Origin of the sequence: Methanocaldococcus lauensis (assembly GCF_902827225.1) — an archaeon.
GTDB lineage: Archaea > AGJL01 > Methanococci > Methanococcales > Methanocaldococcaceae > Methanocaldococcus > Methanocaldococcus lauensis.
The window spans coordinates 686,967-1,148,339 of sequence record NZ_LR792632.1 but is presented as its reverse complement, the minus strand read 5'-3'; the positions used below and the strand labels follow the sequence as shown (position 1 = coordinate 1,148,339).

Genomic DNA, 461,373 nt, shown 5'->3' with positions numbered 1-461,373 from the left:
CACAAAAATATAGGCAATATACAAAGAAAAAGATATCTTTTGGGATTATATTATTAATAATTCTATTTTTAAGTGCAATTTATGCTTTATGTGTTGGGGATTATAGATTAACTGTTTATCAGGTTGTAGATGCTTTAATAGGTAATGGAACAAAGGATGTAAATTTAGTTATTTGGAACATAAGGTTACCAAGAATTTTTGCCGCAATAATTGCTGGAGCATCTTTATCTGTTGCTGGTGCAGTTATGCAGTGCATTTTAAGAAATCCGTTAGCAAGTCCATTTACAATGGGAATTTCACATGGAGCAATGTTTGGAGCGGCATTAGCAATATATTTACTTGGTTTTGGAGGAGCAGAAAGCTCTGGAAAGATATTTGTTAATAATCCATATTCAATAACAGTTTTTGCATTCTTAGGAGCTTTAATTGGGGTTGTTATAATATTATTACTTGCAAAGTTAAGGGGATTAACGCCTGAAGCAATGATTTTGGCAGGAGTGGCAATGAGTTCATTATTTACAGCTGGAACAACATTAATACAATACTTTGCAGATGAATTACAGTTAGCGGCAATGGTTTATTGGACTTTTGGTGATTTAGGCAGACCTCTATGGACAGAGATTTATATTATGGCTGCAATTATGATACCTTCTTTGATTTATTTCATCTATAAGAGATGGGACTATAACGCATTGGAAAGTGGAGAAGAAACGGCAAAATCATTAGGAGTTAATACAGAAAGAACAAGATTAATTGGGATGCTAATTGCCTCACTATTAACATCTGTAAATGTTGCATTTTTGGGAATAATAGGATTTGTTGGTTTAATCTGTCCACATATAGTAAGAATTTGCATTGGTGGGGATTATAGGTTTTTAATTCCAATCTCTGCTTTATTCGGAGCGGTTTTGTTGTTAATTGCAGATACAATTGCGAGGACAATAATTGCTCCAATTGTATTGCCAGTTGGAATATTAACTTCATTCCTTGGAGCTCCGATGTTTCTCTATTTGTTGCTGAGAATGTATAAGAAATAAAAATATGGTGATTTAATGATTCTCTCTATTGATGGAGTTGAATTTTCATATAAAAGTAGAAAAATCCTGAATAATATAAAATTTGAGGTTGAAAGGGGGGAAGTAGTTTCTATCTTAGGAGTTAATGGTGCTGGAAAATCAACACTCTTAAAATGTATAAATAAAATTTTAAAACCAAAAAGAGGGACAATATTAATTGACAATTTTGATATTAATAAATTAGATAACCATGAATTAGCAAAAAAAGTTGGTTATGTTCCTCAAAAGGCAGAAGGTAACTATATGACAGTATTTGATGCTGTTTTGTTAGGTAGGAAACCGCATATAAAATGGGAAATTACAGATAGAGATATAGAAATAACATATAAGGTTTTAAAACTTTTAAATTTAGAGGATTATGCCTTAAGATATACAAATGAACTAAGTGGTGGAGAGTTACAGAAAGTTATAATAGCACGGGCATTGGTGCAAGAGCCACAGATTCTTTTATTGGATGAGCCAACTAATAATTTAGATTTAAAAAATCAATTAGAGGTTATGAAGATTATAAGAGATATATCAAAATCCCAAAACATTGCATCAATTGTTGTTATGCATGATTTAAATCTTGCCTTGAGATATTCTGATAAATTTATTATGCTAAAAGATGGAAAGATTTTTGCTGAGGGAGATAGAAGTATAATAAATCCAGAGAATATTAAGGCTGTTTATGGCGTTAATGCATTTGTTGAAAATATAAGAGGAATTCCAGTAGTAATTCCAGTCGATGTTTAAAATAAAAATTGAGAGGGCTCCTTATGAAGTTAAAATTAAAAGTCCCTCAATGGCACTATTCACTAATAACTGATTATGAGAGATTGTCTATTTTTAAAAAAGCAATAGAAAAGGCAGTTGATTCAGATGATGTAGTTTTTGACTTGGGGACAGGTAGCGGAATACTGGCAATGATAGCGGCAAGAAGGGCTCGGAAGGTTTATGCTATTGAACTCGACCCCTTTACTTATGATTATGCAAGAGAGAATATATATGTTAATAAATTTGAAAATATAGATATTATTGAGGGAGATGCTATAACATACAACTTTAAAGAAAAGGCGGATGTAGTTATTGCAGAACTTTTAGACACTGCCTTAATCACTGAACCGCAGGTTAAGGTTATAAACTCAATTATTGAGAGAGATTTATTAAAAAAAGATGGGAGAATAATTCCTAATGGGGTTATCAATACTATACAACTTGTAGAGGCTAAAATGACTCACATTTATTATGATGAAGAAATTGAATCAGAAGAAGTTTCTAAAGAAGTTGTTTATGAGGAAGTAGATTTTTATAAAATAAATCCTATAAAAGTAAATTACACTTTAAAATTAAATTTAGAGAAAAACTGTAAAAATTTGGGAATAAAATTAAGAACCTATACTGTATTAGATACTGAAAATATAGGAGGACAGACACCAATGTTAAATCCTCCATTAGTAATTCCACTAAATAAAAATGCAAATAAAGGAATTATAAAAATAAATTTATCGTATAAAAGAGGAGGAGACTTAGAGAGTATAAAAGTAAGATTACTGTGATGTTTATGATATATGAAGTAGTAATTGCCACAAAAAAAGATGATAGAGATAATAAAGCCCCTATTGGAGTTTATTTTAAAGATAATAAAATTATTATGCATCTTTTTTATGGTTCTCATACATATTATAATCTTTTAACTGAGGATTATTTTTCAGTTAATGTTGTTCATCCTATTGAGTTAGTTAAGGCAGTTTTAGAAGATGAAGATGACTATTTATATTATAATAAAATCAAAAGTAAAATTCCTTATCTGAAAAATTCATACTATGTAATTTTTTGTAAAGTGATTGGTAGAAAGTTTATTGAAAAAAATGATATTTTTGGTAAAAGTAAGATGATGATAGTAGAGGGAGAGGAGATAGATAGAATTTATTTAAAGAATCTTCCAAAACCTTACAATAGGGCTGATGGTTTATTAGTAGAGATGGCTGTTATATACTCAAGATTAACAAATAAAAATGTAAAATTAAACGAGAAAGATAAAAAAGAATTTATAAGTGAGTTAAATAAATATTTTTCAATAATTAAAAAAGTTGGTAGTTTAGAACATAAAAAATTGGCTGAGGTAATGTTAAAAGAAATTTATAATTTAAAATAAAATTTGAGATTATTTTAAATCCATTAACTCCCAAATCTTTTTTAAGGTGAAAACATCTATTTGTCCAGGTGCTGAACTTTTACCCTTATAGGATGCAAAAGTGAGTATTGAACCAAAATAAACCCCTAATATTCTCGTTATCTTTCCTTTTTCTCCCATTCCAATACCTATAACTCTCCCAGAATATCTATTTATAACCTCTAAAATATTCAAAATTTCCTCTTTGTTATTTACCATTGTTGCAAACTTCGCTATATCTCCAATGCTTAAAGATTCCTCTACAATATTGATTAATCTATCTTTGGAGGGAGTTTTATCAAAATCGTGATATGAAACAATTATTTTCGTTTTTGAATTTATTTCATCTCTAAAATTTACAATTTCTTTATTTTTTTGCTCTCTCAATTCAATATCAACATATTTAGCATTGCATTCTATCGCTTTTTTTATCAGTTTTAATCTTTTTTCATTATCTTCTTTCCAGTATCCTCCCTCCCAGTCTGGTCTAACTGTTATTATGCAAGGATATTTAGCGAGTTTCTTTATATCTTCTTCATTAACATTTTCCATAAAATCTATTCTAAACTCCACTAAATCAGCAATTTTTAGATATTCCTCTGCTCTTTTTATAGCATCAGTTATATTGTTTTCAACAACTGGAAGGCATATCATAACTACCAACTCAATACATTACATTAATAAATTTAAATGATGAAAAAATAAATTTAACAAAAATTTAGTTATAAAAAGTTATTCTTCCTCAGGGTTCATAAATTTATAGAAGTCACCATACTCAATCTGGCTATCTTTACTCATTAACTTATCTATTGATTTCTTCATAATCATAGCATATAAATCAATTAAATCTCTATATTTAACTTCTGGTAATCCAGTATAAACAAATAAAACTTTTTTAAATCCTCCCTTTGTAGCGTTATCTACTAAGTATATAGATAAAGCCTCTACTAATGGCTCAACTGGTGGGTATCCTTTACCTAATGGCACTCTCTTCTTGTAAAATCTTTTTCCATATTTAAGTCCAATTATCTGTGAAAATCTAAAGTGCATTATATAGTCTGAGATTTTATCCATTCTTTTGAAAATTTTTAGCCACCAATTAACATCTGCCTTTTCACTTGCCTCATCTAAATCGTCTGTTTCATAAACATTCAATTCATTTAAGAATATATTTTCTAACTGTAATGATGGAATAATTTTTATATCCTCTTCTTTAGCCATTTTTACAAGTTCTTCGATTTCATCTAATGTTCCAAACTCTTCAATATTTGTCGCTGGTTCTGGAGAATATATCATATCACTATTAACTTCATTAAATTTTTTCAAAACTTCTAAGTGATAATTTAATGCGTCATCTACCCTTTTTCCTAAGTGATAGTTGTATATCTCAGCTCCACATAGGGTAGCTTTTTCTATAGCTGAAAGATGAGCCTTTAAACCTTTTTCAGATGCTAAATTATAATAAGGGCCGTGAGCCAATATCACTGTAAAGTATTCCTTACCTAAGTTTTTGTAGCTTTCATAATAACCACTTGGTAACCTTCTGGATAAAACTGCTGGAGGTATTTCTGTAATCCTCGTTCCTAATAATGCCGCCTGTTTTAATGTTGATAAAGCATTATAAGTCCCCCACTCAAATAGTATCATTCTTTCACCTTATTATCTTTTATTTTTATTCTATAATCATTATTTATATTGGGGATTAGCTATATATAAACTTTGTTAAAATTTAATCAAAATTTTGGTGATAGGTTATGATAATAAAAAAAATTAAAGAATTAACTAAAGAGGAGGAAGAAAAAATAATCAATAGGAATAAAGCAAACTTTGAAGAAATTTTACCAAAGGTTATGGAGATTTTAAAAGATGTTAGGGAGAAAGGGGATGAGGCTGTAAGATACTACACAAAAATGTTTGATGGTGTTGATATAGAAAATTTTAAAGTTAGTGAAGAAGAGATTGAAGAGGCATACAATTTACTAAATTATAAAGTTATTGAGGCAATTGAAAAAGCGAAGGAAAATATTTACTTTTTCCATAAAAAACAGATGGAGCATATAAAAGATTTAAAAGTTGAAAATAATGGAATAATATTAGGGCAGTTTGTTAGAGCAATAGAAAAAGTAGGTTGCTATGTTCCTGGAGGTAGGGCATTATATCCTTCAACAGTTTTAATGACTACAATCCCTGCAAAAGTTGCTGGATGTAAGGAAATATATATAACTTCACCTCCAACAAGAGAAGGAAAAGGTAATCCTGCTACATTGGTAGCTGGAGACATAGTTGGAGTTTCTGCTATATACAAAGTTGGAGGAGTGCAGGCAATAGGAGCATTGGCTTATGGAACAGAAACTATTCCAAAAGTTGATATTATCGTAGGACCAGGAAATATTTATGTAACTGTCGCTAAAAAAATGGTTTATGGTGATGTCGCAATAGATTTCTTAGCAGGACCCTCTGAAGTTTTAATAATTGCTGATGAAACAGCAAATCCTCAATATGTTGCCTTGGACTTTATTGCTCAGGCTGAACACGACCCTAATGCTTCCTGCATAATAGTAACTACATCAGAAGATAAAGCAAAAGAGTTTAAAGAGAGAATATTTAAGGAGATTGAAAGATCTAAAAGGAAGGATATTATTTTAAAAGCACTACAAAACTCGGCTATATTAATTGGAGATTTAGATGAATGTATAGAGTTCTCAAATAAATATGCTCCTGAACATCTTGAAATATTAACAAAAAACCCTGAGGAAATATTAGATAAAATAAATAATGCAGGTAGTGTATTCTTAGGAGAATATAGCCCAGTTCCAGTTGGAGACTATGCCTCAGGAACTAACCATGTTTTGCCAACATCAGGATTTGCAAGAATGTGTTCTGGGTTAAATGTAGAGACATTTTTAAAGAAAATAACCTATCAAAAACTAAATAAAGATAGTTTAAAAAATATTGCTGATACTGTTATTACATTGGCTGAAATTGAAGGATTATATGGGCATGCAGAAGCTGTTAAAAGAAGATTAAATAAATAAAAATATAAATTAAATAAATAGAATATTTGAATAAATTATAAAACCTAATAAATTTTAAAATTTTTAACTTAATTTTATTTTGGAAATAGTATGAATTAATGTGAGATTATGGAAATTGGAATAAGCATAGAGGCTGAAAATAAAGTAGGAGTTTTACACAAACTTACTGGAATTCTTTCTGAATTAGGGGGTAATATAACTTATACTCAACAATTTATTAAAGATGATGGCAAAATTGGATTTATTTATATGGAAGTTGAAGGAATTAAAAATATTGATGAATTAAAAAAAAGAATAGAAAATTGTGAGTATGTAAAAAACTTTGAAATTCACAGTTCTTTAAAAAAGATTTATGGAAAGAGAGTTATTATTATTGGTGGAGGTGCTCAAGTAGCAGAAGTTGCAAGAGGAGCAATAAGTGAGGCGGATAGACATAACATAAGAGGAGAAAGGATTAGCGTTGATACTTTACCCATTGTTGGTGAAGAAAATTTATATGAAGCTGTAAAGGCTGTTGCAACACTACCACGAGTAGGAATATTAGTTTTAGCAGGTTCTTTAATGGGTGGAAAAATTACTGAAGCAGTAAAAGAATTGAAAGAAAAAACAAATATTCCTGTAATTAGTTTAAAAATGTTTGGTTCTGTTCCAAAAGTAGCTGATTTAGTCGTTGGAGATCCTTTACAGGCTGGTGTATTGGCTGTTATGGCAATAGCTGAAACTGCTAAATTTGATATAAATAAGGTTAAGGGTAGAGTTTTATAATAACCGTTAGTTAATAATAAATAAAAAAGGCATGCAATAAGGTTAAAGGGAGAATCTTATGATAGTTTTTAAAAATGTTAATATTGTAGATGTATATACGGGAGAGATTATTAATGGAAATGTTGCTTATGAAAAGGACAAAATTTATTTTGTAGATTTAAATAATGAAATTGATAAAATAATTGAAAATAAAAAAAATGTAAAAATTTATGATTTAAAAGGAAAGTATTTGTCTCCAACTTTTATAGATGGGCATATTCATATAGAATCATCCCATTTAATTCCCTCTGAGTTTGAGAAGTTTGCTTTAAAAAGTGGAGTAACGAAAGTTGTTATAGACCCTCACGAAATAGCAAACATATCTGGGAAAGAAGGAATATTATTTATGTTAAACGATGCTAAAATTTTAGATGTTTATGTAATGCTTCCTTCTTGTGTGCCTGCTACAAACTTAGAAACTAATGGATCTAAAATAACAGAAAAAGATATTGAAGAATTAATCAATTTAAACAATGTCTTGGGATTAGGAGAGGTTATGAATTATGTTGGAGTGATAAATGAAGATGAAGAGTTATTAAAGAAGATAGAAGTTGCTAAAAAATATAAAAAATTGATTGATGGACACTGTCCAAAGTTAAGAGGTTTGGATTTAAATAAATATATCTTTTATGGAATTATGAGCGACCACGAATGTGTTGATGAAGAAGAGGCTTTAGAAAAACTTAGATTGGGAATAAAACTAATGATTAGAGAAGGAACTGCTTCAAAAAACATTTATTTACTAAATATATGCAAAAAAATAAAAGATTTAAGAAACATTATGTTAGTTAGTGATGATGTTTGTCTTAAAGATTTAGATGGATATATGTTGAATATTTTAAGAAAAGCTACTAAATATGTCTCTCCAATAGAGGCTATTCAAATGGTTACAATAAATCCATCAAATTATTTTGGTTTTGATGTAGGAATTAAACCGGGTAATGAGGCAAGTTTTATAATTTTTGATGATTTAGAGAATTTTAAAGTTTATGATATAGTTATAAAAGGAAAATTCTTAGATGATGTCTTAAAAGAATTAAATGAAAATAAAGATAAAAAAATTCCAAAAAATCTTATGAATACTTTAAGATACTCAAAAAAGGATAAAGATGATTTTTTAATTGAAGGTATTGACTACAATGAAAAATCTGGGCTTGTTAGGGTAATAAAACCATTAAAAGATAGTTTAATTACTGAAGAATTAATATTTGATTCTGAAGAGGTAAAATTATTATTAAAAGAAAATGTAATAAACAAAATTTTCGTTATAGAGAGACATAAAAACACTGGAAATATTGGGAGGGGATTAATATACAATTTTTTAAATGAGGGAGTTATAGCCTCTTCATATTCTCATGATTCTCATAATGTAGTTGCAATAGGAAATAATGAAAAAGATTTAGCTTTGGCAGTAAATAAATTAAAAGAAATTGGTGGAGGTTTTGTATGTGCTAAAAATGGAGAAATTGAATATTTATCTCTACCAATAGGAGGAATAATGAGCGATAATGGAAAATACTTATTTGAAAAAATTAACACTCTCTATAAAAAAATAGAAAATTGGAGTTCCTTTGACAATCCATTTTTAAGTATGAGCTTTTTTACACTACCAGTAATCCCAGAACTAAAAATAACTGATAAAGGTTTAGTGAAAAATATGAAGTTGGTTGAGATATTTATTAGCTAAGCGGTAATTAAAACTGTCGGTGATTATAATGGTTACTTTAGAAAAAATAGAATTAAAAAACTTTAAATCATTTAAAAAATTATCATTAGACATTCCAAAAGGATTTACAGCCATTGTAGGGCCAAATGGTAGTGGAAAATCCAACATAGTTGATGCTATACTTTTTGTTTTAGGAAAAACCTCTGCTAAAAAGTTGAGAGCAAACAGGTTTAAAGAATTAATAACTTATCACAACGGAAAGAGAGAAGAGTATTCAGAGGTTTGTTTATATTTTTCAAATGATAATAATATATTTAATGTTAACGCCGATAGCGTAGGAATATTGAGAAGAATTAAGAAAAGTGGAGAAACTGACTATTTTTTAGTTTGGAAGGAGAATGACAAAGAAAAAAGAAAAAAGTTATCTAAGTATGAAATTATTGACTTATTTAGAAAGTTAGGTTTGTTAGGGGATACGGTAATATCGCAAGGAGATTTATTAAAAATTATAAATATTTCTCCAATTGAAAGAAGAAAAATTATTGACGAAATTAGTGGAATTGCAGAATTTGACGAAAAGAAGAAAAAGGCAGAGGAAGAATTGAAAAAGGCAAGGGAATTAATTGAAATGATTGACATAAGGATTAGTGAAGTAGAAAATAATTTAAAAAAACTTAAAAAAGAAAAGGAAGACGCTGAAAAATATATAAAGTTAAATGAGGAGTTAAAATCAGCAAAATATCTTTTAATTTTAAAAAGAGTTAATTATCTAAATATCATTTTAGAGAATCTCCAAAACGACATTAAAAGTTTAGAAAGTCTCAAAGATGAATTTATGGGAAAAATTAAAGAGATAAATGCTAAAATTGAAAATTTAAAGTTAAAATTAAATGATATAATAAACGAACTAAATGAAAAAGGCAATGAGGAAGTTTTAGAACTACATAAGTCAATAAAAGAATTGGAGTTAGATATTGAAAATGATAAAAAAGTTTTGGACAATAGTATAAATGAACTAAATAAAATTGAAAGTGAAATTAAAACTAAAAAGAATGAAATTGAAAATACCCAAAAAAAGATAATTGAATATAGAAATAAAATAATTGAAAAAGAAAATAAGATTAAAGAGATTGAAAATAAGATTAACGATTTAAATTATGAAAAAGAAAGACTAATGGATGTAATTTCTGAAAGTGAAAATATTATTAAAAATTTAAAGAAATTAGAAATAGATTTAACTGATGAAATAGAAAAAAATCAGAACGAACTTTATAAATTAAAAAAAGAATTAAATGATTTAGAAAATACAATAAATAAAAGATATTTTGAAATTGAAAAAAATAACGAAATTATTATAAAATTAAAGGAAGAACTTGAAAATTTTGAAGTTATTGATACTAAGCCCCTATATTTAGAACTCGAAAACTTAAAAGTAGAGATAGAATTTTCAAAAAAGAAAATTAAAGAACTTGAAGAAAAAAAGAAGGATTTACAGATAAAACTGGATGAATTGCATTCTCAATATGTTAAAGAAAATGCAAGAATTAGGGCATTAAAAGAAATGGAAGAGTTTTGTTTAGATAGAGCTATTAAAGAAATATTAAATGCCAATTTACCGGGCGTTATTGATATAGTAGGAAATTTAGGAAAAACCAAGGTTGAATATAAGACAGCCATTGAAGTGGCGGCTGGAAATAGGTTAAATTACATAGTTGTTAAAAGAATAGATGACGCTGTAAGAGCTATAAAGTATTTAAAAGAGAGAAAACTTGGAAGAGCCACATTTTTACCGTTGGATAGAATTGAAGGTAGAGAGGCAGATTATATAGTTGAAGATGGTGTCATAGGAAGGGCAATTGATTTAGTAGAGTTTGATGAAAAATATAGAAAAATTTTCGAGTATGTGTTTGGAAACACTGTAATAGTTGAAAATATTGATGTTGCCAAAGTTTTATCTGAGAAGTATAGAAAAGTTAGATTTGTAACATTGGATGGGGAGGTTATAGAGCCCAGTGGTGTGTTAAGAGGGGGAACATTCAAAAGTGGAGCAAAAATTAAAGTAGATATTGATTTGAGTAAGTTAAATGAAATAGCCAATAATATCAAGGTTGTTGAGAGTGAATTGAGAAATATAAAAGGTGAAATTGAAAGATTAAATGAGATAATAAAAAATAGTTCTGCTAAAAAAATGGAAATTGAAAACAAGTTAGAAATAATTAAGAAAAATGAAATGAGAAGGAGAGAAATTATAGAAAAAAACAATTTAAAAATAAAGGAGTTGGAATTAAAAAATAAGGAAATTTTAGAAGAAATTGGTAATTTAAAACTTAAAAAAGAAGAAATATCAAGTAAAATTGAAGAGTTAGAGAATAAGATAAATGAATTAATTGAAAAAAGAAAAAAAGTTATTAGTGAATTAAAAGAATATGAAAATAACGAATATCTAAAAAGATTAAGAGAGATTGACGAAGAATTAAAAATCTTAGAAAAAGAAAAAGATAAGTTAAAAAATGAGATTGACAAAGAACTTAGTTTAGTAAAAGAGATATTAATTCCAAAAATTGAAGAGTTAAATAACAAAATTTCAGAACTAACAAATAAAAAAGAAATGCTAAAGAAAAATATACAATTGTATAAAGACAGCATTGAAAAAAACTCATCTATATTAGAAGAAAAGAAAAAAAGATATGAAGAAATAGCTAAAAATATAAAATCACTTTCTGAAAAAAGAGAACATATAGAAAAAGAGATAGAAAACTTAGAAAAGTGTAAAAAAGATTTGATAAATAAAGTTAGAGATATTGAAAATAGAATAAATGAGCTTATAGTTGAAAAGGCAAAATATGAGAGTAAATTGGAAGAAGAAGAGAAAAAATTGTATCTATGCGAAAAAACAGATATAAATGAGGAATTAGATAATAAAAGCATTGAAGAGCTTGAAATATACATAGGAGAAATAGAAAATGAAATAAAAAAATTAGAGCCAGTAAATATGAGAGCTATTGAAGATTATAACTATATTTTAAACAGATATAATGAGCTTATAGAAAAAAGGAAAGAATATGAGAGAGATGAAAAAAAGTATTTACAATTAATGGAAGAACTTGAAAATAAAAAGAAAGATGTATTTATGGAAGTATTTAAGAAAGTGGCTAAAAATTTTGAGGAAGTTTATAAAGAAATTGGAGGTATAGGGAAATTAAGTTTAGAAAATGAAGAAAATCCATTTGAAGGAGGTATTTTAATCGATGCCTCACCAAGGGGTAAAAAATTATTAAGTTTAGATGCCATGAGTGGAGGAGAAAAGAGTTTAACTGCCTTAGCATTTTTATTTGCTATTCAAAGATTGAATCCTTCACCATTTTATATACTGGATGAGATTGATGCCGCCTTAGATGTAAAAAACGTCTCTTTAATTGCAGATATGATTAAAAACGCCTCTAAAAAAAGTCAGTTTATAGTTATAAGCCATAGGGAACAGATGGTTAGTAAAGCAGATGTAGTTTATGGAGTTTATATGAAAAACGGTTTGAGTAAGGTAGTTGGAATAAAATTGTAATAAATCAAAATAAATAAAAATATTGGAGAGATAAGGATGATAAGAGAAATTTTTAGTTCAATAATGGGAGAAGGAAAGTATATTGGAAGAAGATTTATATTTGTAAGATTTGCTGGATGTCCTTTAAAATGTATTTATTGCGATGAAAATCATAAAAAATACTTAAATAGAGTTGAAAAAGCTCCAGGAAGTGGGGAATTTGAGACACTAAAAAATATGGATATTGAGGATATAGTTAATATAATAGATAGGTTAAAAACTCCAGATTTGTTTGCAGTGTCTTTTACTGGTGGAGAGCCACTACTTTATTTTAAAGAATTGAAAGAAATTGTTGAAATTTTAAAAGATAAAGGGTATAAGACATTCTTAGAAAGTAATGGAATGTTTCCAGACAGAGTTTTTTATTTTGATATTGCCTCAATAGACATAAAGTTGAGAGAACATTTTAATAATATAAAAGAGGATGAATATAAAAAATTATATAGAAATGAAATAAAGACTATAAAAAATCTTTATAATTTGAATTCTGATGTTTATGCTAAAATTGTTATTATGGAAAATACCAATATAAATACTGTAAAAGAAATAGCAAAAGATTTAAGCGATATTGGTGATATAACTTTGTGTATTCAACCAGTAACGCCCTATGGAAATATAAAATCTCCTTCTAAGAGAAAATTATTTGAAATTATGGAGGCGTGTGGGGAATATTTAAAGGACAATGTTATGCTAACAATACAAATGCATAAGTATTTGGGTGTATTATAGCTGTATTTCAAAGAACAGTTATCAAAAAACGATTTTATAAACGACTAATAAGATATTCAACAATTTAAGAAAACTTATAAAAAATAAAAAATTAAAAATATTAATGGTGGATACCGAGGTGGCAATATGAATATATTAAAATTAAAGGGTAATAAAAAACAGAATTATAAATTATATTGGCATATTTGGTATATATTATTTGGGATTCTCCTTATCTTAATGTTTAATTTAAAACCTCCATATAAAACATTAATTATTGGGACATTACTTATTATGATTTTATTTAAAATATCGTTATTTTTTATTAGAATTTTAAAAACTACCAATGGTAAAACTAATAACTTAATTTAATCCTGTTAAACTATAAAAACTTACCAAGTAATACTAACTATTATAAATAAAAATGATGAGGGAGATTTATGAACAAACAACTATTAAAAAAGGTTATTGAACTGAAAAATAATGGTTTAACTATTGGTGAAATTGCAGAAGAGTTAAATGTATCAATGGATACTGCAAGATATTTGGTTTTAAATGCTGAAAAATTATTGGAAAATGAGGAAAAATCTCTGAGTTTAAAAAATGTAGATATATTCATTGATTGGAAAAATATTGGAAGTACGGCAAATAGATTAAAATATATTAGTTCAATAATCGTTGATGTAATAAAAAGTAGGAATATTGAATTTGACACAGTTGTAGGAATTTCAACGAGTGGAGTACCTATTGCTACGTTGGTGGCAACTGAGTTAGGTAAAGAATTAACTGTATATATACCAAAGAAACATATATCTGAAGAAGGTAAAAAAATATCTGGTTCAATTTCTCACAACTTTTCTCCTGTAAATTATAAAAGAGCAGTAATTATAGATGATGTTGTAACCAGTGGAAGCACTTTAAAAGAATGTATAAAACAGTTAAAAGAAATTTGTAGTCCAAAATTAATAATTGTTTTAATTGATAAAAGTGGATTGGATGAAATTGAGGAAGTGCCATTAATTCCACTAATTAGAGTGGGAGTAGTAAATGTAGAAGAAAATATAAAATAAATATAAAATAATAAGGAGGTATTTTGATGTTACCAAAAACTACAATAAAGAGAATAATGAAGCAATACACTGACTTTAATATATCCTCCGAGGCTGTTGATGAATTAAGCAATTTATTAATGGAAATAATAAAAATAACTACAGAAGTTGCTGAGCAAAATGCAAAAAAAGATGGTAGGAAGACAATTAAAGCGAAAGATATTAGAAATTGTGATGACGAAAGATTGAAGAGAAAGATTATAGAACTCAGTGAAAGAACTGACAAGATGCCGATATTAATTAAAGAGATGTTAAATGTAATTACTTCCGAATTAGAATAAATAAAAAATAAATCCTAAATTAACGGGAGAGAGTATGAAGATTGCAGTAACTAAATTCTTAGGGACAAATTGTGAGTTGGATGTTTGTCATGCTATAAAATTAGCCGGCGGAGAGCCAGAACTTGTTTTTTTTACTAAGGATAACTTAGATGAATATAAAGGGGCGGTAATTCCCGGTGGCTTCTCATACGGAGATTATTTAAGGGCAGGAGCAATAAGTGCAAGAACTCCAATAATCAAAGGATTAAAAAAGATGGTTGAAGAAGGAAAGCCAGTATTAGGAATATGTAATGGAGCTCAAATTGGTTTAGAGGCGGGTTTTTCAAAAGGAACATTAACAAACAATATAAATGCAAGATTTATCTGCAAATGGGTATATATAAGGGTTGAAAACAACAAAACACCATTTACTCAGTATTATAAAAAAGGAGACGTTTTAAAGATACCAATAGCACACGCAGAGGGTAGATTTTACGCTGACGATAAAACTCTTGACTATATGTATAAAAATAATATGGTAGTGTTTAAATACTGTGATGAAACTGGTGAAGTGACAGAAAAGGCAAATCCAAATGGCTCTATTGACAATATAGCGGGAGTTTGTAACGAAAACCAAAATTGTGTTCTACTAATGCCACATCCTGAAAGAGCCAGTGAAAAAATATTAGGCTCAGATGATGGATTAAAAATGTTCAAAGGAATGATAGATTACGCTAAAAAGATTTAAATATTTTACATTTTTTATTTTAAAATAGAGTATGCATACTTTTAAAGAAAGGTAGGGAGAGATTTCTATTTTATTAATATGCCTAAATTATTTATAAAAAACAGTAAATTTTTTAATACCTTATTATTTAATTAGATTAACAAAACAAAGTAAGAATGGTGAATAATTATGGAAATGCCTAAAAATTACAATATAGAAATTGAAAAACAAATACAGAAGAAATGGGAAGAAAGCAAAATTTACAAATTTGATGAAAATAGCAAAAAACCACCATACATTATTGACACTCCTCCACCATACCCTACCGGTAGATTACACTTAGGACACGCTCTAAATTGGACATATATGGATATAATTGCAAGATTTAAAAGAATGAAAGGATTTAATGTTTTATTCCCACAAGGTTGGGATTGTCATGGATTGCCTACAGAGGTTAAAGTTGAAGAGATGTATGGAATAACAAAATCTGACATTGATAGGCAGAAATTTAGAGAGTTATGTATAAAATTAACTGAAGAAAACATTGAAAAAATGAGAAAACAGATAAAATCTCTTGGAATATCAATTGATTGGGATAGGGAGTATATAACTATGACTCCTGAATATATTAGAAAGTCACAAACAGCCTTTGTTAGAATGTATAAAGATGGTTTAATTTATAGAGGTAAGTTTCCAGTAAATTGGTGTCCAAGATGTCAAACTGCAATAGCATTTGCTGAAGTTGAATACATTGAAAGGGAGAGTAAATTAAATTACATAAAATTCCCCAGTGCTGATGGAGATGGGTATATAATGATAGCAACTACAAGACCTGAGCTTATGGCTGCCTGTGTTGCTATATTAGTTCATCCAGAGGATGAGAGATATAAAGATTTAATTGGAAAAGAGTTTATAGTTCCACTGTTTGGACATAAGGTTAAACTGTTAGCAGATAATGATGTTGAAAAAGAGTTTGGTACAGGGGCGGTAATGGTATGTACTTTTGGGGATAAAACAGATGTTCTGTGGGTAAATAGGCACAAATTAGAAATTAAAAAAGCAATTGATGAGAAAGGAACTTTAACTGAAATTGCTGGTAAATATAAAGGATTAAAAACAGAAGAAGCCAGAAAATTGATTATAGAAGATTTAAAGAAAGAAGGATATTTAATTAAGCAAGAGACAATAAAGCAAAATGTTGGAGTTTGTTGGAGATGTAAAACTCCTATTGAAATTATAGTTACTGAACAGTGGTTCGTTAATGTTAAAAAATTAATTCCAAAAGTTAAAGAAGTTGCTAATGAGATTAAATGGGTTCCTGAACATATGAAAATTAGGCTGTTAAATTGGATTGAAGACATGGATTGGGATTGGGTTATAAGTAGGCAAAGAATCTTTGCTACACCAATACCAGTTTGGTATTGTCCGAAATGTGGAAATGTAGTAGTTGCTAAAGAAGAGGATTTACCAATAGACCCAACTAAAACAGGCTATGTTTGTGATAAGTGCGGTAATAAAGATTTAATTCCAGAAACTGACGTTTTAGATACATGGATGGACTCATCTATAACTCCGATGGTTATAACTAAGTGGTTAGATGATAATGAATTCTTTGGAAAGCATTATCCTGTTCAACTAAGACCTCAAGGACATGATATTATTAGAACTTGGGCTTTCTATACAATAGTTAAGTCTGTTGCCTTAACTGGCAAAAAGCCATGGGATGAGATAGTTATAAATGGTATGGTGTTTGGAGAGGATGGACATAAGATGAGTAAAAGTAGGGGTAATGTTGTAGAGCCAGATGAAATTATTGCAAAGTATGGAGCAGACGCTTTAAGATTGTGGGCAAGTAATAGCGTTATTGGAGATGATGTCCAATTTTTATGGAAAGAAGTTGATTACGGTTATAGATTTTTAAGAAAGTTTTGGAATGCTTGTAGATTTGCTAAGATGCATATAAATGATGAGATTATTGAAGAGTTAAAAAAACCATTAGATGTAAAGAATCCAATAGATTTGTGGATTTTAAGTAAATTACAGAAGTTAATTGATAGAGTTAATAGAGATTTAGAGAATTATAGATTTAATACAATAGTAGAAATTTACAAGTTCGTATGGCATGAGTTTTGCGACAATTATATAGAGATGGTTAAATATAGATTGTATGGTAATAATGAGGATGATAAAAAGGAGGCAAGATGGACTCTCTACTATGTAATAGACAAGTTAATAAGATTACTCTGTCCATTTGCTCCACACTTTGCAGATTATATAGGTGAGATTTATAAAATTGAGAATCTACACTTTTCATTCCCAGAAGTAGATGAGAAATTTTTAAATGAGAGTATAGAAAAAATTGGAGAAATAGCCAAAAATACTGTAATATCTATTAGAAGATTTAAATCCAATAAAGGAATGCCTTTAAATGCTCCATTAAAGTATGTTGAAATATATACAGAGGATGAAGAGACATACAATGCATTAATAAAAACAGCAAATGACATTAAAGGTACTTTAAAAATTGAAAACCTTGAAATAATAAAAGGTAAGCCAGATTTAGAGTATAGAATAGTTGAAATAATTCCTGATAAATCTAAGATAGGCCCAGAATTTAAAAAGAATGCTAAGTATGTTATGGACTTAATTAAAAATGCTGATGAGGAAACATTGGATAAGATAATAAATGAGGGATTAAATACTGAGTATGGAGTTATTAGAAAGGAACATATTAAGGATGTTAAAAGGGCTTTATTCTGCGAAGGTGAGGAAGTAGATTCAATAGATATTGAAAATGTATTGGCAGTGGCAGTTATTAGAAAGTAATAAAAAATTTTAAACAAAAATTTTTAAATTTTTAAAATTGAATCAAAAACAAGAATTAATAGCAAAAATTCATTATAATCTTTTATTCCATTCTGGTTCTCCGCTACAAATGGAACAATTGAGACAAATTGTAGCGAAGAACCTTATAGCCTCCAGATGTCATTGGTTGGCAATCGGGGTTTAAAAGCCGTCTAATTCGGGATTGTAGCAGTTTCTAAATATCAGTGGGACAATATTATCATATAACCGATGAGAGGGCTCTGCTTTCGAGGTTAATATAAATGCTTATAAATTTCATTTGAGGGCTGTCTCCGTTCTACCCAAGTCAATGAACCCATGGCAGAGAGAATGGTATTCTCGATGAATCTATGAGTTGAGGATAACCCATTTCCATAGCTATCGGTTTGTATAATATATTGTTAAATACTACGAAATATGCTATGGAAATGAGAAACGGTTTGGTTTCCCACAATTTAATTTTATTTTTTATTTTTTTATTATTTTTTAATATTTTAGTTCTATTACTTTTTATTATTTTTTAATTATATTTTATTCCTAAGATAATAAAAAAACTATTTTGTAACATATCTAAAAAACTAAAAGCATACATTGGTATTTTTAAAGAGATATAGGCATATATAAGTTTATATAGAAAAAATTAATGGGTAAATTTGTTGAACCTTATCTTTATTTTTATCGTTTATCATTATGGAGGTGAATTTTGTGGCTAACAGAATAGAAATATCTCCTACAACGAGACATGAAGGACACGCAAAACTGATTTTAGAAGTTAATGATGAGGGAATAGTAAATAAAGCATATTATTTAAATACAACTCCTGTTAGGGGATTCGAAACAATGTTAAGGGGCAGACCTGCAGAATTTGCTCCTATCGCAGTTATGAGAATCTGTGGAATTTGTCAAACCACTCACGGAATTGCATCCTGTGAAGCTATAGAGAATGCAATAGACTGTGAAGTTCCTGATGATGGTTTATTGTTAAGGGAATTAGTAGGACTTGGAAATAGATTACATTCTCATCCGTTACACCACTTATTAACAATTGATGACTTTTTAAAGCCAGATGAAACCAATTTAAGAATTGAATTAATAAAATTAATTCAAAGAATGAGAAAAGTTGGACAGTTAGTAGTTGATATTGTAGGTGGAGAAGGGATTCATCCTCCAAACATTGTAATTGGGGGTATGAGAACAAACATAACTGAAAGATCTAAGTCAAAGTTATACTATGCATTAAGACAGTATGAAAAAGATGCCTATGAATTGTATGAAAAATACACTGAATTAATTGAAAGATACTTAGAAGAAATAGGAATTCCTGATTTAGGGGCTCATGAATATCCATACATTGCTTCCCACACTACATATGGAGATAGATATGCTATAAACTGGGATAGTGTCGTAGAAATTCCTCCTCAAAGATACTATGATGATGAAGAGGCAATACATACTACAACAGTTCAAATTCCATTATATGAGGGGGTTCCTGCTGAAGGAGGACCAAGAGCAAGATTGGTTAAATTTGGAAACTTTAGAGCAGGAGGTAGTGCTTTAGACATCAACATAGCAAGAGCTCAAGAAAACCTTGGAGCTGTTTATAGAGCCTTAGAAATTTTAGATGAAGTTAATATATATGGAAAAACAAGAGCTGAAGTTGAATACAAAGATGGTTTTGGAATTGGAGTTCATGAAGCTCCAAGAGCAACAAATACACACATGGCAGAAGTTGGAAAAGATGGAAAAATAAAGAGCTATAGAATCATAGCGGCATCAACTTGGAACTTCCCAATAGTTGAAAAGGCAATTGAGGGTTACCCACATCAGTATGCTGAAGTGATAATGAGAGCCTATGACATATGAGCATCATGTGCTACTCATATAATAGTTAAAGATGAAGAGTCAAAAGAAACCATAGAAGTTAGAAAAATGTTGTAAGCCTCAAGGGGAACCCGAAAGGGACCCGAGAGGCATCTTCTCTTAAAGAGTTTAAAATTAAAATCTTAAAAAAATAAAAATGAATGAAACTATGAAAGCTGAAATAAAAGATTATGATGATGAATTGTTTGATTTAACGCCATCCTATCTAAAAAAAGAAGTTATGGTGTTAGCCTGTGGGAATATATTATTTGCTGATGACGGTTTTAGCGTTCATGTCATTGAAAAATTGAATAAAATCTTAACTGAAAAAGAAAAAGAAAAAATAGCTTTAGTAGATGCTGGAACAGGGGCTCCTCAGCAAGTTTTAACATTGATAGATGAAAATTCAAAGACAAAAAAAATAATTGTCGTTGATGTAATAGACTGGGGATTAAAACCGGGAGAAATAAAAATAATTGAAAAAGATGAGCTACCAAATCCAAAATATGATAGATTAGATTCTCACAATTGGCCTTTATCTTCTTTATTAAAAGAGGTCGCTGAAAAATATAATATAGAGGTTAAAGTTATTGGATGTCAGGCAAAATATATTTCTGAACCAGATGTTTATATTGGGTTGAGTGAGGAAGTTGAAAAGGCACTTGATAAGGCAGTAAATATTATCCTTAGAGAATTGAGGGGTGATTAATGTGGTTAAAGTCGCTCATGTTCAACTGTGTAGTTGTTGTGGATGCTTAGTTTCTTTGGCAGACACTTATGAGAAGTTATTAGATGTTTTAAATTCAATTGAGTTAGTTTATTGTCAAACATTGGCAGATGTTAGAGAGATTCCAGAATGTGATATTGCATTAGTTGAAGGTTCTGTGTGTTTAGATGACCACCATAGTTTAGAGATTGCTAAAGAGGTAAGAGAAAAAGCAAAGATTGTTGTTGCCTTAGGAGCTTGTGCTGCTACAGGCGGAGTTACAAGATACAGTAAAGGAAATCAGTTATCTAAACCAGTTCACAGCTCATTCTCTCCATTAACTGAAGTTATTAAAGTAGATTTAGCTATTCCAGGATGTCCTCCATCACCAGAGGCTATTGTTTCAGTAATAAATGCGGCATTAAATGGAGATATGGAATATTTAGCCCCATATGCTGAATTAGCAGAAAAAGGAAGTGAAGCATGTGGATGTGATTTACTAACTAAGGTGGTTAATAAATCTCTCTGTATGGGTTGTGGAACTTGTGCCTCAGCATGTCCAACAAGAGCAATAGAAATGATTGATGGAAGACCAAATGTTACTCAGTATTTGTGTATTAAATGTGGAGTTTGTTCAGTACAGTGTCCAAGAATTAGATTTCCAGAGTTAATTGAAAAAATAGAGTAATCATTTCAATCAGTATAAATTTTATAAATAATTTTTGAGGTGGAATAGATGGATCCTTTTGGAACTTATAAGAAAGTAGTTTCAGCAAGAAGTACATTAAAAGAAGTTTTAAAGACATGTCAAGATGGGGGTATAGTTTCAACAGCTTTTATTTATGGTTTAGAGAATAATTTATTAGATGGAGTTATTGTAGCAGATAATGCTGGAGAATTTAAAGCAATCCCTAAAGTGGCTACAACGCCAGAGGAAGTTTTAGAGGCGGCAGGAACAAAATATACTGTCTGCCCTAATGTATCAGTATTAAAGAGTGCTGTTAGAGAATATGGTTGTGAAAAAATTGGAGTTGTAGGAACTCCATGCCAAGTTAGGGCTGTAAGGAAGTTAATGAAATATCCTGTAGGTTTTAGACACATTCCTGATAAAATATCATTAATTATAGGAATTTTCTGTATGGAAAACTTCCCATACAATGGATTAAAGTTAATTGTAGAAGAACACTGTGGAGTTAAGATGGAAGATGTTGTTAAATTAGATATTGGTAAAGGTAAGTTTTGGGTCTATACAAAATGGGGAGAAACAAAAGCAATTAAATTAAAAGAAACCCATCCTTATGAGCAAGTGGCTTGTCACGTATGCACTGACTACACTGCAGAGTTAGCAGATATTTCAACAGGTTCCGTTGGAAGCCCAGATGGGTGGAGCACTGTCTTCATAAGAACTGCAAAAGGGGAAGAGATATTTAACAAAATGGTTGAAGATGGATACTTAGAAGTTAAACCAATAGAAGAGGTTAAACCTGGTTTAGATTTAGTTAAAAAATTAGCTCTAACTAAAAAAGAGAAAAATCTAAAAGAGATTGAACATAGAAAAGAACTTGGTTTGCCTGTTCCTTATTAAAAAACATTACTCATATTTTGCTGTTAAAACTTTCCTAATTTTCTTAGCCCTCTCTTCTCCTACTCCTTCAACTTTCATTAATTCATCTTCTTTTGCTGTAAATACTCTTTCAACAGTTTTAAAATGTTTTAATAATCTATCAGCTAATGCACCACCAACATCAGGCAAACTTTCAACAATAAACCTTTGTTGTTCTTTTAAACTCATTGTAGTTTTTCCATATCTTATTGTAATCGGTCTTTTTTCTTTCAATTGCTCTTTTTCAGCAATTTTTATTAATAAATCAACGGTTTCATCAACATTTTTTGTAAATAATATTGGTATTCCAAAGTCAAAAATAACTGATAAAATCGCCCCTTTTAAGGCATTTTCATGTATTCTGCTAAAGTTTTCTCCTTCTATAATAAGTAACGGTTTTTCAACTTTTTTAAGATTTTTTAACTGTGAAAATAACCTCTTATCAATTATTGAATTTACAAAATCCTCAGAAGTTTTCCTCTCAACAACAACTCTATCACTTAAAACATAATCTCCAACTTCTAAAGTTTTTAGTTCAACATCAGCATATTTATGTAATAACTTGGCAATATTTTTTTCTCTGACATCCACAATAATCTTAATGGGTTTTTCAATTTTGTCTTCGTCAGTTTCTTCAACCTTACTTTTAGATTTTTCTTCAAACTGCTTAATAAAGTCCAATATTGTTAAAGTCTTTTTTTCTTTCTCTTTGTTCTCTTCTTTACTTTCTATCTCTACTACTTTTTTAGTATCTATTGTTGTTATATCTTTTTCTATTATAGTTTCTTTTTTAGGCTCTTCTATTCTTTTATTCTCCATCTCTAATTTTTTCTGTAATCTTTTGTTCAACAAATAACATATATTTTTTAAGAGTCTTTTCATCTCTTTTTCTTTATACAAAGCACTTCTATAATATGCTTCATCAGATGTCCCTTTAGCTATTAATATATATGCTTTTCCACCTTCTCCTCTCATCGCTCTACCTCTTCTCTGGATTAACCTAATTTCTGATGGCACAGGCTCGTAAAAGATAACATAATTTACCGCTGGAATATCTATCCCTTCCTCAGATACGCTTGTAGAAACTAAAACATTTCCTTCTTTTTTAAACTTCTCTATTGCTTCTATTTGCTGTTTTTGAGTCATTCCTTTTCCTTCTTTACTTGCTTGACCAATAAACTTTATCGCCTTAATTCCATTTTGGTGTAAGATATTAACTAATTTCTCAACAGTGTCTCTATACTGCGTGAATATTATAATTCTTTCATCTTCATTTTTTTTCAAAATACTTTTAACCATTTCAACAACTTTATTCAGTTTTGGATGTTCTACATCTGTCTTTAATAATATATTTACTGCCTTTCTAATTCTTTCGTCATTTACTATTGATTTAGCAGATTTAGTTCTTTGTGAAGACAATTTATTTATATAGTTTAAAAATACACTTTTTCCTTGACTCTCTAATAAATCCTTGGCGTGCATTAACTTTAAAGCCTCTGAGCACACCCTTATAAGTTCATACTTAACTTCTTCATCGTAGGCGAATAACTTAGAATTTAGTTCAATGAGTTCAGTTTTTGTTATATTGATAGAGTCAATAACTCCAAAATCTTTTAAAAATTTTAATCTATCTTTTAATGCTTCATTTATTAATTTTAACGCTTTTTTAAATTCATCTGGTAAATCTAATCTTATTGGAATTAATTTAACTTTGGCAATGTATGGCTTTACATCTTCATCATCCTCAGTTCTAACTTCAACATGCTCTATTCCTAAGTTTTCACAGATTTCCATTAATCTATCAATATCAGCCCCGGGAGAGGCAGTTAATCCTAAAATATGACATTTATCTTTAAATGCCTTAGATACAAATGCATATGAATGGTCTCCAACTGTGTGATGTGCCTCATCCGCAATTAACAATACAAAGTCCTCAATATTAATTCTTTTAGCAATAATGTCATTCTCAATAACTTGAGGAGTGGCAACAAATATTTTACCTTTTTTATATAGTTCAACTCTTTTTTTTGGAGGAATTTTTCCAGTTAATGCAATTATTTTATCTTCTTCAATATTTAAAATTTCTTTTAATCTTCTACAATGTTGCTCTACTAATGGTCTCGAAGGGGCTAAAATTAAAACTTTACCATCTTTTTTTGTTAAAATACCCACTATAACCAATATAGCAATTGCAGTTTTTCCTAAACCAGTCGGTAAAACGCACAATGTCTTTTTCTTTAAAGCATTTGCCGCTATAATCTGTTGATACAACCTTGCCTCTAATGTTCTTGGTTTTATTAAAGGATGCTCTATGTACATATCCATCCTACTCTTAGTTTTAAATTTAATATATTATTTTAGTTTATCTAAATTATTTACCCATCTCATAAAAATTTCTCTTGCTCTTTTGAGTTTGGAATTACTATAATCTAATAAAAACTTTAAGTAGTTGTTATCTACAAATATCTTTCCATCTTCTCCTATTGGAGTATCTACTTTATAGGTAGTTAAAATTTCAACGATTATCCTTTTCTTAGATATAGATTTTATTGAAGAACTTTTTAAACCAGAATGTATTGCTAATTCAAGCATTTTTTTTGCAGAGTCAATATCTTTTGATGCTATATGTAATATAGGAGAGTTCATAACAAAGATAATATAATTTTTCCCATTGGAAATATTTTTTAGAGCGTTAAACATCTCTTCGTATGTAGCATAGTGGTGCCATTTACCCAACCACTTTGAATATAATTTTGGATTTTTATCTTTTGGTATTTCCATTATTCCTACTCTACCTATGCAAGAACTCGTAGTGTAATAATTTTCCAAACTATTTATTTTTTCAAGTATTGGAATTATATCTTTATCTACTAAGTTCTCTCTAATTGCTAATTCTAAATTTATCAATGTTCTTTTTTTGTCATCTTCAAATCCCATACTCTCACTCAAAGCAAAAAGTTTTTAAACCAATTTTGTTGAAATCAAAAATAAATAAAAAATAATTTATTAATAATTTTGGTGTTTATTATGATACCTATGATATTTAAAGAAATGTGCCCTAACTGTAATGGAGAGATTTATAGCGAAAGATTTGAAGTAGGAGTATGTGAAAAATGCTTAAAGGATGAATATGTTAAAGATAACTTAGAATTATGTAAAAAACTTAGAGAAGAAAAAACTTTAAAAAATTTAAGAGATTATTGCAGAATATTAAATGAGTTTAAAGAATTTGAGGAATTTGTAAAAAGTTTAGGCTATGAGTTGTTGAGTATTCAAAGAATGTGGGCTAAGAGAGTTTTAAAAAATAAAAGTTTTTCAATTGTTGCCCCAACTGGTGTGGGGAAGAGTTTCTTTGGAGTATTGATGAGTTTATTCTTAGCAAAAAAAGAAAAAAAATGTTATATAATCTTACCTACAACTTTATTGGTAAAACAAACCTATGAAAGAATTATCTCTTTGATAGATAAAAATAATTTAAAAATAAATGTTGTTGCCTATCATTCAGAATTATCTACAAAAGAAAAGAAGGAAGTTAAAGAGAAAATAGATAACAATGATTTTGATATATTGATAACAACTTCAAACTATTTGGCAAAAAATCCTCCAAACACAAAATTTGACTTTATATTTGTGGATGATGTTGATGCATTATTAAAGGCATCTAAAAATGTTGATAGAACTTTAAAATTGTTGGGATTTGACGATGAAATAATTAATGAAGCATATAAAATAATATACCTAATAAAAATTGGAAAGATAGAAGATGCATTAAAAAAGAGAGAAATTTTAAAGAAGAAATTGTCAAAAATAAAATATGGATGTTTAATAATTGCCTCAGCCACTGGAAAGAGTTATGGAGATAGAGTAAAACTTTATAGGGAATTGTTGAATTTTGAAGTTGGCTATGGAATGAACAAACTTAGAGATGTTGAAGATATATATGATGAAGAACTCAGTTTAAATAAAGTATTGGAATACATAAAAATATTTGGTAGTGGAGGACTTGTATTTGTCTCAATAGATTATGGAGTTGAAAAAGCAAAAGAGATTGAAGAATTTTTAATTAAAAATGGTATAAAGGCAAAGTTAATACATTCAAAAGATAAAAAAGGATTTGATGACTTTAGAGAAGGAAAATTAGATGTTTTAATTGGTGTAGCCTCTTACTACGGAGTTTTAGTTAGAGGTTTAGATATGCCCGAAAGGGTTAGGTATGCCATATTCTATGGAGTTCCTAAGTTTAAAATCAAGTTAAAAGAATATATTGAGAAATTAAAAGAAAAAGGTGAATTAAAAGAAGATATAGATATTGAAGGGAAAACCTTAGAGGAGATTAAAGAAATAGTTTCTGAAAAATTGAAGATAAAGAATTTCTCTATAAGAGTAGAGGATAATGAGTATCTATTGTTAATTCCAGATGTAAAAACATATATTCAAGCATCTGGAAGAACATCAAGAATGACAGAATTTGGTTTAACCAAAGGAGCAAGTATAGTGTTGGTTGATGAAAAAGAGATTTTTGAGTATCTCAAAAAATACATACTGTTTATGTATGAAAGTGAATTTAAAAAGATAGATGAAACTAACTTAGAGGAGTTAATTAAAAAAATTGACGAAGATAGAGAAAAAATTAAAAAAGGAAGAATTACTGGAAAAATTCCTGATTTACTAAAATCTGTTTTAATGGTTGTAGAAAGTCCAAACAAGGCAAGAACTATTGCAAGTTTCTTTGGAAAACCTTCAGTTAGGAAGATAAACAATAGGAATGTTTATGAAGTTTGTATAGGAGACATAAATTTAATTATAACTGCAAGTGGAGGACATGTATTTGATTTAGTTACAAAAGAAGGATTTTATGGAGTAAAGATAGAAGATAATCTTTACATTCCAATATATACATCAATTAAGAAAGTTAATGGGGAACAATTTACAGACCAGAAGAATATAGAGGAGTTGTTAAAACAACTATCAAAAAGTGGAGAAAAAGTCAATTTTATGGATTCTAAGGAAAATATAGAGATTATTAGAGAAATAGCCGATGAAGTAGATGCTATATTTATAGCAACAGATATTGATACTGAGGGAGAAAAGATAGGCTATGATATAGCACTTAACAGTCTTCCATTTAACAAAAACATATATAGAGTTGGCTTTAACGAAATTACAAAGAGGGCTATTTTAAAGGCTGTTGAATCATTTAAAAGAGGAGAGGAGTTAAAGTTAGATGAAAATAAAGTTAAGGGGCAAGTTGTTAGAAGAATAGAAGATAGGTGGATTGGATTTAGGTTAAGTCAAAAGTTGTGGGAGGTATTTAATAACAACTATCTATCTGCTGGTAGAGTTCAAACTCCTGTCTTAGGATGGATTATAGAGAGATACAACGAACATAAAATAAAAGTTCCTTACTTATCATTAAAATTGGAAAATGACATTTACATAGGAAAGGTTTGGGAAAAAGAATTTGATAAGGATGAGGTAGAAGTTGATGTCAAAATATATGAGAAAGAAATTCATCCTTTGCCTCCATTTACGACAGATACTTTATTGGAAGAATCTACAAAGAGATTTAATTTAAGTGCAGATGAAGTAATGGCTATTGCTCAAGAACTGTTTGAATTGGGATTGTGTTTAACACCAGACACTTATGTTGTATTGGGAGATGGTAGAATTGAAACAATTGAAGATATTGTTAATACTCAAGAAGGAAATATTTTATCGTTAGATTTAGATGATTTATCAATAAAGAAAGACATTGCCACAAAATTCTGGAAATTGAGATACACTGGAAATCTAAGAAAAATTGTATTATCAAATAATTATGAGATAAAAGCAACTCCCGACCACCACTTATTGGTTTTAAGAGATAATCAATTGAGATGGATATCTGCAAAAGATATTAAAGAAAATGATTACATTGCAATGCCTTTTAACTACAAAGTTGATAGAAAACCAATATCATTATTGAATCTTTTGAAATATTTAGACATTACTGATGTTTTAATAGAGTTTGACGAGAATTCAAGAATATTTGAAAAAATAGAAGAATTTATTAGGAAAAATATCAAAACTAGTACAAAATATAAATATCTTAGAAATAAAAGAGTTCCATTAAAGTATTTGATAGAATGGAACTTTAATTTAGATGAGGTTGAAAAGGAAGCAAAATATATATACAAAAGTGTTGCAGGCACTAAAAAAATTCCATTATTTAAATTAGATGAAAGGTTTTGGTATTTTGTAGGATTAGTTTTAGGTGATGGGTCCATTCAAAATAGCAAAATTAAGATTGCACAAACTCCACTAAAAGATGTTAAAACTATATTGGATGAAACATTTCCATTCTTACATAATTGGATTTCTGGAAATCAAGTAAATATTTCAAATCCAATCATTGCAGAAATTTTAAGAAAATTAGGAACAAGAGAAGGAAAATTAAATGGAATAATATTCTCTCTTCCAGAAAACTATGTTAATGCACTAATTGCTGGTTATTTTGATACTGATGGATGTTTCTCATTACTGTATGACAAAAATGTTAAAAAACATAATTTAAGAATGTTTTTAACCTCAAAAAGAAGAGAAGTTTTAGAAAAGATAGGAATTTACTTAAACTCAATTGGAATCTTAAACAGATTGCATAAAGATAAAAATGGAATTTACTCCTTAATAATAAGCAATAAATCATTAGAAACCTTTAAGGAGAAAATTGCCAAATATCTAAGAATTAGAAAAGAAGCATTTGAGAGAGGTTATAAAACATATAGGGAAGAACATGGGGAAGGATTTGGATGTGATTTATTACCAGTAAAAGAAATATTTGAAAAATTAACATTCAAAAAAGGAAGAAAGTATATACTAAAAGATAGTAAGATATACATTGAAAATTGGTATAAAGAAAAGACAAACAATATTCCAAGAAAAAAATTAAAGACAGTTTTAAAATATGTAAATAACTCAGAATATAAAGAGTTTTTAGAAAAAATTGTTAATGGGGACATATCATTTGTTAGGGTTAAAAATGTAGAAGATATTTTCTATGATGGATATGTTTATGACCTAACCATTAAAAATAACCAAAACTTTATATCAAATGGGGTTATTTCACATAACTGCACATATCACAGAACCTCTTCAACGAGAGTTTCGTTAGATGGAATGAGAGTTGCAAAGGAATATTTAAAACTAAATAATTTAGAGGATTATTTAAAAAATAGAGAGTATTTTATGGAAGGGGCTCATGAATGTATAAGACCTACAAAGCCTATGGACACAGAAGAACTTATTGAGTTTTTAAAAGAGAATAATATAAAATTAACAAAAAACCACATAAAGGTTTATGATTTAATATTTAGAAGATTTATTGCCTCTCAAATGAAAGAGGCGATTGTTGAATATGAAGAGATATATATAAAAGATTTAGATGAAAAAATTGAAGGATACATAGATATAAAGTTTGATGGATGGAGTAGAATTTATAATTTAAAGTTAAAAAAGCTTCCAAGAATAGAGAAAAATTCCTTAAAAGTGTTGGAAAAGAGTATTAAAAAAGTTCCAAAAGTTCCATTGTATGATGAAGGAGAAGTTATTAAACTAATGAAAGAGAGGGGTATTGGAAGACCTTCAACCTACGCCCAAATTATTAAAAAGTTATTAGATAGAAGATATGTAATTAAAAGTAAAGGTAAAAATAAATTAATTCCTACAAAATTAGGAATTGAAGTTTATAATTATCTAATAAATAATTATCCTCATCTAATATCAGAGGAGAGAACAAGAGAGTTAGAGGAAATTATGGATAAAATTGAAAATGGCGAAGTAGATTATTTGGAAGTTTTAAAATCTCTATATGAAGAAATTTTGAGTATAAAATAATAACACTTTATATTTTATAGATACTTCATAGAGGTGAACTGTATGTTATCCCCTAAAGAAGTTTTAAAAAATCTTACAGAAGAAAATAATCTGCTATATGAAAAGGTTGAGATTAAAATATCAGATACTAAGTTAGATACAACAAGAATTAAAGATTATCCATTAATGAGTGGTAAAGAAATTTTATTGAGAGCTAATTTTAAAGGTTGTTATGGGGATGCCTTCACAGATAAACCTGTAGAATTTAAAGGAACTATTAAAGAACTTTTAGATAAAGGAAATAGAGCTGAAATAATAGCAACATTAAATGCTGTTATGAGATACCTTGGATTAGTTGATAGAACTGTTCATTGCACTGGAGATGAACCAGAAAAATGTGCAAAAGAATTTGTTAAATACCTAAAGGAATTGAAACCAAAAAAAATTGGTATTATTGGGTTTCAACCAGCATTTGTTAAAGAGATTGTTAATGCATTTGGCTCTGAAAATGTTATAGTTAGTGATTTAAATCCAGAAAATGTTGGAAAAATAAAATATGGAGCTAAAATTATTCATGGGAAATATAATGAGGATTTAATAAAAAATTCAGATGTTGTTTTAGCTACCGGTTCAACTATTGCAAATGGAACATTTAAGGATATTTGGGAATTAGCTAAAAAATACAATAAAAGAATTATTTTTTATGGAACTACAATTGCTGGAATGGCTAAAATATTAGGAGTTGAGAGATTTTGTAAATTAGGAAAATAACATAATTCATCCTGGTGAAATAAATATGATATTGTTTTTTGAATATGCAATTGCCTCTGGGTTTGAAGATGAAGGAATTTTAAAAGAAGGAAAAATGATGTTTGACACATTATTAAAGCAGTTTTTAGAAATTGACAATGTTGTATCTTTAATTTATAAGGATTTTGTTGATTACTACAAAAATTTTAAAAATCTTGAAATAATAGAGGTTGAGGATGAAAATGAAGTTGAAGAAAAATTAGACAACATTTTAAAAAATAAAAAAATTGACTATGCATTAACAATAGCTCCAGAAGAAGATAATATATTATACAATTTAACAAAAATCATCGAAAAATATCCAGTAAAAAATTTAGGTAGTTTTTCAGAAGGTATAAAAATTGCTGGAAATAAATATTTAACATACTTAGCAATTAAAGATTTTGTAAAAGTTCCTAAAACATTTCCTCCAAAGAAGTATGTAGTAAAAAAGATAGATGGATGTGGTGGAAAATTTGAAATTTTAGATGATAATTACATAATTCAGGAATTTATTGATGGAGAAAATTTGTCAGTGTCTTTAATTGTTGGAAAAAATAAGATTTATCCTCTATCTTTAAACAAACAGTATATTGATGATAGAGGTTTTATTGGGGCAGATGTGAATATTGAGCACAAATTAAAAGATATAATTTTTAACGAGGTGATTAAAGGTATTAAATATATAAATGGGTTAAATGGTTATGTAGGAGTTGATGTCATAGTTAATAATGATGAAATTTTTATTATTGAAATAAATCCAAGAATAACAACAACTGTCTATGGATTAAAAACAAAACCAAGTTTAGGAGAATTATTAATAAAAAATGCAAAGAATGAAGAACTAAAATTTAAAGTTAGAGGAGAAAACTTTACAATTGACAAATAAATTAAAAATAATTAATTTTTTGGTGAAAATATGGAAAAAAATCCAAAAGATATTGTGCTTAAAGAAAGTGTAGATATAAAAGGAATTGAAATTGAAGGTCCTTGGTTAGATGATAATATTAGCTTAGAAGAAGTTATCAAAAAATACTACTTAAAGATTGGTTTTCAGGCATCTCATATAGGAAAAGCAATAAATATTTGGAAAGAAATTGAAGATAAAAGGAAAAGGGGAAAGGAGATAACTGTATTTTTTGGATACACTTCAAATATTGTATCTTCTGGACTAAGGGAGATTATAGCATACCTTGTAAAGCATAAAAAGGTTGATGTTATTGTTACGACTGCTGGTGGAGTAGAGGAGGATTTTATAAAATGCTTGAAGCCCTTTATATTGGGAGATTGGGATGTAAGTGGGAAAATTTTAAGAGAAAAGGGAATAAATAGGATTGGGAATATTTTTGTCCCTAATGACAGATACATAGCATTTGAGGAATATATGATGGAGTTTTTTGAAGAAATCCTAAACTTAGAAAAAGAAAGTGGTAAGATTATTACAGCAAGTGAATTTACATACAAATTAGGGGAATTTATAGACAAAAAATTAAAGGATAAAGAGAAAGAAAAGTCAATATTGTATTGGGCATATAAAAACAACATCCCTATATTTTGTCCAGCTATAACTGACGGTTCTATTGGAGATATGCTATATTTTTTTAAAAAATATAAAAAAGACACTGATTTGATGATAGATATAGCAAATGATATTGTAAAATTAAATGATATAGCCATAAATTCTAAAAAAACTGCGTGCATAGTTTTAGGAGGCTCACTACCTAAGCATAGTATTATAAATGCAAACCTATTTAGGGAAGGAACTGACTATGCTATATACATAACTACGGCATTACCTTGGGACGGTTCTTTAAGTGGAGCTCCTCCAGAAGAAGGAGTTTCATGGGGAAAGATTGGAAGTAAAGCAGATTATGTGGAAATTTGGGGAGATGCTACAATAATATTTCCATTATTGGTTTATTGTGTGATGAAAGAATAAAGGTTGAAAATATGCTATATGTTGTTGGTATTGGTAGTGGTAGTAAATTACATATAACTAAGGAGGCAGAAGAAGTTTTAAAAAATGTAGATTTAATAGTGTGCTATAAAAATTACAAAAAATATGTTGAAAGGTTTAACAAACCAATATATACAACTGGAATGACGAAAGAGATTGACAGAGTAGAGTATGCTTTAAAAGAGGCTAAATATAAAGATGTTGCTTTAGTTTCGAGTGGAGACCCTACAATTTATGGATTAGCTTCATTAGCATACGAGATAAATTCAATTAAAAACTACAATGTAGAAATAAGGGTAATTCCTGGAATTACTGCCGCTTCATTGGCTTCATCAGTTTTAGGAAGTCCGTTAAATCATGATTTTGTTGTTATAAGTTTTAGTGATTTATTAACTCCACTAAGTACTATATTAAAAAGATTTGAATACGCTTTAAAAGGGGATTTTGTTATCTGCATATACAACCCACTAAGTAAGAAAAGAAAAGAGCCATTTTTGAAAGCTATAGATATATTAAAAGATTTTGTAAAAGATGTAAATTACATTATTGGGATAGTAAAAAATGCTGGAAGAGATAATGAAGAATATTTAATTACAAACTTTGAAGAATTTTATAAAAATTTAGAAAAATACTTAGAATTTATAGATATGAACACAATAATAATTATTGGTAATTCCTCAACAAAAATTATAAACAATAAGATGGTAACTCCAAGAGGATATCTCAATAAATATAAAATTTTATAAAAATTATTTTATAAAAATTTAGGTGGAATGTATGCTTGAAAAGATAAGAGAAGAGTTAAATAGTTATTTTTTAGAAAGAAGAGAGGAAATAGATATAGCTTTAACTTCTATATTGGCTAATGAACATACTGTATTTTTAGGAAATCCTGGAACTGCTAAGTCACAATTAATTAGAGCTATTGCCTCTCATCTAAATGCCAACTACTTTGAAAAACTTGTAACAAGATTTACTACAGAGGATGAACTTTTTGGACCATTAAGCATTAAAGAATTAAAAGATAATGATAAATTTGTTAGGAAAACTAATGGCTATTTACCTACGGCTGAAATTGCTTTTTTAGATGAAGTTTTTAAAGCAAATAGTAGTATATTAAATGCATTACTATCCATTATAAATGAAAGAATCTATCACAATGGAGACAAAATAGAGAAAGTTCCTTTAATAAGTTTGTTTGGAGCGTCCAACGAGTTGCCAGAGGAAAATGAACTATTGGCATTTTACGATAGGTTTTTATTTAGGAAAGTTGTGAGAGGTATAAAATGTTATGAAAATCTTTCAAAACTTATTGATTTGGAAGAAGAATATAAGCCAAAAACTGTTATAGACATTGATGAACTTAAAAAGTTGCAAAAAGAGGCTTTGAAAGTAGATATTTCTGACATAAAAGAAAGTTTGATTAGAATAAAAATAGCATTGGAAAGTGAAGGTATAAAAATTTCAGATAGAAGATTTAAAAAGTCTGCTAAGGCTGTTAAATGTTTTGCATACTTAAATGGAAAAGAAAAGGCAGATGTAAATGATTTAGACATTTTAAGGCATATATATTGGAACGAGCCAGATGAATTCTTTAAGGTTTCAGTTGAAATTTTTAAAGTATCAAACCATTACGCTGGTTTTGCATTAGAGCAGAGAGAAATATTAGATAATCTTATAAATGAAATAAAAAAAATTGATAAAGATAAAATACAGTTAGGTGGAATAGAGTATAGAAAATGCCTTGAAATTTTAGGTAAGTTGAATAGTATGGTTATAACATTAAAAGATGTTAAAAATAAGGCAATTGAAAAAAATAAACCTTATGAACTTGTTGATGATGTTTTAAAAGAGGTTGAAGGTGTAAAAAAGTATGTTGAAGAGTTGTTAAAGGGTTAGATTATGAAAAATGTTATAAAACATGATGCATACGATAAAAAAAGTTTTGAGAGGTTTTTAAAGAACAGCAAATACTTACAAAAACTTCTTAACTATTATTCACAATATCATCCAATTCACGAAAAGTTGGCGGAGGATACATTTTACGCATTCTTTAAATATGTTGTTGAATTCAACGAGCATATTGAAGAAAAATTTAAAATAAATAAGGCAATTTTAGAGGGTGCAATGAAAAATATTGAGTATGAGAAAAGCAAACTTTTAACTGAGTTGGATGAAGTTAATGCAGGAACCGCTACAATAATGTTCTGTGAAAAATTTTTCGAAAATTTAAAACTTAAGAAATTAAATAAAGAGTTAAAGAAATATATTTCTGGAGGAAAAAGTAAAGATTTAGAGGAGAAATTAAAAGAAACTGCAAAGGAAACTATGAAAGAAATCTCAAATGAAATTTTTGATGTTTTTGAAGGATATAAATCAATTAAAAATTTTGGTAAAGGAAAAGGAGATAAAAAAATACTGTCAGTTGAAGATAAAATAAAGTTAGCAGATAAAATTTTACAAAATAAAAAAATTAAAGAAATAATAAAAAAATTAGGGAAGTTAAGATTAATTGCAATAAACGAATATAAATCAAAAATTAGACACTATTCAGGAGATGTTTATTCAATAAAAATTGGTAGGGACTTAAAAAAGTTATTACCTAAAGAAATAGTTAATTTTTCTGATGAAATATTATACTACGATTTTTTGAGGAGATATATGGATAAAAAACTTTTAATTTATGATATATACAACAAATTGGAAAGACAAAAAGGGCCTATTATAGTTTTGTTAGATCACAGTGGTTCAATGTATGGAGAAAGGGAGATATGGGGAAAGGCTGTTGCAATATCCTTAATAGAAATTGCTAAAAGAGAAAATAGAAACCTTTATTATATTGCCTTTGATGACGGCGTTAGATTTGAAAAAAAGATAAACCCTAAAGATGTAAGTATAGATGAAATAATTGAAATTGCCTCAATATACTTTGGAGGAGGAACAAACTTTGAAGAGCCATTATATAGGGCGGTAAATATAATAAAAGAAAATAAAACCTTTAAAAACGCAGACATTTTATTTATAACTGACGGTTATGCAGAAGTGAGTAATAAATTTTTAAAAGAATTTAATATGTTTAAAAATGAAAATAACGTTAAATTAATTTCTGTGTTTGTAGAAACCTTCCCAACTGAAACCTTAAAAATGATTTCTGATGAGGTTATAAAAGTTTATGACTTGGCAGATGAAGAAACAAAAAAGATTTATAAAAGTTTAGTTTAAATTAACTTTTTCTCAACGACCTCTCCTCTTGGCTCAACTTCTTCAAATATCTGTGCCTCAAATCTATAAATTTTTGCATTTTCATCTAACCACATATCTGGGGGCAATCCAGCCTTTAAACATAAATGAGCCAAATATTCCTCTACATCCCACCCAAATTCAACAGGTACTTGAGGTAATAAAAGTCCAGAGTGCATTCCATATTTTATAATCAATCCATCTCTACCAATTTTTATTTTTTCTAAATACTCTCTTGGATGTCTAACTTTTATAAGTTCTGGAGGAGTTAATATACTTACCTCTATAATAATATAATCCATTTCTTCTAATGTTACAGGAGGAAATCTTGGGTCTTTTGTAGCCGCACTTATTGCCGCTTCTTCTAATGCCTTGATTAATGGTAATATTGGTTCAGGAATTCCAATACATCCTCTTAGTTCTCTCTCAGGATATGTGTGAAGAGTGCAAAAACATCCTCTTTTTTCATTAAATACATCTGGATAATTTTCTACAATAACGTCTTTTCCAGATAGGTAATTTTCTATAACAGCTCTTGCAAATTTTACGGCAAAGGTTCCCTCTTCTAATGTTAATAATCTCATATTTTTCACCGTTTCTCATTTTCATAGTATATAATAGCATTTAGCAACATACGGCTATGGAAAAGGGTTGTCCTCAGCCCACAGCTTCATCGAGATTACCATTCTCTCTGCTATAGATTCATTGGACTTTGGGCTGAACGGAAACTGCCCATAAAAGGAAGGTAAATCCCTCTCATCGGATAATTTATATATATTAAGATAATCTATTTCTACAGTTAGGGCATAATATAGAGGTGTAGGAAGGATTTACCTCAACAACTTTAACACCGAATTCTAAACACTTATTTTTAAGGATTTCTAAAATTTTTTAGCTGAAATAAATATTATAATTTATGTTTTAATTTTAGAAATTTTTGTACTATTTTTTAATCCAAAATATAAGGCAATAGATAAAATTTCTTATCTTCTATAATTTTTATTTTCCTCTTAGTCAATAGTTTTTAATAGTTTAATTATCTTAGCCATCTTCTTTTACTAAATAGTTTTTTCGTTTGTTTTATTAGTTTTATTAGTTTTTTGTTATATTTACAATTTTCGGAAAAGCTATTATAGGTAGTATCTATATACAACAATATAGTACAAAAACTAAGAAACTGTTTCGAACCCTATTAGATTCTTGGAAGAAATATTTGTATCATCTTTGGAAAGACTCCAATAAGTGATAATGATAAAATAAAGAATGGAGATATTTTTCCAAATTTACTTTTTAAGATATTATCTTTTCAGGAATTTGTATAATTTGTATATTAAGACGTCAGAAAGGTTGATAACAATGATTATAGCAGGAACTATGCCAATAAAAGGTTTAGAATTAATAGAAGGAAAACCTATGTTAAAAGGAGATAAAATAATAATTAACAACAAAGAGTTTCCAGTATCTATGGGGACTGGTGCTTTGATAGGAGCAGTTTTAAAAACGTTAGAATATTTTGATAATGATGATATTAGAGTAATAACTGCAGGAGATATTGGAGAAGGTGAGGGAAGTTTTAAGATTTATGAAAGATTAAAAGATGTTGATGATGATTTATTAGTTATTCATTACATAAAACCAAAGATATCAAAAATTAAAGAGATTGATTTTTCTCCAAAGATTATTGCAGATGCTGGAGGAATGTATGCGGCAAAAGCAGCAAATATTGGAGATAGGTTTTATCTCTTTCTGCCAGATGTTGGTGAGTTAGCATTTTTGGCAGATGAGAAAGCTACACATCCTGCATATGTTAGGGGATTTATATCTGAGATTGACGATAAAGAAGTTCCTAAATTAATAGAAAAAGCTTACAAATTGAAAATGCCTAAGTATATGGTTGTTAAAGGAGAAACTGATTATGTTGTCAATGAAGGAAAAATAATTGATACAATAAAAGAGCCAAAAATAGAGGCAATGGAATGTATAGGGGGAACGGGAGATACCTTAACAGGGATAATATCATCCTTAATAAGTGTTGGATTTAAGACAGAAGATGCTATGAGATTAGGGTGTAAAATAAATAGAAAACTTGGAGAACTCGTCAATGCCAAGCCAAATACACAAATTATAGGGATAATTAATGTTATTCATAAGGTTATAGGGGAATATATAAAATAGAAATCTTTTTTGACATATTCAAAAGTGTAATGTTATTTAAACCATGCATCTAAAGTTTTCTGCTTAGTTTTACTTTCAATTAAACTATATAATTTATCAACATGCTTTTTAACTCTTTCATAATTAAAATCATTCTCATCAACTAAAAATTTAATAATTCCCTCTTTATCTGGTAATCTCAAATTTAATGAGTAGTTGTCAGTAACCCTTGGATTTTTAAATATATTTTTAATTTCTTCATAATTTTCTACTTCTTTTTTCAAAACATCTCTCGCCAATCCACTTCTAACAATTTCATAAGCCCTCTTAAATCCAATTCCTCTAACTCCTCCCGGATTGTAGTCAGTTCCCATAAATATGGCTATATCTATTAAGTCATCTAACGATATTTTTAAACTTTCTAAAACCTCATTTAGTTCAATAAGTTCTGGCATCTCCTTTGTTGTTGTTAAATTTCTAATAACTCTTGGAGCTCCATATAACAAGGAATCGTAATCTTGACTTACAACAGCCCAAACATCTCCTTTTTTTGCCATATAACTTGCCTGTGCTTCACCTTCTGAAGGAGCTTCAACATAAGGAATTCCCATTAACTTTAATAAATATTTGCAATTCTCTACTATTTTAGGAGTTAGATAACAAACTCTTTTTGCATATTTATAAACTTCTTCAACATCTTCTTTTTTTACAGCCTCTTTCAATTTTAGTTCAGCCTTTTCTTTCATTTCTTTTCTTATCTTTCTTGTTTTCTCTTTTAATTTTGGTGGCTCACCATCAAAAACCCAAATAGGAATTATATCATTTTCTAATAAATGGATAGTTTTGTAAAAAACACCATTATATGCAGAAGTTATTTCCCCTTTTCTATTTTTCAAGGGGGAGCCATCTTTTAATCTTATAGAACTTAAAAATTGATATATTGCATTCATTCCATCAATTGCTACTTTTTTACCTCTTAAATCCTCTAATGTTATATTTTTTTTAGGAATGTATTCACCAATTTGCACTCCCATGTTATCCCTTTACCTTTTAATATATATTTTACTTTGTTTTTATTTTTCAAAGATGATATTCTCTAAGATTCTCTTTAAAGTTACAACTATTGGAATAGGATTGTGGAATGCTCTAACAAAGTAAGTTTCCACATTATTCTCTTTTAATGTATTTACTAAGTCCTCTCTCATTTTTTTACCAAATACTATGCCAATGGTTTTCGCTTTATACTTATGCATGTAAGTTATTGTATAACTAACTCCAGCATCGTTGTGAACAAAACTAATAATATAATCTACCTCAAACACTTCCTTTAAACCTTCATCAATCTCCTGAAAACCAACATTTTTTATATACAACTTTTCTGGATCAGCTGTTTCAACTAACTTCAATGCCGCAGGATTTGCTGATACAAAAACTTTACAATCTTTCTTTTTTAACATATTTGTTAAATAAATAAATGAGGGAATCAACACTGGCGGCTCTGGACATCCAAGTAATATTAAAACTCTCATATTTTCACCAGAATTTTAATTTTGATAATATTCCTTTTTTATCTTTTTTATTTTCATTTTCTTTATCATTTTTACTTTCTTTATTATTTTCTTCTTCAATTTTAACTTTCAAAACAAAAGTTCCGTAGCATGGTTTTGTGTATGGTACTATTATATAGCCCTCTTCATAACCTACTGGAATTGGTGGAATTCCTATAAGCATGATTCCCTTAATAACTTCTTCTCCTGGATTAACTTCTTTCACATTTTTGCAATTTTCTCTTATGAATTTTGCACACTCCTTAAAAGATCCTTTAAACAGAATTTCATAGTTGTATTTATCTATGCAAGACATAATTTCACCAAATAATTGAATATATTGAAATTTTAATACACCATTAAATTCTTAATAATAATGAAAATATATATTATAACTTAACACATATAACTATTGTAATTAAGGAAAATTTTTAACTTTACAATTAATGTAAATCTTTTAATAAAAATTAAATGGTGATACTACGAACTCTAATAACTTTAATGAAAAAGAAAATAAAAAAGTGGGGGAGGGAAAAATAGAAAAGAAAAATATTGAAGAGATTTTAAAATCATTTAATGCTTCATTAGAGTATGGTTTGTCTTCTGAAGAAGCAGAAAAACGACTAAAAATATATGGATACAATGAAATTGAAGAAAAGAAGGTAAATCCAATTATAAAATTTTTATCCTACTTTTGGGGACCTATTCCTTGGATGATTGAAATAGCAGCTATTCTATCAGCATTAGTTAAAGATTGGGCTGACTTTTTTATAATTTTATCCTTACTTATAGTTAATGGTGTTGTTGGATTTTGGGAAGAACATAAGGCAGAGAATGTTGTTGAAACATTAAAGCAGAAAATGGCTTTAAAGGCAAAGGTTTTAAGAGATGGGGTTTGGAAAACAATACTTGCAAAATTCCTTGTTCCAGGAGATATAGTTAGAGTGAAAATTGGAGATATTGTTCCTGCTGATATGATTATAGTTAAAGGAGATTATGTTACAGTAGATGAGTCAGCATTAACTGGAGAATCTCTACCAGTTACTAAGTATGTTGGAGATGAGTTATATTCTGGCTCTATAGTAAAAAAAGGAGAGGCAATTGGTGTTGTAAAGGCTACTGGAATAAATACATACTTTGGAAAAACTGTTAAATTAGTAGAGAGTGCTAAAACTGTAAGTTCTTTCCAAAAAATGATAATCAGTGTAGGAAATTATCTAATTGTAGTGGCAATAATTTTAATTGCTATAATTTTTGTTGTTTCAGTATATAGACATGAGAGTTTATTGGAAACTTTAAGATTTGCATTAGTGCTTGCCGTTGCCTCTATCCCAGCTGCAATGCCAGCAGTACTCTCTATTACTATGGCAATTGGTGCTTTAAATCTCGCTAAAAAACAGGCTGTTGTTACAAAGTTAGTTTCCATAGAGGAACTTGCGAGTGTAGATGTATTATGCTCTGATAAAACAGGGACTTTGACTAAAAATCAATTAGTTTGTGGAGATGTCATTCCATTCAACAATTTCAAAAAAGAGGATGTAATATTTTACGCCGCATTGGCATCAAACTTTGAAGATGCCGATGCCATAGATAATGCAATACTAAATGAGGCAAAAAAATTAGGATTACTTGAAAAATTAAAAAAATTCAAATTATTAAAATTTATTCCCTTTGATCCAGTTATAAAAAGAACAGAGGCTACAGTATCAATTGATGGAAAAGAAATAAAAGTTTCAAAAGGGGCTCCACAGGTTATAGTTGAATTATGTAATCTTGCTGGTAAAATAAAAGAGGAAATATTAAAAATAATTGAAAAATTGGCTGAGCAGGGATATAGATCTTTGGGAGTATCTGTTGATAGAGGTAAAGGTTGGGAATTCGTGGGAATTATTCCACTATACGACCCTCCAAGAGAGGATGCTCCTGAAGCCATATCTCGTATTAAAAAATTGGGAGTAATAGTTAAAATGATTACAGGGGATCATATAGCAATAGCAAGAAATATAGCTAAAATGCTTGGAATTGGAGATAAAATAGTTTCAATGACAGAACTTTTGAAAAAGAAAAAAGAATCTGAAATAGAAAAATTAGTTGAAGAGGCAGATGGATTTTCTGAAGTTTATCCAGAGCATAAATATAAAATAGTAGAAATTTTACAAAAGAAGGGGCATTTTGTTGGGATGACTGGAGACGGAGTTAATGATGCTCCTGCTTTAAAGAAGGCAAATTGCGGAATTGCAGTAGCAGGAGCAACAGATGCCGCAAGAGCTGCTGCTGATATTGTTTTATTAGCTCCTGGAATTTCAGTAATTGCAGATGCCATAACTGAGGCAAGAAGAATCTTTCAAAGGATGGAATCTTATGTTATATATAGAATATGTGAAACTATAAGAATTCTGTTCTTTATGACTTTATCTATATTAGTATTTAACTTCTATCCTATAACTGCATTGATGGTTGTTTTATTAGCATTATTAAATGACATTCCTATATTGGCAATAGCCTACGATAATGTAATTGAGCAAAAAAAACCTGTTAGATGGGAGATGAAAAAGATACTTCCAATATCAACAATCCTTGGATTAACAGGGGTAGTTAGTTCGTTCTTAATATACTACATTGCAGAAATGTTATATCCAGGAGAGTATGGATTCATTCAAACATTTATCTTTTTGAAATTAATAATTGCAGGGCATTCAACAATATTTGTTACAAGAACAAAAGACTGGCTTTGGAAAAAACCCTATCCAAGTCCATTATTATTCTGGGGAGTTATGATAACAAATATAATTGGAACTTTAATTGCAGTTTATGGTATATTAGTAACACCAATAGGATGGGGTTGGGCAATATTTATATGGATATATGCAACAATTTGGATGTTTATAAATGATGTCGTTAAAAAGATACTGGTAAAAAAACTAAATATGTGAGTTTATTGGATATGTAGTTTGATTTTTCATAGATAAACATTATATCATAATACATTTATAGATTTCATTACTAAAAGATTTATATGTTATCTATACATAAATATATAAAATTATAAAATTATGTAGATAAGAAATAGAGATTAACAATTGCTCCCATATATGTGAGAGTAAAATGGAGTCTTAAGATGGGAGTTCCCCCCGATTGCCAGCCGATGAACTTAGGAGGCTGGAAGGTTCTTCGCTACAATTTCTTCCAGTAGCGGAGAACCAGAACGGCAGGTTGTTATCTGCTCTAATTGTAAAAACTCTTTTAATCAACAGTTAGTTGGTTGCTTTAATATCTTTAAAAGATGTTTAGGTAACATTAAAGATATTATGGGTGGCTTGGGGATTATCTCGGAGTGAAGCGACGAGAACTTAAAAACCATAAGGTTTTTATGTCCATGACAGGGGCAGAGGTTTTTCTTCAGAAACTGATGACGCCCAATCCCGATGTGGAAGCGAAGCTTCCAGTAAGGGAATCGAACTGAAGGTTCGAGCTACAAAATCCGAAGGATTTTGTTCAAATCGCAGATTTCCCTCTGATGGTCTATAAAGTCGATTATAACGGAAAATATCTAACTAAAATTTCCTAATTGTCTATACTCGTCTATGAATGACTACATTGGGAGAACCCTCTTAGATAGGTGGAAATAATGTATATTCTAAAAATTGCCTATGATGGAAGATATAGTTTTCAGCAACAACCTCATAAAGAAACGGTTTGTGATATTTTATTAGATACTTTAGAAGAAACTGGTTTTTTATATAAAAGGAAGATAATTTATAGCGGAGGTAGGACTGATAAGGGAGTTTCTGCCTTAGGGAATTTTGTTGTTGTAGAATTAAAAAAAGAGCCAATACTCTCATATATAAATGCAAAGTTGAAAAATAGGGGGATATGGGTTTTAGGTTATAGAGAAATTAATGAAATTCCAAAAGTTAAATATAGACATTACCGCTATATTCTTCCAAATATTGATTATGATGTTGATTTAATTATAGAAGGATCTAAAAAATTAATTGGAACTCATAGCTTTCACAATCTGTCAAAAAGAGATAGAACAAAAGAAAAAAGTCCTATAAGGACAATTTATGATATAAAAATCTCTGAGAATGATTTTTATTTAACAATAGATATTATTGGAGAAAGTTTTTTGTGGAACATGGTTAGAAAGATCATTGGAGCATTAGATTTAATAGGTAGAGGAAAAAAACCAGTTGAATGGATTGATAAATTGTTAGATGAAAATTATAGAGAAGGAGTTCCAACATTTCCACCGGATGGGTTGATATTAGTTGAGGCAAAGGTTGATATTGACTATATTTATGATAATTATTCAATAAAAAAGTTTAAAGAGTATTGGAAAGAATTCTTTAAATTGTATGTTATGAAAATGGGTATATCTAAAACAATATTAGATTTTTAAATTAAGTGTGCCCCGGGGGAGCAAAGGAGAATCATCGCTTGCCGGGCTGTTGCTCATCTCCCGCGGTTTCCCGGGGCATAAATAATATAGCTTCCATACTTTATATAATTTAACTAACCAACCAAAATCATCATATATGCTTTCATAATTTTATCCTGAAAGGTGAAATTGTGAAATTTTTTAACAGAGAAAAAGAAATTAATGAAATACTATCGATCTTAGAAGGAGAGCCAAATTTTATTTACTTTGTATATGGTCCTATAAACAGTGGGAAATCAACTCTGATAAGGGAGATTATATCCAATAAATTAGACAAATCCAAATACATTCCATTTTTTATTGATTTTAGAGCGAGGAATATTGTAAATGTGGATAACTTTATTGAATGCCTATTTGAAGTTGATGAAAAATCTAATATTGATGATTTTAGAGAGTATGCTAAATCGTTGGCTGATTTATTAATTAAAGGTTCAGAGGAATTAACTAACTACTATTTAGGCATGCCGATAAAAATTCCAAAACCATTTTTTGATAAAATTTTTAATAAAAAGGATAAGTCAGGAGATGTTTATCAGTATATCGAATATTTATTTGCTAAATTAAATGAAAAGGGAAAAAAGCCAATACTAATATTCGATGAATTGCAGATGATTAAAGAAATAACATTAAATGGGAATAGATTGTTATTGTGGAGTTTGTTCCAATTCTTAGTTACCTTAACTAAAGTCCAACATCTATGCCATGTCTTCTGTATCTCTTCCGATAGTTTGTTTATCGAGTATGTATATAATGCTGGTGAGTTGGAAGATAGAGCAGATTATATATTAGTAGATGATTTTGATAAAGAAACTGCTTTAAAGTTTATGGACTTCTTAGCTAAAGAAATATTAAATAAAAATCTCACTAATGAAGAGAAAGAAAAGATATATTCTTATGTTGGTGGGAAGCCAGTTTTAATCTATAAAGTTATCGATAAAATGAGATACAAAGATTTAGAAGATATATTAAACACAATGATTAGGGATGAAATTTCAAAATTAGAAATGTTTTTAGAAAAATTAGATTATATAACTCCAAAAGTAGAAATTGAAAATGAAATTATAGAACTAAAAAAGGAAGATATTGTTGAAGCACTAAAAATCTTTAAAGATAAATACATAATCCATAAAAGAGAAATTTCTACACCTGTCTATATATATTTAGTAAAGAAAAACATCCTTTTCTTAAATCCAATTGATGGAAATTTAAAACCTCAAAGTTATTTAGTCTGGAACGCTATAAAGAGAGTTTTATAAACATGAAAAAATCATATAAAAAATTAGGATGATAATATGAAAAAATATATTGTTAGTATTGGAGTAGATATATCTAACAATGATGTAAGAACAAATCCTAAAGTTAATGAGTTAGTTAATAGAGAGGTTAAAGAAAGATTGTCTAAATTGGGAATAAAGGCGTGTATTTCAAATATAACCGGAGATGATATAGTTATAACATCGTTCGTTCCAGAGAATTTAATTGAGGAAAATAATAGAATAATTTTTGAAATTTTAAATAAATATGCCGAGGGCTTTGATGACTTAAATGGGATCTCAAAAGATAAAGATAAGGCTGGGGAAGGTTTATCTTATGCTATCGCTGAATCTATATCTGAGTATGGAGATGCTATAATAGTATCTTTTGACACTTATGGAGGAGAGAGTTTTGTAGATGAGATGGCTCTATTTGTAAGGGAGATTGGGGAGAAGTTTGGATATGATGTTGGCTGTTCTGTCTCTAATGAACCAGTGGAAATTCCTGGAATTGGCTATACTGGCTCAGAGAGTGATGACCCAGTTGTTGTAATAACAGTTAATGAACTTAAAGAGATAAGTAAAATATCTGGATTAATATATGGGGGTTTATTAAGTTTTGATAAATTATACTTTGTAAAAAATGGGGAGGGTGTTGATATTCTACCCCCTGGCGTTATCTATACGATGAGTGCATTTTTAAATGGAAATATAATTGACTTATACGAGGGGATTAAAAAAAGAATTAAGTTTTAATGTGAGAGTATGGATATACAATATTTTATATTAGCATTCACATCAATATTTTCAATTTTAAACCCATTTGGTGCTGTTCCAGTTTTTATAGCATTGACAGAATCATATCCAAAAAAAGAAAGAAATTTAATAGCAAAGAAAACAGTTATTTACACTTTAATAATATTGTTAATTTTTACACTTTTTGGAAATTGGATATTAAAATTTTTTGGCATATCCTTAGATGCCTTTAAAATTGCTGGAGGTTTGTTATTACTTTTAATATCTTTAGACATGGTTAGAGGTAAGCAGGAGGCAAAATTGCATAAAAAAGAGATTGAAGATGCTTATGAAATTGATGAAATTGCCTTAATGCCATTGGCTACTCCTCTATTAGCTGGACCGGGGTCAATAACTGCCTGTATGGTGGCAATGGCAGAGGCTCCAACTTTTGGGGATAAATTTTTAGTAATATTAGCAATACTTGTATCTATTTTAATAACTTATGTAACATTACTCTCATCTGAAAAAATATTAGATAGAATTGGAAAATTAGGGATTAAGATACTAACAAGAATGATGGGTTTCATATTGACAGCAATAGCCGTTCAAATGGCAGTTAATGGAATTAAAGGGGCCTTATTATAATAATTATAATACTTTAAATAGTAATTTTTAACACTAACTTTTGAGGTGGTTAATTTGAACATTGATATTAACTTAGATAAATACAAAAATTTAAGGAGAAATTTAAGTAGAGAGTTAATAAATCTAAATCCCATACAGAGAGGAGGAATATTACCAAAAGAATCTAAAAAAACAGTTTATGAGTATTGGGATGGTTATAGTGTTTGTGACTTTTGCTATGGAAGATTGGATGAGATAACAAGCCCTCCAATAAAGGAGTTTTTAGAAGATTTATCTAAATTTTTAAATATGGATTATACAAGGCCAACACATGGAGCAAGGGAAGGGAAGTTTATAGTTATGCACGCAATATGTAAGGAAGGGGACTATGTAGTTTTAGATAAAAATGCTCACTATACAAGTTATGTCTCTGCTGAAAGAGCAAGGTTGAATGTTGCAGAAGTAGGATATGAAGAGGAGTATCCTACATATAAGATAAACTTAGAAGGGTATAAAGAGGTTATAGACAACTTAGAAGATAAAGGAAAAAATGTTGGATTAATATTATTAACTCATGTTGATGGAGAGTATGGAAACCTAAACGATGCTAAAAAAGTTGGTAAAATTGCCAAAGACAAAGGAATACCTTTCTTACTAAATTGTGCATACACAGTAGGAAGAATGCCAGTTAATGGAAAAGAGGTTAAGGCTGACTTTATTGTAGCCTCTGGACATAAGAGTATGGCAGCCTCTGGACCTTGTGGAGTTTTAGCATTTAATGAGGAATTTGCAGATAAAATTACTAAAACATCTGAAAGATATCCTCTCAAAGAAATTGAAATGCTCGGATGTACAAGTAGAGGATTGCCAATATTAACTTTAATGTCAAGTTTTCCTTATGTCGTAGAGAGAGTTAAGAAATGGAATGAAGAGATTAAAAAAACGAGGTATGTTGTAGATGAATTAGAAAAAGTAGGTTTTAAGCAATTAGGAATAAAACCAAAGGAACACGATTTAATTAAATTTGAGACACCAATATTGGATGAAATTGCAAAAAAAGACAAAAGAAGAGGATTTTTCTTTTACGATGAATTAAAGAAGAGAGGTATTGGTGGAATAAGGGCTGGAGTTACAAAGGAGATAAAGATGAGTGTCTATGGCTTAGAATGGGAGCAAGTAGAATATGTAGTAAATTCAATAAAAGAGATTGTTGAGAAATATAATAAATAATATTTAATTTAAATTAAATTTTAAACTCTCCATTTTCAATTTTCTTTTTTAGTTCTTTTGCTAATTTTAAGGCTCTTTTTCTATCTGACTGCCTGCAAGTTATAGGAATTCCACATATAGAGCCAAGTTTTGTTTTAAATACTCCATAAGGACAAATATTACAAATACCACATCCAAAACAATCTTCACTTATCTTTATCTTTCCATTCTCTCTTTTTATTGCAAAGGTAGGACAATACTTTTCAGCTAAACATTCTTTACACTCTTTACATCTATCTGGGTATATTTTTGGTCTTAAATCTACATTTTCCCAAACTTCTGCATAGTTTCCAACATCTATAATTTCTCTACCAAATATATTAACTAATGGTAAAGCTATATCTTTATCTAACTTTTTTAAACTCTCTTTATGTTCATCAACTTTAATTGGAATAGCTATTGTATTATATATTTCAATTCCAGAAGAAGTTAAGAAACCTCCTAAATAGTAAGGATCCATTTCTTTCATATTGGCTGATAACATTAAATTAGGTTTTTTTATTGAACTTCTTGTTCCAAAACCTAATATTATACTCTCAGCACCATTTAATAGTGCCTTTTTACCAATAATATCTTTTTCGTCTTTAATAATCATATTTTCCAATGGGTTATACATACCACATCCAGAAAATGAAGATTCTCCTTTTTTTAATGGTAATCTATGGAATATAGTATTAACTTCTTCATCAGACAAATTTGTTATTGCAGTGTAATTTTTAAATGCCATTCTCGTTCCAATCATTTTTGCTGTTGGTAAATCTTCAATAGTTACCTCATTTTTATAAGTTTTATTACCACATACTGCCTTTGCCTCTACAACCTTACCTTTAACCAAATCTTTAAATAAAAATCCAACTTCTCCATAAAATATTGCATCAACTTTTCCTAAGTATTCGTTAGGGCAAACGCCTACAACGCCTTTAATATCATTTAAATATATTTCATCTGCTTTTTTAAAAACTTCGTTAAATGGTATGTGAAAAACTCCCATAGTTCCTGACATTATTCCGCAAGTTGCTGTAGTAACTATATCAACCTCATCTATTTTATCTTCCTCATTATTTCTAATGTATTTTTTTAATTCATCTACAGTTATAACCCTTAAATCATTACTCAAACTGCCACCTTTTTTTATTTCTTAATATTTTCAACAAAAATTTATCAAAGTTTATTAATATTTGTGCAGTTTTTTACTCAATTCTATCAATCTTCTGATTCTCTCCTCAGTTGGAGGGTGAGTTGAGAACAGTTTCATTATAAAATCTGATTTAAATGGATTTACAATAAATAAGTGTGAAGTTGCTGGATTTCCCCTTTCTAATGGATACATCTGAACTCCTTCTTCCAACTTAGATAATGCATTAGCCAACCATAAAGGATGAGTCAATTTTGCCCCCTCTTCATCAGCGTAAAACTCTCTCTGTCTCGAAATTGCAAACTGTATCAATGTTGCCGCAATTGGTGCTAATATCAACAATAAAATTAGTCCAATAAATTCTAATGGATTGGTATCTTCACTCTCTGATGCGAAGAATAAACCACCCCAGTATAGCATCCACTCTGCAATATATACGATAGCCCCAGCTAATGTAGCCACTATGGTAGATATTAAAATATCTCTATGTTTAATATGTGCTATTTCGTGTCCAATAACACCTTCCAGTTCTTCTGGAGACAATAGTTGTAAAATTCCTTCAGTAACAGCAACAACTGCATTTTTTGGATCTCTTCCAGTGGCAAATGCATTAGGAGTCATTGTAGGAACAATAGCAACTTTTGGTTTAGGTAATCCTGCCTTTCTCGCCACTCTTTCAACCATCTGATGTAGCCAAGGCATCTCGTGCTCATCTAAAATTCTCGCATTGTAACTCATTAACACGAACTTATCACTATAATAATATGCAATAATGTTAGGAATCAAAGCGATGAGTATAGCAAATATTGGATGTATATGTAACATAAGACATATTGTGTAAATTAAACCTACGAGAAGTGCCATCAATAAATATGTTTTTATCTCATTCATCATAGTAATCCCTTTTTATTTTCTTTATTAATTTTAATAATTTAGTATTATAATAATATCCTTAGATATTTTAAATAACTTACGATAAGGACAAAATTTTTAAAATTTAGCTTTAAGTTTAAAATTTGGTGATATAAATGGATGATAAATTTGCCTCTAAGTTTGAGATAGACATTTTAAACAAACTATTGAATAAAAATTTTAACTATGATTTAGCAATAATACTTAAAAAAATTGGAGGTTTAGATTATAGAAAAAAAGTTTTTATTGGTGGAGAGTGTATAGGTATTTTAGAGTTTGATTTAATTGATTTGGATTGGAAGTTCCACCCTTATGCATCTTATTATCTAATAGAAGAGCCAAAGATTAAACTAAAATCTACAAAAAGAAAATTGAAAGGTAAAAAAGTTCCTTTAAATTTGATTGAAAATCCAGAAGAACTTAAAGATATTAACGAGAATGAGTATGTTGGCGTAGAAATAGGAAACTATGTTGGTGTTGGAATTAAAAAAGGAGAAACTATAAAGATTAAAGATTTAACTTTAAAAAGAGAGATTAAATTTGAAAAGATTGAGGAATATTTGAGGAAGAATTATGACAGAATTAAGAAATTGGAGAATAAATCTCTAAATATAATAGAGAAATATTACAAAAAATGTAAAGATAGAGGATATGTAATAAATGCTTCATTTAGTGGAGGAAAAGATTCATCTGTTTCTACATTATTGGCAAATAAAGTTATAGACGATTTAGAAGTGATATTTATAGATACTGGTTTAGAATTTAAAGAAACTATTAAATTTGTTAAAAAATTTGCTAAAGAATATGATATAAATTTAGTTATTTTAAAAGGTAAAGATTTTTGGGAATACTTAGGAAAATTTGGTATTCCAACGAAAGATTATAGATGGTGTAACAGTATTTGTAAGTTAGAGCCATTGAAGGAATATTTAAAAAAGTATAAAAAAGTATATACAATTGACGGCTCGAGGAAGTATGAGAGTTTTACAAGGAGTAAATTAGATTATGAAAGAAAAAGTAGTTTTATAGAGAATCAGATAAATATCTTCCCAATATTAGACTGGAAAGGAACCGATGTGTGGAGTTGGATATATTTAAATGATGTTATATATAATGAACTCTATGACAAAGGTTTTGAAAGAATTGGCTGTTTTATGTGTCCATCTGCTTTAAATAGTGAGTTTTTGAGAGTAAAAGAGTTGTATCCTGAATTGTTCAATAAATGGGTAGATGTTTTAAAAAGATTTGGATACAGTGAAGATGAAATATTAAGAGGTTTTTGGAGATGGAAAACACTTCCTCCAAAAATGAAGGAATTAAAAAAATTATTACAATAATTATTTTTATTCATAATAAATAATTAAAGTTTTACAAACTTTTAATTTTATTATAAACTTTTTAATATTTTCATTATTTTGTAACAATTTTTTGAGGATTTCCCAAGGTTCGTTATTACTTTTAAAGTTTGTAAATATATAAATTTAAGAATCCAAAAATGGTGTTACAGAAATTAAGAAACTGTTTCAAACCCTATCTATCTACAATTTCTTTTATTGATAGTGCTTTAACTATTGCACATACAGTTTTTGGAGCAAAGATTTTCATAGAATTCCGCCACATTTATTGAAAATACTATAGAACCATTAATATTTTTATTAGTATTTTTTTAGCCATTCTTTGACACTTAAATACCACTCATCCAAAAGTTTTTCCATCTTTTCTTTAACTTCTTTAAATTCAACTGGTCTATATACATATTTAAATCCACTCTTTTCTGTTATTTTTTCCCTCTCAACTAATCCACAATTCATTAAACTTCTCAATGCTTTTTGAACTGTTGTTCTATCTCTATCTACTCTTTCAGCAATTTCCATTACTGTAGCTTCTTTCATATCCAAGAGTTCAAAATAAATTCTAATTTCAATTTCCTGTAATCCTAAAATACATCTCATTAAATCCTCAACAGTAAATTTCTGCATCCTTGCTACTATGAGATTATCCAATTTATCACCTAATTAAAATCTCATCTTTTAATCTTTTTTTAATTTTTTCAATTCCTAAATTTTTAACAAAATCATACATTCTACCTTTTCCATACTTTGAATATAGTCCAATTATAAAGTCAATAACTTCTATAACATCATCCTCTGTTTTAACATTTATTAAGAATTTTCCTTTTTTTGGAAACTTTCCTCCTTTTCCACCAATGAATATTGATATAACTCTATCTTTAATATATATAGCATTGCAGAGTTTGAGACATTCTCCCATTCCAATGCAATTTTCTTTTATAACCTTATTTACCCAATCTATTGCATCTATTTCACAAAAACCTCTGCATTTTCCACATTCTTTGCATTCTTTTTTATTAATTTCTAAAATATATCTAAAACAAATGCCAATATCACAAAATTGGTAATGAGTACAGTCATTTGGGCATCCACTGACATTTATCTTCAACTTTTTTGGAACCCAAATTCCTTCAAACTCATCATGAATAATTCTTGCCAATTTTATAGAGTCTCCAATAGAATTTGGGCATTCAGCTCCAATACATGCAACTATCTGCCTAATTCTTCTACCAGTTGAACCTAACTTTATTCCAACTTTATTTAATATTCTTTCAGCATCTTCTAAGTATTCAAACTTTATCTTTAACTCAATACCTTGTCTTGTCGTGATATGAATTTTATTTTCACCAAAATTTTTTGCAATATAACTTATAGCATCTAATTGTTCAGATGTTAAATAACCTGGCTTTAAAGATAATCTTATTGTGTATCCATCCTTTTTGGGAATAACCCCAAATTTGTAATTTTGACTGCAAAACATTACATATCACCACTATATTGATAGTAAGTTTTATATATGCAGATGTATCTAAAATTAAAGTGTGAATAAATTATTCACATATTACAAAAGGTGAGATTAATGTATGAATGGAAGTTAAATGAGATAGTTGATAGTGGTATCTGTGCAAGGTGTGGAACTTGTGAAGTTGTATGTCCAAACAATATAATAAAATTTGATGAAAAACCATATATTGAGGAGGAATGTTTAAGAAAAGGTCATGGAATGTGTTATGATGTTTGTCCAAGAGTTTCATCAGGAAAATACCAAATAAAAATCAGAGAGAAGTTTAAGGAAGAATATTACTATGGAAAAAGTGATATTGAAGGCCAAGATGGAGGAGTTGTAACCGCTTTCCTAAAATACTTATTAGAAAATGGAAAAATTGATGGAGCAATAGTTGTTGGAGATGAGTGCTGGAAGCCAGTTTCATTAGTCGTTCAAACTGCAGAAGATTTATTAAAAACTGCAAAATCAAAGTATGCGATATCAACCTTAGATGCATTAAGAAAGGCTGGAGAAATGGGATTAAAAAGAGTAGCAGTCGTTGGATTACCTTGCCAAATTAATGGTTTAAGAAAATTACAATACTTCCCTTACTTAGCCAAATATGACGGAGAACTTGGAAGAAATGGAAAACCTGTAAAATTACCAAAAATTGAATATCTCATAGGATTATTCTGTACTGAGAAATTTGAATATAACAAGATGAAAGAAGTCCTATCAAAGCATAATATTGAGATTGAGAAAGTTGAAAAATTTGACATTAAAAAAGGAAAATTATTTATTTATATAGATGGAGAGAAGAAAGACATTGACTTAAAAGAGTTTGAAATATGTCCTGGCTGTAAAATATGTAGAGATTTTGATGCTGAACTGGCAGATGTTTCAGTTGGTTGTGTAGGAAGTCCAGATGGTTATTCAACAGTTATAATAAGGACTAAGAAAGGGGAGGAAATTAAAAATGCAGTTGAATTAAAAGAAGGGGTTAACTTAGAAGAAATTGAAAAATTAAGAAAGTTAAAATTAAAGAGATTTAAAAAAGAAGTTGAAAGAAGGAGAGAGAATAATGAATATATCTCATTCTACTGGACATCTGATTATGGTGGAATTGGAAAGAGAGCAGATGGAACTTACTTTATAAGAATTAGGGCTAAGCCGGGAGGATGGTATTCTATTGATGAAATAAAAGAAATCTTAGATATTGCTGAAAAATACAATGCTAAAATAAAGATTACTGATAGAAGTGCTTATGAACTCCATGGCATTAGTGGATTTGATGTTGAAGAAGCTGTTTTAGATCTAACAAATAAAGGATTTATAACTGGTTCAGAAGGACCATTAGTTAGAGCTACATTGGCATGTCCGGGAGGAGGAAACTGTAGTAGTGGTTTAGTAGATACATTTGAACTATGTAAAATCATTGAAGATAAATTTAAAGAAAGACCCGCTCCATACAAATTTAAGATTGCAATTAGTGGCTGTCCAAATGGATGTGTAAGACCACAAGTACATGATATTGGTATAGCAGGAGTTAAATTCCCATCTGTTGATGAGAAAAAATGTAACGGTTGTGGAAGATGCTTTGAAGTTTGTAAAGTTGAAGCAATTTATATAAGAGGAGAAACTTCCTATACTAACTACAATGTATGTATTGGTTGTGGAAAGTGTATAAAAGCATGTCCAAATGAGGCAAGAGATGTTAAAGAAGAGGGCTTTATGGTTTATATTGGAGGAAAAACGGGAAGAGAAGTTGTTAAAGGAATTAGTATGAAAATAAACAGTGTTGATGAAATTATTAATCTAATAGATAAGGTATTAGTTGTTTATAATAAGTATGCCATAAAACCACAGAGAGAAAGATTAGCTGCAGTCATGAAAAGAGTTGGTCAAGAAACATTCTTAAAGGAGGTTATGAAATTAATGAAAAAAGAATCTGCCTACTAAGATAAACTTTTTTTACTATATTATTTTTTATTTTATTTTTGTAGCAGTTTCTTAGTTATAATATATATTATTATAAATGCTTATAAATTCCTTTTATAGGGCTGTCTCCGTTAAGCCCGAAGTCCAATGAACCTATGGCAGAAAGATTGGTATTCCCTATGAATCTGTGGGTTGATGACAATCCATTTCCATAGCTATCGGATTTTATATAAATTAAAGTTGTTAAACGCTATGATATGCTATGGAAATGGGAAATGGCCATATTAGAGTTGAATTTATAATAACTGCCCCTCTTAGGACTCCATTTCACTCCCGCATCTGAGTCAAGTATAATCTCTATTTCTTATACATACTTATATCTAAATCTTTCGATAATGAAAATCTATAAATGTCTATATTTGTCCTATGAAAAATTAAACAGTTTCAAACGGTATATTCATCACTATAACATCACTCTTTTCACATCTTGTAACTACTGATGCAACTATATTTTTAGAAAATAATATTGCATTGGTAGGTTTTATAAAAGTAAAAACTCCCTTAAAGCCCTCTTCTATTAAACCAACATTTTCTAATTTTAAGATTTTTGCATTGTTAATTGTAGCCATTTTTAAAATCTCTTTTGGCTCTATATGATATAATTTATATATAAATTCCATCTCTCTAAAAATTGATGGAGAGTTTGCCATAAAATTGTCACTCCCTATCCCTATAAATAAACCATTATCTATGAGTTTATTTAATTGAGGATAACCTACATTAAAAGAAAGATTTGCCCTTACACATACAACAACTGGAATATTATTTTCTTTTAATATATCAATCTCATTGTCTGTAAGATATGTCCCATGAACTATAAAATTAGGATATACCTTTAAATTTATCAACCTTTCTACTTCTGTCTGCCCATATTTTTTTAAACTATACTCTACAGAACCTCTATGCTCACACGCGTGGATAGCAAATAATTTATCCTTAAAATCTTTATAAACTTTATATATTGCCTTTAAATCATAATCTTCAAATTCATTAGCCCCACTTAAACCTAAACCATCAGAAATCCTTAAAATCTCTTTAACTTCATTTTTATCAACTTTGTTAATCTTTGTAGGTCTTCCTAAGATTTTTGCCTTTGGATAATTATAATCCTTTAAAGAGGTTTTTAGTATTTTTACTCCTTCAATTCCATTCTCTCTAAAATCGCAGAAATATCTTATACCATTATTTTTTAAATCATCTAAACCAAGTTTTATACTTTCTATTAAAATCTCTCTACTAACTTTTGATAGATATCTATGTTTTAAACCATTAGGTGGCTTTACCAACTCATCCAAAGTTTTATTAATTCCTATGTCCTTTATACAATTATCAGCAATGTGTGTATGAGCATTTATAAGAGGAGGAATAACTAAACCATTAAAATTTATAACATCTTTACTATGCTCATTTGTAAAACCTTTTATTATTCCATCTTCAACTACTAAAATTCCTTTTTTTAATTTAAAGTCTTCTCCATATAAAAATTGAGATTTAATTAACATAATAAACCACCAATGAGGTATGTTTTATGAATATAGACAGTAGAGTAAAGTTGGGGATAAAAATTGTATTATTAGTTATATTACTACACAGTTTAATTTCAATTTTTAATCTAAATGCATACTTAAATCTTCTACTACAATATAAAAATCAGATAATTATAGCAGTTATAATTATACTCTCTGGGTTAATTATTATTGATATTTCCTCGGAGTTGTTTAAAAAATATGCTCAAAAAAATGTGGAAAAGGCTGGGGAGTATTTAACTCTAAATTACATATTTAAATATTTTGTTTATTTTTGTATAATTTTAATGTTATTTAGCGTTGTTTATCAAAATGTCTCATCCTTAGTAGTTTCAGTTGGTTTAATTGGAGCAGCTATTACTTACGCTCTACAAAAGCCAATTTTAAACTTTGCCGGATGGTTGGTTATATTATATACGAGAACTATAAAAATAGGAGATAGAATTTATATAAAAAATGTTGGCATTGGAGATGTGTTTGATTTTGACACTCAACATATGTATTTAAGTGAATTAAACTCTGAAACTCATGACCCAACAGGTAAAGTATTAATAGTTCCAAATTCTTATATATTTACATCATCAATAGAAAATCTTACAAGGGGAACGCCATATATATGGGATACAATTACTATTCACTTCACTTATGACAGTAATGTAGAAAAGGCAGAAAATATTGTTTTTGAATCTACAAATGAAGTTGTTGGAGATTTGATGAAAAAACTCTATGAAAAGTGGTCTAAAAGGAAATATTTAACCTCTGGATATCTATCAGATAAACCTATAATAAGAATAGGAATTACAAGAAGCTCCTTTTATGTAAAAGCAATATATTTAGTAAATATTTATGAAAAAGCAGAGGCAAAAACTAAAATTCTCAAAAAAATTTTAGAGAAGGTTAATAGAGAAAATGATGTAAAATTCTCATATCCTCATATTAAGGCAGTTATTGAATCAGAAAACAACCTTAAAAACACGTGATTATTATGCTCTTAGAATATTTAGAGGAATTTAAAGATATTGATTTTTTAGAATCTATAAAGAAATATAGAAATATAATACTATCAAAGTTAAGATACATCTATGAGAAAAATGAAGAATACAAAAAGGATTTAAAGCTATATTTAGTATTGGATAACATAGACAAAAAAAAGTTAGAAGCCTTAATTGACTATCTTCTAATTATTCTTTTATCTCACACTAATTATTTTAACTCGTTCATAAAGGAATATTCTGAAATAAAAAAATATGATTTAATAAAAAAACTCCCTAATAAAATATCTGTTTGGGAATTTATAAAAACTGCTTCAAAGTCGAGAAATAACGATTTACACTTAGAAAGGTTGGATTTAGAAAATGGATATGTTGATATAACTGAAATTAAAGAAATCTACGCAAGAGAATTTATTAGAGTTGAATTAAAGCATCTCGGAGAGTTGGCAAAAAATGTTAAACTTCCTGATGATGAAATTGTAAAAGATTTATTGAAAGAAATAAATGATTATTTAAAAGATAAGGTTAAATATGAATATACAGAAGAGATTAAAGTAAATAACAATATTTTATGTGAAAATATTCCATTGGAATGGCATCCTCCATGTATAAGAGGAATTTTACATGACATTTTAAGTGGTGGCTCCCCCTCTCATTATGCAAGGAGGAGTTTCGTTGTTTATTGGTTTTGTGCAAAGTTTAATCCAAATTTAAGACCCTTAGATAAGGAGGGCAATTTAATAAATATTTCAGCCACTGATATAACCTCTGAGGAAAATATTGAAAAATTTATTGATGAAGTTATTGAAATATTTAAAAATGTAGAAGATTTCGATGAAAATAAGACGAGATATTATATTATGCATAACATTGGCTATAAAGTAGGGCATGGAAGATTTACTCATTGCGAATACTGTAAAAATTGGAAATCTGATGATGGTAAAGGATTGAGTTATTACTGCAAACCAGACGATATTTGTAAAAAAAGAAATATTATTCATCCCTTAGATTATCTATGCTATAATATAAATAGGCATTTAAAGTTAAAAAAGATAAAAAAGAGTAAAAGTTTAATAAAAAAGGAGGATAAAAATGGAAATAATAAATAAATTTTTGGATTTAGAATTACTACTATCTCCAACAGTGTATGAAAAGTTGAAAAATTTTAGCGAAAATGAGATTAACAAATTAATTGAAAAAATTAGAGAATTTAAAAAGTATAACGACTCTTTTATTTTGTTAGATGACAATTTTTTCAATATATTTTTATGTGAAGATTTAAATGAAATAATAAAAAAGTATAAGGATTTTAACTTCATATTTTACTATACTGGAGAGGAAGAAAAAGTAGATGAAAAAGTAAAAGAAAAAGAAAGTAAAAAAGATGAGAAAGAAGAAAAAGAGAAATTTATAGAGAAGGAAGAGGTTGTTGAAAGTAAGTTAAAAGAACTTAAACATAAAGAGGAAGAAAAGAAAGAGATAGATATTGAAAGAATTAAAAGATTTGAAACTATAAGTAAAATAAGAGAAAGTGTAAATAGCAGAATAAAATGGATAGCCAAAGATATAGAGGCAAAAGTTGAAATTTATGAAGATACTGATGTTTCTGGAAAATCTACCTGCACAGGAACCATTGATGACTTTGTTAAATACTTTAGAGATAGATATGAAAGATTAAAATCCTTCATAGAAAGAAAGGCTCAAAGAAAGGGTTATCCTCTAAAGGATATTGCTAAGATGAAGGGAGAAAAGGATGTTTTTGTTGTAGGTATCGTTAGCGATGTAGATACATCAAAAAATGGTGATTTAATAGTTAGAATTGAAGATACTGAAGATGAGCTAACTTTAATCTTACCAAAAGAAAAAATAGAAAATGGAAGATTACCTAATGATATTCTCTTAGATGAGGTTATTGGAGCTATTGGTGTGGTTAGTAGAACAGGAAGAGTTATGTATGTTGATGAAATTATTCGCCCAGCAATACCTCCAAAACCAAAACCAAAAAGGATTGATGAAGAGATATATATGGCATTTTTGTCAGATATTCACATAGGTAGTAAAGAATTTTTACATAAAGAATTTGAAAAGTTTATTAGATTTTTAAATGGAGATGTTGATAATGAATTAGAGGAGAGAGTTGTTAGTAGATTAAAATATATCTGCATAGCGGGAGATTTAGTTGATGGAGTTGGCGTTTATCCAGGACAAGAGGATGATTTGTATGAGGTAGATATAATAAACCAATACAAAGAGATAGCGATGTATTTAGAGCAAATTCCAGAGCATATAACTTTAATAATCTCGCCCGGCAACCACGATGCTGTTAGGCCTGCAGAGCCACAACCAAGATTGCCAGATAAAATAACAAAATTATTTAACAGAGATAACATTTACTTCGTTGGAAATCCATGCACTTTAAATATACATGGCTTTGACACTTTACTATATCACGGTAGAAGTTTTGACGATTTGGTGGGACAAATAAGAACTGCCACTTACGAAAATCCAGTAACAATTATGAAAGAATTAATAAAGAGAAGATTATTATGCCCAACTTATGGGGGGAGATGCCCAATAGCTCCAGAGCATAAAGATTACTTAGTTATTGATAGAGACATTGATATTTTACATACTGGACATATTCATATTAATGGTTATGGGATTTATAGAGGAATTGTTATGGTTAATAGTGGAACATTCCAAGAACAAACAGACTTCCAGAAGAGAATGGGTATTTCTCCAACACCAGCAATAGTTCCAATAGTTAATTTATCAAAAATTGGGGAGAGAGGGCATTACTTAGAGTGGGATAGAGGCATTTTAGAGGTTAGATATTAAAGTTTGGTGACAAAAATGATATTTTTTGATAGGATTGCATATATTTTTAGGTTGGAATATAATTGATGCTATTCTCCTCTTAATGCTGTTACTATTCGATAAATTTTTAAAACAACCAATGATACACTTTTTTTCTAAAGTATTTATGTTGATATTGTCGTCCATACTTATTAGACATTTGTTATTTCTTAAAACTTATAAACTGTTGAGTAATAGATTACTATCTAAGTTTATGAAGTTGTAATTATATAATTTATATATATAATTATTTCAATAAATATTTAAAACTCAACGAATACAGCGATAAAAAGCAATAATATTATTGGGAGAATAAAGATTAAAATATATACAATTGCTGAGTTTATTTCCAAATAATTTAGAAGATTAGGTATAAAATACATCCATACTAAAACAAAACCTAATAAAACCCACCATAATATGTCATTTTTAGATATTTTAGTAAAAGGTAGTTTTTTATATATGATAAATTAGATACTGTAAATTTTATGTTTAAAAGTTTAATAAAAAGTATTGATATACCTAAACTAACCAACGTTATAACAATACTCCTAATTTCAATTTCTTTAATGGTTTCATATAAATCAAACAATTCTTTAAATAGCATATTTAAAACAAGGATAAATATACACCCAAAAATTAACACTAAGATAATAAATTCTATAAAATTAATATCCACTAATCATCACCATTTTGAATTTTATTTAAATCTAAACAATTATTTTGTATTTAAATCTTTCCTGTCTAAATTAAATTGGTGAAAATATGGAGATAATCCCAGTTATTGACTTAATGAACAAAGTAGCAGTTATGGGAAAGAGTGGAAATAGAAAAGAATACAAACCATTAAAATCAGTTATTTGCAACTCATATAATCCAATAGATGTAGCAATGGCTTATAAAGAGAATGGGGCTGAAACTATTTACATTGCTGATTTAAATGCTATAATGAATAATGGAAATAATTTTGAAATCATAAAAAATATAAATTTTGTAAATAAAATTGTAGATGTTGGCTTAAAAGAAAAAAAGGACTTAGAGAATATTAAAAAATTTTTAAATAAAGATGATAAGGCAATTGTAGGAACAGAGACATTAAGGGATATTAATTTAATTAAAGAGAAAGATATAGTTGTTAGTTTAGATTTTAAAAATGGAGAACTTTTAAATTATAGCTTAGATGATATTTTACCATATATTAGGGAAAATATTCCTCTAATAGTATTGGATATCTCATCAGTGGGAACTCAAAGAGGAGTTAATATCGATTTGATAAAATATGTAATGAATAAAACAAACAATCCAGTATATGTTGGTGGAGGTATTAGAGGAATGGAAGATTTAAAAATATGTTATGATTTGGGAGTAGATGGAGTTTTAATAGCAACTGCAATACATAAAGGAATCTTAAATTTAAAAGAGATTATTCACAAGTTTAAGGATTAATTAAAAAATTGGTGATACAAATGGTAGATTATGATGAAATAATTAACAAAATGATAAAAGGAGAAATAAAACCTTATCAATTAGATAAAATGTTTAATCCAAAAATTTCAACTGAAATCAGAAGAAAGTTTTTAGAAAAAACTTTGGGAATTAAATTTGAACACATTAGTAAATATTCAATAGACGAGGAAATGGCTATAAAGAAAAATATTGAGAATATGATTGGAGCTATACAAATCCCTTTAGGTTTCGCTGGTCCTCTAAAAATAAATGGTGAATATGCAAAAGGAGAATTTTATATTCCACTGGCTACAACTGAAGGAGCTTTGGTTGCGTCAGTTAATAGAGGTTGTTCAGTAATAACAAAGTGTGGTGGAGCAACAGTTAGAGTTATTGACGATAAGATGACAAGAGCTCCGTGTTTAAAAACGAAGAGTGTTGTGGATGCTATAAAAGTTAGAGATTGGATTAAAGAAAACTTTGAAAAGATAAAGGAAGTTGCTGAATCAACAACAAGGCATGGAAAATTAATAAAGATAGAGCCAATTTTAATAGTTGGAAGAAATTTATATCCAAGATTTGTATTTAAAACAGGAGATGCTATGGGAATGAATATGGTTACAATTGCTACTGAAAAAGCTTGCAATTTTATTGAAAATGAGTTAAAAAAGGAAGGAATATTTGTTAAAACTGTTGCTGTTAGTGGGAACGCATGTGTAGATAAAAAACCAAGTGGAATGAATTTAATCAATGGTAGAGGAAAATCTATCGTGGCAGAGGTTTATTTAAAGGAAAAAGAAGTTAATAAATATTTAAAAACTACATCAGAGGCAATTGCAGAAGTTAATAGACTTAAAAATTATATAGGGTCAGCAATAAGTAACTCAATGGGTTTCAATGCACACTATGCAAATATTATTGGGGCCATATTCTTAGCAACTGGACAGGATGAAGCTCAAATAGTGGAAGGTAGTTTAGGAATTACTATGGCTGAAGTTGAAGATGATGGTTTATACTTCTCAGTTACACTTCCAGATGTTCCAATAGGAACTATTGGAGGAGGGACAAGAGTAGAGACTCAAAAAGAATGTTTAGAAATGCTTGGATGCTATGGAGATAACAAAGTTTTAAAGTTTGCTGAGATTGTAGGAGGGGCTGTATTGGCTGGAGAATTATCTTTATTAGGAGCTTTAGCCGCAGGTCATTTAGGAAAAGCACATCAAGAACTTGGTAGATAACTATGAGAGAGGCTTATTTAATGATGGTTATAATTGATTCTCTAAAAGAGATAACTGATTTAAAAGAAATTTTAAAAAGTCCCATAAGGCATAAAAAAGTAGTTTTATTTGTTACTGCAATATTTTTAATATCTTTTATAGTTTCATACTTACTTATAGATTATGTCCCATACTTTTCAGGTTTAGGAAATTTATTATTTGACAATTTTAAAAAAGAGGTAGAAGCTTATGATATTTTGAATACAGAGGATAATTTAAAGATTATTCTATTTATATGGAAACATAATTTGTCAGTGTGCATAATGGATTATGTTATTGGAATATTTTCAACATTTGTAATAATTTTTAACTCCTATATATTGTCCTATGTATTGTATAAATTCGGAATAATGGCATTTATCTATTTAATTCTTCCTCATGGAATATTTGAAATTCCCGCTTTAATACTTTCAGCATCAAGTGGAATTTTATTTAATATTGGAATAATTAACTTATTAGCAAATATAAAATTTGGAACTAACAAAGAAGTTTCATACTACATAAAAGAGTCATTAAAACTCTTAATTTTGGCTATAATTTTATTCTTAATCGCTGGAATTATTGAGGGTACAATAACCTTCCAACTATCAAAAGTAATTAGATAGTTTAATGAATTCAGATGAGATCTTTTAGATTTCATTAGATGGGAAAATTTTTGTTGTCTAAATCACAAATTGCAGAACAAGGTTTGAAGACTTGCAAGCGATTATCAAAGTTAGCAGTGAAGGAAAGGAATTATGTTAATGACTATATTCAGTTGTAAATTTAGCGAAAGAAAAGGGGTTTCAAAGGATTGTTATAGGAAATTTAACTAAAAATTTAACTAAAATTGATATTGGAGATAGAGTCAATCAGCAACTGCACAGAATTCCGTTCAGAAAACTAATACATAGAGTAACTTATAAAGCTGAAGAAGAAGGAATATCAGTGGAGTTGGTGGATGAGCATTATACATCTCAAAAATGCAGTGTTTGTGGAGTAATAAAGAAATCGAATAGGAAATACAGAGGTTTATATGTTTGTTCTGTCTGAATGTAAAATGGTTATTAATGCAGATGTTAATGGTGCGAGGAATATATTATTTAGCGTAGTCCCAAATCCCGAATGGGGATTAAACGAAATCCTTACGGATTTCGTAGCCCTCGCTTCGCTACGGTAAGGATAGTGGGCTTAGCTACCCATAGAGATGATCTTAAGCTCCCTCTCCTAAATCCTCCGCTTTAGGTGAAGAGTTGTTATAAAATAGAGTGGAAACAATGTTCAAACCAAAGAAAAAATTAGGACAGTGTTTTTTAATAGATAAAAACTTTGTAAATAAGGCAATAGAATCTGCAAATTTAACGAAAAATGATATTGTTTTAGAGATTGGTTTAGGAAAAGGAATTTTAACTGAAGAACTATCTAAAAATGCTAAAAAAGTTTATGTTATTGAAATTGACAAAAATTTAGAACCTTATGCTAAAAAATTAAAAGATACTTATGATAATGTTGAAATTATTTGGGGAGATGCTGTAAAATTTGATTTAAATAAATTGGATTTTAATAAGGTTGTTGCTAATCTTCCTTATCAAATCTCATCTCCAATAACTTTTAAACTGTTAAAGAGAGGTTTTGATTTGGCAGTTTTGATGTATCAATATGAATTTGCAAAGCGAATGGTGGCAAAAGAAGGAACAAAAGATTATGGTAGATTAACAGTTGCAGTAAAAGCAAGATCTGACCCAGAAATATTGTGTAAAGTTCCTCCAACTGCATTTAATCCAAAACCAAAGGTTTATTCTGCCTTAGTTAAAATAACTCCAAACATTGAGAAGAAGAAAAAAATAGAGAATGAAGAATTTTTTGATAATTTTTTGAGAGCAATATTTCAACATAGAAATAAATCAGTTAGGAAATCTTTAATTGACTCCTCTAAGGAATTAAATTATAGTAAAGAGGAGATGAAAAAAATTTTAGATGAATTTGTGAAAAATAATTTAGATGTAAAAGATTTAATGAATAAAAAGGTTTTTAAACTTTCTGTTGATGAAATTGTCAATCTTTCAAATAAATTTTATAGATTTTTGTCCGAAGGTTAGATAGTATGAAAGTAGTTGTAGGAGGAACATTTGATATATTACATAAGGGGCATAAGGAACTGTTAAAGTTTGCCTCTTCGTTGGGTAAATTAACCGTTGGAATAACAAGTGATAATTTTGCAAAAAAATATAAAACACATGAAATAAATGATTTAAAAACAAGAATAGAAAATTTAAAAAAATTTTTAGATAGTATAAATGCAGATTATGAGATTAAAGTTATAAATGACCCTTATGGCGATGCAATTACAGAGGATTATGATATTATTGTAGTAACTAAAGAAACTTTAAAAAATGCTGAAAAAATAAATGAAATTAGAAAAGTTAGAGGTTTAAAGCCATTAAAAATAATAGTTTTTAAACAAATTACTGCTGAAAATGGAAAACCAATATCTACGACAAGAATCAGAAAGGGAGAAATAGATGAAGAGGGTAGATTGATAAAGTAAATGTGATACTATGGATGTAGTTCTAATTATATTAACTTTAATTATGGTTGGCTATATCTCAAAAGTTTTAAATATATTAAATGAAGAACATGCAAAAATTTTGAATAGTATTGTTATCTACTTTGCAATGCCTTCAACAATATTTTTAACTATAATGAAAAATGTTTCCTCTAATCAAATATTAAATTTTTTAAAACTACCAATGGTTATTTTTATTTCTTTTATGTTAGTTGGATTATTATCTTATCTATTGGGAAAGTATATATTTAAATTGGAGGATAAAAAACTTGGTGGATTAATATTGGTCTCAATGCTTGGAAATACAGGTTTCTTAGGTTATCCAGTTATTTTAGGGATGTTTGGAGAGATTGGGTTGGCGAGGGCAATATTTTGCGACTTGGGGAGTGTTTTTGCCACTATGCTTTTAGGCACTTATGTAGGAATAAGATTTGGAAAGAGTAAAAATAAAAGTGTTTTAAAAGAGATGATAAAGTTCCCTCCCCTTTTGACTGGAATTCTCTCCATAATATTAATAATTTTTAATTTTAATTTAAACTATTTGCCTAACTTTCTATTAAAATCTTTAAATTATCTGTCTTCTGCAACTGTTCCCTTAATTATGATGTCCTTAGGTTTATCTTTATCTCCAAAATCCTTAAAGTTTGGAATCTTTTGGGGATTAATAGCATCTTTATTTAGATTTATTATTTCTCCAACATTATCTTTTACACTATCTGAGATAATCAATATAAAGGGATTAGATAGAAATGTTTTATTAGTTGAGAGCTCTATGCCCTCTGCAATGATGTCCCTTGTCTTAGGAACATTGTATGAATTAGATGTTAAATTAATTGCCTCCTCTATATTTATAACTACAACTTTATCTTTATTGGTTATAGCATTTTGGAATTGGATTCTCTGTTAATATTTTTTGTTCAATGTTCTATATTTAATTTATTATGTAGGGGATTAAAATGACAAAAAGAAAAAACTCTATAAAAAATTATCTTGTTCTTGTTGTTGATATTGATGATGACATTGGAAGAAAGGCAGGATTAAATACTCCTATATTGGGAAGAGAAGAAAATATAAAGGCATTGATAAAATTAGGTTTAGCAGACCCCGGAGATAGTGATGTTAATGCAATTTTGGGGGGTGTTAAAATTTATGATGAATTAAAAAGTTCTGGAAAAAATGTTGAAATAGTTACGATATCAGGAGATGTGAATGTTGAGTCAGAAGAATGTGCTTTAAGATTAAAGGAACAGATTGATTTTATTCTTTATTTGTATAATCCAGATTTTATTTACTTGGTTTCTGATGGTAAGGAAGATGAGTTAATTTTAAAATATTTAGAATCAAAAGATGTTTTTGTTTGGAAAAAGAGGATTATTGTTAAACAGAGTGAAACCTTAGAATCTACATACTATTTAATTCAAGAATTTATAAAAAAGACAATGGAAGAATACATTCCACTAATTTTATCGTTTGTTGGATTTTCATTGTTGCTTTATGCAATATTTGCAGACATTGGTTGGAGAATTGTTGTAGGAATATTAGGACTTTACATACTATCAGAAGGTTTAGGAGTTAGAAAGTTACTTTATGAAAAAATTAAAAAGAAAGAAGAGTTTTCAATAGGGAGAATATTTCCAATCTCTGCAACTATTTCCTTGTTTATACTAATTATAGGACTTACCTACTCTATAAGTTTAATTCATCAAATAAAAGAACTTAACCTACTCATTGGAAAATTTTTCCTACATTTTGTGAATTTTTTAACTTTATCACTAATAGTTTTAATGGTTGGAAAGTTTATAGACAGTGTTATACACTCTGATAATGAAATTTTAGAGATTTTCAAAAAGTATTTCTTCTATTTAATATGCATATTTATTGCAAGAGAATTAATTATAAGTGGTGGTAACTATCTGTTAGGTAATATTGAATTTATTACATTCGTTCTTGAAATAATAGTTTATATATCAATTATAATTATCCTTTCTGTTATCTTATTCACCAAATCAAACAATAAAAATAGGGCAAAATTATGATTACAGTAATGGGAATATCAAAGGATGGTAGTATTGTGGAAGTAAAATTTGATGATCTCAATTTAGAGAATTACAAACTTATTTGGATTGATTGTTACAATCCTAATGATGAAGAAATTTATAAACTTTCTAAAAAAATAGGTATAGAAGTATCTGAGTTGTATATAGGTTTAGATGAGCAAGAAATCCCCAGAGTTGAGGAAAATGAAGATTACTATTTAATTATCTACAAAGCTCCATTATTTGAAGAGGATATTACCACAACTTCTTTAGGTATTTTTATCAAAGATAATATATTATTGACGATACATACAAATAAAATAAAAGCTATTGGAAGATTACACAAGTTGATATTAACAAGAAAGCCGAAGGTTATATTTGAAAGAGGTATTGGTTTTTTATTATACAACATACTGAATGAAATAACGAGAAGTTTTTCGAGGATTTTGATTAGTTTAGAGGAAGAATTAGAAGAGTTGGAGGATAAAGTGTTGGTAGGGTATGATAGAGAGGTTATGGAAGATATACTTAGTTTAAGAAAAACATTAGTTTATTTTAACAAATCTTTAATTGCTAATAGAGATGTCTTAGTTATATTAAAAAGAAAGTATTTACCAATAACTACAAAAGAAGATAGAGAAAATTTTGAAGATTTATACTACGACACTTTGCAGTTAATAGATATGTCTGTAACCTATAGAGAAGTTTTAACTTCTATGATGGACATAACTTTATCGTTGGAGAATATAAAGATGAACCAAATTATGAAAATTCTGACTATGGTTACTACAATTTTTGCTGTTCCGATGTGGATTACTGGAATATATGGAATGAACTTTTCCTATTTACCATTAGCAAATAATCCAGATGGTTTTTGGATTATATTATCTTTAATGATTATTATTATTATAATATTTGTGTATATATTCAAAAGGTCAGGATGGATTTAGTAAGAGGTGATTTTGTGATTATTTGGCCATCATATATTGATAAAAACAAAAGTAGAAGAGAAGGGAGAAGAGTTCCAAAAAATTTAGCGATAGAGAATCCTTGTTTAAGAGATATTGAAAGATCTTTAAAAAAACTTGGTTTAGAGCCTAAAATTTATAGAGAGAAGAGATATCCAAGACAACATTGGGAGATTTGTGGATGTGTAGAAGTTGATTACAAAGGAAATAAATTAAAGTTATTAAAAGAAATTTGCAAAATAATAAAAAATAAGGATTATTGAGGTTTCTCCATTAATTTTTTCTTGCTTAATATTCTTCCATCTGATGCGTGTGGTTTTCTACTAACTGCATCCATAGCTTTTTCTAACTCTCTTGCCTCATCAACTAACTTAGCCGCATACCTCAACATTTCATGGGCAGATGCTACGATAGGAATATATCTCTCTGCATCTTTTATCATAAAGCATCCTTTAACATCTACATCAGCTACTTTTTCAGCGATAACGAAGGCTGCCATCGCCTTTGCCTTCGCGTAAGGATTAGTAAATTCCATTGCTTCAACTGCTTTCTCTTCATTAATAACTATTCTTGGTAATTCTACATGTTTTCCTTCTTTTATTGCAGTAATCATTTCATCAATTGCATTTTGGACAATCCTTAAAGCTCCAGTACCTCCAATGATTCTTAAAATGTCTGAATTAAACATCGCTACTTCTACAGGGTCTAAAAACTCTCTTCTAGCTCCAATCATCGCATCGCATTTTATTATTATATATCCTAATCCCTGCTGTTCCATCTCGTCCTTAACTTTCAATCCAGGAGCATCTCCAACTATTACTGATGGAATTCCACTCTTACTTAATATTTCTCTTGCTTTCTTTGGTCCAGGAGCCCCTGGATTTGGACCTACATATATAATAATGTCTGGCTTAATTTCATTAACCATCTTATTTGTAACTTCTTCAACTGATTCAGGATCCATCTTAGCCCCACTACCTAACACTCTAACGGCTATATCTTTCCTATCAGCTCTTTCATCTAACGCTAAGTCAATCATTGGACTTATACCTAAATTCCCACATTTTATTACTCCTATTTTTACTACCAAAGTTTCACCCATTAATTTTTATATTTTCTATTCTCTATATATTTTCTATGTAGCCTTTCTTATTAAAAATAATATATATTACTATTATTAATAGACAATATTAAAAATTTTAATAAATATGGGATTATTATGAGTAACATTGAAATACCTATAATTGTTGCAGTTTTGAGTTTTATTATTATGTGCCTTGGTGAGATTTTAGCATACTATTCTGTTTCACTAAAATATAAATATGAAATAGAGGCAATATCTTTTGGATTTATTTTGGGAGTTGCAACATTAGTATTAATTCCAAAGGCAGTTTTTAAAGGATTTGAAATATTTGTAGTGTTGGGAATGGGTTTAGTTTATATTATTGAAAAATATCTTTCATACTGCCCCTTATCAAAAAAATACTGCTTAGAATGTAATGAAATAGAAGAATTTAAAATTAAATTTCTATATCCTACATCTTTCTTCATACATACTTTTATAGATGGAGTAATAATTTCAATATCTTACATTAGTAATATTGGACTTCCTCTATATTTTGCTATACTAATGCATAAATTACCAGCAGGTTTTGTATTAATGACCCCATTAAAAGCTGTTTATAAAAATCCATTAATTACAGGAGTTATTGTATCCTTAGGAACAGTTATAGGAACTATTGTTGGTTTAATATTATTAAATAATCTTTCTCAAATATCTTTAAAATCACTATTGGTAGTTTCTGGAGGAGTATTTTTAGGAACATTTCTTACAATATCTCCTCATATTTATGAGCATAAAAAAGAAAAATCTTTCTTATATATACTGTTAGGATATATCTTTGTAACTCTCATCACACTTTTTAAAGTTTAAAATGTTTTTATAGTTATGAGATTCTCCCGATATAGATAATATATAGGCGATTATAGACTACTTTTTACAATTTGGACAATAAACGACCTGTCTCTTTTAGGACTCCATTTTACTCCCGCATATGGGACAGGTTATTGAAATATAGGCAGATTAACTAAAATCGTTATCGTTTTATAACTAATTTTTTGTATTATTTCATTCCAATTAGCCCTATCTAACTTTCAATTGAAATATCTATTTATATACATCTTTCGTTTATTCAATTTTTCTATCATAAACCTCTTTAATTCTGTGTAATTCGGATTAATTTATTTATTATCCATCCTTCAATTGGATGATATATATTGATAGATATTAGGTTGCTATCAATCGTTTTTAATGTTTAATACTAAAATTTGTTTCTTAAATTTCTTTTGAATTCATTTGATTTCGGTAGTTTTAGTTTGTTTTTTTAATCCATTCAATATGTATTCTATTCTTTGTCGTTATATTTTTTTCAATACATATTTAAATACTTCTCTATATTTAATTTATCAGTTTTAAAAGCTGAATGGATATCACTCTATAAAAGAATTTATAGTAATCTCGGTGGTTTTATGAACTGGATTGAAAAATATATAGATATATTCCAATGTCCTTATTGTAAGGGAGAGTTATATTTAGATAAAGATAAAAATAAGTTAGTATGTAAAAAGTGTAAGAGAGTTTATGATATAATTGAAGGGATTCCAATACTATTAAGATATTAAAGTGATAAAATGAGATTATTTATAGCGATAGATATTCCAGAAGAGTTAAAAGAAAAAATAGCCAATTTCCAAAAACAGATAAAAATGAAAGGAATAAAATTAGTTGAAAAGGAAAATTTACATATAACAGTAAAATTCTTAGGAGACGTTGATGAAAATTTACTGAATGAAATATTAGATTTGGATTTATCAATCAAACCTATAAAAATAAAATTAAATCAACTTAATGTCTTTCCAAATATGAATTATATAAGAGTTATATGGATTGGGGCTTATGGAGATAATCTTATAAAAATTTTTGAAGATGTTGATAAAAAACTGGCAAACTTGGGATTTAAAAAAGAGAGGGAATATGTTCCTCATTTAACAATAGGTAGAGTTAAATTTATTGAAAATAAGAAACAACTAAAAGATAAAATTGAGAAATTTAAAGATATTGATTTTGGTGAATTTGAGGCTAAAAAATTAAAGTTGTATAAATCAACATTAACACCAAGTGGACCAATATATGAAGTCATTAAAGAGTGGTAGTAATGAATGAAAATCAGCAAAAAATACATTATATTGTTAATTTACTGACAAATGGTGATAGGAAAAAAGGTTTAAGGCAGATAGTTTTATTAACTTTAATATATTATTTTATAAAATTAAATGTTTTTAAAGATTATGACTATGCTCCTACTCCCTTTATATGGAACGATAAAATAAAATTTATAAATATCTCCTATGAAGCGTTAAAGGACATAAATTTTCTATTAGACAATGGATATTTAAATGAAATTCTTTTATCAGTTATAGGAGTAAATGATTTTGTAGTTGGTTATAGCATTGGAAAAAAAATTGAATATAAATTTAATGTTGAAGACAAAGAGGTTATAGATAGAGCTCTCTTAGAAGATGATGGTAAAATAAAAGATATTGAGATTACTGACAATGGTATAATTATAAAATCAAAAGATGGAAATAATATTGAAATAAATATTACTAAGATTAAAAAAATTAAGTATAAATCAAGAGAATATAAGATGAAGGTATCATTATGGGATACAAAATTGTAAAGATAAAGAAACCAAAAGTGATTTTAACAGAGTGGATTCCATTTGGTAAAAACTATATGACTGAATTTATTGATAGAATTACATTAAAGGAGTATCAAAAAAAGAGAATAAAATATTTTACAACTTCAAAAAATAGAGAAGTAATAAATAAACCTATTTTTGAAACATCTGAATATCAAACAACAGTAAATATTATTGATTTCATTCCAGAAACATCTGTAAAATTTACTGCTGAAATAAGAGGAGATGCAAAAAAAGATTTTTTTGTATATGTTGATTACCTTGGAAGATGCATATATTCCTCAGAAATTTTTAAGGCAGAGGATGAAGAGGAGTTTATAAGTTTAGATTATTTATCCTTTATTTTGCCTGACTTAATATTAACATCTTCAAGAATAATGTCCCATCTAATAGCGGCATCTCAAAGGTATCTCTTAGAAACTTTATATGGAGAATTAAAGGTTTATAAACATGTTACAATTTTAACAGAGACAAAAATAAACATTACTGAGGAATCTTTACCAGAAATTAATCAAGTTGTAGGTCAAGTAAAAAATATTATTAATATAGATGATAGTTTAATAATCTTTGGGGATTTTGGTATATTAATTTCAAGTCCAAATCCAGAGAAGTTTGAGAGATTTATATGCTATTATCCATTCATAAGGAGTATTACAGGAGTTTCAAGAGATTTATTTTATAAATTAAACAGCATTGCCTCAAAGTTAGAAATTATAAGTAGAACTCTCGAATCAGGCATAAATTTGGAAGAAATTGGAGATATTAGAGGAGAGTTAAGTAGAATAGATAGAGAACTGTCAGTTATAGAAATTGTCTGTGGATATTTAAAAGAGATTATTGAATTGTTAGATAATAACTACCCTCCTAACTTTGGAGATTTTGACCTAATGCTCTTAGAAAAGGTTGAGGCAGAAAGAAAAATAAAACGACTTGTTTATAGAATCATCGAAATAGAGAATATCTTAGAAAGTAATGAAAAATTGGCTACAAGTTTAACAAGATTACTAACAACGATATCAGAAGATTTGGAGAGAAATATAGCAAACCAATTAGCTGAAAACACAAAATATCAAGTAGCTATAGGAGAGGCAATGGAAGTTCTTGAAATTGGAATCTTTGGTGTCTATGCCTTAGAGGCTACTCATGTCTTATTAATAACTTCTGGAAAAGAGGAAATCTTAGAACATTTTAAAATATTAGGATTTCCACTAAATTTTTGGATAATGGTATCTGTTATAATTCTTGGAATATACATTGGGAAAGTATGTATTGAATATAAGAAGAAGAAAGCTTTAAAACAGTAAATCAATAATCTTAAAATTTGATTCAATATTTATTCACTCTTTTTAAATTCAGTTTCTGTATTATTAGTTTCTTCTACAGTTTCTAATTCATCCTCATTAATTATAACTCCTCCTTTTGTTCTTGGAGCAATGTCTTTTATAATTTTCATAATATCTTCATTTTTATCAGCAACTATTTTTACAAAAATCCCTCCATGTGTATCTATGTCAAAATTTACCGTCCCTACATAGGCAGCTTGCTTATTTAAGTAAAATTTAGTTGAACTTTCCATAATTCCTTTTTCTAAAACCATTCTTGCGGTGTCTAAAATTGCCTGCCGTCTCAAAATTTCTTTAAATTTCTCTACATTCTTAGTAACTCCTTCCCACTTACCAAATTCATCCTCTCCTTTAACAAAATTAAGTTTTGCCTTTGGAAATATGTTTAATATTGCCTTTTTAACTTTATATTTATCTTCAGTTGGCTTTACCTTTGCTTTAATTATGACTTCCATTATTTCACCCTAAAAATTTCATTTATTTTCTATTTTTTGTTTGATAAATATAAACTTAGATAACTTATTTATGTTTATTTATCCTTAATCTTATTGTTGGTGATAAGATGAAAACTGATATTCTAATTATAGGTGGAGGAGGTTCAGCAGTTAGAGCGGCAATAGAATGTAGAAATAAAGATGTCATAATAGCAGTAAAAGGATTATTTGGAAAAAGTGGATGCACAGTAATGGCTGAAGGAGGTTATAATGCAGTATTTAATCCAAAGGACAGTTTTAAAAAGCATTTTTATGATACAGTAAAAGGTGGAGGATTTATAAATAATCCAAAGTTGGTAGAAATATTAGTAAAAAATGCTCCTAAGGAACTTTTAAACTTAGAAAAGTTTGGCTGTCTATTTGATAGGGATGAAAATGGTTTTATAGCTCAGAGACCTTTTGGAGGGCAGAGTTTTAATAGAACATGTTACTGTGGAGATAGAACTGGACATGAAATAATGAGAGGTTTGATGGAATATATATCAAAATTTGAAAGGATTAAAATCTTAGAGGATGTTATGGCAATAAAGTTAATTGTAAATAATAATAGATGCTATGGAGCTATTTTTTTAGATTTGAAAACTGGAGATATATTTCCAATATTTGCCAAGGCAACAATATTGGCAACTGGAGGAGCTGGACAACTCTATCCTGTAACATCAAATCCTATTCAAAAGGTTGGAGATGGATTTGCTATAGCATATAATGAAGGAGCTGAACTTATAGATATGGAAATGGTTCAATTTCATCCAACTGGTATAGTAGGTTCAGGAATCTTAGTTACAGAGGCGGTAAGGGGAGAAGGAGGAATACTATATAACAAAAATAAAGAAAGATTTATGGCAAGATATGACAAGGAAAGGATGGAGTTATCTACAAGGGATATAGTTGCAAGAGCTATTTATAAAGAGATTCAGGAAGGTAGAGGAGTTAATGGAGGAGTTTATTTGGATGTATCCCACTTACCTAACGAAGTTATTGAGAAAAAATTAGAGACAATGCTTAAACAATTTTTAAAGATTGGAATTGATATTAGAAAGGAGCCTATGATAGTTTCTCCAACCGCTCATCATTTTATGGGAGGTTTGAGAATTAATGAAAAATGTGAAACTAATATAGAGGGATTGTTTGCTTGTGGAGAAGTTACTGGTGGAATTCATGGGGCTAATAGATTAGGAGGAAATGCCTTGGCAGATACTCAAGTTTTTGGAGCCATAGCTGGAAAATCAGCAAAGGAATTCGTTGAAAATTGTGAATTTGAATATATTAATGTAGAGGATTTGATTACAGAAATTAAAGAAGAAGTAAATAACTTAGAAGGAAATTTAAATCTTTACAATTTAATTAAAGATTTAAAAAAAATAATGTGGGATTATGTATCTATTGTTAGATGTGAAGAAGGTTTAAAAAAAGGTCTAAAAAAAATTGAAGAAATTGAAAAAAATATAAAATATGTTAAAGTTAGTGGAATAATTGACATGCAAAAATATTTTGAACTAAAAAATATGATTACCGTTGCTAAATTAGTTACAAAGTCAGCCTTGTATAGAGAGGAAAGTAGAGGAGCACATTATAGAGAAGATTATCCAGAAACTAAAGAAGAATGGAGAGGAAATATAATTATAAAAGATAATAAAATATGGTTTGAAAAGGTAGATTATGATGTTGATGAATATTTAAAGAGAATTTAAAAAAGGTTTGGCTCAGCTGCGGGAGTAGTCATCATTATATTGAAAAATCAGATAGCGAAATTGTCATCATCGCCAATCTTTTTTATTAATTTAATTTTAAATTTTTAATACTTTCCTTCTAATATTTTTAGTGCAATTTCTTTTGCCTGTTTCCTCTTTTCATTTAAATCCTTTAAAAATTCTATAACCATTTCATAAGCCATTTTTTTACACTTTCCACATGTTAATTCTCCACTTTTACATTTTCTATAAATTTCTAAAAGTTCATTATCATCTAAAATTAAGTGATATAAGAATAACTCATAAATGACACATTCCTCTGGAATACCTCCATATTTCTTATGTTCTTCTAAAGTTTTTCTACCGCCAGTTTTAGCTGAAAATATTTTCTTTTTAACAGTTTCTTCATCATCAGTTAAAAATATTGCTGTCTCTGGCTTTGAAGAACTCATTTTTCCTCCTAATAATCCAGTCATAAATCTATGATATGTTGAGGAGGGGGGAATAAATTTAAATTCTTTGGCTCTGTTGGCTATATCCCTTGTTAATCTAATGTGTGGATCTTGATCAATCCCTACTGGAACAACAACTGGTTTTGGTTCTGGATTTAAATTTTCGTCGAGTTGAGGATGTAGTATATCTGCAACTTGAACTATTGGAGCAATTACATGTCCTATATTTGTCTCTCCTTTAAATCCATAAATTGCACTCATTTCGCTCCAATTTGTTTTTTTAGATAAAATTAAAGTCAAATCTTTAACTTTTTGATATTTTGACTGTAAATATACATTTATTTTTTCTGGTTCCAATCCAAGGGCAATATAGTTGGTTATATATTCATTTAAAGCAAGTTTTTTAGTTTTTTCAAAACTCATGTTTCTTGCCCAGTATGCCTCTAAGTCTGCTATAGGAATATTTATATTGTCAGTGTATTTTTGATAATATTTTAATAAATCAACAACCATCTTATGCCCAAAGTGCATTTTTCCAGAGGGCATCATTCCACTAACTACAGCAAACTCTTTATTATTTTTTATAGATTCCACTATTTTTTCAAAATCTCTATGTCCGAGTATAATATTTCTTCTAAAAAAATGATGTTCATCTTTTAAATCCTTTAAAATATCTTCTATTGGTTTTATTCCAAACTGTTCCATTGTTTTTCTATAATCTATAATTGTCGGTGTTTCCCATGGCGTTAATTCCATACATCTCACCTTTTATTTTCTAACTAATTAACAATTATTAGATTAAAATAAAAATAGTTTAATTAAAATAAGACTTAAAAACTTAAAATGAAATTATATACTAATAAGCAAAAAAATTTAGATGTTATTCTACTTTTTTAATAGTATATAGATATCTTCTCCATGTTTAACATTTTTTAAATACTCGGCATTTTCAACGATTCTTCCAACAATGTTGGTTTTTTCAAAACCTTCACCAGTAGGACCAAATTTATCACTGTCACTAAATCTAACTCCTATCATCCCTTTGTATCTACTAACCATATTAGTTACTCCAATGTAGTATTTTTCAACTTTTTCTTTTGGAGTATTTTCTGGCAATAAACCTTTTGCATAGTCAGGATTACCTTTAAACATAATAACATCTTTGTGTTTGAAATAAACATGTAGTTTTCCTACTCTCTTAGTAGTTAATCCAGTAGTTTTTCTGAAATACCATGAGGATATTGGAGCCTTATCTTCAAATAATTCTATAACTACTATTTTGTTCTTATTTAGCCCAGTGATTTTAACTTTTTTCTTTTTTAATACTTCCAATGTATATTCAGGCTCTTGTTCAACAACAATAGCATTTTCTAAATCTCCCTCTTTTTCTACCTCTATGTTATACTTCTTAAATAACTCCTCTGCCTCATCTATGGTTAAACCAATAGCACATAACCTTTCTGGAACTGTCTTTACTGACAAAATTCCAGAGTCTGAGAAATCTATAAGTTCAATTCCTTCTTTAACTTTTCCAACAACTGTATGAGATAGAGAGGAACTTCTACTTTCTCTATAAATATAAACCTTCCCCTCTCCTACTCCATAATTTCTTACAGTTATTACTCCTCTATCTCTATCTATTAAACTCCCCTCTTCAATTTTTAAGGTTTGTAATCTACAATCTGCGGCATAAGTGTTAGTATTTTCAGAAATTTCAAATATTCCATCTTCCATAAGTGCCAAACAGTGCTCAACTGCTGAGGGAGTTCCATCAAATTCAGCAGTAAAGTAAGTATAAATTTTCCAACCATCTTCCAATTTTGTATTTAAATCTGTTGTTACAAAGTAATCAACTGCCTCTTTTTCCTCTCTAATTGGCTCTATATCAATAATTTCATCTCCAATATTTAGTTTATCAATAACCCACTTACCTCCAACAACAATTCCAATTTTTGGTTCTTTTAAACCATAAACAGCCTCTCCTTTTCTCTTAACAAATACAATATGCCCCTCATCTTTATCCAAACCAGATATACTTAATACAACATCCCATTTTTTAAATTCTTTTGGTTCTGTAGATATGTTTAAATCAATTCTTGTAGAACCAAATGCCACATCTATTCCACTAACCCATCTAAGTTTTTTTACGAAGTTTTTATAATTATTTATGAAAAATTTGGCAGTTTCATTATTTTCAGTTATCGCAATTGTTATATTTCCCTTGGTAGTTTTAATTAAGAACTTTTTGGGAATTTTCTCTGCCTCTTTTTTAACTCCTTTTATTATAACAATATTTGTCTCTTTTTTGTAATACTCATCCTTTATAACATCTTTTAAAGTTTCTCCTACTTTTTCTTTTCCATTAACTATAACCTTAGCCATGCTTTCACCATATAGTTATTTTGTAATTATCACCGTTTTTATATTACTCATTTCTTCCATTGCATATTTAACACCTTCTCTACCTAACCCACTCTTCTTAATTCCCCCAAATGGCATATTATCCTGCCTGAATAGTGAGGAGTCATTTATAATAACTCCACCAAACTTTAAGTTTTCAGCAAAGTATAATGCCTTATTAATATCTTTAGTAAATACTGCTGAATGTAATCCATACTCTGTGCTATTGGCTATATCTATCATCTCCTCCTCCTTAGCTCTAATTATTGGAACTACTGGAGCAAATGTTTCAGTTTTACATAAAATATTATCTTTATCAACCTCTAATATTGTTGGATAAAATACTGCCTTTTCTCTTTTACCTCCTAATAATAGTTTTCCTCCCTCATTTATAGATTTTTTAACAATTTCTTCAACCCACTCTGCGTGCTCTAAACTTATTAATGGTCCTAAATCAGTTTTTTCATCTAATGGATTTCCTACATTAAGCTCTTTAGCCTTATTTACAAACATCTCTATAAATTTGTCAGATATACTTTCATCAACTATAATCATTCCTACTGAAATACAAACTTGTCCAGCGTAGATAAAACTTCCTTTTATTAATGAATTTACTGCCTTTTTTAAATCAGCATCCTTTAAAACAATATTTGGATTAACTCCTCCTAACTCTAATGCAATCTTTTTAAAACCTGCCTTTTTAGTTATTAATTCCCCAACTTTAACACTTCCAGTAAATGAAATCATATTAACCTTTTCATTAACAACTATTTCATCTCCAACAATCTCTCCATTACCAGTAAGTAAATTATAAACCCCTAAGGGAACATTATACTTTTTTAAAGCGTTTTCTATTATCTTTGCCAACTCTATACAAACGAGAGGGGCTTTTGATGATGGATGATGAACAATAACATTTCCCGTGGCAATTGCTGGAGCTATCTTATGTGCTGATAAATTTAAAGGGAAGTTAAATGGAGTTATCGCCCCTACAATTCCTACAGGTTCTCTGAGAGTAAAAATTAACTTATCATCTGAAGGAATTACTTCATTTCTAAACTCCTTAACATAAAAAGCCGCTGATTTAAAGGTTCCTATACTTCTCTCAACCTCAACTCTTGCCTGTTTTATTGGCTTTCCTGCATCAATTGCCAATATTTTAGATAATTCTTCTTTTTTTTCTTTAATTTGTTTAGCAATGTTCATTAAAATGTTGTATCTCTTAGCAATGGAAAGATTTTTCATGACATCCTTATATTTTTCAGCATTATCTATAGTTTCTTTAACTTCTTCTCTACTCAATGCAGGTATCTTTTTAATAACTTCTAAGGTGTAGGGATTTATAACTTCTAAATCCTCTCTATCTATCCACTTTCCATCTATAAACATAAATTTTCACCACTAAGGGTTTAACTAAATCTATTTATATAATAACTGATACTTAAAATTATGTGATTAATTAAAAATTGATGTGGGGGAATTGCAATGGATTATATAAACTTAGAATATGTTCCTACAGAGGATGATTTGTTATCTTGTATGATAATTAAAGGAGATAACCTAAAAAAATTAGCAAATGAAATTGCTGGAGAAAGTTCTATTGGGACTTGGACTAAAGTTCAAACAATGAAAAGCGAAATTTATGAAAAATTAAAACCAAATGTATATGAAATTAAAGAGTTAAAAGAAGAAAATGGATATAAAGTAGGATTAGTAAAAATTGCATATCCATTGTATGATTTTGAAATAAACAACATGCCTGGTGTCTTAGCAGGAATTGCTGGAAATATATTTGGAATGAAGATACTTAAAGGTTTAAGAATATTAGATTATAGATTTCCAAAGAAGTTTGTTAAAGAATATAAAGGGCCAAGGTATGGAATTGAAGGAGTTAGAGAAACTTTAAAGATTAAAGATAGACCATTATTAGGAACTATAGTTAAGCCAAAGGTTGGTTTAAAGACAGAGGAACATGCTAAAGTAGCTTATGATGCATGGATTGGGGGAGTTGATCTCGTTAAAGATGATGAAAATTTAACCTCTCAGGAATTTAATAAGTTTGAAGATAGAGTTTATAAAACCTTAGAGATGAGAGATAAGGCAGAGGAAGAGACTGGAGAAAGGAAGGCATATATGCCAAATATAACTGCTCCATATAGAGAAATGATAAAAAGAGCTGAAATATGTGAAGATGCTGGTAGTGAGTATGTTATGGTAGATGTGGTAGTTACTGGATTTTCAGCAGTTCAGTCATTTAGAGAGGAAGACTTTAACTTTATAATACACGGACATAGGGCAATGCATGCGGCAATTACAAGGAGTAAGGATTTTGGTATTTCAATGCTTGTATTGGCTAAAATATATAGATTGTTAGGAGTTGATCAACTACATATAGGAACAGTTGTTGGAAAAATGGAGGGAGGGGAAAAGGAAGTTAAGGCAATAAGAGATGAAATAATTTATAGTAAAGTTAAAAAAGATGATGAAAATATATTCTTTGATCAAGATTGGGCAAATATAAAATCAATGTTTCCAGTGTCTTCTGGTGGAGTTCATCCAAGATTGGTTCCTAAGATAGTTGAAATTTTAGGTAGAGATTTGATTATTCAGGCAGGGGGAGGGATTCACGGACATCCAGATGGAACAGTTGCAGGGGCTAAGGCTATGAGAGCGGCAATTGAGGCAGTAATGGAAAATAAACCATTGGAAGAGAAGGCTGAGGAGATTCCAGAACTAAAAAAAGCATTGGAATATTGGAAATAAATAATTTTATCCTATATTTTTTAAATTTTTTCAGTTTCTTTTTCTTTTGGTTTTATAGCTACAACTCCCAAAGCCTCTGGAACTCTTTTAACTTTTATAAAACCTACTTTTCTCAATCTATCCATTACTCCCTTTTGTAAATCTTTTCCTCTATATTTTTTTCCTGGATTGCCTACATAATGAAACAATCTACCCCCAGGTTTTAAAACTCTAAAAATTTCTTTGTAAAATTCTTCACTGTATAGATGTCCTGCTAAACTAAATCTTGGAGGGTCGTGGATAACTACATCAAACTCTTCATTATCAAAGGTCTTTATAACATCAAAGGCATCCCCTAATATTATCTTTATATCTCCTTTAAATAACTCCTCACTGTATGGATTAATTTTAGCCAACTCCAAAACATTTGGATTTTTTTCTATCGTTATAACCTTTGCTCCTCTTTTATATGCTTCAATTGCCGTATAACCCAAACCCATACAGGTGTCTAAAACCTTCTCTCCTTTTTTAACTTTTACAGAGTTGATTTTATTTAAAGTATCTTGATATGGATCAACTTCCTTAGTTCTGTGCATTCTTATTCCATTTATTTCAATTGTTGGAGGTATTGTAGGAACTAACTTATAATAGCCATTATTAGAAATTGCCGCTTTAAAGACATTTCCATCTTTTATAAAGTATATATGTCCTTCATCCTTAGCTATTTTCTTTAAAATTTCAAAATTAATATTTCCCTCAGGAAACTTAACTATTTCATTTTTTCTATCAATTATTATTTTTTCTTTTTTATCAGTTTTATTTAAGTCCAAATTTATAAAAATCTCATTAGATTTTGAGTTTAAAATTTCCTTAGCAATTTTTGATGTTAAATAATTCATAATCTTCACCAAAAAGTTGTTCTCATTATAATCATAAAATTTCAATTAAAATCAAATCGATAATTATATATTTATATAGTTTCATAATATTTATCATATATGTCAATGATTTATCATCATTTATAATCATGAAGAGTTTAGGGGATTTTTATGGAACTAACTGTTATTCAAAGAGAGATTTTACAGGAACTTATAAATCTTTATAGAGAAAAAAATAGGCCAATTAAGGGAACTGAAATAGCTCTCAGATTAAATAGAAATCCAGGAACCATTAGAAACCAAATGCAGGCGTTAAGGGCATTAGATTTAGTTGATGGTGTTCCCGGACCAAAAGGGGGATATGTCCCTACAAGTAAAGCGTATAGAGCCTTAGGTTTGGGAGATGAAGGAGAAATTATAGTTCCAATATACAAAGAAGGAAAAAAAGTTGAAGGAGTTAAAGTAATAAAAATAGAATTTGATACTGTTACTCACGAAAAATGTTGTTCCTCTAAGATACACATTGAAGGAGATACGAAATATTTCAACATTGGAGACCTTATAAGGGTTGGACCTACATATCATAATAAAATAATAATAAATGGTAGAATTATAGGAAGAGATGATATTCATAGAATTTTATTAATTGATGTATTGGGAGTTTCAAGTATTCCAAATATTAGAGTTGGAGATGTGGGAATTAAGGAGGTTTATACTGTATCTCCTGAAAATACTTTAAGAGAGACAGCCAAGTTATTTGCAGAAAAAAACATTAGTGGGGCTCCTGTTGTCGATGATGATAAATTAGTAGGAATAATCAGTTTGCACGATATTGCTGAGAATATAGACAATGTAGATAAAAAAGTAGGGGAAGTTATGAACAGAAATGTTATAACAATTCATAAAGATGAAAAGATATATGATGCACTGGTTATTATGAATAAAAACAATGTGGGTAGGTTAGTTATTGTAGATGAAAATGACAAAATCATTGGAATTATCACAAGGACAGATATATTGAAGATTATTAGCGGAAAATTTCCTGAAAATTTCGTAGTTAATAAAATATAGATTTCTCTAAGTAAAGCATAAATATTATTTCGCCCAATATTTATGTCACGATAAAACTTAATATCAATCACTTTTTAGTCTATTCAATTTATCAATTTTTGATATAAATGCCACAAATATTGTTTTCTATTCTATTTTTAAAAATGGATATAACTATAATGAGGGATAAGAATGGTTAAAATAACAGATACTACTTTTAGAGATGCACAACAATCGTTAATAGCCACAAGGATGAGAACTGAAGATATGTTGCCAATTGCCGAAAAGATGGATGAAGTTGGATTCTATTCTATGGAAGTCTGGGGAGGAGCTACTTTTGATGTCTGTATTAGATATTTAAATGAAGATCCTTGGGAGAGGTTGAGAGAGTTAAAAAAGAGGATTCAAAATACTCCACTACAGATGCTTTTAAGGGGGCAGAATTTAGTTGGTTATAGGCATTACCCTGACGATATAGTTGAAAAATTTGTAATTAAAGCATACGAAAATGGAATTGATATATTTAGAATTTTTGACGCTTTGAATGATGTAAGAAATATGATAACTGCTATAAAGACTGCTAAAAGAGTAGGGGCAGAGGTTCAAGGGGCGATATGTTACACAATAAGTCCAGTCCATACAATTGATCAGTATGTAGAATTAGCAAAAAAGTTGGAAGAATTGGGATGTGATACAATATACATTAAAGATATGGCAGGATTATTAACACCTTATGAAGGTTATGAGTTAGTTAAAAGACTTAAAGAAGAAGTTTCAGTACCTGTTGGGGTTCATAGTCACTGTACAAGTGGATTGGCTCCAATGACATACATAAAGGTTATTGAGGCAGGGGCAGATATTGTAGATTGTGCAATATCTCCATTTGCTATGGGAACTTCTCAACCTCCAACAGAGAGTATCGTGGCGGCGTTAAAAGGAACTAAATACGATACAGGATTGGACTTAAAATTATTAAATGAAATTAGAGATTACTTTATGAAGGTTAGAGAAAAATACAAAATGTTAATATCCCCAATATCCCAAATTGTAGATGCAAGAGTATTAATATACCAAGTTCCAGGGGGAATGTTGTCAAACTTAATTTCACAACTTAAAGAGCAAGGTGCCTTAGATAAACTTGAAGATGTCTTAAAAGAAATACCAAGAGTTAGAAAAGATTTAGGTTATCCACCATTGGTTACTCCTACATCTCAAATTGTTGGAACTCAGGCAGTTTTGAATGTCTTAACTGAGGAAAGATATAAAATTATCACTAATGAAGTTGTTAATTATGTAAAAGGATATTATGGAAAGCCACCAGCACCAATAAATCCAGAATTATTAAAGAGAGTTTTAGATGAAGGTGAGAGACCAATTACTTGCAGACCTGCAGACTTGTTAGAGCCAGAATGGGAGAAGGTAAAGAAAGAAGCAGAAGAAAAAGGCATTGTGAAAAAAGAAGAAGATATTTTAACATACGCACTATATCCACAAATAGCAGTTAAATTCTTAAGAGGAGAGTTAAAACCTGAACCAATACCAAAAGAGAAAGATATAGGAAAGATTTTAGAAATTCCAACAGAGTATATTGTAGAAGTTGATGGAGAAAAGTTTGAAGTTAAAATTGAGCCAAAGATAGGAACTGAATTGAAAAGAAAGAAAGAAATTATTACTGCTGAAATTGAAGGAGCAGTAACATCTCCATTTAGAGGAATTGTAACAAAAATTAAAGTTAAAGAAGGAGATAGAGTTAAAAAAGGAGATGTTATTGTAGTATTAGAGGCTATGAAGATGGAACATCCAATAGAAAGCCCTGTTGAAGGAACTGTTGAGAAGATATTAATTGACGAAGGAGATGCCGTAAATGTAGGAGATGTAATTATGATTATAAAATAACCTAAATAATTCAATTAATCTTTTTTATGTTAGGGTGAAAAGTATGTTTAACAAGGTTTTAATTGCAAATAGGGGAGAAATTGCCATTAGAATTATAAGAGCTTGTTGGGAACTTGGAATAAAAACTGTTGCTGTATATTCTAAGGCAGATAAAAAATCTTTACATGTTTCTTTGGCAGATGAAGCATACTGTATAGGGGAACCTCCAGCGGCAAAGAGTTATTTAAATATTGACGCAATCCTCAATGTTGCTGAAAAGGCAAAAGTTGATGCAATTCATCCAGGATATGGATTCTTAGCAGAAAATGCTGAATTTGCAAGGGCTGTAAAAAAGGCTGGTTTTGAGTTTATAGGACCTAATCCTGATGCTATAGAGGCTATGGGTAGTAAAATTAATGCTAAAAAAATTATGAGAAAGGCAGGAGTTCCTTTAATACCCGGAAGTGAAGGGGCTGTTGAAGATATTGATGAGGCAATAGAAATTGCGGAACAGATAGGGTTTCCTGTGGTTGTTAAGGCCTCCGCTGGCGGTGGCGGAATGGGAATGAGTGTTGCCTATAATAAAGAGGAGTTAAAAGAAGTTATTGAGTCAGCAAGAAATATTGCAAAGAGTGCATTTGGAGATCCAACGGTATTCATTGAAAAATACTTAGAGAATCCAAGACATATAGAGATACAGTTATTAGGAGATAAGCATGGAAATATTATTCATTTAGGAGATAGAGAGTGTTCAATTCAAAGAAGACATCAAAAGTTGATAGAGGAGGCTCCGTCTCCAATAATGACTGAAGAGTTAAGAGAAAGGATGGGGGAGGCTGCAATCAAAGCAGGAAAGGCAATAAATTACGATAGTGCAGGGACTGTTGAATTCTTATATGAAAATGGTAACTTTTACTTCTTAGAGATGAATACAAGGATTCAGGTTGAGCATACAGTTACAGAACAAGTTACTGGAATTGATTTAGTTAAGGCTATGATTAGAATAGCGGCAGGAGAGGAGTTAAGTATAAAGCAGGAAGATGTTAAGATAAGAGGACATGCTATTGAGTGTAGAATTAACGCGGAAGATCCTTTAAATGACTTCGTTCCATGCCCTGGAAAAATAAAACTTTATAGATCTCCTGGAGGGCCAGGAGTTAGAATAGATAGTGGAGTCTGCGGAGGGGCGGAGATTCCTCCATATTATGATCCAATGATTGCAAAATTAATAACATATGGAAATAGTAGAGAGGAGGCAATAGCAAGGATGAGAAGGGCTTTAAAAGAATATGTTATTGTTGGTGTTACTACAAACATTCCATTTCATAGAGCTGTTTTAGAGGAGGAAAACTTCTTAAAAGGGAATATATCAACACACTATGTTGAACAAAATATGCCTAAATTAAAGAAATTGATGGTCAAATATGCTTTAGAATCAAGAGATCTATATAGTGTTGTTTCAGAAAAAGTCTTTGAAAAAAACAAAAAGATTGCTGCAGCAATTGGTGGTATATCAATGCATATTAACCTTATAATAAAAGAAAATAATCAAGAATATAAAGGAGAGTAATATTTATATAACATAAAGAAATAGTTATAAAAAACCTCTTTAATGAAATTAGTTAAAGGTGATAAAATGCCAGGAACTAAGCAAGTTAATGTTGGTTCATTGAAAGTAGGACAGTATGTTATGATAGATGGAATCCCATGTGAAATTGTAGATATCAGTGTTTCAAAGCCAGGAAAACACGGAGGAGCTAAGGCAAGAGTAGTGGGAATTGGACTATTTGAAAAAGTTAAAAAAGAATTCGTTGCTCCAACATCAAGTAAAGTAGAAGTACCAATAATTGACAGAAGAAAAGGGCAAGTTTTAGCAATTATGGGAGATATGGTACAAATAATGGACTTACAAACTTATGAAACCTTAGAATTACCAATTCCAGAAGGTATTGAAGGTTTAGAACCAGGATGTGAAGTAGAGTATATAGAGGCAGTTGGTCAGTATAAAATAGCAAGAGTTCTTGGAGGAAATAAATAAATTATTTAAATTTCAAAAACACCATTTACAGTTCTTATATTGACATTATTTATATATTTCTTTGCTATTTTTCCCAATTCTCTTAGTTCTTTTTCTTTTGGAGAGGGTAGTTTTCTAAATTCTTTATCGTAAGCATCTTTTGGTTCAAATTGTTGAATAACATATAAATCACAATTTTTAACAGTTTTTGCTATTTCCTCAATATCACTTTTATCCATAACCTTTGGAACATATGTAGTTCTACATTCAACAAAGACGTTATTTTTTTTACATAAATCAATAATTTTTAATATCTTCTTTTTAATTTCTTCTCCATCCTCCTTACATTTTGTAAATTCTTTATATTTATCAAATCTACATTTTACATCAACTGCAACATAATCAATAAGATTGTGATTTATTAAATATTCAATAACTTCTGGATTAGTTCCATTAGTGTCAATTTTCACTGGAAATCCATTTTTTTTAGAATATCTTGCTATTTCAATTACTGCATCTTTTTGTAGAGTAGGTTCTCCCCCACTTATAACTATTGCCTCAGAGAAGAAAAAATCTATATTTTTAAATAACTCATCCACAGTCATTTCATTTTTATGCTCTAAGATATATTTTAAATTGTGACAGTATGGACATCTCATATTACAACCATACAAAAATATAACAGAAGAGCATTTTTTTGGATAGTCAATTGTTGATAAATCTACAATTCCAGAAACGAGAACTTTCATATTTTCACCATATCAATTTTTATTATTATCAATTTGAAAATGTTAATATAATACTAACTCATCAATTGACATATAGACAAGCATTAACCTAATCATATAGATTGTTAAAGGTAAATATTCATTATAATGATGATAAGGTTGATTTAATATAATCTCGAATATAGCTATTATAATTCCGACTATTAAAAATGTTCCATCTATTTTTAGTAATTTTTTAATTACTGGATTTCCTTCATTAAACCAATAAATCCCAATTAAGATACAGGTTGAAAATAAAAGAGTAGTAAGGACATACAACAAATAACTAATTTCATCAGTACATTTAAATTGTATGATTAGTAGATAGAAACTAACAATAACTGATAAGAATAATATTCCAAACCAAATAATACTACCAATTATAAGCCCCAATCTTTTATTTTTCAGTTTTTTATTTTGCATTTCATTTATATCCATAACTATCACTTAATTTTTGTTAAAGTTTATTTTAATCTATAAATATTTATATATTGTTATTTTGTGTAAAATATTGGAACTACTATAATCAAACCAAATAATAAATAATAAATATTTATTTTGTCTAAATAATATACAATCTTTTCAGAAATAAACCCAATCAATGGAAATCTAAACCATTTTCCACCAGAGGAATAATATGTTCCTAATAAAATTGGTGTTATAACAACTAATAGATACAATATTCCAAAAACAATCTCTAAATTATCAATCATAGGATTTTGAGTGTTTATGGATAAAATAAAAATATATTTACAAATAGATTTAAAGAATGGGATTGATAGGGATATAAATTCCAATAAAATTATGTGAATAAACATTGCCTGAATTGAATGGAATAATATAAATTTATTTTTCCTAAAAATAATAGCAAATATCAAAGGAACTAAAACTGGAAGTATTATGAAGGATATATAAGTTAAAGATGCCAAAACATACTCCATATTTATATTTTTTGTCATAAATGTCCCTCCCTAATTATGAATTATAATCTATTTTTAATTTATTTAAATATTTATAAATTATCTTTATTATTAAACCAATCAATATCCAACCATACATAGATAGAGGAATTACTACAAAAGGACTGTAATAATAACTTCCTCCCATATTTTTAGGAACAAATAATTTAACATAGATAAATAAAGGAAATGATAAAATATTATATGGAAATTTTGGAATGTCAAATTGTAAAAAAGGAATTATTAATCCAAAAACTGCTAAAAATAACAAAAATTTATCTTTTCTTAAAATATACAGTGTAGTTATAATTATACCCATAACCAAAAATAATTCTAATATGTATAAATATGGATTTATACTTAAGAATTGTAAAATTAACACTATAAAACATAATATAGACAGTATTAAGAACGACTTATCCTTTTTAACTAATATATAATATAGATGAGATGATAAATAAAACTCCATATATTAGAACGTTTAAAATACTATTCACCTTTATAATTTTATAAGAATAAATTTTCTTTCAATATATTTAAAATTTTCTATATTAGTGTATAATGAAAGTTTAGTAAAAATATTAATGTAAATAAAAAGTAAGATAATTGAAGAATAAAAAATATAAAATTAATTTAATTTTTCTTCAATAATATATAGCCAAAAATTAAAATTATTGCTATAACAATTCCAAGTAAGTAATAATTTATCAGATTATTTTTAGATTTATCAGTAATTATTTTGTTATTAGAAGACTTTTGAATATTTTCACTTAATTTATTCAAATTAGCAATTTTTTTATACGTTCCATTGTTAAAGATATATAATGATGAATCATTTCCAATTAAAATAAAGTATCTTCCATTATAACCAACATCTATTGAATTTAAATTGTCTATATCTATTTCAACAACTTTATTATTTTTTAAGTTAATTTTTTCAATTCCATAGAGGTAGGTTTTAATATCATAGGTATAATTTTTATTTTCTTCTATATTGCTTTCTAACTTTGGTAAATCTTTAATCTCTACAACCTTTTCTCCAACCTTTACTTCCTTATATTCCGTAATATAAATTTGAGGGGTCTTATTATACTCTCTATATTTCTCTATGATTTCTTTAGTAATATTATTTTTAACTTTAACCTTTTCTATTTTCCAAATTTCAATAACTGCCTTTTTTGGATAAACTAAATAAATATTATCTTTATCTATTGGAAAAATTTTGTATATACTCTTATTTACACTAATAGTTTTTATTAAATTTAAGTCATTATCTAAAAGATATAATTTATTTTCTCCTACACAAATCCAGTAATTTCCATATTTATTATAAACTATTTGACATAATGAATTATTAAAATATTTAAAATCGTAAAATGTGCCGTTGTATTTCACTAAGTATTTTAAATAATTACCTACATACTTTAAACTGGTATCATTTTTCATATAAACGACTGAAAAAATCCCATTACCATAAATAAGCCAATATTTTCCTTTTGAATTGTAATCAAAACAATAATTTATTGGCGTAAATTCATAAAAATAATAATTCTTAGAGTGATTTATATATTTAAACAAATACTTACTCAAATTTAAGTTTAAACCATAAAAATTATCTCCAATCCATATTAGGTTATTTGTAGTTGAGTTATATTTTAATTCAACCAATATTGGCTCTGCTCCCATACCTTCTTTATCATTAAAACTTCCTAAAGCATCATTATTATTACTTTTTAGATTGTAAAATTCTCCTAAATTAAAACTATATAAATATAGTGTTCTATCGTTAATATCCAATTTACCAATACTATAACCATCCCAAGCATTACATACGATAAAAGTTCGATTTCCCAAGATAAAACTATCCTTATAATATAAATATCCAAAATGTCTGTTAATCTCTTCATTAGAGTATGTTTTATGCAAATAGGCAAGGTATATATACTTTGGAGTTATATTTTTCAGAGTTTCATTGTATAAATAAATGTTATTATTATAGATTATAATCCAACTGTTCGATGTTGATTGAATAGAAATCCAAGATATATTCATTTTATTATTTTTAGTATTTTTATAAGTTTCCATTATCATTTTCATTTTTTCATATTTGCCCTCTTCCCATATCATTTTTTGATGTTCTTTACTATTAATGTAGTCTAATTCCTTTTTATATTTTGGATCTTTTAATTTTAATTCATGTCTTTTATTAAGTAGTTTTATTATTTTTTCCTTGTATTGTGATATACTATCGTCCTTTGGATTCTTATTTTCAATTTCTTTTAATTTAGCAGTTAATACCTCTAACTCTTTATTTATTAATTTTATTTTATTGCTCATATCTGAGTATTGAATATTCTGATAACTCACGTTCATAGCACTTACAGAAGCCAAAGTGGAACATATTACTAATAGCCCAAATATTAAAGCAAATATCTTCTTCATTATATTATCCCCTAATATTTATAAAGCTCAGATTCTATATAGAAGATTCATCGCCACTTTATTTTTGTAAAGTTATATTTTCCAATTTTACGATAGAATTATTTTAGTTTTTAAATATTTATACATTACTAAGTTATTTATGATTCTTCCAATAAAATACACTACCTAGCAATGTATAATAGTAAATACTTTAAAAAAGTAAATTAATATTATTATAAATATAAAAAAATAAAATCATTATTTAGCAAAGTATTTTAAAACATCCTTTTCTGTAATAATTCCCTTTATTCTCATATTTTCATCAACCACAGGCAAAGCCCCTATATCATTGGTTACCATAATTTTAGCCACATCTTTCAATTTGTCCCCTTCTTTTGCAGTTATAACATCTCTTATCATTATTTCCTCCATTCTCACATTTGTTATTTCTCTAACATTTCCAGTCTGTAAGTGATTAAATGCCCAATCACTACCTAAAAGTCTAATAAAGTCAGTTGATGTTATAATTCCAACCAATTTCTCTTCACTAACAACTGGTAATCTTCTAAACTTATTTCTAACCATAGTTCTCGCAACATCTTTTAATCTCTCCCCTGGCGTAGCAAAAATAACGTTTCTCGTTATGTAATCATCTATAACTTCATTTTCATCTATTTTATCTAACAACACTTTTATTACATCCCTTTCAGTAATCATTGATATTAGTTGATAATCATCATTGACTATTGGAACTCCACCAACGTTTTTCGTTAAGAAGGTTTCTATTGCGTCATCCAAATCAGCATTTTCTTTAAGTGTAATAACATTTTCTTCCATTATTTCTCTAACAGGCTCATTTATTGCGGCATATAAATTTCTATTATGCTTTTCTCTCGTTAAATTGTATTTTGAGCCCCCTCCCATAAAATCTACAATATCCATACTTGTTAATATTCCAACAAGTTTGTTATTTCCAGGATTTACTATTGGTAATCTTCTGTATTTATTTTCGTTCATTGTCATTAAAGCCTTTCTTATTGTAGTAGTTGGATATATGTAAATTATTTCTTTATTTTGAACAACTTTCATTACTTTCACAATCTCGCCCTCGCAAAACCTTTTTAATGCAAAAATTCAGAAATTAAATTAATATTTATAAAGTATTATTAAAGTATTATAACCAATATATATATATTTATTAAATACCTTATAAAATATTTTGCTATTTTTATCAAATACTATAAATGTGATATTCATGGAAGACAAAAACTTAGATAGAATTATTAAAGGAATAATAAGAGAATTTAAAGTATCATTTAAAAGAAAAAGATTAAAAGATTTATTAAATGAAGAGAAACCGCATATAATAATCAACGGTAAGAGGCATAGAATAAAGAGGAGAGAGCTTGAACTTCTAAGAGAGATAGGTAGTAGTGAGGATTTAAAAATTCCAATAGTTTTAGAAGTAGATCCTTCATTAGGTGGGGCTATAAAAGTTAGTGGTAAAGAAGAGGTTAAAGTAATCTCAAAAATATTAGGGAGAGATATAAATATGTTCTCAGAGGAAGATGTATTATACATATATAAACCAGAGTTGAGGATCGTTAGAAGAGAACTACCAACAACAACTCAAATTATATTTAAATTTTCTTTATACGATTAAATTAGTAAGTGATAATTATGAAAAGAAAAAAATATTATGGAAAAGATCCAATAAAAAGACTTTTATATGAAAAAAGAGAACAAATCTTTAAAGTTTTATTTATTATGAATCTATGGGTTTGGCTATCTGTATTTATTGGAGCAATTATATTTATATTTTTGATGGTAAAATATTATTTTATTTGAAATTAATTATAATGGTGATAAAATGAATTTCATAGTTTGGCTGTTTGCAATTATTGCATTAAGTTTCTCAGCATTGGTAGGTTTAAGATTAGCATTTAAAAAAGGAACAGCCAATGTTTTAATTGGTGAATCTTTATTAACAGCAGTTATTGGAACTTTACTTGTAGTAATTTCTCAAAAATACAATATTGCCTTTGCCAATAATATAGCATTGGCTATATTTATATGTGGTGTTGTTGGTGCATTTGCATTCTGCAAGGTAATAGGTGAAAATAATGGATCAAAGGCAAAACATCCAAATTAATAAAGAAGATATATTTATTGTAATTCCAGCATATAATGAAGAGAAAATGATTTCAACAACTTTAAAAAATTTGAAAAAAGAAGGATATAAAAACATAATTGTTGTTGATGATGGTTCAAAAGATAAAACTTATGAATTGGCAAAAAAAGAGGATGTTATTGTGTGTAGGCATATATTAAATAGGGGATTAGGAGGAGCATTAGGAACTGGAATTAAGTGTGCCTTATTATATAAACCAAAGGTTATTGTTACTTTTGACGCTGATGGACAACATCATCCTAAGGATGTTGAAAAAGTAGTAAAGCCAATATTTGAGGGATATGATTTTATTATAGGTAGTAGGATGATGGACAAAAATGAGTTAAAGAATATGCCATTAGTTAAAAGAATTGGAAACTTTGGATTAAATTTTATAACTTACTTGATGGGTGGTTATTTAGTAACTGACAGCCAAAGTGGTTTAAGGGCATTTTCTTATGAAGCGGCAAAAAAAATTGTTAAGGAGTTAAAGAGTGATAAATACGAAGTTTCGTCAGAATTTATAATTTTAGCAAAAAAATTTAATTTAAAAATTAAGGAAGTGCCAATAAAAACAATATATACTGAATACTCAATGTCAAGAGGAACCAATGTTAAGACAGGATTTAAGATTTTATTTAAGTTGATTATGCAGAAATTAATTTAATTAGTGAGAGTATGTTACTTAAAAACTGCAAAGTAGTTAGAGATAATAAGATTGTTGAATGTGATATTTTAATTGAAAATGGTAGAATTAAAAAAATCTCTAAGAATATAAATATAGATGATGAAAAAGTTAATTTAAAAAATTATATTGTCATTCCAGGAGTTATTGATGCTCATGTCCATTTTAGATGGGGAGAAAGTGAAAAGGAGGATTTTTTAAGTGGTAGTTTGGCAGGGATAAATGGAGGAGTGTGTTTTGCCATAGATATGCCTAACAATAAGCCTCCAATAACTACAAAAGAACTTTTTTATAAAAAACTTGAAGACTGTAAAAAAGAGAGTAAAATAAACATATTTTTAAATTTTGGCGTTACAGAAAAAAATTATCTTGAGAATATAAAGGAAGCTATGGCTTATAAAATATTTATGGTTAAATCTGTGGGGGATTTATATATTGAAGATTATTCTAAGTTGAAGGATATTTTAAATCAAAATAAGCGTTTTTGTATTCACGCGGAGCATAAAGATATAATTAATAAAAATATGAAAATTTATAAGTTAGAGAGGTGGATAGACCACTGTAAAATAAGAGATGAAAAATCAGAGGTTGAGGCTGTTAAAGAAGTTATAAAAACCCTACAATTTATTGATAAAGTTGGGAAATATAAGCCACATATTCATTTTTGTCATATATCTACAAAAAAATCATTAGAGATAATAAAAGATGCAAAACAAAGATTAAAAAATGTTAAGATAACTGTTGAAGTTACTCCCCACCACATTTATTTAAATAAAGATGTGGCTGAGGAATTAAAAGGTTTTGGAAAATTTAATCCACCCTTGAGGAGTAAGGAAGATAACATTGCGTTAATTAAAGGTATTATAAATAAAGATGTTGATATAATCGCCTCTGATCACGCTCCACATTTATTGGAAGAGAAACTTAAAGATGTTAAAAACTGTCCTTCTGGAATTCCGGGGATTGAAACTCTTGTCCCATTAACCTTAAATTTGGTTAATAAAAAATTAATAACACTATTTGACGCTGTAAGGATATTATCAGAGAATCCAGCTAAAATATTTAATATAAATAACAAAATTGAAGAGGGTAATTTGGCAAATTTAACTATTGTTGATTTGAAAAAGGAAGGAAAAATTAATACTGAATTATTCAAATCTAAGGCAAAATTTAGTCCTTTTGATAAATTTTTAGTTAAAGGATTTCCAATTTATACAGTAGTAAATGGGAAATTATATGATGCAATTGGAAAAAATATTTAAATGTGATAATAATAAAAATATAATAGTGCAATTTAGAGGTGATGCCAATGGTAAATTTTGACACAGAAAAAATGTTAAATCCTTCTATTATTGGAGGTATTGTTAATGGTGTTTTGGGGGCTATTTGTTGCTTAGGTTATATTGTTGGGGGAGCAGTTGCTGCTCATCTTTATGTAAATGCTGGTGGTAGTTTAGATTATGAAAATTGCGGTGTTGTTGGGGCAATTAGTGGTGTTATTGGAGGAATTATTGCAACAATATTAAGCTTTTTAATATTAGCCTCAATTATGCCAATGATGGAATTTAAGTCATATGCGTTTTTAGCAGGAACCTCAATAATAATTGGATTAATTAGTGGGATTATATTTGGAGCAATTCTTGGAGCTATTGGTGGAATTTTGTATGTAGTTATAAAAAATAGATAATGATATAATGAAATGGAAATTAATAAAAAATATTTATGCACTAATTACTTTTTCTTTTATAATCTTTTATATAGGAATCTTTTTAGCACCATATACTGCATACTTAGGAGAAAATTCTAAGATTTTTAGATTAATATCTATATATTTATATACTATATATTCTCCAATATGTCATCAACTACCACAAAGAAGCTATTTTATTTTTGGTTATAAGATGGCAGTATGTGCAAGATGTTTTGGTATTTATACTGGATTTTTAGCAGGAATGATAATTTATCCCTTTGTAAAAAAACTAAATGACTTTAAACTCCCACATAAAAAATATTTAATTATATCTCTAATTCCTATGGTAATTGATGGAACTACACAATTAATTGGATTGAGAGAAAGTTTTAACGAATTGAGATTTATAACTGGATTTATTGCTGGTTTTGTAGTAGTCTATTATATATTGCCAATATTTTTAAAAATACTATCAAAAAAATATTTAGAGTAAGGTAAGAGATAATGATTCTGTTTTCCATTACTATAACATATAATAGCATTTATACAACACATATTATACAAACCGATATCTATGGAAATGGGTTGTCATTAACTCATAGCTTCATCGGAAATACCAATCTCTCCCCTGTGAGTTCATTGGACTTCGGGCTGAACGGAAACAGCCCCATAAACCTTTTTATCAAAGGTATATCGACCCGAAGGCAGAGCCATCTCATCGGTTAATTGGTAATATCTACATTAAGTATTTATATATTGTGGTGTGTTACAGAAATTAAGAAACTGTTTCGAACCCTCTAACAATTGATGGGAGGAAAACTAAAACCTCGACAGGGGCAGAGACCGAACCTATAAGAGACGAGGTTGATGATGCCCAAGTCTAAATATGGGTATTTGTCTATATTTGTCCATATTGGACAGACTCTTATTTTCATACTCTATGATATGCTTATGGAAATGAGAAACTGTTTAAATCTGCCTCTTTTATTGCCTCGTATAAAGCGTTGCATAAATATTTAATCTCTTCTTCAGTAATTGATAGAGGAGGACATAAGATAATAACATTACCTATAGGTCTCATATAGATACCTTTTTCAAGCAATTTTTCAGCAACTCTATAGCCAGCTTTATAACCATAAGGATATGGCTCTTTTGTTTCTTTGTTTTTTACAAGCTCTATACCAACCATAAAGCCTTTTCCTCTAATATCTCCAACATGTTCAAGTTCTTTTAATTTTCTAAGCTCTTCGTGGAAAAGCTTTATTTTTGGTTGGATATTTTCTATTACATTCTCTTTTTCAAAAATTTCCAATGTTGCTAAAGCAGCAGAGCATAGAAGTTGATTTCCAGTATATGTGTGTCCATGATATAGTTGTTTGCTCTCTCCAAACTCTCCTAAGAATTGATTGTATATTTCATCAGTTGTTAGAGTTGCAGCTAAAGGTAGATAACCTCCAGTTATTCCTTTACCTAAGCAGAGAATATCTGGCTTTTCTAATTTTTTTAATTTCTCATTATCACAAAAGAACATCTTTCCAGTTCTTCCAAATCCAGTTGCTACTTCATCAAGAATAAAGATTATATCATTCTCCTTACACGCCTTTGCTACTTCCTCAATATATCCATCTGGAAATGGTATCATTCCAGCAGAGCCCATAACTCCTCCTTCAAGTATAACACAAAATACTTCATCAGCATGCTTTTCAATTAACTCAAGCATTTCATTTAAACATTCCATATTACAGCCTTTTTCATTTCTCTCATCAGTATCTTTAAAGTTATAGTATTTGCATCTATAACAGTATGGAGGATTTGCATGATAGCCTTTAAACAAAAGAGGTTTAAATACTCCATGGAATAATTCGCTTCCTCCAACACTCATTGCTCCAAAAGTGTCTCCATGATAACCCTCTTTAACTGAAATGAATTTAGTTCTTCCTTTATCTCCTCTTAAAACATAATATTGATATGCCATTTTAACTGCAATCTCAACAGCCTCTGCCCCATCCTCAGAATAAAACACCTTTATTAAATGCTTTGGAGTAATGTCTATTAATTTTTTTGCCAATAAAATAGAAGGGACGTTTCCACAACCTAAGAGTGTTGAGTGGCAAATCTTTTCAGCCTGATTTTTTATTGCTTCAATAATTTCTCTTCTACTATGTCCAAATAGATTGCACCATATAGATGAAACAGCATCTAAATATTTATTTCCATAAATATCAATTAAATAATTCCCTTCCCCTCTCTCTATAATTAAGTTTTTTGATTCCCTATATTCTTTCATTTGTGTATATGGATGCCAAATATACTCCTTATCCCATTTTTCAAGTAAATTTTTATCAATATCCATTTTATTCACCTGATAATATTTTTTCAAAGTCAATCTCAAAATCTTCTTTATTTTTGACGATTCCAATTATCTCAATATCTCCAACTTTTTCAATAGTTTCAAATGTTTTTTCATAATATAAGACTTTATTTAAATCAGTTATGCAGTTGATAATAACTCCTCTAACATTAATTCCTTTATTCCTCAAATGTTCAATAGTTAATAATGTATGGTTTATCGTCCCTAAATTAGGTCTTGAAACTACAACTGCATCCAAATTCAAAAACTTAATTAAATCACTCATTAAAAAGTTTTCTTTGATAGGGACACAAACTCCTCCAGCTCCTTCAACAATTAAAAAATCGTATTTGTTTTTTAAAACTTCATAAGCATTCATTATTTTCTCTTTTATCTCATCTAAAGTTAATTGAACATTTTCAACTTCAAACGCAATATTTGGAGATAGTGGATTTTTTAGATTAATAGGATTCATCAAATCCAAATTATCATCATTCTTTAATACATTTTTTAAAGTTAAAGTATCTTCCCTCCCTCCGGTCTCAACTGGCTTTAAATATCCAACATTAACTCCCATTTTTTTCAAATTCTCTGCCAAAATAGCTGAAACATAAGTTTTCCCTACACCCGTATCTGTTCCTGTGATGAATATCATGGTATCTACCCTTTGCATAATTTGCTAATATTAAAAAAAGAAGACAAATATAATAAACTAATTTTTTTATCTAATTTAGATTACTCATCTAACAATTTAAATAATTCCTCTTCTGTTCCCCAAAAATCTTTATTTTTAAGTTCTTTATAATATTTATCTATTTCTTCTTCAGAAATTTCTCCAAATCCCTCATCTTTTGGGATTTCTTCTGGCAATATCTCTATTTTTAATTTTAATAACTTCTCTTCAATTTTTGAGATTCGTTTTAATATTGTATCTAAATCCATATTTTCCCAATGCATTAATTGGATTTTCATTATTTTATACTATGCTCATATATACTTTTGTTCGTTATAAAAAAATAAGAGAATTTTAAATAATTCTTTTTTACTTTTTTGATAATGAAAATTAAAGTAATGTTTCAACCATATCGAATAATGTTTTAAATTTGTAATCTTCATTATCTTCATTTTTATTATCTTTATTCTCTTTCTTGTTGTATGTTCTATTTTCTTTTTTAATTATTTCAAAAAATTCATCGGATATTAAATATTTACAAAAATCTATAAGAATTTCGTTGTTTTTGTATTCAAATTGTTCAATATATTTTCTTATATTCGATAGAATATCTTCTTTAATTGTGTTTTTAATTTCGCTATAACTATAACTGTTATAACTGTATATATCAAGTAACCGAGAATCAGGGATTAATACGTCATTCTCTTCTATATGATATAACCCACTTTTATATTCCTTTTTTAATAATGAAGCATCCCATATAGAATAATCAATTTTGTTTTTAATTATTGGTGTAAATACATTGATTAAATTTAGCAGATGTCTGTTAAATATCCAAATATATTTGTCATAATGATCATCTTTTATTAAGCTTGATAAATTCCTATTTATATTAGTAATATTCATTAGTTTTGATGCTATCTTTTGTAAATCTTCTTTAGTTTTGCAATCCTTTAAATTATTTAATTTATCAAATAGTTCTTCATTTAATTTTTTAACATGTGTTTTTTCTAACTCTGATAATAATTCAGACATTTTTTCATTAATTTTTTCAATATCTTTCTTATTATATCCATATAATAATCTCAATAAATACTTACTTAGATTATGAAGGTCACTCTCCTCTAATTCAGACAATAATCTATCCACATCCTCAGGTTTTTCTTTTTTGATATTAATTATAGATGTCAATACTCGGCTTGCGAAATAACCGTCATCTTTAGGATATAGTAGTTTATCTGCTAAACTATCGAAATAATAACCGTTTTTTATTGCATTGACTAAATATGAATCTATTTCATTAAGTCTTATAGATTGAATTTTTTTATAATTTGATTCACGTATATCCTTTAATTTATACAATTTAGGATATAATTTTATATAGTTTTCAATATATTTTATATACACTTCATTTTCTGATAATATTTCTAATAATAAATACTTATTTAGTTCTTTAGGATTGTCAATCTTGGATAATATTTTATAGGATAAATATATTGATTGTAAGTTTAGCAAATCGTAATTTACGTAGTATCTTACCATATTTTTTTTATTTCGTATGTATTCCTCATTTTCTTCTACATCCATATAAAATTCATCATTCCATCCGATATATTTAAAATGATTTACATAATTATTTAATTTATCTTCACAATTTTTTATTTCCAAATATTTTTCAGGATAAAACTCATAGAGAATTATAAAATATAAAACAAAAATTGTGTCAAATAAGTAGTTTTTACTATTACCGCTTTTTAATATTTTTACTATATTTTTAATGAGATTTTGGTTTGGATAATATTTTTTAAGGTAGTATTCTGAAGTAGGAAGCATACATTCTAAATCAATACAAATTATGTCTGGAATTAAATTTTTTAACTTCTCACTGATTTTATCGGATGTTTTAATTTTAACTAAATAATCATATTTGTTCAAAACTTTCTTTAAATGCCTTGGATTTGTAAAATTAATTGCTTCAAAGAATTTTGCAAGTTTTTTAGCAATTTCCTCATCATTAAAAAACTCATATTGCATAATAAATTTTTCCACATTAAATTTTTTAGGCATATTAAATGAAAAGTTAAAAATTTTTTCTAAATATTCCTCTGCTTTTTCCCCATTGTTGTATTTATGTTCAAGTGCCTCTTTTACTGCGTCTTTATCTACCGCACAGATATAATTTATGTTATCCCCACTGGTAAAAAATAATTTAAGAGATGCCAAAAATTTTAAGATATTTTCTCTTTCACATCTATCTAATTCATCAATGAAAACTATAAGCCGTTTATTATTTTCGCTAAGAATTTCAGAAATTTTATTAAGTCCATTTTTTAAATTTTCTACTTCTTTATATTGTTTTTCAATATCGCACCCAAGATTTATATTGAAAATACCCATATTGATGTCAACAGATTTTAAAACTACTGCACCAGATTTTAAAAGATTATTTTTTATACTTCGAATTCCAAATTTAATATCAGCATTTTTTTCTAATTCATTAATAATGTGGCATAATAAAGCGTAAGCTATGTTTTCTTCATTTTCATATTCCCAAGCATCAAATTTAATACATATTATAGATTCATGTTTTTCTTTTGGTGGTTTTAATATATGAATAAAATCTTTAAACGATTCCCATAATCTCTTAATTTCAGTAATTTCATCAAAATTTCGAGATTCATCAAGTCTTTCAATTAATGTTCTAATTATACTACTCTTACCACTACCCCAATTTCCATATAATGCTATAATTTTATGATTCTGTAAGATTTTATTTTTAAATCCTTCTTCAATTGTAATTATTTTATTTAAAGTTCCAAAACAGTCTGTTTTAGGATTTATTTCTATATCTTCATCTTTATAATGGTTGTAATTTTCAATAACATGGTTTTTAAGTAACTTAAAGTAATATTTAGCATTATTTCTTAGTTCATTATACTCTCTTAACAGAAATTGAATAAAACAATTAAATTTTCCAAGCTCATAAATTAAATTATTCCAATAATATGCAATCCCTATAAACAAACCACCAAGATAACAAAAATGTAATAATGTATAAGATGCCGACGAATATTGAAAATATTTTATTGATACGCCTACAATCCCTATAAAAACTAAGATAGATATAATTTTAGAAATTTTAGCATATTTATAAAATTTAAATGTTTGCAAGAATATTAGAAATACCGTTGGTACTATAAAAATGAATAATAACATTATAAAATTGGAAATCGGTAAATTTATTGAACTATATATAAAATATAAAAATATTGATGACATACTAAAAATAAATAATGACTGCATATATTTATATTCTAATTTATCTAATTTATCGCTTATATTTTCAGTAGATTTTATTGTATCCATATTTTTTAGATAAGTTCTAATATTGAACATTATATTAATTGCTTTCAAGTAATAGGTTATAATTGCAATAGTTAAAAAACCAATGCCTAATCTTGATATTTCATCCCAATAATTTAATATACTTTCCACTAATTTATACATTATATTCAATACATTTAACCCATATATTGTCAATATAAATAATAAAACTCCAAATATTCCTAAAAAAATCCTAATATACCCATATCTCTCCACAATATTTTTAACATTAATTTTAACATTAAATACCATACTATCACTTTAACAGAATACTAGAATACTTTCTGTATTCTATTTTTACCTCATTATATTTAAGTTTTTAATGATATATTTTTACACGAACATATAAAAATGATAATCTCAATTATTATAATTATAATTATCATTAAGTGGTTATTATGTTCATCAACAGAGAGGAAGAACTAAAAGCACTAAATGAGAAACTTAACAGTAATAAGTTTGAATTTGTAGTTATTTATGGGAGAAGAAGGATAGGAAAAACAAAATTAGCATTAAAAAGTGTAGAAAATATAGAACATATTTATTATTTAGCAGTTGAGGGGGATAATTTAAAGCATTTTAAAAGATATGCATCAAAGGTAGTTCCAACAATAGAGTATGCCAAAGAAGATTGGGAGGCATATTTTAATTTTTTAATTTTAAATGATAAAATCATAATTATTGATGAATTTCCAAATTTAATTAAAGAAAATCCAAATATTCTATCACTATTCCAAAGAATAGTAGATGTTCATTTAAAGAATACAAAAACAAAACTTATTATTCTTGGCTCTTCACTGTCTATGATGGGAGAGAAAGTTTTAAGTTATAAATCCCCACTTTATGGAAGAAAAACAGGCGTTTTAAAAATCAGACCGTTAAAGTTTAAGCATTTAAAGGAATTTTTCCCTAACGCTACTTGGGAAGAGTTAGTTGAGATTTATGGATTTGCCGATGGTATTCCATATTATCTTGAGAAAATAGAACTTCCATTTTGGAGATATTTAAATGAGGAGATTAAGAGAGTTGATAGTTTTTTGAGATATGAGGTTGATTTTTTGATGAAGTATGAGTTTGAAGAGCCAACAACTTACAAAAAAATACTTGAGGCAATTGCATTTGGTAATCATACACTTGGAGAGATAAAGAATTATTTAGGCATTAAGCATTCAGATTTAACACCGTATTTAAAAAACTTGATTGAAGTTGAATTTGTAGAGAGAGAAATCCCTATAACTGAAAGTCCAAAAACAAAAAAAGGAAGATACTACATTAAGGATAATTTTATTACATTTTATTTTAGATACATTTTTCCAAACCTATCTGCAATTGAAGAGGGAATTTTTGAGATTGATGAAATAAAAGCTGACTATAATCAATATTTAGGCTTTCGGAGCGAAGCGGAGAGCAACGAAATGCGAAGCATTTCGTCTAATGTTTTTGAAAAAGTTGCTAAGGAATTTTTGATTGAGTTAAATAAAATGAACAAATTGCCATTTAAATTTTTAAACATTGGAAGATGGTGGAAAAAAGGAGAAGAAATTGATTTAATTGCTTTAAATAAAAATGAGAAAAAGGCATTATTTGTTGAAGTTAAATGGAAGAACTTGAATAATAAGGAAGTTAAAAAAATACTCAATAATTTAGAAAGAAAATCAGAACTCGTTGGATTGAGTGATTATGAAATATACTATGCCATCATAGGAAAAGAAATTAAAAACAAAGAAAATCTTAAAGATTATTTAGTGTTTGATTTGGAAGATTTTAATAAACTTCTTTAATCTTCTCACACAACAACTTAAAATCCTCCTTTTTATGTCCAACATTTATACTTATCCTTATCCTCTCTGAACCTTTAGGAACTGTGGGATATCTAATTCCAACACAAAAGATGTTATTTTTTATTAAATGCTCTGCTATCTCCATAGTTTTTTCTTTAAAAATGAATGGATAAATTGGAGTTAAATTATCCTTCTTAATAAATCCATTTTTCTTAAAAATCTCATTTGCTATTTTTATGTTTTTTTGAAGTTTTTTAACAACCTCTCCCCTCTCAATAATCTCAAATGCCTTAATGCAACCTTCAACAACATGAGGGGGAAGAGCGGTTGAAAAAATAAAACTCCTCGAAGTGTTTATTAAATACTCTATAACTTCCTCAATTCCACAAACAAATCCTCCCAAACCACCAATTGCCTTTGATAACGTCCCAATTTGTATAATATTATCAGAAGGTTTTAAATTAAAATGTTTTAAACTTCCTTTCCCATTTCCCAAAACTCCTGTCCCATGTGCATCATCAATAATTAAAATGGCATTAAATTCATCCGTTATCTTCTTTAAATCTTTAAGTGGGGCTATATCTCCATCCATACTAAAAACGCCGTCAGTTATGATGAATAAATTATTATATTTTTTCCAATTCTCTTCAATTAAATTGTATAAATGATTTACATCACAATGATTGTAAATCAAAACATCAGCTTTACTCAACCTACAACCATCAATGATAGATGCATGATTAAGTTTATCACTTAAAATTAAATCCTCTTTTTTGCATAATGCAGAGATAACTCCAACATTTGTAGCATATCCAGATGAATAAACCAAAGATCTCTCTGTTTCTTTAAACTCCGCTATTTTATCTTCCAATCTTTGATGGTTTATATTTCCAGATGTTAATCTTGAGCCAGTTGAACCAGCACCATATTTTAGCCCTTCTTTCACAGCTTCAATAACCTCTGGATGTTTTGATAGGCATAGATAATCATTTGAAGAAAAATCTAAAATATTATCTCCTTTTTCTCTCAAAAATCTATACAATCCATTGTTTTTTATGACTTCAATCTCTCTCTTTAATTTTTCTCTAAACATAAAAATCCCTTTTTATTTTATAATAAATGGCTTGTTTTCTAATTTATATATCAAATCATCTATATCAACATCATTTTTAACAAAAAATACTCTTCCTCCATTCTCTCCATATTCTTTTAAATTTGTAATCCTAAAATAGCCCTTTTTAGTTGCAACATAACCAGTTGTGTAACTTTTATTATCTGAGGTGCATAACTCAGCTATAACTCCCAAATGAATAACCTTAGATGCTATTGCAATGGCATCAACAGTCCTTTCTGTTCCTAAATTTTCTTTTAAAATCTTCTCTTTTAGTTCTTTAGTTGTATCAATATTTTTTACTCTAACTCCCCTTTCTTTATCTGGCTCTAACCTCTCCCCTCTTAAATTTAAAATTGCCGCCCCCCTCATTCCTCCCTTATCAATAATCTCAAATGCATAATCTATTAATTCATCTGGAATGCCCTCATTTCTTAATAACTCTCTTGCCTTTTCTCTTGCCTCTTCTTTATTTTTACATTCTATTGTTTTTATTGGCAAGTGGTTGATATAAGTTATATTTTCCTTAATCTCCTCAATTTTTAGATTTATAAAATCAGGTGTTCCATTTTCATGTGTTAAAGCTCTTCTTATTAATTCTTTTGCTACTTCTTCAATCTCTTCCTTATTTACAATTCTTTCAGCCCCAGAAATGTGTTTTCCATCTTTTGATGCCCTCATTTTTATGCTATACATATTCTCCCATTTTAGTTTAATCTCTCATTGTAGCCTTCAATCTTTTTTCCTTTAAAATTAAATCTAAACCGTTATCAATATCTTTAACAACAATGTCAGCATTTAATAGAGTTTTAGTCCAAGCCCCTTCATCTCCCAAAACACATATTCCTAAATCAGCATTTTTTAATAATAATTCATCATTAGCCCCATTTCCAAAGGCTACAATTTTTTCATTTTTATATTTTTCTCTAATCTCCTTCAAAATTTCATTTTTTGCTATTTTTTCACTTTTAAACTTTTCTTTGTCGATTTTTATTCCTTTTACTCCTAACTCTCTTTCTATATATTTCAATGTTCCAAATGTATCAGCAGATAATATAAAAATTTGATAATTTTTACATAATTCTTTTATTTTTTCTTTCGTTGAATCCTTTATAACTCCATCTGTTGCTATTGTTCCATTTAAGTCGAGTATTATAATCACATTATCACCTCCAATTCTAATTATAGTTAAACAAAGATTTAAAAAGTATTTAATTATTATATTCATATAAACTAAAATATAAATTAAAATTTATTTTTATTATTTATATTATAAATCATTCATTAATTTTTATAATTTTTATTATCTAAAATTGTAAAGAGAAAAATATTTATATACTAAAATGGAAACTCTAAAATTGTAAATAGCGTTTTAGGCGCCTATGGGATTTATGGGGTGTAAATTATGAGTAATAAAGTAATAACTGCGTTTTTTATATTATTTATAGGTGTAATAGTTGTTATGAGTGGTTGTGTAAGTGAGTCAGAAGTAAATGAACAATCTACTGAATCTGCATCATCAACCTCAGTGTCTGGGCATGAGGAGCATAACATAAAAAATATAGAGGAATCTACGAAAAATGAAATATCTTCAATATCAGACCTTGAAAATCTCTATAAAAATACTCATTTAGGGTTTATATCAAATGATTATATAAAAGGACTATATTTGTGGGTAGATAATGCCCAATGGAAATCTGATTCTGAAGATCTTCTTTATGATGTATATGATAGAGTATGGTTTTATAAAAATGGTTATTTGTATATGTATGACCGTGCTGGGGATGTGTTATATTCCTACGCTGAGGAAGATGAAAAAAATCCATATCCATGGTTTGTGTTTAGAATACCATACAATAATGTAGTAGATTTTGCTACGGGGGGAGAGTCCATAGCCATTTTAGATAGTAATAGAAATCTTCACTTAGTTCAATATGATAGTGATAATATCATGATGTGGCCTAATGAAAAAGATGAAGAAGATAAAAGTCTTTTAAATAAAAAAATCATATACTTTGGAAAAATTAAAAATGATATTTCGTGGAATGTTGGGGGAAACAACTTAGCCACAGGGACAGATTATGATGATAACTATGCATATTATGTAACATGGGATAAACACAAAGTTTGGATAATAGGGCTAAGTGCTCATGAACTAAATGAACTTTTTGAGAATAATGGAATAAAGCCAGAACCAAAAACATTTACATTTGATTCTGAAATAAAAAATGTAGTTGTTGGAGGGCATGCAATTTATGTTCTAACTGAAAATAAATTATATATTTTTGATATTACCCAAGGGTTTGAGAACATTAAGGAAACCTCAACTACAGAAATCCCTACAAATGCTCGTCTCTATGTAGATCCAGGTTATGATAAAGATACATTATCTATCTATAATGGTAAAAATGGGAAGATTCTATTTATAAAAAATGGTAAAATAGATGAGACAGGGGAATTAAATTTAAAAGGATATGATTTCGTAGGATATGACTCAAAAGAATTTAAACTCTTTGGATTTAAGGATAATAAAATTGATGTATATGATGTGTATGATGTTGATTCTATGACAACAGAATATGAAGGTAGTTTATCATTGCCTGAAAAAGTCAAAATAGGTTATGCCTTTATTGACGTAGGTACAGGTAAAGTATATACATATTTCTGGGGAGTTGATGGTAAATACTATGCATTAGTTGGGGAGATAAATGAAAATACAGAACCCGCTGTAAATGTTGAAACTACTTCAGAAATTGATGAAACCTCAAATTATGTTTATGAAACAAATGAATATGAACAAACCAATACTTATAATGAAGACAAATCTTATGAAGAATCTGAAACACAAACCTATGAAAGTGAACGTTCAGAGCAAAGTTTTGAGACAGAAACAAATTCAAAAAATGAAATTGAAAAAAATCCTATTGAAAGCGAGGTTAAAGAAGTCTTTGATAACTTTGATATAGAAAATACTCAAATTGAAGACCTTTGGGGAGTTAGAGTTCATCTTAAAAAAACTCCTGATTATAAAAATATTCACGATTGGTTACAAACAAGAACGTATGAGCCATGTGGCTTACCAGGACTTTATTTAGCATATGGAAATTGTTTAATAGGAATTAGTGAAGTTGGAGAGAGTTTAAAAGTATTGGGTGAAGATAAGGAACCAATAAATAAGTATGATGTAATAAGCAATATTTATATACTCCCAACTACTCCAAAGGATTTTACTATAGGTTTTTACTCTTCATATAATATATTTATGGCGGGCAAAGATGGAAATCTTTATCTCCTTCCATATGATTATGGGAAAAGCTGTGAATTAGAGTTAAACGATGAAAGTATATATTATACTGAATATCCTAAATATATAACTTGGAATATAGACGCAGATGGTGTAAATTGGATTAGTTCATATAGTGGAGATAACTACTATCTCGTAGCATGGAAAGGAGACAAGTTGTATATATTCACATATACTGCTGATCAACTTGGGGCAGAAAATAACGAGATTCCTAAAGTAGAGCCATCAGTTATTTCGTTACCAGAGAGTATAACTGCAGTCTATAGATTACCTTATGGTAGAATGCTCATAAGAACTGATAGCGGTCTTTATCTCTATGATACAGATGGCTATTATGATTATGGACCTGGAAAATTATATACCTTACTTAAAAATTTCCCAGGAAAAACAGTCATTGAAGAATATAATGGTGTAGATTATAATGGCAATCTTGTAATATACAATGATGATAAGTTCTACTGGATAGAGATATTTAGTAAATATGACGAAAATGACAAAAATGTTCCAATTGCTTTAGTTTATAAGTCAGACAAAACATTTCCAAATGTTGTAGCATTCTCACCAATGTATAACACTTATGATGAGCAACTTATAATAGGATATGACGGAAAAGTAGATATCTATAATGTATCTAAAGTTACATTATATGATGAGAATGGTAATGAAAAACTGTATCTTAATTTAACTTATGACATGACATTTAATGTTCCATTTACTCCAGAATTTGTATATGGAGAAGATGAATGCTATTGTCATGTCCATAAATATGAGCAGTATATATATGCTTGGGCTGGGAATGATTTCTATATTCTCTTTGGTCCAAAACATGGATGGTTTTAAGTCCTATCTTTAATCTTTTTTATATAAAGTAAAGCTTAATTATTATTTTGAAGATTCTAAATTTATATGGGTATTAGTATGAAACTAAAACTCATTAAAATAAAAGCTAAAAAATCTTTCACTCCAACCAAGATTCCAGGAGCAGATTATGTTATAAATCAATATGTTGGTTGTCAGTATAGTTGTATGTATTGCTATGCTAAATTTATGTGTAGATGGTATAAATATGGGAAATGGGGAGAGTGGATTGTTGTTAAAGAAAATCTTCCAGAACTCGTTAAGAAAGAAAATGTAAAAGGAAAAGTCTATATGAGTAGTGTTAGCGATCCATATCAACCAATTGAGAAAAAATTAGAACTTACAAGAGATATTTTAAAGAGTATGAATAAAAACATTAAATTAGGAATTTTAACAAAATCTGATTTAGTTTTAAGAGATATAGATGTTTTTAAAGAGTTTAAAGATATAGAAGTAGGTTTAACAATAAATGGATTTAATAAATATATTAAAAAGAAAATAGAACCCTTCTATCCCACAACTGAAAAAAGGATGGATGCTTTAAAAATACTTCATGAAAATGGTATTAAGAACTATGCTTTTATCTCACCAATAATTCCAAATTTAGTTGATGTTGGAGAATTAATCAAAGAAACGAAAAATTTTACAGATTTTTACTGGTTTGAGTTTTTAAACTTAAGGGCAAGCGGTAAAGAGTTTAGAAAATGGCTAAAACAAAATTATCCAGAAAGCTATGAAGTACTCTCTGATAAAGTTAAAGCTGAGAAGTATATAAAAGATGTTATTGAAATTATAAAAAGTAATAATATCAAAGTTAGAGGTGTTTGTATCAATCATCCAAAAAAATAAATAAAATAAATAACTCATTTTTTTAAGGTTTTACAACTCCACCAACTTAAAAATTAAATCTGATTTATTACAGTATTTTTTTAATCTTTCCCTAACTTCATAAGATTTTCCAAGAACAGGCCAAAGAATAGAATCTATATGTAGTGGAGGAATATTAGTTTCCTTACCAATTTTTTTCCAAAATTTTATTGGTTCTTCGTTAGTGAATTTTTTTGTATATTTTTCAATTCTGCTATCTTTTGGTATTTCTATTTCCATAGGGTATTGGATGAAGTTATTAAACGAGATCCTTGATGCGTATCCAAACATTTTAACTGTAAATACTACTGTCTTAGATTCTTTTTTTGTTTTTAACTGGTTTGCTATATGATTCCTAAAAATATTCATATTTTTGTAATATTTTTTAATATCTTCAATATTTAGATTTTCTAAGAAAGGTTTTATCTTATCAATTCTCTTCATTTTTATATTTAAAAGTCTTCTATTACTTTTACAATTTAATAAAAAATCCTTATATTCTTTAAAAATATCATCTATAATCTCTTTATTCGACCAATAATTTGAAAATTCTTTCCACCAGAGTTCTCCTGTTGACGATAGTTGATAACTAACCAATGCATTGAGAATAACCAATTTAATAAATAATTCATCATCTTTAAGATTTTTTTGGAGATTTTTTAAATACAAATACTGCAAATCAACATTTTCCTCTAATTCTCTTGCAGTATCTATCCCAAGTTCTTTTAATATTGATTTTAGTTTCTCTATTTTTTCACTGTTCATAATAAAACTCACCATTTAGGACTAATTATCAATTAAAAAATATTAATATAATTAAGCCAGATTATGTTGAAAAATCTTAATAAAGATATTTAATCTAAATTCTATATCAAACAATTGGTGATAAGATGAGGTATGATTTTCATACACATACTGTATTTAGCGATGGAGAATTAATTCCTTCTGAATTGGTTAGAAGGGCTATGGTTTTAAAGCATAAGGCAATAGCAATAACTGACCACGCTGATTTTAGCAACTATAAGGAATTAATTGAAAAAACTACTATTACAAAAGAAGAATTAAAAAAATACTGGGATATTATAGTTATTGTTGGTGTAGAGCTAACTCACATTCCTCCAAAATCTATTCCAAAGTTGGCAAAAAAAGCTAAAGATTTGGGGGCTGAGATTGTTGTTGTTCATGGAGAGACAGTAGTTGAGCCGGTTGAAGAAAAAACTAATTATTATGCATCAATATCTGAAGATGTTGATATCTTAGCTCATCCAGGATTTATTGATAAAGAAACTGCTGAAAATTTAAAAGGAAATGATATATTTGTTGAAATTACTTCAAGAAGAGGGCATAATATAACAAATGGTTTTGTTGCCAATATTGCAAGAGAATTTGGATTAAAAACTTTAATAAATACTGATGCACATTCACCAGATGATTTAATTGATGTTGAGTTTGCAAAAAAAGTTGGTTTAGGAGCAGGATTAACACATAAAGAATTGGAAAATACTTTATTACATTATCCAAAAGAGTTATTGAAGAGAATTTAATATAAGCAAAAAAATAAAAAACTCAAAATTAGGTGAAAGAATGAAAATCTCTGATATTGTTGTTGAATTGTTTAAGGAGGCTGTTATATATCTTCCAGATGATGTTAAAAAAGCTATTGAAGATGCCTATAATAAAGAAGAAGGCATATCAAAAAACATTTTAAAAGCAATCATAGAAAACAACAAAATTGCAGAGGAAAAAGAGATTCCACTATGTCAAGATACTGGTGTTCCAATAATATTTTTAAAAATTGGGAAAAACATAAATTCATCAGAAATTATGAAAATTATTGAAGAAATTAAAAAAGGAGTAGAAAGAGCAACAAAGGAAATTCCATTAAGACCTAATGTAGTTCATCCATTGACGAGAGAAAATTTTGGCACTAATGTTGGTTTAAATGCTCCATTTATAAATATTGAGTTTGATAAAAACTTAGATAGGGAGATAGAAATAACTGTTTTCCCAAAAGGTGCTGGTAGCGAAAATATGAGTGCTTTAAAGATGCTTACTCCTTCAGAGGGAATTAAAGGAATAAAGAAATTTGTCCTTGAAACTGTTGCAAATGCTGGAGGAAAGCCATGCCCTCCAATAGTTGTTGGTATAGGTATTGGAGGAACATCTGATGTAGCGTTAAAATTAGCTAAAAAAGCATTGTTAAGAAATATAGGAGAGAGACATAAAGATGAAAATATAGCAAAATTGGAAAAGGAACTTTTAGAAGATATAAATAAATTGGGTATTGGGGCTATGGGTTTGGGAGGCAAAATAACTGCCTTAGATGTATTTATTGAAATATCTGGATGTCATACTGCCTCATTACCAGTAGGAATTTGCATTCAATGCTGGGCGGATAGAAAAGCATATAAAAAAGTAAAAATAGATGAAATAACCATTTAATTAGGTATGGGAACTTATATAAATTATAGCCTCTGATAGATAGTTTTATAAATGCTAATTATCTTAATTTAAATTGTAAGTAAATAGAAAAACATTGGAAAAGACAGTCACATAAGGTGGGATAAATGTTTACAGAGCCAGTAAAGGAAATAATGACAAGAGATGTAGTTACAGTAACTCCTGAAACTCCAATATCAAAAGCAATAGGTATAATGGAAGAGAATGGCTTTCACCATTTAATTGTAGTTGATAAGAAAGATGATAAAGAGGAATACTATTTAATAAGTATAAGAGATTTGTTATTAGCATCATCAGTTCAGGAAGAAGTTAGAACATTAATGTATAAGCCACACTACATACACGAAGATACTCCTGTTTTAGACGCTGTATGTGAAATGCTTGAAAGTGGGCAAAGAGCAGCACCAATAGTAAATGATGAAGGAAAATTAGTAGGGATAATTACTGACTATGACATTATGGCAAGAGCCGCAAGATCAAAGATAATGAAAGATACTAAAATTACAAAGATAATGACGAGAAATGTAATAACAATCAATGAAAATGATTCTATTGGTAAGGCAAGAGCATTAATGAGAGATAATAACATTGGTAGGTTGGTAGTTGTTGATGATGAAGGAAATCCTGTTGGAATGGTTACTGAGGTAGATATTATCAAAAAGATTTACAAACCAAAAAGAAGAATGACTTATGGAGAAGTAAAAGGAGAAAAAGTTCCAAGAATGGGACAGCCAGTTAAGTTAATTATGAATACCCCATTAATAACTGTTGATGTAGATGCAAGTGCAGCAGATGCGGCAAGAGTTATGCAAGAGTATGATATTAGGGGAGTTCCTGTTGTAAAAGGTAAGTCTTTAAAGGGAATTGTTACAAGGTTAGACATTATAAAGTATATAGCTGATTTGAAGAAAGGGGCAATGATTGAAGTAGAAATTCATGGAATGTTAGATCCAGAAGTTAAAGATCTTGCAGAAAGAATTATTGCAACAGAAGTCAAAAAGATGGTTAAACAGGCAGGAAAAATTCACTGGATAAAGATAAATATTAAAAAAGATAGAGATAAGGGAGGAGTTCCATATTATAGAATTACAACATATGTAAAAACTCCAAATAAGTTGTATGTTGGAGAAGGTAGACCAAAAGCTTCATTACCTAATAAATTAGAAGCAGAAGGAGAAGATATCGCATATATTTCAGAGCACGAAAGATGGGAATTTATAGATATATTAAAGGAATCATTAGACTCAGTGTTAAGACAGTTGGAGGCTGATTTTGATAAATATCATCCAAAACATATAGGAAGAGAAATTAAAGAGCAACTATATGAAGAATATGTTCCCGAAGAATATACCAAAGAAAATGAAAATATAGAACAAAATGAAGAAAAATAACACCTTGGTGATCTTTTGAGTGAACTCAAAGTAAAAAAAATTAGAAATGGAACTGTAATTGATCACATAGATGCAGGAAAAGCGTTAATGGTATATAAAATTTTAAACATTCCTAATGAAACCTCTGTAATGATAGCAATAAATGTTCCTTCAAAAAAGAAGGGTAAAAAAGATATTCTAAAAATTGAAGGAATTGAATTAAAAAAGAAGGATGTTGATAAAATATCTTTAATTTCTCCTGATGTAACTATAAATATCATAAGAAATGGAAATGTTGTTAAGAAACTTAAACCACAAATACCTGACAATATAGAGGGAACACTAAAATGTACAAATCCAAACTGTATAACAAATAAAGAAAATATTAAAGGAAAATTTATAATTGAAAATAAAAATCCATTAAAAATTAGATGTTACTATTGTGAAAAAGTTTTAAATAAAATAGTTTTTGAATAAATTAGGGATTTTTATGGAATTAAAAGGTAGAAGTATATCAAAAGGAGTTGTTAAGGGAATTGCAATTGTCTCAAACAAACCCTTCTCTTTTTTGGGAGGAGTTGATAAGGAGGGAAATGTTATAGATAAAGATAGCGACATATATGGACAATCATTGAAAGGAAAAATTTTTGTATTTCCTTATGGGAAAGGAAGCACTGTTGGTTCTTATGTTATATATGGTTTGGCAAAAAGAGGAATTTTAAAAGGGATAGTTAATAAAGAATGTGAGCCTATTGTAGCCACAGGTGCTATTTTAGGAGGAATTCCATTGGTTGATAAAGTAGATATAGAAAAAATAAAAACAGGAGATATAATAATAGTTGATGGAAATAGAGGAGTTGTAAAAATTTTAAACAAAGAGTAATTTATTTTTATTAGGTTTGTTGTTTTAGTTTTTAATGATTTTGATATAATTTATATTAAATTTTTTGAATTTTTAAAATTTTAAACTAAAATGTGGTGAAATCTATGAGTAAAGAAGAAAATCCTTTTAAAAAAATGCCTACTATATTGATGCCTGATGAATTAATGGCTAAGGCATTAAGAAGGGGAGAAAAAGTAGCCAATGAAATGAGAAAAAAAGAATTACCTTGGTTGTTAAAGGCGAGATATGTAGAGGAGCATAAAGTGAGAACTATTGCGTCAGTTGTGGCAGACAATTTACAAAAAGTTATAGATAAAACTCCCCCAGTAAGAAAACTACCTAAATTTTATCAGGAAATGGTTGAAGTTTTAGTAGGAGTAGATGAATTTAAAAAGTCATTGGGTGCATTTAAGTGGGCATCTGAATTAGTTAGAAAATTAGGTAATGAGTATGCTAAAAAGATTAGAAAAGCAAGAACTCCACAACAGGCAGGAAAATTAAGAAAAGAATTCGTTGGGAGAGTAAAGTCAATATTAAATCAAATTCACCCAGAAATGGCTTTTGTGGCAGTTGCAAGAGAAAAATTGAAAAATTTACCGACATTCAAAAATCTTCCAACTGTTGTAATCGCTGGCTATCCAAATGTTGGAAAATCCACATTGTTAAAAAAATTGACAGGGGCGGATGTTGAAATAAACAACTATCCATTTACAACTAAAGGAATAAATATGGGATATATGGAAGATATTCAGATTGTAGATACTCCTGGATTGTTAGATCGTCCATTATATGAAAGAAATGATATAGAGTTGCAGGCAATATTGGCATTAAACTATTTAGCAAATTTAATTTTGTTTATTATAGATGCAAGTGAGTTTTGCGGCTATACAATTGAAGAGCAATTAAATTTATTAAAAGAGATAAAAGAATTATTTAAGGTTCCTATTGTTGTAGCAATAAATAAAATTGATTTAGTTGAGGATGAAGGAAAAATTAAAAATATAGAGGAAAAGTTAAAAGAAATAGGAGTGGAGAAAATATTTAAAATATCTGCTGATAAAGGAATTGGTTTGGAGGAGTTAAAAGAATATTTCTTTAAAAAACTTTTATTTACCAATAGAGAAAATATAAAAGAGTTGGCGAATGAGAATAACAACTAATTTTTTATTTTTTATTCATTTTCAATTTCGTTAATTAAGTTTAATGAATCTGTGTCTCCATATTTGTTAGCAATATTTTTGATTTTTTCGAGAATCTTTGGCTTTTTGTTAGTTAATTTTTTCAACTCCTTACAGTATTTTATAACATCTCTATATCCTATCTCTAACACTTTACTTTTAAATTTTGAAAGTTCATAAGCCAAAAGTCCTCTTAAAACATCATCATTTGAGAATAAAAATACAGGATGTATCCAAATTATTATTTTGTCATCATCATATTTTTCTACAAAGTTCTCTATTTTATTTATATCCATAAACACATCTACATAAACTGATATTTCTTCTTTTATGTTTATATTTTCCAATAAATCTTCAAGTATATTGTTAATTTTAGTATCAAATTCAATAATCTTTTCATCTAATTCTTCATCATTTAACTCCATCCATTTTAACATTCTCTCTTTAAGTTCTATTGTTGTGTTGTTATTTGAAGGATAAACTATTGAGTAATTATTCCCTTCAAATTTGTAGTTTTTACTAACTCTCGAAGATAAATTAATAATCATTAAACCATCGTCTAAGTTTTTTAAATTAATACTTTTTAATTTATACTTTCTCATTTCTACTTCAAAATCTTCCAAGTTTTTAAAATCTTCTAAATTTCTAATATAAACTTTCTCCCCATTTTTTCCTTTTATGTAAAATCCTTTAAATTCAATTTCAGCAAGATCTCCTCTAATTATGTCCTTTGAAAATTCATCTAAATTTTTGTAAATATCATATAAAATTTTTTGAGCTAATTCCTTAGACTTCATTAATTTCACCTAAATTAGTTATATGGTATCTATAAATTATCCTCCTTCTCTTAAATACCATCCTTTATCTTTTATATTTTTAATAATATTATTTTCTAAAAATCCTATACCTAAAACTTCTTTATTTTCATTAAAGACAACTATTCTCCCAGAGCCCTTAACCTCTATAATTGACTCTTTAAATATATCTCTTCCATATAAAAATAATGTTTCACCTCTTTTATTTACAACTGCATAGTTATTTATTATATAGGGAGATATTAATGTAAAGCCCTCTAAAGATAATCTAAATTTTCTTTTAATTTCACCAAATATATTTCCTACTGAAAATATCTCCTCAAACTTATTTAAATTTTTTATTGTTTCTTCATTGGTGTAGCAAACAGTTAACCAATATCCCTCTAAAACAACTAAATTTTCATATTTGAAATTATTAGCGTAACTTTTTTCAGTATAACTACATAACTCCTCTTTTATCAAATCAATTTCTCTTTTTTTTAATTTTCTAAATTTCATAGTTTCACATTTTGCTTAATTTTACATAATTTAATTTATAGAAATATTTATATATACCCATATTTAAAATCTTATAACTATATAATATCTACTATATCAAAAATATCAAAATATAGTCCTTTCAAAGATTCATTGAGATATTACATAAAAGGAGAGTAAAATATTGTAGGACTTAAGCAAATAATCCCAAATAAAAGAGAAAAAGCATGACGCGGGGGCCGGGATTTGAACCCGGGCTGGGCGATGCCCAACGGGATTAGCAGTCCCGCGCCGTACCAGGCTGGGCCACCCCCGCACTAAGAAAGCAAACAGTATTTGGGTATAAGACATATATATATTTTTCGTTTTGAAATCATAATGTGGAATGTAGGAAAAATAATATATAATAATATAACTCAATAGTGTCTTTAAAAATAATTTTAAAATAATTGGACTTAGGTGAAATTATGAAAAAACTACTAACATTGCTATTCTTATTTATATTATTAAATACTACTTTTGCTGTAATTATAAAGGCTCCAGCAGTTTCTTTAACTGATATGGGTCCAGAAGGGGTCCCTATAAGTATACAAATAAATGTGAGTAAAGGAAATGGACATGTTTTTATGGATACTTTACCATTAACACAGTTAGATATGCAAGGTTCAGCAAGAATTGCGGCAAAAGTTGCTGGAGAGATTACTGGAAAGGATATGAATAAATATAATGTCTATATTACTGTAAGAAGTGATGTTCCAGTAGTTGGAGGACCATCAGCAGGAGCAACAATGACTATTGGAATTATCTGTGCATTAATGAATTGGAGCATTAACCACAATGTTATGATGACTGGGACTATAAACCCAGATGGAAGTATTGGTCCAGTAGGAGGAATATTAGAAAAAATAGAAGCCGCTAAAAAGGCAAACTGTACAATTATGTTAATCCCAAAAGGGCAAAGATATGTTACTGAAAATAATATGAAAATAGACGCTGTTAAATTTGGAGAAAAGTTAGGAGTTAAAGTTATAGAGGTTGGAAGTATTTATGAAGCACTTCCATACTTTACAAATAAAAAGATTACTATGAAGAAATATCCTGAAAATCCAATTATTGAAGAAAAATATCAAAAAATAATGAAAGATTTATGTGATAAGATATTAAAAACAGCAAATGAGAAATATGATAATATCTCCAATGAATTAAATAACGAATATTTTGGTTACAATTATCAAAATAAACTATCATCTGAATTAAAAGAAGCTAAAAAATTATTAGATAAGGCAAACGATGAATATATGGATGAAAAATATTATTCTGCAACATGTTCAGCATTTAACGCACTAATTAAATTAGAAACAATCGACCATACAATAAAATATCTTACAGGAGAAGAAGATATTAAAACATATCTTAACAATGTTCAGAATCAAATAGATTATGATAAAAAAGTAGTTTATTCAAAAAATTTAACTTTAAATAACTTTGAAGAAATTTTATCTGGAAGGGTTAGAATATCTGAGGCTGAGAGTTTATTAGATAAGGCATGGAAATCTTACTACTTAGGAAACTATGAAGATGCAATAAAATATGGTAGTTTTGCAAAATTGAGAGGAGAAAGTGCAATTTGGTGGGTTACACTATGTGAAATTAATTGTAATGATAGCAACAATAAAATAATAAATGAATCCTCTCTAAAATCTTTGGCTCAGCAATATTTAGATAATGCTGAGACAATTACAACATATGTTGAGACATTATATCCAAATTTAGTAAGTGACGACGTTTTAGATGATTTAGAATCTGCTAAAAAAGCATACAATGAAGGAGATTATGTATTAACAATTGCTAAAAGTATAGATACATGTGTAGAGGCAGAGATTCCATTGGTTATATTTGAGGATAAAGATTATTTAAATTACTTAGACAGTTTTTCAAAGAATAAAATAAATATGGCTGAAACTATAGGAATAAATCCAATATCAGCCCTTGGTTATTATGAATATGCTAATAGTTTAAATGATAGTTTATTAAAGATTATGTACTATAAATATAGCTCTTACTATGCTCAAATGGATATAGATATAGTAAAAGAGTTGAATAAAGATAATAAAGGAATCAAAGAGAGTTTTGATAATGAAATTAACATAATTAATACAAATGAGAACATTGTTAATGCTGAAGAATCTACAAAAGAAAATAATAATATTGCCATTATCATATCTGCAATAGTTGGAGGATTAATAGGGTTTGTAGGAGGATATATTGCAAAAAAAGTTTCTACTTAATAAGACTCTCACAAAAATTACTATTTTTTAATTTTATAATTAAGAATATAAACTGAAAAAATTTTATTTAACTTTTTCATCATTATTTTATGGTGAGAAATGTGGAAAAACAAAATTTACAAAAGAATACTAAGGAATTATCTAAAAATGTCTATTTGTTAGGATTTACAAGCTTTTTGAATGATATGAGTAGTGAGATGATAATGCCAATTTTACCAATGCTTATTACAAGTTTAGGAGGAGGTAGTTTATCAATTGGCTTAGTTGGAGGATTGAGGGAGCTTATCTCAAATATTTTGATGGTTTTAGTTGGTTATTATTCAGATAAAATAAGAAAAAGAAAGATTTTTGTCATTTTAGGTTACTTAACATCCTCAATATTTAAACTCCTCTTAGGTTTATCAAAAAGCTGGTTAAAGGCAATTATATTTTCATCCCTTGAAAGAATGGGAAAAGGAATAAGAACTGCTCCAAGAGATGCAATAATATCTGAAAGTATGCCTAAAACTTTGGGTAAAGGTTTTGGAATACAGAGAGCTTTTGATACTGCTGGGGCAATATTAGGCTCTACTATTTCGCTATTGTTTATATTGTTTTTTCAATATAAGTTTAATCAGATAATTTTAATAGCAGCAGTTATTGGATTTTTTTCTATTATTCCTTTATATTTTGTTAAAGAAAAAAAGATTGTTTCTAATAATAACAAAATAAGATTTAGAGTTGGAATTAAAAACTTGTCAAAAGAGTTAAAGCTATTTATTCTAATCTCAGCCATATTTACTCTAAGTAATTTTAGCTATATGTTTTATATTTTGAGAGCTCAGGAATTTTTAATGATAGTGGATGAAAAGATGGCTGTTGTAATTCCTATAGCTCTTTATATTTTATATAACATCTTTTATGCCACATTTTCAATTCCATTTGGAATTTTATCAGATAAAATTGGAAGAAAAAGTGTTTTAACCTTAGGATATATACTTTATGGAATTACCTCATTAGGATTTGCTTACTTTATTTCTCAAAAAAGCTTAATATTGTTGTTTGCTTTATATGGAATTGCCTATGCCTCATTTGCTGGAAATCAGAAAGCTTATGTATCTGATTTATCGTCAGAAGATATTAGAGCCACTGCTTTAGGATTGTTTTATACTGTAGTAGGATTAACGAGCTTACCTGCAAGTTTGATAGCTGGCTATCTATGGAAAATAAATCCAGAAATAACATTTTTATATGGAAGTTTCTTAGCAATATTTTCAGGTTTGTTGTTGTTATTTTTAAAAACCTAATTTCTTATACAAAATTTCACCAGTCTTTTTGTTTCTAATCTCTAATATTCTATGTAGTGGAATGTAAGTATCTTCATATATCAAATACAAATAATTTCCTTTAATTTTAACCTCACTTAATGGAATTACTTTTTTATTATCTTTACCTCCTCTATGGATTATAACAATCTCAAAATTATCTATGTTATCCTTATAATTTGGATGCCAAAAGAGTTTATTTAATATTTCCTTGAGCATAATTCCACATCTATAAGTATTATATTAAATCTCTATCTAATAAACCAAGTTCTTCTCCATTTTCATTAACTTTTATTCTTCCAAACCTTATTTCTTTAAGATTTTTAATTTCATCTTCATTAATGGGGGATAGTATCTCTAATGTTTCATTCTCAAAATTTATATTTTTTAATATACCCAATCCAATGCAAAAGCCCTCTTCATCAATTAATCCAACTATTAAGTTGTTAAATCTTTCAGGCTCAATGTAGTATAGAATGTTTTTATCAATCTGTCTTACCATATTTGCCAAATCTCTTTTTACTATTGTATATCTTCCCTCACATTTAACTCCATAGAGTATTTTCCATTTAAAAAGAGATTCTAATAGGTATTTTTCATCCTTCAAAATCTTCTCTCCTTGAAATATCCTACTTCCACTAATAATTACATCATTAAAACCAATATTATAAATTTTTGAAGTTTTAAAGTATTCTTTCCATTTTTCTGCTCTAATTTCTTTCCTCTCTTCCCTACTAAATGATTTTGCATTTTCATAAACTTTTAAGTAAAAAATTCTAATTTTATTTTCAAAAGGCTTTAATATAGATTTAAGTTCATTTCTTTTTTGCAGAGCTATTATAATATCTGGCTTAATCATTTCTATTTTCATCCTCTTTAAATCAGCTCCAGAGCCCGTTATTAATCCAGTGGTATCAACTATAACAACATCTGCCTTATCCTCTGCATAATCACACAGCAACTTAGTTCCTACAACTATATCTCCAAAAAATTGAATTGGAGTAGTTGAACCAACAAAGTAACTTTTATAAGGTTTAAGTTCATACAAATTGCTAAAATTTGTTTTTGGAAATGATAAGCTTATAGTTGCTGGTGGTAAAATACTTTTTTGTCCAATATCACAATCAATTATAGCCACTCTATAATTTAAATTTAAAAGTTCATTAGCTAAAAAAGTAGTTAGAGTAGTTTTACCACTGTTTAATCCTCCAAGTATTAAAATTTTAATAGGCTTTTGACTATCTTTAAGATTATTTAAAACCTCAAATCTATCATCTGGAACTTCTGATGGATAAAGAGATTTATTCATCATAGTATCCACCAGATTAAACTGTAAATTATTAAAAATGTAATTACTGTAAAATCAACTGCCTTAAAAGCCATTAGAGATTTTTCAATGTCTATTTTTCCAGAACCCAATTTATAATATCCTATTTTTTCTAATGTTATATTTAAAGCATTAGCCAATGTAGCCATTGTATAGCCAGAGTTTGGAGAACTTACCTTATTAGATTCCTTTAAAAATCCATATATTGCCTTTCTTATATTTCCTTTGTAAAATGGAGCAGTTATTATTAATAATAGTCCAGATATTCTTGAAGGGATAAAATTTACTATGTCATCCAATCTCGCGGCAATTTTTCCATACCATAGATATTTTTTATTTTTATAACCTATCATAGCATCTAATGTATTTATTGCTCTATAAACAAAAGCCCCAGGCAATCCAAAAATAATTGCATAAAATAAAGCTCCAATTATACTGTCAGTTATGTTTTCAGACAAACTTTCTATAGTGGCAGAGAGAATATGCTCCTTATCTAACTTAGATGCATCCCTACTTACAATATGCTGAACAGCCTCTCTTGCTTTTTCAATGTTGCCCTCTTTAATATACAAAATTGGCTTTTTACAAAAATCGAATAAAGATTTATATCCAATAGTTGTTGATAGTAAAAAAGCATATACTATATAGTTTAAAGGAAAATATAGAGATAAAACAATTTTTTCTACATAGATTGATATAATAGCAACAACAGATATTGTTATTAAAGTAATTATAAAACCAAATAAAAAATCCTTATATCTATTTTTGCTATTTGTAGATTTAAATATTTTTTCTAAGGAATATATTAATTTACCTATCCAAACAGTTGGATGAATTTTTTCAGGAAGTTCTCCAATTATTTTATCAAAAATAACTGCTAAAATTAATATTATTGGATTTAACATTATTTCCCTATTATATTTTTTAAATCATCAAAAATTACCTCACTTTTACAAAAACTTGGCAAATAAACAGATGCCTTTCCAGAGTTTGTAGCAACAACTTTATAACCTAAATCCTCTATTGGAGAGACAACCATACAAGTATCTTTAATTATTTTTCCTCCTGCCTTTTTAATTATCTTTGTATATCCCATTCTATCTGCTATTGCTTTAATATGTAGAGAGCTACAAACCCATAAATCAGATTTTAATTTCTTATCCTTTAACATTTCAGCAATTTTTTTAATTTCCATTAGAGAGCAGTGGGGACAGCCAATACAAATTAAATCAGGCTCTTCGTTTGTTGTATTTAATTTTTCATAACTCTCTTTTATATCATCAATTCCAATAGTTATCTTTTCAACTTTGTCATCAATAACATTTTTAACTTTGCACTCTGCTGTCAAATTTTTAGCGTGATATAATGCTACTCCACCACTCGCCGCCATTGCCGCCCCTAAGGATTTTAAGTCATCATTATTGGGATTTAGTTTGTATAAATTTTCAAAATAAGGAACTCCATTTTTTACAATTTTTCCAACTAAGTAACCTAAGGCACCATAAAAACTCTCTTCTTTGTCAATATTTTTTATTAATTGAATATCTAACTCTATAACATAATTTGCTTTTCTATTTTCATCTAAGTGATAACCATAGTATGGCGTTTTTCCAATAATTGCTGATGCTAATGCTGAAGGTCCTCCTTCTCTATTTGTTCGTGCTCCAATAACTGAATTTGCAAAACTCACAGCTGAACTTTCAGCCCAACTTATATGTTCTCCAAATTTAGGTAGGTTTCCAGTTAAATAAGGAGTGCAAGTGCAACCAATTTCAACACCCATTTTTTTAAACGCCTCTATTATTCTTAACTGTTTTTTAGCAAATTCTTCACTTATGCCTAATTCTCTCCATATATCTAAATCCATTCCAGCCGGGTTTAATGTAGAATGAACCTTAACTTTAACATTTTCTTTAGAAAAATCCTCTAAAAATTCTAATCCAATGTCTCCTATTGTTTTATATGAAACCCCAGAAATTTGAGCAGATTTTATTGGAATTAATCTTTCAGCCCCATATATGTCCCCCAAAGAAACCAACAAATTCATACATTTTCTTAAAATTTCTCCATATTCTCCATCTAAAATTTTTTCCTCCTCTTTTGTAAGATACATTTATTCCACCAAAATCTTTTTTAGGTTAAAATAACCAAACTTTAGAATTAAAATAAAAATAATTTAACCAAAAAAATAAAATAATAAATTACTCCTTTATTTTATTTTTTCAAACAATCTTTCATTAGCAATTTCTAAATATTCCTTTAAAATGTCCTTACTTTTTACAGCGTCTCTTATATTTTTATTTTCAATGGTAATAATTCCATCATACTTAATTTCTTTTAATTTTTCCAATACTTCAATAAAGTTAATATTTCCTTCTCCAAGCTTTAAATGTTCATCTTCATATCCATTATTGTCATGGGCATGAATATGAATTATCCCAATTCCAATGTTTTGAAGTTTTTCAACGAATTCTGATGGATTTCCAACAGTATTTGCATGCCCTATATCAAAAGTTATTCCTAAATTTTTTGAATCAATGTCCTTAACAATTTCTAATAAAGACTCAGGAGTAGTTCCTAAGAGCCCTTTATAATTTGGCATATTTTCCAGGCCAATTTTTATTCCATAATCTTCTGCTATTTCTACGATTTCTGAGAGAGTTGAAAAGTTGTTATCTAAGATGTCATTTACATAGTTACTCCAAAGTTCTGGAATGTATCCAGGATGAACTACGACAACTTCAGAATCTAATTCAAAAGCCCCTTCAATGGCATCTCTTATACAATCAACAGTTAATCTTCTAACTCTTTCATTCATAGATGCTGGATTTAAGTCAGCAAAAGGAGCATGAACTACAATATCAACTTCATATTTGTTTTTTAACTCCATAAGATACTTTATGTTTTTTGGAGATAAATAATGAGTTCCTTCGCAAACAATCTCCCAAGCGTCAAAGTTGTGCTCAGCAATCTTTTCCAATGAGGATGTTAAACTCTCTGGTAAAAAAACCAATGATGAAACTCCAAATCTCATATTTAATCACCAAACTATTTTTTATAGCATTCCAAAAACTTCAAAGTATTTTTTCTGCCTAACCACCATAACTGGGATATTATTTTCTATCAATTTCTCTTTAAGTTCTTTATCATTCGTAGCCACGATAACATTTTTATTTTGTAGGGCATACTTTAAAATAGCTTCGTCTGCATAATTCTCAGAGTTAGTATTAACTATTTTATAATTTTTTATTTTATTAAGAGCCAATCTTATAGCTAATCTTTCTTTACCTTTTAAATTAGGGTTATTTAATAACTTTTCTAACTCTTCCTTTACTGGAGATAATATAACAATTTCAAATTTTGAGTTTATAGCCCTCTCTATTTCATAGTCAAAGTTAATCTTATGTTTAAAAACATAGATTAGAAAGTTTGTGTCTGGAACTATTTTGTATATAATTAATCACCCTCTTTTATTTTTTATTTAGAAATTATCACTCCAAAGGAGACCTACCATATTTTATGAAAACTCTCAACTCTTTATTTTTTCTCTTTAAGTAATTCATTAGGGCATCGAGTTCTATCTTAAAAGTCTGTTGTTCAATCTTTACTCCCTCATGAGCCTTCTGAAGAGGTCTTATATAACCACTATTTTCGTGCCATAGAAGTTTTCCTATTAGTTCATCGTTGATTATGTTATTAGATTGAAGTAAATATATTACTCCCCCCTTCATCGTCCTGATGTATGCTGAGGGAACTCCTTTTTCTATGAACTCCTGAACTGTTGGAAAGTAGTTTCTTAAAACCCTTGGTAAGCAGTGGGATATATTCTTTTTCTCATAATCTCTTTCTGGGTCGTAAATAACATAGTATCCCGGAATTTCTTCACCGTAAATTTTTAATAAATATGCATCAAGGAATGGAACATCAACTGTATTGATGCCAAGTTTTGAAGTAATTTTCCTACTGTAGAAGCTCTTTGCAATGTATATAAGTTCTCTTTGGAGAAGTCTTTCAAGGGAGTAGAGATATTCAAGGTAACTCAAAACTACATGGATAGTGTTTTTAGCATCTTCAATAGTTAGTGTTTTTTCTTCTCCATATTCAGAAAGATAGTGATATATAACATCTTCAATCGTCTCCCCTTTTTCAGCAGATTCCATCAGAGTTTCTAATGAAACTTTCAGTTTTTTAAGATTACTTGGAATTGGAGCGTCTCTATATGAATAACCTTCCATAGCATTATAAAATTCTGAATATTCTTCTACAACATCATCTGCCAATATTACAGAATCATATATTTCTCTTTTTTCTTCAAGATTTTTTTCAAGTTCTTCATAGTGACAATTAAGTCTATTGATAAAATCATCAATAAGTTTTTTTAAACATTTCTCACCTAAAGCATTCATTACGGTAGTTATTCCTCTAACGCTCTCTGGATAAACTGGAGGTCTCGTCAAAGAACCTGTAAGAGTTCCATCCATTAATATAGTATATTCATTATTTCCAACTATAGAGCCAAGCATATTTTCAAGTGTTTCCATCTGCAACCTAATAATTTGGTCGGAAATTCCATGATTGTATGTCATAGCGTTAGTATAAACAAAACGAGCATTTTTTCCATTACCAAAGGCATAAGATGCAACAGTATATATAATAGTTCCACTAAGCCTTGACTTTCCTTGACTACCATCAATGGCATAAACCTTACTTTCTTTCTTTTCTGGTAGAGGTTTCCAATCAATTTTTTCATTTAAAATTTTTTCTACCTCTTTAAGTTCATCGGTGAGCATTTTTAAAATTTTATCAGCGTGATTTTTTGAAATTAGACGATACATTTTTAACACACCTCAACCTCTTCCACTTTCGAGACACCATTCTCAAGTCTAATTCTAACTACTTTATCTGCGGCATCTTTTAATTCCTCATCGTGAGAAACTATTATCACTTGAGGAATTTTTTTAAGGTAGCGCTCCATTATATCAACGAGCCTTCTCCTTCTTTCATCATCAAGATATGGTGTTGGCTCGTCCATTATTAGTAATGGGATTTCTCCAGCAAGGTATAAAGATAGAGCGAGTCTAAATGCTAATCCAAGTGCTATTCTCTCTCCACAACTAAGGAAGGATAAATCTCTCTCTTTTCCATCATAAACAATTCCAAGAACAACTTTATTATCTTTAGCTTTTACAGTTACATTGGAATACTTTTCCTCTGTCAGTTCTTCAAAAATTTCACTTGCATATTCTCCAACTTTTGCCAAGGCATCTTCTTTGAGGATATTTTTAAACTTTCTAACTTTTTCCCTTAATTCTTGAACTTTTTCTTTAACTTTTTTTAAGTTTTCAAGTTCTTTTTTCTTAATTTCAACATTTTTCTTCTCATTTTTCAATTTATCTAAGTTTTTAGTAAGTTCTCCTTTCCTCTTTTCAAGATTTTTAAGTTCAGTTTCTGCCTCTCTAAGGGATTCCCTCTTTTCAATATATTCACTTCTAACTTTTTCATGTTCTTCTTTGCTATAACTATTTTCAAGATTTTCTAACTTTTCTTTTACCTCATTTAATTCATTTTCTACATCAAATTTTTTCTTTTTGAGGGAATTTAATTCATTTATTTCATTTTCAAGTAGATTTTTTTCTTTTATTAATTCTTTAACTGAATCAGAGAGTTTTATATATTTTTCATAAATTGATTTTAATCTCTCAATCTCATCTTTTAAAGTTTCTATATTTTCAAATCCAAGATTTTTAAGTTTAACATCATATTTTTGTAAATTATTTTTAATTTCATAAATTTTTCTCTCTAAATTGGTTTTTCTTTCCTCTAATATATTTTTATTCCTTAATTCATCATGAATACTCTTTAATCTACCTTCGAGTTTGTTTTTCTCAGTTGAAAGATTATTATATTTATTAAATTTTTTTTCAAGTTCTTCAAGATTATATTTAGAAAGTTTCTCTTCGTTTTCTTTTATTTGATTGAGAATCTCTTCATTGGCTATAACAATCTTCTCTTTCTTTAAAATTTTTTCAATTCTTACTTGTTCTGCTCTAAGGTTTTGTTCTCTATTATGTAGATGTTTCAATTCTTTTTCATAATTTTCTATTTCTAAATTGTATTTTTTAATTAACTCTTGTCTATGTTCCTCTGTTAGTTCAGAACCACAAACTGGACATTTACCTTTGGCTTTTCTAAGTTCAAGAATCGCTTTTCTTTTCTCTCTTATAGCATTTTCTAACTCCCCTTTTCTCTTTTCAATTTCTCTAATTTCATTAAGAATCTCTTCTTTTCTTAATTTGGCTTTTTCAATTTCAGATTTGAGTTCTTTTAGATTATCTTCATCTAAACTAAGCCGTTTTCTAAGAGATTCAATAGTATTTTTAATTCTTAAATATTCCTCATACTGTTTAACATATTCTTCCAGTTCTTTAATCTCTTTATCAATTTCTGATATTTTCTCTTGTAATTCTTTAAGTTCATTAGCCTTTCTCTCCAACTCATTAAGTCGTTCTTTAATTTGAGATATTTGTCCCTCATAACCTCTAATCTCTTTATCTGCCTTAGATTTTATTTCACTGTATTCTTTATAAAATTTTTCAAGTTCTATATACTTTTCTGCATCATCCTTAATTTTCTCAAGTTCTTTAACTTTTTCTTCAAGGTCTTTAACTTTTGACTCTCTCTCAGCTATGGAAGTAGTGAGGGATTTTATCCTTGTATCTATTCTTTCAAGTGTTTTCTCAATTTCAGATTTCTTTTCTTTTAAGTTTTCAATATCTTTGGCAATTTTATCAAGTTTTTCTAATTTTTTTCTAAGGGCATCAATTTCATTTCTAATTTTTGGAATTTGAGGGGAAATTTCTTCTATCTCTTTAATAACATTATTTAAATTATTTTTATACTCTTTAATCATATCATCTATGTTTTTCATAGCATTTAAATATTCTTCAATTCCTTTAATTTTTGATTCAATCACTTTTCTTACTTCAAGGAGATTTTTATATGCATTTTCATATTTATCAAGCCCTAACACCTTTCTCACAACTTTTTCTCTACTTTCATCACTTTCAAGAATTGCATCAATTTCTCCCTGCCTTATATAAATAGCATTGACAAAAATGTCATAAGGAATTAGTTTCTCTACCCAATTTTTAACAGAAATGTGATTTGCCTCAGTTAGATGGTGCCAAGTGCCATTATCATAGTATTTAGCAAAGGCGATATTCCTTGTTATGTTTCTATGAACTTGATACTTTACTCCATCTTTTTCGAAGAATATCGTTATTTCTGTACTCTTCCCATTAACTCGGAGGAAGTTATCTTTTTTAAGGTCTTTAGGTCTTGTGGGCCAGTATAATCCAACAAGAATAGCGTCAAGTAGAGAACTTTTTCCAGAACCATTTTGTCCAATTATAAGATTTATTCCAGATGTAAAAGTTACCTTAGTAAATTCATGGGAACGAAAGTCCCTCACAATGATTTTTTCTATTTTCATTTCTTCTCACCATATTTAAATTATTTCAACCAATCTAAAAGCGTATATTTTTTATTTGGAGTAATTTTTTTAATATTTTCCTCAGTTTTTTGAACTTTTATATTTTCTTCCAATTTTAATTCAGTTTTTTGAAGATTTTCATTTTTTTCAGTTTTTTCTTCCTCTTTTTCAATATTAATTGGTTTATTTAACTCCTCTAAAATAAGATTTATTATATCATCGAATTCTTCAAAGTCCTTCTCTCCAACTCTTTCAATTATTTTAAGTTCTATAGGAGTAAAGAACTCACTCTCAGTAGTTCCTTTTGTAGATATTGTTCTTTGTTTACCAAACTTTGTCTTTATGTGTAGATGTTTAACCTTAAAAATATCATGAAGGAAAGAGACATCAAAAGGTTTTTCCCATTCGACATTAATTCTTAAAAATGCTTCACTTGGAATATAATTTACTAACCTCTTTAATTCACTTTTAACAACATTTTCATCTGCCTTTATCTTAACATCATAGAAAGGTCTTACATTTAATTTTATAAATTTAGGCTTAAAGTCTTCAACTATAAAAAAGCCCTTATCACATCCAGATTGTTGCAGAAATCTATTTCCATCCCATCTATATCTTATCTCATAATCTCCAAAATCCCATCTTTGCAATGAACCGGGATATGCAACAATTCCATATCCTTTATTTGTTTGCCACATCTTGTGTATATGTCCCATTGCATAATAGAGAAATTCATCTGGTAAATCTTTAAGGCTTATTTCAAAGTAATCTCTCTGAGTTTCAAGATATAAATTGTCCATAATTTCCTTTATTCCTTGATGTAGCATTAATATTGCATCTCCATTTGGTTTGAAGTAATCACTTAAATTATTTCTCTCAAACCACGCGGCACTCATATATTTCATTCCGTAAATTTCAATACTATTATTACCCTTCTCAAAAATGCCTTTAACAATTAATTTTCCATTAACATTTTCTGTAATTTGATATTCATTTTCCTTTTTTTCCTCACTGAATCCTATAAGATATATTAATCCCAAAGATTCAAGGAGATGATAAACAGAAATCTTCTTCTGAGTTCTGTCGTGATTTCCTTCTATAGCAAAAACTGGAATATCATTTTCTTTAGGTATTGATAATATATCTATAGCCTCTTTAATTGTTTGAGGACTTGGATTACTCCTGTGGAATAAATCCCCAGATATTAAGATAAAATCAACTTTTTTATCAACAGCCTTTTTTATAGCCGTTTCAAAGGCATTTTTAAATTCTTCAGATCTATAAGGTAATCTATATTGCTCAAATCCAAGATGAACATCTGCAATATGAGCAAATTTAAAAGTCATAACTTATCCCCTCATCTTCATAAATTTTTTGAATTTCCTTCTCTTTTTTTTCTTCAACCTCTCTATTGAGCCATCTTGAAACAACTCCTATATCTTCACCACCGTAATCCCCACCCATAGATTTAAAGTTGTGTATTTTAACCAACGCTGGAAGAGAAATTGCTTGACCAACTATTACAGCCTCACCCTTACCAAGAGAGGCGATATCTGAGAGTAAATCAGAACTCAGTTGCTCACTCGCTTTGAGAACATAATCCTGATCTTTTGGATTTACAATTCTTAAAATTATCTTCGTGTTTGTTTGACTTAAAACATCTTCATTCAGTTTATTTGGTCTTTGTGAAACTATTCCCAATCCTACTCCAAATTTTCTACCTTCTCTTGCAATTCTACTTAAAATTCTTACAGCATCGTTATTTTCTCCTTGTGGAGCAAAGATATGTGCCTCTTCTACAATAAGAAGGATTGGCTCAGCAAGGGCTTTACTCTTACTTTTAATATCCTTCATAGTTTTTTCAAGTTCTTTTATTTCATTTTCAAGTTTTGAAGTTCTAACTACTCTACTTTCTCTCAATTCTTCTTTTATTCGTTCAAGTTTCTTTCTTGCTTTTTCATAATCTACCCTTGCCTCAAATATGGCATACAAAAGCTTACCAACAACAACCTTCATTTGGCTCTCATCTAAATGACCTAAATCAATGACATTGGCTTTACCCGGCTCAATCTGAGAGATTAAATCTTCACTTGTCAATAAAGATCCATAGTTTCTTAGAAATCTTCTAATTCTTAGAACTACGCCTCTTAAAGTTTCAACTCTCTCTGCTTTGAGTTCCTCAGTAAAGTAATTCTTCTTTCCCTCATCCCAATATTCTGCTATTTTATTCCTTATCCAATCGTTTATTTTTTCCATGAGTTTTTCAATAATCTCTCTTCCCCCAACATTTGGATTTTCATGTTTAACAGTTTCCCATGCCTTGGCTAAAAACTCTCTCTGAATTGTTGCATTTTTGGCAATTTCAATTAAATCAGCTAATTCTTCACTATCCATTTCTTCTGGTTTTATTTTGGCTTCAATTATTTTCACATATTCTTTTCCGGTATTTGGAAGTCTTAACTTAATATAATCTCCATGAGGGTCAAGAACTACAACAGTCCCTCTAAGTTTTTCAACAATTTGACTAATCATCACAGATACGGTATTAGATTTTCCAGCCCCAGTAACAGCTAAAACTGCAAAATGTCTTGAAACGAGTTCATCAGCATTTAAATAAATTGGAACACTTTCTCTCAAAAGGAGATTTCCTATTTCTATATATCCAATTCCGGGATTGAATATTGCCTTTAAAATATCATCACTTAAACGATAAACCTTTCTACCATTAGGAATAGGCACTCTATTTGGCAAAACCTCAACTCTTTCTCCATTAATTTTAATTTTTCCAAGAATTCTTACAGTAGCTATAATTTCTTCATTGGATTCAATACTATCTCCATATTGTTCTAAATCTATTTGAAGAGCATAATATGTGCTTTTTCCTCCACTGAGAAGCCAGTTTATATTTTCAAGTTTTCTAATATTGCCAATAACCCATTCATCCTCTCTATTTTGAGCTACAACAAATTCTCCAAATCGTAATTCAGCGTCTGGATGAGCAGAAAATTTAAAATTTGTAACTGTTGCCTCTCCTTTGACTATACCAACAACATCCTCAATAATATTCATAAATATCACCTTTAATATAGTTACTCTAATATATATATAAATCTTTATCAAATAATAGATGAAAAGATTATAGCAAAATCAATTATAAGGGTGAAATTATGAGAGTAATTGGAATTATTGGATATAAAAATTCTGGAAAAACTTCATTGATTGAAGATATTTTAAAACATTCCAATGAAAAAATTGGAGTTATTAAACATACTGATAAGGATGTAGAGATTGATATGATAGGTAAAGATACATATAGATTTTTCACATCTGGAGCTAAAATAGCAGTTCTATCTACTCAAAATAAGACAGTTTTTTTTACTAAAAATATGAGTTTAGAAGACATTTTATCAAAGTTAGTAGGTTATGGTTTAGATTTTGTTATTATTGAAGGTTTTAAAGAAGAGTTAAAAAGATTAAATATTCCAAAAATCGTTATGATAAAAGATAAAGAAGGTTCAGAGTTAATAGACGACCACACAGTAAAAGTTATTGAAGATTATAACTATAACATTGAGGAGATTCTAAAAATTATTAAAGAAAAATCTATTATTCCCACAATGAACTTAAACTGTGGATATTGTGGATACAACTGTAAAACATTTGTTAAAGCTCTGGCAAAAGGAGAGGCAAAGTGGGATGACTGTATATTAAGTAATGGAGTAAGAATAATAGTTGATGATAAAATAATTCCAACTGTGCCTTTTGTTTCTAAGATTATAGGTAAAACAATTAAAGCAATGGTTGAATCGTTAAAGGGTGTAGAAAACCCAAAAAATATTAAGATTATTATTGACCCCTCCAAGATAAAATAGATACCGAAATATTTAAATACTATCAATGTATTATAGTAAAGTTAGATTACAACTAAACATCGATATAAAAAAATATGAATTTGACAATATTAATAAAGATATTAATATTTCTAATTCCAAAATTACAAAAATATAATATAATTTAAAATAAAGGTGAAAAAATGGAAGAAAAATATGAAAGAGCGGCAGAAATATTTAAAGCATTTGGAGACCCAACAAGGTTAATGATTTTAAAGTTGTTGGCAGACAATGGAAGCATGTGTGTCTGCAACATAATTAATGAGTTGAAAAAGCCACAGCCAACAATCTCCCACCACTTAAATATTTTAAAGAAGGCTGGGATAGTTAAAGCAAGAAAAGAAGGGACTTGGAACTTCTACTACATAGTAAATGATAGAGTTAAAGAGATAATTAAATTGGTAGATGAATTATAAATTTCTTTTAATTTTATTTTTATCTCTTTTTTGTTAAAATCTTAAATTTAAAATACTATAATACTCAATGATTTAATGTAACTCATAAAAACTATTTATTCCAATTTTTAATTCTTTAAAAATTTGTTAGATAATTTTTTAATTAAAATTTCTATTGTTAAATATTATTAGTTAATATTTCTATTTTTTGGTGAGAGTATGGGAATTGAAGAAGAAATTAAAAGAATAGAAGAGGAGTTAAAAAGAACTCCTTATAATAAAGCGACACAAAAACACATTGGCAGATTAAAGGCAAAATTGGCAAAATTAAGGGAGATGGCTCAAAGTAGAGGGGGAGGTGGAGGAGGGAAAGGATATGCTGTAAAAAAGAGTGGTGATGCTACTGCCGCATTTGTGGGATTTCCTTCAGTTGGAAAATCCACACTATTAAATAAATTAACTAATGCTAAATCTGAAGTTGGAGCCTATGCATTTACAACATTAACTATTGTTCCGGGTGTCTTAGAGTATAAAGGGGCTAAAATTCAACTTTTAGATGCTCCTGGTATTATTGTTGGAGCCTCATCAGGAAAAGGTAGAGGGTCTGAGGTTTTATCTGCTGTTAGAAGTGCTGACTTAATATTATTGACTGTTGATATTTATACATTGGATCATCTTCCAGTTATTGAAAAAGAGCTTTACAATGTAGGGATTAGATTGGATCAAAAACCTCCAGATGTTAAAATTAAAGTTAAAGATAGAGGAGGAATTAATGTAAGTTCTACTGTTCCATTAACTCATATAGATGAAGACACTATAGAGGCAATATTAAATGAGTATAAAATACACAACGCAGATGTAGTTATAAGAGAGGATATAACATTAGAGCAGTTCATAGATGTTGTTGCAGGAAATAGAGTATATATTCCCTCATTAGTAGTTGTCAATAAGATAGATTTAGCAGATGAGGAATATTTAAAATACATAAAACAGAAATTGGAAGAGTTTGGAAAGGATTATGTTTTAGTTTCTGGAAATAAAAATATTAATTTAGATTTATTGAAAGAAAAAATTTATGAAAAGTTAGGATTTATAAAGATTTACTTAAAGCCACAAGGAAAAAAACCTGACTTTGACGAACCTTTAATTATGAGAAGAGGGGCTACTGTAAGAGATGTTTGTGAAAAACTACATAAGGATTTTGTTAGAAATTTCAGATATGCTCAAGTTTGGGGTAAGTCAGCAAAGCATCCTGGGCAGAGAGTGGGATTAGATCACAAATTAGAAGATGAAGATATTTTAACAATTGTTATAAAGAGATAATTTAAAAATTAAAGAGATGAAATTATGGAAATTGAAGGTTATGAAAAAATTATAAAAGCTGGAGAGATTGCTTCAAAAGTAAGAGATGAAGCAGTAAAATTAATAAAACCTGGCGTTAAGTTATTAGAGGTTGCAGAATTCGTTGAAAATAGAACTAAAGAATTGGGAGGAGAGCCAGCATTTCCATGTAATATATCAATTAATGATATAGCCGCACATTATACTCCAAAATTAAATGATTCTTTGGAGTTTAAAGATGAAGATGTTGTTAAGTTGGACTTAGGAGTTCATGTTGATGGATATATTGCAGATACAGCCATAACAGTAGATTTATCAAACTCATATAGAGATTTAGTAAAGGCTTCTGAAGATGCTTTATATACTGTTATTAAGGAGATAAATCCACCTATGAACATTGGAGAGATGGGAAAGATAATACAGGAAGTTATTGAGAGTTATGGATTTAAACCAATATCCAACCTATCTGGACATGTTATGTATAGATATGAATTACATACTGGAATTAGTATTCCAAATGTTTATGAAAGAACAAATAAAGTTATTGATGTTGGAGATTTAGTGGCAATAGAGCCATTTGCTACTAATGGCTTTGGTATGGTTAAAGATGGAGAGCCAGGGAATATATATAAATTTTTAGCTAAAAGACCTATTAGATTACCTCAAGCAAGGAAACTCTTAGAAGTTATAGCAAAAAACTATGCTTATTTACCATTTGCTGAAAGATGGGTTATAAAAAATGAGAGTGAAAGATTGGCGTTAAATTCATTAGTAAGATCTTCTTGCCTATATAGTTATCCAATATTAAAAGAAAGAAAAAATGGCATAGTTAGTCAAGCGGAGCATACAATATTAATAACTGAAAATGATGTAATTATAACAACAAGATAGGTTCATCTTATATATTAAAAAATTATATACTGTTCTAAATACAGGAGTAAATTGAAGTCCGAAGTGGATAGTTATTATCGAACTTTAACAAAATAAAGAATAAAAATTACTGCATATCAATAAAGTAATATTTCTTTCCATCAATTTCTATGCATTTTAAATTTTTACTATTTTTTAATGCATATAGATATTTTCCAACCTCTGAAATATGCAATCCCAAAGCGTTTGATAAATCTTCAACTGTGCATGGTCTTATTTTTAATATTGATGAAATTCTTTCGAGAATATTAGAATTCAACGATTCATTATACTTCTTTTTACTTTTTTCTCCTATTATAAATGCTTTTTCCCCGAGAATTTCTCTAATTTCTTTTAACCTCTCATACTTTACTTTTTTTGCATACTTTTCGCATGGAGGTCTTATTGGAGTGTTTATCTCAATATTGTTTGGGTTTATTTTATCAAATATCTCTTTGAGTTTGTATATTGTTTCATCATCGTCATTTATCCCTTTCAAAACCATTAACTCTATATTTAAGATAGTTTCATCTGCCTCTCTTCTAAATTTAATCAATCCTTCAATAACATCTTTAAGTTTTATCTTAGTCCTATGAATTTTTTCAAACATTTCTTGATTTGTTGATGTTAAAGTTGCAGAAACTAAATCAGCATTTTTTAAAGCCTCTATAACAGATTTATAGTTCATCAATGATGAGTTAGTTATAACACAAATTGGTATATTGAATTCTCTCAATCTTTCAATAGATTCTTTTAAATAAGGAGATAATGTTGGCTCACCACTTCCTGCAAAAGTTAAGTAATCAATATTTGGATTTTCAGAGACAATCTTTTTGACTTCTTTATATATGTCTTCATCAGTTGGAAACTTTTCTAAAACTTCCTTTGGAATTTCTTTTGGAGAACTTACTAAATATCTCGTCCTTCCAAGTTGGCAGTATATACAGTCAAATGTGCAAGTGTAATAAACTGGGTCTATTCCTAAGGATAAACCTAACCTTCTCGAAGGGATTGGACCATAGACGAACATTTTTTATCACTTAACTTTATTTATTATTTTGATTATTATGTTTATTTTCTCTTTTTGATAGAAGGAAATAAATTATTGCCCCTATGATTCCTAAAAACCAAACAACTAAAAGCCATAAAATTTTTTCAAGAGTTTTTAAATCATCTCTTTTTATAATGTCCAATACAACTATTATAAAAACAACTATTTTTATTATCCACCATATAAATCCAAAAAATGCAAAATTAAAGAATGGAAATTCATAAAAGCCATAATTATAGCCCCAAGGAGGACACATTGGAGGATACCACATTTTTATGTCACCTTATTTAATAATTATATTTTTTTCAACTTCACATTTTAATGAATTATTAATAAGACATTTTTTTGAGCCATTTAGGACTAACTCTTTTAATTCCTCTTCATTTATATTATCTTTATTATCAACATTAACAATAATATCTAAGGATATTTTTTCAATACATCCTTTTTCAAAACTCTTTTCAATAGATGATACTTTAACGGTTACATCAGCAGCATCTATATTATTTTCAGATAAAGTTCTTCCAACAGCAATGGCGATACATCCACAAAGTCCAGATAAGAATAGATCCATAGGAGATATTACATCTTTTGTAGCCCCTCTACCCCCTTTTGAATTTAATTTTAGCCCTTTAACGCTTATAGATGCATTAAAATCTCCTTTATATTTTGAATATATTTCATAGTCATTATTTTTTGAAACGATTATATCAACAATATTCTTTATAAATTCCTCTCTTTTATCCTCTGGAATTTCTAATAAGAATTTGTCTAAAGCCTTTGGCATCATTTCTGGCATCATCTTTGGAGCCATCTCTTTGCACATTTCAGAGTTCATCATTTTTTCAATCATTTCTTTCATATTACCCATCATCATTGGATTCATAATATCGTCTCAAGTTTATGTAGTTTTTTGAATTTTCAAATATTTAGTATTCTCATTAATAATTTTATTTTTTTATACTATATTAACTTAATCTTTTTAGTGTCCTTTAAACGGATATCCATGATATGTGGCTATTGCGGTTTTTATAAAGGTTATAGCCCATAAACCAAACAACAGCCAGTATAATGCAAATCCAATGTAATCTATTATACTGTATTGGAATATTCCATAAACCATATGAGATGATGCAACATATGCCCCAAGGGGGAAGATAAACGCCCACCAGGGCATACCATAAGGCAATTTTAGTTTTTTAACATAGTGTATCGTCATTATTATTGCCATCAAAGCCCACCACACACCAAAGCCCCAAAACAGCAATGAAAATATATAAAACGGCTCTTTTACTGAAATAAATGGAGAATGATTTACTAAATTAATCAATGCTATAATTCCTGCTCCGATTGGACCTAAATTAATCCAAATTGTTGGAGCTAATGCTGAAGGTAGAGGATGATGGAGGATGAATCTATATATAACTATTGCAAGTAAAGCCAAATATAAGAAAAATCCTGACCCCCAACCATAGTAATTGATAAATACTGCCAATTCATGCCATATTCCAGTTAAGTGGGGAATTATTAAACTTCCAGCAATTGGAACAACTAATAAACCTACTGGTGGAATATACCAACCCGGATTAACATGATCTAACTTTATACTGTCTGATTTAAACATATAGTAAGGAACTATTAAATTAAACAGTAGCATACCAACAGCTCCAAAAGCCCAAAAGTATTTTGCAATATCTATATTATGCCCGATGATTATAAAATCCGAAGCCAATACAAGCATTGCTACTGCAACTGTTGGATAGAAGGAACTTAAAACTGGATGTTCTAAATCTGCCAATGCATCTTTTGGGAATAGTATCCATCTCAAAGTCCAAGGAATTAAAAATGCAAAGAACATTATAATATTTAAGTAAAACAAACCAACAGCAACATATTTTAATACTGGAATATATACTGAATACATCCAACTTGATATTGCTAAAATCCCTGTTCCCATTACTGCCGCAAACCATGAAGGTATAAAATTTTTAACAATGTCCCATTTTGATTCACATGCTTCTAACATTCTCTCACGCACTATTTTTTATCTCATATGTGGTAATTTAATACTCGTTATTAATACTTGATACACTTATATTTAAACTTTTCGATATATCGATTAATTCTAATATTTTAAAAATAAATTTGATTATATAGATATAGGATAAAACATAACTAAATAAAATATAATGTAAAAAAATTTTTAAAATTAATCTTTAGTTATCATAGTTCCTATACCTTCCTCGGTAAATATTTCTAACAACAAAGCATGAGGAATTTTTCCATTTATTATATGAACACTCTTAACTCCATGATTTAAGGCATACAAAGCACTTTCTGCCTTAGGAATCATTCCACCCTTTATTCTTCCATCTTCAATCATTTCCATTAACTCTGAGGCAGTTAATATTCTATGCAATGTATTTGGATCATTTACATCATCCATTATCCCATCTACATCAGTTATTAAAATAAGTTTCTCTGCCTTTAAAGCCCCTGCTATGTCTCCAGCGACTGTATCTGCATTTAAATTATATGCCTCTCCTTTTTCATCTAAACCTATTGGAGAGATTACAGGAATGTATCCATTTCTTATTAATATCTCTAAGAGTTCAGTATTAACTTCAACTGTCTCACCAACTTTACCTAAATCAACTGCTATTTTTTCTCCTTTCTCATTTTTAATGTATTTTATTTTTTTCTTTGCAATTATAATTCTTCCTGACTTTCCTGATAATCCAACAGCCTTTCCTCCAAATTTTGATAATTTAGATACTATATCTCCATTTATTTTCCCAGCCAACACCATCTCAACAATATCTAAGGTTTCCTCATCAGTTACCCTTAAACCATGAATAAATTTTGGTTTTTTACCCATTTTTTCCATTGCTTTATTAATCTCTGGTCCTCCTCCATGAACAACTACAGGATGGATTCCAACATATTTAAGTAAAACAACATCCTGAGCAGTCCAATTTTTCGCTTTTTCATCAATCATCGCATGCCCTCCATACTTTATAACAAATGTCTTTCCATGGAACTTCTGAATATATGGTAACGCCTCCAATAAAACCTCTGCCTTTTTTACCATAACAATCCCCAAAATTTTTATTTTATTCTGTTAGATGAAATATCTCTATTTAAACTTTATCAAACGATAAGTTATAAATAATAGCAAAGTTGTATATGTAAAGTTAAAGGAAATTGATAAAAAAATATAGGGAGTGTTTTAGTTGTTGGTGAGAAACAATGCCGAATTATCATGTAACATTACAAGCGGCTTACATCGTGAGAAATGTAGATGATGTCGAAGACGCTATAAGCGTTACAATATCTCAGATAGGTAAAATGTTAAATAAAGAAGGATTAAATTATGTTGATATAGACATTGGATTGACAATATGTCCAAAGTGTGGTGAGTTAGTAGATTGTGTTTTAGTTGTAGCAAGAACAGCCTTAGTAGGCGTTTTACTCTCCATGAAGGTGTTTAATGCAGAAAGTCCTGAACATGCTATAAGAATAGCAAAGGCAACAATTGGAAAAGTTCTAAAAAATATACCATTAGAGCCAGTTGATGTTGTAGAGTTAGAAAAATAAAATGATAAATTTTAATAAATTTTCAATAAATAATGATACCAAACTTTTAATTTTTTAAATTTTTAAAATTATTTATTTTTTATTACGAATTTTTAAATTTATTTTGTATAATTTATTTTAACTTTAATATATTAACCAAAATTAAGGATGATAAGATGAGATTTGACACAAAAAAGATTTTAGAATTAGCGGAAAAAGATTTTGAAAAGGCTTGGAGAGAGACAAAGGCATTAATTAAAGACAAACATATAGATTATAGATATCCAAGAATTAAGCCAATTTATGGAAAACCACATCCAGTAATGGAAACTATTGAGAGATTAAGACAGGCATATTTAAGAATGGGATTTGAAGAAGTAATTAATCCAATTATCGTTGATGAAATTGAAATATATAAGCAGTTTGGACCAGAGGCTATGGCTGTTTTAGATAGATGTTTCTACTTAGCTGGATTGCCAAGACCTGATGTTGGTTTAGGAAATGATAAAGTTGAGATTATAGAAAATTTGGGAATAAAGTTAGATGAAAAGAAAAAAGAAAAATTGAGAGAAGTTCTCCATTCATATAAAAAAGGTAGTATAGATGGAGATGATTTAGTCTTTGAAATAGCAAAGGCTTTAAATGTAAGTAATGAAATGGGTTTAAAGGTTTTAGAAACTGCATTTCCTGAATTTAAAGATTTAAAACCAGAGGCATCTACATTAACTTTAAGAAGCCATATGACTTCAGGATGGTTTATAACTCTAAGTTATTTGATAAAAAAGAGAAAATTACCTTTAAAACTCTTCTCAATTGATAGATGCTTTAGAAGAGAGCAGAGAGAGGATAGAAGTCATTTAATGAGTTATCACTCTGCATCTTGTGTAGTAGTTGGTGAAGATGTCAGTGTTGATGACGGTAAAGTTGTTGCCGAAGGTTTATTGGAGCAGTTTGGATTTACTAAATTTAAATTTAAGCCTGATGAAAAAAAGAGTAAGTATTATACTCCAGAGACACAAACAGAGGTTTATGCTTTCCACCCAAAACTAAATGAGTGGATTGAAGTTGCCACATTTGGTGTTTATTCCCCAATAGCATTGGCTAAGTATGACATTGATGTTCCAGTGATGAATCTTGGATTGGGAGTTGAGAGATTGGCAATGATAATTTACGGATATGAAGATGTTAGATATATGGTATATCCTCAATTTTATGAATATAATTTAAGTGATAGAGAAATAGCTGAAATGATAAGAGTTGATAAACTTCCAATATTGGATGAATTATACAATTTTGCAAATGAACTTATTGATATATGTATAAAGAATAAAGATAAAGAAAGCCCTTGCTCAATTGAAGTTAAAAAAGAATTTGATTTCAATGGAGAGAAGAAAGTTGTTAAGGTAGAGATATTTGAAAATGAGGTAAATAAAAGATTGTTAGGGCCGTCAGTATTAAATGAAGTTTATGTCTATGATAGTAACATATATGGAATTCCACCAACATTTGAGAGTATTAAAGAGGAATATATTCCTATTTTAAAGAAAGCTAAGGAAGAAGGAGTTTCTACTGGAATAAGATATATAGATGGAATTATATACAAATTAGTTGCTAAGATTGAGGAATCTTTAGTATCTAATATAGATGAGTTTAAATTTAGAGTTCCAATAGTTAGAAGTTTGAGTGACATAAACTTAAAAATAGACGATTTAGCTTTAAAACAAATAATGGGTAAAAACAAAGTTATAGATGTTAGAGGGCCAGTATTCTTAAGTGCTAAAGTGGAAATAAAATGAGAAAATAAAATAACAATTTATGCAAGAGTTTCTGGTAGAGACCAAAAAAATGATTTAGAAAGGCAAGTAGAATATTTAAAAAATTACTGTAAAGAGAAAAATTATGTTATTGAAGAAATAATTACCGACATTGATAGTGGTTTAAACGAGAATAGGAAAGAATTAAGAAAATTATTCAAATTAGTAAAGAATTAGTTGATGATTTGTCTATTGCCTTATATTTTGGATTAAAAAATAGTACAAAAATTTCTAAAATTAAAACATAAATTATAATATTTATTTCAACTAAAAAATTTTAGAAATCCTTAAAAATACGTCCTTAGAATTCGGTGTTAAAGTTGTTGATGTATATCCTTCCTACACCTCTATATTATGCCCAAACTGTGGAAATAGATTATTCTCAACTATATAAATTATCCGATGAGGAGGCTCTGCCTATACATAATAGGTTAGATTTTTAATATTTTATTGCTTGTAGCTTGTAATAAGTGATAATATGAATTATGATATTAAAATTATTGAAAGAGGTAGAGAATATTATAGAAATGGGTTAGTTAAGTATTGTATAAAATTTGGAGATTTTATATATGGAGAAGTTGTGGGTAGTGATATTTATAAAGTTAAGGTTGATTTAAAGGATTATTTTGGATATTGCTCCTGTCCATATAAATACAACTGCAAACATGCTTATGCATTAATTGAAGCATATAAAAACAATAACTACATAGATGCTGAAGAAATATTTAAAAATTTAGAGAATAAAAGTAAAGAAGAACTTTTAGAAATTATAAAAAATTTAGTTGTAAAAAATTATCTTTGGGAAGAATTCCTAAATAAAGACAGTTTATTTAACAAAGGTATTGGATTACTTAAATTAATCCCCTTAGAAAGAAAAAACATTTATACATTTAAATCATTTTTAAGAAATCAGTTTGTTAAAAAAGCAAAAGATGATGAACTATTAAAAATAATTTATGAGATGATAAATGCAGATTTAGACTTTAACAATTCTGATGTAGTTGAATCTTTAAATATAATATTAGATGAAATCTTTAAAAGAAATAACAAAGATGTCATAAAAAAGATTATAAATCTATATAGAAAACATAAAAAAGATCTTTGGATTGTTGAGGATTATTTAATCACACACTATGACAACTATTTTGAATTTGAAGATTAGATTGAAGATTAGAGATATAGATGCTGTGGTACCTCTCTTCTATTACTTAAAATCTTCTTTAAAGCCCAATCTAAATCTTCCTTACTAACATAATCTCTATCCTCTAATATAGCCTTGTGCAAAGCAGGTTTTAAGAATTTCTCTTTAATATCTCTTCCGCTAAATCCTTTAGTTTTTTCTACATATTCTTTTAGGTTTGCTTTAATTGGTAGTGGCATTTTTTTAGCATATAATTCCATAATTTTTAATCTTTCCTCATCGTTAGGTAGTTTAAATTCAATTTCTTCTTCAAATCTACTTCTAATCGCTGGATCCAACATTGCTGGATTGTTTGTTGCAGCTATAGTAACTACTCCTTCATTTTCTTTAATTCCGTCTAATTCGGTTAATAGAGCATTAACTACTTCAGAAACATCACCCCTCAATGACTGATACTCTCTACTTAAACCTATGGCATCTAATTCGTCGATAAATACAATACATGGAGCATTTTCTGATGCTTTTTGATACAGTTCTCTAATCATTTTTGAAGAGTCCCCTACATGCTCACCAATAAGCTCTGGAGCTTTCACTAATATGAATGATGAATTTGTCTCTGTTGCCAATGCTCTCGCCATAAGGGTCTTACCAGTTCCTGGTGGTCCATAGAATAATATATTCTTTGGAGCCCACTCACCAAAGAGTTTTGGATTTTCTAAATATTTCATAATAATTTTACATTTCTTTTTTGCCTCTTCTTGTCCAATAATCTCACTAAATCTTGCTTTTTTAAACTGAGTCCTAATAACTTTTTTAGGAATTTGTAATTTAAATATAGTCTCGCTTGTAATCATACCTCCCTCTTTTGGATATGTTGAAATAACCTTAAAGGCATAATCAGGAAGAATTGAATTGTCAAATAAATAATCACCTTCTTTAACTATCTCGCCAATCCACTGGTCTCTCGCATAGATATTGAAGAGTTTTGGATCATCAGAAGTAATTTTAACATTCTCGCTACCAACTCTAATAGGGAATCCAGCAGGTTCTAATATGACATACTTTAATGATGGTAAAGTATCATCGTAAGTTTTAATCTTTGAAAAGGTCTTTATTTTTATTGGATTAAATCCTATTTTGCTCATAATCTCTCACCAATTTAAGTAATAATTTTACATAATTATAACAGTGAGAATATTATGGTTATAAGGTAGTATATAAAGTTAGGCCAATGTATATTTATACATAATTGGTATATTAATAATTTACCTTAACTAAAAATATTAGGGGGATGAAATGACATCTATGGACTTATTTTTCTTCTTTTTCATTTTTCTACTTTTTATTTATCCAGAGATGATGATGAAGTATAGAATAATGAGAAGGTTAAGGTGTATAAGGGAGATAGAAAAAGAGAGGAAGAGTAGAGTTATTGCTATGATACATAGGCAAGAGGCTTTAACATTTTTAGGAATCCCAATATATAAATTTATAACAATAGAGGATAGTGAAGAAATTTTAAGGGCTATAAGATTGACTCCAGAAGATATGCCAATAGATTTAATTATTCATACACCAGGTGGCTTAGCGTTGGCGAGTGAACAAATAGCTTTAGCTTTAAAAGAGCATAAAGCAAAAACTACTGTAATAATTCCGCACTATGCGATGAGTGGAGGTAGTTTAATTGCATTAGCCGCTGATGAAATAATTATGGATAAAAACGCAGTTATGGGTCCAGTAGATCCTCAAATTGGACAGTATCCTGCGGCATCTATATTGGAGGCATACTACAGAAAAGGAGAGAAGGTAGATGATGAAACATTAATATTGGTTGATATATCAAAAAAAGCTATTAAACAAATGGAAGAATTCGTTTATGAATTATTAAAGGATAAATATGGAGAGGAAAAGGCAAAAAATATTGCTAAAGAACTAACTTCGGGAAAATGGACTCACGATTATCCACTAACAGTTAATAAATTAAAGGAGTTAGGGATTGAAGTTAATACAAATGTTCCAAAAAAAGTTTATGAACTATTGGAATTATATCCTCAGCCAATGGGTGCAAAGCCATCAGTTTATTATATTCCAGTTCCATACAATAAAAAAGAGCGGGAAAAGAATGAAAAATAAAATTAAAAAAGTTAGAATAGGTAACTTAGAGTTTGATGTTGTATTAGCAGATAATTTTATTAAGAGGGCTTTTGGCTTAATGTTTAGAGATATTGGAGATAGGGCAATGCTTTTTCTATATAGAAGAAGAAAAATATCTATTCATACATTTTTTATGTTATATCCTATTGATGTTATTTTCATTGATAAAGATAGAGTTGTGGAAACAGTTAGATTAAAGCCTTGGAAAACATACAGTTGTAAAAATTATTCAACATCAATGCTTGAATTTAAATGTAGAAATATTGATTTAAATGAACTTATAGGAACAAAGGTAGAATTTATGAGATGATATTTATGGACTATCTACAAATTCTTGAAGATTTAATAAAAATAAAAACTGACAACAAAATTGGAGTTAGAAAAGCATTTAAATATTTATCAAATTTTTTTAATAACTTAGGGATAAATAATAAAGTTGTTGAGGGTTGCTTTGTAGCTTATAAAGATAATGTAGAAAACTTTGATGTAATATTAAATTCACATATAGACACTGTAAAAGTTCAATTAGATTTTAAAAAAGATGATAAATATTTTTATGGAACTGGAGTTATAGATGCTAAGGCAAATGTTATTTTAATGATTCACGCTTTTTTAAATAGCGATAAATCATTATTAGTTATCTCCCCCGACGAAGAAACAGAATCTAATGGAATTTATAATTTTTGTCAATATTTAAAAAGAAAAATTAAAAATAAAAAAATTATAGGAATTGTTAGTGAGCCAACAGACTTAAAAGTTTGTATTGGACACAAAGGGAGGTTTGAGTATGTTGTTGAAAGTTTTGGTAAATCTATGCATGCATCATCAGTTAATAATTGTATAAATCCCATAGAAATTTTAAGTAAGATTATCTTGGACTTAAAAAATATTCCTCTAAAAAAAATTAAAGTTGATAAAATATATAGTTCCACAATAACTCCTACTATGATAAAGGGAGGAATTCAAAGTAATATAGTTCCTGACTACGCCTATGTTTTATTTGATGTTAGAAGTGTAGAAGAAGATATAATAAATAAAATTTCCAATTTTTTAGATAACAAAGAATACTCAAAGTATATAAAAAATAGATTAAATTTAGGGAGACATTATGCAGATTTTTACATGCTAAAAAATAAAGAACTAATAGATAAATTATCCAAATATTATGAAATATCCTTTTTTAATGCGACTTGTGAAGCATACTACATAAATAAATTTTTAAATGCAGATGTTGTGATTTATGGAGTTGGTAAATTAGAGTATGCTCATTCTAAAAATGAGTTTTTAAATTTAAATGATTTTGATAAAGGAATAAAAAATATAGAAAAACTTGTAGAATTAATTAAAGAATAATGGGGAGCAAAAATGGATGTAAATAAAATTTACTGTATGGATTGTTTAGAGGGAATGAAAGAATTAAAAGATAAGTCTGTTGATGTAGTTGTTACCTCTCCACCCTATAATATTGGAATTAAATATAACAAATATTCTGATAATTTAAGTAGAGAAGATTATCTGAATTGGATTGAAGAGGTTGTTAAAGAGATAAAAAGAGTATTAAAGGATGATGGCTCATTCTTTATAAATATTGGTTATACTGCAAAAGACCCATGGATTGCCTTTGATGTAGCTAATGTAATAAGAAAGCACTTTAAACTACAAAATACAATACATTGGATAAAATCTATAGCAATACAAAAAGAAGATGTTGGTAATTATCCAAATATTATTGGAGACATTGTCGTTGGACACTATAAACCAATAAACAGTGATAGATATTTAAGTATAATGCATGAATATATCTTCCACTTTACAAAAAATGGTGATGTTAAGTTGGATAAATTGTCAATAGGTGTTCCTTATCAAGATAAAAGTAATATAAAGCGATTTGGAAAGAATAAGGATTTGAGGGATAGAGGAAATACATGGTTTATCCCCTATGAAACAATACAGTATAGAGATAAAGATAGACCACATCCAGCAACATTCCGTTTCCCATTTCCATAGCATATCATAGCATTTAACAACTTAATTTATACAAACCGATAGCTATGGAAATGGGTTGTCCTCAACCCACAGCTTCATCGAGATTACCAATCTCTCCCCTGTGAGTTCATTGGACTTCGGGCTGAACGGAAACAGCCCCATAAACCTTTTTATCAAAGTTATGATGACCTCGAAGGCAGAGCCCTCTCATCGGATAATTAATAATATAGCTACATTAAGTATTTATATATTGCGGTGTGTTACAGAAATTAAGAAACTGTTTCGAACTCTTCCTCATCTTTTGACGGAGAAGCATAAAAAGTTCTTTGAGTAGAGTTAATATTTTTCTCATTAAATGTTTTAATTTCAATACAATTCTTCCTTCACCTTCTTCCTTTCCTTTATACCAAAATTCAATATCAGGATAACCTGTTGATTTTTTACTTCCAGATTGAGTTTTTGGAGTATCTGCATATCCATATTTGTTTAACACATCCTTAACATAATTTTCAATATAATTACCTACTTCATTGGGTCTATTTGGTGTTTTACCCTCTTTATCTTTTATACCATTAGTCTTTTTAATTTCTTCAATAACTTCTTCACAAACTTTAATTAAATCTTCAATCAAATCTTTATCTTCTTTCTTAGATAAGTTTATGGGAATAATTTTATAACCACTAACAACCCTAACAAAGGTTGAAAATGAAATCTTTTCAATTGGCTGTAATATTTGTCTTAAGATTTGCTCTATTTCTTCATAATAATCTTTATCGTCCATATAATCACCATAAAATTTAAAATAAATAAAATTTTATATTTAAATCTCCAAATTGGTTATTCTAATTCCAGTCCCTTTTGACTTGTATTTTATATTTAATCCGATTAATAATGGAGTTATAGCCTCAATTATCCTAGACTTTTCTAAATTTCCACAATCTATTGCCCTAACACCATCAATTTGGTTTGCTAAATTAATAACTACTTTTTTAGCTTCTTCATCATTTCCACAAACTAAAATATCACAATCTACTGGATTGTCTAAATCTTCTAAAACTGCATGGCAAACATTTTGGAATGCACTAACTACTTTACTTTCTTTTAATACATTCTGAACCATTTCAGCCACAGAACCGTCTGGTGGAAACAGTAATCTTGTTGGTTTATCACCAATAGCTGTGGCTAATGGAACTCCTATAGAAACAACAATTTTCCCTTTAAGTTCTTCTTTTAATTGTTTTATTGTAGATAATGTATATTCATAAGGTATTGATAAAATAACAACATCACCCTCTTTTGCAGCATCTTTATTTTCTAATCCAACGATATCTGCCTCAATTTCTCTCTGCTTTAATATCTCTTTAGCTCTTTTAGCTGCTTCTTCTGCTTTTTCTTTTTTTCTTGAACCAATTATTATCTTATTGTTTTTAGCCAACCTCAAAGCTAAACCAAATCCTTGGTCTCCAGTTCCTCCCAATATTGATATTTTCATTTTTTCACCTCAATAAATCTTTTACATCATAACAATCTAAATCTTTGCTAATAATAATTTCAAAGTTCTCATTATACTGTTTAACATTTTTTTTATATTGGTTAAAGAATTCTTCCTTATCATACCTTGCTGAAATGTGAGTCAATATTAACGCCTTAACATTTGCCAATTTGGCAATGTTAACAGCATCTCCAACAGTAGAGTGCATATTTTCTTTAGCAGTTTCTTTTTCAGAATCATCAAATGTAGCTTCATGAATTAATACATCACATCCTATCTCTTTTAAATATATCCCAAAATCTTCTAATGGAAGTGTATCTCCACTATAAGCTAAGCAAAAACCTTTTTTTGGAGGAAGTAAAACTTCTTCAGGATATACAATTTTTCCCTCAATGTTTTTAACTGGCTCTCCATTTTTTAGTTTTTTTAAGTCAGGTCCTATTTTTATTTTAAGTTTTTTAACTTTTTCCATATTTAGGCGAGGTTTTTTAATCTCTCTAAATATATATGCATAAGAAGGGACACTATGCTTAGTAGGATAGGCAATTATCTCATAATCTTCACATTGGAGAATTTTTAATGGCTCTTTTGCTGAAATCTCATATACTTTTATTGGATATTCAATAATATGATAACCCAACTTTAAAGAACTCTCAATAACTTCTCTTAAACCTACTGGTCCATAAATATTGATTTCCTTATCTCTTCCAAAAAAACCTAAACTCTGTAATAGCCCGGGAAGTCCTAATATGTGATCTCCATGTAAATGAGTTATAAATATATGGCTAATCTTCATTGGAGAAACTTCGGTAAATAGCATCTGCCTCTGTATATTTTCCCCACAATCAAATAAAAACACTTCACTCTTAAACTTAAATGCTATGCCAATATGATTTCTATTTTTAGATGGAACTGCCGCTCCAGTTCCTAAAAATATTATCTTCATAATCTCTACCAAAAACTTATTAATTATTTCATTATCACAATGGAAACAAAAAACAAATAAAAATTAATAAAAAAGTTAAAAATTTATTATTACTCTTCAAAATACTCCTCAATCACATCTTCAAATTTTAATTCATCAATCCATTTTTCCATATTGTTACACCACTCTTTTATGGTCTTCTTTATGATTTTTTTAGCTTCTTCAAAAGGAATTGCTTCATAAATAAAATAGTAACCTCCTTCTTTTATATTCACCTGCTTTCTTTTAACTAAACCTGCATTCATTAGATTTTGAACAGCTCTCTGAACAGTACTCCTATTTCTATTAATTCTTTCAGCAATTTCATTTATCTTTGAGGGTCCGTTTTTTAAAATATCAAAATATACCTTAACATCAGAGACCTTTATTCCAAATACACATGCCATTAAATTATCAAAGGTCCAAGTTGTGCATGGAGTTTTTAATAATAACTTACCCATAATACCACCTTAATGATTGTGACATAATTATTAACTATATTATAAATTTTACTATTTATTTATTTATTTTTGTCAATTAAAATCTTTACAATTTTTTCACCACTTTTTCCATCTCCGAATGGATTTTCCCAATTTCTATTTTTATTGAGCATAATATTAACTGCGTTAATTAATTTTTCTTTATCATCTCCTACTAAAATATTTGCTCCAACACTTAAAGTTTCTGGTCTTTCAGTGTTATCTCTTAAAGTTATACATGGGGTTTTTAAGATACATGCCTCTTCTTGAATCCCTCCACTATCTGTTAAAATCAATTTAGCATTTTTCTCCAACATTAAGAATTCTAAGTATCCTACAGGCTCAATAATATTAATTTTCTCATTATTTTTTAATTTGTTTAGTAAATTAAACTCTTCCAACCTTTTTTTAGTTCTTGGATGTATAGGAAAAATTATATGTTCGTCATAAATCTTTGTTAAATATAATATACCCTCTATAATATTTTTTAATCTTTTCTTATTATCAACATTTTCAGATCTATGTAAAGTTAGTAAAAAATAATCACCATTATTCTTAAGTGTGTTAAAAAATTTTTTAACATTTTCATTTTTTTCAGCAATCTTCAAATTTTGCAAGGTAGCATCAACAATAGTATTTCCTACAACAAAAATTTTGTTTTCTTTAATACCTTCCCTCAATAAGTTATTTTTAGCTATATCAGTTGGTGCAAATAGATAATCGCTAATGTGATCAGTTAAAACTCTATTTATCTCCTCAGGCATATTTCTATCAAAACTTCTTAATCCTGCCTCAACATGAGCAATTTTTATTTTTAATTTTGAAGCAGCTAATGCTCCAGATAAAACTGTATTAGTATCTCCTTGAACTATAACAACATTAGGTTTTTCTTTTAAAAGAACTCTTTCAACTTTAATTAACATTTTCCCTGTCTGCTCTCCGTGAGTTCCTGAACCTATACCTAAATTATATTTTGGTTTTGGTAAATTTAACTCATCAAAAAATATTTTATCCATATTTTCAGAATAATGCTGATTAGTATGTATTATATTCCAATCTATGTTAGTTTTTTCTAAAACTCTAATTATTGGTGAGAGCTTTATAATCTCTGGCCTTGTCCCTAATACTATCGTGAATTTCATATTATCATCCAAATAATATAGTTTAAGTTAATTATCTACAATTTACAGAGTATATACAAACTTTCTATTTTTATTTTTTTACACATACAGATATATTTTTATTTGTTAATATATTTTAAAAAATTAACACTAAGTAATAATATTTTAAAAAAATCGTAAAATTTATATATAATTTTAAATGTAATATAAGGCATAAGTAATATAATATTTATAATAATCATATAAATTAATAATATATAAACTAATCTTTAATACCCGATGATGGTCTCCCGTAATGGGACACTCGAGGGAAAAGTAGAGGTGAGAAGATGGTAGATTGGTTGAAGAGTAAAAAAGCTATGTCTCCAATATTAGCTTTATTAATCGTGTTAGGAGTTACAATAGTTGTCGGAGCTGTATTTTACGCATGGGGTAGCGGAATGTTTGAAAGTTCTCAAGAAAAAACTAAATCGGCATTAGAAGGACAGGCAGCAACAATGTCAAATGATGTTATTCCATACTATGTTAGAGTTGGAGTCGTAGGACATGATGAAAGTCCAGCAACATTTGAGTATGTTTCAACTGGTGTTGATGCAGATAATGATAAAACAATAAAATATGGAGAACCATATAAGCCAGACAAATATACCAAATGTCTAAAAGATGAAAGAGTTATATTTGAAATTCCAATTTATATTAGGAATAATGCACAAGATAAAACATTAAAAGGAGTTACTGCAAAAGTCCTTGGACTTTCAGGGCATTTATGGTGGGCACTCCATTTGAAATATGATGAAGTAAATGACCAATATGTATTATTAAAAGGAGACGATTCAACATTCACAGGATATATTGGTTATGCATCTGCAGATGAGAATAATGCAGGATTTACTTACGTATTTACAACTAGCTCCTATGCTGTAAATATATCAAGCTCTGCAAGTGGATATAAGTGGAATGGAACTGATTTAATACCAACAACTGGAGAAGATATAGAGTATTCTACAATAAAAGCAAAGAGTTCATTTGCAGATTATACTTCAAGCCCATTAAAATTAATAAGTGCTGATGGTACTAATTACTACTTAGTTGCTATAAATTCAACTGGGGATAAGTGGTATATGGCTACAAGCCAGGCATTCTTTAGAGGAACAGAAGGATATAATGATTGTAAGTTATTGTTCAACAATCCAACATACAACATTGGAGATGTTCCTCCAAACAGTGTAAAAGTAGCAAACACATACATAGCATTTGGTTACATAACCTCAGAATATTTACCAGATATTGATGAAATAAGCATTAGAATCCAGGACAGCGAAGGGACATTAACTAAGACAATTCCATTGAAATTCCACATTGAAGACCCAGAGTGGTCATAAATTCTTTCTTTTTTTATTTTTTATTCACTACATATACCCACATATTTAAATTCTAAAATAATAATTTCTTTTATTTTTTTCAAAAATAAAATTTATGAGAAATATTTAATTTATTCATAAAAATTCATATTCTAAATTTTATTTTCATATTTAAAGTTTTCTAAATAACTCATAAAGAAAACTTTATATAGTATAATATGAATTATACATAATAATTCACAATTAAAGAAAATTTAATAATATATAAACTAATCTTTAATATTCGATGACGGTCTCCCGTAATGGGACACCCGAGGGAAAAGGTAGAGGTGAGAAGATGGTAGATTGGTTGAAGAGTAAAAAAGCTATGTCTCCAATATTAGCTTTATTAATCGTGTTAGGAGTTACAATAGTTGTCGGAGCTGTATTTTACGCATGGGGTAGCGGAATGTTTGAAAGTTCTCAAGAAAAAACTAAATCGGCATTAGAAGGAACAACATCTACAATTGCCTACGATGCTGGAGCAATAGGAGTATCTGTTCCAAAAGAGATAGATGTTGAGGGGGACTTAGATTTAGGTGATACATTACAAAGTTCATGGGGTGATTATCCTGGTGCTTCCAAATATGTATTAAACGCTTTAGCGAAAGATAGTAATTGGGGGACACTATATGATGAAAGAATTATAGTCCCAGTACCAATAACAATTGAAAATTACTACGATTCAGCACTAACAAATGTTAAAATACAAACCGAAGGCGCTAAGGAAATTGCTGCATTACAATTAAAGAAGACCACAATAACAGATGCAGCAGGAAATAGTTATGATGCTTATGTATTATGCGATAAAGATGGAAATGAATTTACTGGAATTATAAATAGAACTGGAATATATCCTGGAGCTACTTGGGTTGGTGATGATGGTAAAAACTACAGTAGTATAAAATATATATTTGCTTTGCCATCAGTTACAAAAATCAATGCAATAATTGATAGTAAAGATTTATCTGTAACTGATGCAAAGGAATGGGGAGATTCAACACACAGACAATCTATGAGATTATACGCAGGAGGATTTAACAACTTCTACTATGCATGTGCTGTAAATGGAACAAAATTCATAGGTTGGAATACAGGATGGGCTTTTAATAAATACAATAACCCAACAGATGCATACTTCTTTACAAACGAATACAATGTAGGAACATTACAACCAGGACAAAAAGTAACTAAAGAAATATTCTTCCTATTTGGAGCATCAATGGGCTTTAAGATTGGAGAGGATATGGAAGAAACTGTTAATATCCCAGTAAAAGTTGTCTCTGATGAAGGTGTCTATAAGCAGGTAGATGTTAAGATAACACTCCACGATAGATAAATCCCCTAATTTTTCTTTTTTCCTTTTATCTTAAACTTTTAAAAATGTGATTTAACGATTAATTCTATTATTTTAAGGATTACTGGAAACGGATATATTATATACAGAACATAAGAAAGGAAAATAAAAACCAAAAAAGGGAGTTGTGGGGTAACCCAAACTTTTCCTTTGTATTTATTTTTGCCATTTTCTATTTCTTCATTTATTTTAGGAATTAATGAAAGATTTTCATCATCTCCCATAATGCTTTCAAATTTTCTAACATCTTTAACATCTTTTTTTAAAGCTATCAACAACAATGGCAAATTTTTTAATTTCATCCCTTTGTAGTTTTTATTTTTTATGTTTATTAATAATATAATTATACAATAAGGAATAACAAACAGTATTGCATTTAAAAAAATAATAAATGTAAAAAACATCCCTTTTAAATAACTCAACCCTATTAAAAATTTACAATCCCCTCCCCCCATAAAATTAGTGTAATATAAAAAAACCCCAACTAAATAAAATAATAAAAAAGATAATGCAAAATACGATTTAAACAAAATAAATGATAACAAAAATAATAATATCCCCATATAAAAAAATCTATTAAGTTCTTCATATTTAACTGATAAGGTAATAAATGAAATAGCAAAAACCTCAATAAAAAAGAGTAATAAATTTTTACTATATATAGCATGGACAATAACCCCTATCCAAAGTAAAGATAGCCATAAAAAATCACTAACTTCTCTTTTTTTCCAATCCTCTATTGCTCCATACATTGAACAAATTAACCCATATAAATAACCTAAATCCATTATCTCACCAAATTTTAATTAATATTCCAACTTTGATATTCAAACAAATTGTTTAAAGATGAATAGAACATTGTAGGATTTATAATATAGATATCTGCTAAAACTAATCCTTTTGAAGAACTACCTTTTTGTGGACTAAAAATTGATATATTGTGATTAAAGTCCTCATCATGTAAAGAAACATAAATCATTGATGAATTACCATATAAAGCATTAAAATAATTATTTGTACAAGATTCATTGATGATAATATAAGAGTTATCAGTAAAGTTTGTTATACTTTCATTTAAACGATAAATAAAAATCACATCTGAATAGTTATTTAGAAGCTCAATATAAATAGGTGAAATAGTGTCATTAAAGACATAATTATTGCTCTCATTAACTATAGTAGTATAATTTTTATAGGAACTTTTAACATACAAATATCCAAAGAAGCTTCCATTTATTGATATGTTTATATATGTTTTATTTTCATAAACATTGTAGTATCCGCTTGTATTAATAAAAGAGACATTTTCCATTAATGAGTTATTAAAAATATCTTTTGCTAAAATGAATGTGATAAAATTTCCTTCTTTTGATATGTTTGTTGTATAATAATATAAGGTTATTTTATAGGAAGAATTATTGTATATTGTTTTATTAATCAACAGATTCCCAAATTTATCATAAACAAATACTTCAACATAATTACCACTACTAACATTAATACTATCAGCAATTGAGCTATTTTCATTAACAATCAATGAAATATTTTCGTTAAATGCAACGTTTGAGATATTTAGAGTTCCGTTAAATATTCCTCCAAATCCATGATTTGATATGTTGTAGGAGAATATATTATTATATAAAGAAAAATTAAATGTTAAATTTTTTGCTTCATATTGTATATTTGAAAATTCAATTTTTTTATAATCAATTTCGATACCTTCATCTTTATAACTATTTTTTAATATATTCAAATTGTTGTTTAAATCTGAATTTGAAATTAAAGAATTTATTAAACATTCTTCAATAGAATTCTTAACATCTATCATTTTAAATACTGATAAATAATAGTTATCAGAAGTATTTACATTAAAACCGAGTAAGAAAAATAATATTAATCCAATAGCCAAAATAACCCCTCCTATAATAAAAAACTGCCCTTTTTTATTCATCTCCACCATAGTATCAACCTTAGTTTATAAAAATTTACTGAAGAGTTATTTTCAAATATAAAATTTCTTTCAACAACAACTCCACTCTTAGCATCAGAGTAAATTAGATTCCCATTCTTATAAATTTCAAATCCACAACCTACATTACTTGGTAGTTTTATCTTCTCATAGAGAGAAGATATGTTTTCAAAATCGCTCTCTTCAATATGTGTAGAGAATAATGAATTATAGCCAATAAACTCTAAGGATAAATTATAATTGAAATTTTGGGAAGCTACCAAATAAGAAAAAATTAATATTATTATAACACTTGCAAATACTGCCTCTAAAATCCTAATAAACCCTTTATTGTTAAATATCATCTTCCCACTTCTAAGATTCCATAATACTTTAGAGTTATATTTTCATTTTTATCAACTACACAAAATGGAATTTCAAACAATTTGTTAAAATTAATCATTGGAAATTTTCTATATTTAATAGAATAGTTTTTTGGATATATTATTTCAATATCTTTATAATCATCTTTTTTATAAATTGTAGAAACATTGTAATGTCCTATTATTTTTAAAAATTCATCATTTTTTGTTACAATAAATACATCCTTAGATTGAGAATATGCAATAATGTATGAGCCGTTTAAATTTTCAAGATATTCTACTAATTCCCTACTTTCAGAAGTGTTTTTAAATACAAATCCTTCAATACTATATATTGTTTTATTTACTATAAAATTAAAAATTAAATTACCTTTTGAAATTGAGTAATTATATTTTAAATCATTATAATACATTATAAATTCTTTCCTTGCGTCTTCAATATCATAAACATTATATAAATTTACAGTTTCGGTGATAATATAGGCACATAAAATTAAAAATATAGCTGTTGCAAGCAAATAGTCCAATTCCATTCTTATCCCCCAATATATAGCTTAAACAATAAGTATCCAACAATTAACATTAACAAAATATGTTTTATTCCAGCAATAACCGACCTTTCAGTTAATATCCCTAAAGATGCCCCAGAGAATATTGAGTATATTAAAATTCCTTGAAATAGGTAATTTTTGTAAAAATCAACACTTAATCCCTGAATATTTTTTAATAACGTTGGTAAAAGTGAATGAACCATGATATATGAAGTTCCAATATATAATAAAAATGAAAGATAAATAACTACAACATATATAAACTGTCTGGTACTTATTTCTCTCTTCATTTCACTCAATCTATATGCATGAACAGTTACTGAAGTTAAAATATCTTTTATATCACCACCAGAAACTGCACACTCTTTTAGTATTGATGCAATTCTTTTTGCAATTAAAGATTTTTCAGATCTTTCTAAATCTGCAAATACTTCATTTACAGGTCTTCCCCATGACATCTGAATAGCCATTTTTTTAACAATTTTTGTTAAAGGACCATAATTCGTTCTTGCACAAATTTGCATCGCTCTAATTATGTCCAACCCACTTCTTACAGCCATGGTTAAATCATTTAAAAAGATTGGATAGTATCTTTCTTTCTGACTTTCAATAATAAAATGCCAATAACTCGTTAGAATAAAAGGAAGTATAAATAATAAAATTCCAAACAGTAAAAAATCACTTCCATGAAACATAAAAACAGATTTTTTAATAAAAAACAGTGCAAAAGAAATTACAGAAAGTATCCAGAAGAATAAAGTAATAAAATGAATAGGTTTCCATTTGAATTTCATTTTTATTCCTTCTATCTCTGGCTCATCAAACTCTTTTAAAACTTCTAATAGAGAAACATTTAATTTGAAATCTTTTGGTAATATTGCATAAACTAATCCCATAAATATTATTGATGCTATTGGAACCCATAAATAAAAGGTTAGCGGAAGTAACTTGGGATTTCCAAAGAATGAGGCAGTTTGTAATATTGCACTAATTGACGATGCTACTGGAACGGTCATTACTACAAAAAGAGGAATCATTCCACAGGCAATTACATAAAATTCAGATAGTATTTCCACTTTTTCTATGGCCCCTAATAATTCTAACTTTCTATCTTCCATTAATCGTTCATATATTTCATGGAAAATGTTTTTCATCTCAGCTCCTACAATTAGAGAAGCAACAATATTGTAATAAACTGCCGACAATTTTTTACTTGGTGTCAATCTTGCTCTCCTTAAAAAAGTTGTTATAATGTCATAATTAAATATTTTAGTATCTTTAACAATTTCTTTAGCTTCATTACTCATTCCACCATAAATGTTTTCTTTTGATAAAGAACTAAATATCTCTACCACTGGAATGTTTGCTGAAGATAGGGCAGATATAAAGGCAAATGCATATGGCAGATTTTCATCAATACTTTTAGCTTTTTCTTCCATTATAATATAAGGATATAAAATTCCCAGTGAAATAATAACAAAAACTGCTACAAGGAATCCTAAAATTGCATAAAATATGTTAAACACTATTAAAAAAATGACAAAAATTATAAAACTCACAATAATTGAGGTTAAAAATATAATTGGTAAATATGTCGAAGAAACAGCATGTATTCCTGCTTTTAATAAAATCTCATCAAATTTTTCATCATCTACTTTAAAAACTTTTATAGCTAATTTGTAATACTTATTTTTTAAATTCTCAAAAAAGTCCAATTTAATCACCTTTATAATCCTCCCTATACTTACATATATTCTTGACAAATTCTTCAAAACTAAGCTTTGTTTTACTTAAGTTTTTCAAAAATTCAGCTCTTTTATAAAGTTCATCAATAATGTCTTTTTCTGAACTACCAACAAATTCTGCTATTCTTTTTAATAAATAACTCTTTCCAGAAAATTCAAAAGTATCCTCTTTAGGATTCCACCAAAAAACATCATGCAAAATAACATCATCAATTTTTGGGTTGTATTCTACAATCTCAGTTATACTTTTAGTTTTTCTAACAAACTTTCCTTTATAAATTAATCTAACCTGCATACATATTGCATTTAATTGTTCAAGCATAATTTTTGGGATATTCATCGGTTCTGCATTCAATCTTCTTATAACAGCTTCTGGAGATTTAGCATGTATTGTTGATAATGCCAAATGTCCTGTAGTTATTGCCTGGAACAAAATCTTTGCTTCTTCTCCCCTAACCTCTCCAACAATTAAGTAATCTGGTCTTTGCCTTAAAGCTGCTTTTAGTAAATCCATCATAGTTATTTCATATTCTTTTCCACCAAAACCCCCTCTTGTAGTTCCAGCAATCCAATTTTCATGAAACAATTTAATTTCTGGAGTATCTTCGATAGATACAATTTTCATTTCTGGTGGGATGAAGAGAGAGAAAGCATTTAGTAATGTAGTTTTTCCTGTAGCAACTTCTCCAGCAACCATAATAGAATTTTTATATTCAATGAGCAACCAAAGATATGCAAGCATATCTGGAGAGATGCTACCATATCTTATTAAATCTGTTGGTAAAATAGGAGAATGTGTAAATTTCCTTATTGTAAATGTTGAACCATATCTGGAAATATCTTTTCCGAGAGTTACGTTTAATCTGCTACCATCAGGTAAAGAACCATCAACTATTGGATTAGCTAATGTTAAAGATTTACCACATCTTTGGGCTAAAGATATACAAAATGAATCTAACTCTTCCTCAGTTTCAAATTTTATATTTGTTTTTAAGTGTCTATATTTTCTGTGGAATACATAAACTGGTTTTCCAACTCCAGTACAACTAATATCCTCTAAATTCTCATCTTTCATAAGAACATCTATTTTTCCATAACCAGTGAGATATTTAATTAAATAGTAAATTATCTTATGTTTTGTTATATTGTCCAAAGTCAATTTTAAATCATTAAAAATTTCAAGAATTCTTTCTCTTAAATATTCTTCTAATTTCTCTTTTTCTATTTCTTCTATTGGAATATCTAATAATATTTGCACAGCTTTTTTCAGTTTTAAAAATAGTTCTTCTTCATCTTTTGTTAAAATTGGCTCAATAACTATATATTTTCCCATTTTTTCTATCTTGTCATAACCAATTATAACATTTGTCATGTCAATTGTCATTTTTTCATATATTTCGAGATTTTTAATTTCTTCATAAACTTCCTTTAATGTATCTTCATGCAATATATTATCTTTTGTATCTTTTTTTAATGATTTATTGAAGAATTTTAAAACTTTTTTTAAATTGTCGATAATTCTTTTATTTTTATCTTTTGAATCCTCACTGGTCAACTTTAAACCATATTTTTTCATTGATATCACTTTACTTCAATTATATATCTATCATTAATTTTTCTACATGAAATTTTAGATATCTCAGAAAGTTTGTTGGGCAAAAACTGGATGTTGTTGAATTTATGAATATAAGTGTTATTTTGAAAAATTATAACAAAAGAATTATTTTTAAATTCGATTTCACAGCCAAGTTTCTTTTTCTTATAGACCGTTATATTTCCTTCATTTGCTAAAATTATAGAATTCATTATTTCAGAGGTTATTTCCTTGTCAATTTTGTTTATGTATCTATATTTTCCAATCTCAATTAGTTCATAATAAACAGTTGATGTAAACAAAATAATCAAAGATGACACTAACATTAATAGGATTGATTTTATAATAATATTCATATTATCCCTTATCCTATTAATATGTCATAAATATATACTTTTGAGTGATTAACATAATAGTATCTTACATTATTGGAGTAGTTTATTGTTATATTCCCTCCAAATTCGTAAACTGATGAACCTAAGTATTTTATATAGTCAACATCTTGATATGGGGCTGAAATGTTGTAAATAAATATATATAATGTTCCTCTTTCAAGATAAACATCATAGCTGATTCCATCAATAGTTGTAATATTGAATAATAGGCTATTTGTTCCATTGGAGATTTCAACACTTTGTTTTTTTAAAACAACTTTAACTTCCTTATTAATTATTCTCTCTGAGTTTATTCCACTACAAATTACATCACTTATGAGATTTTTTAAAATTTTTATATTATTTTTTTCATTTTCTTTTGAAATTTGCGTTAAAGTATTGTCTATTACCTTATTTCCCCACTCATAGGCGAGAATAGAAAATATAAAAATTGTTATCATGACAAAAATCGTGGATATATAGATGTTCATTTTCTTCCCCTTCTATCTAAATAAATTGTCAATCCTATTATTCCAATACCTACAATAATCCCAATAATGCATAATAAATAATTTGTTAGATTTCTATTTTCGGAATTTATTTTATTTTCTAAAACTATCACATCATCGAGTGTTGAATCGTATAGCTTTACATATAAATACGGTTCTTTTAAGTATGCCGTTTTATTTGAAACAAAAACATTGTATTTTTTATCAAATGTAAAAGTTCCTTTTGGATTTTTGATTATATATGAGGTTTTATTTTCATCAATAGATGTAATATTCTTAACAGCATACCCATAAAATTTTGAGCTATTGAAGAACTTTGGATAGTAAATGCTACAGATTGATGAGATATTATCTAAATAAATTAAACTTACTACTTTTTTGTTTGCCTTATTATATTCTAAAATATATCTCCCATTTGTTTCAGCCAATTTATTTTCTACAAATATTACTATTTTTACATCATTTGGTGGAATTCTCATTCTAATTGGTCCTCCAAAGGAGCCAATATAGTCTTCAATCGATGGAATCGTTATGTTTATTGTATTATTGAGCTTATTAACACTAAAGTTATAGTAAAATACAACAGAATTCGAAGAATTTCTATAAAATAAGTTTGAGTAATTATAACTATAAATTTTTTCATAGAGAATAATTCCCGAAGATTTTACATAATAAGGATTGTTTGTTCCATTTATTATATCTTTAACATAAGCAGTATCATTTTTTATGGTAATATATAAAATTTCATTGTAATTTATATTTTCATAAAAGATGTTAGAATTCGTAGTATTGGTAGTTATATTTAAAGGTTCTGAATTATTTTCTGCAAAAATAACAGTAATGTTAAGAGAACATAAAATTAATAAACTTAATAAATAAGCTATTTTTTTCATGCATCTCCCTCCATCTTAACTTATTTCAAACGTTATTTTTTTCTCTACATTTCCATATTTTGTTGAAGCAACAATCTTAAATATTATTGTATTTGGGATTTTTGTATGGTTTATTAAGATGTAGTAGTTAACACTTTTCTCAGATTTTCCTTTCAATAAAAAACTCTTTGTAGGACAATCTATACGAATTAAATCAATTAAATTTGATGTATTTATGGCAATTCCATTAGATGTAGCAGCATAATATAATTTCCCATCTTCATCATAAAATCTCATTGAGGAATAGTAATCAGTCCCATTAAAATAGACAAAATATCCACTATAATTGTAAGGATTTCCATCTCTATCTAACAATAGATTGTTATTGCTTTCATCTATATTTACGGAACACCACGAAACGTTTGAAGTTAAACAATAAATTCTTGTATTTATATTCAAATCCTCATCAATGTTATTTATAAATTCTAATTTTACTGTTTGTATAAATCTTTCTTCAGGATTATTCGTTATTTGTGAATCACCATTTAAATCAAGGTTTGTAAAATAAAATGTCTCAATTGAAGAAATTTCAATAGGTTTTATAATATTACCTATTGACGATTTTATTGTCGGAGTTATTTTTTCTGTAGCATCGCTAAATACATCGTTACTCCAAGAATAATAAGCAACACCTATAACAATTGCAGCTCCAATTAACAATAACATTGTAATTATTAAAGACATTCCACAATTGTTCATCACATCACCATTAAGTTTATGTAGATGATTATGAATATTCATAACAATAATGGAGTAAAATAAATTTTATTATATTTAAGATTATCCTTATAAATAAAAATATTTTTACAAAATTTATGAATTATGGTGACCTTTTGTATGATATTAATGCAATAGTTATTAATAATATTTATACTTTTATTATAAGGGAATATCATATTAAAAGTTAAGGTGTAAATATTATGAGATTTAAATTTATAGTATTATTAATGTTTATAGGGTTAGTGGTATTTACAGTAAATGGTTTAGAAATAAAAGATGTTGAATATTATGACAACTCCCAATATCTTATTATAACTATAAACAATCCAAATAACAACATTAATGCTAATATATCAATAGTTGGATACATAAATAATAAAATAGATACAAAAGTTGAGATGTATAATTATACTATCCCAAAAAATTCTCTATTATTTATTAGAAAAAAATTGGTATTCAAAGAAAAAGGAGAACATAATATATCTATAATAATTAAAAGTAATAACACTATATACACTTTTTTAAAAAAAATAAATATTACTTATGCATATGATAGTAGAGTCCCAATTTATAAAGAAATGATTACAAAAAATATTGAAATAGAAGGATTATATTTTGAAAAAGATCCTGCTTATCCATGGCCATTTTATGACTTTATTTATGTAATTGTAAAAAACAATGATATTATACCTCATTACGTAAATATCTCATTAACATCTTCATTAAATGGAAACTATTATACAGTAGACAATGATAAAATAATAAAATCTAATCCACCGAATAGTTTAGTAATAAAATCTTGGACACCATCTGTTTATATTCCTCCAAAATCTCAAAAAATAATCCCAATAAAAGTAAATTTCTATTATGCTGGAGATTACAAAATATCTATAAATGTTATTGATGACGAAGGACATAGTGATAAGGAAGTATATAACAAAATATCTATAGAGTGTCCATTGTATATTTATAATGTCACCTGTGAGGAAGAATACAATAATTTTGCTTATTCCAACTGGTTCGATATTGAAGTAAATAATACTGCTGATTACGACATTTATGGAACATTATATGTGTTTTTATGTAAAAAAGAGGGCAATAATTATATTATTATAGACAATAAAACTATAAATAGTTATTTTTTAGCAAAAGGTTTTTGTGAGGGATACTCTATCCCAATTAAGCTTAACACCTCAGTATTAAATCCTTACGATAAAGATTTTGTAATATTTGTGATATATAAAACTGGAACGATATGTAACTCATATCAAAAAACTTTCAAAAAACCTATAACAATTAATAATTTAGAAGTAAAAAACTATCCAAAAAATTACTATTTTGTTGATGAGAACATATTTTATGATGTCTATATAAACATAACCAATAATTTAAATAAATATATAAATGCAAATATTTCAATTACAGATATTTATAACAGAACATACTCAAAAGAAGTAAAACTAACTCCAAAAAAATATAAAAACTATAATATAATCAAATTTGATGGACTAAAAATTAATGCAAAAGATTTATCCCACGATGGAAAAATTAAATTAAAATTTACAATCACAGCTATTACACCTCCTTATGAAAAATATTACATTATCAAAAGGAATGAGACTACTGAACTATCTTTAATTCCTACTCCACCTGTTTATATTCAAGATTCTCTAAATGACGAAATTTTTGTTGGATATTATCAAAATCTATCGTTTATTCTTAAAAAAGTCGTTGGAAAAACAGTTTATGCAAGATTATATATAACTGTCCCAGATGAAATTAATAATTCAGCGTTTTTTGAAGAAAAATACTTAAAAATTAGGACAATGGAAGAAATTCCTGTAAATATCAAAGCCATGTTTTTAAAAGAATATAATGGTCCTATATACATCCATGTTGATACAAATATGGGCGTTAGAGAATGTGTTGTAACGAGAATTATTGAAGCAAAGCCAATAATTTCATGTGAAGATGTGTATTTTAATAATTATACAGTATTTATAAAAATAAGAAATAGAACACAAGGTTTCGTTATGAATCAACCTATCGTTGGATATCCTACTAATGTTACTATATCTTTAGAGAGTTATGTTCCAAATTTAAAAGATATAGAAATCTGGGCCTCTGCAATGGATGAAAATGGAAGATTAATCAACTGCAGTAAGAAGAAAAAGATTAATATCTATGGAAATCATAAAAAAATTAATCTTGAAATCTTATTTAATGATTCATTAGAAGGCTATTTAATAATATATGCCAAAACTGGAAAAGCCACTATTCCTATATATTATAAACCAATTATGGTTACTTATCCAATAAAATTCGAGTTAAAATATAATTCATCAAATTCTTGGGCAGATTTAATTCTATCTCATAATTATCAAGTTCCATTAAAAGTTGTAGCTACAGTAAATAGGTATTCTAAAGAGATAACTATTTATCCATATAAAGAGACTATAGTTCCATTCTATGTTGGAGAAAATAGAAGTAATATATCAGTAACTATTGAGCTATTAGACAACATCTCATCAATAAAAAAATTCAAAAAGACATTTTATTTTAACAAACTAAAAATGAATAGATACAATAATATTAGTAATTCATTAATTAATACCACAATTAATACCAAATATAATGAAAATACTACTAATAATTCGTTAATTAACATCACTAAATCTACCAGAAAAACAAGTAATAGTACTTTACCTCCAAATATTGAACTTAATTCGAATAATACTACTAAAATTCATAATATTTCTAAAGAAAAGTTGGAATTATTCTATAATCTAACAGGACTTAATACTCTTAAAAAATCTTTATTTACCCTTAAAGGATTGTTATACTTAGTAGTTATAGGAATTGTTATTCTATTAATAGTCCTTTTAATGAATAAACATTTAGAAATATCATCTATAATTTTATATGTTCTCTATAAGATAAGATTTACTCATAAAAAATCCAAAAAAGAAATATGTGAAGAGTTATTAAATCCACCAAAAGTTTATATGTCGAATATAGTCTATTCACTGGGAGATACTGCAAGAATGGAAATATTATCTGAGGTTGATGTTAGTAATAGATTATATGTACTCTCTCCAACAAATAAAAAGTATAAAATAGAGTTAATAAAAGTTGAAAGAAATAAGTATGTCGGGCTATTTAAAATACCTGAAGATGAAATTCCTGGCCAATATTTTATTATATATGATCCTAAGAATTTATCAATTGCAGGATTTTTAGTTATTGATATTAAAAAATAAGAAATTTAAATTTAAATAAGAAAAAGTAACTTTTATTTATTGTGCAGTATATGGCTCTGCCGTATTGTTATCTGGATAGTACCTTAAAAAGTAATGGGTTGTTCTTCCTTTGAATAGTTCTGGATGAATAATTGTTGCTAAATCTTCTAATACTTGATCAGTATTTATCAATCCAAGTTGATAGTAATCATCACTTTCACAGAACAATCTTCCATTCTTCACGGCTTTGAAGCTCTTATATCCTGGATGATCTTCTTTGAAGGTTGATAACCATGCTGTGCTTGAAGGTACTACCCAAATATCTGCATTTTTTGCTCTCTCTGCAAAGGTTTCATAATCTATACATGCACTGCCAGTTCCTGGAAGATCCTTAAAGATGTAATCTCCTCCACAGAACTCTATTCCCTTAGCGACATATGATTGTGCTTTTGGTACATAGGTCCCTCCAAATGATGGATAGTTTCTACCCCATGCTACTAATGGTCTGTTTTTACTTTTACTTAAAACTCTCTTAACATTTAATGCGTTCTTTTCTATTCTTGTAAAGTATTTACTTGCAACATCTTCTTTATTGTAAAATGCTGCAAACATCTTTACCCATTCACATCTTGCAAGATAAGAATTTTCTAAGTATTCTGCATCAGCAACATAAGTTAAGTTTAATTTATTACATTTCTCAATTATTTTATCTCCATCATATCCTGGATAAACAAACACAACTTGTGGTGAAATATTAATAATTAAATTCCAATTAGGATTATATGTTGAACCTACATCGATTATTGAACCATTTTCTAAACCTTTCTTGATATTATCAAAGTACCATTTATATTTACCGCCCCACATTATTCCCTTCACTGATGCAATCACTGAGCCATCATCATTTAGTGGCTCCATTAAAGCTATATGTGTAGAGCTCATTACAACAACTCTTTTTAATGGAACATTGATCACTTTGTCATATTTTCCTTCAGCCCATTTTGGAATTGGTTGACTTTCATTTTTTAATAGTAATCTCTGCCCAGTGGCGTCTTCAACTATTTTGTATGAATAAGATTCTCCATTGTATGGATTTACTTCATTTCCATATTTATCATAGTATATTATTTTTAGATTTTGGGCGTAATGTATTGGAAGGCATAATTGTTTTAGATGTGTAAATAAATATACCACATCAGTAAAATTTACATTATTATCCGCATTTAAATCACCATCATATTTTGAAATATTATTCATATGTTTAGATAAATACACAACATCCGCAATATTTACTGAGCCATCTCTATTAATATCACCTAATCTATGGTTATAATCTATTGCATGTACTATATTTAAAGATATAGATAGTAATATTATAGCAAATATTATATAATATAATATACTAATTTTCATTTTCATATTATCACCATTTAATATTTAATTTTATAATCATTAAGTAATTTAAAATGTCTTTAATTATATTTAAGTTTATCATAATCATATTTAAATGATAACCCATATATACGTTCACAATAATATTTTAAAATTAATAAAATAAAATTAAATTGGTGATATTATGAAAATGAAAAAATTTTTATTATTCATTTTCTTTATTTTACCAGTTTGTGTGGCAATAGATATTTCAACAAACATACCTTCTGACGTTAAAGAAGGAGAGATTTTTAATTTAGAGGTTTATGCTAAAAATGTATCTAATTGTGGAGGTTTAGAGTGTGATATTTACCTTTCAGATAACCTCTTAGTTAGTAATGTAACCAGTTATAATGTTGGATCTGATTTAAATTTAACACTAAAAAAGAACAGAAGTGCTACAATACAGTATGCTTTTTTGAATAACCCAAAAAATGAAGATTTTAAAGTTGGTGAATTTAAAATAAAAGCTTTAAAATGTGGAAACGCAACGATAACAATAAAGGCTATCGCGTCAGATAGTGAAGGAAATGCTATTAAAATCCCTCAAAAAACTGTAAATATAAAAATAACCTTTGGAGAGTCTCAAAATGTAGAAAAAAATGTACCATCCTCATTTAATCCAATAATAGTTATATTTGCCGTACTTTTAGTAGGATTGATAGCTTATATTATAATAAAAAATAGTAATGTAAAAATATAAAATAATATTAATTATTAACAATATTTTTTAGGTTTTGTAACTCTTATTTCTATTTTGTCTAATCTTACAATCTAATACCTAAAAATGTTGTTCCAAATGAAGAGATTACTAAATTTAACTTTAATATAGACTACAGAAAATCTCTTAAAAAAATTGGAAATCTTTATTATATGTGAAAATGTAAGTATAGGGGAGTGAAATATTTACATTACTCTCTTGAATAAACCAACCTATTTTTTAGAATTAGTGTTTTTATAGATATTTTTTGACTTTATTCTATCAAGATTTAAATAGGAGAGAATAATAAGATCAAAATTTTTAATATTTAAAATTGTATGATTTTAAAAGTATTATATATTTAAATATTTTGTTTATATTATTTATAATTTATGGGTGATTATGATATGTTAAAAACAGAAAATCTTGCCGTTGGTTATCATAAGAGGATTGTTGTAGATAATGTAGATTTAGAAGTTAAGGAGGGTGAAATTTTAGCAATAATTGGTCCAAACGGTGTAGGAAAATCAACACTATTGAAGTGTATAGCAACATATTTAAAACCGATAAAGGGGGTTGTTTATTTAGATTCAAAAATCATACATAAACTAAAACCATCTGAGTTAGCTAAAAAAATGGCAGTAGTTTTAACAGAAAGAGTTAATCCAGGAAATTTAACAGGATTTGATATAATTGCAATAGGAAGGCATCCATATACTGATTTATTTGGAAGATTATCTGAGAAGGATAAAGAAATCATTATAAATTCTGCGAAGGCAGTTAATGCTCTTCACTTATTAGAAAAAAACTTCCTTGAAATGAGTGATGGGGAAAGACAGAAGATAATGATAGCAAGGGCGTTAGCACAAGAGCCAAAGGTTTTAATTTTAGATGAACCTACATCCTTCTTAGATGCAAGGCACAAGATAGAACTTACTTTGTTGTTGAGAAAATTGGCAACTGAAAATAATTTAGCTATAGTTGTGACTATCCATGATATAGAATTAGCTTTAAGAATTGCCGATAAAATAGCACTAATCAAAGATGGTAAGGTAATTGCTTATGGACATCCAGAAGATGTTATGGACAAAAAAACAGTAAATAATTTATATGACTTAAAGAATGCAAATTTCTCCAAAGAAATTGGTTATTTTGAATTAAAAAATGAAAATATAACAAAGAAAAAAGTTTTTGTTGTTTGTGGTGGAGGTAGTGGGGCAAATGTTTTGAGATATTTAGTTAAGAATGGGTATAAGGTTTATTGTGGGGTCTTACATGAGAATGATATTGATTATATAATAGCTAAAGCAATGGAAGTTGAGATTATTGAAGAGAAAGCATATCAACCAATTTCTGAAGATAATTACAATAAGGCATTAAAATACTTAAAAATGTGTGATGTTGTGATAGATACAAACTTTCCAGTAGGAGAGATGAATAAATTAAACTTAAAACTTATAGAGAATGCCAAAAAAGTTATTAAATTCAATGGAAGCATTAAAGATTTAGAGGCTCAACTATTAAAACATTATCAAAATTTATCTAAAAATTAAAAACTTTATTTATCAAATTTTATAATCTCTTTAACTTTTTTATGTCTTCTAAAATCTAATGAGGTAGTTACATTACTTAAATATTTTTTTGCAATTTCTTTTGCCTTTAAAATCTCTTCGTTTGTTGGTTTTCGTGCATTTAGATTATTGTTAAATGGTGTATATCCAATAATCCTATATTTAACATCCCATCTGCTTAAAAATTTTGCAATATTCTCAATCTCATCGATATCAACAATATTTGGGATTAAAACAGTATCTACCTCAAAATTAAGTTTTTTCTTTGCTAAATATTCTATACATTTTAGGACATTTTTATTTGATTTTCCAGTTAAATATTTGTGTTTTTCATCATCAAATGCCTTCAAATCAACATGTATTTCATCAACAAATAAATCATCAACAATATTTTTTAAATAATATCCGTTTGTTGTTAAAATAACTTTTCTATCTTTACTCTTTAACAATCTTGTAAATTCAGGCAAATCTTTCTGGAGAGTAGGCTCACCACCAGCAATTAAGATAGTATTTACTTTCTTTTTATTACATAGATTATCAATTATTTTGCATAGTTTGTTTGGAGGGATTTCTTTATAACTGTCCATTTTAACAAAACAATTTTTGCATTTAAAATTACATCCGTAACACATAACTGTTATTTTGTCACTAATACTCAAATAACCAATTTTCATAATCTATCACTTATAATTTTTCTATTTTATTCTCTGGAAAAATTATTGCATTGTTTTCACAGCACATATATGAACAGGCGTTGCAGTTAATTATACAGTTGTAGGGATATTTAACAACAACTCTACCATCTTCTATATCATAGACACCTTTAGGGCAAAATTCAACACATTTCTTACAATTTTTGCATTTTTCATAGTCAATCTTTGGAAACCATGGAATTTCTTTTCTTTTCTTTCCACCAAATTCCTCATATTCTATTTCCATTGCCGCATCATAAAGCATTTTATATAATCTTTTATTTGGTTCTCTAACGAGTTTCGTAACTTCTTCATAAGTATCATGTATCTCATTAATTCCTAATTCTTTTGATAATTTTTTAATCTCTAAATTTAAAATCATAAACTCTCTGATTTTCTTTAAAAGTTCTTTTTTCTTCTCCATGTTTTCACCTATTTAAAATTATTTTACTATATTCCAAAAAATTTTTAACATGCATTAATATATAATTTATCAAAATTACTTAATAATTATTTAAAGTAATCTGAATGGTGAAAATTATGATAAAGATAGGGTTTGTTTCAACTGTTGATAGTGATGATTTGGTTTTTGAAGAGGCATATAAGGAGGTAAAAAAGTATGGGGTTGAATTTAAAATATTAGATTATAAATGTAGTGAGAAAGAATTTAGAGATTTCTTGGAATTTATTAAAGATGCCAACATTGTATTTACAAAACTCATGGGAGGAAAAAGTGCCTTTAAATATTTTGATGAATTAAAGGCATTTGTTGATAAACATAACATTCCCTTCCTTCCTCTACCCACTCTAAATGAGGTTCATCCTGACTTGGATGAGGCAACAACTGTAAGTGAGGAAGTTAAGTTAAAGGTTATCAAATATTTGGGTTACGAAGGTGTTGAAAATTACAAAAACCTCTTATTATACTTAGCTAATAAGTTTGGAGATAAAAACATCCCCTATGAGGAACCAAAACCCATGCCATGGCAAGGAATTTATTACAAAAACAAATACTTTGAAACTTTAGATGATTATTTGAATTATTTAAAAGAAATTGGAAAAGATATAAATGGCAAACCAATAATTGGAGTTTTATTTTATAGAAATTGGTTTATTGCAAATAATATCGATTATCTCAACGATTTAATTCAAATTATTGAAAATAAAGGAGCTATTCCTTTAACTGTATTTACATCCCATTTAAAAAATGAATTAGGGGCTATTGGGACATTGGAAGTCTTTAAAAAATTTTTCTATAAAGATGGGAAGCCATTCATTCATGTCTTAATAAACACAACCATGTTTACCTTATCTATGGGAGTAAAAGCAGATATCTTAAAAGATGAACCAGAATTTTTAAAAAAATTAAATGTTCCAATTTTGCAGGGAATTGTAAGTACAGGATTTATTGAAGATTGGGAAAAATCAATATCTGGAATTAATCCTATTGACTTAGTTATTGGAATGGCTATGCCTGAATTTGATGGGGCAATAATACATTTCCCAATAGGTGGAAAGAAAAAGGTTAAGGATGGAGATGTTGGAGTTCCAATTATAAAATACAAATCAATAAATGATAGAGCTGAGAAGATTATTGATTTAGCTATAAGATATGCAAATTTAAAGTTAAAACCAAACAATGAAAAAAGGATAGCAATAATTTTCCACAACTACCCACCAAGAAATGATAAAATTGCAAGTGCCTTTGGATTGGATAGCCCAGAAAGTGTTTTAAATATATTAAAAGAGTTAAAGAAGAGGGGTTTTGTCGTTGATGAGTTATATGAAAATGGAACTGAATTAATTAAAAAAATGCTAAATTATGCAACAAATGATAAGAGATTTTTGACAGAAGAGGTTATAAAAAAGGCTGTAGGGAAAGTTAAAAAGGAGGATTATGAAAAATGGTTCAACTCATTATCTGAGAAAGTAAAGAAAGAATTAATAAAAAATTGGGGGGCAATTCCTGGGGAAGTTATGAACTTTGATGGAGAATTAATAATTCCAGGAATAATAAATGGAAATATCTTCATCTCTGTTCAACCTCCAAGAGGCTTCGGAGAAAATCCCTCTGCAATTTATCATTCTCCAGATATGCCACCAACACACTACTATATTGCCTTTTATAAATGGATTAAGGATGTTTTTAAAGCAGATGCAGTAATGCATATAGGGAAACATGGGAGTTTAGAATGGCTTCCAGGAAAGGGAGCAGGTTTATCAAGAGATTGCTATCCAGATATTTGTATGGAACTTCCTAATGTATATCCATTTATTGTAAATAATCCAGGAGAGGGAACGCAGGCAAAGAGGAGGAGTTATGCAACAATAATAAGCCACTTAATTCCTCCAATGACGACATCTGATTTGTATGGGGAGTTGGCTGAGTTAGAAAGAGAGATAGATGAATATTATGAAGCAGATAATAAAGAAAAGAAGAACTTTTTAAAGAAAAATATTATAAATAAAATTAAAGAATTGAAGTTGGATGAAGATTTAATGGATGGAAAAGTTACAAATGAGAATATTAATGAGGAGAATTTTGAAAATCTTTTAAATAAAATTCACGATTACTTAGAGGAGTTAAAGAATAGGCAAATAAATGAAGGATTGCATATAATGGGAGTTCCTTTAGATGGGGATAAATTAGTTAATATGCTCTTTATGATTATTAGATACCAGTTCAATTATTTAGAAAAATTAGCAGAGATTTTGGAATATGATTGGAATAAATTAAATGAGGAGAAAGGGAAGAATCACAAAATTATTGATAAAATAAACGAAATTGGATTAAAGTTATTGAAGGAGTATATGGAATACAACTTTGATGAGAACAAAATTAATGAGTTAAAAACAATAAAAATTAATTCTGAATTAATGGAGATTTTAAAAACCGTTTCAAAAATATATAGAAATTTAATGAGAGTAAATGAAGAGATTGAAAATGCTGTAAATGCCTTAGAAGGAAAATATATCCCTCCAAGATTAGCAGGGGCTCCAACAAAGGATATAAACTGTCTTCCTACAGGAAGGAACTTTTATTCATGCAATCCTCAGGAGATTCCTACAAAATCTGCCTATGAGATGGGAAAGAGATTGGCTGATGATTTACTTAAAAAATATTTAGAAGAAGAAGGCAAATATCCAGAATATGTGGGAATTATCGTTTGGGGTTCCCCCACAATGAGGACAAAAGGAGATGATATTGGAGAAATTCTATATTTATTAGGAGTTAAACCAGTTTGGAATACGATGGGTAGAGTTGTTGGTATAGAAGTTATACCATTAGAAGAATTAGGAAGACCAAGAATTGATGTAACTCTAAGGATTAGTGGCTTGTTTAGAGATACTTTTCCACAAGTTATTGACTTAATCGATGAGGCAATAAGGACTGTTGCTAATTTAGATGAGCCAGATGAGATGAATTATGTAAAAAAACACTATAAACAGGAGGTTGAAGAAAAGATAAAGAGAGGTATGGATGAAAAAACAGCAAAGGAAACTTCCCTATATAGAATATTTGGATGCAAGCCAGGAACTTATGGAGCTGGAGTTGCTGATTTATTGACAGAGAAAAATTGGAAATCTTTGGAAGATTTGGCAAAGGTTTATGTTGAATGGGGAGGTTATGTTTATGGAAAAGGTATTTATGGTGTTGAAGCAAAGGAAGAATTTATTAATAGGCTTTCAAAGATTGAATTAACAGTTAAAAATGAAGATAGCCAAGAATGGGACATTTTTGAGGGAGATGACTTCAACAGTTATCACGGAGGAATGATTGCAGCAGTAACTTATTATTCTGGCAAGCAACCAAAGAGCTATATTGGAGATACATCAAATCCAAATAAAATTAAGACAAAACATTTGAAAGAGGAAGGAAAACAAATATTTAGAACAAAAATTATGAATCCAAAGTGGATTGAAGGTATGAAGAAACATGGATATAAAGGGGCGAGTGATTTCTCAAAGTATATTGACCATATGTTCCAATGGGATGCAACATCAAACATAATAGATGACTGGATGTATCAGAAAATTGCTGAGAAGTATGTTTTTGATAAGGAAATGGAAGAGTTCTTTAAAGAAAATAATCCTTATGCCTTATTGAATATAACTGAAAGGTTATTGGAAGCGATAGAAAGAAGATTGTGGAAAGCAGATGAAGAGACAAAAGAAAAGTTAAGAAAGAAATACTTAGAAATTGAGGGAATGATTGAAGAGAGACTTTAATTTTAATTTTTTGAGAATTTTATAACTGTTTAGTAATACTAATTTATATTTTTATATTACTTTTAGTAACATTTATAAAGATAAATCATAAATTATATACAATAATTTTTATTATATTATTACACAACTATGTTAGTAATGAGGTTGAAAGTAATGGTTAAAAAAATATTATTAACCTTTATGATACTATTAACGCCAGCAGTATTTGGAGAAAATGTTGGAGATATAAATGGTGATGGTTCAATAAATATCGCAGATGTTGTATATTTGTTTAAGCATTTAAGAGATGTAGGAATAGAAAAAGGAGATTTAAACTGTGATGACTCCGTAGATATCGCAGATGTCGTATATTTATTTAACAATATTCAACAATGGAGTCAACCTGTAGTCTTTGCTAAAAACTTTGAAATAGAATACTATGATGCTAATGGAAATCCTGTAGGTTATAATGACAATTGGGCGTATAAAATTGTAACAACAAAATATGGAAATGCTGTTTATAATAAATACTGTATTCTAAGGAAAGGAGATAAACCATCAAGTAATTTACCTTCCGATGTAAAAGTTATACATACTCCTGTAAAAAAAGTAGCTACATTAAGTGCGATCCAAGTAGCAATGCTCGAGGCTTTAAACGATGATAATGTAAAAAAATCCATAAGAGGAGTATCTAAATCCATATACAAAAAAATAAAAGATTACGGTGTATTTCCTGATTTAAGGCCATATATCGATAATGGAAATATTGTTTCAATAGGAACATGGAGTTCAATTGATAAAGATGTTTTATTAAGTATAAGTCCAGATATTGTTTTTATCCCATGGACACATGGTTATTTAGTTGAGGATATTAATACAGTAAGTGATTTAGGCTTAAATTACCTCGTAACCGTTGAATCAAATGAACCAACATTCCTTGGAAAAGCAGAATGGGCAAAAGTATATGCGGCATTTTATAACTTAGATGATAAAGGAAATGATTTCTTACAGAAAGTTTGGAAAAAGAGAAATGATCTTATAAGAATAACAAGAAACGCTGACTATAGACCAAAAGTAGCAATGCTCTACTGGTCACCATACTCTGGACCTTGGGTATATTGTGCCCAAAACTGCTATGCAAAATTGGTTACAGAGTTTAAAGGAGATTATATGTTTAAAGATATTCCAGGAACATCTTATGTTAATCTTGACAAAGAAACAACATTAGAACATTTACAGGGTTGTGAAGTATTCATCTATATGAACTGGAACTCATTAAAAGAGCCAATGGACACACTTGAGGAATTAAAGGAAAAAAGACCTGACTTAGCTCCTATATTAGATCATGCAAAGAGAGTGTATGTATCTAAATATAACTACGCATATGATGGATATGTAAATATGGACTTACTAATGGAAGATTTTGCAAGAATGATTCATCCAGAATGCTTTGATGGAGGAGATAGCGAATTACACTACTTCAAGAAGTTGAAATAATAAAAATAAAAAATTTTTTAATGGAACTTTGGCTGTAATGAACATCTTATTGGTAATGGTAATGGTCTATATGGGTATCCAGTAGTTTCTTTTTTGATTCTTTCAATCAACTCATCTAATGTCATCTTCTCTTTATAAGGCTTTTTTAAAGTAGATTTTTCTCTAATTGTTACTGTTAATTTGCCAGATTCCATTTCTTCATCTCCAATAACCACAACGTAAGGAATCCATTCTCTTCCTGCATTTCTAATCTTTTTGTTTACCCTATCTTCTCTATCATCAAAATCTGCTCTAATATTATTTTCTCTCAGCTTTTCAGCAACTTTTAAAGCATAGTCATAATGTCTATCAGCTACTGGAATAACTCTAACTTGTATAGGGGAGAGCCATATAGGAAGAGTTGGAGCTTTTCCTTCTTTAGCTTCTATAGCTGCTTTTTCTAACAAACCACATAAAACTCTCTCAATTGAGCCAGTAGGAGAGCAGTGCAATATTATTGGATAAATTTCTCCTTCATTTGTATGCACTTTTATGTCAAATCTTTTAGCACTTTCAACATCTATTTGGACAGTTGGATTTTCAATAGGTCTTCCTAAGCTATCTATTACAGCAATATCTACCTTACCAACCCAATAGTGTTTTCTCTTAGGAAGAATTTCTAAGATAACATCTTTCCCATATTTATTTTTGTATTCTTTAGCTATCTTAAAGAACCAATCTCTATGCTCATCAAAGAAATCTTTTGTGAATCTAAAGATTACTGAATAACTTAGCTTTAAATCATCTCCTGTCTTTAAACACTCCCAAAATTGTTTTTCAAACTCTTCCATAGCCTGTTTTAAATCTAAGCAAACAGTGTGCATATCTGGCATTGTAAATGCTCTCAACCTCTTTAAACCTACTAATTCTCCTCTTTGTTCATATCTAAAGCTGTATGTTGATAGCTCATAAAGTTTTAAAGGCAAATATCTTGGCAACAAATACATGTCTTTTTTCATCATAAACTGCCCAAAACATGCCGCAAATCTTAACATTAACTCCCTATTTCCTTGTCTAAACCTATACTGCCTCTCACCAAATTTATCAGCGTGTTCTCTAATAGCAGGATTTCCTAAATCATACATAATTGGTGTTTCTACTGGCATAGCTCCTAATCTAACTACCATGTTATAGACATAATCTGCTAATAAATCTCTAATCAACTTACCTTTTGGATACCATCTAAAGTGTCCAGGGTCTGATGCCTCTTCATAACTGCAGATATCCTTTTCTTTTATAAACTTTACATGTGGTGGTTCTTCTCTTTCTTTATTTTCTTTAATTCCCAATTCATGTTTAGCTAAGGCTAAAAGCTCTTCATCTTTGATTATATTAATATTTTCTTCATTTAACTCAACAGCTTCTTCTGTTTCTGGATTTAATAAATAAAACTTAGATTCTTCTCCTTTCTCTTTCTTCTCTTCCTTAGCTACAATCTTTCTTGATAACTCACTTAATGGATGTCCTTTACAACTAATTTTAAATGCTTTATACCATCCAAATGGTGCCCTTAACACATTATAGCCCTTTTCTTTCAAAATATTTTCAATATCTTTCAAAACCTTTATAGCTGTTTCAGGTGAAGATAATTCACTTGATAAATGGGCATATGGATAGACAACAATATTATTAACTTTTAACTGATTAGCAACTTTCTCAATCTCTTCTACAGCCCCTATAGCAGTTCCTTTTGGGTTATTTTCATCCTCTCTCTCCACTGCAATAAAGCACGCTAAACACTCATCTAATTTACCTTTTAAATTCTCAGTTTCTTCTGCAATTTTAGTTTTTTGTTTTGCCTCAAACTCTAAATAATCAGAGTGGATTAATAGCATCTTCATCTTATCCCTCAATTAACTTTTAAATAAAGATAATTATAAAAGAATGTATTAAATATTTTTGCTAGGTTATACATTAAATATTTATTAACAATAATTGGTGTTAGTTATGGGGCATTTAACTCTTAAAGATGCTGTATTTTTAACAATAACTTCTATTGTTGGTGGAGGGATTTTTGTTTTATCTCCTTTGACATATATGATGTTTGGGAAATCTATAGTATGGGGTTGGATTTTCCTAATATTTGTATCTTTAATTATGGCTTCTCCTTTTGCTTATGCTTCAACAAAGATAAGTGAGAGTGGAGGAGTTTATAAGTTTATAATAAAAATTTTAGGGAGGAAGATTGGAGTTTTTTCAGCATATATACTGTGGCTCTCTGGAGTTTTTGCCTTATCTGGAGTTGTATCATTCTTTGAGATAATTTTTAATACTGTGTTTAATGTTCATTATGTTGGATTGCTCTTAATTATTGTTTTAACAGCTTTAATATTGGGTGGATTAAAAATTGTAGGAAACTTTGTTAGAATCTTTGGGATTTTAACGATAACGATTATTTTATATATAGTATTTTCAAACGGCATAAAAATTGATAACTTTGGAGAGTTCAATTTAAAAAATGCCATTCTAACAATTTATTTTGGATTATGGACAGCTACTGGCTGGGAAGGCATAACAATGCCATTATCTGCATTTAAAAATCAAAAAGCTATAGCTTATGGGCTTTTAATAGGAACTTTTATTATTGGAATTCTTTATTTATTGTTTTCCTTAACTGTAATATCTTTAAATGTAAAAACAAACAACTTGAATGAGATATTAAAGTTATTAATTGGGGATAACTTATTTTTATTGGTTGGGGTATTGATAATTATATCAAGCTGTGCATTTAGCGTTTTATTTACATTATCTTATATGCCTTACGGAATGGGAAAGGATAAAATATTTCCTCAAATATTTACAAAATTGAGAAGAGATATTCCATATTATGGAGTTATCTTAAATACACTATTGGTTATAATTCTATTAATTTTTGATGCAAAAACATTGGTAGATATGAGCATGTTTTTTACATTAATAGCTTATTTTTTGCTTTATTTATCTGTATTTAAAGAATCTTCAGGAAAAATAAAAATCATCTCATTACTTTCTCTATTAATATCTGGGATGCTAATATCGTTTAGAGTTTATGACATTATATTAGTGTTATTATAAAATGAACTAATTGTGTTAAAAATGAATTTATGTATTCAATACATCTTTTAAGATTTTAATTTTATCGTATAGTTCTCTTGAATTTCTAATATCATCGGTAGTAGATACGATTAATAATTTGTCATTTTCCTCAAATACCTTCTTAAAATTCTCAGTATCAATATCTCTAATTTTTATTATATAAAAACCATTATTTTCATATACTTTTAGTTTTTCTTCAGCATTTTTCTTATATTCTTCATTATCCATCATTCCTAAATGTTCCCAGAGTATTATTTTATCTTCTTTATTATTTATCATAAAATCAGGTATAAGGTTCTCATAAGGAATCTCATATTTATAGTCAATGCCTTCGTAATATAATAAATTAGCAATTAAACATTCTTGCCAACTTCTAACAATATCTCCTTTTAACGTTATAATCCTCAAATCTTCTGGATAATGTCTTGGGTCTATTGGAGAATTGAATAGTATTGAATATCTTCCAATAACTTCAGAATATTTTCCAGCATTAAATAAAGAGTCTAAACTATCTGTAATTATATATAATTTCTTTTTAGCTCTCGTTATAGCAGTATATATAAGTTCTTTTGAGATGTTGCTATATTTTGGTAGGACAAATATAACATTCTCAAACTCACTTCCCTGTGATTTATGGGTTGTTATTGCATAAGCATATTCAAGTTTTTCAGTATTCAGTAAAAATTTATTTTTTAAATTTTTCATTAGTTCTTCTTTATTTTTATATCTAAGTGATTTATAGTTTCTCTTTAAATAGTTTATTAATTTCTCTTTAGTATTTTTGCTTATTCCTATATAGGCTTGGACTGTTGGAAAATAAAACTTCACGACTCTATCCTTATATCTTGTAAAACTTACATATCCCATCATTCCATTAAAAACTCCATGGTTAGAAATAGACATTTGTCTCTTATAATCCCAAACATCTAAATTCCAAATATTTTCTGTTTGTATTACCTTATCAGCATAGCCCCAACCACAAGTAAATTGATACCTTATAAAATAATTCCTAATAGATTCATTTATATATTTTGAGTCATCTCTAATCCACTGATTAATCCAATAAGAACTCAAGAAACCTCTATTTTTTGTATAGGTTAAAATTTGGGCTTTATCATAATATACAAAACATTTAAAGAAATCTCTATAATTATCAGGATTTCCTCCATAGTCTCTTATTATTTCATCAATGGCATATTCTAAAGCTTTAGCTTTTTGTGAATTATCTTTCCAAATTAAGACAGTTATTCTTTCTATACCTTTCTCATCTTTAAGGGAATATTTTGTAAATCCATTCATTACCTCTTCCGATAATTTCAATTCCTTAATAATTTTGTATTTACTCTCTTTATTAATGTTTAAGAATAATTCAGAGAATTCAACAATTTTCCTTGACTCTGCTCTTAAACATATTTTAAGTTCAGCAATGTATTGTTTATCTTTATTTTCTTTCCTTTTTAAGTATTGATATAAATCAAAGAATGGTTTTCCAGCTTCTACAGGTGGAAGTTGATTTACATCCCCTATAAATATAATTCTTTTTAATTTTCCTAAATCTATACATTGTAATAGCTTATAGAGAAGTTCTGTTCCTACCATTGAAGCCTCATCTATTATTAAGATATCTACATCTTTTTTAGTTGTTATTTCAAACTCTTTATATTCCCAATCAAATCTACTACAATCTTTTATAAATTTATGGATTGTTGTTGGGCTTTTTATACATTTATATTTATTTATAATATCTTCAAGAGCATCTTTAACTCTAACTCCTGCTTTTCCTGTTGGAGTTAGAATAACAATATCTTTAGGATTTTCTTTCTCACAGATAATATCTAACAATACTTTAATTACTGTTGTTTTTCCTGTGCCTGCAGGACCTGTTAATATAGAGCATCCATTTTCTAACAATGTTTTTATAGCCTTTGATTGGTCTTTAATCGCTTCTTTATATAACTCTTTGGGTATATTAATAGATTTTTTTTCCTTTAATTTTTTTAGTTTTTCTTTTATCTCTTCTTCACAGATTTCAACATTCCAATATTTTCCTAACATTTTATTAATTTTCTCCTCAATATACACTTCCATTTTTCTAATATCTTTTAATGCAAATAATTTTATGTTATAGGTTCTATCAAGTTCATCTTTAAAGGTTGTCTTATCTATCCAAATTTTCTCTTTAATGTAATCTTCATGCTTATCAATCAACTCTAAAAATCTATCAAAATCTAATCTAACTTTTTCAGAAATATATTTGTTTATTTCATTATAATAATATTTTAAGTCCTTTTTAACGGAAGGTAAATCTTTTGGAGCTAAAGGTAAGACGGTATGACCATCTAATAAAGCTTTTTTTAATATAGCAATAAGTAAAGCTCTTATTCTATGCTTATTTATAATATCAAAATTATCCTCACCTAATCTTCTTCTTTCCCAACTATCAAGTTCCCAAAAACTTATATCTAAAAACAATTGTTCTTTTGGTTTTAACTCTTCATAAAGTAAATATGGATTGTCTAAAACTTTTTCTATATTGATAAATCCTTTATCATGTTGTTTAAAAATTTCTTCAATTTGTGATTTAGTTAATGAATAGTATGGGATGTAGTTTAATAAAAAATCATGTTTTGAGTTTGATAGTTTATTAAAATTATTTAAAACCATTCTATCAATTTTCCAGTTAGGATTAGGTTTATTTTCTTTCAAATATTCTTTAACTTCGTTATACATTTCATCTTCTTTTCCATTTTTAACAGCATCGATATACATAGAAATGGCTTCTTCTACTCCACAAAATCTCAAAACTGAAGGTAATGATGGATACTTAATTTTTAATTTTTTTAATTCATCTAATTGCTTTTTAATTCTTTCTTCATATTTTTCAATTTCTATATTCCTAAACTCTTTTAACTTCTTTTTTAATTTTTCATGTTCTTCCATTAAATTTTTGATATTTTTTATAATTTCTAACGCTTTTTCTAAGATAATACATGAGAATTCATTTGGTAGGAAATTTGTAGTATATAAAAATGATTTTTTCAATTCGTTTGGAATATCTAATATTAATTCTTCAGGAATATTCTCATATCCAAAGTATTCTCCTAATTCCTGATAAGGAATTATAAAGATTATATCCTCAGGGTCAAACTCAATAGAAATATATGGATATATCTTTCTATAATCCTTATCTTTAAAATCTTTAAAGAGTGATTTATAAAACTCTTCATTATTTAGTTTGTTAAAATTTTGCTCTTCAATTTCTTTAGATATAACTTTTTTATTTTTATTAAGGTTACATTCAACAACCAATTTTTTTACTTTTGGTTTAACACATGCTACTAATAATTTATCATCAATAACAGGATTTTCTCTACAATATAAAAAGCATAATGCGTCATTGTTGTAGTAAAAATTAAACCAGTAATCTAAAAAAATATCTTTTAATACATCAATTTTCTTATTCACAGTCCATCCATAAACCATACTGTTAAATTTGTATTGATAGAATAAATTTATTTCATTACCACATGCGTCCCATTTTTTACCATTATATTCAACTTCATTTGCTATTTTTCCAGCATTATTTTCACATTTAATTTTTTCAATAGGTTTGTTTCCATATTGTAATCCAAATTTACCTTTTTTAATATATCTAAAACTCTCACAGTATTTGTTTGCTTTAGGATTTCTACAGATTTTACCATTCCAACCACTATCATGCCATGCTATTAATGTGGTGAGATGCATAAAATCCCTCCACTCTGTTTGCGATATTTATGATTTATTTTATTTATTTTGCTATTTTATTGTAGAAATATTTAGTTTTATATATTTTGTGGTTATTAATATCTGGGATGCTAATATCGTTTAGAGTTTATAACTTCATAGAAAAAATTTTTCTATAAAAATTTTTATAATATCTCATTAAATAGGTAATTAATAAATTAAAGTTTTTGGTGGGATTATGATAATTTATAAAGAAGAGAATGAAATTATCAAAAAGGCTCTTGAAAACTTAGACATTCCAGATAGAGTCTATATTTTTGATACAACACTTAGAGATGGTGAGCAAACTCCAGGAGTTTCACTAACTCCAGAAGAAAAGATAGAAATTGCTATAAAATTAGATGATTTAGGTGTTGATGTTATTGAAGCTGGTTTCCCTGTTTCTTCCTTAGGTGAGCAAGAGGCAATTAAAAAAATCTGCTCATTAAATTTAAATGCTGAGATTTGTGGATTAGCAAGAGCTGTTAAAAAAGATATTGATGTAGCTATCGACTGTGGTGTAGATAGAATACACACATTTATAGCAACTTCTCCATTGCATAGAAAATACAAATTAAAGAAATCTAAGGAAGAGATTATTGAGATAGCCGTTGAAGCAATAGAGTATATAAAAGAACATGGAATTAAAGTAGAGTTTTCAGCAGAAGATGCTACAAGAACTGAGCTTGATTATTTAATAGAGGTTTATAAAAAGGCAGTTGAGGCTGGGGCAGATATTATTAATGTCCCAGATACAGTTGGTGTTATGATTCCAAGGGCAATGTATTACTTAATAAATGAGATAAAAAAAGAAATAAAAGTTCCAATATCAGTTCATTGCCATAATGATTTTGGATTAGCAGTAGCTAATTCATTAGCTGCAGTAGAGGCTGGAGCAGAGCAAGTGCATTGTACAATAAATGGTTTAGGGGAAAGAGGTGGGAATGCGGCATTAGAAGAGGTTGTTATGAGCTTAATGTCAATTTATGGTATAAAAACTGAAATTAAAACTGAAAAACTCTATAATATTTCTCAACTTGTATCAAAATACACTGAAATTAAAGTTCAACCAAATAAGGCAATTGTTGGAGAAAATGCCTTTGCTCATGAAAGTGGAATACATGCCCATGGAGTTTTAGCTCATGCATTAACCTATGAGCCAATACCACCAGAATTAGTTGGACAGAAGAGAAAAATAATATTAGGTAAGCATACAGGAACTCATGCAATTGAAGCTAAATTAAAAGAGCTTGGCATTGAGATTGGTAAAGACATAAATAAAGAGCAATTTGATGAGATAGTTAAGAGAATTAAAGCCCTTGGAGACAAAGGAAAGAGAGTTACTGATAGAGATGTTGAAGCAATAGTTGAAGATGTTGTTGGTAAGTTAGCTAAAGAAGATAGAGTTGTTGAATTAGAGCAAATAGCAGTTATGACTGGAAATAGAGTTATTCCAACGGCTTCAGTTGCTTTAAAGATTGAGGAAAATCTTAAAAAAAGTTCAGCTATTGGTGTTGGGCCAGTGGATGCAGCCGTTAAAGCTATACAAAAAGCTATAGGAGAGAAAATTAAACTTAAAGAGTATCATATAAACGCCATAACTGGAGGAACTGATGCATTGGCAGAGGTTATTGTAACATTGGAAGGATATGGAAAAGAAATTACTACAAAAGCAGCAAGTGAAGACATAGTTAGAGCTTCAGTAGAGGCAGTTATAGATGGAATTAATAAAATTTTGGCAAAAAAAGAAAAATCATAAAGTTATCATTATAATTTTTTATTTTATAAAATTTAATTTATAAATTTAAATTAATAAATTTAAGTGTCTAAAATAATAAAATGTTGGAGGGTCCCTTACGGGTTCCCCTCCAACATACGACGTGTAACGCAGGATGTAGGATACCCAAAGATGGTTAGCGTTGCACGCCCACCCCGATATTCCATTAAGTATAAATTCAATATTTATATTTTTCTTATTAAATTTTTTAGAGCATCTCTTTAACTTTCTTAATGAGCCTCTTCAATATTTCTTTATCTGGTAAAACGCCTTCTGGAGGATCAATAACTTTTCTTAATTTAATTGGAACACCATCCATTCTATATGCTGTTCCTTCAACTTCAACTCCAGCAATTGCTGGGGGGATTATAATATTCGCTAATTGAGTTGTTGGAGTTTCATGAGGTTCTATACATACTAATGGTATTTTTGCCATGTGTTTTACAGCTTTTTGTGGGAAGTGAGCCCCTGGGTCTGAAGCAATATTTAACATCATGTCAGTTTCTCCTCTTTGTAATAAATCGTTAGCTGTAGTCTCTCCAGGATTGTATCTTGGGTAACCTCTTGAGAAATCAATGCCAAATGGATAACCTGTAACCCAAGTTAAGACCTGGTTGAATCCATTTACGTTGTAGTGACCTCTCATTGGCATTAATCCGAATTTTGTATATGCATTTAAATCAATTACTAATTGAATAGCATTATCAATGTTTCTATGCTTACCTCTTGTCATTGTTACTCCCATTGCGAAAAACAACTCTCCAAACTGAGCATTTTTACAAATTTCAACTGCCTCATAGATTAAATCAGCTGGAACTCCAGCGACTCTATCAACTTGTAATTCAAATCCTTTTAACACTGCTCTCATTGCACTAACTAATTCATAATCTTTATGCTGTTCAACCTGTAAGTGTATATCAGCCAATTTCGCAGTATCTGTCTCTCTTGGGTCTACAACAATCATAGTTCTGTCTTCTCTTCCTCTTTCTCTGAAAAATCCTCTTGCGAATATTGAATATCTACTCATGTGTCTTGGGTGGGCGTGCATTGGATTACTTCCCCAAAATATAACTACATCAGCTCTGTTTTTAACTTCTCCTAATGTACAAACTGGGTATCCTACATCCTGCAATGCCATAACTGAAGGTCCGTGTCAAACACTTGCTGTATTGTCAATAACTGCCCCGACTAATTCAGCTAACTCAACTCCATACATTTGTGAATGACATTCAGTTGCACTCCATCCATAAATTAAAGGTAAGGATGATTCAACTAATAATCTTGCAGTCTCTTCAATTGCTGTATCATAATCAACTTTTTTGAAATCATCTTTTTTGTTCTCTCTCATTAAAGGTTCAGTATATCTAACAGCCCCCTCGAAGTGCATAAACTTTGCATTTCCAATTCTACAAGCATGTCTTGTCCCTACTATGTGGTTATCTTCAACTAATATCTCTAAATCATCACATAATGTCGCACAAAATGGGCATACTACATTTCTAACGACTTTTACCATATTTACTCACCTAAATTATATATTATTCTATTTACTTAAGTGTTAAAACATTCTTTTTTTCAGCCTCAGCGCAGGAGAGGCAGAGGAGGCACATTACGCAGTAACCTTTTAATGGAAGTTTTTTACTCTTAGTGAGTCTTAGTGTCTTCATTGGGCAGACTTCGACACATTTTCCACATTTATCACATAGGTAAGGGCTGAATTCGATTCTGTTGTATTCCTTACCATTATGTTCTATTTTACCCAACTTTAAAGCACCAGTTGGGCAAGCTACAGTACATGCTCCACAAACGATACACATTCTAACTTCTTTCTTCTCTTCATCTACGACTATTGCCTCAGTAGGACAGACAGAAGCACATTTCTTCAATACATCGAAATCCTCTTCTACAATAACTAAACCTTCATCAGTTATCGGATGTGGAGAGGCTAATTTAACATCCAACTCTAAAGCATCGACTGGACAGATATTTACACACAGCTTACAAGCGGGACATGATTTTGGTGGAACAACAACCATATTTTCCTCATCAACCTTAATCATATCTCCTGGACAGATTTCAACACACTTTAGACAGTAAATACATTTTTCTGCATCAACATCAAATTTCTTAACTTCTTTTCTTCTCTTCTTAGGTATCTTACCCGCTACAAATATCGCATTCCATGGACATGTTTGGGCACAAATACTGCAGTAAATACACTTGCTTTTATCAATAACTGCCTTGTTATCTTTTAGTGTTATTGCATCTACAGGACACTCTGGAACACAGATTCCACAGCCAACACAAGCGTCTGTAACCGCTATAGGTTCTTTTGGAGCTTTAACTTCTTTTTTAGGTTTGTCTATAATCCCTGGTAAGGAGATTATTTCAATTGGACAAACTTCTATACATTTTTGACATAAAACGCAATGTCCTTTTGAATATGGAAATTTATCATCAACCTTCTTAATCCCTACAGGACATACCTCCGCACATTGCCCACACTTCTCACACTTATGAGCTAAGTAATTAACTCTCTTCGCGGTTTTTCCTTCAATCTCTATCTCTTCCTCTACTAACGCCCCTGTCGGGCATACATTGACACACTGCATACATAAATTACACACTTTAAAACTGTCTATATCTATCGCCTTTGTCGGACATTCTGCTTGGCATGCATAGCACACTAAACATGCTTCTTTTTGTATGGTTATGCTCATAATTATCACATCCTCCTCAAAAGATTTTGAGCTAAAACCCCTAAAAGGATTTTAGCATAATCCCCATGCGTAAGGGGATAATAGCTCACAACCTCCCAAAAGGGTTCGGTTGTGAGCTTATTCTTTTATAACTTCAATAATTTTTTCTCCTTTCTTATCTTTTACTATTATGTGTGCCGCACATGAATATCAAGGATCATATGCTCTTAAAACGATCTCTATTAAGTTTAATTTAGCCTCATCAACTTTTACTGTGCTTTTTTCAGCCATACTCATCACCACAATTATTATACTATATTAAAATGGTAATAAGATAAATAGGATGAGCGTAATTCTAAATTTTCCAAAAAGTTTTATTTAAATATTTCTTTAGCTGCCTGTTGAATTGCTTTTTCCATTGTAGGAACATTATGCGTTGATGCTACTATCATGTTTGCCTTAACAACAATTCCATTCTCATCAGTTTCATAATTGTGTATTAAAACCCCTCTTGGGGCATATACTACCCCTACACCGTTTCCTGCTTTAGGTTCTACCTCTGCTTTTATATCATCAGACGTTATGTCATTATCTTCTAACAATATCTTTGCTTTTTCACACGCCTTAACAAGTTCTATTAATCTTGCATGATGATATGCTAATGATTGATTTGCTGGAAATCCAAAAATATCAAAGAATTCTTTTCTATATTCTTCAGCTAAATCAGTTTCCATTGAATTACAGACATTTAACATTGATAATGGGCCTACTCTATAAATTCCTTCAGGATATCCAACTTTTTTATAAAATGGATGCTTAACATAGTTGTATGAAACTACATGTTCCCCAATATAATCTAAATATTCATTAGGTTTAAATTCTACTTTCTCTTTTCCATCAGGAGATAAGAATCTTAAAGTTCCATCATAAACATTATGTTTTCCATCTTTAACTAAACCCAAATACCATGTGTCTATAACTCCTAATGTTTTTATTAAGTCCATATACTGTTCGTTTAATTTCTTTATTAATTCTACTCCATTTTTGGCATATTCTATCATTCTATCTATATCTTTTAGTAGCTCATCTCTCTCTTCCTCAGTTAATCTTTTTGCTTGCCCTCCTGGAATTCCAGTAACTGGATGAATTGCTTTTCCTCCAATCATTTCAACAATTTTCTGTCCAAATTTTCTCAATTCAATTGCCTGCTTAGCAACTTCAGGAGCTTTGTCTATAACTCCTATTACATTTCTTATCTTAGGATCAGCATCTACTCCAAGTACAAAGTCAGGAGCTGCTAAAAAGTAGAAGTGCAAAGCATGACTATGAATTATATTACCAATGTTCATTAATTCTCTTAATTTTTTTGCTGGCTCAGGAATTTCTACATCCCAAGCGTTATCAACAGCCTTAACACTTGCTAAATGGTGAGGAGTTTGACAAATTCCACAGATCCTTGGAACGATTCTTGGCACTTCCTCAGCTGGTCTTCCTACAACAAATTGCTCAAAACCTCTTAATGCAGTTATATGTAATTTAACATCCTTAGGATTACCATTTTCATCTAAAGTTATAGTTACTTTTCCGTGACCTTCCAACCTTGATAGGGGTTCAATTACTATTTTCCCCATAAATTCACCCTTGTTTAGTTTATTTAAATTATTTTACCTTTCTATTAATTAACGCAGATGCTAATGTAAATCTATTTAATAGAGCTACTTTATCAGATATTTCTAAAGCGGCTTCTCCAGCGTTAGCCAAAACATTTGCCGCATTTGCACCTAAATCTAAGGATTTATCTGTCTTTCCATAACATCCTCTACAAGGAACTCCTGCCTTAGGACACTTTGCCCCACAACCAGCTCTTGTAGCGAATCCTAAACATGTGTAACCTTGCTCAAAAAGACATTTTTCTGGATCTGGCTTTCCTTCAAATGTCCTCTTAAACTTCTCTGGGAATACATTTTCTTTCTTTCTTGGACATTCATCACATACAATTTTTGTTGGTAATTTAGGCTCTTCTCCATTCAATAAAGCTATAATGGCATCAGCGATCATTTTTGGTGTTGGTGGGCATCCTGGAATTACATAATCGACTTTTATGTAATCACTTATTGGCTTAACATATTCTGTTAAAGGAGGAATTTCTTCAGAAGGAATTTCTCCTTTATTTTCAGTTGAATCAGTTGAATATACCGTATTTAATAATTCTTCTTTTGTGTATAAGTTAGCCAATCCTGGAATACCTCCATAAGCGGCACATGTCCCCCAAGCAATAACAATTTTTGATTTTTCTCTTATTTCATGAAGTAGATGTTCATCATGCTCATTCCTAACTCCACCCTCAACTAAAAATACATCTATTCCTTCAGGAATTTCTTTTGGATCTGCAATTATTGGGGCATAGACAATCTCTAAATTTGGCAATACTTCTAATAACTTTTCATGTAAGTCTAACAATGATATGTGGCATCCTGAACATCCACATAACTGTATCATTCCAACTTTAACTGCCAAGGTAATCACCCTAAAAACTTTAAAAAATTTTATTTAAATTGCCGGAGAACCCCTCACATAGGGGCGGTTGTTCTCTCGGTCCCTTTCGGGTTCCCGAGAGAACTCATCCCTTTAATCTCCGGCTTTACTGAGCTTTGAGAGGGTTAGGTCCTAACTTTTTAACTCTTTCAGTCATTTCATTAGCTGCAGCTACAAATTTGTCTGCTTCAGCTGCTGTCATGAAAAACATTTCAATTCTCTCTCCACAAATTCCTAATTCGTCTAACAATTGTTTAGCGAACCTAACCCTCTCTTCAGCTTTAAAGTTCCCTGTTTCGTAGGCACACTCTCCTTTCTTTCATCCTACAACCATAACGGCATCGGCTCCCTTTTGGAAGGCCCTTAATGCATAAGTAATGTCAAACTTACCTGTGCAAGGGAGCCTAACGATTCTTACGGTTGCAGGGTATTGCATTTTACTGGTTCCCGCTAAATCTGCAGCCCCATATCCTCATTGATAGCAACAGAATGCAATTATTATTGGATCACTCATACACATCCCCTTATAATTTGAATTTTATTAGTTTTAAATAGTGATCTATTAAATTAGTAAAGAGAAATTAGAAAGAGATAATTACGGGCACATGCCCTCCCATCAGCACCATCCTGGCAAAAAGCCTTCGGATGGTGCCTCATTTGGTATTTATCTACCCCCAATGTTGAGCTCATAACCTATGCCATATTTATATGGATAGATGTGGAGCCTGTGCCTTTTTAACTCTCTAATTTTTGGTGAGCCTCTAATACTCCATCAATAAATGAAATTATTTGCTCATCTCTGTAATATCTCAACTGCATAGCACCACTTGGACATGCTCCAGCACATGCTCCACAACCTTTACAGGCAACATCATTAACTTGAGCTACTTTATGTCCATCTTTTTCTACATAAGTTATAGCATTATATGGACACATTTTAGCACAAACTTCACATCCTCCACAAATATCTTCATCAACAACTGCTCTAATCATCTCAATCTTAAACTCTCCCTGAGCCATTGGTATTGACACTGCACTTGCAGCCCCTTTCGCTTGAGCAACTGTATCTGGAATGTCTTTTGGTCCTTGAGCAACTCCTGCAATTGCTACACCATCAACTTTTGTATTTACTGGAGCTAACTTTGGATGTAATTCTTTGAAGAATCCATCTGGACTTAATTCTATACCAAGCATTTTTGCTAATTTTGGATTGTCTGGTCTTGGTGATAATCCTGCTGACAATACAACTAAATCAGCTTCAATTTCTACAATTTCTCCTAACAATGTATCTTCTACTCTAACAATTAAGTTCTTTGTTTCTGGATCTTCCATTATGCATGCTGGTCTTCCTCTAATGAACTTAACTCCAAACTGTTCCTGAGCTCTTCTATAGTATTCTTCATATCCTTTACCGAAAGCCCTGATATCCATATAGCAGATATAAACTTCAGTATTAGGGTCATGCTGTTTAAGTAACTGAGCGTTCTTTAAGGCAAACATACAGCAAATTCTTGAACAGTATGGTTTTCCAACTTTAGCATCTCTTGAACCTACACACTGTATAAATACTACTCTATGAGGATGCTTTCCATCACTTGGTCTTATTTCATGCCCACCAGTAGGACCTGCGGGGTTAATCATCCTCTCTAATTCTAATGTTGTTATGACATTATCATAAACTCCATATCCATACTCTTCTTTTAATGTTGCATCAAATTCATCATAACCTACTGCACAGATTATTGTTCCTACTTTCAATTTAATCTCTTCTGGTTTTTGATCGTATCTTATAGCTCCAGGGCCACAAGCTTTTTCACAGAGTCCACATCTTATACAGTGTTCCATATCTATTGTATATACCAATGGAACTGCCTGAGCAAATGGAACATAAATTGCTTTTCTTGTACCTAATCCTAAATCAAACTCATTTGGAACTTCAATTGGACAAACTGCGGCACAGGCTCCACATCCAGTACAAATATTTTCATCAACATATCTTGGCTTTTTTTCAATTGTAACTTCAAAGTTTCCGATGTATCCTTCGATATTTTTAACTTCGGCATAGGTTATGAGCTCAACATTGGGGTGGTTTGCAACGCTAACCATCTTTGGAGCCAAAATTCACATAGCACAGTCATCAGTTGGGAATGTCTTAGCAAGTTGAGCCATCCTTCCTCCAATTGATGGCTCTTTCTCTACTAAATATACTTTATAACCTTGATCTCCCAAGTCAAGAGCTGCCTGGATTCCTGCAATACCTCCTCCAATTATAAGGCAAGATTTATCTACATTAACAACTTTTTGAGGAACATCTTCTAATTTCTTAGCTCTTTCTACACCTCCTGCAACTAACTCCATTGCCTTTTTAGTAGCTTTTTCTGGATCATTCATATGTACAAATGCACACTGTTCTCTAATATTTACGAACTCCAAGTAATATGGAGATAACCCTGCTTCTTTTATACAATTTCTAAAAGTAGGCTCGTGGATCTTTGGAGTACATGCAGCTACAACGATCCTATCTAAGTTATATTCCTTTATACATTCTTTAATCAAGTTTTGACCTGGATCAGCACACATAAAAGGATATGTTTTAGCAACAACAACTCCATCTAATTTTTCTGCAAAATCTCTAACTGCCTCACAATCTACAACACCATTAATGTTAGATCCACAATAACAGACAAATACCCCAACTCTTGGGGACATAGATTCACCTCCAAGAATAGAAATCACAAATAGTTAATTATACGGCACCCTATAAAAATGTATATTCTTAAAATGCCTAATGGAAGATATTAAATTGTTTAATAAATTTACTAATTAAGCTTTTTTAAATCTAACTTAACCAAAACTCGTAATAATATTAAAATATTTTTTACCTATGTTTAAATGTTTTTAATAGAAAACTTTATATATGGGAAATATTAATTACTATGTTCGGCGCTGGTGGGATAGTGATGGGCTCCCCCACCCCATCGCTGATAACCAGCGCCTTTTTAGAATGATTAAACACAATTTACAGAATACACACCCCTCCCCCACATAATTTTTTATACAAATCTTCATTTATTTATTTAAATATATTGATTAATATAGTGAAAATAGTAAATGATAAATATTTGAAAATATTTAAAAATTATTATTTAAATTATAAACTCATTTTAAAATTTTGGGGGGTTGAAATGAGAAAGATAGATGAATATATATCCGAAGCATTTAAGTATGCTTTTTCTGATATAAAAAAAGGATTGGTTGGGGGATTTTTATATGCAATCTCTGGGACTTTAGGTGTTTTAATTTCTGTAGTATTTGCACGATTAATAAATCCTATGTCTATGAGTTATCATAATTTTGGAGGAAAATTAACGATGTTCTTTGGAATCACTTTAATAATATTTTTAATTGGTTTAATAGTTGGATTTTTAGTAGATGGTTATTATGTTAGAGTTATGAGAACAACCGTTGAGGGTTCTAATGAATTACCAGAGTGGAGTAATATTACTGATTTACTTATAAGAGGATTTCTATATGCTGTTGGAGTTTTTATATTATTGGTTATATTCTTACTACCGTTGATTATACTTCTAATAATTGGGGCATATTATATAATTACACAGCATAATATAGGAAATGGATTAATTCTATTGTTTGCTTCATTAGTTATAAGTATCCCATTCTTTATTGTTTATGTATTCTACACCCCCCTCGCAGAGGTTAATTACTCAGTTAAGGGCTTTTTAGGATTTTTTGAGTTTAAAAGGATATTTAGATTAATGTCAATAAAGTATATTATCTTAGTAATTCTTATTATGGTAATAACTTTCATAATTAATGCAGTAATATATTCATTTTTTGCCTTTGTAAAGTATATGTTTTTATTTTCTTCGATAAAATACTCACCATATAATTTAACATCCACTTTATCGATGCCAATGCTTATAGTTGATTTAATTTCTTATGCAGTTACAGGATTCGTAGGATTCTTTATGTCCCTTTTTTCAAAAAGAGCTTATTCTTTATACTACAAAGACAAAGTTGAAGAAAATATTTCATAAATTTTTACTTTTTAATTTTAATTAAAAAATTTGGAGGATGAATTATGAGAAAATTAGAGGACTATATTTCAGATGCATTTAGATATGCTTTCTCAGATATAAAAAAAGGATTAGTTGGAGGTTTATTATACGCTATATCTGGGGCGTTGAGTGTCTTTGTATCAATAGTTATTGAACCAGGAATGATGGAAGGTGTTTATTTAGAAAAATTTACGACTCTTTTGATATTATCGTCAATTGGGTTTTTGATTGGTTTAATAGTTGGATTTTTAGTAGATGGTTATTATATTAGAGTTATGAAAACAACAGTTGAAGGTTCCAATACTTTGCCAGAATGGAATAATATATCTGATTTACTCGTAAAAGGATTTTTATATACAATAGGAACGCTTATTTTAGTAATTATTTTTATGTTACCATTGATTATTTTGTTTATTATTGGAATATTCGCTATGGCTATAGATAGTAGTGGAATTATAGGATTACCATTACTGTTAATTTCGTTACTGTTAATGATACTATTAATTATTCTCTTTATATTATATTCATATCTCGCAGAGGTTAATTTTTCTGTTAAAGGATTCTTTGGATTTTTTGAGTTTAAGAAAATATTTAAGTTAATGTCTTTAAAATATGTTGTTTTATTAATTCTTGTAGTAATTATAACAGTAATTGTATTACTTATTGTGTCATCTCCGTTCATTATAGTTTATATGCTCTATGCGGCACAGACACCTTCATTCTATTATGAATATATCCCCTCAACGCCAATGATTATTATTAAATTAATTTCAACAATTGTTTCCAGTTTTGTTGGATTTTTTATGGAGGTATTCTCAAAGAGAGCAATTGCTTTATATTATAAAGACAAAATTGAAGAATTAGAATAAAAATAATCATAAAAATAATCAATATAAAATAATAAAAAACAACTTTTAACCAAATTTAAGATTATATAAATATTTAGCCAAATTAAAAATAAATTCTTTATTTTTTAAATTATCTATCCATTTTTTTGGAATATTTTTAAAACCAAAGTATGCTCCAGATATTGCTCCATACATAGAGGCTAAACTGTCAGTATCTCCTCCAGCATTTATGCATTTAATCATTCCCTCTTTAAAATTATCTGTCAGTAGATATGTCCCTATAGCTGAGGGAACTACTTCTCTCGTTAAAACACCAGTTCCAAAGTAGTTATAAAGTGAATCAATATCATTAAATTCTTTAATCTTTAATAATCTTTTAGCAAAATTTTCATCAACCTCTTTTATAAAATTATAGCATTCCTCCAACAAATTAAAATCTTTTTTATCTTTTAAAGCACTACTTACAAAAAACGCAATTGCCAAAGAGCCAGCAATTGCCTCCTTATTATTGTGGGTTATCTTTGAAACCTTTATAATTTCTTCTTTTAATTTCTCTAAATTGTCATAATATAAAATAGCGATTGGATAAACCCTCATTGCCGCTCCACATGTTGGGCTATCTATTCCAGAAAAATCATTGTTTTTTAATTTTTTAATTGCCTTTAAAGATGTTAATCCAATGTGAGGAGGATTTTTATTACCCCACTTTATTAAATATTCTGCAAATTTTTTTATATCAACACCATTTTTATTTAAACTTTTGATAATAAAAATAGCCTGCTCTGTATCATCAGTCCATTCTCCTTTTTCACATTTTCCTGCTAAATAATTTTTTGGCTCAACATAATCATCTACAATTCCATAAATCTTTTTTATCTCCTCTTTTTTTAATCCTTCAGTAGCCATTCCTAAGGCATCTCCAATAACAGCCCCAAAAACGCAACCAAATACTTTATCTTTCATCTTATCCATATTCTCAACCATACATTATTATACATTTATCCACCATATTGTATTATTATAATTAAAAATATTTTAGGTGGGCAATATGAAAATTGGTGTATCAACTTTATTTTTTTGGGAATATCCTATGGTTGAGATATTTGATATATTTAAAGAAATTGGAGTAAAATGTATGGAATTTTTTCCAGAAAATCCTGATTTTTGGGACAATAGATTTGATTTAGATTATATAACTGAACTTAGAAGAGAGTTTCTTAAATTTGATGTAGCATTACATAATCCACACATTGAATTAAATCCATCCTCTTTAAATCCCTACGTTAGAGAAGCAGTTATAAAAGAGACACTTTGGAGTATTGAATTGGCTAAATTTTATAAGTGTAAGTTAATAACTCTACACCCCGGAAAGAGACCAACTAACAGACCTCCAACAGATGAAGAATTTGAAGCATTTTTTAAATATTTAGATAAATCATTAGAAGTGGCAATTGATAAAAACATAATATTATGTTTAGAAAATATGCCCAAAAGAATTAATAGAATTGGATGGAATCCAGAAGAAGTTGAGTGGATTTTAAAAAAATATGACAATTTATTGTATATGACCTTAGATTTTGCACACGCTAAAGAATACATCGAAGACTTTTTTGAGAGAGTTATTGATTATATTGTCCATACTCACATTTCTGGAGTGGTAAATAGAAAAGACCACTTTCCATTAATAAAATCTGAAATTGACTTTACTCCATATATAAAGCAACTTATAGATTATGGCTATAAAGGAATGTTTAACTTAGAAATTGATGATAGAAGGTTAGAAAAAAATCAACTAACAAAAGAAGAAAAAATAGATGTAATTATTAAAGATATAGAATTTTTAGAGAGTATTATTTAGTTTTTAGTTATAAATTAATTTTCTATTTTAACTAAACCTTTCAATTCCTCTGGAACCTTACCTTTAGCAATTGCTGGTGTTATTGCTGGCTGTCCATTCTTTTCTAAAACTTCTGGATGTTCTAAGATAAACTTAACAAACTCTATTCCCATTTCTTTATGTGGAGCATTCTTTGGAACTGTCATACCATAAACTATTGGTTTTCCTACTATTGTCTTGTTTTTACTTAATATATCTACCCTAACTTTTTTGTAAGTGTCTGCATATTCATAATACCCAAGATTTATTTCTTTTGGAAGTACAACATATGATAAATTATGCTGGTTTGCAACACTTTTGTAAATGAATAGATAATCAAACGCTCCAGCTTCTAAAGGAGCCAATAAGTCTGTCTCTTTACTTCTAATTAATATCCTGTTAGTGTTGTAATCAACATCTGGAGGAACTAATATTATATATGTCCCATTTTCTTCCTTAAATTTAATATTAGTATTTTTTAGAATTAAATTCTCATAAATCTTTGGATTCTTGTAATAAATTGAGGCTAACATTAAAACCATCTGACTTCTATAACCACATGGGTCATCGTTAGGATTTGAGAATCCAAATTTAACATCTGGCTTTTCTAAAATTTTATACCAATTAGTTGAATTTATTTCATTACTGTATTTACTTTTATCAGTGTATGCTAAAACTATCTCATTTCTTGCAAACATAACGTACCAATCTGCATATTTTGGCATCATCATTTGAGGAATTAATGAGTAATCTGCTGATGCCAAAACATCTGCCTTTTTACCTAAATCAATTATTTTTCTTACGCATGCAACACTGCCAGCGGGTTCTCTTTCAACATCTACATTTGGATGTTCTTTTTCGAACATCTTTTCATACTCTTCAAAAGGAACTGACAAACTTCCAGCGTGGAATACTTTCAAAACAATTTTTTCCTGAGTGCATCCACATAGAACTGTTCCAATAATTAGGAATATTCCAATTGGTATTAATTTTTTTATCATAGATTTTCACCTTTTTTAATTAGGTTTCTAAAAGTAAATGTATTTTGGTTTCATATTTAAATATTATGTTTATTATTTTCAATTAACAAAATTTATAAATTAATACTATTTACAAAAATAATTTATGAAGAAAAAATTAAAATTACAAAAATGCGAGGCATGAGAATTATGAAAAATGCTCTAATAAACGCTACAACCAAAAAGTTTGAAATTATAGAGAAAAATATTTTACCAATAGATTGGGGGTTATATTGGCACAATAAATTTGAGACATGGAAGTATGATGTCTATGATGAAAAAAATGTCTTTTGTTTTGGGATTGGAGGATTGCCAATAATTGGTGGGCATAGATTAATATTTTCTTTTAGATCTCCACTCTGGGATGGGTTCTATTTTTCATCAATGGGTGGAGCGGGATACCAGTTTAAAAATACTGGATTAAACAATGTAGGTATTATAGGAAGATGTGAAAAGCCATCATTTTTAGTTATAGAATATGAAGGACAATTAAAGATTGATTTTATTGAAGTTAAAGAGGACTTAAAGACAGTTTATGAAGTTAGCAACTATGCATTAGAACTTTACAAAGATAAGAATATGAGGAGTGTAGTTGTTGGAGAGGCAGCAAAAAGAACAAATATGGGAGGTTTATTTTCTCAAACCGTTAGAAATGGTAAATTTGTTGAAGGTTCAGAAGATTGGGCCGCAAGGGGAGGGGGAGGCTCTGTTTTATATAGAGCTCACAACATCATTGGAATTATATTCTTTGGTGATGGAAAGGAAGATAAAGAAAAAAAAGAAAAGGCTAAGGAAATTATTGAAAATTACTATAAAAAGCCAATGAGTAAAGTTGTATTAGAACATACTAAAAAATATAGATATAATGATGAAACGAAAACTGGGGGAACCTTTGGAAATAACTGGCTTTTATATAAAGAAAAAGTTCCAATATTCAATTGGAGGATGCCATATATTAGCAAAGAGGACAGAAAAAAGATCTTAGAGAGGATATTAAAATACTATCTTGAAACTTTCAACAAAGAAAGTATAGAGACAAAAAAATGGACTAACTGTGGGGAACCTTGTCCAGTTCTATGTAAAAAATATAGAAATAGAAATAAAGTTGATTATGAGCCATATGCGGCAAATGGGACATTATTAGGAATCTTTGATTTATATGAGGCTGATAAAGTTACAAAAACTGTAGATGAGTTAGGATTTGATGCTATAGAGATAGGAAATTTAATTGCGTGGGTTTTTGAACTTTTAGATGTGGGATTATTAAAGGAAGAGGAGTTAAAGATAAAGAAGCCAATATTTGACTATAAAAAAATTATTGAAAGTAGTGAGGAAGATATTAAAGAAATATCTAAGCATAATGCAGAGCAGGCTGTAAAATTTTTACACAATTTAGTTAAAGAAGAAAATGAAATCTACAAAATATTATCATTTGGAAAAAGAAAGGCATCAAAAATATTAAATGAAAAATATAAAGATAGAGTTAATAAAGTTGGAAAAAAATTCAACGACTTTGCCGCCTATATCCCATTTGGTAACTGGGGAGAAATTGCTCCTAATCTATACTGGACTCCTGGATTCTTTATCCCTATGGTTATTCAAGGGAGGTATTTAACATATTACAAACCAGAATTTAACGAGCCAGAAAAATTGGCAGAGTTAATTGTTGATAGTATAAAATTAGAACTACCAATAGAAAACTTAGGAATTTGTAGATTCCATAGAAGATGGTTAAAACCTATATTAAATGAATTAACTAAAGAACTTTTAGGCATAGAGAATATTGTAGAAGATTCTTTAAAGTTATATAGAGACATCTGTGAATACAATAAAAAATTAGGATATCCTGTTAAAATAGAAAGTGAAAGGATTAGAGATTTAATTATAGGTCTTGCAAAAGAGTATAACAATGAAGAATGGTCTAAAAAATTTGAAGATGACAAAAATAATGTAGATGAATATGTTAAAAGAGTTTTAGAGAAATATTCTGAACTTTTAGGGATTGACTGGAGAATTAATTAATTTTTTATTTTATTCTCTCGCAGGTCCAGCATCTTCAAAACCTTGTCTTAACCCTTTTCCAGCCATTTTTGTTAAATACTCTGGTTTAAATAATAGATAATAAACATTTTCAGCATGTTCTTCAGCCCTTCTTTTAGCTAGCCAATCTAATTCCTTATCATCTTTAGCCTCATCTTCATGAACAAAAACTTCAATTATATGTTTATTTGTCATTAATTGAGCTAACATTAATCCTAATGATGCCTCATGAGCACAAACTTTATCTTTTTCTGCCTTTCCAGGCATACCTAATGCCATTACTATATCGCAGTTTTCTTCTTCCAATAATTTTTTACATTCAACAGGCAAATCTTTTATTCCTGGAACTGTTCTTCTAATAATCTTAATGTTTGGAGACAACTCTTTTAATTTTTTTATAGCTGCAGAAGCCATATCTACTCTTGCAAATGTTGTATCAACTATTCCTACTTTTTTTGTCAAAATTTTCACCTTATTGTTTATTTTTTATAAATAGAAACTTTTATATATCCATCTATTAAGTAGTCAAAATTTATTTCTTTATCCCATCCTGCTTTTTGGAAGATACTCATAAAACATATTCCAATAACTAATTTAGGAGATAGTTTATTTATTAATCCCTTAATTTTTTTTACATCAACCCTGTATTTAGGCATTGCTAATCCTCCAAACAATATAACAGCATCTACTTTATTTAAACTTTTAAAATCCTCCATTTGTATTCCTATATCTTTTATAACAAGTTTTTTAACATTGTCCAAATCTCCATTAGGGATAAAATATCCTTCTTTATTTCTTATTGCATATCCAAATAATTCAGCAAATGGTTGACAAACTCCTATAGAACCAACAAATGCAACACTTTCTATGTTATTACTATCTATTAGATTTTTAAACTCTCTTAGCATTGGAGTTAAACCTTCATCTTCTTTTAATAATTTTAATAATGATGACATTTTTTCACCATTTTTAATATATAGACTTAAATAGAATTTTCATAGATTCGTGAGTAGGGATGTTATAGTATTCTTTAAGTAGTTTTGTAATCTTTAATAAATTAAGATTCTTTAAAGATTTTTTATCCTTATCTAGCCAGTCAAAATTTTTTAACATATAATTTTTATATTTCACTACTCCTTCACGAGGTTCATATTTATTTATGAATTTTGATAGAATATATGCTGAAATAATTGCGTAAACATTACCATGACCAAATGGACTTACTAATCCTATACTTTCACCAATACTTGCTATACATTTTTTTTGATAATGACCACTTATAAAACTTTCAAATAATAGGTTTCCATTAATTTTTGAGATACATGAACAAATTTTAGTGTAATCATTACCAAAAATCTTCTTTACATAGATAGTTAAATAATCTAATAACTTATTGGAATTTTTATAATAAGCACATCCTATGTGATACATTTCATTTTCTATAGGAATTACCCAAGAGTAACCTATAAGTGGTTTTCTATGAGATATTTTTATATTATCAATTAAGATATTATCAATTTTTTTTGAAGAATTTATTAAAAATTGACATACTTTAATATCATTTGTAGATTTATTATTTAATTGAAGAACTTTAGCATTTCCTGAGGCATCTACAACTAAATCATAATATTTAGCCTCATCTTCTGTAGAAAACTCCCTGACTATAGTCCCTGTCGTACTAACTTTTGTAATAAATCTATTAATAGCAGGCTTAAATTCTCTCTGATTGATTAAAGTCCTTGGAACTAAATCTTCAATTAATTTAGGTTTATTTACAATGTAAATTTTTTTATTTAAAAAATAACTAACTCCATTAATGTCTATTTCGTTAATCTCTTTAACAATATAATCTTGAAAGTGAATATTTAATTTTTTTAAAATTTTTTTTACTAGTAAATATTCACTCTTTTTAGAAAATACAAAGGTTGAGCTTTTACAACCTCTAACTAATAATGGGTCATAAATATTTATATAGAAACCTTTTTCGTACAACAACCTATATAATACAGAACCAGAAACTCCTGCTCCTATAATCCCTACACGCATAATCTCCCCCATACATTTTACAAGCCCAAAGAGTTACATTTTTATTAATCATATATCTTATTAAAAAATATTTATAATTTTTGATTCATAATTAGTTATTCAAATACATCCAAATATATGAATATATAATATAAAATAAAAAAGATAAAGATTTTTTAATTATTTATTATTTCTTTATATGTTTTTAAATCAAATATTATATTTTCTGCCTCCTTATCAGAGACATTTTTTAATCTACCATTAATTAATTCCTGCAATTCCATTGCATTTACGAACTTTATAACTTTTGGAATGACTGGTTCTAATCTATAATCGTATTTTATATGTTTTACTGATGATTCCTCAACTGTTATATTAGTTCCAAGCCATTTTGCTGATGCTTTTACCGCCAACTCTTTATTTTTATTAATTTCATCTGTTGCATCTTTTAAGAGTTTAGCAAAAGTAATAACTGCTTCTTTTTTGTTAGTTAATGCGTTTTCAGATGCTACTACACAACAACATGGGTGGTTTGCCCATGTACCTCCAGTAGCACTTGGTAAATCACCACTGTATATAATTACTTTACCAATACCTCTACTTTGTATAATTTCAGGCATTGGCTCCCATGCAATTACTGCATCTATTTGCTTTTGAGATAACATTTGAGGCATGTTTCCTTGTCCTTTACAATTGTCTAAATAAACCATAGCACTTTTGTTGTTTGGATTTTCAGTGTATGTTATTCCCTCTGCTTTTAAGGCATCTTTAATCATAACATATTGAATAGATGTTGGTAATGGATGTCCTATCTTTACTTGATAACCTTTTTTATGCTGTTCTTTTATCCAATTTATAAACTCTTTCCAATTGTTTACAGGAATATCATTTCTAACTACAACTGCTGAACCTTCTGTATGCAAGTTCATTATAACCTTTGCCTTTGTTCCGCTATCAATATAAAAGATTGCTGGAGGATATCCTAATAAGGCAACATCAACTTGTCCTTGTGACATTAAATTCATTATACTTGCTCCACCAGTTTTAACTATAACGAGTTTTACATTAGCGATTTTTTTGTCATCTTTATATAGTTCATATTCTTCCTTAGGTTTTACTTCTTTTAAATATATTCCATAACTTTTCTTAAATATATCTGGATAGTAGCATGCTACAAATAACGCTGCATGGTGGTCTGTTGGTAAATATGCCACAGTCAATGTAGGAACTCCTGAGCTTTCCTGATTTTGAACACATCCAGATAATGATACTACAAATATTAGAGATATTATTGATATTAATATTCCTACAAGATAAGACATTTTCACGATATCACCCCAATATACCATTAAAAGAAAAATGTTAATTATGTGATATATAAAATTTTTTATTTTTTTGCATAAGATTATTCTTATAAGAAAATGGATATATTGTAATATATTAGTTACGATAAGTTGATGAATTAAGAATTATTTAAATAATTTAAATTTCCTTATTACAAAATCTTCTAATAATTTCTTTAACTATATCAAAAGAACTGTGAAATGGACATTTTACATAATTATTAAATCTAACTATTTCAGGATGCAAATTATATTTTTCAAGTTCTTTTTTTAGAGTTTCTTCATCAAAAGTTGTTTGGTCAGGTCCTAAAACAATAATGTCTGGTTTTAATTCTAATATTGGCTCTAATTTATTTTTTAAACTTCCCAATATTGCTTTATCAACTGGTTTTAATGCTTCAACCATTATTCTCCTTTGTTCTTCTGGAATTATTGGAGTTCTACCTTTTATTTTTTTAACGGTTTCGTCCCTTGCAACGATAACTATAAGTTCATCACCTAAACTCTTACAAAATTTTAATAGCTCATAATGTCCGGGATGCAAAATATCAAAAGTTCCAGCAGTAACTACTCTTTTTTTCTTGTTCATATTCTACCTCTTTAAATTTTTTTGTCTCTATACTTTGCCAAATAAAATGCATTTAAAGCACCAACAACCAAAGGACCTATGGCAAACCCACTAAATCCTAATGAAAGAGGAGCCATTAAAAATGCAACAACTACGAGAACTGGATGTATATCTACTTCTTTTTTTACTAAGTAAGGTCTTATTATAAAATCAGGAGCTATTGATAAAAATAACTCTCCATAGATAAAGATAAAAATCGCTTTTGTATAATCTTGGCTTAAAAAATAATATATGGCTATAGGGATATATACCATCCATCCTCCTAATATTGGAAGAAGAGCAAATATTCCAGTTACTGCCGCAAACAGTTCTGAATATGGAACATTTATAATTTTATATCCAATATATGACAATATAGTTATTATCAATGAAATAGTGATACAACTTATAAATAGATTTTTATAAGATTCATGCAAATATTCGAGATATATTTCCATTTTTTCTCGATAATTGTAAGGAATAAAGGAAACAATTAAATTCTTAATTTTTGCACCATCTCTTAAGAAGTAGAATGTTATAAATATAACCATAATAACTTTTATTATTAAATATCCAAGATCTACAATTTTGTTAGAAATTACGCCAATCAAATATTTTAAGAAATCGTTAATATATTTTATAACAGTTTGTTCGTCTATAAATTTATTCAATGGAGTGTTGTATAAATTATTAAAAATAAAATTTAAATACCTTCCAATAGTTTCTGGATTGAAAGAATATGCTATATCTATAAGTGTAACTAATGTATAAATACCTATTATCATAATTGGTAAAATAAATATAACAATTGCTAAACCTGCTGATATAGTTTTACTAAATTTTTTATTTAATAATTTATACAATGGTAAAGCCATATACGAAAATGCTACTGAATAAGCTAAAACATCTATAAATGGAAAAATAATATAAATTAACATTATCAACAGTCCTATAATTATCGCTTTCCTAATTATTCTAAATTCCGAATCTTTCATAACTATCCCGTGATGCCAATGAAGGTTTTAATGCCAACTATATACTACCCACACATTGGAGGAATTACGATACATGTAGAGAATATTGTTAGACATTTAAAGGATATTGAATTCCATATATTAACCTATGATAAGTTTGAAGAAAACAGATATAAAAATGTAATTGTTCATAAAGTTCCTCATCTTAAAAAATTTAGAGGAATTAGTTATTTGATAAACGCTTACAAGATAGGAAAAGAAATTATTAAAAAGGAAGAAATTGATATAATTCATTCTCACTATGCATTTCCGCAAGGATGTATAGGGGGATTATTAAAAAACAAATTTTCCATTCCACATATTTTAACTCTTCACGGCAGTGATGCATTAATATTAAAAAACTCTGCAATAGGAAAATATTTTTTTAAATATGCTGTAAAAAATTCAGATAAAATAATCTGTGTAAGTAATTATATAAAAAATCAACTAAATGATAAAATTAAAGATAAGGCAGTAGTTATTTACAATGGAATTAATAGAGAGCATTTATATTATGAGAGCGATAATAACTTTGGTTTATTTGTTGGAGCTTTTGTGCCACAAAAAGGAGTAGATATTTTAATAAAGGCTATTGAAGATATAGATTTTAATTTTAAACTTATAGGGAGTGGTAAATTATATAAAAAAATAGAAGATTATATTATAAAAAATAAATTAGAGAATATTCAACTTTTAGGTAAAAAAAGTTTTAATGAAACCTCTTCATTTATGAGAAAGTGTAGTTTTTTAGTAATTCCTTCAAGAAGTGAGGGTTTTGGTCTTGTAGCAGTTGAGGCAATGGCTTGCTCTAAACCAGTAATTGCTTCGGATGTTGGTGGTTTAAAAGAGGTAGTTGTTGATGGATACAATGGATTACTATTTAAAAAAGAGAATATTATAGATTTAAAAGAAAAAATTCAAAAATTGATAGATGATAAGGATTTAAGAAAAACATTAGGTAAGAATGGAGAAAAATTTTCAAAAAAATTCTCTTGGAAAAAATGTGCTGAAAGTGTTAGAGAAATATATGAAAATTTATCTTAGAATTCAGTATTTTTTACTTTTTTAACAACACTTATTCCAAAAATCTCAGCAGTTTTATACTGCCCATTTTCATCTTTTTCAACAGATTTAACCATATCCCAAATTGTCAATAGAGCTATAGAGACACCAGTCAAAGCTTCCATTTCAATTCCTGTCTTATATGTGGTTTTTACAGTACATATTGCTTTTATTCTATCTTCAAATATTTCAAAGTCAATTTTTACTGAAGTTATTGGTATAGGGTGGCACATTGGAATTAGATCATATGTTTTTTTAACTGCCAAGATTCCAGCTATTTGTGCAGTAGTTAAAACATTACCTTTTTTAATTTTTTGTTCCTTTATCAATTTAATTGTCTCTGGTTTTAATTTTATATAACCTTCAGCAATACATTCTCTATAAACATCTTCTTTTTTAGAGATATCAACCATCTTAACTCCTTTATCATCAACATGGGTTAGCATTTAATCACCACAGTTTTTTAAACTAAATTATTAGGATAGGATAGTTATACGATAAATAGTTTAGTCAGTTTGATCAAAAAATCATAATTAGACAAAGAAATAGAACAACTTTACAAAGGCCTTTTTAACATCTTCATGAGCCATATCTTTCTCATTCGATTTAGCTTTTAATTCTTTACCAATGACCTCACTCAGATCTTTAAAAAGCTTGTTAAGAACTTTTGGATACTCTTTACTTTTTAACTCTGCAAGTTTCATAGCAGTTTCAAGATCACCAGTTATGTAGAAGAAGAGTATCCTTGTAAGGGTTTGAATTAAGCTATAAGTTGAGTTATAAGCCTCATCATCCTGGATGAGTTTTTTGTATTTTTCATAATAATCCTTATCCCCTTTGAGATAACAGTTATACATCTCCTCCACTTCGATCTTAATTTCCCCTACTATAACAGCCATTTCAGGATCACGAAATTCTGGAAACTTGCTTAAATCAAAATCTCTAAGCATTTTCACAATTTTATTTAGATCTTCCAATTCACAACCAAAAATATAGCTTAACCCGTAAAAAAGGGTTTTTACAGTATTATCTAATTCCAAATATCTTAAAAGATCTTCCTTTCCTTTAAATTCTCCATTCAGTATGGATTGAACAAGGTACTCAGCGCATCTATGAGCTACACCATCATTTGGAATTTTTGGTAGATTTTCTTTGCAAATATTCCAGAGTCTTTCAAAGTCACACAAGCCTCTATTAACCTCAAACTCAAATTCAAATGATCTGATTACATTTATTCTTCCAATGTAACTAAGTAAGGATAATTTATTATTAATTGTTTCTGAAAGCTTCAAGCAGTCTCTGAAAAACCGCTCAGATTCGTTTAAATCTATCAGATAATTAGTTACTCCGAGTCTGTAGTAGACAGATCTCCTCAATTCTTTTAACTGATCTTTAAATTTCTCTTCAGCTTTGCCACCTAACGGTTTGAAAACTTCTTTCAAGCTATCTTCGAACTTCAAACCCTCAAGATTGCTAAGACACTGGTATAGATTGTATAAAGCCTTCACTGGATTAAATGTCCTTGTAATCTCTGCTTTATTAATTAAAAATAATACCTCTGCAAGGTTTTTGAGATTGTCATCCTTCATTTTCTCCAATTCTTCCTCAGCCTTCATCAAACAATAATATCCATCATTAAAAAAACCATATTCATTCAAACCTTTTGCAAGGCTTGAATATGTCCATATCTTCCAACATAAAACAACATCGTCCCCATCAACATCTGAGATTTTTTCATTAAGATTGTGAGAAATCCATCTGTATCCATCATTTTCAAATATATACGGACCAAACTCTGCTAAAGTCCTTGCGAATACTAAGGCATATAAAAGGTTTTCCTTTTGTAATCTCTCATCCCAAACTTCAAAAACGATTGGAAGAAATCTTAAACTTACTCTTGGTAACTTATTCAAAGCAATACTACTCCAGAGGAATGTAGATTTTGGTTTTTTAATGCCCTTTAAATGTAGCCATTCTAAATTTTTCAGAGCAAATATTAACATTCTATATTTAAATCTGCCGCTTTCTTCAAATTCTCTATCAAAAATATCTATTATAACCTCTCTTATAATGGACAAATCTTTTTCAAGATCTTCCTTCTCTTCATCAGTATAGAACTCGCAAAGAGCATCGAGAAAAATTTCAAACTTTTTCCACATTTCTTTTGCTCTATATACTTTCCTCTTTTTTCCTTTCCAATCTTCTTTATAACTCTCAATAATAATTCTATAATATTTGTCTGTAGAACTTATTATGCTACATTTTCCAAATCTTTTATAAATCCTTTCATCTTCACAGAACATTTCAATTTCATCTTCCGATAGATCATTCAAAATTATAGCTATGTAGCATGGATATTCTTTTAATTTACTGTAAATCTCGAACAAACTACTCAACTTGAGAGTTTTATTTGATTCAACCATCAATCTCTTTTCGTCTTCATTAGCTTTTACAATCTCCGAAAATGTATAATACATCTCTGCTTCACCAATTTTTCTCATCTCATCCATAGTAAAGTCTAATTCAAGTAGATATAGTGCAATACAAATAGTTCCAGCTGAAACCTTGTAAATAGTATCAAGAGCTTCATTAAACTTGATTTTAAACTTATTCTCTATAACCTCAGCCGTATATCCATTAGCGTTTAATAACTCTACAAACTTTTCTTTATCTGCAGAATCCATAAAGAACAGTTTTTCTCTAATCCTTATTTTTAAAAAGTCCTTAGCTCCTCTAAAAAGCAGTTTGTTAAGGTCTGGTACTCTTTTCTTAGTATCATACATAAACCTTAATAGTTTAAAATATGTTTCTAAACATTCTTCATCAGTATCATCAATCCTCTTTACAAATAAAATCTTTACTCCTCTTTCATTTACAACCTTTAAAAATCTAACAAGATTTTTAATTTCATCCTCGTCAAAGTCTGCCAAATCATCAACTATAAAAACCATATCCTCATCAATTTTTGAAAGAGGATTTTTCTCAAGTAATTCTTTTATTAATTCTTTTATATTGTTAATAGTAGAAGAGACAGTTAACCCTAAGATTAAAAATGCTGAAAGATTTAACAAGATGCTTAATAAACTATCATTTAAAATATTTTTTCTGAAAAATTCTAACATCTTACCAATTATTTCATTTTTTCCAAATGTATTTACAACTTCTATACCAAAACTATCTTCAAACCAATCATAAAGTTTTTCTGCAACTTCTTTTACTTCTGATATTCCTATACATATTTTTGTATGCAGATCTTCAAGCTTTTCGAGTTTTTTACTACCAAACTTCTCTACAATCCATTTTAAAGATCCCCAACCTTTTTTACCTAATCTATGAAGAAGCGTTCCATTCAAAGCAATAACTACTGCATAAGCCAAAATTTCAACTTCATCATCTTTTCTATCTCCTCTCCAAACTTCCCGCAATGATATACTTCTAATTTCTTCTTTCTTCCCATTTTCATCTCTAAATTCAATATCTATCTCTTCTCGGGTTAGATAAATAACCTTTTTTCCTTCTCGTTTCAATTTTACATAAATGTATCTTGCAGTTGTCGTTTTCCCCATCCCCGCTAAACCAAAAATACATGCATTATCTGACTTTAAAACATTGATAACCCTATCTTCAAAACCTCTTACTACATATCTACGCATCCCATAACTTCTATTTTCTACTTCCGATTTCATAAACATAAATAACCCCCTTATTAATTTTCATCAAACGATATATATAAACATAGCGGTATAGTTTTACCTCAATTTCCATCAAATGGGTAAATATAAATCTAATGATGTAATTTTATAAAATAAAGAAATAAAAGCGATAAAAATATGATAAAATCGAAGATACCAAAGATTAAGCGTATAATACTTAGAAAAGTTTATTTCGAAAGTATTAAAAGATTAAATATTATTAAATTATTTTCTTATTATATTGAAAAAATTAAGAAAATTCATCAAAATGAACTTCTAAATATATATTCGAGCTATATCCAAAAAAGGTTTAGGTCATAGACACATCCTATTCACTTATAACTTCAAAATCTTAGATATAATTACACCAAATACATAAATATGTAAATTCTTAATGGAAACTGCTGTTCAACTGTATAGTATAAATTAATTCATTTTAAATCATTATTTATGAGTATATTTATATATGTAAGTTTAAAGTTTATTGGTGATGATTATGGATGAAAAAACAAAGTTAATGAGATGTATAATTAAAAAAATCTTAGAAGAATATGAAAAAAATAAATCTTTAGATAAAAAAAGAATAGAACAAATTAAAGCAGAATGTTTAAGAATTTATAAATTGGGAATTGGACATCCATCTAATTCAGAAATTTTGCAGTATGCTACAGAAGAAGAAAAAAAATTGCTAATTCCTATATTGAGGAAGAAACCTGTTAGAACAATCTCTGGTGTTGCTGTTGTAGCAGTTATGACGTCTCCAGAAAGATGTCCTCATGGAAAATGTATATTCTGTCCGGGAGGAGTAGGGAGTGTATTTGGAGATGTCCCACAAAGTTATACTGGGAGAGAGCCAGCAACTATGAGAGGCTTAATGTTTAACTTCGACCCATATTTACAAACAAAAGCAAGAATTGAGCAGTTAGAAAAAGTAGGTCATCCAACGAACAAAATAGAACTTATAATAATGGGTGGAACATTTCCAGCGAGAGAGATAGATTATCAAGATTGGTTTATTAAGAGATGCTTAGACGCTATGAATAAAGTTGAGGCAAAAAGTTTAGAAGAGGCTCAAAAAATTAACGAAACGGCAGAGCATAGATGTGTAGCTCTCTGCATTGAAACAAGACCAGATTACTGTGGAGAGAAAGAGATAAATCAAATGTTAAAATTAGGAACTACAAGAGTAGAGTTGGGTGTTCAAACAATTTACAATGAAATTTTAGAATTTTGTAAAAGAGGACATACAGTTGAAGACACTATAAAGGCTACTCAATTATTAAAAGATAGTGGTTTAAAAGTATCTTATCACTTAATGCCTGGAATGCCTGGCTCTGATATGGAGATGGATAAAAAGATGTTTAAAGAAATTTTTACAAACCCAGATTTTATGCCAGATATGGTTAAAATCTATCCTTGTTTGGTTATAGAAGGGACTGAACTTTATGAGATGTGGAAGAGAGGGGAATATAAGCCATACAGAGAAGAGGAGGCTATTGAAGTTATAAGTTATGCCAAATCAATAATGCCCAAGTGGGTTAGAACTTCAAGAATTCAGAGGGATATTCCTGCCACTGTAATAGTTGATGGAGTTAAGAAAAGCAACTTAGGAGAGTTAGTCTATAAGTATATGGAAAAACATGGAATTAAGTGTAGATGTATAAGATGCAGAGAAGTAGGACATGTGATGTATAAAAAAGGAATAATACCAGATATAGAACATATAAAGTTATGTAGAGAAGAATATAAGGCAAGTGGTGGAACTGAGATATTTTTATCTTATGAAGATGTAAAAAATGATATATTAATTGCTTTCTTAAGATTGAGAGAGCCATATAAACCATTTAGAAAAGAGATTGATGATAATACTATATTAGTTAGACAACTTCATGTATGTGGTCAAGAGAAACCATTAACTAAGGATTTGAAAGAAATTACTTGGCAACATAAAGGATATGGAAGAAAACTCTTAGAGGAGGCAGAAAGAATTGCTAAAGAGGAATTTGGTAAAAAGAAAATCTTAGTAACGAGTGGTATAGGAGTTAGAGAATACTACAGAAAGTTAGGATATGAAAAAATTGGAGTTTATATGGGCAAATACTTAAAATAAATGACACAATGAAGGGGAGATATAAGTTATCATCTATTTTTATTTTTTTGCTAATAAATTCAAAGAATGCCGCAAGTAATGAGACAAAAATTCCATAAATTCCATAAAATGGAAATAATATCAAAGATGATGATATAAAAAATGCCAAAAATCCCTCAATTGTTTTACCAAAATATTTTATTTTAATTTTTCCATTTATTCCAATAATTGTGGCTAATGAATCTCCAACAGCAAATACTAAGGTTCCAAAAAATATTGCCTTTATATCATTAATAAAAATTAAAGATATTAATAAACCAACAGCAAAATATATAGCCCCTTCTCCATTTTCACCTTCTCTTTTACATAGATTTAGTAAATCTGAAATTATTGGAATATAATGTTTTTTACACAAAAAATATAAAAAAATCCCTACTATTATACTGACAAATAAAGGAATTATTAAAAGTTTTTTAAATATCAAGACAGAAAAAGATATTATAACTCCCGCAATTAAATGAATTGTTTGTCTATATAACTCTCTCAAGCTTTCAACCTTTTTTATTTAATACAAATGTTTATATATAATAAATACTAAAATTTAATTATTATTTATACATATAGAGGGAAAATATGGTGATTAAAAAAATATTCTTCATACTAATACCAATGATAATTGTAGTTGGCACATCAGGATGCTTAGAACAGCCAAAAGTTGAAATTGTTAGTCAAAAAATCCAAAAATTAAACGCAGATAATACAAAGATAGAAATTCAAGTATTGGTAAGTAATCCAAATCCTATTGGAATAACTATAAATAAAATATCATTTGATATATATGCATTGGTTAATGGTGAAAAAGTTTATTTAGGACATGGAGAGCAGAGAAATATTAAAATAACATCTGGAAACAATACTTTCACTTTACCAATAGAAATATCTAACAAAAAACTTATTGAAGTTGCTGTAAAGGGTAAAAGCACAAAAATACCTATTGAAATTAAAGGAAATATATCAATTAACTTAATAGTTACAACAGTAAGTATTCCAATAGATATTCAACAGGAAATAGATGTCTCTGCAATAGTAAAAGAAGAGATGTTAAATCAATTAAGTAATTTAAATAACTTAAACACTAACCAAATACAATCAGTAACTCAATAATTTAAGATGACTTTTGCAGTTTTATTAAAAAAGATTTATTCTTTTTCACTCTTTTATAATTTCAACTCCATATCTAACAACATTGTCTTTCATTAAATAATCTCTAAATTCGCATATTTTATAAGTGGTTTCCATAATTTTTTTTGAGTAATTGACATCTATCAAAGTGTTTAAAAATGCTCTTAAATCGTAGGGATTTTTAATTTGGTATTTATTTTCAGCATCCGTAGAAATTACAACTGGAACATCATACTTTTTTGCTAATTTTAAGTTATTTCTAAAAAATAGTAATGTTCTCGCCCTTTCATAACCATCTTTACTTAAAAGATTTTTTAAATTTATTTCAATAGCCACTCTGTGAGTTGATGCCAATCTCGCCAATACATGGTCTATTCCGCTATCTTTTCTACCCAATTCAGGAGTTGATAGTATATCTACATCGTGCATTTCCACAGATGCTCTATTTATTTTTAAAATTCCTCCTTCAACTAATATTATATGACATTTATTTCTAAATTTCTTTACCTTTTTTCTCAATTCTTTAGAATTCTCTGTTTTTATTTTCACTCCTGAATAAACTTTTAATTTATAACTTTCACCAATAGATTTTACCTCTTCAAATAATTCTTTGTCAAATTCATAATCATACTGATAAAAAACAAATCCGTTCCATTTTAACTCTTTTAGCATTTTAATATCTTCTTCATCTTTTATTCTATTAATGTCAATTCTCATAATATCACAAAGTTTATTTAACTCTTACAACTTTGTTCTCTTCTTTTTTGTAAATTCCTACGGCATCAATGCTATTCTCCAACATTGCAAAGGTTATATCTTTTTCATATCCAAGATTTTTTAAATTTTTAGCAGATGATGATTCTAAAATTAAAGACATCCAGTCATATTTAGTTAATTCTACTGCTGCTTTAATAAAATCATCATACTCTCTATTGAGATACTTAGCAATAATTCCACAGCCAATAAAATCGTCTATTGAAAAGTTATTTTCTCTATGACATGGAACTAAACTGACATTTTCAAAATCCTTAACTGCTTCAGCGACATACTTTGCATTAACTATCGCTCCTATAAAAATATATTTAGAGTTTAAGTTTTTTAAAACTCTCGTTCCATTTGTAGTTGATAATATAATCTTTTCTCCATTTTCATATCTTTCCTTTATAATATCTTTATTTGCTAAAATCTCAGTTGGGGAATTTCCAAAATCAAAGTTCTCTATTTTTCTGCCCTTTCTCTCTCCAATGTATATGGCATTTTCTTCTTCTCTCTGTGTAGATGTAGTTATATATACCTCATCGATAAATGATAGAAGAGTTACTATTGTAGTTGATGCTCTTAAAACATCTACAACTATTGCTATATCATAACATTTATGATCAGCAAATTTATTACATAGAGTTATCATATCTACCCCATCATTTTTTATTTTATATTAAGGAATATAAAAAGGAGGGATATGTTTTGATTTTAGAGGAATTTTTGCAGATTGTAGGTTTGATAACATTAACAGTATTTATATTAATATTTATAGTATCCATCTTAATTTTAATTATCGGATATATATTATTAAAAAAGGATAGGTTGATATTTCCAAATTTGGCTTTATTCTTAATGGATAATTTTTATTCAATACTATTAAAAGTTTTTCTATTAATTGGGACAGAAGATACTTTTTATAGAGTAGGAATAGAATTTTACAATAAATATTATGAAGATGCATTTAAAAAAGCAAAAAATAAGGTTTTGGTTCTTCCACACTGTTTAAGAGATTCAAAATGTCCTGCTAAATTAACCCCTAATGGTGTTGAATGCATATTCTGTGGAAGATGTAAAATAGGAGACATTATAAAAGTGGCAAAGGAAAACAATTACAAAGTTTATATAGTCCCAGGCTCAACATTCTTAAAGAGAATTTTAAAAGAAGAAAAGCCAGAGGCAGTGTTTGGAGTAGCGTGCAATAGGGATTTATTTTATGGAATGAATATGTTATCAAGAAAAGGAATTCCTTCACAAGGACAACCTTTATTAAGGGATGGGTGTATAAATACTTTGGTTGATGTTGATGAACTCATATCAAGATTAAAAAATTTAAGGTGAGAATAAATGTTATCAAAAATAAAAGATTCAATAAATTCATTAAGAGGAATTACTGAGAAGAAATTGGAAAAGAATGATGGAACTAAATATATTATGTTTGGAGGTAAGGGAGGAGTTGGAAAGACAACAATGAGTGCCGCTACTGGCGTATATTTAGCTGAAAAAGGGTTAAAGGTTGTTATCGTCTCAACAGATCCTGCTCACTCATTGAGAGATATATTTGAGCAAGAATTTGGGCATGAACCAACAAAAGTTAAGGGCTTTGATAACTTATATGTTGTAGAGATAGACCCACAAAAAGCAATGGAAGAATATAAAGAAAAGTTAAAGGCTCAAATTGAAGAGAACCCATTCTTAGGAGAGATGTTAGAAGACCAGTTGGAAATGGCTGCTCTCTCTCCAGGAACTGATGAAAGTGCTGCTTTTGATGTATTTTTAAAGTATATGGACAGTAATGAGTTTGATGTAGTTATATTTGATACAGCCCCAACTGGACACACTTTGAGATTCTTAGGAATGCCAGAGGTTATGGATAAGTATATGACTAAATTGATTAAATTAAGGAAACAGATGAGCGGATTTATGAAGATGATGAAAAAATTCTTGCCATTTGGAGGAAAAGATGAAGATATTGACTATGACAAGATGTTAGAAGAATTAGAAAAGATGAAAGAGAGAATAGTTAGAGCAAGAAAAATATTATCAGATCCAGAAAGAACTGCTTTTAGATTGGTAGTTATTCCAGAGGAGATGAGTATCTTAGAGAGTGAGAGAGCGATGAAAGCATTACAAAAATATGGAATTCCAATTGATGCAGTTATTGTAAATCAACTAATTCCTGAAGATGTCCAGTGTGACTTTTGTAGAGCAAGAAGAGAATTGCAGTTAAAGAGATTGGAAATGATTAAAGAGAAATTTGGGGATAAAGTTATTGCCTATGTCCCTCTCTTAAGAACTGAAGCAAAAGGTATTGAAACACTAAAACAGATAGCAAAGATATTATACGGAGAGGAAAAAGAAGAACAGAAAGTTACTGCTCAATAGATATTGCTACAGTAACTCCATTTCTTTTAAACTTTTTTAATAATAAACCAATATTTTCATAGTTTTTATTTGTTAATTTTTTGACAGCTAAGATTGATGCAGGTTCTGAAACTCCATAAACTCCTATATGTTTATATACAAATTCAGACTTCTCTAAATTCATTTTTTTATAAACTTCATTAATCTCTTCTTTTTCAAAAATAAACAATGGTTTTTTAAATTTATTTACTGTCTCTAAAATTCCTTTCTCATCTTTTTTATCTTCTATTGTAGCAAGAGCATCAACTCTCCAAACTGGTATGTTTCTCAAAAATAAAGCTTTTTTAACTGCCCAAAATACTCTATATCTCTCAATTCCTTTTCTTGCTCCCAAACCAACAGCAATTCTTAAAGGTTTTAACTTTATTTTGTTATCAACTACAACCTCATAACTATCGTGGTAATTGATTTTATAGCCATTCAATCTTTTTATTTTCCAATGTTTTGGAACTATTAAATTAATATCTTCCTCTAAAATTTTTTTATTTATCTTTAGTATATCTTTCCTTTTTGGAGTTTCCAAAAATAATATTTTGGAGAGTTCATCAATCCCTATTATTCCATTTACATCAGTTGCGGTAGTAAATATGACTCTTCCATTTATATTATTGGCTATTAGTTTGGAAAAATAATTTCCCCCACCTAAATGGTTAGATAACAATGGAATGAGTTCTTTATTTTCATTACAAATAATAACAAAAGGGTCTTTAAATTTATCATTTTTAATTTTATCTAAAAACTTCCTCAACACTATACCAGTAGCCATTATGAATATAAAACCATCTTCATCTCCACTAATTTTAAAATTTTTTATTGGAAAAATTTCACTTTCATATAAATAGTAATCTAAAACTCTTTTAATCCCTTCTGCTATTTTTTTCCCACTATTTGTGATATATACAATTTTAATCATACTGCATCACAAAAAGTTTTTATCTAAGTTTATTGTAAAATAGTATCTATGAGGTGGGTATTTATGGTTTTGGAACATCTAATTTTATTGATATTAATAATTGCAGTAGGGATTTTATTCTTTAAGCTAACTTATAAAATATTGAGATATTTAGCGGTAAATACAATAATTGGTTTGATATTGGTAGGAATTTTAAATTTCCTCGGAATTGTGCATATAAAACTAACCTTAATAAACTTATTAATAATAGCATTTGGGGGAATAATTGGAGTATTTATCTTAATTTTACTCTCAATTTTATAAAAAACAAAAAAGATATTAAGCTTTCATTGAATACTCATATGCCTGACAAGCCCAATAATCTAAAACATCTTTTATTGACTTTAAGTTTTTATCTTTTCTTTTTTTAATTTTTGCTAAGTCCCTTAATATTTTTAAAGTTTTTTCTATCTCATTTTCGCTCATTAAGGTGGCGTTAATTAATAAATTTATAGCCCTCTTATCAATGTCATCCATAATACCACCTTTTAATACTATATTTTAAGTTAGTATTATCATATATAAAATTTTTGGTTAAAAATATGAAAAATATTCATTATAATTCAAATTAAAATTTATTTTATTAATATTAAAATTTTTTGTAGTTTTATTAATTTAAATATTTAAAATATACAATTAATATTCTGAAAATAAAAAATGAAAAATAAAATAAAAAATTAATTTTATTTGATTCCCATAGCCTTATTAGTTTTTTCAATTGATTTAAATTTATCTTCTTCTAATTGAAGCATAGTCCTTATACAGTCAATATTCTCTGGAATAACTATACTCTCTTGATGAACTGCCTGCATTAAGAATATCTCATTATCTACAACATTAACACTTTCCTCCCAAACAACTAACTCATTTATATCGTATCTCAATCTACCTAAATCTCTTCCATACTCTATTATCTGTGCAGTTGATGTAAATCCATCCTCATATTTAACAGTTATAATTCTTGGAGTTTTCTCAATAGATTCTAAAACTTCATCTCTACTAACATTATTTTCTACTTCAACCATCAATGTATGCTGATGCATCAAAGTTGTAGGAACAATTACAGCTGATGTTACTATCTTCCCTTCAAATTCAGGAACTACTGAAACTACATCAGGACCATGATGGGAAGGGACAGTTACAGGATTAGGAACTATGGCATTAACAGGCCCTCTTTTGTCATCATTTGGATCTGCCGCTCTTCTAACTAATACTACTCTTGCCTTTTTAATGTCTGCAACTGAATTTATAGCGTATAATATTCTACATAAACCAGTTGTATTACAAGAGACAACTCTTACATAATCTTTTCCATAGCATCTGTCATAACTCCAAAGAGCGTTGAAATTATCTTCAACATCTTTTGCCTTTTCTCCTCCTTGTAGTATAGCCTTAACTTTGTGTGGCTTATAAATATTTTCTAAATTCTGCTTTCCTATCTTTTTTGGGGCACCATCAACTACAATATCAACATCTTCTATAATATCTAATATTGTTCCTTCTACAGGGATTCCAGCGTCTTCAAATAATTTAACTCTCTCTTTATCTGGAATTGCTACAAATAACTTGTAACCTTTTTCTACTGCTAACCTTGCTTCAAAATCAGGTTTGGTTTTAGTAACTCCTACAACCTTCATATCATCTTGCATTGAAACAGCATCTGCCACTCTTTTACCAATTGACCCATAACCGTTTATTAAAACATTAACCATTAAAATCACCTTAGATTTAAAACAGCTATTTTGATAATAAATTTTTAATTAGTTCTGAATATTTATTATTTATGATTTAAATTATATTACTTTATCTAAATATATAGATTAATGCTAATAAAATAATATTTTTGGGTATTATTAATTAAAAAAATGTGTATCTACCCTTGGAAAACCGTGGCCTTCATCGAAGCCGTAGTGGCTACTCGGCACGGCCGCCTTGTGGGTAGAATGTCGAGGTGGTTTCATCCCTATGGAGGGTCGCCACCTGAGACATATATTTATTTATTAAAAATGGGGTATATATTTTTTACCACAAAATTATTATTTCTCAAGCCAGCCAAAGTATTTTTCTATAATATACCAAGCACCTTGAGGAGGGATTAAACCAACCTCTGTAATTATTGCATCTATATATTTAGATGGAGTTACATCAAATGCAGGATTCCTCACTTTAATACCTTTATACTTATCTTTAAATACTACCACTTCCTTAGGGTCTCTTTCTTCAATCTCTATTAACTCTCCTACTATAGTTTTTGGATGAAATTTGTAAGTTTCTGCGGCTGTTAAAAAAGGAACTCTACTTTCATTAGCAATTAATGCAATTTGAGAAGTTCCTATTTTATTTACAAGACAGCCGTTTGCAGTTATAGCATCAGCCCCCACAATTACAATATCTATATCTTTTATAAAGTATCTAACTGCAGAATCGACTATTAATGTAACATCAATTCCATAATCATAGAGAGTTTTTGCTGTAATATATCCTTGATTTCTTGGTCTTGTTTCTGTGCAAAAAACTTTAATATCTTTTCCTTCATCATAGGCAGTTTTTATAACACTTATAGCAGCTTCAGAATTGCAGTGAGTTAGTATTGTATAACCATCTTTTATTCTATTTGCCCCATACTTACCTATTTTTTCAATAGCCTTTAATGAGGATTCTATAAATTCATCAGATCTCTCTATAACTCTCTCCTTTGGATTATCTTCATTTAATCCTTTTAATACATATTTAACTGCATTTGGTAAGGAGACAGCAGTAGGTCTGGCAGAGATTAATAAATTTCCCGCCTCTTTCATTTTTTTTATAAATTCATCATCACTTAAATGAGAGATTTTTATAGCATATTCTTTTAAAGCTTTTGCCGCCGCTCTTCCAATTCTTCCAGCCCCTCTAATTTCCATATTTTTAATTTTTTCATAAGTTTCTTTTATAATGTCTTCACTCATTTTAAGCACCATAAATATTTTTATAGTTCATTATAACACTTCATAAGCAAAACAGCATCATATTCCAATAAAGGACTTTCACATATTACAGTTCCAGAGGTATTAAAATCTTTCAACGCCTTTAATGCATCCTTATAATTAAAATTAGATTCTTTTAAAGGTAGATGCCTTCTTTCCCCTCCCTTTCCATACTCTATTCCTGATAAATGGATATGCATATCCTTTAAACTTTCTTTTCCTAACATATTCTCAACTTTTTCAAGTATCTTATAAAAGGAATCATAGTTATTTATTCTTCCTCTACTTCTTGCATAAATATGGGCAAAGTCGATACATGGGAGAAGATTTAAGTCATAGCATAAATTTAAAGTTTCCTCAACATCTCCAAATTGAGATACTCTTCCAGATGTCTCTGGTCTTAACATAACATTTAAATTTAATAATTCTAATTTTTCTAAAATTTTTTGAATGTTTGACTTTATTATATTATATGTGGTTTCTTTACTTTTCTTTAAGTAATATCCAGGATGAAAAACTAAGTTTCTTCCACAGTTATTTAATACTTTGGCAGTTTTAATAATTCTCTCAATACTATTTTTAATTTTATACTCTTCATTTGCATTGAGATTTATAAAGTGAGGAGCATGAGCAGAGAAAACAATATCCTTTCCATATTCCTTTAACTTTTTTGCATAGTCTTCTTTCATATAAACTCCTTTAACAAATTCCAATTCCATAGCTCCCAAATTTAATTTTCTTAAAACATCTATTCCTTTAAATTCATCCTCTGCAGATATTGGAACTCCTGCGGTGCCAAATATTAACATATTGTCCCCTTCAATATAATAAATGTGTAAATAAAATATTTTTTATTTATTTTTCTTCTATATTTTCATCAATTGGTTTAGGTGGAACTCTTGCAACAGTTATATAGCCGGTATGCCCAATCATCCTCGTTGAAGGTCTAACTCCTTTCTCAGAAACTTCAATCTCTCTTTCAATAAGTTCATAAGTATGTATATCCCAGAATCCTTCTTTTTTAAGTTTTTCAACAGTTTTTTTAACCTGCTCTATATATGGAAGATATGTAACTATCCTCCCTCTTTTTTTATTCAATGCCTTTTTTGCATTCTCTACAACATTCCAAGGATCTGGCAAATCTAAAACGATTACATCCACATCTTTTTCATCAATTTTTTCTCTAACATCTCCAATTTTTTGAATTACATTAAATAAACCATCTTCTATTTCAATTTCATCCTCATCGTCAAAATCTTCATCCAATCCAATAATTTTTTGTCCTTTTCTTATAGCCCCAACTCTTAATAAATTTTTTCTTGCAACTTTGGCAAATTCTGGTCTAATATCGTAGGTTATTACTTTCCCAGTTTTTCCAACAGCATTTGACAAATACATAGTTAATGCTCCTGAACCAGTTCCTGCTTCTACAACAGTTTCTCCCTCTCTAATTCCAGCTATACTTATAATAAAGCCAATATCTTTTGGTAATAAAGTAGTTACAGTTCTCTTCATTCTTTTTAATATGTCAAACATTGTAGGCTCTACCAAATAAAATCTATACCCTTTATGAGATTTTAGTTCAACTCCTTCTTCAACATTCTCTAAATCTACTATTCCCAAATCTGTTCCAAATTTTTTAACATCCTTTTTTAATAAATATCTCTTCCCTCTCTCATCTACTAACAGTTTATAGGCAAACATAAACATCACTCATAAAGTTAATTTTGTTTGTTTATATTTGTTTATTATATTTTGACAAGTTTTCCAGTGTATCCTTGTAATGTCTGGAAGTTTCTTATGCTTTTTATAATAATCTTCAAGGAATTTTATAGTTTTTCTATCAGATGGATAACCACTTCCAAAATCTCCGTAAGTTTTTTTATATTTTTCAATCAAATTATCCCTCTCAACTTTTGCAATTATTGAAGCTGATGAAACTATAGGATATTTAGCATCAGCCTTATGCTCTGCTATAATTTTAACATCTAAATTCCTCTCTTTAATTATGTCTTCTATCTTATCTCTAAAGCTATCTTCAAATTTTTTAGCATTTGTGCTACATGCATCTAAATAAATCTCAACCTCTTCATCTTTTATATCTAATTTTTCTATTAAATTTTTAGTAACTTTAGAGAAAGCATTAATTTCAATCTCATTTAAATTAATTCTATTCATTAGTTCATTTATTTTATTTACCTCTAAGATTAACTTTTCAGAGTATCCCAAACTTTCAAGGGATTTTTTTAACAGACTTCTTTTATTTTTAGTTAATGCTTTACTATCTTTAACTCCTAATTTTTTTAACTCTCCTTCTTTCTCCTTTTCAATGGCATAGGCGCATACTACCATAGGTCCTATAACTGGCCCTCTTCCTGCCTCATCAACTCCTATAATTATCATTTTAATCACCAATATAAATTGAAGTTTTTTAAGGTTAAGTTTTACCTATTTAAAAATTTCTACTTAATTTAAGAAGTAAGGATTTTATATTAATTCTGCTAAGAAATAATTTAAATAGTATTCACTTAACTTTTTTAAATTTAGATTTTTAAAATTTCAGAATTTTGGAGGGATACAATGATTTCAAAGAACGAGATTTTAGAAGTTTTTGAAAAATATAATAAAGATGAGATAACAATAGCAACATTGGGAAGTCATACATCCTTACATATTTTAAAAGGAGCAAAATTGGAAGGTTTTTCTACAGTTTGTATAACTATGAAAGGTAGAGATGTTCCATACAAGAGGTTTAAAGTTGCTGATAAATTTATATATGTAGATAATTTCTCAGATATAAAAAATGAAGAGATTCAAGAAAAGTTGAGGGAGTTAAATTCTATTGTAGTTCCTCATGGCTCTTTTATTGCCTATTGTGGTTTAGACAATGTAGAAAATAATTTTTTAGTTCCAATGTTTGGTAATAGAAGAATTTTAAGATGGGAATCTGAAAGAAGTTTAGAAAGAAAACTATTAAAAGAATCTGGAATAAGAGTTCCTAAAAAATATGAGAGTCCGGAAGACATTGATAAAACTGTTATCGTTAAATTCCCTGGAGCAAGAGGAGGGAGAGGATACTTTATTGCTTCATCAACAGAGGAGTTTTATAAGAAGGCAGAAGATTTAAAGAAGAGAGGAATATTGACTGATGAAGATATAGCCAATGCACATATAGAAGAATATGTCGTTGGAACTAACTTCTGCATACACTACTTTTACTCTCCATTAAAAGATGAAGTAGAATTGTTGGGAATGGATAGAAGATATGAAAGTAATATAGATGGATTAGTTAGGATTCCAGCAAAAGACCAATTAGAATTAAATGTTAATCCAAGTTATGTAATTACTGGAAATATTCCTGTTGTAATTAGAGAAAGTTTATTGCCACAAGTTTTTGAAATTGGAGATAAATTAGTAAGTAAGGCAAAAGAACTAATACCTCCTGGAATGATTGGTCCATTCTGCTTACAGTGTTTGTGTAATGAAGACTTAGAATTAGTTGTCTTTGAAATGAGTGCAAGAACTGATGGAGGTTCTAATACCTTTATGAATGGAAGTCCATACTCTTTCTTATACAATGGTGAGCCATTAAGTATGGGACAAAGAATTGCAAGAGAAATTAAAATGGCTTTACAGTTGAATATGATTGATAAGGTAATCTCATAATATTTATAATATTTAAAATTTTTTAAGTTTGTGACACAATTTTACACTTTTAAGTAATATTTAAATATAAGCTGATAATTAATTACACTTTGTTCAATTCGTTCAAAATTTTTTGAATATATTAAACATTTTGAATATATTGAACTAAGGGATGGGATTGTTATGGAAAATGCTAAAGAAATTATTATTAAGTTATTTTCTGGAATTGCTGAGATTCACGGATTGAGTAGGTCTGTTGGAGCAGTTTATGGTATTTTATTTTTTTACGAAAAGCCGATGACGATCTCTGAAATTATGGAAGAGTTGAAAATTAGCAAAGGAAATGTAAGCATGTCGTTAAGAAAGTTGGAAGAACTTGGATTAATTAGAAAAGTCTGGATAAAAGGAGAAAGAAAGAATTATTATGAAGCAGTTGGTGATTTTTCTTCAATTAAAGACATTGCTAAAAAGAAACATAAACTAATCTCAGAATCTTATGAATCTTTAAAAAATATCGCTCAAAGTAACAAGGAAAATAAAGAATTTATTAGCAAAAAATTGGACAAAATAGAAAAAATGAAGAAGGTTTCAGAAAAGATTTTAGATGTTCTTAATAGCGAATTATCCTAAATGGTGATTAAGAATGATAAGAAATATTTTAAGAAATCTTGCAAATTTTGCAGAAAAAAAGCCATTTCTTATGATTTTGATTATTTTAATTATTACAATATTTGCTGGAATTTCTGCCACAAATATAAAGACACAGACTTCTTTTGAAAAAATGCTTCCTCAAGATGATCCTATAGTTCAAACATTATATGAGGTTAGAGATGAATTTGGAGGAACAGATGTTGTAATTTTAGCAGTAAAAATAAAACCATCAAATAATCCAGACAAGGTTGTGGATATAAGGGACCCAAGAGTTTTAAGGGCTGTGAAAGAGTTGGAAGAAAGTTTAAGAACTGTAGATGGAATTACTGGGGTAAGTTCTCCAGTAGATACTCTTGAAAAATTAAATGGAGGAGTTTTACCTCAAGATATTGATACAGTTAAAAGATTACTAAATAAACTTCCAGAAGATCAAAGAAAGAAATTATTTAATTCAGACTATTCAATGATGACAATAAATGCCTTTACAGATGTTGGTGGAAATGAGAAAAAGAATGTTAGATTGATGCAGGATATTAAAGAAAGAATTGAAGAAACACCTTTACCTCCAGGAGTAGAAATTATACCAACTGGAACTCCAGCGTTGAGAGATTTATTAAGCATTCTTATGAAAGAAAGTCAAGAGTTTACGACGATATTTGGTTTGTTAGGAATTTTGATTATATTAATAGCATACTTTAAGAGACCTATTGCCTCAATACTCCCACTGTTGCCAGTCATTATCTCTGTCATTTGGACTGGTGGGGCTATGGGTCTCTTAGGAATTCCATTAGATATGGCTACCGCTGGTATTGGGTCGTTAATTCTTGGATTGGGTATTGATTATGGAATTCATCTAATACACAGATTCAACGAAGAGAAGAAAAAAGGATTACCTACTGAAAAGGCTATAGAAATAGCAGTTGTTGAAACTGGAACTGCTGTATTGGCTACAACTGCAACAACCGTAGTTGGTTTTTTAGCATTGGTGTTGGCTCCACTGCCTATGATGAAACATTTAGGGGAAACATGTGCTTTAGGTATAACATTCTCAATGATTGTTGTCTTAACCCTATTACCTGCCTTAATTGTTATTGAAGATTATTACATAATGCCATTTATTAGAAAAATAAGATCAAAAGGTGAGTAAATATGAATCTTAGAAAATTATTAATTGGTTTGTTATCTATGCTTATAATTTCTACCATATCTTACGGATTACAGATAGAGGAACCAGAATATCAACCAAAGATAATACATCCAGGAGACGATGTAGATTTGTGGATTAAAATTGTAAATGATAATTATGAAAATAAAGTTAAAAATATCGTTGTTGAAGTAACTCCTCACTATCCATTTGAGTTAAGGCAAGTTAATCCTACTAAAGGAAAAGTTATTATTAACAGTTTAAATCCTGGAGAACCCTATACGGCATACTTTAAACTACATGTTAATGAAAATGCCCCTTCAAATGATTATAGAATAGATGTTAAAGTGAATTACGATGAAGTATATGAAGACAATGGAAAGGAAACAGTTGTTCATTATAACTTTACTAAAGTATATTATATTCACATATATGGAACTGCAAGTTTTGAAATTAGTGGAAATACAAATTTAACCCCAGCAAAAACAGAAGTAGTTCCAATAAATATAAAAAATACTGGAACTGGTACAGCAAAAGAGGTCAATGTATATATAGGTTATAAATTAAATCCTACACCAGTTGGATCAGAAATAAAAACAGTTGAATATCCTGGAGGGATTACTACAGAAGAACAAAAAAATATTATTTATCCAACAGTTATTTCTTTAACTGATCTTCCAATCTCTCCGGTAGATATAACAAAGTTTTACCTCGGAGCTTTAAAGCCAGATAGTAAAAAAACTATAAATGTAAAGTTCCACGTATCTCCTAATCTTGTTGAAGGAGTTTATCAAATTCCTATAGTCGTTACATGGACAGATGAAGATGGTAGTAAAAAGGCAGAGCAAATAAGTTTGGGAGTTTATGTAAAGGGAGATATTATTTTAAGTATATCAAATGTTGTTACTGACCCAAAAGAGATTAAGCCTGGAGATAACTATGTAAGAATTGATACTACTATAACTAACAACGGCCACGCAGAGGCAAAAGATGTAAAATTGAAATTAATTACAAAATATCCATTTAAAGATAGTTGGAGTAACTGTAATATAAAAGATATAGGTAATTTAAAACCCGGAGAGTCAAAGACGGTTTCTTTCTTTGTGGATGTGAATAAGTATGCAAAAACAGAGCATTATCAATTGCCAATAGAATTTAGTTATTTAGACCCACAAGATAATAAGCATAAAGGGATTAAATATATTGATATATATGTTAAATCAAAACCACTGTTTGAAATTTTAACAAAAGAGGTAAATGTAACTGCAGGAAAAGAAAATAAAGTTTATATAAAAATAAAAAATATAGGTTCAGAAAAAGCAGAAAGGGTTAAAATTTCAGTAATCAAAAATTCAGGTCAGCCATTTGATTATCCTATAAAGTCAGATACTATAGGAACACTATATCCTAATCAAACTGGAGTGGGTGTTATAAGTATAGATGTTGATAAATCAGCTCCTACAAAACCATACATAATAACACTTGAAATACGATGTGCTGGAGATAGTGATGAAGGCGATAATAATGTCTATATTTATCAGGAACCTTTAAAAGTTAATGTTATTAGTTCTAATGGAAGCACAATAGTTCCTATATTGATAGGAACAATAATATTGGTGATAATTATAGGAATATATATAAAGTTTATGAAAAATAGAAAAAACCATGAATAACGGTTATTTTAATCCTTAAATCTACTTTATTTAATTTTATTTTTTTATAATTTTTTGGGTGGTAATATTAATGACGATTTTAACAAAATCAGTAATTTAGCAGTTATTTGGATTACTACATTTACAACAATGCTTGGGATTGGTTTAATAGCTCCTATAATGTCAATATTTGCAGAAAGTTTGGGAGCCACAAATACAGAGATAGGTATTATATTTGGAGTTTTTGCTTTATTTAGAACTATATCTCAAATACCAGTTGGAATTTTGTCAGATATTTTTGGAAAAAAGCCATTCATTGTTATAGGAACATTTTTTTATGGAGTTTTTACTCTAATGTATAATATTGTTGGTTCTGTTTTAGGATTATTAATTATTAGAAGTATTACAGGATTTTTTTCTGCTTTTGTAACTCCTATTGCTGGCTCTTATGTTGCTAACCTTGCTCCAAAGGAAAGATTAGGAGAATATATGGGAATTTTTAATGCATCAATAAATTTAGGTTTTGCTATAGGTCCATTTATTGGAGGTTTTTTGGCAGATATGTATGGAATACAGACACCATTTTATATATGCGGATTTTTGGGAATATTAGCATCTATCATAGCACTTATAAAATTGGAAGAACTGCCAATAAAGAGAGAAGTAGAGATAAATATAAACAAACTGTTTTCCATAGAATTTTTAAAAAATAGATTATTTTTATTGTCATATATTATTAACACATTATCTATTATCTCAAACGCAAGTATTATAGTTTATTTAGCAATATATGCAGTATCCTTTAAAATAACCTTAACACAAGTCGGTTTTATGATTGCATCAACAAATATTTTATCTGCATTATTACAAAGATATATAGGCAGATTGTTTGATAAGTTTGGAATTGTAGTTATAATATTGGGAATAATAATTTTGTCTATAGGGATGTATCTTATCTCTTTATCAACAACATTTTTTACGCTTATATTTTCTTTAATGGTTGTAGCAATAGGAATGGCAATGGTTGGGACATCTGCAATGTCATTGGCTATTAGAGATATTCCTCCAGAGAGAAAAGGAGAGGCAATGGGGCTATTTACTACGAGTTTTAACATAGGTATGTTTTTTGGAGCAGTAATCTTTGGAGTATTGGCTGATTTTGTAGGATTATCTAATATGTATAAGATTTCATCTATTTTAGTGCTATTTTTAGGTAGTTTGTGTTATTTAAAAATTAAAAAACAACTAAATAATTAGATTCTATGCATATATTTTAAAATATCTTCATGCTGAACTATAACTTGAACTCCTAACTGTTTTCCTACATCTTCAAGTTCTTTTTTTAATGTTGTAAAATCTACTTTGGCTTTTGAAATATCTACGAGCATAATCATCGCAAAGAGGTCATTTAAAATTGTTTGGCTAATATCTAAAATATTTATATTATTCTCTGCTAAAACTTTTGATATTCCTGCTACAATTCCAGTTCTGTCCTGTCCAATTACAGAAATAACTACTCTACTCATTTTTTCTCCTCTCTATCTTTTTATAATTTTTTAAATTCAGCATCTACAACTATATGCCATACACCAGGAGCATATTTTTTAATTTTTACTATTTTATAATTAAGGAGTTTATAATTATTTTTTTTAGAATAAAATTTTAATCTCTCAATAGGTCTCTCAAACATAATTTTTTCTGCAACAGTTTCGTGATAATGTATAACCCCTCTATCTTTCAAAAATTCAAATGCTTTATCTAAAAATTTATGAGTTTTATGAACATAGCCCATAATTACTCTGTCAGCAACATCTTTTAATTTAACTTCTCTATTGTCAGATAAAATTGGAGTAACATTATTTAACTTATTTAATTTAATGTTTTCGCATAAGTAATGATAGGCTATAGGGTTTTTTTCAATTGCATAAACTAATTTTGGCTTTGAATATTTAGCCAAAGGAATTGTAAAATATCCAATTCCAGCAAACATATCTATGACAGTTTCATTCTCATTACTTATATGAGCCATTCTTACCCTTTCTTTAATATTTCCCTGACTCCACATTATTTTAGAAACATCTAACTTAAATAGACAGCCATATTCTTTATGTATCGTTTCTGTTTCACTTCCATATAAAATTTTTATATGAGGAGCTCTAAATTCTCCTGTTATTTGTGTAGTATATAGAACAATAGTTTTACATTTGGTTTTATTTATAATTTCATTAATTTCATCTTTATTTAACTCTTTTTTAACAATAACAACATCTCCTACCTTTTGATATTTCATAATTTCATCCTTTTCAATATAAGAATTAAAAATTTTGCACACATAATTTCTGACCTTAGGGTTCTACAATAATTAATATAAATTAATATATTATATAATAAAAATATTTTTTGGTGAATATTATGAAAAATTATAAAGTTTATGTGGAAGGATATGGATGCGTATTAAACACTGCTGACACTGAAATTATAAAAAATTCTTTAAGAGAGTGTGGCTTTATAGTAGTTGATAACTTAAAAGAGGCAAATATCGTAATAATAAACACATGCGTTGTTAGATTAGAAACTGAAAATAGAATGATTTACAGAATAAATGAGATTAAAAATTTAGGAAAAGAGGTAGTGGTTGCTGGATGCTTACCAAAGGCTTTAAAAAATAAGGTTAAAGGATTTTTACACATATATCCAAGAGAAGCACATAAAGCAGGAGAAATTTTAAAATATTATTTGGAGAATAAAAAAAGAAAAAAATATGTTGAGGAAGAGATTAATAAAACACTATACAAAAAATTAGATTATATAAAACCCTCTTTAATTACTCCACTACCAATATGTGAAGGATGTATAGGAAACTGCTCATACTGTATAGTAAAAATAGCAAGAGGTAATTTAATATCTTATCCAAGAGAAAAAATCGTTAAAAAAGCAGAAGAATTAATAAAAAGTGGTGTTAAGTGTTTATTTATTACTGCCCAAGATACTGCAAGCTATGGGTTAGATATTGGAGATAACTTAGTTAATTTATTAAATGATTTAACCCAAATAGAGGGAGAGTTTATAATGAGAGTAGGAATGATGCACGCTAAAAATGTTCAGCCAATTTTAGATGAAGTAATAGAGGTTTATCAAAATGAAAAAGTTGGAAAATTTTTACATCTACCTATTCAAAGTGGAGATGATGAAATTTTAAAGAAAATGAAGAGAGGTTATACGGTAGATGAATTTAAAGAAATTGTTAATGAATTTAAAAGAAAAGTTAAAAATCTCTGCTTTACAACCGATGTTATAGTTGGATTTCCCGGAGAGACAGAGGAGCAATTTCAAAACACCTTAGAAGTTTTAAAAGAGTTAAAGCCAGATTATATTCATGGAGCAAAGTATTCACAAAGAAGAGGAACAGAAGCGGCAAAGATGAAACAAGTAGATACAAAGATTAGAAAAAGGAGGAGTGAAATATTAGATAAATTAAGAAGAGAATTAAGTTATTTGAACAATAAAAAATACATTGGAAAAACATTAAAGACATTAGTTTTAGATGAAGGAAAAGGATACACTGAAAACTTTAAAGTAGTTAAGTTTGAAGGCGGAGAAATTGGAGAGTTTGTAAAAGTAAAAATAACTGACGCTAAAACATTTGGATTGAAAGGGGAAATTATTCCTTAATTTCTTTTAAAACTTCATCTAAATCAATTTTTTTAACTTCTCCAAATTTAACAACTTCTCCATCTCCTTCATATCTTGGTATTATGTGAAAATGAACATGATTAACTTCCTGTCCAGCCACTTTACCATTGTTATTTACTATATTGTATCCATCAAAACCTAATTTTTTTAAAATATTTACAGTTTTTTTTACGCCTTTTATAAAATTACATAATTCCTCATCTGGCATCTCGTCAAATCTCTCATAGTGCTTTTTTGGAACAACTAATGTGTGCCCTTTATTTCTTGGATTAATATCTAAGAACGCCAATACATGCTCATCTTCATAAACAATCTTTGCTGGAATTTCTCCATTTACTATTTTGCAGAAAATACACATTATTTCACCTTTTATTTCTTTTGGAGTAATATATCTTTATACTTAAATAATAGTTCAGTTATATCTCTTATATCTTTTCCTTGCATCTTTGCCTCATTTAAATATATATTATAGAGTTGTGGAGTTAAAGGTTTTGGATTAGATTTCCACATTTCAGAATGTATTAATAAATCAAAACACCTTGCCTCTGCCTCACTTAATCCAAGTTTTTTATAAATTCCTTCATGTGGCTTATATAATAAATTTTCTTCTTTTGGAGTTGATAAAACTAAATCACATAGTTCTGTTGTAGGAATTGGCTCTGCAATAGATACAAAAACATCATCAAGTTCAGCATCTACAATTAAATCTTTAGTTAATAGATAATCTTTTTCTGTCTCTGTTGGATAAGCTACTATAAAACTTCCCCCTACCTTAACATTACAATCCTTTGCCAACTTTATAGCATCTAATACCTTTTCTCTATTAATTCCTTTTTTCATATCTCTTAATACTTTATCACTTCCACTCTCTATTCCATAAAACACCCATCCAATAGTATAATTTTTTATAGCCTCTAAGATGTCATCATCAACATAATCTACTCTCATATCTGGAACTGATAAATTGTTTCTCCCAACAATTTCTGAAATTCTTTCTAACAACTCAAAGAACTTATTTTTATTTACTGACTTTTTAAATGCATATAAACTTCCAGTTCCTCCACTTATTGCTATTCTCTTAGCCCCTGCCTTTTTAAAAGCTTTAACTTCTTCAACAACATCTTCAACTTCTCTACTTCTAATTTTCTTTCCAAAAAATTTTGGAACTTGACAAAAAGTGCAATTTCCTAAACAACCCCTATGAGTTTCTATATAAACATTAGCCCCTCTAATCCACTGTTGTCCAATGTCTTTTGGTATTAAAGGAATTGGATGATTTAAATCTGGTCTTTCTTTTGGATAATTTACTACAATTTCATCTCCATTTTTGTATGCTAAACCTTCCTCATATCCCTCTATAATTTTTGGGGTTGTTAATTCACCTTCTCCAACTATAACTCCATCTACATTTAGTTCATTTAATATAATCTCTGGATATGCTGAAACACATCCAGCAATGTATATTTTAATTTTATTCTTTTTAGATTTTTTTAAAATTTCAATAGTTTCTCTAATTTTTTTATCCAATATGTGCAAAGTAGAATATAAACTAAATATAACTACATCTGATTTTAAAAATAGTGTTTTATCCATTTTTCTAATTAAATAAACTTTATGCCCTTTGTTTTTTAAAATTTTTCCTACCACCATTGCCCCATAAGTATAAACCTCTGGACAGTAAATTGTAATTCTCATACAATCCCCTTTATATTGTTTTATAATTATGAATATTTTAATAATTACTATTTTACAGATGTCAAATGCAAATACTCAAAGTTTCTATATATATATAGTCTCAATAATTATTAGTTATAATGTGAGGTGATAGTATGGCTGTAATAAATATGAACAAGGTTAATAAAAATTTCGTAAATGAAGTTGTAGAGGAAGGAAAGTTGGTTTTAGGTGAAGATGTTGTAAAATCTATTAAAGCATGCTATCAGTGTGGAACTTGCACAGGAAGTTGTCCAAGCGGAAGAAGAACAGCATATAGAACAAGAAAAGTTTTAAGAAAAGTTCTTTTAGGTTTAGATGATGTATTGGATTCAGACGATATTTGGTATTGCACAACATGCTATACTTGCTATGAGAGATGTCCAAGAGATGTAAAAATTACTGAGATTATAAAAACATTGAGAAACATTGCCGCTAAAAAGGGGAATATGGCATTGGCTCATAGAAAAACAGCATCTTATGTTTTGAGATTTGGCCATGCAGTTCCAGCAAATAAGCAAATTGTTGAATTAAGAGGAAAGTTAGGATTGCCTCCAGAATCACCAACAGCTCAATTTTCTGAAAAAGACTTAGAAGAAGTTAGAACATTAGTTAAAGAGTTAAAATTTGATGAGTTAATAGAATTTGACTGGGAAAAAATGGACTTAAAAGAATAAAATTAATTTAAATTTAAATAAAATTATATTATGGTGATAACAATGAAATATGCATTTTTCTTAGGTTGTATAATGCCACATAGATATCCAGGAGTTGAATTAGCTACAAAAAAAGTTATGGGCGAGTTAGGAGTTGAATTAGAATACATGCCAGGAGCATCTTGCTGTCCTGCTCCAGGGGTATTTGGTTCTTTCGATTTAAAGACATGGCTTACAATTGCCGCAAGAAACTTATGTATTGCTGAGGAGTTAGGGTTAGATATAGTAACAGTATGTAACGGATGTTATGGTTCCTTATTTGAAGCGGCACATATACTACATGAAAATAAAGAGGCATTAGACTTTGTAAATGAAAAGTTGGATAAAATTGGTAAGCAGTATAAAGGAACTGTTAAAGTTTATCACTTTGCAGAATTAATTTATAAGGAGATAGGAACTGAAAAAATAAAAGAAAAAGTTGTAAGACCATTAGATAAGTTAAATGTTGCTATACACTATGGGTGTCACTTTTTAAAGCCAAGTGATGTTAAGCACCTTGACAGCCCAGAAAGACCAAAACTGTTAGAAGAAATAGTTTCAGCAACAGGAGCTAAGCCAGTTATGTATAGAGATTACTTAATGTGTTGTGGAGCTGGAGGAGGAGTTAGAGCAAGATTTTTACCAACAGCGTTAGATATGACAAGAGAAAAAATTAGAAACATGTTAGATGCAAATGCTGACTGTACTGTCAATGTCTGTCCATTCTGTCACTTGCAGTTTGATAGAGGACAGGTAGAAATTAAAGAAAAGTTTGGTGAGGAATACAAACTTCCTGTTTTGCACTTAAGTCAGTTGTTAGGTTTAGCATTTGGAATGAAACCTGAAGAGTTAGCAGTTAGTGTCCATGCTATTCCAGTAGATCCAGTTTTAAAGAAATTGGGTATTGAGTAAATAAAACTCCCCTTTAAAATAAATTCCAAACATTCGTGCTATTACAATAAGGAAATAAAAAACAATGAAAGATTTTAAAAACATTAAATAAATAGCAACTTTCAAAATAAAAATTAGGTAGATTAAAGATATTCCAACAATTAAAACATATTTAGGAGAAACTAAAACTTTAACTAAGTTATTAATCCTTATTTTTCTATTATATAATTTATAAATTATTAGCGGTAAGAAATAATAAAAAATCGCTAAAATTATAAATAATCTAACATCATAATTTTGGATATACAAGAGTGTTTCAGTAGAAATTGGATATGGAAATAACAGACAGACAAATATAAGTAGTATTAAAGATAAAAATATATGAATCCAGATTAAAAATTTTAGAATATATGACTCTACCAAAAATAGAGAAATTAATAAACTCGGAATAGATAAAAATAACATAACTACAAAAATTTTTAAACCATTAATAAATATTTCCTTATTTTTTAAGTTTGGAAGAGAGTCTATATTTTTAAGAGTGGATATAAAAACTGTAAGACAGTATCCTAATACAAAAATTCCAACGATACCTCCAAATAAGATATAGCATAAAATATTTGGAAATAAAGTTAATATCCAAAGAGATAAAATTACTAAGCCACCCAATAATGTTTTTTTATAATTTTCTCTATAAAAAGGATAAATTAATAGTTCTATAATAAGTTTTTTAATTGTTTGGTTCATAAATCTCCCTCTTAAAAATAAAAAATTATAGAATTAACAAACTCTTGGTATAGGATCACCGATTGGCATATCTACAATTCTCCTACCTACAATAGTTTCCATTATAACTCCTTTATGCTCTTTTGTAGCATAGCCAATAATTTCTGCATTTTTTCCCAATGGATGTTCTCTCAAAATCTCTAAACATCTTTCGGCATCTTCTTTTTTAACAGCCATTACTACTTTTCCCTCATTAGCTATAGTTAATGGATCTAAGCCAAGAATATCACAAATTGACTGAACTTCATCACTTATAGGAATTTTGTCCTCAAATATAGTTATTCCTATATTGCTTTTTTCAGCCATCTCATTTAACGCATCTGCCAAACCTCCCCTTGTAGGGTCTTTCATTGCATTTATTTGAATTCCTTCTTCTAAAACCTTCTCAATCAATTTATTTATTGGGGCTACATCTGATTTTATATTAACATCAAAATCAAAACCTTCCCTCGACAATAAAATAGATAATCCATGCTCCCCTATATTGCCTGATACAATTATTGCATCTCCCTCTTGAACATTACAATCTCTAATAGCTTTACCTCTATCAACTATTCCTATCCCAGAAGTTGAAATAATAATATCATCAACACCATCAGAAACTTTAGTGTCTCCAGTTATTATTGCCACTTCAGCCTCTTTGGAAGTTTCATTTATAGATTTAATAATCCTCTCCAAGTCTTCTAACTTAAAACCTTCAGGAATTATTAAAGATAGAGATAATGCCAATGGCTTAGCTCCCATAACTGCTAAGTCATTTACTGTTCCACTAACTGCTAATCTGCCAATATCTCCGCCTGGGAAAAAAATAGGTTTAACTGTATGCCCATCTACTGTAAAGACAATTTCTTTATCTCCTAATGGAATAGTTGCTGAATCATCTAAACTCTCTAACCCAATTCCTCCATTAACTGATGTTATCTCTAAATTTTTCAATATTACATCTTTTATAAGTTCCTGCATTACCTTTCCTCCAGCTCCATGCATTCTTGTGATTTTCATAATCTCACTCTTTAACTTTATTGAATACTTAAATATTTTGATGTTTAATTTATAGTCCTTCACTGAATCTAAGTTTAATCAACATGACCAAAAATAATTACTAAAATAAAAAAATAGAGATAAATAACCAAATTTAATCTCCTCTATATTGCATTTTTTCAGCTTCGCTTATTTGGGTTATATCTATTCCTTTCATAGGTTCTCCTAAGTTCTTACTAACCTCTGCAATAATTTCTGGCTTATCATAATTGTAAGTTGCTTCAACAATTGCTCTTGCTCTTTCTAATGGGTTCTCTGATTTAAATATTCCTGAACCTACGAAAACTCCATCAGAACCAAGTTGCATCATTAATGCCGCATCTGCTGGTGTAGCAACTCCTCCAGCGGCGAAATTAACTACTGGTAATCTATTTAATTTCTTAACTTCTAATAAAACTTTATACAATCCATCGATAATTTCTGATAATGTAAAGCCTTCGTAGATTGGCTCATTTTCTAAAACAGTTGCTGGCAATCCCAGTCCTTCTCTAACTGTCTTAGCTAATTCAGCATATCTTTGAGCGTAAAATTTAGCAACTCCATATATTTCCTCATCACTCATTCTTTGTAGTTGAGCTATAGCTTCATTCATTAACCTCATGTGTCTAACAGCTTCAACTATGTTTCCAGTTCCTGCCTCTCCTTTTGTTCTTATCATTGCCGCTCCTTCCCAGATTCTTCTAACAGCCTCTCCTAAATTTCTTGCCCCACAAACAAATGGAACGTTAAATCTTTTTTTATAAATGTGGAAAAATGGATCTGCCTGTGTTAAAACTTCACTTTCATCTATCATATCTACTCCAATTGCCTCTAAAACTTCTGCCTCTTTTGTATGTCCAATTCTACACTTAGCCATAACTGGAATTGAAACTGCATCCATTATCTCCTCAATTAAAGCTGGGTCTGACATTCTTGCAACTCCACCAGAGGCTCTAATATCGGCTGGAACTTTTTCCAAAGCCATAACTGCTACAGCTCCAGCCTCTTCGGCTATTTGAGCTTGTTCTACATTAGTTACATCCATAACTACTCCATGTTTAACCATTTTAGCAAATCCTTTCTTTAACAAATCAGTTCCTTTTTTCATACTCTCCCTCCAAAAATTTAATTATTAATGATAAATTTAAATTAATTATTTTGATTTAATATTAATTATTTCATAGGTTGTTTAATATATTTCTATTATTTTTTTTGCTATGCTTTCTCCATCTAAGCCATAGTATTTTAATAACTCATCTGCCTTCCCACTTCTTCCAAATACATCATTTATTCCTATTCTTAAAAGTTTTTTGTTCAAACCTTTTGAAGCAATAACTTCAGCTACAGCCCCTCCTAAACCTCCGATAATACTGTGATCTTCAACTGTAACAATAAAATCTTTTGATTTTTCTATAATCTTTTCATCTATTGGTTTTATTGTAGCCATCTCTACGATTTCAGCAGAGATTCCATTTTCTTTTAATATTATTGCCGCCCTTAAGGCTTCTGGCACTTCTTCTCCTGTTGCTATAATAGTTAAATCATCTCCATCATTTAAAATTTTCCCTTTTCCAATCTCAAATGTAGCCTCTTCCTCATTTTCATAAATTATCTCCGTATCTCTTCTTGGCATTCTAACATAAACTGGCCCTTTATACTCTGCTATAGTTCTAATGACATTTTTTGTATGATAATAATCAGTCGGTGCAATAACTACCATGTTTGGAATAACCCTCATTATTGCTATGTCTTCGCACATTTGGTGGGAAGCTCCATCCTCTCCAACGGTAATTCCTGCGTGTGTAGCAACTACTTTAACATTTAACTTAGGATATGCTACTAAGTTTCTTATAATCTCCCACGCTCTTCCACTGGCAAACATTGAGAATGAGGAAGCAAAGACAATTTTTCCAGTAGTTGCCAAACCTGCCGCCATTCCAATCATATTTTGCTCTGCAACTCCAGCATTAAAAAATCTTTCAGGAAATTCCTTAGCAAACATCGCTGTCTGTGTGGAGCCAGATAAATCTGCATCTAAAACTACAACATTTTCATATTTTTTACCTAACTCTATAAGTGTCTCTCCATATCCTTTTCTCATACCCTTATAAATACCAGTTAGTTTAACCATTAGTTTCACCTAAGTAATTGATTTTATTATTTTTATTTATTTTGACTGTAAAGAACTTAAAGCCGATTCTTTTAAGTTTTTAACAGCTGTTTTTACATCATCACTTCCAAATATTGCTGATGCCGCAATTAATACATCTGCTCCAGCTTTAACTGCTAAAGGAGCAGTTTTAATATTAATTCCACCATCAACGAAGATTTTAGTGTCATATTTATTTTCAACAATCATATTTTTTAATTTTTCAATCTTTTTGGTCATGATTGGAATAAATTTCTGTCCAGAAAATCCAGGTTCAACTGTCATTACTAACACTCCATAAACATCATTCAAAATATATTCAATTGTATCTAATGGTGTTGCTGGATTTATAGCCACTATTGGTTTAATTCCCATATTTTTAATTTTGTTTATTATTCTAAAAGGAAATTTTACAGCCTCTATATGAAATGTTATATAATCCATATCTTTAAACTCATCAATAAATAAATCAACATTATTAACCATCAGATGCACATCAACTGGCAATTTAGTTATCTTTTTAACATACTTTGCTATTCCAATACCCATACTAATGTTAGGAACAAAATGTCCATCCATCATATCAACATGAATTAAATCTACTCCTGCTTCTTCAACTTTCTCAATTTCTTTTTTTAAATATCCGAAATCAGCAGATAATATCGAGGCTCCAATTTTAACCATGTTAACTCACCAAAAATAAATTTTAAAAGTATATTCAATTATTAAATTATTATACTAAGCTTTCATTATTCACTCAATTCTTCTAATGCTTTCTTTAACTGCTCTTCATTTGGAGCTTTTCCATGAAATCCAACATTATGCTCCATAAATGAAACGCCTTTACCTTTAACTGTATATGCAATAATCATCTTTGGCTTTCCATTTTTTAGACTTTTAGCTTTTTCAACAGTATTTATAATTTCCTCAAAGTTATGGCCATCTATTTCAAAAACATCCCAGCCAAACGCTTCAAATTTAGCTTTTAAATCTCCTAAACTCATAACATCTTCAGTATTTCCATCAATCTGTAATTTATTTCTATCAACAAACGCTATTAAGTTGTCCAATTTGTAATGAGATGCTGCCATTGCCGCTTCCCATACAATGCCTTCTTGACATTCACCATCACCCAATAAAACATAGATATAGTTGTTTAATTTATCTAATCTACATCCTAAAGCCATTCCAACACTTGCTGAAAATCCTTGCCCTAAAGAACCTGTACAAATTTCAACTCCAGGAGTATCCATTGAGGGATGTCCCTGTAATTTACCTTCCAATCTTCTCAATTTCCAAAGTTCTTCTTCCTCTATAATTCCTAACTCAGATAAAACGGCATACAATGCTGGAGCCGCATGACCTTTACTCAAAACAAACCTATCTCTATCTTTTTTATATGGATTTTTTGGATCATAATTCATTATTTTAAAATACAAAGCTACAATTATATCAGTTGCTGATAAACTACCTCCAGGATGTCCCGACTTTGCTAAACCTACCATTTTTACAATTTTGTATCTAACCCTTTTTGCAATTTTTTTTAGTTTTTCAATTTCATCTTTATTAACTTTATTAACCATAGTTTCACCTTTTTATTAGTTAAATTTCAAAAATACTAAAAAATAAAAAATAAAACTAAAAATCTAATTACTAAAATAGAGAATCCATATCTTTACTTTACTGTAAAATAATTGATAGTTATATTTAAAACTTATTACTTCAAATTAACTGACAGTAATATATTAGAAATCTTTAAAAGTTTATTAAAAGTTAAAAAAATTAGAAAACGTTAAAAATATTTGGATTATCCTTTAATAACTCCTAATGGCTTCATTCTTGCTACTTTTAAAGATATTCCTGCTATATGGCATGTATCAGCGACTAAGTCTATGTTTTTATATGCGTCTGGAGCTTCCTCAGCCAATACTGCCTTTGAATCACTCAATGCGATAATTCCCATTTCAGCCAATTTTCTTTGAATTTCTTTACCTTTCCATAGCTTTAATGCCTTTGCTCTACTCAATTTTCTTCCTGCTCCATGAGCTGTTGAACCAAATGTTTCTTTCATAGCTATTTCAGTTCCTTTCATTAAATATGATGCAGTTCCCATGTCTCCTGGAAGCAATACTGGTTGTCCAATATCTCTATATTCTTTTGGAATCGCCTCATGCTTTGGAGGGAATGCCCTTGTAGCTCCTTTTCTATGAACTATAACCTTTACTTTTTTTCCATCTATTATGTGTTCCTCTTTTTTGGCAATGTTGTGAGCTACATCATACACTATACTCATTTCTAAATCCTCAGCATGTATTTTAAATACTTCCTCAAAGCTCTCTCTAACCCAGTGTGTAATCATCTGCCTATTTGCCCATGCATAGTTTGCTCCACAGCACATTGCCTTAAAGTAACTCTGTCCTTCTTCTGATTCAAATGGAGCACATGCCAATTGTCTATCTGGCAACTTTATTCCATAGTTCTTAGCTGCTTTCTCTAAAATTCTTAAATAATCTGTACAGATTTGGTGTCCAAGCCCTCTTGAACCTGTATTACTAACTATGAAATTATTTGCAATGAAGTTATGATTTTCGTTATCTATTGTTAAATCATAAACTATATCTATGTTTTCTTTAACTTCTTCTACTGATACTACAATATCCCATAAGGTTAAGTCCCCGTTAGAATACTTTGATATATATGTGTCAAATTGCTCCATTTTTGTTTTCCTATATTTGTATGAAGTTATTAGTAATTTTTTTTCACTTATTCCAGTTTCAATTGACTCTTGTTTTATAATTTTTTTCTTGTATATGTAATATTGTAATGATTTCATTAGCATTGACTGTCTCTTCTTATTGTATTCGTATCCAATTTTACTTGCAAATTTTATAACATTATCTATTTTTCCACTCAATTTTAGTATTATTTTATAACTTGTTTTTCCATCTTTTCTTTTGGTGTATGGTTTTACATAGATACTTCCTTTAATATCGAATTCTTCTAATAATTGTTTAATTTCTTCCATAAATTTAATTCCATTATCTACTAAATCCTCAACTTTGTTTAAAGATACTTTTAGGTTTTCTACTCTATATGGTTCATTTTTTCTTGGACTAATAATATTCATTTCAGCCCCAAAGTATCCAGCTAAGAACAATCTTTTTATCCATTTTGGACTTTGTTTTATCCATTCTGGGACAGAGAATGGAATATCTGATTTTTTACCATATGGAACTCCTAATGCTTTTAGGAATATGGCAAAGGATGGGGCTCTAACTACTAATTGATATCCTTCTCCCTCAAAATTATGCTTTATTAGGTCTCCACTACTATTAATGTGAGTTATTTCTGATTTATGTTTCTTTAATTTTACTAATGTTGATGAAAAGCCCAACTCTTCCAAATCAGATTTTATTTCATTTAATACATCTAAATTATCAATAAATTTAACTGTTGGTCTTTTTCCACCTACCCATGCATCACCAATGGCATATCCTACCAATCTTGCAATAATTCCTATCTTTTCATGGTTTAATTTTAGAGGTAGTAATCCTTTTTTCTTTAGATTTTTAATCATTCTTGGAGTTCCCCCTGCATTAATAATATCTTCTTCATCTACTATTGTAATATCGTCTGGTTTTTCATACTCAACACCTTCAAATGGATATATTAAGACTAAATCATTTATTTTTAAATCTTTACATTGTTTCCATCCTGAGGGCGTCCATATTGGATGGTCTTCTGTGCAAATAAGTTCTTTTCCAGTGAAAGTTTTTATTTTATATATTTTCTTATTATTTTTGAATTTCCAAAACTTTTTAATTTTTGCTGGAATTAATGTTTTATTTTCTTTGTCATAGATTAGAAGTTTAACTTTATCATAACAGTTTTCTAAATCTTTAATCTTTATATAATATCCATATTCAGTCATTATTTTTGCATCTTCCGGTAGGCAATGCACCATAACAACAACTTGATTTTCCTCTATTCCATAAACTTCTGCCGCTTCTTCATCAAATACTCTCTCAACATATTGCACTTCTAAGAAATGATTTCCACTACCTAAGCTACCTAACTGAACTCTACCTCTTTCTTTTGCCTTGTCTGATACATAAGAAGAATCTGCCTCTCTCATACATCCATTTTCTTCAATAAACTCTAAATCATCTTTCCAACCATAACCCTCTCTAACAGCCCACCTAACACCCTCTTCTAAAACATCATCCATAACTCCCTTACTGAACTTAACAATTCCTTTACTACCTAAACCAGAAGGGACATTTTTAAATAATGTTTTTATAAGCTCTTTTATTTTCGGTTCTACTTCATCTTTTGTTAAATTAGTTCTTATTAATCTAACTCCACAGTTATGAACAACTATATTATTTGCTATAAAGTTGTGCTCCTTACTTACAATTCCAACATCATATAACTTTGATTTGTAAGGAATCTCTTCAATTTTTATTATTTTATCTATTACAAATCCTCCTTTAACTCCATATTTTTTAATGAATTCTTCAAACTTTGGGAATTTTGTTGAAACCCTTACATCCTCTCTGTCTAATTTTCCATATATTGCTCTTTCTATTAACCTCCTGTTTATAAACTCATTTCTAAATTCATCCATTTTTAAAATTTCTGAAATAGTTAATCCTTCTTCATATAGTTCTTTTGCTTTTTCAATACATTTCCTTCTTATCTCTTTTATAGCATTCTTTTTCTTTAAGTATTCATAAGATAATAATCCAATAACTTTCTTCTCTTCTGAATATTCATAGTTTATTTTTCCTAAGAAGTGTCTTATACTCTCTTCTTCAACAATTGCTAATCTATATGAAACTCTTCCCTCTAATGATTTTATATCATAAATCACACTTTCAATTTCAAACTCTTTCAACAAGAGTTTAATCTCATTTAAAAACTCTAAAATATTAGCTTTTAACTCTTCACTCTTTGACATTGTTAGATTTATTGGCAATGATGTGTAGTTTTTAAACACTACTCTACTTCCATCTGCTCCAAACAAACCAGCCAAGAAATTCCTCTTTACCCATTTTGGTGCCTTCTTTATCCACTCTGGAATATTATATTTTTGCTCTGTCTTTTTACCAATTGGCATTCCTAATTTATGCATAAACAATGCAAAAGCCTTTGAAGTTATTTTTATATAGTTGTCTTCACATAAACTTGTATATTCATCTCCAATTTCTCTCTTCCTTGAATATATTTTTGAAGATTTTACTCCTAATTTCTCTAAATCTTCTTTAATTTTAATAAGTGTCTCTTCCTTTCCATAGAATGCTAAATATAATTTACCTCCCTTCTCTTTAACTATACTTCCATCTCCATAAGCAAAGCCCAACAACCTTGCAATAATTCCAATATTTCTATCGTTCATTTTAAATGGTAATAAATCTCTATCCTTTAGATATTTTATAATTTGTTTATCACAATCTGCAAAATCTTTTTCATCTAATATTACTTCATCTGAAGGTTCTTCATATTCAACTCCTTCAAATGGATAAACTATTATATTTTCTCCTTCTTTTAGCATACCCATTGGAACATAGCCATTTAATGTTAAAACTGGATGGTCTTTACTACCTTCTAAGATTCTTCCAGATTCTGTTTTTATTCTTATTATTTTTTCTTCTGCATCCCTTTCAGAAACAAATAATATATTAGAGGATTTTTCTTTTCCTTCTTCTGTGTTATAAATCTTAATCTCTAAATCTAATTTTTCTTTTAGTTTTTCCAATTTTATGAAATATCCGTCTTCTGTTAATATTTTTGTGTCTGGAGTAAGGCAATTTATATCAAAACCTACCCCTCCAGGGCTTATAACCCCCTCCCTTATGTCAAAAGCTGCTACTCCTCCAATACAATTTGAAACTAAGAAGTTATCTGCTATAAAGTTGTGGTCTTTGTGATTTATAGTAAAGTCATAAACCTCCTCTATATCATCAACTTCCTCTATACTTTCAATCTCATCCCAAATTAGTCCATCCCCAACCTTTTTTTCTTTAATGAATTCTTCAAATCTTGGGAATTTTGAGGAAATTCTTATCTCATTAATATCTTTTCCATTTTTCAATTTATTCCAAACATCTTTGACAAATCTTTCATCAGATTTATCTACATTTAATAGTTTTATAATTTCTGAAGGTTTTTTTCCTTTTTCAAATAACTCTTTTACTTTTTCTACGAGTTCTTTTTTTCTATTTATTTCTCTTTCTCTATACTTTAAATATGCCACTGCATAACATCCGAGTTCTTGTCTCTCTCTATTGTATTCATAGCCAATCTTAGACCATAGATTTATTAAGTTCTTAGGAGTTCCATTTATTGTTAAAACATATCTAACTGTCTCTACACCATCTTTTCTTTTGTGTGTTGAATTTCTCTTTTTAATTGTTGCTTCAATACCAAATTCACTTAACAATTTGACAATATTTCCTAAGAATTTTAAAGCATCTTCTTTAATTTTTAAATCTTTAGCCATCTCTAATGTTGGGAATGTAAAGAGGGCTTTTCTATCTTTTCTTGGATATGGTTTTCTCAACTCTGCTCCAAAGAATGACGCTAAGAACAATCTCTTCTGCCATAATTTACATTTGAATATCCATTCTGGGAACTCATATTCTTTTAATGTCTTATTTCCTATTGGAACTCCCAAAGTATAGAGATAAACTAATAAACTTGTGGAATTTACTACAAAGAAGTAGCAATTATCCTTTTCATAAACTTTTGAAGGAGTGTATCCTAATTTTATAATATCTTTTCTAATCTCCTCTAAGTCATTTGGATTTTTTGAAGAGAATTGAATTATTCCATCTTTTCTTTTTCCTATGAAGTTCATAGAGCCGTCTCCAAAGATAAAGCCCATAATTTTCAATAAGTAAGGCAATTTTTTATGGTTGTAGGTTAATGGAATTAATTCTTTCTCTTTTAGTTTTCTTAAAATGATTTCTTTACTCTTTTCACTTAAATTCAATTTTTCCATACATTCTACTATGGAATTTTCATCAATAATTATTTCATCTGAAGGTTCTTCATATTCAATTCCCTCAAATGGATAAATTCCTATAGAATCACCAATCTTTAAGTGTTTAAGTTCTATCATTCCATTTGGTGTATAGAAAGGATGGTCTTCTGTGGCTATTGTTTCATATCCTAATTTAGTTTTAACTCTATAAACTTTACAATAAGGTTTTAATTTAAAGAACCTTTCAACATCTGTATTTTCTATTTTTTTGTCTTCTGTATTGAAAACCTTAACTTTTTCATCTTTTAAGTTTTCATAATCTTTTATTTTATAGTAGAAACCATGTTCAGTTAATACTTTTGCATCAGGGTGAAGGCAGAATCCATATCCATAATGCACATCAGGCATGGCTATAGAATGCTTATAAATTCCAGGTAGGCATGCAACATTGGCTACTTGCTCTAAAACCTCTGGCTCTAACTCATCTAAAAGAATCTCATTTAAATATATTCTTCCAGGAACTCTCATACAATCTTTATAACCTTTAGGTAATTCCCAAACTACATCAGAAACTCTCTTTAAAATATCTTTCATAATTTTCACCCATAATAATTTTAAATTCTAATTTTAATAGGACTTTCGCAGTTTATATATTTAATATATGCATTTACGTATCTATTTTTGTGAAAGTCCCATTCTAAGTTAAAATATATGTTTTCATAATATATTATTATAATTAATAAAACTCTTATATATTCTTTAAATAAACTCAATAAACTCATTATATTTATTTTAGGGGGTAGTATGAAAAATAAAAAACTTTCCTTATATGAGGCAGTATCTATGGGCATTGGTGTAATGATAGGAGCAAGTATTTTCTCCATATTTGGGACAGGTATTAAAATAGCTGGAAATTTATTACCAGAATCTTTTGTATTGGCAGGAATCTATGCTTTTTTAGTAGCTTATTCATATATTAAGTTAAGCAGAGTTATTGTTTCTGATGCTGGACCTATAGCTTATATTCACAAAGCCTTTGGAGATAGTATAATTACTGGGGTTTTAGCTATTTTGATGTGGCTGAGTTACGTTATCTCTATAGCTTTATTTGCTAAAGGATTTGCAGGATACTTTTTACCTCTGGTTAATATAAGCATAACTCCATTAACTACAGGTTTGGTTGAATTAATAATAATAGCGTTCTTTGTGGTATTAAACTTTTTTGGTAGTAAAGCTGTTGGAAAAGCTGAGTTTCTTATTGTTTCAATTAAAGTTTCCATACTCCTATTATTTATATTATCTGGATTTTTAGTTTTAAATCCTTCTTATTTATATCCCCCCAACTCCACAACATTTGGTTTATTTTCAGCATCTGCTATATTTTTCTTATCCTATATGGGTTTTGGTGTAATAACTAACGCATCTGAACATATTGAAAATCCAAAGAAAAATGTTCCTTTGGCGATACTACTTAGTATTATTATTGTGATGTTTATATATGTTGGAGTTTCTGTAGTAGCTTTAGGTTCTTTACCAATTGATGAATTAATAAAATATAGTGAAAATGCTTTGGCAGTAGCAGCCAAACCTGTTTTGGGGAATTTAGGATTTTTATTAATATCTATTGGGGCGTTATTTTCTATATCCTCAGCAATGAACGCCACAATTTATGGTGGGGCTAATATTGCCTATGCTTTGGCAAAAGAGGGGGAGTTGCCAGAATTTTTTGAAAGGAAAGTTTGGTTTGGCTCCTCTGAAGGGTTGTATATAACCGCTATCTTAGGTTATCTATTTGCATTACTTTTTAATATGGAGGGGGTAGCTTCAATAACAAGTGCTGTCTTTATAATGATATATTTGTTTGTTATCCTGTCTCACTACAAACTTATAAACGAAGTTGGAGGAAAAAAATGGATTCTTAAATTTAATTTTTCTATAATATTTATTGTTTTTTTAATCCTTTTATATTATCAATGGTGTAACAATAAACTGGCTTTCTATGGAATTATTATAACATTTTTGTTAGCATTTTTATTTGAGTGTTTCTATAGAAAAAGAAGAACATTTAGCTTAAAACTTAATTAAAGCATTTAAAGATAATTTATTTAAACTCCAAAATCTTTCTTAATAAATTAAATTCTTTATTTAACATAAATTTAAAAGTCTGCTTAGAAAGCTTTAAATACTTTATTTCTCATCTAAAAATTCTTTAATCCTTTCTAAGCCCTCTTTAATGTTTTCATAAGAATTTGCATAACTTATTCTAACACAATTCTTTCCTTTACTTCCAAAACCTATTCCTGGAGTTAAAGCCACATATTTCTCTTTCAATAATTTGTAAGCAAATTCTCTCCCATCTTCTCCAATGTTTGGAAATACATAATAGGCAGCAATTGGATTATTAACTTTCCATCCAAAATATTTAACATATTTTAAAACCAATTTTCTCCTTCTATTAAATTCTTTTATCATATTATTTATTTCTTTTTCAGTTTCTTTTTCAAATGCCTTTAACGCGGCATATTGAGACATTGTTGGAGCTGAGATGAATAAATTTTGCTGTAATTTTAATACTGCTTCAATAATTTTTTCGTTTGATAGAACATAGCCTATTCTCCATCCAGTCATCGCATAAAGCTTAGAGAATCCATTAACCAATATTGTTTTTTCCAAATTTTCATCAAACTCAATTGCTGAATAGCATTTTCCTTCATAAACTAAGCCGTTGTAGATTTCATCTGAGATAATGTAAGGAATATATTCATAAGCAAATTCATAAATCTCTTTATCTACAACCTCTCCTAATGGATTGGATGGGGAATTTATGATTATTGCCTTAGTTTTATTAGATATTGCCTTTTCTAAACTTTCAACTGTAAAATCACAAAATACTGGTTTTCCCCCTAAAAACTTAATAAAATTTTTATAACATGGATATGAGGGATTTTGAATTAAAACTTCATCTCCCTCATCAATTATTGAAGATAGAGCAAAAAATAATCCTAAAGAACTACCTCCAGTAATGATTATGTTATCTGAATTTATATCTGTTTTATATTTACCTTTATATAAATTGCTAATCTTTTCTCTTAACTCTAAAATCCCTCTACTGTCTGTATAATGAGTTAATCCATCTTTTAAAGATTTAATCCCCTCTTCAACTATTGACTTTGGAGTATTAAAGTCTGGCTCCCCTATCTCTAAATGTATAACCTTTTTTTCACTTTCAAGTTTTTGAGCTAAAGCCAAAATATCCATAACTTCAAATGATTCAAAATTTAAAAGTCGCTTTGATAACATTATACATCACCATTATAAATATTAAAAACAAACAATTATTAATTATTAATACCAATAAATTCAACCTAAATCAAATATTTTACTATGGTGACATAAAATGATTATTGCTGTTAGTGGAAAAGGTGGTGTTGGTAAGACAGTATTTACAACATTATTAATTAAAGCGTTATCTAAAAAAACAAACAGTATCTTAGTTGTAGATGCTGACCCCGACTCAAATTTACCAGAAACCTTAGGTGTTGAGGTAGAAAAGACAGTTGGAGATATTAGAGAGGAATTAAAAAAATTAATTGAAAAAAATGAAATACCCTCAGGAATGACAAAATTTGATTATTTAAAAAGTAAAATATACGAAATTTTAGTTGAGACAGATAATTATGATTTATTGGTTATGGGAAGACCAGAAGGTAGTGGTTGTTATTGTAGTGTAAATAACTGGCTAAGGCAGATAATTGATAATTTATCTAAATATTATGAATTTGTAATTATAGATACTGAAGCTGGATTAGAGCATCTTAGTAGAAGAACTACTCAGAATGTAGATGTTATGATTGTTATAACTGATGCATCAAAAAGAGGTTTAGGAACTGCTAAGAGAATAAAAAAGTTAGCTAATGAGTTAGAGGTTAAATTTAAAGATATTTATGTAGTGGCAAATAAGGTTAAGCCAGAGTATGAAAAATTAATTGAAGAGTATGCAAAGGAACTTAATTTAAATTTGATTGGAAAACTTCCTTATAACAAAGAAATAGCAGAATATGACTTAAAAGGAATTCCTCTCTGGAACCTTCCAGAGGATAATGAGGTTTATAAAAAAGTTGAAGAGATTGCTGAGAAAATAATTAAAAAATAATTATTATGGATTTTACTCAATCATTGAATTTGCTATTTTTATTACTTCATCTTTGCTTAATTTACTCATTATACTTACTCTAACTCCATTATAGGAGAATGTTAATGATGTATATCCATTACTTTCATAGATTGTAGCATTAACTCCATTATTTAATGTAATTTTATTTCCAACATCTATCTGATTACCTATATCTTTCATTTCTATAATATTTAAATCTCCCATATTTCCATAGATTAAATTAACCATTTCGAACTCTTCTCCATTTATATCTTGTTTTACTAACTTAGCACTTTGTAGTTTAAGATTTGCAGTGTATTTTGGAACTAATATTTTGAAATTAACCTCTTTTTGAATCTCATCTATATTAGTTGAAGTTAATACTTTTCCAGAACCTATTAACTCAGCCCCTTTTGGAGGTGTAAATATAAACTTACTGTCTGGAATATCTACATTAAATTTAACATTTTTATATTCAATAGTCATATCTTTTGATTCTATTTTAAGTGGCTGCCAGTAATTTTCATCAACATACATTTTTATTTTAATTGTTGGGTCTTTTTTAGAAATTAACTCTAAAACATAGCACTTTTTATTATCATAAGTTTCTTCTCCTAAGTATTTGACATCATATAACTTTAACATATTTTTAATAAATTTCCCGTAATCTGGGTTGTATGGATTTTCTTCTCCATTAATTTCTGTTTTCATATATTTGTTGCTCTTCTTATCATAAATATACATTATCTTTCCATCTGAAACTATCAACATATCTTTATTTTCCATATAGAATTTATTTGGCTTTTTAAAAGCATAATTATATTCCACTGATTTTGTTATTCCATTTACTGTTAATGTTATCATCATATTTCCTTCCATAGTATTAATATTATTATACTTTTCTTGCATTTTCTTTGCTATCTCATCTGCATTCATCTGCTGGGTACATCCTGCAAAGAAAACACCCACAACTAAAAATAGAGAAAGAAATATGTATTTATATTTCATCCTACCCCTCCAAAGTTTAATGAAAATTAATTATACACAAATAAGTATTTAAACATTTCTAAATCTTTAAAGATGTGATAAAATGAATGTAGATGTAATAGTTGAATTTATAAAAAATTATGCAGAAAAACATAAAATCAAAAAAATTGCTGAGGTTGGGATTGGGTTTAAATTTGACATTGCAAAAGAGTTAAGTAAGTATTTTGATGTAATGGTTACAGATATTAATAAAAAATCTATTGAAAAAGGTAAACTGTTAGGATTAAACGCTTATGAAGATAATCTATTTAATCCGAATATTGAACTATATAAAAATATTGATTTAATATATTCCATAAGACCTCCAAGAGATTTACAGATATATATTTTAAATTTATCAAAAAAAGTTAAAGCCCATTTAATAATAAGACCTCTTTTAAATGAGGAAGTTATAGAAGGATTAAAATTAAAATCGTACAAAGGAGAAGTGTTTTACATATACGAAAATAGAAAACAAAAATCCATATAAATTATGCCTTTAATTTAGTTCTTCTCCAGTATCTCATTTTTGGGTGGTATCTTACAGCTCCTCTTGTTTTAACAATAACAAACAATGGAACTCTTCTATTCTGCTTTAAAGCCTTAGCTAATCTCAACTTTTTTCCTAATGGCTTGTTACTCCCCATTTTTCTCACCTAAATTTCCTTTTTTAATCCAACTACTCTTGTTTGTTTATGTTCAGGGAAATATCTTTCAGGATTTTCTCCTCTCTCTTTAAGAATATGCCTAATTTCAGCCTCGTAATCAGAACTCAATTTAGTTCCACTTTTTATCTCTTCCATTATGAAAAATTCATTTGCTAAATCTCTTAAGGTTTTATATCCAAAACCCATAAGTGGGGTTATATATTGAATATTTTTCCTCATCTCTAAACTTTGAATTTCTGAATAGCTAAGTTTTGGAACTTTATCATCTCTTCTTGTTCCATCTGCTAAAATCTTGTATTCATCAGCCAATGTTTCTAAGACAGTTTTATGAACATACTGTATTGCAGGAGAGGGATATTTATATTCAACAACCATATCAGCCGCTTTTTCAACGATTTTTCTATCCAATGTTATAACTTTATGCTTAAATCCCAAAATCTTAGATGTCTCTTCAGCTAATTTATAAGAGGGTATAACACCAAAATTTATTGTTATTAAATGAGGATTGTATCCAAGTTTTTTTAATATAACCGCCGATAGGGAACTATCCTTCCCTCCACTAAATAGAACATAAACATCCATACTGTTTCACTTTCTAATGATTTTAATATCTCTTTTCTTCTTAGTCATAGCACTTAATTTTTCAAGTAATGCTTTAAATTCTTTATCTTTTAGAGGGATAGGTAATCTTCCAAGTTGAGCCAGTTGAATTAATTGAACTTCTACCATTTCGGCAAATTCAGGTCTTGCTAACCTTATTCTCTCTAATCTCTCTCTTGCTTCAGGAGTTAGTATTTTTCTTAATAATGCTCTTTTTTGAAGTTCAGCCTCTAACAATGCCTCTTCTTGCTGTTGTTGTTCAGCCAATTTTTTTTGTAATTCAAGAAGTTTTTTTCTTTTAATTTCTTCAATATCCATAAAATATCCCCTTAGTATTTAGCAAGAGCTGGGATTTCTTTAACTATTTCGTCATAAACTTCTTTGGCAATGTTATCCAAGAAACTTCTACCTTTTGAAGTTATTACTCTTCCTTCTGGTCTCTTTTCAACTAAACCTAATTTTTCCAATTCTTGTAAGGCTTTCCTTATAATATTTCCACTACCCTTATAAAAGTGCTCTGGCTCGTGTCCTCTGTTCTTTCTTCCACCGTAAGCTGTTCTTAATCTTGAAACTCCAACAGGGCCGTATATGTATATTTTTCTTAAAATAGAAGCACATCTAATATACCACCAATCATCTTGCTCAGGTCTCCTTTCTCTACTAACTCCCGTTTTAACAAAAGGAACCCACTCTGGAACTTCTATATCCATTTCTTTTAATTTTTCAGCAGTTTTTTGGATTAATTTATCTGCAGGAACATCATAGACAGTTACCATTTTTACACCTCTTCCAATTAGTTTTTTAATTTTAAATGAATTAAAATTATAAAACAAGACTTAGTATTAATTTGGTAAGGTTATATTTATATCTTATTATCCTACTAAATAAAAAACAAAAAAAGAATGTTAGTGAAACATTGTTAGTTAATAAAAAATCTATAAAAAAAATGGAGCCGGGGGTGGGATTTGAACCCACGTAAGGCGGATCTGCAGTCCGCTGCCTAGCCCCTAGACTACCCCGGCTCTTTATATCCTATCAGATACTTTGCATACATTAACTATAAAGAAGTGATATATAAATTTTATGGTTCAGCATTTATATAAGTAGAAATATATCGCAATAAAAGTAAAGTTTAAATAGCACAATTTAATATTACATCATTTAATATTTTAATCTTAAAATTTTTATTATTTTTAGATAGTTGAAAAATAAACACTAATTAAGATTTTAAGGTGATAAATTATGTCAAAAGGTACTCCATCAATGGGTAAAAGAAACAAAGGTTCATATCACATTAGATGTAGGAGATGTGGAAGAAGAGCATACCATGTAAGAAAAAAGAGATGTGCTGCATGTGGTTATCCAAATAAAAGAATGAGAAAATACTCATGGCAAAACAAAAAAGTTAATGGAAGGAGAATTAAATAAGAATAATAATTAAAATTACCTAAAAATTAAATTTTATTTTACTATTTTTTAGTTTTTTATATTGAGATAGTGGTGATAATATGAGTCTTGAAAATATCGATTACTACGATTATAAAACGTTATTAAAGAGAGCAAGAAGTCAGATTCCAGATTATGTTTTTCAGAAAGATAGATTTGAACTCCCTCCAATTGAAATATTAATAGAAGGGAATAGAACTATAATTAGAAACTTTAGAGAATTAGCTAAGGCAGTTAATAGGGATGAAGAATTCTTTGCTAAGTATCTTTTAAAGGAAACTGGTAGTGCTGGTAACTTAGAGGGAGGTAGATTAATACTTCAGAGAAAAATCAACCCAGAACTATTGAAATCAAGAATTAATGATTTCTTGAGGGAATATGTTATTTGTAGAGAGTGCGGTAAGCCAGATACTAAAATTATCAAAGAGGGAAGAGTTCATTTACTCAAATGTATGGCTTGTGGGGCAATAAGACCTATAAGAATGATTTAACAATTATTTAGTGAAAATATGAAGGAAAAATTGATAAAGTATTTTATAAAATATCTGTCTTTAAATATTATTAAAAAAGTTTTTGTAACATATCTCTTATGTTGGACGGGGTTTTTATTTTCATTTTCACTTGGAAAATTTTTATTATATTTATCAACTATTTTAAAAAATAATTATATATTAAAACCAGCCAAAGTTGCACAAACTATTGGAACGGCTAAATTTACTACTGTTTCTCATACAATATCAAAAACAGTTGGCGTTAAAAATATGTATTTAGATTACTCTTTTTCTTATATAATTTCTAATTTTACCAGTTGTTTAATTATAATTTTTGCTTTAGCTGCACTTGGATATTTATATAAAAAAGATTTAGAGAAAGTAAGATCAATTAAAGAAAAAGAAGAGATAATTAAAAACTACACAAAATATTTATTTATACTGTTTGTATTCACTGTTATAAATCCTCTAACTGGATTAATTGGTATAAATCTTAAATATTTAGATTTAATCGTTGTTTTACCTCATGGTTTATTTGAGTTTTTAGGATTTGCAATAAGTATTGTTGTTGGCTTAGAGTTGGCAAATAAGATTTGTCCAATAGTTAAAAAAAATATATCTTACAAAAAAATTATGGCATTAATTTTATGTTCATTTATTTTTATTTTCATTGCTGGAATGTTAGAACCTATTGATTGGGCAATATATTACTATTCACAAATATATAACATTCCATTATTACATGCCATTATAACTGTATATAAACATCTACTTTTAAGTTTAGTATATATTATTTAGTTTTATTTTGAGGTGATAAGATTAAAGTATTGGCTATAGATATTTCTGGAAGACATCACGAAGATGATAAATTTTTTAGAGTCTATGCTGGAGTTTTAGTAGAAATTAAGGCAGATAGAATTGTCCATGTTGAAAAAATAGATATTATGGTTAAAGAGAAAGAATCTCAAAAGTTGAGAGATATTATTAAAGAGGTTAAAGAACTAATTGAAAAAATTGGGAAAGATTTTGACTATATCCTTTGTGAAAAAGGGGAATTCTTTAATATATCTAAAGATATAATATCAACTATTTTAAAAAAAGAAGTTATTCATCCAAAGACACAGGGAGAGTTTGAAGCTATAAATATTGCTCATCATGTATCATATTCAGTTAGAAAGATATTAATAGAAAAACAGAAAATATGTAAAAATAAAAACAATAAATAACTGTAAATAACTGTTGGTGATTTTGATGTATGAAATAGTTAGATATGAAGGAGGAGTTTATAAAAACAACATTTTCAAAGAATGGATTGAAGATATTGGGGGTTTTATCTTACAGGAACATATTATGCAGTTAGATGTTTATATGACATTGGCTATTCCACAAAATGAATTAGAAAATCTTAAAGAAGAGGCTAAGAAATATAAAGGGAAGATAATAGAAACACCATTGGCTGGAACTGAAATAGCAGTTGTAGCCCCAAGTTTGTCAAGGCATCATCTCCCCCATATTGCCTGTGATGTTTCTGAATACCTAAGAAGATTTGGAGCTAAGCCAAATATGATTGGCTTAGCAAGAGGAGTAGGGAAAGATATTGCTCAATTAAGAGAAAAAGAGAAAAGATTAATAGAAGAGCATGATTTGGCTGTTTATGTAATGGGTAATTTTGAAGCGTGTATTAAAGATAAAACTCATTTATTTGATGTAGATATTCCAGTTGTAGTTACTGGAGGTCCTGAAAAGGTAGATATTCCTTATCCTTATGTTGGTAATTTAGGAAGGAGAAGTCATAGATTGAGACATGGAGAAGAAATTAGAGCCTTAAGAAAAATGGTTGAAGTGATAACTGAACTTATAAATGAAAAAAGAAAAGAATTGTCTTACGATCCTCCAATCGTTCCACCAGTAGTCGTTAAAGATGAAATTGAAAAGCAAGTTGATGAAATATATTCTATACTATCTCCTATGCCAATAGTTACACAGTTGGATGGTCTGAGAGTTAAGTTAGATTATGATAAATTTGTTGATAATATAAAAGAAGTTAAAGTTAAAAATTACATTTTGAAAGATATTGCAAACATTAAAAGAAGTGAAATGAAGAATTATATACTTATAAAGATAAAGCCAAAGTCAGAAGTAGAATTTGAAATGCACATTAAGAATGAATAATTTGGGGGAAATATTATGAGTAACTTTAATTTTAAATGCTATGATATTGATGAAAAGGAATTAGTTCTTCCTCCAGGTTTGCCTCAGTCAATAATCGCCAGATTAATAGAACTATGTGATGTAAAATTTGATGTTAGAGAGGATGAATTTTATAATGTAAAATATCCTGTCTTAATTGGAAAAGAGGAACAGTTAAAAAAAGCAAAAGAGTATTTAAAATTACTCACTGAGGCAAAGTTAGCGTTGAGAGATATTGCAAGATTGGCAAGGAAGTTTAAGGTTAAAGCAAAGATTTATACTGACGATGAAGAATTAAAATATATACTAAATGTTTTAAGCAATGATATTGCTAATAGAGATTATATTGAAATAGTTGAAGAGATGCCAGAAGGAGAAAAGGAAGTTATAGAAGTATTGGACAAAAAAATATATGTTGGAATTTAGAATTATTTTAAATCACTTTACTTAGTAATGAAACAATATTCATAACTTCTATGTCTTTTTTTAAGTTATTTTCTTCTTTGTATTTTTTTAAGGAATCTTTTAAGTGATACTCACAAAATGGGCAAACTGTAATTACTGCATCTGCATTAGTATCATAAATCATCTTAGCCCTTCTTTTACCAATTAAGTATGCAATATCTGGCTTTCCACTTCTCACGCCTCCTCCAGCTCCACAACATCTCGCCTCTATATCTATGAATTCAATTTCTGGAATACTCTTAATTATTTTTCTTGGTTGCTCATATATTCCTTGTCCCCTCTTTAAATGGCATGGATCGTGATAGGTTACTCTAATTTTCAGTGGTTTGTATTTTAATAAGCCAACCTCAGTTAAAACCTCTGTAATATCCTTAACTTCAAACTCTCTCTCTTTATAATCATTTTTTAATGTTGAACCACAGCCAGCACATATAGTAACTATATAATCAACATCTAATTTATTAAATATCTCCAAATTTTTCTTTTTTAACTTTTCAGCGACATCTCTCTGTCCAGTTCTAAAAAATGGAGAACCACAGCAAACTTGCTCTTTTGGTATATATACAGAAACACCATGAGCATTTAAAACCTTTATAGCATTTTTACCAACATCTTGTAATCTGAAATCTACCAAACAGCCGGTAAAAAACGCTACTCTTAACTTTTCATTTTCTGCTTCATAAATGTTATTTACTTGCTTTAATAGTGGTGTATTTTCCTCAACAACACTCCTATTGTATTTTAAAACATTCTCTCTAACTTTTAAGTGATTCTTTATTAAATAACCTTTACTAAATGATAACGCCCTCAATTTTTCTATTGCATTATGAACTATGTCAATCTCTTTTGGACAAACCTCAACACACTTGGCACAGGTTGTGCAATTGTAAATATTTTCAAAATATGCAGTTATTTCTCTATTATCTTCATCTCTCCTATCGAAGGCAAACCTTGCAAGCTGTCTCATAAATGTTGGTCCAGGATAGTCACTTACTTCTCTTGATGGACATATAGATAGGCAAGATAAACAGTCTATACATCCCCTTAAATTTTTATTTTCTTCAACATACTTTTGAGGAATTATCTCTAAATCTTTTGGATACTCTTTTCTTATCAAATAATTTTTTATATTTAATAATTTTTTGTAGTATGATTCCCTATCGACAATTAAATCTATAATAACTTTAAATCCTTTTAGTGGTTCAATAACCATATTATCCTTTACTTTTGTCTCACACGCCAATTTTGGCTCTCCATTTATAGTCATTGCACAAGAACCACACTGTCCATTTCTACAAGAAGCCCTAAACAAAATATTCGCTCCATAGTTGTTATTTATGTATTCCAATGCCTCCAACACTGTTAAACCTTCTGGAACTTCATAACTTTCATAATAACTTTTTTTTCCATCACATCTTTTAATCTTTATTTTTACCATTATCCCATCCTTAATGTTGCTATTGAAATTATATAAATGATTAATAATATAAGTCCATGCAACCTATTAATCTTTCCAAATCTTGCAAATAGATATATTAAAAAACTCATAACTATTAAAATTACCATTTGAATGTTTGCTGAGGGTAAATTGGTAAATAAGCAACTAATAGCCAAAGCCCCTCCAATGTCTGCCATATTACTACCAATAACATTTCCTAATATTATGCCACCTAAATTTCTCTTTGCCGCCGCTAATGAAACCATCAACTCAGGAACAGAGGTTCCAAAAGCCACTAAGGTAAATCCAATAATTTTATCAGAGATATTTAAAGCAATAGCTATATTTTTTGCTCCATCAACAAATAGTTTTGCCCCTACTAAAACACCAATTAATCCAACAATTGATAAAACTAACGAAAAGGCTAAGGAAATATTATGTTTTTCAATATCTTTCTCTATTTTCTCTATTTCTATGTTATCAATATATCCATTTTTTATTGTCCATCTTAAATATATTAAAAAAATTACCAATAATATAGCTCCATCAATCCAAGAAAATCCATTAACTCCAAGGATTGCCGTAAGAATAACATACAAAAGATAAAAGAGTATATTACTTCTTAAATTATTGTTAATACTTAATGGCATTACAATAGCACTAAGTCCTAAAACTACTCCAATATTACAAATGCATGAACCGATAGCGTTTCCAATCGCTATTCCAGAAATATGAGTATAAGATGCATACACAGAAGTTAATATTTCTGGTAGAGATGTCCCCATAGCCACTACCGTAGCACCAATAACAAAATTAGATACATTAATATATTTTGCTAATCTCTCACTACCTAATACAAACCAATCACTTCCATAATATAACAGTATAAGCCCTAATAAAAAATAAAATATTCCTAATATTAGCATTTTATCTCCCAAATTGCTTAATTACTAATTTCTTTTAATATATAAACTCTATCTCCCTCCCTAACTAAGTGATTTAATTTAACTCCAACTCTATCTCCTTTTTTTGCTACTTTAACATCTTTATGGTTTATTTGCATTGATTTTACTGTTTCTTCAACGCATCCAGTAGTTTTTCCTACTATCAATATAGTGTCTCCAATTTTTAAATCATCCCATAATTCAATCTCTGCCACACTAACTTTTTTATAGAAATTAACTACTCTTCCTATTTCTATTTTTCTATACTTTGAAGCATTACCCTCTATATTGTATTGGAAATCATGATTTTTATTAACATCTCTAAAGTAGAATCCAGTATCATATCCTCTATTATATACTTTTTGTAGCTCTTTTTTGAAGTAATGGAGTTTTTCGTAGTAAGTTCCATCAAAAACGCTATCAATTGCTTCTCTATAAATTTTTGTTGTTCTCATAACATAATCAGCATTTTTAGCTCTACCTTCAATTTTAAATGAATCAAAAACCTCCAATAATTCTGGAATATGCTCTATCATGCATAAATCTTTTGGAGATAACAGATATTTTCCTTCACAAACTACTTCATAGGTTCCATCAAAATGCTCATTAATTAACTTCCACCTTCTCCTACATGGCTGTAAGCAGTCGCCACAGTTTGCATGCCTATTAAACAAATATGCACTTAAAAAGCATCTACCACTTATAGCAACACATAAAGCCCCATGAACAAACCCTTCTAACTCTAAATCTACATTATCTTTTTTTAAATTTTTTCTAATCTCTCTTATTTGATTTAAAGTTAATTCTCTTGATAATATAACTCTCTTAGCAAATTTAGAGTAAAATTTAGATGTTAAAGAATTTGTTATATTACATTGAACACTTGCATGAACTCTTAAACCATACTCTTTTGCCAACTGCATAGTTCCAATGTCTGAAACAATAACTGCATCAACCTCAGCAGAATTTGCAAAATCTAAAATTTCCATAACTTTTTTTAAATCTTTCTCATAAACAACTGTATTTGTGCAGAGATAAACCTTTTTATTATTATCATGAGCATATTTAACTCCTTCAATTAACTCCTCTCTTGTAAAGTTCTTTGCATTAGCCCTCATATTTAACTCTTTCAAACCACAATAAACAGCATCAGCTCCATAATCAATAGCTGTTTTTAGACATATTATATCATTTGCAGGAGATAATAACTCTACCATAATAATCACTTTAAAAGTTTTTGTTAATATTATGGACAAAAAAGATCCAATGATTGAAGATTCTGTAAATTATATTTGATTAAATTGATTAAATAAATTTAAAATAGAAATTTTAATTTTGGTTAATTAAAAATTCGACTACTTTGTTAATTTCTGGAAGTTCAATATTTAGCTCTTCCCCTCTTAGACACAATTTTACTATATCTTTGTTTGTAGGAATTATAGCTATTACTTTATCTTTGTTAATATTTTCGAGTACTAAATCTTTAGTTTCATCATCTACCTTATTTACTATGAAATAAACTTTCTTACCAAGTTTTTCTCCAATTTCCTCTATTTTTTTTGCCAATCTTATAGACTCATAAGTTGGATCAACGATTCCAATAATTATATCACAGCCTCCTTCAACACCTCTTCCAAAATGCTCAATTCCAGCCTCAGTATCTACGATAACTATTTCATTATCTTTCAATTTTAAACTCTTTAATAGTTCTCTTAATAAAACACCCATTGGACATGCACAACCTTCTCCAAAATCGTGGATTTTACCCATAGCTAAAAGTTTTATATTGTCTTTCTCAACTATGTAATCTTTTGGTAAATCGTCAATTGTCATTTCATCAAATAAATCAACATTTTTTTTAGATTTTACCTTTTGCATGAAAATTTTTCTGCCGCCTAAGTATTCTATAAAATCTTTTGGTTGATTCATCCCTAAAAATTTGTGCAAACTGATATTAGATTCATCTCCATCAATTACTAAAACATTGTAACCTTTTTTAGCAAATTCTTTTGCAATTAAAGAAGATATTGTACTTTTTCCACATCCACCTTTTCCACATATAGAAATCTTCATAATAACCCCCATATGTTGTAATATTATTTAAAATACTATGTTTTTGGGTATAAATATGTTATTGTGCTTCTTTTTATTTTAATATTTGGATAAAAAAATTGATAAAAAATCTTTATCTTTTTTATATCCTTTTTGATTTCCATCCCCTTAGGGGTCTGATTTTACACCCATAGGGGGATACCCCCTATTGGTATACCCCCGATGCATTGCTTCCCTTAGGAAGCAATGCCTCTTAAATTAAAATCATTTTCCCCCTTAGGGGTCTGATTTTAGACATCAAAATATCAACAACATTCGGATTATTAACTAACGACATTTCCATCCCCTTAGGGGTCTGATTTTAGACGCAGCATATCTGTTTTCTGTTTGTAATCCCTCAATCATTTCCATCCCCTTAGGGGTCTGATTTTAGACGGGATTTTATGGGCTACATTTTAGTAGATAGAGAATCATTTCCATCCCCTTAGGGGTCTGATTTTAGACCAGTATGGGGAGGTATTATGGATGTCCAAGTATATATATTTCCATCCCCTTAGGGGTCTGATTTTAGACTCGTCTGTATTTATTAAAGAACTCTCTTCTGACAACAGTTCATTTCCATCCCCTTAGGGGTCTGATTTTAGACTGTAAATTTGACAGTCGGAGTTTTTATTATTAATCCCTGTATTTCCATCCCCTTAGGGGTCTGATTTTAGACATCCCTCTATATTGCTATTAGTGTCATATTGTTATCATTTCCATCCCCTTAGGGGTCTGATTTTAGACTTAGATGATGTCTTTGGACTTGCTGATAATCCTAATATATTTCCATCCCCTTAGGGGTCTGATTTTAGACCACTTCATATAGAATATGTCGATGGGTATTACTATTTCCATCCCCTTAGGGGTCTGATTTTAGACTGAAAGAAAAATAAATAAAGATATATTATGATTCGAACTTTTATTTCCATCCCCTTAGGGGTCTGATTTTAGACCATAAAAGAAGAATATTTAAAAAATAATTTTTTGATGACGATAATTTCCATCCCCTTAGGGGTCTGATTTTAGACAGCATCTAATACACTATTAAATCTATTAATATCTGTATTTCCATCCCCTTAGGGGTCTGATTTTAGACTATAAACGATAAAGAATTTAGTTTTAAAGAAGTTATATTTCCATCCCCTTAGGGGTCTGATTTTAGACAACAAAATGTGATTATTATATGCAAAAAGAATAAAATGTATTTCCATCCCCTTAGGGGTCTGATTTTAGACTAAATTATCTTATCAATATCTAAATTTCCTGTTTCATTTCCATCCCCTTAGGGGTCTGATTTTAGACTTAATGTAAAAAAATTTAACAGGAATGTTGAGAAAATAGACATTAATGTAATTTCCATCCCCTTAGGGGTCTGATTTTAGACAGATAGATGTAGATTATGTGTGTAGATTTGGAAAACACATTTCCATCCCCTTAGGGGTCTGATTTTAGACCTTACAATCTCATTTTAGAAGTCGTAATAAAGTTTATATTTCCATCCCCTTAGGGGTCTGATTTTAGACTCTAAGAAGTTTAGTTTGGTTTGCTTAGGTTGTGGTTTATTTCCATCCCCTTAGGGGTCTGATTTTAGACAAAACAGACATCGATGACGCCCCCTGGTGGGCTAATTTCCATCCCCTTAGGGGTCTGATTTTAGACAATGAATAACTAAATTTCAAAATCTCAAATGCAATTTCCATCCCCTTAGGGGTCTGATTTTAGACAGGGTATAATTTTTTGAGATTAAGGACTAAAATTACTTTATTATGCTTCTTTGTTGGGGGGTTATAGTTCGGAGGGTCAGTAACCCTTGTTATTTATATACCTCCGAACTTATATATAAACTTTTCTATTTTTATTTATTAGTTTAAAAATTCTTTAAATTTTTAATATTAACCTAATTGTTGGAGAAAATTATAGATAAAAACAAATAACCAAACTATCTTAAAAATCGCGATAATTTAATAAACTTAATTATTCAAATTAATCAAAATAGAAGACCCTCCGAAATTTAATAAAATCCCCTAAAATTTAAAAATATTAAATTAAAATCCTTTAAATCAAAAAATAAAAATTTTTAGCGTGATAAATAATAACTACATTGACAAACTTAAACTAAAATATTAGAGATAAATTAAAATATCTGATGGAATTTTATTAATAAAATTATTAAAAAAATAGTGCTGGTGATTATATGCCAACAATAAATGTAAAAAAAGTTGACATAGAAAGATTGGTAAATATGCCCTTAGAGGATGAGTTTATAGAGAGCAAGTTTCCAATGATGGGTGTGGAAGTGGAAGAAATTTTTGAAGAAGATGGAGAAAAGATAATTCAATTTTCAATAAATCCAAATAGGCCAGATTATTTAAGCGTTGAAGGTTTAGCAAGAGGTTTTAGAGGTTTTATAGGAATAGAAACTGGTTTAAAGAAATACGATGTTGAATGCTCAAATGTAAAATTATTTGTTGATAATGTTACCACAAGACCATACATAGCGGGAGCGTTAATTAAAGGAATTATTATTGATGACTATGTTTTGGAGAGTATAATTAATTTACAAGAGAAATTACACTGGGTTTTGGGAAGAGATAGAAAAAAGGTGGCTATAGGAATACACGACTTTGATAAGGTTAAGCCACCATTTTACTACAAAGAAGTTAAAGGAGATGAAATTAAATTTGTTCCTTTAAACTGTGATGAAGAAATGACTCCAAAGGAAATTTTAGAAAAACACGAAAAAGGAATTAAATATGGTCATTTAATTAAAGATGATAAATTTCCAATAATCTTAGATAGTGAAGGAAATGTTTTATCTATGCCTCCAATAATTAACGGAGAATTAACAAAAGTTAATACTGAGACAAGAAACTTATTCATCGATGTCACTGGAATTGACAAATATTTAGTTGAAAAAACTTTAAACATTATTGTAACTGCATTGGCTGAAAGAAAGTATGCAAAAATACATTCAGTTGAAGTAATTGAAAATAATAACTCTACTATTTATCCAAATTTAAAAGAAGATGTTATAATAACTACTCCTGACTATATAAATAGAGTTTTAGGAACAAATCTAACTCCTGGGGCAATAATAAATTATTTAAGGAGATGTAGGTTGGATGCTCAATTTGTAGATAATAAGTTGAAGGTTATTATTCCCCCATATAGAGTTGATGTATTTGGTGAAATAGACATCGCTGAAGAGGTTGCTATAGGTTATGGATACGATAAGTTTTTTGGAGAATATCCAAGTATTGCAACAATCGGAGAACTCGACAAATTAGAAAAAAAATGTGACTTTATAAGAGAAATAATGATTGGTTTTGGATTTTATGAAGTTATAAACTTAATGCTATCAAATGATGAAATTTTATTTAAAAAGATGAGAATTGAAGATGACAACTATATAGAAGTTTTAAAACCAGCGTCAATTGAACATAGAATTGTTAGAAAGAGTCTTCTACCATTACTAATGGAAACTTTGAGAATTAATAAACATAAAGAGTTGCCTCATAAACTATTTGAAATTGGTGACTGTGTTGTTATTGATGAAAGTATGGAGACAAAATCAAGGGTTGTGAAAAAGATAGGTGGAGTTATTTTAGACAGTGAAACAAACTTCAATGAAATAAAGAGTTATGTAGAGGGTTTATTGAGAGAACTAAAAATTGAATATGAACTTGAAAATTATGATCATCCATCATTTATTAAAGGAAGATGTGCTAAAATTTTAAGAGATGGAAAGATAATTGGCTATTTTGGAGAAATTCATCCAGAAGTTATAGTTAACTTTGAATTAGAGCATCCAGTCGTTGGCTTTGAATTAGAAATTGAATAAAATAATAATTAATGTGAAAATATGGAAAATATGCTTAAAAAATTGCTATATAAAATTGAAAAGTTAAGAAATGGAGAGTTAGAAGATTTTGAAATTTTAAAAAAACATATTCAAAGTTTAGATGAATTCCAATATAAAAATATAATTGATAGATTGAAGTTTCAAATTGAAATTGTTGAGAAATATAAGCCAAAAGTTCGGCCAGCAATAGATCCAATAGTTTCAACAGAACTTGGAATATATAGGAGATTGGATGACTATGAGATAGGAAAACTTTTAGAATATCCAGAATGTTGCATAAAATCTTTCGTTGAAAATGTTAGAATATCTATTGATAATGAGCATTTAAAAGAGGTTGATGAAATAAGGGAGGAGTTAAAAAATAAAGGAGTTTATGCTATTGTTTTACCCTCTGGTTTTATTCCATGCAGTTTAAAATGTGAGGAGGCAATAAAAAGAGGATTCATAGGATATTTAAATAGAGAGGAGTTTGAAAAAATATTAAAACTTGAAGAGGAATTAAAGAAAAAAATAGTTCATTGGCATTTTGGATATAGCGAATTTTATGAAAAAATTATTCTTTAAAAAATATTTTTGGTGTTATTTTATGATTATAATCATTGCGGGAATTGGTAGAATTGGTTATACTTTGGCTAAGTCTTTGTGTGATAAGGGGCATGATATTGTTTTAATCGATAGTGATAAAGAGATATGTAATAAAGTATCTGCCGAAATTGATGCCTTAATTATACATGGAGATTGCACGAAAACAAAAACCTTAGAAGAGGCTGGAATTGAAGATGCCGATATATATATAGCGGTAACTGGTAAGGAAGAAGTTAATTTAATGAGTTCTTTACTTGCAAAGAGTTATGGAGTTGATAAAACAATTGCGAGAATTTCTGAAATAGAGTATAAGGATGTTTTTGAGAGGTTAGGGGTTGATGTAGTAGTATCACCAGAATTAATAGCCGCTAATTATATAGAAAAGTTGATTGATAGGCCGGGAATATTAGATTTAACGATTATAGGAAGAGGAGAGGCTGAGATTTTAGAATTCATAATTCCTGAAAAATCTAAAGTGGCTTATAAAAAAATAAAAGATCTTGGAAGGCCACAAGATTATTTGATTATTGCTATTTATGAAGGAAGTGAATTAAAAATTCCTAGTGGAGATATTGAATTAAAGCCTGGAGATAGAGTTTTAGTTTTAGTAAAAAAAGATGCTGTAGATATAATAAGAAAGATGTTTTTAGAGTAAATAATAAAATAGAAGGTGAAAATTTGAGAGTTAAAGTAAAAGCTCCTTGTACATCTGCTAATTTAGGAGTAGGATTTGATGTATTTGGTTTATGCTTAAAAGAACCTTATGATATAGTTGAAGTTGAAAAATTAGATGATAAAGAAATTATTATTGAAGTAAATGATAAAAATATTCCCACTAATCCTGATGAGAATGTTGCTGGAATTGTTGCAAAAAAGATGTTAAATGACTTTAATATTAAAAATGGAGTTAAAATAAAAATAAAAAAAGGAGTTAAGGCTGGTAGTGGTCTTGGAAGTTCTGCCGCATCATCTGCTGGGACTGCCTATGCAATAAATAAACTGTTTAATTTAAATCTAAATAAATTAAAGTTAGTGGATTATGCCTCTTATGGTGAATTAGCATCTTCAAATGCAAAGCATGCTGATAATGTTGCCCCAGCAATATTTGGAGATTTTACTATGATAACAAACTATGAACCTTTAGAAGTTTTACATATACCAATAGATTTTAAACTTGATATTTTAATAGCCATTCCAGATATATCAATAAATACAAAAGAAGCAAGAGAAATTTTACCAAAAAGTGTAAATTTAAAAGATTTAGTAAATAATGTAGGAAAAGCCTGTGGAATGGTTTATGCATTATATAAAAAAGATAAATCATTGTTTGGAAGATATATGATGTCTGACAACATTATAGAGCCTGTGAGAGGTAAATTAATTCCAAACTATTTTAAAGTTAAAGAAGAAGTTAAAGATAAAGTTTATGGAATTACAATAAGTGGTTCTGGACCTTCAATAATTGTTTTACCAAAAGAAGAGTTTATTGATGATGTAGAAGAAATTTTAAGAGATTATTATGGAACTACAATAAGAACAGAAGTTGGAAAAGGGGTTGAATTAATTACTTAACTTAAATAAAAAAGCTAATTAATTGAATTTAAATTAATATCATTAGTAGTCATTGGAATAAAGCCATATTCTTTAGCATGTTCAATACACTTTTTAGCCATTTCATTATTATTAACATAATCCAATGTTAAAATAATTATACCATATTTTTCCTTCAAATTTTTTAGTTTTTCACTTTGAGCATTAATCCAATTTAAATCACTACCATTCCAATAATATGCGTTTTTAGTTTTGAAATCATAATATGTTGTGAAGTCCTCAAAAAGAACACCATCTATGTATGGGGCGGTTTCATTAACAATTTCAAAGCCCCTATTTTGTATAATTATTATATTTGGATTTTCTTTTCTAATTTTTTTGATTAACTCAATAACTTCATTTTTTTGGTTTGTATAGATTGCACTATCAACTGTATCTAAAAATACTCCATCAAACCCCATATTTTTAAATTTTTTAACTTCATCTATGATTATATTTTGCCATATTGAGGATGAGATATTTACATAGTAAGAGGTCCAATTTGGATTTTTTCCAATAATTATATTTTGACAATCTTTGAAATATGGTCTGTCTTTGCTAACTTCTCCAATGCTTAGATAGGCAATAACTTTTATATTTGGATTTAATGACTTTAATTTTTGAATATCTTCTTTTTTGTAATTGTATGGTTCAATAATAACCAAATCATACTTTGAAAGATTTTCTATGTTGTCTGAACCATAATAAACCCAAAAATTGTAGATGTTTAATTTATTGTTGGTAATTTTTGGATTTCCTAAACATCCACAAAATAAAATTAAAAGTAGAATAGATAATAAAAGTTTTCTCATTTATTTCACCTATTATGTTGATTTTTATACTATTTTCCTTTGTAAATGCCATTATAAACACTACTAACATCTTTACACTCGAAAAAAACTATTTGTGCAATTCTTGCATATTTATGAATGGTTATTGGATTGAAAACTTGCAGTAAATATTCTGGTCTTCCTTCATATCCAGGGTCGTGAACTGCGGAGTATAAAGTTGCTCCCATCCTCAATAAAGAACTTCTTGGAAATGTAAAGGCGGCGATATTATTAGGAATTTTTATATAATCAGCTATCTTCACAATATAAACTCCATTCTCTAATCTTACAAATTCATCTTTTTCAGAGTTGAATATCTCAATGTAATTTGGTAATTTTCTTTTTTCGTTTGAAAAGTCAATAACTCCTTCTCCTTCTAATTTAAATATCTTCCAAACTCTTAAATCAATCCCACACTGTTGAATTTGCTCATCTTTCAAATTATCAAAAAAATTTTTTGATTTATTTGGACCTATAATCATTAACTTCACCAATTTAATTTTTTAAAAATTAACTCATCCTTTTTATATACAAAAGTATTACTTTCTATATCTCTATCAATTAAACAACTTGCTCCAATCCAGCAATTGCTTCCAACTTTAACTCCCGGCATAAAAGAGACTTGAATTCCTGTCTTAACATTATCTCCCATTATTATTCCCAATTTTCTTACACTTTCAACCCTTTTACCTTTTATATTTACTTTAACAGGTTTGTCATCAAATCTTAAGTTGGCAGTTATTGTATTACAACCAAAATTACAATTTTCCCCTATAATACTATCTCCAACATAAGAGAGATGCGGAATTTTTGTATTTTTCATTATTATGCTTGCCTTAACTTCAGATGAGTTTCCAACAAAAGTATTTTCCATTAAAACTGTGTATGGCCTTATATATGCTAACGGCCCCACAACAGCCCCTTTTTTAATAATTGCAGGCCCTTCAATAACTGAATTTGCTTTTATAATAGCATTTTCTTCAATTACAACATTTCCTTTAATTACTACATTCTCTTCAATTTTTCCTTTTATATCTCTATTTATTTTACTCAAAAGATGTTTATTTGCTTCTAAAACATCCCATGGCCTTCCAACATCGTTCCAATATCCCTCTAATTTTATTCCTTTAACCTTTTCTTCTTTAATAAGTTGTTTTATTGCATCTGTAATTTCTCTCTCTCCTCTTTTAGAGATTTTTGTTTTTTCAATTAAATCAAAAATCTTTCTATCAAATTTATATATTCCAGCATTTATTAAATTTGATTTAGGATTTTTAGGTTTCTCTTGTATTTCTACAATATTATTTTCTTCATCTAAGACAACTACTCCAAAATTTTCAGGATTTTCTACTTCTTTAACAGCAATGGCATATTTATATTTTAAAAATCCCCTTAAATCATCTTCAAAGATAATATCTCCATTTATAACTAAAAATTCGTTATCTACATAATCTTTAGCAGTTAAAACTGCCTGTCCAGTTCCATCTATCTTTCCTTGCTCTAAAAACTTAACTTTTGGATAATCTTTAAAGTAATCAATAATTTTTTCTTTTTTATATTTAACAACTATGTAAATGTTATCTACTAAATCCTCAACTTTCTCAATTATGTGTTGTAAAATTGGCTTACCAGCTATAGGAATCATTGGTTTTGGTCTATTTTCAGTTAGAGGTTTTAATCTTTCTCCTTTACCAGCGCATAATATTATAGAGTCCATTTACATCACCAAAAAATAATTTATGTTAATGAAAGCCCATTTTTAACCAACTTTATTCCTTTTTCTAATAAATCTTTAGCTAAACTCATATTTTTCGCTTCAACTCTAATTCTAATATATGGCTCAGTTCCAGAAGGTCTTATTAAAATCCAACCATTTGGCAAGTTAAACCTTGCTCCATCAACAGTTTCTGGGGGAGTTTTAAAAATTTTTTCCCCATTTTCAATAACATAATTCATTACTTTTTCTTTTTTTTCATCTTCACAGTAAATTTTTTCTCTCAAATTTATATATGAAGGAATTTCATCCAAAATTTCATATAATTTCTTATTGTAAAATTCTAACATCTCTAAAACTCTCAATCCACTTAGAATTCCATCAGGAGTTAAGTGAATATCTCCATGAATCCAAGTGCCAGAAGGTTCTCCACCAAAGATAGATGAAGATTTAATCATTTCTTCGGCAACATAAACATCTCCAACTTTAGTTCTTTTTACTTCAACATCTAAGTCTTTTAAATATTCATCAATGACCATTGAAGCATCTACCGTAGTAACTATAGTTTTAGTTCCAGTTTTTTCAACTATATATCTTGAAAATGCCGCTAATAATTTATCAAAATCTGCTAATCTTCCTTTTTCGTCTATTGCTACCATTCTATCTGCATCCCCATCGTGTGCAATTCCAATATAACTATTTCTATCAGAATTTAATCCTTTAATCATATCCATAGTTTTTTTAAGGTTTTTTTCATTAGGTTCTGGTAATCTACCAATAAATCTTCCATCCATATGGCTATTAACTGATATTACATGGCAACCAACGTCTGTAAATAGATAAGGAGATACTAAGCAGGCAGAAGCATTGGCACAATCAACAACTACATTAAATTTTTTATTTACTTCAATCTTTTCTAAGATGTAGTCCATATAATTTTTTATACATTTATTATCTTCCCATATTTCTCCCACTTCATCCCAATTTACCTCATTAAAATCTTTTTTGAATATAATTTCTTCAATTTCATCTTCTTCTTTTTTATTAAATGCTAAGCCATTTTTATTGAAAAGCTTTATTCCATTGTATTCTGGTGGATTATGAGAGGCAGTTATCATAACTCCAACATCATAATTTCTCGCATTAAAACCTAATACAGGAGTAGGAACTACTCCTATAGTTGTTATCTCTCCACCTCCTCTTAAAACACCAGCAGATAGTGCAGTTTCAATTAACTTTCCAGTAGTTCGTGTATCCCTCCCAATAACAACATTTTTATACTTCTTAGCTATTGCTAACCCTACTTTATATGCAATTTTTGGAGATAAATTTTTCATCCTTATTCCAGAAGTTCCAAACAATTTACCCATTTTACCACCATTTTTAGATTATTTAATTATTTTAAAGATTTTAAAGGTAAAAATTTTTAATAGTTAAAGTAGAATATCCTAAAACTATTAATAAACTTTAAATAATACATAGAAGCAAAACAACATAAATTTTTATATTATAACATTGCGAACATAAGGTATAAATGTATGAGTTAATTAATTGTAAAGCATTAATATTTAGTAGGTGTAATGTATGATACTCTTAGTAAGTCCAATAGATGTTGAAGAGGCAAAAGAGGCTATTGCAGGAGGAGCAGATATAATAGATGTGAAAAACCCAAAAGAGGGTTCATTAGGGGCTAATTTCCCTTGGATGATTAAAGCAATAAGGAAAATTACTCCAAAAGAGCTATTAGTTAGCGCTACAGTTGGAGATGTCCCTTATAAACCTGGAACTATTTCATTAGCTGCAACAGGAGCGGCAATTAGTGGAGCAGACTATATAAAAGTTGGATTATATGGCGTTAAAAACTACTATCAGGCAGTTGAGTTAATGAAAAATGTTGTTAAGGCTGTAAAAGATATTGATGATAGTAAAATTGTAGTTGCCGCAGGTTATGCTGACGCTCATAGAGTTGGGGCAGTTGAACCATTAATTATTCCAAAGATTGCGAGAGATTCTGGTTGTGACGTAGCGATGTTAGATACAGCAATAAAAGATGGAAAATCCCTTTTAGATTTCCAAACCAAAGAGATATTAGAAGAGTTTGTTAATGAATGCCACGATTATGGTTTAAAATGTGCCTTAGCGGGGTCAATAAAAAAGGAACACATTCCAATTTTAAAAAGTATTGGAACTGATATTGTTGGAGTTAGAGGTGCTGTATGTAAAGGAGGAGATAGAAACAATGGAAGAATTGATAGAAATTTAGTAAAAGAATTAAAAGAGCTTTGCAAATAGATATAGACATTAATTATCAAAAAATAATAGATTTTAGATTTTATTCTTTAATAATTCTCCTTAAATTAATTGATAATATGGAACAAATTCTATTTAATTGTTCTTCAGAAATTTCAACTTTTTTCTTTAATATTTTTGAAATATCAATTTCTATATAATCTTCACCAACATCCCTTGGGTGTATTGGCGATATTTCATTAAATACAGAAAAAACTGGACAAAAATCGTGGCAATATAGGCAATATACACATTTTTCATAATTAATTTTTGGAATCTTATCTTTTACATAATTTTCAGTTATTTTAATTGGCTCAATAGGTATCATCTCAATTGCCTTAGTTGGACAAACATTTGCACATCCTTCACAACCTATACAGAGATCTTCAATTACTGTTCTTGGAATCTTAATTTTTCCAGATAGTATAGCCTCTCTCATCTCTAAACTTGTATATCTTCCTGAACCAAAAATAATTCTTTCTAAGTTTTCATATATCCCAGTTAAAAATATTTTAGCAAAATTTTTTAGATCTTCCAAGGCAATCACCAAATTTTTAAAATTTATTCTAATCTCTTATTGGCTCTTTAACTTTCCACTTTCTGTGGAGATATATAGCTCTTGTAGGGCAAATGTTGTAACAGGCTCCACAGTATTCACAAATATCTGTATCAATAACTCCATAGTCTATGCAGTTGTTTGGACATACTTTATTGCATAAGCCACACTTTATACAGAAATCCATATCAGTTCTAATAAATGAATTTTCTTTATCAACTATTTTCTTATAACCAGTTGTATTTGGAATTACATCTCTTGGACAATGAATAGCACATGTCTCACACAATATACAGTCATCAGTAAATAAAACCACTTTATTACTCCTATCTATAATTATGGCATCTTTTGGACACACATTTGAGCAAGTTCCACAGAGTATGCAGTTTTCATCTTTAATACTCTTGAATTCAACAGTTGTTATTGATATTGCATCTTCTTTACAGTTATTTATACATATACCACACAAAGAGCATCCTCCAACAATAATATCGTTTTTTAACCTTCTAACATCGTTAGGGCAGATTTCTACACATTTAAAACATTTCCAACATACATCTGGGCTATAAAATAAGTTCCCATTCTCAAATCTCAAAGATCCACTTGGACAATTCAGAGAGCACAATCCACAGTTTATACAGTAACTTGTAGGTTGAATCTTTTTATTTTCCTTAACTTTAACAACTTTAAAGTTTTCAACCTTTAAAGCATCATTTGGGCAGATTTCTACACATTTAAAGCAAAGAATACATTTATCATAATCTACTACTCCATTTTTAATAGCATCTTTTGGACAATTCTCTCCACAGAGATTACAGGAAGTACATCCATTTATAGAATCAGGAATTATTGTTTCTCTTGGACATAGATAGGAGCATCTTAAACATCCAATACACTTATCTCTATCAATTTTAATAGATTTTCTCTCTTTCTTCTCAATAATATTTTTTTGTGGTTTTGAAGCTTCTACAAGTTTAACTTTTGTGAGATTTTCTAAGACTTTTAAATAACTCTCAGATAATTTTTCTCTTTTAGTTTGTATTAATTCATAAGAACTTACTCTTGCATTGTAAGGGCATACTTCAACGCAAACTCCACACATCGAACAAATTCCCATTGGAAACTTTTTCCCATCTTTTTCTACAATTTTTATTATATTTATTGGACAGACATTTGCACAAATTCCACAACCGTTACATCTTCTCCTATCAACATAAAGTCCTCCAAACTTGTTTCTTTTAATTGCCTTATTTGGGCAATTTCTTTCACACTCTCCACAGGTTAAACAGGAAAAACTCTTATTATTTAACAAAAATATCGCATCGGTAGGACATGCTTCAATGCATTTTGATGTTTTACTATAAAATGGGCAGGTTTTACACTCTTCATTTACTCTACATCTGTCCAATATTGTTATGATCATAACATATCACCAAAAAATAATTAAGATTTTAGGACATCTTTCCTCCAAATACTCTATTGCCCAAAATTATTCCAATTACAGAAGAGACAAATGTTAAAGATAATGGTAAATTGTAGTAAGGAAATGCCTTTAAAAAATAGGCAATAACTATGGATAATACAAGATATCCAAAAATATTTTTTATTTTCATTCTATACTTTGCCCCAATAAATACTCCCAACAAAAAGGCAAGAATTGAGGGATAATATAAAGATATTTCTAACATTTCCTTCACCACATTAACATTATTTGTTTAAAATTTCTTCTGACTTTTCAATCCTCTCAATAATAACTTTTTCACAAGATAGTAAAAAGGCTGCAGTAGATAATCCTGCTAAAACTTTTAATCCAACGGCAATATTTAGATATGGTATTATTCCAGCAGTAACTATTTCTTTTGGTGCTGGGAATATTGAAATATTATCAAAACTTGTAAAGATAAACAAATAATAGCCACCAATAAACATTCCTACAACTCCCAACAACAGATATGTTAAAGCCCCTATTGCCTCTAACTTTTCTAAGTATTTGTGATCAAACCACAATGGACTTTTAGAACCAAATGCTACAACTGACAATATCAAAGCAGATGCTATTAATGCTCCTCCTTGAAAACCTCCTCCAGGAGTTATGTGTCCCCCTAATATTGTTACAATTCCCAGTGCCACCATAAAAACACTTGCAGGAAATGCTAAAAATTTAATTATTGGTGTATATTCTCCCCATCCTTTTAGAGTTATATAATCATCAGTTTCCGGAGCTTTAAAAAGTTCTTTTAAGTATGTATTATCATATAAAGATTTTCCAAATACTACCCAAGAAACCATAACAGCAACAACTAAAACTAAACATTCTCCCAAAGTATCATAAGCTCTCCATCCAAATATAACTGAACAAACATAGTTTGGAATAATATAATGAGTTAAATAAACTAAATTAACTCCTGGATTTACATGCATATTGGATAAACTGTATAGTATAGACGCTCCAAACACAAAGAATGAAACTGCTGTAACTAAATCTCTTTTAGAGCTCATTTTACCACCTAAATTACATAAACTCAAAGTTGGTCATATAAATGCAGAAGGCTATTGCTCCCAAAAATATGGAGAGCCAGAATAGTTGATAATTTATAGCATTTGAATTTTCCTTTTTAAACTTAAAAATTAAAGGAGATACAGATAGAGAGAAAGCTAAGGTGGCTAAACCAAATAAAGTCATTAATGTTTTTCCATATATTCTACCAATAATTATAGAACCAAATATAAACAATAAGTATAATGTGTATTCTCCAGCAAACACTGCTCCAACAGTAATTCCATCGCCATGTGAATCTTTATCTAACTCTTTTTGAAATTTGTTATAGTCCATAACAAAATCACCTAACTTATTTTAAACAATAAGGAACTCCCAATTCATATGCATAATTAAAAAGATACTTTGTTACAATCTCTGGGTAAATTCCAAGGATTATACACAATGATGTTAATATAAATAAACTAAATACTGCAAGTTTAGGAACTCCCTTACTTTGATATTCTTTTAAAGTTTCCTCATCAACTGGCTTTAAATATATCAAATAGAAAGCTTTCATCATAGAAACAAAAGTTCCAATACTAACAATTATCATTATTATAGCTATTTCTGGCATATTCACTTGCATTGCCGCCTGAGCAAGCATCCATTTACTCTGAAACCCATTAAATGGTGGAACTCCTGAAATGGCAAGTTTGGCACACAAAACCATAAATGCAACAGAAGGTATTATAGGGAGTAACCCTCCTAACTTGTGTAAATCACTACCTTTTTTATGGCTTACAATATACGCCCCCAAAAACAAGGCACTTTTATAAATAACGTGGTTTATTGCGTGAAAAATTCCAGCAACTATCCCCAAAGGCGTTCCTAATGCCAATCCTGTGGCAACATATCCCGCCTGACTTATAGCGTGATAAGATAAAAGTTTTTTATAATCACTCTGTAATAGAGCCATTACTACTCCAAACACCATTGCTAAAACTCCCAATGCCAATAAAACTGCATGAGTTCCTGAAAAATAAGACAATCCATTGAATAATTTTAAAATAATCAGCATAAATCCAACTAATATAAATTTTGAATATGTTTGCAGTATTGCAGAAATAAATCCCTTTGCCCTTGCATATATGTCTGCTTTAACATTGTGAAATGGTGGAAGTCCAGAACCATAAGCTAAACCAACCACTAAAAGTAACAAACCTCCATATATCATAGGATTATCAGACAAAATATATTTTTTCATATCTGTTATGTTTAAAGTTCCTGTAGATGCCAATAAAAAGGCAATTCCTAACAGCATTAACGAAGCGGCAATATTTCCCATTATCATGTATCTTAATCCAGACTTATATGCCTCTTCAGTTCCAGATAAAAATAATAACCCCACTTGAACAATTGATATTATTTCAAAAAATACATAGAAGTTAAATAGATCGTCAGCTAAAACCATTGCCGCAACGCTTGCAAATCCCATTAAAGAGAGAGTTACGAACATATTATTTTTTAATTTTTCTCCCATTCCAGCAATTAAAACAAGAGAAGCAATTATTGCCAAAACTACAAGAACTGCCTGCTTTAGTGGATTGTAGTAATAGGCAATCCCTGAAACCCATCCATCAACAACCCCATAACCTCCAAAGTAGTAATATCCATACTGCCCAATAAATGGAAGAATAATCAAAATAATCGCTATTAAAAATGTTAGATATTTAACTATCTTTTCCTTTCCATGCAGTAAATTCATTATTATTGCCATAATGAGTGGAAATATAATTATCATTGGAAGATAATTCATTTTCTCCCCTCAAAAAATTATATTAATCTTCTTTCAATATTACAGAACTTTTTAGTGTTTTATATTTTTTATATAAAATTATAGAAACTCCAAGCATTACTGCAAGCATAGATGCTTCAATAACTATGTTGGTTAAAACTAATGCGTGAGTTAGAGGATATGCAGATTCCTTAGCAAAAACCTCTACTGGAACATTAGGAAGTTTTATAGGTATTGTTCCTCCATTGTATCCAATGGTTATTAAAACTAAATTTACTCCACTTCCCAAAATCTCCAATGCTATTATTTTTTTCAAAATATTATCAACAAAAAATACTCCATACAAACCTATAATTACTAAAATTCCAGAAGCGATAAATGAAACTATCTGGAAATCCATTCCATTCACCAAGAATTTATCATTATTATTAATGACAGATTATAACTAAAGGTATATAAATATTGCGTTGGAAAATTTTATATTAACCAACAATAACTTTATAATAATATGGGCTCGTGGTCTAGATGGCTATGATGCCGCCCTCACAAGGCGGTGGTCGCGGGTTCGAATCCCGCCGAGCCCACCATTTTTAACATAATTTTTTAGAGTGGTATTGTGGAATTCCAAGCAATATTTTTAATATTTTTATTTGCTTTTTTATTTTTATTAATTGGATTTAGAAAAAATCTTAGATCATTTAAAGATAGATTAAAAAAAGATTCAGAATGTAAATTATTATTTTCAATTGTATTATTTATTATTTTATTAATTTCAATTTTATTTATTGATTTAGTATATTTTAAAAAAGAATATCAAGCAATTTTTTTAATTGCATTATTTGTTATTTTATTATTTGGATTAGAATATATTGGACAGTTAAAACGAAAATATTTAGTTGATGAGTTAAATAACTTAAAAGTATTATTAGAAAAGGAAAATGAATATAATAAAAGGCGGTTAATTAAAAATATTGAAGATAAATGTATAGATATTATTTCAGAAGATAAATTATTAGATACAAAGGAAGTTAGAAGGTCATTGACAATAATAATGACAATACTTTATATTTATACATTATTTGTGCCAGTAGAGGATAGAATATTTAATTCAGTTCAGTTGATTTTTGGAATCGTTATTGCATTCTACTTTGGTAGTAGAGCAGTAGAGTATGGATTAAAAATTTACGAAAAACTTAAAAAATTAAAATAATCAAAGTTTTTAAAGATGGTGTGTATTATGAAACTTAGGATGAAGCCTGAAGATTTTATCGTTGAAGAAATTATCGATTTTAATAAGATATCAGGAAAAAAATGTTATTTATATAAATTAACAAAGAGAAACATTGAATGTTTAAAAGCATTTTCATACATTTCTAAGAAATTTAGAATTCCCTTAAAAGATATTGGATACTGTGGATTGAAAGATAGGCATGCATTAACTACTCAATATATCTCTATCCCAAAAAAATATGGAAAATTACATTTAGATGAGCCAAATTTAAAATTAGACCTCGTAGGAGAGTCAAAATTTTTATTATTAGGGGACTTAGAAGGAAATAGATTTACTATAACTGTTAGAGGATTAAAAAAAGATGATATTCCAAAAATTAAAGAAAATTTGAAATATTTACATTATGGAGCACCAAATTATTTTGACAGTCAGAGATTTGGAAGCGTTTTTGATAGAAAATTTATTGCAAAGGAAATTATAAAAGGAAATTATGAAGAGGCGGTAAAAATAATATTAACAAAGTATAAAAAGTCTGAAAAAAAGATATTAAAAGATTTAAAAAGATTTATAAATAAAAATTGGGGAGATTGGGAAAAAGTTTGGAACTACATTAAAGAAAAAAACATAAAGGCAAGATTATATGTAAATATGGTTAAAGAATTAAAAAAGAGTAATGATTACAAAAAAGCATTGAGTTATGTTGATGATAGATTAAAAAAGATATTTGTAGCGGCATATCAGAGTTATCTATGGAATGAATGCGTAAAAGAACTTTTAAAAAGTTATATTCCCAAAGAAGATAGAATTTATTACGAATATGAGGCAGGAACTTTAATGTTTTATAAGAAAATAGATAATGAGATTTTTGAAACGCTAAAAGATAAAAAATTTCCAACAATAGCTCCTGATGTAGAATATAAAGATAGTTATAAAGAAATTATAGATAAAATTTTAAAAAGGGAAGGTTTATCAATGGAAGATTTAAATAATATAGGAGATTTCGGTAGATTTATATACACTGAGAGGAAAATTTTATCAATACCTAAAAACTTAAATATTGGTGAATTTGAAGAGGATGAATTAAATAAAGGTAAATACAAAATAACTTTAAGTTATGAATTGGAAAAAGGTAGTTATGCAACAATTATAATAAAAAGAGCATTCTTAGGAGTTAAAACTAAAAAAAGATTCAGATAAAATATTTTACTTTATAAATTAAAGGTGGTTATTTTGAAACATATAAGAATATTTAATGGAGTTAATGAATGCGATATTTACTTAATTGGAACTGCTCACGTCTCTAAAGATAGTGTTAAAGAGGTTGAAGAAGTTATTACAAATTTAAATCCTGATGGTGTTGCAGTAGAACTTGATTATAAAAGATTTCTATCCTTAATTTCAGAGGAGAATAAAAAAATAGATATTAAAAAGGTATTAAAGGAAGGAAACTTTATAAAATTCTTTGTTTATTTAATTTTGGCTAATTCACAAAAAAAGATTGGAGAGAGTTTTGGTATAAATCCTGGAAGCGAAATGAAAAAATCCATAGAAATAGCACAAAAAAATGGAATTCCAATATATTTAATTGATAGAGAGATAGATATAACCTTATCAAGATTATTAGACAAAATGTCTTTTAGAGAAAAAATAAAAATTTTATTGGACTTATTAAACACTGAAGGGGAAAATTTGGAACTTAATGAAAATTTACTAAATGAGATGGTTAAAAATCCAGAAAAATTTACAAAGATGTTAAAAGATATTTCTCCAACTATATATGAGGTTTTAGTAGATGAGAGAGATAGATATATGGCTAAGGAGTTATTTGAACTTAGCAAAGGTAAAAATTCAATCGTTGCCGTAATTGGGGCTGGGCATGTTGAAGGAGTTATAAGATATTTAAAACAACTTGAAAATGGAGAAGATATTGATATATATGAATTAACAAAAGTAAAGAGAAAAAATAAAAGATTTACAAAGATTTTAACTTATGGAATTTCATTTACTATATTTTTAATATTTTTATATGCTATATACTATGCATTTAATAATCCAGAGTTATTAAAGATGATAACATTTCAATGGGTATTATTTACTGGTGGATTGTCTGCTTTAGGCGTTCTTTTAGCGAGAGGTAAGCTAATAACAGCATTGATAGCATTTCTTTCAGCACCTATAACTACTTTAATCCCACTACCCTTAGCGGCTGTTGGAACTATTGCTGGACTTGTAGAGTTAAAGTATAGAGAAATAACTGATAAGGATATAGTTGGCTTACTAAATGCTGAATCAATTAAAGAACTTTTTAACAACAATTTATTTAAAGTTTTGTTAGTGGCTACTCTCTCTAATATAGGGGCCTCAATCGGTGTTTTCTACTGCTTGGGTAAGTTTGTAGGATTTTTATAAAAAAGATTAAATTTACTATAAAAAGAAATCAAAGTATGTGGTATTATGCAATTAGATGCTTTTTCAATATTGGTATATTGGTATTGGATATATGGTAGGAAATTAATACACAAACAGAGATCTATGGAATAGAGTAGATCTTTTATTTTGTTAATTGTGAGAGGTAATTATCATGAATGAAGAGGTAATAGATCAAAATGGATTTAAACTCTGGCAAAAATTCGTTGTTGTGTTGGGATTCTTTGGATTTGTTTTTACCGGGATATATGGGCTAAGATACAACCTTGTTTATGAGGGAATTTTTATATTGAGTTTAACAATGTTTTTTGGGATGTATTTTAATGTTATGTGCAAAAACTGTGAAAAAGATTGTCCATTTAACTTAAGAAAAATGAAGAGAACTCTAAGAACTCAAAATAGAATAAAATAAAAAAAGAAATAAAAAATTTATAACAAATCAACGATAACATCTGCAACGCTAACTTTACTTACCTCTGATAAATATGTATCTGTTCCAACAACTTCCTCAACACCTGATGAGTAAAGTTTATTTAACGCATCTCCAATTAATAATGGATGAACGCAGGCAGAGATTATTTTTTTAGCACCCTGCTCTTTTAATAATTTAACCGCAGTCGCCATTGTTCCTCCAGTTGAGATAATATCATCTATAATTAACACATCCCTATTATTAACATCTAAGGTTTTTGGAGATATTTGAATCTCAGTTGGAGATAATCTCGTTTTTTCTAAGTAGTCATATTCAGCATTTAATACTTTTGAGGCTGTTTTGGCAAATTCTAATGCTCCTTTGTCTGGGGCTAAAACAATTGGATTATTTAACTTATCTTTAACATACTCTGCCAATTTAGGAATAGCGTTTCCATAAACAAAAGGAATTGTAAAAAAGTCCTTTATATGTATTTCATGAGGATTTATAGTTATTAATTTGTCTGCTATGTTTGAATATATTTTTGCCAAAGCTCTAATACTTACTGCCTCTCCAGGATTGAATTTTTTATCTTGCCTTGCATACGCCAAATAAGGAACTACTAAAGTTATTTTTTCAACGCCTTCATCTCTCAAAGCGTCGCACAATAAAATAGTCTCTATTATCGCATCATTTTGATTTTTTTGCGTGTTTATTACTACTGCTTCATTATCATCTATCTCATCTACAATTCTAACATAAATTTCATTATCTGGGAATCTTTTATACTCTACTCTTGTTAATTTAGTATCTAAAAGATTAGATACTTTAAAAGCTAAATTTTGCGACTGACTTCCTGAAACTACTATCACACTATCACCTTATTTCTTATGAAGATAATTTTATCTTATTTCTAAACTCTAAACCTACTCTATCACCAATATTTAAATCCATTTCTGTAAATGACTTGATTAAGTAATTTTTATATTTAATGAACACCTTTTTATACTTTCCATAGTCAATAACATTTATAACTATTCCATCATTTCCATTTTTTATAATTACATCTTCAGGAGATATTGCCTCATTATCTATTACATTGAATCCTAAGAACTCTGCTACTTTTCTATTATTAGGTTTTTTTAATATATCCTTATCTCCAAAGGCTATGAGTTCTCCGTCCATAAATATGCCTACTTTTTCTCCCAATGTTCTTGCCTCTGCTAAATCATGAGTTATATGCAAAACAGGAATATCTTTTATTTTTTTTAGTTCTGATATTATGCTTTCTTTGATTCTAATGTCTAATGCAGAAGTTGGCTCATCTAAGAGTAAAATAGATGGATTTAATACTAACGCCCTCGCTAAAGATACTCTTTGTTGCTCTCCTCCACTCAATGTTTTAACATCTCTATCTAATAGATGAGATATATTTAAAAACTCTGCAATTTCTTTAACTTTTCTATCAATCTCTAACTTATCAACTTTCCTTATTATTAAACCGTAAGCAATATTTTTATATGCATTTTTATTTGGAAATAATGCATAGTTTTGAGGAACGTATCCAACATTTCTTTTTTCTGGAGGTAAGTTTGTTATATCCCTACCGTTTAATATAATCCTTCCAGAATCTACCTTTAGAATCCCTGCAATGCATTTTATAAGAACTGACTTTCCCGCACCACTTGGTCCTAAAATTACGCAGTATTCATTACCTATTTCAAAAGAAACATTTTTCAATTTAAAATCTTTCCAAATCTTTGATAGATTACAAACTTTAAGCATCTTTATCCCTATTAATTTTTTAATTTTTATTTTATCCAGTATTTTTTATTCTCTGTTTTCTTAGCATTCTAAGTATTGCAAACAAAATAATGCTAACTACAATCATTCCAGCAGATATTGGTTTCGATGCATTTAAACCAAAACTCATAAATCTCTCCAATATTAAAACTGGAACAGTTTTTGGATAATAAGCAATTATTAATAATGCTCCAACTTCACTAATTCCTCTTGCAAAACTTAAAATTACTCCAGAAATAATATTATTTTTTATTAATGGTAGGGAAATTTCAAAAAATGTTCTAACTTTTGAAGCTCCCAAAGTTCTTGACACATATTCAATTTCTTCATCTACATTTAAAAACCCATCTCTTATACTATTAACCATAAAAGGAATTCCTACGAATAGATAAACAATAACTATTCCAAAAAAGTTATCAACAACATAATTTCCAATAAACTTTATTACATCAACTCCATAGATGAAAGATAATATTAAAATCCCAATAACGCTATGGGGAATTGCCATAGGTAAGTCTAAAACAGCCTCAACAAAATTTTTAAATTTAAAATCGTATCTTGCCAAAATATACCCAGTAGGAATTCCAAAGATTAAGGCTATTAATGTTGCTACAGCCCCAGCTAACAATGTCGTTTTAAATGCATCTATAACTTCATTATCTAACAATACTCCTAAGTTTCCAGGATGTGTTAACATATAAATTATTGGCAAAAATATGAACAAAAATATTATTATTAAAAATATTGACATTAAAATGTCTAATTTCTCCATACTCATCCCCAGAGGTAATTAAACTACTTAACTATATAAAATTTATGTTAATTTATATTAATGAACATAAGGTGGAGAGTATGATAACAGTAGGCATAGATCACGGAACATCTGGAATTACAACATGTATAAAAAATAATCACAAAAAAATAATATTCAAATTAAAAAGGAGTGAATTAAAAGAAAAATCTTATTTAGATGAGTTAAAAAAATATGTGCCTTTGGAGGATATTGATTTGATTGCTTTAACTTACTCAATGGGAGATGGTATAAATAAAATTCTACCAATAGAAAAAGTTAAAAACAGAGGAGTTTTAAGCATAGAAGGGGCTGGAGAAAAGATTGGAGGAGGAACAAAAGTTTATGATGAAATTAAAGAATCAAATATTCCAACAGTAGTTATTCCAGGGCTACATAGAGGAATAGGGTGCTTAGATAGAAGATTTAGAGCGTTATATTCCCACATCGCCTCTCCAGAGAAAGTTTCAATTTCCTATTATGCTCACAAATTATTTGGATTTAATGATTTTGTTTTGTCAGACATTTCATCAAATACTGTAACTTTGCTAATAAAAGATGGCAAAATTTTTGGAGGGTTTGATGCCTGTGTAGGGGCATTAGGTATTTTACACGGCCCTATAGATTTAGAGATGATAAGAGATATAGATAGTAAAAAAATAACTGCAAATGAGGCTTTTTCAAAGGCAGGAGTTGTTAAAATAGCAAAACTTTACAAAGGTGTAGAAAATACAAAAGAAGAAATCATTAAAAATTATTTTACTGATGAAAATTGTAAATTGGCTATTGATAGTTTAATTTTAAGTGTTTCTATGGAAATTAACAGTTTATTACCTTTGTTAGATAAAAACAAAAGGAGAGTTGTTTTAGCAGGATCTATTGGAACTCTCAAAGAGCCTATAAACATTCCTAAAAGAATTAAAGAATTTGTTGAATATAAAATATATGTTTTATATGGAGAGAGTGGAGCAATTGGAGGGGCGTTAATAGCAGAAGATATTTTAAAAGGGAAGAGAGATATTTTAGGTATTGAAGTGGAGTTTTAAAGTGATAACTATGTATGCGATAGGTTTAGGGGAAGAAAATAAAAAAGAAATTTTAAAAGCATACAATAAATTAAAAGAGGAGGGAATTGATGTTGAGTTAATTGATAATCCAAAAGACTTAGTAGATAAATTATTATCAAAAGAATTGAAAGGAGCTGTTAGGGGTTCTTTGTCTTCATCAAAAGTTATTCCATATTTAAGAGAAAAAATAGGAAAATTTTATAGAGCATCTATTTTAAAAAACCCTTTCACAAACAATATTTTTTTACTTTCACCAGTTGGCATTGATGATATATCTGAAAATAAAGAAGAAAGAATAAAAGATAAAATAAAGATTATTGAACTCTCCTCCAAATTTTTAAAATCCTACAATATTGTGCCAAAAGTTGCTTTACTTTCTGGTGGAAGATTAACTGACTTAGGTAGAAACAAAATAGTAGATGAAACTATATACGAAGCTGAAAAAATCTTAGAGTATTTTAAAGGTAAGTTTAATATAATACATAAAGGTATATTAATAGAAGAATATTTAAAGGATGATTGCAATATTATTATAGGTATTGATGGAATTTCTGGAAATCTTATTTTTAGATGCTTAGGATTAATTTGCAAAGTTCCAGGGTATGGAGCCGTTATTTTATCAGATAAAAATATAAACTTTATAGATACGAGTAGAAATGCTAATTGGATGAGATATTATAATGCTGTCAAATTTTTAGCAGGTGAAAGTTTTGATTTATTCAAAAAATAGCTCAATTAATGTAAAAAATAAAAATAACTATAAATTAGCCAAAAAATTAAAGAGTATTGGTAAAAGGGTAGTTTTAGATTTTTATAAATTTTTGGAAAAGTCAAAGATTTTAAAAATTTACGAGAAAATATTAGAGGAATCTATTGATAAAGATAATTTACCAAAACACATAGCCATAATTATGGATGGTAATAGAAGAACTGCTGAAATTTATGGGAAGGATAGATATTATGGGCACTACTTAGGGGCTGAGAAAGTTAGAGAGGTTTTAAAATGGGCGAGAGAATTGGGGATTAAAGTAGTTACTTTATATGCTTTTTCTACTGAAAATTTTAATAGACCTAAGGAAGAGGTTAATAAACTTATGGAACTCTTTGAAAAGAAGTTTTATGAAATTGCTAATGACAAAGAAATACACAAATACAAAGTTAGAGTTAGAGCAATTGGTAGAATTCACTTATTACCAGAAAATGTTCAAAGAGCCATAAAATATGCTGAAGATAAAACGAAAAACTATAACAATTTTTTTGTAAATATCGCCATCGCCTATGGAGGACAACAGGAAATAATTGACGCAGTTAAAAATATAGCATGGAAAGTTAAAATTGGAGAAATTAATCCAGAAGATATTGACAAAGAATTAATAGATAAACATCTATACACGGCTGATTTAGAATATCCAAATCCAGATTTAATTATTAGAACTTCTGGAGAAGAGAGAATTAGCAATTTTTTAATTTGGCAGAGTTCCTATTCAGAGTTATATTTTTGCGATATATACTGGCCATTATTTAGAAGGATAGATTTTTTAAGGGCTATTAGGGAATATCAGAGAAGGCAGAGGAGGTTTGGTAGATGAAAACTATAAAAATATTCTTCCTATTTCTCATTTTTATTGTATTATTTTGTGGATGTTTTGAAAATTCTGAAATACATAAAAACTATCCTATTACAAATAAATCAAAAATAGTAAATTCATCTAATTGTTATGATTATAATAATACCGTTTATTTTAATAATTCTAAATTACAAAATATAACTGAAAATAAAATTAAAAATAGCTCAATAAAACTTTTAAATTATGAAATAATCGCCTATGGCTCTTTTGGAGAAAAATATAGTGGATATTATTACTATAATAAAGATAATAAAACCTTTATAGTTATAAATTTAGGAGAAATGCCTACAGCTGGATATAAAATAAACATTATAAATGTAACGAAAACATCTAATGGAATTATAGTTTATTATAATGTTACTCCTCCAAAGGATTTTGCTACGATGGTTATAACTTATCCTTATATAGAGATATGTGTAAATGGGTCATACAACAATGTAGTATGTAGGCAAAGTTAATAAATAAAAACACTTTAAATTTATTAAAAACAAAATTGTATGGGGTTGTGGTATTTTGAGGGTAGAGATTATATTTTTAGGTAGCGGTGGTGGACGATGGGCTACAATTACCCAAAAAAGAGCCACAGGAGGATTTAGGATACATACTAATGAACTTAGAATGCATGTAGATCCTGGACCAGGGGCTATTGTAAGATTAAACGAACTAAAAATATCCCCTTGGAGAACTAATGTTTTATTTATCTCTCACTGTCATCCAGATCATTATACTGATGGAGAGATTATTGTTGAGGCTATAACTCAAGGAATGACAAAAAAAAGAGGAATTTTTTTGGGAAATCTCTCAGTTGTTGAAGGTTTTGGAGAGTATGAGTATGTTATATCTAAGTATCATCAGTCAAAACTTGAAAAAGTTCAGGTTTTATATCCAGGAGATGAAATAAGTTTATATGACACTAAACTTAAAGCAACTCACACTAAGCATGGAGATCCTTTTGGTATTGGTTTTAGATTATCAACAATTTTTGGAGATATTGGTTATACTTCGGATACAGAATTTATTCCAGAACTTATTGAGGATTTTGACGGAGTTAGGATTTTAATAGCGAATGTTGTTAGAAAGAAAAATGAAAGAATTAAAGGACATTTATGTTCAAACGACGTTATAGATTTAATAAATTCAATGAAGAAGAAGCCAGAATTGTTAATAATGACACATATGGGAGTTAGAATGACTAATCCTCAGTTAGAGGCGGAGTATATTTCACAAAACACAGGAATTGAAGTAATTCCAGCAAAGTTAGGATTAAAAGTTGAGCTTTTAAATGGCTATTATAAGTATCAGTTAATGAAATAATTTAAAAATTAAAGATTTCTATTTTTCTTTAAAATTACAAAAACTCCAACTAAAAATATGGTTATTGATGTTATTAATGTGGCTAAACTACCCCCAACGATTCCATAGAGTTTTACTAAAATTAAATTTAGAATAATATTTAAAATTATTCCAAATAAAATTATATAGAAGGATATTTTTGCATATCCTAAGCCCTGTAATGTTGTAGATATTAGAGTATAGTAACTCATAAATAATGAAGAGATTGCCAAAATTCTTAAACATAAAACTCCTTCTGGATTTACAACATTAAAAAATGCCTTTAAAGGAATTTCTGGGAAAAATAAACAACCAATAACAAAAATTGATGAAAAAAGAGTATTTTGAATTATACCATTTTTTAATATCTTTAAATCTTTGGATTTTGAAATTCTTGGTAGTAAAGGGATAGAAATAGCAGAAGCAAACATAAAAATTCCTCTTGATATTAGAGAAGAGTATCCATAAATTCCACTCCAAAATCCCCCCATAATAGACATTATTATAATGTTATCAATGTCTCCAAATAACCTGTAAGATGATGAAGTTAAGGCGATAGGTATAGAGTATTTCAAAACCTTTAAATTGAAATCTGAGAAAATGTTTTTTATACTGCTTTTTACTATGTTTTTTATTTTTTGAAGTTTTAATTTAAGTTCTAATTTTACTTCTTTGTTTGATTTATTACTTTCTTTATATAATATCCTATAAATCAAATAAACTCCAAAAATCCCAGATATTAAGTAAGATAGTGAGATAGACAACAAAGATCCAAAAATTTTAAAATATAATGTTAAAACAAATACTAAAATAACCTTTACAGTGTATTCAACTATCCATGTAGTTGATAGATGTTTAATTTTTAATAATCCTTGTAGTATTCCTCTTGAAAAGGCTATTAAAGTTGATGTTATTATACATAAACCAATCGCAAAATATAGTGAGTTATTTATAGATAAATAGTATCCTCCCAATATGTATTTTATGTAGGGAGTTATTAAAAAGCCAATAATAGAAAGTAAAACCATAGATAAAAATATTGGAATATATTTGTTAATATTTACATCTTTTTCCTCTGCTAAGAATTTTGCTATTGCAGGAGGAATTCCAGAAGAGAAAAAAATAGTTAAAGTGTCAGCAATTGGCATTAACCCTTTCAAAATTCCAAACGCCTCTGTTCCTAATAAAATTGCAGTTATAAAATAAAATAAATAAGCCATACCTTTTGAATACAAATTAGACAATAATATGCAAATGCTATCCTTTGCCAAACTCATAGAAATCAACTTTTTTAGATTTTGTTATTTTTTATTGGTTTTTATTTTTTATAGCATTATATTTAAACATTGAACAACAACCTACAAAAACAAACAAATAAATATATAAAGATATTAAAAAATTATTGGTGAAATTTATGGGTAGAAAAGACAAAAGATGGTTATTACAAAGAAAGAGAGATTTTTATTACAAATTGGCTAAAAAACTTAAATATCGTTCAAGAGCCTCTTTCAAACTTATGCAGTTAAACGAAAAGTTTAATGTTATCAAGCCTGGAAAGATAGTTTTAGATTTAGGATGTGCTCCAGGTGGCTGGATGCAAGTTGCAAGAGAAATCGTTGGAGAGAAAGGTTTTGTTATAGGAATTGATTTACAACCAGTTAAGCCATTTGAATATGATAATGTAGTAGCAATAAGAGGAGATTTTACTTTGGAAGAAAATCTAAACAAAATTAGGGAATTAATTCCCAATGAAGAGAAAAAGGTAGATGTAGTTATATGTGATGCATCTCCAAACATAAGTGGTTATTGGGATGTAGATCACGCTCGTTCAATAGATTTGGTAACAACTGCTTTACAGATAGCAACTGAAATGCTTAAAGAGAGAGGAAATTTTGTTGCCAAAGTATTCTATGGAGATATGGTAAATGATTATGTTAATTTGGTTAAAAAATACTTTGAAAAAGTCTATATTACGAAGCCACAGGCATCAAGAAAGGAAAGTGCTGAAGTTTATGTTATAGGTAAGAGATATACTGGAAAAAAATGGGAGGAGAAAGATAGAATAAAAAGGATAGAAAAATTGAGTGATGATAACGATGAATTGTTGGTTAAAAAAATTAAAGAGATGAGAAAATTAAAATCTAAGAGTTAATTTTGTTTTTTTATATAAACAATTCATCTATGTTGATTAATTTCTGCTCTCCAGTAACCATATCTTTTAAATTTTACTAATTTTTTCATTAATTCGTGGTTAGAATTAGTTATAGTTTTAAAGTCTTCAGAGAATTTTAGTTATATCATAACCGTTTTCTATCAGTTTATTTAAATATATAAATTAATATTCTAATTAAAAATAAAAAAAGAAAAATCTATTTACAGTTCTTCACCGTAACGCTCTTTATAATATTTTTTGGCATCTCTTAATCTATCCTCAAGAAAATTAATTTCATATTCTTTCCATATATTATTATGTTTTTTAATAAAATTTATATAATCTTCAGCTAATTTAATTATATTTTTCACGAACTCCTTCATAGGAATTTTGATAATTCCTTTTTTTCCCAAATGGTTATCATATATATACATATCATTATAATAATAAATTATCATCTCATCACTATTTTTATTAAATTCAAAAATATATTTATTAAAAGGAAAAGATAAAGAAGAAGTATATGCCATATCAATATTTTTTATAGGAAATCCATATATTTTCGCAATTTCTTTTATTTCTTCTTTAGATATAGACATATATTTATCACTTTTCCCAAAACTAAGTAAATATGCTATACCAATTAAAATATCTTGGAAAAACCCATATAAATTACAGTCATCACCTTCGATTTTACCTTCTTCAACCTTTACAATACCACCAAGTATATTATTGCCAATTTTAAATAATGTATCAATTTTGTCAGGATTTTTTAGATATTTTTCTTTATTATATATTAATTCGATTTTCATAGATAATTCACCTTATTCTTTCCCATTTGCCAGATTTTTCATTATATTTAAACCATCCTACAGTAATTCTCAGAGCCATTTATAATCTGTTGGATATTTTCTACTTCTAACCTGTCATTTATCTTATGAGTTTAAATATGTTGTTATTTATATTATTATAGCTCTTCTCCATATCTTTCTTTGTAGTATTTTTTAACATCATTTAAATATTCTTGTAAATCGTCTATGTAAAAATCATACCCCTCTTCAATCTCTGAGTTTCTCATAAATTTAATATAATCATCTGCTAACTTAACGATTTCTTTAGTGAAATCTTTTAAAGGAACTCTAACTATACCTCTTTCTTTACCTTTATACTCCTCACAGTCCGTATATGACAGAGGTTCGTTACGGTAATGGATTATTAATTCATCTTTATCTTTATCGAGTTCGAAGATATAATCATTGTATCGAAAAAATAAACTAGTACCGTAAGCCAAGTCAAAATTTTTCACCTTAAATCTATTCCATCCTACAATATGTTCAACATCTTTCCTGTAATAAGACCTTCGAGTATGTTTTCCTTCATCTAATAAGAATGCTAAACCCTTTAGGATATCTTGAAAGAATCCATATAAATCACAATCATCTCCATAAATCCCTCCTTCAGATTTTAGACAGCCTCCTCCCAACAACATTCCATTAACTTTAAATATTGTTTCGATTTCTGAAACTATATTCTTTTTTATTTTTTCCCTATATTTCTCTTTATCGTAGATTAACTCTATTAATTTCATACTACCACCTTTAATTAGTCCATGTTTCAACTAATTCCCCATTATCATTTCTTTTCCATGTTTTCCATTTTTCATTTGGCTTTTTTGGAGCATACATATACACTCCTTCCCCTTTTTCCGGATACATGGTCATTAATTTATATGCTCCAGTTTTTTCATCTTTTTGAAACATTAATACAATTTCAATTATTTTACCATTTTTTGTGTGATTATATTTAATTTTTAGATTGTCATTTTTATCTTCAAAGAATTTATTTTCATTTTCTTTTATAGCTTTTTTAATAATCTCTTTCAACTCATCAGCATCATCTATAATCTTAGGTAATTTCTTTCCATTTACAGTCTGACCCATAGGGAAGAATGTTGTAGCTTTTTCATTCGTTGAAATACTTTTTAGGATTTTTTATATTGATTTTAGATATCTTTTCTAAGTCATCCTTATTTAAGAGCTTAATGTTTTCTTTAATAACTCCTTTGATTTTAAAAAAATAGATTAATCAAAAAATGTGATTTGTTTGTTAGAAAAAATAGAATTAAGATTTTAAAGATTTATAACCAACCTTCACCCTCTGCAGGAGATACTGAGTTAGTATTAAGTATATATAAATAACACTTTCCTATTTTTTCAATTAATTGTGGTTTTTTTGAAATATCAATTAGAGTATTAGCCCATTTTACTTTCTCTGGAATTTTTATGCCTAAATCTTCTTTATATACAAATAACCAAGGTAGTTTTGTGAAATTGTCAGTTATATCTGATAAGAATTCTTCTGGGTTTTTATACTTCTTTTTATTTTTATCTAACTTTATTTCATAATCATCTATTGTGCCATCAATACCACCATATCCAAATTCTGGCTGAATAAGTTTTATAACTTTTTTAACTGTATCTATAAGTATTTGAGTGTTTTGTTTTGCTATTTGTTTTGCTTTTTCTACTGGATATTCATCTTCATAGAAATAAGAGCAATAGGGATTATAGTCTGTTATAATTTTAATAGTATAGTATTCTTCTCCAAATATTTTGTCTACAACTATTTTATCAAGTATGGTACGTATTCCCAAAACTGTAACAATATTAGGTAATTTTTCATTTATTTCTTTTTCATAATTATTAAGTACTTCTTCATATTTTTTAGGATTCTCTTTTGTATAAAAAATAATAGAAAGGTCTGAAGACATGGTTATCATCCAAATTTTGCTTTATAATTCATCTATATTTTTTATAATTATATCATTATCTGAAACAAATGCAATTTTTTCTATACCATACTTTTTAAATAGTTCTTTAGCATTTTTTATAGTGGTTTCAGCATGTTTTGGAAATGCAAGTATTCCTGGTTTACCTGTAGCTTTAATTTTTCTGTTTAATTGATTTTCCCATTTTTTTACATCATCTTCATATATTTTTTTATTCGGTTTTATATTCTTACATTCATACACTGCCTTATCAGTTAATACATCTATTTCTTCCCTATTATGATCCATGGAAAATTTAATAACATTCTCTCCTTTATCTTTTAATCTTGCCGCTGTTTTTAGTTCAAATGCTATGGAATTAATGTTATTTACATCATTCTTCTGCTTATTAATCTCTCTTAATGCGTTCTGCAACACATACTGACTTGGATTATCAGGATTTTTTATACTTGCAAGTTTTTTAATATCTTTGAAATCAATTTTTCCTTCAAGATATTGTAATGCAGATAGTTCTTTTAAAGAGTATCCTTTCCTCATTAAATCATCTATAACTCTCGCTGGAACTCCTTTATTTCTTAACTCTTTAACAATCTCCTTTGTTTTTTCTAAACCATAACCATTTTCTATTAGTTTATTTGTAGATTCCTTACTTATTTTTCTTCTTTTCAAATCTCCAATAATTTTTCTTATTTTAGTTAAATCATCTACATTATTGATATTTTTAGTTAATTTATTTATGTTATTCTTACTAATACCCATTTTAGATAACTTATTAGTTTCATCTACTGCCTTTTTAAGGGCATCATTTGGTTTATCACTGTTTTTGATGATATTGTTTATTGTATCTATATCTACTCCTTTATCTTTGAGTTTAGATATTCTATTATCAATCCAACCGAGTTTTTTATCATTTTTAACTGCATCTTTAAACAACTTGTTTATATTCTCTGGCTCTACACCTTCTTCCAACAATTTAACTGTATTTTTTGCTACTGTCTTTGGACTATATCTTTTATTCTCTTTCTTTGCTAACTCTTCAATTAAATTCTTATCAAATATTTTATTAGCAATATCTGGATTTATAATTCCTTTACCATTATCAGCTTTCTTTAGATATTTGTATAGTTTTTCAGCATATTTCACTCCTTTTGTGGATAACTTACCTATTACCTTTCCAGTCGGGTCAAATATCAAAGAAACAGCAGTATAGGCATCTGAATATTCTGGATGGTTCTCCTCTATATAGTTGCTAATCATTGCATCTGCTATCGATTCAGCTGCAACTGTTGCTCCTGCAACTGCTCTACTTTGAGATATTGAAAAATCGAAAGAAAAGAATGCATTAACCGGAGTTGCTAATAGAAGAATAGCCAATAGAATTGTGAGACACTTCTTTAACATACTTGATTCACCTCACAAGATTAATAATGTAATATAATAATTAATAAAAATTAAAAATATTAAAATATATTTCGATTTAAAATAAATAAAAAAGTTTAAAAATTAAAGATTTCTTAAATAAGTATATTTTGCTTATCTTTTTACTTAGTTTTTATTAAATTAGTTAATTCATCAATATCAACTAATTTCTGCTCTCCAGTAACCATATCCTTTAAAGTTACTTTATTTTCATTGAGCTCTTTCTCTCCAACAATAATTACTTTTTTAAATCCTCTTACATTCGCATAATTTAACGCTTTCTTTAATTTTCTCCCCATAATTTCAAATTCTACAATTTTTCCAGATTTCCTTAATTTATCTGCGATAATTAAAGATTTTTTAATTAATTCCTTATCTTTTTTTATTGGAATTATTAAGATTCTCTCCTCTTCAATATTTAAATCGTCAATGTTCATCATAATTCTATCAAATCCATACGCAAATCCAACTGCTGGTGTGGGCTCTCCTCCAAATGTCTCTATTAAATTGTCATATCTACCTCCACCACATATTTGCTTAGCTCCTTTTTTTCCATAAATTTCAAACACCATCCCAGTATAGTAATCTAAACCTCTCGCAATTCCAAAGTTTATAGTATATTTATCATAAATAACAAACTCTAAAATCTCTTCCAAGTTGTTTATTGCCTCAATGGATTTTGGGAAATCTTTTAAAATCTCTTTTAATTCTTCTAAAATTTCTTTACCTCCTTTAAATTTTAGTATTTCAAATATTAAATCTTTTTTTTCCTCATCTAAAATCTGAGTTAAATAATTTTCTAAATTTTCATAATCCTCTTTGTCTATCAATCTCCTAATTTTAATTTCCTCTTCTTCACTAATATTAAACTTTTCTAAAACTCCCTTCAAAACTCCTAAGTGTCCTATATGCACATCAAAATCTAAACCAATATTTATTAAACCGTCCATCGCTAAATTTAAAACTTCAGCATCTGCTAATGGCTCTTTACAGCCAATTAACTCGCAACCCATTTGCCAAAACTCTCTAAATCTCCCAGCCTGTGGTCTTTCATATCTAAAGCAGTTAGCAAAATAATACAATCTTAAAGGTTTTTGTAATATTTTCAACTCATTTATGTAGAATCTCACTACTGGAGATGTCATCTCTGGTCTTAAAGCCATCTCTCTACCGCCGTGATCTTTAAACACATATAACTGCTTTCTAATCTCTTCCCCAGTTTTTTTAGCAATTAACTCAAAACTTTCAAAGGTTGGAGTTAATATCTCCAAATATCCATACTTTTCAAAAACTTCTCTTAACTTATTCTCAATGTATCTCCTTTTTTTCATCTCCTCTGGTGTAAAATCTCTTGTTCCTCTTGGTTTTTGAAACATGCCTATCAACCCATTAAGATTATATATAACTTTTAACACTAAAATAAATAAAGTGGTTATTAATAAACCTTTACAATGGTTTCAGAAGTGTAACTATTAAGTCGATTATTTTTAATTTACAAAGACAAAGCCATTGAATTGAAAACAATAAATTAAAAATTATTTTTGTTTTGAATTTAAAGAAAAATTTTGAGTAATTTATAGTTGTTTTAAAATTTACAGAATTATAGATTTAAATGGATTTAAAATATTTGATTTTTGTTTTTACTTTAAATAAATTATAATGAAGTGATGATTATGGCAAATCTAACTCCTATGATGAGACAGTATTATAGAATTAAAGAGAGATACAAAGATGCCTTACTGTTTTTCAGAGTTGGAGATTTTTATGAATTATTCAATGAAGATGCTAAAATTGCCTCAAAAGAGCTTGGTATTGTATTGACATCAAGAGATAAAAAGCATCCAATGGCTGGAGTGCCTCATCACGCTGTATTCCCCTATATAAAGAGGTTGATTGAGAGAGGTTATAAGGTGGCAATATGTGAGCAGGTTGAAGACCCTTCAAAGGCTAAAGGTTTAGTTAAAAGAGAGGTTGTTAGAGTAATAACTCCTGGAACTTTAATTGAGGAAGAATTATTGTCTAAAGAGAACAACTATTTAATGTCTATATATAAAGGTTGCAAGTATGGAATTGCCTTGATAGATGTATCTACTGGAGAGTTTTTAACTACAACCGTAGATACCTTTGATGAAGTTATTGCTGAAATTTTAAAATTCACCCCTGTTGAATGTATAATTCCAAAAGACTTTGAGAATATAGAGGAGATTAAGAAAAACATTCCAGTAGTTCATCCACTATCTTCTGATTATTATGATAAGGAGGAATGTATTAACCTTCTTAAAGAGTGCATAACAAACTTAAATGATGTTGATATAGAGAAAGAGTCAATATTTGCGTGTGGTTCCGCCTTAAAGTATGTTATTGAGTCATTATTGGTAAAAGACATTAAATTGAGATTACAAAAGTATATCAGTAAGGAGTATATGATCTTAGATTCAACAACTTTAAAAAATCTTGAAATTTTCAAAAATTTAATTGATGGTAGTAGAAGAGGTTCTTTAATTGAAGTTTTAGATAAAACAGTAACATCTATGGGTAGTAGATTGTTAAAAAGATGGATTCAGAGACCTTTAATAAATGTTGATGAAATAGACAAGAGATTAGAGGCAGTTGAAGAACTTTATGAAAAAAGTTTTTTAAGGCAGAATCTTAGGGAGATTTTAAAAGAGGTTTATGACCTTGAGAGGATAGTTAGTAGAGTAGAGTATAAAAAAGCCACGCCAAAGGATTTAGTTGCTTTAAAAGATTCTTTAAAGTCAGTTGAAGAAATAAAAAACTTTAACTTTACTTCTCAAAAACTTAGTAAAATAGTTGAAGAATTAAAAACATTAAATGATGTTGTAGAACTTATAGATAATGCTATTGTTGAAAATCCTCCTTTAAGTATAAAGGATGGAGGAATAATTAAAGATGGATTTTGTGAAGAGTTAGATGAGTTGAGAGAACTTAAAGAAAATCACGAAAAGTTTATTAAAGAGATTGAAGAGAGAGAAAGGAAAAATACTGGAATAGAGAAATTAAAAGTTGGCTATAACTCAGTAATTGGCTACTATATAGAGATTCCAAAGTCAAAAATTAGGTTAGTTCCAAAACATTATAAGAGAAAGCAAACTCTATCAAATGTTGAAAGATATACAATAGAGGAATTGGAATCAATAGAAGATAAAATTTTGGCGTGCGATGAAAAAATAAAAAATTTAGAGTATGAACTCTTTATAAAAATTAGAGATAAAATTGCCGAAAGAATTGATGAAATCAGAGAAGTGGCTTTAAAAATAGCAGAGTTAGATGTATTGGCAACATTTGCTGAGGTTTCTGTATTGTATAATTATACTAAACCTAAGGTAAATAACGGTTATGACATAATTATTAAAGATGGGCGGCATCCAACTGTTGAACTTAATACTAAATTTGTCCCAAACGATGTTACATTAACTAAAGATAGTAGAATTATATTAATAACTGGTCCTAATATGGCAGGTAAATCAACATATTTGAGAATGACTGCCTTAATAACTATAATGGCTCAAATTGGTTGCTTTATTCCAGCGAAATATGCTGTCATTGGAGTTGTAGATAGAATATTCACAAGAATTGGAACAGTAGATGATATTACAAGGGGTTATAGTAGTTTTATGGTTGAAATTGCAGAAGTAGGGCAAATACTAAAAAATGCAACAAGTAAAAGTTTAATTCTATTGGATGAAGTTGGGAAGAGTACTGGAAGTAAAGATGGAACAAGCTTAGCGTGGGCTATTGTTGAATACATACACAAAATAGGGGCTAAAACATTATTTGCTACTCACTATCATGAACTGGCAGAACTTGAAAGTATCTTAGAAGGAGTTAAGAATTATCATTTTAGAATTATAGAGGGAGAAACTTTAGAGTTTGATAGAAAGATTAGGAGAGGAGTTAGTAAAGAAAGTTATGGTATAAAGATTGCTGAATTAGTTTTACCTAAGGAAGTTGTTGATAGAGCATATGAAGTTTATGAAAATTTAAATAAAGAAATGAATGGCAGTGTAAAAAGTTTATTGAAAGAAATTGCTAATATAAATACTAACAACTTAACTCCAATACAGGCATTGATAGAGTTAGATAAAATTGTGAAAAAATGCAAAGAGATGAAACTCTAAAAGTTAAAGATAGGATATTAAAGATTATAGATGAACTTAATGAGATAAATAAAGAGTTGAAAAATAAAGCAATAGAAAAGGCAATAGAAAATTTAAAAATTGCTGTTTATGGAGATAAGATTGGCTCAGAAGGTTTTTATCACAACTATATGAGGGAAAAGTTATTGGAAATGTTTCAAGGTAGTCAATATATTGAATCCTCTGGAACTAAAATATCTAATTTAGGTTTTAGACCTGATTTAGTTATTATAAATTATAATGAGTTAATTATTGCTGAAATAGAAACTAACAATAAAAGGGCTTTAAGAAAAATGGATAAAATTGCAAAAGTTTTAGATAAATTAAAAAATCTTCCAATAGCAACAAATAGGAATATTAGAATAATATTCTGTTTGTTAGATTCAGATGATAAAATAATCAGTAAGGCAAAAAAGTATAACTTTGAGATATTTGTTTTAGACAATTTTGAGCTGAAAAAGTTATAGTTTTATTTAATATAATTTTTAATTTTAGTATTAAAAAATAATATATGGTTTTAGGATTTTTTGGAAATGAGTAATAATAAATAAGTAAAAATTTTAGTTTTTATTACAAAATCAATAAATTTAATAAGTTTATAATATAATAGTATGAAATTTTAGATATTTTTCTTATTTAGTAATACAAAAATTAGATTTTGTCAAGGTTAAGTAATATTTTTAGAAGTATGCAAGTATTTAAATAATTAGATGTTAGATAGGATAATTAAAAAATGTTGAAATACTAAAGAAGATGTGTTTCCATCCCCTTAGGGGTCTGATTTTTAAACCCATAGGGCTCCGCCCTATTGGGATACCCGGGATGCATTGCTTCGCTAACGCTCAGCAATGCCTCTTAATTTAATATTATTTTCCCCTTAGGGGTCTGATTTTAGACTACTTGATAGGAGTGTTTATGATTACACATTATATAATTTCCATCCCCTTAGGGGTCTGATTTTAGACGAATATATGGGCAGTTATAAAACAGTTGAACCAGTATTGTTTCCATCCCCTTAGGGGTCTGATTTTAGACTAGAAAATGGTTAATTAGTCAGGAAAAATTAAGTAAATTAGTTTCCATCCCCTTAGGGGTCTGATTTTAGACTAGGATAATTTTCAATGTAATTGCATTTTTAATATTTCTAATACTGTTTCCATCCCCTTAGGGGTCTGATTTTAGACAAAGGGGAAAAGCATATAACTGTTGCCAAGAGGATTGTTAAAGAAGTTTCCATCCCCTTAGGGGTCTGATTTTAGACAACTTAGCAAAATATAATAAAACAAAATTTAGAATGATGTTTCCATCCCCTTAGGGGTCTGATTTTAGACAAAGCCCTTTTTCGGTTATTTCTTTTGCAGTTTCTATGTTTCCATCCCCTTAGGGGTCTGATTTTAGACTTTTAAAATCAGACCGATTCCGTATGAAAACAAAAGTTTCCATCCCCTTAGGGGTCTGATTTTAGACACGGTTATGTTGTAGCACTCGTTTTAAAACATAAATAGTTTCCATCCCCTTAGGGGTCTGATTTTAGACTTGTCTAATATTTTTTCCAATTCTTTGATGATAACTTTTGTTTCCATCCCCTTAGGGGTCTGATTTTAGACGAGGATTGTAATATAAACGGATTGATTGCCTTATGTGTAGCATACGAAATAAGTTTCCATCCCCTTAGGGGTCTGATTTTAGACAAAACCGTTTAAGGTCATTTAAAAACTTTATTATCAAGTTTCCATCCCCTTAGGGGTCTGATTTTAGACAAAAAAGAAAGAAAGAAAAGCAACATTATAGCAAGAATGTTTCCATCCCCTTAGGGGTCTGATTTTAGACGACTATAATGATGTTTTAGAAGATTTAAAAGAATTTCTTGGTTTCCATCCCCTTAGGGGTCTGATTTTAGACTTAGGTGATGTAAATGGGTGCGGCAATTGTCGAAGTGTGTTTCCATCCCCTTAGGGGTCTGATTTTAGACCAACGGGATATGTTTTACGAGTGTCAGAGAATATTAAAGAAATGTTTCCATCCCCTTAGGGGTCTGATTTTAGACAGGGCATAATTTTTTGAGATTAAGGACTAAAATTACTTTATTATGCTTCTTTGTTGGGGGGTTATAGTTTGGAGGGTCAGTAACCCTTGTTATTTATATACCTCCGAACTTATATATAAACTTTTCTATTTTTATTTATTTGCTTAAAAATTCTTTAAATTTTTATTATTAACTTATTTATCGGGGAAAATTATAGATAAAAACAAATAACCAAACTATCTTAAAAATCGCGATAATTTAATAAACTTAATTATTCAAATTAATCAAAATAGAAGACCCTCCGAAATTTAATAAAATCCCCTAAAATTTAAAAATATTAAATTAAAATCAACTAAATAAAAAAATAAAAATTTTTAGCGAGGGAAGACAGATTATAAAAAAGAGACATTGCTTCCTTTAGGAAGCAATGCATAGGGAGTATCCCAAACCATAGGGCTTCGCCCTATTGGGATACCCAAAATTAAACAAAAAAGGCAAATATTCGGGGGTATACCAATAGGGGGCAAAGCCCCCTCTATGGTTAATCATACTCTCTCCAAGTATGACCACATTTTTTACACTTGTAGAATCTTGTTTCTGGTTCATCGGCACATCTTGTCTGTTGTAGCCACCAATATGCCTCATTGTGCCCACATTTTGGACATTCAATTCTTGTAGTTGGTAATGTTTCTAAACCTTCTCCCTCAATAACCGTAATTTCTACTTTTTTACTCTCTAAGTGTTCTTTATATTCATATTCTTTACTGCTATTTTCAGTAGTTTCTTCCTCATAACCACAGACAACACATTTTAATTTTCCATCTTTTGGTAACATTAGGTTATTACACTTTGGACAAAACTTAACCATTCTTCCACCTCAAATAATCTTCAATTATTTTTTTATGGTCAAAAGCCAATTTTGGTAGGTTATATATATCAAAAAATAATGCCTCTTTTGCATCATCTCCAGCATTTAATTCGCCTTCAACAATGTCTAAGATGAACACTATTGATATTACATGCCCTCTTGGGTCTCTATCTGGAGAGGAATAAACTCCCAATAAACTTTTTACTTTTGTTATTAAACCAGTCTCTTCATAAACTTCTCTAACAACGGCATTTTCAACGGTTTCTCCACATTCAACAAATCCTCCTGGTAAAGCAAAACAATTCTTAAATGGATTATTCTTTCTTTTTATTAATAAAATTTTATTGTCTTTTTCAACAATTCCATCGACTGCTACACTTGGATGAAGATATAAATTGTATTTTTTTAAATCCCTCTTTTTTATAATTTTTTTAGAAAATCTTTTACCAAATAAATTTAAACCAATTATTTTTCCAGATATACAGAAGCATTTTTTATTTTTGTTCATACTCTCACATTAATTATTAAAAACTATAAAAAGTCCAAACTTTTATATTGAGAAATCACAATAAAAATTTTTAACATACATATAGTTCTATTTAAAATTTGTGGTATTTATGAAGGATGAGATAGAAGTTATTGGATTTGATGATGCTCCATTTAATAGAACAGATAAAATTTGTATATTGATAGGCACTTTTATGAGGGGAAATAAAATAATTGATGGTGTCTATTTTAGAGAGTTTAAAAAGGATGGAATGGATGTCACAGATAAAATAATAGATATTACAAAAGGAAAACATTATAATAAAATAAAGGCAATTTTTTTATCTGGAATTACTTTTGGTGGCTTTAACATAGCAAATCTCTGGGAAATTTATAATAAAACTAAAAAGCCAGTTATTGTAGTTATTGATAAGTATCCAAATAAGAAGAAAATATTTTCAGCCCTTAAAAAATACTTTGACGATGCAGATGAAAGAATAAATCTCATAAAAAGTTTTCCAGAGCCTGAAAAATTGGATAATATTTATGTTCAGTATGTTGGAACTAATAGAGATTTTGTTAAAAATATTATTAAAAAGACACGGCTCAAAAGTAAGATTCCAGAATGTTTGAGAATATCCCATATAATTGGTAGAGGATTCTTAGAGTTGAAAAAAATAAATTATAAAAACTTAGAATAATTTTTATTTAGACAGTAAATGTATTTTCTTCTGTTGAATTTTTCTCTTATTAATCCACAGAATATTAACTTATGTAGTTCATTGTAAAATTCTTTTGGTGACATACCTTTTTCTTTTGCAAGCTCTAAAAATCTTCCTTTACCTTTAATTGACCCATATTCTTTTAAAATATCTATTAACTTACTCTCAATCTTCATATCCAATTCTTTTAAGATTTTATTTATTCTATCCTTTATATTGTTCTCTTTAAGTTCTTTAATTTTTTCTTTTGGAGTGTAAATAGAGATATTCCACAGTCTAATTTCGGATGGTTTTAAGCTTTGAGCTAATGGAGAAACTTCGTCTAATCTATTAACTCCCTTATCAGATATTACATAAACATTGTGTTCCTCCATTTTAGGTATTGGATATATGTCAATAAATAAATCGCATCCAAATTCTTCATAAAGTTTTTCCTCTAATGATAATATCTCTTTTTCTCCTAAATTAACAAAAATCCATCTTTCTATTGGTTTTAAGTCAAAATAACTGTAGGTTATAATATTTTTGTATAAATTTCTTTTGTCTATTCTATTCATTAAGTAGTTTTCAGAGTTTCTTAAAAATGATACCAAATCAATGTCATCCATTTTAGATAAATCCTTTAAATTTAAATTCTTTTTGTGAATTTCTCCAATAACAGCTCTTTTTAACATTGTATCTGCTATTCTAACTGTTGGATGCATATAAACAGCAGAATACATTTGATGTCTTGCAACTAACAAAGATTCAATTGCTTGAATTCCCTTCATCAATATGCCAATTTTTGGACTTCCAAAACTTTCAAAGGTTGTTATACTTCTTAAAATTCTTGGTAAATCTATCATTCCGTAGGCAGTTCCTGTATGATAACTATCTCTTAGCAAATAATCCATTCTATCAGCATCAACTTCTCCAGAAATTATCTTTCCTTCTAAATTTTTCCTTTTTAAAGTTTTAATAATGTCTTTTTTTGAAAAGTTTCCTAAATCCATATGTTTAAGTTTTTCTCTTGTAATATGTTCATGGTTGTAGCCACAAATTTCCAATGTGTGAGAAAATGGAGGATGCCCAATATCGTGTAATAATGCTGAAACTCTTGTAAGTTCAATATCTGCATTAATTTTCTCTGCTATCTTTGATGCAATAAACATAGTTCCTAAAGAATGCTCAAATCTTGTATGATTTGCTGACGGATAAACTAAGTGTGTTAAACCTGTTTGTTTTATGTTTCTCAATCTCTGAAATTCCTCACTATCAACAATCTTTAATTCATTTTCATCCAAATATATGTCTTTATGGATGGAATCTCTAATAACTTTCATCTTCTCCCAGATTTTTATTTATTGTTATTGTTTTTAATTTTTCATTTTTATTCTTTTTATTTTTATCTTTTTCTGCTTTTTTCTCTTTTCCATTTGCTCTATAATCCATTTATAAATAACTCCTTTATATCCAACCATTTTAAAGCCTTCTAATGCCTTTTTCCAATTTTCTTCCTCTCTATATAAACAGATGGCTTTTTGAATCTTTTTCTCTTTATAGGTGTATGGAACATAAACTTTCTCGTTAGTTATTGGATTTATGCCAGTGTGATACATCGTAGTTGATAATGTCATAGGTGTTGGGGTGAAAACTTGCACTTGCCTTGAATAGCAGTTATTTTTATGGATGAATTCTGCTAACTCAATCATCTCTTTAATAGAGCAGTTTGGATGGGCAATAAGCCAATATGGCAAAACTTCTTTTATGCCATTAACTTTTTCAGCTATTGTTCTATATTTCTCTAAAAATTTTTTAAATAACATTCCGTCAGGTTTTTGTATGGCTTTACAAACTTTTTTAGAAATATGCTCAGGAGCTACTTTTAATCTTCCAGAGACATGATATTTAGAGAGCTCTTTTATGTATTCTTCCCCATATTTTTCATCATACAGTATTAAATCATATCTAACTCCACTTCTGACATAAACTTTAGTATCATCTCCAACAATATCCCTAATTTTTCTATAGAGTTTAATTAGAGGTTTGTGATTAATTATTAAATTTTCACACGGTTTAGGATAGAGGCAATTTTTTGGACATTTATGGGCTATTTCCTTTTTACATCCCATTCTATACATATTTGCTGTTGGAGCTCCAATATCTTGAATAACTCCTTTAAAATATTCATGATTTAACAGCTTTCTAATTTCCTTTAAGATGCTTTTTTCACTTCTATTTTGAATAACCTTACCTTGATGATGTAATATTGAGCAAAAAGAGCAACCTCCAAAACATCCTCTATGTGTTACAACTGAAAACTGAACTGGAACTAAGCCAGGAACATAAGAATAGGAAGGATGAGCCCTTCTCTCAAACGGCATCTCATATATTTCATCCATTTCCTTTTCAGTTAAATATATTGGTGGAAATTGAATTAAATATTGATTCCCAACTTTTTGATAAATAACTTTATCCATTGTCAGTAATTTTCTATGCATTTTAGCGTATTTTTCTTTACTATTTACAACTTCTTCATGAGAAGGGAGTTCTTTAACTTCATATTTCTCCTTTATCTCATCTAACTTTTTTTTATTAGCTCTAATTACAGTTCCATTTATTTCCAAATCTTTTATGTTCTCTCCATTTTCCAATGCTTTAGTTATTGATAAGATACTTTTTTCTCCCATCCCATACATCAAAATATCTGCTTTAGCATCAATTAAAACACTCTTTCTAACTTTATTATCCCAATAGTCATAGTGAGAAAATCGTCTTAAAGAAGCTTCAATCCCACCTAAAGCTATAGGAACTCCTTTGAAAGCCCTTTTTATTAAATTGGTATAAACAATTGTAGCCCTATCTGGCCTCTTTCTTATACCTTCATTAGACATTGAGTCAAAATCCCTCAACCTTTTTTGAGGTGTGTAATGGGCAAGCATACTATCCAAATTCCCAGCAGTTACAGCAAAAAAGTAATTTGGTTTTCCTAATCTCTTTATATCATCTAAATTTTTCCAATCTGGTTGAGATATTATTCCAACTCTATAACCATGCTCTACCAAATATCTCCCAACAACAGAAGCTCCAAATAGATAATGGTCTACATAGACATCTCCAGTAACAATAATAACATCCAATTCTTCCCATCCCCATTCATCCATCTCTTCTTTAGTAGTTGGCAAAAACATAAAATATCACGTCGTTTGTGGATTATAATTAACATAACATTATTATAAAAATAGTTATAGACTTAATATATAATTATTGAGAATTTTTAAGGTATTTACTGGCTTATAAAATTTCATATAGTAAATTGATTTTTAACTTTAAAATTTATTAGTATATTCCAACCTCTAATCCACACAATTGTAATATATGGGGGAGGAGAGTAAAATGACCTCTTATTCCCATATAAAAGAACTTAAAAAGAAAGCAATAAATTTAGAAAATGAAGCTAAAAAGGAGATGCAGAATAAAAATTTTAAAAAAGCGGCTGAATTATTTTTAGAATCATCTAAGATATATGATGAAATTAGAGATGAAAAAAATAAAAATGGACTCTTGCAAATTACCATTCTACTATAGCAAAAGAGTATTCATTTTCAAATAATTTTGATAGAGCAAGAGAACATTATAAAAAAGCTGAAGGGCTGTTTTTAGAATTGAATATAAAGGAACCTGCTATGTTTTGTTTATTTTGGTATATGAAGACATATAGATATGAATTAAAGAAATATAAAAATTATAGTGAAAAATATAAGGAAATCCTTGATATCTATATAAAAGAGATAGAAACCTTTTTGGATAAGTATAAAAGTTTTTCAGACGCACGTAAGTATTTAGAAACAATGCTTAATTATTACAAATTATTAGCTATAAAATATAGAATATTTGAAGGAAATCTTGATAAAGCCATTGAATTCACAGAAAAATGTTATAATCTTGCTGAGGAATTATATAAAAAGTTTGGTTATAAAGATTTAAAAAATGCAGCACTATTTAATAAACACATATATTATAATTTAATGGCTCGAAAATATGAAAACGAAAGAGATTTTACTAATGCAGCTGAATATTATAAAAAATCTGGAGATGTTATAAAAGAAATTGATGAAAATATAGCGTATGATGAATATACCAACTATTATAAATGGCTGGCTATTAAAAATAAATACGAAAAAGAAAAATTTGAAGAGTATATAGACAAAGCAGTTGAATTTGCGAAAAAAAGAAACGATGAAAAACAAGAATACTATTATTTAGGATTAAAGTATGACCATTTAGTTAAATTTGCTGATTCATTAAAAAAGAAAATAGAATATCTCAAGAAAGCTAAGGAATATTATTACAAATCAGGTAACCGTCAAGATGCTCTATTTATGGAATATTTACAATATTACTACCAATCAAAGTATGAGTTAAAAAATAGAAACTATGAAAAAGCTTTAGATATGTTAAAACATGCTAAAAAAGCACTTAATAAGATTAATGAGCTAAAGGTATCTAATATATTAATTTCTAAAATTAAACAGAGTATTACTATTGATGAATTGCTGTACAATTTTTACTTATATATTTCAAAAGGAAATTTTGATAAATCCTTAGAAATGTTAAATGAATATTTAAAACTCTCATCGGATTGGGAAAATACAAGAAAATATAAATTTTATGAATATTTAAAAGATTGTATAATAGTATTAAGTCAAAAAAATATTTCAAAGAATATAGCCTTAGAATCACTACAATGAAAAAATAAAATTAGAAATTATTAAACGAATAACATCGGAAGATGTAACTAAAGATTTAGAAAATAAAATTAAAATACAATTAGCAATCGAGAAAAACGATTGGATGTTAAAACTACCTCCAACACTTATAGAGAAATTTGATAGTTGTTTATACTTCTTAGAGGAAGTTTTAGATGAATTTAAACATACTGCTTATAGGGAGTTCTATACTTTATTAGAAAACTATTTAAAAATAGTTGTTGAATTCAATGCAAAGCATTTATATGGTGATGATTGGAAACAGATATTAGAGGAGAGAATATCATCAACAAAAAAACCATTTGAAAAATTTACTTTTGGAGACCTTTTTCAATCTTTAAAATTACTTAAAAAAGATGGAAGTATATATTGTGAATATATTGATGATGAAATACTTGAACTGTTAGATGAACATGTAAATATTAGAAATAGATTAACTCATGATTTCACAGGAAATATACCAGAAGACATTGATATAAAAGAAGATACTCTCAAAATAATGTATGGGATTTTAAAAGCATTTCCAACATGCATAAAGATAATAAATGATAAGAAAAAACCTTGGTATAATGTAGAGCTTATATGGAATCAATTGCCTAAAAAAGTTTCCCTATATTCAGAAAAAGATTTAAAAAAAGGAGAGTTATATTTCATAGAGCCATATTCCTATATTATAGATAAAAACAAGATGCATCCAAAGATACATCCAATTCCTATAGGGGTATCAAAGGATATAATTTATCCAAACAAAAAATAAAAAAATAAAAGATTAAGGATTTAGATTACTTCTTTACTTTCTTCTTTTTTCTTTTCAGCAGTAGTAGTTCTTCCATATTCTTGAGCTAATTTTTCATAAATTCTCATGTCTTCTTTACTTACAGATGGCTTAATCTTTTCGAGGGCTTTCATGAAGTGTTCTTTTTTAACTTTTACATCTTTTGTTGAAACTCTCAATCTTATACTTTCAATGTCTTTTAATGCATTCTTGAGTTCATCCAATATTGTTGTAAATCTTTGAATAACATTTTGTGTAGTTTTAATTATTTCATCAATTTCTTCAGCAGAAACTTTCTGTGATAAGTTTCCTAACTTATTCTCTAAGTTGTAAATATTGTCTATCATTTCTTTTAACTTGTCTAATAAGTCTTTTAAGTATTTTGCTAATTTCTCTGCTTCTTCTTTTTCAGATGGTTTCAAGTCCTCTTTGTTTATAATTTCAAGGAAGTTGTTTAATTCTTTCTCTACAGCCTCAATTTTCTCTTTGGCTGGAGTTAATACACTTATTATATTTCTTATAGCATTATTTAGTTCGGCAAATTCTCCAGCCTCTGCTGACTCTTTCTCTTTTGTAGCTTTAATTACACTGTTTAATTCAACTGCTGTTCTCTTAAATGCTCCTGATATACTTTGTAAGTAGTTAATTAAATCTCTCAATGCAGTTTCAATTCCCCATGGATTTCCTATACTCTCTCTAACTGCTAACATTGCTGCCTCTCTACATATTGCCTCTATATCAGCCCCAGTGTATCCTTCAGTTTTCTTAGCCAATTCTTCTAAATTGACATCTTCGGCTAAGTTCATACCTCTGGTGTGTATCTTGAATATGTCTAATCTTGCCTTTTCATCTGGAACTGGAACTAATATTACCCTGTCTAATCTTCCTGGTCTTAATAATGCTGGGTCTATTATATCTGGTCTGTTAGTTGCCGCTATAACGACAACATCCTTTGGTTCTTCCATTCCATCTAATTCAGTTAATAATTGGTTGACAACTTTATCAGTAACTGCTGAACTTATATCTCTACCTCTCTTTGGAGCTATAGCATCAATCTCATCGAAGAATATTATACATGGTGCTGACTGTCTTGCCTTTCTAAATATCTCTCTTATTGCTTTCTCTGAATTGTGTAATAAAACTCCATATCCTCCTAAGAAGTTATGCCCCTCTACAACTTCAACGACGTCATAAACATAAGTATCATCCCTATTTAAATAATTAATTTCCTTTATCCTATCAAAGTATAAATCTTCTAACAAGACTTTCTTTAACGCTTTTTTCACAACCCTATCTGAGTAGTGTTCAACTTCCATATATGCATAAAGTTCTCCAACAAGTTCTTTTGGAATATTTCTCTTTCCTCTTGTCCATTTCTTAGATTTTATAAATTCTTCTAATGGTTTATTCTTTCTTTCTTGTATAAATCCTATTTCTTTTGAGAATACTTCAAACTGCTCTACTCTGCCTATTAATATTCTATATTCAATATTTCCTACCCTATTTGTTCTTTCTTTTATCCTTGCAAATATACCAAACATTGATAGGGCAATCAATAGCTCTTCTGCTAATGTTTTAGATACTGTAACAGCTTCAATTGTTCCAGTTCTTTTATGATTCCTTAAGTAGAATGAACCATCTCCAGAAAAGTAACCTTTTAGAATACTTGCCAATAAATCTTTCTTTAAAGATAATGCCTTTCCTAATTTTTTGTTCTTTGCCCCTACTCCAAACTCTTTACATAATTCAACAAACCATCTTGTTTTAATCCAGTAAGAGCCATCTTTTTTATAATATTTTCCTTCAATGTTTTCCTCTTTTGTTATCCTATCTATTTCTTTTATAATTTCAATGTCTTTTGTATGTATTCTTACATAGTCCTTGTTTATATCTCCCTCAGAGAGATACAAACCTATTAATTCTGCAACATTTTTGTTAATTTTTATTCTTGAAATTTCATCCTTATCTCCAGATGGAATATTATTTACTAATACAATCCAATCTCCTTTTTTCAATTCAGATGTTGGAATAGAAACTATTTCTCCATCTTTTACTGTAAATACTGAATGGTCTAATGTAACTTTAACCTTTCTACCAGATTCTGTAATAATCTCAACTATTGGAGAAGTTCTTAAATGCTTTGAAATCTTTTCAATTTTAGACCATCTAACCTTTCCATCTACAACTGAAACTACTTCAATATCTTTTCCATTTAACCATTCTTCATAAAGTTTTTCAATTTCAATTAGCTCTATTTCACCATTTATTTTTGCTAAAACCTTCTCATCTTTAGGTATTGATTCACCTACCCACTTACTAAATATTTCTGGCCCTTTAACGCTTATGAAGTTTGCTCCACTTTCGTTAGCAACAGCCTTAGCCAACAATGTCTTACCAGTTCCTGGTGGTCCAAAGAGTAAAACTCCTTTTGGTGGTCTTATTCCTATCTTATCAAACACTTCCTTAGCCTTTAATGGCCATTCTACTGCCTCTCTAAGTTCTTGCTTAACATTCTCTAATCCTCCAATATCCTCCCACTTAACATTTGGAACTTCAACTAAAACTTCTCTCATTGCTGATGGTTCTACATCTTTCAATGCCTCTTTGAAGTCATCCATTGTAACTTTTAAGTTGTCTAAAACTTCTTTTGGAATTTCTTCTGCTTCTAAGTCAATGTTTGGTAATATTCTTCTCAATGCTCTCATTGCCGCTTCTTTACATAAAGCCGCTAAGTCAGCCCCTACAAATCCATGGGTTACTTCTGCTAAGTAGTCTAAGTCAACATCTTCAGCTAATGGCATGTTTCTTGTGTGTATTTGTAATATCTCTTTTCTACCTTCTCTGTCTGGAACTCCTATGTAAATCTCTCTGTCAAATCTTCCTGGTCTTCTCAATGCAGGATCTAATGCATCTGGTCTGTTAGTTGCTCCAATAACTACAACTTGCCCTCTTCCTTTTAATCCATCCATTAATGTTAATAATTGAGCTACTAACCTTCTTTCAACTTCTCCAGTAGCCTCATCTCTTTTTGGAGCGATAGCGTCAATTTCATCAATGAATATTATTGATGGTGCATTCTCCTCAGCTTCTTCAAATATCTTTCTTAAGTTTTCTTCAGTTTCTCCAACATACTTACTCATTATTTCTGGTCCATTTATGACATAGAAGTTTGCTCCTGCTTCATTAGCAACAGCCTTAGCCAACAATGTCTTACCAGTTCCTGGTGGTCCTACTAATAAAACTCCCTTAGGTGGTTCAATTCCTAACTTTTCAAACAACTCAGGGTGTCTCATTGGAAGTTCTATCATTTCTCTAACTTTTCTAACTTCTTCTTTTAAACCACCAATATCTTCATATGTAACATCTGGAATCTTAGTTTCTTTAATTTCACTAACAGGCTCTTCCTTCAATTCTACATGTGTAAATTCAGTTACTCTAACAGGTCCTGCAGGTGATGTGCTAACAACAACAAATGTTAATGCAGTTCCTAAAACTCCAATTGTTACTTTTGAACCTTTGCTTAATACTTGTCCTAATATTTTTCTCTTTATGAAATCTTCAAATCCTGGACCAAATCTAATTGGCTGAGTTGGAGCTAAAACTACTTTCTTAGCCTCTTTAAGCTCTACTTTCTTAACCTTTACTCTATCTCCAATACCTACTCCTGCATTTTGTCTTAAGTAACCATCAATTCTAATAATTCCTTTTCCAGCATCTTCTAAGAAACCTCTATAAACTATAGCATAAGCTTTTCCTTTTGGACCTTCAATTTCAATAACATCTCCTGGTTTTAAACCAAGTTCGTCCATTGTGTATGGATCAATTCTCGCAATTCCTTTCCCTACATCTCCCTGATATGCTTCAGATACTTTTAATTCTTTAACCATACTAAATCCCCTCTTTTATTTTTAATCTTTCAATTTTATTCAAAATTTTTTCACATTAGATAATATGCCGTTGAAGTTCTATATAAACTTTTTGGTTTTGTTCATACTTATTTCACAATCTTACATAATCATAATTTATTTAGGAATATCTAAGATATGAAACTGATAAACCCTTGTAAATCCACAATTTCTACATCTTACAATTAACTTAGTTTCTGTTATTGCTATATCCTGTATTGCCTCTTTTCTACAGTTAAAACATACTGCTTTTTTTTCTAAGAACCACGGCTCATACTTATGCTTTTTCTTTTTTTCATCTTCAATTATGCTTATATCTTCAACCCCCACCCTCCTTAAAATATAATATCTTGTAGCCCCACAGTTAGAACATTTAACAAATGCCTGATTAGTATAAATCTCTATAATTTGATCCACTTCTTTTTTACAATTAAAACAAACAGCTAATTTTTTCAGCTGCCATTTTTCCATACATCTCACCCTACATATTAATATTTTCTATTTTTTTATTTATAAATATTTTTATTTCTATAGCCATATAAAGTAGTTTAATAAACATTGTTTAGGGGAAAATTATGAAATGTGACTATTGTGGTAATGAAGCATTTTATTACCAAAGATATTCAAATAAACATATATGCAAAGAATGCTTTAAAAAAGACATTGAGAGGAGAGTTAAAAAGGTTTTAGGGAGAAAGATAATTAAGAATAATGTAAAAATAGGAATTGGTATCAGTGGAGGGAAGGACAGTTTAGTTATGGCACATATACTAAAAAAGCTTTTTAAACACATCCCAAACGCTAAATTAATATGTTTTTTCGTTGATGAGGGAATAAAAGATTTTAGAGAGACTGCAAAATTTTATGTTGAAGATTTTTGTAAAAAGAATAAATTAAAGTTAAAAATTATAAAATTTAAAGATGAAATTGGCTATACATTAGATGAAATCGTAAAAAACAATTATTTAAAGGAATTAAATATTGGTAAGCCCTGCTCTTTTTGTGGGGTTGTGAGAAGATACTTATTAAATAAATATGCTTTAAAAGAAAGATGTGACTATTTAGCAATTGGACACAACTTAGATGACTTTTGCCAAACAATTATAATGAACTACATCGAAGGAAATATAAAAAATATTATACAATTTGGGAAAGAAATAGATGATGATAAATTTGTTAAAAGAATTAAGCCCTTAAAATTAATTCCTGAGGATGAAGTAAAAATTTATGCAGATATTAATAAAATAGAATATCAAAAAGATCCGTGTCCATATTCCTCAATCTCTTATAGACACAAAATTAAGGAGATTATTAAAATATTGGAGGAGGAAAAACCTGGAATTAAGTTTAGCATATTGAAAGGTTATGAGAAACTTTTAAAGTATATTGAATTTAAAGAAGATATTAAAAAGTGTAAAATTTGCAGTTATCCATGTAGTGGTGAGATTTGTAAAGTATGTTTATGGTTAAAGAAATTAGAACAATTAAATAAAATAAATAAAAATTAATAAAATTTTTGGTGATAATAATGACAGATAACTACGAACAGTTTAAAAAACTTAAAAAGAAAGTAGCCAAAGCATTAGGAATTAGTGAAGAAGAATTGGATAGAATGATTAGAGAAAAAATTGAAGATTATGGAGGAATATTATTAAAAGATGCTGCTTTAATGATGATAGCTAAGGAATATGGAATAGGCTTTGAGAAAGAGAGTGTTGAGGAGTTTTCAATTAAAGACATTGAGGAAGGGCAAATAAATGTTGAGATTGTTGGAGTAGTTACAGATGTTTCAGATGTAAAAAGTTTCAAAAGAAAAGATGGAAGTGTTGGAAAGTATAGAAGGATAATGTTGGCTGATAAAACTGGGAGTATAAGGGTTACATTATGGGATGATTTAACAGATATTGATATTAAAGTAGGAGATGTTATAAAAATCAAAAGAGCGAGAGCGAGAAAATGGAATAACATATTGGAGTTAAGTTCTGTCCCAGAAACGAAGATTGAAAAGTTAGAAAACTATAATGGGGAGTTACCAAAAATTAAAGAATCATATAAAATTAATGAGTTAGTTCCTGGAATTACTGCAACATTTGAGGGAGAGGTTATTTCATCTCTACCAATCAAAGAATTTAAAAGACCTGATGGTAGTGTGGGAAGATTAAAGTCATTTATTGTTAAGGACGAAACTGGGAGTATAAGGGTTACATTATGGGATGATTTAACAGATATTGATGTTGAGAGAGGAGATTATGTTAGAGTTAGAGGATATATAAGGAAAGGATATTACAGTGGCTTAGAATGTAACGCCAATGATGTAGAAATACTAAAAAAAGGAGAAAAAATTGAAAGTAAAGAGGTAGATATTAAAGATTTAATTAACTATGAAAATGAGTTGGTTACAGTTAAAGGAAGAATTATGGCTATGGGTAGTAAAAAAAGCGTTGATTTAAATGGAGATATAGTGAAGGTTCAGGAAATTTTATTAGATAATGGAACTGGAAGAGTTAAAATATCTTTCTGGGGTGGAAAAACAGTACTATTAGAGAATGTAAAAGAAGGAGATTTAGTAAAAATAACTAATTGTAGAGTTAGGACATACTACGATAGAGAGGGAAATAAAAGATCTGAGTTGTTAGCAACATCTGACACTAAGGTTATTAAAGACGAAAGTATTGAGGCTCCTGAATATAAAATAAAGTATTGTAAAATTGAAGATATTTATAATAGAGAAGTTGATTGGAACGATATAAATTTAATCGCTTATGTAGTTGAAGATTTCGGAATTAATGAGTTAGAATTTGAGGATAGAAAGAGAAAAGTAAGAAATTTAATGTTGGAAGATGAAACTGGCAGAATAAAGTTAAGTTTATGGGATGATTTGGCTGAATTAGACATCAAAGAGGGAGATGTTATAAAGGTTTTACACGCTTACGCTAAAGAAAAAGATGAATATATTGATTTAAATATAAGTAGATTTGGAAGGATAATAGTAAATCCAGAAGATGTTGAAATTTCAATTAACAGAAAGTTTATTGCAGATGTTAAAGAAGGAGAAAATGTTGAAATTAGAGGAGCGATAGTAAAAATATTAAGTGACACTTTATTTTTATATCTATGTCCAAATTGTAAAAAGAGAGTTGAAGAAATTGATGGAACCTATAACTGCCCTATTTGTGGAGATGTAACTCCTGAAGAAATTTTAAGATTAAACTTTGTAGTTGATGACGGAACTGGAACTATAGTGTGTAGAGCATACGATAGAAGAGTGGAAAGATTGTTAAAAATGAAAAGAGAAGAATTAAAAAATATAAATATGGAAAATGTAGAGAGTGAGTTATTGGGAGAAGAGTTCGTTTTGTATGGAAATGTTAGGATTGATAATGATGAGTTAGTTATGATTGTTAAAACAGTTAAGGATGTAGATGTTGAGAAAGAAATAAAAATATTGGAAGAAATGGAATAATAAACAATAAATCTTTAATATCTTTAAAAGTTTAAAAGATGATTATAAAGATTACTATAAATTACAAAAATAAGGTAATTATAAAAAGTTATAAAAAGTTCTGTGGTGATTTTATGATTGTTGAGAGAGTAGAGGAATATTTAGATAGAATAGAAAAAATTAACAAGGATATTAACGCATTAATAGAAGTAAAACCTGAAAGAGTTTTAGAAGAAGCAAAAAAATTGGAAAAAGATGATAAGATTAAGAAAAAGCCATTATATGGAAAAATTATTGCTGTTAAGGCAAACATAAATGTTAAGGGATATATTATATCTTGTGCGTCAAAGACATTAGAGAATTATATAGCCCCTTATGATGCCACAGTTATTCAAAAAATTAAAGAAAATGGTGGCTTAATAATTGGAATTGCTAATATGGACGAATTTGCCTGTGGTAGTAGTGGAGAAACTTCCTATTATGGCCCAACAAAAAACCCAAGAGCAGAGGATAGAATTCCAGGAGGAAGTTCTTCAGGAAGTGCCGCTTCTGTTGCCGCAGATTTATGTGATATGGCCTTAGGTAGTGACACTGGTGGAAGTATTAGGAATCCAGCATCTCACTGTGGAGTTGTTGGATTTAAGCCAAGTTATGGGGTTGTTAGTAGATACGGATTATGTGATTTGGCTATGAGTTTTGACCAAATAGGACCATTAACAAAAACAGCAAAAGATGCATTATTATTAACAAATATAATTAAAGGTAAGGATTTGAAGGATACTACAACAGTTGAAACTAAACCATTTGAAAAAATAGACATTAAGGGCTTTAAAGTAGGTGTTGTTAAGGAGTTTATGGATGTTGTTGATGAAAAAATAAGAGATAAAATAGAAAAAGGTATTGAAGTTTTTAAGGATTTAGGATGTGAAATTGTTGAGTTAAGTTACAAATATGTTGATTTGGCTTTGCCTACTTACTATTTAATAAATTATGTTGAGTTCTTCTCATCCACAAGAAGATATGATGGAAGAAGATATGGTTATAGAATAGAAGAGGTCTGTGGAGAAGAGGTTTTAAGAAGAATTATGATTGGTTCAATGATTAGTCAAAAAGAGTATAGTGGAAAATATTATAAAAATGCTTTAAAAGCAAGGAATTTAATGAGAAATGAGATGATTAAAATTATGAAAGATGTCGATATTATCGTAGGAGCAACAGTTCCTAAACTACCTCACAAGTTGGGAGAAAAATTAACTCCAATGGAAATGTATAGTTATGATGTATTAACAGTTCCAGCCAATATATGTGGTTTATGTGCGGGTGTAGTTCCTTGCGGAGAAATAAATGGAATTCCAGTTGGCTTACAGATTCAAGGAAAGCCATTTGAAGATGAAAAAGTTTTAAGTGCAATGATTGAGTTTGAAGATGCTATAAAATAATTTAAGTTTATTTATATACCATTTTTCCAATATTTTGGACGAATTTTTTACTACAGTATTTAAAACATATCCCAAAATCAATATAAATTTTTTTATATTAGTATTAAGGTAAATATATATTATTGGATTTTTAAGGTGATAGTATGAAAAATCTTAATCACTATCTCTTTATTATTTATGAAAAATTCCTATGCAGAATATAATGCTGTAAATATAACAATAAAAAATGTGAGTAGTGGAGAAATTATTTACCAGGAAATATTTCCATGTACTACAAATTTTTATGAATCTAAAACAGTTAATGGTATTAATATAACAATAAATTATACAAATAGATATTATGTACCTTATAATAATACTTTAAATGATTATGTCATAATATGGTATGGTGATACTATTCATGGGGTTGAAGGTCTTAAAATTTATCTAGGTAAATCCTTTTTGACTAATAGTAAATTTTATAATGATACTCGTGGTGGATATAGACTTACAATATGTGCAATAAACTACAATTTTAATACTCCAAATACTAACAATAACACAAAAGCTCCAATTCCCTTAAATGTCTATCTGTTAATATTTGCATTCCTCACTTATATTGTATATAGAAAATCTAAAAATTTAACTTAATATCCAGCAAAATCATCTAATAAAAATTTTAGTCTTTTTTCTAAATATTTTTTATATGTTCTTTAAATATTTTTCTAAGTAATAATTAATTATATCTTCTCCACTAAGATAAACTAAATTATGCTTTTCAGCGTATTTTTTTGTTTCATTTTTGCTCATTGCCTCTCCATCATCTCCCAACATTTCACATATCGTTGTTATAGGAATAAGATTAGCCATCTCTGCCAAGGCAACAGTCATCTCAGTATGCCCTCTTCTATTTTTTACTAAACCTTCCGATGCTCTCAACAAAATAACATGCCCTGGACTCCTAAATTCTTTACCAAAATCATTATATCTATTATCTTTAACTAATTCAGTTAATTTTTTTATAGTAAATGCCCTATCTTTGTCAGTAATTCCAGTAAATGTTTTTCTATGGTTTATAGTGATTGAAAACGACGATTTTTCATCATAAGGAATATCGTTTGGATATAACTCTTTCAAAACTTTAAATTTTTGAGAGGCAAACTCTAAAATATCGACCATAAATGGAATTCCTAACTTGTTACATATATCTGGATGTATAGCAGTGCAAATTAAACCTCCAGCATCCTTTCTCATCCTTTTTATATGTTCTGGTGTTATGAATTGAGAAGCAACAACTAAATCTGTCTCTCCTTCTCTATCATCTGAATCATAAACTAAAATAAATTCTCCTTTTTTTAAGGCATTTAATGCTTTTTCTACATTATTCATCTTCATCTCCCTTGATTAATATTTTTACAGAGTCTCCATCTTTTAAATTAAATTTTTTTCTTAGGTTTATTGGAGCAACAATTTCTATAATATCTTTACTATGATGTGTTTTTTTTGGACATACAATTGCTCCATATATTTTTTCATTATTTATTAATATAGTTACTGGCAAAATTTTAACTCCAAAAAACTTTTTACCATTATATTCAAAATCCTCAGTCTCAATGTATTTAAATTTGTTTATCTCAAACTCATTGTCTATTTTTAAATTTAATGTCCCCTCGTAAGGTTCAAAGTTTAAAATTTTTTTAAAAGATTCTTTATATTGAGGAATTGACAAAAAATATTTTCCCTCTCCAAATCCAGAGACAACTTTACCCTCTAAAATCATAAATTTTCACCTTTTGATTTATAGTTACCAATTAACTTTAAAGCCAATATCTCTGCCCAAGATGCCTCTATTATAACACTCAACAGTATTGTTAAAAAAGTTCCAATTAGTATAGTTCCAGCAATATCTATTGGAGTTATATACTTAGTTATCTCCTTTGGAATCTTATCTGCATTTTTTAAAATTTCCACTCCAACAGTTGCCGCCAATGCCGCTGGAACTACACCTCTTGGCCCCTCTAAGGCAAAGTATAACTTTTCTTTAATCGAATGTTTTGTTCCTATCAACCCAACAAAAACTCCCAGTGGTCTTGCTAAGAATATAGAACCTAAGGCAACCAACAAACCTGGAATTAAATAGTTTTTAAACATACTTAATTCAACACACGCTCCTAAGAATACAAATATAAATATTCTTGCTAATAAAGATAAATCGTCGCAAAATCTTACTATATTCTCATAACTTTCAAATATCTTCCTTCTAAATAAAACATCTCCTAAATATAGAGCCATTATTGCAATAGCCATATATCCACTAAATCCATAGCCAATAATAGTTGGTAATAGTTCATCTCCAATATATAAAATAATCATAGCCCCACCAAGAACTAATGGGGCTACATATTCGTGAAAATTACAATGCACAATAATTTTTTCGTATATTTTACCTAACAGTAATCCGATGATAATTGCTCCAACAGATAAGGATAATATATCAATTACTGGATTTTTTATAGTTGATGAAACTCCAAGTAATCCTAAGACAACACTTGCAGAAACAATTCCTAAGGGGTCGTTAAATATACTCTCTGCCTCTAAGGTTATAGCAATTTCAGGGTTCGTTTTTACTCTTGAAAATACTGGAATTAGTGTGGCTGGATCTGTTGGAGAACATATAGCTCCAAATAAATATCCTACTGGCGATGTGTAAGGAAGATTTAAAACCATATTAAATATTAACCCTGAAATAACCAGAGTAATTAAAAAAGTTATAGTATCTAAACGAATAACTGTATGTATTACTTTTTTAAGTAAAGAAACTCTCATTGTAAAGGCTCCTCCTAACAAAATAAATATTAATCCTATTGGTCCAGCATATTCAAAAATCTCCATAGCAGATTCAGAAGGAATTATTTGCAAAAAGGGTCCTAGAATTAAACCTAATAACAGTAATAACGGTATATCTGGGATTTTTAACTTTTCAGAAACTTTTGCTACTAAAGCCCCTAATGCTAATGCTAACCCTAAATAACCTATAGCCATCATAAGTTCCATATTATCACATATTTAAAATTATAGAATATTATAAAATCATTAAAAATTAATAATAAATTTATAATGACATTTAATTTCTTTAAAAAAAGATAATTAAAATTATATAAATACTTTTATTATATATTAAGAAACATATCTTAAAAAACTATAATTTTACTCTTCTGAGTAAGCCCTTACTTGTAATACTGCTTCATCTAAACCTGTTTTCTCAACATTCTCTGGAACTCTTAAACCAATTGTCATATCTAATCCTTTATAAATTATGAATCCTCCAACAACTGCTATTATTGCAATAGTAATTGCCCCAATTATCTGTCCCAATAATGAAACATTTGCTCCAGATTTTAATAGGAATGGAATCCCTGCACAAATAACTCCAATAAAACCACTCATAGCATGAACTGGACCAATTGCACAGACATCATCTATTTTTAATTTTTCCTCTATGAATTTAAATGTAAATGGCTGTTGTAATCCTGCCAACAAACCAACTATAAATGCTCCTATTGGTGTAAATAAATTAACACCACTACAAACTGCCACTAAACCAGCACACATACCGTTTGCTGTATATAATGGGTCGTTTTTTGAACTTAAGGCTCCTCCAATTATACCCCCTGCAAGAGCCATCGTTGTAGCAATCCCTACACTCGCTAACTCTACACCATTACTAACTCCTACAGCACTTCCTATGTTAAATCCATACCATCCAAACGCTAAAATAAAAGCTCCTAAAACTGCTAAGGGTATATTATGCCCAGGAATTGCCTGAGGTTTTCCATTAATGTATTTTCCAATTCTTGGTCCTAAAACATATGCTGCCATTAAACCAACTAATCCTCCAAATAAATGAACTGCTCCACTTCCAGCATAGTCATGGAAGTTTATTCCTAAACTTGCAAAGCCACCTCCCCAAACTAAGTGTTCAACAATTGGATATAGAATTCCAGCAACTAACAATGCTCCAATAAAATATGGAAGAATTTTTATTCTTTCAGCAACACCACCAGTTATAATTGTAACCGCCGCAGCGGCAAACATTGCCATTTTTAGAAACCAAGCTCCTAACTCAGCATCAAAATTCCCTGTAATTAGAGGCATTATATTTTCTAAACCATAAGAAATTCCATATCCAATTAAAAGATATGCAATAAATACAGCCGCTAAGTCTAACAATTTTAAAACACAATGATACGCAACATTTTTAGATCTAAATTGCCCAATCTCTAATGCTATAAACCCTGCTTTCATAAAAAATATCAACGATGCCGCCCACATAAAGAAGAACACATCAACACCATTCATAATTTTCACCTCAAAGTTTTAGTAGGAACAAACTTACCTTCCACCCTACTTCCTTATGCCTTTAAAAAACAAAGTATTATAATTAAATAAATATTTTACTACGGAAGGAAATTGCCTTCCTTTAAGAGGTAGGGATAAAAATAAAGATAAATAATAAATAAAATAAATAATAAATAAAAAAAGTTAGAAAAATAAAAAAATAAATTATAAAAAGAAGAAAATAAAACTATAATTAGGGGGATAAAATGAAAAAGATAGAAGCAGTAATTAGGCCAGAGAAATTAGAGATAGTAAAAAAGGCGTTATCAGAAAATGGATTTTTAGGGATGACAGTTACAGAGGTTAAAGGAAGAGGAGTTCAAGGAGGTATAGTTGAGAGATACAGAGGAAGGGAGTATATAGTAGATTTATTACAAAAAGTAAAAATTGAATTAGTTGTAAAAGACGATGATGTTGAGAAAGTTATTGATATTATATGTGAAAATGCAAGAACTGGTAACCCCGGAGATGGTAAAATCTTCGTAATCCCTGTCGAAGATGTCGTTAGAGTTAGAACCGGCGAAAGAGGTGAAAATGCTTTATAATTCTTAAACCGTTTCTAAGAAACTCTGCTTTAGGATGGTTATGAATTCAGCGGCGACGATGGGTAGTAGGGTTTGTAGTAGTTTCTTAGTTTTTGTAGCATATCGTAATATATAAATATCAGTGGAACAATATTGTTATATAACCGATGAGAGGACTCTGCCTTCGAGGTCATCATAACTTTGATAAAAAGATTTTATGGGGCTGTCTCCGTTCAGCCCGAAGTCCAATGAACTCACAACGGAGGGAATGGTATTCTCGATGAATCTGTGAGTTGATGACAGCCCATTTCCATAGATTCTGTTTGTATAAATTAAGTTAAATACTATTATTATGCTATAAAATGGGAAACAAAAACTTCTATGGCTGAAGGAACTTTACATTACTTCTTTTTATAAATTCCTCACAAACCTTTTCAGGTTTTCCTTCCATAACTAATTTATTATTATCTAAGAGTATTGCTCTATCACTAATCTCTTTAATAAAATCTACACAGTGGGAGACTAAAACTATTGTTGTGCCAAATTTCTCATTTATTTTCTTTAAATAGTTTGCAACATCTCTTAATGTTATTGGATCTAAATCTCCAAAAGGCTCATCTAAGAATAAAATCTTTGGCTTAGTTATTAACTGTAAAGCCATAGCCACTCTAACCTTTTGCCCTCCACTAAGTTCAGAAACTTTTTTCTTTAAAATGTCCTTACCTAAATCTAACGCCTCTAAAATTTCATCTGGCTTAAAATCTTCAACAATTGGTGGGAATAGTTTATAAATTATATCTTCTGTTAAACCCATCTTTTGAAGTTTTGAAACTCTCTCTGCCTCTGGGACATCAATTAATTGATAAATTGCATCTACAATCTTTGGGGAAATGCCAAGTTCTTCAGCCTTTACTTTTGCATATGCAATTGCCTTTTCTCCTTTTAATCCCAATCTATATTTTAATAAATTTTCAACTGTTTGATAATATGGTAGAGAGAACTCTTGATGCATAATTCCTATTCTTTTTCTAAGATTTATTCTTTCCCATCCATATTTGGTTATATCAACTCCATCAACAATAATTCTCCCTTCATCTGGTAATTCTAAGCCAGCCATCAATCTCATAATTACAGTTTTTCCAACACCACTTGGTCCAATAATAGACACTATTTCCCCTTCTTTAACATTGAAGGAGATATTTTTTAAGTTTAATGTTTCTCCTCCATGAATAACATAGTATCTCTTAGAGACATTTTCAACTTTTATTATATCATTATCCTTTATTTTAGGAGTTCTTATATAAGGTGGCTTCATTTCTTTCAAAAACTCATTTAAGACGGTTTCAACATCTCCAATTTTTTTTACTTTTCCATCTTCCAATAATATCAATCTATCACAAAGATATCTATGCACTTCTGGCAAATGGGAGGTTATAATCACAGTTACATTTAACTTATCTCTAATGTTTTTAATTACATCTAATAGTTTCTGCTTAGATGCTGGACAAGCCATTGTTGCTGGTTCATCCAATAATAAAACTCCCTCTCCCTTTTCATAAATTTTAGCTATCTGCCTACCTAATATTAGCCTTTGTTTTTCACCACCACTTAGTATGTTTGCAAAAGCATCCTTTTTATGTTCTAAACCAACTAATTTTAATATCTCTAAGGCATCTTTTTCATACTCTTCCCATTCCTCTTCCATTGGTAGTTGCTCATCAGATTTGTTTCTTATGGCGTAAAGTTTTCTTATGATGTTATTAATTACTGGCTCTGCCCATAGTGCAAAATTTCTCTGTAAATGAATAGCAGTTACCTCTTTAAAGTTATCTTTTCTACCCAATATTTCCACTTCCCCTTCATCGTAATCTAAGGAACCTCTTAAAATTTTTATTAGAGTAGTTTTTCCTGCTCCACTTTTTCCAACAATTCCTAAAATCTCTCCCTTTTTTGCTTCAAAAGAGACATTATCTAATGCTTTAAAATCCCCATATTTTTTTGTTAAATTTTTTACCTTTACTGCTGTGCTCATAATCATCACCATTTATATAAATTAAGTATAAATTAAGAATAATACTTATTAATTACAACTTACAAAGATTAACCTACATTAACAATAAATCCTTATTATCATAATTGTCAAAAGGTTATTAAAAGGTTATTAAAGTTTTTAACATTTTGGGTGGGAGTATCATTGGAGGAATAATTTTGTCTGGTGGTAAGGGAGAGAGAATTGGTGGAAAAAAACCATTTAGAATTTTTAATGGAAAGTATCTTATAAATTACCCATCAGATGTTTTAAAAAGTTTAAATATTCCTTATGTTACAGTTTTTGCAAAAAATTCTATTGACTTAGATAAAGAAAAAGAATATTTAAATAAATATAAATGCATAATCTCCTTTGACTTGATTGAAAATAAAGGCCCTCTTATGGGTATTTTGTGCGGTATGAGAGCTTTAAATGCAGAGTGGTTTATTGTTTTGCCATGCGATTGTCCATATATAACGAAAGAATCTATAATAAAATTAATCTCTTATATAAAAATATCTAAAAAAGACAATTTATGCATAGTTCCAATGCATGAGAATGGTTTTATAGAGCCTCTATTTGCTTTATATAAAAGAAACTCCTTACATATTCTAAATAAGATCCTAATGGAAGATAGTAACTTATCTTTAAGATATTTTATATCTTACTTAAATCCGTTTTATATAAAGGTAGAGGAGTTAGATAAATCTAAAAAAATCTTTAAAAATATAAATACAATAAAAGAGTTGAAGCATGGTTAAAGTAGTAATAAACATTAAACAAAAATAAATAAAATTAAATAAACTATAAATATAATGAAAATTATAAGTTTATATGATTAGTAATATAAATAATTAATTGTGAGGTGATAATGAATGGACAATACTGAAAGGTTATATAAAGAGGGAATATTAAAATTGAAAGAGAATGTCCCTCAGATAGTAATTAGTTTAGTCGTTGCAGGGTTAATATGGTTATTTGGAGTCCTTGTCTTTATACCAATTGCTGATATGCTTGGAAATCCATATTTATTTGGATTAACAGCTTTAAAACCAATTATTTCAGCAATTGTTTTTATAGCGTTAGCTTATGTATTTTTAAAAATAGTTAAAGATTTTGGAGAATTAATGGATGGTGTTGCTGACATAATTGCTTCAAAATTAGCAAAAGAAAGAATAACAGACGATAAGTTAAAAAGATATAGGAGAGGTTTAAGAGCATTAGCATATTTAATCGTAGCAATAATTGCTTATCTGTTCTTCTTACCAATAATGGCTGGAATGTCTCCAGTTATAGCAGGAATTGTATTGATAATATTAGTTATCTGGGGCGTAATTGTACTAATAAACATTGGAAATATCTTTTCAGATGAAATTGAAGAAGGTGCCAGATTAGCATTAGCAAAATTGGAAAAAATTAGTGAAAAAAAAGAAAATGAAGAAGTTACTAATGAATAAATGTCTATTTTATTTCTTTTAATTTTTTAATTAAAATTAAAAAAGATATTGTTATATATTAAAATTATTTATTTAATTTGTTTAATTTATATATTTAATTCTATTGATAGTGACATATATATGCACAAAACCATAAAATATATATAGAATTTCATAAACATATAGATACCGAATAAGGTAACAAAGTGAGGTGAGAGACATGGCAATGGCAGGAACCCCAATAGTAGTATTACCACAAAATGTTAAGAGATACGTTGGAAGAGATGCTCAAAGAATGAACATATTAGCAGGTAGAATTATCGCTGAGACTGTTAGAACAACATTAGGTCCAAAAGGAATGGACAAAATGTTAGTTGATGAATTAGGAGACATTGTTGTTACAAACGATGGAGTTACAATATTAAAAGAAATGAGTGTTGAACACCCAGCTGCTAAGATGTTAATAGAAGTTGCTAAAACACAAGAGAAAGAAGTAGGGGATGGTACAACAACAGCAGTTGTTATTGCTGGAGAGTTATTAAGAAAGGCTGAAGAGTTATTAGACCAAAACATCCACCCATCAGTCATCATCAATGGATACGAAATGGCAAGAAACAAGGCAGTTGAAGAATTAAAAGATATAGCTAAAGAGGTAAAACCTGAAGATACTGAAATGTTAAAGAAAATAGCAATGACTGCTATAACTGGTAAAGGAGCAGAAAAAGCAAGAGAACAGTTAGCTGAAATTGTTGTTGACGCTGTTAAAGCAGTTGTTGATGAAGAAACTGGAAAAGTTGATAAGGATTTAATTAAAGTTGAGAAGAAAGAAGGAGCTCCAATTGAAGAAACTACATTAATAAGAGGAGTTGTTATTGACAAAGAAAGAGTTAATCCACAAATGCCAAAGAAAGTTGAAAATGCAAAAATTGCATTATTAAACTGCCCAATTGAAGTTAAAGAGACAGAAACTGACGCAGAAATAAGAATAACTGACCCAGCTAAATTAATGGAGTTCATCGAGCAAGAAGAGAAAATGATTAAAGACATGGTTGAGAAGATTGCCGCAACTGGAGCTAACGTAGTCTTCTGTCAGAAAGGAATTGATGACTTAGCTCAGCACTACTTAGCTAAGAAGGGAATCTTAGCAGTAAGAAGAGTTAAAAAATCAGATATGGAGAAATTAGCTAAAGCAACAGGAGCAAGAATCGTTACAAAGATTGATGACTTAACACCAGAAGATTTAGGAGAAGCTGGATTAGTTGAAGAGAGAAAAGTTGCTGGAGATGCAATGATATTCGTTGAGCAGTGCAAGCATCCAAAGGCTGTAACAATCTTAGCAAGAGGTTCAACAGAGCATGTCGTTGAAGAAGTTGCAAGAGCTTTAGATGATGCAATTGGAGTAGTTAAGTGTGCATTAGAAGAAGGTAAGATTGTTGCTGGTGGAGGAGCTACTGAAATAGAATTAGCTAAGAGATTAAGAAAATTCGCTGAAACAGTTGCTGGAAGAGAACAGTTAGCAGTTAAGGCATTTGCTGATGCTTTAGAGGTCATTCCAAGAACATTAGCTGAGAACTCAGGATTAGACCCAATTGACATGCTCGTTAAGTTAAGAGCTGCTCACGAAAAAGAAGGAGGAGAAGTTTGCGGATTAGATGTCTTCGAAGGAGAAGTTGTTAACATGTTAGAAAGAGGAGTAGTTGAACCATTAAAAGTTAAGACTCAAGCAATTGACTCTGCTACTGAAGCATCAGTCATGCTCTTAAGAATTGATGATGTTATTGCCGCAGAGAAAACTAAAGAAGAGGAGAAAGGAGGAGAAGGCGGAGACTTCGGAGGTGATGAATTTTAACTCTTCCGAATAAATAACTTTTTTTAATTTTTAAATTTTCTAAATTTTTATTTTTTATTTTATCTATAATCTATAAATTTAAATTAATAAATTAGATTTAAGTGGATGCATATGAATATGATGATATCCCACCCTAAAGCAGAGATTTTTAGTCACAATTTATTGTAAATCAACATAACTTTTATAAGAATTGTTATGAACTCTACATTGTATAAAGGGATTAATTAATTCAAAAGAAGATATTATAGATCCTGAATAGTAAGATTTACATATTTATAGCTATAGTATATATTATATTATTATAAGGTGAAAACATGAAAATATCCTTTAAAATAGTATTTCTTACAATTATTCTATGCTTATTAACTTTTATTTATGGTGATGTAGAAAATTATGGTGATTATAGCAAATTAATATTTAATGGTGGAGATAAGAATAATAGCAAACTATCTATGAATGGTAATTCAGAATTTACAACATCTTTTTGGATAAAACCTACTGGTAGTCAAACTACTAATTATGATATAATACTTAACAAAGAAACTACTTATGAAATTGCACTAACTAAAGATAATAAACTAAAATATGCAATTTCAATAGATAAAGATGGAGATGGTAAATCAGATAGTTGGGCATGGATTACAACTAATGTACAGTTAGATACTAATGAGTATCAACATATTGCATTAACTTATGAGAATGGAGAAGTTAAGATATATAAGAATGGAGAATTAGTTTATGATGAAAAAAATCCTAAATTTGACTATATCTGGCATGGTAATACACGATTACCCGATGGCTCATTAGTTACTTGCTCTAATCAATATAAGAATAGTCCGTTATATATTGCTAATAGACCATGGAAAGGATATTGGGGTTCTAATATAATTGTATCAGGAGTGGGCATATTTAATAGAAGTTTAACAGAAGATGAAATTAAAAAATTGTATAATGGAGAAATGACTTTAGATGAGTTAAAAAAATCAGGATGCATATTTTTTGCTCCATTAATTAATGATACTAAAGATATAATAAATGGCATAAATGGAAAGCTACAAGGAAGTACTATTCAGTTACATAAAGGTGAAGCTCCAAAAAATCTTAAAAAAATGATGGAATCATTATACAAAAACAATAACACAAAAGCTCCAATACCTAAAGCTGTTTTTTTAATATCTTTATTTTTAATATCTACAATTCCTCTTTGGTTTAGAAAATAAATTAAATTATTTAGATCTTACTCAACATAAATATCTTTTCCTTCTATCATTGCATCTAAAATTTCTTTACCTACTTTAGTTTTTTTGTTTATCCTAACTGTTCCATCATTTCTAACAGTTACAGTTGTTAGTAGTTTTCCATCAATATATATCCTTATATTCTCTCCAGCGTAATCTTCTCCAACATCAACAACAACATATTTATCTGTCTCATAAATCTTTGTAGATTCAAGTTCATTTACAAATTCATACTTTCTATATATTTTTTCCATATCCTTTTTTTCTTCAGCCTCTTTTTCTTTAACTGAAATCTTTAAACCTAACATATCCTCTAACTTAGAAATTTCTTTTCCTCCTTTTCCTATTATAGCCCCAACATATTTCTCTGGAACAATTAAATCTATTGAGTTATCTCCTGTAACCTTTACCATTGGTTTAGCTTTTCTTGGTAGAAGTTTTTTTAAAATTTCCTCTAATCTCTCCTCAGCATATCCATAGATTGGAGATTTCTTTGTATCTTCCTCTTTAATTGGCATAACTACGACTTGTTCTCCGTAAGTGTAAATCTCATATTCAACCTTACCAGTTTCAAAATCTTTAACTTCAATTACTGGTCTTGCTAAATCTTCCTCAACCATTCCATAAGGAACTTTAACTGTAAAGTCAATTTCATAAACTTTCTGAATCTTACCATCTTTTATAAATATTACAGTATCTACAACTTGAGGAATAACTCCAAGTTCTACCCTTCCAATTAATCTTTGAATAGCATCTATTGGTTTTGAGGCATGAACTACTCCAACCATTCCAACTCCAGCCATTCTCATATCTGCAAAAATTTCAAAATCTCTGGTTTTTCTAACCTCATCATAGATTGTATAATCTGGTCTAACTAACAGTAAGATGTCGCAAGTTTTTTCCATATCGCCCTCTAATGGTGCATATTGAGTAATCTCCTTACTAACTTGCAGATCTCTTGGACTTTCCATTGTTTTAACAATTTTTCCTTGCTGTCTATAAAATTCTGCCAATGCCGCTACAAATGTAGATTTTCCACTTCCAGGAGGTCCAGAGACAAAGATTCCTTCTGCTCTTTCTTTTAATCTTTGTAATAGTTTTTCTGACAGTTCATAATCTTCTAATGATGCCTTAACTATTGGTCTTACTGCAGTAACTTCCAATGCTTCAGAAAATGGAGGTCTTGCTATGGAAATTCTTAAATTTCCTAATTGGATTACAGTAGCCCCTTTTCTTTGAATTTCAAAAAATCCATTGTTTTGTTCAGCGTATTTTATGATATTATCTATAATATCTTCCATCTCTTCCTTGGTTAATTCCTTATCACCAATAGGAACTAATTTAACTTCTCCAGGCTTTCCTTTTTTAGCATAAGGAAGACAACCTTCTTTTAAATGAACTGACATTGTTTCGTCATCAAAGTATTTATCTAACACAAGTTCAACTTCTTCCTCTAAGGTTTCTAAGAAATATGCTTCAATTCCCTGGGCTTTAGCTAAGTTGTATTGAATCCAATCACTTGTTAATAATATAGAATTTGTCTCTTTAGCCACTTTTCTAATTATTGCATCAATTTCTCCACTTTTTGCTAAAAATATCTCCTCTCTTGTAGGTCTCTCTCCAACATACTCAACTTTTATATTATGCTCACGGGCTTTTTCTATAAGCTTTCTTAACTCTTCTATTCCTCTATATCCAATTTCTCTACCCATATTTGCCTGATATTCTAATTCAGAAACAACAGCCTCAGGGATTATTATTATAGCATCTTTGAGTTTACCTCTATCAATTAATTCAGTAATTCTTCCATCAATAACCACACAAGTATCAACACAAACTTTTTTCCCTATAAGATTTAGTTCATCAATCGATTTAGTTTCCATTTTTTTTCTTTCTTCAAGGTTCATAATAATCACCGTAAATTATTATAATTATTAGTTTGTTATAAATTTATTTCTTCTCTAATTTTTTTAATTTTACAGTTAATATAAATAGTTAATGAAATATTTTTACAAAATTTTTAGAAAATTTAATATCCCATATTAAAAATTTTTACATCTATAAATATTTTTCGATTTGAGGTAAATAGAAAACTTAATTACTATCATTAAGTAATAATATAATAATTGTTAATAACAAACAAAGTATGATAAAAAAGGTGAGATAATGAAATTTGGAATAGAATTTGTTCCTAATGAACCTATACAAAAACTCTGTTACTATGTAAAGTTGGCTGAAGATAATGGATTTGAATACTGTTGGATTACAGACCACTACAACAATAGAAATGTATATATGGCTTTAACTGCTATAGCAATGAATACAAACAAAATTAAGTTAGGTCCAGGAGTTACCAACCCATATGTTAGAAACCCAGCAATTACTGCTTCAGCAATCGCTACATTAGATGAGTTATCTGGAGGTAGAGCTGTTTTAGGTATTGGTCCAGGGGACAAAGCAACATTTGACACATTGGGTATTGAGTGGGTTAAGCCTGTTACAACATTAAAAGAAAGTATAGAAGTTATTAGAAAATTATTAGCAGGAGAGAGAGTCTCTTTTGAAGGAAAAGTCGTTAAATTGGCAGGAGCTGCATTAGCAGTTAAGCCTATTCAAAAGAAAGTCCCTGTCTATGTGGGGGCTCAAGGACCTAAAATGTTAGAGACTGCTGGTATGATTGCAGATGGTGTTTTAATTAACGCATCAAATCCAAAAGACTTTGAAGCGGCAATTCCATTAATTAAGAAAGGAGCTGAAGCTGCTGGAAGAAGTATGGATGAAATTGATGTTGCCGCTTATGCATGTATGTCAGTAGATAAAAACTCAGAAAAAGCTAAACAAGCAGCTGTTCCTGTCGTTGCATTCATTGCTGCAGGTTCTCCACCAGTAGTTTTAGAGAGACATGGTATTGATGAAGAAAAAGTTAATAAAATTAGAGAGGCATTGAAAAAAGGAGACTTTGGAACAGCCTTTGGAACTGTTGATGACACTATGTTAGAGGCATTCTCAATTTACGGAACACCAGAAGAAGTTATTGAAAAATGTAAGAAATTAGCAGAAATGGGAGTAACTCAAATAGTTGCTGGATCACCAATTGGACCAAACAAAGAAACAGCAATTAAATTAATAGGTAAGAAGATAATCCCAGCATTAAAAGAGTAATTTTATAAAAATTATTTTATAAAATTATATCAATTTTTTCTCCACAGACTTTGCATCTTTTTGTTTCTACATCTAAATTAACTATTTTAGCGTTAAATATATATCTTTCTATTAGCAAAGCTCCACAATTTGGGCAATAAGTATTTTCTCCCTCATGCCCAGGGACATTTCCAATATAAACATACTTTAATCCTTCTTCAATAGCTAAATTTCTTGCCATCTCTAAGGTTTCTATTGGTGTTGGAGGGACATCTGTTAATTTATAATCAGGATGAAATCTTGAAAAGTGTAGTGGAGTTTCTCTTCCTAATTCATCTCTTACAAAGTGTATTATAAATAATAAATCGTCTATATTGTCATTATAACCTGGAACTATTAAATTCGTTACTTCTACATGTATTCCTAATTTTTTTGCTAATTTGCAGGTTTCTAATACTGGTTCTAATGTTGCCTTACAAACTTTTTTATAAAAATCAGCATTTCCTTTAATATCTATGTTCATAGCATCTACTGGCAAAGCCTTTAATGGTTCTTTCTCTATGTATCCGTTGGTAATCATGACATTGAATAAGTTATATTCTTTTGCTATAACTGAAGTGTCATACATAAATTCATAATAAACTGTTGGCTCCGTATATGTATAAGAAATTCCTGGACAGTTGTATTTTATAGCAATCTCAACTATTTCTTCTGGTGTCATTTCTCTATAAGGAATTTCATCAGGTGGAAATTGGGAAATTGTCCAATTTTGACAGTGTAAGCATCTAAAATTACAGCCTCCAATAGCTAAAGAAACCACTTGAGTTGTTGGATAGAAATGGAATAATGGCTTTTTTTCTATCGGGTCTATTGCCAAAGAACAAACTTTCCCATAACCAATAGCATACAAAATTCCATTTATATTTTGTTTATTCCAACAAAATCCTCTTTTTCCATTATTAATTATACAATGTCTTGGACATAAGTTGCATCTAACTTTATTATCATCTAATTTCTCATAAAACATAGCCTCTCTCATAGTTCCACCAACAATTCTTAAAGAAATTAAAAATTACAAATGCAATGCTACTTAATACACTAATTTATCCCTAATAGCAAAAAGTTCTGTAAGAAACTTTAATAAAGTTTCATCAAAATTGATGCATTGCTTCCTTATGGAAGCAACGCCTCTTAATCTACTAATTTTCCTCTAATAGCAAATATTTCAGTGATTTCCATCAATATTTTATTTTTGTATATTATATTATATGTTCTTTTTGGTAATTTATTATGTTTGGTTTTTAGTAGTGATTTTAATCTATCGTCAAGCTCTGCAATGCCTATGTATTTAATCTCCCTCCTTGTTTCTAAGTTGTGTTTTCTTATAATTTTTCCTATTGGAATATCTGCTGACAATAAATCTTTTTTTATTTCTTCTCTAAGATTTTCCTCTTCAATATTTTTAAAAGGAGTTTTTGAAATAGCATAAACTAATGGTGTCTCATTAACTTTAAGAATAACCTCCCTATAATTTGTATTATTGACAATTTTTTGATTTATTGTTTCTACTTTACAAACTTCTTCAAATAAAATTTCTAAGATATTTGTTACACTTCCATCAGTTCCTAAGAGTATTTTTTCTTCATTCAACAAAGGAAATTTTTTATTTAGTTTTGATATTTCTTTATAAATAATCATAATATCACAACTACTTTTGGTGATAATAATGAATAGTAGAATTGAAAGATTCTTAAAATATATGGAAAGTGAAAATATAAAAAAGGCGGTGATATTAAAGAAGGAAAATATAAATTATTTTTTAGGAAAATATTTTATGAGTTTTTCTGTATTAGTTTTTGAAGAACAACCTTATCTATATGTTGGAAAACTTGATAAAGATTATGCTGAAGAGAATTTTAATTTTTTAGAAATTAGAGAGTTTAAAAGCTGGGAAGAAATATTTAAAGGATGTGATGGAGTTGAGAGAGAACTATCAATTAGTTATTTAAAATATATTGATAAAGAATATAAAATAATATCCAACAAAATTAAAGAGATGAGAATGATTAAAGATAAAGATGAAATAGAATTAATTAAAAAAGCCGCTGAAATTAGTGATAAGGCAATGAATTGGGTTTTAAATAATTTAGATGATGTTAAAGATTTAAATGAATATGAATTAGCGGCTGAGATAGAATATATTATGAAAAAAAATGGTTCAATAAAGCCAGCATTTGATTCTATTGTAGTCTCTGGTAAAAAGACATCTTTCCCTCATGCTTTACCTACAAAAGATAAAATAGAGGATATTTTATTAATTGACATTGGAGCTGTTTTTGAAGGATATTGTTCAGACATAACAAGAACATTTTTATTAAAAGATGATGAAGAAATGAAAAAAATCTACAACTTAGTTTATGAAGCAAAAAAAGTTGCTGAAGAATATTTAAAAGAAGGAATTACTGCTAAACAACTTGATAGTATAGTTAAAGAGTTCTTAGGAGATTATGAAAAGTTATTTATTCACTCTTTGGGACATGGTGTTGGTTTAGAGGTTCATGAGGAGCCAAGATTATCGAACAAATTAAAAGATAATGAAGATGTTATTTTAAAAGAGGGAATGATAATAACTATTGAGCCAGGTTTATATTTAAAAAATAAATTTGGTATAAGAATTGAGGATTTATATTTAATTAAAAAAAATGGATTTGAAAAATTAAGTAAGGCAAAAATTCCAGAATATTAATTTAATATAATGGAAGTGTCTTTCTAATATCTTTTTCTATTTTATTTATTTCCTCAGCATATTTAATTGCTATATCTTTCATAATTTTATCAATATCCTTTATTCCCAAATATTCCAATCCTATAATTTCTATATGTTTTGCTCCTTTTGATTTTACATTAATTCCTAAGTGTATCTTTGAAGAAACAATTCCTTTACAGGCAATACATACAGACAGTTTTTTGTTATTATAGTATAAATCATCCCCATCTCTCCTTAGTTTTAAATTACAATTATCTTCAATAATTTCTTTAGTTATGCAAACTAACAATCTCTGCCTTAAATATATTGTCTTTAAATCTATGTTATCAAAATGCTCTATAACAAAATTTATGGCATCATCAGATTTTATTGGTATATCTATATCTTTTTCTCTTTTTATGTCTTTCAAATCCTTCATATTATCAATTGGAACTTCCATTTTACCTCTAAAAACAACTATGTTATCTTTTTGAACATTAAAAACTTTAAAAGCCCATAACGGCTCTATCTCTCTTCCAGTATAATTTAGTTTATCTTTAACAAAAATTATTGTTATATAATCAGTATCAAAAATCTCAAAGTTCATAAAATCACCACGGTAATGGTTTATATTCCCTTTTAATATCTGGAACTTCTGAAAAAACATCATAAGTTATATTGTTTAATATAAAACCATCCATTTCCTTTAATTGAACTAATAAGCATCCTTTAATAGTAACATTAATTTTTGGGGAATTTTCTTGCATTTTATTTACCATTAATAATAAATTTTTAATTTTACCAACCTCATCAAAGTTTATATTTAGATTTTTTAAGGAATTCTCATTTTCTTTGTATAAAATTAGATGATGTACCATAATTTCATCTACATAGCCGTTAAGTTCTTTAGATAATTTTAATAAATCATTATCATTAAATCCTGGAATATATATAGTTCTAACAATTGTATGTAAATACTTTGAGGCTATTTTTATATTCTCTAAAACTTTGGAAAAGTAATCCCTTCCAGTTAATAATTTATACTTTTCTCTATTAAAAGAACTTAAACTAATCATTATTATATCCAAACCTAAATCTTTAAATTCCTCTATAATTTTTTCATTTAATAAAACTCCATTGGTTTGCAAATCCACTCTTAAATCCAAATCCTTACAAAATTCAATACCTTTTTTTACTCCTTCCAAATCCATTAGTGGCTCTCCGTATTGAGATATTGTAACCGCCTTTGCATTTTCTAAATTTCCATAAATACCTCTCTTTATATTTTTATGCTTAGAATAACAGTAAATACAGTTCAAATTACATTTTTGAGTAAGTTCTATAGAGGGATGATGATAAGGATTTTCAATTTCTAAATTTATCCCTTCACATCCTATACAATGCTTAACTATCTTTAAATTTTTAACAATATCTTCCAATTTATCGCAAATTTCGTTTCTTAAAATTATCATACTCATCACAAAAGATTAAACTTTTTCTTTTTATGTTATCTTAAACTTAACATAAAATTTTCCATATTTTCTATATATTAGTTATTATAATAAATTAGTATATTTATGTTTATAAATAAAATGATAAAAAGAACAAAAATTAATTAATAGATTATTAAAATAGTGACTACAATTAAATTTTAATTTATTTTGCTTTTACTTCTTTAATTTCGACAATTAAAGTTTTTTCATCTGTTGGAAGTTTAGTATTAACTCTAACTTGTGCCTCAGCATTTCCTCCCTCTTTAGTCCTTAAAACTTTTCTTACAATAGCGGCACATATTAGCCCTTCTGGACTTAATGGAAACTCTTTATAACCTTGATGAACTAAAACCATATGTGTTGGGAGGAATATAGAATCTTTAATTTTAATTATATGGGTTTCTTCATTTTCTTTCCCTTCAGATATTACCTCAACATCTTTGCAGATACCCATTTCAAGTAAAGCAGATTTTATTAACTCTGCTCTATTTTCAACATTATATTTAAGTTGTTTATCACCAAGTATTTGGTCAACCATCTCAGCAATTACATCTCCAATTTCCTTAATAAGCATTTGACTCATTGCTGTAGCTCCTCTTCCTAAAACTTTTGAAACTGCAATAATGTATCCTGTTACCACTGCATTCATTAAAGGAATAACTCTATCCATATTTCTCCACTCTCCATTAACTTTTTGTAATAAATCTTTTGCCTGTTGGCTCATACTGTATCCCTCCAAATACACCACCTCCATATTGAAGGTGGTAGATTTAAACTTTATTTTTAATGTTTAAATCATAGCCTTTATCTTTTCAGCGGCTCTTTTCATGTTAATTCTAATTAAACCTAAATTAACTTTTGCATCTGTTAAAACGACTAAAATTCCTTCTCCTGCATCAATCATCAATATTTTTCCATGCTCTCCTTCAACCATTGCCTGCTCTAAATTACCCATCCCTATTTCTGATATTGTTCTTTCAGAAGCCCCAAATGCCGCAGATGCCATAGCCCCTACAAGTTCAGCATCGACATTTCCTGGCAATTGTGAGGCTATAACTAAACCATCTTTTCCTACAACCATTGAACCTTTAATCCCTTCTGTCTTATTTAATTCTACTAATACTCTATCTATCATTTTTTCCCTCAATATTCAACAACATATTATTTTACTTTAAATTTTTGAAGTAATTATTTTAACAAGTCAACTATTTAAAATTTTCGTATAGTAAAGTATATTATTATATTATAGTAAAGTATATTATTATATTATAGTAAAGTATATTATTATATTATAGTAAAGTATATTATTATATTATAGTAAAGTATATTATTATATTATAGTAAAGTATATTATTATATTATAGTAAAGTATATTATTATATTATAGTAAAGTATATTATTATATTATAGTAAAGTATATTATTATATTATAGTAAAGTATATTATTATATTATAGTAAAGTATATTATTATATTATAGTAAAGTATATTATTATATTATAGTAAAGTATATTATTATATTATAGTAAAGTATATTATTATATTATAGTAAAGTATTGTAAATACATAAATCTATACATTTAAATATTTAAATAAAAATATATAAAATAAAAAATATAATTTAATAATATCCAGCGGTATTCATTGTCTCTAATTTTTCTTTTAATTTTAAAGCCTCTTCTATTTCTTCGGGTTTAAATGGTCTTTCAGAGGCTATTGAAACAATAGCCTTGTCTATGTATGTGTTTCTGATCCTCATACCCTCAGGAAAAACTCTGTTCATAAAATCCATTACTTTATCTATAAAATCTTTCTGAGTATCGTAGATATCCATATCTAAATCAATTTCAGAATCAGTTATAATCTCAAATCTTGAAGGTTGCTCTATAACATGTATCTTTTTTAATAAGTATGGAACATAGGTTTCATCAGTTATCTTTAACTTATATATGGTTTTACCATCTTGTTTTTTTTGTTCCACAATTTCAGCAAAATCTCTTATTTTAATCATCTTTCTTGTTGGTTTTGGAAGAACTCCCAATATAAAATAAGGTTCTTTTTCTTTAGCAATAAATTCTACTCTAATTATTGATTTTCCTAATAACAAATCTTCCAATGCAGTTTGTATAACTTTCGTATATATTTCCTTTCCAGCTTTATCATCGCATTGAACAATAATCTCAGCCATAGCCATCCCTTCCTAAAATTAAATAAATTTAAATAAAAAGTTAATAAAATCAAAGATAAAAATTTATTTAAAACTCTTACCAAAGTTATGATTTTATCTTTTTATATCTAAATCCAGATGCTAATAAAGCGGCTCCAACAGCTCCAATTAATTGAGAGTATCTTGGAACAATAATCTTTCTTCCTAAAACTTCTTCCATTGCTAAAACTAAACCTTTTAACAAACTACTACCTCCAACCAATATTACTGGATCTCTAACATCTACCTCTTGAAGTTGTTGCTCAAAAACTTGCTCAGCAACTGAGTGAGCCGCAGCAGCAGCAACATCTTCTGGTTTTGCACCTTCAGCTAAGGCTGTAACTAAATCTTGAATACCAAAGACAATACAATAACTATTCATTTTTATTTTTCTCCAATCACCTTTTGCTGCCAACTCTCCTAACTCCTGTAGAGAAACCCCCAACCTTCTTGCAGTTATCTCAAAGAATCTACCACTTGCACCAGCACAGATTCCCCCCATAGTGAAACCATCAGGAATAGCATCATATAATGAGATAGCCTTATTATCCATCCCTCCAATGTCTATAACAGTTGCCTCCCCTTCCTGCTTATCCGCCAAATATGCCGCTCCTTTTGAGTTAACAGTTAATTCTTCTTGTATTAAATCAGCATTAAAGTATTTTCCAACTGTGTATCTCCCATATCCAGTTGTTCCAATAGTTTCTACTTGATCTAATGATATTCCCGCCTCTTTTAATGCATTATCAACTGCCTCTTTAGCAGAGCCAATTACATCCTTAGTATAGATCCAACCAGTTCCTGCAACATCGTCATCTATCATAACAACTGCCTTTGTAGTTGTAGAACCACTATCTATTCCTAAACTTATACCTTCCTGTTTCTTTCTTGCGAGTAATGATTTTCTTTCAACGATTGTAGTTAATGCTTCCATTCTTGTTAATAACTCAGAAGCCTTAGTTCTTTCAGTAAAAGAATACATAACAACTGGTAAATTGGTATTCTGCTGAATAAGTTTTCTAACTTCATTTCTAACCAATGCACCTTCTGCACATCTAAAACATGTTGCTATAAACACTGCCTCAGCATCTGTATTTCCTTCAATAATTGACATTGCCCTTGCAAACATTAGTTTTAAATTTGCAGATCCTACCTTAAAACCTAATCTTTCTTCAACTTCATCAATATACGATAAATCGACTTCTGGAAAAACTAACTCTCCTCCAACACTATTAGCCGCTTTTTCTATTTCACGATAAACTCCGCTCCATTCTGCACCGCATGTTAATAATGCAATCTTTATCATACTTTACACCTTCATAATTCATTATAGTATTTTTAGTAGTTTTTAATATTTATTTTTAATACTTATATGGAAAATTTTTTATCAATTTTAGCATATCACTTTCTGATATATATTCCTTTGTGCCTATAATCAAACTTGGTCTTTCCAATATCTTACCAAACAATATTATAGGACATCTATTTTTTACAGCAATATCAACTACTTTTTTATATTCTTCCTCTGGAACTGCTAATATATAAGTTCCCAAGTATCTTGTAGCTCTTGGATATGGGAGAGAATATATATTAGCCCCTTTCTTTGATTTAATTAACATTTCCAATAGGTTACCTAACCATCCTCCTCTTGAAGCATCTTTACAGGCGTTTATTTTAATATTTTTATTTAAAATTTCTAAGTATGTATCAAATTTTTTCTTTGCTTTATAAATTCTTTCTCCAACATCGCCCTCTACAGGATCTCCAAGCATAATTAATAAATCTCCTTCCTTAGCCCCTCCATCCCTTATTATTAAATTTTCGTCAATTAACTCCCCAAAAACAGCTACTGAAATGCAAGATTTTAGACCTTCAATTGTCTGAGTATTTCCCCCAATTATTGGAATATTTAAGCCAACACTCTGCTTTCTTAACCCATTAACAGCATATTTTATCTCATCTTCATTTTTTGCTTGAATAGCATTTAATGCAAATTTTGGCTTAGCCCCCATTGCCACTACATCACATGCTGTATGAATTAATGCTGTTTTACTACCTAATTTTAGAGGATATGGACCTTCCATATTTAAAACAAAATTATTTACTACTATAGCGTCATCTCCTGCTTTAATACCACATTTTAAATTTTCAACTAAGTCATCAAAATGCCAAAAGGCTTTTCGTGGATAATTTGTTTCTAATATGTGATTTATAGCAATCTTTAACTCATATTCTAAATTTTCCATAATCACACCAAATATTTTATTATTCATTTCTTAACGCCTTTATTGGGTCTAAATTTGCCGCTTTATATGCAGGATATAAGGCAGAGATTAAAGAAGTTAAAATTCCAAATATAGTTCCAATTATCATATAAACTATTGCATAATAAGATAGTGATGTTTTTAACAGATAATGTACAATTAAATAACCAAAGAATAAACTCAAAAATGATCCTATTAAAGAACCAATAATCCCCAAAATTAATGCCTCATATAAAAATAATAATATAATGTCTCTTTTTGAAGCTCCCAAACTTCTCATTACTCCAATTTCTTTTGTTCTTTCAACAACACTCATTAACATAACGTTTCCAATTCCAATTCCAGCAACTAATAGAGAAATAGCCCCTATACCCATTAAAAAGTAAGAAACTTTATTTATAACGTCATTAATCTTGTTAATTATTGAATTTAAGGATAAAATGATATATTTTTTCTCATTCCTATTTAGGATTTTTTCAGTTTCATTTTTGATTTTATTTATATCATTTATGTTTTTGACATATAAAATAACTCTTGAATAATTCTCATTTCCATAAAATCTTTTATATGTTTTTGCGGTTAAAATTAAAGAGTTATCTGGAAAAAGAAATGTACTATTGTATATTCCATTAATTCTTAAAGATATATTTTTTATCTCCAATTGATTTCCAATACTAACATCATTTACTTTTGAAAAAAAGGTATCAACAGCAGCTGATGTGTCTGAAACTTTTACTCCTAAATTTAAATACTTTATATCATTTTTATCAATACCAAAGATATTTGCATAAGCCCTTTTATTTTTACCTTTTATATACACATAATCCGATGAGGCATAAATTGGAATAATCTTACAATTTAAAATTCTTAATCTATCAATATCTTTTTTATCAATTGATGTATATCCATTCTGATAATTTGGAAATATTATAATATAATTTGAAATACTTCCCAAATTTTCCATAATTCCTTGTTTTAATCCTCCTCCCAAAATTCCTAATGAAGATATTGCCGCTACTCCAATAATTATCCCTAACAATGCTAAAATACTTCTCAAAAAATGCCTTTTTAAATTTCTCTTAGCCATTTCAAAATACATAAATATCACTTATCTAACTTTTCAAAGATATTCTCTAAAAATAAAAGTAAAACAACTATTGTATAGCCGCCCATTGAAGGAATCTCTCTTTTAAAAAATATCCAAAGAAATAAGAAGATAATTCCTATAATAAATGATACTCCAAAAAATTTTACTGTGAATTTTGCAAACTCTTTAACTTTACCTTTTGAAAAAAAGTATGTTGATAATGAAAAAGAGAGAAATACACATATTGGAGATATAAACGAATAAATTACATTATCCCAATTTATAGATGATTTTGGTAGATAGTTAATTACAAAGAGTTCAATAAGATATTCAACAACAATTAGCATTAAAATAAAAATAAAAATCCCTATGATAACTGACTTAGTTTTGTCATAATTTGATTCTTTATTTATCATAATCTCCCCTAATTAATACCTCTTCTTTCTCAATTCTTCCATCTTTAATGTAAATTATTCTATTTCCAAATCTTGCAACATTTGGGTCGTGAGTAACTACAATTATAGTTTTTCCATTTTCATTTAATTTTTTTAACAACATCATAATCTTTTCTCCAGTCTTACTGTCTAAAGCTCCCGTTGGTTCATCTGCTAATATAATTGGTGGATTATTTGCCAAAGCCCTCGCTATAGCTACTCTTTGCTGTTGTCCCCCACTCAATTGATTTGGCTTATGATTGGCAAATCTCTCCTCTAATTCAGCCATTTTTAAACACTCTAAAGCCCTTTTTCTTCTCTCTTCTTTACTCATTGAATTTCTATACTTAAAAATTAGTGGAAGTTCTACATTTTCCAAGGCTGTTAGTAAAGGAATTAAATTAAATTGCTGAAAGACAAAACCAATTTTATCTCTCCTAATTTTTGTTAATTCATTGTCATCTAAGTCATTTGTCCTTATATTGTCAATATAAACCTCTCCTTCTGTTGGTTTGTCCAAACAACCAATAATATTTAATAAAGTTGATTTTCCACTTCCAGAAGGGCCCATAATTGAAACAAATTCCCCCTCATCAATAGTTAGATTTACATTTTTTAAAGCATATATTGTCTCATCTCCCATTTTGTAGATTTTTGTTACATTTTTTAGTTTAATCATTTTTTCCCTTTTTAAATCCTCTATAAATCAAATAAACCACTCCTATAACAAATATAATTCCTATCCCTATTACTAAATAATTAATTTCCTCACTATTTTCATTTTTTAAGGAAATAACTTCTTTATTAATTTTTATTGTTTTATTGATAGTAATTAGGTTATTATTTTCGTCCCTATATGTTATTTTAATTGGAATTTCGCTTACATTTCCATTTATTACACAGTGTAATTCAAAACTTCCATAATCATCAGGATTTAATGTTCCTACAAAATAGTTCTCATATGGCTTTTTTGGGATTATATTCTTAGTTCTTACTATTGAGATTAGAACACTCTTCGCCTTTCCAGTTCCTATATTGTCAATATCCCCTGTTATTTTTACCTCATTAAATGAACTTTCTACATCAATCCCACTTAAAACTAAATCTGCCTTTCCTATAACATCTATCGTTAAGTTTTTCTCTATTTGGTTGTTATCAAAGTATATAACTACGGGAATTGAGGTAATTCCTTCTTTATCTACTTTTATTTGGAATGTTATATTTTTTGTTTCTCCTTTTTTAATGAATACGGTTTTTTGGTTATTTCCAATAAAGTATTTACTTATTTGGACTATAAATAAAGAATCTTTATAATTATTTTTTATTGTGATTGTTAAATTATTAATTTTTCCAACTGTTATTATTGGATTATTTATATTTATCGAAATTAATTTATTTGGAAACACATTGAATGATATAATTCCTGTATTTTCAACTATATTTTTATTCTGATATGTTAATGTTTCTGTTTTTGAATCCCCGTTTATTGTTTCTGATTTTTGAGTTAATTCCAATAAATCATAAGGATTTTCGTAGGATATTTTATAATTTATAGAATAAACTCCCTCTTTTTTAGCAAATATTGTTAGTGGAATGCAAGTTGTAATTTTAGGACTCAAAGATGTTATTGTAAAAGTATTGTCTCCTAAAATTACTAAATTGTTTGAATTTTGAAAGGTTATTTTAATATTCTCAGCTGTTCCTGTTCCTTTATTAGTTAATAGAATTAAAACTTTATTAGTTCCAACTTTTAGAATATTACTTTTAGGTTTTATTATAATATTTGCCTTTCCTCTTACAGGAAGTGTAAAAATTCTATTTTCAGAGTATTGTTCTCCATTTTTAGTATAGTTACAATAAACTACCATTTTATAGTCATAATTTGGTGCATTATCTTTAATTTTTATAATAAAATGAGCAACACCAATTTCAGATGGGAAAAGATGTCCTATCCACTGCTTACCTTTAATTATTTGAATATATTCTTCTGACATTTGGTTGTAAGGTTTTATATAAACAACGGTGTTGTTAATCTCCTCATCTGATTCAAATGTTACATATAAATCATAGGTTTTTGAAGGCTCTAAGTATTGAGTTTTATAGTCAATATTTTTAAATGTTATATAGGCAGAGGTTTGAGTTAAAAGAATAAAAAGTAAAAAAGTAATTAATAGATTTTTTAATTCTCTCATATTTTTCCCTCAATTTATAGAAATTTTAATACACTGTATAGTTGATATAAACCAAATATAACTGTTGGGATTAATGCAGTTATAAATGCCTTCTTTAACTCTAAGTTTCTTGCATATTTTATAGCATAAGTCCATATATATAAGTTCCATATCGTTACAGCAAATCCTATTAATGTATTGGTGTATATTAAAGTTTTTGGAAATATCTGTTTCATAACCATTTTAACAATAATAGGGTTTTGTAGTTGTTCCATTGATAATGTAGGAATATGAACATTTGATAGGAAATAGTATCCAATTGGTATAGTTATACATAAAGCAATTAAATTAGGTAAAAATCCATAGCCAGTGAATTCAAAAGTTCTTTTAAAAGAGCCATTCCCACCAAATGCCATTGATATAATATGCATAACTATTGCTATTAATAGCCACGCCACAAACCCTCCAATAAATGCTGAAATCGCTGATATAATTGTCATAAATGATAACATGCTCTGCATATCTGGAGGAAAGATTTTAAACATAACTGATGATGTATAGTAGGAGTATATTGATAAAAGTATAGAGAAAACTAAGACAATAATAAAGGGCTCTTTAAGAGAGATTTCTTTATTAGACAAATTTTTAAAGAAGTTGTTTGGATTTAAGATGAGTTCCTTTATATCCATTATATCCCCCGTTATTTTTTTAGTGGTTAATTAGTATTTAGTTATATTTAAATTTTATGTTAATAAATAATTTGCTACTTTTGGTGTAATATAAACCTCTACGAAAGCGGCTATAACAATTAATATTATTGAAATTAATGCTAATTTTAAGAATTCTTTTATATCTTCTTCTGTAAGTGGTTTTTGTTTTTTGTCTAATAAATAGAGAGTTATTTCATAAGGAATCTTAAACCCAGCAAGTGCAGATATAAGCATTGCCGGAATTTCAAATATGCCGTGTGGAAGAATTAAGGCTAAAATTAATTTTAAAGGTTCATTAGTTTGGAAAGTCGAACCAATTAAAACACCTACATTAAAACCGTTGAATATTAAGTTTATAAAAGTGGATAAACCAAAAGTTATAGAACCTGCTAACATTAAAAATATAACTTTTAAGTTGTTTGTTAATATAAAAGGAAAATTAAATTTTATATTTAACTTTTGATTTATTTCTTCTTCTTTGTAGTTTTTTGAAAAGTCATTTATGAATATAAAACCAGATATGAATCCTATTGAGAAGATTAAAATTGTTAATATTATTGGAAAGTTTTTCATGGTTTCACAGTTACTATCTTCGTTTTATAATAAATATCATACTAATTATATAAAGTGAAAATGCAGTGATTAAAAACATAGGGGTTATTAGGATTTTGGGATTTACTGAGTATTTTATCAAAATAATGCCAAGAGCTATACTATATATTAAAATCACAAAATTTATCCATAATATACAATTAAGATATGTTTTTTTGTCTGCATGGGGAGTAATGTGTATAGTAAATCTCCATTTTTTTATGATTTTTGCATTTTTATTTTCTTTTAGAGGTCTATATGCGTTTATAAAGTTTCTAAAAGCTCCTAAAACCATAAAAAATATTGCGAATATTAATATATAATCTATTGAACTTACCATAATGACACCTTAAAAAATATAAAAATTAGGTTAAAGTGTTTAAGCTAAGACAGCAACAGCTGCTCCAGCAAGTGCTGGTCCTGAAATTCCAATTGCTGCAATAGTTCCAATAGTATATATATAAGTAGCTTCTCCTAAAGCCGCAGCACCTACTGCATAAACGTTTCCAATTTTAGTTGAATATTCGCCAAACTTCTTAACGAAAGTATTACCTGTAGCATCTCCATAAATGTATGCCGCAGCTCCAATATCACCCAAAGCGACAGGCTCAGCGACTAAGACACCTATCATGCTTACTAAAACTACAGCTCCGAAAACTTTTAATACACTACCCTTTAATATATTCATATTGCCACCTCTTTATGGTGGTTCAATATAGCCCGTTAATAATGGCTCCGCCCATAGAGGGCATCATCGCCAACTATTTTTTAATTTTTTTATAGGTAACTTTAACATATTTTTTAATATCCATATTATTTTTCGTAATTACAATTGTAAAAACTCATATATATATTACTATTTCAAACTAAATAGTAAAGTATATAATTAGCCAATTAAGATTTTTGATAACTGTAAAATAACTAAAACTTTAAAAAAGTAAAATTCATTTTAGAATTAAATTTGCTACTTTTGGAGTGATATAAACCTCCACAAAAGCGGCTATAATTATCAATATTATTGAAATTAATGCTAATTTTAAAAATTCTTTTATATCTTCTTCTGTTATTGGTTTTTCTTTTTTGTCTAAGAGATAAAGAGTTATTTCATAGGGGATTTTGAAACCTGCTACTGCTGATATTAATAGTGCTGGGATTTCAAATATTCCGTGCGGAAGAATTAAGGCTAAAATTAATTTTAAAGGTTCATTAGTTTGAAATGTGGAACCAATTAAAACACCTACATTAAAACCGTTGTATATTAAGTTTATAAAAGTGGATAAACCGAAAGTTATAGAGCCAGCTAACATTAAAAAGATAACTTTTAAGTTGTTTGTTAATATAAAAGGAAAATTAAATTTTATATTTAACTTTTGATTTATTTCTTCTCCTTTGTAGTTTTTTGAAAAGTCATTTATGAGTATAAAGCCAGATATGAATCCTATTGAGAAGATTAAAATTGTTAATATTATAGGTAGGTTTTTCATGGTTTCACAGGCTGATTTGAATCAAATATTTAAATTAAGAAACTAATTTAATTAGAATTTTTATATATAATTCTATTATATCTATTAAAGACAAAACCAATAACACAATTGCTGCATATTTAACAGTTTTATTTGTTAATTTTTCAGACTGGTACTTAACATACAATATTATCCCAAGTCCAAATAATACAACAGATATAAAAATATTAGACAATATGTTTAAACTAATATTCCCTATAACATAATAATAAGCAAATATATCTAGTAATGTATAAATTATACAAATAACCAATATAGCCATAGATTTTTTAATGTTAATAGATATTTTAGGTTTTAATGCTACAATAGCTAATAAAACAACAATAAATACTACCCATAAATTTAATATTGTACGCCAATTATGAAAAAAATAAAAAATAAAAGATTTCACCATTATCACTCCACTTATACTTATCATAAATTTAGCAAACCATTGTGACTCCCACAGCTACTAATCCTATACCAGTAAGACTACATGCAGCTAAAACAGCTGCTTCAGTTGTTCCTTCAACTTCTTCAATTGCAGCTACAGTTGCAAGAATTTTTATTCCTTTTTCACCATAGTCTTTTCCATCATCAATATATCCATAATCGTTATGATATTTTAAATAATATGCAACTCCAATATCTCCCAAAGCAACAGGCTCAGCAACTAAGGCACCTATCATACTAATCAAAACTACAGCTCCAAAAATCTTATATACATCCTTTCCCAAAAATTTCATAATGCCACCTCTTTATGGTGGTTCAATATAGCCCGTTAATATTGGCTCTGCCTCTATATGAGGCATCATCGCCAACTATTTTTTAATTTTTTTATAGGTAACTTTAACATATTATTTAATATCCATATCATTTTTCGTAATTACAATTGTAAAAACTCATATATATTACTATTTCAAACTAAATAGTAATGTATAAATATACAAATAATTAGCCAATTAAGATTTTTAATAATTGTAAAATAACTAAAACTTTACAAAAAACCTAATATAAATCATGGAAATTTTTTGTAAATCTGTTTTCTGTGTAATACTCTATAAAAAATAATCTTCCCATTTTCATATTTAAAACCAATTCTATAATCCCCTATTCTAATTCTGTAGTAATTCTCTGACCCTTTTAACTTTTTTACATCTGGAATTTCAGATAAACTATTTTTATTTGGAATTTCTTCAAAAACTAATTTTTTAATTTTTCTCTGGATGTTTTTAGGTAGATTTTTTAAATCTTTAATAAAAGATTTTTTAAATATACTTTCATAATTTCACTATTCTAATAACTTTTTAGCCGTTTCTAAATCAATTTCTTCCTCATCTTCTACCTCTTCCATTGCCTTTAAAAGTCCATAATCTAATAATAATTCTTCAATTTTTTTAAATATCTTATAATCTACTATAACCCCTTTAATATTTCCTTTCTCATCTGTAATATATGATTGAACAATGCCCATTTTAATCACCAAATAATTATTTATTATAATTATTTATTATTGTTAATTATTATTTTATGTTAATAAATAATTTGCTATTTTTGGAGTGAATATAAACCTCTACGAAAGCAGCCATAGATTTTTAGCTTTATAAAAAAGCCAAATAGAAAATTAGAATTGTTAATATTAATAGGTAGGTTTTTCATGGTTTCACTTAGTTAGATTTCATTATTTTTAGTTATTATTATCTTCAGTTAGATATTTATGATTTAGCTAATTTATGTTAAACACTAATCTAATTAAGGATTACATCAAATTATTTATACTAAATTATATGTAAATACCGTAGTAGCATATATAATTCAAAAGCTGTAAATAATACAAATATTAAATACTGCTCAGCATTTAACATTATTGTTTCAGATATTTTCCAATTGTATTTCTTAAGAAGGATATATTCTGAATATGTAAATGTCAAAATCATAATTATCAAAAATGAACATATCATTGCATTGTAAAATAAATGCCTATCTACAAATAAATATATACCCATACTGATTAATAAACTCATCACTATTGATAACAAAAATGTAATAACCTTTTTCTTAAATGGAATTTTTAATGGAAAGATTAGCAACAAATAAGTAATTATTAATGCAAATAAGTAAATAGCAAAATGTTCTGTTAAATTTATCATTATTGTCCCCACCATTTTTTAATTAAAAAATTATTAGAAATTAATGATAAAAAAATTATAATATATTTATAATATATTATGCCAATGAAAGTGTACCAATAGCAATTAATGCTACTCCTCCAGTAGCTACTCCAGCTGCTAATAATCCTGCTTCGGCACCCATTTCTGAAACTTCCAATAAAAACAATCCGCCTCTTAATATATTTCCAGTACCTCTCATAATCGCATTTATATCATCTACTGAAGCTCCACCTTCTTTTGAATGCTTATAATAATAATATGCACCCAAATTCCCAAAAACAACAGGCTCAGCTACTAAGGCACCTATCATACTAACTAAAACTACAGCTCCGAAAACTTTTAATACACTACCCTTTAATATATTCATATTGCCACCTCTTTATGGTGGTTCAATATAGCCCGTTAATAATGGCTCCGCCTCTATATGAGGCATCATCGCCAACTATTTTTTAATTTTTTATTACATTATCACTAACATCCACATTTTTCATAACATATATAACGATTTAATCAAAATAAGAAGATTTATATACTAAATAATTTGCCCCATTAGAAATTTTAATATATAAGAATTTTTATTATTTAAGATAAAACTCTCTTTATAGCATTCCAGATTAAATAACTTTGAGGTTTTAAAGTACCTTCTATAGGATTTAAGAAAAGGATGTTTTTCTTAATCAAATAGATATACACAGGAGGAGAAATTTCTTTTTTCGAGATTACATAATTCTCTTTAAATAACTTTAAAGCATTTACTATATCTTCTTTTTTAATTTCTATAGTTTCATCTCCAATCTCTACCTTTGGCTTTGAATAATCCAACATATCTAAAAACATATCTAATTTTGACATTTCTTCTTTAAGCATATACTCTAAAACATCATTCAAATCCTTAAATTTACTTTCTTCAACAACATACTTTATATCTTTTGCTTTTCCTCCAACATAACTATAGATTAATTCTTTTTCTTCATCAGAGAGGTATTTATTTAATATTTCCTTAGCTAAGAAATCCATAAACCTTAAGGCAGTTTCCTTATCAAAATCATCCACTAAGATATATTTAGCTCTACCGTCAAGCATTGCCTCATTATACACTTTCTCAATAAACAAACTATCAGAAGATATACATAAGACATGGCAGAGATGTAATTCTTTAGTTAAATTAATAAAGTAATTAAATAGTTCATAAATAAGAAAGCCATTAATTTTCATATCTCCTATTTTTTGTAATTCGTCAATAATTAAAATTGGTTGTTTTCCTTGATTTTTTAACTCCAGCAATATATTAGTAATATATTTGAAAACATTTTTAGGAGTTTTTTTATCCAATAATTCATTTAATGTATTTTTGGGTATTGGAATTCCACTAACTACTGGAATGTCTTTAATTATACTTTTAATAACTTCTAATGGTTTCTTATCTTCACTATATTCTTCAAACAAAACCTCTATGAAGTCCTCATAATTAGAGATAAAAATCCCTCTAAGATTTATATAAAATACTACATACTTATTTCTATCTAATCTATTGTTTATTATTTCATTAATTAGAACTGTTTTACCTGAATTTATAGGTCCAAATATAAAATAAATGTCATCTGGCTCTCTTTCTATAATATGGAGGATTTCATTTATCTCCTTTTCTCTATTGAAGAGTTTCATTATATCACACCTAATTACTTATAACAATAAAAAATATTATTAATATAAAATTTGATTATATCTTCTCCTTTATAGTTTTTTGAAAAATCGTTTATGAGTATAAAGCCAGATATTAAATCTATTGAGAAGATGAGGATTGTTAATATTATAGGCAAGTTTTTCATGGTTTCACATTAGTAAATTTAATAATAATAACGCATATTACTAAAATTTCAACAAATATGAGTAATAAAATCATAATTATTAAAATTGCTTTTGATATTTTATATATTAATCCATTTGATTTATTTTGAGTATATTCCATATAGCATAATAGTTTAATAAGAACTATCACAGCAATTGGCAATGATATTATTCCTAAAATTACTAAAAAAAATTCATTATTGTAATGTGATGCTATTACTGTTGCTACACCAATTAGAAATATTTCCAAAAATATAATCTTATTATTAAATATTTTGTTATCCATTATTGTAATTTTATAACTATATAATAACAAAAACCTTATTTAATTCAATTTCTTTTTTATCCATACTAACATTGAATATCAAATGCTAAAATATTTTAATATCAATTTTTGTAATTATCTAAAATAACACACAAGATATGGTGAGAAGTATGAACATTTTGAGAAGAGGAAGATTAGGAAGCTCTATTAAAGAAGATGTAGCAAAATACACAACAAGTTTAGATTTTGACAAAGAAATTTTTGAGACAGACATTTTATGTGATATAGCCCATGTAATAATGCTTTATGAGGAGGAAATTATAGATAAAGATACTGCAAAAAAGATTATTGAAGGTTTGAAAGAAATTTACAAAAATGGAATAGAAAGTTTAAACTTAGACCCTTCCTTAGATGATATACATATGGTTATTGAAAATGAATTAATTAAAAAACTTGGTGAAGATGTTGCTGGAAGAATGCACACTGGAAGGAGTAGAAATGATGAAGTAGCAACAGATTTAAGATTAGCATTGAGAGATAAGGTTTTAGAAATTATTAAATTATTGATTAATATGCTAAAAGATTTATTAAACTTGGCAGATGAGCATAAGCACACTTTAACTGTTGGATATACTCATTTACAACACGCTCAGCCAACAACATTTGCTCATCATCTATTAAGTTATGTTTCAGCAATTGAAAGAGATATATTGAGATTATTTGATGCATATAAAAGAATTAATATTTCTCCATTAGGTTGTGGAGCGTTGGCAACAACTGGATTTAAAATTAATAGAGAGAGAACAAAGGAACTTTTAGGATTTGACAAATTAATAGAGAACTCAATGGATGGTGTCTCTGCAAGAGATTTTATATTGGAAGTTATGGCTGATTTAGCAATATTGGGAACTAACTTATCAAAAATTTGCGAAGAGTTAGTTCTATTTTCAACTTATGAGTTTGGAACTGTTGAAATTGCTAACGAGTATTGTTCAACCTCTTCTATAATGCCTCAGAAAAAAAATCCTGATGTTGCTGAAATTGCAAGGGCTAAACTTTGCAAATTAAATGGAAATTTAGTTACTGCATTAACAATATTAAAGGCATTACCAAATACTTACAATAGAGATTTGCAGGAAATTACTCCTAATTTATGGGAGAGCGTATATATTACAATAGACACAATAAAAATGATTCATGGAATGTTAAAAACTTTAAAAGTTAATAAAGATAGAATGAGAGAGTTGGCATATGCAAATTATTCTACTGCTACAGAATTGGCTGACACATTAGTTAGAGGGGCAAATATACCATTTAGAACCGCCCATGGAATCGTTGGAGAAGTTGTTAGAAAGTCAATTGAAGAAAAGAGATGTATATTGGATGTTATAAAAGAGGTTTTACAAAAATACAATTTGAAAGTAGATGAAGAAAAGATAAAAAAGGCATTAGATCCTTATGAAAATGTCAAAATGAGAAATGTTATTGGAGGCCCTTCCCCCGAGGAAGTTGAAAAAAGAATAAAGGCATTTAAAGAGAGATTAGAAAAATATGAAAAAGAAGTAAATGAAAAAATTAATAAGATAAATAAAATTAAAGAAAATCTTCTGTCCTATGAAATTTAACCTATAAGATTTAAATTTTTAGCACAAAACAATATAACAAAAATTAGCCAGAATATTATTAATATGTATCCTCCTTTTTTTCTTAATTTATAGTTAGATATTGGATAAAAAACTCTAACACCCGCTGGTGTTAAGGAATCTCCTACTATATGGGAATAATAACCAACAGCAACTGGTAATATGTAATGTAAAACACCATTAATATTTGGATTTAGATTTATAATATCTAAAATAGCCCATACAAAAACAGCATATATTATTATTTTTCCCAATAAAACTTCATTAGTAACCATTAACAAAGATATTAATCCAGCAAAAACCTTTGAAATAAATGAAAGTTTGTAAGATAAAAAACCAATAATTATAGATACAAAGAACAATGACCAAATAGTATGAGTATAAGTTCTATGCTCTGAAAAATATGGAATTAAAAAGATTAAAAAAACTGAAACTCCTAAAACAAATAAATCAATATTAAATAAACTCTTTTTAAAAAAATAAAGTAAAATATTAATTAATACAATTCCTCCAGAAATAATAATTCCTCTCTTTACAATATCCTCTTTAACATCGTGGTCTAAGTCAGGATACAATGCTCCAGCTAAAACTAAAAATATCTGTTCTGGGGAAGAAATAAAAGGTAACCCAAATATAAGTCCTAAAATTACATGTCCCTTCCAGTTCATTTTTATCCCAATTTATTCTTTCCATTTATTGTAGTGTTTTAAAAATATTTTATCCTTAGTTATGTTATATAGATACAACATCTGTAATCTCTGGAGATGTTCATAATGTTCATTACATCTATGTTTTAACGCATCGTAATAACTCCAATCTCCTGCATCGTATTCTGATAGAAAAGATTTTATTGATTTTAATCCCTCTTTATATAAGAGATATGCCTCTTTATCATTTGTTTCATTTGCAAACTCTCCAATCCAAATAACAGAGGTTATAAATCCATTTAAAACATAAGGTGGATTTTTTGATGCATACTCTGGATACCAATAGTAAGTTTTATTATCTTTTACTCTTATTTTTAATAAACCTCCCTTTTCAACAGGCACTATAAAGGCATTTAACGCCTCTTTTGCTAAGATTAAATACCTTTTATCACCTGTACATTTATATGCTAAATACAAAGTTTTCATGCATCCTGCCTGACATAGTGAGCCAGCCCAACCTTTTGATAAATTATACTCTGGAAAATCAAAATTATACCTCCAAATAATAAAGATAATATTTTTTCCATTTAAATTTACAGTTTCTTTTTCTGATTGAGAAATTAAATATTCAGTTAGAAATAAACCTCTCCTTAAATATTTTTCAGCCTCTTCTGGATCTTTATCCTTTAATTTAAAGTATTTATAAAAGCATTTTCTTGCCTCTTCATTTACATTGTGAGGAGTTATTTGATAGCCAATGTATTTTCCTTTTATTGTTCCGTAATAGGTTATAGGAATATTGACATTTTCAACAGAAAATGGCTTTGGATTTTTGAAATACTGAATAATAGGATTTTCAGAATACATGGGCTGTGAGACTCCAACGATATATCCAGAAATAAAAGATAATATAGTAATTATAAATATTAGAAAACATATCTTGATATTTTTAAGCATAATTTCACACATTAGTATTTATATTAGTAATTTTAGTAATATTATGTGTATGTTTTGATATTTATATAATTGTGAAAGAAAAAAGAGGATGGTAGATTATGGTTATTGGCGTATTAGCCATTCAGGGAGATGTAGAAGAACATGAAGAGGCAATTTTAAAGGCAGGATATGAGCCAAAGAAAGTTAAAAGAGTTGGAGATTTAAAAGAGATAGATGCATTAATAATACCTGGTGGAGAGAGTACAACTATAGGAAAATTAATGAAAAAGTATGGGTTATTAGAAAAAATAAAAAACTTCAATCTGCCAATTTTAGGAACATGCGCTGGAATGGTTTTATTATCAAAAGGCACTGGGCTTAATCAAATACTATTAGAATTAATGGATATTACTGTAAAAAGAAACGCCTATGGAAGGCAAAAAGATAGTTTTGAAAAAGAAATTGAATTTAAAGATTTGGGGAAAGTTTATGGAGTATTTATAAGAGCCCCAGTAGTTGATAAAATTTTAAGTAACGATGTAGAAATTATTGCAAGAGATGAAGATAAAATAGTTGGAGTTAGACAAGGAAGATATATGGCTTTATCCTTCCATCCAGAGCTCTCAGATGATGGTTATAAAGTTTATAAATACTTCGTTGAAAAGTGTGTAAAATAAATTTTGTTCCATAGGGGGCAGAGCCCCTATGGGTTTAAAACTTAGACCCCTGGGGATGGAAATTTTTATGTTTTATCAATTTGTATATTTATATATTTTATTTTTCTTTATTATTAATCCACAAAATGTATATAAAATAAAGTCTGTAATAGGATAATTTAGAGTTTTTTTAGTAAAATAATACTATTTTAAGTATAAACTAATAGAATAACAAAAAATAAGGGTATTCTTATATTTAAAGAAAATTTTAAATATTTGTTCTAAAATTTTTTGTGTGATTATTATACGAAACTTTCAATTATATATGCAATAAAACTTTTAAAAATATTCTTAATTTTTATTTCAAAATCTAAAAGATTTTTTGGTGTAATTATGGTAACTGTAATGAAGTTTGGAGGAACATCAGTTGGTTCTGGAGAAAGGATTAGGCATGTAGCTAATATAGTGGTTAATAGAAAAAAGGAGGATAAAGATGTTGTAGTAGTTGTATCTGCAATGAGTGAGGTTACAAATGCTTTAATTGAGATTTCTCAACAGGCATTAAATATTAGAGATATTGATAAAATAAGTGATTTTATAAACTTCATAAAAGAAAAACATTACAAGGCAATTGAAGAATCTATAAAATCTGAAAAAATTAAAAAAGATGTAAAAAAAATAATTGATAGTAGAATAGATGAATTAGAGAAGGTTTTAATAGGAGTAGCATACTTGGGGGAATTAACCCCAAAATCAAGAGATTACATTTTATCATTTGGAGAGAGATTGTCATCTCCAATATTATGTGGAGCAATTAGAGATTTGGGAGAAAAATCTATAGCCTTAGAGGGTGGAGAGGCAGGGATTATAACAGATGATAATTTTGGAAATGCAAGAGTTAAAAAACTCAAAGTTAAAGAATCCCTCACTCCTTTATTAAAAGAGGGGATTATTCCAGTAGTTACAGGATTTATTGGGGTTACTGAAGAAGGAAATATAACAACCTTAGGTAGGGGAGGAAGTGATTACTCAGCCGCTCTAATTGGCTATGGATTAGATGCTGACATTATAGAAATATGGACAGATGTTAGTGGAGTTTATACAACAGACCCAAGATTAGTTCCTACCGCAAAAAGGATTCCAAAACTTAGTTACATTGAAGCAATGGAATTAGCATACTTTGGAGCAAAAGTATTACATCCAAGAACTATTGAGCCAGCAATGGAAAAGGGCATTCCTATATTGGTAAAAAATACATTTGAACCAGATAATGAAGGAACTCTAATAACTAATGATATAGAGATGAGTGACAACATTGTTAAAGCCATATCTACAATAAAAAATGTAGCTCTTATAAACATATTTGGGGCTGGAATGGTTGGAGTTAGTGGCACATCAGCAAGAATCTTTAAAGCGTTAGGGATGTATAATGTCAATGTCATCCTAATAAGTCAAGGTTCATCTGAAACTAACATTTCAATTGTAATTAGTGAGGAAGATGTTGATAAAGCATTAAAAGCATTAAAAGAAGAATTTGGCGACTTTGGAAAGAAGAGCTTTTTAAACAACAATTTAATTAGGGATGTTATGGTAGATAAAGATGTCTGTATTGTTTCAGTAGTAGGGGCTGGGATGAAAGGGGCTAAAGGCATAGCAGGGAAGATATTTACAGCAGTTTCTGAAAGTGGAGCAAATATAAAGATGATAGCCCAAGGTTCCTCTGAGGTAAATATCTCCTTTGTTATTGATGAAAAGGATTTGATAAATTGTGTTAGAAAATTACACGAAAAGTTTATTGAAAAATCTAATCAGTAAATACTTTATAAATTTTAATTTTGGTGCTAATATGGAAAATAACAAAGATAATAATGAAAAGGCAATTTATTATTATAAAAAAGGCGTTGAGGTTGGAAATAAAGGAGATGTAAAAAAGGCATTAGAATATTTTAATAAAGCAATAGAATTAAATCCATTTTATAGAGATGCATATTATAACAAAGCATTAGCATTAAGAATTTTAGGAAGATATGAAGAGGCAAGAGAATGCTTAATAATAGGTTTATCAATAGAAAGATACATTAATTGTAACATTAAAAAGAAATAATTATTCAATAATCTCAATAGCTTTGAATGGACAGGCTTTCATACAGTTTTTACATCCAACACATTCCTCTTCTTTAAAAACTACATTATAATCTTCATCCAAATAAATCACATTTAATGGACATTGTGTTATACAGCATCCGCAATGAACACATTTTTCTAAATCTCTTTTTATAACTTTAGAAATTTCTTCAATCTCTCCAAATTTTGATAAATATTTTAATGCATTTTCAATTTGTTCCTTACTACCAAATAACTCTAATATTAAAAATGCCTCTTGAGGCTCTACTTTTGCTTTTAAAATATTTATTTTCACTCCGGTATTTAAAATAGTGTCAGAGATAACTGGTTTATTTATATGCTCGGAATCTGTCCAATAGAATATTTTTTTCTTCATTTTTTCCCCCCAAATAGTCTTGAAATATCTTCTGATGTAATAATTCCTACAACTATTCTATTTTCATCAACAACTGGAACTCCTGAAATGTTATGCTCACTCATTTTTTTAGCTACATGATCAACAGGCTCATTTTCATAGGCGGTAATTACATTTCTTGTCATAATTTCCTCAATTGTTTTTTTGTTTTGTGCTAATGCCTTGGCAATATCCCAAGATGTTATAATTCCTATTAATTTACCGTACTCATCAACTATTGGTAAGTGGTTTATATTGTGTTCAATTAGGATTTTAGCAGCTTCCATTATTGTTATGTTACTTGGCGCAACTATTGGTGGCTTACTTAGTATATCTCTAACTAAAGTAATTGGAGATTTCATTGGCTTACATTCGGCTCTTCCTAAGGTATCAACTCTTTCAGTTAATAAAAATCTTCCATCTAAAATCCATTTTTTTAATGTTTCAGCAACTTCCCTTGCCATTTTATAACTTGATACTGGCCCAGTCTTTACAGTTTTTTCAACTTCTTTTCCATCTATATTAACCCTTAAAGTTATTTTTCCACTTCTCAACTCTTTATAATTAGTTTTTGCTACTAATGGTCTATCTCTCCTTGGAACTCCATAATCATAAATTGGCACTTCAATATCTTCATCTTTAATTGCACATCTTTCAGCAATTTTTTCATTTAAAACAGGTATTGGAACACCAATTCCAATATATAATGTGCTTCCATATCTTGGCATTGTAGCGGCTCTTACAAATTTTGGATCCATTGTTTTTAAATCTCCTTTTACCATCAATGTCCCAAATGGAGGATTATGTTGAGTCCCTTCTCCTATTATATATCCAACTCCTCCTCCTAAGAATATTCTTGTCCCAATACCTATTGTATTATAAGACTTAGTTTGAGGATCATAGTCATTTTGTAGAGGATTTAGTTGTCCAGCCCCTGAGTAATGAACATTACTGTATTCTGGAAGTAGTATTCCCATATAAGTATAAATTTTCTCCTCTCTACTGTTTGTTGCCGCCGCGTATGTTTGATAACAATTCCTTGGATTTACCATAATAGCCTGATTAACATCTTTTAGACTAATCTTAACATTTACATCTTTTCTTGGATAGCAGTCTGTTGTATATCCTTCTGCATATAGTTCAATTTCCTTTCCTCTAACGAGATCCTCTATGACATGTGCTCCTCCATAATTGATATCAATATCAGGATCTTCATTTGGTTGAGAAGCTCCAATATATGCATCAACAGCCGCTAAACCACCATACGCTTCAACATTGTTTAAATATATTTTTAGCATCTTTATAGGAGGATCCGAATGTCCAAAGTTTATAAATACACCAGATGAACACATTGCTCCAAAAGTTCCTGTAGTTACAACATCAACATAATCAGCCGCTCTTTTGCTACCTTCCTCTTCTACGATTTTTATCATCTCTTCCGCCGTTACTACAACTGCCTCTCCTTTTTTAATTTTTTCGTTAATTTCCTGAATTGTTTTCATAATTCTAACCTCTAAAAGATTTTTAGATTATTTGAAAGTATTTAATATATAGCATATAAAAATTTTCATAAAATATTTTCAAATAAAAAAATAAAACAATAAAATACATCCATAAGGTAAGAATAGATGGAAAATAGGAATAATTAAATGTCTCTATACATTAACTGTCTTAAAACTTGTCCTAATGGTCCTCCAATTTTGAGCATTTTACCCTTTCTTAATTTATCAACTGCGTTTTTTGTAATTTCATAATATCTTAAAACTTCCCTAACATCTTTTTCAGAAGTTCCAGAACCTCTTGCTATTCTTCTAATTCTTGAAGATTTAATTATCTTTGGATTTTCTCTCTCCTCTTTTGTCATTGAGCTTATAATTACCTTATACTTTTTTATTTTAGATTCTGTTAAATTTGATAGTTCCTTAGGCATTGCTCCTCCAAATCCTGGGATCATACTTAAAATTTTTTTCATTGATCCCATATTTTCAAGAGCCTCTAATTGATATAAAAGTTCATTTAATGTAAATTTTCCTTTCATTATTGCATCTATACTTTCCTCAGTTTTTTCATCAATTATATTTTCCGCCTTTTCTAATAAACTATCTAAATCTCCCATTCCTAACAGTCTTGATATAAACTTTTTAGGATCAAAAGGCTCTAAATCATCTATCCCTTCTCCAATTCCAATGAACTTTATAGGAGCTTTTGTTTCTGCAACTGCACTTAAAGCCCCTCCCCCTTTGGCAGAACCATCTAATTTAGTAACTATAATACTACCAATTTCTCCAACTGCATCTCTAAATGCCTTTGCCTGAATTCCAGCCTGTTGTCCAATAGTTCCATCTATAACTAAGATAATCTCATCTGGATTGGCTATTTCTTTAATTTGCTTCATCTCTTCTAATAAACCCTTTTCCTCTTTATGTCTTCCAGCAGTATCTATAATTAAAACATCTGCCTTTTTAAATTTATTCATTCCTTCTTTAACAATATCTATTGGTGATTTATTCTTACTTTCATCCCCATATATAGGAACATTGATTTTTTCAGCCAGTTGTTTTAATTGCTCATACGCCGCTGGTCTATATGTATCTGCCGCTATTAATGCAGGCTTTAATCCTCTTTTTTGAATATATCTTGCCAACTTTGCGGCAGTAGTTGTCTTACCACTACCCTGAATACCAACCAATAAAATAACATTTTGCTTTTTTGGATCTAACTCTAATTTTTTTGCCTCCTCTCCCAACAACTTAACTAATTCTTCATAAACAATTTTTATAATATGCTCCTTCTTAGATAAACCTTTTGGAGTTTTTTCCTCTAAGGCTCTTCTTTCAATCTCCTTACTCATCTTTAAAACTAATTTTACATTAACATCAGCCTGAATTAAAGCCCTTTGAATGTCCTTAATAACCTCTTTTATTAATTTTTTATCAACAAATGTAGCCATTTTTAATTTATTTAATGCCTTATTTAAACTCTCTCCTAATTTATCGAGCATAAACATCACCACTATTTTCTTAATTTTTAAAATTATTCACCCCATCTTTTAAATAAATTATTTTCTATTCCTAAAATGTCTAAAACTCTTCCAACAACAAAATTAACTATGTCATCAATGTTTTTTGGTTTGTGATAAAACGCTGGAATAGGAGGCATTATTACAGCCCCTAAGTTTGACAATTTTAGCATGTTTTCTAAATGTATGCTATTTAATGGCATTTCTCTGGGCATAATAATTAATTTTCTTCTCTCTTTTAAAGCAATGTCACAAACTCTAACTATTAAATTTGATGAATATCCATTAGCAATTGCTGATAGTGTTTTCATTGAGCAAGGAATAACTATGACTGCATCAAACTTATTAGAGCCAGAGGCAATTGGTGAAAAAAAATCATCATTTTCATAATAATTTGTGGCAAATTTTATTAACTCTTTCCAATCAATATTTAACTCCTTTCTAATTATTTTTTTTGCTGAGTTTGATATAATTAAATCTACTTCTACTTTATCCTTTAAAACTTCTAACAATCTCTTTGCATAGATAACGCCACTTGCTCCGGTTATGCAAACTATAATTTTCATTGTTACACCATAAAATTTTAATCGTTATTTTATTTATTACATTCACTACTTTTTCTATATAAAAATTAATTTAAACAAAAAGATTTTGAAGAAGCCAATAAATTTATTTATTTAATTTTTGATATTATTGAGAATGAGAAATTCCCTATGGATATTAGAGTTAATAGAAAGAATATGTTGTAAATAAAGTTTTTAATATATATATTAGATTTTTTAATTTTACTTTCTTGCTTTTATAAAGGGGTTGTTTGGATTTGGTACTAGAAAATTAGTAAAAAGTATTACTAATTTTTTCTGATTAAAATTTAGATTTTTTAGAGATTTTGATTGTTTGTTTTTATTTTATGTGTTTTAAGTTTGATTTTATTTTTAAAGATATAAAATAACTTTTAATTATTGAGATTTTTGTTTGTGGTTGTGTATTGTATTTATAAAATTATTGCACAACCTTTCTTACTCTTATAAATACTTTGATAATCAGGCAGTCAGAAAAATCGAGTGTTAAAAGAAAGATTTATATAGGAGTTTGAATATAGAATAAGCAATAGTTGGTAGGATTTGAATACTTAGTCCATTAAAACAAGGAATAACAAATAAAAAATAGAATACTCTGGGGGTATACCAATAGGAGGGTGAAACCCTCCTATGGGTTTATTAAAACAAGGATGGAAACATTTCTTCCTTGATAAGTTAGATAAGCAAACAGAGACATTAATTGAAATAAAAGAAATTCTCAAAAGGATTGAAAACCATTTTAATATGCAAAAATAAAAAAATTGCATTTAAAGATCTAAATCAATCTTATAAATCTTTTCTATATTCTCTTTATGAATTTTATAAACCTTATCTTCATCTAAGACATCTTTTTCAATTAATTTTCTTGTAACTCTTGGAACTGTTTTTATCCCCAAAACTACTCCTGGTCTCTTTAAATCATCTATGTAGTCAGTTTCCATTACAAATCTTAGAGATTTTTTAACAACATTCTCATTAACTCTTGAAGCTAAAATTGATGGAAATATACCATACTTTTCTCCTTCTACTACCATATCTCCACAGTGATGTTTCACAACCCTTTCAGGATTTAAATTAACTTTTTTAGCCATTTCAGAAAATTCTTTAAATTGCTCTTCTGTAGAACTCTCAGCGTGAATTTGAATAGCACAGTCTAAATCTTTTGCCAAAGACATACAATATTTTAAAATCTCATTTGAAGTTTTCCAAACATCATCATTAACTTTATAATGTGGTCTCCCTACTTCTCCAATACCAACAATAAAATCATTCTCTTCCACAAGTTTTTTTGCATAATTTAAAGCGTTAATAATTTTTTCTTTTGCTTCCTCTAAACTCATAAATTTCATTAGATAAGTTAATTCAGCAGGATGTACTCCTACTAATCCAAAGGCTTTAACTGGAGTCTCTTTATTTATTTTCTCTACATCTCTAACTAAAATATCCATTGATCTTGTTAAATGTCCATCAAATGTTGGCTTATTTAAAACTATCATTACCTTTCCTCCAGCATTATAGAATATTTTAGCCACTTTTATGGCCCCATAACCATTTACATCATCAACGTGAATATGGTTATCTGTAACAGGTAGATTTTTCAATATATCCAAATTAACCACCTTTTAATTAGATACTTTTAAAATTCTATTTACATCTCTTTCTTTTGCTCTAAATGTTATAATATGCTTATTATCATCTATAATATCCTCAATAATTTCAGTGTTTTCATATAAGTAAGATACTAATTTAGGATTATCCGTCTCTATTGTTCCAATTGAAAGATTTAACTTATCCATAATCATATCAATTAATTTATTTATATTTATGTGATACTTTGCAGACACAAATATAGGATTTACAATGTATCTGTCTAACTTTTCTAAAATTAACTTCTTTTTTTCTTCAGTTATTTTATCTACTTTATTAAATACGGTTATTATAGGAGACTTACAGTTAATTTTACTTAAAATTTCATGGCATACCTTTAACTTTCTTCTAATTTCATCAATCTCATCAGAGGCATCTACAACAATTAATATTACATCACTATTTGCACTTTCCTCTATTGTAGATAAAAACGCCTCAATCATAAATGGTGGTAGATCATCTATAAAACCAACAGTATCAGTAACCAATATCTTTCTCTTAATATGCTTTATAGCCCTTGTAGTTGTAGTTAATGTTGTAAAAACTTGATTCTTTGCTTCTTTTCTTTCTCCAGTTAAAGCATTCAATAAACTTGTTTTCCCTGCATTTGTGTATCCAATTAATCCAACAGTATCAAATTTTTCCCTACTTTTTCTTGTTATTTTTCTATGCTCCTTAACCTTTTCTAATTTTCTTTTTATATTAACTATCTCTCTTTTTATTTTTTGATAGTATTTTTCAACTTCGTAATCTCCATAACCACCAAACCCTGGTTGTTCTCCCATCTTAGCCAATCTTACCTTTTCCCTCGCCCTTGGTAGTTCATACTGCAACTCTGCCAATCTAACCTGTAGTTGTGCCTCTTTAGTTCTCGCATGCTTATAGAATATTCTCAAAACAAGTTCTATTTTGTCAATAACCTCTACTTTAAATTTTTTTGCCAAGTTGTATTTTTGTGATGGAGTTAATTTATTTCCAAATATAACAATGTCAATATTTTTTTCTCTAATTTTTTTAGATAACTTTTCTACTAATCCACAACCAATTTGATATTTTGGGTCTGGTTTTCTTATTTGAATTACTGTTTCCACAGGTTCGTAAAGAACACTTGCCAATTCTACCAATTCCTCCATACTTTTATTATCATTTTTATGATCTTTTCTTAAAATTAAGATTGCCTTAATCTTCTCTCCCTCCATTTTTTATTTTTTAATAAAATATTACAAAAATCCAATATATAAATTTTGTTCTTTTTATAATAATTTTTGCTGTTCATATTTAACTCCCAACTCATTTAAAATCTTTTTAGTTATTTTTTCTCCAATAATTTGAGCAACTTTTGAAGGATTATTTATTATATCATCAATAGATTTAATTCCAGCGTTGTATAATTTTCTTGCTCTAACTCTTCCAATATATTTTATGTTTAATAACTCAATAATATCCTCTTTAGCTCCATATTCTAATCTTATCTCTAACTTTTCAGGAATATCAGTATTTTTATTTAGTATCTTAGCTATTTCCTTTAAAGCGTGCATAATCCAAACAGCATTTTCTACCTTGTATCTTAAAATTCCTGGCTCAATCTTATACTTCTTCAAAATTTTCTCTTCTGGAGTTTCATTTATCCAATCATAAAGCATTTTAGCAGTTTTAAACGCCTCTAAATCTTCTATATCAAAGTTTTTTATGCCAAAATATTCCATTTCACTGATTAAATCAAACTCTTCAGATCTATAAACTCTTAAATTTGGCATCATCTCTAAGGTTTTTGAAACTAAATATAAATAATATAAATCTTCCTCTTTTTCCATCTCTTTTAATCCATCTATAATATATTTGGCAGATAATGGATCTATGTAAAGTTCAGAAATTTTTTTTCCTAATTCTGTTGGAACAAAATCAACAATAAACTCATTTTCTTCTAAGAAATTAATCACTTCGTAAATATTTTTAGCAACCTCTCTTAAATTTCCATATTGATAAGCATAAAATGTATTTTTTATAAACGATTCTAAATCATACTCATCCTTAATATATCCAGTAGATATTAATCCTAAAAGTTGAGTTCTTAAAACATGTTGATTTGACAGTTTTGAATATATTGGCTCTGGCTTTTGGGTTAATATCTGATACGCCCTCAAATAATCTCTATCACCTTTTGCTATAATTATTCCCTCACCATAAGGGTCTAATCCTGGTCTTCCAGCTCTGCCTATGCACTGTTGAACTTCCATAATTGGAATGTATCTTAAACCTCTATTTGTATATCTCGTTAAATCTTTGACTATTACCCTTCTACAAGGCAAATTTATTCCAGCAGAATTATGCACTATAAAACCATTTGCCACAATATAATGGCTATTACTTCCATCATCAGGAAGTTCTATGTCATAGGCATATTTGTCATTTACTTTTATTTTTTTAATTTCCTTAATTTTACTCCAATATATATCTCCATCATAACATTCTTTTTTCCAACTATGCCTCATCTCTTTGTGGATTGGTTTGCCACAAACTGGACATTTTTCAAGATTTGCTAAGAAGTTATACATTTCTTCTAAATTCTTCTTATCTTTTATATTTTCATTAAGAAGATTCATTAAAATCCTACCTTTATCATTTAGAGAATAATATACTCCCTTCCTATTTCCACCTACTTTCTCTCTTATAATAAAATCAAAATGTGAGTTTTTTCTTTTTGAATAATAATCTTTATAGTTGGTAACCAATTTTTTACCATTCAATAGTTCAAAAAGTAATTTTACTCGTTTTTTATTTAGTTCTTCCTGATGTTTGGTTCTTGGCTTAAACATAGTCAAATCTACCTTAAATCCACAATCACACCATATCTTGGCAATTTCTTTACTTTTTATAATTTCTTCCAATTTTCTTCTTTTTTCCTTATGCCTTAGTGGAATATTTTCATAAAATCTTTTTATACTTATAAAGTCTCTAATTGTCAATACATAAATGTCTTTACATTTAGTTTTCTTTTTTCTAATACTACTGTGAATCCCAAATCTTAACAATACAAACTGCAACTTCTTGATAAGCTTTTCAGATATTGAGTAAAACTCAATATTTTTTCTATTTAAGTCTATATATCCATCACTATCAAACAATCCTGCAATAAAGTATGATAACTTTTCCAACGGAAGATTACAAAATGCATCAATATTTTTGTTATCTTTTGTGAGTAAATTTAATTTATTAAAAATTTTTCTTAGCTTTTTTGAATATCTATAATGAGCAACACCTTTTGATATCCTACATTTCAAAAAATATTTTTTGTGAAGTTCAGAGTCATCAAAATTTGGTGGATATTTTGGATTAAATGCAAGGTCAGGACAGCCTTTAAACACATTTTTCTCTATAACTCCTGTGTAGCCATCACCTATAAAGTATCCAATGAAGTAAAGGTCTCCATTAGATAAACCAATATCTTTCTCCTTAATTCTTATCTTATCAACAGTTGCCACATAATCTCCAACTTTTAACTCCCTTGCTTCTTTTTCACAAATCTCTTTTCCATTCTTTACTAAAAATATATGGTTAGGAGTTGTAGTAATTTCTAATCCATTTACTGTTTTTATAACAATATTATACTCATGCTGTGGAGTTTTATGAACTTTCCATCCACTAACTGGTTTTATTTCCTTTCCACACAATGCAAATACCTTTTCATTTTTATTCAATTCTGTAATCTTTTTAAATCCACTTTCTTGTAATATTTCAGTATTTGCATTTAAACAGAGTGTAGGAGTACAGCAAATAACCTTAATTAACCTCTCTCTAAAAGCAGTTTCAACAATTTTCCTATGTTGATAGGTTAAACCAGCGTGATGAAATGCTACTCCATTTAAAATGCATTCAGCCAAGGTTTTACACATTTCAGTTGGTGGTTCTAATATTGATAAAATCTCTTCAGCAATATCCTTTAATTTCATCTTTTCTTCATCTGTTAAAAATTTCTTTAAATTTAATTTTTTTGCTTCATTAACCGCCCCTTTTTTCGTATTACAAAATATTAAACAACAACCTCCATCTTTTATACAATCAACTACTAAACTGTATATATCATTATTTTCAACTTTTATCCTCTTACAACTTCCATTTAAATACTCTATAACTCCTTCTTTATAAATTCCCTTTTTTAACTCAACTGGTCTCCAATCATCAACTATAAGTTCAGCATTCAACCATTCTGCCAATTCCTCAGGATTACCAATTGTGGCAGACAAGCCAATAATTTGAATATCCAATTCCTTTAATTTAGTTAATAAAATCTCTAAAGTTCCTCCTCTTGATTCATCATTGATTAAATGAATTTCATCAACAACTACAACTGAAACATCATTAATCCAAGGAATTTTATGCCTCCAAAGAGAGTCAAGTTTTTCTGCAGTGGTTATAATCAAATCGTAATTACTTAAATCTTCCTCCTCACTGTAATCTCCAATTGATAACGCTACTCTTAAACCATACTTTTCATATTTATTTTTGAATTCTTCATATTTTTCTGATGCTAATGCCTTTAATGGAACTATAAATATTCCTTTTTTACCAGTTGGTTTTTTGTTCTCATCTAAAAGATGATTTATTAATGCCATTTCTCCAATTAGCGTTTTTCCAGAGGCAGTTGGGATAGAAATTAAAAAATTTTTATTATTTAAAAGTCCTCTATCTAATGCCTTTTTTTGAGGAGGTCTAAGTTCTTTTATACCAAAATCCTTCAAAACATTTAAAACTTTTTCCATTAAAATCCCTCAAATTTCATTTATAGGCAGATATTGCTACGAATCCACCTTCTCCATAACCTTCTTTAATCTCATATTTTCTATATTCATCTTCAAAAAGTGTCTGAGTTGCCTTTATATTTTTAAATTTTAGTTCTTTTAAGAACTCTATAACTTCTTTTGCAGATAAAAATTTTGCATCTTTGTAAAATTTACTTTTTTTCTTTTTTTCCTCATAAATTTTCCCTAAATAACTATCTTTATCTATGATTCCTATTACAATTTTCCCTCCCTTTTTTAGAACTCTCTTAGCCTCCTCTAAAGCTTTTTTAGGGTCTTCTACAAACTCCAAAACAGTATTTATTAATACAAAGTCAAATTCTTCGTCATTAAAAGGTAAATTCTCTCCACTACTAATAATTACTTTTATTCCTCTTTTTTCAGCAATCTTAGCCATTTCTTTTGATATATCTACTCCAATCTTTATATTAAATGGTTTTGCAAATCTTCCAGTGCCTACACCAATTTCTAAACCTTTACCTTTTGGTATATGCCTCTTTAAACACTCAATTTCTGCATTGTAAATTAAAGGGTTTTCATCAAACCATCTATCATATTCCTCAGCGTATTTATCAAATACATTCATATTTAAAACCCAATTTTTTTATTTTTTTAATGTAATCTTTATCTATTTTTATCTCCCTATTTAAACTTATAAAGTTTATTCCATGTATAGTTTTTTCATAGAATTTAGGATATTCTATATTCAAATTATCATCAACATATTTTAATAAACTTTCGTTTAAAAATAAACTGTAACCTTCATTAACCAACTCTATTGCCTTAAAAGGATTTTTAGTCCTAATTTTTACTTTAAAATTTATTCCTTCTTTCTTTAAGATATTATAAACTATTCTATGAGAACTATATCTAACTCCTACTAAATTTTTGTAGTTAAACTCTTTTTTACTAACCATCACAAAGTGGTCATAGACAACTAAGAATATGTTAAAATCAAAATTTCCAAACTCTGACTTCAAAAATCTTTCATCATTTAATCTAAAAACCCAGTAACTGTCATCAACTCCCAATATATCTACAAAGTTTAATTTCAATAGTTTTAAGGCATTGTCAAAAGATGTTATTATTGGATTTTCAAATAATATTTTGGCAATTTCTCCACTAACAAATCCTGAAACTGTAAAAAATTTATTATTTAATCTTTTTTTACTAAATTCATAAATTTCCAAAATTTTTAATCCATCCTCAGTTAAAATAGTCCCATTTGGAGTAGAGTAATATAGTTTAACTCCCAATTTCTTTTCTAACCTTTTCAACTGAATATTAAAAGAGGAAGGATTTATATTTAACAATTTAGACGCTTCATTCTGTGATTTAGTTTTTTGCAAAGATTTTAAAAGTTTTATTTGGTTTGGAGTTATTACCTTCCCTTTATATTCTACAACAACATCTGCTTTAAAATCTTTCATAATTTACCAGCCAATATTTATTAATTTAGCATCATATACAATTACGGCATCTCCAATCATATAAACTCCATCGTTTTTAATCTCAATCTCCAAATTACCTCCATCTAAATGTGCTAAAACCTTATTCTTTGTTTTACCAAGTTTGTGAGATATAATAACTGAAGCCGTAGTTCCTGTTCCACACGCTGTTGTGTATCCAGCCCCTCTTTCCCAAGTAACGATTCTAATCTCGTTAGAATTTAAAACCTCTACAAAATGGACATTAATTCTCTCTGGAAATACAGGATGATTTTCAATTTCTTTTCCAATAACATTTAAATATTTCTTAACAAAATTTAAGTCAATGTTATTATCTTCAACAAATATAACTGCGTGAGGATTTCCTACATTAACTACACTCAATTTAACTTTAGGTAGATAATGATTTTTTAATTTTAACTCTCCATCTATAAATTCATCATTTTCATCATAACCTTCAATTTTCATTGGAATATCTTTTAATTTAAATTTTGGAGTTCCCATAAAAACTTTAACTTTCTTAACTTCATCATTTTCAATTTCCATTTCACAGATTCTTAAACCTCCCTTAGTCTCTACTTTTAAAGGATTCTTTTTAATAATTCTTTCATAAACATACTTTGAAAAGCATCTTATACCATTTCCACACATCTCAGCCTCAGAGCCATCACTGTTAAAAATTCTAAATCTTACATCGTATTCATCAGATGTAGGTTTTTGTATGAATATAACTCCATCTCCTCCTACGGAAAAACCTCTCCTACATATTTTCCTTGAAAATTCTGATTTATCATTTTCTTTAACTTTCTCTCCGTAAAATTCATTAATAACTATATAATCATTTCCAAGAGCGTGCATCTTTGTAAATTCCATATTATGCACCACAAAAATAGATTTTTAACGAGTGGAGGGCTTTATAGTAACGTTATTTAAGTTCTTTTCATCTATTACAAAAACATCTTTAACCGCAGTTACGAGTCTATAAGGAATTAAAACACACTTTCCCTCTTCTACATTTATTGGACTATTTTCAGAAGGTTCAATTTCTAAAGAGACCAATTTTCCTATTTTTTCATCGAATATAATATCTCTAACTACTCCAATAATACTTCCCATATTACCTATTACATTTCTTCCAAATAATAATTTTGCAGGCATTTTATCTCTTCTTATAATTTCCATAATCCCCCTTCATTCATCTTTTTTTCAAAAAATTTTCAGCAAATTTCAAATCTTCAGGTGTATTGACATTAATTATTAGTTCGTCAATGACCATAATCTTCTCTTTTTGATATCCACTCTTTGGAGACAGTATATTTATTCCTACTGGGATTAAACCATTAAAATCTATTGTTGGATTTGTATATTTACTATATATATTTTTTGGAATCATTACAGATAATGACTCAATTTCTGGGTTTTTAGATTTAACATAGTAAAAGTAATCCACTATACTATTAATAATTTTTGATGTTAGATTAATTAAATCAGAACTTACTACTAAAAATGGTTTTGAAAAATATTTTATGCACTCATTTAAATCTTCTATATAACCATTACCAGAGGTTTCAATCACTTTAATATTTTTATAATCTTTATAAATTGAGATAATAAATTTTTTTGTAGTTTTAGTATTTGGCGATGTGGCAATATATATTTTATTTATTTTATCTGACTCCAATAAAGGTTGGATTACATAAGATATTAGTGGTTTATCTTTTATTTTAATTAATGGTTTCTCTATGTATCCCATCCTCGATCCTTTACCGCCAGCCATAATTAGAGCATCCATTTTAATCCACTTTATTTCGCTTTGTATTTTTGTTAGTATATAATTTTATCTTTATAAAGCATATTGTGGTTAATAACATAAGTTATATAAACCGATATCTATGGAAAAGATTTTTTATTAAATATTAAGCTCTTTTTTAATCTTTTTATTTATTTCTTTTAATTTTTTATATAAATCATCATATTCCTCAGTATCTAAGCCTATGTCTTTTAATTGGTTAATTATTGATTCAAAATGCTCCTCTGTGTGATGCATAGTGTGAAGAAGTTTTTTTATTAACTTTTCCCTTTCCATAATTTCACCACAATTAATATATAGCCTAAAATTAAAAGTAGTTAATAAAAATATTCAATGACTTAGTATATAAATGTTATTAAACTTTTGAGGGATAGTATTATGAAAATGTGTGAATTGTGCGGAAAACTTGTAGATAAACTATATACTGTAAGAATTGAAGGAACTGAAATGCAAGTTTGTAAGGATTGTGCAAAATTTGGAAAGAGTCCAAAAACATATTCAAGAATTGGTAAAAAACCTTCAACAGTTACATCATTTACAACATCTTCATACTCTAAAAATGTAGTTAAAAAGAGAAGAACGAGAGATTTATTAGACAGTTTGCCAATGTTAAGAGAAGATTATGGTGATGTTATTAGAAAAGCAAGGGAAAAATTGGGATTGAGTGTTGAAGAACTTGCAAAAAAACTTAAAATGAAAGCATCAACTTTACACAAATTTGAAAGGTATGAATTGGAGCCAAATGAAAAAGAAATTAAAATATTAGAAAAAGAATTAAAAATAACCTTAACTGAAAATGTATCAGATGTTGGAACATACTATGGTAGTGGAGATGAAGAAGGCTTCACATTGGGAGATTTCCTAAAAATCAAAAAGTAAATTTTTTATTTAATCTTTTTTCTCTATAAACTCTCTTAAAACAGATGTGGCATAAGAGCCTTTTTTTAAACAGAACTGTAAAATATAACTATCATCCTCTATCCAATATTTCATATTGTATATCTTTTCTACAAGTTTTCTTCTATCTCCTATAAACGAGCCAAAATCTTCAATTTTAAAGTCTTCTGGTTTTAAATATTCTCTTTCATAAATTTCTCTTTCAATCTCTCCTTGTATTCCAGAGGCAAATTTTGTTTTATATCCAAATAACGCCCCAGTTGGAATATTGTCAATTAATATATCCCCTTCCAATGGTTCAAAACCATATTCATATCTTTTATTTATTATTTCATTAAAAAGATAGGATTGATATGCATTTATAAACATACATCTCAGATAAGGAGGTAAAATCATAAATGCCTTTTTATAATCTTCAGTTTCAATATATGCTTTAATCATTCTCCTCTCATAAAAGAAGCATCTTGGAAATTTCTTATATGCCTCTTTAAAGTTTTCTTCATCTACTAATTCCCTCGCTAATTTTGATTTCTCATCATCATAAGGTAATGGAGTCCCACAATATAAATGGAAAGCAGATTCCCAATCTCTTTCTATTATAAATTTTCCAACTATGTGAGTTATAGGTCTTGTAGTTCCAAATCTCTGAATTCCATAGTAATTTAGAAAGTATTTTAATTTACACAACTCATTTAAAGTTTTCTCTAACTCTTCTCCTTTAATCTTTGGATTTCTAACTCTTATAGTAAATCTATTTCCCCACAAATCTCCTAATCTTATTTTTTTATTTGTCTTTTGGAAATCTCTTAACACAATGCCCTTAATTTTAACTTTCATTAAATCTTCCAACTTTACATTAAAACAACCTACTCTTTGAGTGGTTATGGCATACTTATCTTTATTTCCAGCAAATCCAAAATGTTTTCTTTGCTTTCCAACTCTATTGGCTATTTCTCTAATCGCATCCAAAGTCGTCCAGTTTCTTTTTTCTAATGTAAAATGTATATAATTTCCTTTCCAATTTTTCTCATCTTTAAATTTTATACTTTTACCAACCTCTAAAATAATTCCTTCAGGAGTTATTTCCTCAACAATAAAATCTTCTGGATACTTTTTAATTTCTCCACCAGTGTATAAGTTAGACAAATATTTATTCATATTTAAAGGCATCTCTTTTAGTTTTTCTTTAATTCTACTGTCTCTTAATTTTTTTCTGTATTTTTTTAATTTTTCTTTTAAATTTTTCTCACTTTCTTCTTTTCTTTTCTTTATTAAGATATACATAATAATCACCAAATTATTAAATAAAGATTTTATATTTGCAGTCATTTATAAATTATTAAAATTAAAAATCAGTTGGTGATATTTTGAGGGCTAAAAAGGTTTGGGGAGAGTTGTTAGAAATAGCAAAAAGTTATTATGATGAAGATAAAATATTCTATTCAAAAACTAAAAGAGGAGTTTATAAAATAAAAAGTTTTAGTAAGGACAAAATAGTTATTAAAAAATTGAGTGGGAAATTGGATGAGGTTTTAGGTAAAAAAAGATTTATTGAAAATTGGGACAAACTTATTTATGGCATAGAATGGAATATATCCCCAGCAATAAAATCTTTTTTAAAATTGCATCCAAAAATAGTTGAAGATGAAAAAGGAAACCTTGTGTATAAAGAATAAAATTTTATTTATTCTTCCTTATTTTCTTTTTTAAATAAATGTTTATGAGCCTTATTAACATGCTTAGTATAATCCTTAGAGTATTTAAACAATTTTCCACATCTTGGACACATGAAGAATGTTCCATATCTGTTTGTTATTTTTATTGCCTTTAATCTCAATGAAACCACCCCCTAAAATTCTCGTGTTTTGTATTTTAAATTTTTTATTTTAAATCTTTAAATAAATTTAATTTTATATACTATAACCAATATAAATGTAGGATAAGAAAAAATAAAGTAAAAATAGTATAAAAATTTTTCTTAGAAATTATGTGGGGGATAATGTATGAGTTTAAAATACATTTTTTATCCTAAATCAGTTGCTGTCATTGGAGCTTCAAAAATTGAGGGAAAAGTAGGTTATGCAATAATGAAAAACTTAAAAGATTTTAATGGAAAAGTTTATCCTATAAATCCAAAGTATGATGAGATATTTGGAATGAAATGCTACAAGTCAGTTTTAGACATTGATGATGAGATAGATTTGGCAGTTATAGTAGTTCCAAATATTGTAGTTCCTAAAGTATTAGAGGAGTGTGGAAAAAAAGGAGTTAAAGGGGCTGTAATAATTACAGCAGGATTTTCAGAAGTAGGAAATTATGAATTAGAGAAGAAAATTAAAGAAATTGCAAAAAGATATAATATAAGAGTTATAGGTCCTAATTGTTTGGGTATAATGAACACGCACATAAACCTTAATGCTACATTTGCAAAAATATTTCCACCAAAAGGACATATATCAATAATTTCCCAAAGTGGGGCTGTTTTAAATGCCATATTAGACATTGCTCCATTGTTGAATATAGGATTTTCTAAGGTTGTTAGCATTGGAAACAAAGTAGATATTCAAGAAAGTGATTTATTGGAATATTTTAAAGATGATGAGGATACAAAATTAGTTGTTCTATATATAGAGGGACTAAAAGATAAAAGATTTTTAAAGGTTGCTAAAGAATTGTCTAAAAAGAAACCTATAATTGCTCTAAAATCTGGAAGGACTGAAATGGGTAAAAAGGCGGCAAAATCACATACAGGCTCTTTGGCTGGGGAAGATGTTGTTTATGAAAGTGCTTTCAAAGAGGCTGGAATTATTAGAGCATATACATTTGAGGAGTTAGTTGATCTAATTCATTTATTCTCAACTCAGCCAGTTATAGATTCTAACGATATTGGAATAATAACAAACGCTGGGGGCTTTGGTGTCTTAGCGGCAGATAGTTGTGTTGATTATAATATGAAATTGCCAAATTTTGAAGATACAACAGTAGATAAACTTAAAGATATTCTCCCATCCTCTGCCACTATATCAAACCCATTAGATATAATTGGAGATGCTACACCAGAAAGATACAAAAAAGTTATAGAAGTTCTATCTGAAGATAAAAATATTAAAGGACTTTTAGTTATTTTAACTCCACAGGAAATGACTAAGCCATTAGAAGTTGCTAAATCAATAGTAGAAGTTAGAAATACTCACAGATCTTTAAAAAATAAGCCATTGATTACCTCATTTGTAGGAGGAGTTTCAGTTAAAGGGGCTAAAAGTTATTTAAGAAAAAACGGAATTCCAGCATACATAACTCCAGAAAATGGTGTTAAAGCCCTCTATAAATTATACAAATACAGTTTAATAAAAGTTAAAGAAGATTATGACGAATATGTAGAAAAAGTTAAAGAAGAATTTTTAAAGATAACTAAAAATAATAAAGAAATTATTAATCAACTATTACAAAATCCTAATGAATATAATGCAAAAAAATTGCTATCTATTTATGGTTTTCCAGTACCTAAGGGATACTTAGCTAAAAATGAAGATGAGGCATTAGAGTATTGCAAAAAATTAGGTAAATGTGTGATGAAAATTGTTTCTCCTCAAATATTGCATAAGACAGAGGCTGGGGGAGTAATAATAAATCCAGATAATCCAAAAGAGGCATTTAAAAAATTAATAAACAATGCCAAAGAGTATGCTAAAAAGAACAATATTGATAATTTAATTATAGAAGGAGTTTTAGTTGAGGAGTTTATAGATAGAGATAAAATAGAGATTATTATAGGTGGAAAAAGAGATGATATATTTGGTTCAGTAATTATGGTAGGATTAGGTGGGGTTTTTGTTGAAGTTTTAAAGGATGTTAGTTTTGGAATTTCACCAATAACGAGAGATTTTGCTATACAAATGTTAAAAGAATTAAAATCATACAAAGTTTTAGAGGGGGTTAGAGGTAGAGCTAAAAAAGATATTAACTTCATTATAGACACTTTAATAAAGATTGGAGTATTTATGGACATCCACAAAAATATTAAAGAAATAGATTTAAACCCAGTATTTGTATTTAATGAAAATGAAGGAGGATGTATTGGAGATGTTAGAATAATAAAATAATCATTGCTAACTGGTCCCATAAAGGGTTCCCAGTTAGCACTCTCCGCTACCTTTTATTTTAATATACTTTCCAAATATTGATCTTCTTAAAGTAAGAGTAACTTCATCTAACCATTGGTCAGCGATAGGGTCTATATAGATTTTAAATTCATTATCATAAATTAATTTATCTTTTTCGTTTGGTTGTCCAATGGATATCCCAAATTTAGGTCCTCCTCACCCAAAACCATCAAAGTGTATAATTATAGTATCCTTATTTACTTTTTTTAATTTATGTAGGATAAACTGTTTAGCTTCATCTGATATATTTACCTTCTTCATTGATTATCACCTTCACTATTTACATTTATTATTTGTCTTAACTTCTCATATATATAATTTACGGTTATGACACTATCATACACAATCATAGTTTGCAAACACAACATACTAATAATAGCAAAATAAAAAGAAAAGAATAAAAAATAAAAACAATTATAAATATATAAAGTTTAATTTTATCAGCCATTAATAATAATTTAGTAATAATTATATTGGAGGGAAAATTATGCAAATGGTTCCACCCAGTGCTTATGATAGAGCAATTACAGTATTTAGTCCAGAAGGAAGATTATATCAAGTAGAGTATGCCAGAGAGGCTGTAAGGAGAGGTACTACAGCGATAGGAATAACTTGCAAAGAGGGGGTAGTGTTAGCAGTAGATAGGAGAATAACAAGCAGACTCGTAAAAATTAGATCAATAGAGAAAATATTCCAAATTGATGATCATGTTGCTGCAGCTACATCAGGGTTAGTCGCTGATGCGAGAGTTTTAATAGACAGAGCAAGATTAGAGGCACAAATTTATAGATTAACTTATGGTGAAGAAATTCCTATCGAATTGTTAGCAAAGAAAATTTGTGATATTAAGCAGGCATATACTCAGCATGGAGGAGTTAGACCGTTTGGAGTTTCACTATTACTCGCTGGGATTGATAAAAATGAGGCAAGATTGTTTGAAACAGACCCAAGTGGGGCTTTAATTGAGTATAAGGCAACAGCAATCGGTAGTGGAAGACCAGTTGTTATGGAGTTCTTAGAAAAAGAATATAAGGAGGATTTAACATTAGATGAATCTTTAAATTTAGCTATTACTGCTTTAGCAAAAGCTAATGAAGATATAAAACCAGAAAATGTAGATGTATGTATAATATCTATTAAAGATGCCCAATTTAAAAAAGTGCCTACTGAAAAAATAAAAAATATTATCGAAAATGTTAAAGAAAAACTAAGTAAAGAAGAAAAAAAAGATGAAAACAAAGAATAAGTAATATTATAAAAATATAACTATTTTTTATAAGAAAATGATAAGCTTTCTTTTCTACATGCACTCATACACTCAAAACATCTTACACATTCTATCTGATTTATTTTATCAACATCTACTATTTTTATCTGCATTGGACAATGTCTTTCGCACAACTTACAACCTACACATTTATCTTTATTTAGTATTAATTTAAATATTGAAAACTTTGAAAATATACTTAACAATGCTCCCACTGGACAAACATATCTACAAAAGAATCTTGGATAAATAAAGCCTAAAACCAAAAATAAAATTAGCAATGAATAAGATAATAAATATAAATCAGTAAATACTTTAAATCCAAATGTATAACCTAAGACAATAACTACAATTAAAACAAAATACTTAAAATATTTTAGTTTATTGTGTATATACTCTGGGACATTTGGGAGTTTTTTTAACTTAAAAATTTTTACTCTCAATTTATACATTAAATCAAATAAGAATCCAAAAGGACACATCCATCCACAGAATATTCTTCCACCAATAATTGCCAATATAATGGCTATAATTCTAAAATTAGAAAAGTTACCATATCCAAAAATAAATTTCCAAACAAAACCTATTATACTTAAATAAAAACCAGTTAATAATGCTCTTATAAAAAAGAATGTTTGAGATATTTTCCTCAATATTTGAATTTTGTTCATATTTTCACCATATTTATTGGAATAAAAAAATTTAAAATCTCTAACTATATAAAAAGATTTTTAACCAATTATTCATAAAAATAATTAGTTTTTGTATGAAAATGATAAACCTCCTTTTTTACAGGCACTTTTACATTCAAAACATCTTACACATTCTTTTTGGTCAAGATTTTCAGTTATTTTTATTTGCATCGGGCATTTGAACTCACACAATTTGCATTTAACACATTTATTATTTGTTTTTAGTTGAAATAATGGCTTTATTGAAAAAATTGATAAAAATGCACCTAATGGGCAAAAATACCTACAAAAAGCCATTGGAATAAAGAAAGAAATAATTAAAAAGATAATTAAAATTATAAAAGAAATAACTGTTCCATAAAGATTAGTTAAAAATCCAATTGGACAAACTTGACAAAAGGCATAAGTCGATAAATAGTAAGTTAATATTAAAGAAAGTATTAATACTACATATCTTAAATATATTAATTTATTGTGAATTTTCTCATCAACCTTAGGAAGTTTTTTTATCTTAAAAATCTTTACTCTTAATTTATAGAATAATTCAAACAAAAATCCCAATGGACACATCCAGCCACAAAATACCCTCCCCAATAATAAAGTTAAAACAACAATAATAATTAATTTAACAATCAACTGCCCAACACTCCCTTTTAAAATAAATTTCTCAATAATTCCAAAAAAGCACAAACAAAAACTTGTTAAGAAAACAAAATAAATAAAAAAGAAAATTTGAGATATTTTCCTCAATATCTGAATTTTATCCATTTATAACCACCCAAGTAAAATATCTCTTAAGTTTATTGTTGAGAATAGAAAAGATATTATTTTATCAATAATTGATTCATTCTTATTTTCTTCATTTACAGTATTTGTCTTTAAATTATTGATTGATAGGTTTTGAGTTACATTTAATTTAATTTTTCCCTCTTCAATCATACATTCTACTATTGCCCTCTTAACAACACTTGTAGGAATTCCATAAATATTTTTTATTTCATCAAATGTAGTATCATCAGAAACATCAATAATATTTAATTTTTCTTTTAGACATTTTGGATTTATTCCATATTTATCGCAAATTTCTTTAATAGTGTATAATCTTAACTCTTTACCTGATAAAGTCACATATTCATTAATAAATTCCTCAGTTAGTTCAATATTTACATTATTTGTATTATCTTCTATTTTATTATTTTCATTATATTCTACATTAGATGGTGGTGGCTCACTGTGGTCGCAAATTCCATTATTATTAGTATCTATATACCTTCCACATTCTCCTGGATATGTGCAATTTACTCTTCCATAGGGGCAGTCATTCCATGCAAAAGATAATGTTAATATTGAAAAAAGAAACGAAAAAAGTAAAAAAATAGTAAATAACTTTTTCATATTACCTCACCTTATTTGGCATAACCTCTCTCAGTTTGAGTATTTATTATTTGCTCAAACTCTTCTTTACTTATATATTGAGGAGTATAGTTTGCACCATATTGTTTTAACATTCTTATAAAGGCTCTCATATGGTTTCTTGAACCTTTCATTAAGTTTTCATAAACAAATTTTATATCTTCATTGTCAGTTTTATTTATCCAATGTTGTAAGTCAGCTATATCTAAATCTTCAATAGTAGCTCCAACTTTCAATGCATCAACAACTGATTTACTTCCATCTTCAACTAACTTATTATATAGGTCTTCAAATTTTGGATTTGAGAATTTTCCGACTTCATCAGTTTTAACTGGGTCTGTGATATTATACTTTTGTAGGAGATATTTAACTGAATCTGTGTGAGTTTGCTCAGCATTTGCAATATTCTTGAATATTTGCAATTTCCATTTATTATATAAGGTCAAATAAACATCTCTTGCCAATTTCTCCTCTTCTCTCATCTCAATTAAACCTTCTTTTTCTTCTTCACTTATTGTCTGCTTGGGCATATCCATAATTATATTGCACATTAAACTATCATTTATTGCTCCATTATTTCCTACTATTTTTCCTTTGTACATACTTATTATATTTTGATTTTGGGGAGTTATCTGGTTGTTGTTCTGATTACTTTGTATATTTTGCGTCTGAGTATTCTCCGTATTTTGAGTTACACACCCAGAGAAAAAAACTCCTAAAATAACTAATGACACTACAACTAATTTTAAAATATTTTTCATAGTATCATCTCATTATTTTATATTTTTATTTTTAACATCAACATTATTAAAAATAGAGCACATCAATGTTTATCAATTTTACTTAAACATTAAAAAAATAGAATAAAAAAGATTTGAAAAATAACAAATATTTTGTTTATCCTCTTGGCTCCTTAGCTTTAGGTCTCAAACCTTTATAACCACATTTTCTACACTTTGTAGCTCTCCATGGATTTCTTGCATTACATCTCATACATATTTTTTTCATAAATAATCTTTTCATTGCCTCTTCAAATGGCATTGTTTCACCTTCATTTATTTTTTAAATATTCTTCTTGAATTTTTATTATATCAGTTGAATTTTTAGCCTGAGAATATCTTTCTAATAGTTCGTAATTAACATTTATAAATGTTTCTGCCCACTTGAAACATCCAGTTAAATTTAGTGCCTCCTCTTTAAAGTTAGTTATATATAGTGCGGCGATAAATGCTTCTAAGGTTGATAACATACACGGCTTACCATAATTTACTGGGTTGCAGGCAATTAAATATGGCAATGCTCTTTGATTTTTAAATTTAAATTTTTTAAATATTAATTCTGCCTCTTTCCAAGAGCAATCTAAGGCAGTTATTCCAAACTTTTCTACAATTTTCCTATCCTCTGGAGATATTGCTTTTTCAGCAAAAGGATTTAAAATAATTGAGTTTTTTGGTACTTTATAAGGGTTTTTTAATAAAATTGCTTTATTCATTTTAGCCATTTTTAGAGATGTGCATTTTTTTGGATTACATTGGTTTGCGTGATATATGAAAAGTTTGGGCATTTTTATCACAGTGATTTTAGAGTGTAGTAAAAAGAATTAAAATGTGAAAGTGATATTTATCCTTTACTGTTTTGTGGTGATAGTAAATGGACAGTGTTAAAATACTTTTAGATGATCCAAAAAAGGCAGTAATTTATGTTTCTAAGCCTATAATTATTGCTACATTTATTGAGTCGATATACAGTTTGGTAGATAGTATTTGGGTTTCTGGGTTGGGATATGATGCTTTAGCCGCCATAGGGGCGAGTTTTCCAATACTGATAAGTGTATATGCAATTAGTTGGGGTTTAAGTATAGGAATAAGTTCTGGAATTTCAAGAAAAATAGGAGAAAGAAATAAAGAAGAGGCAAATAAAGTGGCTAATCATGGAATTGTTTTGGCAATTATTATGGGGATTTTGTTTATTATATTGGTTTATCCAAATCTTAATTGTATATTTAGTTTAATGGGAACTTATGGATTGTGTAAAACTTTGGCAGTAGAATATTCTAAAATCTTAGTTTTAGGAGTTATTATAATTAATTTATGCGACGCTCTTTATGGAATATTTAGAGGAGAGGGCAATACAAAAATTGTTATGATAGCGAGCATTGTTGGGACAGTTTCAAACATCATCTTAGACCCAATATTTATTTACAAACTGAACTTAGGAATTAGTGGAGCAAGTATAGCCACAATATTGTCAGTTTTTATATCTCTTTTGATACTTTCATATAAGTTATTTATAAAAAAATCGTCATACATTACTGTTAATTTAAAAAATTTTAAACCAGATTTTAAGATTATTTCTGACTTAATTAGAGTAGGACTGCCTACATCATTTATAGATTTAACTGTTGCAGTATCTTTTTTCATAATGACATATTTAATTATGTTAGTTGGAGACAGCAAAGATTTGGCTGTATATACAGGAGCATTGAGAATTACTGAATTTGGATTTATTCCAATGTTAGGATTAGCAAGTGGTGCTACATCAGTTATAGGAGCGTCTTATGGAGCAAAAGAGTTTAAAAAACTAAAAACAGCATATTTTTACACTATAAAGATAGGAGTTTTAATGGAGATTGTTATAGTTTCTTTAATAATTCTATTTTCACCAATATTAGCGTATTTATTTACCTATACTAAAATTTCAATGGGAATTCACGAGGAGTTAGTTAAGGCGTTAAGGATTATTCCATTATACTTAATCTTTACTCCTTTTATATTAACAACATCAGCGTTATTTCAAGGTATTGGAAAAGGAGAAAAATCTTTAATAATCGCTATTTTTAGATCACTAATATGTCATATCTCTTATGCATACATATTTGCAGTAATTTTGGGCTTGGGGGTATTTGGAATATATATAAGTTTAGTATTTGGTGACTTTACATCTGGAATTTTTTCTCTGATATTAGGTATAATTGCAATAAATTCAATGTTAAAGTTAGAAGGAAAATATAGAAATTAATTTTTTAATTTATTTAAAATATATTATAGTAAAACAAAAAACTACTTAGGAGATTAATATGTTTGGATATGTTTTAAGTGGAGAGTATGAAGAACTTCCTTATGGAGAACTCATGGCATTGTTGGACATATATAAATATAAAGGAAATGTTGAGAGGTTAAAGAGATATATTATAACAGAAGATAGTCCAGTTAAAGAAATAATTAAGAGAAGTGGATATGTAGATGAGGGACATAGAGTTATTTTTAGATATAATTTAGAAAATAGGGATACAAACTTAATAGATGAGATTACAAAAGATTTTATTAATACATTTAAATCATTTATTGATAATATAGAATATTATCCAGATATTGATAAAAATAAATCATTTGCTGTTAGAGTTTTAAAACTACATAAAGATGATTTTACAAAAAAGATAGATTCTTTAAAGATTGAGAGAGAGATAGGAGGAATTATAAAATTAAAAACTAATGCTAAAGTAAATTTAACTAAGCCAGATGTATTAGTTAGAGTAGTTATCCTAAAGGATTCATTTATTATTGGGAATGTATTAGCTATGAGAGATAGAGAATATTTCCAAAAAAATAGACCTCATTTAAGAAAATATTTCCATCCAGGATGTATATTACCTAAATTAGCGAGGGCTATGGTAAATTTAGCAAGAGTAAAAGAGGGAGATATTGTTTTAGATCCATTCTGTGGAACTGGTGGGTTTTTAATTGAGGCGGGATTAATTGGGGCTAAGTTAATAGGTTGTGATATTGATTGGAGAATGTCCTCTGGAACTTTAATAAACCTTGAAGAATATAATTTAATAGATAAAGTAATAAAGGTTAAGAGGTTAGATGCTAAATATGTAAAAGATTTTTTAAATGAGTTGGGAATAAAAGAAGTTGATGCTATTGTGACAGATCCACCCTATGGGATTTCTACTGCTAAAAAAGGAGAAATTGAAAATATATTAAAAATACTTTCAGATGTCATTAAAAAGAATGGATATTTTGTTTTTGCCTATCCTAAAAAAATAGACCTTGATATGGAATTAGAAAGTCTATATAAGATATACATTCATAAAGGACTTATAAGGCATATTCACGTTTATAGGAAGATTTAGAATAGTGAAAATATGGAGTTTTCAGAATGGACAAAAAATAAGAGAAAGTTAAATAATTTAGATGAATTAAAGAAAGATATTATTGAGCAATTTAAAGAAAAGAATGTATTAAATGAAAAAATTGTAGTTATGGCAAGTGGTGGAAAGGATTCTTCAACTGCAATAGCTTTAGCTAAAGATTTAAATTTAAAAATAGATGCATTAATACACTTTTATCATAAATGGAGTTGGGATGTTTCAAAAAAAATGGTTGAAAAAATATCTAAAAAATATAATATCCCAGTCATATATTATGAGATAACTAACGAATTGCTAAAAAGGATTAAAGGGGCTAAGGGAAGTAGTATTTGTAGAATATGTAAAAATATAATGAAAGATAAGGCAGTAGATATAGCAAAAGAGAGGGGAATTAGAATAATTATGACGGGAGACTCTGCTCTTGAAAAAGTTTCTGGGGCTGTAATGAACTATTTGAGAGAGGTTTATGGAGAAGTTGTCTATAATAAAATGGAACTCACACCAGTTCCTCAAAAGTATAGTAAAGGTAAAGATAAGGAAATTTTATTTTTTAGACCATTGATAAGATTATCTTATGAAGATGTTTTAAATTTGATGAAATACTACAATATTGAAATAGAAAAGGCACATGAAGTTGGAGATAAATTTGGTTTTTGGAGGGAGGGCTGTTGTTTGCAGTATGCTGATGAAGATGTAAAATTAAGTGAAGATTTATTTAATAAACTATATAAATACAACAAAATTGTTACAGATGTTGCAAAAAAATATAATTTTAGGGCGTCAATAAAACTTCCTTCTAAAAAAATTATCGTAGTTCCAAAAAAGGAAGAATATGTAAGGTTAATTAAAAAATCTTTGAGGGATTTATATGAAAATTAAAGTTTATAGATTGGGAATTTTAGAAGGTTTTATAATATTTTTAATTCTATTGATATTAGCTATATTGATGCTACCTTTATTTTTAGTAATATTGGGGGTATTTTTAATCTATATTTTGTTTAAATACAAAGTAAAAGATTTTTTTAAAAAAATATTGTATAAAATTAAGAGAAAGAAGATAAAAATTGAAGATGTTTCAAATAATGGCTATGTAAAAATAAACTTTGGTAAGAGGATAGAGATAGAAGATAGTTCAGATAAACTAAAAAATATTTCTTTAAATAATTTAGATAACTTAGATGAAACTACAAAAACCTTTATATATTATTTGAAAAATGTGGGGGCGGAGTTAAAAGATGATGGAATATACTTTAAAGGATACAAAGTATATCCTATATTTAAAAAAACATATCCAATTAATGAAATTATAAAACTAAATTATCCTGAAAATATTGATGCAGTTATTTTAGGATTAAAAGGAGAGCCATACGAGCCAAAATATTTATATTTAATACCTAAAGAGTTTTTAAAAGATAGAATGCATATTGATGAAATTAAAAAATTTGAAATTAAAGTTTAATTTTTTATAAATTAACTATTGCCACATCCTTAATATTTGGGATTTCTTTTATTTTCTCTATAACCTCATCAGGAACTGTATGGTCTAAGTTTAAAAGCATTACACTCTCTCCTCCCGGCTCTTTTCTACCAACCTGCATACTTGCAATGTTTATTCCATAATCTCCAAGAGTTATACAAACTTTACCTATTGTGCCAGGTCTATCTATGTGTTTAATAATTGCTAAAACACCTTCTGGAATAAAATTAACTTCATATCCATCTACTTCTAAGATAACTGGCTTATTGTTTATTATACTTCCAACAATTGAAAACTTTTTATTATTACTTTCAGCATTTATCTTAATAGCATTTCCATATTTTTCCTCAGATGTAGTATTTTCAACTACATTGATGTTTCTATTTTTAGCGATAACAGGGGCATTGACTAAGTTAATTCCTGCCAGTAATATTGGAGATAATAATCCTTTCAAAAAGGCTCTTTTTATTAAATCAGTTTTTTCTTTTGATAATTCTCCTGAATAAGTAATTTCCACTCTATTAACTGATCCATCCAATACCTGCATAACTATATTACCCATAATCTCTGCCAATAACATATATGGCTTTAATTTTCCTAACTTTTCTTGAGGTATATTTGGCATATTTACAACATTTTCAGCAAGTTCTCCTCTTAAAATTTTCTTTATTTGTTCAGCAACTATTGTTCCAGCCGCCTTTTGTGCCTCTTCAGTAGAAGCTCCTTGATGAGGAGTTCCAATAACATTATCTAAGGTTAATAATGGATTGTTCTTTGGAGGTTCTTCTTCAAAAACATCTAATGCTGCTGCCCTAATTTTTTTATTTTTTAAAGCCTCATATAGTGTTTTTTCATCTATTAATCCTCCTCTTGCACAATTGACAATTATTGCATTCTTTTTCATTAATGCAATTTGTTCTTTACCAATAATATGTTTAGTTTTTGGCGTTAAAGGAACATGAAGTGTTATTACATCAGATCTCCTACATAATTCATTTATATCATCAACCAACTCAACTCCTAATCTTTCAGCAACTTCCTTTGGGATGTAAGGATCATATCCAATAATATTCATTCCAAATGCCTTAGCCCTTTTAACAACTTGTTGTCCTATTCTTCCTAAACCAATAACTCCAAGAGTTTTTCCATATAACTCAATTCCCTTAAACCTCTTTCTATTCCATTCTCCCCTTTTTAAAGATGCTGTAGCCTGTGGAATATTCCTTGCAGCGGCAAGCATTAAACCCATTGTTAATTCAGCCACTGAAATTGATGAAGCGTCTGGGGCATTAACCACAATAATCCCTTTTTCAGTAGCGGCATCAACATCTATGTTATCTACACCAACCCCTGCTCTACCTATAACTTTCAATTTTTCAGCCTTTTCAATAACATCTCTCGTAACCTTAGTCCCACTTCTTACAACTAAAACATCTACATCTTTAATTTTTTCTAATAACTCCTCTTTAGACAATCCTGTTGCAATTTCAACCTCTCCAATCTCTTCCAATATCTTTATAGCCTCTTCGTGCAGTGGATCTGTAACCAATATTTTAACCATAATCTATTCACCAACATAGGATGTTTTTTGTAGTTAATGTCATTTATAGAGGGTGTATATAAGCTTTTAAATTAATAATGAAGAAATTAGATCTTCCTTATGAGAGGTATTCGAATCTCATTACTACATTATAACATAAACAAAACTATATAATAAACTATAATAATGCAATATAAGATCAGTTCAGTATAGATGATTTATCCTAATCCTATATATATGTGTATAGTTTATAGCTTTGTGCAAAATAAAATAAATTTTATAAGGAAAATTTGAATGCCTTCCTTTTGGAAGGCATTCATTAATGCCTTATTTATTATAACTACTTTTGCACAAAGCTATATAGGTATTTTGGTGAAAATTATGGAGGCAGTGTTAGTTTTAGAGAATGGAATTGTGTTTAAAGGAAAAGGTTTTGGAGCAGAAAAAGAAGTTTTTGGAGAGTTGGTTTTTACAACAGTTATGACTGGCTATGTGGAAGTTTTAACAGATCCTTCCTATAAAGGACAGATAGTAATGATGACATATCCCCTACAAGGAAACTATGGAGTTAAAAAAGAATGGTTTGAGTCAGATGGCATAAAGGCAGAGGGCTTTGTAGTTAGAGAAGTAACTAATAAAGCCTTAGATGACTTTTTAAAAGAATATAATGTCCCTGGAATTCAAGATATAGATACAAGATTCTTAACAAGAAACATTAGAGATAAAGGGGTTGTAAAAAGTTGTTTAAAAGTTGCTGAAAAAATAAGTGATGAAGAAATTAAAGATCTCTTAGATAAAGTTAAAAAATATAAAGATATATCAGATATTGATTTAGTTCCATTAGTTTCCACTAAAGAAACGATAATTCATAAAACTACCAACAGAAAAGCAAGGTGTGTTTTAATTGACTGCGGAGTTAAGTTAAATATAATAAGAAGTTTGGTTAAAAGAAACTGCGAAGTAGTTCAAGTTCCATACAATACAAAATATGATGAAATTTTAGAGTATAAACCAGATTTTGTTTTAATTTCTAACGGTCCTGGAGACCCTGCAAGGTTAAAAGAAGTTATTAAATGCATTAAAAATTTAATTGGAGTGGTGCCAATAACAGGAATTTGTTTAGGAAATCAACTCTTAGCATTGGCATTTGGAGGAGAAACATACAAAATGAAGTTTGGTCATAGGGGTGGAAATCAGCCAGTTAAAGACCTAAAAACAGATAAAGTTTATATAACTTCTCAAAACCATGGATTTGCCGTTAGAGAGGAAAGTTTGCCTGACGATGTCAAAGTGAGTTTTATAAACTTAAACGATATGACAGTTGAAGGAATTAAGCATAATGATCTACCAATATTTTCAGTTCAATTCCACCCAGAGGCGAGACCTGGACCACATGATACAATGTTCTTATTTGATGATATGATTAAGTTAAAGGATAGAAAATAATTATAAAATTTAGACATTTACACAGTTAATTTTTTGATGAAAATAATAAAACGTAGACACATAAGAGTAAAATAATAACTAAAATTATTGCTAACTCTATATTACCTCTAAATTAATTCTAATAATTTATTAATTGATCAGATAATTATTGAATTAGTGTTTAATAATTTATTATTTTTTATTTTCTTTAATTTTAAATTTTGTCCTATTAATTAAAATATTTGAATATAAATATTAAAATTATTCTGGGGAGAAATATGAACTATGAAGAGATTAAATCATTAACTGGAATTCCAAAAAAAATTTACAACGAGTTATCTAAAAATAAAAAAGTCAATACTTTTTTAAAAATGTCTAATATAATGGCTGTTGGTAGGTTAGGATATAACGACCACGGAAAGACACATTCAAAAATTGTAACTAACAACGCAATAAAGATATTAAAAATATTGTATAAAAAAGGGATAAAGCCAAGTTTTATGAAGGATTGTAAAGGAAGTTTTGAAGATTCTTTGGTTATAACAATTATGGGGGCGTATTTACACGATATAGGAAATGCTATTCATAGAGATATACATCATTTGCACTCTGCCTATTTATCTATGAATATTATTGAAGAGATATTAAAAAAATACTACGATGAAGAAAAGGCTTATCAAATGACTACTGAAATATTACACGCTATTTATTCACACAGTGAGGGAATTATGAGTTTAACTATTGAGGCGGGAGTTATAGCAGTTGCCGATGGAACAGATATGACAAAAGGAAGGTCAAGAATTCCAATATGTAAAAAATGCTATGATATTCATTCAGTATCAGCGGCATCCGTAGAGAAAGTTATAATAAAGGAAGGAGAAGAAAAACCGGTTAAAATTGAAGTAATTTTATCAAATGAGGCAGGAATATTCCAAATTCAAGAAGTTTTAGGGGAAAAAATAAAGTGGAGTGGTATAAAAGATTACATCTCAGTATATGCAAAAGTAGAAAAAGAAAAACCAGTATTTGAAGAGATTAACTTTTAATCAACGACTTTTGGCTCTTCTTTGTATTCATCAATTTCAAGTTTTTTATTTTCTTTGTTATTTTCTAAGTATTTTAAAAATTCCTCTAAGTTTGAAGATCTTATTTTTGATAATGACTCATTAACAACTATAGCCATTATCTCATTTCTTATAGTTTTCAATTTATCATTTAATTCCTCTATCTCTTTATTAATTTCCCATCTTAATGATTCAAGTTCTTTTGTATCAATATTATCAACAGTTTCCAACATTTTAACAATATCAACAAAAATAGGGATATTGGTAAATTTACTCAACTTAGGTAATAATGACTTTACAATTTCAGAATATCTTTTAATATGATTTATATTTGTATCCAAGGTTTCAAAATCTTCAAGAATATTTTCTAAATAACTAATTTCATCCTTTGTTTTTATGTATTCTTTATATAAATCCCTCAATTTCTCTTTATCATTAAAATCTTTATCCATCAATAACAATTTAACAATTCTCTCAACATTGTCCAAATTTTTCACCTTTTAACATTTCTTATATTTACTAATGCTCCATGCCTTGCCTTTTTCATCTCAAATCCACTCATTAAAGATCTTCCAACGCCTAAAAATTCTTCATCCTTTATTAAGACAACCTCATCGTTGTAGGATATATTTTCATTGCAATCAACGAATCCCGGAGGGAAAAGAGAACCTTTTTTAATATTATAATTTACTTCCACATAGTTAATATTTCTCCTTCCAACATTCCATAATAACTCTCCTCCTTTCAATGTTAATACAAGTAATCCATTCTTAGGATTTATAGAGGCGATCTGTATATTTTTATCATTATTCATATTTTCATTTATAAATATTTGCTTTCTGTGATTTATAAATATTTCATTAGGAATGAAATTTATTCCAAACTGAAACTTTGCAAGTTGCTGAATGTTATGAATTTTCTGCCCTTTTTTATTAATTTTTAGGTTTTCTGTTAAATACTTATATTCTTTTAATGTATTTGTTAAATTCTCTAAAGATTCTTTTGATGTAGGATTATCCTTTGAAGTAACAATTATATTATCTAAATCTAAAATTTCAAGGTAATTTTTTGGTAGATGAGCAATAACAATTAAATCTTTGAATTTATTCTTAACTTTCTTTAAAAAGTTTTTTAGACATTTATTTATTAATTCTATTTCTTCAAAACTCCAATTTCCAGTTACTGGAATGTCATAATTTACTACTCCCTCCAAAGGTCTTGGAACTAAACCGTAAGGAGATGTAAGTATAACCTCTTCAACAACAACCTTTGCAGATTTTATTGCATTTATGAACTTTTGATGTGATTGGGATATAGAATATGGCTTTTTTGATGAGCAAGGAAGTAAAACCACTATATTAGAATAAGGCTCATATCTATCCAACCTATCTAAATATTTTTGAACCTCTGGAATATCTATATTTGCGGTAACTATAATTTTATTCTCTTTTGATAAGGGAATATTTCTTAAATCTGGCTTATACCTTCTATAATTTGCCCATAGATATGGATAAGATATAGATGTTTCCTCTACAATATTTCTTAAAAATCCATTTTTTATACCTAATCTAACTTCCTCCAATATCTCTCTATAAACTTCTCTATTGTAATTTAATAACTCATCAAAATTATAATTATTTAGTTTTAAAACTCTATTTTTTGTAAATTTGTATCCTAATGAAGCATATAACTTTGCCAATGAATCATCGAAGTAATCAACGCCCATATAAACCAAAAGTGGAATTTCCCAAGGAAACACTGCTGGAAAGTAAATTGCTGAATTTGGAGATATTTTTTCTCTAATTTTTGGAATTATTTGTAGTTCTTTTCTTTCTATCAATCTTCTACCATCACCTATAATGTATAAATCTACATCTTCCAATTCTATTAAATCAATATACTTACCAAAATTTAATATTTGATACTTAATTATCTCTCCCTTATATTCAACAGTTCCAGTAAAAGATTTTTTAAATAGAGTTGTTAGTTCCCTATGAACATCAAATGGCATCTTAATACCATTAACTTCAATGTCAATGTTTATTAAATTTGGAGTCAATTCTTTATCTTTCTCTTTGCACAACCTTCCAATATCGTAGGCAATTGGTTCAAGCATCCTATCACATTTTTAAGTTTTAATTTTATCTTTTTAATTAATTTTACGATAAAAACTTAAATAAATACCTAATGTTGAATAGTTAAAACAAAGATAGATAATTAAAATTAAATAAAGTGAAAATATGAAACCAAGAGTAGTTGTGAAAAACTTGTCTAAATATTTTGGTAATAAAAAAGTTCTTAATAATATTTCTTTTGAGGTTTATGAAGGAGAAATTTTTGGAATATTGGGTCATAATGGTGCTGGGAAGACAACAACTTTGAGGATATTGGCGGGGATTATTGAAGATTATGAAGGATACATTGAAATTAATGGAAAAATTGGCTATTTGCCGGAAGAGAGGGGGCTTTATAGAGATGAAAAAGTTGTAAATGTGTTAAAATTTTTTGGTGAATTGGCGGGAATGAAAAAAGAAGAAATTAATAAAAATATTAACTATTGGCTAAATAAGTTAAATATTTACAATTACAAATTTTCAAAAATTAAAGAGTTATCTAAGGGGAATCAGCAAAAAGTTCAATTTATTGTGTCAGTTATACACAATCCAGATATACTTATTTTAGATGAGCCATTTTCTGGTTTAGATGTTTTTAATACTAAATTATTAAAAAATATATTGTATGAATTAAAAAACGAAGGTAAAACTATTCTTTTATCAACGCATCAGTTGGAAAAAATTGAGAGATTGTGTGATAGAGTTTTAATAATAAAAAATGGAAAAGTTGTTCATTATGGAAGAATTGAAAATATTTGTAGAAAAATGGCATACATCGAATATTTAGAAAATGGAAGATTGATAAAAAAAGAAATTCCATACAATGAGGCAATAAAAATTTTAAAGGAAAGTGCTGAAAATGTCATTAAATTTGAAGTTAGATACTCATTAGAGGAGTTATTTTTTGAATAATTCGGGTGGAATTATGAAAATAGACATTAAAAAAATATTTACAGTTGGAAAGAGAGAAATTTTTAGTAATGTAAAAAGAAAACAGTTCTTAATATCTACTGTAATAGTCCCTATAATTATGATATCTTTGGCTGTAATGGGTAGTTTAATGATGTTTGACATTAAAGAACTTAAAGTGGGCTATATAGATAATTTTGGCTTAGAAATTCCAAATAAAGTGGTAAAAAACAATATCGGTAATAAAACTATAACAATATACTTTATAAAATATCAAAGTATTGAAAAGGGAAAAGAGGACATTTTAAATAAAAAAATAGATGCTTTAATTGTTATTCCCAAAGATTACTTAAAAACTGGGAATATAATAATTTACTCGGCAACAAAATCGCCAAATCCTTTAATAACCGATACACTATCTAATATTATAATTAAAAACTTACTAAAAGGGAAAGTAGATAATTTAACTTACAATAGGGTTGTAAATCCTATAAATGTTAAGATCTATTTTGTTTCTAAGAAAGGAGTTGAAAAAGAATCATTTTTATCTCAACTATTGCCAATGGGCTTTGTATTTTTGCTTTATATGGCTATTACATCATTATCTGGAATTATTGTCTCCTCAATTATTGAAGAGAAACAAAATAGAATTATGGAAATTCTACTGTGTTATGCATCATCAGAAAATTTAATGTTTGGTAAAATATTGGGAATATCTATAGTAGGTTTAATTCAAATAGGTATTTGGCTTATATTTGCTTTACCTGTAATTATAATATATGCAGTTAAAGTTTCATTATACTTAGTGTTATTTGCATTAATTTACTTTATACTTGGATATTTGTTCTATTCCTCTTTGTTATGCGGAATTGCCTCATTATTCTCTCATCCTAAGGATGCCTCTCAACTAATATCTCCAATAATAATTGTTCAAATTATTCCAATAATGTTTATGAACACGATAATGGTTAATCCAAATCACTACATCGCTAAAATTTTATCATATATACCATTTACATTACCATATACAGTAGTTTTAAGAGAAAGTGTAACTCAACTACCTTTAACTGAAATAATAATATCAACATTAATTATGGTTTTTAGTATTGTATTATCTTTCATTCTTTCAATAAAACTGTTTAAAATTGGAGTATTGTTATATGAGGAAAATTTAACTTTAAAAAAGGTTATAAAAATTATATTGAACAAATAAAACATCTAATTTATAATTCCTTACTTTTTAATATTTCTATTATTGCGTCATCTACTGATTTCATAGATTTTCCAATTTTTCCAATGTTTTTAATGCATTCCTCAAAGTTTTTTCCAACAATTCCATTGTTGTATGGAACCTTTGAAAATAGAGATAAATAGATACCAAAAACTCCTGATGCTATTTTTAAAGCACAGCCTATTTTACCTCCATCGCAAATAATTCCAGTTAAATTTGCTGTAAAACTCTTAATACTCTCTTCTATATAGTTAATGATATTTTCCTCATTGTAATGAATATAATATGACAAACCAGAAACCGCCCCTATGCCACCTCTATTTACACATCCACACATTGATGAAATATAAGAGGAATAGTAGGTTGAATATATAGTAGTTAAAGAAGATAAAGTAATTGATTTAATTAGTTTTTCTTCATCTTTATTGTTAATTTCATCGTAGGCGATTATTGGTAAAGTAGATACTAAACCCATATTTCCACTGCCAGCAATAGCCATCGCTGGCTTATTAACACCAATCATTCTATTATAAACACCTGAAACTGTTTTTTTAACCATATTATTTAGAATATCATCATTTATATTTAAATTTATAAAATCTTCTGAAACTTCAGGAATTGAGAGGTTATTATTTATATTTATTGTTTCTTTTATCAAATTAATTACATCTTTTGGAATGTCATCTAAATAATCTATAAAGTCTTTGAGAGTTAGATTTTTATAAGCCTCTTTCAAAGTTTCATCTATGACTTTTCCAGAATGACTACCCTTAGTTTCACTCTCATAAGTTTTATCCGCCTCAATATATACTTTACAATAAACTTCAGAATCTATAACTTCAATTTTCAATTTATCTTTTATAAATTCTTCTAATTCTTCATCATATTTTATATCTTTAAATATTTCTAAATCATTTTCTTTATTTCCTAACAAACCACCAACAACTGCTGGAAGTATCCCAAATTTTCCAGTATTTGGAACTCCTACTGAATATGCATTTTTAAAAGTTCCTTTATCTAAAATTATTTTAATCTCTTTTATTGAATATACATCATCTGGCTTAGCCTTAGCAACTGTATAGCCAATTAATCCCACCTCAGTGCAACCTAATGCCTTAACAATCTCTTTCTTTAAGATTTCAGTAATTAATTCATTTTTTTCCATAAAATTCACCTTAAAAATTTCTCAACCATCAATAAGGCACAATAGTCACCACAAATTGAGCACGCTCTTTTTTCTTTTGAAGGAATCTCTTCTCTCATTTTTTTTGCTTTTTCTTTATCTATTGCCAACTCATACTGCTTCTTCCAATCGTGGTTTTTCCTTGCGTAAGCCATCTCTTTCTCTTTTTCCCACGCCAATTTATTACCTTTAGCAACGTCTGCCGCCTGAGCCGCTATTTTAGTGGCTATAACTCCCTCTTTAACATCCTCTACTGTTGGTAATCTTAAATGCTCGCTTGGAGTTACATAGCAAAGGAAATCAGCCCCATAGTAGCCTGCTAACGCTCCTCCAATTGCGGCTGTTATATGATCATATCCAGGGGCTATATCTGTAACTACAGGCCCTAAAACATAGAATGGAGCATTTTTACATAAGCTCTTTTGTAATTTAATGTTAGTTTCAATATAGTTTAAAGGAATATGTCCTGGCCCTTCAACCATACATTGAACTCCTTTTTCTCTACATTTCTCTACTAATTCTCCTAATATTATAAGTTCTTCAATTTGAGCCCTGTCTGTATTGTCTAATAAACATCCCGGTCTCATTCCATCTCCTAAACTTATAGTTACATCATACTCTTTTAAAATCTCTAAGAGATAGTCAAAGTTTTTGTATAACGGATTTTCTTTGTTGTGATATAAAATATAGGCTGTTAAAAATGCTCCACCTCTACTAACTACTCCCAATACTCTACCACTTTTTTTTAATCTTTCAACGGATTGTTTAGTTATTCCACAATGTAGTGTCATAAAATCTACGCCTTCCTTTGCCTGTTTTTCAATAACATTGAATATCAAATCTTCATCCATATCTACAACTCTTCCATACTTTTCTCTTGCAATTTTTCCAGCCTCATAAATTGGAACTGTTCCTATTGGCAAATTAACTACATTCATAATTGCCTTTCTAATTTCTTCTAAGTTTCCTCCAGTACTTAAATCCATTATAGTATCTGCCCCATATTTTTCAGCAACTTTTGCCTTTTTTATCTCTAAGTCAATATCTACGAAATCTGGGGATGTTCCAATGTTTGCATTCACTTTAGTTCTCAAATATTTACCAATACCTACTGGCTCAGTATCTCTATTAACATTTTTTGGAATAACAACATAACCTTTTGCAATAAGTTTTTTAAGTTTTTCAACATCAATTCTTTCTTTTTCAGATACAATTTTCATCTCCTCAGTGATAATTCCCTTTTTTGCATCGTCCATTTGAGTCATAACTATCACCAATTAAAAATTCTGTAAATGTCCTATTAAAACAAAACTATATAAAGTAAATTATCATTATTAATTATGATAAATTTTATAGTTAATTCTGTTAGATTATATTTAAAAATTAGGTGTTGTTTATGAAGTGTGAAGAAGAGATTGCCATAGGTCCAGTACATCCTACAATGCTTGAACCTCATAGATTAAGATTATTTATTGAAGATGAGATTATAAAGGAGGCTGAATTAGTAATTGGCGTTAATTATAGAGGAATAGAACTCATTATGGAAGGGCTACCACCCGAAAAAATTAGTATCTTGTCAGAGAAAATTTGTGGAATTTGTTCTCACATTCACGTATGGACTAATGTTATGGTAACTGAAAAAGGTTGTGATATAGAGGTTCCAGAGAGGGCTGAGTATATAAGGGCAATAGTTGAAGAATTTGAAAGATTACACTCTCATATGTTATTATTTGGTCACGCCTTTGAAGTTATTGGCTTTGAAACTATGGCTTTTAGGGCATTTATGATTAGAGAGCCAATAATGCAAATTTTGAGAGAAATTACTGGTGGAAGAGTTCAAAATTCTTGCCCAATAATTGGAGGAATTAGACCGAGATGTAACATAAATGATAGCAAAATCCCATCAATATTGGAAAGATTAGAAAAATTTGAAGAAAATTTAAATAAATTATTAAATAGAACTATAAATGACCCAATGATTATGGCAAGAATTAAAGATGTTGGTGTCTTAGATAAAAAAACTGCTAAAAAATTGCATGCAACTGGACCAACAGCAAGAGGTTCAGGACTATCTTGTGATATGAGAAAAAAGGGAATAGTGCCAGTGTATGATAATTTTGAATTTGAGGAAGTTATATTTGATGATGGAGATGTTTTCAGTAGATTGGCAGTAAGATTTTACGAATGTTTTGAAAGTATTAAGATTATTAGGCAAGGATTGAAAGAGTTGCCAAACTTAGATAAAAATATATATAATCCAAACTATGAACTAAAACCATTTAAACCAATAAATGTATATAATGAAGCTCAAAGAGGGCAGGTTTATTACTCTTATGGATTAGATGAAAATGGAAGAGTTAGACATGTAAAGGTTAGAACTCCAACATTAACTAACTTGGCATGTATGGAGGCAATTCTTCCAGGGCATCATGTTTCAGACGCTGAATTAATTATAGCAAGTTGTGATCCTTGCTTTACTTGCACTGATAGGATGATTATTCAAACTAACAGAAAAAAATAAGTATTACTAACTTTTACTTTTTTTAATTAAATGTATCTATTTTTGAAATTTCTATTTATGAGTATGAAAGAGTATCGTGGTGAGATGTATGAGCAAAGATTTATTTAAAGAATTTAAAGAGCATTCTGTTGCTGAATTTTTTAGAAAAAATAAGCACATGCTGGGATATAGTGGAAAAGTTAGAAGTTTAACGACTATAATTCATGAGTTAGTTACTAACAGTTTAGATGCTTGTGAAGAAGCAGGAATTTTACCAGATATAAAAGTTGAGATTGAGAAGTTAGGGGCTGATCATTACAAAGTGGCGGTTGAAGATAATGGACCAGGAATTCCTTTAGAGTTTATTCCAAAGGTATTTGGGAAAATGTTGGCTGGTTCTAAGATGCATAGATTTATTCAATCAAGAGGACAACAAGGAATTGGAGCGGCAGGTGTTTTATTATTTTCACAAATAACTACTGGAAAGCCTTTAAAAATTATAACATCTACTGGAGATGGTAAAATTTATGAAGTTGAAGTAAAGATGAATGTAGAGAAAAATGAAGGAGAAATTGTATCAAAAAAAGTTAGAAAAGGAAAGTGGAGAGGAACAAGAGTAGAAGGAGAGTTTAAAGAAGTTAGTTATAATAGAGGAGAATTTGGTCCATTTGAGTATTTGAGAAGGATTAGTTTAGCAACACCTCACGCTAAGATTATATTAAAAGATCCTTATGGAGAAGTTGTATTTGATAGAGTTGTTAAAGAACTACCAAAAAAACCAGAGGAAATGAAGCCCCACCCTTATGGATTAACTACTGATGAATTACTATATATTGCAAGAAAAACAAAATCAAAAAAAGTTTCTTCAATGCTCGTTTCTGAACTTTCAAGAGTTACAACAAAAAGAATTAAAGAACTTGAAAAATATTTATTGAGAGATTTAATATTAAAGAAATTTAAAGATAGTGTATTTTGGAGTATGATTATACAATGCTATTTAAATATAGATATTGATAAATATTTAACTAAATTTAAAGATTATTTAAATAATGAAGAAATAGATACTGTAAAGATGTTAATTGCAAATCTTCCAGAAAGTTTGGATGAGTTGAAGAGATATGCTTTAAAATATATAACTATGGAATATCTGTTCAGTAAGCTAAATAAAGAGGAAATTAATAAAATAAAAAATCACTTTAAAAAGATACCTGAAAACTTCATGGAATGGGCTGAAAAGAATTATTTATCAGCCTCAGTTGTTGAAGAATTAAATAAAAAAATTAAAAATATTGTAAAGCCACCAGAGGAGTTTATTGCTACTATAAAAAAGAAAGGATTAATTTCTGATGAGGAGTTAAAAAAATTAGAAAAGGATGTTAAAAATATTCTAAATAAAAATCCTAAGGAATTGACTTGGGATGAAGCGGAGATGATTGTCGATTGCCTACAAAGTATGGAGTTTATGGCTCCTCCTACAACTGGATTAAGACCAATAGGGGCTGAAAATATTGAAAAGTCGTTAAAAGAATTTTTAAATCCAGATTTCGTTAAGGCAATTACAAGAAATCCAAAAACCTATAGGGGAGGAATACCCTTTGCTGTTGAAGTAGCTATCGCCTATGGAGGTAATGCAGGAAGGCAGAGTGATGAAGGTAGAAGAATGGAAATTATGAGGTTTGCCAATCATGTCCCTTTGCTATATGATGCTTCCGCATGCGGTTTAACCAAGGCAGTAAAAAGCATAAATTGGAGAAGATATGGTTTGAGAGGGGAAGACGCTCCAATAACAGTGTTTGTTAATCTAATATCTACATTTATCCCTTACACATCTGCTGGAAAGCAGGCAGTAGCATGTAGTGAAAATGAAAATGAAGAAATTTATAACGAAATTAGACATGCATTGATGATTTGTGGTAGAGAATTGGAAAAGTATTTATCAAGAATTAGAAGAGAGGCTGAAGAAGAAAAGAAAAGAAAGTATGTTATGAAGTATGCTAAGATATTTGCAGAGGCATTGGCAAACATATTAAATAAGCCAGTTGATGAAATTGAACAGAGAGTTGTTGAACTATTATCAAAATAAATATTTTTAATTGGGTATTAAATAATTAAGTAAAGAAGCTGTTTGAGGATATAAGCTATAAATCGGTTACAATGTATTACTTCTATTAAGATATATTAAACGAGTTCGAAAGAAATACAAAAACCTAAATGCAATCAATGAATCTAAATATAGACATTAATAGATTTTTATTATCGAAAGATCCGAATATAAGTGTATATAAGAAATAAAAATTATAGCTGTCCAGATGTGGGAGAGAAATGAAGTCCCTAATAGTTATTATCTAATTTAACCAGTGGGAAGATAATAAAAACCTCGACATGGGCGGAGATCAATGATATACTCCCAATGAATCCAGAAAGATATAGAGTTGATAACTTCCAAGTCCAATATGAACATTTTCCTATTTTTCTCTATATTGGATAGACTCTTCAACTTCAAAATCTTTAACTTTAATTTTAACGTTCATTTTCAATAAACAATTCTCTTGCCTTTTCAAACGCTTTATTTAATGTGTATGCACATAAGGTAAAGCCCAAACTTTTTGGTGATTCCTCTTCTTTAATATCTTTAATATTTCTTCCTTTTAATTTTAATGCTAAATAAGGAACATCAGGACAACCACCACCAGAGATATTAACTATATTACCCTCTTTATCAATAGTTATCTTCATATTTCCGCATCTAACTAAAATGAATCCATCAACTTCTTTAATTTTTATTAACTCCAATGGTTTTAAAGAGTAATCATTTAAAGAGATAAATTTTAAAGGTTTTATGTTGTTATTCTCTAATTCTCTTTTAATTCCAAATTCGTCAATTAACTCATATTCTATTGCCAAATCACATCCTTCTCTAATTTCTACTGGAGGAGCAACTACCTTAATTTTATATTTATCTTTTAGAATACTTTCTGCTTTCATGGCATCCTTTGTATTTTCAAATATAATTAATCCCTTTCCTTTTAGGCTATCTTTTTCAGTTTCTTTATCTTTTTTTAATTTAAGAATATTTTTTAATTTTCCTATCAAAATATCCCTCCTATTCTTTCAAAAGTTCTATGTCATCATCCTTTGGAATATAGTATCTTAACCTATTTCCAGCTCTTAAACCATATAATAGTGCCTTATTTGTATAGTTTAAAATTATATGCATTAATTCTTCCCCTCTAATTCTCAAATGTCCATTAGAGCAGGCAATTTCATTAAATTCTTTAACATTATCGATTCTAACGTTTTTTCCATAAAATATTATTGGAACACTTTCACCAGAATGTATTAAATCTCCAACAGAAGGTGTTGAGTGGTCTGCAGTTATTATAAGTAAATCATCATCATTTAATTTTAAATTTCCTATAAGTTTATCAATCTTTTCAATAACTTTTACTTTATTTAATGGATTTTTTGTGTGGGCAGCTTCATCAGTTTCTTTTGTATGCAAGTGAATGAAATCATAATTTAACTCAGGAATTAAATTTATTCCTTCCTCAAAACTCTCAATCTTTATAAAATCCATTCCTAAGAATTTTGCTAATCCTTTAAATACTGAACTGCTACCTAAAACTACAGCATTCATTCCCCATCTTTCTTTAAAGCTCTCTACCTTTTTATATCTTGATGCCCATTTTGTTAATAAAAAATTAGCAGGCATTTTTTCCATTTTTCTTCTTTTTCTATTTATTTTATGATTTTGTAGGGTTTTATAAACATTTAAAAGATATTTGTTTAAAGCCCTTGCAGTGTCTTTTGCTTTGTTATATTCTACACTACTTTTGCATAACTCTTTTATTGGTTGAACTTTCATAACATATCTATTTTTATAGAATGGGTCAGAATCAGAGATTTTATCTGAAATCCATCCATTTTTTTCTTTAATTTTTAATATAAAATGAACATCAAAAGAATAAAATAGCTCAAACTTATATCCATCAATGCATGTAGGTAAAGAATTTATTAAATTCTCAATCTCTTCTCTGCTGATATCTTTAGCTCTTCTATCTACAACTAAAAATCCTTTCTCATCCTTTTTTACGAATCCTAAAGAAGCCCTCAAATATATGGCATTTTCCTCTATTTCTATATCCTCTCCTAATGCCTCAATAACTCCCCTCCCCGGAAATTCTTCTAAGGAATATCCCCAAAGTAAAAAATGGGCAACTTCAGTTCCTAATGGAATACCTTCTTTATATGTTGTCATTAAACCGCACATGCCATTTTCAGCCAATTTATCCAAGTTTGGTGTTTTTGCAAATTGTAATGGTGTTTTGTTATCTAAAATCTCACAACCTCTATCTCCTAAACCATCTAATAATATTAAAATAGCCCTCATTTTCTCACTAAAGGAACTTTTTTACAATATTCTGATAATTAAAATTCCCTTTGTATCCTTCTTTTAAAATCTCAATTGATGCCGGATATATGAATTCATTTAATAACCTTAAAATACTTTCCTTCTCAAAAATTACTTTTCCATCTTTATCTCTATAATTTCCACTAAAAACACATGAAAATTGCTTCTCTCCTTGCTCCCATTCATCTCCTATAATTTCTTTGATTTTCTTTCCCTCTTTTATGTATCTTATAGGTAAAATTAGATCTACATCAAATTCTCTACAAATTTTACTATAAACATCTAAAACTTCTTCTATTTGGTCAATTTTAAAATCTCCGTTATGGTAAACCCTCTCTCCACTGATTATTTTATTTCCTAAATGCTTTGCCAAAGGGATTCTCAATATCCTCAAATATGCATGGCATCCAATACATGGGCTGTAATAGTTATATTTTTTTGAAAGTAAAACTACCCATCTTCCATTTAATGCATTCCAAAGTTTTGGCTCGAATATAAAATGTAATGGCAATAAAACTTTATCTCTATCAATTTCTTTAACTCTTTTATTTGTAATTTCCCAGTTTTTGTAAAAAATGTTTATATTTCCATAATCAGTTCCAGTAAATGCAACAACTGGCAAAACGAAATCGATACCTTCATCCATAGCTTTAATTATTGCTGCTACACTATCTCTACCTGAAAATTCTCCTATGGCAATATTTTTTAACTTAATCCCATTTTCTTCAATTATTTTAAATGTTTCATCAGACAGCGTTAGCTCTTTAAATGATTTCTTAAAATCAATAAAATTTTGGAGGTTTTGATGAAATAACATAACTTATCCACCTTTATCCTTAGCTTTTGAATTTATTTATAAGCTTCTAAGTATTCTTTTATCATCTTCTCAGTTCTTAAAATCTCATTAATATCCATTAATTCAATCAAAAACATTTCACATTTAACGTCTAAGAGAGCATCTAATATTGGTTTTAAATTGTTAAGATTTTTAGGTGGCAGATGTTTTCCATTCATTTCAATCTCATAAACGTGGGAGTTGTAAATTCTATCAGAGCAAATGTATAGAAATTCTAATCGTTTGTTGTATGGGATATGTCCAATATCAAATGTTATAAAGCAGTTAATTTCATCCGCTATTTCAATTATATTGTTTGGATTAGATGAAAAACCTTCTCTTAAATTTTCTATGCATAATTTTACATTATTTTTTTGTGCAAATTCATTAACTATTGATAGATTTTCAATTAAAAGTTCTTTATCAATATCTTTATTTTTCCCATTATGTAAGTGGATTGTTAAATAATCTTTTCCTTTAATATTTTCAATTATATTTTTTAAAATAGAAACGCTCTCTTTTTCATCCAAATTTAAAATTGGTGCATGATAGCCTATAATATTATTTTTTTTGACTATTTTTGGATTATAATGTAATCCCCAATCCACCAATTTATTATTAAAAGTGTATCCTTTCTCGGAGCGCATGCAAATGCCTATCATGTTCTCACAAAAATGTATTAATGCAATTAAAATATATAAAATTAGATATTAAGAAATCTAATATCTTATGATATAGAAACCTGGTAGTTGGAAAATAAAAAAGAAAATTAAAGGATTTTTATTTTAAATCATCTCAATAAATGCCTCCAACCTTGTTTTTAACTGCTCTCTATCACTTTCAGAGTAATCAGTTTCAATTCTAATAATTGGAATGCCTTCCTCTTTTAATGCCTCTTCTACTTTAGATCCTTCAATATTGAATGTGTGACAGCACTGTAATGTGTAATAAACAACCCCATCAACATCCAACTCTTTAGCCAATCTTATTATATTCTCTATTCTCTCATCATTCTTAAATCTACAAGCACAAGGTATTTTGAAATATCTTTTTGCTATATCTTCTATACTATAACCCTCAACAAAGTTTTCAAAGAATCTTGTTCCAGTACAGCTTTCTTCACCAACAACAACTCCGCCAACTTCTTCAATGAGTTCAACAATTTTATTGTTTCCAGCAACCATAGGACAACCAGTTATTAGGATTCTCTTTCCTTCAAAACCTTCTCCTTTCTTAACTCTCTCTTCTAACTCTTTAATTAAATCTTCTAAAACTTCTATTGTGTCATCAATATCTAATAAGTAAGCAAATTGGAATATTTTTAAAACATCTAATCCTTTAATTGGGACTGGTTTATTTTTTCTTAATTCATAAAGCTTATAGAATAACTCTCTAAGTTTATTTACTTTATCTATAGCTTCTTTTAATTTTTCTTCAGTTATTTTATTACCTGTTTCTTTTTCAACCAACTCTTTTAACTTTTCAACTTCATTAATCCAGATTTTTAAAGATTCTTCATCTTTTAAATGAGGGAGATGCATTATATGCATGGGAACAAGCTTTTCCATTAATTCAAACATCTTTTTCTTCCCTTCACAAGTAGTTTCACCAATAACAATATCTGATGCTTCAAAGTAAGGACATGATTTTGCCTTCTTAAATCCATAGGATGATTTTATTAATGGGCAGAGATTTCTTGGTAAATCCTCCTCTGCTATTGGGATTGTGTCATTTTTACCCCCACATAAACCAACAGGAATTGCATTTGCAGCTAAAATTATTTCTATTGGAACATAAGCACAGAACATTCCAAAAACTTTTCTCCCGTCTTCTTTTTGCTTATAGAGTTGTTCTTTTCTATTAGAAAATTTTTGCATTAATTTTTCTATACTTTTTAATTGCATTATATCACCAAATCTAATACCTATTTAGTTATTAGATTTTCTAATATATCGTATATATTTTGTCCAAATTTTTGAAAATTTTTACTAAAAAACTATATTATCAATATTAAAAATTTTACCTTCAATTTTCTTGATATATTAGTAGTTATTAGAAAATATGATGATATAAAATTTATATATGTAGATAATAATATTAAAATATTAAAATTTATTAACAAGATTATAGAGTTTTTGTAGATTAATATTGCCCAATTATAATTTTTTGTCGGTTTGGTAATACTTTTTGAAATTTTTTATTATTTTAGTAATAATAATTTGAATTAAGTAGCTAATTTTATATACAATAATAATAGTTTGATATTAATATTGGTGTGGTAATACAATATTCAAAATAAATATTAAAATTAGCATCAAAAAGTTAAAGTTAGTAAGATAAAAAGAAAGCTAAAAATCAAAATTAAGCTTAGATACATAATTATTTATTTTTAGAATATTGGGTGGTAATTATGAAAGTTGTTCATACAATATGCCCAGGTTGTAGTGTTGGATGTGGCATTGATTTAATTATCAAAGATAATAAAGTTGTTGGAACTTATCCTAACAAAAGACATCCAATAAATGAAGGAAAGAACTGTTTATATGGGCAAAACTGTTATAAAATAATATCTCATGAAAAGAGATTGGAAAAGCCATTAATTAAAAAGAATGGAAAGTTTGTTGAAGTCAGTTGGGATGAAGCATTAAATTTTATTGCAGAGAATTTAAAAAAATACAATCCAGAAGATATAACATTTATTGCCTCTGGAAAATGTACAAATGAAGACAACTATGCATTAAAAAAGTTGGCTGATAATTTAAAAGCTAAAATTGGGCATTGTATCTGCAATTCTCCTAAAGCCAATTATGCTGAAATTTCTACAACAATTGATGACATTGAGAACGCAAAAAACATCATAATTATTGGTGATGTGTTTTCTGAACATGCATTAATTGGTAGAAAGGTTGTTAAGGCAAAGGATAAAGGGGCTAAGGTAACAATTTTCAATATAGAGGAGAAAGATATCCTAAAATTAAATGCCGACAAGTTTGTAAAGGTTGATAGCTATGAGGATATTGATTTAGGTAATGTTGATGAAAACACTATTATTATAATCAATGCACCAATAGATGTTGATAAAATGCCTAAAATTGCTAAAGTTTTGCCAGTTGCTAAGCACTGCAATACTGTAGGGGCAACACTTATTGGCATTCCTCCTTTAAATAAAGATGAATATTTTGAGTTATTGAAAAACTCAAAGTTCTTATACATAATGGGGGAAAATCCAGCTTTAATCGATAAAGATGCACTAAAAAATACTGAATTTTTAGTTGTCCAAGATATTATAATGAGTGAAACAGCTGAATTAGCTGATGTAGTTCTCCCATCTTCATGCTGGGCAGAGAAGAATGGGACGTTTACAAACACTGATAAAAGAATTCAAAAAATAAACAAAGCTGTAAACCCTCCTGGAGAAGCTATGGATGATTATCTTATAATAAAAAGCTTAGCTGAAAAGCTTGGAATTGATTTAGGGTTCAATTCATTAGAAGACATTCAAAAAGAAATAACTAAGGTGATATTATGAAATATGCATTAATCCAAGCTACAGATAAAGAGATTTTAAAGAAAGCAGAATGTGGTGGAGCAGTAACTGCATTATTCAAATACTTATTAGATAACAAGCTTGTTGATGGAGTTTTAGCTTTAAAGAGAGGAGAGGATATTTACGATGGAATTCCAGCATTTATAACGAATTCTGATGAATTGATAGAAACTGCTGGCTCTTTGCACTGTGCGCCAACAAATTTTGGAAAGATAATTAGCAAATATTTGAATGATAAAAAAATTGCCGTCTCTACTAAACCATGTGATGCGATGGCTATTAAAGAGTTAGCAAAGTTAAACCAGGTAAATTTAGATAACATCTATATGATTGGTTTGAATTGTGGAGGAACAATAAGTCCAATAACTGCCATGAAAATTATTGAGCTATTTTATGAAGTTAATCCATTAGATGTTGTTAAAGAAGAAATAGATAAGGGGAAGTTTATTATTGAATTAAAAAATGGAGAACATAAAGCTATCAAAATAGATGAGTTGGAAGAAAAAGGTTTTGGTAGAAGAAAGAACTGCCAAAGATGTGAAGTTATGGTTCCAAGAATGGCTGATTTAGCTTGTGGAAATTGGGGAGCTGAAAAGGGCTGGACGTTTGTTGAAATCTGTTCAGAAAAAGGAAAAAAATTAGTAGAGGATGCTGAAAAAGAAGGCTATATCAAAATTAAAGAACCTTCAGAAAAGGCAATTCAAATTAGAGAGAAAATAGAGAATGTCATGATAAAGTTGGCTAAAAAATTCCAAAAAATACATTTGGAAGATGAATATCCAAACCTTAAAGAGTGGCAGAAATATTGGAATAGGTGTATAAAGTGTTATGGTTGTAGAGATAACTGCCCACTCTGCTTCTGTGTTGAATGTAGATTAGAGAAAGATTATATTGATGAAAAAGGAAAAATCCCGCCAAATCCTTTAATTTTCCAGGGGATTAGATTGAACCATATATCTCAAAGCTGTATAAACTGTGGGCAGTGTGAAGATGTTTGCCCAATGGATATCCCTTTAGCATATATATTCCACAGAATGCAGTTGAAGATTAGAGACACATTTGGTTATGTCCCAGGTGTTGATGATAGCTTGCCACCGTTATTCTTAAATGAAAAATAATAATAATTAAATTTACTTTATACTAATATTGCCCCAACACAGCAAACAATCTGCGGTTCTTCTGGAATTAAAAGCTTTTTATTTAACTTTTTTTCAAACATATCAACTAAAACTTTATTTTTAGCGACTCCACCACTAAATACTATATTTTGTATTTTAAGCTTGTTTATCATTGGAATAACTCTATTTATTATACTATCATAAACTCCCATTAAAATCTCTTCTTTTGGAATTTTTTTAGACAGTAAGCTTATTATTTCACTTTCAGCAAAAACTGCACACATTGATGATATTTTAGCAACATTATCTGATTTATATTTATTTACTTCATTTTTATTAATTTTTAAAATATCTAAAGCTTTTTCTAAGAATTTTCCAGTTCCAGCAGCACATTTATCTGATAGGATAAAATCAATAACTTTACCATCTTTATTAATTTTTAAAACCTTTGTATCCTGTCCTCCAATATCTACAACTCCATCCGCATCTTTAAAGAAATAATTAGCTCCCTTTCCTAAAGCAATAACTTCTGGAACTACTTTATCTGCAAAACTAATCTTATGCCTTCCGTATCCTGTTGCTATAATTTTATCTATTGAATATTTTTTCTCAATCTCTTTAACCATTTTTAATAAAATATCCTCTTCAATAACTACTCCAATATCTTCAACTTTATACCAAACTATTCTCTCATCTTCTATTAGAACCATTTTTGTAGTTGTAGAGCCAACATCTATTCCCAAAATCATTCTATCATCTTCTTTAAATTTTTTATAAATTCTTCATAATCTTCTTCATTTTTTGGATATTCTATTACCTTAATGTTGATATTTAAATTTTCAATCTCCTTTAAAAGTTCTTCCATTAGGATTCCTCTATTTTTAAAAATATCACATGTTGGAGAGTTTTCTATTCCAATTAAAATAAATTTGAAGTCATCTTTTATATATTCTTGCAAATATTTAATTATTGGATTTAAAAGTTCTCTGCAGAGTTTTCTATATTCTTTTGTGTCATATTCCTCTTTTGTTTTTCCTTCTCTATTAATTCCTAAATAAAGCAACTCTGGACATGGTAATTGGATTATTGCATAGTTATTCTTTAAAAGAATTTCAACAACCTCATTAAAAGCCCCTTCAGCTCTCTCCAAACCATTAACAACACTATTTTGATTTAATATACAGTGAGAAACAATAGCTATCTTTTTTCCTTTCATACTATCACAAAAGAAAAAGAGATTTAAATTTTAAATTAATATTGCCTTTACTAATGGGACCACAAACTTATGGAATATAACTGCTCCAACGGCTAATCCAATTAAATAGGCAATAGCTGTTTTATTCCCTTCAGCAGCCATAACGTAGTTTCTTAATGGACAACCTCCTTGAATAACTGAGAAAAATCCTACTCCAAATCCACCAATAATAGCTACTATTAAATGCCCCATTAAAGTTCCACTTGCGCCCAATGGGTCTCCTGGAATTGGAGCTAATCCCTTATCAACAAACCACGGAAACGCTGAAATTAATCCAGCAGCACTAAATATAATATATCCAATTAATGCTCCAGCAAAGAACCCAAATAAACCTTTGATTAACCATGTATCTTTTATTAAATAGAAATCTCTCATTCCTCCAACAAAACACATTCTTGCTCTCTGGAATAAATAACCTAAAATTATTCCAAATACAAATGTTCCAATTACGTGAAGATATTCCATAAAACCACCCTAAATATTTTTAGAGGTTTCTTTTTAAGTAAACCTCACTTGCTACAACTACCCCAGCAAACATAGCTATTAAACTAATCAACGCTATAATATCTCCATAAGCTGTTCTTAAAGTCTCTCTAACAGGACAACCTCCCATTAATAGGGCAAAATTAATAACCAAAATTCCTAAAATAAAACCAATAGCTGGATTGTGTGTTTGTTTTATTTTAAACTCTTTATGAACAAATGCTGCTATTAAAGCCCCAATAAAGATACCTACAACAGTTAAAACAGGAAAAACTTTTGATACAGGAGCTAAACCTAATGAAGTTCCAAATAAGTGATTGACAATCCAATTTACTAAATCTCTTGTGTGACATGCTATACAGATACCATAAGCTGGTGGAGGGAACACTTTAAACAATGCCTGCAACATTGCTGCTGTAAAACCTCCTATCAACCCTGCTGTTAATGGGGAAATTCTCATTTCCTCACCATCTTTAGGTTTTTTAATATGTAATTTAGAAGAGGTTAGGGTTTATTTAAAATTTTTAATTATAAAAAATTTTTTGTAAAAAAATCTAATGGATATTTGGTTATTAGAAAAATTAATTAGATGATTTAAAAATAAATTTTAAAAAATTCTTAATTATTAAAATTATTAAATTAAATAGAAATAGTAATAAATAAATCTTAAATAAATTGGTGATAAACTTGGATTTATTGAGAATTGTTGAAATATTTAAAGAGGATGTGATAAGAAATATAATTTTTATTTCAATAATTGCAGTTATCCTTACAATAATCTCCATACACTGCTTTTCTTGGGATGAGGGATTTTCAGATAATGTTAGATATATTTTAAGTGCTTTACTACAAACTCAGGCAGGAATGATTGGAATAATAGTTTCAATTACAATTATTGCTATACAGATGGTTAGTCAGCAATATTCAACAAGAATTGGTCATATAATATTAAACAAAACATTTTGGGCATTTATTTTATCTTATTTAATTTCAATGGGTTATGAGGTTTTTGCTTTAGGTTTTTTACCAGTAAAAAAAGATATTGTTATTGGAAGTTTCACAATCCCATACAATTTTTTAATATACTTAGTGTTTTTCTTTGCATACTTTGATTTTTTTAATTGTAATCCCATATATAAAAAGCACAATCTACAATTTAAGACCTGAAGTTGTTATAGAGAAGTTAATAAAATCAATTGATAAAAAGGAAATTGAAAACTATAGGTTAGTGAATTCTGAATATGTAAATTACAGATCTGCAAAAGATATTCCAAGAAATCCTTTAAGAACTATTTATTACATAATAGAAAAGGGGTCTTCCCGATGTAGTCAAATATAGACAATTATAGACATTTTAAATATTTTCCATTAAAATTGACGGTATAGACTACATCGGGATTGGGCGTCATGAGTTTCAGCTCCCCTCTGGGTTCATCGGGGAGCATATCATCAACCTCCGCCCCAGACACGGGGACCCCAGCTCCGCCTTTCAATTTTTTTAACCAATTTAATTCCTCTTTTAAAAATATTGAAAGAGCCTACTAACTGTCTATTAAATGATTTTTTACAATTCGGACAATAAACAACCTGCCCCTCTTGGGACTCCATTTTACTCCCGCATACGGGACAGGTTTTTGATGTGTAGTGTGGATTTACATATAAAACAATACTCTTATATTCTAACTGTTTAGCAATACTCTTCCAACTCGTTCTATCTAATTCTCTATGAAATTTCGAATTTTTATCGTACATATTGAACTTATTTAGGTCTTCGAAGATAAAAATAGCATTAGGGAATAAACGAGACAATTGAGTTGTAAGTTTATTGATAAAATCTTTAACTCGGTTTTTTCTTCTATTGAGATATTTTTTTAATAACCTCCCTATTCGTTTAGGAGATTTTTTATAAATAGATTTTAATTTATCAATGATAATATCATAAACCACTTTAATTCTATGGAGTTCGGATAAATCAACTCTAATCCATCCTTCAATTGGATGATATATATCGAGAGATTTTAGATTGCTATAAACTCCAACAATTATTTCTCTATTCGAATGGTCTAAAGATTGTTTGAAAGTTAGATAAGCAGAGTTCTCCTTCAAAATAATTTCTCCAATCTCCCAATCTTTAACCTTATCGAAAAACCATTCATCTTTAATGTTTAAAATTAAATATTCCTTTCTCGGCTTAATAGTAATTTTAATTTCTCCTTTTTCTTTATTGTATTTTATTAAAGTAGTTTTAACTCTAACGAAGGGTCTTTTAAATATCACCTTAGTTCTTTTTCTTAATCCCTTTAAATAATTAGATTTCCAACTATCTATTGTTGAATATGCCACTTTAATGGCCGCATCGATATAATGGGAAGCATAATTCCAGCCGTTTAATAATCTTCTCCTTAACTCCCTCTTAAAATCTTTATCTTTGGGAATTTCTGGGATTAACCGAACGGTAGTGTAGTATTTATAATTATTTCCAACTTTATACCGATGTTTAACTACTTTTTCTTTCCAATAGATATTGCTCCAGATAATATCAACTGCCTTTTGAGAGAGATTTAAAAAATCGATTAGAAAATTATTTATATTATAATTGTGAGAAACCTTATATGCCAGAATGATTTGGTTGGGGATTTTATTCCTCATTTTATCACCGAAATTTTTATCTCTTTTTATTATTAATGAATTATTTTACAAAGTATAAAAAGATTTCTTTTTTAACTGTCGATAAATGAGTATATTTGTCTATCTATGCCTATATATTTTTAAACAGTTTTAAACGGCATTATATTTAAAACATTATATGACTGTAAGAAATGCTATAATTCTATTGGGAAGTTATTATGAAGAGTTAAATAATAAAACAAAGAACCAAGATGAGAGATTTTTTAGAATATACATTGCCATTATCGTTAAAATTGCCTGTTTAGCCAATGACTCACCAATTTCAATTACCAGAGAGGCGATAATATCCTTAAAAAAGATAATAACTTATGAGCTATCCAACAATATAAATAGAGCAATTTATGCGTTAAAAGGAATAGAAAAAATTGTATTAGCTAATATTAATACTAAAAATAAAAGTAGGATAAAAATAATTGTGTCATACGCTTTAAAAAATTTAAGTAAAGTTTAAATTTAAGTAAAGTTTCAGAAGAATTATTAACAAAATCTCCAAACGATAAAATTTATAAATTTTTTGATGAATTATTGAATATTAATATATATAATAATATTATTAAAGATATTTAAAAAATCTTTAAACATTCTCTTACTACTTCAAGAATACGCAAATATAAATGAGAATAAATATATAGAAAGATTCAACAAAACAGTTAAAAATATTGAGGATTTACTAAAAAGTTATGGATATAACGATTTATTAATGGAATTATCACAGTTTTTATCATTGTAATATTTTTTTATATTTGTATTTATAATGTTCAACTTTCAAACCATAATTATATAAATATAACCTTGACTAATATTTTAAAACCTAACAAAATCTTATCTCTTTTATACCCAATTTATGGAGGGTTGTTTATGTGTGGAATTATCGGTTTTATGAGTAGAAAAAAAAGAATGATAAAAGGAGATAAAATAGCATTAGCACTGGATAGTTTAAAAGAGAGAGGTAATGGTAAAGGGTCTGGATATGTAGGTTATGGAATTTATCCAACAAAATATAAAGATTGCTATGCATTTCACATATTATTTGACAACACTCCAAAATTTGAAAAAATAAAAATAAATGTTGAAAATATATTGGAAGAGTATGGAACTATTGTTAAAGATGAGGAAATACCAACAGAAGAAGGAATAATTGAAAAAGTTCATATTCCATGGAGATACTTCTATGAAGTTGATGAAAAATATTCTGATAGAGAGGAGGATGTCATAGTAGATATTGTAATGGAAATTAACGATAAAGTTGATGGTGCCTTTGTTATCTCAAGTGGTAAAGATTTAGGCGTTTTTAAGGCAGTAGGATGGCCTAATGAGGTAGCAGAGTTTTATAGAATAGATAGATATGAAGGTTATTTATGGTTAGCTCACGCAAGATATCCAACAAATACAATGGCGTGGTGGGGAGGAGCTCATCCTTTCAATTTATTAAATTGGAGTGTAGTGCATAATGGTGAGATAACAAGTTATGGAACTAATAAAAGGTTTGTTGAAATGTTTGGGTATAAGTGTAGATTATTAACTGACACTGAAGTTGTTACCTATATCTTGGATTTGTTAATGAGAAAGCATAAAGTTCCAGTAGAATATGCATTATCTGCCTTAGCCCCAAGATTTTGGGATGAAATTGATAAAATGCCAGAAGAAGAGAGAGAGTTGCATACTGCAATAAGATTAACTTATGGAGGGGCTATGTTAAATGGTCCATTTGCCATTGCAGTTGGAACACCAAGTGGTTTAATCTTTATGAATGGAGATATTGAAAAAGAAACTACTATGTTTGGTTTAACAGATAGAATTAAGTTAAGACCATTAATTGCCGCTGAAAAAGATGACTTGATATTTATTTCAAGTGAAGAATCTGCAATAAGAAGAATTTGTCCAGACTTAGACAGAGTTTGGATGCCTGATGCAGGAGTTCCAGTAATTGCAAGAGTTTGGAAGTAAGTTTATTATTACCTAAACAATAATAAAAAATTAAAAAATTTTTGGATGTGAAAGCATGATTCCAAGCTATGTTCCTCCAAAGTATAAGGTAGAGGTAGATCCAAATAAATGTATGCTATGTGAGAGATGTACTGTAGAGTGTTCTTGGGGAGTTCATAGAAGAGAGGGAGATAGAATTATTAGTTATTCAAATAGATGTGGAGCATGTCACAGATGTGTAGTAATGTGTCCAAGAGATGCAATTACAATTAAAGAAAACGCTATTTCTTGGAGAAGTCATCCACTGTGGGATATTGATGCGAGAACTGACATATACAATCAGGCAAAAACTGGATGTATCTTGTTAAGTGGAATGGGTAACGCTAAAGAACATCCAATATACTTTGACCATATTGTATTAGATGCCTGTCAGGTTACAAATCCATCTATTGATCCTCTTAGAGAGCCTATGGAGCTAAGAACATATATTGGTAAAAAACCTAAGCAGTTGGAGTTTGAATTTGTTGAGGAAGAAATAGATGGTAAAAAGATTAAAAAAGCCAAGTTAAAAACAAAAATAGCTCCAAATTTAAAGTTAGATACTCCTATAATGATTGCACACATGTCTTATGGGGCTTTATCATTAAATGCCCACTTATCATTTGCCAAGGCTGTTAAAGAATGTGGAACATTTATGGGAACTGGTGAAGGAGGTTTGCCAAAGGCACTCTACCCTTACGCAGATCACATAATTACACAGGTAGCAAGTGGAAGATTTGGAGTAAATGAAGAATATTTAATGAAAGGGGCAGCAATAGAGATTAAAATAGGTCAAGGAGCAAAGCCAGGAATTGGAGGGCATTTACCAGGAGAAAAAGTTACTGCAGAGATTTCAGCAACAAGAATGATTCCTGAAGGTAGTGATGCAATATCTCCAGCTCCTCATCATGACATTTACTCAATTGAAGACTTAGCTCAATTAGTTAGAAGTTTAAAAGAAGCCACAAGATGGAAAAAGCCAGTGTTTGTTAAAATTGCAGCTGTCCACAACGCTCCTGCAATTGCGGTTGGAATTGCTACAAGTGATGCAGATGCAGTAGTTATTGATGGATATAAGGGAGGAACTGGAGCAGCTCCTAAGGTATTTAGAGACCATGTAGGGATTCCAATAGAAATGGCTATTGCCGCAGTTGATAGAAGATTGAGAGAGGAAGGATTGAGAAATGAAATAAGTATTATAGCAAGTGGAGGAATTAGATGTTCAGCAGATGTATTTAAGGCAATTGCATTAGGAGCAGATGCTGTTTATATTGGAACTGCCGCAATGGTGGCTCTTGGCTGTAGAGTATGTGGAAGATGCTATACAGGTTTATGTGCTTGGGGTATTGCCACCCAAAAACCTGAATTAGTTAAAAGATTAGATCCTGAAGTTGGAGCAAAAAGGGTGGCAAATTTAATTAAGGCATGGACTCACGAAATTAAAGAATTGTTAGGAGCGGCAGGAATTAACTCAATAGAAAGTTTAAGAGGTAACAGAGATAGATTAAGGGGAGTAGGATTAAATGAAAAAGAACTTGAAATTTTAGGAATAAAGGCGGCAGGAGAATAATATAATGCTATTATTGTTTATTCTCTCTCTTCTATTATCTTTTAGAATTTACATTTTTAAAAGGTGAAAAATTATGGAAGAGGTAGTTATAGATGCAAAGGATATGCATTATAGGGAGTTAAATGAGAAGATTCATGAAATATTAAATAAAAATCCAGATGTTAAAAAGATAATACTAAAAAATGTTTTAGGACAGAGATTTATTGGAAATGGATTGCAGAAAAAAGATTTAACTATTGAAATTTATGGTATTCCTGGTGGAGACTTAGGAATGTTTATGAGTGGTCCAACAATAATAGTCCATGGTAATGCTGAATTTGCTCCAGGAAACACAATGGATGACGGGACAATAGTTATTTATGGAAGTAGTGGAGATGTAACCGCCCACTCTATGAGAGGAGGAAAGGTTTTTGTTAGAGGAGATGTTGGATATAGAAGTGGAATACATATGAAGGCATACAAAGATAAGGTTCCTGTTCTTGTTATTGGTGGGAGAGCAAAAGATTTCTTAGGAGAATATATGGCAGGAGGTATTATAATAGTTTTAAACATAGATGAAAAAGGAAATGATTTAGGAGAAGTTAAAGGGAGAATGATAGGAACCGGAATACATGGTGGAGCGATATACATTAGAGGTAATGTTGATAAAGACCAATTAGGAGTTGCCGCAGATATAAAAGAATTTACCAAAGAGGATTTAGAAAAAATTAAGCCATATATTGAAGAATTTTGTAAATGGTTTAATCTTTCAGATGAAATTAAAAACAAATTATTAAATTCAAAATGGACAAAAATAGCACCAATTTCAAAAAGACCATTTGGAAAACTCTATACTCCAGATTTAATGTAATAAAATGTAATAATTCGTTTTTATTTAAATTTAAATTAGAATTAGTAATATTTTAAAAATTAAGATGGATTAGGTGAGATTAATGAAATCATATAAAAATCTAAAAGAGGAAGTTTGGGATACAAATAGATGCAGTGGCTGTGGTGCCTGTGTAGCAGTATGTCCAGTGAATAACTTATATTTTGTAGAGGAAAGCCCAGTAAAATTTGAATGCGACGAATGTTCTTGTATCTTAATACCAACTGACATAACAACTGAGCATCCAATTTCTGCAGAATTTTGTAAAACAGTTGTGTATGATGTCCCATGTGGATCTTGTTATGATGCTTGCCCGAGGATAAAAAAATCTTCAGTTCCTAAGAAGGACGGATTAGGAAATATATTAAAAGCAGTAAAGGCAAAATCTTTAATAGAAATAAAGAATGCTCAAAATGGTGGGGTTGTAACGGCAATATTGGCAAATGCCTTTGAAGAAGGATTAATTGATGGAGCTATTGTTATGATAGATGATAAATTTACCTTAGAGCCTACATCATACTTATCTTTATCAAAAGAAGATGTTATAAAAGCGGCAGGAAGTAAATATCTTTGGAAAGGACCTATATTAAAATCATTAAAAACTGCTGTTATGGAGAAAAAATTAAAGAAGTTGGCAGTAGTAGGAACTCCATGTGTAATTAATGCAATCACTCAAATAATGGCATCAGCAGATAATGATTTATTAAAACCATTTAAAAATGCCATAAGATTGAAGATTGCCATATTCTGTTTTGAAACTTACGATTACAATAAAATGATTAAAAAACTAAAATCAGAAGGTATAGAACCTTGGGAAATTAGAAAAATGGATATTGAATCTGGAAAATTAAAAATTAAGTTAATAAATGGAGATGTTGTTGAATACAAATTAAAAGATTTAGAAGATTTAATGAGAAGTGGCTGTAAGGTTTGTGGTGATTTTACTGGATTAACATCTGATATTTCAGTAGGTAATGTTGGTAGTGAGGAAGGATATTCAACAGTTTTAATAAGAAATAAATGGGGAGAAGGTTTCTTTAAAAGGGCTGTTTATAATGGTTACTTAACTTATGATGAAGATGTAGATTTAGAAGCAGTTAAAAAACTATCTGAATTAAAAAAGTCAAGAGTAAAAAATAAAAATAAAAATTAATAACTTATTCAATATACTTTGTTTTATCTTCAACGCCAGCCATTAAAAAAGCTCTTTTCCTTCTAATGCAACTTTCACATTTTCCACAGTGTAAAAAATCTTCTCCATTGTCTTTATAACACGAATAAGTATATTTTAAAACCTCTACGCCAAGCTTTTTCTCAATCTCATGACCAATTTTAACGATCTCTTCTTTAGTTTTATCGTATAATGGTGCCTCTATCTTAACCTTATTTAAAGTTCCATATTCTAAAGCTTTATTAAATGCATTAACAAACTCTATGGTGTTGTCAGGAAATGTTACTCCTTCCTCTTTATTTATTCCGATAAATACTTTTTTTGCATCTAAAGCTTCAGCAAAACCACTGGCAATACTAAACATTATTAAGTTTCTTGCAGGAACCCACACAGATTTCATAGTTTCATAAACTTTCTCACTTTCCAATTCTTCTATTTTTAAAGTAGGAATTTCTTTGTCAGTAATTAAAGAACTTTTTTTAAATTGTTTAACGAATGGCAAATCAACGACAATAGGTTTAATATTTAATATTTCACAAATTTTTTTTGCTGAATTTATCTCTCTTTTAGCTGCTTTTTGCCCATAGTTAAAAATAACTGCTGTAAGGTCATAACCTAAATCTTTGGCTATTAATGTCGCTACAGTAGAATCTAATCCACCACTTAAAACAGTTACCGCTTTCATAGTATCACTAATAATTTTATTTTATTTGTTCTAAAAAAATTAATTTAAATTTATGGAAATTTAGTTTAATAAAAAAATAAAATTTGAAGTAATAATTTAGTAGATTAAGTATTTACTAACTTCCCAGTCAGTAACTGATATTCTGAAATCATCCCATTCAGCTCTCTTAATCTCCATATAGTTTTCGTAGATGTGCTTACCTAATGCTTTTTGTAATACTTCGTCACATTCTAATTCATCTAATGCTGCTGCTAAGTTTGCAGGGACTGACTCAATTCCTAACTGTTTCTTCTCTTCTTCTGACATCTTGAAGATGTTTCTCTCAACAGGCTCTGGAGCTTCCATTTTTTTCTTAATTCCATCTAAACCTGCTGCTAACATACAGGCGAATGCTAAGTATGGGTTGCATGTTGGGTCTGGAGCTCTGAACTCAATTCTTGTAGCCTTACCTCTTGCAGCTGGAACTCTGATTATAGCACTTCTGTTCTTGTTAGCCCATGCAATATTTACTGGAGCTTCGTATCCTGGAACTAATCTCTTGTATGAGTTAACTGTTGGGTTTGTTACAGCAACTAATGCCTTAGCATGGCTTAAAATTCCAGCTATATAGCTTAAACAGGTTTCACTTAACCCATTGTATGGTCCTTCTGGATCGTAGAATGATGGTTCTCCGTTAAACCAAACACTCTGGTGGCAGTGCATACCGTTTCCATTCATTCCAAAGAATGGTTTTGGCATAAATGTTGCTCTTAATCCATGTTTCTTAGCAATGTTTTTAATTGTCATTTTGAATGTTACAACGCTATCAGCAGTTTTTAAAGCGTTATCGAATTTGAAATCAACTTCGTGCTGTCCAGGAGCTACTTCGTGGTGTGATGCTTCAACGTGGAATCCAAGGTTTTCTAATGCTAAGACAATATCTCTTCTTATGTCTGGAGCTTCATCTAATGGCTCAACATCGAAGTAGCCACCATCATCTGCTGGAATCCATCTGTGTGGGTTGTGTGGGTCTCTCTTTAACAAGAAGAACTCTGGTTCTGGTCCTACGAAGAACTCTCCATTCATTTCTTCTTTTAATTCATTTAAAATAGCTTTTAATCTACTTCTTGGATCTCCTTCGAATGGAGTCTTTTCGTTTCTATAAACATCACAGATAACTCTTGCGACACTTTTCTCTTCAGGTCTCCATGGTAAAACAGAGAGTGTGGATAAATCTGGCTTTAATAACATATCTGACTCTTCTATTCCAACAAAACCTGTAATTGATGAACCATCAAACCATACTCCGTTTTCAAATATTTCTCTTAATTCTTCAATTCCCTTTTCTCCACTTTTTACTGGATATGCTACATTTTTTGGGAACCCTAAAATATCGACAAACTGGAATCTTATAAATTTAACATTGTTCTTTTTTACATACTCAATTGCTTGCTCAACATTCATATATATCCCCCTAATGTATTTTAATGTTGTTTGCTAAAACAATCTGGAAATAAGTTTCCTATTACCATATATATAATTTACGGTTTAGTTTAGGGTTAATTAACATATAAAAATATAAAAATAAAAATCTATTCATAGATTTCAATTGCTTTATTGTAGCATTCTATAGCCTCATCGATTCTTCCAAGTTTTTCAAGAGCTACAGCTTTTCCATTCCAGGCTTCTGGGAAATTAGGATTAATCTCTAATACTTTATCAAAACACTTTATAGCCTCTTCATATTTTCCTAATTTGTTTAAGATAATTCCATTATATAGATATAGTAGTGGGTCTTCTGGGTTTAATTTTAGAGATTTTTTTGTATATTCGAGAGCTTGATGTAATCTCCCAAGGTAAATTAAAATCTGTATTATATACATTAATGCTTTTATATCTTTACTACTTCTCTCAAAAACCTTTTTAAAGCATTTTAGTGCCTCTCCATACCTTCCAAGTTTAAATAATATTTCTCCTTTGTATTGTAAAGATTGACAATCATTAGGATTTATTTTTAGAGCTTTATCAAAGCATTCTAAAGAATTTTTAAGCTTTCCTTCTCTATATAGTATCTCTCCTTTCTCTGCCCAGGCAATGGCTGAATTTGGATATTTTTTTAATATATCTTCAAGAATTTTTAATGCTGAATCATATTCTCCAAGTTTTTTTAGTATATAAGCAGTAGCATATTTGACAGATAAGTCAGATTTTTTTAATTTATATAATTTTAAAAACACATCTTTTGCTTCTTCTAATCTACCTAAACTTATCAATAAGAATCCTTTTAAAAAATTTGCCAGGATGTAGTTTGGTTTTATTTTTAATGCCTTATTAAAGTATTCTAATGCTTCGTTATTTTTTCCCATTGTTCTTAATATTCTTCCTTTTCTTACATAGATGTCTGGAGCTTTTCTAATTTCTAAGATTCTGTCAATTAGATAAAGAGCTTTTTCGTAGTTCTTTTTTTCAAGTGCATCAAAATATTCCTCCCATAAAATGCTTTCATTATGCATTTCCATAACTTTCCCTCCCCGATGTTAATAATAAATAATTAAATATTTAATTTAACACTAACAATATAATTTACGAATTTCGTCATAATAGTAACATGCAATTTATAAATTATATTAAAATACCGTGCAGAAATATATACTTTTCTATATTTTAAAACGAGACTGCCAAGATAAAGAATAGACGTCAGTTATAGAAGAAAAAAAGATTTAAACATGAGAACATTTAGTTCTTCGCAGGAGTAAGAAAAATATTTTTATACATAACAATCTTAATATATTATAAGATTGAGATTTTATAAAAAATAATCATTTGTATATTTGGTTATTCTTTTTCATAATTTTATGATTTTTAGAAAAATTTATATACTTCCTAATATATATAGGAAATAAGTTTCCTTTTACATAGGAATATAAATTCCGTTTTCTGGGAGAAATTATAGGGTGATACCAATGGCTACAGCAGATTTATTTACAAATGCTACAGATATACACACAATAGTTCAGGCACTAATAACATTGGCTAATGCGAGTGATGTTTTCTTCCTTGTAGTTATGGGAGTTCTCGTTTTCATGATGCAGTGGGGCTTTGCGATGCTCGAAGGAGGGCAGGTTAGAAAGAAAAACGCTAACAATGTTATGATGAAAAACATGGTTGATTGGCTAATTGGTTGTGTTGCATGGTTGTTTATTGGTGGAATATTATGGAAACATGGATTTGATTTTTCAGCATATATTGACTGGTGGAGTAAAATATTTGGCACAAACTGGCCAAACAATGGGTTAGATTTAGCGAGCTGGTTCTTTGGTTTAGTATTCTGTGCAACAGCGGCAACTATAGTTTCAGGTGGAGTTGCAGAAAGAATTAAGTTCAGTGCTTATGTATTGATTTCATTAATTATTACAGCACTATTATATCCACTGTTTGTTTATTTGGGTCCTTGGGGAGCAAGTATTGTTCCATGGCATGATTATGCTGGAAGTTTGGTTGTCCACGGTTTAGGTGGATTTTTAGCTTTAGGAGCTATAATGGCATTAGGTCCAAGAATTGGTAGATTTGTCGATGGAAAACCAATTCCGATTTTAGGGCATAACATTCCAATGGCAGTTTTTGGAGCGTTTGCTTTAGCAATAGGTTGGTATGGGTTCAATGTAGGAAGTTCATTAGCATTGGGAGATATTTCAGGATTGGTTTGTGCAACAACAACAATGGCTATGGCTGGAGGAGGAATTGGAGCTTTAATAGCCTCTAAGAAGGATGTTCTATTTACAGCAAACGGTATTGTTGCTGGTTTAGTAGCTATCTGTTCAGGAACCGATGTAGTTAGTCCAGTTGGTGGTTTAATAATTGGATTACTTGCTGGATTACAAGTTCCAATAGTTTATAGACTGATTGAAAAATGTGGATTGGATGATGTTTGTGGAGTAGTCCCAGTTCATGGAACTGCAGGAGTTGTTGGAGCTATTTTAGCAGGAATCTTTGGAATGGAATTATTTGGAGGTGCTGGAGGGGTTAGCTTAGTAGATCAAATAATAGGTTCAGTATTTTGCATTGTTTATGGAACTGGTTTAGGATATATACTTGCTAAACTTGTAGGATTAGTAACAGGAGGTTTAAGAGTTAGTGAAGAAGAAGAAAGAATGGGTCTTGATTTAGCAGAGCACAAAATGCCTGCATATCCAGAAGAGGAAACGTCTTTTGCCTAATGCCTAAATTTTATTATTTAAAAAAAGTTAGAAAAATAAAAAAATAAATTATAAAAAGAAGAAGATAAAACTATAATTAGGGGGATAAAATGAAAAAGATAGAAGCAGTAATTAGGCCAGAGAAATTAGAGATAGTAAAAAAGGCGTTATCAGAAAATGGATTTTTAGGGATGACAGTTACAGAGGTTAAAGGAAGAGGAGTTCAAGGAGGTATAGTTGAGAGATACAGAGGAAGGGAGTATATAGTAGATTTATTACAAAAAGTAAAAATTGAATTAGTTGTAAAAGACGATGATGTTGAGAAAGTTATTGATATTATATGTGAAAATGCAAGAACTGGTAACCCCGGAGATGGTAAAATCTTCGTAATCCCTGTCGAAGATGTCGTTAGAGTTAGAACCGGCGAAAGAGGTGAAAATGCTTTATAATATATTTCCTATTTTTTCTTTATTATATTTTTTATATTATTTTCATTCAATCATTTAAAAAAAGTTTTTTAGTGAAATTATGATGTTTAAAGCTGTTAAGATAATAGTTACATATAATAAAAATTTAGTAGTAGATAAAGAATTAAGAATATCTTTTTGATTTTTATATAAAGATTTAATATTGTTATTTAAAGTTTCCATCTTTTTATTTTGGTTATTTATACTGTTTTCAATGTTTTTTAAATTAATAGAAACTTCTTTTAAAAATTTTTTTATGTTATTTATTTCATTTTTAACATTTGTTGAATTATCATATGTTTTTTCAATTTTTTCTAAGTAATCTTTTAAACTTTCTGCAAATTTTAAATATTCTTCTAATTTATTTTTTAATTCATTCAACTCAGATACTGACAAATTAATATTTTCGTTTGTTATTTTTAATCCATAGTGTATTTCTGCAACATAGTTATTAATTTCAGAAATCAATTCGTTAAGTTTACTTATAATTTCATCCAATATAATTTCAGCCTCTAGGACACTTAAAGATTTTTTGTCAATATCTTCTATTATTTTATTTATCCAATCTATCTGCCTATTATTTCTCATTTTATTCACCTAAATAGACATCATAAATAAACAAATAAATAATTACAAATTTAAATTAAAATAAAATCATAAAATTTCATAAATTTCAGACATCTTTATAACTCCCTCCCTAATAGGAATTATTTTATTATCTTCTATTTTAATAATTGTAGAGGGCTTAGAATACTTACACTTTCCAATATCAATAACATAATCTACATTATCTAAAACTTCTTTGTCTATTTCGTCGATAGATGTAGGGCTTTCTTTTCCAGATATATTTGCTGAGGTTGTTGTTAAAGGAACTATTGATAACTCTCTAATTGTTGGTTCATCTGGAACTCTTATTCCAATGTATTCCTTAGAAACTATATCAGGAATTACATCCTTTTTCTTTAAAATTATAGTTAAAGGTCCTGGTAAAAAAGTATCAATAATCTTTTTAGCCAAATCATTTACATAAGCATATTTTTCAATATCTTCTTTATCTTTAACGCAGATTGATAATGGCTTATTTAAATCTCTTTTTTTTATTTGATAAACTTTTTTTACTAATTCTTCATCTAACGCATTTGCAGATATTCCATATAATGTATCCGTTCCACAGATAATAATTTTTCCTTTTAGTATCTCACCTTTTAAAAAATTTAATATATTTACTCTTTCCTTTTCATCAAGTTCATAAATTTTTATTATTTTGTTTAATTTCATTGTTTCTCCCTTTTTAATATCTCATCTATAAAGGATTATAGCCCCATATCTACATACTCTTACACATTCTCCACATTTTGTACAATTTTTTTCATTTTTTACAACAATTCTATTATTTTCAATGTCAAAGACATTATTTTTACATACTCTATAACACGACAAACAATTCTTACATTTATTATAATCAATTTCAATGATTTTATGTGATTTATTATTTATGGATTTTTTAGTATCTTTTTTATTATTTTTTCTACTAAAAATACTTAAAATTTTAGATAGCAAATTATCACCAAATTATTATTCTATGATTGCATGTTTTAGAGCATCTTTACATATACAATTTCTTTCTCCAAAATCGTAATTTATAAATTCTTCAACAACTTTTAAAATTTTGTCCTCCATTTCTTTTATAGTTTCTAAAACTTCATCAACAGTTAAAATATTCTTTGATATTCCGCAGGCATAGTTTGTAATATTACACAGAGATACATAACATATTTCTAACTCTCTTGCTAAAACAACCTCTGGATAGCCCGTCATTCCTACGACATCACCCCAATTCTTGTAAATCTCTATTTCTTTCTTAGTTTCAAATCTTGGCCCTTCTGTGCAAACATAAACACCTTCTCCATAGGCGAAATTATTTTTATTTAGAATATCTTTTAAAATTTTTCTAAGTTCTGGACAATATGGCTCTGTCATATCTATATGAACTACTTTCCCCTCGTCATAAAAAGTTTCCTCTCTTTTCTTTGTAAATTCAATAAAATCATTTGGAATAAAAAACATTCCAGGCTTTAACTCTTCTTTTAAAGAACCTACAGAGTTTATAGCTAAAATTCTTTCAACACCCAATTTTTTTAATGCATAGATGTTTGCTCTATAATTTACCTTATGTGGAGGAGTATTATGATTAGCTCCATGTCTAAATAATAGAATTACATCTCTTTCTTTATCAAACATAATTTTTGCCTTTCCATATTTAGTTTCTATTATCTCTTCTTTGTCTCCTTTTAATATACTACTAATTCCAGTACCTCCAATTATGCCAATCACTATATCACCATTTAAATTATTTATTAATTACTAAAAATTAATGGAATTCTCCCGATATAGATAATATATAGGCGATTATAGACTACTTTTTACAATTTGGACAATAAACGACATGTCTCTTTTAGGACTCCATTTTACTCCCGCATATGGGACAGGTTATTGAAATATAGGCAGATTAACTAAAATCGTTATCGTTTTATAACTAATTTTTTTTATTTTTTGAATTCATTTGATTTCGGTAGTTTTAGTTTGTTTTTTAATCCATTCAATATGCATTCTATTCTTTGTCGTTATATTTTTTCAATACATATTTAAATACTTGTCTATATTTAATTTATCAATTTTAAACGGTAGAAGACTGTCATCTATACTCTTCCTTTACATTTTTCTCTTTTTATTCTTTTTGGGTTTCTTTTTACCCTTAATTTTTTTATTCTTTTTCTTTTCTTTAACTTTCTTTTTTTTCTTTGGTTTAGGATACTTTCTCTTTATTTCTTCAACTCTCTTATTTAATTTCTCCAATAATTCATCTGCAATATAATCTCCAACATAATCTCCTCTTGCCGCTATTGCCAACTTACATGCCAAAGCCCTCGCTATCTTACCTCTCTGCCATGGAGGAGAACCTTTAATTAGAGGATGATTAAATATAATTCCATGCTTTGGTGGAGTAGCTTTATTTCTCAAATGTGCAAACAACGCCTTTTCAGCACCTAAAACTTGTATAGTTGAGGCAGGCATCTTAGATAACTTTTCCAAACCTCCCGCCAGTCCTATTAATTTTGCCCCCAAAGAAACGCCAGCGAGTTTTGTAATATTTGGACATTCTTCACTCATCAATTTCTCTAAGTATTCATAAAGTTCTTTTCTCTTTTCATATAGGTGGTTAATTTCCTCTGCAAATTTACCTATTACATCTAAATCGTAATCTTCCAACTCTCCACCCATTGAATTTTTTGCCGCCTCAGCAATTTTTTCAGCCAACTTTGATGGTAGTATCTTTTTTAATTGGCTCTTTGTAAAGTTCTCTCTCTTTTTTAACTTTGCTACTAAATAGGCATAAGCCTCATGCTTACTAACTAAGTGGTCCAACTCTGGGAAGTATAAAGAATACCACTCCCTTAATCTTTCTGAAAGTAAATTTAAAGTTTTATCTAAATCAGATATTGCCTCAGCAACTTGAATAATGATTTTATCTTTCTGTTGAGTATAACTTTTTATAAGTTTCTTTGTTAGTTCTGTATTCCAATAGTGCATTTTATTTTTAAAATCCTCATAATTTTTAAAGTATCCCAACTCCTTACCAATTTCAAATAAATTATTTCTCAAATACTCTCCAATTTTGAATGGCTCAACGCTTAAAATTTCTAACTTAACTTCATCATTCCACTCTTCTTTTAACTCATCTGCCATTTTATTTGGATTCGTTCTTAATAAAAACAGCATTTCTGGAATTTTCTCCTCATCAAATAATTTTTTATATTCAATGTCATCTAAACTATTAACTTCCTTGTTATCTTTAACTCCAAACGCACCATAAGGAGTAAATGCTACATATATCAAAGTAATCCCTCCATAAATGTCATAATTTTTTTAAGAATATTTTTATAATAAAGAGTTATCTAAATATAAAAGTTTAGTTATAAAATATTTTTGAATAGGAGATACTTATGAATGTTGAAGATTTAGAGAGGATGTTAATTCCTAAGGGAGAGGTTTCAGTTATAGGTTGTGGTAGATTAGGAGTTAGAGTTATATTTGATTTATTGGAAGTGCATAGGGGTGGAGTAGAGAAAGTTTATGTTTTTGACAGCGCTAAGATAGAGAAAAACGATATTATTCATAGAAAATTAGGAGGAAATGTTGGAGAGTATAAAGTAGATTTTATAAAAAGATTTTTTAAAGATAGAGTAGAATCTTACAAAGTAAATATAAATGAAAAAAATTTAACCTTAATTAGAGGAGATGTTGCAATTATATGTATCGCTGGTGGTGACACTATTCCAACAACAAAGGCTATTATAGAATACTGCAAAAGTAAAGGTATTAAAACGATAGGAACTAATGGAGTATTTGGCATTGATGAAAAAGTAAAGGTTTGTGATGCTAAGTATGCAAAGGGTCCAGCAAAGTTTTTAAATTTAAATGAAGATGGGCATATTGTAGTAGGAACTGAAAAGTTTATCAAAGATTTTGAGCCAATAACTCCTTATACATTAGATGAAATTGCCAAAAGGATGGTTATTGAATGTTTAAGAATACTGTGGAAAAAATATTATTCCAGGTGATATTGATGGAGATTATAAACTACATTGTAATAATAATGGCAATATTGTCAAGTTTAGCATCATTATTACAGAAAGATTTAATAAAATGTATTATATTATCAGGATTTTTTGGATTATGTGTTGCCTATTTATACTATGCACTGTTGGCTCCAGATGTAGCTTTAACAGAAGCAATACTTGGTGGAGCTATTTTACCCTCTTTGTTTGCTTTCACCGTTAGAAGAACACAAAGAATTGATGAATAAAACATAAAATATTGTGATAATTATGTTTAGACCAGAGGAAATAATTGAAACTATAAAAATGATAAGAATGGAAAACTTAGATGTAAGAACAGTTACATTGGGCATAAGTTTGAGAGACTGCATATCAAAAGATTTGGATGAATTAAAAGAACATATCTATAATAAAATTACTACTTCTGCTGAGAATTTGGTAGAAACAGCCAATAGAGTATCTGAGAAGTATGGAATTCCTATTGTAAATAAAAGAATAGCAGTTACACCAATATCTTTAATTATTGGTGGAGCAATTAAAGATTTGGACAGTGAGGAAAAAATAAATGCCTGTGTAGAAGTCGGTGAAATCTTAGACAAGGCGGCAAAGAAAGTTAAAGTAGATTTCTTAGGTGGCTATTCTGCTTTAGTTCATAAAGATGCCACTAAGGAAGATATTGCATTAATAAATTCAATTCCATTTATGATGGAAAAAACTGAGAGAGTTTGCTCTTCAATAAATGTTGCTTCAACTAAAACTGGAATTAATATGGATGTTGTAAAAATTATGGGAGAAATTATTAAAGAGACAGCATTTAGAACAAAAAATGGAATAGGATGTGCTAAGTTGGTAGTGTTTGCCAATGCTCCGGAGGACAATCCATTTATGGCTGGAGCCTTTCATGGTGTTGGAGAGGGAGATTTAGTTCTAAATGTTGGTGTCTCTGGTCCAGGAGTTGTTAGGGCAGTAGTAGAAAAACTTCCAGATGCCGACTTTGGAACATTGGCTAATGAAATTAAAAAAGTGGCATTTAAAATTACAAGAGTTGGAGAGCTAATTGGAAGGGAAGTTTCTAAGGAATTGGGGGTTAAATTTGGAGTTGTCGATTTATCCTTAGCCCCAACTCCTGCAAGGGGTGATAGTATAGCCAACATATTGGAGGCAATGGGTTTAGAGAAGTGTGGAACTCATGGTTCAACGGCGGCTTTGGCTTTATTAAATGATGCTATTAAGAAAGGAGGATCTATGGCAGCTTCGTATGTAGGAGGGCTAAGTGGGGCATTTATTCCAGTGAGTGAAGATAGTGGAATGGTTGAGGCTGTTAAGGTAGGAGCATTAAGTTTAGAGAAGTTAGAGGCTATGACATGCGTTTGTTCAGTTGGAATTGATATGGTAGCAATTCCTGGGGACACACCAGCATCAACTATTTCAGCAATTATAGCAGATGAAATGGCTATTGGAGTTATAAATAATAAAACAACTGCTGTAAGAATAATCCCAGTTCCAGGAAAAAAACCTGGAGATGTAGTAGATTATGGTGGTTTATTAGGAAAAGCTCCAATTATGGAAGTTAGTAAATTTTCTTCTGAGAAGTTTATTAAAAGAGGAGGTAGAATTCCCGCACCATTACAATCTTTAACTAATTAATAACCAAATTAATATTAAAGAGTTAAATGTTTGTTTTTATTTCTATTTAGGGAAACAGTACCTTTTTTAGTCCCTACTAAAACTTTATCTACTTTTGTAAATATTCCATTTTCAACTACTCCAGGAATGTTATTAATTTCTTTTTCAAGTTCTATTGGATCATCAATATTTTTCATAAAAACATCTATTATCATATTTCCATTGTCTGTTATAACTGGTCCTCTTTTTCTCTCTCCTAATCTAATTACTGGCTCTCCTCCAAGTTCTGTTAATGCTTTCATAACAACTCTATAGGACATTGGAATGACTTCTACAGGAATTGGAAATTTCTCTCCCAACTTTTTAACTAACTTACTTTCATCAACTAAAACTATAAACTCCTTTGCATTGTAATCAACTATTTTTTCTTGTGTATGACAGCCTCCTCCACCTTTTATTAAAAATAATGTTTTTTCTTCAACTTCATCTGCTCCATCAAATGCAATATCTACATCATACTCATCTAAAGATACTAATGGAATTTCATATTGCATAGCTAACATTTTCGCCTCGAAAGATGTAGGAATTCCAAATACTGTTAAATCTTCTTCCTGTATTTTGTTTCCAAGTTCTCTAATAAATAAAGCGGCTGTAGAACCAGAACCTAAACCTACAACCATTCCATCCTTAACATACTTTAATGCCTCTTTAGCCACTTTTAATTTTAAATCCTCATTAGCCACAGTTATCCCCTGTAAAGTTTTTTATTTTTATATATGGTTATTGGAAGTAAAAATTACTAAAATCCCATTTATATATTTTTGTTGTAATTATCAATATACCAAATTAAGGTGAGCTAAATGTATATTGGTATTGACGATACAGACAGTCCATATAAATATTGCACTACCTATATAGGCACTTTATTAATTGAGGAATTGAAAAATAATGGTTATTCTGTAGATATGCCAAAACTTATTAGAATGAATCCAATGGTTAAATATAAAACCAGAGGTAATGGAGGTGTAGCAATACATGTTTTAGATAAAGATTTATCTTCAACTGATATTGATGAAATTAAAGATATAACTATTAGAATAGTTGAAAAATATACTGATTTTGAATGTGAAAATACTAATCCAGGAATAGTGTTTTTAGATGAAAATAAATACAAAGAAAATAGGGAAAAATTAAAGGAATATTATAAAGAAGTTTTATATAACATAGTTAGCATAGATTACGCTGAAAAATTCATTTTAAAGATTGGAGGAGATTATATTAAATACAAATTAGGGAGAGGGATTGTAGGGGCATTAGGAGCTATTTCTGCCACTCCACCATTTACTTACGAACTTTTGGCATATAGAAAAAAAGAAATGTGGGGAAAAAAAAGAGTTATTAATGAGGATAGCGTTATAAAAATGGATAAGAAAACGTTTCCATACACATTTGACAACTACGATTATGAAAATAATAAAATTTTAATAACTCCTAACACCCCATGTCCTGTTTTATTTGGAATTAGAGGAATTAATCCTGAAATTTTATTAAAGGCTATGAACATGATAGAAGGAGAAAAACCAGAAAGATTCATGATATTTAAAACAAATCAAGGAACTGATGTTCATTTAAGACCAATGAAAATTAAAGATATCTATCCAAACACTGGAGTTATTGTTTATGGAAGAGTTGTTGAAAATCCAAAAGACATAGAAGGGGGGCATGTAATATTTAGAATATCTGACAATACTGGGAAGATTGACTGTGTATCTTATGAGCCAACGAAAAAGTTTAGAGACATTATAAGAAAATTGATTGTAGGGGATTATATAGCAGTTTATGGAACTGTAAGAGAAAAACCATTAGGAATAAATATTGAAAAAATTAAGATATTAAAGTTAGAAAAAAAGTATATTAAGGATAAAAAATGCCCATACTGTGGAGGTACATTAAAGGCAAAAGGTAAAAAAACAGGATATAAATGTAAAAAATGCAAAAAATTAATTGGATATGATGAGATTAAAAAGATAGAAGTTGAGAGAGATTTAAAAATAGGCTTTTATGAAGTTCCAGGCTCTGCAAGAAGGCATTTAAGTAAGCCAATACAGCTGATAGATTTGATTTAAATTTTTAGGTCTCACATCAACTAATAAGTCGTCTTAAGGAAATTTTATTAACTTTTTTAATATGCATATTAATAATATTAATTTTACTTTCTTGCTTTTATAAAGGGGTTGTTTGGATTTGGTACTAGAAAATTGATAAAAAGTATTACTAATTTTTTCTGATTAAAATTTAGATTTTTTAGAGATTTTGATTGTTTGCTTTTATTTTATGTGTTTTAAGTTTGGTTTTATTTTTAAAGATATGAAATAACTTTTAATTATTGAGATTTTTGTTTGTGGTTGTGTATTGTATTTATAAAATTATTGCACAACCTTTCTTACTCTTATAAATACTTTGATAATCAGGCAGTCAGAAAAATCGAGTGTTAAAAGAAAGATTTATATAGGAGTTTGAATATAGAATAAGCAATAGTTGGTAGTGTTTGAATCGTTAGTCCATTAAAACAAGGATGGAAACGCTATTCTTTCCTTTAAATTACTGTTTTCCTCCAACAGTTTTAGCGTTTGAATCGTTAGTCCATTAAAACAGTTTGAATTGGTTGTCCATTAAAACAAGGATAATAACTAAAAATAATGGGGTATACCAATAGGAGGGTGAAACCCTCCTATGGATTTATTAAAATAAGGATATAAACAATTTTCCACATATTTGTTCCAAAAATGTTTTATTCTCTTTTTTGAGTTTAAATTAAAAATTTTTTATACAATATAAAAAAGTATTTAAAAGTAAGTTTATAAAAACTAATGATATTTTTTATAAAATTTAAAGATGAGGTTGAAGATAAATGAAAATAGAGTATAAATTAGCAAGTTATAGAGTTTGTAGTCCAGAAGAGACTTTTGAAAAAATAAAAAATACATTAAGAGATATAAATACATTAGAAATTAAAAATATACAACATTTAGATAAATTAGGAATTCCTGTATATTATTTAAAAAGAAAAGTAGTTATTGATGAAAAAGAAGGAATAGCAATAAATTATGGAAAAGGAGCTACTGACATTCAAGCAAAAGTTTCTGCGTGTATGGAGGCAATAGAAAGGTTTTCAGCAAGTTACGATGAAAGTAAAATTAAAAAAGAGGCAGATAATCCTATAAACATTAAAGATTTAATTTTGCCACAATATTCAGATGAGAATGTTAAAGAATGGGTGGAAGGATTTGATATAATTAATAATGAGACTGTAGATGTTCCAGTAGATGCTGTTTTCTATCCAGTTTATGGTAAGCTATTTAGGGGAAATACTAACGGTTTAGCAAGTGGAAATAATTTAGATGAGGCAATATTGCATGGAACTTTAGAGGTTATTGAAAGAGATGCATGGAGTTTGGCAGAGTTGGTTAGAAAGATTCCAAAGAAGATAAATCCTGAAGATGCTAAAAATCCATTAATACATGATTTAATTGGAAAGTTTAATAATGCTGGTGTTGATATAATTTTGAAGGATTTAACTTCAGAATTTGAGATTCCAGTAGTTGCCGCAATTTCTGACGATTATTCAAGTAAAAATCCTTTAATGCTGTGTATGGGTGTAGGTTGCCATTTAGACCCAGAAATTGCTATTTTAAGGGCTTTAACAGAAGTGGCTCAAAGTAGAGCATCTCAATTACATGGATTTAGGAGAGATGCGAAATTAAGGAAGGAATTTACTTCAAAAATATCTTATGAAAGATTAAAGAGGATACATAAAAAATGGTTTGAATTTGAAGAAGAGATTTATATTTCAGACATGCCTAACAATGCAAGGTATAACCTAAAAAAGGATTTAGAATTTATAAAGGACAAAATTTCAGAGGATGGATTTGATAAACTGATATATGTTGATTTAAATAAAATTGGAGTTGATACAGTTAGGGTTATAATTCCAAAAATGGAAGTTTATTCAATTGATAGGGATAGATTATCAAAAAATGCAATACAAAGGGCTAAAAAACTTTACTATTAATGCGAAAAATGTTTTAATTCAAAAACATCTAAATTTTTATTTTGCTCCATATTTTTTTCTTTAAAAAATTCTTCTAATATTTTTCTTTCTTTTATTAGCCCTACTGAATCAGCCCTACATTGACCGCAAGCCCTAAATTGTGGAATATATTTTTCACACTCTTCTCTAACTCTTTTTAGTTCCTCACAAGTTGGAGGTCTCATATTTTTCATTTTGTATAGTGGAATCAATGGAATTATATTTTGAATATATGCATAATCCTTTAATTCTTTTGCTATTTCAACAACATGGTTCATATTAATCTCTGGAATTAAAACAGTATTTATTTTTATTACTAATCCTTCGTCAAAAGCTTTTTTTATTCCATCAATTTGATTCTCTATTAATATCTTAGCCCCTTCAACATTATGATGTATTTTTTTATTATAATAGACCCATTCTACTATATCTTTTAAAATTTCTGGATTTATTGCATTTACAGTTACTGTTACTGTCTTAACATTTAAATCTGCTAATTTTTTGTAGTATTTATTTAACAATAAACCATTTGTGGAGAGACATTTTATAAGGTCTGGGAATTTTTCATCTATAATTTCAAGAGTTTCAAAAGTTTCCTTGTTAAACAAACTATCTCCCGGTCCAGCAATTCCAACAACCTTTATATTTGGAATTTCTTTTAAAACTCTTTTTAAATATTCTTCAACATCCTCAGGTTTTAATATTGTTAAAGATACTCCCGGTCTATGCTCACATGCCTCTTTTCCTAAACTTCTTCTACAAAATTTACATGCAATGTTACACTTTGGTGCTACTGGCAGATGAACTCTCCCAACTTTATCGTGAATTTTTTCATTGAAGCACGGATGAACTTTAGTTATATGAGCAAATTTTGACATTTTTATGTTCTCATTCATAGTATCACATTGGACATAGTTTAGATACTATATATTAAAACATCTGATATAAAATGTTTGTATATTTATAAATACATTTAAATTTATTTTAACAATAGCCCAATATTTTTTAAAACTTCTGGAATAAATGGAGATATTATAATTAAAATTATTAATATTTTAATCCAATAGTCTATTTTTTGGTCTATTTTTTGGTTTGTTAAATCAATTTTCTTTTCAAGCAATACTATCTTTTTGTCTAATTCTTTTATTTCTCCTCTTAATTTTTCCTCAACTATTAGTAAATCCTCTTTCGTTGCTAATTCTTTTCTTAACTCATCTCTAACCTCATTTTTTATTATTGATGATTGATGTTTAATTTCCTCTCTTGCTACACTTATCGCTATTTCCTTAGTTTCTGTATAATTCTTTTCTTTTAATTTTTCAATTTCTTTTTCCAATTTTTGTATTCTATTTAATAATTCATCAACTGTTATTGTTGAACTCATTAAACTCACCAAAAAATATAGAAGGTTATAAGGTTATTTCATTATTAAATTTTAACAAAAATAGTATATAATGATTTTTGAAATTAAAAATTTATAATTCTAAAATAGGATGTAAAACTGGATGAAGAATTGTATATAGACCAATTAGTAAAATTATAGTCCCACTAACTAAAGGAAGTTTTGAAATTTTTTTACTACCTATATATTTCTCTATAAATTCTTTACTTTCAATGAGTAATACTAATAATCCAGTTAATGATATAGCCAATCCTATACTAAAAATAGCCACATAGATTAAACCATCAATTACATTTCCCGAGGATATTGATAATAATAAAACTGCCAAAGCCGTTGGACATGGAACTAAGCCAGCGGATAATCCTAAAGCAATTGTTCCTTTTTTAGTATCTATTTTATGCTCATGTGGATGAAAATAACTTTTTAGTATCCAAATCCCTATAATTATTAAGATTAACCCTCCTATAATACTCATCATATCATGAACCATTTCTACATTTAGATTTTCCAGTAAGTATATTGAAACTATTCCTAATAAGAATACGACTGCAGTATGGGAAACTGTAACAGTTATTCCCAATAGGATAGCATCTTTTATGCTCGTTTTAGTCCCTACGATGTAAGCGGCTAAAACACTTTTCCCATGTCCTGGTTCTAATGCGTGTAACATTCCGAGTATGAAAGCAGTAATTGTAAATAAAAGATTCATATCAATCACCGTAATAACATATTTTTATATAAACTTTTAATTTGTAATATCTAATATTACTAAAATTGTGTTATTATATAAATAAGTTATTACTAAAAAAGATAATTTAATCAATATTAAAAATGTCTTTAATTTTTGGGGGTATGATAAAGTATGAAAAACAGTGAAGAATTCTTTAAAAATAATAAAATTAAACATAACTTTAATATTAATAAAAAATCGTTAAGTATATATAGTATAAAGATGATTATAACATCTATAAAGTTTCTTTTAATTAAACCTAAAAATAAAGAAATAAAAATATCTAAATACTCCAGGAATAGGTGATAACATGCACATAATGGAAGGTTACTTACCACCTATGTGGTGTGCCTTTTGGTATATATTGTCAGGTATAGTAATAGCCTACGGGATAATCCAATTGAGAAAGTTATTAAATGAACATCCAGATGCTAAACCTTTAGTAGCTATTTCAGGAGCATACATGTTCGTATTGAGTTCTTTAAAGATGCCTTCAGTTACAGGTAGTTGTTCCCACCCATGTGGTAACGCTTTGAGTGCAGTGTTGTTTGGAGTTCCAATAACTGCAGTTTTAGGGGCAATTGTTCTACTGTTCCAAGCATTGTTTTTGGCTCATGGTGGAATAACAACGTTGGGAGCTAATGATTTCTCAATGGGTATTGTTGGTCCAGCAGCAGCAATTATTGCATATAAAATCTGTATGAGATTAGGACTAAATTCAAATATTGCAATATTCTTTGCCGCAGTATTTGGAGATTGGTTCACTTACATAACTACAGCAATACAATTAGCGTTGGCATTCCCAATTCCTTCATTCACTGCGGCATTTACCAAGTTTATAGTAATCTATGCATATACACAAGTTCCATTGGCTATTGCTGAAGGGTTCTTAATTGTGATAATCTGGGACTACATTAAGAAGTTAAGACCAGACATTCTCAAAAAATTAAATGTAGTTCCAGAAAAAGAATTAGAGCCATACTTAAATGTTAAACCTACTGTTAGTGGAGGTGAATAACTTTGGAAACTAAACACATTATTTGTTTATTGGCAGTTTGTTTAATTGTAGCAATTCCTTTAATAATGTATGCTGGAAAAACTGAAGAACAGGGATACTTTGAAGGTTCTGACGATGTAGGGACTGAGGCTATAGAATCTACTGGATACCATCCATGGTTCAGCCCAATTTGGGAGCCACCAAGTGGAGAGATAGAGAGTTTATTATTCGCTTTACAGGCGGCAATTGGGGCTATAATCATTGGCTACTATGTAGGATACTTCAAAGCAAAAAGAGAATTAGCTCAATAAAAAATAATAAATAAATTTTTATTCTTTTTATTTTATTTTTAACATTTTATCTACAATTTAAAGAAAAATTAACTCTTATTTTTTAATTTTAAATTGGTGATAAAAATGAAGCATAATATTGTAGATTATATCGCTATAAACAATAAGTTAAGGTATGTTAATCCAAAGTTAAAGTTTATTTTTGCAATCTCAATGCTAATAATTTCTTTAATATCAAAGTCAATTATAGTTCCAATGTTAATATTTTTTATCGTTTCATTTATTCTACTGTTTATAGCCAAAGTCCCAAAGAGAGTTTATGGCGTCTTTATAGGAATTCCACTAAGTTTTGGGATATTAAATTTAGTATTATTTGCATTTCTTTTTGGAAAAGTTGTATGGTTCTATATAGATATATTTGGTTTTAAAATTCCAGTGTATATTGATGGATTTGACTTAGGTTTTTTATTATTTGGAAGAATGCTCGGTGGAGTTAGTAGTATGCTATTCTTAGCCCTAACAACTCCAATGCCAGAATTATTTTACATATTGAGAGAGTTAAAATTACCAGAAGAATTTGTAGATATGGCTATGTTAATATATAGGTATATATTTGTTCTTTATGAAGAATATGAAAGAATGAAGTTTGCACAGGAGTCAAGGTTGGGTGAGGCAAATTTAAAATCTACATATAAATCTTTGGGTGCATTAGCGGCACATTTATTTATTAGAGCGTGGGAAAAAGGAGAGCAGTTAAATATATCAATGCTTTCAAGATGCTACGATGGAAAGTTAAAATTATTAGGAGGAATTAAAAATCCACCTATTCCATATATTTTAGCAATTGCTATTTTTGACATTTTCCTTATAGGAATCTCCTTATTAACTCAAAACTTTAAAGTTAGCAGTTTAATTTTGCATTATCTTTAAATTTTTAAAATTTTAAAGGTGAAAATATGAATATAATTGAAACAAGAGATTTATATTTTTGTTATCCAGATGGAACTGAGGTTTTGAAGGGAATAAATTTTAAAGTAAAAAAAGGGGAAATTGTATCTATCTTAGGTCCTAATGGGGCTGGAAAATCAACTTTATTTTTGCATTTCAATGGTATATTAAAACCAACGAGAGGAGAGGTTTTAATAAAAGGAAAGCCAATAAAGTATAATAAAAAGGGATTAATTGAAGTTAGAAAAACTGTTGGCTTAGTATTTCAAAATCCAGATGACCAGATATTTGCTCCAACAGTTCAAGATGATGTGGCATTTGGTCCTTTAAACTTAGGACTACCAGAGGATGAGGTTAGAGAGAGAGTTAAAGAGGCGTTAAAAGCTGTTGGTATGTGGGAGTATAGAGATAAGCCACCACATCACCTAAGTGGAGGGCAAAAAAAGAGAGTAGCAATTGCTGGAATCTTAGCAATGAGACCAGAAGTTATTGTTTTAGATGAACCAACTGCTGGCTTAGACCCAGTTGGAGCAGCTCAAATTATGAAACTACTTTATGATTTAAATAAAAAGGGAATGACAATTGTTATCTCAACACATGACGTTGATTTAGTTCCCGTATATGCAGATAAAGTTTATGTTATATATAATGGGAAGATTTTAAAAGAAGGAACTCCACAAGAAGTTTTTAGTGATGTTGAAACAATAAGAAAGGCGAATTTAAGATTACCAAGAGTGGCACATTTAGTTGAAATTTTAAATAAAAAGGATAATATTCCCATTAAGTTGGGATATACAATTGGAGAAGTTAGAAGAAATCTATTGGAATTTATAAAAGAAAAGTGTCAAGTATAAATCTATAAATATCTGAAGTAATAAATATAATTATACATAGAATAATACTGGTGGTATTAAATGGTAAGTGAAATACCTTTGGATGTCTATAAAAAAGTATATAGAGAAATAATAAAAGAAAAAAAGAAAAGGAAATTTTTAATTCATTTAATAATCTACATAATAGTTAATGCAATGTTTATAGTTGATAACCTTCTATACACTCCTAAAGAAATTTGGTTCATATATCCTCTTATATTTTGGGGTATAGGTTTATTAATACACTACCTATATGGTATTCATTGGATAGATAATATTCTTAAAGATATAGAAGCAAGAGCAGAATATAGAGCAAGAGAAATTTTAAAAAATAATATACATCAAAATTAATTCATCATCTCACACTTAAAGATTTTTACATTCTCCTTATTTAATTCTTTTATTAACTCATTCTCTTTTTCTTCATTAACTAATATTATAATACATCCCCCTCCCCCAGCACCAGTTAATTTTGCTCCATATCCATATATATTTCCAATATTAACAATTTTATCAAGTTTTGGCGTAGAAACATTCAATTTTTTTAAAAGTTCGTGATTTTTTGTCATTAATCTTCCAAAATCTTCTTTATTTTTTGTTTTTAATGCCTCCTCAACTATTTCGTCAATTTTTTTAAATATTATATCTTTATCTTTAATTTTGGCAACCTTATTAACCAACTCAGCAGTTTTTTTCTTCCTTTTTTCAACATAAACTATTAAAAATTTACAACTTTTTAAAAATTCCTCAAAACTGCCTTTAATTTTCTTAAATTTGTTATTTTTTATCTCTAAAATACCTCTATATGTTATTGTAAAAGTATCTGTTATACTCGCCTTTCCTTGAACTTCTCTCTCTACCAAATAACCAAGTTTTGCAACTTCATCATCTTTAAGAGGTTTGTTATAAAATTTACTAACAGCCCTTATAGTTCCAACAGTTATTGAGGCAGAACTGCCTAAGCCACAACTCACGGGAATTTTTGAAGAAATTTCCATTTTAAAGCCAAATTCTGGTTCTATATTTAGGTAATTTAATGTATTTTTTATAGCACAGAGGCAATATTTAAAATCACTCAAATTATTATCTAAATTTGAAATATTTAAATCTTTTGTATCATTTAAATTTAAACTTAATGACTTGTTTAAATCCTTTAAATTTAATATTATTTTTCTTTCATTGATTTTATTAATTTTTATAGTTGATGTTAAATTGATAGCCATCGACACTGCCCTATATCCATAAACAACTGCGTGCTCTCCAAATAATATAACTTTTGAGGGAGTTTCAACTATCATAAATAAAACCTTATAAATTTTTTAACTTTATATACTCATTAAATGCCTCTCTTGTAGTTCCTACAACAACTCTCTTATATCTATCTCCAGATTTATCAATAACTTCCTCCAATTTTCCTCTTGCAATAATCTCCTCTCCATTAAAACACTGTCCTGCATAAGTATGGGTGAAAGAAACAACCTCTTTTATATCTTCATCATTGTAGCATTCAATTTTATACACTGCCGGATTGTCAAAGGCAAAATCATCATTTAACACAATTCCCTCTATTTCTACAAAGCCCAAATTTTTATATCTCTTATCCCCATACTTTCCAATAATTTCATCCCATTCCCTTGTAAATAGTAAATCAAACATTGTATTATCTACAACTCCTCTATTATACTTTCTCTTTTCATAAAATATAAATTCTTCATAAGTTAAAGTGTTATCTTTAATTCTCTTTTTATATGCAATTTTCCAAAAATTTTCAGATAATGGCTCTAATTTTCCATCTTCAAATGCCTCTTTTAATGCTTCTCTTCCTTTTTTATGCATCTCTCTACCATAAATTACAAAATCAATGTCAGAATTTTTGTTATTTAACTTTAACAATAGAGATCCGCTAACTCCCATACTTTTAATTGGAACTCCATAATCCTCTAATATTAAAGCTAACTTTCTACATTTCTCTTCCAACTCATTTAATTTATATTCTTCATTAACAATTTCCTTTAATCTTTCTTTTGGTTTTAATATTCTTTTTACATCTTCCTTAGGAATTGCGTGCATTAACACATCGATAGTTTCATCATAAAAAAGATACTTATCAAAATTTTCCTCTAAGAATTTGTATGCCAAAGAACTTTCACTTATTTTTACATATTTTTTTCCATTAATTTCTCTAATATTACTTATATCAACTTCAAAATTTACATATTTATAAGGAACATATCTTAAAAAAGATAAAAATCTATCTTCTGGATGATAGTATGAATTTACAGCAAAATATAATCCTTCATTAGTTTCTATAAAATCTCTAATCCTTACTCTCATACTATCACAGTTTCTTTTATTTTTTCAAGTCTTTTTATACATAGTTCAGAATATATCTTTCTCAATAATTCAATATCAATATTAATATATCCATCTTTTATCGTAAATGGAATGATGTAATCTTTAATTTCTTTGTATGATGGATATTTTGGATTCTTCATTATATAATCTTTAAATGATGCATTACTTATAACTAATGCACCAAAGTTTTTTATATAGTCAATTATAAAGTCATAAGCTTCATCTTTTGATTCAACTCTTTTAATTTTACATTTATCAATTAAATACTTCCAAATGTCTTTTCCTTTAATTTTATAGTATGTTTCTATATCCACTATAACCATTACATTTTTAAATCCTGCATTTTTAATTTTTTTAATAAGGTTTTCTATAGATTTAGATGAAAGATTATGCATATTTCCTAAAACAGTTATTGCATCAATAATAACAATCCTTCTTGAAGGCTTTGGAGGATATATCCTTCTAAATATTTTTTCCTCTTTAATATATTCCCCAAGTAAGGAAATAGTCTCACTATTTTCTAAATATTCTTCTAAATCGTCTATTGTAGTAAATCTTGTAGAATACCACGAAGGTCCTGAAATATCTGCAAGCTTGTTTAGCATATCTTTTTTTATCTTCATTAATCTTTCCTTTTCTTTTAATTTATTGTATAAATCTTTGAGACTTATAGTTTCATCTAATCTCATATCCATTAAAATCTTTAATAAATAACCTTCTTCAAATGTTTCTAACTCAAAGTTTTCACATATTCTTTTTAATTCTTTATACTCTTTAAGCTCTTTTTCACTTGAAACTCCCAGAGTTTTTGCTATTTTATATTCTTCTGCATCCTTAAAACCTCTACTTAATGCATCATTATATTCATAAGCATCTTTAAATCCTCTTTTTAAAGCATCTTGATATTCTCTATAATCGCCAAAACCTGCTTTTAGTGCTTCAACTAATTCATCAAAACTCTTAAAACCTCTATCTAATGCAAAGTAATAGAGCTCAGCATCATTTGAAAATATCTGCTCTTCTAATATTCCATAATAAAGATATTCTATAATGTATTTATCATCAACTTTTTTTGCAATGTTTTCATTTACAAGTTTTTCAAGTCCATCTATAAATCCAAGTTCTTTTGCTTTTTTATAATCTTCAATATTTCTAAATCCAGAAGATTTGTATTTTTTATATTCATCAATATTTCCAAATTGTAAATATTCGTAATATTCTTCAGCACTTAAACCTAAAGATTTTGCTTCTATCATATCTGGCAATGATTTAAATCCATTGGTGGGGATATAAAATATAACGCCATTATCTACAAAGAAAAATATTTGCTCAATATTATCCTCATATTTGTAAATTACATTTTTTCCAAGGACTCTGTGAGATTCAAGAAATTCTTCAACACTTTTAACTTTAACTTTTGGTAAATTTTCTATTTCGTCAACATCCACATACTTTATTAAATTTGCCCTTATCTTAAGGATATTCAAATTTTTGTCCATACTGTCACCAAATTTAATACAAAATCAAAATAGATAATAATCTTAATATTATTATATTAACTTTACATTTATAAAAATTTTTTAATTTAGTTTAATTAAATAAACAAAAAAAGAAATAAAAAAAGAAATTAATGTAGTAAGATTTTTTCATCTTTAATTCCTGCTGAATATAAAATCTCTCCAATTCCTTTTCCAATACCATATCCCAAGTAATATGTTAATCCAAATAAACCTCTATCTCTATTTAATCCATACTCTACGATTTCAGGATTTGAGACATTTGCAAGTTCTTCCAATTTTTTCAATGCAGTTTCTTCAGTTCCTACTTCATCAACCAACCCTACTTTTTTTGCATCTTCTCCAGTGTATATTTTACCATCTGCTATTTTTAGAGTGTAATTTATTGAAAGATGTCTATACTTAGCAACCCATTTAACAAAATCTAAATAGGTTTCATTTATCATCTTTTGTAAGTATTCATATTCTTCTTTAGTCATTGGTCTAAATGGTGAGCCTATATCTTTATACTTTCCTGCCTTTATTGTAGTTACATTTATACCAAGTTTTTTCATCAATCCATAATAATGTATTATATCCATTCTAACTCCAATACTTCCTACTATTGAATGTTTCTCAGCAACTATATAGTTAGCTGGAGCTGAAACCATATATGCTCCTGAAGCATCTAATCCTTCAACATAAACAACTACAGGTTTTTTCTTTGCAAGTTCTGCAACTTTTCTTGCCAATTTTTCACTTGCTATAACTTCACCACCCGGAGAATTAACTATAAGTAAAACTCCTTTAACTGAGTCATCTTTTTCTAATCTATCTAATAAATTAATGTAATATTTAGCATCTTTTTTAGGTTCCATAAATAAACCGGAGTCTTGATTGTAGTCAAAATAAATCTCATTGCATAGATAAACCTTTGCTATTTTTTCTCCACCAAATACATCTATACTTTCATTTGATAAACTCATAACTACCAATATAGTGGCTCCTACAATTCCAATTAAGATAACAAAAAGAATTATTAATATTAAATAGATTTTTTTCATTTTTTCCCTCTATTAGGAATATCTTTTTATCTATTTTTATCAATTATTCTTTAATTGCCTTCTTTTTAAACTTTTCAAACAATTCAATAATTTTCTCATCTTTTCTGACTTTTTTCTTAGGTTTCTTAGATAAATATTTTTTCCATCCCTCTCTTGGTCTAAATAATGTTATAACATGTCCTACTACACTAACAACCTCTGCATCACACGCCTTAGAAAGTTTATCTGCAATTTCATATTTGTCTTCATATAGTAAGGCAGTTTTTCTAACCTTAACTTTTATTAACCCTCTCGCTTTCAACTGCCTATCAACTTCCTTAATTACCTTCTCACTTCCTTCCTTTCCAACCCAAACAACTGGCTCTAAATGGTGAGCCTTAGCTCTAAGCATTCTTTTCATCTTTCCAGTAAGTCTTCTTTTTTGTTCAGTCTTTTGTTCCTCAGTCATAAGTATCACCAAAAATATTTTAATTAATAGTTATAAATAGTTATAAGATGTTAAACTATATAAAATTTTTATAAAATTATCTTTCCTTTTTATTTCCCTTGATAAACTCCAAAACTTTTCTATGCAATTCCATAATCATCCTTCTCTTATCTTCCATAAATATAACATCCGATGAAGCAAATACTATTAAATTAAACGCAAATGGAGAAGGAGTTGGTAATTTTAAATAATATATTTTTCTCTTTTTTATTTTTTCAAAATAATTTAAGGCATTTTCAATGTCTAAAGAATCCTCTAAAATCTCCCGAATTGTTTCTCTATATAGAGGATGATTAACCTCTTTACAGTATTTTAAAAGCATCTCAGCATTAAATTGTTGTTTTTCTACACTAATCTTCTTATTCATATATCTTCGTAAAATCATAAAACCTCGAGAGGCTACATGTCTAAATCTTCTCTTTATAATATCACTTCTCTCAATAGATTCCCTAACATTTTTAACAATGTCTATATTTAATAATTCCACAATATCAGATTTTGTTATCTTTCTATTCTTTGGAAGTATCAAAGCAAATCCATAATCATTTACTGATATTCTTACATTGCAATTTTTAATTTTAGAGATGTAATTGGCAAAAGATCTTGCCAATGCCTCATTAGCCCTCCTTCCTGCAACAAAGTGGAATATATAATATCTCCTCTTCTCTTCATCAAAATTTTCTATTAAAACTTTCTCATCGTCAGGAACAATTGCATACTTATTTTGCTCTTCTATGTAGTTTTTTACAGCCTTAGATGTTTTCTCATCAATATCATACTTATTTTTAATATCCTCAACTTCTTTATGTAAAACTTCTTTTCTAAATTTTTCTATATCTAAGGCTAAATCATAAGCTAATGGTAACTGTTCAGAAAACCACGCTGGAATTGTTGGATTTTCATTGAACACCTCTTTAACTAAGATTTTATTTCCTCTACTACCTAAATACTTGTAGGTTTTTCCTCCTAAAACAAATATATCTCCCTTCATCAACTTTTCAGCAAACTCCTCTTCAACCTCACCAACATATCTTTTTCCATCATAGACAGATATAGATGTCTCATCAGGAATTGTTCCAACATTCATATAGTAAATTGCTCTAACATTTTTCCCTCTCTTACCAAATTTGTTATCTTTTAACCATATTTTAGCATAAACCTTTTTTTCTTCAATACTTCCAGATAAGTATCTTAAAACATCTAAGAAATCTTCTTTACTTAAATCTTTATATGGATATGCTCTTTTAATTAAATTATATGCCTCATCAACATCCCAAACTTTTTCCAAAGACATTCCCACAATATGTTGTGCCAATACATCTAAACAGTTCTTTGGAATGTGTATCTTATCAATTTTACCAATTTTAGCATCATAAGCTAATACAACATTTTCAACTAAATCATCTCTATCAAAAGGAATTATTATTCCCTTACTCTTTTCGTGAAGTTTATGCCCACTTCTTCCAATTCTTTGTAAAGCCCTCGAAACACTCTTTGGAGAACCTAAGAGAATAACTAAATCAATGCTCCCTATATCAATTCCCAACTCTAAGGATGTTGAACTAATAACACACGACAGTTCTCCTTTTTTTAATTTTTCTTCAACCATTAATCGATGTTCTCTACTTAAAGAAGAGTGATGAGTTTCAATATTTTTTATACCCATCTTTTTTAAATGAAATGCCACTCTCTCAGTTGCGCTCCTTGTATTTGTAAATATTAAAACTGTTTTATGCTCTTCAATAAGTTTTTTTAATAAATTGTATAATCTTTTACTAATCTCTTCAGAAGGAGTATATATAAAGTCATCAACTGGCGATAAAACTTTTATTTCCATATCTTTTTTATAACTTACATCTACAATGTAGCAATCTCTTCCATTACCTACTAAAAATTTGGCAACTTCTGTTAAAGGATGAATTGTTGCAGATAACCCAATTCTTATAAAGTTTGCTATTCTATTCAACCTCTCTAAGGATAAAGAAAGATGAACACCTCTTTTATTGGTTAATGCATGAATTTCATCAACTATAACATATTTAATTCCTTCCAATAACTTAGAAAATTTTGGAGAGCATAAAGATATTGCCAAAGATTCTGGAGTGGTTATCAATATATGAGGTGGTTTTTTCAACATCCTTTGCTTTTGCGAACTCGTAGTATCACTCGTTCTTACAGCCACTCTAATCTTATCCAACTCAATTCCTAATTCTTTAGATACTTCGTAAATCTCCTTTAATGGTTCCTTTAAATTTCTCTCAATATCATTATTTAAAGCTCTCAAAGGAGAAACATAAAGAATATAAATTTTATCCTCTAACTTTTTTTCCATAGATAATTTTATCAATTCATTAATCCCTGCTAAAAAAGCAGATAATGTTTTTCCACTTCCAGTAGGAGAGCAAATTAAAATATTTTTTCCTTCGTGTATCTCCTTAATTGCATATCTTTGTGGAGGAGTAAAAGTTTTATATTTTCTTCTAAACCATTCTTTTACTGGTTTTTCTAAAATCTTATAAATTTCCTCGTCAGAATGTTCCTTCTTTAAATATTCTATTTTTCCCATAGTTATCCCAAAAAGTATTATAATATTCTATATCTTCCCGGCTTTGGTTCGTCAATATCACCATACTTAACTAATTTTTTAATAATATTTTCTAATTCGTCCTCTTTAATTCCTTTCTTTTTAGCCTCTTCAGCAATATCAACATACTCAACGAGCTCTGATTTTTCTGCCAATTCCTTAATTATCTCATAAACAACAATTAATTTATCCCTTTCTTTCTTAGAAACTCCTAATATTTTATCAACATCAAATATTCCTGTCTCTGGGTCATAGGCAATTTCTTTTAAGCATTCAGTGATAATATTTATTGCCTCTTTGGCATCTTCTTCATCAACTACATCCTTTAACTTTGCCTTTGCATGTGCCTCAGCAATTCTTATAGCAGATTCCAACTGTCTTGCAGTTATTTGGTGCTTTTTTCTCATTTCAACATAGTAATTAATAAATAATTCTTTGGCTCTTTCGCTAATTACTGGCTTTTTCTGCCTTGCGTAGTAAATGTATTTTATTATAAACTCCTTGTCAATCTTTACACCATCAACTTCCAAATAATTTAGCCCTATCTTTTTATTTATATTGTCATCTAAGTATGCCCTATGTAAGTCAATAATATATTCTGCAATGTCTCTATCTCTATTCTTATCAGAAACATCTCTAATTGGAAATATTAAGTCAAATCTACTTAATAGTGGGGCAGGGATGTTTATCTGCTCAGCTACAGAAACTTCTGGATTAAATCTACCCCATCTTGGATTACATGCTGCCAATATTGCACATTCAGCAGGCAATTTAGCATTAATTCCTCCTTTACTAATATGAATTGTTTGACTTTCCATTGCCTCTAAGATATAACTTTGCAAATCTTTATTAACAGTTAATTCATCAATACAGGCAGTTCCCTTATGTGCCTTAACCAATAACCCTGGTTTTATAACCCATGTATCTTCTCCAATTTCAGTTTTTTCCCTGACTACTGCGGCAGTTAAACCAACTCCAGTTGCAGTTGTAACTGAACCATACAAATTACCAGGAATTTCAGCAATTTTTCTTAAAATTACTGTCTTCCCAATTCCTGGGTCTGTTATTAGGAGTATATGAATATCCGCCCTCTTACCTGGTTTTTTCACTCCTTTTATTTGTTGCAAAAATACAGCTCTTTTTATTGCTGAATGTCCCCTAATTTCAGGAATTAATCTATCAGCCAATATATCAATGATATCCTGCCTTTTAGCTAATTTTTTAATATTTTCAATATCTGAATTAGTTAATTTAATTTTAACATCTCCATCTAAGACTTCACAATGTATTGCCTTAACATAAATTTCATATATAGGAAGTTTTTTGCTCTTTCTAATTTTTATTGGAACGCCAGTTATTTTAACTCTTCCAGCATACACTCCTGAACTGTTCTCTAAAAACACGGTTACATACTTTGGAGGTTCTTCTGGATTTTCCATTAAGTCTAAAGGTTGCTGAACTTTTATTTCTTGGAAGTCAGTATATGTCGATTTATCTTCAATTAAATTTAATTCCGAGCCACATTCACATACAGATTTTTCACTCTCAAAATTCAAAATATCTATCTCCTTATAATATTCTCTTCCACATTTTGGACATATATAATATGCATATTTTAGCATTGGTCTAATTTTTGATGCCATTACTATGATTCCTTCAAATTCTACCAACTTCCCTAAAGTATTGCTTCTAATATCCTCTACTGTAAAAATCTTCCCTTTCCTTGTAGTTTTAAAAATTTTTGGCAAATTCCTTACTGAAACTATTATGTTTTTTGGATATTCGTTTTTTAAAGTGTAGTATGCCTCATAGTAACACTCTTTTATAAATTTAATTCCCTCTTCAGGATTATCTACTAAAAACTCTACAAATTCCATTAACCCATATTCATAAAGTTTATTTAAATCAATTACAATTTTTTCACTGTCTAATATAATATCCTCTTGGTGAATATTCCTTAAATATGCAACTAAATAGTCTTTAAAGTCTTCTAATGTTTCCATATCCATAGTTGCATCCCCACAAAATAGAAGTTTATTAATTTATTTTAATTAATTCATCTTTTTATTTAAATGCTCTATATAATTAACGACTTTTAAAACTCCCATGGCTATTCCTTCAACTTCAATTCCTCCTCTCCCCTTACATCCGTCTCCAACTAAAAAGAGTTTATCATTTACAATATTATCTATATCTGTTCCATTAGAAGCGTGATTTACTGGCCAACTTTCTCTATATGACTGTATATGCAAGATTCTATAATCTTTACCTTTAAATAATCTATCAATATCCTCCAAACCTAAATCTATCTCTTTTTTTACATTGTTAGTTATTTGTGCTTGATGAGTCATAACTAAGTGCCATCCTTCAGGGGCTAAGGATTTATCTACATTTGTCACTTGATTCAATCCATTTATTCTTTCACATTCTGGTGTAAATAAAACCCCTCCATGCTTTATAATTCCTTCTTTTGTGGCTATAGATATTTTTATCCCTTTGGAAGGTTTTGGCTTTGATTTTAAAAATTTAATATTACAAATTTTTTGGGTTTCTATAGGAGATATATTACTAACAACTACATCAAATTCGTAATCATCAATATATGCTTTCTCATCAATCTCTATTTTTTTAACTTCATATTCTTTAATAATTTTTCCATTATTTGTTTTAATAATTCTTAAAAGTTTATCAATAACTGCCTTACAACCACCAATAGGAATTCCAGGACCTCCAAATTTGTAATAATTTTTAGCAATCTCAATAATTTCACTCATTGGAGTTTCATAGGCAGTTAAACTTAAAGCCCATCCTGTAAATGCATTCCCTATTTTTAGAGCTAACTCAACATCTTCTAAGAACTCTCCAAATGAAATATTTTTATCAACATTTCCTAACTTTAACTTGGCAGACATTGTTATAGCCTTAATCTTATCTTTAAATCCTAAAAGAGAAAATAAATCTCTGTATAAATATTCTTTTCCATTAATTAAAAAAGTTCCATCAGGATTTGAATTTATAATTTTTACATTAGCTCCTGCCTTTCTTAATAACTGAGCTAAATATCCATCATCTCCATGTGGTATCATATGTAAAGCTCCTGTTGTTAGTTGAAATCCTTCATATTCCAAATTAGTAAATCTCCCACCCAAAAATGGAAGTTTTTCAAATATAACAACTTCATGATTCTTAGATAACAATGCTCCTGTTAATAATCCTCCCAATCCACCACCAACTATGCCAATCTTCATAACAATGTCCTCCTATGTTTTTTAATTTTTATTTTTAACTCTGTGAATAGATAAGTAGTAATATAACTTAAAATTAAGACTAAAATGAAGTATAAAATAAAGTAACTTACACTATTATAATATTGAATATTAAGGTTAATGATGCTATTATTTAAAAATTTTAAAAAATTGTTGTTTATTACTCCCTTAAGTAGTTGATAGATACCCCTTATAAATAAATCATATCGCACAAACAAATAATGGATAAGATAGATTCCAAAAGAATATTGTCCAATTTTTAAAATTATATTAAAAATCTTTTTGTTGTGTATATAGTTCGATAATTTAAAGAGTAAGATGAATAGTAATATACTATATCCAGTAATACCAAAATAATAAAAGTAGAAATGAAAATCATTATAAAATTTAAAAGTTTTTAGATATAAGCCGTCTAATATTATATAAACTGCTAAAATACTCCATAAAATTAGAATTCTAATTAAGTTTTCCTTATCATTGAGGAATTCATCTTTAAATTTTCTAATGTTTAAACCTAATATACATCCAAATAAGAAAAAATATGCCTGAGTAATCATTAAGGGGAAGCCCCATGATAGTATATGAAGATAACACACAGAGTATATGGAAATAATACCAAAAATTATGAATACTACTAAATTTGTAAGCAATTTTTTAGAATTTAGATATTTCGCAATACTTATAAAGATAGGAAATAATATATAAAATTGAAAGATTAGTGGTATAAAGTATAAATGAGGAGCTACATAACCAGATATAATGTATTTTAAGAAATTAATCACACTAAAAGATTCTCCTCGGGCAATATGAAAAAAATAATAATATATCAACACAAAAAATAAATAGGGGATAAATATAAAACTAATCCTTTTTTTAATAAATGATATGTAATTTATCCCGTTGTTTGCATATTTATACGACAATACCATTCCACTAATAATTATAAAAAACGGAACTGCAAATCTTGTAAGGTTGTTCATTAATACATAAAATAATTTATAATATATATTTAAATCAAATATTCCATAACCACTTACATGGATAGCAATAACGCCCAATATTGCAATACCTCTAAGATAATCCAGTTCAACAATTCTTTTCAATATTTCACCATTTATTAAATCATATTTAGTTATATTTTAATTTTAAAACTCTATAACTCTCCAAATCTTAAATACTTTGATATTTTTTTAGCTAACATCTGTTGATTATGCCACGAACCATAGAATATTCCTTTGGGAATCTCATATCTCATAGCCATTATTATTTTTTTATCAACAACCCCAGGATTTGCCTTTGCAAAAGGAGTTTGTGGTAATGGAATAAAAGCATGAGCGTGTATTTTAACTCCTAATTTTATAAAATCTTTCATAACCTCTATTGTTTTCTCAATATCCTCCTTAGTCTCCCCAGGTAATCCAAAAATAAAATCTAAACTTACATTAATTCCTTTTTTTATTGCTATATATACAGCTCTATAAATATCCTCAACTGTATGCCCTCTATTACACAACTCTAAAACTCTATCACTTCCAGACTGTGCTCCAATAACTAAACTTTTATTGTATGTATATTTTAAAATTAAGTCAGTTGTTTCATCATTAACATGCTCTGGTCTAACCTCTGAAGGAAATGTTCCAAAGAATATTCTCCCGTCTTTACCTAAAATTTCTTTAATGTTTTTTAGTAAATTTTCAATTTTGTCAATATTAACATCTTTTCCAGTTTTAGAACCATATCCAAAAGCATTTGGTGTTATAAATCTAATATCCTTTAAATTTTTTTCAGCCATTATTTCAACATATTTACATATATTTTCAATACTTCTATGTCTAACATTTTTTCCAAATATTCTTGGTGTTTGACAGAAATAACATTTATAAGGACAGCCTCTCGTTATCTCTATATGTCCAAATTTGTTATATTTTATTGGAAATGGCGGATACTTATTTAAATCAATAGGTTTTCTTTTTCCAGTGTATATAAATTTATCCTCTTCAAAATAACATATTCCTTTAACTTTTTTATAATTTTCATACTCACTAACTGACATAATAAATTCTGGAAATGTCTCTTCTCCTTCTCCAATGCAAACTACATCAAACCCTAATTTTAAAGTTCCCTTCGGATCTCCAGTAGGGTGAGGTCCTCCAGCTAAGTAAATTATTTTATTACTATATTCTTTATATTTAATTTTTAGTTTTTTCATTAATTCATAGGTTTTCCATAACTCAGTTGTAAAAAACGATATTGCAATAATTACTTTATCATACTTCTTTAAAATTCTTTCTAAGTTATAAATATCTTTTTTATTGGCAAAGTATATAGGAAAATTGTCAAAGTATTCATTAACCTCTAATGCTCCAATCAATGCATTAAAACTATTTTTGTGTTGTTTTGTATAATAAACTACCAAAGCTGTGTTTTCTCCCATATCAACCCCTAAAAACATTTATCCCCAAATGGGATAATTAACATAGAACTTTCGCAGAAATAAATTTTTAAATGCCAAATCATAAATATCTTAAAATATATAGGACTTTCGTAGTTTATATAATTAATAAGGAAAATATGATGCTAAAGGCATCAAATATTCATTAATTAATATTTATCCATGCGAAAGTCCTATGACAAAAACTATATTAAGGATTCCTTTAAAAGCTAAAAATATAGAATAAAATTTTTAATGCTAAAAATTTTTTGGTGGAATTTATGGCAATTGGGACACCTCTTTTGAAGGGTAGTGTTAAATTTTTATTGTTAGGTAGTGGAGAGTTAGGGAAAGAGGTTGTTATTGAAGCGCAAAGATTAGGAATTGAATGTATTGCCGTAGATAGATATCAAAATGCTCCTGCTATGCAAGTATCTCATAAAAGTTATGTTATTGATATGAAAGATTACGATGCTTTAATGGCGATTATTAAAAGGGAAGAGCCAGATTACATAGTTCCAGAGATTGAGGCGATAAATACTGATGCGTTAATAGATGCTGAAAAAGATGGATATACTGTTGTTCCTACTGCAGAGGCAACAAAAATAACAATGAATAGAGAACTAATAAGAAGATTAGCCGCTGAAAAGTTAAAATTAAAAACTGCTAAATATGAATTTGCAAATTCTTTGGAGGAGTTAAAGGAAGCAGTTGAAAAAATTGGATTGCCTTGTGTTGTTAAACCAATTATGTCCTCATCTGGAAAAGGGCAAAGTGTAATTAAAAAAGAAAAGGATATAGAAAAAGCGTGGATTAGAGCAAAAGAAGGAGCAAGAGGGATAGGAAATAGAGTTATTGTTGAAGAATTTATAAACTTTGATTACGAAATAACATTATTAACAGCAGTTACAGAGGAAGGAACTAAATTTTGCGAGCCAATAGGGCATATTCAGATAGATGGAGATTATCACGAAAGTTGGCAACCTCACGAAATGGGTGCGTTAAAAGAACAAGCACAAGAGATAGCAAAAAAGATAACCAATGCATTAGGAGGTTATGGGATATTTGGAGTTGAAATGTTTGTTAAAGGAGATGAGGTTATATTTAGTGAGGTTTCACCAAGACCACACGATACAGGAATGGTTACGATGGTTACTCAGGAGATGAGTGAGTTTGAGATTCATGTTAGAGCAATATTGGGCTTACCAGTTTCAACAAAACTTATTACACCAGGAGCAAGCCATGTAATAAAAGCAAATATAAACAAATACGCTCCAAAATACGATATAAAAGATGCATTAAAAGTACCTAATACAAAATTAAGATTGTTTGGTAAGCCGAATGCAAAAGTAGGTAGAAGGATGGGAGTAGCTTTGGCATATGCAAACTCTATTGAGGAGGCAAGAGAACTTGCAAAAAGATGTGCCCATGCTGTTAAGATAGAATAATTTTTCATTAATTTAAATTAAATTATGATTTTTTAAAATTTCTTTGGCTTTGGCTAACAATTTATTTTCTTTAATAATTTTTTGCATATATTCTTTATCTGGAAACTCTAATGCATCTACTGGACATAACTTTTTACAAGTAGTACAGGCAACTACACAGTTGTAAGGTCTGGCAACAACAGGTTTCTTCTTTTCTTTATCCCAATCAAATACTACTCTATTTGCACAGGTTATAAAACATAATCCGCAACCAATACATTTATCATAGTTTATTTTAGGATACCATTCAATTTTTTTCCTATCAATACCCCACCATGGTTTTTTACTCCAATCTTTTATTACTCTACCTAAGGCATCTTTTCCTATAATTGGTAAATCTTCACTCAAATTTTCACCTCATTAAATATTTTATTATTTTTATTATTCAAAAATAATATTTTTCTCAATTTCGCAGTTTAAGGTATTACTAATTAAACATTTTTTAGAGCCATTTAAAACTAATTTCTTTAAATCTTCTTTATTCAAATTAAGATTTTCAATATTATCAATTTTTAGATAGATATTTAATATTACTTTTTTTATTCGTCCCTCTTCAAAAGATTTTTCGACAGCTCCATCTACTTTTATCTTAGTCTCTATGTTATTTTCTTTTAATGTATTACCAACAGCTATACAGATACATCCACAGAGCCCTGCTAAAAATAAATCCATTGGAGATATTTTTTCTTTTGTAGAACCTTTTCCTCCCCTTGAATGAATACTTAATCCTTTAATATCTAATAGAGTTTCAAACATATCACAAAACTCAGCGAAAATTTCCTTTTTCTCATTTTTACTTACAATAATATCAACAATCTTAGCTATAAACTCTTTTCTTTCATTTTCAGGAATTTTATCTAAAAACTTTTCTAAAGCTAAAGGCATCATTTTTGGCATAATCTTTGGAGCCATTTCCTTAGCCATTTCTGAGTCCATCATTTCCATTATCATCTCTGGATTCATTATTTCACCAATTATAAAAATTATAGTATAAACATTAAAAAAAGTAGTATTTATAGTTTTCGATTAATTAATGAATTTTAATATCTTTAAAGTATATTTAAATATTCAAACTACTAAAAATTATATCATATCGATAGCTAAGATAAATTTTATTTTGGTTTTTGTTGCCTATCTATAATGGTAATTAACTGACAGTGTGAATTAGCGAAAAGAATCTTAAAAACAAAAATAGAAATAGATAAGGTTTAAAAATGCTAAAAAACGGTAATATAGATACTCGTTGATATCATTTTATGACGTAGTTAAAAATGCAAATGCAATAGTAATCACACTGTCAGTTAGAGTAAAATTGGTTTATCGTTAATCTAAATATTTAAATATATATGTGAAAATCCTATCTAATTTAATTTGGTAAGATTTAGATTTACGCAATATTTTTTTTCAATATTGATTTTATGTGCTCAATTAAATCAAGAGCATCGTCCATTTTTTTTAACTCTTCAATACTTACTACTGGTAAATTCTTATATTCTTTCTCTTTTTTTTCTAATATCAATAATGAATATCCTTCCAATAATTTTGATAGTTCTTTAACTAATAATGCTTTTCTTCTAACTTCTTCATTGTTTTGTTGTTCAATATTGGTTAATAAGATATTTTGAGATTCTTTTAAATCCTTTTCTGCTACAGCATCAAATGGCGCTTTATTGACTATAAATAAGTCAAATCCTAATTTATTTAAGAAATGTAATGCTTCTTTTTTGTAATCTTCTAATTTTTCCAATTTATTTTCAAAGTCCTCATCTTCAATAGGTTCAAATAAATCAATTCCTTTAACTAATGGAACATCTAAGAATTCTTCAATTTTCATTGCTACCTCTACAGAAGGATTAGCCATCTGCGTTTCATATTTATATATTGCCTTTCTTGAAACTCCTGCAACTTCAGCCAATTTTCCAACAGATATTCCCATAGTTTCTATAGCCTCTCTTAAAACGTGTCCATCTATATTTACAAAAAACCCTCCTCTCTTTGCATAAACTACTGGCGGACTACCTTCTAAATAGTCCTTAAATGTTTCAAAAGTTACAGCCTTTATGTTGTATCTATCATAAACTACTCCATGCTCCATTGGAGCATTTCTTGTTCTGATACCAATTATTAAAGGAGTTCCACGTAATATCCTACTTATTTTTTTTAATTCCTTTGATTGTTCTTTACTTAAACTGTCAATATTTTTTAAAACTTTTAAAATAAGCCTAATACTATCTTTACTTGCAATTATGTCAAAACAACTTCTACTTAATGGTTTTGAAACAATAAATCTATGTGCTCTTAATAGTTCTATACATTCAGATATTAACATCTCCCTCATAATATCACCATAAAAATTTTCTAATTCAAATCAATGTTATATTTATTTTTTACGATTTGTATTTTATATTATTGAACTTTACTAATATAAACTTTATCTACCAAAAATAGATAAATTATTCATATATTTTGAATAATAGTTCTACAATAGAGATGTGAGTAAAACACACAATGTTATATATTAATTTCTACTTAAATTTAGTATAAACCATTTATATAGTGAGTATCACTAACTAAAATAATGTCAATGTGAGACAATGCCAGAACATATTCTTTCAGGAATAAAAGCAATAGTATCAATGAAACTGAGAAGAAAGGGGCTAACTCAAAAAGAAATAGCAAAAATTATTAAGAGTGATAGGTCAATAGTTTCTCACTATCTCTCTGGAAGGTATCCAAAGGAAAAAATTTTAAAAATAGCAAAAACTATTGGAGAGATACCTCCTGAATATGGAGCAAGAATAATACATTCTTTAACTGATGATAAAGAACTTGCAAAGAATTTAATAAAAGAGTTATATAATATAAAACTTTCTTGGGATAAAGATTCATGTATATTTTGTGGCACTTGCCTTATGTGTGAAGCACTCACACTTGATTATTTGACTATAAATATCGATTACAATTCTTGCATACTATGTGGAAATTGTATAATAAACTGCCCAACTAACTCATTAAAATTTGTGAGGGAGAGTTATGATTGAACAAGTAAAAGAAATATATGAAAATGGATTCATAATATATAGAGATGGAAAACTTGAAAAAAGAGAACTATTTTGGAACGATGAATATTGTGTTGGCTGTGGAATCTGTGCCGATATCTGTCCAGTAAATGCAATAGTTATGGGTCCATTAGGGGCTATTGCTAAAGGAGATATAGTTGCTCCAAAATTAGATATTGATAAAGATACTTGTGTTTTATGTGGAATGTGTGCATCAGCATGTCCATTTGATGCATTAGATTTAAAAATCAATGGAAAATCAATAAAAGAAGATGAAAGATATCCAAAAATTAAAAGAGATATTAAGATATATCAAGATAAGTGTGTCTTGTGTGAGCAGTGTGAAATGGTTTGTCCTCAGGCGGCTATAGCAGTAGAGAGAAATTTAGCAGAGAGAAGTAAGTTTGTTATTGGAGAAATAAATATAAACAAAGATAAGTGTGTCCTCTGTGGAATTTGTGCTGAATACTGTCCAGCAGATGCTATTGATTTAAAATACAACTATCCAACTCCATCAAATCCAAAACCAATAACTGACATTGAAGTTGATAAAGATAAATGTGTCTATTGTAAAGTTTGTGAATTTGTTTGTCCTCATGATGCAATAGAGGTTATTTGTTATAAGTGTCCAATGATGAAAAGAATACCTCAAGCAAAATTATATGAAGATATCCAAGGAAAAACGGTCGTTGATAAAGATTTATGTGTAACCTGTGGATGGTGTGCTTATATTTGTCCTGCTAATGCCATTGAAGTAGAGAAGCCATTCAAGGGAGAGGTTATAATTGATGTTGATGCCTGTAACGCATGTGGAGCTTGTATCTCAATATGTCCATGTAGTGCTTTAGAATTCCCTAAACCAAAAGATAAGGCTGAAAAAGTTCCAAGATTGGTTGTTAATCAAAACTTATGTGTTTTATGTGGAGCTTGTAGCAAAGCATGTCCAATTAATGCTATAAAGGTAGTTAGAAAAGAGATTAACTTTGAAAGAGAACCTAAAGCAATTGCCTGGAAAAAGGCGTTTGAAAAACTATTACAAAATTAATATTAATTACAAAATAATCATTAAAAAAAATAAAAAACCAATAAAATTAACCAATCAAAAATATTAAAAACTTTAAAGGTGAGCAAATGAAAGCTTATAAGTTAGTTGTATATCCAGAAAGATGTCATGGATGTGGTAATTGCGTAGTTTCATGTCCTGTCAATGCTAAACATCCTGAAACATGGGGAGGAAAGGGACCATATAGTGACGATGTAGTTATTAGAGTTGAGAATGGAGTAGTTAATATAGTAAATCCTGATTTATGTGGTGGATGTGGAGCCTGTATAGAAGCATGTCCAGTTAACGCCATAGAATTAGTTTTCATAAGAAAATAAGGTGAAAAAATGAAGTTTATGTTAAATACTGGTAGAACTATTTGGCAAGGAGAGGCAATAGAGGCTGGAAAAAATCTCGATTTGTATGTTAAAGCAGCAGGAGTTATTTACATTAATGAAGAAGATATGGAAAAATTAGGAGTTAAAGAAGGAGATAAAGTTAAAGTTAAGTCTGAGTATGGAGAGGTCGTAGTTTATGTAAAAAAAGCTACCCAGAGAATGCCAGAAGGTATGGTATTTATCCCTATGGGTCCTTGGGCAAACTGTGTAGTTAAGCCAGACACTCACAGTACAGGAATGCCCTGTCTTAAAGGATATCCTGGATTTTATGTTGAGATAGAAAAAACTGATGAAGAATTTTTAGATATGAAAACTTTAATGAGAAAAAAATACCTTGAAAATCTTGAGTAAATCTAAATAAATAAAAATAAAAATTGTTGTAAAAATGGTGATAGTATGGAATATATAATAAAAAATGGAATTGTTTATGACCCTCTAAATGGAATTAATGGAGAAAAAATGGATATTTGTGTAAAAGATGGGAAAATCGTTGAAAAAGTTTCTGAAAATGCAAAGATTATTGATGCATCAAACTGTGTTGTTATGCCAGGGGGTATTGATTCCCACACTCATGTTGCAGGACCAAAAGTTAATGTAGGTAGAATGTTTAGACCAGAGGACAGTAAAAAAGAAATTTATGCAAAAAAAGGTTTAAGAACTGGAACTGGGTTTTCAGTTCCATCAACATACAAAACTGGTTATCAATACTCAGAGATGGGATATACAACAGTTTTTGAAGCAGCAATGCCTCCATTATTGGCAAGACATACACATGAAGAATTTATAGAAACTCCTCAGGTAGATAAAGGAGTTCTAACACTATTTGGTAATAATTGGTTTGTTTTAGAGTATTTAAAAGAAGGTGATATTAAAAAATGTGCCGCTTATGTAGCATGGCTTTTAAAAGCCACAAGAGGTTTTGCAATAAAGATAGTTAATCCAGGAGGAACTGAGGCATGGGGTTGGGGTAAAAATGTCCATAGCCTTGATGATCCAGTTCCATACTTTGATATAACTCCAAGAGAAATCGTAAGAGGTTTATGTGAAGTTAATGAACTTCTTGGATTACCTCACTCAATCCACGTCCATCCAAACAACTTAGGACACCCTGGAAACTGGGAAACTACTCTTGAAACAATGGATTGTGTTAAAGGTATAAAAGCAAAACCAAAATATGGAGAGAGAGAAACCATTTACTATAATACTCATGTCCAATTCCACTCCTACGGAGGAACTTCATGGAAGGACTTTGAAAGTAAAGGTTTAGAAATTGCTGAATATGTTAATAAAAACGACCATTTAGTGGTTGATGTAGGGCAAATTACATTAGATGAAACTACAACAATGACAGCAGATGGACCTATGGAATATGATTTACACATGACAAATGGATTAAAATGGGCAAACTGTGATGTTGAACTTGAAACAGGTTCAGGAGTCGTTCCGTTTATTTACTCTCCAAAGGGTCCTGTTTATGCTCTACAATGGGCAATTGGTTTGGATATCTTCCTAAATATAGACACAGATAAAGTATTATTAACAACTGATCATCCAAATGCAGGGCCATTCACAAGATATCCAAGAATTATTGCATGGTTAATGAGTAAAAAATACAGAGATGAGTGGTTATATAACAAAGTCCATAAGTGGGCTCAACAGAGAAGCCATGTGGCTGATAGTGATAAAGAATATGACTTGTATGAAATAGCAAAAGTTACAAGAGCAAATCAAGCAAAAGTTTTAGGATTAAGCAAAGAGAAAGGTCATTTAGGTGTTGGGGCTGATGCAGATATAGCAATTTATGAAATAAACCCAGAAGAAAAAGATGGTAAGAAAATAGAGAGAGCATTTAGATATGCCAAGTATGTATTGAAGAGAGGAGAATTGGTTGTTAAAGATGGAAACGTTGTAAAAGAGGTCTTTGGAGACACAATATATGTAGATGTTAAGGTTGATGAGTCATTAGAACAGGAGATTATGAAAGACTTGAGAGAGAAATTCACAAAATACTATTCAGTCAATTTAGATAACTATCCAGTTACTGAGGAATATGCAAATAGTTGGAAGGTTATAAAGATAGATGCAACTGACATCAGCTAATTATAATTTTTTAATTTTTCAAAATAGGGATTTTAATGATAACATCGACAACAGACCATTTAGAAGGTTTTAAAATTGTAAAATATTTAGGTGTTGTAATAGGATATGGTGATGATCCAGAAGATGCCTTAGATGATTTAATAGAAGTATCTAAAGAATTAGGAGCTAATGCAATCATAGGAGTAAGAATTTTTAATGAAGTTATGACAGAAATAGCATGTGATAAAAATTATTCTATTCCTGAATTAACATACTATGCATATGGAACTGCTGTTATTGTCGAACCAAAAGATAATGAAAAATAAAAATTGGTGATGTTATGAAAGAGTTAATATTAACACTACAAAAGGAGGATATAATTGTTCCGGTAGAGATGGACAAAGTATTGCCAGAAGTTATTGAAAAGATAAGTTTAGATGAAATAAAAAATATTGAGTTAATCCAAGGTAGAAAAAAAGTTAAAGTTGGCGATATTTTTGATGTTGAATTAAATGATATTGAAGGAGAGCCAAGAATTATTATAAAGAATTCAAATCAAAAATTAAAATATATTGGCTCAAAGATGAGTAGAGGAGAGATTATTGTTGAAGGAGATGTAGGAATGTATGTTGGCGCTGAAATGAAAGGAGGAAAAATTATTGTAAATGGAAATGCTGACAGTTGGGCTGGACAAAATATGAAAGGAGGAGAGTTGTTAATTAAAGGAAATGCAAGAGACTATGTTGGCTCTGCCTATAGAGGAGATTGGAGAGGAATGAGTGGAGGAAAAATTATTGTAGAAGGTAATGCTGGAGATGAAATTGGAGAGTTTATGAAAAATGGAGTTATTCATATAAAAGGAAATGTAGGTATAATGGCAGGAATTCACCAGAATGGGGGAATAATATTTATTGATGGAAATGTAGATGTTAGAGTAGGAGGAGAAATGAAAGCAGGAGCTATAGTAGTTTATGGAAAGGTTGAGGAAGTATTACCTTCATTTAAGTTTGAAGGAATAGTAGAAAATCCAATAATCAAATTAAGTAAAAAAGATGAAGGAATTCCAATAGAAGGAACATTCTACAAATTTACAGGAGACTATGTAAATAGAAAACCAAAAGGGCAATTGTATATATCAGTAGATAATAACCCAGATTTAATTTAAAAATTTTTAAAATAATATAATTTCATTTTGATTTTAAACTATTTTTTAATTATATTTTTTGTTATCTTTGATAGATTTTATTATTTAAATTTTTTCACCCAATGCTGCTCTAACTAAACCATCAAACAAAGGATGTGGCTTATTTGGTCTTGATTTAAATTCTGGATGTGCTTGTGTTGCTACAAAGTATCTATTTTTATCAATCTCTATAAACTCTGCCAATCTACCATCAGGAGATTTTCCAGAAATTGTTAAGCCATAATTTTCCAATATTTCATGATATTCAGGATTTACCTCATATCTATGTCTATGTCTCTCATAAACTTCAGTCTTTTTATATAATCTATGAACTAAAGTTCCCTCTTTTAATATTGCTGGATAAGCCCCCAATCTCATAGTTCCTCCTTTTGCGTCAATCTCTTTTTGTTCTGGCAACAAATCTACAACAGGATATTTTGTATTTTCATCAAACTCCGTTGAATTAGCCCCCTCTAAGCCACATACATTCCTTGCAAACTCTATAACAGCACACTGCATACCCATACAAATACCTAAAAATGGAATGTCATTTTCTCTTGCATATTTTATTGCATTTATTTTTCCTTCAACTCCCCTATCTCCAAATCCTCCGGGAACTAAAATTCCATCTAATTGATTATTTTCTCTAAATTTATCTAAAATTTCTTCAAATTCCTCACACTCCAATCTTTCTGAATGTATCCAATTTATATTAACTCTTGTGTCATTCTTAGCCCCTGCATGAATTAAAGCCTCATTTATACTTAAATAGGCATCTTTTAACTCAACATACTTACCTACTACTGCTATAACAACCTCATTTAATGGATTTATTACTCTATCAACGAATTTCCTCCAATCTTCTAAATTTGGCTCTCTATCTGGAAGATTTAATTTTTTAGTGACTAATTTCCCTAAACCTTCCTTTTCTAAGTTAAGTGGAACTTCATATATGGTTTTTGCATCTCTTGCTTCAATAACTGCCTCTTTATCCACATCACAAAATAGGGATAATTTTTCCTTGATTTTACTACTTATTGGATATTCAGTTCTGCAAATTAATATATCTG

Annotated in this window: 442 protein-coding genes, 3 tRNA genes, 6 pseudogenes and 2 CRISPR repeat arrays (2 of these 453 running past the window's edge); of the genes and pseudogenes, 204 read left to right on the top strand and 247 right to left on the bottom strand. The window is 28.7% G+C overall.

Features of this window, described 5'->3' with window-relative positions:
- The 4 genes in view from KMP69_RS06135 to KMP69_RS06120 are tightly spaced (at most 23 nt apart) and all read left to right on the top strand, a layout consistent with a single transcriptional unit that may run on beyond the window.
- Positions 1–1,037: the 3' portion of a FecCD family ABC transporter permease gene (locus KMP69_RS06135; protein ID WP_214399578.1), read on the top strand. 10 nt of this gene lie to the left of the window's left edge; 1,037 of the gene's 1,047 nt are visible here — the last part of the coding sequence; its start codon lies beyond the left edge, outside the window; its stop codon occupies positions 1,035–1,037.
- A 15-nt stretch (positions 1,038–1,052) separates the two neighbouring features.
- Positions 1,053–1,811, top strand: a complete 759-nt coding sequence (locus KMP69_RS06130) for an ABC transporter ATP-binding protein (RefSeq protein ID WP_214399577.1) — start codon at positions 1,053–1,055, stop codon at positions 1,809–1,811.
- A 23-nt stretch (positions 1,812–1,834) separates the two neighbouring features.
- Positions 1,835–2,614 carry a 50S ribosomal protein L11 methyltransferase gene (locus tag KMP69_RS06125; RefSeq protein WP_214399576.1) on the top strand — a complete coding sequence of 260 codons (780 nt, stop codon included), beginning with the start codon at positions 1,835–1,837 and terminating at the stop codon, positions 2,612–2,614.
- Positions 2,615–2,619: 5 nt separating this feature from the next.
- The gene (locus KMP69_RS06120; protein WP_214399575.1) at positions 2,620–3,213 is read left to right on the top strand and encodes a DUF447 domain-containing protein; all 594 of its coding nucleotides are present in this window, start codon (positions 2,620–2,622) and stop codon (positions 3,211–3,213) included.
- A gap of 9 nt (positions 3,214–3,222) precedes the next feature.
- Here the strand turns inward: KMP69_RS06120 and aroD are convergent, their stop codons facing one another.
- Together aroD and KMP69_RS06110 are read right to left on the bottom strand one after the other, a co-directional pair.
- Positions 3,223–3,885 carry a type I 3-dehydroquinate dehydratase gene (gene aroD / locus KMP69_RS06115; RefSeq protein ID WP_214399574.1) on the bottom strand — a complete coding sequence of 221 codons (663 nt, stop codon included), beginning with the start codon at positions 3,883–3,885 and terminating at the stop codon, positions 3,223–3,225.
- 78 nt (positions 3,886–3,963) lie between these two features.
- The gene (locus tag KMP69_RS06110) at positions 3,964–4,878 is read right to left on the bottom strand and encodes an apurinic/apyrimidinic endonuclease family protein (protein WP_214399573.1); all 915 of its coding nucleotides are present in this window, start codon (positions 4,876–4,878) and stop codon (positions 3,964–3,966) included.
- A 107-nt stretch (positions 4,879–4,985) separates the two neighbouring features.
- Between KMP69_RS06110 and hisD the strand changes: the two genes are divergently transcribed.
- The 13 genes from hisD to frhB all read left to right on the top strand — a co-directional run bounded on the left by hisD (position 4,986) and on the right by frhB (position 22,133).
- Entirely contained in the window at positions 4,986–6,266 is a 1,281-nt protein-coding gene (gene hisD, locus KMP69_RS06105) for a histidinol dehydrogenase (protein WP_214399572.1), read from the top strand.
- Between the two features lie 108 nt (positions 6,267–6,374).
- Positions 6,375–7,031 (top strand): DUF5612 domain-containing protein, encoded by a 657-nt coding sequence (locus KMP69_RS06100; protein ID WP_214399571.1) that lies wholly within the window; start codon positions 6,375–6,377, stop codon positions 7,029–7,031.
- A 58-nt stretch (positions 7,032–7,089) separates the two neighbouring features.
- Positions 7,090–8,757, top strand: coding sequence for an adenine deaminase (gene ade / locus KMP69_RS06095; protein ID WP_214399570.1), 1,668 nt, complete (start codon positions 7,090–7,092; stop codon positions 8,755–8,757).
- 28 nt (positions 8,758–8,785) lie between these two features.
- The gene (gene smc, locus KMP69_RS06090; RefSeq protein ID WP_214399569.1) at positions 8,786–12,295 is read left to right on the top strand and encodes a chromosome segregation protein SMC; all 3,510 of its coding nucleotides are present in this window, start codon (positions 8,786–8,788) and stop codon (positions 12,293–12,295) included.
- A 36-nt stretch (positions 12,296–12,331) separates the two neighbouring features.
- Entirely contained in the window at positions 12,332–13,063 is a 732-nt protein-coding gene (locus tag KMP69_RS06085; protein WP_214399568.1) for a 7-carboxy-7-deazaguanine synthase QueE, read from the top strand.
- Between the two features lie 419 nt (positions 13,064–13,482).
- Positions 13,483–14,112 carry an orotate phosphoribosyltransferase-like protein gene (locus KMP69_RS06080; protein WP_214399567.1) on the top strand — a complete coding sequence of 210 codons (630 nt, stop codon included), beginning with the start codon at positions 13,483–13,485 and terminating at the stop codon, positions 14,110–14,112.
- A gap of 26 nt (positions 14,113–14,138) precedes the next feature.
- Positions 14,139–14,432: a histone family protein gene (locus tag KMP69_RS06075; RefSeq protein ID WP_214400779.1), complete on the top strand. Its 294-nt coding sequence runs from the start codon at positions 14,139–14,141 to the stop codon at positions 14,430–14,432.
- A gap of 34 nt (positions 14,433–14,466) precedes the next feature.
- Positions 14,467–15,159, top strand: coding sequence for a phosphoribosylformylglycinamidine synthase I (purQ, locus tag KMP69_RS06070; protein WP_214399566.1), 693 nt, complete (start codon positions 14,467–14,469; stop codon positions 15,157–15,159).
- A gap of 168 nt (positions 15,160–15,327) precedes the next feature.
- A complete protein-coding gene (locus KMP69_RS06065) occupies positions 15,328–17,964 on the top strand; it encodes a valine--tRNA ligase (RefSeq protein WP_214399565.1) in 2,637 nt (878 codons plus the stop codon).
- 723 nt (positions 17,965–18,687) lie between these two features.
- On the top strand, positions 18,688–19,920 hold the full coding sequence (frhA, locus tag KMP69_RS06060) for a coenzyme F420 hydrogenase subunit alpha (protein ID WP_214399564.1): 1,233 nt from the start codon (positions 18,688–18,690) through the stop codon (positions 19,918–19,920).
- A gap of 79 nt (positions 19,921–19,999) precedes the next feature.
- Positions 20,000–20,551: a coenzyme F420-reducing hydrogenase, FrhD protein gene (gene frhD, locus KMP69_RS06055; RefSeq protein ID WP_394357593.1), complete on the top strand. Its 552-nt coding sequence runs from the start codon at positions 20,000–20,002 to the stop codon at positions 20,549–20,551.
- A 1-nt stretch (position 20,552) separates the two neighbouring features.
- Positions 20,553–21,236, top strand: a complete 684-nt coding sequence (gene frhG, locus KMP69_RS06050) for a coenzyme F420 hydrogenase subunit gamma (protein WP_214399562.1) — start codon at positions 20,553–20,555, stop codon at positions 21,234–21,236.
- A 48-nt stretch (positions 21,237–21,284) separates the two neighbouring features.
- Complete coding sequence (gene frhB / locus KMP69_RS06045) at positions 21,285–22,133, top strand: coenzyme F420 hydrogenase subunit beta (RefSeq protein WP_214399561.1); 849 nt, start codon at positions 21,285–21,287, stop codon at positions 22,131–22,133.
- A 6-nt stretch (positions 22,134–22,139) separates the two neighbouring features.
- On the opposite strand, the gene KMP69_RS06040 is transcribed toward frhB, so the two are convergent.
- Positions 22,140–24,470: a DEAD/DEAH box helicase gene (locus KMP69_RS06040; RefSeq protein WP_214400777.1), complete on the bottom strand. Its 2,331-nt coding sequence runs from the start codon at positions 24,468–24,470 to the stop codon at positions 22,140–22,142.
- 33 nt (positions 24,471–24,503) lie between these two features.
- Positions 24,504–25,088: a tRNA(Phe) 7-((3-amino-3-carboxypropyl)-4-demethylwyosine(37)-N(4))-methyltransferase Taw3 gene (taw3, locus tag KMP69_RS06035; protein WP_214399560.1), complete on the bottom strand. Its 585-nt coding sequence runs from the start codon at positions 25,086–25,088 to the stop codon at positions 24,504–24,506.
- Positions 25,089–25,178: 90 nt separating this feature from the next.
- On the opposite strand from taw3, the gene rgy reads away from it, so the two are divergent.
- The 7 genes from rgy to KMP69_RS06000 are packed head-to-tail and all read left to right on the top strand — an operon-like array spanning position 25,179 to position 35,970.
- Positions 25,179–30,023: a reverse gyrase gene (gene rgy / locus KMP69_RS06030; protein ID WP_214399559.1), complete on the top strand. Its 4,845-nt coding sequence runs from the start codon at positions 25,179–25,181 to the stop codon at positions 30,021–30,023.
- A gap of 42 nt (positions 30,024–30,065) precedes the next feature.
- Entirely contained in the window at positions 30,066–30,773 is a 708-nt protein-coding gene (locus tag KMP69_RS06025; protein ID WP_214399558.1) for a Rossmann-like domain-containing protein, read from the top strand.
- Positions 30,774–30,798: 25 nt separating this feature from the next.
- The gene (gene mfnD / locus KMP69_RS06020; RefSeq protein ID WP_214399557.1) at positions 30,799–31,680 is read left to right on the top strand and encodes a tyramine--L-glutamate ligase; all 882 of its coding nucleotides are present in this window, start codon (positions 30,799–30,801) and stop codon (positions 31,678–31,680) included.
- 30 nt (positions 31,681–31,710) lie between these two features.
- Complete coding sequence (locus KMP69_RS06015) at positions 31,711–32,730, top strand: deoxyhypusine synthase (protein ID WP_214399556.1); 1,020 nt, start codon at positions 31,711–31,713, stop codon at positions 32,728–32,730.
- 11 nt (positions 32,731–32,741) lie between these two features.
- A complete protein-coding gene (cobJ, locus tag KMP69_RS06010) occupies positions 32,742–33,494 on the top strand; it encodes a precorrin-3B C(17)-methyltransferase (protein ID WP_214400775.1) in 753 nt (250 codons plus the stop codon).
- Positions 33,495–33,525: 31 nt separating this feature from the next.
- Entirely contained in the window at positions 33,526–34,647 is a 1,122-nt protein-coding gene (locus KMP69_RS06005; RefSeq protein ID WP_214399555.1) for an AAA family ATPase, read from the top strand.
- 3 nt (positions 34,648–34,650) lie between these two features.
- Complete coding sequence (locus tag KMP69_RS06000; protein WP_214399554.1) at positions 34,651–35,970, top strand: vWA domain-containing protein; 1,320 nt, start codon at positions 34,651–34,653, stop codon at positions 35,968–35,970.
- Here the strand turns inward: KMP69_RS06000 and KMP69_RS05995 are convergent.
- Together KMP69_RS05995 and KMP69_RS08150 are read right to left on the bottom strand one after the other, a co-directional pair.
- Positions 35,967–36,572: a TIGR00296 family protein gene (locus KMP69_RS05995; RefSeq protein ID WP_214399553.1), complete on the bottom strand. Its 606-nt coding sequence runs from the start codon at positions 36,570–36,572 to the stop codon at positions 35,967–35,969. The two genes, KMP69_RS06000 and KMP69_RS05995, sit on opposite strands and share 4 nt — an antisense overlap.
- A gap of 193 nt (positions 36,573–36,765) precedes the next feature.
- Entirely contained in the window at positions 36,766–36,867 is a 102-nt protein-coding gene (locus KMP69_RS08150; RefSeq protein ID WP_250543650.1) for a transposase, read from the bottom strand.
- Between the two features lie 477 nt (positions 36,868–37,344).
- Between KMP69_RS08150 and KMP69_RS05985 the strand changes: the two genes are divergently transcribed.
- The gene (locus KMP69_RS05985) at positions 37,345–38,163 is read left to right on the top strand and encodes an NAD(P)H-hydrate dehydratase (RefSeq protein WP_214399552.1); all 819 of its coding nucleotides are present in this window, start codon (positions 37,345–37,347) and stop codon (positions 38,161–38,163) included.
- A gap of 32 nt (positions 38,164–38,195) precedes the next feature.
- Here the strand turns inward: KMP69_RS05985 and fen are convergent, their stop codons facing one another.
- From fen to KMP69_RS05970, 3 genes are read right to left on the bottom strand one after another with little or no spacing between them, the layout of a single operon-like run.
- Complete coding sequence (fen, locus tag KMP69_RS05980; protein WP_214399551.1) at positions 38,196–39,176, bottom strand: flap endonuclease-1; 981 nt, start codon at positions 39,174–39,176, stop codon at positions 38,196–38,198.
- 39 nt (positions 39,177–39,215) lie between these two features.
- Positions 39,216–39,671, bottom strand: coding sequence for a DUF1890 domain-containing protein (locus KMP69_RS05975; RefSeq protein ID WP_214399550.1), 456 nt, complete (start codon positions 39,669–39,671; stop codon positions 39,216–39,218).
- A 4-nt stretch (positions 39,672–39,675) separates the two neighbouring features.
- Positions 39,676–40,005, bottom strand: coding sequence for a DUF1894 domain-containing protein (locus tag KMP69_RS05970; protein WP_214399549.1), 330 nt, complete (start codon positions 40,003–40,005; stop codon positions 39,676–39,678).
- A 205-nt stretch (positions 40,006–40,210) separates the two neighbouring features.
- Between KMP69_RS05970 and KMP69_RS05965 the strand changes: the two genes are divergently transcribed.
- The 7 genes and pseudogenes from KMP69_RS05965 (at position 40,211) to pscS (ending at position 47,975) form a co-directional block, all read left to right on the top strand.
- Positions 40,211–42,622: a plasma-membrane proton-efflux P-type ATPase gene (locus tag KMP69_RS05965; RefSeq protein WP_250543585.1), complete on the top strand. Its 2,412-nt coding sequence runs from the start codon at positions 40,211–40,213 to the stop codon at positions 42,620–42,622.
- A gap of 270 nt (positions 42,623–42,892) precedes the next feature.
- Positions 42,893–43,257 (top strand): annotated as a pseudogene (locus KMP69_RS08260) (hypothetical protein); the annotation flags it as partial.
- A 60-nt stretch (positions 43,258–43,317) separates the two neighbouring features.
- Positions 43,318–44,091, top strand: a complete 774-nt coding sequence (truA, locus tag KMP69_RS05960; protein WP_214399548.1) for a tRNA pseudouridine(38-40) synthase TruA — start codon at positions 43,318–43,320, stop codon at positions 44,089–44,091.
- Positions 44,092–44,261: 170 nt separating this feature from the next.
- Positions 44,262–45,386, top strand: coding sequence for an ATP-binding protein (locus KMP69_RS05955; protein WP_214399547.1), 1,125 nt, complete (start codon positions 44,262–44,264; stop codon positions 45,384–45,386).
- A 36-nt stretch (positions 45,387–45,422) separates the two neighbouring features.
- Complete coding sequence (locus KMP69_RS05950) at positions 45,423–46,139, top strand: hypothetical protein (RefSeq protein ID WP_214399546.1); 717 nt, start codon at positions 45,423–45,425, stop codon at positions 46,137–46,139.
- Between the two features lie 9 nt (positions 46,140–46,148).
- Complete coding sequence (locus KMP69_RS05945) at positions 46,149–46,766, top strand: NAAT family transporter (protein ID WP_214399545.1); 618 nt, start codon at positions 46,149–46,151, stop codon at positions 46,764–46,766.
- Positions 46,767–46,826: 60 nt separating this feature from the next.
- The gene (gene pscS / locus KMP69_RS05940) at positions 46,827–47,975 is read left to right on the top strand and encodes an O-phospho-L-seryl-tRNA:Cys-tRNA synthase (protein ID WP_214400772.1); all 1,149 of its coding nucleotides are present in this window, start codon (positions 46,827–46,829) and stop codon (positions 47,973–47,975) included.
- A 13-nt stretch (positions 47,976–47,988) separates the two neighbouring features.
- Here the strand turns inward: pscS and KMP69_RS05935 are convergent, their stop codons facing one another.
- Entirely contained in the window at positions 47,989–49,131 is a 1,143-nt protein-coding gene (locus tag KMP69_RS05935; RefSeq protein ID WP_214399544.1) for a methanogenesis marker 16 metalloprotein, read from the bottom strand.
- 54 nt (positions 49,132–49,185) lie between these two features.
- Positions 49,186–50,043 (bottom strand): zinc metalloprotease HtpX, encoded by an 858-nt coding sequence (locus tag KMP69_RS05930; protein ID WP_214399543.1) that lies wholly within the window; start codon positions 50,041–50,043, stop codon positions 49,186–49,188.
- A gap of 134 nt (positions 50,044–50,177) precedes the next feature.
- Here KMP69_RS05930 and KMP69_RS05925 point away from each other — a divergent pair, with 134 nt between their 5' ends.
- Entirely contained in the window at positions 50,178–51,398 is a 1,221-nt protein-coding gene (locus KMP69_RS05925) for a phosphoadenosine phosphosulfate reductase domain-containing protein (RefSeq protein WP_214399542.1), read from the top strand.
- 318 nt (positions 51,399–51,716) lie between these two features.
- Here KMP69_RS05925 and KMP69_RS05920 read toward each other — a convergent pair whose 3' ends face one another.
- Positions 51,717–52,064, bottom strand: coding sequence for a helix-turn-helix domain-containing protein (locus tag KMP69_RS05920; RefSeq protein ID WP_214399541.1), 348 nt, complete (start codon positions 52,062–52,064; stop codon positions 51,717–51,719).
- Positions 52,065–52,068: 4 nt separating this feature from the next.
- The gene (locus KMP69_RS05915; RefSeq protein ID WP_214399540.1) at positions 52,069–52,893 is read right to left on the bottom strand and encodes a hypothetical protein; all 825 of its coding nucleotides are present in this window, start codon (positions 52,891–52,893) and stop codon (positions 52,069–52,071) included.
- Between the two features lie 99 nt (positions 52,894–52,992).
- Between KMP69_RS05915 and fsr the strand changes: the two genes are divergently transcribed.
- Positions 52,993–54,858 (top strand): coenzyme F420-dependent sulfite reductase, encoded by a 1,866-nt coding sequence (gene fsr / locus KMP69_RS05910; protein WP_214399539.1) that lies wholly within the window; start codon positions 52,993–52,995, stop codon positions 54,856–54,858.
- Between the two features lie 413 nt (positions 54,859–55,271).
- Here the strand turns inward: fsr and KMP69_RS05905 are convergent, their stop codons facing one another.
- The gene (locus KMP69_RS05905; protein ID WP_214399538.1) at positions 55,272–56,399 is read right to left on the bottom strand and encodes an amidohydrolase family protein; all 1,128 of its coding nucleotides are present in this window, start codon (positions 56,397–56,399) and stop codon (positions 55,272–55,274) included.
- A gap of 26 nt (positions 56,400–56,425) precedes the next feature.
- Here KMP69_RS05905 and KMP69_RS05900 point away from each other — a divergent pair, with 26 nt between their 5' ends.
- From KMP69_RS05900 to KMP69_RS05890, 3 genes are read left to right on the top strand one after another with little or no spacing between them, the layout of a single operon-like run.
- Entirely contained in the window at positions 56,426–57,403 is a 978-nt protein-coding gene (locus tag KMP69_RS05900; RefSeq protein ID WP_214399537.1) for a mechanosensitive ion channel family protein, read from the top strand.
- A gap of 5 nt (positions 57,404–57,408) precedes the next feature.
- Positions 57,409–58,524: a hypothetical protein gene (locus tag KMP69_RS05895; protein ID WP_214399536.1), complete on the top strand. Its 1,116-nt coding sequence runs from the start codon at positions 57,409–57,411 to the stop codon at positions 58,522–58,524.
- A complete protein-coding gene (locus KMP69_RS05890; RefSeq protein WP_214399535.1) occupies positions 58,508–60,253 on the top strand; it encodes a DNA-directed DNA polymerase II small subunit in 1,746 nt (581 codons plus the stop codon). The genes KMP69_RS05895 and KMP69_RS05890 overlap by 17 nt, the downstream gene beginning before the upstream one ends.
- A 418-nt stretch (positions 60,254–60,671) precedes the next feature.
- On the opposite strand, the gene KMP69_RS05885 is transcribed toward KMP69_RS05890, so the two are convergent.
- Entirely contained in the window at positions 60,672–60,950 is a 279-nt protein-coding gene (locus tag KMP69_RS05885; protein WP_214399534.1) for a hypothetical protein, read from the bottom strand.
- 86 nt (positions 60,951–61,036) lie between these two features.
- On the opposite strand from KMP69_RS05885, the gene KMP69_RS05880 reads away from it, so the two are divergent.
- From KMP69_RS05880 to KMP69_RS05835, 10 genes are all read left to right on the top strand, one after another.
- Entirely contained in the window at positions 61,037–61,717 is a 681-nt protein-coding gene (locus KMP69_RS05880; protein ID WP_214399533.1) for a HisA/HisF family protein, read from the top strand.
- Positions 61,718–61,737: 20 nt separating this feature from the next.
- Entirely contained in the window at positions 61,738–62,955 is a 1,218-nt protein-coding gene (hmgA, locus tag KMP69_RS05875) for a hydroxymethylglutaryl-CoA reductase (NADPH) (protein WP_214399532.1), read from the top strand.
- A 2-nt stretch (positions 62,956–62,957) separates the two neighbouring features.
- Entirely contained in the window at positions 62,958–63,599 is a 642-nt protein-coding gene (locus KMP69_RS05870) for a stage II sporulation protein M (RefSeq protein ID WP_214399531.1), read from the top strand.
- 187 nt (positions 63,600–63,786) lie between these two features.
- Positions 63,787–64,026: a zinc ribbon domain-containing protein gene (locus KMP69_RS08140; protein ID WP_336244392.1), complete on the top strand. Its 240-nt coding sequence runs from the start codon at positions 63,787–63,789 to the stop codon at positions 64,024–64,026.
- A 224-nt stretch (positions 64,027–64,250) separates the two neighbouring features.
- Positions 64,251–65,072 carry a 16S rRNA (adenine(1518)-N(6)/adenine(1519)-N(6))-dimethyltransferase RsmA gene (rsmA, locus tag KMP69_RS05860; protein ID WP_214399530.1) on the top strand — a complete coding sequence of 274 codons (822 nt, stop codon included), beginning with the start codon at positions 64,251–64,253 and terminating at the stop codon, positions 65,070–65,072.
- 5 nt (positions 65,073–65,077) lie between these two features.
- Complete coding sequence (locus KMP69_RS05855; RefSeq protein ID WP_214399529.1) at positions 65,078–65,521, top strand: phosphopantetheine adenylyltransferase; 444 nt, start codon at positions 65,078–65,080, stop codon at positions 65,519–65,521.
- Between the two features lie 10 nt (positions 65,522–65,531).
- On the top strand, positions 65,532–66,446 hold the full coding sequence (locus KMP69_RS05850; RefSeq protein WP_214399528.1) for an AEC family transporter: 915 nt from the start codon (positions 65,532–65,534) through the stop codon (positions 66,444–66,446).
- Positions 66,447–66,495: 49 nt separating this feature from the next.
- Positions 66,496–67,575 (top strand): DUF373 family protein, encoded by a 1,080-nt coding sequence (locus KMP69_RS05845; protein ID WP_214399527.1) that lies wholly within the window; start codon positions 66,496–66,498, stop codon positions 67,573–67,575.
- Positions 67,572–68,525 carry a magnesium/cobalt transporter CorA gene (gene corA / locus KMP69_RS05840; protein ID WP_214399526.1) on the top strand — a complete coding sequence of 318 codons (954 nt, stop codon included), beginning with the start codon at positions 67,572–67,574 and terminating at the stop codon, positions 68,523–68,525. Before KMP69_RS05845 ends, corA begins: the two co-directional genes overlap by 4 nt.
- Before the next feature lie 14 nt (positions 68,526–68,539).
- Entirely contained in the window at positions 68,540–68,806 is a 267-nt protein-coding gene (locus tag KMP69_RS05835; protein WP_214399525.1) for a signal recognition particle subunit SRP19/SEC65 family protein, read from the top strand.
- On the opposite strand, the gene KMP69_RS05830 is transcribed toward KMP69_RS05835, so the two are convergent.
- Positions 68,800–69,633: a F420-dependent methylenetetrahydromethanopterin dehydrogenase gene (locus tag KMP69_RS05830; RefSeq protein ID WP_214399524.1), complete on the bottom strand. Its 834-nt coding sequence runs from the start codon at positions 69,631–69,633 to the stop codon at positions 68,800–68,802. The two genes, KMP69_RS05835 and KMP69_RS05830, sit on opposite strands and share 7 nt — an antisense overlap.
- Positions 69,634–69,762: 129 nt before the next feature.
- Between KMP69_RS05830 and KMP69_RS05825 the strand changes: the two genes are divergently transcribed.
- A complete protein-coding gene (locus KMP69_RS05825) occupies positions 69,763–70,476 on the top strand; it encodes a ZIP family metal transporter (RefSeq protein WP_214399523.1) in 714 nt (237 codons plus the stop codon).
- A 99-nt stretch (positions 70,477–70,575) separates the two neighbouring features.
- Here the strand turns inward: KMP69_RS05825 and KMP69_RS08135 are convergent.
- Positions 70,576–70,846, bottom strand: a pseudogene (locus KMP69_RS08135) (RNA-guided endonuclease TnpB family protein); the annotation flags it as partial.
- A gap of 226 nt (positions 70,847–71,072) precedes the next feature.
- Between KMP69_RS08135 and KMP69_RS05820 the strand changes: the two are divergent.
- From KMP69_RS05820 to KMP69_RS05805, 4 genes are read left to right on the top strand one after another with little or no spacing between them, the layout of a single operon-like run.
- A complete protein-coding gene (locus KMP69_RS05820; RefSeq protein WP_214399522.1) occupies positions 71,073–71,225 on the top strand; it encodes a Trm112 family protein in 153 nt (50 codons plus the stop codon).
- Positions 71,226–71,234: 9 nt separating this feature from the next.
- Positions 71,235–71,756, top strand: coding sequence for an RNA 2',3'-cyclic phosphodiesterase (gene thpR / locus KMP69_RS05815; RefSeq protein WP_214399521.1), 522 nt, complete (start codon positions 71,235–71,237; stop codon positions 71,754–71,756).
- A 2-nt stretch (positions 71,757–71,758) separates the two neighbouring features.
- Positions 71,759–72,283: a hypothetical protein gene (locus tag KMP69_RS05810; RefSeq protein WP_214399520.1), complete on the top strand. Its 525-nt coding sequence runs from the start codon at positions 71,759–71,761 to the stop codon at positions 72,281–72,283.
- The gene (locus tag KMP69_RS05805) at positions 72,265–73,608 is read left to right on the top strand and encodes a hypothetical protein (RefSeq protein WP_214399519.1); all 1,344 of its coding nucleotides are present in this window, start codon (positions 72,265–72,267) and stop codon (positions 73,606–73,608) included. Before KMP69_RS05810 ends, KMP69_RS05805 begins: the two co-directional genes overlap by 19 nt.
- A 29-nt stretch (positions 73,609–73,637) precedes the next feature.
- Here the strand turns inward: KMP69_RS05805 and KMP69_RS05800 are convergent, their stop codons facing one another.
- Positions 73,638–74,102, bottom strand: coding sequence for an RNA-binding domain-containing protein (locus tag KMP69_RS05800; RefSeq protein ID WP_214399518.1), 465 nt, complete (start codon positions 74,100–74,102; stop codon positions 73,638–73,640).
- Positions 74,103–74,209: 107 nt separating this feature from the next.
- Between KMP69_RS05800 and tfrA the strand changes: the two genes are divergently transcribed.
- Positions 74,210–75,832: a fumarate reductase (CoM/CoB) subunit TfrA gene (gene tfrA, locus KMP69_RS05795; RefSeq protein ID WP_214399517.1), complete on the top strand. Its 1,623-nt coding sequence runs from the start codon at positions 74,210–74,212 to the stop codon at positions 75,830–75,832.
- Positions 75,833–75,936: 104 nt separating this feature from the next.
- Here the strand turns inward: tfrA and KMP69_RS05790 are convergent, their stop codons facing one another.
- From KMP69_RS05790 to KMP69_RS05780, 3 genes are all read right to left on the bottom strand, one after another.
- Positions 75,937–77,040, bottom strand: a complete 1,104-nt coding sequence (locus KMP69_RS05790; protein ID WP_214399516.1) for a tryptophan--tRNA ligase — start codon at positions 77,038–77,040, stop codon at positions 75,937–75,939.
- A gap of 129 nt (positions 77,041–77,169) precedes the next feature.
- Positions 77,170–78,666 carry a methyl-coenzyme M reductase-associated protein Mmp3 gene (gene mmp3 / locus KMP69_RS05785; protein ID WP_214399515.1) on the bottom strand — a complete coding sequence of 499 codons (1,497 nt, stop codon included), beginning with the start codon at positions 78,664–78,666 and terminating at the stop codon, positions 77,170–77,172.
- Between the two features lie 15 nt (positions 78,667–78,681).
- Positions 78,682–80,073, bottom strand: a complete 1,392-nt coding sequence (locus KMP69_RS05780; RefSeq protein WP_214399514.1) for a lactaldehyde dehydrogenase — start codon at positions 80,071–80,073, stop codon at positions 78,682–78,684.
- 96 nt (positions 80,074–80,169) lie between these two features.
- On the opposite strand from KMP69_RS05780, the gene rbcL reads away from it, so the two are divergent.
- Complete coding sequence (gene rbcL, locus KMP69_RS05775; protein WP_214399513.1) at positions 80,170–81,447, top strand: type III ribulose-bisphosphate carboxylase; 1,278 nt, start codon at positions 80,170–80,172, stop codon at positions 81,445–81,447.
- Positions 81,448–81,467: 20 nt separating this feature from the next.
- Here the strand turns inward: rbcL and KMP69_RS05770 are convergent, their stop codons facing one another.
- Positions 81,468–82,325, bottom strand: a complete 858-nt coding sequence (locus KMP69_RS05770; protein WP_214399512.1) for a class I SAM-dependent methyltransferase — start codon at positions 82,323–82,325, stop codon at positions 81,468–81,470.
- Positions 82,326–82,475: 150 nt separating this feature from the next.
- On the opposite strand from KMP69_RS05770, the gene KMP69_RS05765 reads away from it, so the two are divergent.
- The 4 genes from KMP69_RS05765 to eif5A all read left to right on the top strand — a co-directional run bounded on the left by KMP69_RS05765 (position 82,476) and on the right by eif5A (position 87,267).
- The gene (locus tag KMP69_RS05765) at positions 82,476–83,375 is read left to right on the top strand and encodes a CBS domain-containing protein (protein WP_214399511.1); all 900 of its coding nucleotides are present in this window, start codon (positions 82,476–82,478) and stop codon (positions 83,373–83,375) included.
- Positions 83,376–83,546: 171 nt separating this feature from the next.
- Positions 83,547–85,250: a sodium-extruding oxaloacetate decarboxylase subunit alpha gene (gene oadA / locus KMP69_RS05760; RefSeq protein ID WP_214399510.1), complete on the top strand. Its 1,704-nt coding sequence runs from the start codon at positions 83,547–83,549 to the stop codon at positions 85,248–85,250.
- A 43-nt stretch (positions 85,251–85,293) separates the two neighbouring features.
- Positions 85,294–86,799, top strand: coding sequence for an acetyl-CoA carboxylase biotin carboxylase subunit (locus tag KMP69_RS05755; protein WP_214399509.1), 1,506 nt, complete (start codon positions 85,294–85,296; stop codon positions 86,797–86,799).
- 66 nt (positions 86,800–86,865) lie between these two features.
- Positions 86,866–87,267 (top strand): translation initiation factor IF-5A, encoded by a 402-nt coding sequence (eif5A, locus tag KMP69_RS05750; protein WP_214400771.1) that lies wholly within the window; start codon positions 86,866–86,868, stop codon positions 87,265–87,267.
- 5 nt (positions 87,268–87,272) lie between these two features.
- Here the strand turns inward: eif5A and KMP69_RS05745 are convergent, their stop codons facing one another.
- The 6 genes from KMP69_RS05745 to KMP69_RS05720 all read right to left on the bottom strand — a co-directional run bounded on the left by KMP69_RS05745 (position 87,273) and on the right by KMP69_RS05720 (position 92,491).
- Positions 87,273–87,995 (bottom strand): anaerobic ribonucleoside-triphosphate reductase activating protein, encoded by a 723-nt coding sequence (locus tag KMP69_RS05745; protein WP_214399508.1) that lies wholly within the window; start codon positions 87,993–87,995, stop codon positions 87,273–87,275.
- Positions 87,996–88,037: 42 nt separating this feature from the next.
- Positions 88,038–88,451 (bottom strand): hypothetical protein, encoded by a 414-nt coding sequence (locus tag KMP69_RS05740; RefSeq protein ID WP_214399507.1) that lies wholly within the window; start codon positions 88,449–88,451, stop codon positions 88,038–88,040.
- Between the two features lie 56 nt (positions 88,452–88,507).
- On the bottom strand, positions 88,508–88,972 hold the full coding sequence (locus tag KMP69_RS05735; RefSeq protein ID WP_214399506.1) for a hypothetical protein: 465 nt from the start codon (positions 88,970–88,972) through the stop codon (positions 88,508–88,510).
- A 16-nt stretch (positions 88,973–88,988) separates the two neighbouring features.
- Complete coding sequence (locus KMP69_RS05730) at positions 88,989–89,441, bottom strand: hypothetical protein (protein ID WP_214399505.1); 453 nt, start codon at positions 89,439–89,441, stop codon at positions 88,989–88,991.
- A 164-nt stretch (positions 89,442–89,605) separates the two neighbouring features.
- On the bottom strand, positions 89,606–91,414 hold the full coding sequence (locus tag KMP69_RS05725) for a hypothetical protein (RefSeq protein WP_214399504.1): 1,809 nt from the start codon (positions 91,412–91,414) through the stop codon (positions 89,606–89,608).
- A 237-nt stretch (positions 91,415–91,651) separates the two neighbouring features.
- Entirely contained in the window at positions 91,652–92,491 is an 840-nt protein-coding gene (locus KMP69_RS05720; RefSeq protein WP_214399503.1) for a CBS domain-containing protein, read from the bottom strand.
- 157 nt (positions 92,492–92,648) lie between these two features.
- Here KMP69_RS05720 and KMP69_RS05715 point away from each other — a divergent pair, with 157 nt between their 5' ends.
- Genes KMP69_RS05715 through KMP69_RS05685 form a run of 7 tightly spaced genes read left to right on the top strand, consistent with a single transcriptional unit; the run spans position 92,649 to position 96,431 of the window.
- Positions 92,649–93,056 carry a DUF61 family protein gene (locus KMP69_RS05715; protein WP_394357592.1) on the top strand — a complete coding sequence of 136 codons (408 nt, stop codon included), beginning with the start codon at positions 92,649–92,651 and terminating at the stop codon, positions 93,054–93,056.
- A 17-nt stretch (positions 93,057–93,073) separates the two neighbouring features.
- Positions 93,074–93,241 (top strand): hypothetical protein, encoded by a 168-nt coding sequence (locus KMP69_RS05710; RefSeq protein ID WP_214399502.1) that lies wholly within the window; start codon positions 93,074–93,076, stop codon positions 93,239–93,241.
- 22 nt (positions 93,242–93,263) lie between these two features.
- Positions 93,264–93,545, top strand: coding sequence for a hypothetical protein (locus tag KMP69_RS05705; protein ID WP_214399501.1), 282 nt, complete (start codon positions 93,264–93,266; stop codon positions 93,543–93,545).
- Positions 93,517–94,230 (top strand): glycosyltransferase family 2 protein, encoded by a 714-nt coding sequence (locus KMP69_RS05700; protein WP_214399500.1) that lies wholly within the window; start codon positions 93,517–93,519, stop codon positions 94,228–94,230. The genes KMP69_RS05705 and KMP69_RS05700 overlap by 29 nt, the downstream gene beginning before the upstream one ends.
- A gap of 11 nt (positions 94,231–94,241) precedes the next feature.
- Positions 94,242–95,510 (top strand): amidohydrolase family protein, encoded by a 1,269-nt coding sequence (locus KMP69_RS05695; protein WP_214399499.1) that lies wholly within the window; start codon positions 94,242–94,244, stop codon positions 95,508–95,510.
- 47 nt (positions 95,511–95,557) lie between these two features.
- The gene (locus KMP69_RS05690; RefSeq protein ID WP_214399498.1) at positions 95,558–95,935 is read left to right on the top strand and encodes a DUF5518 domain-containing protein; all 378 of its coding nucleotides are present in this window, start codon (positions 95,558–95,560) and stop codon (positions 95,933–95,935) included.
- Positions 95,936–95,942: 7 nt separating this feature from the next.
- Positions 95,943–96,431, top strand: a complete 489-nt coding sequence (locus tag KMP69_RS05685) for a DUF2085 domain-containing protein (RefSeq protein ID WP_214399497.1) — start codon at positions 95,943–95,945, stop codon at positions 96,429–96,431.
- Positions 96,432–96,887: 456 nt separating this feature from the next.
- Here KMP69_RS05685 and bioA read toward each other — a convergent pair whose 3' ends face one another.
- From bioA to KMP69_RS05665, 4 genes are all read right to left on the bottom strand, one after another.
- Positions 96,888–98,291, bottom strand: coding sequence for an adenosylmethionine--8-amino-7-oxononanoate transaminase (gene bioA, locus KMP69_RS05680; RefSeq protein WP_214399496.1), 1,404 nt, complete (start codon positions 98,289–98,291; stop codon positions 96,888–96,890).
- A 1-nt stretch (position 98,292) separates the two neighbouring features.
- Entirely contained in the window at positions 98,293–98,943 is a 651-nt protein-coding gene (gene bioD / locus KMP69_RS05675) for a dethiobiotin synthase (RefSeq protein WP_214399495.1), read from the bottom strand.
- An 80-nt stretch (positions 98,944–99,023) separates the two neighbouring features.
- Positions 99,024–99,230, bottom strand: coding sequence for a hypothetical protein (locus tag KMP69_RS05670; RefSeq protein WP_214399494.1), 207 nt, complete (start codon positions 99,228–99,230; stop codon positions 99,024–99,026).
- Positions 99,231–99,351: 121 nt separating this feature from the next.
- Entirely contained in the window at positions 99,352–102,597 is a 3,246-nt protein-coding gene (locus KMP69_RS05665) for a P-loop NTPase fold protein (protein ID WP_214399493.1), read from the bottom strand.
- A 146-nt stretch (positions 102,598–102,743) separates the two neighbouring features.
- On the opposite strand from KMP69_RS05665, the gene KMP69_RS05660 reads away from it, so the two are divergent.
- Positions 102,744–104,126 carry an ATP-binding protein gene (locus KMP69_RS05660; protein WP_214399492.1) on the top strand — a complete coding sequence of 461 codons (1,383 nt, stop codon included), beginning with the start codon at positions 102,744–102,746 and terminating at the stop codon, positions 104,124–104,126.
- On the opposite strand, the gene bioF is transcribed toward KMP69_RS05660, so the two are convergent.
- From bioF to KMP69_RS05645, 3 genes are read right to left on the bottom strand one after another with little or no spacing between them, the layout of a single operon-like run.
- Complete coding sequence (gene bioF, locus KMP69_RS05655; RefSeq protein WP_214399491.1) at positions 104,110–105,219, bottom strand: 8-amino-7-oxononanoate synthase; 1,110 nt, start codon at positions 105,217–105,219, stop codon at positions 104,110–104,112. The two genes, KMP69_RS05660 and bioF, sit on opposite strands and share 17 nt — an antisense overlap.
- 12 nt (positions 105,220–105,231) lie before the next feature.
- On the bottom strand, positions 105,232–105,933 hold the full coding sequence (locus KMP69_RS05650) for a 6-carboxyhexanoate--CoA ligase (RefSeq protein WP_214399490.1): 702 nt from the start codon (positions 105,931–105,933) through the stop codon (positions 105,232–105,234).
- A 16-nt stretch (positions 105,934–105,949) separates the two neighbouring features.
- A complete protein-coding gene (locus tag KMP69_RS05645) occupies positions 105,950–106,399 on the bottom strand; it encodes an HAD family hydrolase (protein ID WP_214399489.1) in 450 nt (149 codons plus the stop codon).
- A 243-nt stretch (positions 106,400–106,642) separates the two neighbouring features.
- Here KMP69_RS05645 and KMP69_RS05640 point away from each other — a divergent pair, with 243 nt between their 5' ends.
- Positions 106,643–109,381 (top strand): hypothetical protein, encoded by a 2,739-nt coding sequence (locus tag KMP69_RS05640; RefSeq protein WP_214399488.1) that lies wholly within the window; start codon positions 106,643–106,645, stop codon positions 109,379–109,381.
- Positions 109,382–109,459: 78 nt separating this feature from the next.
- Positions 109,460–110,248, top strand: coding sequence for an SPL family radical SAM protein (locus tag KMP69_RS05635; protein WP_250543584.1), 789 nt, complete (start codon positions 109,460–109,462; stop codon positions 110,246–110,248).
- Positions 110,249–110,278: 30 nt separating this feature from the next.
- Here KMP69_RS05635 and KMP69_RS05630 read toward each other — a convergent pair whose 3' ends face one another.
- On the bottom strand, positions 110,279–111,031 hold the full coding sequence (locus KMP69_RS05630) for an N-glycosylase/DNA lyase (RefSeq protein WP_214399487.1): 753 nt from the start codon (positions 111,029–111,031) through the stop codon (positions 110,279–110,281).
- Positions 111,032–111,156: 125 nt separating this feature from the next.
- Between KMP69_RS05630 and KMP69_RS05625 the strand changes: the two genes are divergently transcribed.
- The 6 genes from KMP69_RS05625 (at position 111,157) to KMP69_RS05600 (ending at position 116,139) form a co-directional block, all read left to right on the top strand.
- Entirely contained in the window at positions 111,157–111,810 is a 654-nt protein-coding gene (locus KMP69_RS05625; protein WP_214399486.1) for a histidinol phosphate phosphatase domain-containing protein, read from the top strand.
- A 40-nt stretch (positions 111,811–111,850) separates the two neighbouring features.
- Positions 111,851–112,708: a fumarate hydratase gene (locus KMP69_RS05620; RefSeq protein ID WP_214399485.1), complete on the top strand. Its 858-nt coding sequence runs from the start codon at positions 111,851–111,853 to the stop codon at positions 112,706–112,708.
- A gap of 125 nt (positions 112,709–112,833) precedes the next feature.
- On the top strand, positions 112,834–114,117 hold the full coding sequence (locus KMP69_RS05615; RefSeq protein ID WP_214399484.1) for a CBS domain-containing protein: 1,284 nt from the start codon (positions 112,834–112,836) through the stop codon (positions 114,115–114,117).
- Between the two features lie 15 nt (positions 114,118–114,132).
- The gene (gene pyrI, locus KMP69_RS05610; RefSeq protein WP_214399483.1) at positions 114,133–114,573 is read left to right on the top strand and encodes an aspartate carbamoyltransferase regulatory subunit; all 441 of its coding nucleotides are present in this window, start codon (positions 114,133–114,135) and stop codon (positions 114,571–114,573) included.
- A gap of 13 nt (positions 114,574–114,586) precedes the next feature.
- Positions 114,587–114,979 carry a DUF126 domain-containing protein gene (locus KMP69_RS05605; RefSeq protein WP_214399482.1) on the top strand — a complete coding sequence of 131 codons (393 nt, stop codon included), beginning with the start codon at positions 114,587–114,589 and terminating at the stop codon, positions 114,977–114,979.
- A 104-nt stretch (positions 114,980–115,083) separates the two neighbouring features.
- Positions 115,084–116,139: an NOG1 family protein gene (locus tag KMP69_RS05600; RefSeq protein WP_214399481.1), complete on the top strand. Its 1,056-nt coding sequence runs from the start codon at positions 115,084–115,086 to the stop codon at positions 116,137–116,139.
- 11 nt (positions 116,140–116,150) lie between these two features.
- On the opposite strand, the gene KMP69_RS05595 is transcribed toward KMP69_RS05600, so the two are convergent.
- From KMP69_RS05595 to KMP69_RS05585, 3 genes are all read right to left on the bottom strand, one after another.
- The gene (locus tag KMP69_RS05595; RefSeq protein ID WP_214399480.1) at positions 116,151–116,954 is read right to left on the bottom strand and encodes a hypothetical protein; all 804 of its coding nucleotides are present in this window, start codon (positions 116,952–116,954) and stop codon (positions 116,151–116,153) included.
- A gap of 36 nt (positions 116,955–116,990) precedes the next feature.
- Entirely contained in the window at positions 116,991–117,470 is a 480-nt protein-coding gene (locus KMP69_RS05590; protein WP_214399479.1) for a PUA domain-containing protein, read from the bottom strand.
- Between the two features lie 210 nt (positions 117,471–117,680).
- Positions 117,681–117,765, bottom strand: a tRNA-Ser gene (locus KMP69_RS05585).
- A 151-nt stretch (positions 117,766–117,916) separates the two neighbouring features.
- Here KMP69_RS05585 and KMP69_RS05580 point away from each other — a divergent pair.
- Both KMP69_RS05580 and KMP69_RS05575 read left to right on the top strand, forming a co-directional pair.
- Positions 117,917–119,737, top strand: coding sequence for a S16 family serine protease (locus KMP69_RS05580; RefSeq protein WP_214399478.1), 1,821 nt, complete (start codon positions 117,917–117,919; stop codon positions 119,735–119,737).
- 89 nt (positions 119,738–119,826) lie between these two features.
- The gene (locus tag KMP69_RS05575) at positions 119,827–121,023 is read left to right on the top strand and encodes an MFS transporter (RefSeq protein WP_214399477.1); all 1,197 of its coding nucleotides are present in this window, start codon (positions 119,827–119,829) and stop codon (positions 121,021–121,023) included.
- Here KMP69_RS05575 and KMP69_RS05570 read toward each other — a convergent pair.
- The 10 genes from KMP69_RS05570 to herA form a co-directional block, all read right to left on the bottom strand.
- Positions 121,012–121,260, bottom strand: a complete 249-nt coding sequence (locus tag KMP69_RS05570) for an RNA repair domain-containing protein (RefSeq protein ID WP_214399476.1) — start codon at positions 121,258–121,260, stop codon at positions 121,012–121,014. The two genes, KMP69_RS05575 and KMP69_RS05570, sit on opposite strands and share 12 nt — an antisense overlap.
- A gap of 19 nt (positions 121,261–121,279) precedes the next feature.
- The gene (locus KMP69_RS05565) at positions 121,280–122,353 is read right to left on the bottom strand and encodes a Clp1/GlmU family protein (protein WP_214399475.1); all 1,074 of its coding nucleotides are present in this window, start codon (positions 122,351–122,353) and stop codon (positions 121,280–121,282) included.
- Positions 122,350–123,273 (bottom strand): adenosylcobinamide-phosphate synthase CbiB, encoded by a 924-nt coding sequence (gene cbiB, locus KMP69_RS05560; protein WP_214399474.1) that lies wholly within the window; start codon positions 123,271–123,273, stop codon positions 122,350–122,352. Before cbiB ends, KMP69_RS05565 begins: the two co-directional genes overlap by 4 nt.
- Positions 123,273–124,481: an aconitase X gene (locus KMP69_RS05555; protein WP_214399473.1), complete on the bottom strand. Its 1,209-nt coding sequence runs from the start codon at positions 124,479–124,481 to the stop codon at positions 123,273–123,275. Before KMP69_RS05555 ends, cbiB begins: the two co-directional genes overlap by 1 nt.
- A 96-nt stretch (positions 124,482–124,577) precedes the next feature.
- Positions 124,578–125,402, bottom strand: a complete 825-nt coding sequence (locus KMP69_RS05550; RefSeq protein WP_214399472.1) for a sugar phosphate isomerase/epimerase family protein — start codon at positions 125,400–125,402, stop codon at positions 124,578–124,580.
- A gap of 21 nt (positions 125,403–125,423) precedes the next feature.
- Complete coding sequence (locus KMP69_RS05545; RefSeq protein ID WP_214400766.1) at positions 125,424–125,822, bottom strand: PIN domain-containing protein; 399 nt, start codon at positions 125,820–125,822, stop codon at positions 125,424–125,426.
- A 37-nt stretch (positions 125,823–125,859) separates the two neighbouring features.
- A complete protein-coding gene (gene nurA / locus KMP69_RS05540; protein ID WP_214399471.1) occupies positions 125,860–127,203 on the bottom strand; it encodes a DNA double-strand break repair nuclease NurA in 1,344 nt (447 codons plus the stop codon).
- A gap of 2 nt (positions 127,204–127,205) precedes the next feature.
- Positions 127,206–129,860, bottom strand: coding sequence for a DNA double-strand break repair ATPase Rad50 (gene rad50, locus KMP69_RS05535; RefSeq protein WP_214399470.1), 2,655 nt, complete (start codon positions 129,858–129,860; stop codon positions 127,206–127,208).
- 20 nt (positions 129,861–129,880) lie between these two features.
- Positions 129,881–131,206 (bottom strand): DNA double-strand break repair protein Mre11, encoded by a 1,326-nt coding sequence (gene mre11 / locus KMP69_RS05530; RefSeq protein ID WP_214399469.1) that lies wholly within the window; start codon positions 131,204–131,206, stop codon positions 129,881–129,883.
- A complete protein-coding gene (herA, locus tag KMP69_RS05525; RefSeq protein ID WP_214399468.1) occupies positions 131,196–132,929 on the bottom strand; it encodes a DNA double-strand break repair helicase HerA in 1,734 nt (577 codons plus the stop codon). The genes mre11 and herA overlap by 11 nt, the downstream gene beginning before the upstream one ends.
- Before the next feature lie 98 nt (positions 132,930–133,027).
- Between herA and mobB the strand changes: the two genes are divergently transcribed.
- From mobB to map, 4 genes are all read left to right on the top strand, one after another.
- Positions 133,028–133,732, top strand: coding sequence for a molybdopterin-guanine dinucleotide biosynthesis protein B (gene mobB / locus KMP69_RS05520; RefSeq protein ID WP_214399467.1), 705 nt, complete (start codon positions 133,028–133,030; stop codon positions 133,730–133,732).
- A gap of 161 nt (positions 133,733–133,893) precedes the next feature.
- The gene (locus tag KMP69_RS05515; RefSeq protein WP_214399466.1) at positions 133,894–134,166 is read left to right on the top strand and encodes an ArsR/SmtB family transcription factor; all 273 of its coding nucleotides are present in this window, start codon (positions 133,894–133,896) and stop codon (positions 134,164–134,166) included.
- 198 nt (positions 134,167–134,364) lie between these two features.
- The gene (locus KMP69_RS05510) at positions 134,365–135,468 is read left to right on the top strand and encodes an OBG GTPase family GTP-binding protein (RefSeq protein WP_214399465.1); all 1,104 of its coding nucleotides are present in this window, start codon (positions 134,365–134,367) and stop codon (positions 135,466–135,468) included.
- A 24-nt stretch (positions 135,469–135,492) separates the two neighbouring features.
- Positions 135,493–136,377: a type II methionyl aminopeptidase gene (gene map / locus KMP69_RS05505; RefSeq protein ID WP_214399464.1), complete on the top strand. Its 885-nt coding sequence runs from the start codon at positions 135,493–135,495 to the stop codon at positions 136,375–136,377.
- A 106-nt stretch (positions 136,378–136,483) separates the two neighbouring features.
- On the opposite strand, the gene KMP69_RS05500 is transcribed toward map, so the two are convergent.
- The 5 genes from KMP69_RS05500 to argB form a co-directional block, all read right to left on the bottom strand.
- The gene (locus tag KMP69_RS05500; protein WP_214399463.1) at positions 136,484–137,425 is read right to left on the bottom strand and encodes a radical SAM protein; all 942 of its coding nucleotides are present in this window, start codon (positions 137,423–137,425) and stop codon (positions 136,484–136,486) included.
- 16 nt (positions 137,426–137,441) lie between these two features.
- Entirely contained in the window at positions 137,442–137,717 is a 276-nt protein-coding gene (locus KMP69_RS05495; RefSeq protein WP_214399462.1) for a PLD nuclease N-terminal domain-containing protein, read from the bottom strand.
- A 12-nt stretch (positions 137,718–137,729) separates the two neighbouring features.
- Positions 137,730–138,332, bottom strand: a complete 603-nt coding sequence (locus tag KMP69_RS05490; RefSeq protein WP_250543583.1) for an OsmC family protein — start codon at positions 138,330–138,332, stop codon at positions 137,730–137,732.
- 96 nt (positions 138,333–138,428) lie between these two features.
- Positions 138,429–139,472, bottom strand: coding sequence for a TDT family transporter (gene tdt / locus KMP69_RS05485; RefSeq protein WP_214399461.1), 1,044 nt, complete (start codon positions 139,470–139,472; stop codon positions 138,429–138,431).
- Positions 139,473–139,655: 183 nt separating this feature from the next.
- Positions 139,656–140,537 (bottom strand): acetylglutamate kinase, encoded by an 882-nt coding sequence (gene argB, locus KMP69_RS05480; RefSeq protein ID WP_214399460.1) that lies wholly within the window; start codon positions 140,535–140,537, stop codon positions 139,656–139,658.
- A gap of 158 nt (positions 140,538–140,695) precedes the next feature.
- Between argB and KMP69_RS05475 the strand changes: the two genes are divergently transcribed.
- The 5 genes and pseudogenes from KMP69_RS05475 to KMP69_RS05455 all read left to right on the top strand — a co-directional run bounded on the left by KMP69_RS05475 (position 140,696) and on the right by KMP69_RS05455 (position 143,998).
- On the top strand, positions 140,696–141,043 hold the full coding sequence (locus tag KMP69_RS05475; protein ID WP_010869560.1) for a DUF555 domain-containing protein: 348 nt from the start codon (positions 140,696–140,698) through the stop codon (positions 141,041–141,043).
- Between the two features lie 155 nt (positions 141,044–141,198).
- Positions 141,199–142,818 (top strand): O-phosphoserine--tRNA ligase, encoded by a 1,620-nt coding sequence (gene sepS / locus KMP69_RS05470; protein WP_214399459.1) that lies wholly within the window; start codon positions 141,199–141,201, stop codon positions 142,816–142,818.
- A 3-nt stretch (positions 142,819–142,821) separates the two neighbouring features.
- Positions 142,822–143,010, top strand: a pseudogene (locus tag KMP69_RS05465) (recombinase family protein); the annotation flags it as partial.
- Positions 143,011–143,110: 100 nt separating this feature from the next.
- The gene (locus KMP69_RS08235; RefSeq protein ID WP_394357604.1) at positions 143,111–143,230 is read left to right on the top strand and encodes a zinc ribbon domain-containing protein; all 120 of its coding nucleotides are present in this window, start codon (positions 143,111–143,113) and stop codon (positions 143,228–143,230) included.
- Positions 143,231–143,314: 84 nt separating this feature from the next.
- Positions 143,315–143,998, top strand: a complete 684-nt coding sequence (locus KMP69_RS05455) for an SWIM zinc finger family protein (RefSeq protein WP_214399458.1) — start codon at positions 143,315–143,317, stop codon at positions 143,996–143,998.
- A gap of 8 nt (positions 143,999–144,006) precedes the next feature.
- On the opposite strand, the gene KMP69_RS05450 is transcribed toward KMP69_RS05455, so the two are convergent.
- On the bottom strand, positions 144,007–145,122 hold the full coding sequence (locus KMP69_RS05450; RefSeq protein WP_214399457.1) for an AAA family ATPase: 1,116 nt from the start codon (positions 145,120–145,122) through the stop codon (positions 144,007–144,009).
- Positions 145,123–145,273: 151 nt separating this feature from the next.
- On the opposite strand from KMP69_RS05450, the gene KMP69_RS05445 reads away from it, so the two are divergent.
- The 4 genes and pseudogenes from KMP69_RS05445 to KMP69_RS05430 all read left to right on the top strand — a co-directional run.
- A complete protein-coding gene (locus KMP69_RS05445) occupies positions 145,274–146,110 on the top strand; it encodes an SDH family Clp fold serine proteinase (protein ID WP_214399456.1) in 837 nt (278 codons plus the stop codon).
- Positions 146,100–146,441: a DUF192 domain-containing protein gene (locus tag KMP69_RS05440; RefSeq protein WP_214399455.1), complete on the top strand. Its 342-nt coding sequence runs from the start codon at positions 146,100–146,102 to the stop codon at positions 146,439–146,441. The genes KMP69_RS05445 and KMP69_RS05440 overlap by 11 nt, the downstream gene beginning before the upstream one ends.
- Positions 146,438–147,484 carry a M20/M25/M40 family metallo-hydrolase gene (locus tag KMP69_RS05435; RefSeq protein ID WP_214399454.1) on the top strand — a complete coding sequence of 349 codons (1,047 nt, stop codon included), beginning with the start codon at positions 146,438–146,440 and terminating at the stop codon, positions 147,482–147,484. Before KMP69_RS05440 ends, KMP69_RS05435 begins: the two co-directional genes overlap by 4 nt.
- Before the next feature lie 12 nt (positions 147,485–147,496).
- Positions 147,497–148,135, top strand: a pseudogene (locus KMP69_RS05430) (DNA-methyltransferase); the annotation flags it as partial.
- A gap of 217 nt (positions 148,136–148,352) precedes the next feature.
- Here the strand turns inward: KMP69_RS05430 and KMP69_RS05425 are convergent.
- From KMP69_RS05425 to wecB, 5 genes are all read right to left on the bottom strand, one after another.
- Positions 148,353–148,898: a hypothetical protein gene (locus tag KMP69_RS05425; RefSeq protein WP_250543581.1), complete on the bottom strand. Its 546-nt coding sequence runs from the start codon at positions 148,896–148,898 to the stop codon at positions 148,353–148,355.
- 39 nt (positions 148,899–148,937) lie between these two features.
- Positions 148,938–149,609, bottom strand: a complete 672-nt coding sequence (gene npdG, locus KMP69_RS05420; protein ID WP_214399453.1) for an NADPH-dependent F420 reductase — start codon at positions 149,607–149,609, stop codon at positions 148,938–148,940.
- Between the two features lie 4 nt (positions 149,610–149,613).
- Positions 149,614–150,555: a ribonuclease Z gene (gene rnz / locus KMP69_RS05415; protein WP_214399452.1), complete on the bottom strand. Its 942-nt coding sequence runs from the start codon at positions 150,553–150,555 to the stop codon at positions 149,614–149,616.
- Positions 150,556–150,644: 89 nt separating this feature from the next.
- Complete coding sequence (locus tag KMP69_RS05410) at positions 150,645–151,034, bottom strand: helix-turn-helix domain-containing protein (RefSeq protein ID WP_214399451.1); 390 nt, start codon at positions 151,032–151,034, stop codon at positions 150,645–150,647.
- A 59-nt stretch (positions 151,035–151,093) separates the two neighbouring features.
- A complete protein-coding gene (gene wecB, locus KMP69_RS05405) occupies positions 151,094–152,194 on the bottom strand; it encodes a non-hydrolyzing UDP-N-acetylglucosamine 2-epimerase (RefSeq protein ID WP_214399450.1) in 1,101 nt (366 codons plus the stop codon).
- 308 nt (positions 152,195–152,502) lie between these two features.
- Here wecB and KMP69_RS05400 point away from each other — a divergent pair, with 308 nt between their 5' ends.
- Positions 152,503–153,555, top strand: a complete 1,053-nt coding sequence (locus tag KMP69_RS05400; RefSeq protein ID WP_214399449.1) for an archaellin/type IV pilin N-terminal domain-containing protein — start codon at positions 152,503–152,505, stop codon at positions 153,553–153,555.
- Positions 153,556–153,871: 316 nt separating this feature from the next.
- Positions 153,872–154,912 carry an archaellin/type IV pilin N-terminal domain-containing protein gene (locus KMP69_RS05395; RefSeq protein WP_214399448.1) on the top strand — a complete coding sequence of 347 codons (1,041 nt, stop codon included), beginning with the start codon at positions 153,872–153,874 and terminating at the stop codon, positions 154,910–154,912.
- Positions 154,913–154,950: 38 nt separating this feature from the next.
- Here KMP69_RS05395 and KMP69_RS05390 read toward each other — a convergent pair whose 3' ends face one another.
- From KMP69_RS05390 to KMP69_RS05345, 10 genes are read right to left on the bottom strand one after another with little or no spacing between them, the layout of a single operon-like run.
- Positions 154,951–155,718, bottom strand: coding sequence for an A24 family peptidase (locus KMP69_RS05390; protein WP_214399447.1), 768 nt, complete (start codon positions 155,716–155,718; stop codon positions 154,951–154,953).
- Between the two features lie 14 nt (positions 155,719–155,732).
- The gene (locus tag KMP69_RS05385) at positions 155,733–156,890 is read right to left on the bottom strand and encodes a hypothetical protein (protein ID WP_214399446.1); all 1,158 of its coding nucleotides are present in this window, start codon (positions 156,888–156,890) and stop codon (positions 155,733–155,735) included.
- The gene (locus KMP69_RS05380) at positions 156,878–157,243 is read right to left on the bottom strand and encodes a hypothetical protein (protein WP_214399445.1); all 366 of its coding nucleotides are present in this window, start codon (positions 157,241–157,243) and stop codon (positions 156,878–156,880) included. The genes KMP69_RS05385 and KMP69_RS05380 overlap by 13 nt, the downstream gene beginning before the upstream one ends.
- Positions 157,240–157,794, bottom strand: coding sequence for a hypothetical protein (locus KMP69_RS05375; RefSeq protein ID WP_214399444.1), 555 nt, complete (start codon positions 157,792–157,794; stop codon positions 157,240–157,242). The genes KMP69_RS05380 and KMP69_RS05375 overlap by 4 nt, the downstream gene beginning before the upstream one ends.
- Positions 157,795–157,796: 2 nt before the next feature.
- Positions 157,797–159,536: a type II secretion system F family protein gene (locus tag KMP69_RS05370; RefSeq protein ID WP_250543580.1), complete on the bottom strand. Its 1,740-nt coding sequence runs from the start codon at positions 159,534–159,536 to the stop codon at positions 157,797–157,799.
- The gene (locus tag KMP69_RS05365; RefSeq protein ID WP_214399442.1) at positions 159,529–161,133 is read right to left on the bottom strand and encodes a type II/IV secretion system ATPase subunit; all 1,605 of its coding nucleotides are present in this window, start codon (positions 161,131–161,133) and stop codon (positions 159,529–159,531) included. The genes KMP69_RS05370 and KMP69_RS05365 overlap by 8 nt, the downstream gene beginning before the upstream one ends.
- 5 nt (positions 161,134–161,138) lie before the next feature.
- Positions 161,139–161,471 carry a hypothetical protein gene (locus KMP69_RS05360; RefSeq protein ID WP_250543648.1) on the bottom strand — a complete coding sequence of 111 codons (333 nt, stop codon included), beginning with the start codon at positions 161,469–161,471 and terminating at the stop codon, positions 161,139–161,141.
- Positions 161,472–161,515: 44 nt separating this feature from the next.
- Positions 161,516–162,016, bottom strand: coding sequence for a hypothetical protein (locus KMP69_RS05355; protein ID WP_214399440.1), 501 nt, complete (start codon positions 162,014–162,016; stop codon positions 161,516–161,518).
- A complete protein-coding gene (locus KMP69_RS05350) occupies positions 162,013–162,927 on the bottom strand; it encodes a hypothetical protein (RefSeq protein ID WP_214399439.1) in 915 nt (304 codons plus the stop codon). The genes KMP69_RS05355 and KMP69_RS05350 overlap by 4 nt, the downstream gene beginning before the upstream one ends.
- 15 nt (positions 162,928–162,942) lie before the next feature.
- Complete coding sequence (locus KMP69_RS05345) at positions 162,943–163,665, bottom strand: hypothetical protein (RefSeq protein ID WP_214399438.1); 723 nt, start codon at positions 163,663–163,665, stop codon at positions 162,943–162,945.
- Between the two features lie 221 nt (positions 163,666–163,886).
- Between KMP69_RS05345 and KMP69_RS05340 the strand changes: the two genes are divergently transcribed.
- Positions 163,887–166,946 carry a hypothetical protein gene (locus KMP69_RS05340; protein ID WP_214399437.1) on the top strand — a complete coding sequence of 1,020 codons (3,060 nt, stop codon included), beginning with the start codon at positions 163,887–163,889 and terminating at the stop codon, positions 166,944–166,946.
- Positions 166,947–166,982: 36 nt separating this feature from the next.
- Here KMP69_RS05340 and KMP69_RS05335 read toward each other — a convergent pair whose 3' ends face one another.
- A complete protein-coding gene (locus tag KMP69_RS05335; RefSeq protein WP_214399436.1) occupies positions 166,983–168,344 on the bottom strand; it encodes an ABC transporter substrate-binding protein in 1,362 nt (453 codons plus the stop codon).
- 157 nt (positions 168,345–168,501) lie between these two features.
- Between KMP69_RS05335 and KMP69_RS05330 the strand changes: the two genes are divergently transcribed.
- Positions 168,502–169,059 carry a hypothetical protein gene (locus KMP69_RS05330; protein ID WP_250543579.1) on the top strand — a complete coding sequence of 186 codons (558 nt, stop codon included), beginning with the start codon at positions 168,502–168,504 and terminating at the stop codon, positions 169,057–169,059.
- A gap of 404 nt (positions 169,060–169,463) precedes the next feature.
- Complete coding sequence (locus KMP69_RS05325) at positions 169,464–170,609, top strand: ABC transporter ATP-binding protein (protein WP_214399435.1); 1,146 nt, start codon at positions 169,464–169,466, stop codon at positions 170,607–170,609.
- Positions 170,610–170,614: 5 nt separating this feature from the next.
- Here KMP69_RS05325 and KMP69_RS05320 read toward each other — a convergent pair whose 3' ends face one another.
- Both KMP69_RS05320 and KMP69_RS05315 read right to left on the bottom strand, forming a co-directional pair.
- Positions 170,615–171,301: a radical SAM protein gene (locus KMP69_RS05320; protein ID WP_214399434.1), complete on the bottom strand. Its 687-nt coding sequence runs from the start codon at positions 171,299–171,301 to the stop codon at positions 170,615–170,617.
- Positions 171,302–171,311: 10 nt separating this feature from the next.
- Positions 171,312–171,743 (bottom strand): ATP-binding protein, encoded by a 432-nt coding sequence (locus KMP69_RS05315; protein ID WP_214399433.1) that lies wholly within the window; start codon positions 171,741–171,743, stop codon positions 171,312–171,314.
- A gap of 116 nt (positions 171,744–171,859) precedes the next feature.
- Here KMP69_RS05315 and cobN point away from each other — a divergent pair, with 116 nt between their 5' ends.
- Together cobN and KMP69_RS05305 are read left to right on the top strand one after the other, a co-directional pair.
- The gene (gene cobN / locus KMP69_RS05310; protein ID WP_214399432.1) at positions 171,860–175,549 is read left to right on the top strand and encodes a cobaltochelatase subunit CobN; all 3,690 of its coding nucleotides are present in this window, start codon (positions 171,860–171,862) and stop codon (positions 175,547–175,549) included.
- 129 nt (positions 175,550–175,678) lie between these two features.
- Positions 175,679–177,025: an ABC transporter substrate-binding protein gene (locus KMP69_RS05305; RefSeq protein WP_250543578.1), complete on the top strand. Its 1,347-nt coding sequence runs from the start codon at positions 175,679–175,681 to the stop codon at positions 177,023–177,025.
- Positions 177,026–177,042: 17 nt separating this feature from the next.
- Here KMP69_RS05305 and KMP69_RS05300 read toward each other — a convergent pair whose 3' ends face one another.
- Positions 177,043–178,905: a threonine--tRNA ligase gene (locus KMP69_RS05300; RefSeq protein ID WP_214399431.1), complete on the bottom strand. Its 1,863-nt coding sequence runs from the start codon at positions 178,903–178,905 to the stop codon at positions 177,043–177,045.
- Positions 178,906–179,011: 106 nt separating this feature from the next.
- Here KMP69_RS05300 and KMP69_RS05295 point away from each other — a divergent pair, with 106 nt between their 5' ends.
- Positions 179,012–180,118, top strand: a complete 1,107-nt coding sequence (locus KMP69_RS05295) for an APC family permease (RefSeq protein WP_214399430.1) — start codon at positions 179,012–179,014, stop codon at positions 180,116–180,118.
- A 27-nt stretch (positions 180,119–180,145) separates the two neighbouring features.
- Here KMP69_RS05295 and KMP69_RS05290 read toward each other — a convergent pair whose 3' ends face one another.
- Positions 180,146–183,886, bottom strand: coding sequence for an AAA family ATPase (locus tag KMP69_RS05290; RefSeq protein WP_214399429.1), 3,741 nt, complete (start codon positions 183,884–183,886; stop codon positions 180,146–180,148).
- A gap of 217 nt (positions 183,887–184,103) precedes the next feature.
- Here KMP69_RS05290 and KMP69_RS05285 point away from each other — a divergent pair, with 217 nt between their 5' ends.
- Positions 184,104–185,663 (top strand): 2-isopropylmalate synthase, encoded by a 1,560-nt coding sequence (locus KMP69_RS05285; RefSeq protein ID WP_214399428.1) that lies wholly within the window; start codon positions 184,104–184,106, stop codon positions 185,661–185,663.
- Between the two features lie 226 nt (positions 185,664–185,889).
- On the opposite strand, the gene KMP69_RS05280 is transcribed toward KMP69_RS05285, so the two are convergent.
- The 7 genes from KMP69_RS05280 to KMP69_RS05250 all read right to left on the bottom strand — a co-directional run bounded on the left by KMP69_RS05280 (position 185,890) and on the right by KMP69_RS05250 (position 193,624).
- Entirely contained in the window at positions 185,890–187,197 is a 1,308-nt protein-coding gene (locus tag KMP69_RS05280; protein WP_214399427.1) for a formylmethanofuran dehydrogenase subunit B, read from the bottom strand.
- A 31-nt stretch (positions 187,198–187,228) separates the two neighbouring features.
- Positions 187,229–188,401: a F420-non-reducing hydrogenase associated-polyferredoxin VhuB gene (vhuB, locus tag KMP69_RS05275; RefSeq protein WP_214399426.1), complete on the bottom strand. Its 1,173-nt coding sequence runs from the start codon at positions 188,399–188,401 to the stop codon at positions 187,229–187,231.
- Between the two features lie 117 nt (positions 188,402–188,518).
- Entirely contained in the window at positions 188,519–188,671 is a 153-nt protein-coding gene (gene vhuU / locus KMP69_RS05270) for a F420-non-reducing hydrogenase selenoprotein subunit VhuU (protein ID WP_214399425.1), read from the bottom strand.
- A gap of 83 nt (positions 188,672–188,754) precedes the next feature.
- Positions 188,755–190,011 (bottom strand): F420-non-reducing hydrogenase Vhu subunit A, encoded by a 1,257-nt coding sequence (vhuA, locus tag KMP69_RS05265; protein WP_214399424.1) that lies wholly within the window; start codon positions 190,009–190,011, stop codon positions 188,755–188,757.
- 28 nt (positions 190,012–190,039) lie between these two features.
- Entirely contained in the window at positions 190,040–190,879 is an 840-nt protein-coding gene (gene vhuG / locus KMP69_RS05260; protein ID WP_214400761.1) for a F420-non-reducing hydrogenase subunit VhuG, read from the bottom strand.
- Between the two features lie 142 nt (positions 190,880–191,021).
- Entirely contained in the window at positions 191,022–191,429 is a 408-nt protein-coding gene (gene vhuD / locus KMP69_RS05255) for a F420-non-reducing hydrogenase iron-sulfur subunit VhuD (RefSeq protein ID WP_250543577.1), read from the bottom strand.
- Positions 191,430–191,650: 221 nt separating this feature from the next.
- A complete protein-coding gene (locus KMP69_RS05250; RefSeq protein WP_214399422.1) occupies positions 191,651–193,624 on the bottom strand; it encodes a CoB--CoM heterodisulfide reductase iron-sulfur subunit A family protein in 1,974 nt (657 codons plus the stop codon).
- A gap of 476 nt (positions 193,625–194,100) precedes the next feature.
- On the opposite strand from KMP69_RS05250, the gene KMP69_RS05245 reads away from it, so the two are divergent.
- On the top strand, positions 194,101–194,973 hold the full coding sequence (locus KMP69_RS05245) for a DUF4013 domain-containing protein (RefSeq protein ID WP_214399421.1): 873 nt from the start codon (positions 194,101–194,103) through the stop codon (positions 194,971–194,973).
- Between the two features lie 44 nt (positions 194,974–195,017).
- The gene (locus KMP69_RS05240; protein ID WP_214399420.1) at positions 195,018–195,863 is read left to right on the top strand and encodes a DUF4013 domain-containing protein; all 846 of its coding nucleotides are present in this window, start codon (positions 195,018–195,020) and stop codon (positions 195,861–195,863) included.
- A gap of 45 nt (positions 195,864–195,908) precedes the next feature.
- On the opposite strand, the gene KMP69_RS05235 is transcribed toward KMP69_RS05240, so the two are convergent.
- A complete protein-coding gene (locus KMP69_RS05235; RefSeq protein ID WP_214400760.1) occupies positions 195,909–196,814 on the bottom strand; it encodes an ADP-ribosylglycohydrolase family protein in 906 nt (301 codons plus the stop codon).
- Positions 196,815–196,890: 76 nt separating this feature from the next.
- Between KMP69_RS05235 and KMP69_RS05230 the strand changes: the two genes are divergently transcribed.
- Positions 196,891–197,700, top strand: coding sequence for a sugar phosphate isomerase/epimerase family protein (locus KMP69_RS05230; protein ID WP_214399419.1), 810 nt, complete (start codon positions 196,891–196,893; stop codon positions 197,698–197,700).
- Between the two features lie 14 nt (positions 197,701–197,714).
- Here the strand turns inward: KMP69_RS05230 and wtpA are convergent, their stop codons facing one another.
- Positions 197,715–198,719 carry a tungstate ABC transporter substrate-binding protein WtpA gene (wtpA, locus tag KMP69_RS05225; protein WP_214399418.1) on the bottom strand — a complete coding sequence of 335 codons (1,005 nt, stop codon included), beginning with the start codon at positions 198,717–198,719 and terminating at the stop codon, positions 197,715–197,717.
- 168 nt (positions 198,720–198,887) lie between these two features.
- Between wtpA and KMP69_RS05220 the strand changes: the two genes are divergently transcribed.
- The gene (locus KMP69_RS05220) at positions 198,888–200,759 is read left to right on the top strand and encodes an aldehyde ferredoxin oxidoreductase C-terminal domain-containing protein (RefSeq protein ID WP_214400758.1); all 1,872 of its coding nucleotides are present in this window, start codon (positions 198,888–198,890) and stop codon (positions 200,757–200,759) included.
- 9 nt (positions 200,760–200,768) lie between these two features.
- On the opposite strand, the gene ribC is transcribed toward KMP69_RS05220, so the two are convergent.
- The 6 genes from ribC to KMP69_RS05190 form a co-directional block, all read right to left on the bottom strand.
- Entirely contained in the window at positions 200,769–201,239 is a 471-nt protein-coding gene (gene ribC / locus KMP69_RS05215; RefSeq protein ID WP_214399417.1) for a riboflavin synthase, read from the bottom strand.
- Positions 201,240–201,256: 17 nt separating this feature from the next.
- Positions 201,257–201,733, bottom strand: a complete 477-nt coding sequence (locus tag KMP69_RS05210) for a DUF2124 family protein (RefSeq protein ID WP_214399416.1) — start codon at positions 201,731–201,733, stop codon at positions 201,257–201,259.
- Between the two features lie 13 nt (positions 201,734–201,746).
- Positions 201,747–202,823 carry an NAD(P)/FAD-dependent oxidoreductase gene (locus KMP69_RS05205; RefSeq protein WP_214399415.1) on the bottom strand — a complete coding sequence of 359 codons (1,077 nt, stop codon included), beginning with the start codon at positions 202,821–202,823 and terminating at the stop codon, positions 201,747–201,749.
- A gap of 155 nt (positions 202,824–202,978) precedes the next feature.
- Positions 202,979–204,124 carry an ABC transporter substrate-binding protein gene (locus KMP69_RS05200; RefSeq protein WP_214400757.1) on the bottom strand — a complete coding sequence of 382 codons (1,146 nt, stop codon included), beginning with the start codon at positions 204,122–204,124 and terminating at the stop codon, positions 202,979–202,981.
- A gap of 160 nt (positions 204,125–204,284) precedes the next feature.
- A complete protein-coding gene (locus KMP69_RS05195; RefSeq protein WP_214399414.1) occupies positions 204,285–204,734 on the bottom strand; it encodes an adenylyltransferase/cytidyltransferase family protein in 450 nt (149 codons plus the stop codon).
- Positions 204,735–204,745: 11 nt separating this feature from the next.
- Positions 204,746–205,747 (bottom strand): AI-2E family transporter, encoded by a 1,002-nt coding sequence (locus KMP69_RS05190; RefSeq protein ID WP_214399413.1) that lies wholly within the window; start codon positions 205,745–205,747, stop codon positions 204,746–204,748.
- 18 nt (positions 205,748–205,765) lie between these two features.
- Here KMP69_RS05190 and KMP69_RS05185 point away from each other — a divergent pair, with 18 nt between their 5' ends.
- The gene (locus KMP69_RS05185; RefSeq protein ID WP_214399412.1) at positions 205,766–206,809 is read left to right on the top strand and encodes a glycosyltransferase family 4 protein; all 1,044 of its coding nucleotides are present in this window, start codon (positions 205,766–205,768) and stop codon (positions 206,807–206,809) included.
- Here the strand turns inward: KMP69_RS05185 and moaC are convergent.
- The gene (gene moaC, locus KMP69_RS05180) at positions 206,806–207,273 is read right to left on the bottom strand and encodes a cyclic pyranopterin monophosphate synthase MoaC (protein ID WP_214399411.1); all 468 of its coding nucleotides are present in this window, start codon (positions 207,271–207,273) and stop codon (positions 206,806–206,808) included. The two genes, KMP69_RS05185 and moaC, sit on opposite strands and share 4 nt — an antisense overlap.
- 87 nt (positions 207,274–207,360) lie before the next feature.
- Entirely contained in the window at positions 207,361–210,519 is a 3,159-nt protein-coding gene (locus tag KMP69_RS05175) for a nucleoside/nucleotide kinase family protein (protein ID WP_214399410.1), read from the bottom strand.
- 496 nt (positions 210,520–211,015) lie between these two features.
- Between KMP69_RS05175 and KMP69_RS05170 the strand changes: the two genes are divergently transcribed.
- Positions 211,016–212,629, top strand: a complete 1,614-nt coding sequence (locus KMP69_RS05170) for a tRNA uridine(34) 5-carboxymethylaminomethyl modification radical SAM/GNAT enzyme Elp3 (RefSeq protein ID WP_214399409.1) — start codon at positions 211,016–211,018, stop codon at positions 212,627–212,629.
- Here KMP69_RS05170 and KMP69_RS05165 read toward each other — a convergent pair.
- A complete protein-coding gene (locus KMP69_RS05165; protein WP_214399408.1) occupies positions 212,562–213,155 on the bottom strand; it encodes a diacylglycerol/polyprenol kinase family protein in 594 nt (197 codons plus the stop codon). The two genes, KMP69_RS05170 and KMP69_RS05165, sit on opposite strands and share 68 nt — an antisense overlap.
- An 86-nt stretch (positions 213,156–213,241) precedes the next feature.
- Between KMP69_RS05165 and KMP69_RS05160 the strand changes: the two genes are divergently transcribed.
- Positions 213,242–213,772, top strand: a complete 531-nt coding sequence (locus KMP69_RS05160) for an LEA type 2 family protein (RefSeq protein ID WP_214399407.1) — start codon at positions 213,242–213,244, stop codon at positions 213,770–213,772.
- A 45-nt stretch (positions 213,773–213,817) separates the two neighbouring features.
- Here KMP69_RS05160 and rnp3 read toward each other — a convergent pair whose 3' ends face one another.
- Both rnp3 and comB read right to left on the bottom strand, forming a co-directional pair.
- Positions 213,818–214,507 carry a ribonuclease P protein component 3 gene (rnp3, locus tag KMP69_RS05155; RefSeq protein ID WP_214399406.1) on the bottom strand — a complete coding sequence of 230 codons (690 nt, stop codon included), beginning with the start codon at positions 214,505–214,507 and terminating at the stop codon, positions 213,818–213,820.
- Between the two features lie 13 nt (positions 214,508–214,520).
- Positions 214,521–215,198, bottom strand: a complete 678-nt coding sequence (gene comB / locus KMP69_RS05150; protein WP_214399405.1) for a 2-phosphosulfolactate phosphatase — start codon at positions 215,196–215,198, stop codon at positions 214,521–214,523.
- A gap of 59 nt (positions 215,199–215,257) precedes the next feature.
- On the opposite strand from comB, the gene KMP69_RS05145 reads away from it, so the two are divergent.
- Both KMP69_RS05145 and KMP69_RS05140 read left to right on the top strand, forming a co-directional pair.
- Positions 215,258–215,890: a DUF116 domain-containing protein gene (locus KMP69_RS05145; RefSeq protein ID WP_250543646.1), complete on the top strand. Its 633-nt coding sequence runs from the start codon at positions 215,258–215,260 to the stop codon at positions 215,888–215,890.
- A gap of 6 nt (positions 215,891–215,896) precedes the next feature.
- Complete coding sequence (locus KMP69_RS05140) at positions 215,897–216,934, top strand: TRC40/GET3/ArsA family transport-energizing ATPase (protein ID WP_214399403.1); 1,038 nt, start codon at positions 215,897–215,899, stop codon at positions 216,932–216,934.
- On the opposite strand, the gene KMP69_RS05135 is transcribed toward KMP69_RS05140, so the two are convergent.
- Entirely contained in the window at positions 216,921–217,886 is a 966-nt protein-coding gene (locus tag KMP69_RS05135; protein WP_214399402.1) for a cobalt-precorrin 5A hydrolase, read from the bottom strand. The two genes, KMP69_RS05140 and KMP69_RS05135, sit on opposite strands and share 14 nt — an antisense overlap.
- Positions 217,887–217,949: 63 nt before the next feature.
- Here KMP69_RS05135 and KMP69_RS05130 point away from each other — a divergent pair, with 63 nt between their 5' ends.
- Positions 217,950–218,189, top strand: a complete 240-nt coding sequence (locus KMP69_RS05130) for a hypothetical protein (protein WP_214399401.1) — start codon at positions 217,950–217,952, stop codon at positions 218,187–218,189.
- Positions 218,190–218,204: 15 nt separating this feature from the next.
- Here the strand turns inward: KMP69_RS05130 and KMP69_RS05125 are convergent, their stop codons facing one another.
- The 6 genes from KMP69_RS05125 to rnhB all read right to left on the bottom strand — a co-directional run bounded on the left by KMP69_RS05125 (position 218,205) and on the right by rnhB (position 223,294).
- Entirely contained in the window at positions 218,205–218,402 is a 198-nt protein-coding gene (locus KMP69_RS05125; RefSeq protein ID WP_214399400.1) for a hypothetical protein, read from the bottom strand.
- A 206-nt stretch (positions 218,403–218,608) separates the two neighbouring features.
- A complete protein-coding gene (locus KMP69_RS05120; RefSeq protein ID WP_214399399.1) occupies positions 218,609–219,637 on the bottom strand; it encodes a type II glyceraldehyde-3-phosphate dehydrogenase in 1,029 nt (342 codons plus the stop codon).
- Positions 219,638–219,961: 324 nt separating this feature from the next.
- Entirely contained in the window at positions 219,962–220,873 is a 912-nt protein-coding gene (locus tag KMP69_RS05115) for a ribose 1,5-bisphosphate isomerase (protein WP_250543576.1), read from the bottom strand.
- A 20-nt stretch (positions 220,874–220,893) separates the two neighbouring features.
- Positions 220,894–221,700 (bottom strand): TIM barrel protein, encoded by an 807-nt coding sequence (locus tag KMP69_RS05110; protein WP_214399397.1) that lies wholly within the window; start codon positions 221,698–221,700, stop codon positions 220,894–220,896.
- Between the two features lie 46 nt (positions 221,701–221,746).
- Positions 221,747–222,595, bottom strand: a complete 849-nt coding sequence (locus KMP69_RS05105; protein WP_214399396.1) for a tRNA (adenine-N1)-methyltransferase — start codon at positions 222,593–222,595, stop codon at positions 221,747–221,749.
- Positions 222,596–222,604: 9 nt separating this feature from the next.
- Positions 222,605–223,294 (bottom strand): ribonuclease HII, encoded by a 690-nt coding sequence (rnhB, locus tag KMP69_RS05100; protein WP_214399395.1) that lies wholly within the window; start codon positions 223,292–223,294, stop codon positions 222,605–222,607.
- A gap of 177 nt (positions 223,295–223,471) precedes the next feature.
- On the opposite strand from rnhB, the gene KMP69_RS05095 reads away from it, so the two are divergent.
- The 5 genes from KMP69_RS05095 (at position 223,472) to KMP69_RS05075 (ending at position 229,240) form a co-directional block, all read left to right on the top strand.
- Positions 223,472–224,557 carry a formate--phosphoribosylaminoimidazolecarboxamide ligase gene (locus tag KMP69_RS05095; protein ID WP_214399394.1) on the top strand — a complete coding sequence of 362 codons (1,086 nt, stop codon included), beginning with the start codon at positions 223,472–223,474 and terminating at the stop codon, positions 224,555–224,557.
- A gap of 162 nt (positions 224,558–224,719) precedes the next feature.
- A complete protein-coding gene (locus tag KMP69_RS05090; RefSeq protein ID WP_214399393.1) occupies positions 224,720–225,166 on the top strand; it encodes a GbsR/MarR family transcriptional regulator in 447 nt (148 codons plus the stop codon).
- 13 nt (positions 225,167–225,179) lie between these two features.
- The gene (locus KMP69_RS05085) at positions 225,180–226,334 is read left to right on the top strand and encodes an MMPL family transporter (protein ID WP_214399392.1); all 1,155 of its coding nucleotides are present in this window, start codon (positions 225,180–225,182) and stop codon (positions 226,332–226,334) included.
- A gap of 2 nt (positions 226,335–226,336) precedes the next feature.
- Positions 226,337–228,004: a COG1361 S-layer family protein gene (locus tag KMP69_RS05080; RefSeq protein WP_214399391.1), complete on the top strand. Its 1,668-nt coding sequence runs from the start codon at positions 226,337–226,339 to the stop codon at positions 228,002–228,004.
- A 129-nt stretch (positions 228,005–228,133) separates the two neighbouring features.
- A complete protein-coding gene (locus KMP69_RS05075; RefSeq protein ID WP_250543645.1) occupies positions 228,134–229,240 on the top strand; it encodes an MFS transporter in 1,107 nt (368 codons plus the stop codon).
- Here the strand turns inward: KMP69_RS05075 and KMP69_RS05070 are convergent.
- Both KMP69_RS05070 and taw2 read right to left on the bottom strand, forming a co-directional pair.
- Positions 229,237–229,509 (bottom strand): ACT domain-containing protein, encoded by a 273-nt coding sequence (locus KMP69_RS05070; RefSeq protein ID WP_214399390.1) that lies wholly within the window; start codon positions 229,507–229,509, stop codon positions 229,237–229,239. The two genes, KMP69_RS05075 and KMP69_RS05070, sit on opposite strands and share 4 nt — an antisense overlap.
- 20 nt (positions 229,510–229,529) lie before the next feature.
- Positions 229,530–230,273 (bottom strand): tRNA(Phe) (4-demethylwyosine(37)-C(7)) aminocarboxypropyltransferase Taw2, encoded by a 744-nt coding sequence (gene taw2, locus KMP69_RS05065; protein WP_214399389.1) that lies wholly within the window; start codon positions 230,271–230,273, stop codon positions 229,530–229,532.
- A 122-nt stretch (positions 230,274–230,395) separates the two neighbouring features.
- Between taw2 and KMP69_RS05060 the strand changes: the two genes are divergently transcribed.
- Positions 230,396–231,655, top strand: coding sequence for a tRNA (N(6)-L-threonylcarbamoyladenosine(37)-C(2))-methylthiotransferase (locus KMP69_RS05060; protein WP_214399388.1), 1,260 nt, complete (start codon positions 230,396–230,398; stop codon positions 231,653–231,655).
- Here the strand turns inward: KMP69_RS05060 and KMP69_RS05055 are convergent.
- Together KMP69_RS05055 and KMP69_RS05050 are read right to left on the bottom strand one after the other, a co-directional pair.
- The gene (locus KMP69_RS05055) at positions 231,645–232,034 is read right to left on the bottom strand and encodes an HIT family protein (RefSeq protein WP_214399387.1); all 390 of its coding nucleotides are present in this window, start codon (positions 232,032–232,034) and stop codon (positions 231,645–231,647) included. The genes KMP69_RS05060 and KMP69_RS05055 overlap by 11 nt on opposite strands.
- Before the next feature lie 11 nt (positions 232,035–232,045).
- Complete coding sequence (locus tag KMP69_RS05050; RefSeq protein ID WP_214399386.1) at positions 232,046–233,371, bottom strand: methyl-coenzyme M reductase glutamine C-methyltransferase; 1,326 nt, start codon at positions 233,369–233,371, stop codon at positions 232,046–232,048.
- 134 nt (positions 233,372–233,505) lie between these two features.
- On the opposite strand from KMP69_RS05050, the gene hdrC reads away from it, so the two are divergent.
- Positions 233,506–234,066, top strand: coding sequence for a CoB--CoM heterodisulfide reductase subunit C (gene hdrC, locus KMP69_RS05045; protein WP_214399385.1), 561 nt, complete (start codon positions 233,506–233,508; stop codon positions 234,064–234,066).
- Between the two features lie 42 nt (positions 234,067–234,108).
- The gene (gene hdrB, locus KMP69_RS05040) at positions 234,109–234,996 is read left to right on the top strand and encodes a CoB--CoM heterodisulfide reductase subunit B (RefSeq protein WP_214399384.1); all 888 of its coding nucleotides are present in this window, start codon (positions 234,109–234,111) and stop codon (positions 234,994–234,996) included.
- Here hdrB and KMP69_RS05035 read toward each other — a convergent pair.
- From KMP69_RS05035 to KMP69_RS08230, 7 genes are all read right to left on the bottom strand, one after another.
- Complete coding sequence (locus tag KMP69_RS05035) at positions 234,973–235,722, bottom strand: DUF4013 domain-containing protein (RefSeq protein ID WP_214399383.1); 750 nt, start codon at positions 235,720–235,722, stop codon at positions 234,973–234,975. The two genes, hdrB and KMP69_RS05035, sit on opposite strands and share 24 nt — an antisense overlap.
- Positions 235,723–235,755: 33 nt before the next feature.
- Positions 235,756–236,763: a hydrogenase expression/formation protein HypE gene (gene hypE / locus KMP69_RS05030; protein WP_214399382.1), complete on the bottom strand. Its 1,008-nt coding sequence runs from the start codon at positions 236,761–236,763 to the stop codon at positions 235,756–235,758.
- Between the two features lie 133 nt (positions 236,764–236,896).
- Positions 236,897–237,889 (bottom strand): pyridoxal 5'-phosphate synthase lyase subunit PdxS, encoded by a 993-nt coding sequence (gene pdxS / locus KMP69_RS05025; protein ID WP_214399381.1) that lies wholly within the window; start codon positions 237,887–237,889, stop codon positions 236,897–236,899.
- 81 nt (positions 237,890–237,970) lie between these two features.
- Positions 237,971–238,912 (bottom strand): transketolase family protein, encoded by a 942-nt coding sequence (locus KMP69_RS05020; RefSeq protein ID WP_214399380.1) that lies wholly within the window; start codon positions 238,910–238,912, stop codon positions 237,971–237,973.
- 36 nt (positions 238,913–238,948) lie between these two features.
- On the bottom strand, positions 238,949–239,614 hold the full coding sequence (gene rpe / locus KMP69_RS05015; protein ID WP_214399379.1) for a ribulose-phosphate 3-epimerase: 666 nt from the start codon (positions 239,612–239,614) through the stop codon (positions 238,949–238,951).
- A gap of 65 nt (positions 239,615–239,679) precedes the next feature.
- Positions 239,680–240,513, bottom strand: a complete 834-nt coding sequence (locus KMP69_RS05010; RefSeq protein WP_214399378.1) for a transketolase — start codon at positions 240,511–240,513, stop codon at positions 239,680–239,682.
- Positions 240,514–240,737: 224 nt separating this feature from the next.
- A complete protein-coding gene (locus KMP69_RS08230; RefSeq protein ID WP_214399377.1) occupies positions 240,738–246,509 on the bottom strand; it encodes an RtcB family protein in 5,772 nt (1,923 codons plus the stop codon).
- A 210-nt stretch (positions 246,510–246,719) separates the two neighbouring features.
- Here KMP69_RS08230 and KMP69_RS05000 point away from each other — a divergent pair, with 210 nt between their 5' ends.
- Positions 246,720–248,000, top strand: a complete 1,281-nt coding sequence (locus tag KMP69_RS05000; protein ID WP_214399376.1) for an APC family permease — start codon at positions 246,720–246,722, stop codon at positions 247,998–248,000.
- Positions 248,001–248,102: 102 nt separating this feature from the next.
- On the opposite strand, the gene KMP69_RS04995 is transcribed toward KMP69_RS05000, so the two are convergent.
- Positions 248,103–249,215: a pyridoxal phosphate-dependent aminotransferase gene (locus tag KMP69_RS04995; RefSeq protein ID WP_214399375.1), complete on the bottom strand. Its 1,113-nt coding sequence runs from the start codon at positions 249,213–249,215 to the stop codon at positions 248,103–248,105.
- A gap of 97 nt (positions 249,216–249,312) precedes the next feature.
- Between KMP69_RS04995 and KMP69_RS04990 the strand changes: the two genes are divergently transcribed.
- Complete coding sequence (locus KMP69_RS04990; protein WP_214399374.1) at positions 249,313–250,068, top strand: ATP-binding protein; 756 nt, start codon at positions 249,313–249,315, stop codon at positions 250,066–250,068.
- Between the two features lie 12 nt (positions 250,069–250,080).
- Here the strand turns inward: KMP69_RS04990 and KMP69_RS04985 are convergent, their stop codons facing one another.
- Entirely contained in the window at positions 250,081–251,076 is a 996-nt protein-coding gene (locus KMP69_RS04985; RefSeq protein WP_214399373.1) for an outer membrane lipoprotein-sorting protein, read from the bottom strand.
- A gap of 82 nt (positions 251,077–251,158) precedes the next feature.
- On the opposite strand from KMP69_RS04985, the gene KMP69_RS04980 reads away from it, so the two are divergent.
- Positions 251,159–251,584 carry a UPF0146 family protein gene (locus tag KMP69_RS04980; protein ID WP_214399372.1) on the top strand — a complete coding sequence of 142 codons (426 nt, stop codon included), beginning with the start codon at positions 251,159–251,161 and terminating at the stop codon, positions 251,582–251,584.
- A 1-nt stretch (position 251,585) separates the two neighbouring features.
- On the opposite strand, the gene KMP69_RS04975 is transcribed toward KMP69_RS04980, so the two are convergent.
- The 5 genes from KMP69_RS04975 to KMP69_RS04955 all read right to left on the bottom strand — a co-directional run bounded on the left by KMP69_RS04975 (position 251,586) and on the right by KMP69_RS04955 (position 253,384).
- Positions 251,586–251,741 carry a 50S ribosomal protein L39e gene (locus tag KMP69_RS04975; RefSeq protein ID WP_214399371.1) on the bottom strand — a complete coding sequence of 52 codons (156 nt, stop codon included), beginning with the start codon at positions 251,739–251,741 and terminating at the stop codon, positions 251,586–251,588.
- A 9-nt stretch (positions 251,742–251,750) separates the two neighbouring features.
- Positions 251,751–252,344, bottom strand: coding sequence for a DUF7411 family protein (locus tag KMP69_RS04970; protein WP_214399370.1), 594 nt, complete (start codon positions 252,342–252,344; stop codon positions 251,751–251,753).
- 6 nt (positions 252,345–252,350) lie between these two features.
- Complete coding sequence (locus KMP69_RS04965; protein ID WP_214399369.1) at positions 252,351–252,680, bottom strand: DNA-binding protein; 330 nt, start codon at positions 252,678–252,680, stop codon at positions 252,351–252,353.
- Between the two features lie 11 nt (positions 252,681–252,691).
- Positions 252,692–253,138, bottom strand: coding sequence for a 30S ribosomal protein S19e (locus KMP69_RS04960; RefSeq protein WP_214399368.1), 447 nt, complete (start codon positions 253,136–253,138; stop codon positions 252,692–252,694).
- Positions 253,139–253,309: 171 nt separating this feature from the next.
- Positions 253,310–253,384: transfer RNA gene (locus KMP69_RS04955), tRNA-Cys, on the bottom strand.
- A gap of 220 nt (positions 253,385–253,604) precedes the next feature.
- Here KMP69_RS04955 and KMP69_RS04950 point away from each other — a divergent pair.
- The 6 genes from KMP69_RS04950 (at position 253,605) to KMP69_RS04925 (ending at position 256,915) form a co-directional block, all read left to right on the top strand.
- Positions 253,605–253,790: a 50S ribosomal protein L37e gene (locus KMP69_RS04950; protein ID WP_012980299.1), complete on the top strand. Its 186-nt coding sequence runs from the start codon at positions 253,605–253,607 to the stop codon at positions 253,788–253,790.
- A gap of 80 nt (positions 253,791–253,870) precedes the next feature.
- The gene (locus KMP69_RS04945) at positions 253,871–254,299 is read left to right on the top strand and encodes a translation initiation factor IF-2 subunit beta (RefSeq protein WP_214399367.1); all 429 of its coding nucleotides are present in this window, start codon (positions 253,871–253,873) and stop codon (positions 254,297–254,299) included.
- Positions 254,300–254,317: 18 nt separating this feature from the next.
- On the top strand, positions 254,318–255,097 hold the full coding sequence (locus KMP69_RS04940; protein WP_214399366.1) for a hypothetical protein: 780 nt from the start codon (positions 254,318–254,320) through the stop codon (positions 255,095–255,097).
- Positions 255,098–255,126: 29 nt separating this feature from the next.
- Entirely contained in the window at positions 255,127–255,525 is a 399-nt protein-coding gene (locus KMP69_RS04935; RefSeq protein ID WP_214399365.1) for a DUF2209 family protein, read from the top strand.
- A 25-nt stretch (positions 255,526–255,550) separates the two neighbouring features.
- On the top strand, positions 255,551–256,471 hold the full coding sequence (locus KMP69_RS04930; RefSeq protein ID WP_214399364.1) for a methanogenesis marker 7 protein: 921 nt from the start codon (positions 255,551–255,553) through the stop codon (positions 256,469–256,471).
- Between the two features lie 15 nt (positions 256,472–256,486).
- Positions 256,487–256,915 carry a hypothetical protein gene (locus KMP69_RS04925; RefSeq protein WP_214399363.1) on the top strand — a complete coding sequence of 143 codons (429 nt, stop codon included), beginning with the start codon at positions 256,487–256,489 and terminating at the stop codon, positions 256,913–256,915.
- A gap of 7 nt (positions 256,916–256,922) precedes the next feature.
- Here KMP69_RS04925 and tfrB read toward each other — a convergent pair whose 3' ends face one another.
- The 4 genes from tfrB to KMP69_RS04905 all read right to left on the bottom strand — a co-directional run bounded on the left by tfrB (position 256,923) and on the right by KMP69_RS04905 (position 261,409).
- Positions 256,923–258,392, bottom strand: coding sequence for a fumarate reductase (CoM/CoB) subunit TfrB (tfrB, locus tag KMP69_RS04920; RefSeq protein WP_214399362.1), 1,470 nt, complete (start codon positions 258,390–258,392; stop codon positions 256,923–256,925).
- Complete coding sequence (locus tag KMP69_RS04915) at positions 258,392–259,318, bottom strand: calcium/sodium antiporter (RefSeq protein ID WP_214399361.1); 927 nt, start codon at positions 259,316–259,318, stop codon at positions 258,392–258,394. The genes tfrB and KMP69_RS04915 overlap by 1 nt, the downstream gene beginning before the upstream one ends.
- Positions 259,319–259,335: 17 nt before the next feature.
- On the bottom strand, positions 259,336–260,553 hold the full coding sequence (locus KMP69_RS04910) for a U32 family peptidase (protein WP_214399360.1): 1,218 nt from the start codon (positions 260,551–260,553) through the stop codon (positions 259,336–259,338).
- A 112-nt stretch (positions 260,554–260,665) separates the two neighbouring features.
- A complete protein-coding gene (locus KMP69_RS04905) occupies positions 260,666–261,409 on the bottom strand; it encodes an ATP-binding protein (protein ID WP_214399359.1) in 744 nt (247 codons plus the stop codon).
- 314 nt (positions 261,410–261,723) lie between these two features.
- Positions 261,724–263,154: a CRISPR direct-repeat array (repeat unit 32 nt; unit sequence ATTTCCATCCCCTTAGGGGTCTGATTTTAGAC).
- Positions 263,155–263,624: 470 nt separating this feature from the next.
- Here KMP69_RS04905 and pheT point away from each other — a divergent pair.
- From pheT to KMP69_RS04885, 4 genes are read left to right on the top strand one after another with little or no spacing between them, the layout of a single operon-like run.
- A complete protein-coding gene (pheT, locus tag KMP69_RS04900; RefSeq protein WP_214399358.1) occupies positions 263,625–265,271 on the top strand; it encodes a phenylalanine--tRNA ligase subunit beta in 1,647 nt (548 codons plus the stop codon).
- A 30-nt stretch (positions 265,272–265,301) separates the two neighbouring features.
- The gene (locus KMP69_RS04895; protein WP_214400754.1) at positions 265,302–265,856 is read left to right on the top strand and encodes a DUF483 domain-containing protein; all 555 of its coding nucleotides are present in this window, start codon (positions 265,302–265,304) and stop codon (positions 265,854–265,856) included.
- A gap of 22 nt (positions 265,857–265,878) precedes the next feature.
- Positions 265,879–266,532, top strand: a complete 654-nt coding sequence (locus KMP69_RS04890; RefSeq protein WP_214399357.1) for an NAD-binding protein — start codon at positions 265,879–265,881, stop codon at positions 266,530–266,532.
- Positions 266,533–266,555: 23 nt separating this feature from the next.
- On the top strand, positions 266,556–267,449 hold the full coding sequence (locus KMP69_RS04885; RefSeq protein ID WP_214399356.1) for a homoserine kinase: 894 nt from the start codon (positions 266,556–266,558) through the stop codon (positions 267,447–267,449).
- A 14-nt stretch (positions 267,450–267,463) separates the two neighbouring features.
- Here KMP69_RS04885 and KMP69_RS04880 read toward each other — a convergent pair whose 3' ends face one another.
- Genes KMP69_RS04880 through glmM form a run of 4 tightly spaced genes read right to left on the bottom strand, consistent with a single transcriptional unit; the run spans position 267,464 to position 271,381 of the window.
- Positions 267,464–268,279, bottom strand: coding sequence for an endo alpha-1,4 polygalactosaminidase (locus KMP69_RS04880; RefSeq protein WP_214399355.1), 816 nt, complete (start codon positions 268,277–268,279; stop codon positions 267,464–267,466).
- Between the two features lie 29 nt (positions 268,280–268,308).
- Positions 268,309–268,779, bottom strand: coding sequence for a deoxyuridine 5'-triphosphate nucleotidohydrolase (locus KMP69_RS04875; protein ID WP_214399354.1), 471 nt, complete (start codon positions 268,777–268,779; stop codon positions 268,309–268,311).
- A 5-nt stretch (positions 268,780–268,784) separates the two neighbouring features.
- A complete protein-coding gene (gene glmU, locus KMP69_RS04870) occupies positions 268,785–270,014 on the bottom strand; it encodes a bifunctional UDP-N-acetylglucosamine diphosphorylase/glucosamine-1-phosphate N-acetyltransferase GlmU (protein WP_214399353.1) in 1,230 nt (409 codons plus the stop codon).
- Between the two features lie 20 nt (positions 270,015–270,034).
- The gene (gene glmM / locus KMP69_RS04865) at positions 270,035–271,381 is read right to left on the bottom strand and encodes a phosphoglucosamine mutase (protein WP_214399352.1); all 1,347 of its coding nucleotides are present in this window, start codon (positions 271,379–271,381) and stop codon (positions 270,035–270,037) included.
- 214 nt (positions 271,382–271,595) lie between these two features.
- Between glmM and KMP69_RS04860 the strand changes: the two genes are divergently transcribed.
- Positions 271,596–272,303 (top strand): (5-formylfuran-3-yl)methyl phosphate synthase, encoded by a 708-nt coding sequence (locus KMP69_RS04860; RefSeq protein ID WP_214399351.1) that lies wholly within the window; start codon positions 271,596–271,598, stop codon positions 272,301–272,303.
- Positions 272,304–272,343: 40 nt separating this feature from the next.
- Here KMP69_RS04860 and KMP69_RS04855 read toward each other — a convergent pair whose 3' ends face one another.
- Genes KMP69_RS04855 through KMP69_RS04825 form a run of 7 tightly spaced genes read right to left on the bottom strand, consistent with a single transcriptional unit; the run spans position 272,344 to position 277,530 of the window.
- Positions 272,344–272,838, bottom strand: coding sequence for a 4Fe-4S binding protein (locus KMP69_RS04855; RefSeq protein ID WP_250543575.1), 495 nt, complete (start codon positions 272,836–272,838; stop codon positions 272,344–272,346).
- A 28-nt stretch (positions 272,839–272,866) separates the two neighbouring features.
- On the bottom strand, positions 272,867–274,279 hold the full coding sequence (locus KMP69_RS04850; RefSeq protein WP_214399349.1) for a 4Fe-4S binding protein: 1,413 nt from the start codon (positions 274,277–274,279) through the stop codon (positions 272,867–272,869).
- A 28-nt stretch (positions 274,280–274,307) separates the two neighbouring features.
- A complete protein-coding gene (locus KMP69_RS04845; protein ID WP_214399348.1) occupies positions 274,308–274,544 on the bottom strand; it encodes a hypothetical protein in 237 nt (78 codons plus the stop codon).
- 19 nt (positions 274,545–274,563) lie between these two features.
- Entirely contained in the window at positions 274,564–275,355 is a 792-nt protein-coding gene (locus tag KMP69_RS04840; protein ID WP_214399347.1) for a Na(+)/H(+) antiporter subunit B, read from the bottom strand.
- A 13-nt stretch (positions 275,356–275,368) separates the two neighbouring features.
- Positions 275,369–275,689, bottom strand: coding sequence for a hypothetical protein (locus KMP69_RS04835; protein WP_214399346.1), 321 nt, complete (start codon positions 275,687–275,689; stop codon positions 275,369–275,371).
- A 16-nt stretch (positions 275,690–275,705) separates the two neighbouring features.
- Positions 275,706–277,151, bottom strand: coding sequence for an energy conserving hydrogenase EhbF (gene ehbF / locus KMP69_RS04830; protein ID WP_214399345.1), 1,446 nt, complete (start codon positions 277,149–277,151; stop codon positions 275,706–275,708).
- A 22-nt stretch (positions 277,152–277,173) separates the two neighbouring features.
- A complete protein-coding gene (locus KMP69_RS04825) occupies positions 277,174–277,530 on the bottom strand; it encodes a cation:proton antiporter subunit C (RefSeq protein ID WP_214399344.1) in 357 nt (118 codons plus the stop codon).
- Between the two features lie 110 nt (positions 277,531–277,640).
- Here KMP69_RS04825 and KMP69_RS04820 point away from each other — a divergent pair.
- From KMP69_RS04820 to KMP69_RS04800, 5 genes are all read left to right on the top strand, one after another.
- Positions 277,641–277,717 (top strand) — tRNA-Val (locus KMP69_RS04820).
- 29 nt (positions 277,718–277,746) lie between these two features.
- On the top strand, positions 277,747–278,340 hold the full coding sequence (locus tag KMP69_RS04815) for a hypothetical protein (protein ID WP_214399343.1): 594 nt from the start codon (positions 277,747–277,749) through the stop codon (positions 278,338–278,340).
- A 27-nt stretch (positions 278,341–278,367) separates the two neighbouring features.
- Complete coding sequence (gene truD / locus KMP69_RS04810; RefSeq protein WP_214399342.1) at positions 278,368–279,558, top strand: tRNA pseudouridine(13) synthase TruD; 1,191 nt, start codon at positions 278,368–278,370, stop codon at positions 279,556–279,558.
- Between the two features lie 33 nt (positions 279,559–279,591).
- On the top strand, positions 279,592–280,770 hold the full coding sequence (locus KMP69_RS04805) for a TraB family protein (protein ID WP_214399341.1): 1,179 nt from the start codon (positions 279,592–279,594) through the stop codon (positions 280,768–280,770).
- Between the two features lie 172 nt (positions 280,771–280,942).
- A complete protein-coding gene (locus KMP69_RS04800) occupies positions 280,943–281,200 on the top strand; it encodes a hypothetical protein (RefSeq protein ID WP_214399340.1) in 258 nt (85 codons plus the stop codon).
- 17 nt (positions 281,201–281,217) lie between these two features.
- On the opposite strand, the gene KMP69_RS04795 is transcribed toward KMP69_RS04800, so the two are convergent.
- From KMP69_RS04795 to wtpB, 3 genes are read right to left on the bottom strand one after another with little or no spacing between them, the layout of a single operon-like run.
- On the bottom strand, positions 281,218–282,072 hold the full coding sequence (locus KMP69_RS04795) for a ribose-phosphate diphosphokinase (RefSeq protein ID WP_214399339.1): 855 nt from the start codon (positions 282,070–282,072) through the stop codon (positions 281,218–281,220).
- Between the two features lie 16 nt (positions 282,073–282,088).
- The gene (locus KMP69_RS04790; RefSeq protein WP_214399338.1) at positions 282,089–282,985 is read right to left on the bottom strand and encodes an ATP-binding cassette domain-containing protein; all 897 of its coding nucleotides are present in this window, start codon (positions 282,983–282,985) and stop codon (positions 282,089–282,091) included.
- A 31-nt stretch (positions 282,986–283,016) separates the two neighbouring features.
- Positions 283,017–283,775 carry a tungstate ABC transporter permease WtpB gene (gene wtpB / locus KMP69_RS04785; protein ID WP_214399337.1) on the bottom strand — a complete coding sequence of 253 codons (759 nt, stop codon included), beginning with the start codon at positions 283,773–283,775 and terminating at the stop codon, positions 283,017–283,019.
- A gap of 80 nt (positions 283,776–283,855) precedes the next feature.
- Here wtpB and KMP69_RS04780 point away from each other — a divergent pair, with 80 nt between their 5' ends.
- From KMP69_RS04780 to KMP69_RS04760, 5 genes are read left to right on the top strand one after another with little or no spacing between them, the layout of a single operon-like run.
- A complete protein-coding gene (locus KMP69_RS04780; RefSeq protein WP_214399336.1) occupies positions 283,856–284,839 on the top strand; it encodes a methanogenesis marker 12 protein in 984 nt (327 codons plus the stop codon).
- Positions 284,840–284,849: 10 nt separating this feature from the next.
- A complete protein-coding gene (mtxX, locus tag KMP69_RS04775) occupies positions 284,850–285,590 on the top strand; it encodes a methanogenesis marker protein Mmp4/MtxX (protein ID WP_214399335.1) in 741 nt (246 codons plus the stop codon).
- Between the two features lie 55 nt (positions 285,591–285,645).
- A complete protein-coding gene (uppS, locus tag KMP69_RS04770) occupies positions 285,646–286,449 on the top strand; it encodes a polyprenyl diphosphate synthase (RefSeq protein ID WP_214400752.1) in 804 nt (267 codons plus the stop codon).
- Positions 286,446–286,946, top strand: coding sequence for a protease complex subunit PrcB family protein (locus KMP69_RS04765; protein WP_214399334.1), 501 nt, complete (start codon positions 286,446–286,448; stop codon positions 286,944–286,946). Before uppS ends, KMP69_RS04765 begins: the two co-directional genes overlap by 4 nt.
- A gap of 55 nt (positions 286,947–287,001) precedes the next feature.
- Positions 287,002–287,802 carry an MBL fold metallo-hydrolase gene (locus tag KMP69_RS04760; RefSeq protein WP_214399333.1) on the top strand — a complete coding sequence of 267 codons (801 nt, stop codon included), beginning with the start codon at positions 287,002–287,004 and terminating at the stop codon, positions 287,800–287,802.
- A gap of 8 nt (positions 287,803–287,810) precedes the next feature.
- On the opposite strand, the gene KMP69_RS04755 is transcribed toward KMP69_RS04760, so the two are convergent.
- On the bottom strand, positions 287,811–289,097 hold the full coding sequence (locus KMP69_RS04755; RefSeq protein ID WP_214399332.1) for a flippase: 1,287 nt from the start codon (positions 289,095–289,097) through the stop codon (positions 287,811–287,813).
- A 137-nt stretch (positions 289,098–289,234) separates the two neighbouring features.
- Between KMP69_RS04755 and rrmJ the strand changes: the two genes are divergently transcribed.
- On the top strand, positions 289,235–289,972 hold the full coding sequence (rrmJ, locus tag KMP69_RS04750) for a 23S rRNA (uridine(2552)-2'-O)-methyltransferase (protein WP_214399331.1): 738 nt from the start codon (positions 289,235–289,237) through the stop codon (positions 289,970–289,972).
- A gap of 221 nt (positions 289,973–290,193) precedes the next feature.
- Here rrmJ and KMP69_RS04745 read toward each other — a convergent pair whose 3' ends face one another.
- The 6 genes from KMP69_RS04745 to hisS form a co-directional block, all read right to left on the bottom strand.
- Positions 290,194–290,784 carry a hypothetical protein gene (locus KMP69_RS04745; protein ID WP_214399330.1) on the bottom strand — a complete coding sequence of 197 codons (591 nt, stop codon included), beginning with the start codon at positions 290,782–290,784 and terminating at the stop codon, positions 290,194–290,196.
- A 155-nt stretch (positions 290,785–290,939) separates the two neighbouring features.
- Positions 290,940–291,560 carry a hypothetical protein gene (locus tag KMP69_RS04740; protein ID WP_214399329.1) on the bottom strand — a complete coding sequence of 207 codons (621 nt, stop codon included), beginning with the start codon at positions 291,558–291,560 and terminating at the stop codon, positions 290,940–290,942.
- Positions 291,561–291,570: 10 nt separating this feature from the next.
- Positions 291,571–291,912, bottom strand: coding sequence for a hypothetical protein (locus tag KMP69_RS04735; protein WP_214399328.1), 342 nt, complete (start codon positions 291,910–291,912; stop codon positions 291,571–291,573).
- A gap of 197 nt (positions 291,913–292,109) precedes the next feature.
- A complete protein-coding gene (locus tag KMP69_RS04730) occupies positions 292,110–292,751 on the bottom strand; it encodes a hypothetical protein (protein ID WP_250543574.1) in 642 nt (213 codons plus the stop codon).
- 12 nt (positions 292,752–292,763) lie between these two features.
- Positions 292,764–294,161: a hypothetical protein gene (locus KMP69_RS04725; protein ID WP_214399327.1), complete on the bottom strand. Its 1,398-nt coding sequence runs from the start codon at positions 294,159–294,161 to the stop codon at positions 292,764–292,766.
- A gap of 140 nt (positions 294,162–294,301) precedes the next feature.
- Positions 294,302–295,555 carry a histidine--tRNA ligase gene (gene hisS, locus KMP69_RS04720; protein ID WP_214399326.1) on the bottom strand — a complete coding sequence of 418 codons (1,254 nt, stop codon included), beginning with the start codon at positions 295,553–295,555 and terminating at the stop codon, positions 294,302–294,304.
- Between the two features lie 297 nt (positions 295,556–295,852).
- Between hisS and mutS the strand changes: the two genes are divergently transcribed.
- A complete protein-coding gene (gene mutS, locus KMP69_RS04715) occupies positions 295,853–298,318 on the top strand; it encodes a DNA mismatch repair protein MutS (RefSeq protein WP_214399325.1) in 2,466 nt (821 codons plus the stop codon).
- Complete coding sequence (locus tag KMP69_RS04710) at positions 298,297–298,803, top strand: hypothetical protein (protein WP_214399324.1); 507 nt, start codon at positions 298,297–298,299, stop codon at positions 298,801–298,803. The genes mutS and KMP69_RS04710 overlap by 22 nt, the downstream gene beginning before the upstream one ends.
- Before the next feature lie 290 nt (positions 298,804–299,093).
- Positions 299,094–300,383: a CRISPR direct-repeat array (repeat unit 32 nt; unit sequence GTTTCCATCCCCTTAGGGGTCTGATTTTAGAC).
- A gap of 520 nt (positions 300,384–300,903) precedes the next feature.
- On the opposite strand, the gene KMP69_RS04705 is transcribed toward KMP69_RS04710, so the two are convergent.
- Together KMP69_RS04705 and KMP69_RS04700 are read right to left on the bottom strand one after the other, a co-directional pair.
- Positions 300,904–301,230, bottom strand: coding sequence for a transcription factor S (locus tag KMP69_RS04705; RefSeq protein ID WP_214399323.1), 327 nt, complete (start codon positions 301,228–301,230; stop codon positions 300,904–300,906).
- The gene (locus KMP69_RS04700) at positions 301,223–301,738 is read right to left on the bottom strand and encodes an NUDIX domain-containing protein (protein WP_214399322.1); all 516 of its coding nucleotides are present in this window, start codon (positions 301,736–301,738) and stop codon (positions 301,223–301,225) included. Before KMP69_RS04700 ends, KMP69_RS04705 begins: the two co-directional genes overlap by 8 nt.
- Before the next feature lie 109 nt (positions 301,739–301,847).
- Here KMP69_RS04700 and KMP69_RS04695 point away from each other — a divergent pair, with 109 nt between their 5' ends.
- Positions 301,848–302,417 carry an endonuclease dU gene (locus KMP69_RS04695; RefSeq protein WP_214399321.1) on the top strand — a complete coding sequence of 190 codons (570 nt, stop codon included), beginning with the start codon at positions 301,848–301,850 and terminating at the stop codon, positions 302,415–302,417.
- Here the strand turns inward: KMP69_RS04695 and KMP69_RS04690 are convergent.
- Positions 302,399–303,760 (bottom strand): HD domain-containing protein, encoded by a 1,362-nt coding sequence (locus KMP69_RS04690; protein ID WP_214399320.1) that lies wholly within the window; start codon positions 303,758–303,760, stop codon positions 302,399–302,401. The genes KMP69_RS04695 and KMP69_RS04690 overlap by 19 nt on opposite strands.
- 33 nt (positions 303,761–303,793) lie before the next feature.
- Complete coding sequence (locus KMP69_RS04685; protein ID WP_214399319.1) at positions 303,794–305,608, bottom strand: YgiQ family radical SAM protein; 1,815 nt, start codon at positions 305,606–305,608, stop codon at positions 303,794–303,796.
- Between the two features lie 205 nt (positions 305,609–305,813).
- Here KMP69_RS04685 and KMP69_RS04680 point away from each other — a divergent pair, with 205 nt between their 5' ends.
- From KMP69_RS04680 to KMP69_RS04670, 3 genes are all read left to right on the top strand, one after another.
- Positions 305,814–306,005, top strand: a complete 192-nt coding sequence (locus tag KMP69_RS04680; protein WP_214399318.1) for a hypothetical protein — start codon at positions 305,814–305,816, stop codon at positions 306,003–306,005.
- Between the two features lie 119 nt (positions 306,006–306,124).
- Positions 306,125–307,168 (top strand): hypothetical protein, encoded by a 1,044-nt coding sequence (locus tag KMP69_RS04675; protein ID WP_214399317.1) that lies wholly within the window; start codon positions 306,125–306,127, stop codon positions 307,166–307,168.
- Between the two features lie 103 nt (positions 307,169–307,271).
- Positions 307,272–307,943 (top strand): hypothetical protein, encoded by a 672-nt coding sequence (locus KMP69_RS04670; RefSeq protein WP_214399316.1) that lies wholly within the window; start codon positions 307,272–307,274, stop codon positions 307,941–307,943.
- 20 nt (positions 307,944–307,963) lie between these two features.
- On the opposite strand, the gene KMP69_RS08255 is transcribed toward KMP69_RS04670, so the two are convergent.
- The 3 genes and pseudogenes from KMP69_RS08255 to KMP69_RS04660 form a co-directional block, all read right to left on the bottom strand.
- Positions 307,964–310,201 carry an AAA family ATPase gene (locus KMP69_RS08255; RefSeq protein ID WP_449288709.1) on the bottom strand — a complete coding sequence of 746 codons (2,238 nt, stop codon included), beginning with the start codon at positions 310,199–310,201 and terminating at the stop codon, positions 307,964–307,966.
- Positions 310,202–310,225: 24 nt separating this feature from the next.
- Positions 310,226–311,848: pseudogene (locus KMP69_RS08250) on the bottom strand (CDC48 family AAA ATPase); the annotation flags it as partial.
- A gap of 135 nt (positions 311,849–311,983) precedes the next feature.
- Positions 311,984–312,337, bottom strand: coding sequence for a hypothetical protein (locus tag KMP69_RS04660; protein ID WP_214399314.1), 354 nt, complete (start codon positions 312,335–312,337; stop codon positions 311,984–311,986).
- A gap of 104 nt (positions 312,338–312,441) precedes the next feature.
- On the opposite strand from KMP69_RS04660, the gene KMP69_RS04655 reads away from it, so the two are divergent.
- From KMP69_RS04655 to KMP69_RS04640, 4 genes are all read left to right on the top strand, one after another.
- A complete protein-coding gene (locus tag KMP69_RS04655; RefSeq protein WP_214399313.1) occupies positions 312,442–313,374 on the top strand; it encodes a TIGR00269 family protein in 933 nt (310 codons plus the stop codon).
- Between the two features lie 20 nt (positions 313,375–313,394).
- Entirely contained in the window at positions 313,395–315,329 is a 1,935-nt protein-coding gene (locus KMP69_RS04650) for a replication factor A (protein ID WP_214399312.1), read from the top strand.
- Positions 315,330–315,442: 113 nt separating this feature from the next.
- Positions 315,443–316,747, top strand: a complete 1,305-nt coding sequence (gene gatA / locus KMP69_RS04645; protein ID WP_214399311.1) for an Asp-tRNA(Asn)/Glu-tRNA(Gln) amidotransferase subunit GatA — start codon at positions 315,443–315,445, stop codon at positions 316,745–316,747.
- A gap of 177 nt (positions 316,748–316,924) precedes the next feature.
- The gene (locus KMP69_RS04640; protein ID WP_214399310.1) at positions 316,925–317,377 is read left to right on the top strand and encodes a hypothetical protein; all 453 of its coding nucleotides are present in this window, start codon (positions 316,925–316,927) and stop codon (positions 317,375–317,377) included.
- 51 nt (positions 317,378–317,428) lie between these two features.
- Here KMP69_RS04640 and ribB read toward each other — a convergent pair whose 3' ends face one another.
- From ribB to amt, 4 genes are all read right to left on the bottom strand, one after another.
- The gene (gene ribB, locus KMP69_RS04635; RefSeq protein WP_214399309.1) at positions 317,429–318,115 is read right to left on the bottom strand and encodes a 3,4-dihydroxy-2-butanone-4-phosphate synthase; all 687 of its coding nucleotides are present in this window, start codon (positions 318,113–318,115) and stop codon (positions 317,429–317,431) included.
- Complete coding sequence (gene ribK, locus KMP69_RS04630; RefSeq protein WP_214399308.1) at positions 318,108–318,506, bottom strand: CTP-dependent riboflavin kinase; 399 nt, start codon at positions 318,504–318,506, stop codon at positions 318,108–318,110. Before ribK ends, ribB begins: the two co-directional genes overlap by 8 nt.
- Positions 318,503–319,780, bottom strand: coding sequence for a cation:proton antiporter (locus KMP69_RS04625; protein WP_214399307.1), 1,278 nt, complete (start codon positions 319,778–319,780; stop codon positions 318,503–318,505). Before KMP69_RS04625 ends, ribK begins: the two co-directional genes overlap by 4 nt.
- Positions 319,781–319,933: 153 nt before the next feature.
- A complete protein-coding gene (gene amt, locus KMP69_RS04620; RefSeq protein WP_214399306.1) occupies positions 319,934–321,085 on the bottom strand; it encodes an ammonium transporter in 1,152 nt (383 codons plus the stop codon).
- A 245-nt stretch (positions 321,086–321,330) separates the two neighbouring features.
- Between amt and KMP69_RS04615 the strand changes: the two genes are divergently transcribed.
- A complete protein-coding gene (locus KMP69_RS04615; RefSeq protein ID WP_214399305.1) occupies positions 321,331–321,669 on the top strand; it encodes a P-II family nitrogen regulator in 339 nt (112 codons plus the stop codon).
- A 358-nt stretch (positions 321,670–322,027) separates the two neighbouring features.
- On the opposite strand, the gene KMP69_RS04610 is transcribed toward KMP69_RS04615, so the two are convergent.
- Complete coding sequence (locus KMP69_RS04610; protein WP_214399304.1) at positions 322,028–323,680, bottom strand: ABC transporter ATP-binding protein; 1,653 nt, start codon at positions 323,678–323,680, stop codon at positions 322,028–322,030.
- 146 nt (positions 323,681–323,826) lie between these two features.
- Between KMP69_RS04610 and KMP69_RS04605 the strand changes: the two genes are divergently transcribed.
- From KMP69_RS04605 to KMP69_RS04590, 4 genes are all read left to right on the top strand, one after another.
- The gene (locus KMP69_RS04605) at positions 323,827–324,438 is read left to right on the top strand and encodes a molybdenum cofactor guanylyltransferase (RefSeq protein ID WP_214399303.1); all 612 of its coding nucleotides are present in this window, start codon (positions 323,827–323,829) and stop codon (positions 324,436–324,438) included.
- Between the two features lie 114 nt (positions 324,439–324,552).
- Positions 324,553–325,134, top strand: a complete 582-nt coding sequence (locus KMP69_RS04600; RefSeq protein ID WP_214399302.1) for a DUF2207 domain-containing protein — start codon at positions 324,553–324,555, stop codon at positions 325,132–325,134.
- Positions 325,135–325,333: 199 nt separating this feature from the next.
- A complete protein-coding gene (gene thsA, locus KMP69_RS04595) occupies positions 325,334–326,962 on the top strand; it encodes a thermosome subunit alpha (protein WP_214399301.1) in 1,629 nt (542 codons plus the stop codon).
- Between the two features lie 314 nt (positions 326,963–327,276).
- A complete protein-coding gene (locus KMP69_RS04590; protein ID WP_214399300.1) occupies positions 327,277–328,182 on the top strand; it encodes a LamG domain-containing protein in 906 nt (301 codons plus the stop codon).
- A gap of 17 nt (positions 328,183–328,199) precedes the next feature.
- Here KMP69_RS04590 and KMP69_RS04585 read toward each other — a convergent pair whose 3' ends face one another.
- Entirely contained in the window at positions 328,200–330,107 is a 1,908-nt protein-coding gene (locus tag KMP69_RS04585) for a PINc/VapC family ATPase (protein WP_214399299.1), read from the bottom strand.
- Positions 330,108–330,366: 259 nt separating this feature from the next.
- On the opposite strand from KMP69_RS04585, the gene mer reads away from it, so the two are divergent.
- Positions 330,367–331,362, top strand: a complete 996-nt coding sequence (gene mer, locus KMP69_RS04580) for a 5,10-methylenetetrahydromethanopterin reductase (protein ID WP_214399298.1) — start codon at positions 330,367–330,369, stop codon at positions 331,360–331,362.
- A gap of 16 nt (positions 331,363–331,378) precedes the next feature.
- On the opposite strand, the gene amrS is transcribed toward mer, so the two are convergent.
- Together amrS and KMP69_RS04570 are read right to left on the bottom strand one after the other, a co-directional pair.
- On the bottom strand, positions 331,379–332,380 hold the full coding sequence (gene amrS, locus KMP69_RS04575) for an AmmeMemoRadiSam system radical SAM enzyme (protein ID WP_214399297.1): 1,002 nt from the start codon (positions 332,378–332,380) through the stop codon (positions 331,379–331,381).
- 152 nt (positions 332,381–332,532) lie between these two features.
- On the bottom strand, positions 332,533–333,039 hold the full coding sequence (locus KMP69_RS04570; RefSeq protein WP_214399296.1) for a chorismate pyruvate-lyase family protein: 507 nt from the start codon (positions 333,037–333,039) through the stop codon (positions 332,533–332,535).
- Between the two features lie 28 nt (positions 333,040–333,067).
- On the opposite strand from KMP69_RS04570, the gene KMP69_RS04565 reads away from it, so the two are divergent.
- Entirely contained in the window at positions 333,068–334,087 is a 1,020-nt protein-coding gene (locus KMP69_RS04565) for a M24 family metallopeptidase (RefSeq protein ID WP_214399295.1), read from the top strand.
- A 1-nt stretch (position 334,088) separates the two neighbouring features.
- On the opposite strand, the gene KMP69_RS04560 is transcribed toward KMP69_RS04565, so the two are convergent.
- The 22 genes from KMP69_RS04560 to KMP69_RS04455 all read right to left on the bottom strand — a co-directional run bounded on the left by KMP69_RS04560 (position 334,089) and on the right by KMP69_RS04455 (position 350,849).
- Positions 334,089–334,694 carry a DUF366 family protein gene (locus tag KMP69_RS04560; RefSeq protein WP_214399294.1) on the bottom strand — a complete coding sequence of 202 codons (606 nt, stop codon included), beginning with the start codon at positions 334,692–334,694 and terminating at the stop codon, positions 334,089–334,091.
- 4 nt (positions 334,695–334,698) lie between these two features.
- Positions 334,699–335,559 carry a radical SAM protein gene (locus KMP69_RS04555; RefSeq protein ID WP_214399293.1) on the bottom strand — a complete coding sequence of 287 codons (861 nt, stop codon included), beginning with the start codon at positions 335,557–335,559 and terminating at the stop codon, positions 334,699–334,701.
- 184 nt (positions 335,560–335,743) lie between these two features.
- Positions 335,744–336,319 carry a hypothetical protein gene (locus KMP69_RS04550; RefSeq protein ID WP_250543573.1) on the bottom strand — a complete coding sequence of 192 codons (576 nt, stop codon included), beginning with the start codon at positions 336,317–336,319 and terminating at the stop codon, positions 335,744–335,746.
- A 51-nt stretch (positions 336,320–336,370) separates the two neighbouring features.
- Positions 336,371–336,715, bottom strand: a complete 345-nt coding sequence (locus tag KMP69_RS04545) for a roadblock/LC7 domain-containing protein (RefSeq protein WP_214399291.1) — start codon at positions 336,713–336,715, stop codon at positions 336,371–336,373.
- A 485-nt stretch (positions 336,716–337,200) separates the two neighbouring features.
- Positions 337,201–337,767 (bottom strand): methanogenesis marker 17 protein, encoded by a 567-nt coding sequence (locus KMP69_RS04540; protein ID WP_214399290.1) that lies wholly within the window; start codon positions 337,765–337,767, stop codon positions 337,201–337,203.
- An 85-nt stretch (positions 337,768–337,852) separates the two neighbouring features.
- Positions 337,853–339,091 (bottom strand): methanogenesis marker 15 protein, encoded by a 1,239-nt coding sequence (locus tag KMP69_RS04535; RefSeq protein ID WP_214399289.1) that lies wholly within the window; start codon positions 339,089–339,091, stop codon positions 337,853–337,855.
- Positions 339,092–339,146: 55 nt separating this feature from the next.
- A complete protein-coding gene (locus KMP69_RS04530; RefSeq protein WP_214399288.1) occupies positions 339,147–340,031 on the bottom strand; it encodes an AIR synthase related protein in 885 nt (294 codons plus the stop codon).
- A gap of 19 nt (positions 340,032–340,050) precedes the next feature.
- A complete protein-coding gene (locus KMP69_RS04525) occupies positions 340,051–341,148 on the bottom strand; it encodes an ABC transporter permease (protein ID WP_214399287.1) in 1,098 nt (365 codons plus the stop codon).
- Positions 341,149–341,153: 5 nt separating this feature from the next.
- Positions 341,154–341,552, bottom strand: a complete 399-nt coding sequence (locus tag KMP69_RS04520) for a hypothetical protein (RefSeq protein ID WP_214399286.1) — start codon at positions 341,550–341,552, stop codon at positions 341,154–341,156.
- On the bottom strand, positions 341,542–342,249 hold the full coding sequence (locus KMP69_RS04515) for an ABC transporter ATP-binding protein (RefSeq protein ID WP_214399285.1): 708 nt from the start codon (positions 342,247–342,249) through the stop codon (positions 341,542–341,544). The genes KMP69_RS04520 and KMP69_RS04515 overlap by 11 nt, the downstream gene beginning before the upstream one ends.
- A complete protein-coding gene (locus tag KMP69_RS04510; RefSeq protein ID WP_214399284.1) occupies positions 342,242–343,762 on the bottom strand; it encodes a CARDB domain-containing protein in 1,521 nt (506 codons plus the stop codon). Before KMP69_RS04510 ends, KMP69_RS04515 begins: the two co-directional genes overlap by 8 nt.
- A gap of 14 nt (positions 343,763–343,776) precedes the next feature.
- Positions 343,777–344,430: a YIP1 family protein gene (locus tag KMP69_RS04505; RefSeq protein WP_214399283.1), complete on the bottom strand. Its 654-nt coding sequence runs from the start codon at positions 344,428–344,430 to the stop codon at positions 343,777–343,779.
- 54 nt (positions 344,431–344,484) lie between these two features.
- Complete coding sequence (locus KMP69_RS04500) at positions 344,485–345,024, bottom strand: stage II sporulation protein M (protein ID WP_214399282.1); 540 nt, start codon at positions 345,022–345,024, stop codon at positions 344,485–344,487.
- Positions 345,025–345,421: 397 nt separating this feature from the next.
- Positions 345,422–345,673 (bottom strand): hypothetical protein, encoded by a 252-nt coding sequence (locus KMP69_RS04495; protein WP_214399281.1) that lies wholly within the window; start codon positions 345,671–345,673, stop codon positions 345,422–345,424.
- A 313-nt stretch (positions 345,674–345,986) separates the two neighbouring features.
- Positions 345,987–346,526, bottom strand: a complete 540-nt coding sequence (locus tag KMP69_RS04490) for a stage II sporulation protein M (protein ID WP_214399280.1) — start codon at positions 346,524–346,526, stop codon at positions 345,987–345,989.
- 461 nt (positions 346,527–346,987) lie between these two features.
- Positions 346,988–347,290 carry a hypothetical protein gene (locus KMP69_RS04485; RefSeq protein WP_214399279.1) on the bottom strand — a complete coding sequence of 101 codons (303 nt, stop codon included), beginning with the start codon at positions 347,288–347,290 and terminating at the stop codon, positions 346,988–346,990.
- Between the two features lie 272 nt (positions 347,291–347,562).
- Positions 347,563–347,820, bottom strand: a complete 258-nt coding sequence (locus KMP69_RS04480) for a type II toxin-antitoxin system RelE family toxin (protein ID WP_214400749.1) — start codon at positions 347,818–347,820, stop codon at positions 347,563–347,565.
- 15 nt (positions 347,821–347,835) lie between these two features.
- The gene (locus KMP69_RS04475) at positions 347,836–348,018 is read right to left on the bottom strand and encodes an antitoxin (protein ID WP_214399278.1); all 183 of its coding nucleotides are present in this window, start codon (positions 348,016–348,018) and stop codon (positions 347,836–347,838) included.
- Between the two features lie 304 nt (positions 348,019–348,322).
- A complete protein-coding gene (locus KMP69_RS04470; protein WP_214399277.1) occupies positions 348,323–348,694 on the bottom strand; it encodes a hypothetical protein in 372 nt (123 codons plus the stop codon).
- 76 nt (positions 348,695–348,770) lie between these two features.
- Positions 348,771–349,082, bottom strand: a complete 312-nt coding sequence (locus KMP69_RS04465) for a hypothetical protein (RefSeq protein WP_214399276.1) — start codon at positions 349,080–349,082, stop codon at positions 348,771–348,773.
- A 215-nt stretch (positions 349,083–349,297) separates the two neighbouring features.
- Positions 349,298–350,380, bottom strand: coding sequence for an ATP-binding protein (locus KMP69_RS04460; protein WP_214399275.1), 1,083 nt, complete (start codon positions 350,378–350,380; stop codon positions 349,298–349,300).
- A 160-nt stretch (positions 350,381–350,540) separates the two neighbouring features.
- Positions 350,541–350,849: a hypothetical protein gene (locus KMP69_RS04455; RefSeq protein WP_214399274.1), complete on the bottom strand. Its 309-nt coding sequence runs from the start codon at positions 350,847–350,849 to the stop codon at positions 350,541–350,543.
- 149 nt (positions 350,850–350,998) lie between these two features.
- Here KMP69_RS04455 and argH point away from each other — a divergent pair, with 149 nt between their 5' ends.
- Positions 350,999–352,453, top strand: a complete 1,455-nt coding sequence (gene argH, locus KMP69_RS04450; protein ID WP_214399273.1) for an argininosuccinate lyase — start codon at positions 350,999–351,001, stop codon at positions 352,451–352,453.
- Here argH and KMP69_RS04445 read toward each other — a convergent pair.
- Positions 352,450–353,139 (bottom strand): metal-dependent hydrolase, encoded by a 690-nt coding sequence (locus KMP69_RS04445; RefSeq protein ID WP_214399272.1) that lies wholly within the window; start codon positions 353,137–353,139, stop codon positions 352,450–352,452. The genes argH and KMP69_RS04445 overlap by 4 nt on opposite strands.
- Before the next feature lie 12 nt (positions 353,140–353,151).
- Positions 353,152–354,075 (bottom strand): D-glucuronyl C5-epimerase family protein, encoded by a 924-nt coding sequence (locus KMP69_RS04440; protein WP_214399271.1) that lies wholly within the window; start codon positions 354,073–354,075, stop codon positions 353,152–353,154.
- 98 nt (positions 354,076–354,173) lie between these two features.
- Between KMP69_RS04440 and pdxT the strand changes: the two genes are divergently transcribed.
- From pdxT to KMP69_RS04425, 3 genes are all read left to right on the top strand, one after another.
- A complete protein-coding gene (gene pdxT / locus KMP69_RS04435) occupies positions 354,174–354,731 on the top strand; it encodes a pyridoxal 5'-phosphate synthase glutaminase subunit PdxT (protein WP_214399270.1) in 558 nt (185 codons plus the stop codon).
- 372 nt (positions 354,732–355,103) lie between these two features.
- Positions 355,104–356,525, top strand: a complete 1,422-nt coding sequence (locus KMP69_RS04430; protein WP_214399269.1) for an aspartate kinase — start codon at positions 355,104–355,106, stop codon at positions 356,523–356,525.
- A 31-nt stretch (positions 356,526–356,556) separates the two neighbouring features.
- The gene (locus KMP69_RS04425) at positions 356,557–356,814 is read left to right on the top strand and encodes a tetratricopeptide repeat protein (protein WP_214399268.1); all 258 of its coding nucleotides are present in this window, start codon (positions 356,557–356,559) and stop codon (positions 356,812–356,814) included.
- Here the strand turns inward: KMP69_RS04425 and KMP69_RS04420 are convergent, their stop codons facing one another.
- From KMP69_RS04420 to KMP69_RS04360, 13 genes are all read right to left on the bottom strand, one after another.
- Complete coding sequence (locus KMP69_RS04420; protein ID WP_214399267.1) at positions 356,815–357,210, bottom strand: 4Fe-4S binding protein; 396 nt, start codon at positions 357,208–357,210, stop codon at positions 356,815–356,817. It abuts the gene before it with no gap.
- Positions 357,207–358,730 (bottom strand): homocysteine biosynthesis protein, encoded by a 1,524-nt coding sequence (locus tag KMP69_RS04415; RefSeq protein WP_214399266.1) that lies wholly within the window; start codon positions 358,728–358,730, stop codon positions 357,207–357,209. The genes KMP69_RS04420 and KMP69_RS04415 overlap by 4 nt, the downstream gene beginning before the upstream one ends.
- A gap of 143 nt (positions 358,731–358,873) precedes the next feature.
- The gene (locus KMP69_RS04410; protein WP_214399265.1) at positions 358,874–360,229 is read right to left on the bottom strand and encodes a signal recognition particle protein Srp54; all 1,356 of its coding nucleotides are present in this window, start codon (positions 360,227–360,229) and stop codon (positions 358,874–358,876) included.
- A 32-nt stretch (positions 360,230–360,261) separates the two neighbouring features.
- Positions 360,262–360,813, bottom strand: coding sequence for a UbiX family flavin prenyltransferase (locus KMP69_RS04405; protein WP_214399264.1), 552 nt, complete (start codon positions 360,811–360,813; stop codon positions 360,262–360,264).
- Between the two features lie 782 nt (positions 360,814–361,595).
- Positions 361,596–362,438 (bottom strand): TatD family hydrolase, encoded by an 843-nt coding sequence (locus KMP69_RS04400; protein ID WP_214399263.1) that lies wholly within the window; start codon positions 362,436–362,438, stop codon positions 361,596–361,598.
- A 12-nt stretch (positions 362,439–362,450) separates the two neighbouring features.
- Positions 362,451–363,674 carry a GTPase HflX gene (gene hflX / locus KMP69_RS04395; RefSeq protein ID WP_214399262.1) on the bottom strand — a complete coding sequence of 408 codons (1,224 nt, stop codon included), beginning with the start codon at positions 363,672–363,674 and terminating at the stop codon, positions 362,451–362,453.
- Positions 363,675–363,728: 54 nt separating this feature from the next.
- A complete protein-coding gene (locus tag KMP69_RS04390) occupies positions 363,729–367,235 on the bottom strand; it encodes a DEAD/DEAH box helicase (RefSeq protein WP_214399261.1) in 3,507 nt (1,168 codons plus the stop codon).
- A 16-nt stretch (positions 367,236–367,251) separates the two neighbouring features.
- On the bottom strand, positions 367,252–367,860 hold the full coding sequence (locus KMP69_RS04385; RefSeq protein WP_214399260.1) for a class I SAM-dependent methyltransferase: 609 nt from the start codon (positions 367,858–367,860) through the stop codon (positions 367,252–367,254).
- Positions 367,847–368,704, bottom strand: a complete 858-nt coding sequence (locus KMP69_RS04380; protein ID WP_214399259.1) for a helix-turn-helix domain-containing protein — start codon at positions 368,702–368,704, stop codon at positions 367,847–367,849. Before KMP69_RS04380 ends, KMP69_RS04385 begins: the two co-directional genes overlap by 14 nt.
- A 3-nt stretch (positions 368,705–368,707) precedes the next feature.
- Positions 368,708–369,595, bottom strand: a complete 888-nt coding sequence (dapF, locus tag KMP69_RS04375) for a diaminopimelate epimerase (protein WP_214399258.1) — start codon at positions 369,593–369,595, stop codon at positions 368,708–368,710.
- A 24-nt stretch (positions 369,596–369,619) separates the two neighbouring features.
- Positions 369,620–369,904, bottom strand: a complete 285-nt coding sequence (locus KMP69_RS04370) for a PRC-barrel domain-containing protein (RefSeq protein WP_214399257.1) — start codon at positions 369,902–369,904, stop codon at positions 369,620–369,622.
- 13 nt (positions 369,905–369,917) lie between these two features.
- The gene (gene cobY, locus KMP69_RS04365; protein WP_214399256.1) at positions 369,918–370,514 is read right to left on the bottom strand and encodes an adenosylcobinamide-phosphate guanylyltransferase; all 597 of its coding nucleotides are present in this window, start codon (positions 370,512–370,514) and stop codon (positions 369,918–369,920) included.
- Between the two features lie 117 nt (positions 370,515–370,631).
- A complete protein-coding gene (locus KMP69_RS04360) occupies positions 370,632–370,808 on the bottom strand; it encodes a hypothetical protein (protein WP_214399255.1) in 177 nt (58 codons plus the stop codon).
- Between the two features lie 102 nt (positions 370,809–370,910).
- On the opposite strand from KMP69_RS04360, the gene KMP69_RS04355 reads away from it, so the two are divergent.
- On the top strand, positions 370,911–371,411 hold the full coding sequence (locus KMP69_RS04355) for a multiprotein bridging factor aMBF1 (RefSeq protein WP_214399254.1): 501 nt from the start codon (positions 370,911–370,913) through the stop codon (positions 371,409–371,411).
- A 9-nt stretch (positions 371,412–371,420) separates the two neighbouring features.
- Here KMP69_RS04355 and truD (KMP69_RS04350) read toward each other — a convergent pair whose 3' ends face one another.
- Positions 371,421–372,713: a tRNA pseudouridine(13) synthase TruD gene (gene truD, locus KMP69_RS04350; RefSeq protein WP_214399253.1), complete on the bottom strand. Its 1,293-nt coding sequence runs from the start codon at positions 372,711–372,713 to the stop codon at positions 371,421–371,423.
- Between the two features lie 83 nt (positions 372,714–372,796).
- Between truD (KMP69_RS04350) and KMP69_RS04345 the strand changes: the two genes are divergently transcribed.
- Complete coding sequence (locus KMP69_RS04345; protein WP_214399252.1) at positions 372,797–373,105, top strand: hypothetical protein; 309 nt, start codon at positions 372,797–372,799, stop codon at positions 373,103–373,105.
- Between the two features lie 8 nt (positions 373,106–373,113).
- Here KMP69_RS04345 and KMP69_RS04340 read toward each other — a convergent pair whose 3' ends face one another.
- Positions 373,114–373,266: a DUF629 domain-containing protein gene (locus KMP69_RS04340; protein ID WP_214399251.1), complete on the bottom strand. Its 153-nt coding sequence runs from the start codon at positions 373,264–373,266 to the stop codon at positions 373,114–373,116.
- 166 nt (positions 373,267–373,432) lie between these two features.
- On the opposite strand from KMP69_RS04340, the gene acs reads away from it, so the two are divergent.
- On the top strand, positions 373,433–375,532 hold the full coding sequence (gene acs, locus KMP69_RS04335; RefSeq protein WP_214399250.1) for an acetate--CoA ligase alpha subunit: 2,100 nt from the start codon (positions 373,433–373,435) through the stop codon (positions 375,530–375,532).
- 33 nt (positions 375,533–375,565) lie between these two features.
- Here acs and KMP69_RS04330 read toward each other — a convergent pair whose 3' ends face one another.
- On the bottom strand, positions 375,566–375,853 hold the full coding sequence (locus KMP69_RS04330; RefSeq protein WP_214399249.1) for a HesB-like protein: 288 nt from the start codon (positions 375,851–375,853) through the stop codon (positions 375,566–375,568).
- Positions 375,854–376,076: 223 nt separating this feature from the next.
- On the opposite strand from KMP69_RS04330, the gene psmA reads away from it, so the two are divergent.
- On the top strand, positions 376,077–376,838 hold the full coding sequence (gene psmA / locus KMP69_RS04325) for an archaeal proteasome endopeptidase complex subunit alpha (RefSeq protein WP_214400748.1): 762 nt from the start codon (positions 376,077–376,079) through the stop codon (positions 376,836–376,838).
- Positions 376,839–376,858: 20 nt separating this feature from the next.
- Here the strand turns inward: psmA and KMP69_RS04320 are convergent, their stop codons facing one another.
- The 6 genes from KMP69_RS04320 to KMP69_RS04295 form a co-directional block, all read right to left on the bottom strand.
- Complete coding sequence (locus KMP69_RS04320; protein ID WP_214399248.1) at positions 376,859–377,530, bottom strand: 4Fe-4S binding protein; 672 nt, start codon at positions 377,528–377,530, stop codon at positions 376,859–376,861.
- Positions 377,531–377,614: 84 nt separating this feature from the next.
- Positions 377,615–378,319 (bottom strand): 4Fe-4S binding protein, encoded by a 705-nt coding sequence (locus KMP69_RS04315; RefSeq protein ID WP_214399247.1) that lies wholly within the window; start codon positions 378,317–378,319, stop codon positions 377,615–377,617.
- Positions 378,320–378,946: a hypothetical protein gene (locus KMP69_RS04310; protein ID WP_214399246.1), complete on the bottom strand. Its 627-nt coding sequence runs from the start codon at positions 378,944–378,946 to the stop codon at positions 378,320–378,322.
- Positions 378,947–378,957: 11 nt separating this feature from the next.
- Positions 378,958–379,725, bottom strand: a complete 768-nt coding sequence (locus tag KMP69_RS04305) for a DUF2202 domain-containing protein (RefSeq protein ID WP_214399245.1) — start codon at positions 379,723–379,725, stop codon at positions 378,958–378,960.
- Between the two features lie 136 nt (positions 379,726–379,861).
- Positions 379,862–380,005, bottom strand: a complete 144-nt coding sequence (locus tag KMP69_RS04300; protein WP_010870213.1) for a 50S ribosomal protein L40e — start codon at positions 380,003–380,005, stop codon at positions 379,862–379,864.
- 10 nt (positions 380,006–380,015) lie between these two features.
- Positions 380,016–380,528 carry a DUF367 family protein gene (locus tag KMP69_RS04295; RefSeq protein ID WP_214399244.1) on the bottom strand — a complete coding sequence of 171 codons (513 nt, stop codon included), beginning with the start codon at positions 380,526–380,528 and terminating at the stop codon, positions 380,016–380,018.
- A gap of 86 nt (positions 380,529–380,614) precedes the next feature.
- Here KMP69_RS04295 and KMP69_RS04290 point away from each other — a divergent pair, with 86 nt between their 5' ends.
- The 4 genes from KMP69_RS04290 to KMP69_RS04275 are packed head-to-tail and all read left to right on the top strand — an operon-like array spanning position 380,615 to position 384,576.
- Positions 380,615–381,982 carry an MATE family efflux transporter gene (locus KMP69_RS04290; protein WP_214399243.1) on the top strand — a complete coding sequence of 456 codons (1,368 nt, stop codon included), beginning with the start codon at positions 380,615–380,617 and terminating at the stop codon, positions 381,980–381,982.
- Positions 381,983–382,040: 58 nt separating this feature from the next.
- Positions 382,041–383,099: a TIGR01177 family methyltransferase gene (locus KMP69_RS04285; RefSeq protein WP_214400698.1), complete on the top strand. Its 1,059-nt coding sequence runs from the start codon at positions 382,041–382,043 to the stop codon at positions 383,097–383,099.
- A 12-nt stretch (positions 383,100–383,111) separates the two neighbouring features.
- Complete coding sequence (locus tag KMP69_RS04280; protein WP_214400697.1) at positions 383,112–383,996, top strand: 7-cyano-7-deazaguanine synthase; 885 nt, start codon at positions 383,112–383,114, stop codon at positions 383,994–383,996.
- Positions 383,986–384,576: a hypothetical protein gene (locus KMP69_RS04275; RefSeq protein WP_214400696.1), complete on the top strand. Its 591-nt coding sequence runs from the start codon at positions 383,986–383,988 to the stop codon at positions 384,574–384,576. Before KMP69_RS04280 ends, KMP69_RS04275 begins: the two co-directional genes overlap by 11 nt.
- Positions 384,577–384,580: 4 nt before the next feature.
- On the opposite strand, the gene serA is transcribed toward KMP69_RS04275, so the two are convergent.
- Positions 384,581–386,155 carry a phosphoglycerate dehydrogenase gene (serA, locus tag KMP69_RS04270; RefSeq protein ID WP_214400695.1) on the bottom strand — a complete coding sequence of 525 codons (1,575 nt, stop codon included), beginning with the start codon at positions 386,153–386,155 and terminating at the stop codon, positions 384,581–384,583.
- A 360-nt stretch (positions 386,156–386,515) separates the two neighbouring features.
- Here serA and carA point away from each other — a divergent pair, with 360 nt between their 5' ends.
- Together carA and KMP69_RS04260 are read left to right on the top strand one after the other, a co-directional pair.
- Positions 386,516–387,580: a glutamine-hydrolyzing carbamoyl-phosphate synthase small subunit gene (carA, locus tag KMP69_RS04265; RefSeq protein ID WP_214400694.1), complete on the top strand. Its 1,065-nt coding sequence runs from the start codon at positions 386,516–386,518 to the stop codon at positions 387,578–387,580.
- Positions 387,581–387,837: 257 nt separating this feature from the next.
- Positions 387,838–388,605 carry an HD domain-containing protein gene (locus KMP69_RS04260; RefSeq protein WP_214400693.1) on the top strand — a complete coding sequence of 256 codons (768 nt, stop codon included), beginning with the start codon at positions 387,838–387,840 and terminating at the stop codon, positions 388,603–388,605.
- Here the strand turns inward: KMP69_RS04260 and KMP69_RS04255 are convergent.
- Together KMP69_RS04255 and KMP69_RS04250 are read right to left on the bottom strand one after the other, a co-directional pair.
- Positions 388,602–389,120, bottom strand: a complete 519-nt coding sequence (locus KMP69_RS04255; protein WP_250543636.1) for a hypothetical protein — start codon at positions 389,118–389,120, stop codon at positions 388,602–388,604. The two genes, KMP69_RS04260 and KMP69_RS04255, sit on opposite strands and share 4 nt — an antisense overlap.
- Positions 389,117–390,739, bottom strand: coding sequence for a DUF5591 domain-containing protein (locus KMP69_RS04250; protein WP_214400692.1), 1,623 nt, complete (start codon positions 390,737–390,739; stop codon positions 389,117–389,119). Before KMP69_RS04250 ends, KMP69_RS04255 begins: the two co-directional genes overlap by 4 nt.
- A gap of 124 nt (positions 390,740–390,863) precedes the next feature.
- On the opposite strand from KMP69_RS04250, the gene KMP69_RS04245 reads away from it, so the two are divergent.
- Positions 390,864–391,649, top strand: coding sequence for an ABC transporter ATP-binding protein (locus tag KMP69_RS04245; protein ID WP_214400691.1), 786 nt, complete (start codon positions 390,864–390,866; stop codon positions 391,647–391,649).
- A 13-nt stretch (positions 391,650–391,662) separates the two neighbouring features.
- Entirely contained in the window at positions 391,663–392,859 is a 1,197-nt protein-coding gene (locus KMP69_RS04240) for an ABC transporter permease (protein ID WP_214400690.1), read from the top strand.
- 10 nt (positions 392,860–392,869) lie between these two features.
- Here the strand turns inward: KMP69_RS04240 and KMP69_RS04235 are convergent, their stop codons facing one another.
- Together KMP69_RS04235 and thiC are read right to left on the bottom strand one after the other, a co-directional pair.
- Positions 392,870–394,042 (bottom strand): L-serine ammonia-lyase, iron-sulfur-dependent, subunit alpha, encoded by a 1,173-nt coding sequence (locus tag KMP69_RS04235; protein WP_214400689.1) that lies wholly within the window; start codon positions 394,040–394,042, stop codon positions 392,870–392,872.
- A gap of 5 nt (positions 394,043–394,047) precedes the next feature.
- On the bottom strand, positions 394,048–395,325 hold the full coding sequence (thiC, locus tag KMP69_RS04230; protein ID WP_214400688.1) for a phosphomethylpyrimidine synthase: 1,278 nt from the start codon (positions 395,323–395,325) through the stop codon (positions 394,048–394,050).
- 131 nt (positions 395,326–395,456) lie between these two features.
- On the opposite strand from thiC, the gene KMP69_RS04225 reads away from it, so the two are divergent.
- Positions 395,457–396,581 (top strand): hydrogenase large subunit, encoded by a 1,125-nt coding sequence (locus KMP69_RS04225; RefSeq protein WP_214400687.1) that lies wholly within the window; start codon positions 395,457–395,459, stop codon positions 396,579–396,581.
- A gap of 88 nt (positions 396,582–396,669) precedes the next feature.
- Entirely contained in the window at positions 396,670–398,643 is a 1,974-nt protein-coding gene (locus tag KMP69_RS04220) for a DNA topoisomerase VI subunit B (protein WP_214400686.1), read from the top strand.
- A 437-nt stretch (positions 398,644–399,080) separates the two neighbouring features.
- Here KMP69_RS04220 and KMP69_RS04215 read toward each other — a convergent pair whose 3' ends face one another.
- From KMP69_RS04215 to KMP69_RS04195, 5 genes are all read right to left on the bottom strand, one after another.
- Positions 399,081–399,653, bottom strand: coding sequence for a DUF3343 domain-containing protein (locus tag KMP69_RS04215; protein WP_214400685.1), 573 nt, complete (start codon positions 399,651–399,653; stop codon positions 399,081–399,083).
- A 10-nt stretch (positions 399,654–399,663) separates the two neighbouring features.
- Positions 399,664–400,950, bottom strand: a complete 1,287-nt coding sequence (gene apgM, locus KMP69_RS04210) for a 2,3-bisphosphoglycerate-independent phosphoglycerate mutase (RefSeq protein WP_214400684.1) — start codon at positions 400,948–400,950, stop codon at positions 399,664–399,666.
- A 7-nt stretch (positions 400,951–400,957) separates the two neighbouring features.
- Positions 400,958–401,788, bottom strand: coding sequence for a hypothetical protein (locus tag KMP69_RS04205; RefSeq protein ID WP_214400683.1), 831 nt, complete (start codon positions 401,786–401,788; stop codon positions 400,958–400,960).
- 32 nt (positions 401,789–401,820) lie between these two features.
- The gene (locus KMP69_RS04200) at positions 401,821–402,468 is read right to left on the bottom strand and encodes a sugar phosphate isomerase/epimerase family protein (RefSeq protein WP_214400682.1); all 648 of its coding nucleotides are present in this window, start codon (positions 402,466–402,468) and stop codon (positions 401,821–401,823) included.
- 123 nt (positions 402,469–402,591) lie between these two features.
- Positions 402,592–403,710 carry a double-cubane-cluster-containing anaerobic reductase gene (locus KMP69_RS04195; protein ID WP_214400681.1) on the bottom strand — a complete coding sequence of 373 codons (1,119 nt, stop codon included), beginning with the start codon at positions 403,708–403,710 and terminating at the stop codon, positions 402,592–402,594.
- Positions 403,711–404,216: 506 nt separating this feature from the next.
- Here KMP69_RS04195 and KMP69_RS04190 point away from each other — a divergent pair.
- Together KMP69_RS04190 and KMP69_RS04185 are read left to right on the top strand one after the other, a co-directional pair.
- On the top strand, positions 404,217–405,335 hold the full coding sequence (locus KMP69_RS04190; protein ID WP_214400680.1) for a molybdopterin-dependent oxidoreductase: 1,119 nt from the start codon (positions 404,217–404,219) through the stop codon (positions 405,333–405,335).
- The gene (locus tag KMP69_RS04185; protein WP_214400679.1) at positions 405,332–406,471 is read left to right on the top strand and encodes a Coenzyme F420 hydrogenase/dehydrogenase, beta subunit C-terminal domain; all 1,140 of its coding nucleotides are present in this window, start codon (positions 405,332–405,334) and stop codon (positions 406,469–406,471) included. The genes KMP69_RS04190 and KMP69_RS04185 overlap by 4 nt, the downstream gene beginning before the upstream one ends.
- Before the next feature lie 17 nt (positions 406,472–406,488).
- Here KMP69_RS04185 and KMP69_RS04180 read toward each other — a convergent pair whose 3' ends face one another.
- From KMP69_RS04180 to KMP69_RS04165, 4 genes are read right to left on the bottom strand one after another with little or no spacing between them, the layout of a single operon-like run.
- Positions 406,489–407,220, bottom strand: a complete 732-nt coding sequence (locus KMP69_RS04180; RefSeq protein ID WP_214400678.1) for an acyl-CoA dehydratase activase — start codon at positions 407,218–407,220, stop codon at positions 406,489–406,491.
- Positions 407,217–407,687, bottom strand: coding sequence for a CD3072 family TudS-related putative desulfidase (locus tag KMP69_RS04175; RefSeq protein WP_214400677.1), 471 nt, complete (start codon positions 407,685–407,687; stop codon positions 407,217–407,219). Before KMP69_RS04175 ends, KMP69_RS04180 begins: the two co-directional genes overlap by 4 nt.
- 30 nt (positions 407,688–407,717) lie before the next feature.
- Positions 407,718–408,191: a YeeE/YedE thiosulfate transporter family protein gene (locus KMP69_RS04170; RefSeq protein WP_214400676.1), complete on the bottom strand. Its 474-nt coding sequence runs from the start codon at positions 408,189–408,191 to the stop codon at positions 407,718–407,720.
- Positions 408,192–408,210: 19 nt separating this feature from the next.
- Positions 408,211–408,669, bottom strand: a complete 459-nt coding sequence (locus KMP69_RS04165; RefSeq protein WP_214400675.1) for a YeeE/YedE thiosulfate transporter family protein — start codon at positions 408,667–408,669, stop codon at positions 408,211–408,213.
- A 227-nt stretch (positions 408,670–408,896) separates the two neighbouring features.
- Between KMP69_RS04165 and KMP69_RS04160 the strand changes: the two genes are divergently transcribed.
- Complete coding sequence (locus KMP69_RS04160) at positions 408,897–409,376, top strand: hypothetical protein (protein WP_214400674.1); 480 nt, start codon at positions 408,897–408,899, stop codon at positions 409,374–409,376.
- Positions 409,377–409,552: 176 nt separating this feature from the next.
- On the opposite strand, the pseudogene KMP69_RS04155 reads toward KMP69_RS04160, so the two are convergent.
- A pseudogene (locus KMP69_RS04155) lies at positions 409,553–410,858 on the bottom strand (IS200/IS605 family accessory protein TnpB-related protein).
- Positions 410,859–411,015: 157 nt separating this feature from the next.
- Between KMP69_RS04155 and KMP69_RS04150 the strand changes: the two are divergent.
- The 5 genes from KMP69_RS04150 (at position 411,016) to KMP69_RS04130 (ending at position 416,453) form a co-directional block, all read left to right on the top strand.
- Positions 411,016–411,348 (top strand): hypothetical protein, encoded by a 333-nt coding sequence (locus tag KMP69_RS04150; RefSeq protein ID WP_214400673.1) that lies wholly within the window; start codon positions 411,016–411,018, stop codon positions 411,346–411,348.
- A gap of 407 nt (positions 411,349–411,755) precedes the next feature.
- A complete protein-coding gene (locus KMP69_RS04145) occupies positions 411,756–412,844 on the top strand; it encodes a class II glutamine amidotransferase (protein WP_214400672.1) in 1,089 nt (362 codons plus the stop codon).
- Between the two features lie 55 nt (positions 412,845–412,899).
- On the top strand, positions 412,900–414,432 hold the full coding sequence (locus KMP69_RS04140) for a glutamate synthase-related protein (RefSeq protein WP_214400671.1): 1,533 nt from the start codon (positions 412,900–412,902) through the stop codon (positions 414,430–414,432).
- Between the two features lie 73 nt (positions 414,433–414,505).
- Positions 414,506–415,282, top strand: a complete 777-nt coding sequence (locus KMP69_RS04135) for a GltB/FmdC/FwdC-like GXGXG domain-containing protein (protein WP_214400670.1) — start codon at positions 414,506–414,508, stop codon at positions 415,280–415,282.
- Positions 415,283–415,364: 82 nt separating this feature from the next.
- A complete protein-coding gene (locus tag KMP69_RS04130; RefSeq protein ID WP_214400669.1) occupies positions 415,365–416,453 on the top strand; it encodes a Coenzyme F420 hydrogenase/dehydrogenase, beta subunit C-terminal domain in 1,089 nt (362 codons plus the stop codon).
- Positions 416,454–416,457: 4 nt separating this feature from the next.
- Here the strand turns inward: KMP69_RS04130 and queC are convergent, their stop codons facing one another.
- From queC to KMP69_RS04115, 3 genes are all read right to left on the bottom strand, one after another.
- Positions 416,458–417,156 (bottom strand): 7-cyano-7-deazaguanine synthase QueC, encoded by a 699-nt coding sequence (gene queC, locus KMP69_RS04125; protein WP_214400668.1) that lies wholly within the window; start codon positions 417,154–417,156, stop codon positions 416,458–416,460.
- Positions 417,157–417,252: 96 nt separating this feature from the next.
- Positions 417,253–418,599, bottom strand: a complete 1,347-nt coding sequence (gene glnA / locus KMP69_RS04120) for a type I glutamate--ammonia ligase (protein WP_214400667.1) — start codon at positions 418,597–418,599, stop codon at positions 417,253–417,255.
- 128 nt (positions 418,600–418,727) lie between these two features.
- The gene (locus KMP69_RS04115) at positions 418,728–419,654 is read right to left on the bottom strand and encodes a tetratricopeptide repeat protein (RefSeq protein ID WP_214400666.1); all 927 of its coding nucleotides are present in this window, start codon (positions 419,652–419,654) and stop codon (positions 418,728–418,730) included.
- Positions 419,655–420,098: 444 nt separating this feature from the next.
- Between KMP69_RS04115 and KMP69_RS04110 the strand changes: the two genes are divergently transcribed.
- Positions 420,099–421,352, top strand: a complete 1,254-nt coding sequence (locus KMP69_RS04110) for an ammonium transporter (RefSeq protein WP_214400665.1) — start codon at positions 420,099–420,101, stop codon at positions 421,350–421,352.
- Positions 421,353–421,441: 89 nt separating this feature from the next.
- Positions 421,442–421,780 carry a P-II family nitrogen regulator gene (locus KMP69_RS04105; protein WP_214399305.1) on the top strand — a complete coding sequence of 113 codons (339 nt, stop codon included), beginning with the start codon at positions 421,442–421,444 and terminating at the stop codon, positions 421,778–421,780.
- Positions 421,781–421,834: 54 nt separating this feature from the next.
- On the opposite strand, the gene KMP69_RS04100 is transcribed toward KMP69_RS04105, so the two are convergent.
- From KMP69_RS04100 to KMP69_RS04080, 5 genes are all read right to left on the bottom strand, one after another.
- Positions 421,835–422,386, bottom strand: a complete 552-nt coding sequence (locus KMP69_RS04100) for a coiled-coil domain-containing protein (protein WP_250543635.1) — start codon at positions 422,384–422,386, stop codon at positions 421,835–421,837.
- A 66-nt stretch (positions 422,387–422,452) separates the two neighbouring features.
- Positions 422,453–423,076 (bottom strand): L-threonylcarbamoyladenylate synthase, encoded by a 624-nt coding sequence (locus KMP69_RS04095; protein ID WP_214400663.1) that lies wholly within the window; start codon positions 423,074–423,076, stop codon positions 422,453–422,455.
- 21 nt (positions 423,077–423,097) lie between these two features.
- A complete protein-coding gene (locus KMP69_RS04090) occupies positions 423,098–423,358 on the bottom strand; it encodes an ATP-binding protein (RefSeq protein WP_214400662.1) in 261 nt (86 codons plus the stop codon).
- Positions 423,359–423,373: 15 nt separating this feature from the next.
- A complete protein-coding gene (gene mtnP / locus KMP69_RS04085) occupies positions 423,374–424,132 on the bottom strand; it encodes an S-methyl-5'-thioadenosine phosphorylase (RefSeq protein WP_214400661.1) in 759 nt (252 codons plus the stop codon).
- Between the two features lie 378 nt (positions 424,133–424,510).
- On the bottom strand, positions 424,511–425,695 hold the full coding sequence (locus KMP69_RS04080) for a hypothetical protein (RefSeq protein ID WP_214400660.1): 1,185 nt from the start codon (positions 425,693–425,695) through the stop codon (positions 424,511–424,513).
- A gap of 107 nt (positions 425,696–425,802) precedes the next feature.
- Between KMP69_RS04080 and KMP69_RS04075 the strand changes: the two genes are divergently transcribed.
- The 3 genes from KMP69_RS04075 to KMP69_RS04065 are packed head-to-tail and all read left to right on the top strand — an operon-like array spanning position 425,803 to position 428,064.
- A complete protein-coding gene (locus KMP69_RS04075; RefSeq protein WP_214400659.1) occupies positions 425,803–426,420 on the top strand; it encodes a ThiF family adenylyltransferase in 618 nt (205 codons plus the stop codon).
- Positions 426,421–426,425: 5 nt separating this feature from the next.
- Positions 426,426–426,665: a DUF4040 domain-containing protein gene (locus KMP69_RS04070; protein WP_214400658.1), complete on the top strand. Its 240-nt coding sequence runs from the start codon at positions 426,426–426,428 to the stop codon at positions 426,663–426,665.
- Positions 426,666–426,687: 22 nt separating this feature from the next.
- Complete coding sequence (locus KMP69_RS04065; protein WP_214400657.1) at positions 426,688–428,064, top strand: PFL family protein; 1,377 nt, start codon at positions 426,688–426,690, stop codon at positions 428,062–428,064.
- Between the two features lie 14 nt (positions 428,065–428,078).
- On the opposite strand, the gene rpiA is transcribed toward KMP69_RS04065, so the two are convergent.
- Positions 428,079–428,786, bottom strand: coding sequence for a ribose-5-phosphate isomerase RpiA (rpiA, locus tag KMP69_RS04060; protein ID WP_214400656.1), 708 nt, complete (start codon positions 428,784–428,786; stop codon positions 428,079–428,081).
- A gap of 117 nt (positions 428,787–428,903) precedes the next feature.
- Here rpiA and KMP69_RS04055 point away from each other — a divergent pair, with 117 nt between their 5' ends.
- On the top strand, positions 428,904–430,169 hold the full coding sequence (locus KMP69_RS04055; RefSeq protein ID WP_214400655.1) for a tRNA(Ile)(2)-agmatinylcytidine synthase: 1,266 nt from the start codon (positions 428,904–428,906) through the stop codon (positions 430,167–430,169).
- Positions 430,170–430,954: 785 nt separating this feature from the next.
- Positions 430,955–432,115 carry a YcaO-related McrA-glycine thioamidation protein gene (locus tag KMP69_RS04050; RefSeq protein ID WP_214400654.1) on the top strand — a complete coding sequence of 387 codons (1,161 nt, stop codon included), beginning with the start codon at positions 430,955–430,957 and terminating at the stop codon, positions 432,113–432,115.
- Here the strand turns inward: KMP69_RS04050 and nifB are convergent.
- The 3 genes from nifB to KMP69_RS04035 form a co-directional block, all read right to left on the bottom strand.
- Positions 432,112–433,029, bottom strand: a complete 918-nt coding sequence (gene nifB / locus KMP69_RS04045; RefSeq protein ID WP_214400653.1) for a FeMo cofactor biosynthesis protein NifB — start codon at positions 433,027–433,029, stop codon at positions 432,112–432,114. The two genes, KMP69_RS04050 and nifB, sit on opposite strands and share 4 nt — an antisense overlap.
- Before the next feature lie 83 nt (positions 433,030–433,112).
- Positions 433,113–433,517, bottom strand: a complete 405-nt coding sequence (locus KMP69_RS04040) for a hypothetical protein (protein WP_214400652.1) — start codon at positions 433,515–433,517, stop codon at positions 433,113–433,115.
- A gap of 91 nt (positions 433,518–433,608) precedes the next feature.
- Positions 433,609–434,244 (bottom strand): HoxN/HupN/NixA family nickel/cobalt transporter, encoded by a 636-nt coding sequence (locus KMP69_RS04035; RefSeq protein ID WP_214400651.1) that lies wholly within the window; start codon positions 434,242–434,244, stop codon positions 433,609–433,611.
- A 331-nt stretch (positions 434,245–434,575) separates the two neighbouring features.
- Between KMP69_RS04035 and cbiM the strand changes: the two genes are divergently transcribed.
- The 5 genes from cbiM (at position 434,576) to KMP69_RS04010 (ending at position 437,723) form a co-directional block, all read left to right on the top strand.
- Positions 434,576–435,283, top strand: coding sequence for a cobalt ECF transporter S component CbiM (cbiM, locus tag KMP69_RS04030; protein ID WP_214400650.1), 708 nt, complete (start codon positions 434,576–434,578; stop codon positions 435,281–435,283).
- Positions 435,284–435,285: 2 nt separating this feature from the next.
- Positions 435,286–435,573 (top strand): energy-coupling factor ABC transporter substrate-binding protein, encoded by a 288-nt coding sequence (locus KMP69_RS04025; protein WP_214400649.1) that lies wholly within the window; start codon positions 435,286–435,288, stop codon positions 435,571–435,573.
- Positions 435,574–435,678: 105 nt separating this feature from the next.
- Positions 435,679–436,482 carry a cobalt ECF transporter T component CbiQ gene (gene cbiQ / locus KMP69_RS04020; protein WP_214400648.1) on the top strand — a complete coding sequence of 268 codons (804 nt, stop codon included), beginning with the start codon at positions 435,679–435,681 and terminating at the stop codon, positions 436,480–436,482.
- A 26-nt stretch (positions 436,483–436,508) separates the two neighbouring features.
- Entirely contained in the window at positions 436,509–437,354 is an 846-nt protein-coding gene (locus KMP69_RS04015) for an ATP-binding cassette domain-containing protein (protein WP_214400647.1), read from the top strand.
- Positions 437,355–437,414: 60 nt separating this feature from the next.
- Positions 437,415–437,723: a 2TM domain-containing protein gene (locus KMP69_RS04010; RefSeq protein WP_214400646.1), complete on the top strand. Its 309-nt coding sequence runs from the start codon at positions 437,415–437,417 to the stop codon at positions 437,721–437,723.
- Here the strand turns inward: KMP69_RS04010 and mvk are convergent.
- The 10 genes from mvk to KMP69_RS03960 form a co-directional block, all read right to left on the bottom strand.
- Entirely contained in the window at positions 437,720–438,670 is a 951-nt protein-coding gene (mvk, locus tag KMP69_RS04005) for a mevalonate kinase (RefSeq protein WP_214400645.1), read from the bottom strand. The two genes, KMP69_RS04010 and mvk, sit on opposite strands and share 4 nt — an antisense overlap.
- 10 nt (positions 438,671–438,680) lie before the next feature.
- On the bottom strand, positions 438,681–439,706 hold the full coding sequence (locus KMP69_RS04000) for a nucleotidyltransferase domain-containing protein (protein ID WP_214400644.1): 1,026 nt from the start codon (positions 439,704–439,706) through the stop codon (positions 438,681–438,683).
- Positions 439,703–441,226 carry an NYN domain-containing protein gene (locus KMP69_RS03995; RefSeq protein ID WP_214400643.1) on the bottom strand — a complete coding sequence of 508 codons (1,524 nt, stop codon included), beginning with the start codon at positions 441,224–441,226 and terminating at the stop codon, positions 439,703–439,705. The genes KMP69_RS04000 and KMP69_RS03995 overlap by 4 nt, the downstream gene beginning before the upstream one ends.
- A gap of 128 nt (positions 441,227–441,354) precedes the next feature.
- Positions 441,355–442,287: a signal peptide peptidase SppA gene (sppA, locus tag KMP69_RS03990; protein ID WP_214400642.1), complete on the bottom strand. Its 933-nt coding sequence runs from the start codon at positions 442,285–442,287 to the stop codon at positions 441,355–441,357.
- A gap of 43 nt (positions 442,288–442,330) precedes the next feature.
- The gene (yhbY, locus tag KMP69_RS03985; RefSeq protein ID WP_214400641.1) at positions 442,331–442,735 is read right to left on the bottom strand and encodes a ribosome assembly RNA-binding protein YhbY; all 405 of its coding nucleotides are present in this window, start codon (positions 442,733–442,735) and stop codon (positions 442,331–442,333) included.
- Between the two features lie 76 nt (positions 442,736–442,811).
- Entirely contained in the window at positions 442,812–445,340 is a 2,529-nt protein-coding gene (locus KMP69_RS03980) for an ATP-dependent helicase (RefSeq protein ID WP_214400640.1), read from the bottom strand.
- 17 nt (positions 445,341–445,357) lie between these two features.
- Positions 445,358–447,367 carry an ATP-binding protein gene (locus KMP69_RS03975; protein WP_214400639.1) on the bottom strand — a complete coding sequence of 670 codons (2,010 nt, stop codon included), beginning with the start codon at positions 447,365–447,367 and terminating at the stop codon, positions 445,358–445,360.
- Positions 447,368–447,409: 42 nt separating this feature from the next.
- Positions 447,410–448,606 carry an NAD(P)-binding protein gene (locus tag KMP69_RS03970; RefSeq protein WP_214400638.1) on the bottom strand — a complete coding sequence of 399 codons (1,197 nt, stop codon included), beginning with the start codon at positions 448,604–448,606 and terminating at the stop codon, positions 447,410–447,412.
- Entirely contained in the window at positions 448,603–449,682 is a 1,080-nt protein-coding gene (locus tag KMP69_RS08225; protein WP_394357603.1) for an acyltransferase, read from the bottom strand. The genes KMP69_RS03970 and KMP69_RS08225 overlap by 4 nt, the downstream gene beginning before the upstream one ends.
- Positions 449,683–449,777: 95 nt before the next feature.
- Positions 449,778–451,058, bottom strand: coding sequence for a TIGR04013 family B12-binding domain/radical SAM domain-containing protein (locus KMP69_RS03960; RefSeq protein WP_214400636.1), 1,281 nt, complete (start codon positions 451,056–451,058; stop codon positions 449,778–449,780).
- A gap of 278 nt (positions 451,059–451,336) precedes the next feature.
- On the opposite strand from KMP69_RS03960, the gene purT reads away from it, so the two are divergent.
- Entirely contained in the window at positions 451,337–452,503 is a 1,167-nt protein-coding gene (gene purT, locus KMP69_RS03955) for a phosphoribosylglycinamide formyltransferase 2 (protein ID WP_214400635.1), read from the top strand.
- A 12-nt stretch (positions 452,504–452,515) separates the two neighbouring features.
- On the opposite strand, the gene KMP69_RS03950 is transcribed toward purT, so the two are convergent.
- From KMP69_RS03950 to KMP69_RS03940, 3 genes are all read right to left on the bottom strand, one after another.
- Entirely contained in the window at positions 452,516–452,890 is a 375-nt protein-coding gene (locus tag KMP69_RS03950; RefSeq protein WP_214400634.1) for a 4Fe-4S dicluster domain-containing protein, read from the bottom strand.
- A 33-nt stretch (positions 452,891–452,923) separates the two neighbouring features.
- Complete coding sequence (locus KMP69_RS03945; protein WP_214400633.1) at positions 452,924–453,505, bottom strand: OsmC family protein; 582 nt, start codon at positions 453,503–453,505, stop codon at positions 452,924–452,926.
- Positions 453,506–453,929: 424 nt separating this feature from the next.
- On the bottom strand, positions 453,930–454,880 hold the full coding sequence (locus KMP69_RS03940; RefSeq protein WP_214400632.1) for a transcriptional regulator: 951 nt from the start codon (positions 454,878–454,880) through the stop codon (positions 453,930–453,932).
- 256 nt (positions 454,881–455,136) lie between these two features.
- On the opposite strand from KMP69_RS03940, the gene KMP69_RS03935 reads away from it, so the two are divergent.
- The 7 genes from KMP69_RS03935 to fwdC all read left to right on the top strand — a co-directional run bounded on the left by KMP69_RS03935 (position 455,137) and on the right by fwdC (position 460,285).
- Positions 455,137–455,583 (top strand): 4Fe-4S binding protein, encoded by a 447-nt coding sequence (locus tag KMP69_RS03935; RefSeq protein WP_214400631.1) that lies wholly within the window; start codon positions 455,137–455,139, stop codon positions 455,581–455,583.
- A complete protein-coding gene (gene fwdF, locus KMP69_RS03930; RefSeq protein WP_214400630.1) occupies positions 455,576–456,646 on the top strand; it encodes a tungsten-dependent formylmethanofuran dehydrogenase subunit FwdF in 1,071 nt (356 codons plus the stop codon). The genes KMP69_RS03935 and fwdF overlap by 8 nt, the downstream gene beginning before the upstream one ends.
- Before the next feature lie 86 nt (positions 456,647–456,732).
- A complete protein-coding gene (locus KMP69_RS03925) occupies positions 456,733–456,981 on the top strand; it encodes an ATP-binding protein (protein WP_214400629.1) in 249 nt (82 codons plus the stop codon).
- Between the two features lie 9 nt (positions 456,982–456,990).
- Positions 456,991–457,392, top strand: coding sequence for a tungsten-dependent formylmethanofuran dehydrogenase subunit FwdD (gene fwdD / locus KMP69_RS03920; protein ID WP_214400628.1), 402 nt, complete (start codon positions 456,991–456,993; stop codon positions 457,390–457,392).
- Between the two features lie 45 nt (positions 457,393–457,437).
- The gene (gene fwdA, locus KMP69_RS03915) at positions 457,438–459,141 is read left to right on the top strand and encodes a tungsten-dependent formylmethanofuran dehydrogenase subunit FwdA (RefSeq protein WP_214400627.1); all 1,704 of its coding nucleotides are present in this window, start codon (positions 457,438–457,440) and stop codon (positions 459,139–459,141) included.
- Between the two features lie 35 nt (positions 459,142–459,176).
- Entirely contained in the window at positions 459,177–459,446 is a 270-nt protein-coding gene (locus tag KMP69_RS03910) for a YbjQ family protein (RefSeq protein WP_214400626.1), read from the top strand.
- Positions 459,447–459,460: 14 nt separating this feature from the next.
- Positions 459,461–460,285, top strand: a complete 825-nt coding sequence (fwdC, locus tag KMP69_RS03905; RefSeq protein ID WP_214400625.1) for a tungsten-dependent formylmethanofuran dehydrogenase subunit FwdC — start codon at positions 459,461–459,463, stop codon at positions 460,283–460,285.
- 84 nt (positions 460,286–460,369) lie between these two features.
- On the opposite strand, the gene pyrG is transcribed toward fwdC, so the two are convergent.
- Positions 460,370–461,373, bottom strand: partial view of a glutamine hydrolyzing CTP synthase gene (gene pyrG / locus KMP69_RS03900; protein ID WP_214400624.1) — the 3' portion only. It continues 607 nt past the right edge of the window; 1,004 of the gene's 1,611 nt are visible here — the last part of the coding sequence; its start codon lies off the right edge, out of view — the gene reads right to left on this strand; its stop codon occupies positions 460,370–460,372.

Bases quoted from the DNA above. Each gene is read 5' to 3' on its own strand.
- KMP69_RS06130 (WP_214399577.1), top strand. From the start codon at position 1,053: ATGATTCTCTCTATTGATGGAGTTGAATTTTCATATAAAAGTAGAAAA.
- KMP69_RS06125 (WP_214399576.1), top strand. From the start codon at position 1,835: ATGAAGTTAAAATTAAAAGTCCCTCAATGGCACTATTCACTAATAACT.
- KMP69_RS06120 (WP_214399575.1), top strand. From the start codon at position 2,620: ATGATATATGAAGTAGTAATTGCCACAAAAAAAGATGATAGAGATAAT.
- aroD (WP_214399574.1), bottom strand. From the start codon at position 3,885: ATGATATGCCTTCCAGTTGTTGAAAACAATATAACTGATGCTATAAAA.
- KMP69_RS06110 (WP_214399573.1), bottom strand. From the start codon at position 4,878: ATGATACTATTTGAGTGGGGGACTTATAATGCTTTATCAACATTAAAA.
- hisD (WP_214399572.1), top strand. From the start codon at position 4,986: ATGATAATAAAAAAAATTAAAGAATTAACTAAAGAGGAGGAAGAAAAA.
- KMP69_RS06100 (WP_214399571.1), top strand. From the start codon at position 6,375: ATGGAAATTGGAATAAGCATAGAGGCTGAAAATAAAGTAGGAGTTTTA.
- ade (WP_214399570.1), top strand. From the start codon at position 7,090: ATGATAGTTTTTAAAAATGTTAATATTGTAGATGTATATACGGGAGAG.
- smc (WP_214399569.1), top strand. From the start codon at position 8,786: ATGGTTACTTTAGAAAAAATAGAATTAAAAAACTTTAAATCATTTAAA.
- KMP69_RS06085 (WP_214399568.1), top strand. From the start codon at position 12,332: ATGATAAGAGAAATTTTTAGTTCAATAATGGGAGAAGGAAAGTATATT.
- KMP69_RS06080 (WP_214399567.1), top strand. From the start codon at position 13,483: ATGAACAAACAACTATTAAAAAAGGTTATTGAACTGAAAAATAATGGT.
- KMP69_RS06075 (WP_214400779.1), top strand. From the start codon at position 14,139: ATGTTACCAAAAACTACAATAAAGAGAATAATGAAGCAATACACTGAC.
- purQ (WP_214399566.1), top strand. From the start codon at position 14,467: ATGAAGATTGCAGTAACTAAATTCTTAGGGACAAATTGTGAGTTGGAT.
- KMP69_RS06065 (WP_214399565.1), top strand. From the start codon at position 15,328: ATGGAAATGCCTAAAAATTACAATATAGAAATTGAAAAACAAATACAG.
- frhD (WP_394357593.1), top strand. From the start codon at position 20,000: ATGAATGAAACTATGAAAGCTGAAATAAAAGATTATGATGATGAATTG.
- frhB (WP_214399561.1), top strand. From the start codon at position 21,285: ATGGATCCTTTTGGAACTTATAAGAAAGTAGTTTCAGCAAGAAGTACA.
- KMP69_RS06040 (WP_214400777.1), bottom strand. From the start codon at position 24,470: ATGTACATAGAGCATCCTTTAATAAAACCAAGAACATTAGAGGCAAGG.
- taw3 (WP_214399560.1), bottom strand. From the start codon at position 25,088: ATGGGATTTGAAGATGACAAAAAAAGAACATTGATAAATTTAGAATTA.
- rgy (WP_214399559.1), top strand. From the start codon at position 25,179: ATGATACCTATGATATTTAAAGAAATGTGCCCTAACTGTAATGGAGAG.
- KMP69_RS06025 (WP_214399558.1), top strand. From the start codon at position 30,066: ATGTTATCCCCTAAAGAAGTTTTAAAAAATCTTACAGAAGAAAATAAT.
- mfnD (WP_214399557.1), top strand. From the start codon at position 30,799: ATGATATTGTTTTTTGAATATGCAATTGCCTCTGGGTTTGAAGATGAA.
- KMP69_RS06015 (WP_214399556.1), top strand. From the start codon at position 31,711: ATGGAAAAAAATCCAAAAGATATTGTGCTTAAAGAAAGTGTAGATATA.
- cobJ (WP_214400775.1), top strand. From the start codon at position 32,742: ATGCTATATGTTGTTGGTATTGGTAGTGGTAGTAAATTACATATAACT.
- KMP69_RS06005 (WP_214399555.1), top strand. From the start codon at position 33,526: ATGCTTGAAAAGATAAGAGAAGAGTTAAATAGTTATTTTTTAGAAAGA.
- KMP69_RS06000 (WP_214399554.1), top strand. From the start codon at position 34,651: ATGAAAAATGTTATAAAACATGATGCATACGATAAAAAAAGTTTTGAG.
- KMP69_RS05995 (WP_214399553.1), bottom strand. From the start codon at position 36,572: ATGAGATTATTAACATTAGAAGAGGGAACCTTTGCCGTAAAATTTGCA.
- KMP69_RS05985 (WP_214399552.1), top strand. From the start codon at position 37,345: ATGATTATAGCAGGAACTATGCCAATAAAAGGTTTAGAATTAATAGAA.
- fen (WP_214399551.1), bottom strand. From the start codon at position 39,176: ATGGGAGTGCAAATTGGTGAATACATTCCTAAAAAAAATATAACATTA.
- KMP69_RS05975 (WP_214399550.1), bottom strand. From the start codon at position 39,671: ATGAGAGTTTTAATATTACTTGGATGTCCAGAGCCGCCAGTGTTGATT.
- KMP69_RS05970 (WP_214399549.1), bottom strand. From the start codon at position 40,005: ATGTCTTGCATAGATAAATACAACTATGAAATTCTGTTTAAAGGATCT.
- truA (WP_214399548.1), top strand. From the start codon at position 43,318: ATGTATATTCTAAAAATTGCCTATGATGGAAGATATAGTTTTCAGCAA.
- KMP69_RS05950 (WP_214399546.1), top strand. From the start codon at position 45,423: ATGAAAAAATATATTGTTAGTATTGGAGTAGATATATCTAACAATGAT.
- KMP69_RS05945 (WP_214399545.1), top strand. From the start codon at position 46,149: ATGGATATACAATATTTTATATTAGCATTCACATCAATATTTTCAATT.
- KMP69_RS05930 (WP_214399543.1), bottom strand. From the start codon at position 50,043: ATGATGAATGAGATAAAAACATATTTATTGATGGCACTTCTCGTAGGT.
- KMP69_RS05925 (WP_214399542.1), top strand. From the start codon at position 50,178: ATGGATGATAAATTTGCCTCTAAGTTTGAGATAGACATTTTAAACAAA.
- KMP69_RS05915 (WP_214399540.1), bottom strand. From the start codon at position 52,893: ATGTTTTGCAGTCAAAATTACAAATTTGGGGTTATTCCCAAAAAGGAT.
- fsr (WP_214399539.1), top strand. From the start codon at position 52,993: ATGTATGAATGGAAGTTAAATGAGATAGTTGATAGTGGTATCTGTGCA.
- KMP69_RS05905 (WP_214399538.1), bottom strand. From the start codon at position 56,399: ATGTTAATTAAATCTCAATTTTTATATGGAGAAGACTTTAAATTAAAA.
- KMP69_RS05900 (WP_214399537.1), top strand. From the start codon at position 56,426: ATGAATATAGACAGTAGAGTAAAGTTGGGGATAAAAATTGTATTATTA.
- KMP69_RS05895 (WP_214399536.1), top strand. From the start codon at position 57,409: ATGCTCTTAGAATATTTAGAGGAATTTAAAGATATTGATTTTTTAGAA.
- KMP69_RS05890 (WP_214399535.1), top strand. From the start codon at position 58,508: ATGGAAATAATAAATAAATTTTTGGATTTAGAATTACTACTATCTCCA.
- KMP69_RS05880 (WP_214399533.1), top strand. From the start codon at position 61,037: ATGGAGATAATCCCAGTTATTGACTTAATGAACAAAGTAGCAGTTATG.
- hmgA (WP_214399532.1), top strand. From the start codon at position 61,738: ATGGTAGATTATGATGAAATAATTAACAAAATGATAAAAGGAGAAATA.
- KMP69_RS05870 (WP_214399531.1), top strand. From the start codon at position 62,958: ATGAGAGAGGCTTATTTAATGATGGTTATAATTGATTCTCTAAAAGAG.
- rsmA (WP_214399530.1), top strand. From the start codon at position 64,251: ATGTTCAAACCAAAGAAAAAATTAGGACAGTGTTTTTTAATAGATAAA.
- KMP69_RS05855 (WP_214399529.1), top strand. From the start codon at position 65,078: ATGAAAGTAGTTGTAGGAGGAACATTTGATATATTACATAAGGGGCAT.
- KMP69_RS05850 (WP_214399528.1), top strand. From the start codon at position 65,532: ATGGATGTAGTTCTAATTATATTAACTTTAATTATGGTTGGCTATATC.
- KMP69_RS05845 (WP_214399527.1), top strand. From the start codon at position 66,496: ATGACAAAAAGAAAAAACTCTATAAAAAATTATCTTGTTCTTGTTGTT.
- corA (WP_214399526.1), top strand. From the start codon at position 67,572: ATGATTACAGTAATGGGAATATCAAAGGATGGTAGTATTGTGGAAGTA.
- KMP69_RS05825 (WP_214399523.1), top strand. From the start codon at position 69,763: ATGAGTAACATTGAAATACCTATAATTGTTGCAGTTTTGAGTTTTATT.
- KMP69_RS05820 (WP_214399522.1), top strand. From the start codon at position 71,073: ATGAACTGGATTGAAAAATATATAGATATATTCCAATGTCCTTATTGT.
- thpR (WP_214399521.1), top strand. From the start codon at position 71,235: ATGAGATTATTTATAGCGATAGATATTCCAGAAGAGTTAAAAGAAAAA.
- KMP69_RS05810 (WP_214399520.1), top strand. From the start codon at position 71,759: ATGAATGAAAATCAGCAAAAAATACATTATATTGTTAATTTACTGACA.
- KMP69_RS05805 (WP_214399519.1), top strand. From the start codon at position 72,265: ATGGGATACAAAATTGTAAAGATAAAGAAACCAAAAGTGATTTTAACA.
- KMP69_RS05800 (WP_214399518.1), bottom strand. From the start codon at position 74,102: ATGGAAGTCATAATTAAAGCAAAGGTAAAGCCAACTGAAGATAAATAT.
- tfrA (WP_214399517.1), top strand. From the start codon at position 74,210: ATGAAAACTGATATTCTAATTATAGGTGGAGGAGGTTCAGCAGTTAGA.
- KMP69_RS05790 (WP_214399516.1), bottom strand. From the start codon at position 77,040: ATGGAATTAACGCCATGGGAAACACCGACAATTATAGATTATAGAAAA.
- mmp3 (WP_214399515.1), bottom strand. From the start codon at position 78,666: ATGGCTAAGGTTATAGTTAATGGAAAAGAAAAAGTAGGAGAAACTTTA.
- KMP69_RS05780 (WP_214399514.1), bottom strand. From the start codon at position 80,073: ATGTTTATAGATGGAAAGTGGATAGATAGAGAGGATTTAGAAGTTATA.
- rbcL (WP_214399513.1), top strand. From the start codon at position 80,170: ATGGATTATATAAACTTAGAATATGTTCCTACAGAGGATGATTTGTTA.
- KMP69_RS05770 (WP_214399512.1), bottom strand. From the start codon at position 82,325: ATGAATTATTTAACATCAAAAATTGCTAAGGAAATTTTAAACTCAAAA.
- KMP69_RS05765 (WP_214399511.1), top strand. From the start codon at position 82,476: ATGGAACTAACTGTTATTCAAAGAGAGATTTTACAGGAACTTATAAAT.
- oadA (WP_214399510.1), top strand. From the start codon at position 83,547: ATGGTTAAAATAACAGATACTACTTTTAGAGATGCACAACAATCGTTA.
- KMP69_RS05755 (WP_214399509.1), top strand. From the start codon at position 85,294: ATGTTTAACAAGGTTTTAATTGCAAATAGGGGAGAAATTGCCATTAGA.
- eif5A (WP_214400771.1), top strand. From the start codon at position 86,866: ATGCCAGGAACTAAGCAAGTTAATGTTGGTTCATTGAAAGTAGGACAG.
- KMP69_RS05745 (WP_214399508.1), bottom strand. From the start codon at position 87,995: ATGAAAGTTCTCGTTTCTGGAATTGTAGATTTATCAACAATTGACTAT.
- KMP69_RS05740 (WP_214399507.1), bottom strand. From the start codon at position 88,451: ATGGATATAAATGAAATGCAAAATAAAAAACTGAAAAATAAAAGATTG.
- KMP69_RS05735 (WP_214399506.1), bottom strand. From the start codon at position 88,972: ATGACAAAAAATATAAATATGGAGTATGTTTTGGCATCTTTAACTTAT.
- KMP69_RS05730 (WP_214399505.1), bottom strand. From the start codon at position 89,441: ATGGAGTTTTATTTATCATCTCATCTATATTATATATTAGTTAAAAAG.
- KMP69_RS05725 (WP_214399504.1), bottom strand. From the start codon at position 91,414: ATGAAGAAGATATTTGCTTTAATATTTGGGCTATTAGTAATATGTTCC.
- KMP69_RS05715 (WP_394357592.1), top strand. From the start codon at position 92,649: ATGGAAGACAAAAACTTAGATAGAATTATTAAAGGAATAATAAGAGAA.
- KMP69_RS05710 (WP_214399502.1), top strand. From the start codon at position 93,074: ATGAAAAGAAAAAAATATTATGGAAAAGATCCAATAAAAAGACTTTTA.
- KMP69_RS05705 (WP_214399501.1), top strand. From the start codon at position 93,264: ATGAATTTCATAGTTTGGCTGTTTGCAATTATTGCATTAAGTTTCTCA.
- KMP69_RS05700 (WP_214399500.1), top strand. From the start codon at position 93,517: ATGGATCAAAGGCAAAACATCCAAATTAATAAAGAAGATATATTTATT.
- KMP69_RS05695 (WP_214399499.1), top strand. From the start codon at position 94,242: ATGTTACTTAAAAACTGCAAAGTAGTTAGAGATAATAAGATTGTTGAA.
- KMP69_RS05690 (WP_214399498.1), top strand. From the start codon at position 95,558: ATGGTAAATTTTGACACAGAAAAAATGTTAAATCCTTCTATTATTGGA.
- KMP69_RS05685 (WP_214399497.1), top strand. From the start codon at position 95,943: ATGAAATGGAAATTAATAAAAAATATTTATGCACTAATTACTTTTTCT.
- bioA (WP_214399496.1), bottom strand. From the start codon at position 98,291: ATGGATATTGATAAAAATTTACTTGAAAAATGGGATAAGGAGTATATT.
- bioD (WP_214399495.1), bottom strand. From the start codon at position 98,943: ATGATATTCATCACAGGAACAGATACGGGTGTAGGGAAAACTTATGTT.
- KMP69_RS05670 (WP_214399494.1), bottom strand. From the start codon at position 99,230: ATGGATTTAGATACAATATTAAAACGAATCTCAAAAATTGAAGAGAAG.
- KMP69_RS05665 (WP_214399493.1), bottom strand. From the start codon at position 102,597: ATGGTATTTAATGTTAAAATTAATGTTAAAAATATTGTGGAGAGATAT.
- KMP69_RS05660 (WP_214399492.1), top strand. From the start codon at position 102,744: ATGTTCATCAACAGAGAGGAAGAACTAAAAGCACTAAATGAGAAACTT.
- bioF (WP_214399491.1), bottom strand. From the start codon at position 105,219: ATGTTTAGAGAAAAATTAAAGAGAGAGATTGAAGTCATAAAAAACAAT.
- KMP69_RS05650 (WP_214399490.1), bottom strand. From the start codon at position 105,933: ATGTATAGCATAAAAATGAGGGCATCAAAAGATGGAAAACACATTTCT.
- KMP69_RS05640 (WP_214399488.1), top strand. From the start codon at position 106,643: ATGAGTAATAAAGTAATAACTGCGTTTTTTATATTATTTATAGGTGTA.
- KMP69_RS05635 (WP_250543584.1), top strand. From the start codon at position 109,460: ATGAAACTAAAACTCATTAAAATAAAAGCTAAAAAATCTTTCACTCCA.
- KMP69_RS05630 (WP_214399487.1), bottom strand. From the start codon at position 111,031: ATGAACAGTGAAAAAATAGAGAAACTAAAATCAATATTAAAAGAACTT.
- KMP69_RS05625 (WP_214399486.1), top strand. From the start codon at position 111,157: ATGAGGTATGATTTTCATACACATACTGTATTTAGCGATGGAGAATTA.
- KMP69_RS05620 (WP_214399485.1), top strand. From the start codon at position 111,851: ATGAAAATCTCTGATATTGTTGTTGAATTGTTTAAGGAGGCTGTTATA.
- KMP69_RS05615 (WP_214399484.1), top strand. From the start codon at position 112,834: ATGTTTACAGAGCCAGTAAAGGAAATAATGACAAGAGATGTAGTTACA.
- KMP69_RS05605 (WP_214399482.1), top strand. From the start codon at position 114,587: ATGGAATTAAAAGGTAGAAGTATATCAAAAGGAGTTGTTAAGGGAATT.
- KMP69_RS05600 (WP_214399481.1), top strand. From the start codon at position 115,084: ATGAGTAAAGAAGAAAATCCTTTTAAAAAAATGCCTACTATATTGATG.
- KMP69_RS05595 (WP_214399480.1), bottom strand. From the start codon at position 116,954: ATGAAGTCTAAGGAATTAGCTCAAAAAATTTTATATGATATTTACAAA.
- KMP69_RS05590 (WP_214399479.1), bottom strand. From the start codon at position 117,470: ATGAAATTTAGAAAATTAAAAAAAAGAGAAATTGATTTGATAAAAGAG.
- KMP69_RS05580 (WP_214399478.1), top strand. From the start codon at position 117,917: ATGAAAAAACTACTAACATTGCTATTCTTATTTATATTATTAAATACT.
- KMP69_RS05575 (WP_214399477.1), top strand. From the start codon at position 119,827: ATGGTGAGAAATGTGGAAAAACAAAATTTACAAAAGAATACTAAGGAA.
- KMP69_RS05570 (WP_214399476.1), bottom strand. From the start codon at position 121,260: ATGCTCAAGGAAATATTAAATAAACTCTTTTGGCATCCAAATTATAAG.
- KMP69_RS05565 (WP_214399475.1), bottom strand. From the start codon at position 122,353: ATGATGAATAAATCTCTTTATCCATCAGAAGTTCCAGATGATAGATTT.
- cbiB (WP_214399474.1), bottom strand. From the start codon at position 123,273: ATGTTAAATCCAATAATATTAATTTTAGCAGTTATTTTTGATAAAATA.
- KMP69_RS05555 (WP_214399473.1), bottom strand. From the start codon at position 124,481: ATGTATCTTACAAAAGAGGAGGAAAAAATTTTAGATGGAGAATATGGA.
- KMP69_RS05550 (WP_214399472.1), bottom strand. From the start codon at position 125,402: ATGAGATTTGGAGTTTCATCATTGGTTTTTTTACCAGAGAGTTTAACA.
- nurA (WP_214399471.1), bottom strand. From the start codon at position 127,203: ATGTATCGTCTAATTTCAAAAAATCACGCTGATAAAATTTTAAAAATG.
- rad50 (WP_214399470.1), bottom strand. From the start codon at position 129,860: ATGAAAATAGAAAAAATCATTGTGAGGGACTTTCGTTCCCATGAATTT.
- mre11 (WP_214399469.1), bottom strand. From the start codon at position 131,206: ATGACTTTTAAATTTGCTCATATTGCAGATGTTCATCTTGGATTTGAG.
- herA (WP_214399468.1), bottom strand. From the start codon at position 132,929: ATGAATATTATTGAGGATGTTGTTGGTATAGTCAAAGGAGAGGCAACA.
- mobB (WP_214399467.1), top strand. From the start codon at position 133,028: ATGAGAGTAATTGGAATTATTGGATATAAAAATTCTGGAAAAACTTCA.
- KMP69_RS05515 (WP_214399466.1), top strand. From the start codon at position 133,894: ATGGAAGAAAAATATGAAAGAGCGGCAGAAATATTTAAAGCATTTGGA.
- KMP69_RS05510 (WP_214399465.1), top strand. From the start codon at position 134,365: ATGGGAATTGAAGAAGAAATTAAAAGAATAGAAGAGGAGTTAAAAAGA.
- map (WP_214399464.1), top strand. From the start codon at position 135,493: ATGGAAATTGAAGGTTATGAAAAAATTATAAAAGCTGGAGAGATTGCT.
- KMP69_RS05500 (WP_214399463.1), bottom strand. From the start codon at position 137,425: ATGTTCGTCTATGGTCCAATCCCTTCGAGAAGGTTAGGTTTATCCTTA.
- KMP69_RS05495 (WP_214399462.1), bottom strand. From the start codon at position 137,717: ATGTGGTATCCTCCAATGTGTCCTCCTTGGGGCTATAATTATGGCTTT.
- KMP69_RS05490 (WP_250543583.1), bottom strand. From the start codon at position 138,332: ATGAATCCAATGATGATGGGTAATATGAAAGAAATGATTGAAAAAATG.
- tdt (WP_214399461.1), bottom strand. From the start codon at position 139,472: ATGTTAGAAGCATGTGAATCAAAATGGGACATTGTTAAAAATTTTATA.
- argB (WP_214399460.1), bottom strand. From the start codon at position 140,537: ATGGTAAAAAAGGCAGAGGTTTTATTGGAGGCGTTACCATATATTCAG.
- KMP69_RS05475 (WP_010869560.1), top strand. From the start codon at position 140,696: ATGCCGAATTATCATGTAACATTACAAGCGGCTTACATCGTGAGAAAT.
- sepS (WP_214399459.1), top strand. From the start codon at position 141,199: ATGAGATTTGACACAAAAAAGATTTTAGAATTAGCGGAAAAAGATTTT.
- KMP69_RS05455 (WP_214399458.1), top strand. From the start codon at position 143,315: ATGAATTATGATATTAAAATTATTGAAAGAGGTAGAGAATATTATAGA.
- KMP69_RS05450 (WP_214399457.1), bottom strand. From the start codon at position 145,122: ATGAGCAAAATAGGATTTAATCCAATAAAAATAAAGACCTTTTCAAAG.
- KMP69_RS05445 (WP_214399456.1), top strand. From the start codon at position 145,274: ATGACATCTATGGACTTATTTTTCTTCTTTTTCATTTTTCTACTTTTT.
- KMP69_RS05440 (WP_214399455.1), top strand. From the start codon at position 146,100: ATGAAAAATAAAATTAAAAAAGTTAGAATAGGTAACTTAGAGTTTGAT.
- KMP69_RS05435 (WP_214399454.1), top strand. From the start codon at position 146,438: ATGATATTTATGGACTATCTACAAATTCTTGAAGATTTAATAAAAATA.
- KMP69_RS05425 (WP_250543581.1), bottom strand. From the start codon at position 148,898: ATGGACGATAAAGATTATTATGAAGAAATAGAGCAAATCTTAAGACAA.
- npdG (WP_214399453.1), bottom strand. From the start codon at position 149,609: ATGAAAATATCAATATTGGGAGGAACTGGAGACCAAGGATTTGGTTTA.
- rnz (WP_214399452.1), bottom strand. From the start codon at position 150,555: ATGAAGATAATATTTTTAGGAACTGGAGCGGCAGTTCCATCTAAAAAT.
- KMP69_RS05410 (WP_214399451.1), bottom strand. From the start codon at position 151,034: ATGGGTAAGTTATTATTAAAAACTCCATGCACAACTTGGACCTTTGAT.
- wecB (WP_214399450.1), bottom strand. From the start codon at position 152,194: ATGAAATTCACGATAGTATTAGGGACAAGGCCAGAGATTATAAAGCTC.
- KMP69_RS05400 (WP_214399449.1), top strand. From the start codon at position 152,503: ATGGTAGATTGGTTGAAGAGTAAAAAAGCTATGTCTCCAATATTAGCT.
- KMP69_RS05395 (WP_214399448.1), top strand. From the start codon at position 153,872: ATGGTAGATTGGTTGAAGAGTAAAAAAGCTATGTCTCCAATATTAGCT.
- KMP69_RS05390 (WP_214399447.1), bottom strand. From the start codon at position 155,718: ATGGATTTAGGTTATTTATATGGGTTAATTTGTTCAATGTATGGAGCA.
- KMP69_RS05385 (WP_214399446.1), bottom strand. From the start codon at position 156,890: ATGGTGGAGATGAATAAAAAAGGGCAGTTTTTTATTATAGGAGGGGTT.
- KMP69_RS05380 (WP_214399445.1), bottom strand. From the start codon at position 157,243: ATGATATTTAACAATAAAGGGTTTATTAGGATTTTAGAGGCAGTATTT.
- KMP69_RS05375 (WP_214399444.1), bottom strand. From the start codon at position 157,794: ATGGAATTGGACTATTTGCTTGCAACAGCTATATTTTTAATTTTATGT.
- KMP69_RS05365 (WP_214399442.1), bottom strand. From the start codon at position 161,133: ATGAAAAAATATGGTTTAAAGTTGACCAGTGAGGATTCAAAAGATAAA.
- KMP69_RS05355 (WP_214399440.1), bottom strand. From the start codon at position 162,016: ATGAACATCTATATATCCACGATTTTTGTCATGATAACAATTTTTATA.
- KMP69_RS05350 (WP_214399439.1), bottom strand. From the start codon at position 162,927: ATGAAAAAAATAGCTTATTTATTAAGTTTATTAATTTTATGTTCTCTT.
- KMP69_RS05345 (WP_214399438.1), bottom strand. From the start codon at position 163,665: ATGAACAATTGTGGAATGTCTTTAATAATTACAATGTTATTGTTAATT.
- KMP69_RS05340 (WP_214399437.1), top strand. From the start codon at position 163,887: ATGAGATTTAAATTTATAGTATTATTAATGTTTATAGGGTTAGTGGTA.
- KMP69_RS05335 (WP_214399436.1), bottom strand. From the start codon at position 168,344: ATGAAAATGAAAATTAGTATATTATATTATATAATATTTGCTATAATA.
- KMP69_RS05330 (WP_250543579.1), top strand. From the start codon at position 168,502: ATGAAAATGAAAAAATTTTTATTATTCATTTTCTTTATTTTACCAGTT.
- KMP69_RS05325 (WP_214399435.1), top strand. From the start codon at position 169,464: ATGTTAAAAACAGAAAATCTTGCCGTTGGTTATCATAAGAGGATTGTT.
- KMP69_RS05320 (WP_214399434.1), bottom strand. From the start codon at position 171,301: ATGAAAATTGGTTATTTGAGTATTAGTGACAAAATAACAGTTATGTGT.
- KMP69_RS05315 (WP_214399433.1), bottom strand. From the start codon at position 171,743: ATGGAGAAGAAAAAAGAACTTTTAAAGAAAATCAGAGAGTTTATGATT.
- cobN (WP_214399432.1), top strand. From the start codon at position 171,860: ATGATAAAGATAGGGTTTGTTTCAACTGTTGATAGTGATGATTTGGTT.
- KMP69_RS05305 (WP_250543578.1), top strand. From the start codon at position 175,679: ATGTTAGTAATGAGGTTGAAAGTAATGGTTAAAAAAATATTATTAACC.
- KMP69_RS05300 (WP_214399431.1), bottom strand. From the start codon at position 178,905: ATGAAGATGCTATTAATCCACTCTGATTATTTAGAGTTTGAGGCAAAA.
- KMP69_RS05295 (WP_214399430.1), top strand. From the start codon at position 179,012: ATGGGGCATTTAACTCTTAAAGATGCTGTATTTTTAACAATAACTTCT.
- KMP69_RS05290 (WP_214399429.1), bottom strand. From the start codon at position 183,886: ATGCATCTCACCACATTAATAGCATGGCATGATAGTGGTTGGAATGGT.
- KMP69_RS05285 (WP_214399428.1), top strand. From the start codon at position 184,104: ATGATAATTTATAAAGAAGAGAATGAAATTATCAAAAAGGCTCTTGAA.
- vhuB (WP_214399426.1), bottom strand. From the start codon at position 188,401: ATGAGCATAACCATACAAAAAGAAGCATGTTTAGTGTGCTATGCATGC.
- vhuA (WP_214399424.1), bottom strand. From the start codon at position 190,011: ATGGGGAAAATAGTAATTGAACCCCTATCAAGGTTGGAAGGTCACGGA.
- vhuG (WP_214400761.1), bottom strand. From the start codon at position 190,879: ATGATACAGTTATGTGGATGTTCAGGATGCCACATATCATTGTTAGAC.
- KMP69_RS05245 (WP_214399421.1), top strand. From the start codon at position 194,101: ATGAGAAAGATAGATGAATATATATCCGAAGCATTTAAGTATGCTTTT.
- KMP69_RS05240 (WP_214399420.1), top strand. From the start codon at position 195,018: ATGAGAAAATTAGAGGACTATATTTCAGATGCATTTAGATATGCTTTC.
- KMP69_RS05235 (WP_214400760.1), bottom strand. From the start codon at position 196,814: ATGGATAAGATGAAAGATAAAGTATTTGGTTGCGTTTTTGGGGCTGTT.
- KMP69_RS05230 (WP_214399419.1), top strand. From the start codon at position 196,891: ATGAAAATTGGTGTATCAACTTTATTTTTTTGGGAATATCCTATGGTT.
- wtpA (WP_214399418.1), bottom strand. From the start codon at position 198,719: ATGATAAAAAAATTAATACCAATTGGAATATTCCTAATTATTGGAACA.
- KMP69_RS05220 (WP_214400758.1), top strand. From the start codon at position 198,888: ATGAAAAATGCTCTAATAAACGCTACAACCAAAAAGTTTGAAATTATA.
- KMP69_RS05210 (WP_214399416.1), bottom strand. From the start codon at position 201,733: ATGTCATCATTATTAAAATTATTAAAAGAAGATGAAGGTTTAACTCCA.
- KMP69_RS05205 (WP_214399415.1), bottom strand. From the start codon at position 202,823: ATGCGTGTAGGGATTATAGGAGCAGGAGTTTCTGGTTCTGTATTATAT.
- KMP69_RS05200 (WP_214400757.1), bottom strand. From the start codon at position 204,124: ATGTCTTATCTTGTAGGAATATTAATATCAATAATATCTCTAATATTT.
- KMP69_RS05195 (WP_214399414.1), bottom strand. From the start codon at position 204,734: ATGAACAAGAAAAAAAGAGTAGTTACTGCTGGAACTTTTGATATTTTG.
- KMP69_RS05190 (WP_214399413.1), bottom strand. From the start codon at position 205,747: ATGAAAGATTCGGAATTTAGAATAATTAGGAAAGCGATAATTATAGGA.
- KMP69_RS05185 (WP_214399412.1), top strand. From the start codon at position 205,766: ATGAAGGTTTTAATGCCAACTATATACTACCCACACATTGGAGGAATT.
- moaC (WP_214399411.1), bottom strand. From the start codon at position 207,273: ATGCTAACCCATGTTGATGATAAAGGAGTTAAGATGGTTGATATCTCT.
- KMP69_RS05175 (WP_214399410.1), bottom strand. From the start codon at position 210,519: ATGTTTATGAAATCGGAAGTAGAAAATAGAAGTTATGGGATGCGTAGA.
- KMP69_RS05170 (WP_214399409.1), top strand. From the start codon at position 211,016: ATGGATGAAAAAACAAAGTTAATGAGATGTATAATTAAAAAAATCTTA.
- KMP69_RS05160 (WP_214399407.1), top strand. From the start codon at position 213,242: ATGGTGATTAAAAAAATATTCTTCATACTAATACCAATGATAATTGTA.
- rnp3 (WP_214399406.1), bottom strand. From the start codon at position 214,507: ATGAGAATTGACATTAATAGAATAAAAGATGAAGAAGATATTAAAATG.
- comB (WP_214399405.1), bottom strand. From the start codon at position 215,198: ATGATAACTCTATGTAATAAATTTGCTGATCATAAATGTTATGATATA.
- KMP69_RS05140 (WP_214399403.1), top strand. From the start codon at position 215,897: ATGTTATCAAAAATAAAAGATTCAATAAATTCATTAAGAGGAATTACT.
- KMP69_RS05135 (WP_214399402.1), bottom strand. From the start codon at position 217,886: ATGATTAAAATTGTATATATCACAAATAGTGGGAAAAAAATAGCAGAA.
- KMP69_RS05130 (WP_214399401.1), top strand. From the start codon at position 217,950: ATGGTTTTGGAACATCTAATTTTATTGATATTAATAATTGCAGTAGGG.
- KMP69_RS05125 (WP_214399400.1), bottom strand. From the start codon at position 218,402: ATGGATGACATTGATAAGAGGGCTATAAATTTATTAATTAACGCCACC.
- KMP69_RS05120 (WP_214399399.1), bottom strand. From the start codon at position 219,637: ATGGTTAATGTTTTAATAAACGGTTATGGGTCAATTGGTAAAAGAGTG.
- KMP69_RS05115 (WP_250543576.1), bottom strand. From the start codon at position 220,873: ATGAGTGAAGACATTATAAAAGAAACTTATGAAAAAATTAAAAATATG.
- KMP69_RS05110 (WP_214399397.1), bottom strand. From the start codon at position 221,700: ATGTTAATATTTGGCACCGCAGGAGTTCCAATATCTGCAGAGGATGAA.
- KMP69_RS05105 (WP_214399396.1), bottom strand. From the start codon at position 222,595: ATGTTTGCCTATAAACTGTTAGTAGATGAGAGAGGGAAGAGATATTTA.
- rnhB (WP_214399395.1), bottom strand. From the start codon at position 223,294: ATGATAATTATAGGAGTTGATGAGGCAGGAAGAGGGCCAGTTATAGGA.
- KMP69_RS05095 (WP_214399394.1), top strand. From the start codon at position 223,472: ATGATTTCAAAGAACGAGATTTTAGAAGTTTTTGAAAAATATAATAAA.
- KMP69_RS05090 (WP_214399393.1), top strand. From the start codon at position 224,720: ATGGAAAATGCTAAAGAAATTATTATTAAGTTATTTTCTGGAATTGCT.
- KMP69_RS05085 (WP_214399392.1), top strand. From the start codon at position 225,180: ATGATAAGAAATATTTTAAGAAATCTTGCAAATTTTGCAGAAAAAAAG.
- KMP69_RS05080 (WP_214399391.1), top strand. From the start codon at position 226,337: ATGAATCTTAGAAAATTATTAATTGGTTTGTTATCTATGCTTATAATT.
- KMP69_RS05075 (WP_250543645.1), top strand. From the start codon at position 228,134: ATGCTTGGGATTGGTTTAATAGCTCCTATAATGTCAATATTTGCAGAA.
- KMP69_RS05070 (WP_214399390.1), bottom strand. From the start codon at position 229,509: ATGAGTAGAGTAGTTATTTCTGTAATTGGACAGGACAGAACTGGAATT.
- taw2 (WP_214399389.1), bottom strand. From the start codon at position 230,273: ATGAAATATCAAAAGGTAGGAGATGTTGTTATTGTTAAAAAAGAGTTA.
- KMP69_RS05060 (WP_214399388.1), top strand. From the start codon at position 230,396: ATGAAAAATTATAAAGTTTATGTGGAAGGATATGGATGCGTATTAAAC.
- KMP69_RS05055 (WP_214399387.1), bottom strand. From the start codon at position 232,034: ATGTGTATTTTCTGCAAAATAGTAAATGGAGAAATTCCAGCAAAGATT.
- KMP69_RS05050 (WP_214399386.1), bottom strand. From the start codon at position 233,371: ATGAGAATTACAATTTACTGTCCAGAGGTTTATACTTATGGGGCAATG.
- hdrC (WP_214399385.1), top strand. From the start codon at position 233,506: ATGGCTGTAATAAATATGAACAAGGTTAATAAAAATTTCGTAAATGAA.
- hdrB (WP_214399384.1), top strand. From the start codon at position 234,109: ATGAAATATGCATTTTTCTTAGGTTGTATAATGCCACATAGATATCCA.
- KMP69_RS05035 (WP_214399383.1), bottom strand. From the start codon at position 235,722: ATGAACCAAACAATTAAAAAACTTATTATAGAACTATTAATTTATCCT.
- hypE (WP_214399382.1), bottom strand. From the start codon at position 236,763: ATGAAAATCACAAGAATGCATGGAGCTGGAGGAAAGGTAATGCAGGAA.
- pdxS (WP_214399381.1), bottom strand. From the start codon at position 237,889: ATGAAAAAAGGAACTGATTTGTTAAAGAAAGGATTTGCTAAAATGGTT.
- KMP69_RS05020 (WP_214399380.1), bottom strand. From the start codon at position 238,912: ATGGTTAAACTAACTGGTATTTATAAGGGTATGAGAAAAGGATATGGA.
- rpe (WP_214399379.1), bottom strand. From the start codon at position 239,614: ATGGTTAAAATTGGAGCCTCGATATTATCTGCTGATTTCGGATATTTA.
- KMP69_RS05010 (WP_214399378.1), bottom strand. From the start codon at position 240,513: ATGGTTAATAAAGTTAATAAAGATGAAATTGAAAAACTAAAAAAAATT.
- KMP69_RS08230 (WP_214399377.1), bottom strand. From the start codon at position 246,509: ATGAAAGATATTTTAAAGAGAGTTTCTGATGTAGTTTGGGAATTACCT.
- KMP69_RS05000 (WP_214399376.1), top strand. From the start codon at position 246,720: ATGAAAAATAAAAAACTTTCCTTATATGAGGCAGTATCTATGGGCATT.
- KMP69_RS04995 (WP_214399375.1), bottom strand. From the start codon at position 249,215: ATGTTATCAAAGCGACTTTTAAATTTTGAATCATTTGAAGTTATGGAT.
- KMP69_RS04990 (WP_214399374.1), top strand. From the start codon at position 249,313: ATGATTATTGCTGTTAGTGGAAAAGGTGGTGTTGGTAAGACAGTATTT.
- KMP69_RS04985 (WP_214399373.1), bottom strand. From the start codon at position 251,076: ATGAAATATAAATACATATTTCTTTCTCTATTTTTAGTTGTGGGTGTT.
- KMP69_RS04980 (WP_214399372.1), top strand. From the start codon at position 251,159: ATGAATGTAGATGTAATAGTTGAATTTATAAAAAATTATGCAGAAAAA.
- KMP69_RS04975 (WP_214399371.1), bottom strand. From the start codon at position 251,741: ATGGGGAGTAACAAGCCATTAGGAAAAAAGTTGAGATTAGCTAAGGCT.
- KMP69_RS04970 (WP_214399370.1), bottom strand. From the start codon at position 252,344: ATGGATGTTTATGTTCTATTTAGTGGAGGGAAGGATAGTTCCCTATCG.
- KMP69_RS04965 (WP_214399369.1), bottom strand. From the start codon at position 252,680: ATGGATATTGAAGAAATTAAAAGAAAAAAACTTCTTGAATTACAAAAA.
- KMP69_RS04960 (WP_214399368.1), bottom strand. From the start codon at position 253,138: ATGGTAACTGTCTATGATGTTCCTGCAGATAAATTAATCCAAAAAACT.
- KMP69_RS04950 (WP_012980299.1), top strand. From the start codon at position 253,605: ATGTCAAAAGGTACTCCATCAATGGGTAAAAGAAACAAAGGTTCATAT.
- KMP69_RS04945 (WP_214399367.1), top strand. From the start codon at position 253,871: ATGAGTCTTGAAAATATCGATTACTACGATTATAAAACGTTATTAAAG.
- KMP69_RS04940 (WP_214399366.1), top strand. From the start codon at position 254,318: ATGAAGGAAAAATTGATAAAGTATTTTATAAAATATCTGTCTTTAAAT.
- KMP69_RS04930 (WP_214399364.1), top strand. From the start codon at position 255,551: ATGTATGAAATAGTTAGATATGAAGGAGGAGTTTATAAAAACAACATT.
- KMP69_RS04925 (WP_214399363.1), top strand. From the start codon at position 256,487: ATGAGTAACTTTAATTTTAAATGCTATGATATTGATGAAAAGGAATTA.
- tfrB (WP_214399362.1), bottom strand. From the start codon at position 258,392: ATGGTAAAAATAAAGATTAAAAGATGTGATGGAAAAAAAAGTTATTAT.
- KMP69_RS04915 (WP_214399361.1), bottom strand. From the start codon at position 259,318: ATGCTAATATTAGGAATATTTTATTTTTTATTAGGGCTTATACTGTTA.
- KMP69_RS04910 (WP_214399360.1), bottom strand. From the start codon at position 260,553: ATGGTAGAGTTATTATCTCCTGCAAATGATATAATATGTCTAAAAACA.
- KMP69_RS04905 (WP_214399359.1), bottom strand. From the start codon at position 261,409: ATGAAGATTTCTATATGTGGAAAAGGTGGATGTGGAAAAAGTACAATA.
- pheT (WP_214399358.1), top strand. From the start codon at position 263,625: ATGCCAACAATAAATGTAAAAAAAGTTGACATAGAAAGATTGGTAAAT.
- KMP69_RS04895 (WP_214400754.1), top strand. From the start codon at position 265,302: ATGCTTAAAAAATTGCTATATAAAATTGAAAAGTTAAGAAATGGAGAG.
- KMP69_RS04890 (WP_214399357.1), top strand. From the start codon at position 265,879: ATGATTATAATCATTGCGGGAATTGGTAGAATTGGTTATACTTTGGCT.
- KMP69_RS04880 (WP_214399355.1), bottom strand. From the start codon at position 268,279: ATGAGAAAACTTTTATTATCTATTCTACTTTTAATTTTATTTTGTGGA.
- KMP69_RS04875 (WP_214399354.1), bottom strand. From the start codon at position 268,779: ATGATTATAGGTCCAAATAAATCAAAAAATTTTTTTGATAATTTGAAA.
- glmU (WP_214399353.1), bottom strand. From the start codon at position 270,014: ATGGACTCTATAATATTATGCGCTGGTAAAGGAGAAAGATTAAAACCT.
- glmM (WP_214399352.1), bottom strand. From the start codon at position 271,381: ATGGGTAAATTGTTTGGAACTTCTGGAATAAGGATGAAAAATTTATCT.
- KMP69_RS04860 (WP_214399351.1), top strand. From the start codon at position 271,596: ATGATACTCTTAGTAAGTCCAATAGATGTTGAAGAGGCAAAAGAGGCT.
- KMP69_RS04850 (WP_214399349.1), bottom strand. From the start codon at position 274,279: ATGATCATAACAATATTGGACAGATGTAGAGTAAATGAAGAGTGTAAA.
- KMP69_RS04845 (WP_214399348.1), bottom strand. From the start codon at position 274,544: ATGTTAGAAATATCTTTATATTATCCCTCAATTCTTGCCTTTTTGTTG.
- KMP69_RS04840 (WP_214399347.1), bottom strand. From the start codon at position 275,355: ATGAGCTCTAAAAGAGATTTAGTTACAGCAGTTTCATTCTTTGTGTTT.
- KMP69_RS04835 (WP_214399346.1), bottom strand. From the start codon at position 275,689: ATGGACTATAACAAATTTCAAAAAGAGTTAGATAAAGATTCACATGGC.
- ehbF (WP_214399345.1), bottom strand. From the start codon at position 277,151: ATGAATTATCTTCCAATGATAATTATATTTCCACTCATTATGGCAATA.
- KMP69_RS04825 (WP_214399344.1), bottom strand. From the start codon at position 277,530: ATGGATTTCCAGATAGTTTCATTTATCGCTTCTGGAATTTTAGTAATT.
- truD (WP_214399342.1), top strand. From the start codon at position 278,368: ATGAAACTTAGGATGAAGCCTGAAGATTTTATCGTTGAAGAAATTATC.
- KMP69_RS04800 (WP_214399340.1), top strand. From the start codon at position 280,943: ATGAATGAAGAGGTAATAGATCAAAATGGATTTAAACTCTGGCAAAAA.
- KMP69_RS04790 (WP_214399338.1), bottom strand. From the start codon at position 282,985: ATGCTTAAAGTTTGTAATCTATCAAAGATTTGGAAAGATTTTAAATTG.
- wtpB (WP_214399337.1), bottom strand. From the start codon at position 283,775: ATGGAGAAATTAGACATTTTAATGTCAATATTTTTAATAATAATATTT.
- KMP69_RS04780 (WP_214399336.1), top strand. From the start codon at position 283,856: ATGATAACAGTAGGCATAGATCACGGAACATCTGGAATTACAACATGT.
- mtxX (WP_214399335.1), top strand. From the start codon at position 284,850: ATGTATGCGATAGGTTTAGGGGAAGAAAATAAAAAAGAAATTTTAAAA.
- KMP69_RS04765 (WP_214399334.1), top strand. From the start codon at position 286,446: ATGAAAACTATAAAAATATTCTTCCTATTTCTCATTTTTATTGTATTA.
- KMP69_RS04755 (WP_214399332.1), bottom strand. From the start codon at position 289,097: ATGAGTTTGGCAAAGGATAGCATTTGCATATTATTGTCTAATTTGTAT.
- rrmJ (WP_214399331.1), top strand. From the start codon at position 289,235: ATGGGTAGAAAAGACAAAAGATGGTTATTACAAAGAAAGAGAGATTTT.
- KMP69_RS04745 (WP_214399330.1), bottom strand. From the start codon at position 290,784: ATGAAAATCGAATTAATATATAATAAAGAAAAATATCTAAAAAATCCT.
- KMP69_RS04740 (WP_214399329.1), bottom strand. From the start codon at position 291,560: ATGAAATTAATAGAGTTAATCTACGATAAAGAGAAATATAGGGAAAAA.
- KMP69_RS04735 (WP_214399328.1), bottom strand. From the start codon at position 291,912: ATGGGTCAGACTGTAAATGGAAAGAAATTACCTAAGATTATAGATGAT.
- KMP69_RS04730 (WP_250543574.1), bottom strand. From the start codon at position 292,751: ATGATAACCATGTCTTCAGACCTTTCTATTATTTTTTATACAAAAGAG.
- KMP69_RS04725 (WP_214399327.1), bottom strand. From the start codon at position 294,161: ATGTTAAAGAAGTGTCTCACAATTCTATTGGCTATTCTTCTATTAGCA.
- hisS (WP_214399326.1), bottom strand. From the start codon at position 295,555: ATGTTTCAAAAACCAAGAGGAACAAGAGATTTTACACCAGAGGAGATG.
- mutS (WP_214399325.1), top strand. From the start codon at position 295,853: ATGGCAAATCTAACTCCTATGATGAGACAGTATTATAGAATTAAAGAG.
- KMP69_RS04710 (WP_214399324.1), top strand. From the start codon at position 298,297: ATGCAAAGAGATGAAACTCTAAAAGTTAAAGATAGGATATTAAAGATT.
- KMP69_RS04705 (WP_214399323.1), bottom strand. From the start codon at position 301,230: ATGGTTAAGTTTTGTCCAAAGTGTAATAACCTAATGTTACCAAAAGAT.
- KMP69_RS04700 (WP_214399322.1), bottom strand. From the start codon at position 301,738: ATGAACAAAAATAAAAAATGCTTCTGTATATCTGGAAAAATAATTGGT.
- KMP69_RS04695 (WP_214399321.1), top strand. From the start codon at position 301,848: ATGAAGGATGAGATAGAAGTTATTGGATTTGATGATGCTCCATTTAAT.
- KMP69_RS04690 (WP_214399320.1), bottom strand. From the start codon at position 303,760: ATGAAAGTTATTAGAGATTCCATCCATAAAGACATATATTTGGATGAA.
- KMP69_RS04685 (WP_214399319.1), bottom strand. From the start codon at position 305,608: ATGTTTTTGCCAACTACTAAAGAAGAGATGGATGAATGGGGATGGGAA.
- KMP69_RS04680 (WP_214399318.1), top strand. From the start codon at position 305,814: ATGACCTCTTATTCCCATATAAAAGAACTTAAAAAGAAAGCAATAAAT.
- KMP69_RS04675 (WP_214399317.1), top strand. From the start codon at position 306,125: ATGAAGACATATAGATATGAATTAAAGAAATATAAAAATTATAGTGAA.
- KMP69_RS04670 (WP_214399316.1), top strand. From the start codon at position 307,272: ATGTTAAAACTACCTCCAACACTTATAGAGAAATTTGATAGTTGTTTA.
- KMP69_RS04660 (WP_214399314.1), bottom strand. From the start codon at position 312,337: ATGGAAAAATGGCAGCTGAAAAAATTAGCTGTTTGTTTTAATTGTAAA.
- KMP69_RS04655 (WP_214399313.1), top strand. From the start codon at position 312,442: ATGAAATGTGACTATTGTGGTAATGAAGCATTTTATTACCAAAGATAT.
- KMP69_RS04650 (WP_214399312.1), top strand. From the start codon at position 313,395: ATGACAGATAACTACGAACAGTTTAAAAAACTTAAAAAGAAAGTAGCC.
- gatA (WP_214399311.1), top strand. From the start codon at position 315,443: ATGATTGTTGAGAGAGTAGAGGAATATTTAGATAGAATAGAAAAAATT.
- KMP69_RS04640 (WP_214399310.1), top strand. From the start codon at position 316,925: ATGAAAAATTCCTATGCAGAATATAATGCTGTAAATATAACAATAAAA.
- ribB (WP_214399309.1), bottom strand. From the start codon at position 318,115: ATGAATAATGTAGAAAAAGCATTAAATGCCTTAAAAAAAGGAGAATTT.
- ribK (WP_214399308.1), bottom strand. From the start codon at position 318,506: ATGATTTTAGAGGGTAAAGTTGTCTCTGGATTTGGAGAGGGAAAATAT.
- KMP69_RS04625 (WP_214399307.1), bottom strand. From the start codon at position 319,780: ATGGAACTTATGATGGCTATAGGTTATTTAGGGTTAGCATTAGCATTA.
- amt (WP_214399306.1), bottom strand. From the start codon at position 321,085: ATGAATGGTGTTGATGTGTTCTTCTTTATGTGGGCGGCATCGTTGATA.
- KMP69_RS04615 (WP_214399305.1), top strand. From the start codon at position 321,331: ATGAAAAAGATAGAAGCAGTAATTAGGCCAGAGAAATTAGAGATAGTA.
- KMP69_RS04610 (WP_214399304.1), bottom strand. From the start codon at position 323,680: ATGAGCACAGCAGTAAAGGTAAAAAATTTAACAAAAAAATATGGGGAT.
- KMP69_RS04600 (WP_214399302.1), top strand. From the start codon at position 324,553: ATGGACAATACTGAAAGGTTATATAAAGAGGGAATATTAAAATTGAAA.
- thsA (WP_214399301.1), top strand. From the start codon at position 325,334: ATGGCAATGGCAGGAACCCCAATAGTAGTATTACCACAAAATGTTAAG.
- KMP69_RS04590 (WP_214399300.1), top strand. From the start codon at position 327,277: ATGAAAATATCCTTTAAAATAGTATTTCTTACAATTATTCTATGCTTA.
- KMP69_RS04585 (WP_214399299.1), bottom strand. From the start codon at position 330,107: ATGAACCTTGAAGAAAGAAAAAAAATGGAAACTAAATCGATTGATGAA.
- mer (WP_214399298.1), top strand. From the start codon at position 330,367: ATGAAATTTGGAATAGAATTTGTTCCTAATGAACCTATACAAAAACTC.
- amrS (WP_214399297.1), bottom strand. From the start codon at position 332,380: ATGAGAGAGGCTATGTTTTATGAGAAATTAGATGATAATAAAGTTAGA.
- KMP69_RS04570 (WP_214399296.1), bottom strand. From the start codon at position 333,039: ATGATTATTTATAAAGAAATATCAAAACTAAATAAAAAATTTCCTTTG.
- KMP69_RS04565 (WP_214399295.1), top strand. From the start codon at position 333,068: ATGAATAGTAGAATTGAAAGATTCTTAAAATATATGGAAAGTGAAAAT.
- KMP69_RS04560 (WP_214399294.1), bottom strand. From the start codon at position 334,694: ATGAACTTTGAGATTTTTGATACTGATTATATAACAATAATTTTTGTT.
- KMP69_RS04555 (WP_214399293.1), bottom strand. From the start codon at position 335,559: ATGATAATTTTAAGAAACGAAATTTGCGATAAATTGGAAGATATTGTT.
- KMP69_RS04545 (WP_214399291.1), bottom strand. From the start codon at position 336,715: ATGATAGATAGAGTATTAGTAGAATTAAATAAGACAGAAGGGATTAAA.
- KMP69_RS04540 (WP_214399290.1), bottom strand. From the start codon at position 337,767: ATGGCTGAGATTATTGTTCAATGCGATGATAAAGCTGGAAAGGAAATA.
- KMP69_RS04535 (WP_214399289.1), bottom strand. From the start codon at position 339,091: ATGATAAAGATTGCATTATTAACATGCGGTGCAGAATGGAGCGGAGTT.
- KMP69_RS04530 (WP_214399288.1), bottom strand. From the start codon at position 340,031: ATGGAAAATTTAGAATATGAGTTAAAGATTGCTATAAATCACATATTA.
- KMP69_RS04525 (WP_214399287.1), bottom strand. From the start codon at position 341,148: ATGTATTTTGAAATGGCTAAGAGAAATTTAAAAAGGCATTTTTTGAGA.
- KMP69_RS04520 (WP_214399286.1), bottom strand. From the start codon at position 341,552: ATGATAAATAAAGAATCAAATTATGACAAAACTAAGTCAGTTATCATA.
- KMP69_RS04515 (WP_214399285.1), bottom strand. From the start codon at position 342,249: ATGATTAAACTAAAAAATGTAACAAAAATCTACAAAATGGGAGATGAG.
- KMP69_RS04510 (WP_214399284.1), bottom strand. From the start codon at position 343,762: ATGAGAGAATTAAAAAATCTATTAATTACTTTTTTACTTTTTATTCTT.
- KMP69_RS04505 (WP_214399283.1), bottom strand. From the start codon at position 344,430: ATGGATATAAAGGAACTCATCTTAAATCCAAACAACTTCTTTAAAAAT.
- KMP69_RS04500 (WP_214399282.1), bottom strand. From the start codon at position 345,024: ATGAAAAACTTTCCAATAATATTAACAATTTTAATCTTCTCAATAGGA.
- KMP69_RS04495 (WP_214399281.1), bottom strand. From the start codon at position 345,673: ATGATAGGTGTCTTAGTCGCTGAGCCTGTCGCTTTGGGTGATATTGGA.
- KMP69_RS04490 (WP_214399280.1), bottom strand. From the start codon at position 346,526: ATGAAAAACCTACCTATAATATTAACAATTTTAATCTTCTCAATAGGA.
- KMP69_RS04485 (WP_214399279.1), bottom strand. From the start codon at position 347,290: ATGAAATTTTTGGGAAAGGATGTATATAAGATTTTTGGAGCTGTAGTT.
- KMP69_RS04475 (WP_214399278.1), bottom strand. From the start codon at position 348,018: ATGGGCATTGTTCAATCATATATTACAGATGAGAAAGGAAATATTAAA.
- KMP69_RS04470 (WP_214399277.1), bottom strand. From the start codon at position 348,694: ATGATAAATTTAACAGAACATTTTGCTATTTACTTATTTGCATTAATA.
- KMP69_RS04465 (WP_214399276.1), bottom strand. From the start codon at position 349,082: ATGAATATATTAAAGGGTAGTGTATTAAAAGTTTTCGGAGCTGTAGTT.
- KMP69_RS04460 (WP_214399275.1), bottom strand. From the start codon at position 350,380: ATGAAACTCTTCAATAGAGAAAAGGAGATAAATGAAATCCTCCATATT.
- KMP69_RS04455 (WP_214399274.1), bottom strand. From the start codon at position 350,849: ATGGATAACAAAATATTTAATAATAAGATTATATTTTTGGAAATATTT.
- argH (WP_214399273.1), top strand. From the start codon at position 350,999: ATGAACATTTTGAGAAGAGGAAGATTAGGAAGCTCTATTAAAGAAGAT.
- KMP69_RS04445 (WP_214399272.1), bottom strand. From the start codon at position 353,139: ATGAACTGGAAGGGACATGTAATTTTAGGACTTATATTTGGGTTACCT.
- KMP69_RS04440 (WP_214399271.1), bottom strand. From the start codon at position 354,075: ATGCTTAAAAATATCAAGATATGTTTTCTAATATTTATAATTACTATA.
- pdxT (WP_214399270.1), top strand. From the start codon at position 354,174: ATGGTTATTGGCGTATTAGCCATTCAGGGAGATGTAGAAGAACATGAA.
- KMP69_RS04430 (WP_214399269.1), top strand. From the start codon at position 355,104: ATGGTAACTGTAATGAAGTTTGGAGGAACATCAGTTGGTTCTGGAGAA.
- KMP69_RS04425 (WP_214399268.1), top strand. From the start codon at position 356,557: ATGGAAAATAACAAAGATAATAATGAAAAGGCAATTTATTATTATAAA.
- KMP69_RS04420 (WP_214399267.1), bottom strand. From the start codon at position 357,210: ATGAAGAAAAAAATATTCTATTGGACAGATTCCGAGCATATAAATAAA.
- KMP69_RS04415 (WP_214399266.1), bottom strand. From the start codon at position 358,730: ATGAAAACAATTCAGGAAATTAACGAAAAAATTAAAAAAGGAGAGGCA.
- KMP69_RS04410 (WP_214399265.1), bottom strand. From the start codon at position 360,229: ATGCTCGATAAATTAGGAGAGAGTTTAAATAAGGCATTAAATAAATTA.
- KMP69_RS04405 (WP_214399264.1), bottom strand. From the start codon at position 360,813: ATGAAAATTATAGTTTGCATAACCGGAGCAAGTGGCGTTATCTATGCA.
- hflX (WP_214399262.1), bottom strand. From the start codon at position 363,674: ATGGAGGGAGAGAAGATTAAGGCAATCTTAATTTTAAGAAAAGATCAT.
- KMP69_RS04390 (WP_214399261.1), bottom strand. From the start codon at position 367,235: ATGGAAAAAGTTTTAAATGTTTTGAAGGATTTTGGTATAAAAGAACTT.
- KMP69_RS04385 (WP_214399260.1), bottom strand. From the start codon at position 367,860: ATGAATGTATTTGATAAATACGCTGAGGAATATGATAGATGGTTTGAT.
- KMP69_RS04380 (WP_214399259.1), bottom strand. From the start codon at position 368,704: ATGAAAGATTTTAAAGCAGATGTTGTTGTAGAATATAAAGGGAAGGTA.
- dapF (WP_214399258.1), bottom strand. From the start codon at position 369,595: ATGGAATTTACAAAGATGCACGCTCTTGGAAATGATTATATAGTTATT.
- KMP69_RS04370 (WP_214399257.1), bottom strand. From the start codon at position 369,904: ATGGAAATTATAAGAAGAGATAAAATGCCTGCAAAATTATTATTTGGA.
- cobY (WP_214399256.1), bottom strand. From the start codon at position 370,514: ATGGATGCTCTAATTATGGCTGGCGGTAAAGGATCGAGGATGGGATAC.
- KMP69_RS04360 (WP_214399255.1), bottom strand. From the start codon at position 370,808: ATGGAAAGGGAAAAGTTAATAAAAAAACTTCTTCACACTATGCATCAC.
- KMP69_RS04355 (WP_214399254.1), top strand. From the start codon at position 370,911: ATGAAAATGTGTGAATTGTGCGGAAAACTTGTAGATAAACTATATACT.
- truD (WP_214399253.1), bottom strand. From the start codon at position 372,713: ATGTATATCTTAATAAAGAAAAGAAAAGAAGAAAGTGAGAAAAATTTA.
- acs (WP_214399250.1), top strand. From the start codon at position 373,433: ATGAGTTTAAAATACATTTTTTATCCTAAATCAGTTGCTGTCATTGGA.
- KMP69_RS04320 (WP_214399248.1), bottom strand. From the start codon at position 377,530: ATGAACAAAATTCAAATATTGAGGAAAATATCTCAAACATTCTTTTTT.
- KMP69_RS04315 (WP_214399247.1), bottom strand. From the start codon at position 378,319: ATGGATAAAATTCAGATATTGAGGAAAATATCTCAAATTTTCTTTTTT.
- KMP69_RS04310 (WP_214399246.1), bottom strand. From the start codon at position 378,946: ATGAAAAAGTTATTTACTATTTTTTTACTTTTTTCGTTTCTTTTTTCA.
- KMP69_RS04305 (WP_214399245.1), bottom strand. From the start codon at position 379,725: ATGAAAAATATTTTAAAATTAGTTGTAGTGTCATTAGTTATTTTAGGA.
- KMP69_RS04300 (WP_010870213.1), bottom strand. From the start codon at position 380,005: ATGCCATTTGAAGAGGCAATGAAAAGATTATTTATGAAAAAAATATGT.
- KMP69_RS04295 (WP_214399244.1), bottom strand. From the start codon at position 380,528: ATGCCCAAACTTTTCATATATCACGCAAACCAATGTAATCCAAAAAAA.
- KMP69_RS04290 (WP_214399243.1), top strand. From the start codon at position 380,615: ATGGACAGTGTTAAAATACTTTTAGATGATCCAAAAAAGGCAGTAATT.
- KMP69_RS04285 (WP_214400698.1), top strand. From the start codon at position 382,041: ATGTTTGGATATGTTTTAAGTGGAGAGTATGAAGAACTTCCTTATGGA.
- KMP69_RS04280 (WP_214400697.1), top strand. From the start codon at position 383,112: ATGGAGTTTTCAGAATGGACAAAAAATAAGAGAAAGTTAAATAATTTA.
- KMP69_RS04275 (WP_214400696.1), top strand. From the start codon at position 383,986: ATGAAAATTAAAGTTTATAGATTGGGAATTTTAGAAGGTTTTATAATA.
- serA (WP_214400695.1), bottom strand. From the start codon at position 386,155: ATGGTTAAAATATTGGTTACAGATCCACTGCACGAAGAGGCTATAAAG.
- carA (WP_214400694.1), top strand. From the start codon at position 386,516: ATGGAGGCAGTGTTAGTTTTAGAGAATGGAATTGTGTTTAAAGGAAAA.
- KMP69_RS04260 (WP_214400693.1), top strand. From the start codon at position 387,838: ATGAACTATGAAGAGATTAAATCATTAACTGGAATTCCAAAAAAAATT.
- KMP69_RS04250 (WP_214400692.1), bottom strand. From the start codon at position 390,739: ATGCTTGAACCAATTGCCTACGATATTGGAAGGTTGTGCAAAGAGAAA.
- KMP69_RS04245 (WP_214400691.1), top strand. From the start codon at position 390,864: ATGAAACCAAGAGTAGTTGTGAAAAACTTGTCTAAATATTTTGGTAAT.
- KMP69_RS04240 (WP_214400690.1), top strand. From the start codon at position 391,663: ATGAAAATAGACATTAAAAAAATATTTACAGTTGGAAAGAGAGAAATT.
- KMP69_RS04235 (WP_214400689.1), bottom strand. From the start codon at position 394,042: ATGGAAAAAAATGAATTAATTACTGAAATCTTAAAGAAAGAGATTGTT.
- thiC (WP_214400688.1), bottom strand. From the start codon at position 395,325: ATGACTCAAATGGACGATGCAAAAAAGGGAATTATCACTGAGGAGATG.
- KMP69_RS04225 (WP_214400687.1), top strand. From the start codon at position 395,457: ATGAAGTGTGAAGAAGAGATTGCCATAGGTCCAGTACATCCTACAATG.
- KMP69_RS04220 (WP_214400686.1), top strand. From the start codon at position 396,670: ATGAGCAAAGATTTATTTAAAGAATTTAAAGAGCATTCTGTTGCTGAA.
- apgM (WP_214400684.1), bottom strand. From the start codon at position 400,950: ATGAGGGCTATTTTAATATTATTAGATGGTTTAGGAGATAGAGGTTGT.
- KMP69_RS04205 (WP_214400683.1), bottom strand. From the start codon at position 401,788: ATGTTATTTCATCAAAACCTCCAAAATTTTATTGATTTTAAGAAATCA.
- KMP69_RS04200 (WP_214400682.1), bottom strand. From the start codon at position 402,468: ATGATAGGCATTTGCATGCGCTCCGAGAAAGGATACACTTTTAATAAT.
- KMP69_RS04195 (WP_214400681.1), bottom strand. From the start codon at position 403,710: ATGCAATTAAAAAGTATAGAAAAATTAATGCAAAAATTTTCTAATAGA.
- KMP69_RS04190 (WP_214400680.1), top strand. From the start codon at position 404,217: ATGAAAGTTGTTCATACAATATGCCCAGGTTGTAGTGTTGGATGTGGC.
- KMP69_RS04185 (WP_214400679.1), top strand. From the start codon at position 405,332: ATGAAATATGCATTAATCCAAGCTACAGATAAAGAGATTTTAAAGAAA.
- KMP69_RS04180 (WP_214400678.1), bottom strand. From the start codon at position 407,220: ATGATTTTGGGAATAGATGTTGGCTCTACAACTACAAAAATGGTTCTA.
- KMP69_RS04175 (WP_214400677.1), bottom strand. From the start codon at position 407,687: ATGAAAGGAAAAAAGATAGCTATTGTTTCTCACTGTATATTAAATCAA.
- KMP69_RS04170 (WP_214400676.1), bottom strand. From the start codon at position 408,191: ATGGAATATCTTCACGTAATTGGAACATTTGTATTTGGAATAATTTTA.
- KMP69_RS04165 (WP_214400675.1), bottom strand. From the start codon at position 408,669: ATGAGAATTTCCCCATTAACAGCAGGGTTGATAGGAGGTTTTACAGCA.
- KMP69_RS04150 (WP_214400673.1), top strand. From the start codon at position 411,016: ATGACTGTAAGAAATGCTATAATTCTATTGGGAAGTTATTATGAAGAG.
- KMP69_RS04145 (WP_214400672.1), top strand. From the start codon at position 411,756: ATGTGTGGAATTATCGGTTTTATGAGTAGAAAAAAAAGAATGATAAAA.
- KMP69_RS04140 (WP_214400671.1), top strand. From the start codon at position 412,900: ATGATTCCAAGCTATGTTCCTCCAAAGTATAAGGTAGAGGTAGATCCA.
- KMP69_RS04135 (WP_214400670.1), top strand. From the start codon at position 414,506: ATGGAAGAGGTAGTTATAGATGCAAAGGATATGCATTATAGGGAGTTA.
- KMP69_RS04130 (WP_214400669.1), top strand. From the start codon at position 415,365: ATGAAATCATATAAAAATCTAAAAGAGGAAGTTTGGGATACAAATAGA.
- queC (WP_214400668.1), bottom strand. From the start codon at position 417,156: ATGAAAGCGGTAACTGTTTTAAGTGGTGGATTAGATTCTACTGTAGCG.
- glnA (WP_214400667.1), bottom strand. From the start codon at position 418,599: ATGAATGTTGAGCAAGCAATTGAGTATGTAAAAAAGAACAATGTTAAA.
- KMP69_RS04115 (WP_214400666.1), bottom strand. From the start codon at position 419,654: ATGGAAATGCATAATGAAAGCATTTTATGGGAGGAATATTTTGATGCA.
- KMP69_RS04110 (WP_214400665.1), top strand. From the start codon at position 420,099: ATGGCTACAGCAGATTTATTTACAAATGCTACAGATATACACACAATA.
- KMP69_RS04105 (WP_214399305.1), top strand. From the start codon at position 421,442: ATGAAAAAGATAGAAGCAGTAATTAGGCCAGAGAAATTAGAGATAGTA.
- KMP69_RS04100 (WP_250543635.1), bottom strand. From the start codon at position 422,386: ATGAGAAATAATAGGCAGATAGATTGGATAAATAAAATAATAGAAGAT.
- KMP69_RS04095 (WP_214400663.1), bottom strand. From the start codon at position 423,076: ATGAAATTAAACAAAATAATAAAAATTTATGAACTTGATGAAAAGGAA.
- KMP69_RS04075 (WP_214400659.1), top strand. From the start codon at position 425,803: ATGAATGTTGAAGATTTAGAGAGGATGTTAATTCCTAAGGGAGAGGTT.
- KMP69_RS04070 (WP_214400658.1), top strand. From the start codon at position 426,426: ATGGAGATTATAAACTACATTGTAATAATAATGGCAATATTGTCAAGT.
- KMP69_RS04065 (WP_214400657.1), top strand. From the start codon at position 426,688: ATGTTTAGACCAGAGGAAATAATTGAAACTATAAAAATGATAAGAATG.
- KMP69_RS04055 (WP_214400655.1), top strand. From the start codon at position 428,904: ATGTATATTGGTATTGACGATACAGACAGTCCATATAAATATTGCACT.
- KMP69_RS04050 (WP_214400654.1), top strand. From the start codon at position 430,955: ATGAAAATAGAGTATAAATTAGCAAGTTATAGAGTTTGTAGTCCAGAA.
- nifB (WP_214400653.1), bottom strand. From the start codon at position 433,029: ATGAATGAGAACATAAAAATGTCAAAATTTGCTCATATAACTAAAGTT.
- KMP69_RS04040 (WP_214400652.1), bottom strand. From the start codon at position 433,517: ATGAGTTCAACAATAACAGTTGATGAATTATTAAATAGAATACAAAAA.
- KMP69_RS04035 (WP_214400651.1), bottom strand. From the start codon at position 434,244: ATGAATCTTTTATTTACAATTACTGCTTTCATACTCGGAATGTTACAC.
- cbiM (WP_214400650.1), top strand. From the start codon at position 434,576: ATGCACATAATGGAAGGTTACTTACCACCTATGTGGTGTGCCTTTTGG.
- cbiQ (WP_214400648.1), top strand. From the start codon at position 435,679: ATGAAGCATAATATTGTAGATTATATCGCTATAAACAATAAGTTAAGG.
- KMP69_RS04015 (WP_214400647.1), top strand. From the start codon at position 436,509: ATGAATATAATTGAAACAAGAGATTTATATTTTTGTTATCCAGATGGA.
- KMP69_RS04010 (WP_214400646.1), top strand. From the start codon at position 437,415: ATGGTAAGTGAAATACCTTTGGATGTCTATAAAAAAGTATATAGAGAA.
- mvk (WP_214400645.1), bottom strand. From the start codon at position 438,670: ATGATAGTTGAAACTCCCTCAAAAGTTATATTATTTGGAGAGCACGCA.
- KMP69_RS04000 (WP_214400644.1), bottom strand. From the start codon at position 439,706: ATGAGAGTAAGGATTAGAGATTTTATAGAAACTAATGAAGGATTATAT.
- KMP69_RS03995 (WP_214400643.1), bottom strand. From the start codon at position 441,226: ATGGACAAAAATTTGAATATCCTTAAGATAAGGGCAAATTTAATAAAG.
- sppA (WP_214400642.1), bottom strand. From the start codon at position 442,287: ATGAAAAAAATCTATTTAATATTAATAATTCTTTTTGTTATCTTAATT.
- yhbY (WP_214400641.1), bottom strand. From the start codon at position 442,735: ATGACTGAGGAACAAAAGACTGAACAAAAAAGAAGACTTACTGGAAAG.
- KMP69_RS03980 (WP_214400640.1), bottom strand. From the start codon at position 445,340: ATGGGAAAAATAGAATATTTAAAGAAGGAACATTCTGACGAGGAAATT.
- KMP69_RS03975 (WP_214400639.1), bottom strand. From the start codon at position 447,367: ATGGATATGGAAACATTAGAAGACTTTAAAGACTATTTAGTTGCATAT.
- KMP69_RS03970 (WP_214400638.1), bottom strand. From the start codon at position 448,606: ATGAAGATTGGCATAGTTGGTGGTGGATTGGGAGGATTATTAACAGGA.
- KMP69_RS03960 (WP_214400636.1), bottom strand. From the start codon at position 451,058: ATGGGAGAAAACACAGCTTTGGTAGTTTATTATACAAAACAACACAAA.
- purT (WP_214400635.1), top strand. From the start codon at position 451,337: ATGGCAATTGGGACACCTCTTTTGAAGGGTAGTGTTAAATTTTTATTG.
- KMP69_RS03945 (WP_214400633.1), bottom strand. From the start codon at position 453,505: ATGAATCCAGAGATGATAATGGAAATGATGGACTCAGAAATGGCTAAG.
- KMP69_RS03940 (WP_214400632.1), bottom strand. From the start codon at position 454,880: ATGAGGGAGATGTTAATATCTGAATGTATAGAACTATTAAGAGCACAT.
- KMP69_RS03935 (WP_214400631.1), top strand. From the start codon at position 455,137: ATGCCAGAACATATTCTTTCAGGAATAAAAGCAATAGTATCAATGAAA.
- fwdF (WP_214400630.1), top strand. From the start codon at position 455,576: ATGATTGAACAAGTAAAAGAAATATATGAAAATGGATTCATAATATAT.
- KMP69_RS03925 (WP_214400629.1), top strand. From the start codon at position 456,733: ATGAAAGCTTATAAGTTAGTTGTATATCCAGAAAGATGTCATGGATGT.
- fwdD (WP_214400628.1), top strand. From the start codon at position 456,991: ATGAAGTTTATGTTAAATACTGGTAGAACTATTTGGCAAGGAGAGGCA.
- fwdA (WP_214400627.1), top strand. From the start codon at position 457,438: ATGGAATATATAATAAAAAATGGAATTGTTTATGACCCTCTAAATGGA.
- KMP69_RS03910 (WP_214400626.1), top strand. From the start codon at position 459,177: ATGATAACATCGACAACAGACCATTTAGAAGGTTTTAAAATTGTAAAA.
- fwdC (WP_214400625.1), top strand. From the start codon at position 459,461: ATGAAAGAGTTAATATTAACACTACAAAAGGAGGATATAATTGTTCCG.